Genomic DNA, 453,831 nt, shown 5'->3' with positions numbered 1-453,831 from the left:
ATCGATGTATGCGGGGAATCGCCCTGCTACACGGACGACTACACCGGCCTCAGCCGCGATTAGCGTTCCCCGCCACGGCCGCCAGCTCGGCGGCCGCTTTTCCCAGCCAGCGTAACGCCCGCACTACCTCTCCAGTGACCGGGCCACCAGCGTTCAGGCGCAAGTAATCCGAGTGCTTGTTGTCCAGCGAGAACACACCGCCGGGGAAGACATGGATCCCTTCCCGGGCCGCTTTTTCGAACAGCGCCGCGGCATTCACCCGGCCCGGCAACCGTACCCACAGCACGCAGCCGCCAGTGGGGCGGGTCAATCGGGTACCCGATGGGAACGCCGCGCGCACCTCCCGGGCCGTGGCCTCCACCTGCCTCTGCAGGGTAGCGCGCAAATCCCGGATATGCTGAGCGTAGAAACCACTTTCCAGCAACCGCCCCATGACGATCTGCGACAGGGAGGTGGAGGTGATGGTGCTTAGCTGTTTGAGTTCCAGAAAGCGCCGCTGGAACCGGCCCGGCGCCGCCCAGCCGATGCGCAGGCCGGGCATTAGGGTTTTGGAAAAGCTGTTGCAGTAGAGCACCCAGCCGTCGTCGTCGAAGGCCTTGACCGGTACCGCGCCATCTTCATAGACGGTATCGCCCCAGACATCATTCTCGATCAGCGGGATCTGATAACGCCGGGCCAGCGCCGACAATGCCTGCTTGCGCTCCCGGCTCATGGTGAATCCCAGCGGATTCTGCGCATTGGCGGACACGATGCAGGCGGACACTCCGCGCTCGGCGAAGACCCGCTCCAATGCCGACAGGCTGATGCCATGGCGCGGATGGGTGGGAATCTCCACTACCCGCCGCTGGTGCGTCTTCAACAACAACAGGGTGCCGTAATAGGTGGGCGATTCCACCGCAACGGCGTCGCCGGGCCGGCTGACGCTGCGCAGCGCCAGGGACAAGCCCTCCATGGCGCCGCCGGTGACGATAATGTCGTCCGGCACCACCGGCACGTCGTACGACAGGCTGCGGCGAGCCAGATGGTGGGTGAACTGGGGATAGCCATGGGGATGCATGTAATCCCAGGTTTCCTGGGGATAATGCCGGGCCACCTCGCGGATGGTCTGGGTGACCCGCTCCACCGGCATCACCTCGACGCCCGGCAGGGCGATACCGAGCCGCACCTGGCGTGGCACCACATGCAATTCCATGTAATGCAGCACTTCCTCGCTCAGCGACACCTCCACCGGCAGCAGCGGGTAGCGCGAGCCATCCGGCTCCGGCACGTCATGGACATCGCAATGACGCACATAGGCGCCGGACTGGGGACGAATCTCCAGATAACCCTCCGCCTCCAGCTGGCGGTAGCTTTGCATCACCGTGTTGACGCTGACCTGGAACAGGCGGCTCAGGTGTCGCACCGAGGGCAATTTTTGCCCCACCGCGTAGCTGCCGGCCCCGATTTGCTCCAACAGCCGGCGACTGATCCGCTCGTAGAGGAACCCTTCTTCGCTCACCAAACCTTCTCATTTTATTGTCATATGTGCCCCGATTATGCACCGCCGGACCGTGACCGGACACCCGGCGTATTTCGGCGCCGGCGCCGATCCTGCATACTGTGCCACCGCGACAGGCACTTCCCCGACAGGCATGACAATGATCGACTGGAACGCTATCGACACGGTGCTGCTGGACATGGACGGCACCCTGCTGGATCTGCGCTTCGACAACTGGTTCTGGCAGCAGCACGTCCCCGAACAATACGCCCAGGCCCATGGGCTGCCCGCCGATCAGGCGGAGCGCAAGCTGCATGACTGGATCGGCCGCCACCAGGGCACCCTGAACTGGTATTGCCTGGACTTCTGGACCTCGGAACTGGGACTGAACATCGCCGAACTGAAGCGGGCGGCGGCACAGCGCGTCGCCATCCGCCCCGGCGCCGAGGCGTTCCTCGACGCTCTCGCCGCCAGTTCTCGGCGGGTGATCATGGTCACCAACGCCCACCGCGACGCGCTGCGGGTGAAACTGGAGCGCACCGGCATCGAGCGTTACTTCGATGCCCTGGTCTCCAGCCACGACTATGGCCACGCCAAGGAACATCAGCCGTTCTGGCGGAATCTGCGCGACGCGCACCCGTTTGACCCGGCCCGCACGCTGCTGGTGGATGATTCGCTGCCGGTGCTGCATTCCGGTCGCCGTTTCGGCCTTGGCCACCTGGTTTCCATCCGCCGTCCCGACTCCAGCCTGCCGGAGCGCGACGACACCCACCCGTTCGAGGCCATCGACGATTTCCTGCGGGTGCTGCCGTGAGCGAAGGCATCCGCATCGATTCCTGGCTGTGGGCGGCCCGCTTCTTCAAGACCCGCAGCCTGGCCAAGCAAGCCGTTGAAGGCGGCAAGATCCAGGTCGATGGCGCCAAGGCCAAGCCCAGCAAAACCGTGCAGCCCGGCAGCGAAGTGGTGATCCGCAAAGGCGATGAACAGTGGACGGTGCGGGTCGAGGGCCTCAGCAATAGGCGCGGCCCGGCCAGCATCGCTCAGACGCTCTATCAGGAAACCGAGGAGAGCCGCCAACAGCGACAGACCAAGTCGGAACAGCGACGCCTGGCGCACAACGCCAACGCCAGCCCGGATCACCGCCCCAGCAAGAAGGAACGGCGCGACCTGGCCCGTTTCAAGCGCGACAACGACATCTAGGCGCCTGTTCATAATCGTCATGGCCCCAAAAACAGCAGGAAAGGCACCGATGCAGGACCAAAAGCAACGTTTTCTCTTCCCGGACTCCGACATCCGTGGCGAACTGATCCGCCTGGAAAGCAGTTTGGCGTCAATCACCGGCAACCGGGACTACCCGCTGGTGGTGCAGAGCCTGATCAGCGAAGCGGTGGTGGCCGTGGCCCTGCTCGCCAGCACCCTCAAATTCAAGGGCCGCCTGGCTCTGCAGGCCCAGGGTAAGGGACCGTTGTCCCTGCTGATGGCGGAATGCAGCGACGACGGCAAGGTGCGCGCGCTGGCCCGCCACGCCGAATCCCTGCCGACCGACCGCACCAACCTGCCGGCGCTGCTGGGCGAGGGCACCATGGTGATCACCATCAGTCCGGAGCAGGGCCGCCAGTATCAGGGCATCGTGCCCCTGGAAGGGCCGGACCTGGCCACCTGCCTGGAAGGCTATTTCCGGCAATCCGAGCAACTGCCCACTCGCCTGTGGCTGGCGGCGGGCAACGGCCGCGCCGCCGGCCTGATGCTGCAACGCCTGCCCAGCCAAGTCGCCGAGGCGGACCACAACGCCCTCACCTGGGAACACCTGGAAACGCTGGCCAGCACCCTCAGCGGTGAGGAGCTGCTGGACCTGGACACCGCCACCGTGTTGCACCGGCTGTTCCATGACACTCCGCCCCAGCTGCCGCCGGCCCAACCGCTGACGTTTGGCTGCACCTGCTCCCGGGAACGTACCCAGCGGGCGCTGGTTTCCCTGGGCAAGGAAGAGTTGCAGGCGATCCTGGATGAACAGGGGGAAGCCACCCTGACCTGTGACTTCTGCGGCCACCAGGAGCACTTCGATGCGGTGGATCTGGCGGAGCTGATTCACAAAGAAACATAAATCCGTGACGACGAGCCCCGGCACGGCGTCGCCACCTTTTGGCTTTTCTGGCATAATCGCGCCCCTGTCGGGCTTCCCGAAGCCATCCACCCGGTTGCTTCCTTGGGCCCGTGCAGTCGCCGCCCGGCTACCCTTGGCCTGTTTTTCCGGGTCCGGAAGCGGCGAAAGGTGGGAAACACCACCGGTTCAGGTCTTGCCCCGAAAGGGCACGAGACCGGCACTGTCACCCGCAATGCGAACTAGGGGGCTTTGCTACCTTGAACGCGGTTTCGGCCGCCGAGTACAAGCCCGCAGCTCGGCCACAAGCCCAGGAAAAACCATGACCGATCCCATTATTTACAACGATTTGAGCCCGGCCCAACTGGTGGAGCTGGCGATTCAGCGCAACGAAGGCCAACTGGCCGCCAACGGGTCCCTGGTGGTGGAAACCGGTCACCGTACCGGCCGCTCCCCGATGGACCGTTTCATCGTCGACGAACCCTCCACCAGTGAGCAGATCCACTGGGGTCCGGTGAACCGCCCGTTCCCGGTAGACAAGTTCGACGCCCTCTGGGATCGGGTGGCGTCTTTCGTTACCGAAAGTGACAGCTTTGTTTCCCATCTTCACGTTGGCGCCGCCGAAGAACACTACCTGCCGGTGAAGGTCACCGCCCAGACCGCCTGGCACAATCTGTTCGCTAACACCCTGTTCATCCGCCCGGACACCTACAATCCGGCCGGCAAGGACCAATGGCAGATCCTGCACGCGGTGGACTTCCAGTGTGATCCGGAACGCGACGGCACCAACTCCGACGGTTGCGTGATCCTCAACTTCGCCCAGCGCAAAGTGCTGATCGCCGGCATGCGCTACGCCGGTGAAATGAAGAAAGCCATGTTCTCGGTGCAGAACTTCCTGCTGCCGGCCAAGGACGTGCTGCCGATGCACTGCTCCGCCAACGTTGGCGAAAGCGGCGATGTGGCCCTGTTCTTCGGCCTTTCCGGCACCGGTAAAACCACCCTGTCCGCGGACCCGGCCCGCTACCTGATCGGCGACGACGAGCACGGCTGGGGCAAGGGCGTGGTGTTCAACATCGAAGGCGGCTGCTACGCCAAGTGCATCGACCTGAGCCAGAAGAACGAGCCGGTGATCTGGGACGCGATCAAATTCGGCGCGGTGCTGGAAAACGTCATCATCAACGACGAAACCCGCCTGCCGGACTACAGCGATGTGTCCCTGACCCAGAACACCCGCGCCGCCTACCCGCTGGAAAACATCGAAAAGCGGGTACCGCAGAACCGTGCCGGCGAGCCCAAGCACGTGATCTTCCTGACCTGCGACCTGACCGGCGTGCTGCCGCCGGTGTCCTGCCTAAGCAAGGAAGCCGCCGCCTACCACTTCCTGAGCGGCTACACCGCCCTGGTCGGCTCCACCGAAATGGGCTCCGAGCCGGGCATCAAGAGCACCTTCTCCACCTGCTTCGGCGCCCCGTTCTTCCCGCGCCGTGCCGGTGAATACGCCGAGCTGCTGATCAAGCGCATGGAAGAATTCGGCTCCAAGGTGTTCCTGGTCAACACCGGCTGGACCGGCGGCCCCTACGGTCAGGGCGAGCGCTTCAGCATCCCCACCACCCGTGGCGTGGTCAATGCCATCCTCAGCGGTGCCCTGGACGACGCGGAAACCGAGCACCTGGACATCATCAACCTGGATGTGCCGAAGACCGTACCCGGTGTGGACGACAACCTGCTGCAACCGAAAAACACCTGGGCCAACCCGGCAGACTACGACGCCAAGGCCCGTGACCTGGCGCAGCAGTTCGAGAAGAACTTCGCCGAGAAATACGCGGACGTGTCCGAAGAGATCCACGCCGCCGGCCCCAAGGCCTGATCCCCTGATCAGCGCCCGGTAGTAAAAAAGCCCGCTTCGGCGGGCTTTTTTGTGGGTCATGAATCGGCACCAGGAATATCTTTCCTATGCCCACTATCTACACGGGAACGTCTTCGCAAGCTCCTCTATAACCACAATGGAGAATTCCTCCGACGTAACATCTCCACTTAATCTCTTATTCGCAAGATCCATGATTAGCTTGGATGTAACCTGATTTGGCTCCAGGCAAAAGAAACCATCGTCTCCAGCACTCTCTGCCGTATATGCCTTGGAATATGACAGAGCGTAAGAAAACCCGGCCACGAACCTCAGCGTATCGATGTAGTCGGCCCCTTCTATGCTGAATTGAGGGTTTGGCTTCCAGTCTGGAAATGAAGAGGATGAAAAAAACAGTGTCATTAATATAATAAGCCTAACCACACTCATGAAATATACACCAACGTCAAATCGAGCCCCTCGAACGCCCTCTTATGCTGAAAAAAGAGCAACCCCAAAGCCTATGTCGAGCAAGATCTTTATTTCACCAACAAATCCACCTACTGCAGCAATGCTGATCGGATAGTCGCCAAATAAATTTCTGACATGAACATCATTAAAATCCGCCCCACAGTTTTCTTGTATCCAATTTTCAAAATTCCCCATTGCGTTGTGCGCATTCTTAATCTTGGCTACTTAGCCGGAATCGGTACCACCATACCATTTTTGAGTAAAAATCCGGGCTCAAAGGACCCGAATGTTTAATCAACACCAAGCTCTTCTGCTCGCTCTAGCCATATGTCAGCAAGAGTCTTGTCTTCGTCTACACCTATGCCATAGTAATAACAGCGCCCCACTTCATGAAATGATTGCCTATCGCCGCGCAACGCGGCCTGCAAATACAGCCGGAATGCTTCCCCCTCATCTTGCTTAACGCCTTTTCCTTCCTCGTAGCAGACAGCCAAGTCGTAAAGAGCGCTGGGATGCTTATCGCGCGAAGCTTTCTTTAACAAAAAAGCAGCCTTATTCCAGTCCTTCTCAACATGATTTCCAAATAAATACCATGTCGCCAAGGCGTAGGCAGAATCTGAACAACCTTCATCCATTGATTCATTTAGCAACTCTAAAACGAGAGATATATCAGGAGAATCGCTATTGGCCTCAGACAGTGCCCTGTCATATTTTTCCTTTGCATCAGACATGACTTCACCTCTCACAATCATTGCCACACTTTTCAGGGAACAACTCACAACACTGTTCTGGATACTAAAAAAACAGTCGTCTTTGGTCAGACAGGGAATTAGCGCTCCGCCCCCCCTGCCGGCAGCCACTTCCATTTCCATCCTTTCTGATGCAGTCCTGCTTCATTATCAAAATACTGCCCAGGAAATATTAGCGAGTTGCCCTCCACACCAATGACAATATCGACATTGCCAAAGCCTCCTGAAACCAACTCAAACCACTCTCTTCATTTAAAACACGGCGCCAGACTCGACACAAAAACAAGACCATTCCAAGCAAAAAAAATAAACCCTTCAAACTAATAATCAACGGAGAATTGAATAACCAGGCGAAATCTTTCAGACGCGACAACAAAAAACCTGACACCATTACCTTCATTGTTAAAATTGCCCACCACATCATATAGAATAGCTTCACCCTCCTTCTCCATCACATCAGAAACAACATCCATAATCCGAAGGGCAAAATACGATTTCCTTTCCTGCAAAATTTCATCAAAAACCGTAATATTCAAGGGGCGCGAGATAATGAGCCCCTTTATGCTCCCCTCCAAATATTCGTACCAATCAAAAACTTTTTTTACACCGCCACATACAAAAGTAGATTCTGGGGAAAAAAAGTCAGACAACTCTTCAGAAACACTTTCTTTATCGGTTTTCTCCATTATAAATGCACAAAGAAAAAACTCCCTTATTTCCCCATTTATCGCACCAAGTGCACTTAAGTAACCGTCCAACCACGCAACACTTATATCCCATTTATCAGACATAAAAAGTCCTCTTCAATCACACTTTTCTTTGCAACGTTCTTCATGCTCTCGCCGAAGTCGCCAGAGATTAGTTTTTCATCGTATATTTCTAACTTCCCTAAGTTAGAGCTGCCCACCCATAGCCATCTATTCAGATCTGAAACATAGTCTCTAAATAAGTCCCGATGGAGGCAGAAGGGAAGCAAGCCCATTTCGCCCCTTCATAACCAAGTTTTCCTCACTGCTTTCGATGTACAGGCTCAAAAAGTTGCCATCAAATGCAAAATGTTGATTACGATAACAAAATCACAGAAACACCCCCTTCGCATCAGGAAACATCATCCATTGCGCCACCGACTCTTTGAGACGACCGCCTATCCAGCATTGCCCCAATTCATTAATTTGTTATATTTCCCTAAAAGTCCAACAAACCCAGGCGGAAAGGAAGCATTGGCACGGCGTTTGCTGCGCCGGTAGCGGCATCACCGGAAGCCCTATCACAGCAAGACAGTGACCGTTCTCTCCTTTTCGCCAACGCCTACGCGGAGGGTCCCGATGGAACCCGCAGCCAGCCCCAATCATCTTGTGGAAACCCGTACCTTGCGGGGGTTTCAGCCGTGGCGGCAGTTCGTCAACGACAACTTCCCCTGGCTCAAGATCGCCTCGCCCCGGGGTGACGACTTCCACGCCCGGGTGCGCCTGACCAGTCTCGGCGAGCGCTCGGTGGCGGTGATCCGTGCCGACCAGTGCCAGCTCACCCGCACCGATTACGCCATCAAACGGGCGGAAACCGGCTACCTCAAGGTCATGTGGCAGCAGGCCGGGCGCATGCTGGTGGAGCAGGATGGCCACCGTACGGTGCTGTGTCCCGGCGACATCACCGTGTGCGATACCAGCCGCCCCTATCGATTGGAGGAAGGCCACCAGGCGCAATTGACGGTACTGACTCTGCCTTACCATGCGGTGCCTGGCTGGCACCAGATCAGTGACCGCCTTTGCGGCCGTTCGCTGAATGATCGCACCACCGCCCGCGCGGCCCTGGCCGCTCTGCTGGCTTTACTGGACCGGCCCGGCGACGGCGACAGTGCACAGACCATTTTTCAGGCGGTGCAATTGATGCTGTCCGCCCTGATCCATTGTTCCGTCAGGCCGGCGGGTCAGGCCTCGCCTACCCTTCGACTGGATACCGCCCATCAGCATGTGCTCGCCCATATCGACGACCCGCACTTGAGTCCGGACGAGTTGGCCGAGGCGTTGCATGTATCCCGGCGCGCCCTGTACCGCCTGTTTCAGGAGCATCAGGTCACCCCCGGACGCTTCATCCGCCAGGTACGGCTGGATGCGGTGCGCGACGCTCTCGCCCTGCCCGACAACGACCATCGCAGCATTCTGGAAGTGGCTCTGGATTATGGCTTTACCGACAGCGCGTCCTTTAGCCGCAGCTTCAAGACGGCCTTCGCCATCAGCCCAAGCGACTGGCGTCTGCAAGCGCGGGGCCGTCACAACTGATTCGGCGGACTAATCGCCGCCCTTGGAAAATCCGGTGGCATGGAGTGTCAGATCATAATGCGCGGGCCGCTCGCCACTGATCTCCACTTGATAACGGCCCGCCGGCACCCGGATGCGCACGCTATCCGCCCCGTCACGGGCCTGTGCCAGGGTACGACGGCCATCGGCGGACAGAATCCGCAGCAGTGGTATCGGCCCGGTCACGCCGATCGTCGCTTCCAACAACACCTGGCGGTCGATCCTCACCTGATAGCGATGCGTCAGTACCGGTGCCTCCAGATGCTCGGTGACCAGGATCGGCTCCCGCGACAGACGCCCGAGCGCCACGCTCCAAACCTCTGGGGCCCGGCGTGATGGCGCGGTCATGAACACGGTGTAGGAGAGCGGCTTGCGTTCCGGTGACGCCACCCACAGCGCATAGCGTCCCGGCGCCAGCACGCCGGCGAACCAGGAGCCGTTTTCCGACGCCGGTCCTTCCGCCAGATCATAACTGCCCGGCCCGCCCCGGATATCCCCCATCTCCCGGCTCAACCTGGCCACCACCGTGCCGTCGACGCCACCGACTTCGATGTCGGCGGCGACCCAATCCGATAGCAGGAAATAAAGCGGCGCGGTGAATTCCGGCGCCGTCAGTTGCCCCTGGTACTGATCCTGACGGTCGCCGGCGAAATCCAGATAGACGCCCGGCGGACCAATCTCCGTCGCCCACGGCACCGCCGGCCATAGCCACAGCAGCGCCACAAAGAGAAAGCCGCGGACAGGATCGGCGGTATTGATCGCCATTTTATGCTTGAATCCGTTCATGGACGCTCACCGGCGAAATATGGACATGGCAACATCCTACTACCTGAAGCGCTATCCCACCGCCATCGCGGGCACCATCTTCACTTTCATGGGGTTCCTGCCGGTCTGGATCTGCCTGGGCACGGGTGAATCGCTGAAGGACAGCATCCTTTTCTATCTGACCTCGCTGGTCAGCTTTCCCGGCGTCATCATGGCGGGCATGAGCCTGTCGTTTCTGCTGATCGGGCTGGCCTTGCTGTGGTGTACCGGCCGGGTTATCCGTTGCCGACTGGACGATCACGGGCTCCACTACGTCCCTCTGGCGCCGCTGCCCGACCGGCCAGCCCTGTTCGGGGACATCCTCCGGGTTCTGTTCGGCACCACCTTGCGCCCACGGCTGGCCCTCATACCCTATGAGGATATCGCCGATATTCAGGTGCGCGGGGATCGACGCAAAGGCTTCAATCTCTACGTTCAGCGCAAGAGCAGTGGACTGCCCGAACGCCTGCATACGCTCACCACACTCAGCGAGACCCAGCTTCTCGACATTCAGCAACGGGTACTCGCCCGCCTCTAAACGCCCTGTCTTGGCAAGAATAGCCAACGGGTTGGCACCCATTCTCAAGCTTCCCCTTCCCTGACCGGCGCAGACTGAAGGCAGTGTTCCATGCCATCGATAACCAAAAACAGGGAATCACCATGCCTTTGTCCAAATTTGCCGCCGGCCTGCTGGCGCTGGGATCCGTGCTGATCCCTCCGTCCTTGTACGCGGCGCTGCCGACCGAAACCGTCGGCCAGGCCGAACTGCCCTTCCCACCCAGTCCTCACCGCAGTTATCTGATCGACTTCGAGTTCGACAACATGGTCGCCACCCGGGTGGTGGTGGTGGATCCGGACCGACAAAAAGTACTGGGCATGCTCAGCACCGGCGGCGCCGCGCCGGCAGTGCTGGCCCACGATCAGAAGACGGTCTACACCGCCGATATCTTTTTCAGCCGCTATGTGCGCGGCACTCGCACCGATGTGCTGACCGCCTGGGATACCCGCACGCTGTCCCCCTCCTGGGAAGTGGAAATCCCCGCCAAGCGCGCCTCCACGCTGACCGAGAAGTACGCGTTGTCGATGAGCGGCGATGACCGCTTTGTTTACGTTTACAACTTCACGCCATCGCAAACCATTACCGTGGTGGATACCCAGGCCCGCAAAGTGGCCAGCGAAGTGAACATCAATGGCTGCATCCTGGCTTATCCGATCGGCGACCGGCGTTTCGCGTCCCTGTGCGGCAGCGGTGATCTGCAAGTCACCACCCTGGATGACAACGGCAAGGTCAGTGATCGCACCACCACCCAATTCTTCGACCCGGAGCAGGAGAAGCTGGTGGAAAGGGCCATCCATCTGGGCGACACCTTCTATTTCGTTACCACCGAGGGCGTCATTCACGGTGTCGATTTCTCCGATGCCAAACCCAAGGTCCTGCCCACCTGGTCACTGACCAACGAACAGGAAAAGAAAGACGGCTGGGCCCCCGGCGGCTGGCAGTTGATGGCCATCGCACCGCGACTGAATCGTCTCTACGTGCTGATGCATCCCGATCATGAGCGGCACAAGTGGGAAGACCCGAGCACCATCATCTGGGCGTTCGATCTGAAAACTCACAAGAAGGTCGGCACGCTGGAAGCGCCGAATCTGATCTGGAGCCTCAACGCCACCAACGATGACGCCCCGCTGCTACTGGGCACCAACATCGAGGGCGGCCTGGAGACCTTTGATCTGAAAACCGGCAAGCACCTTCACACCATGGAAGGCGTCAGCAAGACCCCAACGCTGATCCTCAATCACTGAGTGGAGGAATAACCATGACGCTGGATCCGATTATCAGCATCGCCGGCGCCCTGGCCCTGGCGGTGATCCTGGCCAGCGCGGCGCTGCATAAATTGCAGGCACCGGCCTGGTTCGAACGCCAGTTGGATGCCTACCAGCTGTTGCCAACGAGTCTGACCACGGTAACCGCCCGCGCACTGCCGGTTCTGGAAGGCGCGTTGGCCCTGGGCTTGCTGTTCCAGCCCAGCCGCGTCACCAGCGCCGTTCTCGCCGCCGGCCTGCTCGCGCTCTACGCCCTGGCCATGATCACCAATCTGCTGCGCGGGCGCCACGATCTCGATTGCGGCTGCGCCGGCCCCAACAGTCAGCAACCCCTGCATCCGTTGCTGCTGATCCGCAATGGCTTGCTGATCGCCCTGGCGATACCGGCCGGCCTGCCCGTGGCCGAACGCACCCTGGGTTTATTCGACGGTTTCGTGGTGTTGGCCGCCGGCGCCGCGACCCTGCTGATTTACGCCGCGACCGATGCCCTCTTGGCGAATCGGCCGCGCCTGCTTGCTTTGACCGGAAGGTAATACGCTATGACTGCTCTATTGATTTCCAACATTCTGCTCTGGTGCTTACTGATCGCCCTGGCTCTGGTGGTGTTTGGCCTGATCCGTCAGATCGGTGTTCTGCACGCTCGTATCGCCCCCGCCGGCGCTCTTATGGTGGACAAAGGCGTGGCGGTGAATCAGCCCGCGCCCCAGGTTACCGCCGAGGATCTATTGGGGCGTCCGGTGAACTTCGGTTACGCCAACGATCGCACTCAGCTGCTGTTCTTCCTGTCGCCGACTTGCCCGATCTGCAAATCCCTGTTGCCGGCGCTGCGTGCCATCGACAAGGCCCGCGACGATCTGGACGTGGTGTACATCAGCGACGGTGAGCCGGAACAGCAGCAAAAACTGATCAAGGAATTCGGGCTGGAAGGCGCGCGCTACGTGGTCAGCCCGCAGGTGGGCATGACCTATCAGATCGGCAAACTGCCCTACGCGGTGATGATCGATCGTCAGGGCGTGCTCAAGGCCAAAGGGCTGGTGAACTCGCGGGAACACCTGGACAGCCTGTTCGAAACCGAGCACCTGGGCGCGGCCACCCTGCAGGAATACCTCAACAAGCCCTCCCCTTCCATGCATACGCCGTCCTGAGCCAGGAGTCCGACCATGAAATTTCTCGACCGTTTTTTCGAACGCTCCAGCCGGCATGTGGCCAGCACCACGTCGCGGCGAAATTTTCTTTCCAAGCTTGGTTCCCTGATGGTGGTGGGCACCGCCATGCCGGTGCTGTTGCCCATCGACCGCACCGCCAAGGCGCTGGCCGCGGAGTCGCCATCCGCCGGTGACCCCGGCGATCCCAACAGCTGCGACTACTGGCGTTACTGCTCCGTGGACGGCTTTCTGTGCAGTTGCTGCGGCGGCTCGGTGACCAGTTGCCCGCCGGGCACGGAAGTCTCCCAGGTCACCTGGATCGGCACCTGCCGCAACCCAGCGGACGGCCTGGACTACATCATCTCCTACAACGATTGCTGCGGTAAGCACAGCTGCGGCCAGTGCGCCTGCACCCGTAACGACAGCGAGGAACCGATGTACCGGCCGTTCAACAACAACGACATCAACTGGTGCCTGGGCGCCAAGGCCAACGTCTACAACTGCACCGTCGCCGTGATTCGCGGCGTGGCCAGCGCCTGAGCCCGGCATGAAGCCGTTGCCGCCACTGTTGCTGATCCTTGCCTGCCTGGCCACCCCGGCCGGGCACGCCCGGGCGTTTCCCGACCCTGGGCAGAAACCGGCACCGGGTAATGAACAACCGCAGGTGCCACTATCCCAGGCCGGCTATCGCCCGGAGGTGAACTATCAGTTGCAATGCGCGGGCTGCCATCTGCCCCAGGGGCAAGGCGCGCCCGCCAACGACGTTCCCAACATGATCGGCTTTGTCGGCAACTTTCTGCGCGTACCGGGGGGAAAGGAATTTCTGGTGCGCGTACCCGGCGTGGCCCAGGCAGCGCTGAACGACGAACAGCTGGCGGCGCTGCTGAACTGGATCCTGCGCCGCGACGGTATCGCTGGTGACAGCACGCCGGCCGACGCCCAACCCTATAGCGCCGATGACGTGGCGGCGATTCGCCACCGGATGATGGACAACATTCCCGGCACCCGGGCCGGGCTGATCCGTGCCATGCGCGACCAGGGTATCGACATCAACGACGGCATGCCCGCCTCCACACCTTAACAACAGAGGACATTCATCATGCGCGTCACTCATGCCTCTCTTGCCGGCGGCTCTCTCCTGCTGCTGGCCACCGGCACACATGCGTTGGAGCTGACCAACAACGATCATACTACTTTGAATTTCGATGTTTCCGGCACCGCCGCCTGGCTGCACAGTCAGGAAAACTACGACCAGGCCGGCACTCTCGATGAGGGTAGCGTCACCTGGCAGGAAGCCGCGGTGAAATATGGCATCAGCGGTGAACACCGACTGACCCGGGATCAGCGCGTCACCGGCGCCCTGCGCTGGACCACCACCGGCACCTGGGGCGATGGTGACGCCGCCGGCTTCTCCGACGGCAGCGAGCGCACCACCAAACTGGAGGACGCTTTCCTGACCTGGCACTCCGGCGCCCTGTTTCCCGCCCTCGGCAAAGATGGTCTGGCGGTGTCCGCCGGCCGGCAGAGGGTGGTCGTCGGCGACGGCTTTCTGATCACCAGTGATTCGCTGAACTTCGGCAAGGGCATCGCCGACGGCGCGCTGAACCGTGGCGGTGCTTACTATCTCGCCGGCCGCAGCGCCATCGATAAAACCGCGATCATCAGCCTGGGCGGCGAACAAGGCTGGCGCGGTGACGTCATGTGGCTACAATCCGACAACCCGGCCCAGGCCAAACCGGAACTCAACGTTGGCGTTCTGGAGCATGTGAACGACAAAGGCACCGTGGGCCTCACCTACGTCAAGGTCACCGATCTCGACGATGAATTCGCCTTCCTCTATCCGCAACGGGATGACATGGAAACCGTCAGCCTGCGTGCCAAGGGCAACGCCGGGGTGAAGAACCTGTTCCTGGCCGCGGAATACGCCTGGCAGGATCAGGACCAGGGCGATGAGAACGCCTGGTACGCGGAACTGGGCTGGACCTTCAGCGAGCTGCCCTGGCAACCCAGCGTGAACTATCGCTTCAGCCGCTTCTCCACCGGCTACGATCCCTTGTTATACGGCAACGGCCGCGCCCTCGGCACCTGGTTCCAGGGTGAAGTGGCGGCCAACTACGCCGGCCCGTTCAACACCAATACACGGGTCCATCATCTGGACGCGACAGTGACGCCAAAAGAAAACCTGTCGCTCGGTTTGCTGGCCTACGACTTCACCACTCTGGACCGGGACGCCGGAGCGGACACCAGTGCCCGGGAATACGACCTCTATCTGGAATGGGCGGTGAACGATCATCTCGCCCTGATTCCGGTCATCGGTCTGTACCAACCGGACCGCGCCGCCGCCGATGGCGGCACACAATTAGGCAATGACGATCGCAACCTGTACAGCCAACTGATCGTCGCCTTTTCGTTTTAATGCAATGAGGACTGGACCATGAGCGACATCGCTTTATTACCCGAGGTGCGGGCATTCCTGCAGCAGGGTCATGATTGTTTCATCAACGGCGAATATGGCCGGGCCAGCGGTCCGGCCCACCCGGTGGTGAACCCCGCCACCGGCGAAACCTTCGCGGAGGTACGGGAAGCGGATCCGGCGCAAACAGATGCCGCGGTGAACGCCGCCCACCACGCCTTTCACGGCACCTGGCGGGACATGGCGCCGCTGCAACGCGGCGCCATCCTTAACCGGCTCGCCGACCTGATCGATCAGCACGGGGAAGAGCTGGCGCAGTTGGAAACACTGTGCTCCGGCAAGACCATTCAGTTGTCCCGGGCCTTCGAGGTGGGACAAAGCAGCCATTTCCTTCGCTATTACGCCGGCTGGGCCGGCAAGATCAACGGCGAGACGCTGACACCGTCACTGCCTTCCATGCAGGGCGAACGCTACACCGCCTTCACGTTACGCGAACCGGTCGGCGTGGTGGCCGGTATCGTGCCGTGGAATTTCTCGTTGATGATCGCCATCTGGAAAATCGCCTCGGCGCTGATTTGCGGCTGTACCGTGGTGATCAAGCCCAGCGAGTTCACCCCCTTCACCCTGCTGCGTTTGGCCGGGTTGGCAAAGGAAGCCGGCCTGCCCGACGGCGTTCTCAACGTGGTCTGCGGCACCGGCGCCTGCGGCCAGGCGCTGATCGAGCACGAAAAGATCAGCAAGGTCTCGTTCACCGGTTCCATGAACACCGGCCGTAAGGTTGGCGCCCAGGCCATGCAGGCCAACCTGACCCGTGCCACTCTGGAGCTGGGCGGCAAGAACGCCGCCGGCTTTCTCGCTGATATCGACACCCAAAAAGCAGTGGCCGGCGTCATGGAAGCGGCTTATCTGCATCAAGGCCAGGTGTGCGCGGCGGCGGAACGGTTCTACGTGCACCGCTCACGGCTGGATGAAATCGTCGACGGCGTGGCGGCACAGCTGAAGCAGCTCAAAATTGGCTCGCCGCTGGATGAAAGCACCGACTTCGGACCGCTCTCCAACCGCCCGCACTTCGAAAAAGTCAGCCAGTACTTCGCCAGTGCCCCCGATCAGGGTTGCGAGATCGTCCACGGTGGCCGGGCGCTGGACCGCCCTGGCTTCTTTATCGAACCGACCCTGGCGGTGGCGGATCGTCGCGATGCCACTTTGCTGCAAGAGGAAGTGTTCGGCCCGGTGGCGTGCTTCCTGCCCTTCGATGACGAAGAAGAATTGCTGACCCTCATGAACGACAGTCCCTACGGTTTGACAGCCAGCCTCTGGACCAACGATTTGTCCCGGGCCCTGCGTCTGGTGCCGCGCATCGAAGCGGGCACGGTGTGGGTGAACATGCACACCTTCATCGACCCGGCCGTGCCATTCGGTGGCATTAAGGGCTCCGGCATCGGCCGGGAGTTCGGCAGCGCCTTCATCGAGGATTACACCGAACTGAAGTCGGTGACGGTACGGTATTAAAGGCACGATCGCAGAATAACAGGCATGGGGAGCTCCATCGGGGGCACGGGGCTGTACGAAGGACATCCGTGCTCGTCGATTACCTCGAAGCGGAGCCGCGTTACGCCTTTGCGGGATCCTGTCGAACAGGGACGTTCGACCGGAAGCCTACAGGGACGTATTCACGGCGTTCCCGTAAAGGCGTAACGCGGCTCCGCTGTCCACGATGGAGGATAAGGTCGGATCCCGCTAAACCGTGATGAACCCAATAAAAAACCGGCCCAAGGGGCCGGCGCAAGGCAGAACAAAAAAACGTCAGGATCAGGCCGTGGTGGCCGCCTGGCGTTGCCGCGCCACTTCTTCATTGCGCAGCAGGAATCGCTGTATCTTACCACTGGGTGTCTTCGGCAGCGACTCCACGAACTCAATTTCGCGCGGATAAGCATGAGCGGACAAACGCTGGCGAACCGCTTGCTGCAGTTCCTTTGCCAGGTCGTCATCCCCTCGGTAGCCGGCCCCCAACACCACGAACGCTTTCACCAGTTCGGTACGCTCTTCGTCGGGTTTGCCGATCACCGCCGCTTCCACCACCGACGGGTGTTCGATCAGGGCGCTTTCCACGTCGAACGGGCCGACCCGGTAGCCGGAGGTGGTGATCACATCATCGGAACGGCCGACAAAACTGATGCTGCCGTCGTCGTTCAGTTCCACCGTATCGCCGCTCATATAATAGTGTTTCAGCATCGACTTTTGCGGATCGGCGGGATACCCCGGGAACCAGAATAAGGGGGACTGATTGCGATCCACGGCAAGAATCCCCGGCTGTCCCACCGGCAATTCCTCACCCTCTTCGTTGACCACCACCACCCGGTGCCCGGGCACGGCAAAGCCGGCGGCACCGATTCGCACCGGGTGCTCCAGTTCGTGATGGTTGCACAGCACCATGCCCAGCTCGGTCTGGCCGTAATGATCGTGAATGGTGGTGCCCAGTTCCTTGGCGAACCAGCGGATCACCTCCGGCGTCAGCGGCTCACCGGCACTGCTCACCGCCCGCAATTTGCCGCGCAGCGCCTTTACCACGGTGTCACCGCCAGCCATCAACAACCGATAAGCGGTGGGCGAGCCAGCCAAGTTGGTAATGCCGTATTTATTGATCACCCGGCAGGTGCTTTCCACGGTAAAGCCGCCGTCGTAGAAGGTGGTGGGATGGCCAAGGGACAGCGGGCCGGTCACCGCATAGTAAAGCCCGTAAGCCCAGCCGGGATCGGCCAGGTTCCAGAAAGCGTCGTCTTCACGCAAGCCAACCGCGTGTTGCATGTAGCCGGCGAAAGCGACGATGGCCTTGAGCGGTACCGGCACCGCCTTGGGCAAGCCGGTGGTGCCGGAGGTGAACATCATCAGAAAGGGGTCGTCGGCACTGCGCATCACCGGCTCGGCGCCGTCCTGGTGGCTCTCCAGTTCCGCCCAGAAGCTGAAGTCACCCCGGCGGATGCCTCGGCCTTTGTCGCCGCCGACGGTGACCACCAATGGATCACTTTCCAAACCGTCCAGTTTGCCGCGATTATCACCGTCGGTGACCACCACCCGGGTACCCGCGGTTTGCAGCCGGTGGTCGATGGCCTTGGGACCGAAGGCGGTGAACAGCGGCTGGTACACCGCGCCAAGCCGCCAGGTGGCCAGCACCGTGATCAGCAGTTCCACCCGGCGTGGCAGCAAGCCCGCCACGCAATCGCCGGCGCATACGCCCTGGTCGGCGAGAAAGGCGGCGAAACGGGAGGCCTTGTCACGTAATTCGCTGAATGTGTAGGTGGCGCTGTCGCCGTCGGCGCCTTCCCAGAACAGGGCGATCCGTCCCGGCAGGGCATGACGGTCACAGCATTCCACGCAGGCGTTCAGACGCTCCAGGGAGCCGGACAGGGTAGCGCCCGCCTCCTTTTCAAGATCAAACTGCTCCACCGCCTCATTGTACTGGCGCATGGCTCGCTCTCCTTCTTTTAAATATCTCGCGGCCCGGCGGCCAGCCGGGCGCTGTCGTCACAGGCTCGGGAATATCAGGATTCGGTAACGGTGACGCGAACCTCTTCGATGCTGATCTCACGCATACGGAATTTCTGGATCTTGCCGGTCACCGTCATCGGGAAATCGTCCACGAATTTGAAATGCCGGGGAGTCTTGAAATGGGCGATGCGATTCTTGCAGTAGTCACGCAACACCTCGGCGTCGGCCTGTTCCCCGCTTTTCAACTTCACCCAGGCGACGATCTCCTCACCGTACTTGTCGTCGGGGATACCGATCACCTGGACGTCGACCACGGCGGGATGGGTGTACAGAAACTCCTCGATTTCACGGGGATAAATATTCTCGCCACCGCGAATGATCATGTCCTTGCTGCGCCCCACGATGCGGACATAGCCGGCGTCATCCATCACCGCCAGATCTCCGGTGTGCATCCAGCCGTCATCGTCGATGGCACCGGCGGTGGCGTCCGGATTGTTCCAATAGCCCAGCATCACACTGTAGCCCCGGGTGCACAGCTCGCCGATTTCGCCACGTGGCACGGTGTTGCCCTGCTCGTCGACAACCTTGGTTTCCAGGTGCGGCTGCGTGCGGCCAACGGTGGAGACACGGCGCTCCAGCTCATCATCGGCACCGGTTTGCAGTGATACCGGGCTGGTCTCGGTCATGCCATAGGCGATTTGCACCTCCTCCATGTGCATTTCGCTGATCACCCGCCGCATCACTTCAATGGGACAGGTAGCGCCGGCCATGATGCCGGTGCGCAGGGAGGAAAGATCAAATTCCTTGATACGCGGATGCCCCAGCTCGGCGATGAACATGGTGGGCACGCCGTACAGGGCGGTGGCCCGTTCACTGGCCACCGCTTCCAGCGTGGCTTCGGGGTCAAAGCCCGGCGCCGGATAGATCATGGTGCTGCCATGGGTCATGCAACCGAGATTCCCCATCACCATGCCGAAGCAATGATAAAGCGGTACCGGGATCACCAGCCGGTCACGTTCGGTAAAGCCCATGCTCTCGGCCACCATATAGCCGTTATTGAGGATGTTGCGGTGGCTGAGCGTGGCGCCCTTGGGAAAGCCGGTGGTACCGGAGGTGTACTGGATGTTGATCGGGTCATCGGGCTTGAGGCCGGCCTGGCGCTGCTTGAGATCGTCCACCGCCACCGATTCCGACAGCGCACCCAGTTCCCGCCAGCTCATGAAGCCCGCGGGTGGCTGATCGGCGAGGCTGACCACACCACGCAACTCAGGCAAGACTTCGCTGTGCACGTCCCCGGGACGGGACGATGCCAGCTCCGGCACCAGTTCCGTCAACATGCTCTGGTAATCCGAGGTCTTGAAGTTATCGGCGCAGACCAGCCAGCGGCAACCGGATTGCTTTAGCGCGTATTCCAGCTCATTGAGGCGGTAGGCGGGATTGATGTTGACCAGGATGGCACCCATTTTGGCGCTGGCGAACTGGGTAATGCACCATTCGGCGCAGTTTGGCGCCCAGATACCAAGACGATCACCGGGTTGCAGACCAAGGGCCATGAAAGCGCGGGCATAGCGTTCCACTTCCTCGGCCAGTTGATTCCAGGAGTAACGAAGCTGCTGATGACTGGCCACCAGCGCCTCCCGTTCACCGTATGCGGCCACCGTATTGTCAAAGGCATCGCCAATGGTGGAGGTCAGCAGCGTCTTGTCCCGCGGCCCACGGGTATAGGACTCCGTCATGGCAGGCTCCTTGTCGTTCATTGTTGTCGGTATGAGGGGCCCGTCCAGCCCCGCTTTACGCCTTTACGTTAACGTAAAGGTAAACTTGCACGACGTCACTTATACTTAAGTCGTGACTGGCTGTCCACGCTTTTAGTTCCTAAGCACTAGCTTGGGCTTTTCCGTTCGTCCGGAGATGCCGGTAAACTGTTCTTTTCGCCGCCCCCTTCCCTTCCCGGGACCGGGGCGGCCCTGCTTTGAAGGACGGAGCCCCTGCATGAGCAAACCCAAGATCCTGGTAGTAGGAGGCGGTGCCGGCGGCCTGCCGCTGGTCACCCAACTCGGGCGCAAACTGGGCAAGCGCGGCCGCGCCGACATCACCCTGGTCGATACCAGCAACATCCATGTGTGGAAACCGCGCTATCACGAGGTGGCTACTGGCGCCATCGACGCCGACCTGGACGCCGTGGACTACCGCGCCCATGCCCGGCTCAATCATTACCGGTTCGAACCGGGCACCCTGACCCGCGTGGATGCCGCCGCACGGACCGTTACCCTGGCGGCGATGAACGGCCCGGACGGCGAAGAGGTGCTGCCCGAACGGCAACTCGACTACGACTACCTGGTGCTCGCCATCGGCAGCCAGAGCAATGACTTCGGCACTCCCGGCGTGCGCCAGCACTGCCTGTTCATGGATACCCGCACCCAGGCGGAACGCTTTCGCGAGCGCTTCCTGAACACTTGTCTGCACGCCAACTACCGCAATGATCCAGTGTCCGTGGCGATTGTCGGCGGCGGCGCCACCGGCGTGGAACTGGCGGCGGAAATCCATCACGCGGTGGCCATGCTCAAGCTCTACGGCCACGAACACCTGGACCGCAAACAGCTGCGCGTCACCGTGGTCGAGGCGCTGCCGCGGATTCTGCCCGCTCTTAGTGAGCGGGTATCCGCCGCCGCCACCGAACGGCTGCAGGCACTCGGCGTATCGGTCCGTACCGGCGTGATGGTGGCGCAGGCCACCGAGCAGGCGCTGGTCACCAAGGACGGCGAGGAGATCAAGGCCGACCTGATGGTGTGGGCGGCGGGTGTCAAAGGCCCGGATATTTTCGGACAGTTGGAAGGCTTCACCGTCACTCGCGTCAATCAGATCGAGGTGGAACCGAATCTGCTGGCCAAGGGCCACGACAATATCTTCGTCATCGGCGACAGCGCCTTCCTTATACCGGAAGGGGCGGAACGGCCGATTCCGCCGCGCGCGCAATCGGCGCAGCAAATGGCCCACCACACCGCCCGTAATCTGGTTCGGTTGCTCAACAATCAGGAGCAGAAACCCTTCGAGTACAAAGACCACGGTTCACTGGTGTCGCTGTCCAACTACAGTTCCGTTGGCATGCTGATGGGCAATCTGAAGGGCGGCAACTTTTTCGTCGAAGGCTGGCTGGCCCGGATCATGTACGTGGCGTTATACCGCATGCATCAGGCCGCGCTGTATGGCTGGCCACGGACGATCATGCTGCTCACCGCGGGCCGCTTCAGCCGCCTGGTGCGGCCGCGTCTGAAGCTGCATTGACGGCAACGGGCACCGCCCGGCAGCTCCCCACGGACCAGACTACGAAGCCGCTGTAGGAGCTTGCCCTGCAAGCGAATCGTGCTTTCGAGCCCTGGAAATTCGCTTGCAGGGCAAGCTCCTACAGCGGCTTCGTAGCAATTCTGAATACCTGTCTTTAGCGCTATACCAGACCTGACCGTCCTCCTACGAAGAAAAGTGGGCTTTCTTCTCGGCGCGCATAGCGGAACAATAGTCCCATCCTAAATGGCCGCCAGGACGACACAGCATGCAGAAAATCAAGGACATCGTCCTCTACTGGTTCGGTATTCTCAAAGCCTCCGTCGGCTATTGGTTAAGAGGTGATGCCCTGATCCACGCCGGCGCGCTGGCGTTCTTCACGTTGTTCTCCATCGCGCCGGTGGTGATTCTGGCGGTTCAGGTGATCGGGCTGGTGATGAGCACCGATGCCGCCATGCAACAGATCATGAGTCTGCTGGAAGACAATGTCGGTGCCGAAGCCGCCCAGGCGGTAGCGGAAGCGGTGGCGCGTACCCGCATCACCGACGGTGGCCTGTTGCCCACCATCATCGGCGTCGGCGCCATGCTGGTCGGTGCCACCACGGTCTTCGCGCAGATGCAGCGTTCACTCAACAACATCTGGGATATTGCCCCCCGCCCGTCACGCAACACCGTGTTCGCGCTGATCAAGAACCGGCTGCTGTCGCTTACCGTGGTCCTCTCCATCGGTTTCGTGATGATGGTGTCGCTGCTGCTCAGCGTGATCACCCAGGCGCTGATGGTGTTCGCCCAGGAATGGCTGCCCGTGCCCGGCGTATTGATGGTGGCGGTGGAAACCCTGGTATCGATCACCGTGATCACGCTGCTGTTCGCTACCATCTTCAAGGTGTTGCCGGACGCCATCCTGAGTTGGCGCGACGTACTGCTCGGCGCACTGGTCACCGCCTTGCTGTTCATCCTTGGCCGCTTCCTGATCGCGCTGTACCTTTCCCACACCGCCACCGCCTCCACTTATGGCGCCGCCGGTTCCCTGGTGTTGCTGTTGTTGTGGGTGTACTACTCGTCGCTGATTCTGCTGTTCGGCGCCGCCGTCACCCGCGCCCGCGCGGAAGCCCGTAACAGCACCGTCCGCCCGCGCGCCACGGCGGTACGGGTACGGCGCATACTGGAAGATCAATAACCCGGGCCCCGGCCCGCCCCCTGATATCATGGAGAGATTATGCCCCGCCCCTTCTTATTCACCGTGCCGGCTTTGCTGTTCGGTCTTATTGCCGGTGCCCATGCCTTGGAACAGGAAGATTTCCGGGCGTGCCTGGGCGAGCTGGAACAAAAAGCCATCGAGGACGGCATCGATCCGCAGCTGGTCCGTCAGCGGATCCCCGCTCTGACCCTGCAGACCAGAGTGGTCGAGCTGGACCGCAAACAACCGGAATTCACCAGCAGCTTCGCCGACTACTATGGGCGCCGGGTCACTACGCAGCGGATCAAACAAGGCCGGGAGTTACGCCGCCAACACGCCGATCTGCTGGCCAAGGTGGAAGCCGAGTACGGCGTCCCCGCCGCTTACCTGCTGTCGTTCTGGGGACTGGAAACCAACTATGGCGGTTTTTACGGCAACACGCCGGTACTCGACGCACTCGCCACGCTGGCCTGTGAAGGCCGCCGCGGCGCTTTCTTCACCGCCGAGTTGATGAACGCTCTGCGCATCGTCGAGGAAGGCGCCATTACCGTGCCACAAATGGAAGGCTCCTGGGCCGGCGCCATGGGCCATGTCCAATTCATGCCCTCCACCTTTCTCCGTTACGCCGTGGACGGCGACGGTGACGGTCGCCGGGATCTCTGGCACAGCCTGCCGGACGCACTCTCTTCCGCCGCCAATTTCCTCAACGCCCTGGGCTGGCGGACCGGCGAGCGCTGGGGCCGCGAAGTCTGGTTACCGGACCAGTTCGACTATGGCCTGGCCGGCCTCGACGAATCCTGGCCGCTGAGCTACTGGCGCGAACGCAATGTGCGTCTTCCCAACGGCCAGCCACTGCCGGATGCGCCGATGAACGCTTCGCTGTTGCTGCCTTCCGGCGCCCAGGGTCCCGCCTTTCTGGTGTACGAGAACTTCCGCGTGATCATGGGCTGGAATCGCTCCGAAGCCTACGCGCTGGCGGTGGGCCGTCTGGCGGACCGGATCAATGGCGCGGGCGAACTCAGCCGGGCGCCGGTTCCGGCGCCGCGTCTGCACCGGGACCAGGTCAAGGCGTTGCAAGCGCGCTTGAACGCCGACGGCTTCAAGGCCGGCTCCGAAGACGGGCTGCTCGGTCCGGGCACCCGCGCCGCGCTCGGCCGCTTCCAGCAACAACAGGGGCTGCCGGCCGACGGCTTCCCGGACGAAGCCAGTCTCAAGGCGCTGGGCATTCTCAAGGAAAAGGCGGAAGCCAAACCCGGCGGGTCGCCACAGCCGCAGCAAACACCGCAGGAATAGGAGGTCTTTCGTGATTCGTGTGGTGATCGCCCTGCTGATGTTACTGCTGGGTCTGGCCATGGCCGCCGGCGGCGGCTGGCTGGTGTCCCTGAACGGCAGCCCCTATTACCTGATGGCCGGCTCGGTGCTGGTGCTTTGCGCCTTGCTGCTGCTGATGAAACGGCGCAGCGCCCTGGGCCTGTACGCCCTGCTGCTGGTCGGCACCCTCGGTTGGAGCCTGTGGGAGGCAGGACTGGACTGGTGGGCCCTGGCGCCGCGCGGCGCATTGCTGGTGCTGTTTGGTTTGCTGCTGGTGATTCCCGGCGTGACGTCCCCGATCCGGGGCGGGCGCGCGCCCTTGCTGCTGGCGGTCTTGCTGAGCACGGCGGTTGCCGCTGTCGGCTACTATCAGGACCCCCATGATCTGAACGGAGAGCTGCCCGGCCCGGTCAGCCCGGACGCCGGCCACTCCGAGTTGGTACCCAAAGGAGACTGGCACGCCTACGGACGTACCGCCTTGGGCCAGCGGTATTCGCCATTGACGCAAATCACCCCCGACAACGTGACCCGGTTGCGCCGGGCCTGGGTATTCCATACCGGCGATACCGACACCACCACGTTCGAGGCCACGCCGCTGAAAGTGGGCGACACCCTGTACCTGTGCACGCCGCGCCATGAGCTGATCGCGCTGGACGCCACCACCGGCGTGGAACGCTGGCGTTTCGATCCCGACATCGAACCGGAGCTCAATCGCCGGCGCCAGATCTGTCGCGGCGTGGCTTATTTCCCCGGCCATCGTCAGCCACCGCTGGCCACGGTGGAACGCACCAATCCACAGCCGGAGGAAATGCTCGCCGCCACCGGCAGTGAACGGGACAGCCTGATCGATCCGGAAGATCTGCATTGTGAAAAACGGCTGTTCCTGCCCACCGCCGACGCCCGCCTCATCGCGCTCGATGCGGATACCGGTGAACGGTGCGCCCGGTTTGGCGACAACGGCGAAGTAAACCTTTGGAACGGCATGCCCAATCCCGAGCCGCCGCTCTACTATCCATCCTCACCACCGGCGGTCACTGACCAGTTGGTGATCATCGGCGGCCTGATCAGCGACAACGTTTCCGTCTCCCAGCCCTCCGGTGTCATCCGCGCCTACGATGTGGACGACGGCCGGCTGGTGTGGAACTGGGACCCCGGCAACCCGGAACGGACCGAACCGCTACCGGAGGGCGAAACCTACAGCGCCAGCAGTCCCAACAGTTGGTCGGTGGCCAGCGTCGACGAAGCTCTGGGCATGGTCTATCTGCCCATGGGCAATCACACTCCGGATCAATGGGGGGAACAGCGCGACCCCGATGCCGAACGCTTCAGTTCCTCGGTGGTGGCGCTGGATCTGGCCACCGGCAAGGTGCGCTGGGTGTTTCAGACCGTGCGCCACGATCTCTGGGACATGGATGTACCGGCACAGCCCAGCCTGCTGGACCTGGACACCCCCCAGGGCCGCGTGCCGGTGCTGGTGCAACCGACCAAGCAGGGCGACGTCTATGTGCTCGACCGCCGCACCGGCGATCCGGTGCTGCCGGTGCGCGAACAGCCGGCGCCGGCCAGTCTCGGTTATCAGACCGTGGCCACCAGCCAGCCCAGCTCCGCCCTCAACTTCAATCCACCGCCGTTGCGTGAGCAAGACATGTGGGGCGCCACGCCGGTGGATCAATTATTTTGCCGCATCCGCTTTCGCCAGCTTCAGTACCAAGGCCGTTATACACCACCTTCGGAACAAGGAAGCCTGATTTACCCGGGAAACTTCGGCGTATTCAATTGGGGCGCCCTGGCGGTGGATCCGGTCCGCCAGGTGGCGTTCACCTCGCCCTCCTATCTCGCCTACGTCTCCACTCTGGTTCCCAGAAAAGACGACCATAGCCGCCATGTTTCCTCACGGGGGCCCGGCGCCAACGAAAACTATGGCGCCCCCTATGCGGTGAAGATGAAACCGTTCCTGTCGCCACTGGGCCTGCCCTGCCAGCAACCGCCCTGGGGTTACGTGGCCGGCGCCGATCTGCGTACCGGCGAAGTGGTATGGCGTCATCGCAACGGCACCATCGGCTACCCGTCACCGATCGCGTTGCCGGTGACGATCGGCGTGCCGGATATCGGCGGACCGATCATCACCGCCGGCGGCGTGGCGTTCATGAGCGGCGGCCTGGACAACCACGTGCGCGCCTACGACCTCACCAGCGGGCGCACGCTGTGGGAAGACCGCCTGCCCGTCGGCGGCCATGCCACACCGATGACCTATCTGGACGACACCGGCCGGCAGATACTGCTGGTGGTGGCTGGCGGCCACAGCGCCATCGGTACCCGGGGCCGGAGCCGTGATGCCGTGATCGCTTATGTGCTGGATGACGCGCCAGCGGAAAACGACGCCGATCCAGTTCGCTGAGCGAGCGTCAGAACCGCACGGTAATGCCGGCGTTATAACGCCGGCCATCCAGCACCCGGCCATAACTATCGTTGTCCACTTCCTTGTCGAACAGGTTATAGACACCGCCGTACACGCTCACCAGTTCGGAAAGCTGATACTGCATACCCGTATCCACCAGCGTATAGCTGGGGTAGCGCTCGGTCAGGCCGCCGCGTCCGGCCACCTGCTCGGCACGGCCCTTGAACCGCGCCTTGGACCAGATCCGGGCGTTGTCGGTGGCCTGCCAGTCGAAGGCGATGTTGGCGCGATGACGGGGCTGATCGTTGAGCGGGTTGCCTTTGTTATCACCGGAAAGCTGCTCGCTGTCGGTGAAGGTGTAGTTGGTGTGCACGCGCATGTCATGGCGTAGTGGGAAGCCGAACGTCACTTCCACACCTCGCACCCGGGCCTCGTCCACGTTGGTGTACTGATACAGTTTTTCGTAATCGTAGCCTTGATAGAGGCAGTCGGTGTCCGTTCCACTGACGCGATCACAGATCAGCGGCTTCTCGATTTTGTCCTTGTAGTCGGTGTGAAACACGGTGACGCTGGTTTCGATGCCGTTACGGCCCTGCCACAACCCCGCCAGTTCATAGGTAACACTCTTTTCCGGTTTCAGGTCGGAATTGCCGATGTCGCCGCCGTCGGTGGACGGGCCACCTCCGCCTTCCACCCAGTTGGAATCGCCCTGTTTAAGATCCGGCGTGCGATAGCCGGCGCTGACGCCGCCTTTCACGGTGAAGGCCGGCGACAACGCATAGACCGCGTAGGCACGAGGTACTACTTCGCTGCCATAGTTCTCGTCCTTGACCCAACGCAGGCCACCGGTGAGAGACAGCGGGTCACTGATGAACCACTGGTCCTCGGCGAACAACGCCGCGTCCCAACGCTCCAGATTCGCTTTGTTGATGGCGCGGGCCGGGTTTTCGGTTTTCTGCAAACGGTACTGGGCGCCCACCGTCATCACATGGCGATCGAACGGCAGCACCGTGGCGGTGTTGGCGGTGGTGCGTTCGTACAGCGCGCTCTGAGTACGGTTCAGCATCTCCTCATGCTGCACATAGCTCTTGGTGGTGAAACCGTTGCCCCAGGCGAGATCATGGGACAGCGCCTGATGGCGCCGCACCGTGTTCAATTCGCTGTCGCTGCCGGTGCGCGCCGCCGTACCGACAATATCCTGGGTGGCATACCCGGCCTCCAGTTGCAGGGACTGGCGCTCACTCGGGGTCCAGCCCAGCCGCACCGTGGTGTTGTCACGATCCAGGTCACGGTATCCGCTGGGGATATCGTCTTCGTCACGCACATAGCGGGAGCCGAACACGGTGAACGACAGGTGATCCTGGAGCAGCGGCCCGCTCAGATAGTAGCGGTTCTGATGGTAATCGCCGGCGTCGTGGCTTTCCTGCATGACCCGATCCAGCGTCACCGAACCGCTCCACTGGTCCGGTGTTTTTTTGGTGATGACGTTGATGACGCCCCCCAAGGCGTCGGAGCCGTACAGTGAGGACATGGGCCCGCGAATCACTTCGATACGTTCGATGGCGGAAACCGGCGGCAGCCAACCGTACTCGGCACCGGCGCCGAAACCGTTGTAATAGCCCTGTCCCGACCCCTGTGGTTTGCCGTCCACCAAGATCAGGGTGTACTTGGAATCCATGCCGCGAATGGAAATTTCTTCCGTGCCGCCCTTGCCGGACGGGCCGTCGTCCACGTACACACCGGGTACCGCCTGCAGTGCCTCGGTGATGTCGCGATACGCCTTGCCTTCCAGTTCCTCGCGGGTAATCACCGAAATACTGGCCGGGGCGTTGGTCACATCCACCGCCTGCCCGGCTGCGGAGGCGGACGTGACGGTGACTTTTTCCAGAGTGTGAGGGGAACCGGCCCGCGGCGGACGCGCCCGCAGGCGATAGCTGCCATTCCCCTGGGCCACCGCCTCCAGTCCGGAACCGGCCAGCAGCACGCTCAAGCCTTCCAGCGGCGAGTACTGACCGCTCAATCCGGCGCTGCGCTTGCCCTCGGTAAGACGGCCATCGATCACCAGGGTCAGGCCAGCGGCACCGGCGAATTCAGCCAGGGCGCCGTCCAACGGCCCGGCAGCCACCTGGTAGAGGCGGGTGCCGGCGCTTTCCTGGGCCATCGCAGGCGCACCAACCATGGCCGCCCCGGCCACCACGCCACACAGGGATAGCGTCAGCGGCAGATGTCGAAAACGGGAAAAACACGTCATGTTCCGATCCTTAACAGGGTGTATTACCTGTTATCCCGAACGGGAGCCGGAAAAGTGCTACCCCGAATTGGATTTTTTTCGAATCCCGATTCGTGCACCCCATAGGGGGAAGCCGAAACGCTAGACCGCCCCCACGCGCACCAGCCAGGGAGTGCGGTAATGAATCGCCACCGGCAGCGCCCGGGCCAGGGATTCCAGCACATAGTCGGTATCCTTGAGCGGGTAGGCGCCGGAAACAATCAGGTCCGCCACCTCATCGTCGCAATAGAGCACACCGTCGCGGTAACGGCTCAGCTCATCGAGAAAATCCGCCAGCCGCCAACGGTCCGCCTGCAATACGCCGCGGGTCCAGGCCAGCGCCCGCTGCCGGGACAATGGCGTCACCGACAGCCCATCCCGATCAAAATGAGCCTGCTGGCCGGCATTCAGAGTGACGGCGGCCTGCCGTGGATAAGCGGTAACCAGCTGCGCCCTGCCGGCCAGCACGCCCACGGTGCCAGCCCCCTGACCCAGGTCGCGGGCGGTCAGCCAGGTGTTTTGCACACTCAGCAATGCCGCCGGCAGGGCCAGCGCCAACGGGCCGGTGTCGTCCAGGGCGGAGGGGCGCGTATCCAGGGCTATTTCACTTTCCGGCGCCAGGGTGATTCGGCGCCGGCTGTTGCCGAAATCCACCGACACGGCGCTGGCGGTGTTCAGTATCAGTGACGAGCCATCTTCCAGCCGGACCCGCTGCTGTTCGCCACGGGCACAACGGTAATCCGCCATCGCTCTTTGCCAGAGCCCGCCCCCCGTCCCGGCGAACATCAGCATTGAGCCCAACCCCGCCACCGCCAGGGCGCCAAGCACCCGGCGCCGGCTGACCGCCGCTGGCTGCTTCAAAGTACGGTGCGCCACTTGCGGGCTCAGCGTCCCCAGCGTGCCCGCCATCCGCGCCACCGCTTCCCAAGCGTGACGGTGATCCGCGTTGGCGTTGAGCCAGTGGCGCCAACGTTCCTGATCCGCCGCTTGTTGTTCCCCGGACCAGAACAGCACCTGCCAGTCCAGAGCGGCTTGCAGGCTGGCGACGTCCAGACCATGGCGGTCGGCGTACTGGCGCAGGGAGCCGGGTAAGGCGTCGCTCATACCGGTTCGAATTCGTTCAGCGCCAACAGACAGCACTGGGCGGCACGCAGCATATACTTGCGAACGGACCCATGGGAGACGCCCAAACGCTCGGCGATGCGGCTATAGGTCAGCCCCTCGAAACGGGAACAGAGAAACGCCTCGCGCACCTTGGATGGCAAACCGTCCAGGGCCTGATCAATGCGGGTCAGGGTTTCCAGGATCACGGCACGCTGTTCGGCGGAAGGCGCGCTTTCTTCCGGCAGTGCCGCCAGGGCTTCCCGGTAGGCCAGCTCCAGCCGGCGCCGGCGGTGCATATCGATCATCAGACCATCGGCGATGCGGGCCAGGAACGCTCGCGACTGATCCGGCGCCGGAAAGCGGCCGGAGACCATCAGCCGGACATAGGTGTCCTGGACCAGATCGGCGGCTTCGGCGCCGTCACCGCCCAGGCGCCGGCGCAGCCAGCCCAGTAACCAATGGGCATGATCGCGATACAGCGAACCGATGTCGGTTTGCATGGCGTTCGTCATCATCAGCGGGTTATCGTCCGGACATGGCAGCAAATAAAAACGAATAACGGATAGTAATAATTATCAATAACTAATGAAGTCTAGGGATCGATCCCCACAGGGGCAAGCCCTGCCCTGCACATTTCTTACACATTCCCAATATTGATTTACCGATGGAAACAATTATCATTCGCCAGCCACAATGGCACGACTCTCCGCCGATCCGACTCGAGAAACACCATGTCCCAATTGAAGAACGCCACCCGGCTGTCGGTGGCGTCGCGCACAATCGCCGCGATGCTGGGGGGATACGCACTGAGCGCCGCCGCCACCGCCGCCCTCAGCCTGGGGCTGCCGATGCCCCGCGTGGATGCGGTGATCACCGCCTCGGTGCTGTCGTTTCTCATCTACGGCGTGGCGGTGATCTGGGCCTTCGCCTGCGCCACCACCGCCCGCGCCTGGGCCGGCATCGCCATCCCCGCCCTGCTGTGCGGCGCTCTGGTCTGGCTGCTGGGGCCAGCATCATGAACGGGTCCCTGCGGCAGTCCATGGCCTGGCTGCATACCTGGAGCGGGCTGTTGCTGGGCTGGCTGTTGGTGGCCGTGTTCGTGACCGGCACCAGCGCCTACTACCGCGAGGAAATTTCTCTGTGGATGGAGCCGGAACTGCATCAGTCCGTCCGCTCCGACGACACCGTGGATCTGGCCTGGCAAACCCTGGGGCGGATCGCCGCCGATGCCCGTTCCTGGGATATATCCCTGCCGGATGCCCGCAATCCGGCGGTACAACTGCGATGGCAGCCCGCCGGAGAGGAGCAGCCGCGCCAGGGCGGGGGCCGTAACCGTGGCGAGCAGGTGTGGATGGACGCCGGCAGCGGCGAAGTGCTCACGCCGCGCGAAACCCGCGGCGGCCATTTCCTCTACCGCTTCCACTTCGAACTGTACGGCGTGCCACGTCTATGGGCGCGCTGGCTGATTTGTATCGCCACCATGTTCATGCTGGTGGCGATCATCAGCGGGGTGATCACCCACAAGAAGCTCTTCAAGGATTTCTTCACCTTCCGCCCGGGCAAGGGACAGCGATCCTGGCTCGACGCCCATAACGCCAGCGCCGTTCTGGCGCTGCCGTTTCACTTCATGATCACCTACTCGGGGCTGCTGCTGTTCATGGTGATGCTGATGCCGTGGGGCATCGACGCCGCCTACGATGGCGACCGCCGCGCGTTCTTCGACGAGGCGTTTCCGCGTTCCACGGAGACACCCGGGCCGGCCGGCGGGCCGGCGGATATGGTCGCTATCGGCCCGCTGGCCGCGGCCACCGCCGCCCGCTTCGAACGCCCGGTGAGCCGTATCGAAGTGCAGCATCCCAACCGCGAAAACGCGCGGATTCGCATCAGCGTCGAGCAGGACGTGACCATTAGCGGACGCCGTCGCGGCGGCTCGCCCACCCAGGTATTCCAGGGTTCCAGCGGCGGTCTGCTGGAAACCATCGAACCACGGGAAGCGCCGGCTCCGCTGATGGGCAAGGTCTACAATGTTATGACCAACCTTCATCTGGTGCGCTTCGCCGACCCGGTGGTGCGGCTGTTGTTCTTCTTTTCCGGACTGGCCGGCTCGGCCATGGTGGCCACCGGCATGCTGCTCTGGGTGTCGAAACGCACCCAGCAACTGCGCCGGCAACAGCCGGGCGCCGCACTGAAACTGGTGAACGGTCTCAACATGGCGTCGATCACCGGCCTGCTGGCCGCCATCGGCGCCTACTTCGCCGCCAACCGATTGCTGCCGCCGGCCCTGGCTGAGCGCTCCTCCTGGGAGATCCGGGTGTTTTTCCTGGTCTGGCTGGCGAGCCTGGTGCATGGTCTGCTGCGCCCGCATCGTCGCGGCTGGATCGAGCAACTGGCGGTCATCACGGTGCTGTGGCTGGCCCTGCCGTTCGTGGATATGGCCACCACCAACAGTCACTTGTTCAGCGCCGCCGCCTGGCGCCTGGGCGCTCTGGCCGGCTTCGATCTGATCTGCCTGTTGCTCGGCGCCCTGTGGGGCTACACGCTTTGGCGGGTGGCAAAGCCCAAACAGGACAAACGGAAACCGGCGCGTGCCCGCGAACCGGCCCTGGCGGAGGGCAATGCATGACGGTCCTGTTGGCTCTCGCGCTCGGTTATACCGGTCTCACCTGTCTTGCCCTGGGCATGAAACGTCACCATCAGGAACTGCTTGGGCGCAAACCCACCGAAGCGCGGCTGCGGCTGTTCAAGGCCGCCGGCTGGCTGCTGATCCTGGCCACCACCGCCGCCTGCCTGATGCTGTGGCCGCTGGGGCTGGCCTTGTCCATGGTGCCCATTCTGGTGACCCTGGTCGGGCTGCCACTGATCTTTCTGCTGCCCTACCGGCCGGCGCTGGCACGTCATCTGGCCTGGGCGCTGCCGCTGGTCGCCGGCGGCCTGGCGGTGGGCGGCCTGGGCTGAACCATGACAGCGCCTCGCCCACTGTATAGACTGGTCTAGATCATTTGCTGACGGACCACACCATGGCTGCCCGCCCCAAGCACCGCGACCGCCTGATCCACAGCGCCGTGGCCCTGTTCCGCAAGCAGGGTTACGCCGCTACTGGCATCAACGACATCCTGGCCGCCGCTGGCGCCCCCAAAGGCTCGTTCTACCATTACTTTCCCAACGGCAAGGAACAGCTTGGCGAAGCCGCCGTGCGCTACGCCGGGGAACGGGTACTGGATACGTTGCGTGACCTGCGCCGCCAGCATGGCAATAGCGCCGACGCACTGCGCGCCTATGGTGAGCTGCTGACCGGTTGGATGGCGCAATCCGGTTTCGCCGATGGCTGCCCGCTGGCCACCACCCTGCTGGAAACCACGCCCGCTTCCCGCCTCATCACCGACGCCGGCCGCGAAGCCATACAGAATTGGCGCCGCGAATGGGAAACCTTGCTGATCGACGACGGCATCCAGGCCGACCGCGCCCGCCCTCTGGCGTCCCTGATCCTCTCCGCTCTGGAAGGCGCCCTGGTCCAAGCCCGGGTGGAATGCCACGGTCAGGCCATCGCCGACGCCTGCGCCAGCCTGGCGGACCAGATCAACGCCCTGCGTCCTAAAGCCCCGGAGATAGCCCCGAAGCCACTGTAGGAGCTTGCCCTGCAAGCGAATCTTTTACCCGGAGAAAGTCCAATTCGCTTGCAGGGCAAGCTCCTACGGTGGCTTTAGGGCGCTCAAAGGAGAGACTGACAACGCCCCGCCTCTTATCCGCCATTTCGACTTGCCGTCGCCCCAAAATTATATAGACTGGTCTAATTAAAAATAACTGGAGACCTGTCATGTCCGACCTCGCCGTCCCCGCCGGTTATCAGCGGCACCGCCGCGCCAGCGGGCTCACCGCGCCCTGGGAGCCGATTTTCATCCGCCATCATGATCACGGGCTCAGCCTCGCCATCCGCGCCGACCAGCCCCATGCCAACAGCCGGGGCTTTGTTCATGGCGGCCTGATCTCAGCACTGGCGGACAACGCCATGGGGCTCAGTTGCGCCGACCGGCTGGGAGGTATTTCCGGCCTCGTCACGGTGAGCATGACGCTGGATTTCCTGGGCAGCGCCCGCCTCGGCCAATGGGTGGAAATCCGTGCCGAGGCCACCCGGACCGGGCCTTCCCTGAACTTCGCCGCCGCCCAGGTATGGGCGGACGACACTCTGTGCGCCCGCGCCACCGCCGTCTTCAAGGCGTTGGCACCGCGCCCTTCAGCGGAGACCTCAGCATGAGCGACACCCCAGAGATACTGGAACGCATCCGCGCCCTGTCCCGTCTGGCGCCCTTCAATAACTGGCTTAATCTCGAGGTACACCGAATCGAATCCGGTGAGGCGGAGCTGCACTTGAGATGGCGCGACGAGTTCGCCCAATACAGTGGTTTTTTGCATGCCGCTCTGATTGGCGGTCTGATCGATACCGCCTGCGGCTTCGCCGCCGCGTCACAAGTCGGCAACGTCACCGCTTCACAATTTTCCGTGCGCTGCCTGAGACCGGCGGTGGCGGAAACTTTCGTGGCACGCGCCCGGGTGCTCAAGGCCGGCCGGCGGCAGGTGTTCGTGAACGCCGAACTGGGCGACCTGGCGGACACCGATGGAACACCGTTCGCGGTCGGCGAGGCCTTGATGGTGCCCATTCCGTCCTGACCCTCTCAGGTCGCCTGTCGCCCTCTTCCTGCCGCTTTCGACATACGGGTTCTCTACCGGAATCCGCTACAGTAGAGAGCGAACCTAAACGGAGACACGACAGATGCGGGATGAACAACTGGCCGGCAAGGTCATTCTGATCACCGGTGCCGGCGGCGGCATCGGTCGGGTCACGGCGGAAAGCCTGGGCGCGGCGGGAGCACGATTGATGCTGTCCGATATCGACGCACACGCCGTGGAGTCCACCGCCGCCGCCATCCGCGAAGCCGGCGGCACCGCCAGAGCCATGGCCGTGGATGTCACCCGCGCGGATCAGGTGTCCGCCCTGGTGCAGGCCACGCTGGAGGCCTATGAACGTCTGGATGGCGCTTTCAACAACGCCGGTGTGGAGGAAGAAAACGCCAAGATCGTGGCCGTGGAAGAGAGCCTGTTCGACCGCATCATCGATATCAATGTCAAAGGCGTGTGGCTGTGCATGAAATACCAGATCGCCGCCATGGCCAAACAGGGTGACGGTGGCAGCATCGTCAATACCGCGTCCATCGCCGGCCTGGTGGGCGCTCCCAAGCGCGCCGCCTACGCCGCCAGCAAACACGCGGTGGTGGGATTGACCAAGAGCGTGGCGGCGGAATACGCCCGTCAGAACATTCGCGTCAACGCGGTCTGTCCAGGCATCATCCGTACCGCCATGATGGAGCGTGCCATCTCTCAGGTGGAGCGCGACGACGGCATCGACGCCGAACAGCAACGGCGCCTGCACGCGGCGCTGCATCCCATGGGCCGTGTCGGTGAAGCAACGGAAGTGGCGCAGGCGGTTCAGTGGTTGCTGTCGGACGCGTCCTCTTTCGTCACCGGTCATCAACTGTCGGTGGACGGTGGCCTGACCGCGCTATAAAAACGGACTGTTCAGGAGAACAACAATGCTCAAACTGCATGGCTTCAGTGCCAGCAACTACGTCAACATGGTGAAGTTCGCGCTGCTGGAAAAAGGCATGGCCTTCGAGCAGGTCAACGACTACCCGTCCCAGGAAGCCTCCTTTCTCGACATCAGCCCCATGGGCAAGGTGCCGGTGCTGGAAACCGACCAGGGCTTTCTCGCCGAAACCAACGTGATCCTGGAATACATCGATGAAACCGGCGAGGGCCCGGCGCTGTATCCCGCCGATCCGTTCCAGCGCGCCCAGGTCAAGGAGCTGGCCAAGCTGATCGAGTTGTATATCGAACTGCCGGCCCGCCGCTGCTATCCGGAGGTGTTCTTCGGCGGCAAGGTCAGCGACGAAACCAAGCAACAGACACGGGACGCGCTGATCAAAGGCGCCGCCGCCCTGAAGCGGGTGGCGAAGTTCGATCCGTTCGTGGCCGGCGCCCAACTTACCGCCGCCGACGCCGTCCTGCTCTACAGTCTGGATCTGGCCGCCGGTATCGCCGGCAAGCTGTTTGATCTGGACCTGCTGGCGGAGATCCCCGACAGCAAGGCGCTGCTTGAGCAACTCAACCAAAGAGACAGCGCGCGCCAGGTGGACGAGGAGCGCAAGGCCGGCATGGCCGAGTTTATGGCCCACGTGCGCGGCGGCAAGTAAAGCGCTGTAAGAACTTGGTCCGGGCGGCGGGCCGCTGCAAGCGGCTTGGCCCGTTTCCCTAGGATTCGCTTGCAGGGCAAGCTCCTACAGCGGCCTTGTAGCGATCTCTGAATTCATGTCCGAAACTCCAGGGCGGCAGCGGTTCACGGACCGCGATACTGGCACTTTTTTGCCGCCCTCCATCCCGCTAAGCTGACCGGGCCTTTCAGCCAGGACTCTCCGTCATGTTGTTCCGTTGCTTCCCGGCGTTTACCTTCTTTGCTTTGCTCAGCGGCTGCGCCGACGCCACCTCCCCCATTACCCCGGAAAGCGGAGCGCCGCTCACCGTCACCGTTCTCGCTCAAGGGCTCGAGCATCCCTGGTCCCTGGCCTTCCTCCCCGGAGGCGAATTTCTGATTACCGAAAGGGGCGGCACGTTGCGCCGTTTCCATGATGGTGTGCTGATGAAGGAACCGGTCCCCGGCGTTCCCGCCGTGGTGGCCCGGGGCCAGGGCGGCCTGTTCGATGTGCTGCCTCACCCCCGCTTCGAGGATAACCGGCGGCTGTATCTGAGCTACGCCAAAGCCTGTGACGGTGGCGCCACCACCGCGGTGGGACACGGCGAATATCGTGACGGAAAATTACACGGCTTCCGTGATGTGCTGGTGGCCGACGCCTGCAGTGATACCGGCCAGCACTTTGGTGGACGGCTGCTGTTCGATGACGACGGCCATCTGTTTCTCACCATCGGCGACCGGGGACAGCGACAGCGGGCCCAGGACACCGGCGATCATGCGGGCAGTGTGTTGCGTCTGGATCAGGATGGCGCCGCCGCCAGCGGTAATCCGTTCGCCAACGGCGGCAACGGCCGCGCGGAAATCTGGAGTTGGGGGCATCGAAACCCCCAGGGCCTGGCGTTACACCCCGACACCCGTCAGCCCTGGCTCAACGAACATGGCCCGCGCGGCGGCGATGAAATCAACGCGGTACAACCGGGAGTGAACTACGGCTGGCCGGAAATCACCTACGGCCGCGAATATTACGGCCCCGCCATCGGCGAGACCCGCCGGGAAGGTCTGGCCCAACCGCTGCACTACTGGGTGCCCTCCATTGCCCCTTCCGGTTTCGCTTTCGTCAGTGGCGACCGCTATCCGCAATGGCGGGGCGATGCGTTATCCGGCGCGCTTAAATTGACGCATCTGAACCGGGTGCGATTTGAGGGCGAGACGCCGAAGCAGGAAGTGCGTTACCTGCAGCAGCGCGAGCAACGTATTCGTGATGTGCGCCAGGGCCCGGAGGGTTACCTGTATGTGCTCACCGACAGCAATGACGGACAACTGCTCCGGGTGGAAACGGACTGACCGCCACCCTTGATCACAGCCGATCCCGTCGCGGCCGTGCGCCAACGGATCAGTTCAAGGCTTCGGAATGAACCAGGTGGAAACGGACGCCACCAATGCTGACCTGGCTTTGGTCCACCGGCAGGCCACGCTCAAGAGCGCGCTCCTTGATGGCCTCCAGGTCATTCACCAGGATATCCACGCCACTCAATCCTTCACCGCGTCCATCCCGATCACCGACGAAATGCAGATAGGCATTGTCCAGTGTGACCTGCTGGCCTTCGCCGCTGCTTTCTCCACTATTCTCCACCGGCCGGCGCAACAGGCTTCCCCAGCGGCGCGCCATGGCCTCCGATTCTCCGCCCTGCAACTCGACCCCGACGATGCGTTCCACCCGGTCAGTGTTAACGAAACTCTGCCAATCCGGCCCGGCCGGATTATAGGGGCCGTCCAGAGATTCACCGTAACGGGTGTGATTGATTTCCAGCAGAGTGCCGCCCAGATCCTTGGGATGCAGTTGCATGCCCCGATAGTCACCGTGCCCGAGAAAAGCGGCCACCCGCACGCCTTGCGCATCCACATGGGGGCCCCAGCGGTCCACATCGTCGGTATCGAGAATCACCATGTAGCCGCTGTCACCGCCCCGGCGTTGCAGAAAGCGGCCGGCGGTGGTGTCCTCGCGAACCGGCGCCACCACTTCGATGAAGGTATTGCCCACCGGCAACAACGCATTGTGCAGACCGAACGCCTGCACCGCCGGATCCCGATGACAGACCTGGATGCCGAAAACCTCGGCCAGATCCTCCACCACGGGCTCCAACTGGCGGGCCGCCAAACACAACTGACGGAAGCGAAGATAGCTCATTCATTATTCTCCTTGATCCGCGGGCTCCGACGCCCCGGAGCTTAAGCCGATAAGGCCCGCGCCAGCGCGCGCACGCCGACCTCAATGTCCTCGTCATCAATCATACCGAAGCCGATCAGCAGTCCCTTCGTCCCTTCGGACGAAGCGTGAAAGCCCCCGAGATCTTCCGCGTTTATGCCCGCTCCGAGCAACCGGGCTTCCAGCTTGTCCACCGATTGCCGGAATTCCAGCGTCAAATGAATTCCGGCCACCTGAGGCAGACAGTTCCACAGATCCGGCCGTTGCGCCAGTGCCTCCAGCAGTCGCTGCCGCCGCCGCTGATAAAGCCTCTGCATGCGGCGCAGGTGCCGGGCGAAAGCGCCCTCCTCAATCAGATTGGCCAGAGCTTTTTGCATCAGATTGGGCGCGCGCCCGTCGGTCAGGCTCTTGGCCTGGCGCAGCGCTGCTTGCAGCCCCTTCGGCATGATCATGTAGCCGAGTCTCAGATCCGCATGCAGCACCTTGGAGAATGAGCCGAGATACACCACCTGCTGGTGCCGGTCCAGACTCTTGAGCGCTTCCAGGGAACGGCCGTCGAAGCGGAACTCACCATCGTAATCGTCCTCGACGATCAGCACGTCACGCCCGCGAACGAAGTCCAGCAATTGCAGCCGCCGTTCCAGGGTCATCGGCATGCCCAGGGGAAACTGGTGGGAAGGCGTCACATAGATCATCGAAGCCGCCTCCGGCACCTGGTCCACGCACAACCCCTGCTCATCCACCGGCACCCCCACCACACGGGCGCCATAGGATTCAAACACCCAGCGCGCCGGCGGATAGCCCGGCTCCTCCACCGCCACCACCGCTCCCGGCACGATCCGCACCCGGGATAGCAAATCCATCCCCTGCATGGCCCCCTGGGTGACCATTACTTCGTCCGCCGCGCACGGCAAACCGCGACTGTAACCCAGGTAATGGGAGATCCCTTCGCGCAAACCGAGGTACCCCTGGCACTCGCCCTGCAGGGTGCGATCCCGGGCTTCCTCACGCAGCGCACGCATCACCGCCCGACGCCAATCCGTCATCGGCAGCAAACGCCGGTCGGTCACGCCACCGGCGAAGTTATAGCGCCGCGGCGCCTCCCGGTCTCCCCATACAGGTAACGGACGCCAGTGCCGGCCCGGCCCCACTCCCGGTTCCACCTGTTCGCCGGTCACCACCGGTGGCAGCCGACGGACAAAGGTTCCGGCACCCCGGCGCGCTTCAAAAAAGCCCTCGGCAACCAAACGTTCATAGGTATCCACCACCGCCTGCCGGGCGATACCCAGCTCCGCCGCCAATGCGCGGCTGGGTGGCAACCGCTCGCCGGGGGCCAGACGGCCCTCCGCCAGAGCCAAGCGCAGGTCGCGGTAGAGCCGCTGGGGTACCGTGCCGGTGCCACTCAGCGGTAGATGGATTTGCAAATTGGTCTCCCAAAATCGTTCAAATTGGATCTGCCAGACCTTCCAATTCAGCCCTAATCTGAACCGGCTTTTCAACCTCTTTGCCACCCGGCTTGTTTGATCAAAAGAAATCAGGAGAGCCCCATGAAAGCCCGTATCAACTTTTTCACCGCGTCGCCGGCCACCATGAAAGCCATGCTCGGCACCTCGGAAGTGATCGAGAACACCGGCCTGGATCACCGGCTGCTGGAACTGGTCAAGCTGCGCGCCTCGCAGATCAATGGCTGCGCCTTCTGCCTCCAAATGCATGCCCGCGATGCCCGCGCCGCCGGCGTTCCCAATGAAGTCCTAGATACCGTGTCCGGCTGGCGCGAAGCGCCCTGGTTCAGCGAACGGGAACGGGCCGCTCTGGCCTGGACCGACCACCTCACCCGCCTCGGCGAAGGCCATCGCGACGACGAGGCGGAATACGACCAGTTGGCCGCGCACTTCAGCGAAAAAGAGCGCACCGATCTGACCTACGCCATCGGCGTCATCAACATGTGGAACCGGTTCAACGTCGGCTTCCGCCACGAGCCGGAATAACACTCTTGTTCAGGAGATAACGATGAAAGCCCGCTTCGATTTCTACAACGCCTCACCGGACACCATGAAGGCGGTGTTCGCCACGCAAAAAGTCATCGATGCCACCGGTCTGGAACATCGTCTGGTGGAGCTGGTGAAACTGCGTGCCTCGCAGATCAACGGCTGTCTGTTTTGCATGTCCATGCACGCGGCGGATGCCCGCAACCGGGGTATTCCCAACGAAGTGCTGGATACCCTGCCGGGCTGGCACGAAGCACCCTGGTTCAGCCAGCGGGAAAGGGCCGCCCTGGCCTGGACCGACCACCTGACCCGCCTCAGCGACGCCGACCACGATGACGAGGCGCTTTACCGGGCGCTGGCGGATCAGTTCACCGAGAAGGAATGCACCGATCTCACTTACGTGATCGGCGTGATCAACATGCTGAATCGTTTCGGCGTGGGGTTCCGACGCGCACCGGATTGATATAAAGGAGATCTCTGCCCTTCCTTGCATGGAAGGGGCCTGGGGGGCTCCACAATGCGCTGGCACGCTTACACGCAACACGCTTGCACGCTAAACCTGGCGGCAACACTAAATAGCATGTCGGCGTGTTTGTGTGCCTGCGTACCAGCGATTACTCACTTCCCGAGCAATCAGACCTTTCCGTCTTACTCTGGCCTGGCAAGCATGGCGTGCCAGCGTGCAAGCGTGTCGCGTGTTAATCGCCGTCGGTCACCGCGCCCTGGGAAGCCGAGCCCACGGTGCGGGCATACTTGGCCAACACGCCGCGGGTATAGCGCGGTGCCGGTGCCTGCCAGCGGGCATGACGGTCGATCATCGCCTGTTCGGAAACGTTCAAGGTGATGGTATTGTGCTCCGCGTCGATGACGATTTCGTCGCCGTCCTCCACCAGGGCAATCGGGCCGCCTTCCTGTGCCTCGGGGGTAATGTGGCCCACCACGAAGCCGTGGCTGCCCCCGGAAAAACGGCCATCGGTGATCAGCGCCACGTCGTTGCCCAAACCGCGCCCCATGATCGCCGAAGTGGGTGTCAGCATTTCACGCATGCCCGGGCCGCCGCGCGGGCCTTCGTAGCGGATCACCACCACGTCGCCGGCCACCACCGTGCCTTCCATGACGCCAGCAGTGGCGTCCTCCTCGGAGGCGAATACCCGTGCCTTGCCACTGAAGTGAGTGCCCTCGTGACCGGTGATCTTGGCCACCGCGCCGGTCGGCGCCAGGTTGCCGTAGAGAATACGCAGATGGCTGTCTTTCTTGATCGGGTTATCCAGCGCACGGATGATGTTCTGCTCGTCGGGATAGGGCGCCACATCGGCCAGATTCTCCGCCAGGGTGCGACCGGTGACGGTCAGGCAATCACCGTGCAACAACCCCTCCTCCAGCAGCGTTTTCATCAGCGGCTGAATGCCGCCAATGGCCACCAGTTCGCTCATCAGGTAATGCCCGCTGGGGCGCACGTCCGCCAGCACCGGCACCCTTTTACCAATGCGGGTGAAGTCTTCCAGGCTCAACGGCACGCCGATGGTATGGGCCATGGCCATCAAATGGAGCACGGCATTGGTGGAACCGGCCAGGGCGATGACCACGGTGATGGCGTTCTCGAACGCTTCCCGGGTCAGAATATCGCTGGGTTTGATGTCCCGTTCCAACAGGTCCAGCACGGCGGCACCGGCGGCCCGGCAATCGGCCAGTTTGTCCTCGGATACGGCGTTCTGGGCGGAGCTGCCCGGCAGGCTCATGCCCAATGCCTCGATGGCGCTGGCCATGGTGTTGGCGGTGTACATACCGCCACAGGAACCAGGGCCGGGCACCGCCACTTTCTCCACCTGCTCCACCTCGATCAGACGCTTGTCCCCCTTGGTGTAGGCCCCCACCGCCTCGAACACGGAAATCAGATCGGTGTGGCCGGGACCGGGCTGGATGGTGCCGCCATAAACGAACACCGAGGGCCGGTTAAGCCGTGCCAGCCCCATCAGGCAGCCGGGCATGTTCTTGTCGCAGCCACCGATGGCCACCAGCCCATCAAAGCCTTCGCAACCGGCCACGGTTTCAATGGAGTCGGCGATCACCTCACGGGAAACCAGGGAGTACTTCATGCCCTCGGTGCCATTGGCGATGCCATCGGAAATGGTGATGGTGTTGAAGATCACGCTCTTGCCACCGGCGGCGTCGGCGCCGGCACCGGCCTCCCGGGCGAGGCCGTCGATATGCATGTTGCAAGGCGTGACCCGGCTCCAAGTAGACGCGATACCCACCTGCGGCTTGACGAAATCCTCATCGGTGAATCCGGTGGCACGCAACATGGCCCGACTCGGCGCCTTGGCAATGCCGTCCACCACCGGCGCGGAATAACGGCGGCGTTTGTCTTCGTTCATCGTTGTTCTCCTGATCACGGACTGGCTCCAGCATAACGTTTTTACCGCCACGTCATAGAGTCGTAAACAATCGGGAACAGGCTGGTCGGCAAACCCTATTCATAAGGAACGAGAGTATGGGCGATATTCTGATGGTGGCGGGCTTCTTACTGGCGGCGTATTCCATTGTCGCCAACGACGCCATCCAAACCCTGGGCACGTTCATTTCCTCCAACCATCATCGCCCCTGGTGGCTGCTGTGGGCCTTCGCCAGTACCATTCTGGTGATCGTGCTGCTGTATGGCTGGTTCAGCCACGGCGGCGATCCGGCCTATGGCCGTCTGGCGAAGTTCCCCATGCCCGAACAGGGCATCACCTGGCTTTATGTGATCCCGCCGCTGGCGATCCTGATTCTTACCCGTTACGGCATACCGGTGAGCACGACCTTCCTGGTGTTGTCGGTATTCGCCGCCGGCAACGTGCAATCGATGCTGAGCAAATCAGGGCTCGGTTACGCCGTGGCATTCATCGTCGCGTTGTTCACCTACCGGTTCGTGATCCGGCATCTGACCGAGTATTTCGACCGCACCTACGGCAAGCCGGTGCCTTCCTATTGGGTCGCATTGCAGTGGGCCTCCACCGGCTTCCTGTGGAGCCAATGGTTGATTCAGGATCTGGCCAACATCTATGCCTACCTGCCCCGGGAGCTGGACGGTCTGCAGTTTTTCCTGTCACTGGTGGTGCTGCTGGTCCTGCATGCCTGGATCTTCAAGACCGCTGGCGGCACCATCCAGCGCATCGTCACCACCAAGACCGGTACCGTGGACATCCGCGCGGCCACCATCATCGATTTCATCTACGCCATCATTCTGTTTGTGTTCAAGGAGATGAGCAGTATCCCCATGTCCACCACCTGGGTGTTCCTGGGGTTGCTGGCGGGTCGGGAGTTCGCCATTTCCATGCATATGTTCACCCCCTCGACGCGGGAAACCGCACGCGTGGTGATGTCGGATGCCATGAAAGCGATGCTGGGGTTGGCAATCAGTCTGCTATTGGCGTTCGGTTTGCCTGTGCTGTTCACCTTACTCGGCGGCTAGAGTAGAGCCTTCGAGATTCAGCGCGCGCTGCCAACACGGGCACTCAACGCCTTGATCAGAAGCGCCGGGTCGAATCCGGGCCCGGCCGCCTTGGGCACGATGTAGTACAGGCGCGGCATTGGATAGATGAGAATATAGCGGTCGTTGTGGCGCCACTTGAGTATCTTGTCCCAGCTCACCATGGCGGTGCCACTCTCCGCCTCGAAGCGGATCCCGTCGTCCATCAGGGTCATCGTGGTGGGCTCCTGAATCGCTTTGTAGCTTCGATAATGGCGCCGGCACAAGAGCGGGTTGATGACGAAACGCCCCAGCAAGAACATCACGCCGCCGCCGATCAGGCCACCCATCGCCGCCCCCCGTACCACCGGTGAGCCGAATAACATCAGCACGACCAGTACCGCCACGACCAGCCCGAAAACCGCCATCGATTTAGGCGTCAGGCGGGTGAACAGTTTCGTGGCGCGGACATAATCATCCTCGGTGATGGTGTAATTCGCTTCCATGGCGGGTGCTTTGCTCCTTTTATCAACTCGGCCCCTATCGGAACCATCCGGTTAGCGCATTGGATTTACTCATTATGACCATAAACAAAATCTTTTCTTCTGTTTAGGAACCAATCTGTCAAAATAGACGTCTTCCCATACCTCATTCCTGGCCGCCGATTTCTCTCGGCGGCTTTTTATTTGCCGCGGCAGCGAGGAGCGCGCATGTCCGTCCAGCAACCCAAGGCCGCCATGGCCAGACACCCGCGCATCGCCGAACTGGCGCTGGCGCTGGGTGGCTTCGGTATCGGCACCGGGGAATTCGTGATCATGGGCCTGCTCAACCGGGTCGCCCTGGATCTGCAGGTGGACCCGCAAGACGTGGGCTACGCCATCAGCAGCTACGCCATGGGCGTGGTGGTGGGCGCGCCCATCATCTCCACCCTGGCGGCCCGGGTGCCGCGCCGTGCCTTGTTGATCATACTGATGCTGGTGTTCGCGCTGGGCAATCTGGCCAGCGCGTTGGCCCCCGGTTTCTGGTCCTTCGTGGCGCTAAGGTTCATCGCCGGTTTGCCTCACGGCGCCTACTTCGGCGTCGCCGCCCTGGTCGCCGCCTCGGCGGTGCCGTTTCATCAACGGGCCAGAGCGGTGGCCCGGGTGATGACCGGCCTTACCGTGGCGATCCTGTTGGGCGCCCCTCTGGGCACCTGGGCCGGCAATCAGTTCGGCTGGCCGGTGGCGTTCGCCGGGGTCGGCGCCATCGCGCTGCTCACCGCGCTGATGGTGCGGATTTTCGTGCCGGTGCAACCGGTGGATCCCCACGCCAGCCCGCTGCGTGAATTGTCCGCGCTGCTCAAACACCGGGTGTTGTTCACCCTGGGCATCGCCAGCATCGGCTTCGGCGGCATGTTCGCGGTGTTCAGCTATGTGATGCCCACGCTCACCGAGCAGGCCGGCATGGACGAATCCCTGGGCCCGCTGGTGCTGGCCATCTTCGGTATCGGCACCATCCTCGGCACCCTGGCCGGCGCCCGCGCCGCCGACGGCAATCTGATGAAATCCATCCCCGGCATTCTGATCTGGTGCGCGGTGATCCAGGGACTGTTCTTCGTTGCCGCCAATTCCATGTGGTGGGGACTGCTGTTCGTGGGTCTGGTGGGCACCAGCATGGCGCTCGGTCCGGCGCTGCAGACGCGGCTGATGGATGTGGCCGGCGACGGCCAGACCATGGCCGCTTCCCTCAACCATGCCGCCTTCAACCTGGCCAACGCCCTCGGCGCCTGGCTGGCCGGCGTCGCAACCCGCGGCGACCTGCCCTGGTCCACCACCGGCCTGGTGGGCACCGCTCTGGCCCTGGGCGGCCTGCTGGTGTTCTTCGCCGGCCGCGCGGTGGAGAAACGTGGCGCCTAGCGCACCCCGGCGGAGAGGGTCTCCGGCTGCACCAGTTGGCCGGTGACCGGGAAGCGGATACGCACCTGCAGGCCACCTTCCGGGTGGTTGTCCAGCGCCATCTGGCCGTGGTGCATGTCGACGATACGCTTGACGATGGCCAGGCCCAGGCCGCTGCCGCTGAGCGTGCGCGCCTTCTCGCCACGGGAGAACGGCTGCAACAGCATGGGAATGTCCTCCTCGCGCACGCCGCGCCCGTGGTCGCGGACAATCAGCAACACCGCGTTATCATCCACCATGGTGTGGATCTCCACCGGCGCGGCGCCGTATTTGAGCGCGTTGGTGATCAGATTGGTGAGCATGCGCTTGGCGGTGAGCCGCTTGAGCATCAGGCGCGGCACCTCCGCCAGAGTGACGCGGAGCTGCTCCGCCGGGTATTTGCCGCACACTTCCTCGATCAGCGCGTTAAGGCTTTCGTAGGAAGGCTGCTCATCGGCGCCATCGCGAATGAAGGCAATGAACTGCTCGAGGATCGCGTCCATGTCCTCGATGTCGGCGATGATGCCCTGAGACAGCTCCTCGTCGTCGAGAAACTCAGCGGACAGGCGCAGCCGGGTCAGCGGCGTGCGCAAATCGTGGGATACCCCCGCCAGCAGCAGCGCCCGGTCCCGCTGCGCCTGTTGCAGATCCCGGGTCATGCGATTGAAGGCGCGGTTCACCGCCTGGATCTCGGTGGGACCGATGGTGTCGTCCAGCACCGGCACCGCTTCCCCCCGGCCGACTTTAAGCGCGACCCGAGCCAGCCGGCGCAGCGGCCGGTTCAGGCTGCGGGCGATCAGCAAGCCACCGATCACCGCCAACAGCGGTACGGTGACACCCCAGCCCAGCAGCAGGTAACGATCATAGTCGCGGAAGAACACCATCGGCACGCGCAGCCAGGTGCCCTCGAACGACGGCGCGCTGACCCACAGCACCGGCTGGCGGGCGTCCTCCAGACGGACCGTCACCGGCTCGTCCAGCAGCTCCGCCAATTCATCGCCGAACTGGTTCACCACCGGCCGCGTCAGCAACAGGCTGTCCGGTTCGCGCAAGCTCGGCGGCGTCCCCACGCCAATACCGGTGGTGGCGCCCAGACGCCACTCCAGAACGTCGCCGTCGGCGCCCTCCTCGAAGATCAGTTCCGCTTGCAAGGCGGTGAGCCGGGCGTACTCGCGGATACCTGGAAGATAGGCGTTACGGGCGAAAAACCACAGGGTGATCGCCTGGCTCAGGCCGATCACCAGCCCGACGATCAGGGCAGCGCGGAAAAAGGCGGTGCGGGGATAAAGTTTGGGCATAGGGTCTCATTCCAGCGCGCTGCCAGGGCGGTGTTCACGAAGGGCCACGAAGCCGCCGCAGGCGCTTGGTCCGGGCGGCGGGCCGCTGCAAGCGAATTATTTCAGTCCGGCACGAACACATAACCCACGCCCCATACGGTCTGGATATAGCGGGGCTTGGAGGGATCCTCCTCCAATAGGCGGCGCAGCCGCGACACCTGCACGTCAATGGAACGCTCCATGGCGGACCATTCCCGCCCCCGGGCCAGGCTCATCAGCTTGTCCCGGGTCAGCGGCTCCCGCTGATGCAGGATCAGCGCCTTGAGCACGGCGAATTCACCGGTGGTCAGCGCCTGCGGCTCACCGTCACGGCTCAGCGTGCGGCTGGACAGGTCCAGTGTCCAGGGCCCGAAGTCCACCCTGCCTTCCGCCTTGCTCGGCGCCCCGGGCACTTCGCGCACGTGACGGCGCAGCACCGCGCGGATGCGCGCGCTCAACTCCTTCGGATTGAACGGTTTGGGCAGGTAATCGTCGGCACCGGCGTCCAGCCCTTCGATACGCTCGGCGTCATCGCCCTTGGCGGTGAGCATGATGATCGGCAGAGTGTTCTCGCTCTCGCGCAGACGCCGGCAGATCGACAAGCCGTCCTCGCCGGGCAGCATCAGATCCAGCACCATCAGCGAGTAGATCTCCCGGGACAAGGCCCGGTCCATCTGCTCGGCGTCCGCCACCGCTTTCACCGCGTAGCCCTGCTCCTCGAGGAACCGTTGCAGCAGGCCGCGCAGGCGGGCGTCATCGTCCACCACCAGAATCTTGTCCACTTGTTCGCTCATGAGGCTTCCCGAATCGTTTTTAACTGCCAGATGCCCCCGTCTCATACCCGTCACTGTGACGGCGGGCAAGTTTTACGATGATTAAGATTGTATATAAAGATTACTGTCGGTACCTGGCCGACCTCCGGCCTGACCGGAAACGGCACCCGGCTGACGTTTTTCATCAGCTTACCTTTGCCGGACGGGCTGCTATCATTTTGTCAAAATGCCGTTTTCAGGGGGGATAACACGCATGGCCAAGATACTGGTGGTGGACGATTCACCCACCCAGCTCACCAATCTGGCGAAGATCGTTGAGGGGCAGGGGCATCAGGTGATCACCGCGGTGAACGGCGTGGAGGGCATCGAACGGGCGCGCAGCGAACGCCCGGACCTGATTCTGATGGACGTGGTGATGCCGGAACTGAATGGCTTCCAGGCCACCCGCAAGATCACCCGGGACGCGGAGCTGGGAGGCATTCCGGTGATCCTGGTGACCACCAAGGATCAGGAGACCGACAAAGTCTGGGGCGAGCGCCAGGGCGCCTCCGGCTACATCGTCAAGCCCCCCAGGGAAGCGGAGCTACTGGCGGAAATCGACCGGGTTCTGCGCTGATTCGCGGCGATAACCACAGCCATCCTGGCAAGTCAATCTATGAACGGCCGGAGTCATTCCCTATGATTCCGGTCGTTTCTTATATACGTGCCGGAAACGCCGGCGTGATGCGGATCAGCGTGCAATCCAGGAATACCCATGCAGAGCATCGAACAGATCATCGCCCAGGAACTCAACGCCCAGCCGCAACAGGTGACCGCCGCCGTGGCCCTGCTGGACGAAGGGGCCACCGTGCCGTTTATCGCCCGTTACCGGAAAGAGGCCACCGGCGGGCTGGATGACACCCAGTTGCGGAACCTGGAAGAGCGGCTGCGCTACCTGCGCGAACTGGAGGAGCGCCGCGAGGCGATCCTCAAGAGCATCGACGAGCAGGAGAAGCTGACCCCGGAGCTTGCAAAGGCGATCCGCGAGGCGGACACCAAGACCCGGCTCGAGGATCTGTATCTGCCGTACAAGCCCAAGCGCCGCACCCGCGCGCAGATGGCCCGCGAGGCCGGCCTGGAGCCTCTGGCGGACGCTCTGCTGAACGATCCCGGCCTGGACCCGGATAGCGAGGCCGCCGCTTACCTCAACGAAGAACACAAGATCGCTTCCGCCAAGGACGCCCTGGACGGCGCCAAGCAGATCCTGATGGAGCGCTTCGCCGAGAACGCCGAACTGCTCACCCGCATGCGCACCTTCCTTTGGGAGCGGGCCCAGATCCAGTCCCGGGTGGCCGACGGCAAGGAAGAAGCAGGCGCCAAGTTCCGCGACTACTTCGAACACCAGGAAGCACTCAAGAACATTCCCAGCCACCGTGCCCTGGCGCTGTTTCGCGGCCGCAACGAAGGCGTGCTGCACGTCGCCATGGTGCTGCCGGAAGAACTGGAAAGCGCCGAACCCCATCCCTGCGTGGCCATGGTCCGCGAAGTGGCCGGCTGGCGCGATCAGGGCCGCGCCGCCGATACCTGGCTCGGCGAGGTGATGCGCTGGACCTGGAAGATCAAACTCAACACCCATCTGGAAACCGAACTGCTCGGCCGCGTGCGCGAACTGGCCGAGGAAGAGGCGATCCAGGTGTTCGCCCGCAACCTCAAGAGCCTGCTGATGGCCTCTCCGGCGGGTCCGAAGGCCACCATGGGCCTGGACCCGGGGCTGCGTACCGGGGTCAAGGTGGTGGTGGTGGACGCTACCGGCAAGTTGCTGGAACACACCACGATTTTTCCGCACGTGCCGAAAAATCAGTGGGCACAGTCCCTGGCGGCGCTGACCAAACTGAGCGTCAAGCATCAGGTGGATCTGGTGGCGATCGGCAACGGCACCGCCAGCCGCGAAACCGACAAGCTGGCCGGCGAACTGGTCAAGGCGCTCAAGGACAAGCAGCAGATTCAGAAGATCATGGTGTCCGAGGCCGGCGCCTCGGTGTACTCCGCCTCCGAGCTGGCGGCGCGGGAATTCCCGGAACTGGATGTGTCCTTCCGCGGCGCCGTGTCCATCGCCCGCCGTCTGCAGGACCCGCTGGCGGAGTTGGTCAAGATCGACCCGAAATCCATCGGCGTCGGCCAGTACCAGCACGACGTCAGCCAGGTGAAGCTGTCGCGCTCCCTGGATGCGGTGGTGGAAGACTGCGTGAACGCCGTCGGCGTGGACGTGAACACCGCCAGCGCGCCGCTGCTGGCGCGCATCGCCGGCCTCAACAGCACCATCGCCGGCAACATCGTCAGCTTCCGCGAGAAGAACGGCGCCTTCAACGATCGTGACGCTCTGAAGCAGGTGCCGCGTCTGGGTGAAAAGACCTTCGAACAGGCCGCCGGCTTCCTGCGGGTCATGAACGGTACGAACCCGCTGGACGGTTCCGCTGTGCACCCGGAGGCCTATCCGGTGGTGGAGCGGATCGCCAAGCAGCACGACCGCCCGATCAAGGACCTGATCGGCGACATCCCGTTCCTGAAGAGCGTCAAACCGGTCGAGTTCACTGACGAGCATTTCGGTCTGCCCACCGTCACCGACATCCTTGGCGAGCTGGAAAAGCCGGGCCGCGACCCGCGCCCGGAATTCAAGGCGGCGGAGTTCAAGGAAGGGGTGGAAACCCTGGCCGACCTGAAGCCGGGCATGATCCTGGAAGGCGCGGTAACCAACGTCACCAACTTTGGCGCCTTCGTCGACATCGGCGTGCATCAGGACGGTCTGGTGCACGTGTCGGCGCTGGCCGACAAATTCGTCGAGGATCCCCATGATGTGGTCAACCCCGGCGACATCGTCAAAGTGAAAGTGCTGGAAGTGGATCAGGCGCGCAAACGCATCAGCCTGACCATGCGTATGGACGATCACCACCAGGAGCGTCAGGCTGGTCAGAGCGAGGGCGCACCGGCGGGCAAGGGCCGGCGGGGCGGCCAGCGGCAGCGTGGTGGCGGCAACAAACCGGCGGCGGCACCACAGGGCGCCCTGGGCGCGGCTTTCGCCAAGGCCCTGGAGCAAAAGAAGAAGCGCGGCTAACCTTCCGCCAAGCAGCCCGCGGACGGCGTACCGGCCAAACCGGCGGCGCGCCGCCGGTAACGGATCATCAACACGGGCGGCGGACCGACACCGCCCCGATCACCGCCCCAAGAATGGGACAGCCCCATGACCGACCTGCTCAGTCAACGCATTCAGGCCCTCCTGGACTCCGACGCCGCCAGCACCCTGGTGGGAATTCGCCGGGGCATCGAAAAAGAAAGCCTGCGCATCAGCACCGATGGCAACCTGGCGCAAACCGACCACCCCGAGGCTCTCGGCTCGGCTCTGACTCACCCTTACATCACCACGGACTATTCCGAAGCGCTGCTGGAGTTCATCACCCCCGCCAGCAGCGATCTGCACAGCCCGCTGGAATTCCTCGATCAACTGCACCGCTACACCTACCGCCACATCGGTGACGAGTTGCTGTGGGTCAATTCCATGCCCTGCCGGGTGAAAGAGGACAACGAAGTGCCGGTGGCCCGCTACGGCAGCTCCAACGTGGGCCGTATGAAGCATATCTACCGGATCGGCCTGGGCCACCGCTACGGCCGCAAGATGCAGACCATCGCCGGCATTCACTACAACTTTTCCTTCCCGGAATCGTTCTGGCAATTGCATCAGGCTCAGGAAGGCAGTGACGAGCCGCTGCAGGATTTCATCTCCCGGCGCTACTTCGATCTGACCCGCAACTTCCAGCGTTACTCCTGGCTGCTGGTGTATCTGTTCGGCGCTTCGCCGGCATTGTGCGCGTCGTTCCTGGCCGGCCGCGAACACCACCTGCTGGAGCGCTTCGACCACAGCCTCTACCGTCCCCACGCCACCAGCCTGCGGATGAGTGATCTCGGCTACCAGAACAACGCCCAGTCGTCCCTGGCGATCAGCTACAACAACCTCGACGAATACGTGGAGACGCTGACCCACGCCATCAAAACACCGGAACCGGCCTACGACGCCATCGGCGTACTGGATGCCAACGGCGACTATCAACAGCTGAACGCCAACATCCTGCAAATCGAAAACGAGTACTACTCCTCGATCCGGCCCAAAAGGACCATCAACAAAGGGGAGCGCCCCACCCTGGCGCTCAAGCGGCGTGGCGTCGAGTACATCGAGATCCGTGCTCTGGACCTCAACCCGTTCGAACCGGTGGGCATCAACCAGCAGGAAATCCGCTTCCTCGACCTGTTCGCCACCTATTGCCTGTTGCGCACCTCGCCGCAGTTGGAAAGCTGCGATCTGAACGCCAGTAAGGACAACCTGCGTCAGGTGGTCTACAACGGCCGGGACACCTCCGTGGCCCTGAATAACTGGGGCGAGAGCGTGACGTTGAAACAGTGGGCGCTGGAAAAACTGGACCAGATGGTGCCGATCGCCGAGTTGTTCGACCGCTGTCATGGCGGTAACAACTATTGCGATGCCTTGAAACGTCAGCGTTTGAAGGTGGAAGAACCGGACGCCACGCCATCCGGGCAGATCATGGACAAGCTGGAAAGCCGCGATCAGACCTTCTTCCAGTTCGCCATGAACCAGGCTCTGGCCCACAGAGACCATTTCCGTTCCCGGCCGCTGGATGCCGACCGCGAGGCGCAACTGGCCACGCTGGCCCGGCACAGCCTGACCGAACAGGCCGCCTGGGAAGCCGCGGACGACATGGATTTCGAAAGCTATCTGGAAACCTATTTCAAGGACTGATGGTTGCAAGGACTGACGGCAATAGCGCGGGGAACCATTGTGTCCGTCCCGCACTCCATACCATCATGTCCATCTCACCCTCTCCCCCAGCCCCTCTCCCCTCAAGGGAGAGGGGAGCTAAAAGCACAACCCGCATGTCTTAGGAGAGTGGGAGAGGGTGAACAATAAACAGGCTGGAAAGGAATCAAATCGATGTGGTCCAAACTGCCTTCGCCCCGGGCCCTTAACGGGCTCGCCCTGCTGGCCTGTGTTATCGCCATGGCCAGCGCCCTGTATTTGCAGCACGTGGATGGCCTGGAGCCCTGCCCGCTGTGTATCTTCCAGCGCGTCGCCGTGTTCGCGGTGATGGCCATTCTGCTGGTGGCGTTCCTGCACGGTCCGCGAGGCATCGGCGTACGTCTCTATGCCGTACTCACGGCTCTCGCCGCGCTGGTGGGAGGCGGCATCGCCATCCGCCATCTGTGGCTGCAAAGCCTGCCGCCGGATCAGGTGCCCGGCTGTGGTCCCGGTCTGGATTACATGCTCGACGTGTTTCCGTTCCATGACGTCCTGGCGCAGGTGCTGTCCGGCTCCGGCGAGTGCGCCGAAATCAGCTGGACCTTTCTTGGTCTGAGCATCCCCGGCTGGTCGCTGGTGGTGTTTGCCGGACTGTTGCTGTTCGCCCTGGTACAATTGTTCCGTCCGTTACGCGCCTGACCGGTTCTCGCCGGTGGCTCTTTTCGCTGGCCGCCGGCTTCATGCCTCCGGGCCAGGCGCCACGACGCTGCAGGGAGGCACTCGACGCGGGCCTTTCAGGCTTGGTTCAGGCCATTCCCGTTGATACTCCGTTTCACCACTCCAGGTCCGCAGCGCCGTGATTCCGGGCTTTGTCCAGAGCTGGGGACTTCCGGGAGATCCTGATGATTGATGGCCTGCTGATTCTGTTGTTGTTTCAATTTCTTGGCGAGGTGCTGATCCACCTCACCGGCCTGCCACTGCCGGCACCGGTGGTGGGCATGATCCTGCTGCTGTTCGCGCTAATGCTGGGCGCACCGGGGATGGATAAAGTCTCCGAGGCCGCCGGTGCCCTGATTCGCCATATCACCTTGCTGATCTTTCCTCTCGGCGTTGGCATCGTGCTGCAATGGCATCGCTATCAGGACAATGCCCTGGCTCTGGCGGTATCGGTGGTATTCGGCACTCTGATCGCTCTGGTGCTGGTGACCCTGTTGTTGAAGGTGCTGCTGCGGCGCTCTTCCCACGGCGGCGGTGGAGGAGATTCGCACCATGGCTGAGCTGCTGCACACCCCTTTGTTCGGATTGCTGCTGACGCTGGCCAGCTACCGTTTCGCCCAATGGGCCTACGCCAAATCCAACAGCCTGGCGCTGTTTCACCCGTTCATCGTCGCCGCCATTCCGGTCATCATCGTGCTGCCGCTGGTGGGCGTGCCTTACGAGGAATACCGTGACCAGACCGCTCTGATTTCCTTCCTGCTCGGCCCCGCCACCGTGGCCCTGGCCTGGCCGCTGTATCGCCAGCTGCATACCGTGCGCAGCGTCTGGCGGCCATTGCTGATCACCGTGGTGATCGGCGCGGCGCTGGCCTCCGGGCTGGCGGTGGGCCTGGCCTGGTGGCTGGGCGCGCCGGAAACCGTGGTCGGCTCCCTGGCGCCCAAATCCATCACCACGCCTATCGCCATCGAGGTGGCGAGGGTCACCAATGGGGATGTTTCCCTGGCCGCCGGCGCGGTGGCGATCACTGGCATCGTCGGCGCCCTGGCCGCCGGCCCGGTATTCCGGCTGTTGCGGGTGGAGGATGACCGCATTCGCGGTTTCGCCCTCGGATTGGTGGCCCACGCCATCGGCACCGCCCGCGCCTTCGAGTTCAGCGAAAAGGCGGGGGCTTTCGGCGGCCTGGCGCTGGGCCTGACCGGCCTGCTGACCGCCCTGGCCCTGCCCTGGATCTGGCCGTGGGTTTCCTCGTTGATGGGCTGAGTATCGCGGCCCTCTTCTGTATGAAGAGGGCCACTGCTGTCCCACCATTCGCAGGCAGACTCACACGCAACACGCCGGCACGCCAAATCCGGGCTCGGAAAAACGTTATGCCGCGACACTTATAAGAACGCGAGAAGGTTATGAAGAAATCATCTTTTACGGCAACCCACTGATACCCCGCGCTTTTTCCCCTTCACCCGGATCCTGTCCCATTCTCACCCATTGCCAGCCGCTATTCGCCGGTTCTAGTCTCGACTTCCCCAAGGAAAAAATCTGTCAGCCATGCCCGAATAAAGGAGAGCGAACAATGGCAAGTTCCAGTTCCACAGCATTGGCCCAATGGCAGCAAATTGAGGCACTGGTACAGGCCTGGCTGGAGGAGCGGCGGCAATTGATCGTGCTCCTTTGCCAGGTACAGGGCGTCGACCACACGCCGTCACGGGAAGAACCGGATCCCCCCATCCATCAACGCATCCAGGACCTCTGTCAGGTTCTGATGGACTATCTCAGCGCGGGTTATTTCGAGGTCTATAACGCCCTGGTGCGAGCGGCGCGCCATTACGGCAGCGGGCCACCACAGTGGGCGGAACAATTGATTCAGAGGCTGGATGCCTCCACCGAGGAAGCACTGGCGTTCAATGAGGATTACGACAATCCGACCCACTGCATGACGCGGCTGACCGAGTTACCGGAACGGGTGGCGCGCTTGATGGTGGCGCTGGAGGAGCGGTTCGCCCTGGAAGATCAACTGATAGTGAGCCTTTACCAGCAGCCAGTGGCGCGAGCCGGGCAAGGGTAGCTGGCGGTTTCCGGCCGACCCATCGGGGCCGGCCGGAACGGCGGTGTTATTCGGCATCGTCCGCCGCGGGCTCTTCCGCGGCCTGGTCATCGGCGGCGTCATCGCCCTGACCCTGAATACCCAGCAACTCCACTTCGAAGATCAGCACTTCGTTGGGCCCGATGTCACCACCGGCGCCCTGCTTGCCGTAGCCCAGTTCCGCCGGCAGGTAGAGCTTCCACTTATCACCGACTTTCATCATCGGCAGCGCTTCCTGCCAACCCGGGATAATGTGGGCCAGACCGAACGTGGCCGGCTGGTCCCGCTCGATGGAGCTGTCGAACACCTCACCATCGGTGGTGCTGCCCTCGTAATGCACGGTAACGGTGTCCTCCACGGTGGGGGACGGCGCGCCTTCCTCGCCGGACTTCAGCACTTCGTACTGCAATCCGCTGTCGGTGGTGGTAACACCGTCACGCTTACCGTTCTCGGCCAGGAATTGCTCGCCTTTCTTCAGGTTATCCTCGGCTTCCTGTTCCTGCTTGGCCTGGCGCTTTTCCACCAGACGCATCTGGAAGTCCTGGATCAGCTGGTTCAGGTCCTCATCCCCAAGACGGGAATCCGTGCCAGTGTGACCATCGCGGATACCGGCAATCATCGCTTCGGTATCCAGTCCCTCCATGGCACTCATTTGCTCGGCACTGCGATAACCCAGTGCGTAGGACGCTTTCTGGTCGTCCGTCTTGATCTCCACCTTGGCGGCATCCTCACCGCCGTCCTGTTGACCGCAAGCCGCCACCAGGACGGTACCGGCCAGCACGATTCCCAACTTTTTCATTCTGCCTCCATTGGCCTGTGGTTATTTCCCGCTCGCCCGCCGAAGTAACGGCCGCGCCCCAGCACCCGGCGGCGGAATCTGGCCATACTGCCAGTTTCCCGCCCCCTCGCGCCAGCGCTAAACCGTGAACGCCGACAAGGGTCGGGGGTCGCCATGGTCCAACGGAACCGAAAACACCCCGACCAACAGGAGAAACAAAGATGTAACGTCTGAAGCTGACCGGCATTTCCCCCAAGAGTTCCAGTCAGCCTTCATTCTGCCCGTGGCGAAACGGCTGTCAAAACCCTGGCGAGGAAAACCGTGTCAATGTCGTGCAATAACAAGCATTTGGAGGGAAATAACGAGGTTTGGCGGCGCGTAAGCACAAATCGGCCAGGGATTAGAGGCTTACACGCCGATTCGCTGCCAAGACAGCCCACAGAGGAGCGGCTTCGCGGTCCATCGCTGTGGGAAGCGGCCTTGGCCGCGAATACTCCCCCAGGGCAGTTGCCCATTCGCTTGCAAGCAAGCTTCCCACAGTGGCTTCGTAGTCAGGTTGTAAGGAATAGGGTCAACCAGCGTCAGCCCGGCTGGTAATACGCCTCGTGCTCGGAGCGAATCATGTGCTTTTGCACTTTGCCGGTTCCAGTGCGTGGAAATTCTTCCGTGAACAGCACCGCCTTGGGCACCTTGAAGCCCGCCAGCCGCTCCCGGCAATGCTCCAGCACCCGCTCTTCGTCCGCCCGCGCACCAGGTTTGAGAATCACCACCGCGGTGATCGCTTCCCCCCAGTGTTCATGGGGTAGCCCCACCACCGCGGCTTCCGCCACCGTTTCATGCTCCATCAGACAGCGTTCCACTTCGATCGACGCCACGTTCTCGCCGCCGGTCTTGATCACGTCCTTCTTGCGGTCGGTGAACCAGATGGCGCCGTCCTCGTCCATCCAGGCAATGTCGCCGCTGTGAAACCAACCGTGCTGAAAACTCTCGCGGGTCTTGTCCGGCTGATTCAGATAGCCGTTCATGGTCTGCGGTCCGCGATAGACGATTTCCCCCGGCTCGCCACGGGGCAACAGGCGGCCCAGGTCGTCCATGATCGCCACCCGCGTCATGGCGGTGGCGGTGCCCCAGGTGGCGGCCTTGCTCCACTGATGCTCCGGCCGCTGCATGCAGGTGGCCGGGGTGAATTCGGTCTGGCCGGACCCGAGCACCACATCGGCATTGGGGAACAACTCGTGCAGAGCGCGCAGCCGTTCATCCGGCATCGGCGCCATGGCATAGACCGCCCGCGTCACCGAGGTCAGGTCATGGCTGCCGCGCGCCGCGGCGTCCAGCAACTGCCCGTACATCATCGGCAGAAACATGATCACATTGGCCCGGTGCTTTTCGATCAGAGCCAGCATGTTTTCCGGTGTATCGAATCCCGGCGCCAGAATCACCTGAGCCCCCACCGTGAACATGGGCACGGTCATGGAATTGAGCATGGCGCAATGAAACAGCGGCAGCACCACCAGTGCCCTGGTGTTGTGATCGGCTTGATGGGCAAGCGCCCCGGACAGCCCGGCCATGGTCACCGCCAGATGGCTGGTGAGCACGCCCTTGGGCAACGCGGTGGTGCCGCTGGTGTACAGCAGTTGCACCGCGTCACGATCAAACACCGGCACTTGCAACTCGCCATCGTCGCCTTGCTCCAGCAACCCGTCGAACGAGCCCGCATCCTTGGGCAGATTCTCCGGCGCCCGCTCTCCGGTCCAATAAACGCCCTGAAGCTCCGGCAACGACGGCACCAGTTCCGTCGCCGCCGCCAGCAACTGATCCTGCACGATCAGCACCTTCGCCGCGGCATCCTGGAAGCAATAGGCGATTTCCGAGGGACGCAGCCCCAGATTGGCCGGCGCACAGATCAACCCGGCCTTGGCGCAGGCGAGATAAGTGATCAGGATTTCCAGGCAGTTGCCGGCCATCACTCCGACCACGTCCTGACGCTTCAAACCCAGGCCCAGCAAGGCACTGCCCAGACGATTCGCGCGCCGATCCAGTTCACCGTAAGTAAGGCTTTGCTCGCCACAAACCAACGCCACTCTGTCCGGAAACAGATCCGCGGCCCGGGTGCTCATGTCACCGACACAGACCCGGTCCACCATATGCCGGCCGAAAGCTTCTTCGTCGAGATTCACTGTCATGATACGGCTCTCCTGTTGTTGTGCTTATGGGAACAGGCCGGGCAGCTACCGCCCGGGCCAATCCGGCGCGCGCTTCTCATTGAATGCGGCCAGGCCCTCCTTGGCATCCTCGGTAAGTGCGAGGGTGGCGATCTGGGTTTCGGTGTAGGCGATGGCCTGATCGAAGGACATCGCCTCTATGGCACGTAACGCGTACTTGCCCCGGCGGATAGCGGTGGGGGATTTGTCCACCAGACGGTCAATCAACCACTCGACCTTGGCGTCCAGTTCCTCCGCCGGCGCCAAATGATTGACCAGCCCCGCCTGCAACGCTTCGTCGGCGGTGAAAGGTTCACCAGTGAAGCACCATTCACGCAGCACCCGCTGCGGCACCAGCCGTTGTAGCAAGCTCAACACCTGCATCGGGAAGACCCCGATCTTCACTTCCGGCAACCCGAAGCGTACCGTGTCCACCGCCACCGCCATGTCGGTCATGCACAGCAATCCCATGCCACCGGCCATGCAGACCCCGTTCACCCGGGCAATGCTCGGCACCGTGCAATGGCTGGCGAGACGCATCAGATCGGCGTAGTCGGCATTGGGCTTGGCGTAATCGAAGACAAACCCCTCTCCGGGGCGCAGATCAGCGCCGGCGCAAAAGGCCTTGTCGCCGCTGCCGGTAAGTACGATCACACGCACCTGAGGATCCGCCTGAGCCTGTTCATAGCCCTGACGGATACCATCGATCACCGCCTGATTAATGGCGTTGCGTTTCTCCGGCCGGTTCACCGTGATCCACAGCGCCCGGCCACGTTTCTCCAGTAATACCGCTTGTTCCGTACTCATTCCGGTTTGCTCTCCTCACTGGCATCCGCTTCGATTTCCACCAACACCCGGCCGGCGGCCACCTGATCCCCTTCGGCGGCGCTGATCACCGAGACCACACCGCCGACGCCGGCCCGGTGCACGTGCTCCATCTTCATCGCTTCCAGCGTGAGCACCGCTTCGCCGGCTTCCACCCGCTGACCTTCGCGGACCGCCACCGACACCAGGCGACCGTTCATGGACGCCCGCACCCGGCCGTCGCCACCATCAACGGCGCCCCGGGCAGCGGCGGCGTAGGTACAGTCCGTTACCGCGTAGCCTTCGCCGTCATGGAGGAAGTACAACACGTCTCCACGACGCTCCAGCGCTACCGTCTCCACCACGCCGTCGCGTTCCAGCCGCACTCCTTCAGCGGTGAAACCGAGCAGCCCGAATGCCGTGACGACGTCGTCGATGACCACCTGCAAACGATCCGACTGCAAGCGGGTCAGGGTGGCGGCGCCGTCTTCGTCACGCAGTTGATAGCGCACGATCAGCGGCAACCGGGAAGACAAGCCGGATCTGGCACTGCCGGCCCCGCTGTCGGTGAGATACAACAAAGCGGCGGCCAGCGCCTGCAGTTGCTGTCCGTGTTCCTCATCCTGGTGCAGCAAGTCGCCCTGCCGCTGTTCCACGAAAGCGGTAGTGGCTTCGCCAGCGGCGAACACCGGGTCGCGCAGGCAGCGCGCCAGAAAGCCCTGGTTGGTTTCCACGCCCAGCGCCACCAGTTCTTCCAGACCCGTGGCCAGACGGCGGCGGGCTTCGTCGCGGTTCTCGCCCCAGGCGATCAACTTGGCCACCATGGAGTCATAGAACGGTGGCACCTCGGCGCCGTCCTGCAAGGCGCTGTCTACCCGCAGGGTTCGCGGCGCGCGCCAGCGCACCAGGGTGCCACTTTGCGGCATGAAGCCCTGGCGCGGACTTTCCGCGCAGAGACGTACTTCGATAGCGTGTCCCCGGAAGCGGATGTCCTCCTGTTCCAGAGCCAGGGGCTCTCCGGCGGCCACCCGCAATTGCAGGGCGACCAGATCGACACCGGTGATCGCCTCGGTGACCGGGTGTTCCACCTGCAGGCGCGTGTTCATTTCCATGAAGTAGAAGCGGCCCTCGCCATCCAGCAGGAATTCCAGCGTACCGGCACCTTCATAGCCGATGGCCCGCACCGCCCGCACGGCGGTCTCGCCCATCTGCTCACGCAACGCCTGATCCACCGCCGGGGATGGCGCTTCCTCCACCACCTTCTGATGACGGCGCTGCACCGAACAATCCCGCTCACCGAAATGCAGCGCCTTGCCGTGACGGTCCGCCACCACCTGGATTTCCACATGCCTCGGTTCGACGATGGCTTTCTCCAAAATCACCTCCGGATCGCCAAAAGCGCTTTGCGCCTCCGAACGGGCGCTGGCCAACGCCTCCAGAAAAGTGTCCGTGCTTTCCACCAGACGCATGCCGCGCCCGCCACCACCGGCGGTGGCTTTGATCATCACCGGGTAGCCGATGTCATCCGCTTCCCGGTGCAGCCGTTGTTCACTTTGGTCCTGGCCCTGATAACCGGGCACGCAGGGCACGCCGGCCTGCTCCATCAACAGCTTGGCGCGGGCCTTGTGCCCCATGGCTTCGATGGCCTCGGCGGAGGGACCGATGAACACCAGCCCGGCGTCGGCGCACGCCCTCGCCAGCGCCGGATTCTCCGCCAGAAAGCCGTAACCGGGATGCACCGCGTCGGCGCCGGCGCGTCTGGCGGCATCGATGATGTTGTCGATATTCAGATAGGACTGCGCCGGCAGGGCCTCGCCGATGCAAACCGCCTGGTCCGCCTCCAGGACGTGGCGGGCATCACGGTCGGCGCGGGAATAGACCGCCACCGTGCGGTAGCCCAGTTCCCTGGCGCTACGTTGGACGCGCAGGGCAATTTCGCCACGGTTGGCGATCAGTATCTTGCTGAAAGGGGTCGCTTTGCTCATATCGTTACCGCTCGGATCAGGGACGGGCCACGGAGAATTGCATCGGCTGGGTTTGCCGCTGCTCCGCCTCACGGCAGATGGACAGCACGTAGGCGAGCACACCGCGGGTATCGCGCGGGTCAATGACACCGTCATCCAGCAAGCGTCCGCTGGTGGCGAACACATCCATTTGTCTTTCAAAGGTGTCGATGATGCGCCCTTCCAGGTCCTCCAGGGCGGCACGGTCCACTTCCTGGCCACGGCGCTTGGCCGCCGATTCGGTGACGATGCTCATGGTGCGGGCGGCCTGCTCCCCGCCCATCACCGCGGTCTTGGCGTTGGGCCAGGAGAAACAGAAACGCGGATGAAAGCCCCGGCCGCACATGCCGTAATTACCGGCGCCGAAGGACGCACCGCAGTACAGGGTAATTTGCGGCACGGTGGCGTTGGTCACCGCCTGGATCATCTTGGAGCCATGTTTGATGATGCCGGCCTGCTCATAGTCCTTGCCGACAATAAAGCCGGTGGTGTTGTTCAGATACAGGATCGGCGTGCGCGACTGGCAACAGGCCTGAATAAAATGGGTGGCCTTGGTCGCCCCGGCGGGATCGATCGGCCCGTTATTGGTGATGATGCCCAGTGCCATGCCTTCGATACGCACCTGCCCGCAGACGGTGGCGGGGCCGTAGTTGGCGCCGAACTCGAGGAAGTCGGAATCGTCGACGATGCGCGCGATCACCTCCTTCATATCCACCGGTCTTTTGTGGTCCATGGGCATGATGCCGAGCAGTTCCTCGCCGTCGTAACGGGGCGGCGGAGCCGGTTCGGCCACCGCCGCCGGGATATCCCGGTTCCAGTCCAGCTTGCCCATGATGTCGCGTACCAGACGCAGAGCGTCGCGATCATCCTCGGCCAGGTAGTCCCCCAGACCGGACAAGGTGGTGTGCATCTCGGCCCCGCCCAGTTCCTCATCGGTGGCTTCTTCACCGGTAGCCGCCTTCAGCAACGGCGGACCGGCCAGGAAGGCCTTGGAGCGGCCGCGCACCATGATGATGTAGTCCGACAGTCCAGTCTGGTATGCGCCGCCGGCGGTGGAGGAACCGTGCGTGACGGTCACCACCGGCAGACCAGCGGCGGACAGACGCGCCAGGTTACGAAACGAGGAGCCGCCCATGATGAACTCTTCGACCCGGTACTTGAGCAGGTTGGCACCGGCGCTTTCCACCAGTTGTACGTACGGCAGCTTGTTTTCCAGTGCCAGCTCCTGCACCCGCAGCACCTTGTCCAGCCCCATGGGCTGGGCGGCACCGGCGTCGATGCCGGAATCGGTGGCGAGGATCATGCAGCGCACGCCGCGGACATAACCGATACCGGCGATATTACCGCCGCCAGGGATGGTTTTCTCCGGATCGGAGTTGTCCATGCCGTAGCCGGCCAGGGTAGCCAGTTCCAGAAAAGGGGCGCCGGGGTCCAGCACCAGCGCCACGCGCTCACGCGGCAGCAACTGCCCGCGTTTTTCAAAGCGCCCCTTGGCGGCGGCGGACTTGTCCCGGGTCCGTTGCTCCACCGAGCGCAAACGCGTCAGCAGAGCCTCCATACCGGCCCGGTTTTCGCGGAAAGTGGCGTCCGCGGAGGACACTTGGGTTTCGAGTACTGCCATGAAAAGGGCTTCCCAGTCTGTCGGCACCGGGGATCACCGGTGCCTTGGTGTCAAAACAGTTCTGGTAGCCTACGCAGCGGCAAAGCGGCGGGTCTTGCGAAAAATAGCTATGGGGGGAAGGAAAGTTGACAGTGGATAGTTGACAGTTGACAGTTGACAGCGAAAAGAAAAAACGGAAGAACAAAAACGAGTGATCTTTAGCCCCTGTTTTGTCTGAACCGGCCCCAAAAAAGTAGACACCTTCATTAACGAGGAAGGTGTATGCAATTTCGCAGCAAGCGTCGGTTTAGTGACGCGTTCAAACGCGAGGCCGTTGAGGCCTCGCTGTCCAGCCCACAGACACAAAGACAGATCGCTGCCAAACTAGGGGTTCATCCGACCTTACTGAGCCGCTGGCGGCAGGAGTGGATTGTGGGTAAGTCATCCTCCAAGAAACCGGTCCGTAATGCGGGCCCGACCAAGAGCCTTGAGGAGCTGGAGCGGGAAAATGCCCGCCTGAAGAAACAGCTGAAACGGGCGGAGATGGAGAGGGACATCCTAAAAAAGGCGGACGAGTACTTCGCCAAGCTCCAGAAATGAGGTTTGCCTTCATTGACGGGCACCGTGACCGCTGGCCAGTGACGGTGTTGTGCGAAGTACTCGACGTATCTCGGGCGGGGTATTACCGGTGGTGCCACGCCCCCTGCCGGCCCAGCGCCCGGCGCCAACGGTGGCGGACCTTGCAGACGTTCCTGCTGGAGCAGGCGAAACAACAGGATGGGGTGCCGGGTTACCGCAAGCTGTGGTTGGATGCGCAGGCGGCAGGCTTTGCCTGCGGCAAGAATCAGGTTCAACGGCTGCTACGGGCCTGCGGATACCGTTCTAGCGTGGCGACGAAACCGGGGCATCGGCGCCCCAGCAGCGGGTTGCCAGTGCTACCGAACCTGCTGAACCGTCAGTTCAATGTAGCTCACCCCAACCAGGTGTGGGTGTCGGATATTACCCAACTGCCGTGTCAGGAGGGTTGGCTGTATGTGGCGGTGATCTTGGACCTGTGCACCCGTCAGGTGGTGGGTCGAGCGCTGGGGCGGGTCAACGACTCGGGCCTGGTGCTGCGTGCTCTGGAGCAGGCCTGGGCGTGCCGTCAGCCTCGAGGAAAAGACCTGCTGTTCCACTCGGATCAGGGCGTCCAATACCGCAACGAGGCGGTGATGGGCTGGCTCAATGACCGGGATGTCACGATCAGCATGTCGCGCCCGGGCAACTGCTGGGATAACGCCTGTGCGGAGAGCTTCTTCGCCTTGTTGAAGAAGGAGTGGACGAAGCGTCTAGGGTTGATCGGCCGGGACGAAATGGCCGATGAAATCCAGTACTATACGGACCACTTCTACCCCAAAGTACGGCGCCACATGACGTTGGGAGGGCTCACCCCCAACGACTATGCGGCTACTTTATAATCGGTGTCTACTTAAATGGGGCCAGTCCAGTCTCTTCGTTTTGCGCTGTCAACTGTCCACTGTCAATTGTCAACTCTCTAATTGGCTCACCACCCGCATGGCGTGAGTCAGTTGCCTCAGTTGCTCCGGCTCGATGATGAACGGGGGCATGATGTAAAGCAGTTTGCCGAACGGACGGATCCAGACACCCAGGTCCACCAGCTGCTTCTGCACCTGGCCCACATCGCAGGGCTGCTTGAGTTCCACCACGCCGATGGCGCCGAGCACGCGCACATCCGCCACTTTGTCGGATTCCAGGCAGGGTGTCAGTTCCGTGCGTAACTGCGCTTCGATGGCCTGTACGCGCTGCTGCCAGGGACTTTCCAGCAACAGGTCTATGCTGGCGTTGGCCACCGCGCAGGCGAGCGGATTGCCCATGAACGTCGGGCCATGCATCAGGACGCCGGCCTGACCGTCGCAAATGCCGGCGGCCACGCGATCACTGCAAAGGGTGGCGGCGAGGGTCATGTAGCCGCCGGTAATGGCCTTGCCTAGGCAGAGGATATCCGGCACCACATCGGCGTGTTCCAGGGCGAACAGTTTGCCGCTGCGGCCGAAACCGGTGGCGATCTCATCGAAAATCAGCAGCACGCCGTGCTCGTCGCACAGCCGGCGGCAGCCTTTCAGGAACTCCGGATGGTACAGCCGCATACCGCCGGCCCCCTGCACCACCGGTTCCAGAATCAGCGCGGCGATCTCGTCCGCGTGCTGCTCCAGTTGCGCGCGCACGGAGTCCAGAGCGCTATCGTCCCAAACGCCGTCGAACCGCACCGAGGGCGCCTCGGCGAAGTAATGCCGCGGCAGAATGCCGCTGAACAGGTCGTGCATGCCGTTGACCGGATCGCACACCGCCATGGCCCCGAAGGTGTCGCCATGATAGCCGTTGCGCAGCGCCAGCAACCGGTGTTTGCCGGTCTTGCCCTGGCTCATCCAGTATTGCAGCGCCATCTTGATCGCCACTTCCACCGACACCGAACCACTGTCCGCCAGAAATACCTTGGTCAGCTCGGTGGGGGTCAACGCCACCAGCCGCTTCCCCAGTTCCACCGCCGGCTCGTGGGTGATGCCGCCGAACATCACGTGGGCCATGCGTTCGGTCTGGTCGCGCAGGGCCTGATTCAGACGCGGGTGGTTATAGCCGTGGATCGCCGCCCACCAGGACGACATACCATCCACCAGCCGGCGCCCGTCTTCCAGCTCCAGGTAGACGCCTTCGGCGGCGCGTACCGGGTACACCGGCAAGGGCCGGGAGGTGGAAGTGTAGGGATGCCAGAGATGATCGCGGTCGAAATCGAGGTCGATGGAGGCCATGGGACTACCTATTTAAGGGGACGACTGTTTACGGGGACAGTTGTTTATGGGAAAGCCCGAGCACCATGCCAAGACCCGCGCCAATGCTCAAGCGTCGTCATCGTCCACCGGCTGCCAATCCAGGGTTTCCTGATCCAGCAGCCAGGTGCGCCAGTGGCCGTCACTGTCCTGCACCCGGTAGCGATAGTCGCCGTCACTGGTGGTGGTCCGCTCGGAGATTTGATTACTCAAACAGCTGTCCAGCGTCAGCGTGCGCCAGTCCAACAATCGCCACTGCGTGTCCAACCGCAAGCGCACCAGGCCGCTCTCGTCACCGGCGCCACACATGCCCAGCGCATAGGGGCGGGACGGGTGACGGTAGCTCAGCAATACCACCAGACCGTGCTCCTCCTCACGCCAGTCCAGCACCTCGTTACCGGCCGTTGGCATGTCGAACGCGGTCAGGTCCAGCTCCTTCTGCCGGTCGCCGTCCGCCAGATGCAGAAAAGAGTACTGGCGATATACTGACAAATCCGGGTTGTACAGGCGCAAGGGGGCGGTGTCCTCCTCATCGCGCCAGATCCCCGCGCCGTCGTGATTCACCTCGAACCGTTCGCTCCAGCCGGTCAACCCACGGTAATAGGCGATGCTGTCCCAAAAACGGCTGCCTTCGTAGGCGAAGTCCAGCAGCTCCCGCCCCGGCGCCGGGTTGTCAAAGCGATAAAGCACCCAGCCATCGGTGTCGTGCAGCCCCACCACGGGCACCCAGGTGCGCGAATCCCCACGACGGTAAGCACCATTGAGGGAATAGATATCGCGGTGGCCGGGCGAGAATTCATGCACTCTCAGCATCAACATCAGCGGCAGATCCCCCTGTTCACCCCGATAAAGCCGTTCCCGGGTATCCCATTCCCGCACCAGTATCCGCGGCTGCGCCACCGACACCGCCGTCAGCAACAGCGCCAACAAGGCAATGACGCTTCGTCCTCGGGTATTCACTCTTTGCACTCCGCCGGTAATCCGCTCGCATCAGACAAGGGACGTATTTTAAACAGCCTGGCACGCTGGTGGGGCGCTTTGTCGGACATTAAGGTGAACTTTTGTGAACGGCTTTTTTACGGTTCATCGCGGAATAACGGGAATGGGGGCCTCCATCGGGGATGCGAGTTCGTCGATTACCTCGAAGCGGAGCCGCGTTACGACTTTATGGGATCCTGTCGAACAGGGATGTTCGACCGGAAGCCTACAGGGACGTATTCACGGCGTTCCCGTAAAGGCGTAACGCGGATCCGCTGTCCGTGATGGAGGGTCACCAAAGGCTTCCAGGAGATCACAGGCCGGCGTTGACCAGGGCGTCCGGCGCGCCAACCCGGCTCTGCAACAGGATCGCCAGTTTGCGCGACCCGACCAGAATGTCCTTGGGCGTCAGGCCGTAGAACTGCCGAATGGAATGGCTGAAGTGGGTGGAATCCGGATAGCCCACGTCCAGCGCGATGTCGGTAAGGGTGTCGCGGCGATTAACGTGGTAAAGCAGGCTGCGGGCACGCTTCCAGGCGCGGAACTTGCGGAAGGTAATACCCAGATCGTCCTTGAACAGATGAAGGAAACGGGAAAACGACAGGCCGCTAAGCAGCGCCGCCTCCTCCGCCGGACAATGGCGGGAGGGATCGTCTCTCAGATACGCCAGCACCCGTGCCACGCGGGGGTCCAGTTCGCGGCGCGGCAACGTCTGTCCGAGAAACAGCGGGTCCACTTCCACGCGAGGATCAGCCCCCTCTTCCGCCAGGGCCTGGATACGGGCAAAGCCACGTCTCAGGGTCTGCAGCAACTCATCGCGGTCGCCGTCATGATCGCTGCGCAACATCGGCGGCAGCTTGCCCATGTTCACGGTTTCCGGCTCCACCATCACCGAGCCGAGCAATCGTTCACCGGTTTCCACCCAGTGCGGCAGGTAGGGGGGTACCACCGCCACCGCGGTTTCCTGCCAGTTGCGGCCGTCAATGCTGAAACGGAATGGCTGGTCCGGGCCGCAATAGACGGTCAAGGAACCAAAACTGCGCAAACGGGGACGCCCCAGCAGGCCCAGATAACAGACCCGCTCAGGCCCAAGCAGCATGACCCGTCCACGACGCCGACGGGCACTTGTCTTTGTTGTCATCATTGCCTCCTCCGGTGACAACGTCACCGCAGGGCCCGTATCCACACAGGCCTGCGAGGAATATAAGAAAAAGGGTCCACCCTTATTCCCACATAGCCGATTGGCGAAAAAGATCAAAAACCATCGGCAAAAAATACAAATCCCGAGCCATGAAGGCGTGTTCGAACTTAAACCAAACGATCGGCCAAATGCAACGACCACCGGATCTCAGGTTTGAAAGGTGGCATTACCTCACGACCGCACACTTCCGCACCGCACCTGCCTGGGTTCCAGACCCGCATACCCGGGGCTTACCGGCACGCTGCAAACCTCCAGCATAGTCATCGCCCAAGTCATGGGCTTGTGCCAACTGGCTAATCCTCCTTTTATTTCTCTTTTTTTGTTTTTCGCTTTTTTTACGCTTGATTCCCGTGTTTTTTATAGCCATACCATCATGTCGATCGCCCTCATGGGCGTTGTCACATAATAAACAGCCGCGCCGCGGATCCAAACAACAGGAGAACCTGAAAATGCTGTTCACTAACGAGCACCGGGCGCTGTCGGAATCGGTGAAAAAGTTTGTCGCCACGCAGATCAATCCCTACGTGGATGAATGGGAAAAGGAAGGCATTTTCCCCGCCCATGAGTTGTTCAAGAAAATGGGGGAAAAAGGCTTTCTTGGCATCGCCAAGCCGGAACAATTCGGCGGTATGGGGCTGGACTGGAGCTACAACCTGGCCTTCTGCGAAGCCATGGGCGAGGTAAACGGCGGCTCCATTCCGATGGCGGTGGGCGTGCAAACTGACATGGCCACTCCCGCCCTGGCCAAACAGGGCTCCGATGCCCTGCGCGAAGAATTTCTGGTACCGGCAATCGCCGGCGAATACGTGGCCTGCATCGGTGTGTCCGAACCCGGAGCCGGTTCCGACGTAGCGTCCATCCGCACGAATGCCCGCAAGGATGGCGACGACTACGTCATCAACGGCGGCAAGATGTGGATCACCAACGGCACCCAGGCGGACTTCATGTGCCTGCTCGCCAACACCGGTGACGGCCCGGCGCACAAGAACAAGTCCCTGATCGTCCTGCCACTGAAAAGCAAAGGCGTCACCATAGCCCGCAAGCTCGACAAACTCGGCATGCGGGCCTCCGACACCGCCGAAATCTGGTTCGAGGATGTGCGTGTGCCGCAGCGCTATCGTATCGGCGAAGAAGGCATGGGTTTCATTTACCAGATGCAGCAGTTCCAGGAAGAGCGATTGTGGGGGGCGGCCTGCAATCTACGCTACATGGATATCGCGGTACAGGACGTCATCACCTACACCCGCGACCGCCAGGCCTTCGGCAAGTCGCTGCTGGACAATCAGGTGGTGCATTTCCGTCTGGCGGAATTGCAAACGGAAATCGAAGCGCTGCGTTCCATGGTGTATCGCGCCGTCGAACAGATGATCAATGGCGAAGACGTTACTTATCTCGCGTCCATGGCGAAACTGAAGACCGGCCGGCTGTGCCGCGAAGTCGCCGACAGCTGCCTGCAGTACTACGGCGGCATGGGTTTCATGAATGAAACGCCGATCACGCGCATGTATCGGGATACCCGCCTGACTTCCATCGGCGGCGGCGCCGATGAAGTCATGCTCGGCATCATCGCCAAATTCATGGGTACTCTGCCGGGCAAACGCTAAGACCGGTTGCTCGATAACGGCCGCGCCGAAGTCATCGGGCGGCCAACCGATAAGGAGAATAAGATGAAACGATTCACCACGCTTCTGGCCGGCGCCGCGCTGGTCGGTGTTACCGCGCTGACGTCAACGGCCCAGGCTGAATCTCTGCGATTCGCGGTGGGTTTCCCTTCCGCTTCCGCCAACGTGGATGCCGCCAAGGCCTATGCCAAGGCGGTGGCGGACTATTCCGATGGCGATCTGGAAGTAAAAATCTACGAGCTTTCCCTGCTCAATCTGGCCGAGATGAGCGGCGGGCTCAAGCAGGGTATCGCCGACGTGGGCTACCTGCTGACACCCTACTTCCCGGCCGAATACCCTAATATCAACATGGCGGCGGAGCTGTCCATGCTGCTGGCGCTGAATGCCCCCACCGGAAACGAAGGTCTGGCCTACGCCGGCGCCATGAGCGAGTACATCATGCTGCACTGCGACGACTGCGTGGCGGAGTTGAAGCAGCAAAACCAGGTCTTTACCGGTGGTGGCGCCAGCCCTCAATACGGGCTTCTGTGCACCACACCGGTCACTACCATTGCCGATCTGAAAGGCAAGCGTCTGCGTGCCGGCGGCGCGCAATGGGCACGCTGGGCCAAGCATTTCGAGGCCTCTCCAGTGTCTCTGCCCGGCAACGAGATTTTCGAGGCGCTGAATCAGGGCGTGGTGGACTGCACCATACAATCGGCGGCGGAACTGAGCGGCCTGGGGCTGATGGACGCGGTCAGCGACATCACCATGGCGGTGCCCGGCGGCGTGTTCGGTGGCTCCGGGCCCACCAATATCAACCAAAAAGTCTGGCAGGATCTCGACGCCGATCAACGCGAAGCGCTCCTGCATGCCGGTACCGTTATGTCCGCCAATGCCGCTGTGCTCTACCGGGACTATGGAGAGCGGGATCTGAAAGCCGCCGAGCAACGGGGCGCCAAGCAGCATGAAGCCAGCGAGGCGCTGATCGCCGCCTCCCGCGACTTTGTTCGCCAGGATGCGAAGAACATCGTTCAATATTATGAAGAAAAACACCAGGTCCGCGACGCGGCCGGCAAGATCGAGGTGATGCGGCCACTGGTGAAGAAATGGCTGGAACTCACCGCCGACGTCGACGGTGTGGAGGCCCTCGCCGATCTGTACTGGCGAGAAGTGCAATCCAAGGTCGACGTCGACCGCTATGGGCTGTAACTCTCCCCCCGAAAGAGCTACGGAGCCGCGGTAGGAGCTTGCCCTGCAAGCGAATGGGCCCGGCCTTAAGAGATTCGCTTGCAGGGCAAGCTCCTACCGCGGCCTTGTAGCGGCCGTTGAACTCATGTCTCCAAGACCAGCCAGTTAACACAAGACCGGCACCGTGGCCGTTGCTAGCGTTCCCTTCAACAAGGCGTCTTCCCGGGCGCCGCCCCATACCGATAACAACACTCGTTCAGGAGACACCAAGGTGAGCCAGCCCTCCTCCTTCTCAACCCACCAGGATGTGCACTATCTGGGTGGGGTCGGCGACTGGATAACCCATCACGCCACCCAGGATCCGCAACGCATGGCGCTGGTGTTTGGCGATCTGCGCCTGACCTATTCGGAGCTGAACCAGCGTATCAATCGCCTCGCCAACGCCCTGACCGATCTCGGCGTCGGCAAGGGCGACCGAGTCGCCTTGCTGATGCTCAACGGCAACCACTTCATCGAAAGCTTTTTTGCCTGCGCCAAGCTGGGCGCCATCGCCCTGCCATTGAACTACCGCCTCAGCGCCGGGGAAATCGGCTTCATCCTCGGCGACGCCGGCGCCACCGCGTTGCTCTATCAGCCGGCCCTGGCGGATCTGTTCCGTTCGATTCGTCAGAACACCGCCCTGCGTCACGGCATCGCCACCGACGGCGAGGCGGAACCGGGGGATCACCGCTATGACGCCCTGATGGACGCCGCGCCCACCACGGAGCCCTCGGTGCTTCTGGATCAAAATGATCCATTGATGATGATGTACACCTCGGGCACCACCGGTAAACCCAAGGGCGCTCTGCTCAGCCACGGCAACCCGACCTGGCTGACCGCCAACATGGTTGCCAGTGACGCGGCAATCAGCCGCGACAGTGTCATCCTCACTATTGCCCCCCTATTCCATATTGGCGGACTCGCCGTGCACACACTGGCCGCCTTCAACATCGGCGCCAAGGTGGTCCTGCATGCCCAGTTCGACCCATCGGGCACTCTTGCCACGGTACAACAGGAGCGCATCACCGAGCTGTTTCTGCTGCCCGCCATGTGGCAAGCCCTGACTCAACTGCCCCATTTCGATGATTACAATCTGTCCTCTCTGCGCAGCTTGCTCTCAGGTGGCGCGCCTTGCCCTATTCCGGTGATCGAGTTCCTTCAGAAACGAGGGCTGGCATTCCAGGAAGGTTTCGGTATGACCGAAACCTGTGCCGGTGCCTGCATCCTCAGCAGTGGCGATGCGGTGCGCAAAAACGGTTCGGTTGGCAAACCTCTGGTATACGTGCAAATGCGCATCGTCGACGAGAATGACCAGGATGTTCCACCCGGGGAAGTCGGCGAGCTGATACTGCGCGGGCCCACCATGTTCCTGTCTTACTGGGGACGGCCGGACGCCACCGAGGAGGCCTGCCGCAACGGCTGGTTCCACTCCGGTGACCTGGCCCGCCGTGACCAGGAAGGTTTTTATTATATCGTCGACCGCAAGAAGGACATGCTGATTTCCGGCGGCGAAAACGTCTATCCCACCGAAGTGGAGCAGGTGCTCTACAAACACGAGCAGATATTGGAAGTGGCGGTGATCGGCGTGCCCGACGATAAATGGGGCGAAGTGCCCATGGCGATAGTGGTACCCAGGGACGGCCAGACACCGACACTGGAATCCCTGCGTGACTTTTGCGACGGCAAACTGGGCCGTTTCAAGATTCCCAAACACCTGGCTCTGGTGGACGAACTGCCCCGCAACGCCACCGGAAAAATACTTAAACGCACCCTGCGCGACCGGTTCACCGGCGCCTGATCCCCGACGCCGTCTCGCCGTCCCAAGCCTGGAGTAAGTAATGAACACAGTCAGCAGTCCGTTCTATACCGAGGAGCATGAAGCTTATCGCGACACCCTGCGCGCCTTCGTCGGTAAGGAACTGGAACCCCACGCGGCGCAATGGGATGAGGAAGGCACCTTTCCCCGCGAGCTGTACCGCAAAGCCGCCGAGGTCGGCCTGTTCGCGGCCGGTTATCCGGAGCAGTACGGCGGTCTGGATCTGGATTTGTTCTACATGCTGATCAATGCCCAGGAACTGGCCCGCGCCGGCGTCGGCGGCCTGCATGCCAGCCTGATGAGTCATCACATCGGTCTGCCGCCGATCATCCGCGCCGGCCTCCCGGCGTTAAAAGACAAATGGGTCCCGGCGGTGATTCGCGGCGACAAGATCAGTGCCCTGGCGATTACCGAGCCGGGCGGCGGCTCGGACGTGGCGGCGCTGACCACCACCGCCCGCCGCGACGGCGATCATTATGTCGTCAACGGCAGCAAGACCTTCATTACCTCGGGGATGCGCGCCGACATTTATACCGTGGCGGTGCGCACTGGCGAGCCCGGCCACAAGGGCATTTCCCTGCTCGCCATCGAGCGCGACACCCCCGGATTTACCCGCACTCAGCTGGAGAAAAAAATGGGCTGGTGGTGTTCCGACACCGCCACCCTGTATTTCGATAATTGCCGGGTGCCGGTGGAAAACCTGCTGGGCGAGGAGAACCAGGGTTCCAAGCTGATCATGCAGAACTTCAATAGCGAGCGGCTGTTCATGGCCGCTGCCTGTACCGCCTACGCGCGGGTCTGTCTGGAGGAGATGATCGAGTACGGCCAACAGCGCAGGACCTTCGGCAAAACCCTGATGGAACATCAGGTGATCCGCCACAAAGTGGCGGATATGTGTATGCGCATCAACGCCACTCAGGCCTATCTGGAACAACTGACCTGGCGGGTGCAGAACGGTCAGAACCCGGTGGCGGACGTCTGCCTGCTGAAGAACCAGGCGACCCAGACCATGGAATACTGCGCCCGCGAAGCGGTACAAACCCTCGGCGGCGCCGGTTACCTGCGCGGCTGCAAATCGGAAAGAATCTACCGGGAGGTCCGCGTCAACGCCATCGGCGGCGGCGCCGAGGAAATCATGCGCGACCTGGCCGTGCGGCAAATGGGACTGTAGTAATGAGTGAAAGACTATGAGCAAAACGATCCGCATCGGCGGCGCTTCCGGCTACTGGGGCGATACCGCCATTGGCCCCGTGCAGTTGATTCGCCAGGGACAGGTGGACTATCTGATCTTCGACTATCTGGCGGAAATCACCATGTCGATTCTGGCCAAGGCCCAGGCTCGCGATCCCGCCCTGGGCTACGCCACCGATTTCATTGAACGGGTGATGGCGCCCTTGCTGCCGGAGATCCACCGCCAGGGCATCAAGGTGATCGCCAACGCTGGCGGCGTGAATCTGACCGCCTGCCGCCAGGCTTTGGAGAAGGTGGCGGCCGACGCCGGCCTGCCTTTGCGCATCGGCACCGTGGAAGGCGACAACCTGCTCCCTCAAATCGAACCGATACGTGCCCTTGACCCTACCGAACTGGACACCCGCGCGCCGTTGCCCGACAAGTTGATGAGCATGAACGCTTATCTGGGCGCCTTCCCGATCGCCGCCGCCCTCGATGCCGGCGCCGACATCGTGCTCACCGGGCGCTGCGTGGACAGTGCCCTGGCGGTGGGCCCGCTGATCCATGAATTCGGCTGGCGGCCGGACGAGTATGACCGGCTCGCCGCCGGCGCCCTGGTGGGACACCTGATCGAATGCGGCGCCCAGGCCACCGGTGGCAATTACAGCGACTGGCCGGATACCGTGGACGGCTGGGACGACACCGGCTTCCCCATCGCCGAGGTCTCCGCCAACGGTGCTTTCGTGCTGACCAAACCGCGCGATACCGGCGGCACCGTCACCCCGTTCACCGCCGGCGAACAGATGCTCTATGAGATCGGCGATCCGGGCGCCTATATGTTGCCGGACGTGATCGCCGATTTCCGCCAGGTGACCCTGGAACAGGAGGGACCGGACCGGGTCCGCATCGAGGGCGCCCGGGGCCATGCCCCCACCGATACCTACAAGGTCAGCGCCACCTACGCCGACGGCTTCGGTTGTGTCGGCACCTTCGTTATCGCCGGACGCGACGCGGCCACCAAGGCCCGCCGGCAAGGTGAAGCGGTGCTGAAAAAAGTCCGCCGTCTGCTGGATCAGTCGGAATTGGGCGACTTCAGCAAAACCGCGATGCAACTGGTTGGCGCGGAAAGCAGCTACGGCGATCACGCCAGCGACAGTGCCCGGCAAGTGCGGGAAGTGGTACTGCGTCTGGGCGTGCACCATCCACGCCGGGAAGGGGTGGATCTGTTCTCCAAGGAATTCGTCGGCGCCGGCCTGTCCATGGCGCCGGGCATCACCGGCCTCAGCCCCGGGCGGCCGCGCCCCACGCCGATCGTGCGGCTATTCTCGTTCCTGATCGACAAGGAGCGGGTGCCGGTGCAAGTGGCCTTGGACGGGGAACCGGTACCGCTGGCGCAGGCGGCGGAGCGCGGCGGTGGCCGGCCAGTGGCCAGCCAATCCGATCCGGCGCCGACACTGGAAGATAGCGCGGTCAAGGTACCACTGTACCGCCTGGCCGTGGCACGCAGCGGCGATAAAGGCGACCACGCCAATATCGGTGTCATCGCCCGGCGGCCGGAATATCTGCCGGCACTGCGCGCCGCGCTCACCGAGGAACGGGTCGCCGACTGCTTCTCTCATACCCTCAAGGGCAAGGTGGAGCGCTTCGATCTGCCCGGCAGTCACGCCATGAACTTTCTGTTGCGCCACGCTCTGGACGGCGGTGGCGTCGCCTCCCTGCACCTGGACGCGCAGGCCAAGACCTATGCCCAGGTGCTGCTGGATATGGAAATCCCGGTGCCCGAAGGGCTGCTATCCGACAGCTGACGGGCAGCACAGAGCTGACTATGAAGCCGCTGTAGGAGCTTGCCTTGCAAGCGAATCTTTTTGGGAGAGCGCTCATTCGCTTGCAGGCAAGCTCCTACAGCGGCCTTGTAGTGACCTCTGAATTCGTATCCGCGAGGCCCGGGGCTTTCAGGCGTCAAGCTTCCCGCCTCAGGCGGTCCGCGGGCCAAGCAGAATAATGCCCGCGCCGAGCAGGCAAACCGTCGCGCCGAGCAGATCCCAACGATCCGGCGCGCGCTGCTCCACCACCCACAGCCATAGCAACGACGTCACGATATAGACACCGCCATAGGCGGCGTAGGCCCGTCCGGCGTAGTCGGCATCCACCAAACTCAGCAACCAGGCAAACGCGGCCAGACTGAGCATTCCCGGCACCAGCCAGAGCACCGAACGGTCCAGCCGCCACCAGGCCCAGAACGAGAAACACCCGGCGATTTCCGCCAACGCCGCCAGTAAATACAGCACCGGTGTCACGGCGACGCCTCGACCGCCTCGCACAACGCTTCCAGGGTGGCCTGCAAGCCCTGGCAAACGCCGGCTTCCGGCGCCACCATCAACAACCAGGACAACGCCGATACCGGCTGATCCGTGGGCGGCGCCCCCTGGGCCATATCCGCCAGTTGATTCAATAGCAGACGCTCCGCCTCCAGTTCCGCCTCCTGGATCTGCCGTTTCAGCTCCCGCGCCCAGCTCTCGGCGGCGGCCCGGCGACGAACCTCGCGCAGCGGTCGCAGATAATCCTTTTCCATGATCTCCGCCCGCGCCAGCAAGCGCCGGCCCAGAGCCGCGTCCGCCGGGCTGGGGCGGCGGCTCAGCCACAGTGCCGCCAGCACCGCCGCCACCGGTACCTGATACTCATCCTGCAGGCGCAGGCACTGGCGCTCCACATCCGCTCGTCGCCACAAACGCAGCGCGAAAGTCCAAAGCGTGTCCTCGGTCATCAGCAATCCTTCAGTTGCGCGCGGCCATACCCTACACTGCGCCGGTTTCCACCCCATTATTGATGAGTCCTTATACCATGTTGTCCCTGGAACACATCAACCTGCGCCGTGGCACCAGCCTGCTGCTGGAAGACGCCAACTTCACTCTGCATCAGGGCCAGAGAGTCGGATTGGTCGGTAAGAACGGCAGCGGCAAGAGCTCCCTGTTCAAGTTGATCAGCGGCGAGCTGGACACCGACGCCGGGCAGCTATCCCGCCCCGCCGACTGGCGTCTGGCGATGATGGCCCAGGAAGTCCCGGCCCTGCCCCAGCCGGCCATCGACTATGTTCTGGACGGCCACCAGGAGCTGCGCGCCGCCGAGCGAGAACTGGCCCGCGCCCAGGACAATGACGACAGCGATGCCATGGCCCACGCCCATGCCCGCCTGGACACCCTGCGTGCCTGGGAGCAACCGGCGCGTGCCGCCACCCTGCTGGCCGGTCTGGGCTTCAGTGAAGCGCAACAGCAACAACCGGTCAGCGCCTTTTCCGGCGGCTGGCGCATGCGTCTCAATCTGGCCCAAGTGCTGCTCGCCAACGCCGATCTGGTGCTGCTCGACGAGCCCACCAACCACCTGGATCTGGACGCCATTCTCTGGTTGCAGCAATGGCTGGTGCAGCAGCCCGGCGCCTTGATGGTGATTTCCCACGACCGCGCTTTTCTCGACGCCACCGTGGGCGAGATCCTGCACATCGACCAGGGACGGCTCAAGCGCTATACCGGCACCTATTCGGACTTCGAACGGCAACGGGCGGAGCAGCTCTCGCAACAGCAAAAGCTGCACGAGAAGCAGCAAACCCAGATCGCTCATTTGCAGAAATTCGTGGATCGCTTCAAGGCCAAGGCGTCCAAAGCCAAGCAGGCGCAAAGCCGGGTAAAGGCGTTGGAGAAGCTGGAGCGTATTGCCCCGGCCCATGTGGATTCCGCGTTCCGTTTTTCGTTCCACACGCCCAAGCGGCTGCCGGACCCGATGATCGACCTGGAAGGGGTCGGCTGCGGTTACGACGGTCAGCCGGTGCTCACCAATGTCACCCTGAATCTGCGCCCGGAATCCCGGCTCGGCCTGCTCGGCCAGAATGGCGCCGGCAAGTCCACCCTGATCCGCACCCTGGTGGGAGAACTGCCGGCCATCGGCGGCCATCTGCTGCACGGCCCGGATCTGGTAATCGGTTATTTCCATCAACAACAGGTGGACCGGCTCGACGCCAAGGACACGCCTTACCAGTTACTCAACCGCGAGTATCCGCAATGGAGCGAACAGCAGATTCGCAATGAGTTGGGCGGCTTCGGTTTTCATGGCGACGAGGTGTTCGCCCCGATCGGCCGTTTCTCCGGCGGCGAGAAGGCGCGCCTGGCGCTGTCGCTGATCGTGCAGCAAAAACCATCGCTGCTGCTGCTCGACGAACCGGCCAACCACCTGGATCTGGACATGCGCGAAGCGCTGACCATGGCGCTGCAGGACTTCGCCGGCGCCGTGGTACTGGTTTCCCACGACCGCCATCTGTTGGAAACCACCGTCGACGAATTTCTGCTGGTGGCGGACGGCGGCGTGCACCCCTTTGACGGCGACCTGGATGACTACGCCCGCTGGCTGCAACAGGCCCGCCGCGATGAGCAGGCCGAAGCGAAAGCGGACGACACCCGCTCACCGGTACGCGATGACGCCAAACAGCGGCGTCAGGACGCGGCCCGCCGCCGCGAACAGTTACGACCGTTGAAGAAAACGGTGGAGAAATGCGAGCACCGGCTGGAATCGGCCGGCCGGGAACTGGCCGAGGTGGAGCTGCTGCTGGGCGACGAGGGCCTGTATACCGACAGTGCACGCAAGCAGGAGCTGGCTGATCTGCTCGCCCGCCAGGGGCAACTGCGCAACGACAAGGAAGAACAGGAGATGGCGCTGCTGGAAGCGATGGAAGCCCTGGAAGAAGCGGAAAACGCAGTGAACAGTTAACAAGGAATAGTGAATAGCGGGCGCTCGCTGCCAACAGCTTCATACAGAAAGAACCACGAAGCCGCTGTAGGAGCTTGCCCTGCAAGCGAATCTTTTTGCGGGAGAGCCCATTCGCTTGCAGGGCAAGCTCCTACAGCGGTTTCGTAATGACCTCGGGGGCGCCGCCTCAGGCGAACAAAGCGCCGGGGCGGCCTTCCTGTATCAGGGCTTCACCGAGCAGGGTCAGCCAGGCATCCTCGTCCCCGCCGGAGGACAGCGTCCACAACCAACGCCCCTCCGAGTCGAGCGCTTCCAGCGCGGTCAGCACCCGGCCCGGTCCCGGGCGGCGCAGACGCCACACCGATGCCACCCGCCCCATATCGAGACTGATCAGGGTGCCGTTGTGGGCCAGATGACATTGCCCTTGCTGCCAGCGCGGCGAAGACCAGGGCGCGCTCAGGCACAACCTGACGCCTCGGTTACCGGTACATACCGTCAGCGGCGTGGCGCGCTCGGCGGCCAGAGACAATAGTGACGGTACCGTTTCGCTGCGTACCGGGCAGGCGAACTTGTCCCGTACCGCCTGATACAACACCTGCCGGCGATCCCCCACCTGGCGCAGTAGTTCCTCGAACGCGTCCTCGTCGCTTTGCGACCAGCGTCGTTCCCAATCCATAAGCGAACCCGTCGGGCGGCGCGGCGCGCGGACGGCGAGCGGGCAGCCCAGTTGTTGCTGATCCGGATGCAGCATGGCACAGACCAGTTCCTCGAAGGCCAGGCCACCGCTTTCCGGCGCCACCGCCATTTGCTGTACCGGCTCACCGTAGTCGTCGAAAAACAACAGGCTGCGGGCCGGCAGATCCGCCACCGGCGCCAGTATCGCCAGCACCGAGCGCCATTGGCGAACGTCCAGTTCCTGGCGCATGCGGCACTGGTCACCGCGGCAGTCCAGCCCGGGGCTGGAGCCGGTCAGGGCCGGATAGCGTATGGATTGGGAGACCCGGCCGCCGCTGGCGAACGTGGTTACCACCAGGGAACCGAGCCGATAGAGTCCTTTGAGAATCGCCATGGGCTCTTCCTGGAGCCTCAGTACGCGATCACCCAGGGCGGCGCGACAATGTCGCAGGGTCGCCGACTGGGCAGTGCCGCCTATGGCCATTACCGTCACGATCCTACCTCCAAGGTACGCGAAGAAATTAGGGTGTGGGCAGCTGGCGGCGGCTGGCTTTCCACAGTCAGGGAGAACTGTTGGGGCCACGGGCGTGGCCGGCATTCTGGTTAGTCAGAATCAAGCTATTTGGTCAGAATCAAGCGGTCGTTGGCGGTGCGCCGTAACAGGTAACGCTCGCCGCCGTGCTCGATCCAGAGTTTGCCATCGGCGTTGAGCAAGGCACGGCTGGCGACGCTGTCTTCCTGTACGGCGATACGTCGGCCACTGCGAGTGGCGATGGTCACCGGTTTTTTCCATTGCGACATGGCGGGCTCCTGTTCGCTCATCCTTTAACTGAGAATGATTATCATCACACCTCAATAGCGCCGTCAACCTTTGTTTACAAGAAATCCGACCTCGATCATCTCGCGATGCCGTTCGATCCTGGTTACACTCGAAATCATGATGACTTCGATAGCTGCTTCCGCCATTCGTACGCCGCAAGAAAAACTGGCTGCCATCCTCGACAGCCACCAGCCCCGTCGCCTGCTCACCGTCAGCCTTAACCCGGTCCCGGTCGCCGAACACTGGTGTGACGATCATGACTGCGAATTGATCCGCATCCAGGAACAAAACCCTTTCGACGCTTTGGATCACATCGACCGGGTGGACATGGCGATCGTCGCCGATCAGTTGGAATACATGAGCCAGCGTGACGGTGAGTCCTTGATCGGCCTGCTGCGCAACCTGCACACCGATTCCCTGGTGGCGGTCTACCAACCGTACCTGGCACCGGAAAAACTGCGCTGGTCCAGCAATGGCTTCCTTGCTCTGGGTTGCCGGGAGGAAGGTCATTTCGCTCACGATCAAAGAGAGCTTCTGCTCTATAGCTACGACCTGGATTCATACAATTTCAAACGCGCCTGGAATAATCCGCGCTTCTGGGCCAACCCGGAGAACTGGGGCAAGTACTGGTGGTGATCGCGACTGGTGAGCCAGTGCCCCATTCGCTGCCAAGGCAGCCTTCCACAGACCAGGCCACGAAGCCGCTGTAGGAGCTTCCCTTGCAAGCGAAGGGGCCCGGCCTCAAGAGATTCGCTTGCAGGGCAAGCTCCTACAGCGGCTTTGTAGTTCGGGGGCTTTAGCCGCGAATAGCGTGCTGACGCGGCCCTTGTGATACAGGACGGAGCGCGATTTACTCCCGGCCGGTAGCCAAGACCTCGCGCCTCAAGTAAGGTGACGCGCGACCCTCCAGACATGCAGACCGATGATCTTCGAGCGCCTCAAGGAAGCCCTATATTTCTGGCGACGCCACCTGGCCGCCCTGTTTCTGATCAGTGCCCCTTTCGCCCTGCTCGGTGAAGCCGCGCAGTGGGTGATGGGCCCGTTTCTGATGTTCGATGGGGATCAACTGACCGGTATCAATCTGAGCGTGGGCCTGGTCATGCTGCTGATCCGGCCGCTGGCGGAGGGCGCGTTGATCATGCAGCTGGCATCGATACATCAGGGCCGCGCCCAAGGTGTGATCGCTTGCACCCTGCCCGCGTTGATGCTGTACCCGGCCTTGCTGCTGACCTACTTTCTGATCGGTATCGGCGTCACCCTGGGCTGGACGCTGCTGTTCTTTCCGGCTCTGTGGGTCTATGCCCGCCTGTGCTTCGCCCCGTTCCGGGTCGTGCTGCACCGGCAGTCCCCGATCGCCGCCTTGCGCGGCGCCTTCCAGTACAGCGGTCCGTGCCAGTGGCCGCTACTGGGTGCCATCGCCCTCACCGGACTGATGATGTTTGGTCTGATCGGCCTGGCCAATACCCTGTTCACCGGCCTGCTTGGCGAAAGCGCCGGGGTCGGCCTGGTGATCAATGTTCTGGCTTCCCTGATCACCACCCTGATCAACGTAGTGGTGTTCCGCTTCTGGCTCCTGAACGATCCCGGCACCCAGCAGCCCTGACCATCAGCGGCCCCGCGGCACCCAGCGCAGGGCCCGGAATCCCTGGTTCACCAAAGCGTCCCGCTCCAATACCCGCCGCACCCGTTCGCGGGTCAGTTCGGCGATGGTGGGCCAGCGCGCATCACCGGTGGGTTCACTGCCCTGCACCAGGACGAAGCGGCGTCGGCTGCGCTGATCCCGGTTCAATTCCAGTACCGCCTGCCCGGTGGTGCCGCTGCCGGCGAAGAAATCCAGCACCAGGTCCCTGGGCCCGGTGGCAATCTCCAGCAGAAAGCGGATCAAACGGGTGGGCTTGGGATAGGAAAACGGCGCCTGACCACCGAACAGCGCCTGCAGCTCCTGGGTGCCGGAGCGGGCGGTGCCGTAGCGGTGCCCATCCAGCCAGGTCACCGGCACCTCGCCAAAAGGCGCCTTCTCGCGCAGGAACACTTTCAGTTGCGGCCGGCCGCGTCCACGCCGTCCGAACAGGATGCGCCCCTGCCCGTTCAGTTCCTTGAACCGATCCTCGCCGGTACGCCAGCAACGCCCCTCTGGCGGCCAGAATGTCTCGCCAGTGTTCGGATTGGTGATCGCGTAGGTCAGCCCCGGGCGGCGGTTGGGCGCGTCGAAGGGGTCCAGCTTCCAGGGGCCGCGCGGGTCGTCATCCGGATTGCTGTAACGCTCATCGATCAGCGGGCCGGGGCGCACCGCGAACCCCGGTAGGCGATCCCAGACATCCTGATTACTGGCGGTCAGACGCCGCTGTTGGCGGCGCCGAACCCGCGCATAGGCCAGGACGTATTCGTGCTGCACACTCAGGTCGGTGTCGTTTTGCCGTGAGGTGCGCGACTGCCAGGGAAAAGTGGCGACGAAATTGTCCGGGCCGAAGATCTCGTCGAGAATCATGCGCAGGGTATGCACTTCATGATCGTCGATGCTGACGAACAGTACCCCGTCATCGCGCAACAACTCCCGCGCCAGCAGCAGACGCGGGTACATCATGTTCAGCCAGCGCGCATGCAGGCGGCCACTGTCATCGTTCTCGCCGGTGTCACCGGCCAGGGCCAGATAAGCGGCCACGGAATGGCGATAATTGTCCGGATACAAAAAGCCCCGGCCGGTATTATAGGGCGGATCGATATAGATCATTTTCACCTGGCCGCGCAGTTCCGGCTGCAGATGATGCAGCACCGCCAGGTTGTCGCCTTCGATGATGCGATGAGGGGCCGCCCCGCTGGTCAGCGGCGGCCGCCCCAGGCGTTCCAGGCGGCCAGCGGGCACCCGGGCCAACTCGGCAAGCATGGCCTCCTTGCCTGGCCAGTAAAGGCCGAAACCGCCATTGTCACGAGGGTCGTTGAGGGAAAATCCGGTTTGCGAATTTGCAAAATCATTCTTGTTGGAAGGTCTATAGTAAAAATCAAGAACAGCAGCCCCATCCATATCCATCAGTGCTCACTTCGCTCTTTAATTACCGACTTTTCCACGGTCCCTCCGTGGAGTGACCGTAGCACGAAGCAGAGCATTTTGGTTTGCATAAACGCAATATGGAAATAAATTAGAGCGACCAGCAAGTCATCGCCTTGCAATTCAACAAATGTGATGCAGCTCTCTTTGCTCAATTGCAAATGTCGCTCTTTGCGATGTTGCAATTATGTCATTGTGCCCCGGACAGCAGCCTATGAAACTTTCGTCATGGATATCGGGGCACTACTCAAGGAACGGCGTGAGCGCCGCAAAGAAACTCTGGAAGAGGTGGCGTTTCGCGCGGGCACCGATCCGGGCAATTTGTCCCGCATCGAGCGCAACCGTCAGGATCTTTCCGTCAATCGCCTGATCAAATTGTGCGAAGCCCTGGAAATAAGCCTTTCCGAGTTCTTCGCGGAGCTGGAGAAGCGGGCCGGCGGCAGTCGGCTCAGCGATCCCACCGCGGCTTTCGACAAGGAAACCCGCTGGCTGTTGAAGACGCTCAAGACCGTCCCGCCGACCCGGCGCCGCCTGATTCTGGAAGTCACCGAAACCATCGCCAAAAGCGGCCGGCTGGCCTGAGCACGATTTACCTTGCGCAATGGCAAGAGCGTCTGCTCTATTATTGCATAAATGCAAATTCGCTCTTTTGCATTCTTGCAAATAGGTCATGGCAGGCAAAAGAGCGCTTCCGGACACTTATTCCATGGACACGGACATCGGCGGCATCTTGAAAAGGCGGCGGCTAAGCCGCAACGAAACTCTCGAGGACGTGGCGTTCCGGGCGGATACCGACGCGGGTAATCTGTCGCGCATCGAGCGCAATCGGCAGGACGTCACGGTACAACGGCTGGGGCGGCTTTGTGATGCCCTGGAAATGACGCTGGCGGAGTTCTTTCAGGAGCTGCAAGGCCGCAGCGGCACGGCCTTGAGCGACCCCGCCGCCGCCTTCGACAAACATACCCGGGAATTACTGTCGGTGGTCGGCACCATGAGCCCGGCGGATCGCATCACGCTGGTGGAAATGGCCCGGGTTCTGGCCAAACGCACGCCCGCCGCCCGCCGCCGTCAGCAACGGTCGAAAACCACGAAATCGTAATCGTACGGGTTCGGGCCTTCCGCCTTGAAGGATTCCCGGCCCCGCTCCACCCACTGCGACCGGTCCCACCGCGGGAACCAGGCATCCCCATCCACATCCGCCTGCACTTCGGTGATATAGAGCCGGTCCGCCCGCGGCAGCGCCAGGGCATAGATCTGCGCGCCGCCCAGGATCATCACTTCATCCTGACCGTCGATGAACGCCACGTTCCCCGCCAGTTCCAAAGCCTGATCCAGATCCGCCACCACTTTAGCGCCCTCGGCCTGGTAGTGCGGATCCCGGCTGATGACGATGTTGGTGCGGCCCGGCAACGGCCGCCCCAGGGACTCCCAGGTCAGCCGCCCCATCACCACCGGTTTTCCCAAAGTGGTGCGCTTGAAGTACTTGAGATCGTTGGGCAGATACCAGGGCAGCTTGTTGTCGCGGCCGATCACCCGATTACGGGCCATGGCCACGATCATCGCCACTCGCACGCCTTGTTCGTTGCTGTCGTTCATACCGCGATCGGCGCCTTGATCAGGGGGTGAGGATCATAGCCTTCCAGGGTGAAATCCTCATAGCGGAAGGCGAACAGATCCCGCACCCGCGGATTGAGCTGCATGGTGGGCAGAGCACGGGGCTCCCGCGCCAGTTGCGTCTCCGCCTGTTCCAGGTGATTGCTGTAGAGATGGGCATCGCCCAGGGTGTGCACGAACACCCCCGGCTGCAGATCACAGACCTGGGCCATCATCAGGGTCAGCAGCGCATAGGAGGCGATGTTGAAGGGCACGCCCAGGAACACGTCTGCGCTGCGCTGATAAAGCTGGCAGCTGAGCCGGCCGTCGGACACGTAAAACTGGAACAGGCAATGGCAGGGCGGCAACGCCTGCCGGCCTTGCGCCGCGTTCTGATCCGGCGCCCTCGCCGGGTCCGGCAACACCGCCGGATTCCAGGCGCTCACTATCAGCCGCCGGGAGTCCGGATTGCGGCGGATCTCTTCCAGCACCTCACTGATCTGGTCGATGACACGGCCGTCCGGCGTCGCCCAGGAACGCCACTGCGCCCCGTACACCGGCCCCAGGTCACCCTCTTCGGTGGCCCACTCATCCCAGATCGACACCCCGTTGTCCTTTAAATAGCCGATATTGGTATCACCGGCCAGGAACCACAGCAGCTCATGGATGATGGACTTGAGATGCACCTTCTTGGTGGTCAGTAACGGGAAACCGTCGCGCAGATCGAAGCGCATCTGGTAACCGAACAGAGACAAAGTACCGGTGCCGGTACGATCCCCTTTCTGCACGCCCTGCTCGCGCACCTCGCGCAGCAGATCGAGATATTGCTTCATACCGCCGCTCTCCGTTGATCATGTCGATAGGCCCAGACCACCATGGCGGCACCGATCAGCACCATGGGAAGGCTCAACAGCATCCCCATGGTCAGCCAGCCGCCGGCCAGGTAACCGATGTGCGCATCCGGCTCGCGGAAAAACTCCACCAAGATCCGCGAAAGCCCATAGCCGATCCCAAAAAGGCCGGTGACCGAGCCCGCCGGCCGTGGTTTGGCGGAGTAGATCCACAGCACCAGGAACAGCACCACGCCTTCCAGGAAAAACTCATAGAGCTGGGAAGGATGGCGCGACACGCCCATGGGGTCGGTGGGGAAGACCATGGCCCAGGGCATGTCCGAGGCGCGCCCCCACAATTCACCGTTGATGAAATTACCGAACCGGCCGGCCCCCAGCCCAATGGGCACCATCGGCACGGCGAAGTCCGCCACCTGAAAATAGCGCTTGCCGGTGCGACGGGCGAACAGCCAGAACGCGAACAACACGCCCAGGGCGCCGCCATGGAAGCTCATGCCGCCGGTCCAGATCTGGAACAGCCACAGCGGGTTATCCAGGAAGCGGTCAAAGCCGTAAAACAGCACATAACCGACGCGGCCACCAAGGATCACCCCCAGCGCCATGTAGAACAGCAGGTCGTTGACCTGCTCCCGGGTCCAGCCGCTGTCGGGCCGCTGCGCTCGCGTCTTCGCCAGCCACCAGCCGCCGACGAAGCCGATCATGTACATCAGCCCGTACCAGTGAATCTGCAACGGCCCCAGGGAGACCAGCACGGGATCGATTTGCGGGAAGGTCATCAAAGGCTCCCTAACCAAGCATCAGTTCAGTGCCGATCACGATCAGCACCACGGCGAAAATACGCTTCAGGGTGGCGGAGGGCAGGCGGTGACTGAGCCGCGCGCCCACCCGGGCCATCGGGAAACTGGTGACGACGATGGCCAGCGCCGCCGGAAAATACACATAACCCAGCGTCCATTCCGGCAATCCCGGCTTGCCCCAACCGGTGACCATGAAGCCCAGCGTGCCGGCCAGCGCGATGGGCAGTCCACAGGCGGCGGAGATCGCCACCGCATTTTGCATCGGCAGCCGGCACCAGGACAGAAACGGGACGGTCAACGAACCGCCACCGATACCAAACAGGCTGGAGATAGTACCGATCACACCGCCGGCCCCGGCAAGGCCGGCACCGCCGGGCACCCGTTCCTCGCCCTGCTGCTGCTTGCGGCGGCCGCTGAGCAGCATCTGCAACGCCACCAGCACCGCGAACACGCCGAACAACCGGGTCAGCATCGGTCCGGACAGCTGGTCGGCGATAACCGCGCCGATCAGCGCCCCCACCACGATACCGACACCGAGCCGAAACGCCACTGGCCAGCGCACGAAGCCGGCACGGTGGTGCGCCTGCACGGAACTGATCGAGGTGACGATGATGGTGCACAGCGAGGTCCCCACCGCCAGTTGGGCCACCACCTGCGGGTCGATGCCCATGGCGTGATAAAGGTAAATCAGCGGCGGCACGATCACCACACCACCACCAAGCCCCAGAGCGCCGCCCAACAGGCCGGCGAAAACCCCGATCAGGGCACAGATCAAAAACAGGGTCATGGCGGGCCCATTCCTCTGGTAAACAGATCAGGCAAACAAATAAAGCACCGCGCCACCGACCGCTTTCGCCAGGTACGCGCCGAGCCGGTATGCTAGCAGTTAAGCGGACCGTTTTCCCGATTCCGTTTCCGATCCAGAAAGAGACGCCCATGTGTATTGTTTTGTTCCGCTGGCAGCCCGGCGATGCCTACCCTCTGGCGGTTTCCGCCAATCGTGACGAATTCCACCAGCGCCCGGCGGAGCCCGCCCGCTGGCGCGGCGATGTGTTCTGCGGCCTGGATTTGCGGGCCGGCGGTACCTGGCTGGGCATCCATCGCGACGGCCGTTTCGCGGTGGTCACCAATTACCGCGAGCCGGTGGCCGAACGCACCGTCGGCGAGCTGTCCCGGGGGTTGCTGCCACAGGCCTTCCTGGAGAGCCATCAGAGTCCGGAATTGTTCTGTCTTTCGCTGGAAGCGGAAGAGCATCTTTACTCCGGTTTCAATCTGCTGGTGGGCGACCGTGAAAGCCTGTGGTACCTGAGTAACCGGGGGCCAGCGGCGCAGCCGGTGAAACCGGGCCTGCACGGTCTTTCCAACGGCGTCCTGGACGATCCCTGGCCCAAGGTGGAACGGGGCAAGCAGCGGCTGGCCCGGGCGCTGGAGGGCGCCCCACCCAACACACCCTCTCTCCGCGATCTGCTCGGCGTGGTGGTGGACCCTTACCAGCCGCCGGAAGAAGACCTGCCGGATACCGGCGTGGAGCGGGAGCTGGAACGGCTGGTGGCGCCGATCTTCATTCAGTCGCAACAGTACGGCACCCGCGCCAGTTCGGCGGTGCTGCTACCCCGGGAAGGGGCTCCGATGATGCGCGAGCAGTGCTGGCGGGCGGATGGCGAGGCGGACGGGGCGCCCACGGACAGTTGAGAGGCAATGGGTAACGGCGATCGTGCTCCTCTGGACCACTGCTGTCCCACTGACCAGACTACGAAGCCGCTGTAGGAGCTTGCCTGCAAGCGAATTTCTTTGCGGGGCGAAAGTACAATTCGCTTGCAGGCAAGCTCCTACAGCGGCCTTGTAGCGACCTCCGGATTCATGTGTCCAAGACTCGCGATACCTTCGCCCCTACGCCGCCGCGGGGGCACGGTGGCGAATCAGATCGCCCAGGCCGACCTTGGTCAGTTGCAGATCCATGTAGGCGGTGATCACTTCACCGTTGTCCATGGCCAGCACCTCATTGAGCAGACGGCGCAGGAAGCCCATGTTGACCTGACGCACCGCCGCCTTGACCCGTAACAGGTTGGAGGCGTTCATGGACAGCGCGTCGAAGCCCATCGCCATCAGCAGCAGAGCGGACGCCGGATCGCCGGCCATTTCCCCGCACACCGACACCGGTTTGCCCTCGGCGTGGGCCTGCTCCACCACGTGCAGCAGCGCATGCAGCACCGACGGATGGAACGAGTTGTACAGGTCCGACACCTGGCGGTTATTGCGGTCCACCGCCAGCAGATACTGGGTCAGATCGTTGGTGCCCACGGACAGGAAATCCACCCGTTGGGCCAGCGCCCGGGCCTGATAGATAGTGGCCGGCACTTCGATCATCACGCCCACCGGCGGCATTTCCACGTCCACGTTCTCTTCGCGCACCTCCAGCCAGGCGCGATGAATCAGGTGCTGGGCCTCCTCGGCCTCGAACACATTGGTGATCATCGGCAGCATGATACGCAGATTGTTCAGGCCGGCGGCGGCCTTGAGCATGGCCCGTACCTGGACGATGAAAATCTCCGGGTGATCCAAGGTCACCCGTATGCCACGCCAGCCGAGGAACGGATTGTCCTCCTCAATGGGGAAATAGCTCAGTGACTTGTCGCCGCCCACGTCCAGTGTGCGCATGGTCACCGGTAGCGGCGCGAACGCCTGCAACTGCTCCCGGTACAACACACGCTGCTCTTCCTCGGAGGGAAAGCGGTCACGGATCATGAACGGAATTTCGCTGCGGTACAGCCCCACGCCCTGGGCGCCGCGCTCCAGGGAGCGGTTAATGTCGGTCATCAGACCGGTGTTCACCTGCAACTGAACACTGACCCCGTCCTCGGTTTCCGCCGGCAGATCGCGCAGCTTCTCCAATCCTTCCAGCAGGCTTTGCTCTTCGGCGATCAATTCCTCGAACTGATGCTTCAGCTCCGGAGTGGCGTTGGCCACCACCCGGCCGCGAAAACCGTCGACGATCAGTTCCTTGCCGTCCAGTTTCTTCAGTGGCAGGTTGGCCACCCCCACCACGGTGGGAATGCTCATGGCCCGGGCCACGATGGCCATATGCGAGTTGCGCGAACCGCGCGTGGTGACGATGCCGGCAATACGCTCCTGCGGCAGCTCCATCAGCATCGGCGCGGAAATGTCCTCACCGAGCAGAATGCAGTGGTCGGGAAACTCCTGCTCCCGCCGGTTATAGCTCTGCAGCTGCGCCAGCACCCGGCGCCCCAGATCACGGACGTCCGCCGCCCGCTCACGCAGGTAGGGGTCGTCCATCATCTCGAAATTGTGCACATGGGCGTCCACCACGATGCGCAAGGCGCCCTGGGCCCAGTGACCTTCGCGAATCTTGGCCACCACTTCCGCCGGCAGGGCATGGCGGTCGAGCATGCGCAAATAGACATCGAACAGGGCCTGTTCCTCGACCCCGAGGCTGGCCTTGGCACGCTCGGCCAGGTCACGGATTTCCTTGCGCACCCGCACCAGGGCATCGTCCAGGCGGGCGATCTCGGCGCTGATGTCCTCCGCTTCCCGGTCCGGTACCGCCGACAGGTCGGCCGCCGGGAACAGCAATTTGGCGATGCCGATAGCGGCACCGGAGGAACCGGGTTGGCCGTCGTACATGCTGGCCTGGCGTTTTCGTGTTTCCAACTGCTCGAACAGGATCCCCGAGGCATGGGCATGGGCGATTACCGCCGACAATTGGGCGGAGATGGTGACCAGGAACGCCTCTTCGCTTTGATCAAAGCGGCGAGCGTCGCGCTGCTGTACCACCAGCACGCCCAGCACCTCGCCGTGATGCATCACCGGCACGCCGAGGAAGGCGTGGAACGGATCCTCGCCGGTCTCCGCCAGGTAATGGAATTTGGGGTGAGCGAAGGCATCTTCCAGGTTGATCGGCTCCTCGCGCTGACCCACCTGACCCACCAGCCCCTCGGACAGGCCCAGACTGACCCGGCCCACCGCTTCGCGCTTGAGGCCCTCGGAGGCCATCAGCACGTAGCGTTCCCGGTCATTGTCCCGCAAGTAAATCGAGCACACCTCGGTGCCCATGGCATCGCGCACCCGCTGGGCCATAAGATCCAGGGCCGAGCGGATGTCCGGCGCGTTATTCACTTCCTGCACAATGCGGCGCAGGGTATCAAGCATGTTTGCTCCTCTTGGGTAGGGCGGGGGCCAGTTCTCTCAGGGCTCGCGCATAGACCGCGCGTTTGAAATGCACCACCTTGCGGATCGGGTACCAGTAGTTTACCCAGCGCCAGTCCTGAAACTCCGGCTCCGGCCCCAGAGTCAGGTCGATGGCCCCTTCCTCCGCGTTCAGCCGCAGCAGGAACCATTTTTGCCGCTGTCCGATACAGCGGGGCCGGTTGCGTGGAGGCCGCAGGAAGCGGCGCGGCAGGCGGTAGGTCAGCCAGCCTTCGGTGTGGGCGAGAATGCTGACATGCTCCTGGCGCAGCCCCACCTCTTCTTCCAGTTCCCGGAACAGGGTTTCCTCCGGCGTCTCCCCGGGCATCATGCCACCCTGGGGAAACTGCCAGGCATCCCGATTGCCGACGCGGCGACCCCAGAACACCCGGCCATCAGGCCCCGCGATCACGATACCGACATTCAGCCGGTACCCCTGTTCATCAATAATGCCAGTCATGGTCTTCCAAACCCGGGGGAGCCAGCGACATCCGGCCCGCCGGGGCCGGAGGGGCACACACAGGGCGTGCCGCGCCATGGCCATCATGGCGGCTCCGATACTCACTCATTAAACCTTGTCCCGGTAGGCTCGATCAATCGGCTGCCGAACGGATCGGCCTTTGTTATGCTCCACGCGCCAATCTTTCTCTCTCTCTTTCATGGGATCCAGCATGACTCTGGCCATCTTTGACCTGGACAACACCCTTATCGCCGGCGACTCCGATCATCAGTGGGGGGAATGGCTGGTAAGTCAGTCCCTGGTGGACGCCGCCGCCTACCAGGCCGCCAATGATCGCTTTTATCAGGACTACCTGGACGGCACTCTGGACATCATCGCCTACCAGGAATTCGTGCTCGGTGAACTGGTGGGCCGCCCTCTGGAGCAGCTCCACGCCTGGCGTGAGCAATACATGAAGGACGTGGTCCAGAACCTGTGGCTGCCGGCGGCCGAAGCGTTGCTGCAAAAGCACCGCGATCAGGGCCATACCCTGATGATCATTACCGCCACCAACGATTTCATCACCGCCCCCATCGCCGAACGGCTGGGCGTGCCGCATCTGCTGGCCACCCGGGCGGAAAAGACCGACCAGGGCTACACCGGCAGGGTGGCGGGGATCCCCTGCTATCAGGGCGGCAAGGTCAAGCGCCTGCATCAATGGCTGGAGGAACACCACGAGTCCCTGGACGGCAGCTGGTTCTACAGCGATTCCCACAATGATCTGCCCCTGCTGGGCGAGGTCGCCCATCCGGTGGCCGTGGACCCGGACGACACGCTGGCGGCAGCGGCCCGTGAACGGGACTGGCCGATCATTTCGCTGCGGCGGAGCCAATGAGGAAAGCGGCTCTGCTGGTGCTGACAGCGCTGTCCCTGGCCAGCTGCAACGAGCCGTCGGAACAGGCGACGGAGCCGGCGCGCGCGCCTCTGGTGGACACACTGGACAGCCAGGCGGACCAGGCGCTGACGCCGGCCCTCGAGGCCTGGCGACAGGCACTGGAGGCTTTCACCACCGGCGCCAATGATCAGACCCTGGCCACGCTGACCAGGCAGTGGCGAGCGTTGTACCGCACCACCAACCAGTTCTGGCTGGTGCTGGCCACCCGCGCCTGTGGCCGGGACCAGCTGTCATCTCTGGAACGCGTGGACGACTGGCCGCTCTACCCGGCTTACGTGGATGCCACGCCAAGCTGGCCGGAGTCCGGCATCGTTAACGACCAGGCCCTGCCCATCCGCCGCGATACCTTGTTGGAACAGCACCGGATGGCCGCGCCCGGCGAGGTGAGCCTGGGATTCCAGCCACTATGGCTGCTACTGCACAACGGTGACGGCTCGCCCCGGGCGGTCTCGGAGTTCGATACCGGCAGCCCGATCACGCAGCGCCGCCACGATTATGTGCGCGTGGCCGGCACCCTGCTGATGGACGATCTGACGCCGCTACAGGACGCCAACGGTGTCAGCGCCGCGGAATTGCGCTGTGGCCTGAAGTTGCTGGACCGGCGATTGCGTCAGGCGCGCCGCTGGACAGCGGATTCGAAAGGCGAGACAGCGGAAGGGGATCGGATGGCGCCCGGGGAAAGCCTGGCGATAGTGCGCGAGACCTTACCGGAAGCCGCTCTGGCACAACTGAACGGCGACGATCTGGCCCCCTTGCGAGAGGCGCTGGAGAAACAAAAAGCGGGCTTCAGGAAGGCCCTGCAACAAGCCAGTGAAAGCGGACAGTGGGCACCGATCAGCCGTTGGCTGAACGGCGATCAGGGCGAGCCCTAGGGCCGTATTCGCCAGCAAGCTGGCTCCCACAGTTTTTGCTACGCAGCCGCTGTGGGAAGCTTGCTTGCAAGCGAATCGCCAACGGCAGGGAAAACCATTCGCGGCCAAGGCCGCTTCCCACCGCGGCTTCGTAGCCTCCTCGGTGAGAAAGCGGTCAGCGTGCTGCTTAGAAGTTATAGCGGCCGAAAACGCCGAAGGTATCCACATCATCGGCGAGGGTGATGCGGGCCCCCACATCCACCGCCGGGGTGATATTCAGCAGGCCCTGGCCATAGACACCGAACTGGTCGTCATAGATGTCCTCGTAAACCACGCCACCGGACAGCTCCACCATGTCCAGGGTGCGGTGACGCAGACCCGCGCGCAGGGCATAACCCATCTCATCGTCGAAGTCGTTGTCGTCGTAAATCACATCACCCATCAGTTCCAGATCCAGACCCCGGTTCAGCGGGGTATGCATGCCGGCACCGATGTACATGCGATGGCCATCCACGTCGTCGTCCCAACGGGAGCGGTTGTAGTCACCATCATAGAAGCTCACGCCACCACGCAGGAAGACGTGCTCATCCAGAGCGAAGGCCCCTTCCGCGGTCAGTGCGTCGACGTCCAGGCCATTGTCATAATCCCAACGATCGTAGCCGAGCTGGCCGTAGGTATAGGAAAAACCGTTATCGCGCACCGGCGCGTTCTGGGCCAGCGCATTGCCAGTCAGAGTGGCAGCGGCAAGCGCGGAAAACATCAACGTCTTTTTCATGATTCAGGTCCTCTTTAACCGGTCGAACAACGCGGGCGCCGCCTGATACAGGTTGGCCCGTCACCCAGCCTAAATAGTGCGCCCATGGTGCACCCGGGGCCGCTGCCCCGCCATGGGGCAGTCGTTGTTTTATGACGCTTTTATAAAAGTTTGCGATTTAAATCCGGTGCGCTATGCCGTTGTGAGGGAAAAGGCTGTCGGCTCGAAGCGTTTCCTTCTTGACCCTGGGGTTACCCCAAGCTTGGATAGTGCTGTCCATGGAGGACTATCCCATGAATGAACAGACTCTGCCGATTCAGGGCGCTACCTGCCAGGGCTGCGCCCGCAAGATCCGCACCGCCCTGCTGACGGTACCCGGGGTCTCCGGCGCCGAGGTTGATCTGGAGCAACAAACAGTGACCGTCAGCGGCAACGCCGACGGCGACGCCCTGCGCGAGGCGCTGCTGGAAAGCGGCTACGGGGTGGACACCCCCCCTCCGGAAGAATCCGCGCCCGAGTGTCCTATCGAAGCCCCGGGCCAGCCGTCGCAGGCCAGCGGTGACAGCCGCGACGATCACCACCATGGCGCCACTGCCGGGCACGGGGACACCCCTCAGGGTGCTGGCGAGCATCTGCTGGCGATCACCGGCGCCACCTGCGCCTCCTGTGTGCGCACCATCGAGTCCGCACTGAGCGGGGTGGCCGGTGTGCACGACGCCAGTATGAACCTGGCCGATCGCACCGCCCGGGTGGCCGGCGGCGCCGACCCCCAGGCCCTGATAGAGGCGGTGAAAGCGGCCGGCTATGGCGCCAGCGTGATCGAGGACGAACAACGGGCCGACCAGCAACGGGACGAGCAGGAACAAGCGCATTACCGCGAGTTGATCCGCCACACCGTGATCGGCCTGGCGGTGGGTATCCCGCTGATGGCATGGGGACTGGCCGGCGGCACCATGATGGTGACGGCGGGCACCGCCAGTCAGTGGGGTTGGCTGGCGGTGGGCCTGGTCACCCTCGGCGTGTTGGCCTGGTCCGGGCGGCATTTCTTCATCGGCGCCTGGAAAGCGGGCCGCCACCACAACGCCAACATGGACACCCTGATCGCGCTGGGCACCGGCGCGGCCTGGGCCTATTCCATGGTGGTGGTGCTGTTCCCGGATTGGCTGCCGGAGGCGGCGCGCCACGTTTATTTCGAGGCCAGCGCCATGATCATCGGCCTGATCAACCTGGGCCAGGCCCTGGAGATGCGCGCCCGTGGCAAGACCAGTGAGGCGGTACGCCGGCTGCTGGACCTGGGTGCCCGCACCGCCCGGGTGATCCGTGACGGCGACGAACGGGACATACCGGTGGAATCGGTACAGGCCGGCGATCTGTTGCACGTCCGCCCCGGCGAGAAAATCGCCGTGGACGGCGAAGTGGAGGAAGGCGAAAGCCGCCTGGACGAGTCCATGCTCACCGGGGAACCGATGCCGGTGAGCAAAGGCCCCGGCGACACCGTCGCCGCCGGCACCGTCAACGACAGCGGCACTCTGATCTATCGCGCCACCCGGGTGGGACGGGATACCGCCCTGGCGCAGATCATCGCCCTGGTGAAAAAAGCCCAGGGCGCCAAACCGCCCATCGGACGCCTGGCGGACCGTATCTCGGCGGTGTTCGTGCCCACCATCCTGCTGATCGCGGTGGCCTCGGCTCTGGCCTGGTACAACCTGGGGCCGGACCCGCGCATCGTGCATATGATGGTGGCCGCCACCACCGTGCTGATCATTGCCTGCCCCTGCGCCCTGGGGCTGGCCACGCCGATGTCGGTGATGGTCGGGGTCGGCAAGGCGGCGGAGGCCGGCATCCTGATCCGCCAGGGCGAGGCCCTGCAAACCGCCGGGGACCTGGACACCATTGTGCTGGATAAAACCGGCACCATCACCGAGGGGCATCCGGCGGTGACCGGCGTACACGCCATCGACGGTGAAAGCGAGGCCACCTTGCTGACACTGGCGGCGTCTCTGGAAACCGGATCGGAACATCCGCTGGCGCGGGCCATCCTCGCCACCGCCGAAGAACGCGGCCTGCGAACCGAAGCGGTCACCGATTTCCAGGCCCACAACGGCAAGGGCGTCAGCGCCCGCCTGGACGGCGCCCTGCTCCGGCTCGGCAACCGCCGCTGGCTGGATCAGGAAGGCGTGGCCGGCGGCCTGCAAGAGCAGGCGGAAGCGCTGGGCCGGGATGGCGCCACGCCGCTGTTCCTGGCGCGGGATCAGCAGCTGCTGGGCGTGATCGGCGTCGCCGACCCGATCAAACAGGATTCCCGGGCCGCCATTCAACGCCTGCACGACCTCGGCCTCACCGTGGTGATGATCACCGGGGACGTGCGCACCAGTGCCGAGGCCGTTGCCCGCCAGGCGGGGGTGGACAAGGTGCTGGCCGAGGTGCTGCCCGAGGACAAGGCCCGCGAGGTCAAGCGTCTGCAGGGTGAGGGCCGCAAGGTGGCCATGGTCGGCGACGGCATCAACGACGCTCCGGCGCTGGCCCAGGCGGACGTGGGCTTCGCCATCGGTACCGGCACCGATGTGGCCATCGAGTCCGCCGCCATCACTCTGATGGGCGGCTCGCTGCACGGCGTGGCGGACGCCATGGCGATTTCCCGGGCCACCGTGCGCAACATCAAGCAGAATCTGTTCGGCGCCTTTGCCTATAACACGCTCGGCGTACCGGTGGCGGCGGGTATTCTTTATCCCTTCACCGGCTGGCTGCTCAGCCCGGTGATCGCCGGCGCCGCCATGTCACTGAGCTCGGTGACGGTGGTCACCAACGCCAACCGGCTGCGTTTGTTTCGGCCCCGTGGCGCATCCCGCGGCAACGAGGAGACCCGTGGTGAATCCTGAACAGCTGGCGGCGCAACTGCGCTGCCCCCACGACGACGACGGACTCAAAGTGGCCTCCAGCATGGACCAGCGCAACGCCGAAGTGATCGAGGCGGCTTATGCCGCCCTCGATTGCCGCGCCGGCCAGCGGGTACTGGAAATCGGCCCCGGCGGCGGCGGTCATGTGGCGGCCTTGTTGCGGGACCGGCCGGGGCTCGATTACACCGGCCTGGACCTGTCCCCGCTGATGGTCCGTGAAGCACGGGCCGCCAATCATGACTGGGTGGAAAAAGGCCACGCCCGTTTCCTGCTCGGCGATCTGCTGGCCCCGCCCCTGGCGGAAGGCAGCATGGACCGGGTGGTGGCGGTGAACGTGGTTTATTTCTGGCAGCCGCTGGCGCCGGCACTGGAACGCATCCATGCGCTGCTCGCTCCCGGCGGGCGCTGTGCCCTGGGTCTGCGCAGCCGCGCCAGCATGCGGGAACTGCCGGTGTTCGAACACGGTTTCGCCCTGTATGACGGCCCTGATCTGGTCGCGGCCCTGGAAGCGGCGGGGTTCCATTCCGTACGCCTGGAGCAGGCCCGGGAAGAGACCCTCAATGTACTCGGCCAGATGATGGATAAGGAACGTCTGGTGGTGGTGGGCGACAAAGCGGAGACAAGCGAATGACAACCTGGCTAATCAATCTCGGCGGGCTGTTGCTGATGGCCCTGATCGTCTGGTGGTTCTGGCTATCCGGTCGTGGCCCGGCCAAGCGCGCCGGTGACGCGCCGCTGGATATTGTGGTGGACAACGGTGTCTACGAACCGTCGGTGATTCAGGCCCGGGCCGGGCAGCCGCTGACGCTGCGCTTCCTGCGCCGGGACCCGAGTCCGTGCGCGGAGCAAGTAATCTTCCATGAGCTCGGCGTCTCTGAATTTCTCGACACCGGCAAAGCCACCACCGTAACGCTGACCCCGGAGCGGCCAGGTGAATACCGTTTTACCTGCCAGATGCAGATGTACCAGGGTACATTGATCGTCAACGACTAATGTTTTATGAGAAAAGGAACCGCACCATGAAAAAACTACTGCTGGGCGCCGCCCTTACCCTGGCCAGCATGGCCGCCTCCGCCGCCAGCCTGGAGGTGTACAAATCCCCCACCTGTGGCTGTTGCATCAAATGGGTGGAACACATGCGCGAAAACGGTTTCGATGTGAAGGTGCACGAAACCCACAACCTGCAGCCGATCAAGGAAAAAGCCGGGCTGCGGGCGGGACTGGGTTCCTGCCATACTGCCTTTATCGATGGCTATACCATCGAGGGCCATGTGCCGGCCAAGGAAGTAAAACGCCTGCTGGAAGAGCGGCCCGAGGCCGTTGGCCTGACCGTGCCGGCCATGCCGATTGGCTCTCCCGGTATGGAAATGGGCGATCGCCAGGATCCCTATGAGGTGCTGCTGTTCGATGAAAAGGGTACCGAGGTCTACGCGCAATATTGACGGCAAGGCCCCGGCGCACTGAAATGCCCTCTTTGCCATCGGGGCCGATAGCATGTTGGATCTTCACTCCTGGCTGATTCTCGCGGCGGTGTGTCTGCTCGGCGCGATGACGCCGGGCGCCAGTCTGGCGGTGGTGACCCGCCACACCGTGCTGAGCGGTGCGCGCGGCGGGGTCACCGCCGGTCTGGCCCACGCCGGTGGCATCGCCGTCTACGCCGCGGCCTCGGTGGCGGGACTGGCGGCGCTGCTGCACCGCTTCCCCTGGCTGGAAACCCTGATCTCGGCGGCCGGGGCGCTGTTCCTGTTGTGGCTGGCCTGGAAAAGCTGGCGCGCCGCCGCCGGACCGGCTCCCGAAGCCGAGGTACAAGCCACCCGCGGTGCCGCCCGCGACGGTTTCCTCATCGCGTTGCTGAACCCCAAGGTGGCTCTGTTCTTCCTGGCGTTATTCAGCCAGTTCATCGAGGCGGATATGGGCACCCCGGCGCGGATCCAGATGGCCACCACCGCCGTGGTCATCGACGGTGCCTGGTACAGTCTGTTCGCGTTGGTCCTGGCGCGGGGACCGGCGCCGGCCTGGCTGGCGCGTCACCACGACTGGCTGGAAAGAGGAACCACGCTGATTCTGGCGGGACTGGCCTTGGCGGTGCTGGCGCGGATTGCTTTATGACTCCAATGTCCGCCAGTGGGAGCCAGCCTGCTGGCGAATACGGCCCTCCGGCGTTGGGCATTCGCTTGCAGGCAAGCTCCCACAGCGGCTTCGTGGCAGGGCCTGTGGGAGCCAGCTTGCTGGCGAATTCCGCCCTCCGACGTTTGGGACATTCGCTTGCAAGCAAGCCTCCCACAGCGGCTTCGTGGCAACATGTAAATTCATGCGCCGGTCGGTATGTCCGGCCTCAGACCTTGAACAGCACCCGGCTGAACCAGCTCTTCAAATAAGCGGTTTCCGGTATCGACGGATGAATCGGGTGATCCGCCCCCTGCCCTTCATAGCCAATCACTTGTAGACGCCGGTCGATGTGGCGGGCGCTGGCGCGCACCACATCCAGCAGCTTCTCCGCTGGCAGCAACATGGAACAGGACGCCGACACAAAGTAACCACCGGGTTTCACCAGCCGCACCGCCAACTCATTGATGGCGTGATAGCCGGCCAGACCGTTCTTGAAATCCTTGCGCCGCTTGACGAATGCCGGCGGGTCCAGCACCACCAGATCGAACTTTTCGCCGTCGCTCACCAATTGCTTCATGGCGGCGGTGGCATCGCCTTCCAGGGTCCGCATTTTATCCGCCACACCGTTGCGCTCGGCATTGGCGTGCACGAAATCCAGCGCCGTGGAGGAGCTGTCTATACAGGTCACTTCTCCAGCCCCGGCCACCGCCGCCTGCACACCCCAGCCACCGCAGTAGGAAAAGACATCCAGCACCCGCGCGCCCTTCGCCAGTGGCGCCATGCGCGCCCGGGCGGCACGGTGATCGAAGAACCAACCGGTTTTCTGCCCTTCCGCCAGTGGCGCCTGAAAGTCCACCCCGTTCTCGCGCAGCGACAAAACCGTCGGCAGTTCGCCCTTCTCCGCCCGCACATAAATGGGCAGACCCTCCAGGGCGCGCACGGAGGCGTCGTTTTTGACAACGATGCAAGCCGGCTCCAGCACCGCGTCCAGGGCTTCCACCACCAATTGCAGATACGCTTCCATGCCGGCGGTACCACACTGCAGCACCAGGGTATCGCCGAAACGATCCACCACCAGCCCCGGCAGGCCGTCGGCCTCGCCGTAAATCAGCCGATAGAAGGGTTCAGCGAACAGGGTCTCGCGCATCGCCAGAGCTTCGGCAATGCGCTTCTTGAAGAAACTCTTACTGGGTTCCTGACGGATATCGCGGCTGTACAGGCGCGCGGCGATCAGGGAGTTGGGGCTGAGCAATGCCCGCCCCAGCACTTTGCCACGGTGATCCTCCACCACGCAGGCGCCGCCGGCGGGCAGGGTTTTCAACGGCTGCTCGCGGGTGTCGATCTCATTGGCGTAAATCCACTCGTGCCCGGCCTTGAGCCGGCGTTCCTCGTTTTTCTTCAACCGGATCACCGGGGTCGATTCACTCATGACAGCACCTTAAAAAGACTATGGACCGCAAATCAGTCTTGGGAACGGGGTTTGCGCTTGAGGGTGGCGTGACCGCCTTTGAGTTCCTGGGCGGCGGGTTTCGCCTTACCGCGGGCTCCGGAGGCTTTCTTCACCTTCTTCGTGCCGCTTTTGGCGGCGGCCTTACGTTTCAGCTTTTTGCTTTTGCTGCCCACCGCACGGCCATCGGCGCGCCGTTTCTTCGGCCCTTGATAGCGGGCCTTGAGGGGCTCGATGAGGCGGAACTCGAACTGCTGATCGAGATAACGCTGGATGCTCGCCATCAAATTCCACTCGCTGGCACTCACCAGCGATACCGCCAACCCCTCGCCACCAAGCCGGCCGGTACGGCCAATGCGATGGACGTAATCGTCACCGCTGCGCGGCATGTCGAAGTTGATCACCAGGTCCAGACCGGAGACATCCAGGCCCCGGGCGGCCACGTCGGTGGCCACCAGGATATCCACATCGCCGTTGCGCAACCGGTCCATGGCCTGTTTGCGGTCTTTCTGCGCTTTCTCACCGTGCAGCACATAAACCTTGTTGCGAGCCGTGGCGCGCAACACCCCGCCGAGGCGATCCGCCTGCACCCGGGTATTGGTGAACACCATGGCCTTGGCGTAGGTCTCATGGGCCAACAGCCATTGGGTGAGACGCTCCTTGTGCGCCGCGTCGTCGGCGGTGATCACCTGCTGGCGAATGCCATGATGAATTTCGCGGACGGTATGCAACGCCAGGACTCGGGGCTCACGCAGCACACCGCGCACCAGGCGCTCCATGTTGGCGTCCCCCGGGGTGGCGGAGAACAGCCAGGTGTGGCGCTGCTCCGGACAGGCCGCGGCCAGACGGCTGACATCCTCGCCAAAGCCAAGGTCGAGCATGCGGTCGGCTTCATCGATCACCAGCACCGCCAGATCCGCCAGGGCCAGATTCCCCGCCTCCAACTGTTCCAGCAGGCGCCCCGGCGTGCCGACCAGAATCTCCGGATTCTTGCGAATGCGGGCCGCCTGGACTTTGAAATCCTCGCCGCCGGTGACCACTTCGGACTGGATGAAGGTGAATCCCGCCAGCGCCTGCACTTGCTTCTGCAACTGGCTGGCCAGCTCCCGGGTGGGAGACAGAATCAGAGCACGGGTGCCGGCCAGCGGCTTGGGTTCCAGCAACAGATGCTGCAGCAACGGCAGCGCGAAGGCGGCGGTCTTGCCACTGCCGGTGCGGGCGGTGACACGCAGATCGTGTCCGGCCAGCGCCTGCGGAATCGCCTCGCTCTGCACTTCCGTGGGCGTCTCCATCGAGCACGCCTCTATCCCCTTAAGCAGGCGCTCATGCAGCCCCAGTTCGGCGAACCCCGTCATGCCATTCTCTCCTCGCATCGATACCCACCCGCCAGCGGTCGGGCCAAGAGGCGTAGTGTAACGGATTTGCGCCCGCTTTAAGGGGGTTTTGCCGTGTCCGCGAGAGCCCGCCCCGTCAGCGCCGGATTTTCCCGGTATGCGGCGTTACAATAGACGCTGCTTTCGGGCGAGACCTTTTTATAGAAGGGAACGGGCATAGCCATGAGATGGTGGGTCAAAAGCGCCCCGGACCAACACGCTTTCGACGGTCTGGACGCCGTGTTTCAACTCCAGGGGCAAGTGGTCTCGGACGGCCCCATGGGAGACGTGGTGCGCCTGCACCGTGGCGAGCGGACCTTCTTCGTCAAACGGTACCGCAACGGCGGCGGTCACCTGCACAACTGGATCGGCACCCCACGAGTGCAACGGGAATGGCGTAACCTGGATCTGTTCCGTCGCTGGGGGCTGCCGGTACCGGAGGTGGTCGGCGCCGGTTTCCGCCGGCGTCTGGGCCGCTTTCATCAGGGTGCCCTGATCACCGTGGGCATCCCCGACAGTACCGATCTCGCCACCCTGGCCCGCTCCGGCGCCGCCTGCCTGCGGGATCGGGCCTGGGTGGCCACGGTGTCCGACCAGGTCGCCGACGGCCTGCGTGTCATGCATGCCCGGGGCTTCTGCCACGGCGATATGAAGTGGCGCAATATTCTGGTTACCGGCACCCCGCCCCGGGTGTTCTTCATCGATTGCCCCGCCGGCCGCTTCTGGTTCGGCCCGTTCCTGCACTACCGCGTGATCAAGGATCTCGCCTGCCTGGACAAAGTCGCCAAACACACTCTCAGCCGGACGCAACGCCTGCGTTTTTATCTGCGCTATACCGGCCACTCCCGACTCAATGACGCGGACCGTCGCAGAATCCGCAAGGTGCTACGGTTCTTCCAGGGCCGGGAATAAGCACGCCATTCGCTTCCCACAAACCGCACTACGAAGCCGCTGTAGGAGCTTGCCCTGCAAGCGAATCGGGTTCCAGGACCCAAAAATTCGCTTGCAGGCAAGCGCCTACAGCGGCCTTGTGGCGACTTCTGATTTTATAGACCATCAAACCAACCAGTATGCCCGCCACCGGTTGTTGGGCTACACTCAAATGCAGCCAATATGGCAAGCGCCTTGATCCGTCCACCCCGACCGGAGGTGACGAGCCGGGAGCACGAACAACAACATCAGATCAATCCGAGGCCACCATGCCGTTTTTCCGCCGCCGCCCGCCCTTCGCCTTGATGGTGATCAACGGGGCTTTGTGCACTATCGCCATCCTGGTGTTTGCCCGTCTCAGCTATGGCCTGGTGCTGCCGGCCATGCGCGACGGCCTGGGGCTGAGCAATGCCCAGGCGGCGAACCTGAGCACGGTGAACGCCCTCGGTTATCTGCTGCTGGTGATGGTGGCCGGTGTGTTCGCTGCCCGCTTCGGCGGCAAGACTTCGGTGGTACTCGGACTCATGCTGGTGACCGGCGGCTTCTTCGGCCTCGCCCACGCCAGTGACTTCGTGCCGATCCTGCTGTTGATGCTGGTACTGGGCATGGGCACGGCCTTCGGCTACACCCCTTTGATCTCGCTGCTGGCCAACACTTTCCCGCACCGGCGCGGCGCGGTGATCGGCTTCGCCAACAGTGGCGTGGGGCTGGGCATGCTGCTGGTCGGCCTGATCGTGCCGGCCATGACCGAACGCAGCGCCGACCAGGGCTGGCGCGACGTCTGGCTGCTGTTCGCCGCGGGCGGGCTGGCGGTGCTGGTCATGTCGATGCTGATTCTGCGCAATCCTCTGGATCGGTCCGCCAGCGCCAGCCCCAAGGTCCGCGCCAAGGATTTGCCGGTGTTCCGCAATCCTCACGTGATCACGGTTGGACTGGTGTACGGTGTGCAGGGCCTTACCTACATCGTGCAAACCACGTTCATGTACAGCTATGCTCTGGAGTCCGGAGTACCGGCACTGACCACCGGTCATCTGGTGTCGATGATGGGCATCATGTCCGTGTTCACCGGTCCGCTGTGGGGCGGCCTGGCGGACCGGCTGGGCTATTCCAACAGTCTGGTGCTGGCGATGACGCTGTCCCTGGTGGGCACCGCCCTGCCGGTGCTGTGGCCGGTACAACCCATGTTCGTCGCCCACTTCCTGATTCTGGGCCTGTGCATCTCCGGCCTGTTCACTTCCATCCTGGCCGCCTCCACCGAAACCGTGGCGCCCCATCAGGCCGCCGTGGCGGTGAGTTTCGTCACCCTGTTCTACGCCGTCGGCCAGTTGATCGGCCCGGCCGCCGCCTCACTGATCATTGAGTGGAGCGGCGGCTTTCGGGCTACTTTCGCCGCCACCTCGGTGGTGTTGGCCCTGGGCGTTTACCTGGGGCATCGCAGCCGCCGTTACCAGCAGATGCCCCCGCAAACCTGTGCCGGCCTGGCCGACTGAATCCGGTTATTCACCGGGGATCGCCGACGGGTCCATCCAGAACGCTTCCCAGACATGGCCGTCCGGGTCCGCCAGGTTGCGGTTGTACATGAACCCCAGATCCTGGACCGGATTGATATCGGCGGTGCCACCCTGGGCGGCGGCGGTGTCGTTCATGGCGTCCACGTCCTCGCGACTGTCAAGGCTGAGCGCCAGCATCACTTCACTGGCGGTGGCGGGCGGAATCGGCCTCTGGGTGAATGAGCGCCACTTGTCATGGGTGAGCAGCATGACGTGGATCGACTCGCTCCAGACCATGCACGCGGCGGTGTCATCGGTGAAATGCGGATTGTTCTCGAAACCCAGCGCGTCGTAGAACGCCATGGACGCGGGCAGATCCGCCACGGGCAGGTTGACGAAAATCATTTTGGACATGATCGGGACCTCTCAAGGTGCTGGTGAAAAAGACGGCCAGAGCCGCTGTTCATCGCTAGTCGTCTCGCGGCTGGGGATTTCGACAAATAGGTTCAGTCGCTGTCCAAGCGGTTCTCCGCGATGCTTTCGTGGGTCCACCATGGGCGCTGTATTCGCGAGCAAGCTCGGCTCCCACAAAGTGGGCTACGAAGCCGCTGTGGGAGCCGAGCTTGCTCGCGAATCAACCTGCGGCCGTGGTCAATCAAACAGGGAGCCGTTGTTGGGTACGCCGCCCTCCAGTGCCAGCAGCCGGGCCTTGCGATCGATGCCGCCAGCATAGCCGGTCAGGCTGCCATTCGCTCCCAGCACCCGGTGACATGGGATAATCACCGAGCAGGGGTTGCGGCCCACTGCGGCCCCCACCGCCCGTACCGCCCGGGGCCGGCCGAGCCGGTGCGCCAATTCGCCATAGGTGGAGGTGTTCCCACAACGGATTTCCCTCAGGGCGCCCCAGACCTGGCGCTGAAATTCGGTCCCGCGTGGCGCCAGCGGCAAATCGAAATCGCGGCGCTCCCCGCTGAAGTAGGCGCGCACCTGATTCGCGGCGGTCACCAGCAGTGGATGAGCCGGATTGTGCCGCCAGGGACGCGGGTCAGGATGGTATTTCTGCCCTTCGAACCAAGCGCCTACCAGCGCGTCGTCTTCCGCCGCCAGCAACAACGCGCCCAGGGATGTGGGTAAAGCGTGATACTCGATCATGGGGTCTTGTCCTCCTGGCCACCGAACCAAAGATGCATCACCGCATAAGCGCGCCAGGGGCGCCAGGCCTCCGCCCGCCGTCTCACCGCCACCGCCGAAGTCTCCCCCAACGCCTTGAGCACGCCAAGGTCGGCGGCGGGAAACGCATCCGGCCAGGACAGCGCCCGCATCGCCAGATATTGGGCGGTCCAGTCACCAATGCCGGGCAGAGCCTTGAGCTCGGTCAGGGTACGCTCCACATCCGCCGCCGGCGACAGCAGCATGGGATCCTCGGCACAGGCAGCGGCCAGCGCCTGGATCGCCTTCACCCGGGCGCGAATGATGCCCAGCAATCCCAGCGTCTCCGCCTCGGCGGCGGCCACCACGGCGGCCTCCGGGAAGGTGGTGGTCAGATCCTCGAACGGCGTGTCCAGCGGCTCGCCCAGTGACGCCGCCACCCGACCGGCCAGAGTTCGCGCCGCCTTGACCGTGATCTGTTGTCCCAGCACCGCGCGCACCGCCGCTTCGAAACCATCGAAGGCCCCCGGCACCCGCAGCCCCGGCCGCGCCGCCGCCAGCGAACCCAGCCGTTGCGCCACCAGCGCCGGCTGGGCGTCCAGATCGAACAGCCGGCGCAAGCGAACCAACACCTCCGGCACCACCGGTGCCAGAGACTCGGACAACGTCACCGTGAGTCCGTTGCGCGGCCCCGGCGCCACGGTCAGCCAGCCACGGTGAACTTTGTCGCCACGCCGGATCAACGCGGTACGCCGGTATTGTCCCCGCTCCATGCCTTCCACTCCGGGAATGGCCCGGGCGGCGAGAAAATCGCGCAGCGCCTCCCAATCAAAGGGCGGCCGATAGCTCAAATGAAAGACCAATTCGCCGTCGCTGGTGCGACGCCCTGACGCGGCCCGTCGCCATGCCGAGGGCGGCTGCCCATAACGCCCCCGGAACAGGGTGTTGAAGCGCCGCAAACTGTTGAAACCGGCGGCCAGCGCCACCTCGGTAATGGTCAGGCCGGTGTCGCGCAACAGACGCCGGGCCAGCAATAAGCGCCGGGTTTGCACGTATTCCACCGGCGCCACGCCGAATTCGGAGTGGAAAGCCCGGCGCAAATGGCGATCGGTGACGCCAAGCCGTTCCGCCAGAGTCGTCAGCGATTCCCCATCGCCCGCCCCGGCATCCAGATATTCCGCCGCCTGTCTGGCCAGGCGGCGGTTCGCGTCCACGCTGGCATCCCCCGGCGCCAGTTCCGGCCGGCAGCGCAGACAAGGACGGTAGCCTTCGGATTCCGCCGCCGCGGCGCTGGCGAAGAAACGGCAGTTCTCCCGCTTCGGCAGACGCGCCGGACACACCGGCCGGCAGTACACGCCGGTGGAGGACACCGCCACGAAAAAGCGCCCGTCGAAACGAACATCGCGGGTGCGAAGGGCCTGATAACACTGATCATCGTCAATCCACATGGAACCGATCATACCCCCCGGTGCCGTCCGCTACTCGCCCTTTTCGGACCTGGAGATTTTTGTTTTTTATTCAGAAAAACTAAATTCCAAAATGGTACCAAAAGAGGGAGACTCCATTAGGTGGAAGGGCATTGCCCCGATCTGTCTCAAACATCAGGCATAGGCAAACTAAATCATGAGTGCGGTTCTGCCGTTACTGGCCCTACGCGCCTTTACTGAAATTGGACGGCATGGCAGCGTCAAGCGCGCCGCCGGGGTGATGGGGGTTACGCCCGGCGCGGTCAGTCAGCAACTGAAACAGTTGGAGGAGCGGATCGGCGCGCCTCTGTTTATCCGAACCCGCCAGGGCATGCAGCTCACCGAAGCCGGCGAACAGGTTCATCCCGCCCTGCTCCAGGCCTTCGAACAGATCGAACGCAGCCTGGGCAGCCTGGAAGCCCGGAACGCCCGGCAAACACTGACCGTGAGCACCACGCCGTCCTTTGCCGCCTCCTGGCTGGTGCCCCGTCTCGGCCGCTTCACCGAGCGTCACCCGGATATCGATGTTCGCGTGGAGGCCTCATCCGATCTGATCCACTTTCAGCGTGACCGGGTGGACGTGGCGATCCGTCACGGCCTGGGCGATTACCCCGGACTGGCATGCCTGCGCCTGATGGCGTCGGTGCTGGTGCCGGTGGCCAGCCCCGCCCTGTTGGCCCGGGGACCACTGATCCAGGAACCCGCCGACTGTCTGGCCTTCCCACTACTGCAAAACAGCAACCGGGCGGACTGGGTGCTGTGGCTGAAAGCACTGGGGGTGAGCGAACCGACCCACGCCGACCGGGGACCCGCATTCAATGACGAGCTGCTGCTGATCCGGGCGGCGGAGGCCGGGCAGGGTCTCGCTTTGATCCGGGATGTGCATGCCCGGGCGGAAATCGATGCCGGCCGGCTGGTACTGGCTCTGGATCAGCCCTGGCCATCGGATTTCGCCTATTATCTGGTGTGGCCGTCTTCGGTGCAGGAAAAGCCGGCCATGACACTCTTCAGAGAATGGCTGGCACAGGAGGCATCGTGCGGCGAGGACTGATCACAACAAACTCCGCTGCGGCAGCGCGCACTCCAACTCAAGCAACGCCTGCTTGCGTTCGATCCCGCCAGCGTAGCCGGTAAGGCTGCCGTCGGCACCAATCACCCGGTGACAAGGGACAATAATGGCGATCGGATTGACCGCATTGGCACGGCCAATAGCCCGCGCCGAAGTGGGCCGGGGCAGCCGTGTTGCCAACTCGCCATAGGAGATGGTGGTGCCGTAGGGCACTCGCCGCAGATGGCGCCAGGCCTCTTGCAGAAAAGCGTTACCCAGGGGCGCCAGCGGCACGTCGAAATCCGTCAATTGCTCAGCGAAATAAGCGTCCAGTTGCTCCGCCACAGGACGGACAGCCGCCGCATCCTGAACATAGGACAGGCCGCGCCAATGCACACTGGCCGGATGATGCTGCCCATCAACGAACTCCAGACGCACCAGAGCACCTTGCTCATCAACCAGGGCAATCATCGGCCCCAGCGGCGTGGCTAACACATCAGCCCTGTACGTCATACCTGATCACCCTGGAACCTGTTCTTGATATTGAATAAACATCACGGCCCGGTGGCCGGTGCCGGCAGCATCACGCCACGCCCTACCGCCGGCCGCCGCGCCACGGCATCATGCCAGCGTGTCAAATGGCGATGGTGCTCGAATCCGAAGCCGCAAATCACGGCGATATGCGTCCAGCCGAAAGTGGCGATATCGGCGATGGAATAGCTGTCGCCAGCCAGAAAGACCCGGCTACTCAGATGCCGGTCCAGCGTGGCGAAGGCTTCCTCGCTCAAGCTCCGGTAACGATCAATAGCCTCGCGCAACCGGGTCGGCGCGAACAACTCGAAATGCACGCGCTGTCCCAGTATCGGCCCCATGCTGGCGGAATGAAACTGCAGCCATTTGATCGCTTCCCAACGGGCCGTCAACGCCTCCGGCAGCAGGCGCCCGGTTTTTTCCGCCAGATACAACAGGATCGCCGAGGACTCAAAAAGCGTCACTCCGGTTTGCTCATCACGCAGGACGGGAATCCGGCCATGGGGGTTCATCGCCAGGAAAGACGATTGGCGATGCTCGCCAGCATGAAGATTGACCTGTTCCAGCGCATAAGGCAGCCCCAGCTCTTCAAGAGCAATGGTGACCTTGAAGCCGTTGGGGGAAGAATCCGTGAATACAGTGATCATGGGGCAGGCTCGCTTCTCTGTCAGGAAAACCAGAATCGCAAGGTAGCCAGACCGCGGGCTCGGGGAAAACGATATGTACTGAGCTCAGGGTATAGAAAGACTAAAGCGGTTCGTGGACCATGGATGTCCCACCGCTGAGGGCGGCGAATCGCGTGTCAGCGAGGTGCGCGAAAATGGCGCCACAGCCACATCAGCACACCGATCAGAAGCAGGCCCCCCAACACATAAAACTCGTAGCGTTTCAGATGGCCAAGCAGCCCTTCCAGCAGGGTGCCGAAATGGAAGGCGGCGAAGCCCAGTGCCGTTGCCCAGATCGCGGCGCCCAGGGCATTGAACAGCAAATACCGGCGCGGCGGATAGCCGGACAGGCCGATCACCACCGGCATCACCGTACGCAGGCCATAGACGAAACGGAAACCCAGCACCCACAGATCCGGGTGGCGCCGCACCAGACCCAAGGCTTTTTCCCCCGCCGCTTCCCAGCGCGCCTTGCGTCGCAACAACCGCCGGCCATGGTGACGCCCGAGCAGAAACCAGAGCTGATCGCCGCAAAAAGCACCGGCGAAAGCGGTGAATATCACCAGGTCCAGACGCAGATAGTCATGGAACGCCAGGAACCCCGCCAGTACCAGAATCGTCTCGCCTTCCAGAAAGGTCCCCACGAACAGGGCGGGATAGCCAAAGTGTTCCAGGAAGTGTTGAAGCATGGTGAAGGCCGGCAGGGGGAAGCCGGCAGCCTACCCCGATTGCCGATACCGCACAATTAACGACACGCCTTCCGGTAAAGCACCAAAACGGACCCGGGCCAATGCACCACAATGGCGCCATACTTTCGAACCGGATCTGGGTCGCCACTACCACCAAAACAATAAACTCCTTTTATATCAAATAGTTAATGATTTCTCTGCTCTCCTGGTGCGGTTCTTGCTGCTCCCTTCCCTAGCAATAGAACGACGCTTTTAAGGGCTTTCCGCAAACCTTGATGATCCAGAGAGTGCGACCATGTCTTACCTAGTGCCTTCCGAATTCGTCACCAAAATGGTGGATGCCGGTGAATCGAAGATTTACATGGCCACCCGCGACACTTTGATCCGTGCCTACATGGCTGGCGCCATCCTCGCCCTGGCGGCGGCCATGGCGGTAACCATCACGGTGCAAACTGGCAACCCCCTGATCGGGGCCCTGTTGTTCCCCGTCGGCTTCTGCATGCTCTATCTGATGGGGTTCGACCTCCTGACCGGCGTGTTCATGCTGACCCCGCTGGCGCTGCTGGACCGGCGCCCGGGAGTGACCGGCAACCGCGTGCTGAAGAATTGGGGCCTCGTGTTCCTGGGCAACTTCGCCGGCGCGCTCACCGTGGCGTTCATGATGTCGTTCATTCTTACCTACGGCTTCAACACGGAGCCAGGCGCCGTGGGCGAAAAGCTGGCGGCCATTGGTGAATCCCGTACCCTCGGCTATGCCGAGTATGGCCTGGCCGGCTGGATCACCATTTTCATTCGCGGCATGCTGTGCAACTGGATGGTGTCCATGGGCGTGGTGGGCGCGATGATTTCCACCAATGTTTCCGGCAAGGTGATCGCCATGTGGATGCCGATCTTTCTGTTCTTCTACATGGGCTTCGAGCACTCGGTGGTGAACATGTTCCTGTTCCCCTGCGCCATGCTGATGGGCGGCGATTTCTCAGTGGCGGACTACTTTATCTGGAACGAAATTCCCACAGCGCTGGGCAACCTGGTGGGCGGCCTCGCCTTCACCGGTCTGACTCTCTATACCACCCATGTGCGCACCGCGCCGAAACGTTCCCTGTAATCCCGGGAGCAGCAACCGAAAGGACCGCGCTCCGGCCACGGACGGGGCGCCCAACACCATGCCTTCCTCCCTTCAGGTATCCCTGGGACAGTACTCCGACAAAGGCCGCAAAGCCGTCAATCAAGATTTCCACGGCGCGCTGATTCCCGAGGGAATGCCGCTGACCAGCAAGGGGCTGGTGCTGGCGCTGGCCGATGGCATCGGCAGCAGCAACGTCAGTCACATCGCCTCGGAAACCGCGGTCAGCAGCTTTCTCGAAGACTACTTCAGCACCCCGGAGACCTGGTCGGTACGGCAATCCGCGCAACGGGTGATCAATGCCACCAATGCCTGGCTGCACGCGCAAACCCGCCAAAGCCAATACCGTTATGACCTGGACCGGGGCTACGTATGCACTTTTACCGCTCTGGTGATCAAGGGGGACAGCGCCCATTGCTTCCATCTGGGTGATGCCCGCCTGTATCGGCTGAGTAATGGCGTCCTGGAACAGCTCACCGAAGATCACCGGTTGTGGGTGTCACAAGAGCAGAGTTACCTGAGCCGGGCGCTGGGCATGAACGCCCGCGCGGAAATCGATCATCTCAGCATGCCGGTAACGGAAGGGGACTGGTTCGTGCTGGCCACCGACGGCGTCCACGAGTATCTGGATGCCGACACCCTGATCAGCACTCTGGCCTCGCAAACCGATCCGCAACAGGCGGCAAAGACCCTGGCGGCGCTGGCCTACGAACGCGGCAGCGAGGATAACCTGACCGTGCAGGTACTGCGCGTCGACCGGTTGCCGCGGGCGGAGCCCTCCGCCTTGTCCGGCCGCCTTGACGATCTGCCGCTACCGCCGGAGTTGCAGGTTCGCATGGAATTCGACGGCTACCGTATTCTGCGGGAGCTGCATGCGAGCAGCCGCAGCCATGTCTATCTGGCGGAGGATCTGGACAGCGGCACCACCGTGGTACTGAAAACCCCGGCCATCGACCGCGCCGCTGATCGCGCCTTTCTGGAACGGTTCATGATGGAGGAATGGATCGCCCATCGCATCGATCATCCCCATGTTCTCAAGGCGCCGCCAAGGCAACGGCAACGTCGTTACCTGTACACCGTGACGGACTATGTGGACGGGAAAACCCTGACTCAGTGGATGCGCGACCACCCCAACCCTTCGCTGGAAACGGTTCGGGATCTGGTGGAACAGATCGCCCGCGCGCTGTACGCCTTTCATCGGCGGGAGATGCTGCACCAGGACCTGCGCCCGGAGAACGTGATGGTCGACGCCAACGGCACCGTCACCCTGATCGACTTCGGCGCCGCCCGCGTGGCCGGGCTGGCGGAGCTGGCCCCGCCCCGGGACCGGGAAGCGCCGCAAGGCACCTTGCCTTACATGGCGCCGGAGTACTTTCTCGGAGAACCGGGCGATACCGCCTCTGATTTGTTTTCCCTCGGTGTCATCACCTATCAACTGCTGACCGGGGATTTGCCCTACGGCACCGCCGTGTCCCAGTGCCGGACCCGGGCCGCGCAGAACCGGCTCCGCTATCGCAGTGCCCTGCGCGACGACCGTGATCTGCCGGCTTGGGTGGACGGAACCCTGCGCAAGGCGGTGCATCCGCATCCGGACAAGCGTTATCGGGAGTTATCGGAATTTATCCATGACCTGCGCCATCCCAATCCGGGTCTGGCGCATCCCATCCGGGCACCGCTGATGGAGCGCCATCCGGTGCGTTTCTGGCAGAGCGTCAGTGCCGTGCTGGCACTGCTGGTGGTGCTGCTCGCCGTGCGTCTCTATGGCGCATAAGCGCGCAGGAACATGGCCACCACATCGGTGATATGGGCTTCGGCGTCCTCCGCCGTCATCGGTTCGCCGCAACCGATCAGCACCTGCATCTCATGGCAGCCCTTGATCAGGGAAAAGAAATGATCGGCGGCGCGATCCGGCTCCGTCACCCGCAATAATCCGCGCCGGTCCAGCTCCGCCAGCAGCCGCTCCATATCCAGCAGCGTCTTTTGCGGTCCCACCTCGAAGAACAACCGGGCCATGGTCTGGTCCTGCCCGGCCTGAGCCGCCATCAGCCGCATCAGATTGACCGCATCATCCTGGGTCACCAGTTCATGGAAGGAGCGGGCGATGCGCAGCAATACCTGTTCCAGCGACTGGCTCTCGTCGAAATGGAAGATCGGCAAGGGCATCTGTCCCTGGCATTTGATCTCCACCGCGGCGGCGAACAGCGCCTCCTTGTCCTTGAAGTGACTGTAAACCGTGAGTTTGGAGACACCGGCAGCGGCGGCAATGGCATCCATGCTGGTGCCGGAATACCCCTGTTCCAGAAACAGGGTGGTGGCGGCGGCCATGATGGCGTCGCGTTTGACGGGGTCTTTGGGGCGGCCCGGGCCGCTGCGGGTCAGATTGTTCGACATGATCTCAACAAATGGTGGACTGGCGAGTTCACTAATTTTACTATACCGGCGAGTTTACCATTCAACCGACAAAATAACGACGTTGTTGTTACTGCTATCCGCAGGCGCTCTTTCCCGCCCGGGGGTACCAACAAGGGATAAGGTGTTCCATGACTCGCCGCAATCGATCCACATCGCACTTACCCACTCACCGCGTGGGCGCTTCGGGCCTGCCCCTGCTGTTTCTTGGCACCCTGCTTACCAGCGCGCTTGGCGGCTGCAGCGGTGATGCCACCACCACCGAGCACACTATCAGCACCGCTCTGGTGGTCCAGCCGGACAGCACCCGCGCCGGCCATGACAGCTTCGCCGGCGAGGTCCGCGCCCGCTACGAGCCCGATCTGGCGTTCCAGGTCGGCGGCAAGGTGATCGAGCGTTTGGTGGAAGTCGGAGACCGGGTGGAGAAGGGACAGCCGCTGGCCCGTATCGACCCTCGCGACGTGCGCCTGCAGCTGGATGCTTCCCGCGCCCGGGTGGCCGCCGCCAAGGCCGACCATGATCTGGCGCTCAGTGAGCAGAAACGCTACCAGACCCTGCTGGAACGCAAGGTGATCAGCCAGTCCCAGTACGATTCGGTCAGCAGCCAGCTCGAAGCCGCCGCGGCACAGCTGCGCCAGGCCCACGCCGATCTGGAAGTAGCCCGCAACCAGGCCGGTTACGCCGAACTGCACGCGCCCCGGAACGGGGTCATCATGAGCCGCCAGGTCGAAGTCGGGCAGGTGGTGGCGGCCGGTCAGACCGTGTTCACGCTGGCCGCCGACGGCGATCGTGAAGTACTGATCCATCTGCCGGAAAACCGCGTCAATCAGGTTTCTCTCAAACAGGACGTCAAAGTGGAATTGTGGTCTCGGCCCGGTGACCATTATGACGGTCGGGTCCGCGAGATCGCCCCGTCCGCCGATCCGCAATTACGCACCTACGCGGCGCGGGTGGCTTTCACCAGTGACGACGTGCCCGCCGATCTGGGACAAAGCGCCCGGGTATTCTTCCCACAAGGTGGCACCCGCATGAGCATCCCGCTCAGCGCCCTCACCGCCGAGGAAGGCGCCCCTTATGTCTGGAAGGTGAATCCGGCGGACCAGACCCTGGTGAAAGCCCCCGTCCGCGTGGGGCCTTACCAGGAAGACGAGGTGCCGGTGCTGGCCGGCCTGGAAGCCGGTGACTGGATCGTCGCCGCTGGTGCCCAGTTATTTCGCGAAGGCCAGACCGTGAAACCGGTGGATCGTCGCAATCGGCAGGTGGACTTCGGCGACGGGGGACACTGAGGATGCGTTTCAATTTGTCCGAATGGGCGCTGCACAACCGCGCCCTGGTGCTCTACGCGATGATCCTTCTGGGCGCCCTCGGCGCGCTTTCCTACAGCCAGCTTGGACAAAGCGAGGACCCGCCGTTCACCTTCAAGGTCATGGTGGTGAACACGCTGTGGCCCGGCGCCAGCGCCGAGGACGTTTCCCGTCAGGTCACCGAGCGTATCGAAAAGAAGCTGATGGAAACCGGGGACTATGACCGCATCACCTCCTTTTCCCGCCCCGGTCAGTCCCAGGTCATGTTCATGGCGCGGGACGACATGCACTCCGACGACATTCCCGATCTCTGGTATCAGGTGCGCAAGAAGGTGGGCGATATCCGCCACACCCTGCCCCAGGGTATCCAGGGCCCGTTCTTCAATGACGAGTTCGGCACTACCTATGGCAATATCTACGCGCTCACCGGTGACGGCTTCGATTACGCGCTGAAGAAAGACTACGCCGACCGCCTGCAACTGGCCCTGCAACGGGTCAAGGACGTGGGCAAAGTGGAGCTGCTTGGCCTGCAGGACGAGAAAATCTGGGTAGAGCTGTCCAATACCAAGCTGGCCGCCCTCGGCATTCCGCTCGGCGCGGTGCAACAGGCCCTGCAACAACAGAACGCGGTTTCCGACGCCGGTTATTTTGAGACACCCTCCGACCGCGTGCGCCTGCGCGCCTCCGGTAATTTCCAAAGCGTGGAGGAGATCCGCCGCTTCCCCATCCGATTCGAGGGCCGCACCCTGCGCCTGGAGGACATCGCCAAGGTCTACCGTGGCTTCGACGACCCGCCGGCACCGCGCATGCGTTTCATGGGTGAGGACGCCATTGGCCTGGCGGTCTCCATGAAGGCAGGCGGCGACATTCTCGCCCTCGGTGAAAACCTGGAAAAGGAATTCGCGCGCCTGCAGGACACTCTGCCGGCTGGCCTGTCACTGCATAAGGTCTCCGACCAGCCGGCGGCGGTACGCGCCAGCGTCGGCGACTTTGTGCGGGTGCTGGTGGAGGCCCTGGTGATCGTGCTGCTGGTGAGTTTTTTCTCGCTGGGACTGCGCACCGGTCTGGTGGTGGCGTTATCCATTCCCCTGGTCCTGGCGATGACCTTCGCGCTGATGAATTACTTCGACATCGGCCTGCACAAGATTTCGCTCGGGGCGCTGGTGCTGGCGCTGGGGCTGATGGTGGACGACGCCATCATCGCGGTGGAGATGATGGCGATCAAGATGGAACAGGGTCTGAGCCGGATCAAGGCGGCCAGTTTCGCCTGGACCAGTACCGCCTTCCCCATGCTCACCGGCACCCTGATTACCGCGGCTGGCTTTCTGCCGATCGCCACGGCCCAGTCCGGCACCGGCGAGTACACCCGATCCATTTTCCAGGTGGTGACATTGTCATTGTTGGTGTCCTGGATTACCGCGGTGGTGTTCGTGCCTTACCTGGGCGACAAGCTGCTGCCCAATCTGGCGCGCCGCAATGACGCCGGTGAAGTTCACGACCCCTACCAGAAGCCGTTTTACCGCCGTTTCCGCGCGCTGGTGAGCTGGTGTGTTTACCACCGCAAAACCGTGATCGTGATGACGGTGGCGATCTTCATTGGCGCGGTGGCGCTATTTCGCTTCGTGCCGCAACAGTTCTTCCCGCCTTCCGCGCGACTGGAACTGATGGTGGATCTGAAGCTGAGCGAAGGCAGTTCACTGGAAGCCAGTCAGGCTCAGGCGGAGCGGCTCGAAGCCCTGCTGGCGGAAAACGACCAGGTGGAGAACTACGTGGCGTATGTCGGCACCGGATCTCCCCGCTTCTATCTGCCTCTGGACCAGCAACTGCCGGCGGCGAGCTTCGCCCAATTCGTTGTGCTGACCCGCAATATTGAGGAGCGGGAAGAAGTTCGCTCCTGGCTGATCGACACGCTGGCGGCGGACTTCCCCACCGTGCGTTCGCGGGTGTCGCGTCTGGAGAACGGCCCGCCGGTGGGCTACCCGATCCAGTTCCGGGTATCCGGGGAGCACATCGGCGAAGTTCGTGATCTGGCCCGCCAGGTGGCGGAACGAATACGCGAGCAACCGCAGGTCAGCAACGTGCATCTGGACTGGGAAGAACCCAGCAAGGTGGTGCGCCTGAACATCGACCAGGACCGTGCCCGGGCGCTCGGCGTCAACACCACCGATCTGTCCCAGGCTCTGCAAAGCTCGCTGTCCGGGGTGGCGGTCAGCCAGTACCGGGAAGACAACGAGTTGATCGACGTGGAAGTCCGTGGCGATGCCCGCGAGCGCAAAGCACTGGGGCTGTTACCGAGTCTGGCGGTGCAGAACGAGGACGGCCGCAGTGTGCCGCTGTCCCAGATCGCCACCCTGGAATACGGCTTCGAGGAAGGCGTCATCTGGCACCGCAATCGTTTGCCGACGGTGACTGTCCGCGCCGACATTTACGGCGACGAACAGCCCGCCACTCTGGTTAACAAGATCCAGCCCACCTTGCAGGATATCCGTGATGCCCTGCCACCGGGCTACCTGCTGGAAGTAGGTGGCACCGTGGAGGAATCCGCCCGCGGCCAGAAATCGGTGAACGCCGGCATGCCGCTGTTCGTGCTGGTGGTGTTGACGCTGCTGATGCTGCAACTGCGCAGCTTCTCGCTGACGGTGATGGTGTTCCTGACCGCGCCCCTGGGGCTGATCGGCGTCACCCTGTTCCTGCTGTTCTTCGGTCAACCGTTCGGCTTCGTCGCCATGCTGGGCACCATCGCGCTGGCCGGCATGATCATGCGCAACTCGGTGATTCTGGTGGATCAGATCGGCCAGGATCTGGCCCAGGGACGCGGCCAATACGAAGCCATCATTGAATCCACGGTACGGCGCTTCCGGCCTATCGCCCTCACCGCGCTCACCGCGGTGCTGGCGATGATCCCGCTGTCCCGCAGCGACTTCTTCGGCCCGATGGCCGTGGCGATCATGGGCGGCCTGATCGTCGCCACTGCCCTGACGCTCCTGTTTCTGCCCGCGCTGTACGCCGCCTGGTTCAGGGTTCCTCGTCCGGCCCGCTAATCCAGGCGATGGGTGGTCCATATGGGGGCGAAAGCCCCCTTTTTTTGATTCAGGGAATGGGCGTCTCCATCGAGGGCACGGGTCTGCACGGAGGCCTTCCATCCCGGTGTGGTGGTTTGCTCGCGGTGGACAGGACATCCTTTCCCTTTCCAGAAACGGCCGTCGGTTACCTCGAAGCGGGGCTGTGTTAGGCCTTTGTGGGACCCTGTCGAACAGGGACGTTCGACCGGGAGCTTACAGGGATGTATTTACGGCGTTCCCGCAAAGGCCTAACACAGCCCCGCTGCCCTCAATGGAGGGGAATCCTGTTTCCCTCTAAACCGCGACGAACCCTTTTGTCTCAACCCGCGAACGTATCGCAGGCGCTGATATCGCCGCTGTCGAATCCACGCCGGAACCATTTCATCCGCTGGGCCGAGCTGCCATGGGTGAAGCTGTCCGGCACCACCGCACGCCCCGCCTGCTTTTGCAAAGTGTCGTCACCGATGGCGTTGGCGGCGGTCAGGGCTTCTTCCAGGTCCCCCTCCTCCAGCAGTTGCTTTTGTCCGGCCTCATGTCCCCACACCCCGGCAAAGCAATCCGCCTGTAATTCCTGCCGCACCGACAGGGCATTGGCCTCGGCCCGGGAAAGACCGGACTGGGCCTGGCGTACCCGCTGGCTGATACCCAGCAGGGTCTGCACATGATGGCCCACCTCGTGCGCAATCACATAGGCCTGGGCAAAATCCCCAGGCACGCCGTGGCGCCGGCGCAATTCGTTGAAGAAGGTCAGATCCAGATAAAGCTGCTGGTCGCCGGGACAATAGAAAGGGCCGACCGCGGAACTGGCGGTGCCGCAGGCGGAACGCACGCCATTGCTGAACAACACCAGGGTCGGTTCACGGTATTGTTTCCCCATACCAGCGAAAATACGCCGCCAGGTGTCTTCCGTCTCAGCCAGTATCACGGCGGAAAATTCCGCCAGTTCCTGCTGTTCGGCGGACAACGGCTGCCCCCGCTCCGCTGTCAGGTTCCCCTGCCCCATCGACAACACGTCGATTCCCAGCAAACGGGCACCGACGTAACCCACCACGCCCACCAGAAGCAGCACCCGGCCGGTCTTGCTGCGCAACAGCCAGGGCACCACCCGGAGCAGCAACACAGCCGCGCCCCCGCCGCCACTGCCGGCGCTGAGCGGCTGACCCCGGCGATCCTCCACGTTGCTGCTTTGTCGTCTTCCTCGCCAACGCATGATGGCACCCACCTACGTCTCTGAATAAGTATGACGACGTCTTCTGCAACAGCGACATCGTCATACTTATTCAGGAGCTTCCCAAGCGCGCTTGCGCTTCAATCACGCTGGTAGGGCTTTCCTTCGAGCCACAGGGTGTGGCCGTCGAAACGGCACGGCAAGGCCACCTCACTGATACCGGTACGGTGCAGGACCTGTCCGCTCTCCACGTGGATGTAACTGCCCTCACCGTACTTCACATCCAACCGTTCGGGCTGCGCCTGGTATTCGAACTCGGTATAGAAACGGAACCGGCGGCTGCCGGAGTACTGCTCGAACTCCCCTTCGCCACCGGGCCCCAGCAACAACCGGCTGCGGCCGAGCCCACGGTTGAAATGACCCTGGGCCAGTTGGCAGCCGGCGGCGGGGCCGGAGGAAGCGGTCTGGCGACTGGCCAGGCGCCGTTTCAAATCCGCTTCCGAGGACAGACGCTGGCCATCCAGGTAATGACATTGACGGCTGTCACCACTGCTCCGGCCGCAAGGCACGGTTCCGGTGAGGGTAAGCAGATCACTGCCGGCAGGCAGCTCCAGCCAACTGCCATCGCGACGCTTGAGCACACCCGGCCCCCTCGGCATCAACAACTCCACCGAGCCATGCCAGAGGTCGCCGTCGGGCAGTTGCAATTTGCCCTGATCCGGTTGCAGCCCCCGGTATGCCCCTTCAAAGCGGCGGCCGTCGGCCCATTCGGAAACGGTACCATCGGGAAACGAGAAAGCACCGTTCAGCGCCTGATCCACTTTACGCTCATCCTTGAAACGTAACTCGCCGATGATCTCATTGGCGGCGATGCGCGCCTGCGCCATGGTGGCCAGCGTGGCGCCATTCTGGATGAACTCGAGCCGCCCCGGGCCGGCCAGCTCACCACGGTATTGGGGCCCATCGAAAATCACCCGCAGACCGTCACCGGCATGCACGGTAAACGGCTGGTAGTTACTGGACAGGTCACGTACCCGGGAAGGCTTGCCGTACAGGCGCGCGCGAGCTTCCACGCCCACATGGGGCGTAACGGTACTCCGCACAAAGCTCAGTTTCACCGCTATCAGAGTATCGCCGCCGGCGGACACCGGCACCCATTCCTGGAATCGCACCCGCCCCAAATGCAACACCCGCACCTGATATCGATCCGCCCAGAGGCGCGCGTCCAGACGCTGGCCCGCTTCCATTGGCCGGGAGGTGAACGAGATGAAGCCCTTGTTATGCTCGGCGGCGGTCACTTCCACCTGCCAGCCGTAATAGGATCCGGTATGTCCGGGAGAGATCTGAAAATGCAAGGTACCGGGCTGATCCCGCCCGGCGTCACCGGCCACCCCCGGTTCGGGCAACGGCTCCCGCGGTAGCAGCTGGCATCCGCTCAGCGTCAGCGACCACAGCACCAGCAGCGCCGTGAACCAGCCCACCAGCCTTCCTTGTCCCGACACCACCATCAATAACACCCTCAATCGTCCACGCCGGAGGCCCCGGCGACGCCGCTCCATCACCTTCCCTTTCCGCGATGGTAACGCAGATCATGCTGCAACATAGTGACGCCCATCGCCAGCCCCCCATCCGCCGGGGTAAAGTAGGCCCTCGCCAGGAAGGGATATCGTGGAATTAGACCTCTCCATATTGCTGATATTGGCGGCGGTGTCGCTGCTCGCCGGTTTCATCGACACCCTGGCCGGCGGCGGCGGCTTGCTGACACTGCCCGCCTTGATGCTGGCCGGCCTGTCGCCCGTGCAGGCGCTGGCCACCAATAAGTTGCAGGGCACGTTTGGCTCCGGCATGGCTGCGTTCACGTTGTGGCGCCGGCGTCGTTTCCGCATCGCCGATGTGCGCCGGGCCTTCCTCGCCTCCCTGATCGGCAGTGCCCTCGGCACTATCCTGGTGCAAGTGATGCACACCGATATTCTGGAAATTCTGGTTCCGGTGGTGTTGGTGATCATCGCCCTCTATTTTCTGTTTTCAAAGGGCGCCGGTCAGGTGGAACGGGCGCCCCGGGTCAGCGACAAGACCTACGAACGCGCCCTGGTTCCGGGCATCGGCTTTTATGACGGTTTCTTCGGCCCCGGCACCGGCTCCTTTTTTGCTTTGGTGGAAGTGGCACTGCGCGGCCGCGACCTGATTACCGCCACCGCCCGTGCCAAGGCGCTCAACTTCGCCAGCAACATCGCCTCGCTCGCCCTGTTCATCGCCGGCGGCAAGGTGCTCTGGGCCACCGGCGCGGTGATGGTGGCCGGCCAGTTGCTGGGCGCGCGCCTCGGTGCTCACGCCGTGATCGGCGGCGGCGCCCGGTTGATCCGGCCTTTGATCGTGGTGGTCTGCGTCGCCATGCTGGCTCGCTATCTGGTGACCACGCTGGGCAGCGGCGCTTGACCCGGGAGGGCTGCGGCCTAAACTGACCCCTGTCATTCCCACCAGTAGGTACGGCCCTCACTATGCGCGACTACCGACGCCCGGACGGCGAAACTCTCTATTGGCCTGTCGGCCCATTTAAGCTGCGTCTGCCTTTTATCCACTATCGTTTCGAGTGGCCCGATTATCTGCAAGGGCTGTTGATGTGCGCGGTGGACCTGGCGGCCATTCCGCTGATGACCGAGCTACTGGGCATGCCCTTCGAGGCGGCCCTCGCCGTGGTATTGCTCAATGGCATTCTGTATCTGACTCACCACCTGCTGGGCGACCCCGTGGTGCCGGGCTGGATCACTCCGGCGATCCCGTTGCTGATGGCCTACTGCAGCGGCTTCCCGGAAGGCCCGGAGCGTGTGCATGCGCTGATCGCTTTCCAGCTGTTACTGGGTGGCTTTTGTATTTTCCTGGGCCTCACCGGCTTGTCTCGCAAGGTGGTCAACGTGGTGCCGCCGGCCATCAAGGCCGGCATCATCATGGGCGCCGGCATCGCCGCGGTGATCACCGTGTTCAAGGTCGGCGGCCGCTTTGAAAGCTTCCCCTGGACCATTTCCATTGCCATTGGCATCGCCTTCTATTTGATCTTTTCCCGCCACTTCAATGTCCTGAAGAAGCGCAATGCGTTCTGGGCCACGCTCGGCAAATTGGGTATTTTCCCGATCATCGCTCTGGCCATCGTGGTGGCGCCGATCTTTGCTGAAGCGCCCTGGCCCACCATCGAGTGGGGCTTCACCAAACCGGATTTCGCCACGCTCTGGAATGAGTACACCGTGTTCGGCCTGGGGCTGCCCTCGGCGGCCATGTTCCTGCAGGCGATCCCGACCATGCTGGCCGCCTATATCGTGCTGTTCGGTGACGTGCTGCAGGGCAAGGCTCTGCTCACCGAGGCGGACGAAGCCCGCAAGGACGAGAAGATCGACTACGATCCCGACCGGGCGCATATGATTTTTGGCGGCCGCAATGCCACCATGAGCATCATCGGCCCCGATGTGGCCATGTGCGGCCCGCTGTGGGCGGCCATGCACGTGGTCATTACCGAGCGTTTCAAGGAAGGCCGTAAGGCCATGGACTCCATTTTCGGCGGCGCCGGCTCGTTCCGTTGGGGCACCAACACCGGCCTTCTGCTGATGCCCATCGTCAGCCTGGTGGAACCGATTCTCGGCGTGGCGCTGGCGCTGACCCTGCTGATCCAGGGCTACGTCAGCGTGCGCATTGGCATTCTGGAAGCCCGCAGTCAGCGGGACCTGGGTATCGCCGGCGTCACCGCCGCGGTCCTTGCCACCCAGGGCGCCACCTGGGCTTTCGCCGTTGGCGTGGCCCTGTGTTTTTTGATTTACGGCCGCCAGTTCTTCACTGGTGAAAATGATCAGACCTTCACGAAGGATCTGGAGCAAAAGGCTCCGGAAGAGTAAGGGGAGAGCGATGAAAACACGTGCCGCGGTATTGCGCGAAATGGGCGCCCAGCGCCCCTACAAAACATCCCAGCCACTGAAGATCGAAGAGCTGGAACTGGATGCCCCCGGACACGGCGAGATTCTGGTGCGGGTACGCGCCGCCGGCCTGTGCCACTCGGATCTGTCGGTGATCGACGGCAACCGTCCGCGCCCTCTGCCCATGGCCCTGGGTCACGAAGCCGCCGGCGAAGTGATGGAAGTGGGTGATGGCGTCACCGATCTGGAAATCGGCGATCATGTAGTGTTCTCCTTCGTCCCCAGCTGCGGCACCTGCGATTACTGCCTTGATGGCCGTGCCGCTCTGTGCGCGCCGGGCGCCGCCGCCAACAACGAAGGCACCCTGCTCGGCGGCGGCATGCGCCTGCACCAGAACGAACACACCGTGAATCACCACCTGGGCGTATCCGGCTTCGCCGAGTACGCGGTGACCTCACGGCGCTCCGCGGTGAAGGTCAACAAGGACCTGCCGTTCGATATCGCCGCCGTCTTTGGCTGCGCCGTGCTCACCGGGGTCGGTGCGGTGGTGCACACCGCTGGTTTGCGCGCCGGCCAGTCCGTGCTGGTGGTGGGCCTCGGCGGTGTTGGATTGTCAGCGGTACTAGGCGCGGTGGCCGGTGGCGCCCGTCAGATCATCGCCGCCGACATCGCCCAGGACAAACTGGACATGGCCAAATCCCTGGGCGCCACTCATGTGGTGAATTCCAGGGATGAGGACGCGGTGGAACAAGTCAAGGCAATCAGCGGCGGCGGCGTGGACATCGCCGCGGAGTTCGCCGGTGTCGGCCCGGCGCTGGAGTTCGCTTTCGCCGCCACCGGCAAGGGCGGCAAAACAGTGACCGCCGGCCTGCCGCACCCCAGCACTCGCATGGCGGTGAGCCCGGTGCAACTAGTGGCGGAAGAGCGCAGCCTGCTGGGCTCTTATTTAGGCGGCCATGTGCCGGCCCTGGATATTCCCGAGTACGTGGCGCTGTACCTGGCCGGCCGTCTGCCGGTGGACAAGCTGCTCACCCATCGGCTGAAACTGGAAGACATCAATGAAGGCTTCGACCGCCTCGCCGATGGCGAAGCCATCCGGCAGGTGATTCTGTTCGACTAGCGCCTGCACGCTTACACGCGACACGCCAGCACGCAAAAATACGAACGGCCTTCCAGAAATCGAGGGTCCGCGTGCAAGCGTGTTGCGTGTAGGCGTCCTATTATTTCAGCTTCTCCAGCATCGCCGCCATCATCTGATGGATCTTGTTCACTGCCTTCAACGGGCGGACCATCACCTTGAAGTCATCGATACGGCCCTGATCATCGCAGTGGATCATGTCGATGCCGTTGATGTGGATCCCTTCCAGATTGGTGGAAAATTCCAGCACCGCGTTATTACCGTCAAGAATCTCTCGCTCATAACGGAAGTGCTCGTTATTCAGGGTACGCAGGGCGGCGGTCAGGTACAGGGAGGTGATCGCCTTGCCTTCCTGGGGGGTATGCACCACCGGCGAGTGGAACACCACGTTGTCGGCCAGAATCGCATCCAGCCCGGCGGCATCCCGGGCCTCCACCAGCTTATGCCATTCGGCGATGGTTTTTTCTATCACGGCCAGATCCTCTCGTTGGATTTTATCGTCAGGGATTGTCTTTGCGTCTTATTGTTTACACCGTAAACATAACAGAGACCAACGATAGCACACTGGCGCGCGCTGTCACCATCAGAAGAGGCTGGCACGCCGATTCGCTGCCAAGGCAGCTTCCCACAGCGGCTTCGTGGCCCCTCTGTGGGAAGCTGGCTTGCCAGCGAATTATGGGACACCACTGGTGGTTTGGTCGCTGTCGAATTCCGCTTTCCCCACACGACTACTCAAGGACAGCCGGGCGGGAAACGGGAGCGCCAATGAAGTACCTGTGTCTGATTTACGTGAACGAAGACGCTCTGGAACGCCTGCCGGCGGATGAGCGGCGGGCGCTGCGTGACAGCGCCCGGGCGTTACGCCAACAATTACGCCAGCATCAAAGACTGCACGCCAGCGGCATGGTGGCCTCCACCCTCACCGCCACCACTCTGCGATACCGTAATGAACGGCGACAGATCGAACCGGGGCCGGCCACCGAAGGACCGGTGCAACTGGCCGGCTGGCTGGTGCTGGAAGCGGCCCATCTGGATGAAGCCCTGGCCCTGGCCGCTCACCTGCCCGCTTGCCGGCTTGGCGCGGTGGAAGTGCGGCCGGTCACGACAGCGGAGGAAACCCCATGATGCGATCCGCGGTTGTTGTTAGCATGAACAAGCTCTCCACCTCCCAACCGGTCCGGCAAGCCCAGGAGCGACGCATGGACAGCCCCGCCTCACCGGCGCTGCAACGTCAGGTGGCCTCTCTGTACCAGGCGGAATCCCGCCGGGTACTGGCCACGCTCATCCGCTTGCTGGGCGACTTCGATCTGGCCGAGGAGGCTCTGCAGGACGCCTTCATCGCCGCCATGGAGCAATGGCCACGGGACGGCATTCCCGAACAGCCCCGGGCCTGGCTGGTCTCCACCGGCCGCTTCAAGGCCATCGACACCCTGCGCCGGCGCGCCCGTTTCGATGCCTCCCAGGAGGAGATCGCCCGGCGCCTGGAGAAGGACGTGCCGCCACCCGGCGAGGAAGAAGAGCTGGAAGATGACCGTCTGCGGCTGATCTTCACCTGCTGCCACCCGGCCCTGCCCGCCGACGCCCGGGTGGCACTGACCCTGCGGGAGGTGTGCGACCTCACCACCGAGGAAATCGCCAGCGCCTACCTGGTGGCCACGCCGACCATGGCGCAACGCATCGTGCGTGCCAAGAACAAGATCCGCCAGGCGGGCATCCCCTATCAGGTGCCGGAACGGCAGGAACTCAACGAGCGGCTCGACTCCGTACTGCAGGTGATTTATCTGGTCTTCAACGAGGGTTATTTCGCCTCCTCCGGCGATAATCTGACACGCCCGGATCTGTCCCGTGAGGCCATCCGTCTCGGCGCTTTGCTGGTGGAGTTACTGCCCGAATCCGAAGCGCGCGGCCTGCTGGCGCTGATGCTGTTGATCGAGGCCCGGCGGCCGGCCCGCCTGGATCACCAGGGCGATCTGATCTTGCTGGAAGATCAGGACCGCTCATTGTGGGACCAGGACCTGATTCAACAGGGCACCGCCCTGGTGGAGCGCGCCCTGGGCGAGGGCCGGTTCGGTACCTATACGTTGCAGGCCGCCATCGCCGCGGTGCACGGCGAAGCCGCCAGCGCCGACCAGACCGACTGGCCGCAGATCGTCGGCCTCTACGACGTTTTGTTGCGCACCAGCCCGTCGCCGGTGATCGAACTGAACCGGGCAGTGGCGGTGGCCATGCGGGATGGCTGGGAAGCGGGTCTGGAACTGGTCGACGAGTTGCTGGCCGGCGGCCAATTGGACGGCTATCTGCCGGCCCGGGCCGCCCGCGCCGATCTGCTGCGGCGGCTGGGCCGCCATCAGGATGCGCTGCGGGTCTACCAGGAGGCTCTGACGCTGAGCCGCCAGGGGGCGGAGCGGCGCCTGTTGGAAAAACGGGTGGCGGAGCTGTCTTCTGTTATCCCATCTTCGTTATAACGCCCTGTTGAGGATCAATCGATGAAATATTTGTGCCTGGTCTACTGCGAGGAAGAAAAGCTGCACGGCCTGCCGGAAAGTCCGGAAGACGCCGAATGCGAGGCCTACTGCGAGACCGTGGAGGCCAGCGGCCAGTTGGTCGCCGCAGAAGCCCTGGAACCGGTCAACACCGCGGTCACCGTGCGCCTGCATCAAGGCACCACTTCGGTGACCGACGGCCCCTTCGCCGAAACCAAGGAACAACTGGCGGGGTTCTACCTGATCGACGCCCGCGACCTGAATCAGGCGATCCAGCTGGCGGCACGGATTCCCGCGGCGCGGGTGGGTTGTGTGGAAGTACGGCCGGTGCGGCAGCTGCAACCCTGACTGCTGCAACCCCGACTAAAGCTGCAGCCGGCTCAGCCCCCGCTCGATGCCGCGTTGCAGCCCGGCCTTGATGAGCGGCCCCATCAGCGGCAATTTGCCCTGGAAAGTGATCACGTAGTGCAGATGGCTGCCGCCGTCCGGTTGCGCGGAGAAGCTCATCACACCCTGGTGGTTCTTCAGCGGGCTGCCCTTGCTGATGCGGTACGCGATCCGCTCGTTGGGCACCACTTCGGTCACTGTTTCCTCGAACGGCGGCGCCATCAGGATACGCATACGACGCACGGAACCGACGCCGTTGGGGGTATCCACACCATCCTTGATCCGCTGAATTCTGGCCGGCGCGAAAATCAGTTCCAGGTTTTCGTGATCACTGAGGAAGTCGAACAGTTTCTCCACCGAAAACGGAAAGCTCCGGTTAATCTCAATACGTTGCATGGCACCCACCCGTTATCAAAAAGCAGCCCCCGAGGACGACGGCCTGAGTGCCGTCGCCCTGGTTCATAGCGTTCCATTGTTGTGACCCGGCGCGGGCAAGCACAGGTCCGCTCGGGCCATTGCGGGCGCCGTATCAGGCCGCGTCGGCTTTTACCTGAAAGTACTGGTAGATGCCGTCCAGCAGATTACGCAAGGCGTTACCCTGCAAACTGATGCGTGCCATCAGCTCCGCCACGGCATCGTCCGCCTCCATGCTGTCCAGATTCTCCTGGAACTGATCCAGCGCCTTGATGCGTTTCAGGTCCAGGCCGTCGGTAAGATCGAACTCCAGCTGGTCATTCCAGGACAGGTTCACCCGCACCGGCACCATGTCGGTGTCCAGGTGGGCCAGGATCTCCTCGCGGCCCAGATCCACCGCGGTGAACCGCACGCTGGCACCCTCGCCTTTCACATCCTTCAGCTCGCAGCGATCACCAAGACCGAAGTCCTCCGGCAATTGCCGGTGATCCCGTAACCAGCCCGCGAACGCGGTGGTCGGCGCGCTTTCACCGCCGGCATGGGTCACCGGCAGCGAGCCCAGCGCCTCGCGCAGCGCCGATACCACTTGCTCGGCACGGGTGGAGGAAGAACTGTCCACCAGAATCCGGCCACGCTCCAGATCGATCAACACGCCGGTGCGGCGGGAGCGGGTGAACGCCCTGGGCAGCAGCTCAAAGGTAATCTGTTCCTTGAGTTCCGCCCGCTCCTTACGGCCCACGCGACGATCATCACGCTCCTGGATCTGCTCCACCCGCTCATCCAGTTCCTCCTTGATCACCGGACCAGGCAACAGGCGGGTGATCTCCTGGTGCACGCAATAGACAAACCCTTCCACCGCGAACACCATCCGCTCCTCGCCCTTCAGTGGCGGCACGAAGCCCTCGCTACTGGGAGCCTGGCTGCCGCAGGGCTGGCAACGGGCGCTCTCCAGTTGGGTTTCCAGCTCCGACACCGGCCAGGTAAAAGGGTCCTTGGCGCTAAACACCGTCAGATTCTTGATCCACATAACGTTCTACTCTCGGGGCGACCTTTGGGGGAAACCGGCAACACTAACCAACGGACGCCACGGCCTCAAGCACGGATAGTCGCCGGCGAGACATCAGCCCGCCCCGGCGGTCAGCAAGCCCGCCACGCGCTGCTCCAACGCCGGGTGATCCGGGAGCCGCAGACCGATTTCCTGTTCCAGCACCGCCAGTACTTCCGCCACGCTGCTCAGCGTCCGCCGCTGGCGTTCCCCTCCCGGCGGGTAGATCGACAGGCGCTGGTTATTCAGGTTCCGGCGGCCATCGGCGTCCGCCCGGCAAGCCACCAGGTTGGTGACGAAATGGGACCGCGGATGGTGCGACAGATACCAGCTGGCCATTTCGTAGTCCGCCTGCCACAGCTCACGCAAATCGAACCGATACAATGTTTTCCAGCCATTCCCCGCGTAAGCCTCGAGCAGGAAATGATCATTCAGGTGCAGCACGCGATAGGGCTCATGGGCAGTCTCCTGCGGCCCTACACGGTCCAGGCGCAGGGGGGCGGTGGGGGTCAAGGCGCCGAATCCGGTGTCCACCAGATAATCCACCTCGTCCAGGGTGACCCGCAGCAGCATATGGGACACCGCCGGCCGTGCCGTGTAGGGCTGCTCCCACAGCACCCGGGCCCCCAGGCCGCTGACCTGGAATCCCAACTGTTCCAGGATGTTCTTGAACAGCAGGTTGTGCTCATAGCAATAGCCACCACGGTGCTGATGGATCAGCTTGCGCTCCAGCCCCTGCGGGGACAGCGCCACCTCCAGGCCGAGAAACGGTGACAAATTCTCGAAGGGGATGGTGGCGATGTGCCGCCGTTGCAGCTCCGCCAGCAGCGACAGTCCCGCCGTGCGCGGGCCACGATAATCGATTCGCTCCAGATAGGCATTGAGATCCACCCGATTGGTCATTGCGTCCTCTCCTTCCTCTTGGTCTGATAGGGCATCAAGATATGGAAGGGCAAAGGCTAGGACCTCAACCGCGCTTAAGGTAAAGCGGCGGGTGTCTGGTTTTTGCCTATCGCAGCAAAAGGTCAACTCGGCTTATTCAAATAACGGGCCGAATCGCGCCTAAATGCCTGCGCCCTGACGCAACGAATCGTCAAAGAACCAATGAACCGTAACAACAACAAGCCAGCTCCGGGAGAACAACAATGCTTGGCCAAATGATGCAACAGCCGCTGCTGATCAGCAGCCAGATCACCCACGCCGCCCGTTACCATGGCGACGCCGAGATCGTCTCGGTGGAGACCACGGGCGGCGTGCACCGCACCACCTGGGGCGAAGTGGAACAACGTTCACGTCAGCTGGCTTCCGCGCTGCTGCAACTGGGACTGGATCATTGCGACCGGGCCGCCACCCTGGCCTGGAACAACTATCGCCACCTGGAAGTCTATTTTGGTGTCTCCGGCGCCGGTCTGGTCTGCCATACCATCAATCCCCGGCTGTTCCCCGAACAGCTGGTGTACATCTTCAATCACGCCGAGGACAAGGTCCTGTTCATCGACAAGACCTTCCTGCCGCTGATCGCCGCCATCCGCGACAAGCTGGATCACCTGAAGCATATCGTGCTGATGGGGCCAGTGGACGAGGAGGCGGAAAAACAGGTTCCCGGCATCATCGGCTATGACGACCTGGTGGCCCGGGGCGAGCAGAATTTCCGCTGGCCGGAGTTCGATGAGAACACCGCTTCCAGCCTGTGCTACACCTCCGGCACCACCGGCAACCCCAAGGGCGCGCTCTATTCCCACCGCTCCACGGTGCTGCATTCCTACGCCGTGGTGATGCCCGACAGCCTGGGGCTCAGCGGGCGGGACTGCCTCATGCCGGTGGTTCCGATGTTCCATGTGAACGCCTGGGGGATCCCCTACGCCGCCGCCATGGTCGGCGCCAAACTGGTACTTCCCGGGCCGAACCTGGACGGCGACAGCCTGAAAAACCTGATCAACGAGCATCAGGTGACCCTGGCCGCCGGTGTGCCGACCCTGTGGCAGGGCCTGATCGGCGCACTGAAGAAGAGCGGCGAGAAAGTCCCCAGTCTGAACCGCACCGTGATCGGCGGCTCCGCCTGTCCGCCTTCGATGATCGCCACTTTCCGCGACGACTACGACGTCGACACCCTGCATGCCTGGGGCATGACCGAAATGAGCCCGATCGGCTCGGTCAGCACCCTGCTGCACAAACACCTGAGCCTGTCAGCGGACGAGCAGGCCGCGGTGCGCGCCAAACAAGGCCGGCCGCCGTTCGGCGTGGCGTTGAAAATCATGGACGACGACGGCAATGACCTGCCCAACGACGGCGAGGCCCAGGGCAATCTGTACGCTCAGGGGCACTGGGTCATTGACGCCTATTTCAACGTCGACACCCCGGCGCCGCATCAGGGCGGCTGGTTCCCCACCGGAGATATCGCCACCCTCGACGGCAACGGTATTCTCACCATCAAGGACCGCTCCAAGGACGTGATCAAATCCGGCGGCGAGTGGATCAGTTCGGTGGAGCTGGAAAACCTGGCCATGGGCATGGACGAACTGGCCGACGCCGCGGTGATCGCCGCCCGTCACGCCAAATGGGATGAGCGCCCCTTGCTGATCGCGGTCAAAGCGGAAGGTCAGAACCCCTCGGAGCAGGACATCCTGGCCGGCTTCGAAGGCAAGGTGGCCTCCTGGCAATTTCCCGACGCGGTGGTGTTCGTGGAGCAACTGCCCCGTAATGCCACCGGCAAGGTACTGAAGAACAAGCTCCGTGATGAGTTTGGCGATACCCTGCTGAACCAGGGCTGAGCCTAATCCCGCCGGGGTGGCAGCACCTGCCACTCCGGCTCCTCGAACTCACCGATCACGGTGATCTCGCAGGTACGGGCGTGTTTTTCCAGGATACCGCGCACGATCTCGCTGCGGCGGTCATCCTTGGCGTCCCGGTGGGCCTTGGATTCCCAATGGGCAATGGCCAGCAAGGTGTCCGGCTCACCGATCTTGCGGTGCAGGTAGGTGCCGCGGGCTCCGGGAGCCTGCTGGATAATTTCACTGGCCTCGATCCAGGCTTCGGCGTACTCCTCCACCGTGTACCCCGGTTTCATTCTCACTTCAAAAATAAACTTCATGGCTGCTCCCTCCATCACAGGAGATCCGCTCTCCGTGATTCCTGTCGCCACGCCCGCCGGTTCCCGTGAACGGAATCCGTTTCACTTTTTACCTTCCGTTCAAGTCCCGTTCAGGAAGGCGACAGGCTCGGTTCAGGATGACCTCTTTATGCTGACTTCATCGTTAAACAGTGTCAGCAACAAAGGATCAAGGCCATGAAAACATTCGGGAAACTGGTATTGGGCAGCACTCTGATCGGCGCTATCGGGCTGGCTCAGGCCGCCGACCATTTCGGCGGCGTCACCTGGGGTGAAACCAGTAACAACATGCAGAAATCCCACTCACTGAACGCGCAGTTGAATGATCCTGACCTGGACGGCGCCATCAAGAACAGCGGCACCTGGGGCGTGCGTCTGGGCACCGTGGAAGATAACGCCCGCTTCTACGTCACCTACGACTATGCCTCCGATACCCGGCACCAGTACAAACTGCGTCAGCAGAACCTGCTGGGCAGCTATGACGCCTTGCTGCCGGTGGGCGACCACGGCACCCGGCTGTTCGGCGGCGTGAGCGCCGGTCTGGTCAGCCTGGAACAGGAAAGCCGTGGTTTCCACCGGGATCGTGACGTGGGCCTGGCCGGTGGTGTGCAGGCCGGTATTATTCAGGATCTCGGCTACAACGTGGCGCTGGAAGGTGGCTACCGCTACCTGCGCACCAGCGCCGACGTGCAACTGAAGGAACGCGGCGTGGGCAATGCCGGTCGTGCCGATCTGCACAGCAGCGAACAGTTCTATGTCGGCGTAAACTATCGGTTCTGATCGACATCGAACACCGGGGCAATGCCCCCTGAAGGCCGGCGCCGCTCGGTGCCGTGCCGCCCAGTACCCCCCTCTCGCCGGCCCCGCGCCGGCGAGGCATTATCGGAGGCCCCATGAAACTGCTGGTGGTGGAAGACGAGGCGTTACTGCGCCACCATCTGTACAGCCGTCTGGGCGAGCAGGGTCACGTGGTGGACGCGGTGGCCGACGCCGAAGAGGCGCTGTATCGGGCCAGGGAATACCATCATGACCTGGCCATCGTCGATCTCGGATTGCCCGGCATGGGTGGTCTGGACCTGATTCGCGAGATTCGCAATCAGGGCTGGAATTTCCCCATTCTGATTCTTACCGCCCGCGGCAACTGGCAGGACAAGGTGGAAGGGCTGGCCGCCGGCGCCGACGATTACGTGGTCAAACCCTTCCAGTTCGAGGAACTGGAAGCACGTCTGAACGCCTTGTTGCGCCGCGCTTCCGGGTTTGTGCAATCGACCATCGAAGCCGGCCCGTTGGTGCTGGATCTGAATCGGCGCCAAGCCCGCGTCGATGAGCACAATTTGAGTCTGACCGCCTATGAATACCGGATTCTCGAATATCTGATGCGCCATCATCAGCAGGTGGTCAGCAAGGACAAACTGATGGAGCAGTTATATCCGGACGATCAGGACCGTGACCCCAATGTGATCGAAGTGCTGGTCGGGCGCCTGCGACGCAAGCTGGACCAGTCCGGCGACTTCCGCCCGATCGAGACGGTGCGCGGCCAGGGTTATCTGTTCATCGAGCGCTGCCGGTGAAACGGTCGCTACGCCTGCGATTGATGCTCGGCGCCGCCACCCTGGCGGTGCTGTTCATCCTCGCCCTGCAACAAGCTCTGCAGCAGGCGTTCAGCCTGGCACTGGAAGACACCATCGAACAGCGGCTGGCCGCGGACGTCAGCACCCTGATCTCCGCCGCCCGGGTGGAAGATGGCCGCTTGCACATGCCCGATCATCTGCCCGACGAGGAATTCACCCTCCTCGACAACAAACTGTTCGGCTATATCTACGACCGCGATGGCCATCTGCTCTGGCGCTCCGCCTCCACCCACGATCTGGACATCGATTATCTGCCCCGCTACGACGGCGACAAGAACCGCGAATTGCACCGCGTTCGCGACGCCAACGGCGTCAAACTGTTCGTCTACGATATGGAAATCGATCTGCTGCGCGGCGAGGACGCCGCTTACAGCATCGTCACCGTGCAACCGTCCCGGGACTACGACGCCATGCTGTCCGGCCTGCGCAAACAGCTCTACGTCTGGCTCGGCGGCGGCCTGCTGGTATTGCTGGTGTTGCTGTGGCTGGGCCTGACCTGGGGTTTCCGTACTCTGCGTGGCATGAAAAAGGAATTGGACCAGGTGGAAAACGGCGAACGGGAGCGTCTCAGCGAGGACCATCCCCGGGAGTTGCTGCGTTTGACCCGCTCGCTGAACCGTTTGCTCGACAGCGAACGGCTGCAGCGGGAGCGCTATCGGGATTCCCTGGCGGATCTGGCGCACGGCCTGAAAACACCGCTGAGCCTGCTCCAGGCGGTGGGCGAAACGCTGTCCTCCCGTCAGCAAAACCGGGAGCAGGTGGAAATCATGGGCAATCAGATCGAGCGCATGAATCAACAGATCGGTTTTCAACTGCAGCGGGCCTCGCTGCGCCGCAGCGGTCTGATTCGTCACCAGGTGGTGCTGGCGCCATTACTGGATACCCTGGAAACCGCGCTGGACAAAGTGCACCACGGCAAACAGGTCACTCTGGAACGAACCCTTCCCGATCACTTCACTCTGCCCCTGGAGCAAGGCGCCTTGCTGGAAGTCCTCGGCAATCTTCTGGAAAACGGCTATCGCCTCTGTCTCAGCCGGGTACGCGTCAGCGCCCGGCGGCTCAGCGACGGCGACATCCTGGTGGTGGAAGACGACGGCCCCGGCATCGCCGAGGACCAGCGCGAACGTATCCTCCGACGGGGCGAGCGACTGGATACCCGCCATCCCGGTCAGGGGCTGGGCCTGGCGGTGGTCAAGGACATCCTCGACAGCTACTCGGCGACCCTGACCCTGGATGACTCCCCCCTCGGCGGCGCCCGCTTCATGTTGTTCTTTCCTCGCTAACCGCGAGTCGGAAACCACACCTTTATGGCCTTCGTGACGATCTCCGCGCACCGCTCCGGCCTCGCCTGAAGAATAAAGTGAGGTCCGCCGAGCTCGACAACGTCCAGATTCGCAAAGGATGCCCTGAACTGCCCCGTCGCGTTGTTTACCAGAACATCATTCCGGGGTCGAAGGTACAGCGCCGGCACCGTGAACCGGTGACTTTCAAAACGCATGCCCGCTATCTGCCTGAGCCTTTGCCCAAGCACCTTTTGCGGCACCGAGCTTACCGCCTGCCTGAACCGCGCAATCGTTTCATCGGACGCCTCCCGTCCCATCAGGAACCACCTGATTCCCAACGATGAAGCAGGCAACGCCAGCAATGCCTTGACCGGCAAGGCGGCCGCCAGCCCGGGAAGCAACCGGCCAGGCCTGGAAAGAAAAGACGCCACGAAAATAACCGCCTTGAGATTAGGGTCCTCCCGCAACAGGAGGGTTTCCGCGATCTTCCCGGAAAAGGACTCCGCCAGCACCACATAGTCGCTTTGGGGCAACCGGGTGGCGACATGCCGGGCGAGGCTGTCGATATCCTGCGGCCCGGTGTGCGGCAACGGAATCACCTCGCATTCCAGCGAGGTCAGATGCGCCAGCACGTCACGAAAAAGCAGACCGGTTCCATCCATGCCCGGCAACAGCACCAGCTTCATTTCCGGCTACCGCCCATCTTCTGCCACTTCCCGGGCCAATCTCTGGAACAACGCCATGTCCTCCCAGGCGCGATGGTTACCTTCAGCGTAGGCGCGGGCATTGTGGTGATAGGCCAGGGCGTTGACCCGGTTGGCGATGCGATTGTCGCGCTGGCGGCGCACTTCGCCGGGGGAACCCATGACGATGGAATTATCGGGAATCACGGTGCTTTCCTTGAGGAAGGTATGGCCGGCAATGATGCAATTATCGCCGATCACGCAACCGTCCATGATGGTGCTGTTGATGCCGATCAGGCAGTTATCACCAATGGTGCAGCCATGCAGCGTCACATGGTGGGTAATGGAACAGTACTCGCCCACCCGGGTACCACAGCCGCTGCCGATGTGAATCATGACGAAATCCTGAATGTTGCTGTAACGGCCGATGTGGATGTCATAGGCCTCCGCCCGCGCCGCCGCGTTGATCCACACCGATGCCCCTTCGGCGATGGTGATGTCGCCATACAGGTAAGCGGATTCGTGAACGTAGGCACTGTCATGAATGTTGGCGCGGGAATCGATGAACCCCATGGCTTGTTCTCCTTATGTGGATTGCGGTTTCATACTATTCGGAATTTCGTAGCGTTCTTCACATCATCAAAGGGGCCGGACAGGCCGGTCCGACAGGGAGCATAGCATGGGACAGTTCATTGATATCGAGGCCCGCGACGGCGGCCATTTCCGCGCCTATCTGGCCGTACCGGAGGGCGGCAAGGGACCGGGCCTGGTGCTCGGCCAGGAGATTTTCGGTGTCAACGGCACCATGCGCGAGTTGGCGGACTCTTACGCCGAGGAAGGCTACGTCACCCTGGTTCCGGATTTGTTCTGGCGCATCGAACCCGGCATCGAACTGGGCTACACCGAGCAGGATTTCGGTCGCGCTTTCGAACTGTTCCAGACCATTGATCTGGATCTGGCCATCGACGACATCGCCGCCACGCTGGATGCCCTGCGGCAACGGCCGGAGGTGAGCGGAGACGGCTTGGGTTTCGTCGGCTATTGCCTGGGCGGCAAGCTGGCTTATCTGACCGCCTGCCGCACCGATGTGGCCTGCAGCGTGGGCTACTACGGGGTCGGTATCGAGAACCATCTGGAAGAGGCCGGGTCGATCCGGGGTCGGCTGCTGCTGCATTTCGCCGAACTGGACGGCTTCTGCGACGAAGCGGCCCGCAACCGCATCATCACCACCCTGGGCGGCACCGTGTCACGTCTGGAAACCTTCGTCTATCCCGGCGTGGACCACGCCTTTGCCCGGCCCAACGGCGACCATTATCACAAACCCTCCGCGCAAATGGCGCATGAACGCACCATCGCCGCCCTGAAAAGGGAGATCGGCCCCGAATACGATCTGTCCGCCCTGTGGGAAGAACACGTGCGCTACGAATTCGAGGCGCGCGATGTGCCGGCGACCATGGCCACCATGGTGTCCGAGCCCTATGTGAACCACATTCCGACCATGACCGGCGGCGTCGGCTATCAACAACTGAGCCGCTTCTACCAGCACCACTTCGTCCACGGCAATCCCGAGGACATGATGCTGACGCCGATTTCCCGCACCATCGGCGCCTGCCAGATCGTCGACGAGTTCGTACTCAGCTTCACCCACGACCGGGAAATCGACTGGCTGCTGCCCGGCGTGTCCCCCACTGGCAAGAAAGTGGAAATCCCCATGCTCGGCGTGGTGCGCTTCCGCGGAGACAAGCTGTGCCACGAGCACATCTACTGGGACCAGGCCAGCGTGCTGGTGCAGATCGGCCTGTTGGACCCGGAAGGTCTGCCGGTGACGGGGGTGGAGACGGCCCGCAAGCTGCTGGACGAGTCACTGCCTTCCAACACGCTGATGGCGCGCTGGAAGGAGAGCGAAGGGCGGGACTGAGCAACGGCCGCCGGCCGCCTTTATTCCGGGCAGCCGGCCTCCGGGCTGGGGCAATTCACCATCCAGGGGATGCCAAAGCGATCCGTGGCCATACCGAAGCGCAGCGCCCAGAACGTCTCTTCCATGGGCATGGTCACGCTGCCGCCGTCGCACAGCGCCTCGAAGACTTTCTCGGCCTGCCCCGGGTCGTTCACCTCCAGTGATACCGACAGCCCGGTGGGCGCCTGATACCGGTCCGGAGGGCTGTCCGAGCCCATCAGCACGGTACCGTCCAGTTTCACACAGCCGTGCATGATCCAGTCCTGCTTCGCCTCGGGCATGTCCTGGCAGCCTTCGGGCCCGTACGGCAGCAGCGCCAGGATCTCGCCGCCCAGCAGGTCGGCATAGAAGCGCAGCGCTTCCTCGCACTGTCCTTGGAAGAAAAGATAGGGATTTACGTTCACGGGTGACTCTCCTTGTGGGTTAACGTCACCAGAGAGTCGTTCGGGAAGTGGGTAATTCGACAAGCCCCCGGCATTCCGTCTTCGACGGGGCCGGGAGCCGGTCGGGAGCCGCCGTCAGAACAGGGCTTTGGGCAGGTAGGTGGCGATTTCCGGGAAGATCATGATCAGGGCCAGACCGACGATCTCCACGAGCACGAACGGAATCACCGAGGAGTAGATATCACGCATGCTCACATCCGGCGGCGCCACCCCTTTCAGATAGAAGAGGTTGAAGCCGAACGGCGGAGTCATATAGCCGATTTCCATGTTGATCACGAACAGAATGCCGAACCAGATCGGATCGAAGCCCAGGCTTTGCACGATCGGCATGAACACCGGCAGCGTGATCAGCATGATGCCCACCGGGTCCAGCACCATCGCCAGCAGGAACACGATCACCATCATGGAAATAATGATCGCCCAGGGGCCACCGGGGATCGACATCATCACCCCTTCGATCAAGGCCTGGGCGCCCATGCTCTGATAGGCGGCGCTGAAGGCGTGGGCGGCGAACAGGATCCACATGATCATGCCGGTGAGCTTGAAGGTGCGCAGGGACGCTTCACGCATCAAGCCCCAGGTCAGCTTGCGGTAGACGATGGCGGAAAGCAGGGCGCCGAGCACACCCACGGCGGCGGCTTCAGTGGGGGTGGTGATGCCTTTGATGATGGAGCCCAGCACCATCACCACGATCAGGATCGGCAGGATCACCGCCCGCAACGCGCGCATTTTCTCCGCCATATTGCCCCGCTCTTCCTTGGGCAAGGCCGGCGCCAGATTCGGCTGGAAGGCGCACCGCACAACGATGTACAGCACCGTCAGCACCATCAACAACACGCCCGGCAACACCCCGGCGGCAAACATCTGGCCCACGGACACGCCGGTGATCAGCGAGTACAGGATCATCAGGATGCTGGGCGGGATCAGAATCCCCCATCCACCACCAGTGTTGATGACCCCCAGCGCCAGTTTCTTGTCGTAACCCCGCTCCAGCATCGAGGGCAGCGCGATCGTGCCCATGGCCACCACCGCGGCACCACTGATACCGCACATGGCCGCGAACAAGGCGCAGATGCCGAGGGTGCCGATGGCCAGACCGCCACGCAGGCCGCCCCACCACAGGTGCATCATATGATAGAGGTCCTTGGCCACCCCGGTGCGCTCCAGCACCATGGCCATGAACACGAACAGCGGGATCGCCACCAGGGTCGAACTTTCCATCGTGCCCCAGATCTGCGAGGCGACCATATAGAAAGCGTCGGCACCCCAGGTGAAATACAGGAACACCACCGAGACACCGCCCAGTACGAACGTCAGCGGCACACCCAGAAAAACGAAAAGCAGCAGGGTGCCGAAGAACAGCAGGGTGAGCATTTCAATACTCATAGGTGATCTTCCTCCTCATCACCCAGATTCTTGATCTCCGCCGGATCAATCAGGTTGAAGGCCACCCCCAGGTCCTGCAGCAACTTGGCCAGGCCCTGCAACAACAGCAGCAAGGCCCCCAGGGGAATACAGGCCTTGATCGGCCAGATCGGCGGGTTCCAGGCGGAATAGGAAGTTTCCAGGCTCTCGATCGATTCCAGCGCCATGGAACTGCCGAAATACAGCAGCGCCCCGACGAAAATAAAGAACACCGCGGAGGTGATCACATCCAGGCCCGCACGCACCCGTACCGGCAACGCGGAATGGATCAGGTCCACGTTGACGTGGCCTCTATGCGCCATGACGTAACCGCCAGCGAGCACGCCGTAAACACCAAACAGCATCTGCGTCAGCTCGTTGGTCCATACGGTGGGCGCACCGAACAGGTAGCGGAGGAACACCTCCAGTATCAGGAACGCGAACATCGCGAACACCAGATAGGAAACCCAGCGACCGACGTGGTCGTTCAGCCAGGTGATCCCATTAATAAACGCTCGAACCGCGGACATGGGACTCCTCCAAGAGGTCAAGTGAAGGGCGGGAACGAGAAAAGGGCGCCACGGTGGGCGCCCTCGTCATCCTGACGGTCATCCGTTACAGGTAACCGAGATCCTTCAGGAAGCCACGCAGTTCTTCCACGATGGCTTTCGCCTCGGGGCTGCGCTCGGCTTCTTTATCCCAAGTCTTCTGGGCGGTGGCGGTCAGGCGCTTCTGTACGTCGTCGGGCAGCGTGTTGATCTGCACGCCTTCGTCACGCATCGCCGTGGCCAGGGAAACGCGCTCCTGGTACAGATACTCGTTGGTGCGCAGCCAGAACTGCTCTTCCAACGCGTCCTTGACGATTTTGGCCATGCCTTCCGGCAGCTTGTCCAGGGCTTTCTGGCTGACGATGAAGACGTCGGTGCCGGCGATGTTCAGAGCCGGCTTGACGTGGTACTTGGCCACTTCATACAGGCCCATGCTCTTCGCGCCCTGAGAAGCGCCCCAGTGAGCACCGTCGACCACGCCGGTGGACAACGCCTGGTACAGCTCACCACCAGGGATATAGGAGCCAGCGGCACCGGCTTCGGTGAGGAACTTCTGCAACGCGCCGGAAGAGCGGATCTTCAGCTTGGTGAAGTCGTCCCAGCTTTCCACCGGCTTCTTGATCACCATTTCAGTGGGGTAGATCTTGTCGGTGGAGTAGTACACGCCGTGCTTGGCGGCTTCCGCTCGCAGCTTCTCCTCGAACCCCATGTTTTTATGGAAGTACACCGCTTCCCACACATTGTGGAAGGCGAAGGGCAGGCCGGAGGCAATGCCGCCCAGGCTCAGCTTGTCCTGAGCGTAGCCCGGGGAGATGGTGCCCATCTGAATAATGCCACGGCTGACCGCATTGAAGGTCTCGTTGGGCTTGAACAGGGCGCCGGACTCAAACAATTGCAGTTGCAGACGGCCATCGGTGCGTTCTTCCAGCACCCGCTTGATGCGTTCCAGGCTGTCCTTGTAAGAACTGCTGGCGCCGGGCCAGTGGGATTGAACCTTCCATTTGATGACATCGTCGGCGGAGGCCAGGGAGGGCAAAACAGCGCTGGTCGCCACCGCCACCGCGGCGGCGGCCGTGACCAGATGCTTACGGAGTTGTGCTAATAGAACCATTCTAGTTCTCCTGCTTTTTGTTCTCGGGTGGTGAGCGCCACCGGTTTGGGTCAAAGCGACACCTATTCCGCATAGCGAAATAGGTGATCAAAATAATGAGATTCCGCGCAAATTTAACACAGGATCCCTCATCGCCATACCCACTTTTGTCTTATTTCGTTTCCACGACTACTGGGTCATTTTTAATGGAATCAGGCCGGTTTAGCCGCCCAAAGGCGGTTCTGGCAAGGCTTCCAGCCGTTCCTGCAGCAACCGGGCGAAACGCAGCACGGTACGATCTTCCAGGTAGGGGCCGATGATCTGCACGGCCAGCGGCAACCCCTCCGCGGAAACGCCGATGGGCAGCGTCGCCGCCGGCAAATAGACCGCCCCGGCCAACCCCACCCAGACCAGGATGTCCATATAAGGCTGGTCCACTCCGTTCACGGTCAGCGTACGCTGATCCGGGCCCGGCGTCTGCCGGTGGCTGAACGGCAACGTCTGTACCACCGGACACAGCAACACGTCGTGGTCCTGGAAGAACTGGCGCCATTGACGCCGCATCACCGTCCTCCGCTCATTGGCGCGCAGCCAGTCCGCATGGCTCTGAGTGGTGCCGCGGGCGAAACGGGCCCGGTAGCCTTGATCATCCGGAGCGGCCTCGGTGGCCCCTTCTTCCATCTGCTGGTACAGCGACGGCGGCAACCCCACCCCCATGGTGCCGGCAAGCAACTGATAGTAAACATCGTATGCCTCGGAGAGGCCGATCCCCTCCGGCCGCGCCTCATGGTCCACCGCCACGCCCCATTGGCCCAATTGTCCGGTTAATTGCTCCAGCGCCTCGACGATACGCCGGTCCACCGGGCAACGGGGGTCATCCAGCCAGGCCGCCACCCGGAACGACTCGAGCTGCTGGTGGCGCGGTTCCGGCAGTTGCAAACGCCAGCCGGTACCTTCGTCCTGATCCGGCCCCGCCAGAATCTCCATGGCCAGTTCCAGATCCTCCACATGCCGTGACATCGGACCGGCCACGGAGATGTCCCGGGTGGACAGGGCCCCCGGTGGCCCGGGGATATGACCGCGGGTGGGAATCAGCCGCCAGCTCGGCTTCAGACCGGCCACGCCGCAGAACGCCGCCGGAGTACGAATGGAGCCGCCGATATCACTGCCCAGTTCCAGCGGCGTCATGCCGGCGGCCAGCGCGGCGGCGGCACCGCCGGAGGACCCGCCCGGGGTCAATTCCGGGTTCCACGGATTGTTGGTGGTACCGTAGATCTCGTTGAAGCTCTGCAGATCGCCGGCGTAGGCCGGTATGTTGGTCTTGCCGAACAACACCGCGCCGGCGGCGCGCAACCGCTCAATGGCATCGGCGTCCTGCCGTGGAACATGTCCGGCCAGATCCGTCACCCCGGCGGTGGTGGGCCAACCCGCCACTTCGAAGGTTTCCTTCACCGTCATCGGCACCCCGTGCAACGGGCCCCAGTGTTCGCCCCGTGCCAGCGCCTCGTCCGCCTCCCGTGCCCGCTGCCGCGCCTCGTCGAAGCGCCGCACCACCACCGCGTTAAGCGGCGGGTCCAGCTTCTCCACACGGGCTATGAAGTATTCCAGCGCCTCGCTGGAAGTCAGTTCGCCCTCACGGATACGCCGGGCCAGTTCGGTGGTGCTCAGACGATGCAACGCCATCACAGCTTCTCCCTATCTTTGTTATGGAATCTGGTTTCATTTTCATAATCGAACCCCCTCCATGGCGCCGGGTCAAGCGGTGACTCACCCGGACCTCTTCCCTGGAGCCCGCCGGGCCACCGTGACAAAATGGGCGCCCTGCCTGCCAAAGTGTCCTGATTCACGGAGATCAGCCAATGAAGTACCTGCACACCATGGTCCGCATCACTGACCTGGATGCCTCCCTGCGTTTCTATTGCGAGGGGCTGGGGCTGAAGGAAGTCCGCCGCAAGGAAGTGCCCGCCGGCCGTTTCACCCTGGTATTCCTGGCCGCGCCGGAAAGCCCGGAAGCGGAAGTCGAACTGACCTGGAACTGGGACCCGGAAGAGGACATGGGCTCGGCGCGCAACTTCGGCCATCTGGCCTTCCGGGTGGATGACATTTATGCGTTATGCCAACACCTTCAGGACATGGGTTACACCATCAACCGCCCGCCCCGGGACGGCCACATGGCGTTCGTCCGCTCACCGGATCTGATTTCCGTGGAACTGCTGCAAAAAGGCGATGCCCTGCCGGCGCGGGAGCCCTGGGCTTCCATGGAGAATACCGGCAGTTGGTAAGGACCGTGGGACACCGGTGATCCAAAGCAAGGTCACATCTTCAGTGTCGAAGGGTTGCCCTCCACCGTGGTTGAGGTCTTAGCATGGGCCCCCATGCCAACTCCTGGAGCGCCACCATGAAACAAGTCGCCAAGGACTTGTGGGAGACCGAACCGGAATACCCGGCTCCCGGCTTGCAAACCCACGCCTACCTCTATGCCCATCCGGCGGGTAATGTGTTGTTCTACAACACCAGTCATGATGATGAGTTATCCGCTTTCGCCGATCACGGCGGCGTGCATCGCCAGTATCTGAGTCACCGCGACGAGGTCGGCGCCAGCCTGGCGGTAATCCGGACCCGCTTCAACAGTCAGCTGTGCGGCCACCAACGGGAGTTGGAGGACATCCAGAAATACTGCCCGGTGGATGTGGTGCTGGCACAACGGGAACTCCACCCGCGTGATATCGAAATCCTGCCGACACCGGGACACACTCCCGGCAGTACCTGCTTTTGGGTGCGCTCACCCACCGGCGACCGCTACCTGTTCACCGGTGATACGCTGTACTTCGATGAAGGGGGCCAGGGCCGCAACGGTTTCCTGCCTTCCATGAGCGACCGTGAAGCGTTGATCGAGAGTCTGCATTTCCTGCGCACTCTGTCTCCGGATCTGGTGATCTCCAGCGCTTTCGGCGCCGGCGGCGGCTATCGCCGTTTCGAGGACGCGCTCAGCTGGCAAGGCTGTGTGGACGAGGCGCTGGCACCGTTACAGGACGGCGCGGTGGATTAGGGCCCCGGCGGGCCGTGCGCTCACGGCCCGCTACCCCACCGGCATCACCGCGAAATGCAGCATGACATGCACCTGGACCTCCCCCACCAGGAAGCCCAGCAGAGCACCCACCGCGATCAGAATCCACTCGTCCTGCTGGAAAGCCGGCCGCAACAGACCCTCGAATTCCTCCTCGGTCAGTTCCTGCATCTTGGTGACCAGCAGATTCTTCAGATCCATGGCTTCCTGCGCATAGGCTTCCACATGGCCAAGCGCCTCCGGCAAAGCCGCCATCACCTTTTCCGCCACCACTTTTTTCATCTGTTGGTAGCGGCTGGTACCCACCGCGAACACCACCAGGGGCTTGGCCAGCCCGGCCTGTTCGTCCAGGGTGCGTTGCACCTGGCGCTGAACCAGCGCGAACAGACGGTCCGATAACGGCCCCTTGAGGATTTCCTCGATGATCGCCTGCGGAGTAACGATTTCCTGGGCCACCAGTTCGCCATAGCGGGCCGCCACCTGTTTGCGCCGGCGCAGGAACAACCCCTGCCATTCGAAAATACCGAAGTAGCGCACCGGCTGCTTCGGGTTGAAGATCATCTTCAGCGCCAGCCAGTCAGTGAACCAGCCGGTGAACAGCCCGAACAGGGGGATCACCCAGACATTGTGGGTAAACGCCCAGACCACCGCCTGCACACAGCCGATGGCGAAACCAAAATAAATGCCGGAGCGGGCAATGAACTTGAACTCCACATGGCCCGCTTCCAGGAACACCCGGTTGAGCAGTTCCTTGTCCCGTACCAGCGCGTTCACCACCATGTGCTTGAGATCGAACACCCGATGGATGTTGGATTTTATGTCCTCCATGATCTGCTCGACCATGTGCGGCGCTTCTTTCTGAATGCGCTGAATCACCCGCCGCTTGATCCCCTCGGGCAGGGTTTCCCAAAGGCCGGGCTGATACTCCGCGGCCACCTCGCGGGTAATGTCTTCCACCACGTCGATGAGCGGATCGCGGATTTCCGCCGCCACCCGCTGCGGGTCCAAACGGTCGAACACATCCTCCGGCTTCAACAGCCGTTCCATCATCAGATCACAGGCAATGCTGGCCATGGTGGCGGCCCGGCGCGGCACGATCCCCTGCCAGCCCAGCAACGGTGGTTTACCGACGAACTCCAGCGGCTGGAACATCATACGGATCGCCACCAGCTTGGTGACATAGCCAATCAAGGCCGCCACCACCGGCATGGAGAGATAGAGAATCCAGTTGGCGCGTACGTCGGCAAGGATCAGGGACCAATCCATCTCACCTTTCCTCCTCACCCAGTTGCATCACCGCATCCCAGAGGCGCTGGCCGGCAGGGCTGATCACCAGGGTCTCACGGCAGCTCTTGAGCGGGGGCCGCTCCCCGTCCCAGCGACGCAGGGCTTCCCGGAACGTGGCATCGCCCTCGCACAGCTCGTAATCCATGCGTAGCGATGCTCGTTCCGGCAACGCCCCCGCCAGACCATTATTGATCAGACGGGCCAGATACAACGGTACGTATTCCTGGGCGTACACGCCGGCACTGCGGCCGATACTGGAATAGCGGTGCAGCGCTTCCCCGCTGTCACGCCAGCGGACGCGTCGCAGGGTCAGCAGCGGATAACCGGAACCGTCGGACAGCGCCGCCAGCAGACGCCATTCATCGGAAACCAGATGGCCGGCGAGGCCCTGGACAATCTCCAGCTCAAGGGTGTCGGTATCCTGCTCCAGGCTGACGGTCAGGCGGTTCTGGAACGATTCGGCGTGATGGGAAGCCCCCGGGTCCAGGGCATCCATGCGCTCCCTGAGACCACGGAGCACTTCTTCTTCCACATGCTGGAAACGGGCTTCGGCACGGCGTACCGGCGGCAGGCGCCGCAGTATCGCCAGCACGCGGGCCCCCACCGGGGACTGAGGCTCGGACCGGTTCGGCAAGTTGTCGCATCCTTATTCTTGTCGTGATTCTTCGGATTCGCCGGCCCCGGGGCTCACGGTAAACCGGCTCGGTTATGGATTCAGCAATACCCAATTCACCGGAAACTGTCCACAGCAGACGCGTGACAGCACGTTGCTTTTATTTGCGACTAGGCGGCAATCCAGTTCGCCAATTTTTCCATGGCGGTAACACAACGGCCGCAATAACGGCGCAAAAAGGCATCCTCGAGGGGCCCCTCCAGCCCGGCCGCCGCCTCCAGGGCCTGCCCCCCGTCGAAATCCACGAACGCCAGCCGCAGACTCGGCTCCGAAGGCGGCCTGCCGAACGCCTCTCCCGGCAAGGTGGCCACGCCGGTGTCCTCCAACAACGACGCGCACAATTCCACGCTGCCCTCGATGCCACGTCGGCGCAGGGTATCGGTCAGTGGCGACAGGTCCGGAAACAGGTAAAAAGCGCCATCGGTGGAGGCCATCGGCACACCGGCGCCTCTTAAAAGATCGACGTGGTGCTCGGCCAGAGCGGCCAGAATCCGGCGGGATTGATGCAGGTAACCGTCCATGGCCATCCCGCCCTGAAACGCCGTCACCGCCGCGTACTGGATCGGCGCCGACACCGAGGTATAGGTTTCACTGGCCACGGTGGCCATCGCACGACGCAACCACTGCAAGGTCTCCGGAAAGGCGAAGACGCCCAGCCGCCAGCCGCCGGCGCCGCACCATTTACTCAAACCGCCACTGACTATGGTGCCTTCCGGGTAGTAGCGGGAAATCGACTGGTGGCCGCCATTGAATTGCAATTGCCCGTATATCTCGTCGCTAAGCAGAATCAGACGGTAACGGCGCGCCACATCCGCCAGCGCCCGCAATTCCGTCTCCGTGAACGCATAGCCATGGGGATTGGCCGGCGAGTTGAGAATCACCAGGCGTGGCCGGTCCGGATCCTGCCGGCAAAGCGCATCCAGAGCTTCGGCGCGGGGCTTCCAGTGATCCTCCCGGCGGGTCGGCAACCAATGTACCGGGCGACCAACGATGCGTGCCTGCGGTGCATAGGACACCCAGCTCGGCGTGGGGATGACCAGGTCGCCGTAAAACACCAGTTGCAGAATGAACATCAGCTCCTTGGAACCCGGACCGATCATGACATCGTCCGCACTGAATTCGGAGCCTTGCCAGCGCTGCCAATAGCCGGCCACCGCCCGGCGCAGTTCAGGCAGTCCCAGCACCGGCAGATAATCTTTCTCGGCGGCGTGTTGACGCAGTGCGTCCACCACCCATTCGGGCACCGGGAACGGCGATTGCCCCAACCCCAGCTTGAACACCTCCCTGCCCTGACGCAGCAGATCGTTGCTCAACTCGTTGATGGCCAGGGTCGCGGACACACCGAGACCACGCACATTAAGATTCAGATTGACGCCCGGCTGTGCTCGCACTTCGTTCTCCCCGATGGCCCCGCTGGAATACTTTGACGATACCCGGGTTCACCAAGAGACAACAGAGGCCCGCGAACGGATTGCCGCCGAGCACAAACACGATGCAGCGATTGTTACCCTATGCCACCAGCCGAAATCACCTTCCTGTCCAGAAGCGCCTGGCATTGTTCCGGCGTAAAGCCGGCCTGCGCCAGAACCTCCAGGGTATGCTCCCCCAGTTCGGGCAACGTATAAGGTTTCTCCATCTCGCCGGCGTCGGCGAAAGTGAAAGGCAGCCCGGGGATCTCCACCTCTTGGCCCCGGCCATCGTTCACGCGCTTGAAAATACCGGTCGCCTGGACATCGGCACTGGCCCGGACCTGGCGGTAATCCCGTACCACCCCGCAAACCACACCAAACTTTTCCAGTTGGGCACGCGCCTCTTCACCCTTGTAGCCGCCTAGAGCGGTACTCAGAATATCGATCATCGCCGGCCGGTTGCTGACACGGTCGTTGCTGGTGGCAAAGCGTTTGTCCTTCGCCAGATCCGGCAACTCCACGGCGCGGCACAGCCGCTGCCAGTGATCCTCCATATAGGCGGAGATGACGATGTAGCCGTCCTGCACGGCGATCAGATCCGCCGCCGGTGCCACCAGTGGCTGAGCGTTGCCGGCCCGTTGCGGCAAGCTGCCGGAGCAGGCGTATTCCGCCCAGATCTGCGACTGCAATCCGATCGCCGTGGCCAACAGGGAGGCTTCGATGGTTTCCCCTTCGCCGGTCCGGGCACAGCGGAACAACGCGGCGAGCACGGCGTTGGCGGTGGCCGTGCCGGTGGCCGCGTCGACCACGGCGAACCCGGTTTTCAACGGCGTGCCGCCCGGCTCGCCGGTCAGTGACATCATGCCGCTTTCCGCTTGCGCGGCGATGTCCAGCCCGGGTCGTTCCCGGGACGGGCCGCGAGTGCCGAACCCGGAAATGGAGGCGTAGATCAGGCTCGGTTTTTCCGCGCGCAACGTGGCCGCGTCCAGACCGATACTTTCCATCACACCAACGCGGGTGTTTTGCACCACCACATCGGCCCGTAGGGCCAGCTTGCGGGCGATGTCCACACCCTCGGGGTTGCGCAGATCCAGCGTTATGGATTTCTTGCCCCGGTTATAGGCCATGAACATGCCGCTGCGATAGCCGCTTTTTTCGCTGACACCGAACTTCCGGCTGTTATCGCCGTTGAAGCTTTCAATCTTGATCACGTCGGCGCCCAGATCCGCCAGGACCTGCGTGGCGCCGGGGCCGGCGATGAACTGGCCGAACTCCACCACCCGGACACCATCCAGCGCTTTTTTATTCTCCGTCATAACTATTCTTCTCCCTGCACTTCCTGATTAATTCGAATTAGTCGACGGCTGACTCTTCCGCCCTTGTAGCACGCGCCTCTGAATAAGCCGGATCACAGGCCACAGTAGAAACAGCGCGGTTAACGCAAACAGCACCGCGGCAATCGGACTGGCGGCAAAAGCAATGAAACTGCCCTGATTCAGAATCAGACCTTGCCGCAGGCTTTGTTCGATCATCGGACTCAGCACGAACCCGATCACCATGGGCGCCAAAGGGAACCCGTTGTAGCGCAGCAGAAAACCGGCGATACCCGCGATCAGCACCACCAGCAAATCAAAAGGATTGGCATTGATGCTGTAGGTGCCGGTGGCGACCAGCACCACCACGCTGGCCATCAACAGCGGCTCGGGGAGACGCAGGATCCGGGAAAACAGTGGTGACATCAGCATCCCTCCGAGAAACATGCAGATATTCGCCACGAACAGCATCATGAAGATGAACAACACCAGCGACTGATTCTCGAGGAACAAACGAGGACCCGGCGTGACGCCCTGCAGTACCAGGGCACCGAGCATCACCGCGGTGATCGGATCACCGGGCACACCGAGGGACAAGGTCGGCACCATGGCACCGGAGCTGACCGCGTTATTGGCTGCCTCGGAAGCGATCAGACCATCCGGCTCACCGGTGCCAAATTTGTCCTTGTTCGGTGAGCTTCGCTTGGCTTCCGCATAGCTGACCATGGAAGCGGAGGCGGCCCCGACACCCGGCAAAGTACCAATCCAGGTTCCGATCAGTGATGACTTGATCAACACGGCGGAACGTCGGCGCAGCTCCGACAGCGTCGGCAATTGGAAGGCGGAGCGGATAATCGGCCCGACTTCCTCCTTTTTCTCCGCCGCACGCCAGAACACCTCGGACAAGGCGAACAGCCCAACCAGAAACGGCACCAGACCGATACCGGCGGAGAGGTCGAAGACGCCAAAGTCATAACGCAAATAGCCGGTCACGGGATCCTGCCCCACCACCGCCACGAACAAGCCGAGCAGACCGGCAAGCAGCCCTTTCACCAGGTTGTCCCGTGACACCGTCACGATACAGGTCAACGCGAACAATCCCAGCGCGAAATACTCAACCGGCCCGAAGCGGATGCCGATCTTAGCCAGCAACGGCGAGGCTACCGCCAGAATGATCGTGGCCAGGATGCCGCCGAAGGCGGACGCCGTGGTCGACCAGCCCAGTGCGAGGCCGGCATCGCCACGCCGCGCCATGGGAAAGCCATCCAGCACCGTCGCCGCGGACTGCGGCGTACCGGGTGTATTGATGAGAATCGCGGATAGCGAGCCGCCGTAGATCGACCCGCAGTAAATGCCGAGCAACAACGCGATACTGGCGCCTTGCCCCAGAACAAAAGTCAACGGCAGAGCCATGGTGATCGCGAGTAACGACCCGAGGCCGGGCAAGGCGCCGATGATGATACCCACCAGCGTACCCGCCACCACGGCCAGCAGGGCATCCATCGAGGTGAGCATACTGAGGGCGCTTAAAAAGGCATCCATTTCGATAGCCTCCGGTTATCCGGTATATATTTATTGGAAGAATTATTGGAACAGTGAGGTGATGGAAGGCAGCGCTGGCCCCGGAGGCGTCCGATTCAGCAGATCGGCGAAGCCGTACCAGATCGTCGCGGTGAACAGTATCGAGATGACCACCAGCCATAACGGGCGCCGGAATCCCAGCACCCCGCTCATCACCAACATCAGCGCCAGAGTGCTGGGCACGAAGCCCAGCGCCTCATAGGCCAGCAGGTATGCACCGCTGATCATCGCCGTTGCCGCCAGAGCCCGCCACTGAATGCTCGAAGGCGGTGTCCCTGAACGGCCAAGCGCGCTTTTCACCAGCAGCCATACCGAACACACGCCGATCAATACCAGCAGCACCTTCGGATACCAGAACGGATCATTGGCCACCTGCTGCACGCTGTCGTCGCCACCGCCGGCGAAATACACCGCCAATGCCGCGACCAGCACGGCAACGCCATAGCCAGCGTCAAGGACACGTGCTTTCATGATCACCGGCCTCCGCCTTTCTTGATCACTTCCTTGATCAGACGACCGTTCACCTCGGACGTGCGCTCCACCAATTGACGGAACTCATCCGGGCCCTGATAACGCGCTTCGAAGCCGACGCGACCCAGTACCGTTTTCAATTCCTCGGACTGGGTGGCCTGTTCACAGCCCTCCACCAGTTTCTGCTTGATGGCCGACGGCAGCCCTTTGGGCGCCACCAGACCGCCGGAAACGGAAGCGGTCATATCGTGGCCCTGTTCCATTACGGTCTGGATACCGGGCAGGGAGCTCATGGGCTCCTCACTGAACACCGCCACCGCATCAAGATTGCGGTCGGTAACCGTGTTCGGCATCGCCATATACAGATCCACGTGCCCCCCCATCAGCGCGGTCAAACCCGGGCCATCCCCGGCAAAGGGAACATGAGTCAGTTCGATGCCCGTGACCTGCTGGAATCTGAGCATGTCCAGGTGCGGCAAAGTGCCCGGCCCAGGGCTGCCAAAGGACAACTTGCCGGGATGGGCCTTGGCGTAGTCGATCACCTCCTTCAAAGTGCTGAATGGCGAGTCCGGTTTCACCACCAGGACCTCGGGGCCGTAGTAGAACTGGCACAAGTAATCGAACGATTCCGCGTTGTAGGGAGTCCGGTGCATGTGAGGCTGATTGGCAATGGTGCCTATTGGTGCCACGCCAATGGTGTAGCCGTCCGCCCGGGCCCGGGCCAGAGCACTGATACCGACACTGCCACCACCGCCGGAACGGTTATCGACAACCACATTGACACCGAGATGACCGGAAAGGGCATTGGCAAGCGCGCGGCCGGCCAAATCACTACTGCCACCGGCGGGGTACGGCACGATTTCCGTTATCGGTCTGGAGGGAAAATCCTCCGCCGACGCCAGCGGAGACATCAGCATCGCCGGCAGTGTGGCGGCCAGAGCAAGAGATAAGACTTTTGTTATCTTCATGTTGTTCTCCCGAATATCAGATAAGCACGGTTTGGCTCCGATTGCCGAAGCCATCGGATTACTGCGTTTTTTTCAGCACCTTCTCGATCAACCGTCCGTTGGTTTCCGAAATGCGGTTCACTTGTTTGAGGAAGTCGCCCGAACCCAGGTAGGCGGCCTGGGTTCCCAATCGCCCCAGGACCTCATCAAGGCGCTCGGACTCGGTGGCTGCCTTGCAGGCATTTTCCAATCTATTCCTGGCCTCATCGGGAATACCCTTGGGCGCGATCACGCCTCCCCACCAGAACGCGGTCAGGTCATAGCCCTGGCTTATGGCCGTTTTTACGCCGGGCAAAGTATCCAGAGGCGCCTCGCTGAAAATACCGATGGCCTTCAGCTCCCGGTCGGCAATCACATTGGACATGGTCATATACATGTCCACGTGCCCGCCAATCAGAGCAGTGACGCCCGGCCCGTCGCCGGCGAACGGAACATGGGTAACCTTTACACCAGCCTTTTCCAGGAACTGCTCCATGGACAGATTCGGCAGAGAGCCTGGCCCTGGGCTTCCATAGGTGAGTTCTCCGGGATGCGCCTTGGCATAGGCCACCATTTCCTCAAGGTTGGAGAATGGAGATTGCGGCTCTACCGCCAGCGCCTGCGGGCTGAGAAAGAACTGACAAATGTAGTCAAAGGAATTGAGGCTGTAGGGAGTACGCCGCATGTGCGGTTGATTCACCAAGGGAGCGGCCGGCACCACACCGATGGTATAGCCATCATTGCGAGCACGGGCCAGAGCGGCCATTCCCACCGTGCCGGCCCCGCCGGCGCGGTTGTCCACCACCACATTGGTGCCGAGTGAATCGGTCAGCTCTCTGGCAATGGCACGAGCCATCAGATCAGTACTGCCGCCGGCGGGAAACGGCACCATGGCGGTGAGGGGACGCTCTGGATAGTCCGCCGCCTGTGACAACGATGTCGCCGCCACAATCAGGACGGGCGCGATCAGGTTCAGGATTCGACGTGTGGTTGTTGTAAGCATGTCGTCTTTCCTTCCGGGCTAATGAATGTCAAAGGGTTTCAAGAAGCAGCACGTAAAGTCAGCTTGGCGATATTCAACTGGTGGATCTGGCTGGTGCCTTCATACAGGCGGAACAGACGGGCATCACGGTAGAGCCTCTCGATGCAGCTGTAGTCCGCCACATAACCGGCGCCGCCGAAAATCTGCACGGCCTTGTCCGCCACCCGTCCACACATTTCCGACGCGAAGTATTTACACATCGACGCTTCAAGCTTTATGTCCTCTCCCTGGTCACGCTTGCGAGCGGTCTCCAGAATGAGTGCACGGGCCGCGTGAATCTCCGTCTGTATGTCGGCGATCATCGCCTGCACCAACTGGAAATCCGCGATCGGCTGGCCGAACTGGCGGCGTTTCAACGCATGGGCCAGAGCTTCGTCACGCATACGCATGGCCGGCCCCGTGCATAAGGCGCTCAGATGAAGGCGTTGTTTGTTCAACACCTTCATGGCGGTGACGAATCCTTTACCTTCCACCCCGCCGATCAGATTGGCCGCGGGCACCCGACAATCCTGGAAATACACTTCCGATACCGGCGATCCGGCCTGCCCCATTTTTTTATAGGCCTTGCCCACTATCAGTCCTGGCGTGTCCCCTTCCACCACGAAGGCGCTGATTCCCTTGGCGGAGAGGTCGTCCGCGTCGGTCCTCGCCATGACGGTGAACAGCCCGGCGATGGGCGCATTGGTGATAAAGCACTTGGTGCCGTTGAGCACGTAGTCGTCGCCGTCACGTACCGCGCTGGCGCGCAAGGCGGTGGCGTCGGAGCCGGCATCCGGCTCGGTCAGTGCGAAACAGCCGGTCACATCACCTCGGGCCAAAGCCGGGAGATACTTTGCTTTCTGCTCTTGCGTGCCATCGGCCACCAGAGCTTCGGAGCCGATACCGGTATTGGTACCCACCCTGGCGCGGAAGGCGGTGGCGCATTGCGACAGCTCCATGGCCGCCAGCACCAGTTCCTCGGTGGTCAGGCCCGTGCCACCGAACTGTTCGGGAATGCTCCAGCCGAAAAAGCCACGGCGGCGCATTTCCTCCACCAGTTCCTCGGGAATCTCATCGGTGGCTTCCACCCGCTCCTCGGCGGGGATCGCCACTTCCTTCACCCACTGACGGGTTTCATTCAGAAACGCCTGGAAACCCTCTGGGTCACGAATCATCTTGTTCTCCTTATGCCGGTTGCCCGGCCATTCACTTTTGATCTAGTTAGCGTTGGAGCACGAGCTTTGCGGCTGGACCGGGGGAATCCGTAACAGATTGAGTTCCTTCACCAACCGCTCACCGAGACCATGCAGTGCACCGTCGGAAGTGCGGAAGCTGGGCATCATCAGACCCAGCACGGCGACCGGATAGCCGTCCTCGCGCAGTACTGGCACCGCCGCGGCGCTGGCGCCTTCCACCCTTTCGCCATTGGAAATGGCATAGCCTCTACGGCGAATGGTTTTGAGTTCCTTTCGTAAGGCACCGGTTTTGGGGACATAGCGGGTCAGCGCGGTGATCTGGTGGTTCTTGATCAACGCTTCCACCTCGGACTCCGGCAGAAATGCCATCATCGCCTTACCCGCGGCACCCAGATAAAGCGGAAGGGTGCTACCCATATCCAGCGCATAGCGGACCGGGTGAGGGCTGGGCAAAACGGAGGTGACAACCTGGCTGTCGCCGGCCCGGTGAAACAGGGACACGGTTTCCCCAGTGTCGACGTGGAGCCGCTCCATCAGCGGACGGATACGCAACAGCACATCGTCGCTATTCAGAAACGGCCGGCTCAACGCCATCACCGTATGGGACAAGTGCCATTGGTCGCTGTCTTCCTCCTGTTGGACCCAGCCTTTTTCTCTCAGCGGAATCAAAATCTCTTCAGTCACTCTCGAATCCAGGCCCACTCGCCGCGCCAGTTGCTCCGCCGGCGCCCCTCCAGGCACGTTTTCGGCCGCGGCCAGCAGCAAATCCACCGCCCGGGACACCGCTCCGGCTCCGGTGGAACGTCCGGTATAGCTGTATCGCTTGTCCTCCGGGCGCCGGTAGAGATACCCCCTGTTTTCAAGGGTATGCAGGATCCGATAGACAATGGCGGTCGCTTCCCCCAGAACCTCGGCGATCTCGGTCAGAGACATCGGCTTGGAGGTCCGCTCCAGCAGTTCCAGGACATCCAGAGCACGGGCCAATGTTTGTAGCTGATAGCTGTTCGCCATTTTTTCTTTCTCCGAAAGTCTTTTCTATTTAAGAAAAACAAAGACACGGCGTCAAGCTTCGTGACTCACCAGTCCGGAATCATGGAGAAATATATGCAATCAAGAGCATAACAACGAAGCACCGGCTTTCAGTGGATCACTGACGGCGACAGGGTAAGAACAGGAGAGGAATCACCGGGCCGGGAGGCCCGGTGACAGGTACTACTATGCCTCGTGCGGGCGCGTCCGCTGACCGCCGCGGACCAGAAGCCAGGCGACAATCAGCGCCGGCAGAGTGAGGGCAAGACTGAGCATGAACAGTTCACCATGATCCAGCGGCATGGCGCCGCCGCCAGGGATGGCGAAGGCCAGACCACCGATCACCAGCATCCCCCGGATCGGCCATTGCAACACCCGGTGCACGGTCAGATCCCCAATGCCGATCAGGTAGCCCTGCATGGCTCCGGCGATCAACACCACGCCCACCAGCGCCTGGCACAGCACGATCACGATATCCTGCCACTGGCCCTGCAGAATCAGCGCCGGATTCAGCACGAACAGGAACGGAATGAAGTAAATCACGCTACCCAGTCGCATCGCCTTCAAGCCGGTTTCCATCGGCCGGGAGCCAGCCACGGTGGCCGCCGCGAAAGCCCCCAGAGCCACCGGTGGCGTAATGAAACTGAGCATGCCCCAGTAGAGGATGAACAGGTGCACCGCCAATGGATTCATACCGCCGCCCTGCACCAAAGCCGGGGCCAATGCCACCGCCAGGAAGATGTAAGCGGCGGTCACGGTCATGCCGATACCGAGAATGAAGCTGGTCACCGCTCCCATGATCAGCAACACCAGCGGATTACCGCCAGCGATGTAGATCAGATCGTTGGCGATGGTGCCGGACAGACCGGTTACCGACAAAGCGCCCACCAGCAGCCCGACCCCGGCCAGGATCGTGATCAGCTCGGCGAACAGCTTGCCCGCGCTGGAAAAGAAGTCCTTGCATTCGGCCCAGCCCCAGCGTTGATATGGCAGGATCTGATTGATCACCAACAGCAAAGCCGTGGCATAAAACGGCGCGATGGCTTCACGGCGCAGATAAAACAGCATCCAGATCAGCAGCGCGAAAACAAAGATGAAGTACCAGCCTTCCTTCAAGGTCTGGCGCAGGGATGGCAACTCTTCCTGGGGCAATCCCTTGAGCTGATACTTGGCGGCGTAAGCGTCGATCTGCACGAACAGGCCCAGATAAAACAGCAGCGACGGCACCACCGCCGCCAACGCGATGGTGGCGTAGGGAATGTTCAGGAAGCTGGCCATCACGAACGCCGTGGCCCCCATCACCGGCGGCATCAAAACCCCGCCAGTGGAAGCGCACGCCTCCACACCCGCCGCATAGGATCGGCCAATGCCGACCCGGCGCATGGCCGGAATGGTCAGCACCCCGGTGGTGAGCACGTTGGTGATCACACTGCCGCTCATGGAACCCATCAGGCCGCTGGAAAAGATCGATACCTTGGCCGGGCCACCGCGAACGTGACCGAGCAGGGCGAACGCCAGATTGATGAAGAACTTGCCGCCGCCGGTCTTCTGCAATGCCACACCGAACAGCAAAAAGCCGATCACCAGGTTGGCGAACGCCTGCAAGGGAATCCCCAACATGCTTTCCCGGCTCATGGCGTGATAAATCGCGGTCTGATCCGGTGACGATGGAAAGCCCTGAATCGGCCCCGGCATCTTGTCCGCCACTATCGGGTAGACACTGGCGAGACCGCAGATCAGAGCCAGCGGCCAGCCACCGGCGCGCCGCACCGCCTCCACCACGACCACCCATAGCAGGAAACTCATCACCATGGCGGTTTGCGGTGCGGCGTATTCCCAGCCGTTATCGAGAATCCGCTCCGCGTTGTAGACGAAGTATCCGCAAACCGCCGCCGCCAGTAGAAACAGCAGCAGGTCGTACCAGGGAACACGCTTGGAGGCGATGCCGGTTTTGATCGGCCAGAGAATGAAGACCAGAGGTAACATCAACGCCACCACGGTGTAGAGGAACTGGCTTTCCAGCGCGGTGATCAGTTTGAAAAACCCGAGATTAAGCACGTAATCCAAGGTCAAGAGAGTCAGAACCAGCGTCGCCAGTCGCGGCAGCCAGGGCCACAGCCCTGGCAAGTCCCGCACACCGGATACCTGGCCCCTGGAGGATTCGGTTTCCGCTTCGAATTTCACCGTTTACTACCTATGCGTCGGTTAACGGAATACCGGGTTCATACCTGCCGCTTCCAGTGCCTTGGCCCGGGCTTCCATCCATCCTTTGCGGAATGCGTCATCATCTTCCGGGGGGTTACCGGCGGTGTAAGCTTTCCAGGTCTTTTGCAGAATATCCTGACGTTCCACCAATCGATCCTGGTGAGTCTGCATCTGCTCAGTCCAGTGACCAATCTCTTTGTAGTAAGCCACTACCTCGTCATGGAACGGAATAACCCACTGCATATTCTGATTTTCCAAGGCATAGCCGGCATTGCCTGGCGCCGCATCCTTGAACTTGTCGTAATCTTCGATCAACACCTTGACCAAAGAACCGGCCAAGCCGGATTTCTCATCCGCATTACTAACCAGAATCGGGTAGGGATAGGTGGCGCCCTGCCACATCTCTCCTTCCCCAAGGCCAGCAGCGGAGGTCACTTGGTGGGACTGGAAGTACGGCGCGACCGCCCTCAGGCGTTCCCAGCCTTCTTTATCATCGGGATCCAAAGTCGGCCAGGTAACACCACGTGGGCTGGCAGCTAACTGCTGCGCTACCGGAGTTACCGTCATGGTGAAAGCGGTATCACTTTGTCCAGCGACGACCCCGTCAAAAGTACGAGCGTAACCGGGGAACTCCACCTTTTTAACGTCATCCCAGGTAAGGCCACCGAACGCCAGATACGCCTCGGTGCCCAGATTGTTTGCATCATCACCGCGTATGTAGGACACCTTTTTACCTTTCAGATCCGCCGGCGTTTTTACATCCAGGTCGCCGGCCACCGCCAACCCCAGACCGAAACTGGCTGTGGAGGTCGCAATCACCCGGATCGGCTGCGGCCCCCATTCCTTACCGGCGAACATCAGCACGCCTTCCGAGCCATAGTAGCTGGCGATACCACAGGCGCACATCGGCACGCGGCCGGTGCGCAACGGCGTCATGCGTGATACATCGTTCTCACCAGGCAGGATACGGACGGAAACACCGTACTCGTTCTTCAGCAGATTACCGATTGACACCATCTGTGTGTAACCACCGGAACCGGTACCGTAGGCGGTCATGGCGATGGTTTTGGGTAGATTGACGTTCTCGGCGGCCAAAGCGCTGCCGGAAATCATCAAGGAACCTGTGACGAGGGCGGAAAAAAGAATGGAACTCGACTTCAAAAAACCCATCAGTGTGCTCTCCCGTTTCGCTGTTGTTGTAATAAAACGGCTTATGCATTCCGCATAGCGAAATAGCATTCAACTTTTGTCCACCCAGCTTATACCGAGAACCCGAGCTCGGCAAAATTCAATCGCGGACAAACCTTATGGTATGCTGGGTCAGTTGACCGAAACCTTTTCGCTGCCCGACAGTCTTGGGAAACGGCCTTGGAAAACGGTTTAGCAACGAGCCGTCGCCTTCTCCACCCAGGCCGACAGCTCCAGCTGGCGGTCCCGCTTGAGCCCGGAGATCACCCCGTTCTGGTTCTCCTCCGGCTGGTTCTGACTGAGCTTCCATTTGCCCTCGATCTCCCGCACCTCCAGACGTACGCCCACAGTGGCGGCGATCATCCGGTCCAGGTAATCCTCCGGCGCATCCCGCAATCGCCAGGGCATCTCGGAGCCTGATTCCATATGATCGGTCAGTTGACTCAACAGGGCCCGCAACCAGCGCGGATCGTGCTCCAGCGTCAGGGTGCCACGCACATGTACCACCGCGTAGTTCCACGTCGGCGCCACCCGGCCGTCCCGGGCCTTGCTGGGGTACCAGTTGGGAGAAACATAACCTTGTGGGCCATGAAAGATCGCCAGAGCCGAAACCGGCTCGAATCCTTCATCGCACATTGGATTGGCTCGAGCCAAATGTCCCACCAGCGTGGCCCGGCCATCACCACGCCGCCGTAACAATAGCGGCAGATGGTTGGCGGCCAGCCCCTCCTGTTCAATCACCAGGGTAGCGAACGGAAAGTCCCGGATCAGATCGTCCAGGGCGGCGGCTTCGGTCTGCCGGAAGGCACGGGGCTGGTACACTTTTGGGGCCTCTTCACGAATCAAGGATAAGGGGGGGGTTGCGTCGCCGCCCAGGCGGCGTATTATTCGCAACCTCATTGCTATCAACCCGACATTAACAGGGAGGCCCCATGAAATCACAGCTTAAGAGCTCACAGCGCTAATACGCCTTCCTGAGACCACTGGAAGGCACAACAATGTCTTCCAGCGGCCTGCCGAAAACCCTGGTGGACCCTGTTCATCAGGGTTTTTTCGTTATGGCATGGTGGAAGACGCGACAGGAGAACGATATGAAGAAGATGCGTAAACCGATGCGCAATCCGGCGGCCTGCAATCCGCTGATGCGCAAGGGCGGTCCCCACCAGCCCGGCCGGCAGACGGTGCGCCCGCGCCTGGACTGGCGGGATGTCCTGGAGGACTACGACGATTGGCAACAGGAAGAGGAGAACAAAGAGGGGCCCGATGGCCCCTCTTTTGTTGGTACGTCTTTTTTTGGTACGTCCTTCTTTGGCGTGTCTTATTTCGGCCTATGGCAAACAGCACTACCGTTGTTATAGCAGCCATTCGATCGGCAGCCAGGACAGCAACGACACCCCCCAGCGTTTGATCGCCCCGACCCCGGGCTCCTTGCGATAACGCCGTTCACCGTCGGCGAATTTTTCCACCCAGTACAGATCACCGCTTTCATCCAGTTTGACCCGGTAGGCGCCTTCCGGCACCCGTGTTTCAAAAACGTGCGCTACCGTTTTGGCCAGTGCCGGGCTTTCAATGACAAACCCCAGCTCGGTGTTGAGATTGGCGGAGCGCGGATCGAAGTTAAAGGAGCCGACGAACACCCGTTCCTGGTCCACGGCGAAGGTCTTGGCATGCAGACTGGAGCCGGAACTGCCAAACAGTCCCGCGCTTTTATTGCGCTCCACGGCGTTAACCGCGGCCCGCATCTCATACAGCTGAATACCGGCGGACAACAAGTCCTTGCGCCTCTTGGCGTACCCGGCGTGCACCGCCGATACGTCCGTGGCTTCCAGAGAGTTGGTAAGCACCCGGACATCAACGCCGCTCTCGGCCAGAGCGGTAAACGCCTCCACCCCGGCGGCGGTGGGTACGAAATACGGCGAAACCAGTTCCAGGTTGGCGGCGGGTGTGCCAATGATCTCCGACAGTTGTGCCATCAACAGTCCCTCTGGCGCCGCCTCACCCAGCCCCTTGGCGGGATCGTCCGAGACCATCCGGGTTGCCGCCCACTCGAACGGCAGATTGCCGTTACGCAGCTGTGTAACCAGTTCGGATTGCTTCAAAGCGCGCACGTAGGCGCCGGCCTTACGGGTTTGTTCCATGCGCGCCGCCGATGCCGTCAGCACCTGCAGATCGGGGACCGGCTTATCCGGCAGAATACGGTCGGCGGGATAGGAGGAACGGCTGGCCCAGTAACGGTCAAAGTCAACGGAGACGTCGTTTACCACCGACCCAATGGCGAGCACGTCCAGATCCGCGAATAGCGGGCCATCGGCGGCACCGAAGTACTCGTCACCCACATTGCGCCCGCCCACCACCGTCACCTGATTGTCCACCGTGAAGGATTTGTTGTGCATGCGCCGGTTGGCCCTGGAGAAGTCCGTCATAAACCCCAAAGCCCGGGGCCAACGCAAAACAAAGGGGTTGAACAACCGCACCTCGATGTTGGGGTGGGCGTCCAGAGCCGACAGAATATCATCCAGCCCGGCGGTGTTATTGTCATCCAGCAGTAAACGGACCCGCACGCCACGGTCGGCGGCCCGGTGCAGCGCCTCGAACAGCAGTGTCCCGGTGATGTCGGCGTGCCAGATGTAATACTGGATATCCAGGGTGTGCTCGGCGGCGTCCGCCAGCAGCATGCGGGCGGCAAAGGCCTCCTTCGCATCAACCAGGGCATGGATACCGCTTTCGCCAGGGTGGGCGTCCGCCAGCGGCGTCACAACCTTCCCCATGGCGGAAGTTCGCGCATATTCCGGTGACAGCGCCACGGTGACGGTGCGCCCTTCCAGGGAAGGCAAACCGGCACACCCGCTCAGGGCCGACAACATAGTGATCAGCATCAGGCCCCGTAGCCAATGACCCGCCATCACTCCGGGCCCCGTAAATCTGGTCAAAGGTCATTCTCCTCGCATCACAATCGGCCGGACGCCATCAAGCAGAATCAGGCAACGATTCCCCATAAAGCCACATTCAAAAACCAACGTCTCTGGTCTAACCTGGAACACCTTCCTTTTTTACCTTTCACCACCCGCCAGCGACGGGCGTGCTCCCAACCAACGGGACGACAACACACAGGCCAAGGAGTCACTCCATGCAAACGCTTGCTTTTGAGAACGGCGACACCCTGCCCATTATCGGTCTGGGTACCTGGAAGTCCCAGCCCGGAGAGGTCCATCAGGCGGTGCGCGAAGCCATCCGTGCCGGTTATCGCCATATCGATTGCGCCCACATTTATGGCAATGAAAAAGAAGTAGGCCAGGCACTGAACGAGGCGCTGGGCGCCGGCGAAGTGCGCCGCGAGGAATTATGGATCACCTCGAAATTATGGAACAGCGCACATGCTCCGGAAGACGTGGCTCCGGCGTTGCGGCAAACCCTATCCGACCTGGGGTTGGATTATCTGGATCTGTACCTGATCCACTGGCCGGTGGCGCATAAACCCGGCGTGGTTTTCCCCAATAGCGGAGAAGACCTGTTGTCGCTGGAAGAGCGTCCGATAGCCGCCACCTGGGCCGCCCTGGAAGCCCTGGTCGATGATGGCCTGACACGTCACATCGGCGTGTCCAACTTCAGCATCAGCAAACTGCAAACGCTGCTCGAGACGGCGCGGATCAAACCGGCCATGAACCAGATCGAACTGCACCCCTACCTGCAGCAGAACAGCATGCTGGAGTTTTGCCACGCCAACGGCGTGCACCTGACCGCCTATTCGCCACTGGGCTCCTTTGACCGGCCCGCGGCATTCAAAGCCGCCGATGAGCCGGTGTTGCTGGAAGATCCGGTGATCGTGGAGATCGCCGAACGGCATCAGGCCAGCCCCGCTCAGGTGTTGATTCGCTGGGCCACGCAACGCGGTACCGCGGTGATTCCCAAATCGGTGAATCCCGAACGCCTGCGCCAGAACCTGGCCGCCGCCGACCTGGAACTGGACGACGGTGATATGGATCGCATCGCCGCCCTGGATAAACACCGCCGTTACGTATCCGGCGCCAATTGGGCGCAGCCGGGCAGCCCTTATACCCTTGAGAACCTCTGGGACGAGTGACCCGCCGACTACCATCGTCCGTGATCTGGCGGCGCGGATTACCGGCGCCACGCTGACGTCGGCGCGTCGCCATTAAAGCTTTTCCGGCCTTTGCCGATATTAACGCCCATCCACATTTTATCCTTTTAAAACAATGGCATGGAAAGAAATCGGCGCGCTTATTGCAAGTTCCAGTTCTCTCTCCGCCCCTTCCCGCACGAAGCCGGCGGTCAACGGGAGATGTCACGCAATAAGAGGGCTCATCCATGCAAGACACCACATTGCTTCAACTGGCCTACGATATTTCCAGGATCACCCACGACAAGGTCGGAGCGATCGAATCGATCATGCACGCCACCCGCATACTTGCTCTCAACGCTCGTATCGAAGCAGCGCGTGCCGGTAGCGCTGGCGCGGCCTTCGGCGTGGTGGCGGAGGAAATCGGCCAAGTGTCTTCGGAGATCAACCATATCGCCGCCGATTTCCGCCAGGCGGTGGAAGCCCATACCCGGGAAATCGAGGACGTCGGTGGCCGCATGCTTACCGAATTCCGCGGTCAGCGTCTGACCGACTTGTCACTCAATGCCATCGATATTATCGATCGCAATCTGTTCGAGCGTTCCTGCGATGTGCGCTGGTGGGCCACTGACAGTGCCGTGGTAGCGGCAGCGCGCGCGCCCGACGACCGCCAACTAAGCGACTATGCCAGCAGCCGGCTGGCCACCATTCTGCGTTCCTACACCGTATATCTGGACCTGTGGATCGCCGATGCCAACGGGAATGTCATCGCCAACGGACGTCCTGACCGCTATCCCGGTGTTACCGGCGAAAATGTCTCTCAGACAGGCTGGTTCCGGAACGCCATGGCCACCGCCAGTGGCGATGACTTCACCGTCGCCGATGTGGCCCGCAATGCCTGCCTGGATAACGCCGCGGTGGCCACCTACGCCACCGCCATCCGGGATGAGAGAGACTCCCCGGTGGGGGTGCTCGGTATCTTCTTCGACTGGACTCCCCAGGCCAGGGCGGTAGTGCAAGGTGTTGGCCTCAGCGACGAGGAACGAGAGCGGTGCCGGGTCATGCTGCTGGATGCCCGCCATCGGATACTGGCCGACTCCAGTGGCCAGGGCGAGTTGGGGGACGCCTATCCGCTGGCGAATAACGATCTGTCCAACGGCTATTACCTGGCGGACACACAACGGCTGGTCGCCTTTGCCCTGACCCCGGGCTACGAAACCTACCGGGGTCTGGGCTGGTTCGGTGTGATTGAATACAACCTTGGCGACGAAGCGTCTCAGAGCTCGGCGGCGGCAGCGCACCGGCACGCCCGGTCGGCCTGACCGGGTCATGGCCGTGACAGCCCGTGCCGAAAGGGACGGGCTAGAACCAGGTCAGACCAATACTGATCAGTGCCCCGGTAATGATCAGTTGCACCAGACAGAAGCCCATAATGTCCTTCGCCTTGAGACCGGCGATAGCCAACACCGGCAAAGCCCAGAACGGCTGCAGCAGGTTGGTCCAGGCGTCACCCCAACCCACCGCCATGGCCACCCGGGGCAGGTCAGCGCCCAATTCCAGGGCGGCGGGGATCATCACCGGGGCCTGTACCGCCCACTGCCCACCACCGGAAGGCACGAAGATATTCACCACGCCGGCACTGATAAAGCTCCAGAACGGCAGGGAGTCGGCGCTGGCGATGGAAACGAAACCGTTGGAGATAGTGGCGGCCAACCCGGATTGCGTCATCACCGCCATGATGCCGGCGTAAAACGGGAACTGAATGACAATACCGGCACCGCCCTTGATCGCTTCGTGGAGGCTGTTGAGCAGGCGCCGCGGTGTCTGGTGCAACACGATAGCCAGGAACAGGAACATGAAGTTGACGATATTCAGGTTAAGGCCACCGCCACCGGCGAAGTAGTTGATGGCGTAGGCAATACCGCTGAAGCCGATCAGCCAGGCCAGAATCCGGCTGTTCTCCAGATGCTCGGCTGGCCGCGTCACCGCCACGTCCACCTCGGTACCGTCCTTCAGGGTTTCAGCGTCGACATAATGGCTGTCCTCCTCCGGCGGCAACATCCATCGATTCACCAGCGGTACCGCGATAAACAACATCACCACGATCGCCAGATTGAAGAAGGAGAAAATCGTCTGGCCGGTGCCGATGATACCGATCTGCTCCTGGGTGAAGTGCCCTTCGGTGGCGATGGTCAGGGGAATGGATCCCGCCAGACCACCATGCCAGACGACAAAGCCGGAATAGGCGGCGGCAATCAACAAGGGGTAATGCACCCGGACCTGCCGGGCCAATGCCTTGGCGAACAATCCGCCCACCACCAGACCAAAGCCCCAGTTGATCCAGCTGGCCGCCAGTGCCACGTAGGTCACCAACAAGATGGCCTGTCCCGGTGTGCGGGCCAGCGATGCCAGTCGATTGAGAATGCCTTTCACCAGCGGGGTACTGGCGAGCATGAAACCGGTGACCAGCACCAGCAACATCTGCATGGAGAACGTCAGCAGGCCCCAGAAACCGTCTCCCCACATCACCATAACGGCCTGCGGGGAGTTGCCTTCCACCAGCATCGCGGCGGCGAACGCCACCAGCGTCAGAATCAATACAAAGATATAAGGATCTGGCAGATAGCGTTCCACCAGACGCACGAAGGGTTTGGCGATGGTATTCAACATGAGGGTCTCCCAGTTGTTATCGTTATTCCACCAACGGCGGATTAAACAACAGAATAGGGAACCTCCAAACGACCGCCTACCTCAATTCGACCATTTGACTAGAAAAATGGAAACGCCCCCCTGGATGGGGAGAGGCGTGAACAAAGAAATCAGACTTTCTTGACGAACCCGGACTTCAGTTTCATTGCCCCGATGCCGTCGATCTTGCAATCAATATTGTGATCACCGTCCACCAGGCGAATATTCTTCACCTTGGTACCAACCTTCACCACCGAGGAGGAGCCCTTGATCTTGAGATCCTTGATCACGGTCACGGTGTCACCGTCCTCCAGGACCGTTCCATTGGCATCCCGGACCATGGATTCCACATCCGCGCTTTCGCTCTCGTTATTCCATTCATAAGCGCATTCCGGACAGACGAAAAACGCACCGTCCTCATAAGTGTATTCGGAGCCACATTGGGGGCAGGAAGGTAACGTACTCACTGGCGCATCCTGTTTAAGTCTGAAGGGAACGGCGGATTATGATCAGCCGGCATGCTTCCCGGGAGGGCCATCATACTCCGATCACCATAAAACGGCATGTCGGGCCCGTACCGGCGAGCGCCGTTTACGAATTGGATAGGGCCTCCAGCCAGCGAGCCACCGCCTGCCCGATCTCCACCGGCGAGTCTTCCTGAAGAAAGTGATTGCCGCGCACCGTCACTTCGGTCTGATTCGGCCAGGTGCGGCAAAACTCACGCTGCCGACCAATCAGAATGGAGCCCGGATCCGCGTTGACGAACAGCTTCGGTAGCGGCGATGCCGCCAGCCAGTCGGCGTAATCCCGCACCACGCGAACCATCTCCGCGGGTTCACCATCAATAGGAATATCCCGGGGCCAGTTCAGTGTGGGCTGGCGGTCTTCGGCTTTCTGGAAAGGCCGCCGATATTCCGCCATTTCCGCCTCACTCAGGTCACGAATGACCGAGCCCGGCAACACCGCCTCGACAAACAGGTTCCGATTAAGGATCAGATCCTCGCCCTTGTCGGAGCGAAACCCCTTGAAAATGCCCCGTGCCGACTCCGGCCAGTCCTCCCAGGTCACCGGCATGACGATGGCTTCCATATAGGCAATGCCTTTCACCGCATCCGGATGACAGCGGGCCCAATGAAACCCCAGTGCACTGCCCCAATCGTGCACCACCAACGTGACCTGATGATGACACCCCAGTGCCTCCAGCAGGCCTTCCAGATAGTGATAGGCGGTGTCAAAGCCGTAGGCGTTGGCCCCTTCTCCGGCGGGCAGCTTTTCCGAGTCGCCCTGCCCGATCAGATCCGGGGCGATCAGGCGGCCCTGTCCGGCCAATTCCGGCATGACATTACGCCACAGGAAGGATGATGTCGGGTTACCGTGGAGGAAGACAATCGGGTCGCCCTCGCCTTCATCCACATAGGCCAGGCGTTTGCCGTGGATAACCTTTTCGTGCTTCGGATAGGGGAGTTGTTCTCTGAGCATGATGTCCTCCTGTTATGGTTATTGATGACAACGGCCCCACATTCTCCTCCGCCCTCCCAAGGTACTCAACCCGTCCTTATCCCCGCTATTCCCTGCCGCGCCAGCAGCGCCTCGCGAACATCCCTGCCGGCCCGATGTAACTCGCGGATATCATTATGGAAAAAGCTCTTGGCGATCACTGTCTGGATCACCAGCACTCCGATCAGGTGATCGCCATTACGCAAAGGGATCCCCAGATAGCTCTTGAAGCGCTCTTCGCCGGAGTTGGCCACATGATGATAATCCGGATGATCAGCGACGTGCCTTGCCACCACCGGCTGACCGGTACGCGCCACCTTGCCGGTCAGTCCCTGCGAAAACGTCATCCGCGCCCCCAGGGCCTGTGGGTCCAGCCCGCCGCTGGCCACCAATTCCAGCTCATCCGTTTCCGGGAAAGCCAGATATAGACTACAAACGTCCACGGCCAACGCCTGGCGGACCGCTTCCACCCTTTCTTGCATGGTATTTTGATATCCCATCTCCCCCCCTTTGTTGAATTCCACTGTCCAAAGCATGAATCAGTGAAGGCAAGTTGCATGCCAGTACCATCGAAGGCATCGGCATCCCTTGTCTTCATTCACCGCTGTCATGCCACTCCAACACCGCGATTTTTTGCGCCTATCACTACAAGAGGCGAGGCCTGCCTTGATCTAAACCTTGCTTCAGGTTTTAGAGTCACAACCACGATACCCATCACACCAACCCACTGGAGTAACAACATGGCCAAACCAATTCGCATCGCCTTGATCTACGGCAGCATTCGGGAAGGCCGATTCTGCGACACGATCGTTCGCTGGGCAGCCCGCGAGATCGACGGCCACGAAGCCTTCGAGCTGGACGTCATCGACCCCTCGCCTTTGTTTCCGGCCCCGACCAACGCGCCTCCAAACGACTCCGCCGCCAATGATCTGCAGCAGCGCCTGCATCGTGCCGACGCCTTTGTGGTAGCCACCCCGGAGTACAATCACAGCTTCAGCGCGCCTCTGAAGCACTTGCTGGACAGTATTTATGGCGTCTGGCAGGCCAAACCGGTAGCGTTCATCAGCTATGGCGGCGTATCCGGCGGCTTGCGGGCCGTGGAGCAATTGCGATTGGTGTTCGCCGAACTGCACGCCACCACCATTCGTCAGGTGGTGAGCTTCCCCAATGCGCCGGAGCAATTCGATAAACAGGGACATCCGCGAGACCCGGAGCGGGCATCACGCAATCTCAGTAAACTGCTGGCACAGTTGTGGTGGTGGGCGAGTGCCCTGCGCCAGGCAAGGCAGGAAGAGGCGTATGCCCGCGTGTCGTGACACCGTCAAAGCCCGGCGGCCGGGGGTTAGTGCGTCTTCTCGTTCTCCTCCTCATCCAGCAACTCCAGGATGAGCTTCTCCCCCCGGTTCATGAACGGTCCCAGTCGTTCCACGAAAAGAACCATTAATTCGCGGTCGCATTCGATCACCGTTCCCACCCACATCTTGAACAGAGCAAAAGCGTAGGAAGCAAAGCGGTCCGTTTCCGCGTATTCATCCTCGCGGCGGTTCAGTTCTTCGATATACCCCATCTTCACCTCTTCCGAGGCCATCATGAACTCATCCATGGTGCCGAAGCGGCTGAAGAACAAACCGGAGGCGCGAGCCAGATGAAAACTCACCGCCTCCTGCGCCACATCATTGGCCTTTTCCAGACGGGTAATGGCTTCTTCAATTTCCGTTTTGAAATCGTCGCGGGTATAGGGGTCTTGCTCATCACTGAATTCCATGGTTCTCATCCCTTAGTTATTCTGTTGTTCCATCATCAAGAAACAGACTGTTTCCCCTTCCCCTTTTAAGCAGCCACCAGGCTGGTGTCAACAACCGGAAAGGGAACGGCGTCTCGTCAGTCAAAGGGGACACATACTATTTGCGCCGCCCCTGTCATGAGCGGCGACTATGGCTCCGGCGCGTCCGTCAGGAAACACTGCCAGTATCCGACATCGATCCAGCGCTCGAATTTGCGGCCCACCGCACGCAAACAGCCGCTTTGCCGGAACCCGACTTTCTCGTGCAGCGCCACACTGGCGGCGTTCGGCAAGGCGATAACCGCCATCACCGCATGCAGCCCCTGATGACGAAGTTGCGACAGTAAAGACAGGTACAGACGCTCTCCCAGGCCCTGGCCAACCACCCCGGCATCAATGTATACCGTGGATTCAACGCTGAACCGGTAGGCGTGGCGATCATGCCAACGGGTGGCGTAAGCGTATCCCGACAATCCGCCCGCGATTTCCGCCACCCGCTAGGGCAATGACGATGCCTTTACTTTCTGGATGCGCCGGGCCATTTCCACCGCCGCTACCGGTTCCGTTTCAAAGGTCGCGATGCTTTCGCGAACGTAATGGTTGTACAAGGACGCCATGGCTTCGGCATCAGCGGGGCGAGCATCTCGAATCACGGTCTCCGGCATTGTCTCCATCCTTCAATGATGACTAGACTGATGCTCCTGATTTTTGCCTTTTTGATCGGAGCGCGCCATGGCACAGGCAATCACTCCCTTTTTGATGTTTCAGGGCAATGCCGAAGCGGCGTTGCGCTTTTATGTCTCTCTGATCGAGGATAGCGAGATCATCAGCCTGTCACATTATGACGAGACACAGCCGGAGGCCGCCGGAAGGGTGTATCAGGCCATGTTTCGTCTGGGACAGCAGGTGGTCCGTTGCATCGACTCACCAGTTCCCCATGATTTCGATTTCACGCCGTCGTTTTCCTTCTTCATCGACTGCGACAGCGAAGAAGAGCTGACCTCCCTTTATAACCGTTTGTCCGAACAAGGTGAGGTCATGATGCCTTTGGACGATTATGGATTCAGTACTCGTTTTGCCTGGGTCGCCGACCGCTTCGGTGTGTCCTGGCAACTCAATCTGCCCTGACCGGTCGGCTACAGGCCCAGATCCGACAAGCCGGGATGGTCGTCCGGGCGCCGTCCCAATGGCCAGTGGAATTTACGCTCCTGCTCGCCAATCGGCAGGTCGTTGATACTGGAGTATCGATGGCGCATCAGACCATCATCGTCGAACTCCCAATTCTCGTTACCGTAGGATCTGAACCAGTTGCCGGAATCATCCCGCCATTCATAGGCATAGCGCACGGCGATGCGACTCTCCGAGAACGCCCATAGCTCCTTGATCAGACGGTATTCCAGCTCTTTGCTCCATTTGCGCTCAAGGAAAGCGCGCGCCTCATCCCGGCCATGCACGAACTCGGCCCGATTTCGCCAACGGGTATCCAGGCTGTAGGCCATCGCGACCTTATCGGCATCCCGGCTGTTCCAGCCGTCTTCCGCCAAACGCACCTTCTCGATGGCGCTGTCACGGGTAAAGGGGGGCAAGGGTGGGCGTGTAGCAGTGGTCATGACCGTCTCCGGTGGTTTATAAAACGTCGCTGTCCTGAATCAGGAGGCGCGCCATGCGCGCGGCCCGCTCCGCCGCCCGGGAATCGCCTCCGACGCGGGCGCTGGTGATCGCGCCGTCGATCAGAATCGAGAGATCCGCCGCCACGGTTTCCACATCGGCCACACTGCATTCCGCCAGCACCGAACAAAGATAATCCCGCAATCGCTGCTTGTGGGCCCGAGCCACGTCATGAATGGGGCCGGCGGCGACTTCGCCGGCGGCGTTAATAAAAGCACAGCCATTGAAATCATCCCGGGCGAACCAGCTCGCCAACGCATCGAAGATCGCCTGCAAACGCGGCGGCCCCGGCGGTACCGCTTCGCATTCCGAGATGAGCCAGCGCATCCAACGCTCGTCCCGCTCACGCAGCGCCTCCGCCACCAAAGCTTCCTTGGTGGGGAAGTACCGGTAAATGCTTTTCCTGGCCACGCCGGATTCACGAACGATGCGATCCATGCCAGTGGCGTGAATTCCGCCGCTATAGATCAGCTGTTCGGTGACAGCGAGCAGCTTTGCTCTCACTGTTTGCGGAGACTCCGTGGCGGATTGTCGTGCTGAAGTGATCATGATCAAGAGAGTAGAACGATCATTCTCCATCGTCAACCCGCGCCTATCATGACGACCATCATTCGGTCCGTTGCTTTCGCGAAACCGGTGGGAATGTTTTAGATTGGTTTGGCCCGGCGGCATGCCGCCCATAACGATGACAACAACTGCGGGAGACGCTCGTGCTTGATCTGTACTACTGGCCCACCCCCAATGGCTGGAAAATCACCATCATGCTGGAGGAGTGCGGACTGCCCTACCGCATCGTGCCGGTCAATATCGGCGCGGGAGAGCAATTCGATCCCGCGTTTCTCGCCCTCAGCCCCAATGGCCGGATGCCGGCGCTGGTGGATCACGCTCCGGAGGATGGCGGCGAACCGGTTTCCCTTTTCGAAAGCGGAGCCATCCTGGAGTATCTGGCCGAGAAGAGCGGCGGCTTCCTGCCCACGGACCTGCGTGGACGCTATCGGGTCAAGCAGTGGCTGATGTGGCAAATGGGCGGTTTGGGCCCGATGCTGGGTCAAAACGGCCATTTTCTGTTATACGCACCGGAAAAAGTTCCCTATGCCATTGACCGCTACGGCCGCGAAGCCCGGCGCCTCTACGGCGTGCTGGATCAGACCCTTGCTGACGCCCCTTGCGTGGCCGGGGACTATTCCATCGCCGACATGGCCATCTTCCCCTGGGTGATGACCCACAAGGCCCAAGGCATCACACTGGACGACTTTCCCCACGTAGCACGCTGGTTCTCGCAATTGCGGAGCCGCGAAGCTCTGCAAAAAGGCCTGGCGGTGGGCAAGGCGTTGCGCCAGAGCACCATGTCCGACGACGCCAAACGAGTCCTGTTCGGCCAGAACCAAACCGCGACCAACGAATAACAGCACAAGGATTTCGCCATGATCGAGTTTTACTTCGACTGCTCCAGCCCCTGGACTTACCTGGGCTTCGAGAGCATTCAGAAAATCGCCGAGGACACCGGCACCAGCATCGAATGGAAACCCATACTGGTGGGCGGCATCTTCAATACCATCAATCCGTCCGTGTACGCTTCGCGGGAAAAACCGGTACCGCAGAAAGCGAGCTATATGCGTAAGGATCTGCAGGACTGGGCGCGCTATCAGGGGCTGGAGATCAATTGGCCGGAGGTCTTTCCAGTGAACAGCGTCAAGGCCATGCGCGGCTGCCTCTGGCTCGCCCCTCAGGGCAAGCTGGTGCCGTTCGCCCGGGCTATGTTCCAGAGCTATTGGCGTGACGGCAAGGACATCGCTCAGGACGACCCGTTGATTCCGATTCTGGACCAGCTGGGCGTGGACCGGGATGCCTTCTTCGCCGGCATCAAGGAACCCGGCATCAAGGACCAGCTGCGCGAGAATACGGAGGCCGTCATGCGGCGGGGTGGCTTCGGTTCACCGACGATTTTCGTCGATGGTGATGACATGTACTTCGGCAATGATCGGATGCCGTTGATTCAGGCCGCCATTGAACGGCGACAGGGCCGCTGAGACGGCACCTCAGCGGGTATCGCCGTTCGATGCCTCCTGGCTGGGAAGCCGGATATAACGGTAATGCCCGGTAATGGGATAAGAGAACAGCAGATCCTCCAATTCCGGTCCGCGCCCGATGTTATGAACGATCAACGGACGACCGCTATCGGCCGAACGTTGCCCGGTCACCACGCCGATATGCGGAAGATTACCGGGCAGCATCCAGGTGACCAGATCACCGGCGCGGTAGGCGTCGGCCCGGTCAGAGACCGGCAGCGCCGCCCCCTGACGTTCGAAGAACGTTTGCAGATTGGGCACTCGCCGGTGATCGATATTGGGATCGGGACGGCGCAATCCCCAGTGGTTCGGATAGGCGTCGAAAGCTCGCGTCATGTCCTCATGCACCAGACGCTGCAGATCCACCCCGGCCTTGCGATAGGAGCGAATCACCACATCCGTGCACACGCCGATATTGTCGGGCACATCACCGTTGGGATAGTCGATACGGCGATAGCCGCCGTCATAGGTGACGGACACCCGGGTGCGTGCCATGGCGGCATCGACCAGGGCGGTCACGAAGGCGGACTCCGTCGAGGGTTGAGCCACTATCGACAACGGCATCGCCCCCAACAGGACACTCACAATGATGGCAACGGCTTTCATGGGCGCCAGCATAGCACGGCGCCGATGACGCGGAAGGCCCGCTTCCACCGCCTTGAAACAGCGCCGGGATTCCCTTTTACTGGCCCCTCTCCGCCACCAGGAACCGTCCCGCATGCTGACCACGCTGGCCATTGGCAACTACCGTTCCGTTCTGAATCTGACCGTGCCGCTGGGGCCCCTCAATGTGGTCACCGGAGCCAATGGCAGCGGTAAATCCAATCTGTACCGCGCCCTGCGATTGCTGGCCGCCACCGCGCGTGATGACGTGATCGCCGCCCTGGCCGCCGAAGGCGGGCTGGAATCCACGTTCTGGGCCGGACCGGAGACCCTCACCAAAGGCATGCGCAACGGCTCGGTGCCGGTGCAGGGCGGGCCTCGCCAGCACAGCCGCCGCCTGCGTCTCGGATTCAACGATGAGGACTATGGCTATCTGATCGAGCTGGGTCTGCCGAAACCGGACGCCACCACCGCCTTCAATCTGGACCCGGAGATCAAACGGGAACTGATCTGGGCCGGCTCCGGCTATCGTCCGGCCACGGTGCTGGTGGATCGCTGCGGCCCGCTGGTGAAAACCCGGGGTGAAGGCCCCTGGCAGGTTATCAGCGACCACCTCAACAGCTTCGACAGCCTGTTCAGTCAGGTGGCCGACGCCCGCACCACACCAGAGGTGGTCACCCTGCGCGAGCGGATTCGCGGTTGGCGCTTCTACGACCACTTTCGCACCGATCAGGGCGCCCCCGCCCGGCAGGTCCAACTGGGCACCCGTACCCCCGTGCTGCATCACGACGGACGCGATCTGGCGGCGGCCCTGCAAACCATTCGGGAAATCGGCGATGCCCGGGCGCTCGACAGTGCCATCGAGGATGCCTTTCCCGGCGCGCGCCTGGCCATCGTTCCCCTGGACGACGGCCGGCTCAAGATCGCCTTCCACCAGTACGGCCTGCTGCGTCCGCTGACAGCGGCGGAGCTGTCCGATGGCACGCTGCGTTATCTGCTGCTGATCGCGGCCTTGCTGACACCACGGCCGCCCTCACTGATGGTTCTGAACGAGCCGGAAAACAGCCTGCATCCGGATCTGCTTCCGGCCCTGGCGCGACTGATTGCCCGCGCCAGCCGCCACAGTCAGGTGTGGGTGATCAGCCATGCCAGCCGCCTGGTGGCGGCATTGAATCAGGCACCGGACTGCCATGGCGTGGAACTGGAGAAAGAACTTGGGGAAACCCGCATCCTGGGCCAGGGGCTGCTGGATACGCCGATGTGGAGCTGGCCCTAGACTACCGCGACGGCCCACTCACCAACCGATACCGAGTCCAAGACTGTAATCGGTTTCATCCAGGTCCTCGGAGAAATCCTTCACCAGATCGGTTTCCACTTTCATGCTCAGCGAAGCCCAGTCGGTGAGCCGGTAGCGCACCCCGAATTCCGCATCCACGGAATATCCTTCCACACCACTCAAGGCCTTGCCGACACTGCCGCGGCTGAACAGCTCGAAGGTCTTGCCCACCAGATATCGGGTGTAGTCCCATTGCATGCCCAGCGCGTAGAACGCCTTGTCGCTCCTTTCCGCGTAGGAGAACTGGTTGTAACTGAGCAGCCACGCCAGGGAAAAAGCCCCCAGTTCATTGTCCCAGAACTGGTAACCCGGTCCCGCTCCCAGGGAGCGGCGCCGACGGACATTCTCGAACCAGTCACGCTGGTATTCGTAGCGGGTCTGCCAGAACCGGCTCTCGGTAACGAAGCGGTCCAACGCGTACTTGGCGCTCCAGTCCTGCTCGATACGCACATCGTCACGGAACTTGCGGTTGTAGTCCGCCTTCAGATTATGCCGCCAGGGCCCGTGCCGGGCTTGATTGTTCAGGGCCAGGTCGAAGTCGTCGGTGTCCCGCTCGGCCCGCTCGTAGTTGATGTCGAATTCCAGATCCCCGCTCCATTCCAGGTCCTGGAGGAAGGGCTTGGGGCGCAGCATACGGGTGACACTGGCCAGTTCCACGGTGGTTTCTTCGCCATTGCTGACCACGATCCGACCGGGCTGCCCCGCCGCCACTGCCTTACTGGCCTCGCCATTACCCCCTGGCCACTTCACCAGCAGTTCGTGGTCACTCTGCAGCGTGCTGATCATCTCCCGATCAATGGGCACCGAGCCGGCGTAGGACGTCTCCAGCAGCAACTTGGTACTGTCCATCAGCACGATCTCGCCGGTGAGCCGGTCACCATTCTTCAACCAGACGGTGTCGCCCATAGCGCCAGCACTGAGAAACATGAGAGCCGCAAAAAAACAGGATAGACGCAACGGTGCCAATCTCACGGGGTCGCCTTGGGAAACAGGATTGTCGTTATCACCGGAACGAGGATCAACCTCCGCTTAATCCTCGTATTCGATCCCCTCCGAGTCCATCCAAGCGCCCAACATCTCCTCCAACGCCTCGTCCCTGAACCGGTGCCATGCGTCCTCCAGGCCGAGATCAAAGACCAGCGACTTGAAGCGGCGAAAGGCACCGCGGCCTCTGATCGCATCCTCAAGCGCCTCGCTGTCCCTGCCAGACGTCACCGACCAACAGAACTTCTCCATGACATGATACTCATCAAATTCCCATTGATCCGGCATTGGCACGTATTGGTCCGAGGACAACACTTCGCGGATCTTGGGCAGTATCTCCTTGAGCCAGTCAGGGCCGTCGGGATCCGGCTCTTCCGCTTTCTGGGCCTCCTCATTCATAACCGGGAAGACCTCCCCGGTTTCTCTATGCATATAGCACTGAAACTCATCACCGGTTTGCCATTCTCTGGCAACAGCTTTAAGCGATACGGTCATAGTCTCCTCCTTTTAATCTCCGGGGGTTCTCCACGTCTAATGAAAACCCGCAGCCTCTTTGCGATGGTCGCGTCCCTGATCTCCTCTGCCACCGGCATCAGCAATCATTGCAATTCAGGCTCCATCGATCCGCTGACCATAACCCAACAGTTGCATAACCTGAAGCACGGCCACGGGACAATCACAAAATAGTGTTGAATTACGGTAAGAAAAGATCATCCGGCATGGTGTTTGCCGTGCCAATAGGGAAATAATCAAGCCCTGGCCCCGAGCCTGACCCACCCTAATGTATGAGGAATGCAACATGGATCTGTTCAGCTTTGCGAAAAACATCGGTAAGAAACTGTTCGGTAGCGATGACACGGACGCAGCCGACAAAATCAAAGCGCACATTCTGGAGGACAATCCCGGCGTGTCGAACCTGGAGGTGAAATTCGCCGACGGCTGCGCCGCTCTCAGTGGCGATTGCGAAAACCAAGCCGCCAAGGAAAAAGCCGTGCTGCTGGCCGGCAACGTGGAAAACGTGGAGAAAGTGGAAGGTGACGCCCTCACCCTGCCGGCGGAAGCGGCGGTGGAAGAAGTGGAGTACTACGAAATTCAGAAAGGCGACACGCTGTGGAAAGTGGCCAGCCAGTTTTACGGCGACGGCAACAAATACACCGCCATCTTCGAAGCCAACCGTGAAGTGATCAAGGATCCTGACCTGATCTACCCGGGCCAGAAAATCCGTATTCCAAAATAAACACTGGCAAGGAGACAAGGCCATGGACCTGATCAACCAGCTCGTATCCACTCTCGGGGTCAGCGGCCAACAAGCCGAAGGTGGTACCGGCCTGCTGATGAAACTGGTGAAAGACAACCTTTCCGGCACCGACTTCGGCCGCGTGCTCGGCGCTGAACCCAAACTGGAAGGGATGATGTCGCAAGCCCCGGAAAGTGGCGGAGACTCCCTGCTGGGCATGGCCGGAGGCCTGCTCTCCAGCCTGGGCAGTGACAAACTGGCGGGTCTGACACAAATCGCCGGCGGCATGCAAAAGCTGGGGCTGGACAAGGATACTCTGGTGCAGTTTATCCCGGTGATCCTGCAGTATTTCCAGAAACAAGGACAAGGCGATATCGCCGGTCTGATTCAGAAAGCATTGCCGTTCTGAGACAACAGGCTCCGGTAATACGCACACGCCTTCGTTAAAGGGCCATTGCGTTCCATAAAACGGGACTACGAAGCCGCGGTAGGCGCTTGCAAGGCAAGCGCCTACCGCGGCCTTCCATACCACCGGCGCTACAACATTCCCACGAACCGGTTACGCATGGCGTGCCGGGTGGCGTCCTTGATACCCAGGGAATCCTCACCAATCAGCACCCGCTGCACGTTCTCGGAGCCCTCCCCCACCGTCAGCATGTCAATGTAGGCGTTAATCTTCTTGACCGGGTATTCCGCGGTCAGGGCATTGCCACCCAGGACTTCCCGCGCTACATCTCCGGCCAGACGCGCCGCCTGAGTGGCGAAGTATTTGGCACGGGACGCCACCCGCGTCGACACCCGCCCCTGGTCCATGGTCCAACCCACCCTGTGCGACATTAATCGCGCCGCCTCCACTGCCACCGTGGCATCGGCGATACGCTCCTGAATCAATTGGAAGCGGGCGATCGGTTTACCGCCAATGATGCGCTCGTTGGCGTAATTCCGTGCCACATCCAGAGCGGATTGCGCCAGGCCGGTCAACCGTCCACTGACGGTCAGACGGCCGTACTCCAGAGCGTTCATGGCGATACGGAACCCCTCACCCTCTTCACCCAGACGGTTCTCCACCGGCACCACGAAGTCATCCAGAAACACGGTGCAACTGCGCAGCGATCTGGACAGGCCGGGCAATTCGATGGGCTGCGCGCTGTAGCCCTCGAAGTGTTTCGGCTGCACGATGAACGCGGTGATACCGGTATGTGCCGGATCGGCATGCGGATCGGTTTTGGCAAACAACACGCCCACATCAGTGGCATGGGAAAAAGTAATCCACATTTTCGAGCCGTTCAGGCGGTACACGTCGCCATCACGCCTGGCCACGGTGCGCATGGAACCCGCCGGATCGGAGCCACTGCCTTCTTCGGACAAGGCGAACATGCCGATCTGTTCACCGGCAATCAACCCTGGCACGAATCGCCGCGCCTGCTCTTCCGTGCCCCAGTTATAGATGGTGTAAGGGCAGGTCATCGATTGCATGTTCATGGCGTAACCGAATTCCGGCGCCAGCCGGGAAATTTCCTCGGCGATCACCGACACCGCCAGAAAGCCGGCGGCACTACCTCCCAATTCCTCAGGAAAGGGCGCGCCGAACAGGCCGGCCTTTCCCATCTCCCGGATCAGCGGGTAAGCGAACTCTTGCCGCTCCTCGAAACTCTTGATGCCGGTAATCAGGTGCTTTTCACAAACGTCGGTGACCGCGTCACGCAGTGTCACCAGTTCTTCAGGCAGATCGAAATTCATGGTGTCTTCCTATATTGAGTCGTCATACGCACGGTGACGGTCAGCCATCGGCTTCAGCCCCGATGGCGTTGTTCTATATCCCGCGCGGCGGCGGTAAGCAGCGGGACGTATTTCTGCTCCAGTTCCGTCAGAGACATGACCTGGGCGGGCACAATGATGTTGAAGCAGCACACCACCTGATCGTCATGCCGTACCGGCACCGCCGCCGCCCGAATGGTTTTCATCAACTCCTGATTACTGGTGGCGTAACCTTGTTTACGCACCTTTTTAATCAGCTTCTCCAGCTTGTCACGGCTGCCCGCCAAGGCCTCATCCGGCTCCTGCAGCGGGGCCAGGAGATCAAGAATCACCTCCCTCTCCGCGTCCGGGCAGAACGCCAGATGGGCCCGCCCCAGAGCCGTACTTGTCATCGGTACCCGTGACCCCACCGAGCGGTTGATCGAGAACGTACCGGGCTGACGATTGGTGTCGGCGATCACCATCTTGCCGTGCTGATAAAGGGCCAGATCCGAAGGCCAGCCGGTTTTTTCCCGCAGTGTCTTGAGAACCGGCGCGGCCACCGCCAATAACGCCTGATCAGGGCGGAAGTTGTTGGACAGGGACAACACCCGCGCGGTAACGATGTAACGCCGGGCGTCGTTCATTACCGAGATGTAGCCGGCATGCATCAGGGTTTCCAGCAACCGTACCGTGGATGCCTTTGGCAATCCGGTGGCCTCGGTAATCTCTCGCAGACTCGCCGGCCCCAACCGGTTGACCGCTTCCAACACTTTCAACCCTTTCAGAACCGCGGACACCGGTGCGTATGCCATCTTCCTCTCTCATGGTTTCCCTGTAGGTTCACTAAATGAACCTTTGATTCAAAATAGCGTTGCACAAAGAAGCGGCCCCATGCAAGACTGAAAAAAACAATATCGTCGGCGCCCGGCGCCGTGCCTTGAGGAGAGGTCATGTTCGAATTATTGAAGGGCATCCGGGTGCTGGACCTGAGCACCGTGGTACTGGGCCCGTTCGCTTCCCAGCTTCTTGCCGACCTGGGCGCCGACGTGATCAAAGTGGAGGCACCGGAGGGGGACATCTTTCGCGCCGCGGCGCCAGCCCGGCACACCGGCATGGGCGCCGGCTTTCTCAATCTGAATCGCAACAAACGCTCTCTGGTCATCGATCTGAAAACCACCGAAGGCCAGGCCACACTGCACAAGCTGATCAAGGACGCCGACGTGCTGCTGCACAACGTGCGTCCGGCCGCCGCACAAAAACTGGGTATCGACGACGCCACCGTACGGAGCCTTAATCCCCGCCTGGTGTACTGCGCGGCAGTGGGGTTTGGCGGCGACGGGCCCTATGCCGACGACCCGGCCTACGACGACATCATGCAAGCGATCAGCGGACTGGCCTCTCTCAACCACACTCCCGATTCACCACCGGCCTTCGCCCCCACTGTCCTGGCCGATAAAGTGGCCGGCCTTTACGCCACCATCGGCATCGCCGCCGCGCTGCTGCACCGCGAGCGCACCGGCCAGGGAGGGTCGGTGGAAGCCCCCATGTTCGAGAGTCTGGTGTCTTTTCTATTGGCGGAGCATCTCAGCGGCCACGTGTTTCAGCCGCCGTTGGGTTCACTGCGTTACGACCGGCTGATGACGCCTTACCGCCGCCCCTATCGCACCGCCGATGGCTATCTCGCCGTGCTGCCCTACACCTCACGTCACTGGCAGCGCTTCCTCGGTCTGGTCGGCCGTCACGATCTGGCAAACGCGGACTGGGTGCTGGATCCGCCACGTCGCAGCGAGCGCATTGGCGAACTGTATCAAGTGGCAGCGGAATGCATGCCGGCACAGACCACCGCCTGCTGGCTTGCCGCGCTCAGGGAGCAGGACATTCCCTGCGGCCCGGTGAACACCCTGGAAGATCTGCTCGACGATCCACACCTGCGGGCGGTGGATTTCTTTCAGGAAATCGACCATCCCAGCGAAGGCAAACTACTGGGTACCCGGCACCCGCTGCGCTTCACCGGAGCCATCACCCACCCCGACCAACCGGCGCCACGACTCGGGGAAGACAGTCAAAGCGTGCTGGCCGAAGCCGGATTCAGCGACGCTGAGATCCGTGCTTTGCGGGCCAGAGCCGTGGTGGGCGTTCCCGCCGCCAACGATCCCGGCTGACCGCCAAACCGACTCAGGCATCCGCAGGATTGGTGGGGCCGCCGCAGTTGATTAGAATGGGCGGTTTCCCGTCGCGTCAGGCGACGGCATGGTCATACCTTTTTCCTAGCCACGGCGGCCCATGAGCAACAACACGCACAGGACGCAAAAAAAAGCGCAACCGGCCCCTCCCAGCGCCAGATTGGTACAGCTGGTGGCCGCACTGGGCAACGGCACCGGCCTTGATGCTCACGCCTGCTTCGCGGAGCGCATGGGCCGGTTGTTCGATCTGTCCGATACCATTGCGCTGGACGCCGCCTATAAGTACCAGTCCATGGGGCCATTCCGCCCCGAAGAAGGTCTGACGGAGCGTCTGCGGGCGGACTTCAACCAGACCCGGGACACGCTCCTCAACGGCATCACGCTGAGTTTCGACCCCGGCGACGTCAAGGTGAAGCTGCGACTGCCGGAGACCATCGAAACGCCACCGGTGTTCAAACCCTATGAACGTTTTTACCTGTCCCATCAGAGGCAGCTGATCACCGCTATCCAGTATCTTCGGCAACGTCTCCGCGACGGCTTCGCCGCCCAGAATCACGCTCTCGCCCAGCTCGCCGTGCTCGACACGGTGTTCGACAACACCCTGGCCAGCTACGGCCGTTACTGCTTCGGCGCCATACCGATGGTGCTGGGCAAACGCTTTCGCTCCCTTTGGCGGGCGCACCGCAATCAACAACAGGAAGATCAGCCCGATCCGACCGACGCCTGGGTGGCGCCGGGGGGCTGGTTACACCAGTTTCGGCAGGAAATGCAGACGCTGCTGCTGGCCGAGCTGGAAACCCGTTTGGAGCCGGTGCAGGGCCTGCTGGACGCATTGAATCACGAGGAACCACTCCCGCAATGACACGTTTTCTTTTCGCGCTGACCTTCATTCTGGGCGCCATCACGGTGATCTGGGTGGGCCTGGGCTTTCTCGGCACCGATCTGGTGGCGCTGACCGCCATCCTGCTGATCGCACTGGTGTACGGCCTGGGCTTCCTGGAGCTGCGGCAGTTCCGCCGCGCCACCGATCAATTGCGCCAGAGCCTGGGACAACTGCCGGGCAGCCCGGACAGCCTGGGCCAATGGCTCTCCGACCTGCCCGCTTCCCTGCGTAACGCGGTGCGCCGTCGGGTGGAAGGCGAGCCGGCCGCCCTGCCCGGCCCGATGCTAACCCCCTACCTCTCCGGTCTGCTGGTCATGCTCGGCCTGCTCGGCACCTTCATCGGCATGATCGTGACTCTGCGCGGTGCCGTTACCGCTCTGGAGGGCGGCAGCGAACTGCACGCCATCCGTAATGCCCTGGCCGCGCCGATCAGCGGCATGAGCCTGGCGTTCGGCACCTCCATCGCCGGTGTCGCCAGCTCCGCCATGCTGGGCCTGGCCGCCGCCCTGAGCCGCCGGGACCGGATTGTGACCGGCCGCGAGCTGGACGGTCATATCGCCACGGAACTGCGTGCGTTCTCGATCGGCCAGCAACAGCGCGATACTTACCAGGCGTTGCGAGAGCAGTCCGCCGCCTTCCCCGAAGTGGTTGCCCAACTCGGTCATCTTGCCGAACGCATGGAACACATGAGCGAGCAGGTCAGCGGTGCTTTGACGCAAAACCAGCAACAATTCCATGACGACGTCAGCGGCCACTACCAGCAACTGGCCCGCTCGGTCAGCGATACCCTGAAACAGAGCCTGGCGGACAGCGGCCGCATCGCGGCGGAGAGCACCCGCCCGATCGTGGAAGCGGCCATGGCCCGTCTGGGACAACAGGCGGAAAGCACCCACCAGGCGCTCAGCGAGATCAGCGAGCGCCAACTCGGCGCCCTGGCGGAACGCTTCCAGAGCACCACCGAGCACGCCGCCCGGGCCTGGCAATCCGGTCTTGGCGAGCAGCAACAATACAGCCGTCAGCTGACGGAACAGGTAGCCGAAGCACTGCAGGCGCACAGCGAACGCTTCCGTGAACAAAGCGATCGCCTGCTGACTCAGGCGCGGGAGCATCATCAACACTTGCAGCAGGCCAGCGAGGCGCAATTGTCGGCCCTGGCTGAGCGCTTCCAGACCACCACCGAGCATACGGCGGAACTGTGGCGCGGTGGCCTGAGCGAACAGCAGCAAGCCAACGTCCAACTGGCGGATAGCCTTGGCGCCACCCTGAAGGACCACAACGACACCTTCCACCAACACAGCAAGGCGTTGCTGGACCAGACTCGCGAACACCACCAGCAACTGCACAGCACCGGCGAACGTCAGTTGGCGACACTGGCCGAGCGCTTCCAGGCCACCACCGAACAAACTGCTGAACATTGGCGCCATGGTCTGGATCAACAGCAGCGCTCCGCCGCGGGTCTGATTGAAAACATCACCCAGACCCTGCAAAGCCATAACGAGCAATTCCAGAGCGCCGCCGAGACGCTTATAGCGCAACAGCGCAACGGCCTGGAGAAACTGATAGCGGATACTGGCGAGGCCCTGTCCGCGCTGCGTGATGAAGAAGCCCGGCGTGGCGAAACCGCCACCGCGCGGCTGGCGGAACTGGAAACCACGGTTACCCGTCACCTCGGCGACCTGGGCGCGGCCCTGGAAGCGCCCATGACGCGTCTGATCGAAACCGCTTCGGAGACGCCCAAGGCCGCCGCCGAGGTAATCAGCCAGCTGCGCGAGGAGATGGCTCGCGGCAGTGAACGCGACAACGACATGCTGGAGGAGCGCCGACGCATCATGGCGGAGCTGGAAACCCTGCTGGCCGCCCAGCGTGAAGCCGCCACCGCCCAGCGCGAGGCCGTGGAAAGCCTGATCCGTGATTCCGCCGATGTTCTCAAGACCGTCAGCGACGCCTTCTCGCAGCAGGTGGACGAACAAAGCCGCAAGCTGGATGAAGTGACGTCCGACGTCACCGGCGGCGCCCATGAAGTGGCCAGCCTCAGCGAGGCGTTCTCCGTCGCCGTGCAGCTGTTCAGCGACGCCAATGACAAGCTGGTGGACCATCTGCAACGGGTGGAAACCGCGTTGGAGCAGGCCACCACACGCAACGACGAACAGTTGGCTTACTACGTGGAGCAAGCCCGGGAAGTCATCGACCTGAGCATGACCTCACAGAAGGATGTGCTTGAAGCGCTTGGCGCGGTGCGCCAGCAGTCGGCCACCAACGGCAACGGAGCCGGCTGATGGACGAGCTGCACGACAGCCAGGCCCAGGCCACGCCGGTCTGGGCCATCTTCTCCGACCTGATGGCGGCGCTGGTGGGCATTTTTGTGCTGATCACGGTGTGGGTGATCGGCATCCAACTGGAGCTGAGCCAGTCCCTGCAACAGGAAAAAGCCCGCCGCCAGGTGGAGGAACAGCGCCGGATCGCGCTGGAAGACGCCCTGCGGGATCCCCTCTCCAGCGGCCGCATCACTTTCCATAACGGCCGCATCGGCATTAGTGGCAGTGTGTTGTTCGCGCTCAATTCCGATGTCCTGCAACCCCAGGGCGAAAAGTTGCTGAGCAGCCTGGTGGAACCGCTGCGGAATTATCTCAGCGAACATGATGAATTGCTGATGGTGAGTGGCTTCACCGACGATCTGGCGATCCAGAAAGGGAATTCGCGTTATCAGGACAACTGGGGGCTTTCGGCGCAAAGGGCGCTTACCGTCACCCGCACCCTGATCGCCCAGGGCATGCCGGCGGATCGCATTTTCGCCGCCGCTTTCGGCGACAACCAGCCGGTGGTTCCAAACCAGAGCGAAGCCTCCCGCGCCCAGAACCGTCGGGTGGAGATCACTACCGTACCGCGCCAGAGCAATCAGGCAGAGAACGATGAGTGACGCCACCGGTTCACCCACACCGCTGGAACGTCTTGCCCGGCTGCGTGACGACCACGCCGACCGCTACGACCCGGTGCGTTTCCGGTATCTGGAAGCTCTGGCGCGACGGCTGGCGGAAAGCCGCCGGGCGCCAACACTGGCGCAACAGGACAAATGGCAGCAGGCGCTGACGGACTATCAAGCACGCTTCGAAGAAGCGCGGGAGGCGGCCCGGGTACGGCGCGCCGCTTTGCCTTATGACACTCTCGACGACGCGACACAGGCACAGTTGGATCACCTGTTCGAAAGCGGTGACTTGCGCGCATTCCAGCGCCTCGCCGAACAGCAGGCACGGCATTCCCCCTCACCGCTGGTGGCCTTGCTGGAAGCACTGCAGAACAGTGATGTCGAAGACGAAGGCGCCGACAACACACCTTTGGATTCTCTGCTAAGAAACCACCCCAACCTGTTTCAGAAAACCGCCAGCAAGGGGCGTCGCAACACCCGCCCGCTGGCATCACCACGGGAACTCAAGGCCCTGCGCCAACTGCGCGCCACCCGCGCCCGCCTGCATACCCAAAAGCGCATCGACCACGCCATCGCCCAGACACCCGGCGACGCCGGCCCGCTCAATGCACACCGCCTGGTCACTCGCAGCGTGGAGACCCTGCGCGGCCTGTCACCGGACTATCTGAACCACTTCGTCAGTTACATGGACACCCTGTTGGCGCTGGAGAAGGTGGCGAAGAAGGGCTGACGTCCCGCCCGGCAACACTGCTGCCATTATCTGACAGGAGACGCTCTTACACTCCTCTTCCAATCAATAACGACACGGAGAGGATTGCATGAGTCAGGATCTGGTCTTCTATACCAATCCCATGTCTCGGGCGCGGGTGGCGCGGTGGATGCTTGAAGAAGTGAACCAGCCCTACCGCACCCATGTTTTGTCGTTCGGTTTGGGGATGAGAGACGCGGACTATCTGGCGATCAACCCGATGGGGAAAGTACCCGCCCTGGTGCATGGCGATACCGTCATTACCGAAGTCTCGGCGATCTGCACTTATCTGGCCGACGCCTTCCCGCAAGCCGGGCTGGCACCGGCTCCGACCAGTCGGGAGCGGGGCGCTTACTATCGCTGGCTGTTTTTCATCGCCGGCCCGTTCGATGCCGCCTGCACCAATCATGTGTTGGGTTTCGAGATCGGCAACGATGCCAAGAAGGCGGCCACCGCCGGATACGGCACGCTGGAGCGGGTACTGAACACGCTGGAAAACGAGTTACGCTGGCGCGATTACCTGGTCGGCAAACAGTTCACCGCCGCCGACCTGCTCGCCGGCGCGTACCTGGGTTACGAGATGGCCATCGGGGCCATTGAAAAGCGGCCGGTGTTCGAACGCTACTGCGCCAATCTGATCGAACGCCCCGCGGCCATCAAGGCACAGCAAATCGACAATGACCTGGCCTCCCACGCGGTCTGATTCAGAGCGCCCCTCTCTCCGGAATCTCACCGGGAAAAACATTCCAACGGAGAGGGGCATTCCCGATACCGGCACGGCTGTGGCACAGTAAGAGCACTGTTCGCCCACCGTCAAGGAGACCGCAATGGCCAAGGTATCGGTATACAGCGACACTCACTATCAGCAACATATCCACGCCCGCCACCACCGCTTTGAAGCCGATGAAGGCGCCGATCTGGGCGGCGAGGACAGCGGCCCCAACCCCTACGAATTGCTGCTCTCCGGTCTCGGCGCCTGCACCTCCATTACCCTGCGTATGTACGCCGAGCGCAAGGGCTGGGAGCTGGGAGAGATCAGCGTGTACCTGCACTTCCGTCGCGACGAAGGCGGCAACGAGTTCATCGACCGGACACTTTCCTGCAGCAGGGATCTGACCGACGAGCAACGACAGCGGCTGCTGGAGATCGCCGCCAAGACCCCGGTGACCAAGACTGTGGGACGGGGCACTCCCATCGAAAGCAAATGGCAGTAACACGCGCTGGCTTAGCGACGCTGCCAATCCATATCGGGAATGAAGATACGATGGGCGAAGGTACCATCCCATTGCACATCCAGGCCGGCCTTGGTGAGTTCCTCGACAATCAGCGTGCCCACCACTGGCCCCTCCGTCTCTTCATGCACCGGGTCCATGGGGCCGAAGGCCAGATATAGACCACCGCCGGATACCACGCATTCCAGATCCTGACCATGGTAAAAGCAGTAGCCGCTAACGCTGTCCTGCTCAGGGTGTTCAGAGAACACCTCCTGAACGTCGGCATAGCCGTCATCCTGCGTGTACCCGGCATTGTGCAAGGCAATCACACCCCGCTTATTGAGCGCCAGGAACGCCTGCTCCAAACGGTCGCAATCCGTTACCGCCGGCCATTGGCGCTTTTCCCGTTCCAATTCACTGAAAGCGGCGTCCACGGCCTGCTCCACCGCTTGTTCGTCCAGTTCTCCCGGTTCATACATCTCCTCACACAGGATCTCGATGATGTCATCACGCTCATCGAACCCGCCGCGCACCAAGGCCCGTATTTCACCCAGCGTATCCACTGAAAGAGACATCTTCGTTCCCTCCTCGGGAGCGATTGGCCACGCCATGCGACGTGGAGGTTAGAGTTTTTGCCTTACCAGGGTCATACATTACCCTTTCAATTCGGTGAACGATCATCCCACTTAACGATAAACGGCCTGGCCAGCTCATTGTTGTCCACGATGATATGCGCCTTTTCCATGGGATGACATCGCTGCCTATAAAAAGCCTGCCCACCCGTATAGCGGCGGTTCAGAGGGTGATCCGGGGAACAGGGGCCGCTATCCCGCAGCTGCAAACGGGATACGGAAGTATCACTGCGGATATCCAGATAGAGGGATAGATCCCAATACCCGCTCAACTCCGGCCGCTGCAGGAAAATACCATCAAAGAGAAGCACATGCCCCCGAGTCGCCTCCCGCGGGGAGACGACCACCGGTCTATCCATGACATGATTGAATACAGCAGTGGTGTAAACCCCGCTTCCAGCAGGCGCCAATGGATCCAGAAGAAGCCGCTTTAGTGCCTCGTAATCATAGGAATCGTAATAAAAGCCTTCCGGGGAATAACGCCCTTTACGGTAGCGAATGACCTTAGGGTTATGGAAGCCATCGACGGATGCGCGGATTACCTTGATTCCATCGCCGTGCAACACCCCCCACAACTCATCCGCAAAGGTGCTCTTGCCCGCCCCGTCCACGCCGTCAACGGCCACACACAGGGTCGCGCTGTTCACCCTGTTGGCAATGGCTGTTGCGATTCTCTGGAGCAATGCCTTTCGTTGTTCCATGTCCCCATGCTCATTGCCATCAACTTTATGGCGTGCAGGCTTTCAATATCTCCACGGCTCGGGGCAACGGATACTCACAACCATCAACGGCAACCGTTCGCGCATGAGGATGCAAAAGCAGCTGGTATTCCTTATTACCATTCGGGTAACGCGCCAGTGTCAGCAGGATAGCCTGCCCTTCCTCCTTCGCGCCTCGCAAATCCCACAGCCCATCTCTGAGATCCAGCAGGACCTCGGCCGTCTCCGTATCCGTGAGCACCGGAGCATGGACCCAGTGAGACATCCTCATCTCACGAGGCACGGTATCCAGCCTGTACCTTCCGTTGTGAAAGAGTGTACTCATCCCTGTTCATACCATCAGTGGTCAGGACGCCTCGAGCTTGTCCTGGGTGCGGGTGTCGAAATCGCTGGCGTCGTGACGTTCACGGAGCTGGGTTTCGGGTTTGCCGAAGGTCCGGTTCACCATGCGGCCACGACTTACCGCCGGGCGGGCGTCAATTTGCTTGGCCCAACGGGTCACGTTCTTGTAGGACTCCACATCCAGGAATTCAGCGGCGTCGTACAAACGTCCCAATACCAGCTGTCCATACCAGGGCCAGGTGCTCACATCGGCAATGGAATATTCATCACCGGCCAGATAAGCATTCTTCGCCAGATGGCGGTCCAGTACATCAAGCTGGCGTTTTACTTCCATGGTGTAGCGGTCGATGGGATAGCGATACTTCTCCGGAGCATAGGCATAGAAGTGGCCAAAACCACCGCCCAGGAAAGGCGCCGCGCCCTGCTGCCAGAACAGCCAGTTCATACACTCGGTGCGAGCCCCGTGCTCCTTGGGTATCAGAGCGCCAAATTTCTCCGCCAGATACAGGACAATGGAGGCGGTTTCAAACACACGCCGCGGCGGATCCACGCTGTGATCCATCATGGCGGGGATCTTGGAGTTGGGATTGATTTCCACGAAGCCGCTGCCGAACTGATCGCCTTCGCCGATATTGACCAGCCAGGCGTCATACTCAGCGCCAGTGTGGCCCAGAGCCAGCAACTCCTCCAGCATTACCGTGACCTTGACGCCATTGGGCGTGGCCAGGGAGTAAAGCTGCAATGGATGCTTGCCCACCGGCAACTCTTTGTCATGGGTGGCACCGGCGATGGGCCGGTTGATGTTGGCGAACTTGCCGCCGTTGCCGGGCTCCCATTGCCAGACTTGCGGAGGCGTATAGGTGTCGTCGGTCATTGGAATGCTCTCACGATTAGCCAAAGTCGGTTGACGTGTAGCATGCCAACATAAACCCTGGCGAACGGCAAGGTACTCCCCTTGCCTGATCCTGCCCGTTCCTTTGCCGTGTCAACGCCACCAGACAGCGTCACCCCAGTTCCGGCCGTTCAGATTGTTTTTCAATTACAGAAAAAACGGCCTGGAGCAGTCTTCCCCGTGGCCCGATAAAATAAGGGCCATACGGCCCCCTGCTTTATATCACACCATTATCGGCTCACTGGCGTATTGATCAGGGTGCCGCTACCCTGGGCTCTATCCAAAAAAGATACGGTGCCCGCCGTCCCTCACCAGCATCCGCTGGCGACAACCAGGAGGAAAGGATGCCATACGCAGACCGCAGCCCACCATCACGTCTTTTGATCACCTTTCTTTGCCTGCTGATCACCGGCCTGGCGCACGCCGAACCACTTACCGTGGCGGTCAAATCAGCGCCCCCGTTCAGCTATCAGGAAGAAGGCAAATGGACGGGCATCAGCATCGATTTATGGGATCAGCTGGCGGGCCAACTGGAGCAGGACTATCAATTGCGCTCTTACCAAAGCGTATCGGAGATGCTCGAAGCCGTGGAACACGGCCAGGCCGATGTGGCTATTGGGGCCATCAGTGTGACCGCCGACCGGGAACGGCGACTGGACTTCACCCAGCCCATGTTCCGTGCCGGCCTTGGCATTGCCACGCCCAGCAGCCCCTCTGGCTGGCTGACTACTCTGCAAGGCCTGTTCAGCTGGAAGTTCCTCTCCGCCGTCACCGCACTGGTCCTGGTGCTGCTGGCGGTTGGATTGGCGGTCTGGCTGTTGGAGCGCCGCCGTAATCCCGAACAATTTGGCGGCAGCATCCGTGAAGGCATTGGCAGCGGATTCTGGTGGTCGGCGGTTACCATGACCACCGTGGGCTACGGTGATAAAGCGCCGGTCACCCCGGCCGGCCGGGCCATCGGTTTAATCTGGATGTTCGCCAGCATCATCACCATATCCGGCTTTACCGCCGCCATTGCCTCCAGCGTTACCGTCAATCAACTGCAAACCCGGGTTTCCGGCGTCGCGGATCTGCCACGAGTTAAAGTCGGAACCGTCGACGGCACCAGCGCATCTCACTGGCTCGATAATCAGGGTATTGCTTACCGACCCTATCAGAATATCGAGCAGGTAATGCAGGGCGTGGCACAAGGCCGGGTGGATGCAGTGGTCTATGACGCTCCGGTGATGCGTTACATGCTGCGCCAGAACCAGGATAGCGATGTACTGGTTCTGCCCCAGTTGGCCCGGGAAGAAAGCTATGCCATTGCCGTGGCCAATGGATCCCAGCTGCGCGAGCCATTGGACCGTGCCTTGCTGGGTATTTTAAACGATGAAGAATGGCGTGGAGTGGTGACCCGTTACTTGGGGGCGGAGTAGGCTTCCGGGCGGTCAAAGCACACCTCATGCGGGTGTGCTTGCCTTTCCCGATCTGCCCTGAACCAGTTCCATATGCAGTAGCGGGTAGGGCTTACCCTGCCCATCCAACGGCGAGCGGCCCACTACCGAAAAACCGATGTGCTTATAGAAGCCCAGAGCCTGTTTGTTCTGTTCATTAACGTCCACTTTTGTCGCGCCTTGCCGTTCCACGGCATGCGCCGCCAGTAAAGACCCGACACCGGTTCCTCGTGCCTCCGGTGCAATGAACAACATCTCTATGTTCCCTTCGGCCACGCCACAGAAGCCTTGAATCTGGCCAGTTTCATCCCGGGCACAGGTAAGCTCAACCGCGTCAAAGTATTGCTCAAGTATAAGCGGCCTGAGCGCCTCAATGTCGCCTTCCTTAAGAAAGTCATGAGTGGCCCTGACGGACGCCTCCCAGATTCCTATCAACACCCGATGATCTTTACCTTCCGCACGCTCAATGTGCATTTTTCACCTTCTTATTTTCCAGGGGACGCCGTTTCTTACCGCTTTGTGTATCAGGTTGGCCAGGCCATATCCGTGTATTCGACCAGCTCCAAAGAAAACGTATGTAATTTCTCCGGCCCGCCATTTATTGATACTTTTACAGTTAAGTCCAAATTCTTCGCCCCCTCAAAGTGAGGATAACTCTCTGACAAGGAACCAAACAATCCAGCACTCCGGGACATAACCCCCGTATCTCTCAACTCTCTGTCCAATTCAAAACTCTCATTAACTTCTACAGTCCTTTTCAGATCCGTCGCGGGATCAGTCAGCGTGACACTTTTAATGACAACATGAGCCGGCGTCTCAGATATGATAAACAGCGACGAGTAGCGCACAGGAAAAGAAGAAGTAAACGTCCTGAAATTCGGAACCAGAACAACTTCATTTTCCAGCTTATCGATACCGCGACCGTAGATAATTGCTTGCCGAAGCTCATGAGTCTCCGGATTTCTATAGTCTTCAATGGTTACTACACTGCAACCAAAAAAAAGAAGACAACTCATCAATATCAGAATTCTGATCCTAGCCTCCAAAAATTAGTTATCCGCCCAGTTTCGATATGGCAGCCGCCAGATTCTTCCTGGCCTGCTGCTCGCGCTCCGTCAGGAAAGGCTCGTTCTGAAAGATTCTGGGACGATCAAGAAAGCCCTTGAGCACCTCCACCCTCTTCTTTCGGTATAAGGGCCATGGCACCATATTGTATTCGCTGCGCACTCCTTCTTCGAAGACTTGGTAAGTTGCGGGATCCGCACCCAATACAGCCAGATCGATATCCACTAACAGCAATTCATCATTCGTCTTCGCAGGAGCATTGTGCTCGGTCACCATAATGAGACGGTGCACCCTATCGGCGATATCTTTGGATGCTCCATTCTCCAGCACGAAATATTCTGCCCAGTCAGCACTCTTCTTCTCGTTCTTTCCTGAAAGCGGCTTATAGATGGCATCATGAAACCATAAGGCCAGCTCCACTTCGCGGGGGGACTGTATATCCGAAACACATCTGTCCAGATGCCGTAGACAGGCGGAAACATGCTCCCGAGAGTGATAGTAGCGCCCCTTATCCGAGTAGGAAGACACCAGGGAGCGATACGTCTCGGTATTTTCGCCGAAGTCCCACAGCGCCATAAGTCGGGCCCAGCGGTCCGGATTCATCGCTGATTCGTCGAGCATCGTGTCATTATCCCTGCAGGATTGATTTTCTGCCCCGCTCGCTGACTTGCCCCACTCCCGCGGCGATCAACTTGTCCAGCAGCGCATCCCGACCGTTTTCCATGGACCATTCCATCTCGTCATCGGTTATAACGGTGGCGACAAGAAGATCCATCCGCCCGTTGGGCAGGTCGACTCCCAAAGGCAGAGGCTGCCGTGCCTTGCTGATCAGCACATTGACAAGGTCGCCTTCGGCGACCTGAATTTCCTGAACCGTGAGACCGTTATAATCCTCCACCCGCTTCAGGATACCCACATCATTCAGAATCTCGGCATTGACCGTCCATTGCATGAAACCCAGCGGCCAATCCACATTTTCTCTGGTGATCACCAGCATCTCATAGCCATAACCAGCCGCTCCACCCGGACTTTCCGCCTGCTCTTTCGCCTTCAAGATACCTGTCTGGCGCACCACACGGCCCTGGTCATCGGTTTCCACCTCGGAATCCGTCATCGTAGCATTCGCTGGCATATCCGAATTGGTCATGCCAAAAGTGGTGTACACCCACAGATCCTGCCCCAGCTTGTCCGCCGACATGACATAAAGCCCACCACCTGGCCAAACCCCGATCATGCTGGGCAGCTTCAGTATATCCTCGGGAAACGATCCGATATGTTCTTCGTAGTATGTCGTTCTGGCATCATAGACACTCTGCCAAAAAGCCTCGGCATCTTTCGAGGTTTTCTTAATTGGAATGGCTCCATCAGCGCTCTTCATGGCTGATTTCGAACCGAACAATTTCTTCAAAATCCTTTTCATGGTCCACGTCCTTCACTCTCGCAGGCAAGAATTCACCCTATCACTTCTCAACGGCCCCGCGGAACCGCCATCCTTTTGAAATCTCGCTGGGCAATACCAGCAGGTCAAGAGGTGGCCCAATCAGTCGTTTGACAGTCCGCTCCCGTCAGCGCGACAAGTACGGCCCGAAATACTCTTCGACCGCCTGACGGCAGTAGCCATCTTCACCCCGCCAGTACTCGGCAAACACCCAGTCGTTTCTTCCCTTTACCGGCCGGTCGTAGCTGCCGGGCTTTAACACACCGATGCTTGCCAGAATCTCGATGATAACCTGCCGCTCCGCCTTGCTGGACTTTACAACCGAGGCCAGCCGCTTCTCAAGTGCACCTGGATAATCATCGGGCTGGGAGCTTTCAATTACACTCAGTATGCCGTTCAGACAATCGACATCATCAGCCGTCGGCTCGGGAATCTCGCACCGCTTAAACTCCCTCAAGTCAAAAAGGGTGTAGAGAATGTCACCATGGCGAACACCGCCCCATTTTATCCGCTCGAAATTCAATACATTAAGATCACTTTCCTCATAAGACTCATGCCCTATCACCCCATACCGGCAGTCTTTGCAAATACCGCAAACATAAGAGTGCGCGGCCGGCTTTCCGTCCACATAGTGAGTTCCGGAGACAACAGGAGTGTAGTGATGGTCGGGGATGCTCCTGGCAATCACATAAGAAGACAGGGCGGAGCGCCAATCCAGACGGCGACGACTCAGACTACTGACAAACCCTTTGGCCACCGCCTCCACAGGGGTCTCGTTCACCAATCTGACAATGGCAGCCACGCAGTCATCATGTGAAATCGAAATCGGATCAAACATCAACCCCTTTGATTTCGCATACTCGAAGTCCGGCCCTGTCAGAACCCTGTCCTTTCTGTCAATCCAACCGTTCTTCCAAAAGGTGGAAAGCAGTATTCTCTTGGCTTTCTTGTCCATTACCCGGCTCAATCCCTTGCTTGCTACAGCATGGATGTTACAGAAATTCGCGAGCGAGCTCGCCTCCCCCAGCGACGTCGTAGCTCGACGGTCATGATGTTGATAGCAGAGTACACGCCAAAGCCGACCCTAAAACGGAATTATTTCTCCCTCCCCTGGTCTCTAGTACCCGGGAGTTCCTTTGGGACCGGGGCGACCGGGAAGATAGCGGTTTATTCCGCTGTCGGCTCCACCGCTCACACCATGTATACTGCGCGCCGAATACGCCAGCCAAGCCGGCGCCAGAGGATTTCAAACGGAGACAGGCATGACAACGCTGGTTTTGAAAAGTTGGCGCCAACGGCTTGGAGAGTGGATCGAGTCACCGCCTGTACGGCACCTGATTACCGGCCTGATCCTCCTCAATGCCATCGTGCTGGGGGTGGAGACTTCCGCCACCGCGAAAGAAGCCGCCGGCGGGTTACTGGCGTTGCTCAACAGTGTCATCCTGGCGGTGTTCGTGGCGGAGATCCTGATCAAGCTGACCGCCTTCGGCCCCCGCTTCTTCCGCTCCGGCTGGAATCTCTTCGATTTTCTCATCGTCGGCCTCTCCCTGGCTCCCACTTCCGGTCAGTTGGCGATTCTGCGCAGCCTTCGCATTCTCCGGGTACTTCGGCTCCTGTCCACGGTAAAACGGCTGCGCATGCTGGTGGAATCCCTTATGCACTCCCTGCCCGGCATCGGCTGGACCGCGGCCTTGCTACTGATGATGTTCTACATCTTCGGGGTAATGGGTACGGAACTGTTCGGCGAGGCTTTCCCGGAATGGTTTGGCACTCTGGGCGCCAGCATCTATACCCTGTTCCAGATCATGACCCTGGAAAGCTGGTCCATGGGGATCGCCCGTCCGGTGATCGAGCAGTTCCCCCATGCCTGGATCTTCTTCGTCCCCTTCATTCTTATCTCCAGCTTCATGGTGTTGAACCTGTTCATCGCCATCATTGTCAACGCCACCCAGGAGGTGCACGACATGGAACTGCGGGAGGAAAGGGAGCGGGAGAACCAGCGCGCTCATGATGAACGGCAGGAGATGCTGGACCTTCTGAGGACAATGGAAAAATGAACCGCCCCGGGTATCGAGGAGGCTCCAGTATCTGAGAGAATGGAGCCATGACCAAATCCAATAAGTTTTCCCCTGAGGTTCGAGAGCGAGCGGTACGTCTGGTGCAGGAGCACCGTGGCGAATACCCGTCGCTGTGGGCGGCGGTAGAGTCCATTGCCCCCAAGATTGGCTGCGTGCCACAGACGCTGCTGGAATGGGTGAAGCGAGCCGAGGTTGATGCGGGTGAACGGCCCGGCACGACCACGGCCGAGGCCCAGCGCCTCAAGGAGTTGGAGCGCGAGAACAAGGAATTACGGCGCGCCAATGACATTCTGCGCACGGCCAGCGCTTTTTTCGCCCAGGCGGAGCTCGACCGCAAACTGAAGTCCTGAACGCCTACATCGATCAGCACCGGGATACCTACGGGGTCGAGCCGATCTGCAGAGTGCTGCGGGTTGCCCCTTCGGCCTACCGGCGCCATGCGGCCCGACAGCGCCATCCAGAATTGCGTAGCGGCCGGGCCAAGCGGGATGAGCAACTGGTTCCGCACATCGAGCGTGTCTGGGATACCAATCTGCGGGTCTATGGCGCCGATAAGGTCTGGAAGCAGATGAACCGGGAAGCCATTCCGGTGGCGCGCTGCACGGTGGAGCGGCTCATGCGCCGCCTGGGCTTGCGAGGCGCCGGCCGTGGCAAGACGGTGCGCACCACCGTTGCGGATCGGTCGCTGCCGTGTCCGCTGGATCGGGTCAACCGCCAGTTCACCGCGGATCGCCCCAATCAGCTCTGGGTCTCGGACTTTACCTACGTCTCCACCTGGCAGGGCTGGTTGTATGTGGCCTTCGTTATCGATGTTTTCGCGCGATGTATCGTGGGCTGGCGCGTTAGCCGCACCATGACCACTGACTTCGTACTCGACGCATTGGAGCAGGCGCTTTACGCCCGCCGGCCCAGTGACTCGGAGAACTTGATTCACCACTCCGACAGAGGCGCGCAATATGTGTCGGTGCGCTACACGGAACGTCTGGTCGAGGCGGGCATCGACCCGTCGGTGGGCAGCAAGGGCGACAGCTACGATAACGCCCTGGCCGAGACCATCAACGGGCTTTACAAGGCTGAGGTAATCCATCGGCGCGGCCCCTGGAAATCCATGGAATCCGTGGAACTGGCCACGCTGGAGTGGGTGTCCTGGTTCAACCATCAGCGACTGATGGGGCCACTGGGATATATCCCGCCGGCGGAAGCTGAGGCAAACTACTACAGGCAACTCAATAGTCAGGCCGCCATCGCAGCCTGACTTAAACCAAACAGCCTCCGCGTAACACGGGGCGGTTCAAAACGCCTGGGCACGCTGGAAGAACGGCTATCGGAGCGACAGGGCGGGTAAAGGATTCCGCTCTTTTTACTCCGCTAGGCCCAGCTCCCTCTGCTTCTTCTTGGTCAGTCCCGAGGCAACAATACGGTGGGATTCCTTGATGTAGTACCTGAGCTGCTCATCCGACTCGACGGGAGCATCGTATTGCTGTATCCACTTCATGCCGCGGGAAGCCAGATAGGGCGCCGGCCGGAATCCGGGCTCCTCACTTAGAATATGGAAGTTCAGATCCGAAGCCTTGAAAGTGAAAGCCGGCTGGCCGTCCTTTTGCCACCCTCCGATAGCGAAAACCTTGCCTCCGACCTTCCAGACATGGGAACCGCCCCACTGCACGACATGGGAGGTCGCGGGCAGGGAGCGGCAAAATGCATTGAATTCCTCGTAGTTCATATCAACGGCTTCCCGGCGATGATGAAAACCGACTCTCTTGTTGCCCGCCATTCGTGATCGATGTAGAACCCCGCATTGGTCAGCAACGTCACCAGCCCCTTCTGGCTCAACGGGCTGACATGAGGAGCAAATCCCAGACGCTGCATGACAGGAATCACCCATCGTCAATAGAACGCCATCTCGGCCACCAGCGCGGTACTGGAGACAAAGACCCCTCCAGGCTTAAGCAGGGCATGAACACGGTGGATCGCGCCCTCGGCGTCCTCCAATAAGTGGAGGATATTCAACCCCAGCACCGCATCAAAGCTGGATGGCGCCAGGTCCAGCGTCTCCAGACTCCCCTCCTGGAAGCGGATATTTCCGATTCCCGCCTCACGAGCTTTCCGTTCCGCGATCTCCAGCATCCTGGGAGAAACATCCGTGGCCAGAATATGGTCCACATGAGCGGCATGTTGGATGGCGGTACTGCCGGTACCACAGCCAAACTCCAACACCGACCAATCGCGCTGAAAATAGCTCCGGGTTATCGACAGCTTCTTCTGGTAGGTTTCTTCGTCCTTGACCGGGCTCTTGGCGTAACAAGGTGCCGCCTTGTCCCAGAAGACTTTCGCGCTTTTCATCCTCGCAACTCCTGAAAGGTGTCTAACTGGACTTACCGGCAAGCGCCGGAGACTCAGCCGGTACAGGGGGACGTTGCAACAGATTCACACAGGCGGCAATAGCCAATAGTAGCGGAGATACCCAAAAGCCGGCTTCAACGCTGCCCGTCACATCGGATATGGCGCCCGCCAGGATCGGGCCGATGGTCTGGCCAAATGCAAACCCCACCGTCAGCAGCGAGATGGCGGCGGTCCAGGACGCGGGCGACAACTGACGCTGGGCAACGATGGTAATCGAGGTGGGGCCCGCCATAAAGCTGCCGCCGAACAGGATCGCCGACAGGAACATCGCCACCGGTCCCGGATAGAGCAGAACCGGCAAGGTGCCCAGCATAGCCGTTGCGAAAACCAGGGCCGGCCCGCGACCATCACTGAAAGCGCCCAGCACCCGTCCCCATAGGAGATTGGTAACGGCGGACAGCAGCCCCAGTGTGAACCAGAACCAGATGATCTGCTCGCTACTGCCACCCTGCTCCTGCAGCAGCGCCATAATGAAGGTCATGTAACCGACATAACCGGCCCCAAAAACACCGTAGCCGATCAACGTCGGTGCGATCCGCCGGCACTCCCGGGCATTCAGCAACGCCATGGTGCCACCCGCCGACTGACGCACCCGGCGGGCGGCCAACCAGGCGGCGGGCAAGCCGGCGGCGCCGAGCAGGCCCAACACTATCCAACCCTCCGGCCACCGCTGCACGCCACCCTGCAGGATGATCGGTAAAGCCACCCCGGCGAGAATAACGCCGATACTGACTCCCGCCACATACACACCCACCAGGGCCCCACGGCGACGAGGGTTTTCCAGCGGACAGATCGCGGAAACCAAGCCAGCGCCGAGAATGAAAGTAATCGCCGTGGAAACGCCACCGACGGTTCGTAACAGGATGAGAGCAGACAGGCTGGCCGTCATTGCCGTTAAGAGCAGGACCAGAACACTCACCGAGAAACCCGCCAGGAACGCTCGCGCCGTTCCCCATCGCCGGGCCAACCAGGCCGCCACCAGCGCGCCGAAGATATAGCCTGCCCCATTCGCGGTATTCAGCGCACCGGCTTCAACGTATGTCCATTGCAGATCCGCTTGCATCGGAGGCAGTAGCAAACCGTATGCGAATCGAGACAATCCCAAGGCAACCGCGGCGCCGGTGGATAAGCCCAGAGCGGTGAAGATATCCCGCCAGAGGTCGTTCCTTTCGTCCGCGGTCTTTTTCATTGTACTTATCGGCATCCGTCCTTTCCTTATGACGCCTGCGTAATAGCCGGCCCCCCTAACGGCTTCGTCTATGGATACAGCTCCGCCACTGGGGCATCGGCAGTCAACTGGCCAATAAGGCCGGACAGGTCCCGTACTTTCAGAGGAAGATGCTCACCAAGCTCACGCAGGAATGGGCTCCATCCCGCCATATCACTTCGAACTTCCAGGTTGTAGCCCGACTCAGTGGAAAGAACAACAACGGTCAGCAAGGACGCCGGGATTTCCAGGGCATAGGCGTGAATGCCCACCACATCATCAAAAGCAACGGAGATGATGTTTCCGGAAATACTGATTTCAACGGAGTCTGTGTTTATGCAAACGAAATCAACCAATGTTCCCTCCCTGAAACCAAGCGTTCAGAGTTTGAAAGTAGTCTTCATCAGGGCTCTTCATAAACCGACCCGAACGGACCTTCTTCGGCGACGCCAATCACTACCTTACCCCGACAGCGCCCGGTGCGGCTACGCTGGTAGGCCTGCTCGATATCGGTAAAATCAAAATCACTGTCGATCACCGGCCTGAGTTTTCCTTCATCCACCAGGGCCGACAAGATTTCCAGATCCTTGCGCCGAGGAGCCACCATGATGTTCGCCGCATTCCGGCCCAACATACGGTATATCGGTGTCCCCAGCATCGACCGGGCATGACCTCCGGTGGAAATGAACCAGCCGCCGGGCGCGATCAGATCGGCGCAACTGCGAGGGGATTCATTGGCGGCCACATCAAAAACCAGATCGAAGGTCCCAGCGCCGCGGCGGTAATCTCCAAGGGTATAATCGATCACCTCATCGGCACCAAGGTTACGAACGAAATCCGTATTTCCACCGCTACACACTCCGGTCACCCTGGCGCCGAGCGCCCGGGCAATCTGTACCGCGAAAGTTCCCACTCCTCCGGAGGCGCCAATAATCAGCACTTTACTGCCAGCCCGTGCCCGCCCCTTGCGTAATCCTTGCAATGCGGTAAGCGCCGCCAGTGGCATGGCCGCGGCTTGGCGAAACGACAACGAGACCGGTTTCTTGGCAATACACGTCTGCTTGATACGTGTCCGCTCCGCCAGGGACGCGGTGCGCAGATTCATGTCCATGCCATAAACCGCATCACCAACTTCAAAGTCGGAGACATTGCGCCCGGTCGCGATCACCGTCCCCGCCAGATCATCGCCAAACAGTGGCGGGAGTCGCCGGCTCAGCACGGGAGTCGCCAGCAGGGCGAGGTGATAATTGAGCTTCCAGTCCTTGGGATTAACGGAAGCCGCCCGCACTTGTACCACCACGTCATCCGGCCCCGGTTCACCGGGCTCCGGCATCTCACCAACCACTAAACGAGGTTCGAGCCCCCAACCTGTAATCACTACCGCCTTCATGCCGATGCTCCCTCAACATCACCTTGAAACAGCTTAACAAGCCAGGCCCATCATTGTGCGCCGTTTCAGCGACAGGGCTCGATGCAACGGAAGCGCCAGTCGGCCAGATCGTATCCCAAGGCCGGACGAGAACCACCTTACAATAGATATTTCGCGGCCACTGATCCGATCGCCAGGAGAGCACCGCCAACCATCACCATGGTGATATCCTTGTAGCCTCCCCAGGCAATGAAGAGCAAACCAACCGCCGCCCCCAGGTCGCGGAAATCATGCCCCTGGAAGGCAAAGTCGATCAGGTTTATCACTCCCAGCAATGCAGCCGCCGCAACAAAGATCCAGTTGCCGGTGGTCATATGGGATTTGCTTTCCGGTTCCGTCATTTGAATACAGCTCCTTACTCACGACCAAAGGAAAATCCAATTTCCCTCTGACTGGTTCTGAAGGATTTCATATCCTCATAATCACACAGAGAAAAATGCTCATTGCCCTTGTGGATAAGCTCAGAGGAGCGTACTCCAAACTGAAGCACGACCACATCCCTGTTTTCCACGCTGCGGTTTGGATAACCGCCATGCAATACCTGAGAATGTAGAACCAAGCCGGAGCCCGGAGGCACGCTCGGGAAGGTTTCGCCGCTTGAAGAATATTCCCGTGAAGACCGATGCGACCCTGGAATTAAAGCCGTACCACCATTGCGCTCCGACATAGCATGCAAAGGAAGAAGAAATCTGATGGTCCTTCCATCCACCGTGGAGAAGTAAGTGTTTCCGGCGTCTCTATGCCAACCGATAGCGGGACCAACTCCAGCAGGCTTAAGTGTCAGATTCGAAAGATGGAAGATCACATCCGGCAAATCACACTCAAGCAAGAGGCAAGCGCATTTCCAGATAGGGAGCGATGCTATGATTTCGGAAAACCTCTCATCATGGGCAATCAAGTCGCCAATAATGAAAGGCTCGGCTTCCCAGTGCCCTGCCTCCACCCCCGGATTCCGATCAGGGTGCTGGGAGGTTACTGACGCCACACTGACCGCCTTCCGAGTCATCGCCTCCTCTCCTGCGCGATGTCGATTAATCAAACTCTGAGATAACTGCCTGGCCAATCCTATCTGCTGTGGAGAAAGCAGTCCCGGCACAACGCAATAGCCTTCCGCATCAAATACTTTCTTAATATCTTTCCCGGTCATTTCAGAATTGCCGTCCATTGCCATTTTTTTGAGCCAAGGCAGTTGCCCACTCTCTTTGCTTGACGACATCCCTTCAGGGTGCTGCCATAGGATCCGAGAATAACAGCGAGGCCACCACTATGTCGCCATTACAACAATCAATAATGGCTTTGCGGGAGTTGATTCACTTTGACGCCGCGCAGCTGGTTGCTTACTTACCCGCGAATAACTTGTACACGTCCATGTGGCAACATGGTTACACAAAGGCCAGCATCAAGGCCCTTACTTACGACTTCCCTACCCTCTATCCGCCGGGTTTCACCGGGCAGCTGTCTCCACAAGAGCAATTGCCTCCGTCTATCAGTGACTGTGCCGACCAAATGTACCCGCCCTTTCTCACCTCCCCCATTTATCAATCCGCCCTGCAACCTCAGGGATTCCAAGATGGCATGACCATAGAGCTGGGATTTCCGGGCAACTACCTGGGGCTCGCGCATTTTTCGTCGTGCCAGGCCGGGGTATTCGGCCACCGGGCCCGCACCCTGGCACGAGGCGCACAGCTGCTGCTGGAGTCCGCGCTTCGTGAGCAACTGCCCGACGCTCACGCGGTAGGGAGCACCATCTTGCGATTCGCCCCCTGTGCCGGCCAGCACCTCAGAATTATGCAACCCTCTTCGAACTTCGATAATGAGCGTCTGGCACAATGTGTCGCGGCTACGAAAGGCGATACCCTGAGTTGCTTTTGGCTGGAGCGTAGACGCACTTTTCGTCTCCATGCTCAAAGGACGGGAAATGGCGAAATTCTGGTGACACTGACACCGGCATCGTTACCCATGGCAATGACCAGCGCGGAGATGCGAGTTCTGAGCTGGTTGGTGGCCGGTCTCGGCGACCGGGATATAGCCCGACATCTGTGTCTGAGCGCGCGTACCGTCAATTCTCATGTGGCGTCCCTGCTGAGACGGATGTGTGTTCAACGCCGCACCCAGGTCGCCGCCCGCGCGGCTGCCAACAACTGGTTCGTTCCGGATCCGCGGGGTTATATCCTGAGCTCGGTGCCCGGCCTGGGTAACTAATCCGGCCGGGCACGCTGGCGCTACCGTAAAGATTCAATCAGGGGCTCGGCACCATCTATACACGTCCGCTGTTCGTCCAACAGCTCCGCGCCTCCCATACCGCTGAGAAAGTCGAGGTAGGGATCGGGCAGAGCGCGCTTGCCAGTGAGTTCCTGAATCACCGCCAGCCCACAGAACGGTACATAGTGGGGACTGTAGCCCCCTTCCTGGACGAACAGGATACGGCCTTCACAAAGCTCGTCGGCGCTGTCGATAATGCGCCGGGCCATGGCCCGGAACCCTTCGGATGTCACCATCATCCGGGCCAGCGGATCCATGATGCTGGCGTCAAATCCGCAGCCCACAATAATCAACTGCGGCCGAAAAGCCTGCAGTGCCGGCAACACCACGGTCTCCATGGCGTAAAGATAAGCACCGTTGCCACAGCCGGGCGGCATCGGCACATTCAGATTGTAGCCATGGCCCTTACCTGCCCCACGCTCGCCGACATACCCCGACTCCGGCGGGAAGCAAAGGTGCTGATGCAACGAGATCGTCAGCACCGACGGATCTTCCCACCAAATGTCCTGAGTACCGTTACCGTGATGAACGTCCCAATCGACAATCGCCACACGATCCAGCCCCAGCTTGTCACGGGCATAGGCCGCCGCCACCGAGGTGTTATTAAAGATACAGAACCCCATGGCTCCATCCCGGGGGGCGTGGTGGCCAGGCGGGTTCACCAGGGCGTAACCACTGTCGATATCGCCTTGCACCAGGCTTTTCACCATCTGTATGGCCCCACCGGCAGCCAGCATGGCGATCTCCAGCCCTCCGTTACCCAGATAAGTAACCCCATCGCCGGCATCACCTCCGTGCTCCAGAGCACTGACGCGGCGCACGTTTTCCAGATGCTCCCCGGTATGCACCCGGAGGATATCTTCATCCCGGGCCGGTAAAGGCTTGATCGGAGTCATATGGTCAAGCTGTCCGGAAGTGCTGATCAGCTCATGAAAACGGCGCTTGGTATCCGGATGGGCGAGATGATGGCTGATAGGTTGTAGTCGGGCCGCCAGATTTGCGCCGGTGAGACTACCCGTTCCGGTATCCACCCAGCCATAGAGCGTGTCCCACATATATCCAATGGTCATGCCTGTCTCCTTTGTTATCGAATTTCGTATCGATACTAGGAGACAGGCCTCGCCGCCTCTTCCGTAGTATTACTGAATTCACGGTTCGAGGACGCATGCCCGGATCACCGCGGATCGACCCTGCTAGGAAAGATAGGTCAATCCTGGCTTTCCTGTGCCGCAAGCACTCCGGAAATGGACGGCGGGGCGGCGGGCCGGGAGTACATGGCCTTCAGGTATTCGGTCAATCTCGGCATATCGCCCAGCATCTCCTCTTCGTTGGCCCAATCCAGTGTATAGGCGGCGTTGAAGTCGGCCACGCTAAGCCGGCCGGCAACCATGAACTCATGCGTCTTCATATGCTGCTCGAGCACGGCCAGCATCTCCAGGCACTCCTGCCTCGCCAGATCCACATCCTGGGGTAGCTGTTTCTCTTCCGGGTACAAGAAGGTGTGACGAGCTATACGCCACAACGGCTGCTCGATCTCGGTAGCCAGGAAAAAGATCCAACGGTACATCTTCGCCCTGTCCTCCACGGTCTCCGGGATAAAACCAGCCTGGGAATATTTATCAGCGAGGTAAAGCTGGATTGCGGAAGACTCGGTGATCACCAGATCGCCGTCCACCAGAACAGGGACCTTGCCGGCGGGGTTAAGGGCGAGAAAGTCCGGTTGCCGGGTCTCGCCCCTCAGAATATCCACCGGGAGCATCTGGTACTCCAGGCCCAGTTCATTGAGCAACCAGATAACACGCAGAGCACGGGTCGGGGGTGTTCCGTACAGCTTGATCATTGTCATCTCCATCGATTCGCACAACCTGTTGTCCAGGTTAGTCGAATGGCGTCGATGGACTTCGACATGCCGTCAGCTCGGAAGGCGGGAAAGTCGGTTTCTTTGACCAAAGAGGACTTCGCCCTGGCTAAAGAACTTGCGGAAAAGCACTTTTCAAAAAAACTATGAAGGGGATGCGGAACGCAGCCCAAGGTGATCAACGAAGGGAAGAAAATCCCGATCAAGAAAAAGTAGCGGCAAGCTCTGATCAATGCAGAAGGTGGCTATGATGATATCGGCGGTCTTTCGTATGGTAATGCCCTTCTTTCGCAAAGCACGGTAATTCTCGGCGCACTTTACGGCCATCTCCTTACCGAGCATCTCGTACTGATCCAGGGTCGTTAGTAACCGCTTTGTCCTGCGATAATCCCGATCATTGCGGATGCCCTGTAGAATCTCCAGGAGTATCAGGTCGCCGATGACAACGATGCCTTCGGTAATGGCCGAATCCAAGGCGTCAGTGCGGCTGTTCTCCGCGCCGTTGAAATAGTCGATCCAGACACTGGTATCCACCAGTATCATTTCGCGCCTCGCATCTCATCCAGGTCCCCTTCCCACTGGACTTTGCCGCGTAACTTGCGGAGTTCCTGTTGGCGTTTTAGACGGACCAGCAGCTTCAGCCCTTCTTCAACGGCTTCTTTCTTGGTTTCACAGCCAGATGCTTTCAGCGCCTCTGCCATCAATTTGTCGTCTATGACGATATTGGTTCTCATGGGGTACCACCAATGTGTATAAAAACAAAATCCATACACAAGGTAGCATGGGGACGAATACCTGACAATCCCATCCGCGCCATGTGGTGGCCGGCCACTCGGTTGTGGTTCTAGAAGGAGGACTCCAGACCGCTGGATTCCTTATGTTCCCGTTCGACTATGTCAGGAACCCAGAGAGGAGGTGAAGTTTGTGAATCTCGGCATCAGTTCATGGGCCAAAGACGTATTTTCCGTTTACCACCTCCACATTAGGCGGCCTGCGGTGCTTGCTGAAATAGTCGTAGCCTTCTTTGAGGTTTTGCCAAAATGCATACCAGCGATGGGAACTGTATTTTGACAGCGTTTCTGCCTCAAGCCGGAACGGGAAGAATGGACTCTGAAATAGGGTTGCCCCGACTGCAGGGCCGCCGCGGATAACGCGTATATTTCATTTATATAGGCATCGGTCATGGCGTAGCAGCCAATGGATACGCAGTTGCCGTGCACCATCAAGGCACTGCCTGTGCGGCCATGATAACGGTCATACTGATTCGGGTAGCCGAGATTAAAAGACAGGTGCAAGCGCCTCCTTCAAAGGCGCCTCCACACTCGCGATCGCCTTTTCCGCCCGAGGGCTGGAAGGGATTTCAGCGGCAGGCATTCCGGGGCTTACCAACATGAGCAATACGCATGCCGCAACTTTGAGTCCATTCATATTCACCACACGATCAAAATGAGGCCTTCGACAGTGTGCTCTCCCATCTGGCCGCCCGCGCCGCATGCAGCTTTTTATAGCTCTCGATCAGGCGCAGGTGTTTGTCCAGGCCATCCAGCTGCATGTTGGTGGGCGTCAAACCAGGGAAGCGAACGGTGCCGTCGACCGCACCAACCACGCTACTCATGGTGTCCTCACCATATATCCGCCGCAGGCTCACCAGGTAATCGTTCAATTCCAGTTCCTCGTCCAGAGTAATCTCCAGCACGGCGCTGACCGCACGATAGAACAGATTGCGTTCCACGGTATTGTCGTTGTACTGCAGGAAGGCCTCCACCCGTTCCAGGGCATCCTCGTGCTGCCCCAGAGCCAGACTGATCAGCAACTTCAGCTCCAGAACCGTGAGCTGACCCCAGACGGTGTTTTCATCGAACTCGATGCCGATCAGGGTGATGATGTCGGTGTAGTCATCAATCTGACTTTCTTCCAGGCGCCACACCAGATCGGCCAGTTGATCGTCATTCAGGCTATGCAGATTCAGGATATCTTCCCGATAGTCCAGGGCCTTGTTGGTGTTATCCCAGATCAAATCATCCACCGGGTAGACCTCGGAGTAACCGGGTACCAGAATCCGGCAAACCGGCGCGCCCAGGTCTTCGTACACCGCCGTGTACACTTCATGACCCATATCTTCGAGAATCCGGAACAGGCCAGTCGCCTCCTCTTCATTATCGTTTGAAGAGCTGCCGGAAAAGTCCCATTCGTGGAAGTCGTAATCGGCCTTAGCGCTGAAGAAGCGCCAGGACACCACCCCGGTGGAATCGATGAAGTGCTCCACGTAGTTATTGGGTTCGGTTACCGCCAGGCTGGTAAACGTGGGCGGCGGCACATCGTTCAGTCCTTCGAAGCTGCGACCTTGGAGCAATTCGGTAAGACTGCGCTCCAGCGCCACCGCCATACTCGGATGCGCGCCGAAAGAAACGAATACGCCGCCGGTGCGTGGATTCATCAGCGCCACGCAGGCCACCGGAAATTGTCCACCCAGAGAAGCGTCCTTGACCAGCACCGGGAAGCCCTGGGCTTCCAGCGCCTCGACGCCCTCCACCAGATTCGGGTATTTCGCCAGCACTTCGGGCGGGACGTCCGGCAGCGCCAGCTCTTCCTCGATGATGTGTTTCTTCACCGCCCGCTCGAAGATCTCCGACAAACACTGCACCTGCGCTTCGGGCAGGGTATTACCGGCGCTCATGCCGTTACTGAGAAACAGATTCTCGATCAGATTGGAGGGGAACCAGACCGTCTCGCCGTCCGAACGGCGCTGAAACGGCAGCGAACAAATTCCCCGCTCCACCTTGCCGGAATTGGTATCAATCAGATTGGAGCCGCGCAGCTCACCCTCGGGGTCATAGATGGCCAGGCAGTGCTCATCCAGAATGCCTTCGGGCAGTTCGTCATCAGGCCCGGGCTGGAACCAGCGCTCGTTCGGATAATGCACGAAGGCGCTGTTGGCGATCTCCTCACCGAAGAACTGATCATTGTAGAAAAAGTTGCAGTTCAGCCGCTCGATGAACTCCCCCAGCGCCGAGCACAACGCGCTCTCCTTGGTGGCGCCCTTGCCGTTGGTGAAACACATCGGCGAGGCCGAATCACGGATGTGCAGCGACCACACATGAGGCACGATATTGCGCCACGATGCGATCTCGATCTTCATGCCCAGCGTCTCGAGGATGCCGGTCATGGTGGCGATGGTCTCCTCCAATGGCCGGTCCTTGCCCTCGATATAAGTGCGCGCCTCCCCTTCGGGCGCGCCCATCAGCAACGCCTGGGCATCCTCGTCCAGATTCTCCACCGTCTCGATCTGGAACTCCGGCCCGGTCTGTACCACCTTCTTCACCGTGCAACGGTCGATGGAGCGCAGAATGCCCTGTCGGTCCTTGTCGGAGATGTCCTCCGGCAGCTCCACCTGAATGCGGAAGATCTGGTTGTAGCGGTTCTCCGGGTCGACGATGTTGTTCTGCGACAGCCGGATATTGTCCGTGGGAATATCTCTCGCCTTGCAGTACACCTTGACGAAGTAAGCCGCGCACAGTGCCGACGACGCCAGGAAGTAGTCGAACGGGCTCGGCGCCGAGCCGTCACCCTTGTAGCGGATCGGCTGATCGGTGACGACGGTAAAGTCGTCGAACTTGGCTTCCAGGCGGAGGTTGTCGAGGAAGTTGACCTTGATTTCCATGGGGAGAGTCCGGGTTGGAGAGTTTGGCGCGCAGGGGTTTGGCTGGGCGCCATTATCCTGATTTTGCAGGGGTTCGTCTTGGTGAGCTCGAGGGTGTGCAAAACCAGGCGGGTTGCAGCCATTTTGCCTTTAATTGATAATCACTCTCAACTCAAAAGCGCAGTATCGGAACGCATGACCGGGACAGCCACAACCCCACAGCCCCTGCCTCCTCGCTCCCAAGGCGAGATCGGCGCTTTGTATGAGGCTCATCATGGCTGGCTGACCCATTGGCTGCACCGGCGCCTGCGCTGCCCCCAAGACGCCGCGGATCTCAGCCACGATACTTTTTTGCGCCTGATTCTCGGCGATCAACCCCTGGAAGCACTGCGCGAGCCGCGCGCTTATCTTCTGGTCATTGCCAGCCGCCTGCTGATCAACCGCCACCACCGCAAACAGGTGGAGGAGGAAGCCCTGCGCCAGGTCGCCACCCTGCTGGAAACCCAGGACAACCGGGGCCCGGCGGAGATCGCCGCGGCCCGGGATCTGTTGGTCAGTGTCCTCAAGCTGCTGGTCGACGAATTGCCCGAAAAGCCCCGCCGCGCCTTCCTTATGGCGCGCCTTGAAGGGCTCAGTTACCGGCAGATCGGACGCCGGCTGTCGGTCTCTGAAAGCAGCGTCAAACAGTACCTGGCCCGGGCGCTGGCCCATTGCCACGCCCGGCTCTATGACAGCCTGGACACACCGTGTCGGACCTGAACCATATCCGCCAGCAAGCCGCCGAATGGGTGGTGGCCCTGCAGGAGGCCGGGGCCGATGAGCGCGCGCGGCTGCAGGCGGAGTGCGAAATCTGGCAGGCAGAGGATCCACGGCGACGCCAGGTACTCGAGCAGATCCAGCAAATGTGGCAGGCCCCCGAACCGGCCCTCGAACGACGCCGCAAACGCCGGCGTCAACTGACCGGCCTGGGCTCGCTGCTACTGCTGGCCTGGTTCGGCACCCAGCTTCCCTGGGCCTATTGGGGCGCGGACTACCGTACCGCCGCCGGCGAAATCCGTGTCTTGCCTCTACCGGACGGCAGCCAGGTGGTGCTTAACAGCTACAGCGCCATCGATCTGGACTACACCGAAGGGGCTCGCACCGTGAAACTGGTGCGCGGCGAACTGCTCGCCACCGTGGCCAAGGGCCCGGATGCACCTTTCAAGGTAGAGACGCGGGACATCAGCGCCACGGCCCTGGGCACGCAATACACGGTGAAACTGGCGGGCAGCTACAGCCGGGTGGCGGTGCAGGAATCCACCGTGGCCGTTACCCCCCATAACGGCGGCGACACCCTCCGCCTGACTTCCGGGCAACAGGCCGATCTGAACCGCGGTGGATTGATTACCCAGAGCACCGCCCCCACCCATCGACCGGATTGGGCTAACGGTCAACTGGTATTCAACAACACGCCCCTGCCTCAGGTGATCGAGCGCTTGGGCCGCCATCGTGCCGGCATGCTGGTGCTGGACGAGACTCTGGCCGCCAGCCAGCGCCCTCCCCACTTTACCGGCGTACTGCCCGCCGACGACAGCGACGCGGCCCTGGCACTACTGAGCGACGTCCTGAACCTGAAGGTAAAGCACTTCACACCCTGGTACGTGACCTTGAGCCAGAAATAAAAAACGCCGGCACATTCACATGTCATTCGCGGCTAAAGCGAGACGCGGCCCTATCGCTTCTCATCGAAGCCGCTGTAGGAGCTTGCCCTGCAAGCGATTTTTTGGAGCGCGGAGTAATTCGCTTGCAGGGCAAGCTCCTACAGCGACCCTTTTTGTGACGCTGCAAAGCAACACCGATATCCGGCGCTGTTCAATTTATGAGGGATCAGTGTTGCCCGATTGGCTTCCTGCTTTGTCTTTATCAGTAAAGACACCGCGAAAATAACGCTGGAGCCAATAATGATCCTGAAGACCGGAACGACATCCCCCAAGGCGCTGCTACTGCTCGGCTTGCTGGCCCCCTTGCTGCTCACTCATCCAAGCACCGCGCGGGCCCAACCGTCGCTCTCCATCCATTTGCCCGCCCAACCACTGGATCAGGCGATCATCGAGCTGGCCCGCCAGACCGGCCTGAGCATCGGCGGTGACGCCTCCCTGCTTCAAGGCAAACAGGCCCCCGCGCTCAGCGGGGAGTACACCCCGGAAGAGGCTCTGCATGCGCTGCTGGCCGGCAGCGGCGTCACCGTGACTCACGGCGACAACGGCTACAAACTGGAAAGAATCCCCCAGCAAGAAAATACGCTGGAGGCGATCTCCGTCTATGGCCGCCAGAGAAACGACACCGTGGCGGCCATCCCGCAGAGCGTGAACGTCTACAACCGGGAAAACTTCGAGCTGGCGGGGGCCCAGACCGTGGGCGAAGTGATCCGCCTGACCCCCAACGCCAACCGTTCGGGGTCAGGCCGGGATATGTTCGCCGATGACTTCCTGATCCGGGGCTTCAACGCGGAGCAATCCGTCAACGGCCTGGGCTTCCGGCAGACCGACCACCCCACCGACCTGGCCAACGTGGAGCGCCTGGAAGTACTGAAAGGACCGGCCTCGGTCCTCTACGGACAAATGGAGCCGGGCGGCACCATCAACGTGGTGACCAAACAACCGCTGTCTTACTACCAGGCGGAAGCCACAGCGGAATACGGCAGCTACGACTACCACCGCACTACCCTGGACGTGACCGGCCCGCTCAATGATCGGGTGCGGGCCCGCCTGAATCTGGCCTACCAGGACAGCGACGGCTCCATGGACTTCTGGGAGTACGAGCGGGTATTCGTGGCGCCCAATGTCACCGTGGACCTGACGGACACCACCAACCTGACCGTCGAAGGCAGCTACTCCGGCAATGAGTGGACCGCCATTCCCGGCGGCGCACCGGCGGAAGGCGCTTTTCTGCCCAACACCAACGGCCACTACTCCGATGACTTCAATACCGCCTGGAAGGACAGCTTCACCGAACGCGATTCCTTCTACATCAACAGCCGGCTCACCCAGGCCATCACCGACACCATCGATGCCCGCATCAGTTACGCCTATACCCGCAACGACGCCGACTGGCAGGAGTACGCGCCCTTCGGCCTGAATGCCGATGAGCGGACCCTGAACCGTATCATCTTCGCCGGCGACGATACTTATAAGAAGGATCACGAGATCATCCTCGACCTCACCGGCGAACTCACCAGCGGCCCGCTTACGCACACCTTCATTGTCGGCGTGAACTACCGGGAATCGGATGCCTCGCGCCCCACCCGCCTCTACCTGACCGATTCCATCGACCTCTATGCGCCGGTATACAGCCCCGCCGACCTGAGCGCCGGCAATCTGATCCGGGATCGGGGATTTGATCAGAGCGACAGGATCCTGGCCGGCTTCGTGCAGGACCGCATCACCGTCGCCGACAAGTGGCACGTCCTCGCCGGGCTGCGCTACACCGACGCGGAGCAATCGCAAAAAACCATCGACTTCCTGGACAACAACAGCGTCACCCGCGCCGAGCTCGGTGAATCCGCCTGGACCACCCAGTTCGGCCTGGTCTACGACCTGACCGACACCGCCTCGCTCTATGCCAGCCGCAACGAAGCCTTCGTCCCGCAACAGGGCACCACCTCGGGAAGACAACCACTGGATGCCGAAGAAAGCGTGCAATACGAAACCGGCGTGCGCTTCACTGCCGGGCGCCTGAACATCAATGCGGCCGGCTTCGTCATCGAGAAGGACAACATGGCCATCGCCGACCCGCTCGACGACGACTTCGAGGTCGCCAAGGGCCGCGCCCGCTCCAAGGGCGCGGAACTGACCGTCGACGGCTACGCCAGCGCCAACCTGTACCTGAGCGCCGGCTACGGCTACACCGATACCGAAGTATTGCGTAGTGACGACGAAGCCCTGGAAGGCAACCGGTTTATCAACGTCCCGCTGCACACCGCCTCATTGCAGAGCCGCTACTACCTCGATGCCGTCACCGGCCTGAGCGTCGGCGGCACCGTCAGCTATGTGGACCAGCGCCCCGGCGACAGCGAAAACACCTTCACCCTGCCGAGCTATACCCGCGTGGACCTGGGAGCCTATTACGCCATCACCGACGCCCTGCAACTGGACCTGCTGGTGAACAACGCCCTCGACGAGGAAATATTTTCTCCAGGCTCGTTCGACGGTGTGATTCGCGAAGAGGGGCGCACTTATCTGGCGCGCGTGAAGTACCTGTTCTGATGGACCTGCTTCAATGAGAGTGCGACAGCAGTTGGTCGTCCTGCACCGCTACGTCGGGCTGGTGATGGCAGGCTTCCTGATCATCGCCGGCCTGACCGGCGCGCTGCTGGTTTGGTACTACGAGCTCGACGCCCTGATCAACCCGCAGTGGCTGAAGGTGGAACCCCCGGCCGCGCACAGCGAACCGCTCTCGCCCTTCGCCCTGCGCGACCAGGTGGACGCCGCCTACCCTGACGCCAACGTCCACTGGATGATGCTGGCGCCACCGGACGCCCACAGCCCGGTGCGCTTTTTCCTCAGCGCGAAACCGGGCGCGGCGGCGTTACCCATCGACGAAGTGTTCGTGAACCCCTACACCGGCCAGATCCTCGGCGGCCGTCTGTGGGGCGACCTCGGCCAGGGCCTGGCCAACCTGATGCCCTTCGTCTACCGCCTGCACCACTCCCTGGCCCTGGGCACCCTTGGCACCTGGATCTTCGGCATCGTCGCCCTGCTCTGGATCCTGGACTGCTTCGTCGGCGCCTGGCTCACCTTCCCACCGCCGCGCCGCCGCGACGCCCGGCAACGCCCCCGCCGCTTCTGGAAACGCTGGGCCAAAGCCTGGCTCATTCGCTGGCGCGCCGGCGGCCACAAACGCGCCTTCGACCTGCACCGCGCCGGCGGCCTCTGGCCCTGGGCCCTGCTGCTCGTCTTCGCCTGGAGCGGCGTCGCCCTCACCCTCTACGACGAAGTCTACCGCCCCACCACCGGCCTGCTCCTCAGCTTCCAGGCCGACCCGCTCGACAACGTGCTTGCCCGCGCCAACCCCGCCCAACAACCCCAAATCGGCTGGGAACCCGGCTACCACGCCGCCCGCCAACACCTGGAAGCCCTGGCCGAAGAACGCGACCTCACCATCCACACCCTGGAACGCTTCACCTACACCCCGCACAAGAACGCCCTCAAACTGATGGCGCGCACCAGCAGTGATGTGAACGAGCGGTTCGGGGAGACCTGGGTGTATGTGGACGCCACGGACGGGCGCCTACTGGGCTACTACCTGCCCACCGGGGAAGCGGCGGGGAATACGGTGACGACCTGGCTGACCAGCCTGCATATTGCGGCGGTGGGAGGGGTGGCTTATCGGGTTGTTGCGACGGTGTTCGGGTTGGCGGTGATCGTTCTAAGCACTACCGGAATCATAGTCTGGTGGCGAAAATGGAACGCTAGCCGATAGCGAAGGCTTCGGGGCAGTCAAAGTGTCAGAAAGGATGCCGAAAGTGAGGGTCAGCTACCGCAGGAACCAAACGCCTTGCCAGCCTTCCTTTTAAGAAACCCTAAATGGGAGATTACTGGCGCCGTTTCCCTTAATATCCTCGATAAAGTCCGAATATCTATAACTTCGAGGATAGTAGGAGAATGACTTTAGGTCGTAATAATCATCCTTATTCATGTATCTTCGGCTAGTTTCCAGACTTATTTCTTCAGCATCTTCGGCGGAAATACTGAGGCTTGGATGAACATGCCCTATACCCGATTCATAAAGTTCCCTTGGATCAACCAAATCGCCACCTGCTTCGCGAATACTAGACACGTACCCCCTTGCGGATTTCGGCGACCCAAATACTACTACCGGGCCAACAGACACACCTTTTATGCAATCAGCGTGCTCATCAAGCCATGCTATTGTCTCGCTCAACGTCTTTTCGCACTCTCCAGCATAGAGCAACACGTTTACTTTAACCCAAACATCATTATCTCTGCAGGCTTCCAAAAAATCTGAAGCACGGCGCAAGTACTTATCCGGACTCTCCGACTTATTCATAGCCAATAGTTGAGATGGTGATGCACTCTCCAGCCCCAGATCAATCGCTTTCAACCCCCCGCTCGCCAAAGATGATATGGAAGTTGGTTTAATTGAATCTACCCGTGTCTCACACCTCCAAAAGATACGGTTTCTATACTCCCCAGCAGCCCTAGCGAACTTATCTGACCAACTTCTATTGGGAGCAAAAAAGGACGATTGAACATAAGGTCTCACACCAGGATCGTCATACTGAGCAGCAACGTCCTGAATCTGACGAGCCATTAAGGCTGGCTCTTTGAGGGGCGTTAAAGGCACATTTCGTTCCTCGCAAAAGGCGCATCCCATACCACACCCTCGAGACGCCTCAACATTTGGCTGAAACTCCCTAAAGTTATCCACCAAATTATGTTTAAGGCCAAAAGGAACGGCTGCTGATTTAAAAATAGAAATATTATTAAAATTTTTTCTTTCGGCAAGTCTGATTATTTTTTCCTCCGCAAGACCTTCTACAATCTCATCTACGAAAGGAAGCTTGCTTTTTAACCATGAAGGGTCCGACCCTACAACCCATCTTCCACCAAGAATTACCGTAGTGTCAGGACTTATAATCTTAACCATCTGAGTGAAACGCTTCGTCCAAGATAAAGCATAAAAACTTTGCATAGATAACATCAAAGGATACTTTGAACCAAGGTATCCGCGCTGATGAATTTTCTTTGCAAATGATTCGGGTTCCGAATGACCACCATGAAATAATTTCACGCTGTAACCATTAGCATCAAGAATAGTAGCCAGAGTCAAGGCTCCATAATTCAAGTATTGCTGTCGACGAGATAAAATATTATCTCGTTTTTTAGGCTTATCCATACCCGCTGACACAAAAAGAACACTCGATCTTGAGGTCATACCCCCTCCCTTAAGCTAAGGTGGCCAGCACAGATTGGAGCGCATGAGCAAAAAGCGAACACCAACGGCCATCACCAGCAGCGCCTCTAAATTTTTGACACTTCACCTTCCAACTTAGCTGCATTTCTATAGTTAAATTAAAAACACCTTCAGCTTCCTTTTCTTAATCCAAAAAGGAAAAACTTCAGATCCAAATCCTGCATAACCTAATCTAAAACCAGAACCACTTACGCATTTATCTAAGCTAATACGCAAGTTCAGCACCCGCCCTGCAGCGCAGAGGGAAGGGCTCCGGTGGAGAGTCATCAAGCCCATAACGAACTAGGATAATCGAGTGTTCTTACTAACTCCGTGAGCCGGAATCTATCCGGTTGCCTTCGAGGTCGTACTTAACCCAACCCTGATTCACCTTTTGAGGAGGATAGATACTCATGTGGTGCCAGGTATGGTATTTAGCGACCAGTTCTCCATTAGGGCCAACCTCGTCATAATAGTCGTCATCATTATCCATCCCTTTCCTTTGGGAACTCTTCGAGTCAGTCCTGACGAGACAATTGCCCTCTTCTACCGGCAAAAACGGAAACTGGTTAGGATCAATCATGTCTCTCATCTCCTCTCTAAAACATGTGCATTAGGCAATAGAACGTGGATAACCAAGCGTACAGACCATCATGACTAGCGCGTTTCGCTTAGATAGGTTTTCTGGCCCCCAGAAAATAAAACGTGATATGCATTACAAGTCAATATCTATATTCGCTTGTCGCGCAGGAACAAAAAAGGGTAAGCGTCCGGTAATCCCACCTTGTCAGGCGGAGGTCGGCGCCCAGTTTTGCGGCAGGAGTTCGTCGATGGCGTTGTTCTTGTGCGTCGGCAGCCGAGCCAGCACATCCTTCAGATACGCATAAGGATCGTGGCCGTTCAGCTTCGCCGACTGGATCAGGCTCATGACGGCGGCCGCACGTTGACCACTGCGCAGAGAGCCCGCGAACAGCCAGTTATTGCGCCCCAGCGCCCAGGGGCGGATCTGGTTTTCCACCCGGTTGTTGTCGATCGGCACCGCGCCATCGTCCAGGTAGCGCGTCAGCGCCGCCCAGCGTTTCAGGCTGTAGTCCAGGGCTTTGGCCGTACCCGAGCCGTCCGGGACTTTTTGCCGTCGGGAGATCATCCATTGGTGCAGGGCGTCGGCGATGGGCCGGGCTTTTTCGTTGCGCAAGCGCTGGCGGTCTTTATCCGGCAGATCCTTCGCCTCTCGCTCGATCCCGTACAGCGCACCGATGGACTCCAGCGCTTGGGCGGCCAGCTCACTCTTGTTGGCCACGTGCAGGTCGTGGAACTTGCGACGGGCGTGCGCCAGGCAACCGATCTCGGTAATGCCCTCGCCGAAGCCCGCCTTATAGCCAGCGTAGTCGTCACACACCAGCTTGCCATGCCAGTCCCCCAGGAAGGCGCGGGCGTGTGCGCCCGCCCGGCTGGGCGCGAAGTCGTAGACCGTGGCCTTCAGTTCAGAGAACGAGGTGCTGCAGTAAGCCCACACATAGGCCCGGTGGGTTTTCTTCTTGCCCGGTGCCAGCATCGCTACCGGCGTTTCATCCGCGTGCAGCACCGGCTGGGCTAGCAACTGGGCTCTGAGCGCATCCACCAGTGGCTGCAACCACACACCGCAGGTGCCCACCCACTCGGCCAGGGTGGAACGGGGGATCGCCAGACCGGCCCGGCCGAAGATGCGCTCCTGGCGGTACAGGGGCAGATGATCGGCGTACTTGGCCACCAGCACCTGGGCCAGCAGCCCAGACGTCGGGATGCCTTTGTCGATGACTTGCCTCGGCACCGGCGCCTGGATCAAGGTCTCGCATTGCTCGCAGGCCCACTTGCCCCGGATATGGCGCTCCACCGTGAACTCGCCCGGCACGTAGTCCAGCTTCTCGCTGATGTCCTCGCCGACGCGCTTGAGCGCACACCCACAGCGGCATTGCGTATCCTCGGGTTCATGGTGGATCAGGGTGCGGGGCAGTTGGGGCGGTAGCGGGGCGCGCTTGGGCTGTTGCTTGGCAGCGGCGGGGGGCGCCTGCGTTGGAAGTAACTCGGCCAGCTCCGCCTCCATGGCGGCCAGGTCGGCGTCGATCAGTTCGTCAAGCAACTGGCCCTGCACGCCCTTGAACTGCTCGCTGCGCCGGGCGAACTTGTGGCGCTTGAGCAGCGCCAGTTCGTGGGCCTGTTTCTCGATCACCGCGTCGCGGTGACGGATCGCTTTTTCTTGTTGGCTGAGGGTCCGGTCATTTTGGGCGAGGACCCGATCCTTGCTCTCCAAGTGATCGAACAACTCGGTGGCCAGGGCACGGAGTTGGTCGGGAGAGAGGGCGTTGAGGTCAGGGCGCGAGGTCATGCGGACAGTATGCCAAGCCAGCGCCCGGTGGGCGATTGGAGGTTGGGCGTATAGCCAACGGGAACGAGGTGTGGTTACAGCACCGAGATCACGGCCTCGTCGCCCAGTCGCTGCCAGGGCAGGCCCTGCACCAGGGCGGCCAGTTGTTCTTCATTCAGGCGCAACTGATCGCCGCGCCAAGCGTCACCCCAGTGGAACTTGCCCCGATGGAGCCGGCGGGCGCACAGCCAGATACCGAAGCCGTCGTGGATCAGCACTTTCATGCGGTTGCCCCGGCGGTTGGCGAACAGGTAAGCCTGATGTGGCTTCGCCGCACCGAACACCTGGATCACCCGGGCCAGGGCCTTGTCCGGTCCGGCGCGCATGTCCAGTGGCGCGGTGGCCAGCCAGATCTCGTCGATGCGGATCATCGCAGCAGCTCGCGTAACAGGGCCAGGCACTGATGGGCTTGCTCGGCGGGCCATTCCACGATGACCGGTCCGCCGGAGCGGGGCACTTCAATGCGGATGCGGTTACCCGACTCCTTGGCGCAAGACCGGTCAGGAGGGCTCGACGCCACCGGTACCGCCAAGGGCATAAACGCGGGTGACGTTATTGTCTGGCCGGCTTGCTCGGCTTCACGGATCCAGCGGCGGACCAGGTTGGCGTTGAGTTGGTTGTCCAGGGCGATCCGGGAGACGGACACGCCCGGTTCCTGACAGGCGGCCACGATGTGCGCCTTGAACTCACGGGAGAAGTGACGGCGACGTCGTGGTTGAGGTTGGGGCTGAGATACGCTTAACGGGTCCATCGATAGTGTCCACTAAGAAATAAGTGGACACTATCGTGAAGGCCGCAACCGTCGACTCAAGATGGGGTCGCCGGACGCTTACAAAAAAGGGCCATAAAAGTCCTCTTGATAAGTTAGAACCAACTAACGCTTAAAAGCACGCCATCAGCCGCTCCAAACCAAATACAGCTCCTTCGCCGCCTCCACATCGTCCAGCCGGCGCGCGGGCCGGGCGAACAGCGCCTAGGTGACGGTGTCCGGGTCGTTTCAGGAACGCTTCGCCTACTACCCATACCCACACAAAAACGCACTCAAACTCATGGCCCGCACCGGCAGTGACGTTAATCAGCGTTTTGGTGAAACCTGGGTCTACGTGGACGCCACCACCGGCGCGCCGCTCGGGCACTACCTGCCAACCGGTGAGGCCTCCGGCAACACCGTCACCACTTGGCTGACGACGCTACACATCGCTGCAGTGGGCGGGTTGCCCTATCGGATAGTGGTTACGTTACTCGGCTTGGTGGTTGCGGTGCTAAGCGTCACCGGAGTGATTATTTGGGGGAGGAAGTGGAGAGCGCGTCGATAGTGGGAAACGTAATTTCATTTATTCGAGCCCCAGTGCTCCTCTCGCTTGCTCCACAGAGGTGGTATCGCCCTTTTGAGCATCCAGGAGCCCCAGAGCAACGACCTTCATGAATCGCAGCTCTTTCTCGGTTCTCTCGTAATCCTCAAACCGTTGAATCACAGCTACCTCGCGGCCTCGATTAGTCAGAAGAAAAGGGCGGCGGGTCACAACCTTACGGGGATTGGCCTTCAGATCAGAAAGAGAGACGACATCTTCCAAGAGTTTCTTAGACATGACAGTTATCCGTTAAGTGCACCCAAAACCATCTATTACTCCCCACAGGAAAAGTGTCAATACAATAATCCAGGTCAACAAAACCACAAACTGCCTTTCACGACGATGCGCCACATTGGCCAGATGAGGAAGGTGTGGAACATGCATCGGCAACCCAAGAAAGTAATTAATACTCCAGTTGATCGCGAACAGACTAACAAGACCAATCATCCACGGCCTTCCTGGATCACTAGGGCAGGCCATCATATATATCGTGCCAAGGGTACCGATAAAAAAAACCAGCATCAAAGTCCACTTAATTGCTTTCTTATTCATAGCCCCAAGACATTTCCCGTCCAAAAAAATGAGAACACTAAAGAGACCAAAGAAAAAAATAGCTATGCGCAAATTTCGCCTCGCCCTCAAAAGAGCCAAGCTCTGCGTCCCATCAAGTCCCGAGCCATAAAGCAGTTAGATACGCACCGAAGTTATAGCATAAATTCGGCTTCCCCCAACGGCGATATGATTCCGGCTCATGCCTGCACCACGCACCTAGGAATTTAGCGCCCAAAACGACCGATATAATAATTGAAGAAGTAACCCATACCACAGCGATCTCGTTCATTTCATTCCCAATTTCCGGCTCATTCCATGACTGGATTAGGCGCGCCGCACCAGCTCAATAGTCTCCTGGCGACCGTCCAAATAAAAACTGAGGGACTTTTAATTACCGCCATGCAATATAGAATTCAAACCTCCCCAACGGCTCAAGTCCGCAGGAAGAACTTCCACAGATCCCGTCTGGCTATTACGGCGGAATAGTAGATTTGGCCTACCTGACAGTTCCCGTGCAGGTACGACACTGCCATCTGGAAGTTTCACCTTAGTACCGGCAGTGATGTAGAGGCCGGCTTCCACAATTGAATCATCTCCCAGTGATATCCCTATGCCTGCGTTAGCCCCCAAAAGACTCCGCTCACCAATGGCGTTAATCCGTTTTCCACCGCCGGATAAGGTTCCCATTATAGATGAGCCCGCACCGACATCAGACTTTTCTCCGACGGTAACGCCAGGCGTTACCCTGCCTTCGATCATGCACTCCCCCAAACTTCCGGCGTTGAAGTTGACGAACCCTTCGTGCATGACCGTAGTTCCCGGCGCCAAGTGGGCTCCAAGCCTGACGCGATCTGCGTCGGCTATGCGAACACCAACAGGCGTGACGTAATCAACCATGCGCGGAAACTTGTCGATGCTCAGTATAGTCAGGTGGTGACACTCATTAGCAATGCGGCCCCTAAGCTCATCTACCTTTGCAGGAAGAACCGGGCCAGCCGAAGTCCACGCGACATTCGTCAGCAGAGAGAATGCCCCTTCCAGACTCAGCGCGTTTGGCTTGACCGCGCACTCGGAAAGCAGATGGAGACGAAGATACACCTCTTCCGCGCTGGTTGGAGCAACTGACAGATCACCGACTTCCATCTCAACGAAGTCGCTTCGAATCAGCCCAACTTTCTTGGACAAGCAGTTTCGCTCTTTTTTTTTATTATCTCGAGGAAACCAGCAGTCCAGAGTAACGCCAGACTCAGAATCAGTGTATCGATGTCCTATCCGCTTAATCTTCATTTAGCATCCTTGGTTTCTCAGATAGCAAAGGAAAGACCTGACCCCAAACTCCTTTCCTATCCGCCAATCCAATACGATAGCGAAATCATGGATCCCAACGTCTAGTTTCTATGAAACGCTGCGGGACACAATGATAGTACTTGGCAATAGAGGCCATCACATCAAAGTCAATTTTGGGGTTCTGTTGGCAACCATCACCGGAAGGTAGCCAAACACCATCCCAATCTTCGGAGAGATACGATGCCAGAAGACCGATCTGTTCGGTTCGACGATTTGCTCTCAAACGCCCTAATGACCGGGCAATCAAGTCTGAGGGCATCGTATCCACTTTGATTGGTTTCGGATCTGCACATCGTCCTTCATCATCTAAAACCACCGTATACAGAATTTCTCGCCAAGCATGCTCCGGGCTTTGGTCAGATACAATTAAATGAGCTACCGCGACATGAGGAAACCCGGCCCTCAGCAATGCCTCCGCTTGTGAAAAGCCATACTGGTTAGGTGACCTCCCCTGTTTCTTATAAGTCGCCCTAATAATTTTTATCTCTATAGCCAATGACATGGAAATGAGCAATTCATCTCCCTCATAGGGGATGATAAGCAAGTCTATATCACCCGGAAATTCGACATGAGGTAGAATCTCCTTGGTAGGCACAAGACCGCTAATAAAAACTCCGCTACCCTTCGGCATATCATCAAAATAGTTGGGCATAAGGCATTGATATCCATGACCAAATAGCCTTCTATGGCATACGAACTCCATGATCAAAAGCCGCTCATCATGCGTTCTTGCCCATTTCTTGGGGACAAAAAAAGCACGCTCACCATGTTTCAGGCGTCTGGGCTTTTCTAGTATTGGCACTCTATATTCCATACATCCCATTACAACCAGAAGAAAAGCGACATCACTTCACTTAGATAGAAATCCAAAAACCGCGCTCCATTTCCATTTTAAAATTTCTCTATAATTTTTATGTGTTCACCGACTCTCTATACAGGACCAGCTGCAAGAAAACCGGCTTATCACAGGGAAGCGCCTCTCTTAAGAGCCCATTACCCTCTCTGAAAGAAGGGACTCATCCTCAGCCTTCCCTACTACACCGATCCTTTTTACTGACGATCGCGGACACCTCCATCATATGCCTCCGACCCAGAGCCGTGAGCCTGTACAACCTCACTGTCTTTTTATCTGTCTGCTCCGATGAGACTTCCAACATGCCCAAAGCAGTAAACTGGACTATCACTTTATGTACTACTCTATCAGGAATATAAAATGAGGATAGTTCTATATTCGGATCGTCTCTCACAAGCTTCTTTTCAGAAGACTCTTTCACCAACCTAGCCAAACTTGATTTTATGTCACTCTCTCTTGAATCAACAATCAAGTAGGGAGCAAAAGATTCAAAGATCTCATCCCAGGAATGAGATGACATATCGCTTATTCGCTCATGCCGGTCAACGTCGCGATGCCCCTTACTTCGGTCTGAAAGTGTAGCCCGATATTCGAGTTGAAACACCTCTTCGCCTTGGGCTAATCGCCCAGACCCCGTTGGTGCCTCTACTCTTAAATGCGCCAGCTCCTTATCTCGAGCTTCTATAAGATTTCTTAAACGAACTATTTCTTTATAGGATTCTTCAGATGCTAACCGATCAGCCCTAACCCACCCCGGCCTTGGATTCTTCTTTATCAGTTGGCTAAGGCTTCGGCTAACCACCGCCCCCAATTCATAGGGGTTATTCCACTCTTTGTAAAGGCGCGTTCGAAGAACCCTCCTGAAATGATCGAATTTCCGCCTCCCCAAATCTGTACTTTCGGAATATTTTTGTTGCCTGGCCCCTGGGTCAGCGTGAACAAATGCAATCACAGGAATTCCTTTCTCTATTGCATATTCGTACTCTTTTTGTGTATACCCAATGCCTTCCTCATCCGTTGATCCATATCTTCCGCCCAAAACCAATATGTAATAGTCACACTGATCTATCAAATCTGAGATATAGGTCCATTGATCTTCATTTGCAGCAGGAAAATACTCCATCCCAACAGGAAAGCAGTCAAGCTCCAAGATGGCCTTCATTACTTCTAGTCGTTCTTCCTTAAGATCTTCGTATGTTGAACTCAAGAATACCTGGTAACGTTTTTCCATATTCCCCCCAAACAAAAAAGCCCACCTTAACCACGACATTTTCTCGATAGAGCAAGCCCGTCCCCTTCTATCAAACTCCCATCTGGTTTCCCTCGGCATACGCCCTGATCAGACCTCCATAAGCCTCGAAAGGCGGAAACTGCTCATAGCTGTATTTGGCTGGTGTCGACACCCAAGGCAGCTTTTCGCTGGTAAAAGTCTCAATGAAAGGCTGACTCCAAACAGGTTGATCAAGTATCCCCGGGCGGATATTCACAAACTCTTCGATCCCCTCGGGCCGGGTAAACATCCAGCTCATGCAATGCGGACAAAAATAATGACGGGATGCGCCGTGCAACCCCCCAATCACCGGCTCGCCTTTTATCACCGAGAAACCCGGGCTGGGGATGGCGGCACTTAACGAGTAGGCACCGGCACTCATCTTCTGACACCCGGTACAGTGGCAGGCCATGGTAAGCAATGGCTGAGCTTCGATGCGCACCCTGACCTGGCCACATCGACAACTACCCTCAATTGGCAACACCTTTCCCGTCATACTCCTCTCCTGCTAATTTCCTGTGATACCTGCCCCTCGAGTCGCCTTCTAGGCGATACGCGCCGGGGCGCTGCTTTTCTCCAAGCGGATGGCGATCAGCTTGGAGGTGGGTGTAAAGCTGCCGTCGCCATAGCTGTCCATGGGCACCAGCGGATTGGTTTCCGGGTAATAGGCAGCGGCCTGGCCGGCGGGGACATCGTACTCCAGCAGCGTGAAATCGCTGACCCGCCGTTCCTCGCCATCACGCCATAGAGAAACAACATCGACCTTGTCGCCATGCTGGAATCCCAGGCGTTCGAGATCGGCACGATTGACGAACACCACCTTGCGGCCGCCGTGCACGCCCCGGTAACGGTCATGCAGGCCGTAAATGGTGGTGTTGTACTGGTCATGGGAGCGTAGGGTTTGCAGCACCAGATCCGGTTTGGCGCCGGAAGCCAGCGTCTCCGCATCCACCAGAGTGGCCGGTAGTGCGTGGCTGACCAATTGGGCACGGCCGGATTCCGTTTGCCATTGGCGGTCGCGGACGGGGTTGCCCAGGTAGAAGCCGCCCGGCGCCTTGAGCCGCGCATTGAAGTCGTCAAAACCGGGAATGGTGTCCTGGATCAGATCACGAATACGGTCGTAATTCTCCACCAGGGCACGCCAATCCACCGGTGTTTTGCCCAGCGTGGCTTCGGCGATCCCGGCGATGATCTCCGGCTCGGACCGCATCTGCTTCGACAAAGGCCGCAGCTGCCCATGGGACAGGTGCACCATGCTGAACGAGTCCTCCACGGTGACGCCCTGCGGGCCGTCCGCTTGCTCATCAATGTCGGTGCGCCCAAGACATGGCAGGATCAACGCCTCGTTGCCGCATATCAGATGGCTGCGGTTCAGCTTGGTACTGATCTGAACGGTCAGTTCGCAGCTCCCCAGCGCCTCATGCGTGCGCGCCGTGTCCGGCGTGGCCTGGGCGAAATTGCCGCCCAGCGCCAGAAACACCTTGATCTTGCCCGCCACCATCGCCTGCAGCGTGGTGATCACGTTGTATCCGGGCTCACGCGGCGGTGTAAAACCGAACCGTTTTTCCAGGGCGTCGAGCAAGGCCGCTGGCGGCTCGTCGGCAATGCCCACGGTACGATCCCCTTGCACATTGGAATGGCCGCGCACCGGACACAGTCCGGCGCCCTCGCCGAACTGGCCACGCAGCAATTGCAGATTGGCGATCTCCTGGACGGTTGCCACTGAATGCTTGTGCTGGGTAATGCCCATGGCCCAGCAGATAATCACCCTTTTACTGTCGCGATGAATGCGCGCGGCCTGTTCCAGAATGTCACGGCTGATCCCCGATTGAGCCTCGATCTGCTCCCAGCTGGTGGCGTCCACCATCGCCAGGTATTGCTCCATGCCGTCGGTGTGTTGGGCAATGAAGTCATGATCAAACACTGCTTCGCCGCCGCTGGCCAGGGCTTCCCGGTCCCACTGCAGCAACCACTTCACCATGCCTCGCACCGCCGCCATGTCACCGCCCAGAGCCGGGCGGAAGTACGCGGTGTTCAGTGGTGAAGAGGTCTGAGTCAGCATTTCCAGCGGATCCTGGGGCGCCTGGAACCGCTCCAGCCCCCGCTCTTTCAGCGGGTTGAACACCGCCACCTGGGCACCACGTTTCACCGCATCGCGGATCGGCTCGAGCATACGCGGATGATTGGTGCCCGGGTTCTGGCCAAACAGGAACAACGCGTCGGCTTTATCGAAATCAGCGAAGGTGACGGTGCCCTTGCCGGTACCAATACTTTCGATCAAGGCCACGCCGCTGGCCTCGTGGCACATATTCGAGCAATCCGGGAAGTTATTGGTACCGAACGCACGCACGAACAACTGGTATAAATAGGCCGCCTCGTTACTGGCACGCCCGGAGGTATAGAAGCTGGCCTGGTTGGGGCTTTCCAGACCATTGAGATGGCGCGCGATCAACGCGAAGGCGTCCTCCCAACCCATCGGCTTGTAGTGATCGGTTCGCCGGTCATACACCATCGGCTCGGTGATCCGGCCCTGGAACTCCAGCCAGTAGTCATCCTGTTGCAACAATTCGGTAACGCTGTACTTCTCGAAAAAGGCGGCATCCACGCGACGGCTGGTGGCTTCCCAGTTAACCGCCTTGGCGCCGTTCTCACAGAACTTGATCATGCCGCTTTCGGGGGATTCGCCCCAGGCGCAGCCCGGACAATCGAAACCGTTGCTCTGGTTGGTCTTGACCATGGCATAGAGGTTCTTGAACGGCTGCTTGCTCTCAAACCAATGGTCGGTGACGGCGCGCAGGGCGCCCCAACCCGCGGCCGGGCCCTTGTACGGCTTGAAGCGCAGACGGTCGGCGGGGGGAAGAGTGTCGCTCATGGTGCGTCTCCGATGTCCGGACGGGGCGCCGGGCTGTACAGCCGGGGCTCAGTGACGGAGCTGATGGATCAGGTTGAGGCCGCTGTAGCGCCACCTCAGGGAAGAAGCGGCGGCAAGGCGAAGTCAGGATAAGACGATTTGGAGGGTGGGGCAAAGTAGAGAAAGGCAGGGCCCGGCCGCCCTCTCCCCCAGGCATCCATTCAGTTCCCGGGAGGCACCATGGACCAGAGAATCAATCCCATTTATTGAGCGGTTAACTCTGGGCATTGAAAGCGGCATGATAGGCAACCACCCCACGCGGCAACGATGGCCCCAATGGCAGCACCTGAAAGTACTCAGCGGGAACGTCGGGCAGAATCAGGCCCGCCTCCGGCTTGAAGCCAAAACGGGAGTAGTAAGCGGGATCCCCGAGGAGCACACAGCCCGCCGCATCAATCTCCTTCAGCGCGCTCAGCGCCGCCTTCATAAGCGCACTGCCGATACCGCGTCCCTGGCGCTCCGGGCTAACCGAGATGGGACCCAGCCCATACCAACCCGACGCGCCATCCGAAATTGAAACCGGTGATAGCGACACCTGGCCGATCACCCTGCCCATCTCCACCGCCACCAACGATACGGTGAGAACGCCCGCCTCTCGCAAGGCGTCAACGATGAACTGCTCGGTATGATCCGTGTGCGGCGCATTCAGAAACGCAGCCGCCGTTACACCATGGATGGCCGCAATGTCGGACGCGGCTTCCGCTCGGATTTCGAAGTTCATTCAGAGATCCAGGTTCACCTTTGCCAATACAACCCTTGATACGACTTACAGTATAGCGCCCGAACACACCGGCACGAGCTAGATCTTTTTCCTGTCCGCGGGGTGATTGACACCGTCATTGGTTGGCACACCCTCTATCTTCAACGGGTTAATGCCTTCCAGACAGGCGACATTGAAACCATACTGTGAAGGATTGGAGCGTCTTTGATGGTGAGTATAAATCCCGCAACGACCGCAAAAAAAATGCTTCGCCGTCATTGTGTTGAACTGATACAGCCTGAGAACATCATCGCCTTTCAATATCCGGATACCAGACAGGGGCACCGAGGCCACTATCGCTCCCCTTCGTCGACATAGAGAGCAATCACACCTACGCACTTCAACCAGCCCGTCGGGGAGATCAAATTCAATCTCCACCGCTCCACAATGGCATGTCGCCTTGTGTTTTGGCCGAATCGGCACACCGTCCACTTCATGGAGGTTATCCATCATCGCTCAATCCTTACACCCCACTTTAGACAGCGATCAAATAGCCCGCCGGCAAAAGGCGGGCCCGTCCCTCTTATTTACCGGGACGCTCCATCGGCCAGATAATCAGACCTAAAAGGACTAGTCCTCCCACAAAAACACCTTGTAACGCCGCGACCACAGGAACCATAAAAACCATAATCACGGTATGCAAGGAGGCCTCAAGCCTCACAAACGTCCAAAGAAGAATAAATGGCACGAAAATGACCGTCATGCCGACAAACCAGCCTCGCCAAGTCGACTTGAAAAGATAGCCTTTATCCATAAGACACCACTCGCGATCTATTCATAAAGCCTGGAAAGATCAGCGCCGTACTCCAGCGCCAGCTGATAATCCCCCTTCCCGAGTTCCAGAGCAAAATAATCACCTACACGCAGCTTTTTACTCATGGCTCCACAACATCCCGGTCATACCCTTCCTTTTTATTTCCAATCAGAGCGCCATACAAGCAATGCCCAGACAGCAATAGCGATTTCCAGTGCGAACGACCAATGCAGAACAAAGTTCAGCCACCAGGGCTGGTAAACAGCCGGGACCGTGAAAAGCGCATAGGGCTTGTCGATAAACGGCGCCAACCACCAGATATCGCCCACTATAGTGTCCAGCAACATATGGATAAAGCCGCTGATGGAAAAGATAAGCGCCAGGGCTGCGCCGGCTTTCTGGCGGGCCAGCTTGAACCACAGGCCAGCCAATAAAAGCAACGAGACCCACAGAATAGGATAGTGCGGCCAATAGGTGTGATGATGGCTTTGCCGGTTATCCACCAGATAGAAGTAGAACATGTCCAGGTCCGGAGCGATGGCGCCCAGAATACCCGCCAGAACAAAAGCTGTGGTGGCTACCCCCGTATCCGCGAATCGTCTGAAGAGTAACTTCGCTGACACATAACCCGCCGGCAAATGACCGATGAACATCTGGACCTCAACATTACGGAGTCCCGAACGATCTTACCGGCAACGGACAGCCGTGCAATGTCGCACCCGGACAAGTTCACGCCTCACTGCCGCGCTCGCGCCATTTATGAATATAAGGAAGCGCGAACAGGTACAGCCCGGTGAGCAACATCAAGGCAAGCGGGAGTAACGGGGAGTAGGTAATCCAGGCCGGCGGCTCACCCCGCGCCATGGCGACAAAGTTGGCAACGACGGTCAGCGTGAAGAGGATGGAAAGCCAGCGATGGCATTGCCGGATCCTTCTACTGAATGAAGAGCTTCGCGGAGTATTTGGTAAAGTGCTCATGCTTGCCCCTCCTCAACCCCGCGTCTGTATCATCTTCCAGCCATTACCCGACGGATCACGAAAACCGGCGTCCACGGTGCCGTAGCGGTCCACGGGCTCCTGCGTGAACTCCACGCCCAGGGCACGCATCCGCTCATAGGCGGCACGGCAATCGTCCACCTCCAGTACCAGGGCCGGCATCGCGCCTTTGGCCACCATCGCGTGCAGCGCCTGCGCCGTTGCCTCATCGTGTACCGGCGGCCCGGGCAAGAGCAGCCCAAGCTGGAACGACGGCTGATCCGGGTGCTGTACGGTGAGCCAGCGATAGTCACCATTGCGCACATCCGTGTGGACCAGGAATCCGAGCTTATCGACATAGAAAGCGAGCGCCTCATCCTGGTCTCGCACGTATACAGCGGCTACCTGAACACCTTGAGTCATAGGACCTCCTTTGGTTGGGCCCCTTTTGTACCGTCAGCCAGACGGCGCCGCTTCTCCAAAACTGCGGTTCTGAGATCGGGCCGGTGGGCGGCTCCCAGTACGCAGGCGGGCACACTCTCGAGCCCGCGCCGAGCAGCCCTTTCCTGAACCCGAACCTCCCCAGGGCTCTTACCCGTGATATCGCGAAAGGTACGCCCGAACGTCCCCAGACTCCTCCAGCCAGTGCGGAAGGCGATATCGGTGATAGGCAGGTCGGTGTCCCGCAACAGCGCCGTCGCACGCTCAATACGCCGGGTCAGCAGGTAACGGTGCGGCGGAACGCCGAAGGCCTCCTTGAAGGATCTGGCAAAATGGGCCTCGGAGACACAACTCACACTCGCCAGACGGGAAACAGGCCAATCCTCGCTCGAGGCCGCATCCATCCGGTCCTTCGCACGCAGCAGCCGGCGTAGCAGTTCAGGATTCTGGCTGGCGGTGTTTTTATTCATATTCGCTCCATCCACGAAGCAAAGCGCTTGAGTTCCCTACCCATCAATCAAGTCCCGCTCCAAGGCCATTCGCAACTCGTCAGGCAGCAGAACCGGGCGCATGGTGTCAGGCGATACACAGACCTGCGTCAGGGAGGCGCGGAAGGTCTCGGTCTCCTCGGCGTTGCGCGCTACGAACAGCAATGAGAAAGAATGGGCGCCGACCTCCTTGACCGACACCTGGATGTCGATCTTCTGATCCCAGATCATCGGATGCAAGAACTCGATGGAAAGCGCCCGGGCGGGAGGAAGAACACCCATTGAGAAGATGCGCCGCGCCGCGGGGCCTTCAAGCAGGTGCGACAAGAAATCAAGCCCGGCTTCAACCACGAAATGGCTGACCCTGGGTGTGTAGACGACCCCGCCGGGATCGCAGTCTCCAAAAAGGATTGTGCGGCTGACTGTTAACGGCATGACTGGTCCTGCGATGGAGTATTGGGTAATGGTATCTGGCAAAGCAAAACCAAGGCCTGCCCCGCACATACTCGTAAATGATTGGCTAGAGCTCAACCTCGACATCCACAAACTCAGCGGCCTGAAGGACATCCATGACTTTGCCAACAATAGGATCCTGGGCAGTAGTCTTGTTTTTGCCGAGGATCTTCTGCATCAACGTGCGGTCCCGCTCAAGCATCACATGCCACTCACCGTAGTTGAGACGACCAGAGTCCTCCTCCGAGTTGCCCGCCACACACATGAGGTAGGAAATACCCTGGTACTCGGCCCGGTTGGCCCAGCCAAAGTCTTCCATACAGATAACCTCCGCATCAACGCCAGCCTCGGATAGCGCCACTACGAGCCATCTTGAGAAGTCCTCACCAAAACAACAATCGTTAATGAATTCTGATCCAACAACAGACAGATTGAAGCGGTCTGTTTTACAGGTGATATCTACAATCACGAAGCCCCCCAATTAGCCCCTGACGCAGCTGTACAAAGTACCCTTCAAATCAAGTCTTACCTTTTTTCCGTGGAACCAGGACTGTGGGAGTTAAGAGCCTTGCTAAGACTGATGACTCTCCATCGCCCGCATGAACTCATTCAAATCTCCAGCATCCGGTGATGCTTCATGACCGATGTAGCCCAGCTCCGAACCAAGGTGTTCTTTCAGCTTTATCAACAGCTTTTGAGCAAAGGCATCATCACTAGCGTCAGTAGACAGGCCATAAATTACATGGCCATCCTTGAGGTAGAAAACCATTCCATACTCTGGCTTTCCCTGATTTACAGCTCTCCAATATACGGCGTATTCCGCACTCCGGTTTAAACTGCAATACTTCACCAGCTCCTCTGCCTTCGAATATACGATATCAGGGGAGGCTGAGAACTGTGGCACTTCATATTCGTCAGCGCTTTCTTCTCTTTCTGGGAGGAAGCCATTCAGAAAGCTTTCCACTGTCTTTTCATCTCTTTTATCGGAGATGACGTATATATCCGAATACTCTGGCATAAGGCTGTCTTAACGCATCTGTTCGCAGGGCAGATCAAAGTCGACATGGTAATGCTCATCGTGGCGCACCCAGGACCGCCTGGTGGAAAACTGTATGTTGCCACGCAAGTACTCCGCGTACTTGGTCTTATAAAGGTTCGGCTGTAACTCAGGGTCGAAGATGACCCGCCACAACCCATATCCCCGCGACGTCGCTTGCCGATGCAATGCCACGATATGAGCGGCCATTGCCTCATAGTCAATTCGCAAGCCGTCGTAGGTGCTATTGCTATCAAACTCGATGTCATAACCAAACCGGTTGAGCGGATTGGTCGGTAGATGAACGGATTGCCCCTCGGAATCCACGACCGGAACCATGAAATCAACGGAAAGTCCGTTCATGTGAGTCTTATGAGGCTCAAACCGGCCACCCTCCTTGAATCCGGTCTCCGCGTACTTGTAGACCTTCTCCGGTTGCTCTTTCTCCAGATCCTTGTAAGCGGACACCACAATGTCACTTACTCCAGAATGGACATAGGTTCGTCCCGCGGAATGAGCCATGGCGCTGTAGCTTTCAAAATTGCCACCCTTCAATGGCAGCTGGACGCCATCAGCGAGACTCCCCTTTGACGTCGTTCCATAGCAGGTGCTTTCCTTTGCCATCGCCAATACAGGAAGAAGTAGAAAAACAGCTGTAAGTCCTCGCATAAGCCGCCTCTGAACTAACGCCAATAACTCTCACCATCGTGTAAACAGGGAAAAGGCACAACCCGACGCGCAGTTCTATCCCCGTTCATGCAATAGTCAGGAGGAGCCTGTTCGGTAGGCCTCCAGACATAGCGCCTCTGCAAGCCGGTCCGCCATGGCCGGGGCATTAAGGCGTTCGATGGCCTGCATCTCAAGCCTCTCCATGTGCTCGGAGGGATCGGTACTACCCACATCAAGCAGTGTGGTCGCCGCAAAGACGCCATCCTTTCGACAGTCAATGAGTGCCCGCACAAGCAACTCGAACCTCTGGTCCCGAGCCGCGCCCCAATCCTGTGAGTTGGCGTACTCCATATCCATCAATTCGCGGAATCTATTGCTTATTGGGGCGAACGCCTCATCGTCCCCCGCTTGCTCCCAGTCAGTGAAGACGAAGCCAATTTCGGGATAGTCCACCTTATTCGATTCAACCCAGGACTCGCTGGCAGCAATGTGATGGACCCCACGCACGTCATCGTCAGTGCCCAGAGCAAATCCGAATAACGGATCATCGCCCAGCGACGCGTCCAGCTGCTTCTTTACTGCACGAATGGCTTCATAAATCTCGCGCTGCAACTCTGCAATATCCGCCATCATCGATTTCGCCTACTCAGAACTTATTCTCCCAACACCAGCAGCACGCTCGGCCAGGCAATACAATTTGGCATTACACATTCACTTTATACTTGAGATCCTTTGCCTCGTCCCCGGTCATGCCTCGAAAGCCCCACTGATAGGGTTGTTGTTCCTTGAGGGTAATCTCGACATCCACGGGAGGAAGACCCAGTTGGCTTTCCAGTTCCCGAAAGATGGCCTTGATCAGCGCCTTCTTGGTCTCCGGCTTGCGGCCCGCCATCATATTGATCTCAATGACGGTGTAGGCATCACTTCGACCTCCAGGATAATAGAAGTCGTCCCGCTCCAAAGGCACAAACCGATGCGCACGCTTATCCTCCGGCATGCCCAGAACAGATTGCATACAACCATGAATGACATCCGACAGCTGGCTCTTTATCCGATTAAGCCTTTCCTTTATTCCATAAACCACGATCATAATTATTTCTTCACACTATATAAAAGGGGCAAGAGGGATCCCTCTTGCCGAATCCGATAGCTTACCGTGTTCCGGCAAACCGAAATAGCCAGCGCATCCAGGCACCTCTGGATCCGGCGAAGTAGTAAAGGGGGTGAGGAAGGCGATCTATTTTGCGTGACGGCAGTCAGAGAGACTTGAAGCCCTGGCCTTTCGCCAGGGCACGTCCAGCATTGATAGGGAAAGGCGAGATCTGCCCGGATCGCCGCCTATTCTCAGCTGATTCGAGGCTGAACAATGATTTTCACGGCCGACTCATTGTTATGAATCAAGGTATCGAACCCTTTCGATACCAAATCATCCAATTGAATGCGCTGAGTGATGAAGGGCTCCAGGTTGATCTTGCCCTCCTCCACCAGCCTGATCGTTTCCTGGTGGTCATTGCAGTACGCAATGGTCCCGCGCACGTCGAGCTCCTTCATTACCACACTATGTACATTGACGGTGGCCGGATGGCTCCAGATGGACACAATCACCACTACGCCGGCTGAGATGGTCGCCGCCACCAGAGTATCCAGAACCTTGTTCACACTGGAACATTCAAACGCCACATCCACGCCTCTGCCATCGGTGATCTTCATCACTTCCTCGACCACATCCACTTCGGAGGGGTCCAGAATATGGTCGGCGACACCGGACTCGGCGGCTTTTTGCTTACGTGCGCCGCTGAGCTCCGTGACGATAACGCTCAGCCCCTTGGCTTTCAAAATCGCTGACAGCAGTAAGCCAATAGGGCCCGCCCCACCAACCAACGCCACATCGCCAGCCTTGGCACCGCTGCGAGTGAAGGCGTGATGGCCCACGGACAAAGGCTCGATCAAGGCAGCCTGGTCCAGCGGAATGTCTTTGGAGATCGGATGCACCCAACGACGTTTAACCGCGATTTTCTCGGACAAGCCGCCGCCCCGACCACCCAGGCCGATGAAGTTCATGTTCTTGGACAGATGATACTTATCGCCGGGCCCGGTGGGCACGTCATCCGCCACGATGTAAGGCTCCACCACCACATGCTGGCCGACTTCGATGTCGCTCACCCCTTCCCCCACGGCATACACCACACCAGAAAACTCGTGGCCCATGGTGACGGGGGCTGACTCCTTGGAGATCGGATGCGGATGGCCACAGGGAGGAATAAAGATCGGCCCTTCCATGAACTCATGTAAATCCGTACCGCAAATGCCACACCATGCCACCTCGATACCGACCGTGCCGGGCTCCACCACGGGCTCCGGTATGTCCTCGATGCGGATATCACCACGGTCATAAAAACGTGCTGCCTTCATTATTGTGCTCCTTACGTTTTTGTTAGCGATATCCAGCAAAATACGCACCAACATCGCTGTCGGCCGTCAGGAGCATGAAGTCACGGGATCATCCATGGAGTAAGGGAAGGGACATGTCGTATCGGGCATCGCCGCTTTTACAGGTGTAACGTACCAACTGTCACGAATATTACAGGTGTACCGTGTATTGGAGTACGCCAGAGTCCGGGGGGCGGAAGACCGCTAACATCGGCGTACCCGCAGGTACACACCCATTACTAGAACACTTTCTTAGCCACCAAATCCGGTGCCATGGCATCCAGACGTCCTGCAAGAATATCGAGCTTGCAAGTAGGCACGGCCGGAAAGCGGCAACGAGGTCAGGTCTTGCATTTTGCTTACCTTATCTAGGCCCGGTATGTCGAAAAGGCAAAACGCAAGCCAACCCCTAGCCCCCCAAAGACGGGAAAGCCGACTGTCACTCCCTAGGAAGTTCCAGCTCCAAAAAATGCGAAGACTAAAGACGCCAACAGAAACAGAAGCGCTATACGCAGATTGCGTCGCGCTCTCAAAAGGGTCACGCTCTTTGTCCCGTCTAGCGCCGAACCATAAACAGCTGTCAAATACATGCCGAGGTTATAGAATAAACCTGGACTTCCCCATCGACGATACGATTCCGGTTCATCTCTGCGCCAATCCCTTAGAAATTTAGCAGCAGTAACAACCGATACTATGACCAAGAAAGCCATCCAAGCGATGATAATTTCGTCCATTTCTTTTCCAGTCCCCAAATCAAGGTCACTTCACTACATATACCCCGAGGTGGCCATTAATGATTTTCAAAAAAGGCATATCGAGTTAAAATTCATACTTTTACTTCTCGACATACTCTGCTGAAATGGACGAAAGGCAAGGGCTGCCTCAAAGCTGCTATCTTGTGACTGGGCCAGGTAGAAGCTTTTTCTCCATAAATGCGCTCAGTGGGTCATGGTGGTAGCGGCCAAACGGAGTACGCTTAACATATCCACGATTTCGATAAAGCGATAGGGCCTCTTGCTGACTTATGCCCACCTCAAGCCTGGCGGCTTGGACACCACGTTCAACAAGATATTGCTCGACCTTCTCCATCAAAGCATTCGAAATTCCACGCCGCCGATAGGCCGATGCGACAAAAAGCCGCTTGATTTCTCCATAACGCATCTCTTCATCTTAAAGCAACTTCACCGCGCTACAGCCCGCCAGGGCGCCATCGACAAAGCACCCAAACAAGGTAACGTTTGGCTGGCTCAGATCCGTTACGCTCTCCAGATGGTTGCTCTCCGCTGGGTATAGCGCAGCCATATACCGGTCAGATTGCTCCAGCAATGTCGCAACCTCAGGTAATCCAGGGTCTATAGGCGCGATCTTCACAGACTTCCTCCCAATGGCAAGCATGGGGGCCCGCGTCGGCCAGCACGAGAGCTAGAGCCGTAGCGAACCGGCGGGCTCAGGGCGCGGCGGCAAAGCCCGCGAACAACACCAGGAAACCGCCGATCTCGGCAATCACCAACACCCACATGAAACCGCTTATCAACCACGCCGGTAAAGACCCAGCGCCGAAGGCGTGCGGCTTCTGCAGCTGGTTACGCGTGTCCTTGAGCGCGCCGTGCAGAATATAGCTGCCCACCGCCAACGCGAAAAACAGCACCGACGCCAACACCGCCAGCACGTTAACCCACTCCGGCCAGACACTGAGCACCGCGAAGCGCTCAAGCACCAGACAAGCGAAGGCGTACATCAGGCTCGCCCGGTGGGCGATGTCCACATAGTAATGCGCCCGGGCCTTGTCACTACCCCTGATCTGAACGTACTTCCACACCCCGGTCAGCAGGCCGACCAGAAAGAACAGCCCGCAACTCCACAATGCCAATGTGCTCGCCGTCATAGCGCCCTCAGTTCATCAACCAAGCCCGGACTATGTCACCAACCCCACCGGCACGCCTTGGCCGCGCGGCCCGGGGCCGGACCTGACAACGCAACACGCCCCTCGCTAAAGGCCGTCCCGGAGGCCTTCCCCCAACCCGGAAAGTAACGGCCAACCCGGCCCTCCATCCGCAAAGAGCAACCACCCCAGCGCCACCAGATTGGCGGCCACCGCCAGGTAGAACACCACCCGGAACGACGTCTTGCGGGTCTTGTGGCGGAATACCCGCTGCGCCAGCAAAGCACCGGGCCAGCCCCCCAGCAGCTCGACCAGATGCAGCCGCGCCTCGGGCGTGCGCCAACCACCACGCACCGAAGCCCGCTTATCCAAGCCATAAAGTGAAAAGCTCAGCACGCTCATCAGCGCGTAGAAACCGACGAACCATCGCTGTTTAGACTCGGAAGCGAGAATGGCCAACCCGACGAAAAACGCCACCACGACCAGCAAGGCAGGAAGGAATCGGTTCACACGGGCGACGGATGATCGCTTCCCCGAAGATGCGTTAGGTTTCATTATCCACGGACCCGGCCTTTCACGTTACGGTAAGCAGGATTCCCCCCGAGGAGCGCTAACAGGAAGCTTCCGCTCCAAGGCCGTAACCGACTGGATTTCCAGAGCATTGCCATCCGGCGGGAAGGAAACCCGCCAAGGTTATCACGCCGTGGGCTTTAAGGGCCGAACCTTGCGTTTTGTTTAACTAGATCTGATTTTCCGAAAAGGCAAAACGCAAGACCTGCCCCCGCAATCCCGCACCGTTCTTACACACCCAACCTATCTGTAAAACTCTAACTGCAGCCTGATCACACTTCCAAATAGCTCCTGTATCTAAATCAACATCCTCGCCATAAGTTAATATTGGAATAAACCAGATGATAAAGATCACAATTCTCTTCATGGTCACCTTTGACCTTCTAACGCCGCCAACACCGGAAATTTAGGAGCGACAGCGAGTAAACTTTCCGTGTGCTTGGCACTGTTAGCTTTCCATACGCAATGATGACAACAACATCATCTCCTCAACACTTTTGTGATCAGAAACGAACAAAGCAATATTCTTACCGTTGAGGTTTTTTGACGACTTATAAACAACGCCGTCAACACTAGAACCATCCACTGTAAATCGATGACGAAAATACTCTGAAATTATTTGTGTTGGGATGTATTCTATATGCTCCATTCCATCTTTCGAAATCCGTTTTGAAATCTCATCCCGAAATTTTCGTAGAAATTGGATTTCATGTAGCTCAACGTATTTATCAGGCTCAAAAATACTTGGCCCTTGAGGCAAAACCGATAGATCTAATAACTTAAGTGGTTTTATGGTCTTCAGTTCGGCCACTGCATATGGTCGCTTTTGTTTAAATAGTGTTTCAAGCTTTGCTGTTTCTTTTTCAAGTGCAACGTACATATATGGAATTCCGGCAGGATTCATTCTTCCTGCCCCAGAAAGTCTTTTAGGAGGTACGCTTATCTCAGAAAACTTACTGTAAATTTTACCATTTGTTGAAACTCTAACCCTATAGCACACTGTGCCTTGATCTAGGACCTTAACCAGATTAAGACGTTTAACTAGATTCCCGAGCGCCTCTAAAACATATTTAACAGGTATATAATCGGGCCGCCCAACATCAAACTCATCAGGTGGTTCTGAAAGAAATAGATAACGAGTTTTATAAAGTACGGTATCAGTAAATTGTCTCCAGCCATATGCCAAAGCTTGTGCGGGATTACTTAAACCCCAGTCGCCTTGTGAGTGTGAAACCCAATACTTATCGCACCCTAAGCAGTCAAGGGCGTCATTGGTAAACTTGTCACCCCAGCCAGGGTTTACTACTTCGAGTACATCATATGGTTCAGTTTCAGGAAAAACCCACCCACCATCCCACGGAATACCTATGTCTTGTGCATCTGCATAGTAAGCGCAGATAGACTCATAGATACGCTCCATTACAATTTCAAATGGAGCAGAAACCATAGATTGTGATGATCTTTCACAATAAGAGCACGTGTGGCTAATAAGATTGTCATTCACAAGTTGAGCTAATACATCATCGACAACACAGTCTGCGCATACATATGTGTCAACTACGTCAAACCCTCGATCATCCATGTGATCATTATGACCCATTTATGCCTCCATACTCATTGAAGCTAACGCCTGCATTTGGGGCCGCAGCGGAACGAAGGTCCCAACCCACGCAGTGGGCGACCAACATGCGCTTGTTAGGCCTTTGATTTGCACTCATTTATTTTATGTTCCAGGTTGCTCACCAATGGTTCTACTGAAACTAATAGATCTTGGATGTTTCCAATTGTGCCTGGCAGCTTTTGTTCAATTATGGACTGCAAAATCATTGCGTGAACTTCATCCGTTGTAATTGGATAATTGCCACGTAGGCCTTTATTTATCAAGTCTTCGCCTGCCTTAATTGCCCAGTCACCAGAATATCCTACGTCTCCTCAGGGCTTTGGGGTCAGGTTTTGCGTTTTGCCTTCTCGGAAGGCCAGGTCTAGATAAGCAAAAGGCAAGACTTGCCCCGAATGGCACTTACTTAGTCGATAAGGCCTTGATCCAGAAACAAAAAAGCTGATCCAATGGCGGCGTGTTTATCTCGCCAAAGAATCGCACCCCGCCAAGGATCAGCTCCTATGGATGCTAAACAGAATCGATTTCAGCAGCAAGCGATCAAACGACAGTTGTCCCGCCAGGATGCCATCCGTTTTTTCAATCTGCTCACCTCTGCAGAACTCTTTGATGTACTGGAATCCTCATTGCCCGAGCACCGCGAGCGCCTCTTCCCGCCAACGGAAACCCTGGCGATGTTTCTGAGCCAGGTGATGCAAGCGGATCGCTCCTGTCAGCGAGTGGTCAATGAGGCTGCGGTGGCACGCTGGCTGGGAGGGCGCAAGGCGTGCAGTACGTCTACAGGCGGCTATTGCAAAGCTCGGCAGCGTTTACCACTGGAGCTGGTCTCATCTCTGGCACGCGCTACAGGATCGTTGAGCAACGAGAAAGTACCTGACAGCTGGCACTGGCAGGGGCGACCTGTTCGCATCGTTGACGGCACCACCGTGACTCTGCCGGATACACCCGCCAATCAAGCGGTTTATCCCCAGCAGCGCTCGCAGAAGCCCGGTCTGGGCTTCCCTCTCTGCCGCATTGTCGCCGTCACCTGTCTGGCCAGCGGTGCCGTACTGAATGCGGCAATGGGGCCTTATGCGGGTAAAGGCGCCAGCGAACACACCCTGTTCCGTTCGTTGCTGCCTGGCTTCAACGCTGGCGATATCCTCCTGGGGGATGGACTGTATGGCAGCTACGTGATTCTGGCGGACTGTCTGGCTCGTGGTGTGGATGTCGTGTTCGCACAAAATGGTGCTCGTAAGCTGACAACGGACTTCCGTAAGGGAAAGCGCCTGGGCCACAAGGATCATCTGATCCGAATTAGCAAACCTTGCCAGCGTCCGGACTGGATGAGTCTGGCGCACTATCAGGCACTGCCCGACGATATCGCCTTGCGTGAAGTGGCGCTGGGTGGAAAAGTGCTGATCACCACCTTGTATGATCCGGCGCGGGCGCCACGTCAGGCGCTGAAAGCGTTATATCGAAGCCGCTGGCAGGTAGAGCTGGATATCCGGCACATCAAAACCACTCTGGGGATGGAAGCCTTGAGCTGTAAAACACCGGAGATGGCGGAAAAGGAACTGTGGGTGTACCTTCTGGCCTATAATCTGGTCCGGCTTCTGATGGTGCCGTCCGCCGTGTTGGCGAAGGTATTGCCTCGTACGCTGAGCTTCAAACATGCTCTGCAATGCTGGCAGGCTTGGTACCAACAACTGCTCGCTTGCCATACCAGTGACGATTTAACGGAACTCTTTCGTCTGATTGGCCAGCAGCGGGTGGGGAACCGCCCAGGACGTATTGAACCCAGAGCGGTCAAGCGACGACCGAAACCGCTCCCGCTGTTAACGCGTCCCCGGCATGAGGCGCAGGCGTGGATACGTCGGCATGGGCATCCACCAAAGCAACGCCCATGGAATAAAGCAGGCTCCGGCGGGCAAAAGGCGGGGGTTAAGTAAGTGCCATTCGGGTCAAGTCTTGCCTTTTGCCCCTTAGGAGGGGCTGTCTCGCAAAGGCAAATGGCAAGACCTGACCCCATGCGCGCACGAAATGCAGGTTTTAGCGAATCATTCATGGTTAAACTTATCTCAAGAGGGCTAACGCCGCTCAGCACGCGCGGTTACGGAATAGAGGCGCAGCCGCAATGTAGTAACCGTCGCCGTGACTGGCATGGTTATACCTTTGCAATATACATCTCAAGCGCGTGCCATAGAAAATAGGTGACAGCACCTGCCAAAAGCATGTATTTCTGGAGGTCTCCATGGATCTTCATTTTCCGGTCATGGCGACCAAGAGTTGTATCAAATCTTTCTTTTAAGTCTTTCATCTCCACACCAGCTTTGTCTGGTGGCATACCGGAGATGAGCCTTTTAAGCACAAGATAATTATGGTTCTGAAAGAGTGCGCTGCCAGCATGTTCGATAAATTGAAGTCCAGAGTAGAAGCTCCAGGCCCACGCAGATACTGATAGTACCCATAAGGCATGCGGCCAAATTAATGGTTCGGCCTTTGTCTGCGTCATAGAAAAAGCCATGGCCGCGCCCGCCGCAGCTAGCAAAAAGTAAGAGTTCCTTTGTTGCACAGACCGGAACTGACGAAAAAGCTCCAGCTCTTCTTCCTGGGACATCATTGGCTCCTACAGATATAACGCCGCCAACACGCGCTTGTCGCGTGCTTGGCTTTGTTAGCGCTTTGGCACGATTTGATTGGCAAGATAAGTAAATAGCCCGCAATATGTTTCAAAATACGAATCAAACTTAGCCTTTATCTTTTGATTAAAAATTGCAACTGGGGCCTGCATAAGCAAATCACCCGCACTATAACCCTGTGTAAGCTTTGCGTTTGGCTGCAATCCTAAATGCGTTCTTGCGACCTTCTTGAAGTCCTCGCGGCATTTCTCAGAGTTGTGCGCCACCCGGTTCCGTATTTTTACAGCCGACTCGAGAGGCTCGATATATGCTTGCATTCGAGGAGCATATGGACTCCCAGAATCAAAATAGATACGAGCCGAGTCAATAACCCATTTCGGTGCTCCGAATTTTGAATAGTTCTTTGTAGGATCAAATTTAGAATCACCTGAAACCACATGATATGCATGCGCTATATCAGAAGCCTTTCCCAGCCTCAATTTGGGGGCATATCCGTTCTTTGCCTTCGCGCCTGCCATATACCTTACGAAGGACTGCTCCAAAAACTCTTCCCAATTTGAAACCAAACCCAAAAATGCTAGCTCGACAACCCTTCTTGCTTGCTCGGTATGCAATCGCGGGCAAGCTGAATTTGGGTTAATTCCAGAGACAGACTGAACAGCCAAAAACAGCTTTCGCGCAGATTCTACTGACTTCAAAAATGTTTTCTTGACATGATCAACTTCAGGCGGCCTTCCCGGCATGTGCTCTCCTTACGCTAACGCCGCGCTCACCGGTAAATTAGGAGCGAAGCGAGTAATTTATCCGTGTGCAGCGCATTGTTAGCTACCATCTGCTCCGTAGACAAATTGAGCTACCTCGCTGACAAAATTCGATAGATCTTCAGGGCAATCTCCCCCGACAATGTGTTCCAAAGCCGGAACAACCCAGCGATTCTTTCGAACGCCAAGATTCATCCAACCTTCCAGTTCTCCTTTCGGAACGAGAAACAAACCAAAAGCCTTGCAGTTTGCAATTATTTGCTCTGCTGCCGGCCGGACTGCCGTATCTAACGCGGCAACCCCAGACGCTTTTACCAACGACCACTTACTCGATTCGCTGCGAATTCGGCTCAACGCGCCTTTTGCTCCTGAAAGCGTGTGCTCACCCCGATCAAGTTGGACAAGCAACTCGACAACAGCTTCTCGCGTGGCAGTGAGAACTTCAGCTTCAGAGCGTTCCTCAACGCTCTCAGCAACTCGGTTACGAAGTAGGATCGTTTCAGCATTCTCTGCGTCCGCATCAAATGCCCGAAGTAGCTGCCTTAGATCTGCCTCAGAATTGAGCAGATCAACATCAACTATCGCCGCAACCGGGATAGCAGCCTGTTTAAGAAGCGCTACCACGTCCTTAATCGTTTGCTTATTGTGCGCATGAACAAAAAGCAACTCTTGATTGTTATGGACATGCGTTGCAACCGCGCTATAAACAATGCGGTCCGAATCGGCCTCACATACAACCGCGCCACGGGCAAATATTCCTTCTAGAACTCGTTGGCTCGAAAGAATTGGAGATGATGAAAGAGCCTGTGTTGCCTCAGCCGTGATTGGACAATATTCAGTCTTGTTACCAGTTCGGTTCAAGCGAAAAATCTCGGCGGGCTGCTTTCCCGACAGCACGCCTGCCAGGAAATTTGAATTATGAGTTGCTACGATGACTTGACAGGGAAAAGCATCAATATGGTCGGCCATCCAGCGCCCAAGTCGCCTAGCCTGCTCCGGATGAAGAAACGCTTCAGGCTCGTCAAGAAGCACCACTTTGTCTTTCGATAGTAGCAGGCTCAAGACGACGGCAACAAAGCTTCGAAACCCGTCCCCTTGCGATTCTAAGGACGGAAATTGTTTCATGAGCGGATAAGCTGCTCTTGGATCATCGGGAATATCGCCAAAGTCGCTAGAGATCGCATAGCGAAGTTTGAGCCCGGCGCTGTAATCCAATCGAACCTTCATGCCAAATGTTGTTTCAAAAGCGTCAGCCAATACTTGATCAAGCTCGCCAAATTTTCCGTACATTGCTTGAAGTAAAGTCTTGGGTGAGCTTTCTTCAGGAACAAAGTTTTGACACGTACTTGCAATTTTGAGTCTTGACTCCGAATCCATATAGAAAACTCGAAACTTCCCAAGTTTCTGAAACGTGAAGTCTGCATCGGGCGTTGACTCGAACGCGCGTCGGGCCTGATCAAGCCTGAGACGCACCATAGAGTTCTGCTCAAAGCCTGATGTGATTCCATCAATCGTATGGTGGCCGATATTGGTTGCATCGACTCGTACGTCAAGGTCTTCTAGTAGTCGTTCGAACGTATCAGGCTGGCTGACATCAACACTTGCTAGTAATGTCGTATCTGCTCCCGAACTATGAATTAGCTTTTTATGAATATCCTTAAGCGTTTGCGACTTGCCCACATTGTTCGGCCCAACCAACAACGTGAACTTTCCCAGCTCTAGTTCTGTTCCGCTCGCAAGCGTGATTTTCCTGATCTTCATTTGGCCCTGGACCTTTAGTTGAAGCTAACGCCGCAAGCAGCGGCGAGCGTTAGCGAGTCCAGCACCGAAGGTGCGATGCTGACTTGCCTTGTTATGTGAGCGTACACCAGCTACAAACCTTGCTTTGCCCTTTCTATTGCGGAGCTGACCGCCGACAGGGCCTGAGGGCTATTCTTCCAGCAAGTAGTTCTAAGCATAGACGCCACTTTTTCAGCATTTTCTTTAGGCTCATAGTTCGCCAACTCGGAGAAAGAATCTATACCTATTTCCTCAAAACGTTTAACTACGGTAGGTCCAACACCCTTCACTTTAAGTAGAGCAGCTTTTTCTGATTCACTGAATGCCATACCGGAATTCCTTAAGCCACATAACAGTGTATTCACCGACATTTGTCGTGTATCCCGATGACGTATATCCCCGCACCACTCTTGCCAGGGTTTACGGCAAAGAGCCTGATTCGCAAGACCTTTCACCTTGCTGTTCGGTTTTTCGCTCGCGATTTTTACGACAAGTGACGGTTATCCGCCTGTCGTATATCTCCCAACACCGGAATTCGATTCATCGGAATATGTCATATTTTTTATAGTGTTGGCTACCTTGGCCTGAAATGCTGCCGGGGATAAACGTCATTTGTCGTTGAACCCGGCGTTTTCCAAGGGTTGACGCGGGCATCCCGACCTTATGCTGCCCATAAAAACAGTACAGAGAAGCCAGGACATGGATGTGCCACCTTCGCTACCCGCCGCGCCTTCGCGGTTTATCGACCGTTTGCGGATGTTTATCCGCAGCCGCAACATGGCCTATGCAACGGAAAAGACCTATGTGCATTGGGTGCTGCGCTATATCCGTTTTCATGGGCGCAAACACCCACAAACGCTGTCGGCCAGTCATGTGGATGCGTTTCTTTCCCATCTCGCGGTACACAAGCATTGAATCGCACCGAGGGTCAGGTCTCGCGTTTTGCCTTCTTAATACAACCACCCAGATGGACAAAAGCAAGATCCGCCCACACTCATGACTCACCGAGCGCCTAAGCATCTCCAAAAAATCGCCGTACTTAGGTTGTATGGCATGCATTACAACAGTAATAACAACCATTAATTCTATAATTCGGCCATCTTGTTTTAGCTAGAGCTACGGCCCCATGACAACTTGCATGCTCGCCTAAGTCGATCTGATTGTGAGCCTCCGGCATATAGCTGCAACCCGCAGTGACATTATGAACCTCATGATCATCGCTCTGAGGTTGAGCATTCTGATTTATTATGAATCTAGGCATGACTTTGCACTCTTTTTATTTGATGTTATTTCCCCAAGTGCTCCGTTCCGGGACGCACGTTCAATAAATAAACGTGACACACATCACAAGTCAAGGTTCGTTGGGGCCGTGTTGTGTCTGTGTCGCGGGAGGACAAAAAGGGACAGATTGGGATTTGGGAGGGGTGAAGCCGTGCAGGCAGGGAGCGAGTGCAACAGATGGAGGAAAAGAATTCGCGGGCAGGCCCGCTCCCACAGGGAAAAAAGGGTTGGAATGGAGAAAAGAGAGCCCCCTGGTAAGAGGCTCTCTAGGCTGTTTCACCCTCTCCCTGTCCCTGTCCCCTCAAGGGAGAGGGGACCGAGTAGACGGGGGTTGGAGCAAAGTTACTCGCTCCAGGCCAGGTCGAGTTCCCGGGCGGCTTTGACGTCGTCTAGGCGGCGCACCGGTTGCGTGAACGGCGCTTCCTTGACCATGTCCGGGTCGGTCTTGGCTTCGTGGAGGATCGCTTCCATGGCGGCGATGAAATCGTCCATGGCTTCCTTGCTTTCGGTTTCGGTGGGCTCGATGAGCAGGCACTCCGGCACCAGCAGGGGGAAGTAGGTGGTGGGGGCGTGCTGGTTGTAGTCGAGCAGGCGCTTGGCCACGTCCATGGCGGTGACGTTGAGTTCTTTGGCTTCCTTGGCCAGGGTAAGGATGAACTCGTGGCTGGCGCGGCGTTCCGGGTAGGCGGCGGTGTAGCCGACCTGCTGGAGGCGCTTGAGCAGGTAGTTGGCGGCGAGGGTGGAGTATTCGCCAACACGGATCATGCCTTCGCGGCCGAGCACCATGGCGTAGAAGTAGGCGCGCAGGAGGACGCCGGCGTTGCCCATGAAGGCGCTCAGGTGGCCGATGCTGGAGGGCAGGGTGTCGGTGTCGATCCAGCTGTACTCGCCAGAGTCTTCGTCCAGGCCCGCCATGGGGGTGGGCAAGTACGGCAGCAGGCGTTGGGAGACGCCCACCGGGCCGGCGCCGGGGCCGCCGCCGCCGTGGGGGGTGGCGAAGGTTTTGTGCAGGTTCATGTGGATGACGTCGAAGCCCATGTCGCCGGGGCGCACCTTGCCGAGGATGGCGTTGAGGTTGGCGCCGTCGTAGTAGAGCAGGCCGCCGGCGTCGTGGACGGTTTTGGCGATGGCTTCGATTTGCCGTTCGAACACGCCACACGTCGAGGGATTGGTCATCATCAGGCCGGCGGTTTGCGGGCCGCAGGCTTCTTTCAGGGCTTCCAGGTCCACGTCGCCGTCCTTGCCGACGGGCACTTCGCGGACCTTATAGCCGCACATGACGGCGGTGGCCGGGTTGGTGCCGTGGGCGGCTTCCGGGATCAGGATCTCGGTGCGGCCGTCGTCGTTACGGGCGTCGTGGTAGGCGCGGATCATGGCGACGCCGGCGAATTCACCCTGGGCGCCGGCCATGGGGGCGAGGGAGACGCCTTTCATGCCGGTGACTTCCTTGAGGAAGTTCTGCAGGTCGTACAGGCAGGCCAGGTAGCCCTGGCTGTGGCTGGCCGGGGCCAGCGGATGGCGGGCCAGGAAGCCGGGCAGCATGGCGGCGCGGTTGGCGCCGCGCGGGTTGTACTTCATGGTGCAGGAGCCCAGCGGATAGAACTGCTTGTCGATGGCGAAGTTCTTGCTGGAGAGGTTGGTGTAGTGGCGCACCACGTCCAGTTCGCTGACTTCCGGCAGGCCGGGTTTTTGCTTGCGGCGCAGGCTGGCCGGAATCGCCGAGAGTTGGTCTTCACTCACCGGCTTGGGCGCTTGGGCGTTGGCGCCGCGACCCGGCCGGGAGTGTTGGAAGATCAATTTGGTTTCGTTGCTCATGCCAGCACCTCTTTCATAGCGGCCACGAACAGATCGAGGTCACCCTCGGTGTGTATTTCGGTGGCGTTCACCAAAACAGCGTTCTTCATGCCGTAGTCCCGAGCCAGGCTGAGGCCGCCGAGGATGTCCTTTTCCGCCAGTTTCGCGAGCACGGTGTCGGCGTCCTGGGGCAGGAACAGCACCACTTCGTGGAAGGTGGGCGCGGTGAAGGCGCGTTCGACGCCGTCGATGGCGGTGAGTTTCTCCGCCAGTTTCTGGGTGTTGGCGTGGCAGTGGCCGGCGACGCTGGCCAGGCCGTCCGGGCCGATCAGGGACATATAAATGGTGGCGGCGGTCATCGCCAGGCCCTGGTTGGTGCAGATGTTACTGGTGGCCTTGGAGCGGCGAATGTGCTGTTCGCGGGCTTGCAGAGTGAGGGTGAAGCCCTGCTTGCCTTCCAGGTCCACGGTGCGGCCGATGATACGGCCGGGCATTTGCCGCACGTGTTTCTGTTTGCAGGCCATGAAACCAAAGTACGGACCGCCGGAGCTGAGCGGGATGCCCAGGGGCTGGCCTTCGCCCACCACGATATCCGCGCCTTGAGAACCCCACTCGCCCGGCGGCGTGAGCAGCGCCAGGGAGGTCGGGTTGACCACGGCGATCACCAGCATGCCGTTGGCGTGGGCCCGGTCGGTGAGGGCGTCCACGTCTTCCAGGCTGCCGAAGTAGTTGGGCTGGCTGATCACCAGGGCGGCGTAGTCCCGGCCTTCGTATTGGCTCAGGCTGTCCGCCAGGGTCTGGCCGCGGTCGGTGCAGAACGGCACGGTGTCCAGGGCCACGTCCTGGTTGCGGACGATGGCGTCGCAGGCGCTGCGGTAGCGCGGGTTCAGGGCTTCCGGCACCAGCACCCGGTTGCTCTTGGATTTGCGGTTGGCGCGCAGGGCCATGAGCACCGCTTCGGCGAGGCCGGAGGCGCCGTCGTAGACGGAGGCGTTGGCCACGTCCATGCCGGTGAGCCGGGCAATCAGGGTCTGGTATTCGTAGATCACCTGCAGGGTGCCTTGGCTCGCTTCCGCCTGGTACGGGGTGTAGGCGGTGTAGAACTCCCCGCGGGTGGCGATCTCCCATACCGCCGCCGGAATGTGGTGCTGGTAGGCACCGCCGCCGAGGAAGCTCAGGGCGTAGCGGTCCTGTTCGGCGCGCTCGGCCATCAGCCGGGTCACTTCCATCTCGCCGCGGCCTTCGGGCAGGGCGTCGAGGCTGCTGCCGGCTTTCAGGTGGGCGGGAATTTCATCGAACAGATCCTCGATGCGTTCGGCGCCGATGGCGTCGAGCATGGCGGAGACATCGTCCGGGGTATGGGGGATGTAGGGCATTGGGCGTTACCGGGTGGGTGTTTGCGGGGGTTGTTACACGTAGGCGCTTGCCTGCCGGCGAACATTCGCTTGCAGGCAAGCTCCCACAGACCAGGGTTACTCGCTGTCGAGCTGTTCCTGGTATTGGTCGGCGGTGAGCATTTCCTTGAGCTCGCCGGGGTCGGCCATTTTGATCTTGAACAGCCAGCCGTTGCCGAAGGCTTCCTGGTTGACCAGCTCGGGCTCGTCTTCCAGGGCGTCGTTGATGGCCACGACTTCACCGGATACCGGGGCGTAGATGTCGGAGGCGGCTTTCACCGATTCCACCACGCCGGCTTCTTCGCCGGTGGCCAGTACCTGGCCCACTTCCGGCAGTTCCACGTAGACCAGGTCGCCCATGGCGTCCTGGGCGTGGTCGGTGATGCCCACCACGGCCACGTCGTTTTCCACGCGTACCCATTCGTGGCTGGTGCGATAGCGCAACTCGGCAGGAATCTCGCTCATTGTATGTCTCCTGTTAAAAAACGCTTACACGCAACACGCTTCACGCCGGCACGCCAAACAAGGGCGATGCTTCAAACGTGGGGCGTGGCAGCGCAGCTATAGCGGTTTGTATACCGTTTTGCCGTTGCGCACGAACGGCGGCCGTACCACCTGCGCGGGCAGGTGCTTCTTGCGAATCTCCACCCGCACCTGGCCTTTGGTGCCGGCGGGCACCCGGGCCAGGGCAATGGATTTGCCCAGGGTCGGCGAGAAAGTACCGCTGGTGATTTCACCCTCGAACTCCGCTCCTTCGCCGTCCCCGGTGATGACTTTCTGGTGGGCGCGCAGTACGCCCTTGCCTTCCAGCACCAGACCCACCAGACGGTGGTGGCCTTTTTCCTTCTGGCGCTCCAGCGCTTCTCGGCCGATGAAGTCGCGGCCTTCGTTGAACTTCACGGTCCAGCCCATGGCGGCTTCCAGCGGCGAAACCGTGCCGTCCATGTCGTTGCCGTAGAGGTTCATGCCCGCTTCCAGACGCAGGGTGTCCCGGGCGCCGAGGCCGGCCGGGCGCACGCCGGCGTCCGCCAGTTGCTTCCACAGTGCCACCGCGTGGTGGCCGGGCAGGATGATTTCCACGCCGTCTTCGCCGGTATAGCCGGTGCCGGCGATGGTCCAATCGCCGCAATCGGCGAAGGCGAACGCGGGCAGATTCTCCACCGCGTCGCGGCGATCGTCTTCCAGCAGGGCGGCCAGTTTGGCGCGGGCCTCAGGGCCCTGCACGGCGATCATGGCCAGTTCCGGGCGCTCGCGGATGTCCACGGCGAAGCCGCCGGCCTGCTGTTCCATCCATTCCAGGTCGGTGTCGCGGGTGGCGCAATTTACCACCAGCCGGTAATCCTTGTCGCCCTTGTAGACGATCAAATCATCGATCACGCCGCCGCCTTCATTGAGCATGCCGGAGTACAGGGCGCGGCCGGTCTCGATGCTGTCGACGTCGTTGGCGAGCAGGCGGCGCAGGTAATCGCGGGCGCCGGTGCCGGAGACGTCCACCACGGTCATGTGGGAGACGTCGAACATGCCGGCGTCCTGACGCACGGCGTGGTGCTCCTCGATCTGGGAGCCATAGTGGATGGGCATGTCCCAGCCGCCGAAATCCACCATTTTGCCGCCAGCGGCGACGTGTTCGTCATAAAGCGGTGTGCGATGACCCATGTTGAAGCCACTCAGTAAGGGAAAGGGAAGGATAACGAACCTGGCCAGGAACGCCTAGGACGGCGGCGCCCGGGAGCGGTTGTTTTCTGATCGATCACCAATCCCCTGGGTAATAAGGCAGCGGTCAACAATCATCATATTGCGAATAGTTCTCGTTAACTGCATACTGCGGCGATAACTATATGGCTTCCCCATTTCTGCTTGCCGCCCACGATATCGAGAGCGCGACGCCATGCGGTCCGCCCAGAAAGACGCTTTTGACACCCTGTACCGGGATCATCATCCCTGGCTGCACAACCTGCTGAGACGCCGGTCCGGTTGTAACGACACCGCCGCGGATCTGGCCCAGGACACGTTCCTGAGGATACTGGCCCGGGACGAAGACCCGCGCCAGTTGCAGCGCCCGCGGGCCTATCTGACCCGCATCGCCCAGGGGCTGCTGGCCAACCACTGGCGTCACCGGGATATCGAGCGCGCCTATCTGGAAGCGCTGAACCAACAGCCCGCGGCCGTGGCACCCTCCCCCGAGCAGCATCATTTGATTCTGGACACCCTGTATCAGTTGGATGCGCTGTTGCGCACCCTGCCCGACAAGGTCCGTCAGGCTTTTTTGATGTCGCGGCTGGAGCACTTGCGCTACGTGGATATCGGCGAACGGTTGGGGGTGTCGGAACGCATGGTCAAAAAATACATGGCCCAGGCCATGCTGCACTGCCTGCGCCTGGATAACGGCGGCGAGGCGCCATGAGCGGGCGGGCGCTGTCCGATGCGGTGCTGACCGAGGCGGCGGAGTGGTTCGCGGCCTTGCAGGAGGAGCCGGTCTGCGATGCGGTGCGGGCCGAATGGCAACACTGGCTGACGCGCGACGACGCCCACCGCCAAGCCTGGGCACGGGTGGAAGCCCTGGACCGGCGGTTTCATGCGCTGCCGGCGACACCAGCCCACCATGCCCTGTCCGCCGCGGGCCGTAGCCGCCGGCGTTTTCTCAAAGGCGGCGGCGCCCTGGCCGTGGCCGCCGGCACCGGTACCCTGGCTTGGCAGGTTCTTCCCGTGGCGGCATGGCGCGCGGACCTGCGCACCGCCGTCGGCGAGATACGTGAAACGACCCTGCCGGACGGCACCCGCCTGTGGCTGAACACGGACAGCGCGGTGAATCTGGATTACGACACCGCCCACCGGCGCCTCGATCTGCTGGCCGGGGAGATTCTGCTTGAGACCGCCGCTGATCCGCGCCCACTCACCGTCCATACGCCCGCCGGCACGGCACAGCCGCTGGGCACTCTCTTTACCGTGCGGCTGGAGGGCAATCATACCCGGGTGGGGGTTCGCCATGGTCGGGTGGCACTGTATCCGGACCAATCCCGGGATCAAAGCGCCATCGTCGAAGCGGGACATCAGCAGGCCTTCAATTCCCGTCGGGTGTTCGACGTCGCTCCCCTGGCTCGGGGCTCCGCCTGGGAACGGGGCATTCTGATGGCAGACAACCGTCCTTTGGGTGATCTGCTCGATGAACTGGCCCGGTATCGTGTGGGCGTGATTCGCTGCGACCCGGCAGTGGCCGACATGGAGGTGGTGGGCAGTTTTCCTCTCGCCGATACGGACCGGGTACTCAGGGGGCTGGAAGCGACGCTGCCGATCACCGTTACCCGGGTCACGCCCTGGTGGGTACGGGTCGCGGCCCGGGACTGATTTTTTCGCGGTGTTGCATCGGCGGTTCCCCTTTTCCGGGTTCGCGGGGCAGTACGGATAACCATCGTCTTCGATCGCGAATCAAGGATCCTCCATGCCATCACAACCGACGCTCCACCGCGCCTGGCCGTTGCTGGGCGCCCTGCTCCTGCCTCTCACCGCCACCGCTCAGAACAACGACACCGGCTCAGCCGCGCTGACCGCTACGCGCGCCTACGCCATCCCCGCCGGGCCGCTGGGCCAGGTGCTGTCGCGCTTCGCCTCGGAGTCGGGATTGATGTTCTCCGCCGCCGCCACGCTCACCGAAGGCAAACGGAGCCCCGGGCTGCGGGGGGAATACAGCGTGGAAGAAGGACTAGCGCGGTTGCTGCAAGGCTCCGGCCTGCGCCACCGGTTGACCGGCGACGGCACCCTGACCCTGGAGCGGCAAGAGCAGACTCACGCCCTGCAAGCGGTGTCGGTCACCGGCACGGCCCAGGCCCGCTATGAGAGCCGCTACGCGGACAGCTCGCTGCGCCTGCCGAAAAATCTGGCCGACACGCCGCGCAGCATCGACGTGATCCCCGAGCAGTTAATGCTGGATCAGCAGGCCCGGGAGATGGCCGATGCCTTCCGCATGTCGCCCAACATCGTTGTCGGTGATGGCTATGGCAACACCCGGGAGCACACCCTGATTCGCGGCTTCAACCGCAACGACAATATTTATCGCAACGGTATTCCGGCCTCCAACGCCAGCCGCATCGATCCGGCCACCATCGACAATGTCCAGATCATCAAGGGACCGGTGGCGGATATCGGACGGATGTCGCCGGGAGGTATCGTCAACATCGAAACCAAGCAGCCCCGGTTCCAGCGTGGACATTCCCTGGCAATGACGTTCGACGAGCACGGGCAGCGCCGTGGCGTTATCGATCTCACCGGCCCGGTCGGTGATAGCCAGAACCTGGCCTATCGGGTAACCGGCGCCGTCGAGGACAGCGAAACCTTCCGCGATACCAACGTGGACCGCCGGTTCCTTTCATCCTCGTTATTGTGGCAGGGCGATTCCGGCGTACGTGTCGGCCTGAACCATGAGTACACCCGGGACCGGCGCGATATCGACCGGGGCCTGATCACGGTGGCCACGGGCAACTCGAAACGGCGCATCGTCGATGTCCCCCGGGATACCCGGTACGACGGCAATATTCCCAACGAGCGCGACTCCGAAGTACACCTTGGTGAACTCAGTGTCATTATCCCGCTGGCCAACCCCGCCTGGGAAATCGACAACAAGCTGTTTTACAGCCAGGAGGACAACGATGACCTGCGCGCCGAAGTGGCCGCCGCCGGTCCCGATAACGGCCTTCCGGACGGCACCCTGGCCCGAAGGGTGATCAGCAACCAGGATCAGAAAATCGTGCATAAGTTTTTCCGTTCCCAGTTGGTTGGGGATATCGGCACGGTCATTCCGGTACGGCTGGCGACGGGCGTCGAGTACCGTGAGTTCCATCAGGAGTGGAAAAACTTTTCCGGCGCCCCTCAGGTGGGCGGGACCGTTCAGGATCCGGACTCTTTCACTCTGGTCAATGACATCGGCACGCCCGTCAACGCCCAGTCTTTCGATGTCACGTTAACGTCCTATGGCGTGTTTTCCGCCACGGATTTCTCGCTGACCGACACCCTGACCCTGGACATCGGCCTGCGCTACGAGCGATTCGAAAACGACTACCATCATGAGAACCTGCTGACCAATGAAACCCGTGATCTGGATTCCGGCCACAACAACAAGCTGACCAAGGGCGCCGGGCTGGTGTGGAAAGCGACGCCGGCATTGAATCTGTATCTGAGCTACGCCGACACCTTCGAGCCGCAGAATATTTACACCGGCAATCAGCAGGTAATACAGCAGGATCCCAGCGAAGGCCGTCAGGTCGAGGCGGGAGCGAAGTGGCACTCCGAGGACAATCGCTATTTCATCACCGCCGCCGTTTTCGATCTGCGGGAAGACGACGTGGTCGAGACCGTCAACGGAGAACCGGTCCCCACCGGCGGCATCACCTCACAGGGACTGGAACTCACCGTTACCGCCAATCCGGTCACCGGGTTCAATCTGCGCGCCGGCGTCGGCGTGCTCGACGCCGAAATCGACAGCGACAACACCGCGACCGATGGCAACCGGCCGCGCAATGTTCCGAAGACCACCGCCAGCCTGTGGGCGAGTTACGAATTCCAGAACGCCGAAAACATTCTCAAAGGTTTGGGAGTGGGTGGCGGCGTCACCTACGCCAGCAATCGCTACGGGGATAACGCCCATTCGCTCGATATCGGCGACTACACGGTGCTGGACGCCGGCGTATGGTATTACCTGCCGCTGCACAGCGGCGAACGCTGGCGCTTCGATCTGGGCGTGAAGAACCTCTCCGACGAGGAATACTACACCGCGTCCGGGGGCGACTACCGGATCAGCGTAGGCGCGCCCCGCACGGTGTTCGGTGGCGTGAAGCTGGAGTTTTAAAGTATGTCCGGCGCCACCCGCCTGTGGTTCCGGGTGCACAGCTTCACTGGGGTGATCACCGGTTTGCTGCTGTTCGTGTTGTGCTGGAGTGGTACCTTCGCCGTGTTCGCCCACGAACTGGATTGGCTGGCCACACCCGAAGCGCGGGTGCAACCCGATGGCGACCGCGCCGGCTGGGATGCCTGGATGCGAACGGCAACCCGCGCCTACCCACAGGGACGGGTGGTCGGCATGCAGGCGCCGGCTCACGATAGTGACGCGGTGGTGGCTCTGATTCAGCGCCCTGACCAGCCACGCCGTCTGGTGTACATCAACCCGTACACTGGTGAGCTGCGTGGCACGACCAGCGCCTTCAACATTCACCGCTTCTTTCGTAACTTTCATCGCAGTTTTTTCTTCCCTACCCAATGGGGCACCTACCTGGTGGCGCTGCTGGCCGTCACACTGTTACTTTCACTGATTGCCGGTTTGATGTTCTATCGGCGCTGGTGGACCCGCTTCTTTTCCATCGCGACCTGGCGGCGGCCGGCGGTGTGGAGCGAGCTGCACAAGTTGGCCGGCCTCTGGAGTTTGTGGTTTGTGCTGATCATCGCCGTGACCGGCATCTGGTATGGCGTGGAGCGCTTTCGCCTGGACTTCGGCGACGGTGTCTTCGCCTACGCCGGCGATCCTGAGTTCTCCCTGCATCCGATTCCCCGGCCCGCCTCCGACCCGACCCTGCCGCTTCGACCATTGGAAGAACTGATACACGCAGCCAATCGGGAACGGCCAGACTTGAATATCCGGACGGTCGCCCCCGGTCCCGGTTTGTTTTATATGGAAGGCCAGACCGACCATGTGCTGGTGCGCGACCGCGCCAATCATCTGTATCTGGATGCCCGCACCGGGGAGGTGCTGTACAACCAATCCGCCAGTGATCTGCCGCTTTACTGGCGCTGGTCGGAAACCGCCGATCCTTTGCATTTCGGCGATTTCGCCGGCCTGGTCAGCAAGGCGATCTGGTTTGTGTTCGGCCTTTTATTGTGCGGCCTGATCCTCACCGGCACCTGGATACACGCCCGCCGTCTTGGGCGTTCCCACAACAGCCGGCAACGCCATCGCTGGCCGGGCACTCTGCCGGCGGTGGTGGTTTCCGCTGTTGTGTTGGCCGCCTCACTGCCTTTCGCGCTGCACGAAATGCGCACGTTGTACGGCGATGCCGCCAAAGGCGCTCAGCAACTGCCGGCATTATCCCCCGGCGTGACGGGTGTGATTCTGGGTTGGATAGTCTTGACCCTGATCGTACTGTTCTTGTGGGCCTGGACCCTGCGGCGAACCTTGCAGCGTGAAGGCCTCCCTTCAAAGGCCGAGCGCCACCCGGAGAAACCTCCCGGAAAATCATGGATATAAAAAAGCCGGCCCCGAAGGGCCGGCGGAGGGTGCACAGAGGTGATGCACAAAGGAAGGGTTATTGCTTGATGGGCTCGCTGAGGTAGTTGAGGAAGGTCTTGTCCTGAGGAATGACCAGATGAATCTGGTCATTAACGGTAATCAAACCCGCCACCTTGCCATCCAGCTGAACATTCAATTCCAAATCATTTTGGCTGATCTGTTCGATCTGCAAGCGACCATCACCCAGGAACGTTACGTCTCCGGCCAACTGCAAGTTCAACGGCTCACTGTGCAGGTTATGCTTGAGTTTGTAGTTAACGCCAAGCAAGCCCACAACAGGCTGCAAGTTGGGTGCGTCCAAATATAAGTTCAGATCGGTCAGGAAGCGTGGATTACCATCACCCTTGACGATCCAACCCTTCACTCGTCCATAATCCGGGGCCACACAATCACTGGAAGCCGCATTGCATGTATAACGAATACGCATCAACTGGGGCCCTGTCGGTACCGCTGGCACCGACGCCAAATTCCCCAGTCCCTTCGTTTCAACCTCGACGGTAGAGCCGGAGGTCACCAAACGAGTCGGATTGATATATACCAATACCGCCCCTTCCTGTTTTACCTGATCCGGGATCGTGGCGTCATTCGGATAGGTTTCCGCGACCTCATCTGGAGCCATATACCCAACGATCTCCACATCCAGATTGCCAGACAGATAGAGGAATTGATTATCCGGGCAGCTCTCGCCCACCGCACACCCAACATTGGCGCTGGCAATCATGGAGCCTGTGGCGGAGGGCTCATTGGGCAACAGATTCGCGCTATTACGTAACGCCTCCTCATCCTGTGAAGGCGGAACCTCACCTGGATTGTTGTCGCCACCTTTGTCCCAAACAAAGTTCGCATTCACATCCGAAGTGGGCAGGTTACGCAGCGGCTGCAGGGTCGCGGTGGTGTTGGGCGCGCCACGGAAGAAAATTTCCAGGCTGGGGCCGCCGTCGGTGGCCGCCGGGGCGTCATCTGCGTTTTGCGCCAGCAGTTGTGTTTGCAGTGGCAGGCCACGAACGTCACAGATCGCAACCCCTGCACAGCTGGCCGCGTCCACGCTGCCTTCCTGGGAGGGCAGCGTATACCGGTACAGCACACCCTCTTCCCAGGGCTGGTCGGGTTCGAAAACGATCTTGCGGCCCATATAGGTCAGCTTGCCCTCGACAACCTCCAAGGTGCTGCCAGCATCATCCACGCTTTCCACAATGAAATGGTCGCGAACGGACTGTTCATCCATTTCCTGAGAGAAAGTCACCGCGATGGGGCGGTTGGCGGCCAGGGGCAATACCGGCAGATGGTCGTCTTCGGGTTTATCCTCTCCGCCGCTGCCGTCCTGGCCACCCGCACAACGACCGGCGTCATTCGCCGCCAGATTGCGATCGGTGGTGACACAGGGGAAACCCGGATAGGCGGTGAGCACCACCGGCGATTGTTGCTCACCCTCGATGTAGTCCGGCAGCCGGAAATCCAGGGTTTGCGGCTGCGCCGGGTTGCCCGCCACATCAGTGAGGCGATCGTCGAACAGCACCTGATAATCGGTGTTGTGCTGCAGCGGCGTGTCCGGACGGATCACGATGGAGGAACCGTCCACCACGTAATCGAACTCTACCGGCGTATTCGCTCCGAGCAATTGCAAGCTCACGTCCTTCTCAACGGACTGAGGGTCCAGAGGATGATCAAACGTCAGGATCACCGGGTCACCGGGACGCTGCTTGTTGATGTGATCGCCGGGCACCCAGGAACTGAGCACCGGCCCTTCCATATCCGGCTCCGGTTCGCGCGGGATGGTCTGGTCGGAGTAGGACTCCATGTGGAAGCTGAGCACGCCGTAGGCGTTTTCCACGCCCAGCACGCGGGGCTCCACCACGCCGATGGCATCGACCACCAGGCGGTCACCCTCAACGATGGCGGTGCCCACCAGCTCCACTTGCAGCAGATCCTGGTTGAAGGCGCCGTTGGCGCGGGAGTCAGCGGTATCGAACGCCACGTCCATGGTCAGCAACAGGCGCCGGGGCGCGTTGGGGTCCGTGCTGTAAGGGGCGTTCATCAGGTAACCATTGGCGTCCGACAGGATGGTCACGGTGACGTCACCGGAATCAAAGCCGGCCGGCACCTGGCCGCCGATCAGCACATCCAGCGGTTCGCCGTCGAGCAGCGAGCCACGCGGCAGGCGCAGCGGCGTGGTATCCGGGAAGTTGGGGGCGAACGCCAGTTCGGCGAAAACGTCGCCGGAGAGCATGGAGACGGTGGTGTCACCCAGCAGGTTTGACTTCACCGGCACGCAGTTGATGCTCTCATTGTTGAGCGGTGATCGGGTGGTGCCGTCCGCCAGACAGCCGGCCGCGGGATCACCGGCCTGGGCGGCTTCCTGCACCATTACCGAACGGGGCTTGGTGTCCAGCGGAGTGAAGCTGCGGTTAATGGCGGTCAATTGCTCACCGAACAGGCTTTGCACGCCGTCGGTCACTTCCAGGGTGACTTCCTCACCGGCTTTCAGAGCGTCCACGGTGTTGCCGTCGGCGTCCTCGCTGTCGGTGGGGTCCACGGTCAGGAAGCGGCCACTGGCCAACACCGTGGCCGGTACCAGTTCCCCGCCCTGGGTCAAACGCACGGTCTCACCGTACTTCACCGTGGTCGGGTCGATGGGCTGCGACAGCGTCAGTTGCACCGAGGAGAAGTCCAGGAACGGCAGATCATCGCCATTGGGGATGATGCGGTCCAACTGGAAAGCCTCGGCGGTGCTGCGCTCTTGCCGGGCCCCTTCCAGCGCCGGCCGGGTGGAGAAGGCCAGTTGGCCGCCGGGCAGCAGTTCCTTATCACCGTCCTCGCCGATCCCGTTCAGGGTCAGGGTGTATTCACTGTTCACCGCCAACGGCGCGGCCGGCGTCAGCACCACACTCTTGTCGCCGTTGACCTGTTTCAGAGTCAGCTCGACGGCGCCCTCCGGGCCCTGCAGGGAGAACTGATCCGCGCTCAGTTGCGGCACGGCTTCGGAAAACGCCAGTACCAGCGGTGCGTTCGGGGACACACCGGCCTGGGCGTTATAGGGGTAGCTGTAATACAGCTCGATCTGTTCCCAGGGACTGAAGTCCACGGTCTGACTGCTGCCGCCACCACCGCCGCAGGCGGTCAGTAACGCGGCGCCACACAGCGCCAACACGATACGCATGTTCATGGGAGGCCTCCGTTAGAACTTCAGGGTTACCGAACCGGCGAAGACGTGAACGTCACCTTCCGCTTCCACCCGCTCGTAGGATTGCGGGTAGCTGGGGGAATTGGTGGCGTACAGGTCGAAGTCCCGCGGCCGCAGCTTCTGATACTGGTAAGCCAGGTCGAAGCGCACCGGGAAGGCGAAGAAGTGGGGATCATCGAACTGGGCGGTGAGCCCGAGGCCGACGATCAGTTTGTCGGCATCCAGGTAGTTCACGTCCAGCGAGGCATCGGAGTCCAGCGGCGATTTGCTGTAGGCGACCCCGCCGGTGAGCGTGTAGTTCGGCGACACCTTGAACTCGGCGCCGATGCGCGGAATAACAATGTCCTTGAATTCGAGCACACCAATGCCGTCTTCCACGGCCTGGTCCTTGATGGTGTCGCCTTTGAATTCGTCTTCCAGGTCTGACCAGCGCTGCAGCTCCGCACTGACACCGACACGGAAACGCTCCTTACCGTAAAGCAGACCCAGGGCGATGATGTCCGGCTGGTAGGAGTCCAGGGTGGTCACCGCCAGGGACAGGCCGGGTTCGCCGATGGTGCCGGGAATCACCGTGTTGGCATCAACGGTGGTCTTGGTATTGGAGTAGCCGCGATAGGACAACGCGGTTTCCAGGCCGTTGTACCAGCACCCGCCGTCGGGGCAGAAACTCTCGCCCCAATCCATGTTCATGCTGACGATCGGACGGATCGAGGGTTTGGCGGAAACGTTCAGGGATTCATAGCTGGTCTCACCACCCAGGGTGGTGGTGGCGCGCAGTTCCGCGTCGGAATGCAGAGTCAGCCGGGCGGAGGCGCCGGCGTCCAGACCACGCCAGATCTGAGTGGCGCCGCCGAGCACCAGGAACAGCGGCTGGCGGCCATATTCGAAGTACTGCCCTTCGTTGGAGGTGGCGGACTCGAACGCCATCATCTCTTCACCGTATTTTTCCACGCCCAGCATCACACCCATGTAGATCGGATGTTTGAAACGGGTCATGGAACTCAGATCGGTTTTCATCCCCACCAGAACGTGCTGTGACGGGGAGTCCTGCAGCACGTCTCCGTTGCGGATCGGCGGCGCGGCGCCACCCAGGCTGTTGGCGCGCAGTTCGTGCTCCGCGTGCAGCAAGCCGAAGGTCAACTCACCACGGGGATCCTTGGCGAGGTAAGCCGGGTTGTAGTAGACGGCGGAAACCTGGGTATTGAACAGGGAAAGCCCTTGAGCGGAAGCGATGTCGGACGGCAGCACGCCATAGGTCGTTCCGATGTTGCCCATGCTCGCCATGGCCTGGCCACTGAGCACGCCCATGGAAGCTACCAGGGCAGCTCCCTGAAGCACCTTGTTCTTTTTCATGGGTACATCTCCATTCGCCGTTCGGGAAACGGCAAGACGCTTGTTATTCGAGGTAGAGGGATACCTGGAGGGGGTAACAATCTGCCAAGTATCGTCTACAGGATAACGAGCGAATGGAGCTCTGGGCAACCTTTAGTTTTCATTTGTTAACTGATCCTTCAATTTACTACTTTGGATCCGGTCATATAGGGCCAACTGGTTCTTTATTATTAGAAAAAGCCGCTAAAATTCGGAAATTTTCGGGAACAGCGATGCATTTTTTACTCATTATTTTTATATGAAAACCCATATAGTGACCACCTGTTCACCGAATCTTACGACAGTCCCAACTATACATTTTGCGCAAATCTGTTACCGAAAGTTACATATTGGTTACTGGCAGTACAGGAAGAGACCACCTCTCAAACGCGCCCACACGCTGATCGCTCTCTCACAAAAGGGCTACGAAGTCGCTGTAGGAGCTTGCCTTGCAAGCGAATAGCTCTGCGTTCCAAGAATTCGCTTGCAAGCAAGCTTCCCACAGCGGCTCCGTAGCAAAAACTGTGGGAGCTAGCTTGCTGGCGAATTATGGGCCTCCGGCGTGGGGAAATTCGCTTGCAGGGCAAGCTCCTACAACGGCTTCGTGGCAACCCGTGGATTGCGGTCAGGAATGGCGTAGCCGGCGGACCAGCAGATAGACCGGCAGCAGGCCTACCGCCACCAGGGCCAGGGACGGGAGAGCGGCGCGTTGCCATTCCCCTTCCGCGGTGAGTTCATAGATGCGCACGGCCAGGGTGTCCCAGCCGAAGGGGCGCAGCAGAAGCGTGGCCGGCATTTCCTTCATGATGTCGATGCCCACCAGTAACAAAGCCGTGATCAGCCCCGGCGCCACCATCGGCAGCAACACCCGCCGTGCCGCTTCCAGCGGCGGGGCGCCGAGAGTCCGGGCGGCGTCCAGCAAAGCCGGGCGGACCCGCTCCAGGGCGCTTTCCACCGGGCCAAAGGCCACCGCCATGAAGCGGATGACATAGGCCAGGAACAGCGCCCCGAGACTGCCCACCAACAGTTGTCGCCAACCGAACCACTGCCCCAGTTGACGGTCGATGGCGGCGAAGCCGATGACGATCCCCACCGCCAGCACCGAGCCGGGCAGCGCGTACCCCATCGTCGCCGTGCGCACCAGCGCGCGCATCAACCGGTGTGGGCGCAGGCGCTGCAGCCAGGCCAGCACCGAAGCCAGCCCCACCACCAGCACGCCGGCGCTGATGCCCAGCGTCAGCGTGCGCAGCGCCAGGGACATAAACCGCGCATCCAGGCCGCGTGCCACCTCATCCAGGGTCCAGTACAGCAGACGGCCCGCCGGCAATACAAAGGCCAGCACCACCACCAGCCCGGCGTAGCAGGTCATCAGCCAGGCCCAGCGCGAACGCACCGCCACCATCGGCCGGCCACCGCGGTCCCCATAGCGGGCACGCCCCCGGCCACGCCGTTCCAGCCACAGTGCCAACAATACGAACAGCAGCAGCAATGACGCCAGCTGAGCGGCGGCGGCCAGATTGAACAAGCCATACCAGCTCTTATAAATGGCGGTAGTGAAGGTATCGAAATTGAAGACGGAAACGGCGCCGAAGTCCGCCAGCGTTTCCATCAACGCCAGCGCCAGGCCGGCGGCAATGGCCGGACGGGCCATCGGCAACGCGACCTGGAAGAACGCCGCCCAGGGACCACGGCCAAGCAGCCGTGCCTGTTCCATCACGGCACGGCCCTGAGTCAGAAATGCCAGCCGCGCCAGCATGTAAACATAGGGGTAGAACACCAGGGACAGGGTGGCGATCACCCACAACGGATGGCGTGCGCTGAAGCCGGAAAACCCCGGCCACCACTGGCGCAACGCGGTTTGCACCGGGCCGGCGTAATCCAGCCCCTGCACCACGACGAAGGCCAGCACATAGGCCGGCATCGCCAGCGGCAGTAACAGAGCCCAGTCGAGCACACGGCGGCCGGGAAAATCCTGCGTGGCTACCAGCCAGGCCAGGCTGGCGCCCAGCAGCAGCACACCGATGCCCACGCCGATCACCAGCCAGGCGGTGTGCCCCAGCAGGCGCCAGAGCACGGTATCGACCAGGTGACGCCAGGTTTCCGATTCGTCGCCGCGCCAGGCGGACAACAGCACGGCAACCGGCAACAGCACCGCCAGGGCCAGCGCCCCGGCGATAATCAGATAGCGATCCGGACGGCGATCAGCGGTAACCGGCACGGTCCATCAGCTTCACGGCCTCCACCTGACGGCTGCCCGCCACGCTGACGTTGAGATCATCGGCCTTGAAATCGCCCCAGGCTTTGACCTGCTCCGCCGCTTCCACGCCGGAGCTGGCCGGGTACTCCAGGTTGCCGTCAGCAAGCAGCTTCTGGGCTTCCGGCTTGCTCATCCATTCCAGCAACGCCACGGCGGCTTCCCGGTTGGGTGCGTTCCTGGTGACGCCGCCGCCGGAAATGTTCACATGGGTGCCGCTGCTGTCCTGGTTGGCCCAGAACAATTTCAGTGGCAACTGGGGATTGTCACGTTGCAAACGGCCGAAGTAGTAGGTGTTGACGATGCCGACGTCGCACTGGCCGGCAATGATGGCTTCCATCACCGCATTGTCGTTGGCGAACACATCGGTGGCCAGGTTATCGACCCAGCCGCGCACCACGCGTTCCGCTTCCTCCTCGCCAAGCCGCTCGATCATGGTGGCGACCAGGGACTGGTTATAGACCTTCTTGGAGGTGCGCAGACACAAACGGCCCTTCCATTGCTCATCGGCCAGCGCTTCATAGCTGGACAGCTCCGACGGCTGCACCCGCTCGGTGGAATAAACGATGGTACGGGCACGCTGGGTCAGACCGAACCAGCGGCCCTGCTCATCACGCAGGTGCTCCGGCACATTGCCTTCCAGTACGGTGGACTCCACCGATTGCAACAGATCCTCCTGGGTCGCCTGCCACAGGTTGCCGGCGTCCACGGTGACCAGCAGATCCGCCGGGGACTGTTCTCCCTCGGCTTTGAGACGGGCGGCCAGCGCACCGGCGTTGTCGGTGATATAGCGAATGGAAACCCCGGTTTGCTCGGTGTAAGCGTCGAAGACCGGCTTGATCAGCTCGTCGTTACGAGAGGTGTAGACCACCACCTCGTTTTTCGGCTCGGGTTGTTCGGAACAGGCGGCGACGAGAAGGGCGAGCGCAGGCAGGGCCAAACGGCGCAGGACAGTCATGGGGCATGGCTCCATAAACGAAAATGATTCGCGATTATCAAGGCTCCATAATCGATTGGCAAGGACGTGCCAATCGCGGCAAATCCCCGGCCCGGCCCAGGGCATGCTCAATGAACAGACGCCGCGCCGGCGGCAACTTGTCCACCATGCCAAGGCCGGTATTGCGCAGCCAGCGCAGCGCCGGCTCCCGCCGTTCGAACAGGATTTTGAAGCCGCGCATGGCCTGCTGCATAAGCAGGTTATCGGCGCGCCGACGGCGTTCGTAACGGGCCAGCGCGGCGGGATCGGCCAGCGGCAACCCGGCCTGACGAACCCGGGCCAGCTCTTCCGCCAGCACACCGACATCCAGGAAACCCAGATTGATGCCCTGCCCGGCCAGCGGGTGGATCACATGGGCGGCGTCGCCGACCAGCGCCAGGCCCGGTGCCCGGTAGCTGCTGGCGTGTCGCTCCTGAATCGGAAACACCCGCCGCGGGCTCACCGGCCGGGCCGGGCCAAGCACTTCGGCGGTGGCCTGGTTCAGGGCGCGGGCGAAGGCGTCGTCGTCTTCCGCCAGGCGCTCTTCGATAAACCCGGGCCAGCCGGACCAGACAATGGAACAGTGCCGGCCGCCACCAGCCCCTTCTTCTGCATCGGCGGCGGCATCGAACAACGGCAACAAAGCCAGAGGCCCCGATTCCAGGAACACCTGCCGGGCGCAACCGCCATGCGGCCGCTCGGTTTCAATAGTGGCCACCAGGGCATGATGGCCGGTATCGCGGGGGCCGCCGGGAATGCCCGCCGCCTCACGCACCAGCGAGCGGGCACCGTCGGCGCCCACCACCAGATCGGCGCTGTAATCCCCGTCTCCGGCGCTCACCCGCCAGCCCTCCGGGGTACGTCTGACCGCGGCGACCGGCGCGCCACATTGCCAATCCAGGCGCTCCCGGTCGGTACCGGCTCGATACAGAGCGGCGACGATATGGTCGTTTTCCAGCAACCAGCCCAGCGCTTCCGCTCCGGCCTCGGTCACATCGAAATTCACTTCGCCGGTGCCGTCGTGATCCCACACCTGCATGTGCCGATAAGGCTGCACCCGTTGCGAATTCAGGTATTGCCAGGCGCCGGTGTGCCTGAGCAGCCAATAGCTGGCCTCATTCAACGTGGAGACGCGCAGGGCCGGCGCGCCTTCGGGCCAGACCGGCTCGGCGGCGCCGTCCAGCACCCGCACCGTCAATCCCTGATCGGCCAGCAGCAGCGCCAGCAGGCCCCCGGCCATACCGCCGCCAACAATCAGAACGTCACTGTGAAGAGAGGGGGTCTTGGTCATTGCAGTCCCATGGCACGGCGGGCGAAGTCCCGGCGCGGGCCGGGCAGCAGATCCAGGGCCAGCAGCCCCAGTTGACGGCTGTGGGCGAACAACGGCTGGCGCACCCGGAACCATTCCGGCAGTTGGCGCGAAGCCCGGGTTACCCAGGCCTGATCGGCACGCCGCGCTTGCTGCCATTGCGACAAGCGCGCCAGCTCGCCCGGATGCGCGGCGGCGCCCACCGCTTCGGCCAGCGCCGCCAGATCGCGCACGCTCAGATTGAAGCCCTGGCCCGCCACCGGATGCAAAGTATGGGCGGCATTCCCCACCACCGCACCGAACGGCACCGCCTGGGCGCAGGCCTCGGTGAGCACCAACGGATAGCGGTGACGCTCGCCGATGGCGGTCAGCGCCGGCGGCGCCGCGCCCATGCGTTGATGCAGGGCGTCCAGAGCCTGTTCGTCGTCCAGGGCCATCCAGGCGTCCACTTGATCGCGGGGGCCGGTCCATACCAGCGCCATGCGTTGATCCGGCAACGGCAGCAACGCCATGGGACCGTCATCGAGAAAACGTTCGAAGGCCCTGCCCTGGTGAGGCTCCGCCACCGCCACGTTGGCGATCAGCGCGTCATGGCCAATGTCCTGCTGGCGGGCCGTGATGCCGAGCCAGTCCCGGGTGCGCGAGTTGGCACCGTCGGCGGCGATCAGCAAAGGCGTGTGCCGCTCGCTGCCGTCGTTCAGCGTCATCACATAGCCGTCGGACACCCGGCGGGCAGCCTGGACACCATCCGGCGCCCGCACTTCGATGGCGTCATCCCGGTACAGCGCGTTCACCAGCAAATAGCCGAGCCAGCGGTTCTCCACCACCGCGCCCAGGCGCGGCAGGCGATGTTCTCCGGCGAGCATGCGGGTCAGACCGAGGCGCCCCTGACGGGACACATGCACCTCGTTGATGGAGGCCGCCCGCTCCAGCAAGGGCGCCAGCAGCCCCAGTTGTTCCAACACCCGCAGGCTGCCGGCGGACAGTGCGGTACTGCGGGCGTCGAAGCTGGGCGTTTCCGGTGGCGCCTCGGTGGGCAGCGGATGACTTTCCACCAGCGTCACCGAAGGGCAGCCGTGATGGCGCAGCAGCAATGCCAGCAAGGCGCCGGCCATGCCGCCACCGACGATCAGCGGCCCGTCCGGGGTCATGCCCGTGCCTCTCGCATCAGCACTTCGATATCATCGACGGCCTTCGGCACCTCGTGGGTCAGCACTTCGCAGCCGTCCGCGGTCACCAGAACATCGTCCTCGATGCGGATGCCAATGCCGCGCCAGCGCGCCTCCACGGTGTCGTCGTCCGGCGCCACATATAGCCCCGGCTCCACGGTGAGCACCATGCCCGGTTCCAGTTGCCGCCAGGCGCCGCCGATGCGGTAATCGCCGACATCATGCACATCAAGGCCGAGCCAGTGGCCGGTGCGGTGCATGTAGAAACGGCGATAGGCTTCGGTTTCCACCAGTTCCGCCGGATCCCCTTTCAGCAGTCCGAGTTCCACCAGCCCTTCGGTGAGCACGCGCACGGCTTCCTCGTGGGGATAATTCCAGTGGTGATCCGGGTGAGTGACGGCGATGGCCGCCAGTTGGGCTTTCAATACCACGTCGTACAGCGCCCGCTGTTCGGCGGAGAACGTGCCGCTCACCGGGAAGGTGCGGGTAATATCCGAGGCGTAACAGCCCAGCTCACAACCGGCGTCCACCAAGACCAGATCGCCCTCTTTGAGTGGGTCGCTGTTTTCCACGTAATGAAGAATGCAGCCGTTGGCGCCGCCGCCGACGATACTCGGGTAGGCCGGGCTGCGGGCGCCGTGGCGCATGAATTCGTGCAGGTATTCCGCTTCCAGCTGGTACTCATGCATCCCCGGCCGCACCGACTGCATGGCGCGCACATGGGCGCCTGCGGAAATGGAAGCGGCGCGGCGCATCATGGCCTGCTCTTCCTTGCTTTTGAACAGACGCATGTCGTGAAGCAGATGGGACAGCGCGACGAATTCCCCCGGTGGCTGCGCGCCAGTGCGCACGCGCTCACGGATGGCGTTGACCCAGCTCATCAGCTGCCGATCGAAATCGTCATCACGGCCGATGTCGTAATAGACCCGGTTACGGCCTTCGATCAGGCCCGGCAGGATGTCATCGATGTCATTGATCGGGAAGGCGTCGTCGGCCTGGTAGTTCGCCACCGCCCCTTCCGGGCCGGCGCGATAGCCGTTCCAGATTTCCATGGCGCGGTCGCGCTCGCGGCAGAACAGGACGAATTCGCCATGCTCGCGCCCCGGCAACAGCACCATCACCGCGTCCGGTTCCGGGAAGCCGCTCAGATACCAGAAGTCGCTGTCCTGGCGATAGGGGTGTTCCACATCCCGGTTGCGGGTGCGCTCCGGCGCCGCCGGCAGAATGGCGATGCTGTTGGGTTCCATCTGTTCCATCAGCTCGCGCCGGCGGCGCTGGAATTCCTGCGCGGAAATAGACATGAACGCGGCCTCCTCATGAGCCTTTAAAACGTCGTCAACTGGCGGTGTCGCCGCCGAATCTCAATGTTGCCGGGGCGAGGTTCCGGGCTTCGGCTTGGGCTGTCCTTTGCGTTCCGCCTTCATCACCAGTTCGGTGTAGATCATCAGCGCGGCCATGCGGCAATGCTCAGCCACCTGTTCAAACATATCCTCGCCTTCCGGATCATCGTCCTCCGGCGTCGCCACCTGGCTGATCGCCGCCAGATCGGACAGGGCTTCCTGGATGCCCATGGACAAGGCGCTGTCACTGGTACCAGCGGCACCGGTGCCGAAACCCACCAGGAAGCCTTCGCTCCATTGTCCCAGGGCCGCCACTCGCAGGCCCAGGTCCTCTTCATCTTCCGGCAGCAGCAGGGTGAGGTCGAGTCCGGTGTCGGCGAAGGCGGACAACGCCTGGTCGCGACAGCCCAGCAACAGGGCCGAGACGTCATTATCAAAGCCGGAAGGCAGCTCCACATGGGCGGCGAGCACGCCCAGCAATTCATCGTCGCGGCGACCGTGGCCGGTGGCCAGCAGTCCGCAGATCACACCCTGCACTTCGCTGGGGGAGTGGGCGACACCGGCGCTGGCGAAGGCCCGCGCGCAGCTTTCGAAATCGTAGGTGTCAGACATGGGGTTCTTCACGTTACGGTTTATGAACAGGCGCTAAGCCTTGAATTCCATTGACCCTTTCCAGGGCCGTACCTATAGTACAAAAAGCCGTCATTCCCGGCGGCTGGCTCTCAATTCCGTCCACACGCGCGGCACGCGGCAGTGAGACACGGGGGCTTAACCTTAGGCGAACAGCGACCGATTTGCCATGACGACGGAACAACAACTGCGGCAACTGGAAGCCCAGGTGGACTCCCTGCTGCGTCAGTCCAACCGTTTGCGCGAAGAGAATCGTCTGCTGCGCGAGCGGGAACACCGTCTTCTCGATGAACGGGCCCGGCTCATCCGTAAAAACGACTTGGCCCGCTCCCGGGTGGAGGCGATCATAACGCGCCTGCAATCCCTGGAGCAGGAGGACTCATGAACGATAGCAGTTCGCTGGTGATTCACTTGCTGGGCAAGGAATACCGCGTGGCCTGCCCGGTCGGCGAGCAGGACAATCTGCTGCGCGCCGCCCGCTATCTCGACACCCAGATGCGTGAAGTCAAACAGGCCAATGTGATTGGTCTGGAACGCATCGCCATCATGGCGGCCTTGAACATCAGCCACGAGTTACTGGAAGCCCGCTCCAAAGCCTCTTCCGATGAGACCGGCAGTGCCCGTATGCAGGCGCTGATTGATCGGCTGGAGGGAGAGCTGCGCGCGCTTGAGGATCTCGCCCCCCAGAACCGCTCTTCTGTCAAGCCCTGACCGGTTGCCCCCGCCCTGATATACTAAGCCCAAGTGTCCCCTGGTCCGTTCGCCAGCCGGGTTATGTCCCTGAGCCGATGTTGTACCAAAAGGGAACCAATATTGACCGGCCTGTGCGCATGTCCGCCATCGAGCGGAAAGCCTGATGGTCCGGTCTGCGGTTTCCGCCTTGAACCTGACGGTTCAAGGGCCACACCCGCAGCGGCGGCCCGGGGGGCACGCTTTATTACAGTGGACAGTTGATAGTTGACAGTGGACAGCTGGGTGCTTGTAAGAAAGCGCTTTGCTATTCGGTCCGGCCCTCCTTCTTGAATTCTCCTTCGCATGAATCAACCCCAGTTAACCGATCGCAAGCAGTTGCGCCGTGAGTTACGGGCGCGGCGGCGGGCTTTGGGTGCGGGTGAGCGGCGTCTGGCGGAGAGGCGGTTCGCGCGTAATTTGCGGCGGGAGTTGGGACCGCGCCGGGCTCGCCATGTGGCGGTCTACCATGCCGCCGACGGCGAATTATCGCCGCTGCCGGGGCTGGCGCAACGCCGCTTCCAGGGCACGCGCCTGTATCTGCCGGTGCTGGATCCGGTTTATCGCGGCCGCCTGCGCTTTCATCTCTGGCGCCGGGGAAAACGGTTGCGCGCCAACCGTTTCGGCATCGGCGAACCACGGCGCCTGGAGCGGGCACGGGCGGACTGGGCACTGGATGTTCTGTTGATTCCGTTGGTGGGATTCGATGATCGCGGCCATCGCCTGGGCATGGGCGGCGGCTTTTATGATCGGACTTTGGCGAATTTCGCGCGAAGACCACGCCGCCCCCGTCTGGTGGGCGTCGCTTTTGAGTGTCAACGGCTGTCCAGGGTGCCGGAAGCCCCCTGGGATCAGCCGCTGGACCTTATCGTAACGGACGGTCGTAACGGATTCTCGCAACTGATTAGCGTGACTGATCGGCCTTGATGCTGACACCGGCGGACTGGGCGTAACGCTCCAGATCCGCCTGATTGCCACCGTGGGTGAGGGTGCTCACCAAAACGCCGGTGGCAAAAATGATCGCCAGGACAACCAGTGCATCTGGTCTTTTCTTCATTGTGTTTTCAATCCCCAAGAAAAAGTCATCACTCTCAAAAGGCTGTCCATGCCGAAGCATGGAATACTAATGCAAAATTTATGTAACAAAACGAGAACTGGATCGAAAAATGATCACTTGCCTCTTAAAAGTCAAGCGGTTACATCAAACTGCTCACCTTTCTTAACAAAAGTACCGCTCAACTTTCACCTGGCGTGATCCGTGGTTTACGAGGTGTGTGATCGCTCACGTCCGGACTAGTTCAAAAACAGCCGGTACGCCGGATTGTCACTCTCTTCCACCATCGGATAGGGGACTTTCTTGAGGTCCTTGCGCAGGTTGCCCCTTTCTCCGAAGGGCACCTGGAAGCCCACCAGCACCCGTCCATAGGCGGCGCCGTGGTTTCTATAGTGGAACAGACTGATGTTCCACTTGTGGCCAAGCGACATGAGGAACTTCAGCAGCGCCCCGGGGCGCTCGGGAAATTCCACCCGGAACAGCATTTCGTCCAGGTCCTGGCGCGAGGTGTGCCCACCCACCATATGGCGGATGTGCAGCTTGGCCATCTCGTTGCCGGTCATGTCCACCACCGGGTAACCGGCGGCTCGCAGCTCTTCCAGCAACGGAGCAAGATCCGCGCCACCGGAGCTGGTCTGAATACCGACAAAGATATTCGCTTCGTGTTCCCCGGCGTACCGGTAATTGAACTCGGTGATGGCGCGACGCCCCACCACTTGCAGGAAATTACGGTAGGCGCCCGGCTTCTCGGGAATGGTCACCGCCAGAATCGCCTCGCGCTGCTCACCCAGCTCCGCCCGCTCGGAAATATGCCGCAGACGATCGAAGTTGACGTTGGCACCACTTTGAATCGCCACCAGCGTCTTGTTCTCCGCTTTGGTGCGCGCCACCCATTTTTTCAGGCCGGCCAGGGCCAGGGCGCCGGCCGGTTCGCACACGGTGCGGGTATCCTCGAAGGTATCCTTGATGGCCGCGCAAATCTCGTCGGTGGTGGCGGTGATCACCTCATCCACCGTGTCCTTCAACACCCGGAAGGTTTCCTTGCCGATCTGCTTCACCGCCACGCCGTCGGCGAACAAGCCCACTTCAGGCAGCGTTACCCGCCGTTTGCGCTCCATGGCGGCCTTCAGGCAAGCGGCGTCTTCCGGCTCCACGGCGATAATCTTCACGTCCGGGCGCACGTATTTGACGTAGGCGGCGATACCCGCGGCCAGGCCGCCGCCGCCCACCGGGATGAAGATGGCGTCCAGATCCCGGCTCTGCTGGCGCAGGATTTCCATGCCCACGGTGCCCTGGCCGGCGATCACGTCCGGGTCATCGTAGGGGTGGACGAAAGTCAGGCCTTCCTTCTCTTCCAGCTTGCGGGCATGGGCCAGCGCCTCGTCGAAGCTGTCGCCCACCAGCACCGCCTTGCCGCCGAGCTGGCGCACGGATTTGACCTTGATGTCCGGCGTGGTGCGCGGCATGACGATCACCGAGCGCACATTCATGGAGGTGGCGGCCAGGGCCAGCCCCTGGGCATGATTGCCGGCGGAGGCGCAAATCACACCGCGCTGGCGCTGCTCCTCGGACAACCCCGCCACCTTGTTGTAGGCACCGCGCAGCTTGAAGGAAAACACCGGCTGCATATCCTCACGCTTGAGCAGCACCCGATTGCCAATACGCCGGGAAATCAGCGGCGCGGCATGCATGGGTGTCTCATGGGCCACGTCATAGACGCGGGATTGCAGGATCCGTTTGACGTACTTTTCAAGCATGGAGGTTCCGAAAATCAGCGCGAGACCGCCGGACCGGCGGAAAGGAGCTAGTTTACGGTTTGAGCGGGGAAGTCGTCCACCGGCGGATGCTACACCCTCTCCCTTGAGGGGAGAGGGGCCGGGGGAGAGGGTGAGACAGCCTATTTGATCGAGCCGCTCTGGTAGCTCAGGTTAATGCCGCCGGTGGGGATGGTCAGATTCACCTGACCACCGGGCAAACCGGCCAGGGTGATCTCCAGGTCCACGTTCAGCGGTTCCAGATTTTCCAGTCCGATGAACAGACGGCCATCGGGCAGGAAGTCCAGCGGACCTTCCAATTGCACGTTATCGATCGGCAGGCTTTTCACATTGTGCTGCAGACCCAGCGGCAGGCTCAGCTCCGGCGCGTCGAACAGCAGGTCGAAGGTGATCCGGAACACCGGCCCGTCCGGGGTTGTGATGATGTGCCCTACTGGCGGCGTGGTGCGATTGCCGTTGGCATCCTCGTTGTAGCGTACCCGCATGATGTTCGGGCCGGTGTGGGTGTCGATCGGCACCAGTCCCAGGTTACCCACCTGGCCGAGCACAGCCTCCTCCAGCCCCAGGATGTCGAGGACATCCCCCAGCGTTTGCACCAGGCCGCCAAGCAGGCCGCCGATAATCGGCAGGTCACTCAGCGAGTTGTCACCGTCGGAGGTGTCCAGATCCAGACCGATCACCGCGGTAGCGTCCAGGTTGCTCAGCGCCACGGTGGTCGGATAAATCACTACCGGGACACCACCCGCCTCGGCATCGTAATTGAGAATATCCGTGTTCAGATCACCGGTGAGATAGAGAATCCGCTCGCTGTCGCAATCGATCTGATTTTCCTCGGTATAAGGTGGCGTACCCTCGAATCCGCAACCGGTGTTGGCGGTGCTGACCAGGCCGCTGCCGCCATCGCCGTTGGGACGGATCAGCGTGGCGTTGGCCGGCGTCGCCGGATCCGGGGTACCCGCCGGCACCCTCGGCTCGCCTTCGTCGACGACAAAGTTACTGTTGGCGTCGACGCTTGGCAGGTTGCTCAATTCCTGGAACACCGTGGTCATGGCGCCAGCGCCGCGGAACAGAATGTCCATGTCGGGACCGCCGGACTTGGCGTCATTGCCTTCCAGCAAGGCAGTCTGCAGAGGGAACCCGTCGCTGGAACACAGCACGTCACCGCTGCAGCCATCGCTTTGCGAAGCCAAGGTATAGCGATACAAAGCCCCCTCTTCCCAGGGCAGCTCCGGCACGAAGGTCAGAGCGCGGGCCTCCACCTGCAGTTCGCCGTCCACCACGCTTTGGCAGGTGCCGTCCTCGCCCACCCGCTCGACACGGAACGCGCCCTGACCGCAGGCGGTGCCCAGGGTCAGGCTGCCGGCGTCCATGTTCTGAGAGAAACGCACCCGGATCGGCCGGTTGGACGGCATGCCGACGATCGGCAGCTCGTCCACTTCCACCTGCTCGGATTCGGAACTCGATGACAGGCACACGCCCTGCACGCCGGCGGCGATATCGGACGCCGTGGCGGGGCTGCTGGCGCAGGGGAAGCCCGGGTAGACCACCATGGCGAACGGGGCGCGGCGCACATCCTCGCCGTCCTGTTCCACCACGTATTCCGGCATGGTGAATGCAATGGTGTTGAGGCCGGTCAGCGGATCCAGAACCTGCAGCCCGTTGCCAGCCAGATCGGTCAGGCCGTTGGTGACGCTGATTTCATAGGGGACGCCGAAGGCCAGCGGCAATGCCGGCTGGATCACCAGGGCGTTGCCGTCCAGGCTCCAGGAGAACGGCTCCGCCGCGTCGTCCTTGGTCAACCGAACGGTCTCGCCGGGTCGAACGCTGAGCGGGTCCAGCGCCTCGCTGAACAGCAGGGTGATCGGTTCACCGGGCACGGCGCGATCGGCCACGTCTCCCGGCGTCCAGGACAGCCGCTGCTCACCATTGTCGTCCATCACCAGCAAGGTGGGCGGCACCGTGTCCGCCGGCTGCGGCGGCGCGTTTTCCTGGTCGCGGTAGGACTCCATATGGAAGCTCAGCACGCCATGGCTGTTCTCCACGCCGAGTACCCGGGGCTCCACCACGGTGAGCGCGTCGGTGACCAGTTTGCCATCCTCGACGATCGCCTTGCCCACCAATTCCACGTGCATCAGGTTCTGCGTGAAAGCGCCGTTGGCCCGGGCATCCTTGGTGTTGGCGGCGAGATCCATGAACAGACGCACGTTCTTGGCGGCGTCAGGGGAATCGGAGTTGGGGTTGGGAAACAGGTAACCGGTGGCGTCCGACATCACTTGAATGGTCACCGCGCCGGAATCGAAGCCCACCGGCACTTCCCCGCCGATCAGCACGTCCAGCGGTTCGCCCACCAGGATGCCGCCCCGTTTGATGCGCAGCGGCGTCACGTCCGGAAAGTTGGGCGGGAACGCCAGTTCGGCGTAGATATCGCCGGACTGCTTGGACGCGGTGCCATTGGCCAGCAGAGTGCTGATCAGCGGCACGCAGTTGATCGGATCGCCGGTCAGCGCGGAGGTTCGCAGATCGCCCTGCTCAAGGCAGCCAAGCGTGTCGTGAGTGGCCGGCGCCTCGGTCACCAGCACTTCCCGTTCACCTGTGCTGGATTTGGTATCCAGGGGCGTGACGGTGCGCTCGAACGGCGCCAGGGTCTCTCCGAAGGCACTGGTGAGCCCGCTCACCGTCAGCACGTATTGCTGCCCCGGGATCATGTCCTCCAGCGGGTCCACGGTGAGCGTGTCGCGACCGCTCAGGACCAGGGCCGGCACCAGTTCACCACCCTGCGTCAGGCTGACGGTGTCCCCGTATGCCACGGAAGACGAGTCCAGCGGCTGGGAGGTGCGCAGCCGGAAGGTGGAGAAATCCACGGTGGGAAACTGATCATCGTCCGGAAAAATCTCGCTGATCTCGAAGGTGTCCGAAGCACGCTGCCGCGACAACGGCCCTTCCAGGGCGGGGCGGGTGGAGAAGTTCAATTCACCGTCACGGAAATTGACCACCCGGCCATCCGGGGCCAGGTCGATGATGGCGACCTTGTAATCACTGATCGGCGCCAGCGGCGTAGTCGGCTGCAGTACCACGTTGCGGCCGCCGTTCATCACCTTCATTGCAAAAGGCACCGCCGCGCCATCGGGGCCGGTGAAGCGGAAGTTGTCCTCGGTGACCTCCAGGGGATCGCTGAACTCCAGCACCACCGGAGCGGACGGCGCCACATAGGCCTGCCCGTCGAAAGGATAGTTGAAATACAGTTCCTTGGGATTGTACTGGGGCCCGTCGAAACTCGGATTGCTGCTACCGCCGCCCCCGCAACCGGCCAGGATACCGGCGCAGGCGACAATGATCAGTTTACTTCGCATGACACCACTCCTCAGAACTTCAGGGTGACGGAACCGCTGAATACGTGGACTTCGCCGCCGGTTTCGATGGTTTCGTAGGGATTCACCGGAGCCCGGTCGCTGGTCAGATCAAACTTGCGCTGGTCGATGTCGTGGAACTGGTAACCGAAATCCACCCGCATCGGGTAAGCGAGGATGGGGGGCCGTTCGATAGTCCAGGAGCCGCCGACGCCGTAGATGGTCTTGTCCGCGTCCAGGTAATTGACGTCCAGGCTGCGGTCGCTTTCCAATGGCGATTCCCGGAACGCCACGCCGGCGGTCAGGTTCACGTTCTTGAGCGCGCTCCACTCAACACCGACCCGCGGCACGGTGATGTCCTTGAAGTGAATGTCCGCCTGATCCTTGACGGTGTCGTCCTCCAGCACCTCCATGAGATCCGACCAGTTCTGCCGCTCCACCGTCACCCCGGCACGCAGCCGGTCATTGAAACGGTATTGCACCCCGGCGCTGTAAATATCCGGTTGGTAGGAATCCACGGTATCGATCAACAGCGCGATACCCGGAGACGGTACGGTGCCAGGAATAGTGATACGCGAATCCACCGAAGTACGCGCCTCGGTATGGCCACGAAAAGCGAACGCGGTTTCCAGGCCATCGGTAATGCAGTCGCCCTTGCCGCAGATCAGCTTGCCCCAGTCCAGAGTGACGCCGAGCACCGGCCGGATCACCGGTTTGGCGTTGACCTCGAGCGTTTCGTACTGGGTTTCACCGGCCAGGTTGGAGCTGGCCACCAGTTTCGCGTCGGAACGCAGGGAGACGTGGGCGGAGGCCCCCACGGCAATCCCGTGCAGCAACTCGGTGCCACCGCCGATATTCAGGAACAACGGTTGACGACCGTACTCCATGTATTGCCCGCCCATGGACGTGGTGGAATTAAAGGAGAGCATTTCTTTCCCGTATTTTTCCACGCCGGCGATGATGGCGAAGTAAATCGGATGTTCGAATTTGGTGATGCTGGACAGATCGGTTTTCAGCGCGATCAATTGCTGCTGGCTGCGGCTGTCATCAAGCAGGTTACCGTCGCGTGTGGCCGGAGCGGCGCCCCCCAGGCTCCTGCCATCCAGCTCCTGCTCGGCGTGCAGGAAGCCGATGGTCAATTCGCCACGGGGGTCCTTGATCAGATAAGACGGGTTGTAATACAGCGACGAGGCCTGCGGATTGAACATGGAAAGGGCCTGAGCGGATGCCACATCACCAGGGAAAAGGCCATAGCTGCTGGCGGTGTTACCCATGGCGGCGAAGGCCGGGGGAGCAATCGAAGCGGCGACCGAAAGGGACAGGGCCGCGATGCCACCGCGACGCAGGGGGGAAGGTCCGAACATACACTGCCTCCGGTACGGATCATTGTTGTTGTGTAGTCCAGGCAGTAAAACAAATGTGCACAGACATTGGCGTATGAAAAAAGGTGGAAAACCGTACTCAGGGATGGCGGATGGTTAGCCGCTGTAACAGACCGTGTCGCTCTGTTTCAAAAAGGGGACAGGGAGTGGGGTATTATTCCTTGAACTCGGCTTTGTCCAGGCCGTGTTTCTTCATTTTGTCATATAGCGTCTTACGCGCCACGCCAAGCAGTTCCATGGTGTCCTTGATACTGCCCCGGCATGCGTTGAGGGCACTGGTGATGACCGAGCACTCGAAAGCGTCCATCATCTCCGACAGGCTCTGCCGGCCAGACATTTCCGGCAACAGGGCCGTCTCGTTCCCGGCCAGCGCCGCCGGCCCCAATAACACATAGCGCTCCGCCAGGTTGCGCAGCTCCCGGACATTGCCTGGCCAGTCGTATTGCATCAACTTGGCCGTCTCGGCGGCGGTAAGCGGAATGCTCTCGCGGTCGTGGCGGGCGGCAGCCACCAAGGCGAAGTGATGAAACAGCACCGGAACATCCTCCTTGCGTTCCCGCAGCGGCGGAATATCCACCTCGACCACATTCAACCGATAGTACAGGTCGGCACGGAATCCCCCTTCCTCGCTCAACTTCTTCAGGTCGCCCTTGGTGGCGGCGATCACACGCACATCCACATCGATGGGCGTGTTACTGCCCAGCCGTTCCACCTTGCGCTCTTCCAACACTCGCAGCAGTTTGATTTGCAGCGGCATTGGCATGCTTTCCACTTCGTCGAGAAACAACGTGCCCTGGTGGGCATACTCGAACTTGCCAATACGGGGGTTTTCCGCCCCCGTGAACGCACCGGCCTCATGGCCAAACAACTCACTCTCTATCAGGCTCTCCGGCACCGCACCGCAGTTGATCGCGACGAACTTCTGGGAGCCGCGAGGACTGTTCTCATGGATGTGGCGGGCGATGGCGTCCTTACCGGCGCCGGTCTCTCCCCGCAACATGATGTTGGCGGAAGTGCCCAGCAGGGGTTCGATGGTGTCAAGGACCCGGCGCATGGCGGGCGACTCGCCGAGCAGCCGCGGCCCCGGTCTGGCCAGATGGCGCACCTGCGCCTTCAGGCGACGGTTTTCCAAAGCCAGCTGGCGCTTCTCCTGGGCGTGGCGCAGCAGCTCGATCAGTTCGTCATGATCGAACGGCTTCTCGATAAAGTCGTAGGCTCCGTGCTGCATGGCGTTCACCGCCGTACTGATGTCTCCTTGTCCGGTCAGGATGATGACAGGGATAACGTCATCCAGGCGACGCACGCCCTCCAGTACCGCCAGGCCATCCATATCCGGCATGTTGTAATCGCACAGGACCACGCCCTCGAATTCCGCATTCACGGCGGCAAGGCCGGACTTGCCGTCGGCGAAGCATTCCACCGTCATGTCCTCCAGCGTCAGGGTCTGGGCCATGACTTGCCGGATATCCGGATCGTCATCGATAAAAATCACCGCGGCCTTGCTCATTCCGCTGCCTCTCGTTTGTGCAATGTCAGGATGAATTCCGCACCCGGTCCGTCCTCCCGGTTCTGTCCGGTGAGCCGTCCACCCAGCGCATCCATGATCTGTCGTGATATCGAGAGCCCCAAACCCAGCCCCTGTTTCATTGATTTGGTGGTGAAGAACGGCTCAAAAATCTGTTCGGAATTACCTGGCAATCCAGGGCCATTATCCCTGACCCGACATTGCCAGGTACCGCCATTGTCCTGGATATCTATCTGGATCATCGGCTGCTCCGTACCTTCCAGGGCATGCAGGGCGTTGGTCAGCAGATTGACCATCACCTGTTCGATGCGAATCAGATCACCATGGCACATGACCGGATGCGCGGGCCTTTGCCAGTCCACGCCAACCCCTTCACCACTGTCCTGGGCATGGATGATTTTCAATGCCGCGTCCACCGGTTGGCGTAAATCGACGCTGGCGGGACGCCCCTCGGATTTGCGGGCAAACACTTTGAATTGGCGGGTCAACTCCGCCATCTTGCCACACAGGGTGACAATCTCCGCCAGGTTCGCGTCCACCGTCGCGTTATCGCCGCGCTCAAGAAAGCGCTGGCTGTTCCTGGCATAGGATTGTATTGCCGTCAGCGGTTGGCTCATTTCATGGTTGAGACCGGCGGACATCTGGCCCAGCACCGCCAGCTTGGCGGCCTGGATCAATTCCTGCTGAATCTCCCGCAGTTCATTCTGGGCTTCCTCGCGTTGATGAACCTCGTTGATCAGCTTGCGATTGGAGGCTTCCAGATCCGCCGTGCGTTCGGCCACCCGCTGTTCCAGCTGCACGCCACGCTGCGCCAATTCCGCCTCCCTGCGATAACGTTCCTTGAGATAAAGCCAGGTCAGCATGGCTCCCAGAAACACCACCAGCCCCATCACCAGGAACCGCACCTGACTCCAAAAAACCTGGCGGGTACCGAGCATGACTTCCAGGTCCCAATCCAGCTCGGGCAGCGGTGTTTGCACGCTGAGGTATTCCCGCCAGGCCCCCTCATCCCGGATACGGACCAACCTGGATCGAGGTGATACCCCTAAAGGCCGGCCCAGATATTCGATATCCATGGGGGTCAGCGCGCGGCGTGGGTAACGTAGCCGCGCTCGGGAGATGCTTTCGGACGGCCCCTCGCCATCGGCCATGAAATCCCGGTAGAGCCATTGCCGGCGGCTCGCCAGGAAACTGAAGCCATCCCCATCCAGCACCACCATTTCGGCGTCAGTGAAAGAGGCCGGACGCTGCCACTGGGACTCCAGCTCGGTGACCTGAACCTTGGCGGCAACGACGCCCAGAACCCCGCCGGTATCCGCCTGAATGGGAAAGGCGAAGTAAAGACCGCGCACATCGGAGGTGGAGCCGAGGGCAAAATACAAAGCCGCCGCACCAGTGCGAATCGCATCATTGAAATATGGCCGGAAATCGAAATTCCGGCCGATGAAACTGTCCTGCCGATCGTGGTTGCTGGCGGCAATGGTGAGGCCGCGATGGTCCATAAGGTAGACATCGGAACTGCCGATGATGGTGGCCATGCGTTTCATCTGATTATTAGCGCGCAGCACCAATTCCGGGTCGGCGGGTTCTTCCAGGGCCGCCCGCAATAACGGATGTTCAGCCATCAGCTCCGGAATCGGGCGATAGCGCTTGAGTTCGCGATCAACCAGCTGACTGTAACGAAACGACTCTTTGAGGCTTTCCCGCTCCAACAGCCGATAGCCGGACCACGCCCCCAGTTGCCAGGAAAACAAGGCGGTGACCAGAAACAGCACAACTCCCCAGACTCTAGCCGTCATCGCATATCACATTCACCGATCAAACCGGGTTATTGGTAGCGGCCATTCCAGGGGCCACGCGCGACAAAAGTCACGGGTGGCCCCGCCCATCAGGGTTGCGTCGCCATGGGCGCGCCGGCCAGTCTTTTCTGCAGGAAAAACGCCGCCAGGGCCAGGGCGATGCCGCCGATATCGGTTATCAGGCCTCCAGCAATCATCATCATCGCCGAGGCCAGCAGCATCAACCGCACCATCCCCATCGCGTGCTGGCGCAGGAACCAACCTTGCACCGCACAGGACAGCAGATACACCCCGATGGTCGCGGTGACCAGGGCGCGGGCGATCTCCAGCACCCCCGCTTCCATCAATAAAGCGCCGTTGTAGAAGAACATGAACGGCACAATGAACGCCGCCAGACCGATACGGAAGGACGCCACCGAGGTCTCCATGGCGTTGGCGCCGGAAATGCCCGCCGCCGCGTAAGACGCCAGTGCCACCGGCGGGGTAATGGCCGACACCACCGCAAAGTAGAACACAAAGAAGTGGGCGGTAAGCGGATCAATCCCCAACTGGACCAAGCCCGGCGCGACCACCGAAGCGGCCACGGCGTAGGCCGCGGTGGTGGGCATGCCCATTCCCAGGAGCACCGAGATGCCCATGGCGAAGATCAGCGCCAGCAACTGGCTGGTTTCCGCCACGCCCAACAACATGGAGGAGAAGCGCGCGCCAACCCCCGTCAGCGAGATGACACCCACGATTATCCCGGCGCAGGCACAAACCACGATGATCTGTACCGACATAATACCCGACAACCCCAGCGCCTTGAGGATGGAACGAATCCCCATCTTGTTGGGCGACAGCCAGCTCACCACCACCGCGGAGACCATGGCCAGAGTGCCCGCACGGATCACCGAATAGCCCAGGAACAGAGCCACGATCAGGATCAGAATCGGGGCGAACAGGTAGCACTGGCGCGCCAGGCGCTTCAAGGAGGGCAGCTCATCCGCGCGCATTCCCCGCATGCCGGTCTTGGCCGCCTCCAGATCCACCATGAAGTAAACCGAGGCGAAGTACAGGATCGCAGGAATAACGGCGGCAATAGCGATCTCGGTGTACGGGATACCGGTGATCTCCGCCATGATGAAGGCGCCGGCACCCATGATCGGCGGCATGATCTGACCACCGGTGGACGCCGCCGCCTCTATCGCTCCCGCGGTCTGCTTGCGGTAGCCCACCTTCTTCATCAGCGGAATGGTCAGTGAACCGGTGGACACCACATTGCCGGCACTGGTGCCGTTGATCATACCCATCAAACCGGAAGCAAAAATGGAGACCTTGGCGGGACCACCCCGGGAGCGCCCCGCCGCCGCGAAGGCGAAATTGACGAAGTAATCCCCCACTTTCGAAGCTTGCAGGAAAGCCGCGAAGATAATGAACAGGATGATGTAAGTGGACGACACCGCCGTGGTCGGCCCCAACACGCCGGCGTCGGTATAGACCTGGCTGAAGAAGCGCTGGACGGAAAGGCCCGGGTAACTCAGAAAGCCGGGCAGATACGGACCGGCGAACACATAGCCCAGGAAAATCACGGTGATGATCACCAGGGCCAGCCCCGCCAGGCGCCGGGTCATCTCCATGATCAGTACGCTGCCGGCAAAGGCGGCGAAAGAAATGCCCACCGGGGCGAAGGAGGTGCCCGTGGTCATCCGCATCGGCGTGTTGTAAACCACCAGGAAGTAGCTGGCCACCGTGATCGCACTGATTGCCAGAACCAGGTCCGGCCAACTGAATACCGACCGGCCGCGTTTGTGAAACCAGCTCACCACGATACCCAGCCCGGTGGCCACCAGCAGCGGCCAGCCAAAGTGCCAGGTTTCAAGATCCACCGGCAGGCGCATGGCCCCTTCACGCACCATCAGGTACATGCGCCCGGTCTGGACCAGCGCGTACATCGCCGGCACCAGGAGCAGGGCGGACGCGGCCGAGGTCCAGCGCGGCCCCGTGCTCCCCTCTTCAGCAAAGCCGGAGCCTGAGAACAGAAGGTACCCCAGCACCAATGCGCCGCAGACGTGCACGATGCGGAAGGACCAGGTCTCCAGGGGAGAAATGTTCAGGGTGTACAGGTGGAACGCTGAATACGCGATGGTGAGAACAGTCACCGCCAGCAGTAATCCGCGCTGAAAGAGGCGGCGATTCGCCTCCACCGGTTCCTCATCCACACCGTGGACAAGCAAATGGTCATTGGCCGGCGCTGACGCCAGCGGTTGCCGGTCGTGCTTTGTGGTTGTCATGGGAGCTCCTCGCCGGCGTTATTTGATCATGTTGGCGTCAATGGTGTAGCCGTTTTCGTTGAACCAGCGCGCCGCGCCCGGATGCCAGGGCAGCACGGTATTTTTGTCGTAATTCTCCGGCACGGTGGAACGGGCGGCTTTGTGGATGGACACCATCTTGTCGTTGTTCTCCATGGTCAGCTTGGTGATTTCGTACACGAAGCTTTCCGGCATATCGCAGTTGGTCGCGGCGAAGTTCCACATGGACACCGCCTGCGAATCCGCGGACAGGGAGCGGTAAGTGCTCTGGGGGATGGTGAAGGGGGCCACCGGGAAGGCATCGACCACCTTTTTCAACTCGTCCGGGTTGAACTCAAGAATGTTGATCGAAGACTGCACCTCCAACTGGCTGACCGCGGGGATGGGGATGCCAGCGGCAAAGGCCACCACATCGATCAGGCCATCCTGGAGCTGGCCGCCAAGATCGGACCAACTGCCATTACGGCGTTTGAATTTCACCCCCAGGGTTTCCATCATCCGCGGAAAGTAACTGTCGGAGGTCGAACCGGCGGGCCCGAAGCCAATGCGGGCGCCATCGGGGATGTCCGAAATGGACTTGATGCCGGAATCCGCCAGCACCGTGATCGAGAACGGGGTCTGGTACATCGGGAACATGGCGCAGACGTTGTCCATCTTCACCCCGGGCGCCAGCGGGCTCTCACCCGCGATGGCCTCGCGGGCGGGCCCCAGCGTGACCAGCCCGAATCCCAGTTCACCGGCGTGCACCAGGGCCATGTTTTGTACCGGGCCGCCGGTCACTTCCGCGCCACCGGAAACCCCCAGATTCTCAGCGACAAAGTGCGCCCAGCCGGAGCCATAGGCGAAATAGGTACCACCCTGACTGGCGGTGCCGACGGTAAAATTGTCCGGCCAGTCGGACCGGTCCCCAGCGAAGGCGGAAGCGGGTATCAGAAGGGAAGCGGTTAAGGCAACACAGAGATGGCGAAGAGACGAGTTCATGTTGTACTCCAGTAATGACCGTCATTGTTGTGGGTATTTCAGAGTCCGGCGAGACGCCGATCAAAGACTCAAAGCAATCCACAGGCCAAAACCGTAACCCGTTGAAATATAAAAACTTACAGGAATGAAGAAGGGGAAAATGAGCGGATTCCCACCCACGGACACAGGGCCAGTGAGTGGGAAATGACACCTGGCAGCCCTGGCGTCCCCTGACCGGAGACGTCGCGCGAATTCAGAGATACCCGGTTGCGAATCCGTGATGGGGGAAAGGATGCCCTCCCCCTTTGGTCATGATTGAAGCCAATCAGATGGTGATCACCTCGTCGCCGCGCCCCACCAGCACCAGATCGGCGGGACGGCGGGCAAACAGGCCGTTGGTGACGACCCCGGTAATATTGTTGATTTTCTCTTCCAGCTCGATGGGGTTGAGAATATCCAGGTTGCGCACGTCAAGAATCAGATTGCCATTATCGGTGACAAAACCCTCCCGGTATTGGGGCTGCCCGCCGAGCGCGACAAGCCGGCGCGCCACGTAGGAACGGGCCATGGGGATCACTTCCACCGGCAGCGGGAATCCGCCCAGGCGTTTGACCTGCTTGGAGCCGTCGACAATACAGATAAACCGCTCGGCCACCGCCGCCACGATTTTTTCGCGGGTCAGGGCGCCACCACCGCCCTTGATCATCTCCCGGTGATCGTTGACCTCGTCGGCACCGTCCACGTACAGCGGCAGACTGCCCACCTGGTTCAGCTCCAACACCTCGATACCGTGTCCACGCAACCGCTCGGCGGTGGCTTCGGAGCTGGCCACGGCGCCGGCCAGGCGGCCCTTCATGGTCGCCAGGGCATCAATAAAATAGTTTGCCGTGGAGCCGGTACCCACGCCGATGACCTCGCCTTCGGGCACATGACGCAAGGCGGCCTCCGCCACCTTCTGCTTCAACGCATTCTGATCCATTTCCCACCTCATACCGATTAGTTCCACGACGTTCGCCCAGTTTACCCTGAATATTGCGCCAATACGTCACGCAATTCGCTGCCAAGGCAGCTTCCCACAGCCACGGCTCCACCAGCCGCGATGTTCTTTTTTACTAATGTATGACTTGAATTTTTGTACAGTTCGCGCATCTTGAACATATCACTGTGTCGCCGGTACGGACCGCCCCATGCCGGCCTCCGCGGTGAACTAAAACAATGAATCCAAAAAAGCGCTACTCCACGGAATGTTCAGGGAGTAACCATCGATCTACAAGGAGACGACTCATGCAACGGTCAGCATTTATCCCCCTTATTTTCGCTACTCTCGGTGTCGTGGCGGCGCCGCTCGCGATGGCTGACGACACGTCCGGGCGGGATTACTCCACCGAACGCCGTAATCTGGACAGTCCGGAAAACATCTCCAAGGAATATAAAAAGGCGATCGAAGCCGAAACCGAGTCCAAGCGACGTGCCGCCGAAGGCGTTTCGGACAAGGCCAGAAACTACGGTGAGGACCGCAGCAAGATCGACAAGAATATCGAGGAGCGGCTTGAGGAAGGGCGGGCAACCCGGGACAAGGCCCGCCAGGAAGCCAAGGAAATGGGTAAGGACATGCAAAGCCCAGACTACGCCAAGGATCGGGAGAACCTGGATAACCCGGACCAGATCAAGGAGCGCTTGCAGGAAATGAAGGAAGGCGCGATCAAACCCAAAGAGTAAGCCGTTTCCTGAAACGAAAAGCCCCGGTCATCCCGGGGCTTTCCCGCTATCGCGTCAGCGCCTCGCGACGACGCAGCGCTTCCTGTTCCATCTCCTTGCGGCGCTGCTCGGCGGCCTCCATCCGTTCATCGGCTCGTTGCTGCTGGGCCTTCCGTCGCTCTTCCGCGGCGCGGCGCTGACTGTCCAGGCGGTTCTGCACATCCTGCCGCCGCTGCTCCGCCTGAGTGGCGGGATCCGCTCGATTATCCAGTTGAGCCAACGCCGGCGTTGCCATCGTCACCAGCATCACACCCGCGGCCATCCATACTGGTTTGAACTTCATGGCCTTACCTCCTGCTCACGCCCGGGCACTGTGTCCGAGTAGCACTATTGTCCCAGATTTCACGCCGTGGCAGGCAAGTAACACAAGGTAAAATCCCACGCCTTCAGGCCCGCGGCCCGGCCGCGCGCTCCGGCACATTCAGACAATCGTCGATGATACGAAAGATGCGCTCCCGGTAGTCCGCCTGCTCATTGGCCAACTGATGACGCGCGCCCTCCAGGATATGAATGCGGGGCTCCCGGAACTTGCGGCGGATAATATCCAGGTTGTAGCGCCAGTCCACCGTCTCGTCCTGATCACCTTGAATCACCACCGGCGACAACGGCACCGGGGTCGCCCGTTCAAATCCGGGCAACCAGCGCTTCAGCGCGGTCACCCAACTGGCCGGCAGCCGCCGCGGCTGCAGGGGATCCCGGTTTTCCAGGAAATCGAGGAAGTCCGGATCCCCGGAATTGATGGTGAAAACCCGCTTTATCGAGCGGGCAAAGGGGCGAATCAGGGTATGCAGCCAGCGAGCGGTGCCCCACTTGAATGGGCGCACCAGGGGCGCCAGCAGGATCACCTGGTCGAACGGTGCCTCGTCCGCATCGAACCGGTGGTGCAGGAGGAAATCCATGACGATGGCCCCGCCGGTGCTCTGCGCCACCACGTGCCAGGGTTTGGGCAAATGCGCCCGGGCCAGGCTCAGACACTGCTCCAACACTTCCCGATACACCTTGAAGTCATCGATATCCGCCGGCGGGCCGGAACTGAGGCCGTGCCCGGGAAGATCGTAGGCGACCACGGCGAAGCCTTTTTCCAACAGATGCCCAATGACATGACCGTAGAGACCGACATGATCAAAATAACCATGACATACGAACACCGTGCCCTTCGGCGACGGGGGACGCCACACATGGATACCGAGAGTATGGCCGGCGGCATCGAAATAGCCGAAACCGTGCTCCAGCCGCGGCAGCCGGGCGGCGAAATCAATGCCGTAGTAGCTGACGTAATCCAGGCTGGGGTCATCGAGAGGGGCGAACCGTTCCCAATTCAGAGGATGCCAACTGCGGGTGATGGCGTCGCGGGAAAACGGTATCGACATAGGCGGGAAACTCGATTCAGGCGGTGTATGACAACCGTCAATGATAGGCACTCCGTGCCCGGCATGCCATCGCCCGAACCACAAAGCGCCCGGTCAAGGGCGCTTTGATGGGCCCGGCCAGGGAAGCCGGGCGAAGTACTACAAGCTTGCAGGTTTGCTGGCGAGTCTCTTACAGCTGTGCCTGCTGAGCTCGCAATGCTTGCTGGGCCTGCACTTCGGAGATGACGCGTTGCAGATTCTCCGGAGAGTCCAGGTTCAGGCGGTGACCCAGGTGATCCACCGGAGTCTGGCTGGCCAGGGGAGCACGTTCCTTGGCGACCGCCAGGTTGTGCTGAGCTTCCTGGGAGCGGTAAGCGATGTAGTCCTGGGAGTCGATATTTTCACGGACGCTCAGGAAATCACGACCTTCACCCTGGGACTGACCACGCTGCTCGGCTTGCAGGCGATCGCTGGCGGCTCTTTGTACCTGGCCGTCAACCAGCGCCGGGGAGTCGATCTGCTCACGGGCGCTCAGATAATCGGCACGAACCTGATCTTCGAAACTGTTGGCCTGGGCCAGCGGTGCGGCAGCCAGACCAGCAACGACCAGGGCGGCAACGGACAAACGGGCTACGTTTTTCATCATCCTTTCCTCACGTTCACATTCAGGGAATGTCGCGGGAGGTCAGGGCGATTTCGCGAGTGCTTGCTGGTCTCCCACGCTGATGGAGCCAGTATAGTTACAGGTTACGTTATTGTCAACTTGTAACTTTCGATTATTTTCAGGGTGCCAGACTCCGAAGGATCAGGTTGGTAACCGCCGCCAGCTTGGTCTCCATCTCCTCGGTGTTCCCCAGCCGGCTGAGCAGCACCGGGTGAGCGTAGGCGGCGGCGGTGACGCGGATCGCCATGCAAACCTCATCCAATGGCGTCTTACGCTCGAATTCCCCGCTTTCACGGCCGTCCGAGACGATTTTCTCGATCGCCTCGTAGATCTCATTATTGTGTTCTTCGGTGACCGCCCACTGATTCTCAATGGAGACAACAACAATATCGTGTATGCACCGCTCCTTGAGAAACAGCCGCATCCCCTCGGAAAGCAAGGTGTGCAGCATGTCGCGCAGGCGCTGAGTGGCGGAGGCGTCGCGCTCGGAGACGGCGCGGATGGCCTCGCCCATGGTCGACAACGCCAGGGCGCAAACCGACTCACCGATCGCCTGTTTGGAATCGAAAAAGCGGTACAGATAAGCGCTGGACACTCCAATCGCCTTGGCAATGTCGGTCACCGAGGTCTTGCGGTAACCGTGCACTCGGAACAGTTCATCCGCCACCTGCAGAATCTGTGTACGCCGCTCGTGGTCGGCGGGCCCGCGTTGTCCGGGCAGGTTTTCACAATTGTCGATCGCCATGGAGGCTCTCCCTGAAATTCTCGCGTCGCTTAGATGAGTTACGACTATTGTTATGTGTAACACCAAGTAACCATCATAGCGCCGACTGGAGTATCCGCCAAGTGAACGGCACTTTCAGGCAAGAGGACGGGAGGAGGAAGGAGATGGGGGAAGAAAAGGCAGGCGTCACGGCACGAATTCGCTGGCAAGCAACACGCTGGCACGCCAAACCCAAAGCCCTCTTGTGAAAAACGTCATGCCGGACGTGATCCGGCATCTCCCTCTACAAAGCCCGATGCCCTCCAGAGGGAGATCCCGGGTCAGGCCCGGGATGACAGGGCGGTTAAAGGCGTGTTTGCGTGTTGCGTGTCAGCGTTGGACGGCCAAGCCCGATCTTTACTTAACGCGCGGGTCCAGTTCGCCGTCTTCGTAACGCTGGAACATCACTTCCAGGTTTACCGGCTTGATCTTGTCGGCGTTACCGGCGGTACCGAACGCTTCGTACCGGGCGATACAGATATCGCGCATGGCGGTCACGGATTCCTTCAGGTACTTGCGTGGGTCAAACTCGGCCTTGTTGGTGGCCAGGAACCGGCGGATGGCGCCGGTGGACGCCAGACGCAGGTCGGTATCGATGTTGACCTTGCGCACCCCGTATTTGATGCCTTCCTGAATCTCTTCCACCGGCACGCCATAGGTTTCCGGGATCTCGCCACCGAACTCATTGATGATGGCGAGCCAGTCCTGCGGCACGGAAGAAGAGCCGTGCATGACCAAGTGGGTATCCGGGATACGGGCATGGATCGCCTTGATCTGCTCGATGGCCAGAATGTCGCCGGTGGGCGGACGGGTGAACTTGTAGGCGCCGTGGCTGGTACCGATGGCGATGGCCAGGGCGTCCACATGGGTGGCCTTGACGAAGTCCGCTGCCTCTTCCGGGTCGGTGAGCATCTGCTCATGGCTCAGGGTGCCTTCCGCGCCGATACCGTCTTCCTCGCCGGCCTGGCCGGTTTCCAGGGAGCCCAGACAGCCCAGCTCCCCTTCCACCGAGACGCCGCAGGCGTGGGCCATATCCACCGCCTGACGGGTCACCCGCACGTTGTACTCGTAGTCGGTGGGGGTTTTGCCGTCCTCACCCAGGGAGCCGTCCATCATCACCGAGGAAAAGCCCAGTTGAATGGAGCGCTGGCACACGGCGGGGCTGGTGCCATGATCCTGGTGCATGACCACCGGGATATGGGGGAATTCTTCCACCGCCGCCAGAATCAGGTGGCGCAGGAACGGGGCACCGGCGTACTTGCGGGCACCGGCGCTGGCCTGCACGATCACCGGCGAATTGGTTTTATCCGCCGCTTCCATGATGGCGCGCATCTGTTCCAGGTTGTTCACGTTGAACGCCGGAACGCCGTAGCCGTGCTCGGCGGCGTGGTCCAGCAATTGGCGCATGCTGATCAGTGCCATGGTTTTACCCCTTGATTATCCGTTGGTGGTGACCGACACCACTATTACTTCGTCCGTAACCTTGTTTCGCTTACAGGCAACACGCTTCACGCTGGCACGCTTTGGCGTGGGCGCGTGCTGGCGTGTTGCGTGCCAGCGTCTCAGTCCCTGGCCCGGGCCTCGAGCATGGCCACCGCGGGCAAGGTCTTGCCTTCCACGAACTCCAGGAAGGCACCGCCGCCGGTGGAAATGTAGCTGATGCGGTCGGCGATTTCATACTTGTCCACCGCGGCCAGGGTGTCACCGCCGCCGGCGATGGAGAACGCTTCGCTGTCGGCGATGGCCTCGGCCATTTCCTGGGTGCCCTCACCGAACTGGTCGAACTCGAACACGCCCACCGGGCCGTTCCAGATGATGGTGCGGGCTTCCTTCATCAGCGCGGCGAAGACGTGGGCGGTTTGCGGGCCCACGTCGAGGATCATGTCATCCTCGCTCACCTCTTCCACCTTCTTGGTCACCGCTTCCGCGTCGGCGGAAAATTCCGTGGCCACCACCACATCCACCGGCAGCGGAATGTGCACCTTGGTGGCGATTTTGCGCGCCGCGTCGAGCAAATCCGGCTCATGCAGGGATTTGCCCACCGGCAGCCCTTCCGCCGCCAGGAAGGTGTTGGCGATGCCGCCGCCGACGATCAGCTGATCCACTTTGTCGGCCAGCGCTTCCAGCACTTCCAGTTTGGTGGACACCTTGGAACCGCCAACGATCGCCACCAGCGGCTTGGCCGGGTTGTCCAGCGCCTTGGCCAGCGCATCCAGCTCATTGGCCAGCAGCGGGCCGGCGCAGGCCACCGGGGCGAACTTGCCGACCCCGTGGGTGGACGCCTGGGCACGGTGAGCGGTGCCGAAGGCATCCATCACATAGATATCACACAGCGCCGCCATCTTCTGTGACAACGCCTCGTCGTCCTTCTTTTCGCCTTTATTGAAACGCACGTTCTCGCACAGCACGACCTCGCCCTCGGCCACCTCGACACCGTCGAGCCAGTCCTTCACCAGCGGCACGTCCCGGCCCAGCAGGGTTCCCAGGTGCTCGGCCACCGGTTTCAGGGAAAACTGCTCTTCGTACTCCCCTTCACTGGGGCGGCCCAGGTGGGACATCAGCATCACCCGGGCACCGGCCTTCAGCGCGTGCTCAATGGTCGGCAGGGAAGCACGGATGCGTGCATCACTGGTGACCTTGCCCTCTTTGACCGGCACGTTCAGGTCTTCACGGATCAATACCCGCTTGCCCTTCAGGTCCAGGTCGGTCATGCGTTTGAAGTTCATGGTCTTGCTACCTCGTCTAAAACCATCCATCCGGGATGATGAAAACTTGTCGGTTCGAAGATTCCGTCGGGCGTCAGACGTTCGACGCCCTGGACAACTCACTTACCCAGTCGAGCAGCCGGTTGGCATAGCCCCACTCGTTGTCGTACCAGGCCACCAATTGCACCAGCTCGCCCTGCACCCGGCTCAGGGAGCCGTCGATGATGGCGGACTCCGGGCGGTGGTTGAAATCGGCGCTGACCAGCGGCTGGTCGTTGTAGCCCAGCAGCCCGTTGCTGTCCGCCGCCAGACGGCGCAACCACGGGTCCAGATCGTCGCTGCCCGGGGGACGTTCCAGGGACAGAGTCAGTTCCACCATGGCCACGTTGAGCGTCGGCACACGAATACTGTGACCGCTGATACGCCCGGCTAATTCCGGCAACACCTGCTGCACCGCGCCGATGGCGCTGCTGGTGGTGGGCACGATGTTCTGCGCGCCGGCCCGGCCACGGCGGGGATCCCGGTGCACGTGATCCAGCAGGGTCTGATCGGAGGTATAGGCGTGGGTTTCCTGCATCAGCGCCTGACGCACCCCGAAATCCGCATGCAGCGCCCGCAGCAACGGCGCGATGCAGTGAGTGGTGCAGGAGGCCGCGGAAAGGACGCGGTCATTGCCGCCCACCTGCTCCTGATTGACACCGTACACCACCACCTGATCGGCGCGATCAAACGGCACCGCGCCGAGGATCACCCGCCCGGCACCGGCCTCCAGATGCACCGCGGCATCCCGGTAAGCGCGGAAATGCCCGGAGCATTCCAACACCAGATCCACGCCCAGTTCCCGCCAGGGCAGACGCGCCGGTTGCGGCTCGTTAAGCAACAGGGGCGTCTGCTCCGCCAGATGCAAACGGCCGTCCCGCAGGCTGGCTTCCTGCGGCAAACGGCCGTGGGTGGTGTCGTAGCGGGTCAGGTACAGCAGATCCTCCGCCTCGCCGAGGTCGTTGATCGCCGTCAGCGTGAACGGCGCCTGCCAACCCCGCTCCCAGCGCTCCGCCAGGGCCCTGACGAAAGAGCGCCCGATACGACCGTATCCGTTGATGGCGACTTTCATAATAATGGTCGGACGCCGAACGTCGGACTCTCTCTTCTCAAAGCAGGCTCTCCACGGCCTCTGTCACCGCCTCGGCGGTGATGCCGAAATGCTTGTACAGGTCTCCGGCGGGGGCGGAAGCGCCGAACCCGGTCATGCCTACCACCTTGCCGTCCAGACCGACAAAGCGATACCAGTAATCGCTGATCGCCGCTTCCACCGCCACCCGTGCTCTGACCGCCGCCGGCAGCACGCTTTCCTGGTAATCCGCGCTTTGCGACAGGAAGGCATCGACGCTGGGCATGGATACCACGCGCACATTGCGGCCGGCGGCCCCCAGCGATTCAGCGGCCTTCACCGCCAGTTCCACTTCCGAGCCGGTGGCGATGATCAGTGCGTCCGGGGTGCCTTCACCGGTTTGCAGCAGGGTATAGCCGCCCTTTTCCACCTGGACCAGAACGTTCTCGTCCCGGGGCATGCAGGGCAGCCCCTGGCGGGAACAGATCAGCGCGGTGGGGCCGTCCTGACGCTGCAGAGCGTGTTTCCAGGCCACCGCGGTTTCCACCGTGTCGCACGGGCGCCAGGTGCTCATGTTCGGCGTCATGCGCAGGTTGGCCAGCTGTTCGATGGGCTGGTGGGTGGGGCCGTCCTCGCCCAGACCGATGGAGTCATGGGTGTAGACCAGAATATTGGGCTGGTGCATCAGCGCCGCCATGCGCACGGCGTTGCGGGCGTATTCCATGAACACCAGGAAGGTACCGCCGTAGGGGCGCAGGCCACCGTGCAGGCAAACGCCGTTCATGATCGCGGTCATCCCGAACTCGCGCACCCCGTAATGCACATAGTTACCGCTGGCGTCAGCAGCATTCACCGCCTTGCAGCCTTTCCACAGCGTGTTGTTGGAACCGGCCAGATCGGCGGAGCCGCCAAGCAGTTCCGGCAGCAGCGGACCGTAGGCGTCCAGGGCATTCTGGCTGGCCTTGCGGCTGGCCACTTTTTCGCCCTTTTCCTGACACGCCTTGATGAAGGCCTGGGCGGCCTGATCGAAGCCGGTGGGCAGCTTGCCGTCCATACGGCGCTGGTACTCCACCGCCAGCTCCGGGAATTCCGCCCGGTAGGCGTCGAACCGGGCCTGCCATTCGGCCTCCTGCCCGGCACCGGTGTCGCAAGCATCCCAGGCCTGGCGAATATCTTCGGGAATCTCGAACGGACCGTGCTGCCATCCCAGGGCTTCACGAGTCAGGGCGATTTCGTCCTCGCCCAGCGCGGCGCCGTGGGATTCTTCCTTGCCCTGCTTGTTGGGGCTGCCGAAGCCGATGATGGTCTTGCAGCAGATCAGGGTAGGCTGTTCGCTGTTCTTGCGCGCGGTTTCCACCGCCATGCGGATCTCTTCCGGATCATGGCCGTCCACATTGGGGATCACCTGCCAGCCGTAGGCGCGGAAGCGTTCCACCGTATCGTCGGTGAACCAGCCTTCCACCTCGCCATCGATGGAAATGCCGTTGTCATCATAGAAGGCGATCAGTTTACCCAGCCCCAGGGTCCCGGCCAGGGACGCCACTTCGTGGGAAATCCCCTCCATCATGCAGCCATCACCCAGGAAACAGTAGGTATGGTGATCGACGATCTGGTGGCCTTCGCGATTGAACTGCGCCGCCAGCACCTTCTCCGCCAGCGCCATGCCCACGGCGTTGGCGATGCCCTGCCCCAGCGGGCCGGTGGTGGTCTCGATACCCGGCGCGTCGCCATATTCCGGGTGCCCGGCGGTGGGGCTGCCGAGTTGCCGGAAGTTCTTGATGTCTTCCAGGCTGACGCCGTAGCCGGTCAGGTGCAGCAGGCTGTACAGCAGCATGGAACCGTGGCCGTTGGACAGCACGAAGCGGTCCCGGTCCGGCCACTTCGGGTTGCCGGGGTTGTGCTTGAGAAAACCGCGCCAGAGCACTTCGGCGATGTCCGCCATGCCCATGGGTGCGCCGGGGTGGCCGGAATTGGCTTGCTGGACCGCATCCATGCTGAGCGCACGGATGGCATTGGCGAGATCACGGCTGGCGGGGGCACTGGACATGCAGGGCTCCAAACTGACTGGTGGCTGAAAAAGGGGCGCTATTGTCGCCCATGGACGAGTCGCGGGCAAATAAAGAGACGGCGGGGCCCGGGCGCCGGAATCCCGCCTCTTTCAGCGCCCTTGGGGGCGGCCCGCCCTTTGTAAAACAAACCTCTCAAAAACGGGTTCCAACCTCGTGCCCCTCCACCGTTTTGTGATACTCCTAAAAAGAGTGTATCCGCCAAACCACACAAGGAAGACCGATGAGCGACAAGGACTTCATCAGCATGACACCGCGCGGCCTGACGGCATTGGGCCTGGCCGCGACCCTCACCCTTTCCGCTTGCGGGGGAGGCGGAGGGGGCAGTGGTTCCCGGGATGGCACGCCGCCCACGGCTTCACTCGATCAGACCGGCCCGGTGCTGGATAAGACAGCCCGCATCGTGGTGACGTTCAGTGAACCCATGGATACCGACAGCCTGCAATTGGGCGGCGCGCTGGAGGCGAGCAGCACTTTGGCCTGGTCCGACGACGGCAAAACGCTGACCCTGACGCCCGGCGACGGCACCTGGCCGCGCGGTTCCGGGGTTGATCTGAGCATCGACGCCAAGGACCGGGCCGGCAATGCCCTGCCCACCGTAACGGCGGCCTGGCTGGTCAAATTGGAATTCAATACGTTCCAGCCCGCCGCCACTGTTATCGGCCAGGCAGACTTCACCGGCACCGGCCCCAACAAGGGGACGGGGGCGGAGACGGACTACGACAAACCAGCGGCCGACTCCCTGGCCACCCCGTATGGCAATCCGGCGGTAAGCTCTTCCGGCACGCTGTTCATCAGTGACACCGACAATTACCGGGTGCTGGGCTACCACACCTTTCCCACTGTCAACACCGCCGCCGCCGATTTCGTGCTGGGCCAGCCGGATTTCACCAGCAACGAGCCGGGTGGGCTGCCCCGCCCGGAAGGGGTTTCGATAGCGGGCGGCAAGATGGCGGTGGCGGACAGCGACGGCAACCGGGTCCTGATTTACAACACGGTCCCCACCAGCGGCGGGGCCGAACCCGATGTCGTCGTGGGGCAAACCAGTCTGGATTCCGAAGACACCGCTTGCGATGCCACCCACTTGCGCTATCCCGAAGCCGCCGTGCTCACCCCGGACGGCAAACTGGTGGTGGCCGACTCCTCCCACAATCGAGTGCTGATCTGGAACGCCCTGCCCACCACCCACGGCCAGCCCGCGGATCTGGTACTGGGTCAGCCCGACTTTACCCGTTGCGCCCCAGATGAGGGCAGCCAGGACGGCAGCGTCGTCCATTCCGCCCGTGCGCTCGATTTCCCCACCGGCCTCTGGACGGACGGCCATCGTCTCGCACTGGCGGACAACGATAATAACCGGGTGCTGATCTGGAATACCTTCCCCACCAGCCACTTCCAACCTGCTGATATCGTGCTGGGCCAGGCGGATTTCACCTCGGTCACCGGGTCCGCGGAAAATCTGGACACCCCCTACGGCATCGATTCCAACGGCGAGCAACTGGCGGTCACCGACAGCCGCAATCATCGCGTACTGATCTGGAACAGCTTCCCCACCAATAACTTCCAGCAAGCCGATATCGTGCTGGGCCAGAGCGATCTCACTCACAATCAATCAAACGACGACGACCAGAACGGTGAGGATGACGGCGCCGCCTCGGCACGGGTGCTGAACTTTCCCACGGGCGTCTACTTTTACCGGGACAAGCTGATGGTTCCCGAGGCCGGAAACCATCGCGTGCTGATATTCCAGTCGCTATAGGCTATTCGCTGGCAAGCCAGCTTCCCACCGCGGTTTCATAACCCCTTTGTGGGAAGCTGCTTTAGCAGCGAAGCCTGTGGCGATGGGACGACTATCCATCCTGACGGGACAGAGGCCGGTAACGGCGCTCCGGGCGACCGATGCTGCCATAGGTCTGATCGGCTTCCAGTTCGTGGCGCTGAAGCAGGTATTCCAGGTAACGGCGGGCGGTGGAACGGCTGACGCCGGCACGTTTGCCCACCTCCTGGGCATTGAGGAAGTCCCGGGGAACCTTGGCCAGCACCGCCCGCACCCGGGACAAGGTAAGCGCATCGATCCCCTTGGGCAGGCGCGCCTGCCCGCCCTTCGCCGGGGCCGCCGGTTCGCCCTCCGCGTCTCGGGAAAACAGTGCATCGGCCATGGACTGAGTGACCGCCGGCGACTGGCGCAAGCGCCGCTGGCGTTGCATGAAGGTGTTCAAGGCCCGGTCCAGCCGCTGCAGCAGCACCGGTTTCACCAGGAAGTCAAAAGCCCCCAGCTGCAAGGCCCGTTCCAGGGAGGCCACTTCGGAAGCGGCGGTCACCATCATTACTTCACAGCCGTGGCCGGCGGCGCGCAACTCCGCCAGCAGGTCCAGGCCGCTGCCATCGGGCAGATAGACGTCGAGCAGCAGCAGATCGGGCTGATAACGCTCCAGCAAGGCGCGCCCGCCGGCCAGATCGCCGACCACCGCGGTGACCCGGAACTGATCGTCCCGTTGCAGGTATTCCGCCAGCAAACGGGCCACCTCGCTTTCATCCTCGACGATCACCACTGAATAGGTCATGACCGGTTGTCCTCGTCCGTTGGCCGGCGGGGCAGATACACCGTGAACCGGGCGCCGCCAAGATCGGCCTGGGCCACTTCCAGGGTACCCTGCAGGGCACTCACGTAGGTCTTCACCAGATACAAGCCGACACCGTGTTGACGCCCGCTCTTGGAAGAATAGTCCGGCCGGAACAGCGCCTCCAGCCGCTCTCGGTGCAACCCTTCTCCACTGTCTTCCACATCGAAGATCAGATGGTCACCAAGATCGTCGAACGTCACCCGAACCCGCGCCGGCTGGCGTGACCCGACGCGCGCCGCCTCGATGGCGTTGTCGATCAGGTTGCCCAGAATCGACACCAGCCGCTCCAGCAGGGCCTTGGGGGCCGCCGCGTCGAGCACGCTCTCTTCCGCCACCTCGAAGGCAACGCCCTGTTCCTTGGCCTTGTGGTATTTACCCAGCAGCAATCCCGCCAGCAGCGGCTCCCCGGTGCTGTCCAGCAGCCGGTTGACCATGGCCTGATGCCCCTGACTTTCCAGACCGATCAACTCCACCGCCTTGTCGTAGGCGCCCATCTGGATCAACGCGCCCAGGGTATTGAGCTTGTTGGAATAGTCATGGGTCTGCACCCGCAGCAGTTCGGCGAACGCTTCCACCTGGGCCAGTTGCCGGCTGACGTGGGCCACCTCGTCCTGAGGACGAAAACTCAGAAACACGCCACGCACCGTGCCACCCACCCGCAACGGCCGCCGAAACAGCACCAACTCCTGGCCAGCGGCGTACAGCTCCACGCCATCCAGCACCTGCTCCACATCCCGCAACAGAAAACCGGCCTGATCGGGAAACAGATCCCGCAAGTGCAATGCGCTTTCCTGCGACGTGGTCACCCCCAGCAATTCCCGCGCCCGGCGATTGCTGCGCTGCACCCAGCCGTCCAGATCCAGAGCAACAATGCCCGAGCGCACCGTATCCAGCATGGCGCTCTGCTCGGCGAATACCCGGGCGATTTCATGGGGCTGCCAGCCGAACAAAGCGGCGCGCACACGACGGGCGATCCAGAGCGAAGACAAAATCCCGACCAGGAACACCGCCAGCACCACCGGCAGCCACTGCAGATAGCGGCCGGCGACGATGGACTCCACCGAACGGTTGAGAAAGCCCACCGACACCAGACCGATGACATTACCGCCGGCGTCCAGCACCGGGGCCTTGCCGCGTACGGAAAAACCCAGGGAGCCCTGAGCTTCGGAAATAATGGCGTTCCCGGTCAGCACTTCCTGACTGTCACCGCCCTGCATGGTCTTGCCCAGGCGGTCGGGCTGCGGGTGCGCCAGCCGCCGCAGCCGGGTATCGCCCACCACGATAAAATCCGCGTCGGTCTGCCGCCAGAGATGGCTGATGAACGGCGCCAGCGCGTCACCGGCCGGGGAACCGACACCGGCCGCCAGTGCCTGGCGCACCTGCGGCAATTCCGCCACCACTTGCGCCATATCCAGCGCCTTGCGGCCGGCCTCCTCCCGCACGCCCCGCTCCAGCAGGTACTGCCCCAGAGCGGCGAACAGCACCACCTGCAGCAGACTGAACGCCAGCACCCACAGGACCAGCCGGGTTTCCAACCGTTGAATACGCCTGCGACGCATGGTTCCTCCCGGCCAGTAAGGGTTTACAGGTTGTCGGACAGCTCCGCTTCCGGCGCCGGCCGTTTCAGTCCGCGCAGGAAGTCCATCAGCGGCACCAGCAGCAGCGCCAGGGACACCAGTGTGATGCACAGGGTCAACGGCCGCTCCCACAGGAACGCGATGGAACCGTCGGCGATCATCATCGCCCGGCGGAAATTACTCTCCAGCATGCCGCCGAGAATAAAGCCCAGAATCAACGGTGCCATGGGGAAATTCAACTGCCGCAATATCAGCGACAACACCGCGAAGCCCACCATCAGATACAGGTCGAAGGTATTGAACGACACCAGATACACACCGATCAGGCTGAAGAACAGAATCAGCACGGTCAGCAACGGCTTCGGCAGCGCCAGTGTTTTGGCGATGTACGGGATCATCGGCAGATTGAGGAACAGCAGCACCACGTTGCCCACGTACATGGACATGATCACCGCCCAGAACACGTCCGGGTTATCGTGCATCAACAACGGACCGGGTTGCAGTCCGTAGGCAATCAAAGCGCCAAGCATCACCGCGGTGGTGCCGGAACCGGGAATACCCAGGGTCAGCAGCGGCACGAAGGAGCCGGTACAGGCGGCGTTGTTGGCGGTTTCCGGCGCCGCCAAGCCGCGCAGGGAACCCTGGCCAAACTGTTTCTTCTTCTCGCCCCGGGCCAGATTCCGCTCGGTGGCGTAGGCCAGGAAGCTGGCAATGGTGGCGCCGGCGCCGGGCAAAATGCCAATCAGAAAACCAAGAATGGAGGAACGGCCGATCACCGGCGCCACGTCCTTGATTTCTTCCCGGCTCAAGCGCAGATCACCCATCTTCGAGGACGGCGCCGCCACGTCCTTTTTTTGATCCGGGCGCAGTACGCCGGAGAGCGCTTCGGACAAGGCAAAGATCGACATCGCCACCAGCAGGAAGCTGATGCCATCGAGCAGATCGCTGGAGCCGAAGGTGAACCGCTCGGCGCCGGAGGAGGGGTCAATGCCAACCGTGGCGAGCATGATACCAAGCAGGGTCATCATCACCGCCTTGAGGAACTGGCCCCGATTGGAGAACGCGGCGATGGCGGTGAGCCCCATGACCATCAGCGCGAAATAATCCGCCGACCAGAAACTCAACGACACCTTGGCCAGCAGCGGCGCCGCCACCATCAGGAATACCGCCGCCAGGGTACCGCCGGAGAACGAGGCGTAGGCGGCCAACGCCAACGCCTTGCCGGCCTGCCCCTTGCGCGCCAAAGGATAGCCGTCGAAGGAGGTCGCCACGGTACCGGCCACCCCCGGCGCATTGATCAGAATCGACGAGGTGGAGCCGCCAAAAATCGCACCGTAATACACCCCGGCCATGAGGATCATGCCGTAGGAAGGGTCGATGCTGTAGGTCACCGGAATCATCAGGGCGATGGCGGTGATCGGCCCCAGTCCCGGCAACATGCCAATGAAAGTGCCCACCAGGCACCCCATCATTACGTAGAGGATGCCCTGCCAGCTCAACGCCGCGGACAAACCGGTCAACATGCCTTCTATCATGGTCTCAGCTCCACAGCGTGCCCGGCGCCAGGTAAATCCCCAGCACGCGGGTCATGATCAACCAGAACACCACCACCACCGGCACCGAGGCCCAGAACAGCACCTTCGGACGGTATTCGCCCATCAGCAGATAGCCGGCCAGCAGGAACACTTCGGTGGCCAGCAGGAAGCCGAACGGATCCAGCATCAGGGCGTAGAGCACCATCAACACCAGCAGCAGCGCCGTGCGCCCCAGCGCCAGCGCACCGGAGCTGCCTTGCGGCCGTGTCGCTTGTTGCAGGAAGGATCCGGCCAGCGCCAGCAGGCTTACTACGACACCGACCACGGCATAGATTTTCGGCAAGGTCGACGCGCTGACCGAAATGCCCAGTTCGGTGGGCAGCAACGGAATTTGCCAGGCGTAAATGCCATAGGCACAGGAGAACACCAGAAACAGAAAGGCACCGATACGGTCTTTGCTGACGGACATAGCCCCTCCTTCAGCGAATGAAGCCCAGATCACGCATCACTCGCGCCATCTGTTCTTCCTGCTGCTCCAGGGATTCGAGGAATCGCTCCGGCGTCTCGTAGTTGTTGAGCCAGCCGTTGCGCTTGCGTACCGCTTCCCACTCAGGGGTCTCGAGCAGTTTGCGGAATACTTCGGAGTACGCCGCCACTTTTTCGTCCGGGGTATCCGGGGCGGCGAACAGACCCCGCCAGTTGACGAAACTCATCGGATAACCCAGCGATTTCAGGGTCGGAATCTCCGGGTAGTCGGCAATGGTCTCCGGCGCGGTGATGGCGAGAATACGGGCATCACTGGAGCGCATCAGCTCCAGCGCTTCACTGAAACCGGTGGACAGCAGTTGTACTTCTCCGGACAACAACCCGGCTTTGGCCTGGCCACCCGCATCATAAGGAATGTATGCCAGCTTGCGGCCGTCACCACCGGAGGCCTGGAACGCCTGCGCCGCCACCAGGTGATCCATGCTGCCGCGGGCGGAACCGCCGGCCACTTTGACCAGGCGGGGATCGCGGCGGTAAGCCTCCATCACTTCCTTCCAACTCTGATAAGGCGAGTTGGCGGTCACCACGAAGGCACCGTAGTCGGCGATCAGATTGGCCACCGGCTTGAGATCGCGAAAGCTGTTGGGAATCTGCCCGGACAGCGCTCGCAAAACGATGGGGGTGGAATTGATCATCACCATGTCGCCCTGCTTGGTGCCCATCTTGATCATGTAGGCAATAGCGCGGCCGCCCCCGCCACCGGACATGTTCTGGAACGAGGCATTGCTCTCCAGGCCGGACTTGATCAACGCCTCGCCGGCGGCCCGGGCGGTGGTATCCCAGCCGCCGCCGGGACCGCCGGGCACCAGGAAATGGAGATCCGCCCGGACCGTCGCGGCCCCGAGCACCATCAGCAGGACCAGCAGACCGCGACACAGACGCCGGCAGCCGGCGCGAGCAGGCAAACTCATGGCAAGCTCCTAGAATTGGTATTGCGTCCGCAACACCACGGCATTGGCATCACGCTCATTACCCACCAGCGCGGGCGCGCCGGGACCGCTGACCCGGGAGCGGATCAGGTTGAGCATGAATTTCAGATTGGTGTCGTAGTAGTAGGACAGGCCCAGGGTGTGGCTGGTGACGTCGGTGCCCTGGTTGGCGCTGCTGGCGTCCACCCGCGAGGTGCGCGCCGCCACTTCCCAGGCATTGCGCACACCGTCCGGCTGCCGGAACACACCCTGGCTGGCCTTATAAGTGCGGGCTTCCCCCGTCAGGAAGTAACTGAGGGAGGCGGAATAGCCGTCGAAATCGCGGCCGTCCAGGTCGGAAGCACTATCCTCGGTGCTCAGTTCACGGCGAGCGTACTCCGCCTGAAACAGCAGACTGTGCCATTGGGCCGCCAGTTCCAGCCCCTGCTGGGTCAGGTGGTCCACCGCCACTGGCGCGCCACCGGCGGCGTAATCCACCAGTCTGACGGGCGTCTCGCGAACCTCGCCACGGGCCCAGGACGCGCTCAATTCATCGCCGGACATATCCCGGTAGGAGGCCCAGAGGCCCAGATGCAACACCTCGCCCTGCTCACGCTTGGGGGCCCAGGTGAGCCGGCCACTGGTGGCGTAGTTGAGGCGTTCGCTGTCGTCCTTACCGCTGTCACCGAAGGCGTCATTCTTATACACGCCGAAGGCATAGCGCAGGCCGCTGGAAGGGAAAAACTGATACGCCGACGCGCCCCAGCGAAAATAGGGCGAAACGGTGTTGGCCAGACTGGACCGCTCGATCATCACCAGGTGGGCGCTGCTGGACAACGCTTCCAGCGAAATGTCCTCGCGCAGTTTCCCCAGTTGGACCACCGGGCCACGCTCGAAACCGCTGTAGCGCAGACGCGCCATGACGATCTCGGCGTCGTCGGAAAAGTCCATCAGCAGTTTGTAATCCCAGTCACCGTGTTCGGAGCCGATATAGGCGCGCACCCGACGAGGGAACAAATCAGAGCCGGTACGCCCCTCATGGGTTGCGTTGTAGGCGCCGTCGAAATGGTTGTAGTCGAGTTGCAGGGCGCCGCCGATTTCAAGGCCGTCCCAGGGCGCGGGCGCGGTTTCGCGCTGATTGAGCGCATCGACCTTTTGATTCAGTTCCTCGATCTGCTGCTTGAGGCGGGACAGTTCATCGTCGGCACGGGCTCCGGCGGTCAGCCAGAGGCCAACAAACACCAGCACCACGGTCATGGAGCTTCGCATCATCGAGCATTCCTTTTCTTTTGTTTATGCGCGCCGTAGCGCACCGGCCACCCGGGCGACGGAGGCGCCACCCGGCTTTGAACGGAGAAACACGCGTTTCTCTACAACCGGCACGCTACCCCCCACCGAAAAGGTGTGAAATGTAATGGCGATAATGGGCGTTCTTTGCGTTTTGGGCGTTTTGTTCATATTGGCCACATCCGCTTCACACTTGACTACGGCTGGCTTCGCGGACGTTCTCACCGGAACGGGACGCCGGCACGCAACACGCTTGCACGCCATATTTGCTTGTGCCGAAATGCCTCCCACCTCACTACAGTCCGGCTACGGAAGAGCAGAATTTTGCGTGTGCCCGCAGGGCGGCGTGAAGCGTGTTGCGTGTTAGCGTCCAACCTATATCAATTTATTTTGATGCACTGGCGGCAATACGCTACACTCGCCGCCATGACAGCACCCGCTGAAGTCACACAATCCGGACTCGACGGTCTGACGGTCTTTCTCAAGGCCGCCGGCGACGGTTTGCGTCTGGAGGTTTTGCAGGTGCTCGGCCAGAACAGCTTCGGCGTGCTGGAGCTGTGCGAAATCATGGCCATGAAGCAGTCGGGCATGAGTCATCACCTCAAGGTGCTGGCCCAGGCCGGTCTGGTGGAGAAGCGCCGGGAGGGGAATTCCATCTTCTATCGGCGCCGTCTGCCGCCGGCGGATACCCAGACCAGCGCTCTGCACGGGGCGTTGTTCGAGCAATTGGATCAGACCCCGCTGGATACGGTGACGGCGCAGCGCCTGAAAGGCGTGCAGGCCCAGCGCGCGGCCCAGAGCCGGGCGTTTTTCGTGCGTCACGCGGACGATCTGGCCCGCCATCAGGACCTGATCGCCGAGCACGAGCAGTACGCCGAGCAGGCCTGCGAGTTATTGGATCGGGCTGCGGGCGGCACCGACACGGTGCTGGAGATCGGGCCCGGCGACGGCCGTTTCCTGGTGCCGCTGGCACAGCGTTTCGAGCAGGTGCTGGCCCTGGATCACGCCGAAGCCATGCTGGAGCGGGCCCGCCGGGAAGTGGCGGAACAGAGCCTGGACAATGTGCGGCTGGTACTGGGCGAATGGCCGGAGGCGGGAGCGGCCCTACCGCCGGTGAACGCGGTGGTGATGAACATGGTGCTGCACCATCTGGCCTCCCCCGCCGCCGCGCTGGAGGCCGCCGCCCGTCAATTAACCCCGGGCGGGGTGGTGGTGGTCACTGATTTGTGTCGTCATAACCAAAAGTGGGCCGTCGAGGCCTGTGGTGATTTCTGGCTCGGCTTCGACGAAGCCGATCTGGTGAGTTGGGCTGGTCGTGCCGGCCTGGTTTTGCGCGACAGTTTGTTCCTGGCCCTGCGCAACGGGTTCCAGGTACAGGTGCGCAGCTTTCAACGCGGTGGCGCAGAGATCGACAACAGACTCTGAGGTCCGTGTGGAACGTCAAACCCCAATCGAGGGAGTAAACCGGTAATGAGTGAATACAGCATCTTTACCTCCGAGTCGGTCTCCGAAGGCCACCCGGACAAAATGGCCGACCAGATTTCCGATGCGGTTCTGGACGCCATCATCGCCGACGATCCCCACGCCCGCGTGGCCGTGGAGACGCTGGTAAAAACCGGTATGGCGGTGGTCGCCGGGGAAGTGCGCACCAATACCTATGTGGAGCTGGAAGACATCGTCCGCCAGGTGATCCTGGACATTGGTTACGACAGTTCCGATGTGGGCTTCGACGGTGCCAGCTGCGCCGTGCTCAACGGTATCGGCAAACAGTCCGCGGACATCGCCATGGGCGTGGATGAGGCGGACAACAAAGACCTCGGCGCCGGTGACCAGGGCCTGATGTTCGGCTACGCCACCAATGAAACCGACACGCTGATGCCGGCACCGATCTATTTCTCCCACCGTCTGGTGGAGCGCCAGGCGCAACTGCGCAAGAACGGCACCCTGCCGTGGCTGCGCCCGGACGCCAAAAGCCAGATCACGCTGCGCTACGAGAACGGTTTGCCAGTGGCGGTGGAAGCCGTGGTGCTGTCCACCCAGCACGCACCGGACATCAAACTCGGTGATCTGCGCGAAGCGGTGCTGGAAGAGATCGTCAAGCCGGTGCTGCCCGCCGACTGGCTGCACAAGGACACCCTCTATCACATCAACCCCACCGGCAACTTCGTCATCGGCGGCCCGATGGGGGATTGCGGTCTGACCGGACGCAAAATCATCGTCGACACCTACGGCGGCATGGCGCGCCACGGGGGCGGTGCCTTCTCCGGCAAGGATCCGTCCAAAGTGGACCGTTCCGCCGCCTACGCCGGCCGCTACGTGGCCAAGAACATCGTCGCCGCCGGCCTGGCCGACAAGTGCGAGATTCAGGTGAGCTACGCCATCGGCGTGGCCGAGCCCACCTCCATCTCCATCAATACTTTCGGCACCGGCAAGATCAGCGACGACAAGATCGCGCAACTGGTACGCGAGCACTTCGATCTGCGTCCGCGCGGCATTATCGAAATGCTCGACCTGCGCCGTCCGATCTACCGCCCCACCGCCAGCTACGGCCACTTTGGCCGGGAAGGCTTCAGCTGGGAAGCGACGGATAAGGCGGAGGCGTTGAAAGCGGCATTGTAAACCGCTTACACGCAACACGCGGCACGCCGCCCCTTCGGGGCGCACGCCAGAAAGATCAAAACAAGGCTCAGGGATGAGCCATGTATCGACGTTACAAGGAGCTTCGAGTGTGGCAATCAGCCATCAAGCTGGTCCTGGCCACTCATGAGGTCACGAGAACCTTTCCGCTTGAAGAAAGATTCGTACTGACTCAACAAATGCAGCGCTCAGCGCTAAGCATTTCTTCCAATATCGCGGAAGGATATGGACGGGGAAGCGATGCGGATCTGCGTCGCTTTCTCTATATCGCCAGGGGTTCGCTTTTCGAGCTGGAAACGCAGGCCCTGATTGCTTCAGAGCTGGGGTATCTCGACATCACGTTGCTTCGAGAACCCATCGACAAGGTGTTTGCTCAACTCGCGGCATTAATCCGCCGGTTAAGCTGACAACGTTTTTATTAGCGTGATGCGTGCAAGCGTGTTGCGTGCAAGCGGAGGAAAACATGAACGCCAACGCAACCCCCACCGCCGACTACAAGGTCGCCGATATTTCCCTGGCCCAATGGGGCCGTTCGGAAATCGAGATCGCGGAAACCGAGATGCCGGCACTGATGGCGATCCGCGCCAAGTATCGTGCCGAGCAGCCGCTGAAAGGCGCCCGCATCATCGGCTGTATTCACATGACCATCCAGACCGCGGTGTTGATCGAAACGTTGAAGGAACTGGGCGCGGAAGTGCGCTGGTCCAGCTGCAACATCTTTTCCACCCAGGATCACGCCGCCGCCGCCATCGCCGCCTCCGGCGTACCGGTGTTCGCCTGGAAGGGCGAAACCGAGGAAGAGTACATGTGGTGCATCGAACAGACCTGCCGCGACGGCGACGGCAATCTGTGGGACGCCAACATGATCCTGGACGACGGCGGCGATCTGACTGCCTATATTCACGACACCTACCCGGAGATGCTGGATAACATCCACGGCATCACCGAGGAGACCACCACCGGCGTGCATCGTCTATATGACATGCTCAAGAAAGGCACCCTCAAGGTACCGGCGGTGAACGTGAACGACTCCGTCACCAAGAGCAAGAACGACAACAAGTACGGTTGCCGTCACTCGCTCAACGACGCCATCAAACGCGGCACCGATCACCTGCTCTCCGGCAAGAAAGCACTGGTGGTGGGCTACGGTGACGTGGGCAAGGGGTCCGCCCAGTCCCTGCGCCAGGAAGGCATGATCGTCAAAGTGACCGAGGTCGACCCGATCTGCGCCATGCAGGCCTGCATGGACGGCTTTGAAGTGGTGAGTGCTTTTAAAAACGGCGTCAACGACGGCACCGCCGCCTCCGTCAATACCGATCTGCTCGGCAACACCGATCTGCTGGTCACCACCACCGGTAACTTCAACGTCTGTGACGCCAACATGCTCAAGGCGCTGAAGAAAGGCGCGGTGGTGTGCAACATTGGCCACTTCGACAATGAAGTGGACACCGCCTTCATGCGCAAGACCTGGGAATGGGAAGAAGTGAAGCCGCAGGTCCACAAGGTATGGCGCGACAAAGCGGAGGGCGACTTCCTGCTGCTGCTCTCCGAAGGCCGCCTGGTGAACCTGGGCAACGCCACCGGCCACCCCAGCCGGATCATGGACGGCTCCTTTGCCAACCAGGTACTGGCGCAGATGTACTTGTTCGATCAGGGCTACGCCAACCATTCCGACGCGGTGAAGGAAAAGATGCTGAAGGTGGAAGTACTGCCCAAGCATCTCGACGAGGAAGTGGCCATGTACATGGTGCAGGGCTTTGGTGGCGTGGTGACCAGGCTGACCGCCGAACAGGCCGACTACATCGGCGTCAGCGTCGACGGCCCGTACAAGCCGGATCATTACAAGTACTAAGGCTTCCACGCGGCACGCTGACACGCATACACGCCAAGAGAGCGTGCCAGCGTGTTGCGTGCTGGCGTGTATGCCTCGCGAAGCGAGTTTTCTATGAAACGCATCAGTTTCGAGTTCTTCCCGCCGAAAACGGATGAAGGACGTACCAAACTGCTGACCACACAGCAGAAACTGCTGGCGAAGACGCCGGCGTTTTTTTCCTGCACCTTCGGCGCCGGCGGCTCCACCCGTGACAACACCCGGGAAATGGTCGACAAACTGCGCGAGCAGCACGCCGATACCGCGCCGCACTTGAGCTGCATCGGTCAGAGCCGGGAGGAAATCCTGGAGTTGGTGCGCGGTTACCGTGACAGCGGCGTGCGCCGTATCGTCGCCCTGCGTGGCGATCTGCCCTCGGGCATGGGCTACGCACAAAGCGAAGTGAAATACGCCGATGACCTGGTCCGCCTGATCCGCGAGGAAACCGGCGACCATTTCACTCTGGAAGTGGCCGCCTATCCGGAAATGCACCCGCAGGCGCGCAGCTTCGAGGACGACATCGCTCACTTCAAACGCAAGATCGATGCCGGCGCCAACAGCGGGCTGACCCAATACTTCTATAACGCCGACGCCTACGGCTACTACATGGACGCCTTGCGCCGCACCGGCTGCGACGCTCCGGTCTACCCGGGCATCATGCCGATCCTCAACGTCGCCAACCTGATCCGCTTCTCCGGTGTCTGCGGCGCCGACATTCCCCGCTGGCTGCGTAGCAAATTGGACGACATCAAGGACGATGACCAGGCCGTGAAGGCCTTTGGTGAGGAAGTGGTGACCCGCTTGTGCGAGCGCCTGCTGGCCATGGGCGCGCCGGGCCTGCACTTTTACACCATGAACCAGGCCCAGGCGAGCCTGCGTATTCTGGACAACCTGGGCCTGTAACCCGTCCCCGCTCCCGGGCGGCTTCGGCCGCCCCTCGCGGGCTCATACCCTGCGGTTGTATCCCGATATGCCCATATAGCCCAACGGTATTTTCCCCGCCGGCCCGCCCTTCCTATTCTGGATGAAACACGGTTCTCGGTACCGGCAGGAGGTGCATCATGGCCGTACGCGCTTTGACCGAGTTGCTTGACCGCAACCAGGTGAACTACCACTGCTATAACCATCCACCCACCGCCACCGCGGCGCAGACCGCGCAATCCACGCACATCCCCGGTGATCACATGGCGAAAACGGTGATCGTGTCCGTGGATGGCGAACTGGCCATGGCGGTCTTGCCCGCCAATGAATACGTGGACCCGGACCGCCTGCGCCAGGCCCTGGGCGCCCGCCACCTGTCACTCGCCCGGGAAGATCAGTTCAAGGACCGTTTTCCGCTCTGTGAAGTGGGCGGTGAGCCGCCTTTCGGCACTCTTTACGACATGCGTGTCTTCATCGATGAAAGCCTGCTCAAGCAGGACTGGCTGGCTTTCAATGCCGGCTCTCATACGGAAGTAATCAAGATGGGCATGGGGGATTTCCTCAAATTGAGTCAGCCGGAATCCAGCTCCTTCGCCATGCATCACTAACGCGGAGCAAGGACGGGCAAACCGCCAGGGATCGGCGCTAGCGGCTCCGATTCTCGATCAGGAAATCCACGAATTGACGCACCTTGGGCGACAGGTGCCGGTGACGGGGGTAGACCACCCACACCGCGGTGTGGCCGCACGCGTATTGGTCCAACACGGACACCAGCCGCCCCGAGGCCAGGTCCTCCTCCACGTAGTAATCCGGTAGCTGCGCCAAACCCAGCCCTTTACGCACTGCGTCAAGCAGCGCCAGACCGGAATTGGCGCGCCAGCCGCCCTCGACCCGCTGGGTGCGATGCTGTCCCTCCACATCGAAGGCCCAGTGATCCAGAGAGCCGTGCAGACAATTGTGCGCCGTCAGCTCCCCCAGGGTATGGGGGCGGGCATGCCGCTCGAAATACTCCGCCGAACCAACGATATATTCCCGGCGGTCACACAGACGCCGGGCGATCAGGGACGAATCCGGCAGGGCACCGGTGCGGATCGCCACATCGAAGCCTTCGTCAACGATATCCACGCGCCGGTTGGTGAACTCCATATGGACTTGCAAGCGGCTGTGCCGCGCGAGGAAGTCGTTGACCACCGGCGCGATGTACTTCTCGCCGAAAGTCGAAGCGCAGGTCAGCCGCAATACCCCTGAGGGTTGTTGCTGGTAATCATCAATCGCCGCCAGGGCTTCCTGGAAACCATCGAACAGCTGGGCGCAGTGTTCGAAATACACCGAACCCGCGTCGGTGAGCCGCAAGGTCCGGGTGGTACGGTATAAAAGCTGGGTTTCCAGTTGAGTTTCCAGGCGCGCCACCAGCCGGCTGACATGGGAACTGGACACGCCCAATCGCTTGGCGGCACCGGCAAAGGACCCGCGCCGCACTACTTCCACGAACGCCTCGATACGATCCCAATGCTGCATTGTTGCTCCCAGGCAATAATCAATTGCGCCATAATGCCTTAATCCTCCCCCCGACGCTGCACTACACTGCCAGCATCCTCTGATAATCGCGCACCCAGCCTGAAGATGGAGAGAAACATGAAATCAAGAGCCGCCGTAGCCTGGGAAGCAGGCAAACCCCTGGTGATCGAGGAAGTGGACGTGGCCGGCCCCAAGGCCGGTGAGGTGCTGGTGAAAATTGCCGCCACCGGCGTCTGCCATACCGATGCCTATACCCTGTCCGGCACCGATCCCGAAGGTCTGTTTCCCTCCATCCTCGGCCACGAAGGCGCCGGTGTGGTGCAGGAAGTGGGCGAAGGTGTCACCAGCCTGAAACCCGGTGACCATGTGATTCCGCTGTACACCGCCGAATGCCGCAAGTGCAAGTTCTGCCTCTCCGGCAAGACCAACCTGTGCCAGGCGGTGCGCGCCACCCAGGGCCAGGGTTTGATGCCCGACGGCACCAGCCGTTTCTCCCATAAAGGCAAGATGCTGCATCACTACATGGGCACCAGCACCTTCTCCGAGTACACCGTGCTGCCGGAAATCTCCCTGGCCAAGGTGAGCAAGGAAGCGCCGCTGGACAAAATCTGCCTGCTCGGCTGTGGCATCACCACCGGTATCGGCGCGGTGCTGAACACCGCCAAGGTAGAGCCGGGCTCCACCATCGCGGTGTTCGGTCTCGGCGGTATCGGCCTGGCCGTGATCCAGGGCGCGGTGATGGCCAAGGCGGAACGCATCATCGCCATCGACATCAATCCGGAAAAGGAAACCCTGGCCCGCCAGTTCGGCGCCACCGACTTCGTCAATCCGAAAGACCACAGCGCCTCGATCCAGGAAGTGATCGTCGAGCTCACCGACGGCGGCGTGGACTACTCCTTCGAATGCATCGGCAACGTCAACGTCATGCGCTCGGCGCTGGAATGCTGCCACAAAGGCTGGGGCGAATCGGTGATCATCGGTGTCGCCGGCGCCGGAGAGGAAATCAGCACCCGCCCGTTCCAACTGGTCACCGGCCGTGTCTGGAAGGGTTCCGCCTTCGGCGGGGTGAAAGGCCGTACCGAACTGCCCGGCTATGTGGAGCGCTACATGAACGGCGAGATCATGATTGATGAGTTCGTCACCCACACCATGCCGCTGGACGAGATCAACACCGCCTTTGATCTGATGCACGAAGGCAAAAGCATTCGCTCGGTAATTCTTTACTAAGGCGCGCCCACACGCTTACACGCAACACGCTGGCACGCTAAGCCCGGGGCTCACACCGTCTTTGCGTGCAAGCGTGGAGCGTGCAAGCAATCTTTCGGAGAAAGAACATGTCCGACGAACTGGAACTGATCTCCGCCACCAAGTCTTTCGGCGGCTGGCTGAAACGTTACACGCATCGCAGTGAAGCGCTGCACTGCGACATGGTCTTCGCCATCTACCTGCCACCGGCGGCGGAAGAAAAGCCCGTGCCGTTGCTGTGGTGGTTGTCCGGCCTCACCTGCACCGACGAAAACTTCATGCAGAAAGCCGGCGCCCAGCGCATAGCCGCGGAGCTGGGTATCGCCATCGTCTGCCCGGACACCAGTCCGCGCGGCACCGATCTGCCCGGAGAGCACGAGCGCTATGATTTCGGTTCCGGCGCCGGCTTCTATGTTAACGCCACCGAATCGCCCTGGAACCGCCACTACCACATGTACGACTACGTCACCGGGGAGCTGCCGGCCCTGCTGGAAGCGCACTTCCCGCTGAATGGCAAGGCGGCGATCAGCGGTCACTCCATGGGTGGGCACGGCGCTTTGATCTGCGCCCTCAAGAACCCGGGGCGCTACACGTCGGTGTCCGCGTTCGCCCCGATCTGCAACCCGAGCCAGTGCCCCTGGGGCGAATCCGCGTTCACCGGCTATTTGGGTAAGGATCAGACCAACTGGCGGGAATGGGATGCCTGTGAACTGGTTAAAAGCCGTGGCAGCAAGCTGGCACTGATGGTCGATCAGGGGGACGCCGATAATTTCTACCAGGACGGACAGCTAAGACCGGAAGCGTTGCAGGCCGCCTGCAAGGAAGCGGAAGTGCCGCTGACGTTGCGCATGCAACCCGGTTACGACCATTCCTATTTCTTCATCGCCAGCTTTATTGACGATCATTTGCGCTATCACGCGCATCATCTGCGCAGCGCCTGAACGGTCAAACAGGATCGCGGCTCGCGGGCCAGGCCACGAAGTCACTGTAGGAGCTTGCCTGCAAGCGAATCGGCTTTCGACCCAAACAATTCGCTTGCAGGCAAGCTCCTACAGCAGCGTCGTAGTGGGGTTTGGCTGACCCCGGGGATCAGCCTTTCGGCTTCAACGAATCCAGCAGCAGCATGCTGCCAGCCTTCACCGCCGCGGTGATCGCCAGCCCCGGGTTCTTGATCTCGAACTTGGGATTGTGGTTCAGCGGCGGCAACTTGCCGGTTTCCATGTAAACCTTGGTCACGTCCGGAGCACCACCGCCCACTTCCATGAACAGCGTCTTGGTATTCTCCAACCCGGATACCAGCAGCGGGAAATCCTCGGACCCCATTACCGGCGGAAAGCCCGGCATGATGGCCTTCTCACCCAACACCGAGGCCAGTACCGGCTTGGCCCAGTCCACCAGGGCTTCATCGTTATAGACCGGCTCAGCGTAACCTTTCATGGTGTACTCCGGCATACGATCCTCGGGCACACCGGCGGCCTTGGCCAGGCCGTTGGTTTCCCGTTTGATCGCGCTGATCAGTTGCTCGCGCACCGGCTTTTCGTACCAGCGCAGGTTCAGCTTGAGCACGCCGTTATCCGGAATCACGTTGTTGGCCTCACCGATCTGCACACTGCCCACGGTCAGCACCGCCGGCTGTTGCGGATCCACATTACGGCTGACGATGGTCTGGTAGGCCATCACCGAACGAGCCCCCAGCACCACCGGATCGACGGTGTGCTGCGGCGAGGAGCCGTGGCCGCCGACGCCATGCAGGGTCACATCCAGAGCATCTGAGCCGGCCATGCGGCGGCCAGCGCGCACCGCCACCGTGCCCGACGCCCAGATCGGGAAGATGTGGGCGGCGATCAGCAATTCCGGCTCGGGCACCTTGTCATAAAGCCCGTCGTCCACCATGGCCTGGGCGCCTTCGATCAACTCTTCCGCCGGCTGCGCCACCAGCACCAGGGTGCCGGACCAATCCTTGCGGGTTTCCTTCATTACCTGGGCAATGCCCAACAGCCAGCTGACGTGGCTGTCATGACCGCAGGCGTGCATGACGTAGGTCTGACTGCCGTCCGGCAGAGTCACCTGCTTGTCACTGGCGTAAGGCAGATCGGTGTCTTCCTTCAGCGGCAGCGCGTCCATATCGCTGCGGAACATGACCACCGGGCCGTCACCGTTTTCAAGCACCGCGGCGATGCCGGTACCGCCAATACCGGTATGCACCTGATAGCCAAGCTTGTTGAGGCGCTTGGCCACCATGGCGGCGGTCTCGGTTTCTTGGAAACCCAGCTCCGGATTGGCGTGCAGATGCTTGAAGGTCTTTTCCAGCTCGCCGCTCTGGGCTTCGGCCAGTTGCCGCACCCGTTCCACCAGATCGGCATCGGCGGCATGAACAACGGTGCCCGCCAACAGCACGGCGGCGGCCAGAGGGGCTCGGATCGCGGATCTCAGGTTCATGGTCTCTCCTTGAGCTCTTTCTTATGTTCTTGTGATACGCCAACAGGCATCAGAACACTGTTCCTCATACAGGCGGGTCCGCCAAGTGCAAAAGACGACGCATTAGGCTGACGACACCCGTGCATACCATTCGCTGCCCGGGCGGCGCTCCGCCGGGCAGTGAATTCATGTTTTCAGGACTAGTCCGAAACCACAAGCCTTACCGCCACCGCACGGCGGTACATCCGCCAGGCCATCACCCCGGCCAAAACATTGCCGAGGGCGGCACCCAGCGCGAGGCCGGTAAAACCGGCCAGCACCGACCCCAACCACAGCAGGGGGAGATAACAGGCGAACAGGCGCAGGAACGAGATGCCCATGGCCCGCCAGGGCCAGCCCAGGGCGTTGCTGGCCGAAACCACCAGCATGCAGACACCCAGCAGGCCATAACTGGGCGGCAGGAAGCGAATCAGGATAGTAAGGGTGTCCCGCACTTCCCCGCTGGCCACCAGCGCCGACGCCAGCGGCCGCGCCGCCAGGGCGAAGAGCACACCCAGAGCAAGTTGCCAGAACAACACCATGCGCGCCGCGCTGACCATCAGCCGCTCCACCTCGGCCCAGTTGCCGGCACCGTAACAACGGCCCAGCCAGGGCGGCAACGCCATGGTCATGCCCAGCACCAGGACGATGGAAAAGCTTTCCAGGCGGCTGGTCAGCCCCCACGCCGCCACCGCGCTCTCGCCGAGGCGCGCCACCAGACCGGTGGCCAGCATCGAGGCCAGTGGCGGCATCAACTGGCTGATCATGGCCGGGCCGGCAATGTGGGCGAACGGCAGCGCCGAGGCTCGCGCTTCCCGCCAGGCCCCGACCCGCTCCAGCCAGCCACGGCCGCGCAACGCCCAGGCCACCACCAGCACACCGCAGCCAAATGCCACCAGCGACGCCCAGGCGGCGCCGATCAGCCCCAGCCCCGGCCAGGGGCCGATGCCGAAGATCAGCAACGGGTCCAGACACAGGTTGATCAGGCTGGTCACCACCATCATGGTGCCGGGGAAACGGGTATTACCATGCGCCCGGAACAGGCTGTAGCCAAAGTACGCCAGGGCGCCCAGCCAGGATGCCACCACCTGCACGGTCCAGAATGGCCGGATCAGCTCACGAATCGACTCACTGGCGCCGAGCAGAGAGAAAGCCGGCTCCTGCACCAGCCACAGCAGCGCCAGCAACAACGCCATCAGCCCGCCACCACCGGCCAGCACCAGCAATCCCAGACGTCCGGCCCGATGTGATTCGCCGGCGCCGATGGCACGGGAGATCAGCGCGGCGATGGCGATGCCCACGCCGACCTGCACGCCAATGCCGAGAAATACCAGCGGGAAGGTAAACGACTGCGCCGCCAGCGGCTCGGTGCCCAGGCGGGCAACAAAAACGCTGTCCACCAGATTGAACCCCAGCAGCGACATCACGCCCAGGGTCATCGGCCAGGTTTGCTGCCATATTTGGCGGGTCAGAGACTGTGATTGCACGGATCGGTCAAGGGTTGAGAGTCAGGGCATCGCTGTCGATCAGCCGTTCCCACGGGAGGGCTTACGAAGCCACTGTAGGAGCTTGCCTGGCAAGCGAATTGGGCTCGCTTCTCAATAATTCGCTTGCAAGGCAAGCTCCTACAGCGGCCTTGTAGCTACCTTTGATCGTGTTGCGTGCCAGCGAATCGCGGAAGCGGTGAGCAAGAGTAGCACAGATTCCCGGCGCGGCTTATTCCGCGCCGGGCAGATAGGAGGGCGTCAGCAGACGGGAGGGTTCGCGTTCCATGATCACTTTGCCGCCGCGCACCGAGAGCAGCACCTCTCCCTGACGCCGCAGCACCGAATAATCGTCTTCGCCATCGAGGAGAATGAAATTACCCGGCTTACCCATGGCGATGCCGTACCGGTCATGGATGTTCAGGGTTCGCGCGCTGTTGTCGGTGATCAGATCCAACGCCTGGCTGAAATCCTGATAGCCCATCATGTGGCAGATGTGCAGCCCGAAATCCAGCGTTCGCAGCAGGCTGCCGTTACCGAGGGAATACCAGGGGTCGAAAATGGAGTCCTCGCCGAAACACACATTGATGCCCGCCGCGTTCAGTTCTTTCACCCGGGTCAGGCCGCGCCGTTTCGGGTAAGTGTCGAAACGCCCCTGCAAATGCAGGCTCTCGGTGGGACAGGAAATGAAGTTGATGCCGGACTGCTTGAGCAACCGGAACAGCTTGGAGCAATAGGCGTTGTCATAGGAGTGCATGGCGGTGGTGTGGCTGGCGGTGACACGCCCTCCGAGGCCGTTGAACAACGCCTCGCTGGCCAGTACTTCCAGGAAACGGGAATTGGGATCGTCGATCTCGTCGCAGTGAACGTCCACCAGCCGGTCATAACGGATCGCCAGTTCGATGACTTTCTTCATCGAGGCGTTGCCCAGCTCCTGGGTGAACTCGAAATGGGGAATGCCGCCGACCACGTCGGCGCCGATTTCCAGCGCCTGCTCCATGCGCTCCAACCCACCCGGGCTGGACAAAAGCCCCTCCTGGGGAAACGCCACCACCTGCAGGTCGATATAATCCTTCAACTCATCGCGCAATTCGCACAACGCCCGCAGCGCCACCAGGTCCGGATCGGTGGTGTCGGCATGGGTGCGGATATGCTGCACACCCCGTCCCACCAACAGTTCCATGGTGCGTAGCGCGCGCCGGCGCACGTCCTCGTTGCTGAGCATGGGGCGCCGTTCGCCCCAACGCTCGATGCCTTCGAACAGGGTGCCGCTCTGGTTCCAGGCCGGTTCACCGGCGGTGAAGGCCGCGTCCAGATGGATGTGCGGTTCCACCAGAGGCGCACAGGCCAGCCGCCCCTGACCATCCCGCTGCCCCTGTGCCGCCGCCACCGAACCCGGCTGGCGCTCGATGGCGGCGAAGCGCCCCTCCTCGATACGCAAGGTGTACAGATCAGGTTGCTGACGCAGACGGACGTTGACGATTTCCATGATCACTCCAAAAAAGCCGGTTCAAACTCAAGACTGCTCCGGGACGCCATCGGTGGCCGGCAACAGACGGGAAATCAGGGCATGGGCCAGGAAGGCCACCACCACCCCGACCACCGGCGGCAATACGGGCGAACTCCAGGCCGCCAGGGCGCCGAGAGCGTAGGCGCACAGACCCGACCATTGGAAAGCCGGCAGTACCGTGCCGTCCAGAGGTGGGTACTGGCCGCGGAAACGCACCCAGAAGTCGGCCATGATCACCCCACCCAATGGCGGAATGAAAGTTCCCAGCAGGATCAGGAACGGCACCAGCAGATCGTACATGCCAAACACCGCCAGAACCGTGCCGATGGCCGCGCCGGCGATGGTTACCAGCCGGCGCCGGTCGGTGCGCAGCAGATTGCAGCCGGCCACCGAAAAGTTATAGATGGTATTGTCCTGAGTGGTCCAGATGTTCAGAAACAGCATCAACAGCGCCAGCACCACGAACCCCTGGGTGATCATCACATCGACGATATCGGCCTGCTGGTATATCAGCGTGCCCATGGCGCCGACCAGCACCATCAAACCGTTGCCGAGGAAGAACGCCGCCAGGGTGGCGATCACCGCGATACGGCCATTGCGGGCAAAGCGGCTCCAGTTGGTGGCCATGGTGCCACCACTAACAAAAGTGCCAATCACCACGGTGATGGCGGCGGCGAAACCCATGTCACCGCCACCGGCACGGGCGCTCAGTGCCTTGAAACCGCCCACATCGACCACGCCCTGATAGAGGCTGACACCGATGAACAGCAGCATGGCCGGCACCGCGAACCGGGACAGCCAGTCCAGCCCGCGATACCCCACCATGGCGGTGACGCAAAAGCCAAAGCCGAACACCACCATTAACGGCAGCTCCAGCCATTGCGGCAGCGGGGTCATCTTCACCAGCGCAATGGCGATGGTGGCGGTGCCCCAGGCGTACCAGCCGATCTGGGTAAAGCCCAGCAGGCAGTCGGACAGCTTGCTGCCCTTCTCCCCGAAACAATAGCGCCCCATCAGCACGGTGTTCAGTCCGCTGCGGCAGGCGATGTAGGCCAGCGCGGCGGCATAGGCCCCCAGCAGCAGGTTGCCCACCAGGATCACCATGAGCAGATCCGGGAACGAGAACGCGGAACCCAGATTGCCGCCGGCCCACATGGTGGCGGTAAAGAAGGTGAAGCCGAGCAGCACCACCGAGGTGGACAGCAAACCCTTACGCTGGTCCTTGGGAACAGCGCTCAGCGGGTAATCATCGGATGAAGACATGGCAAGCTCCGTGACTATCAGGGAAACACGGAGCCTGGCCGTGCAACCCGCGGGCCAAATCAGTTCGCGGGCCGGCGGCCCAACAGGGGATGCAGGCGATCGGCGACACGGCCGCACTCCACCAGCTCCAGAAATTCATCTCCCAGGCGCCGGCTTTCGTCGATGGCCGTGCGCCAATAGCGTTCACGGCCGGCATCATCATCAAGATAACGCTTGAAGTCGGTGCGGTCCGGCAGCTTGCCATGCGGCAGGCTGGCCAGGTACCGCGGCGACGGCGACACCAATACGGTGCGGGACAAACGCCCGGGGTCCCCATTGCGCCAGCGCAGCGGCTTGTCGAACCAGCCGGGAATCACCCGGTCGGTGAAATGCGGATATAGCACCAGCCCTTCCGTGCGGTACGGCAAGTCCAGATGGTAATCGAGCATGCCGCCATCCCGGTAGACGCCCGGTGGCGCCCCGGGAATATCCCGAACCCCTTCCAGCACCATGGGAATGGCGGCGCTGGCCAGCAGGGCGGCGCGCAGGTTGTCGGCGGTCAGCGGCACATGGTGGGTGGCGAAATCCGCCAATGGAGACAGCGGCAGGCTGTCCTCGCCGCCGTTGTAGACCAGGCCGCGTTCCATGAACGCACCCAGCGCCCGGCGACTCAGCAAATTGCCGCCAATCACTCCGGCCAGGCCAAGCCCCAGAACCAGGCCGCCGTCCCGCGTCATCAGGCCACGGCTGCGGATCACCACCACCACCAACCGATAGTCCGGGTTATCGAGGATGGTGCCGTCCTGCTCATCAAGCAGGTCGGCGAGCATGGCGGCGCAACGGCGGGTGACTTCGTGGGCGGTAATGCCTTTGGGGAAACGCTGGCGGGTATACAGATCCGCCAACCGCGCCAGCGCCTTGGAGCGGGCGGCGCCATCCCTGCCACTGGCCACGGCGGCGAAGCGCCAGCTGCCGATGGAGGCCCCAATCAAGGTGCGCCGGCGCGGTGCCCGCGACAAAAAGTCGCCGAAAATAGCCTGATCCAGACCAGCAATCCCGATCCCCTTGGGCCCGCCGGCGGCACCGGGCAGCACCTCGATGTCTTCCGCGCGCAGCCCATGCTCGCGGATATGCGCGATGGCCTCCTCGCCGGCTCGAAGGGTCAGGGCCGGTTCACGGCTATGGATAGCGGGCACCGTCAACTCCTGGCGTTGGAAAGCTGGGAATACTAATCAGAATGGGGAGGTGGGGCAAAAGCGGGGGAGCGCTATTGGCTTCGTAGTCTCTCCTGTAGGAGCCTGCCCTGCAGGCGAATCTCGACCCTATTCGCCAGCAAGGCTGGCTCCTACAGCTGCCTCTTTCGAGTTTTACGTGCTTGCGTTTAAGCAGTTCGCATCTCGCGATCAGCCGTACAGGCACAGATAAGCGGTATCCACCGCCACTTTCACCTGGAAACGCTGATCAGCGGCCACTTCGAAGGTTTCGCCGGCGGCGTAGGTGCGCCAGTCATCCGCACCCGGCAATTGCACGGTAAGGGCACCGCTGACCACGGTCATGGTTTCATGCTGGCTGGTGCCGAATTCATAGTCGCCCGGGGCCATGACGCCGACGGTGGCGGGCTTATCCTCGGTCTGGAAGGCAATGGACGCCACCTTGGCATCAAAATACTCGTTAACCTTGAACATTGACGGTCTCCACGGAACGGGCTCGGAATAGTATGAAAGGAGCGCGAGTATATACCGGAGCCGGGCGGGCGCCATAGCGGGACCCTGCCCGCGGGCGCCACGGCAAATCCGTCGACAGTGGAGCGAACCGGAATCAGGGATTCCGGTCGTGTTCGTGGCAGTACAGCACCAGTTGACCGTCGTCGGCGTCTTGGTAACTCAGCGGGAAGTTCAGGGGGTCACTGAACGCCAGGATGGCATCGTAGCTGCGGCCACCATTCATGGCGCAGTCCACCCGGGTGATACGGCGCTCCGGGGAAACGCCGTTAACCAGCACCTCCATATTCAGGCGCCCGCTGTTCATGGTCTGGTAACCAGTGACATCACCACGCTGCAGATCCGTCCCGAAAGCACTGTTGTCGCCGTTAACGCGTACATCGATGGAAAACGCATCGGAAAACGTCACCGTATTGATCACCCGGAAGCGCACCGTGCCGCTGGCCACGTCGCTGATTTCCTGGTTCAACAACTGGACTTGAGCGGCGCCCGTGGTGAGGTCACCGTAGGACACCAGGGTGTAACCGGTATCGTTGGCCAGACGCAGGCGCTGCTGGAACAGGGTCGAGCCGTTACCGCTGACGCCGGTCATCTGCACGCTGTTGTCCTGATTGTCGTTGGAGTCATCAATGGTGACTTGCAGGCTCGGCCCCTCGGCTTCACCGGAATAGCCCTGCCCGGTGATGCTTTCATCATCGATGGTCAGGTCCACGGTCAGCGCAGTCTGATCAGCGTTGCCGTTATGCGTGATCTGGTTGTAGTAGTACACCGTGGCGCTGGACCGGAAGCGGCCACCACCATCACCATCCTCGTCCTCGCAACCAGACATGGTCATGGCCATCAAAAAAGGCAGCAGCATGGGCAGCAGCAGGAATTTCATCATTGTCCCTCGTTATCACCGTTGTCGTCCTTATTTCCCCCCGGAATCCGGACTTCGGCTTCCGGCACCGACTCTTCCTCAGTGGACCCGTCCGTGGCGGCCAGGTTCCCGGCCGGCTCCACATTGAACTCCAGAATGAAAATTTGCCAGAACGAAACAAACAGCCCCGCCAGCAAAGGCCCCAGGGCGAACCCGGTAATACCGAACAGGGTCAATCCACCCAGGGTGGAAAACAGTACCAGATAGTCCGGCAGCTTGGTGTCCCGGCCCACCAGCACCGGACGCAGCAGATTATCCACCAGCCCGATGACGAAAACACCGAACAACACCAGGATCAGCGCCTCGGTCACGTCTCCGGTGGCGTACATGTAAAGCGCCACCGGCACCCACACCAGGCTCGCCCCCAGGGCCGGAATCAACGACAGCACCGCCATCACCACCGCCCACAGCACCGCCGCCGGCAGACCCAGGACCCAGAAAATCAGTCCCCCCAGCGCCCCCTGGATCACCGCGATCACCAGGTTGCCCTTCACCGTGGCCCGGGTCACTTCGGCGAATTTGCTGAAGATCATCCGCTCCCGGTCATCGCCCAGCGGCAACGCCCGGATCAACAGGTCCACCAGAGCGGGGCCGTCGCGCAGCAGAAAAAAGGTGAGATACAGCATCAGGCCGAGATTAACGAAGAACTGGAACGTATTCTGCCCCACATCCAGTGCCCGCTTGGCCAGAAACTGGCCGGCGGCTTTCAGACCCGACATCAGTTGCGCGCCAAGATCGGAGAAATCCACCCCCAGACGCTCCAACCAGTAATGGGCGGAGGGGAAGGCCACTTCCAGTTTTTGCAGGTAGCTGGCCGGATCAAATTCGCCCTGTTGCACACGGTCATATACCGCCAGTCCTTCCCGAATGAAGGACGCCGCCACCACCAGCACCGGGATCACCACCACCACGATGCTCAACAGCAGGGTGATCATGGCGGCCAGATTGCGCCGCCCCGGCCAGCGGGCCAACAGGCGCCGCTGCATCGGAAAGAAGATCAGGGCCACCGCGAAGGCCCAGAACACCGGCGCATAAAAAGGGCGCAGCAGCAGCAGAAAGGCCACTGTCACCAGAATCAGAAAAACCAGAAAAGACTGCTGCTCCAGACGCTCACGCATTCCGTTGTCCTCTTTTCACCGCGGATTTCACAGCGGAGTCGGCCCCGGCGTCAAGGCATCATGGTGGTCACCAGATAGCCGGTGTAGGCCACATAAATAACCAGCAACGCCGTGCCTTCCAGACGATTGATTCGCCCCCGCCCACGGAAGCCATACCCAAACACAAACAGCAGCAGGGTCAGACCGGTCATCACCGCCCAATCCCGATAAAGCACCGCCGGTTCCACCACCACCGGATGGATCGCACCGGCGATCCCCACCACCGCCAGGGTATTGAACAGGTTGGAGCCTAGCACATTGCCCAGAGCCAGATCGTGTTCGTTCTTGCGGATTGCCACCAGGCTGGAGGCCAGTTCCGGCAGGGAGGTACCAATGGCCACCACGGTCAGACCGATGATCAGATCACTGACCCCCAGCGCCTGGGAGATTTCCACCGCCCCCCAGACCAACAAACGGGAACTGAGCACCAGAAAGACCAACCCCAGCACCAGCCAGAACAGAGCGCGTCTCTTGCTCATCGGACGGGTGAAGGCTTCCTGGTCCACATCCCCACCCAGAGGGTCGCCTTCTCCCCGCATGCCCTGGTAGATGGACCAGACCATCAGCAACGCGAAGACCAGTAGCAGTATCACCGCATCCATGCGGCTCACCAGGTCGTCATAGATCAGCGCGGCGGACAGCAGGGTGATCACCAGCAGTATCGGCAACTCTTTACGCAGCACCGAGGAATGCACGGCAATCGGGCTGATCGCCGCCACCAGGCCGAGAATCAAAGCAATGTTGGTGATGTTGGAGCCATAGGCGTTACCCAATGCCAATCCCGGATTGCCATCCGCGGCGGCCAGGGCGGACACCACCATTTCCGGCGCCGAGGTGCCAAAACCGATCACCACCATGCCGATCAGCAGGGACGGCATGCCCGCGTAACGGGCGGTGGTGGCGGCACCATCAACAAACCGGTCAGCACTCCAGACAAGAACAATCAGGCCGGCAACCACTGCCGCCACGGCAAGCCACATACACTTTCCTCAATGTTTTTGAAACATTGCGGACCCTCCGTTTATGAAGAGGACCGCTGCTGCCCCGCAATTCGCTGGCACCCTAGAATTCCGGGTCACTACAAGGCCACTGTAGGAGCTTGCCCTGCAAGCGAATGGGCCCGTCTGCCAAGATTCGCTTGCAGGGCAAGCTCCTACAGTGGCTTCGTAGCCCCCGCTCCAGTCGTTACTCCCGCTGGAACAATCGAGCCAGCGCATCGCCGCCGCTTTTTTCCTTCAGCAGCCGCCAATTCTCCGGCACTTGCGGCGCCCCGTCCTGGCGCCGGGATTCGACGTAGATCAACGCCTCCGGCATCAGCAGCTTGAGGTCCTCCAGGGCGCGGCAGGCAGGCTCCGCCAGCCCCAGATCATAGGGCGGGTCAATGAACACCAGGTCAAAACGCTCCGCCGTCCTCGGCAACCATTTCAAAGCGTCGGCGCACTGTACCACCACCCGCTCGCCGAACAAGGGGCGCAATTGACGGGACAGATCGGAGCAGCGCTCCTTTTTTTTCTCCACCAAAATGGCGCGCTCGGCACCACGGCTCAGCGCTTCCGCGCCCAGGGCTCCGGAGCCGGCGAACAGATCTAGCACCCGGGCCCCGGACAACTCCCATTGCAACCAGTTGAATAGGGTCTCGCGCATGCGGTCCCCGGAGGGGCGCAGATCCCCCCCCTGGTCGACGAAGTGCAGGCGGTGGCCACGAAATTCGCCGCCAATGATCCGCACCTGCCCCTTACTGGTTTTTCCCTTGGCTTTCATTGCTTTCGACCGTTTGCGTGGCGGGCAGGGCGGGCGCTTCCGGGCCGATACTGACAATCGCCAGATGGTCTGGATCCACCGCTTTCCGCATTGCCGCCTGGATGTCCGCCACGGTCAGATCCCGCACCTGCTGGTTGAACTGTTGCAGATAGTCCAGAGGCAGATCGTAGAAGCCGATGGCGCCGAGTTGGCCGATGATATCGCTGTTGTCGGCGGTTTCCAGTGCCATGCCGCCAAGAATGTTGTCCTTGGCCATGGCCAGTTCCTCGTCACTGGGCCCTTCGGCGATGAAGCGGCGGATCTGATCCAGGGTCAGGGCGAGCGCATCGCTGGCATTATCGTTGGCGGTTTGTAGTTGCACCGTGAACGGACCGCCAGCGGCCATGGGCTTGAAGTGGCTGGAAATGCCGTACACATAGCCACGCTTTTCACGCACTTCCTGAGTAAGCAGGGAAGCAAAGCCGCCGCCGCCGAGGATGTAATTGCCCACATACAAGGCGACATGATCCGGATCACCACGCCAGGTGGCCTGGTTGCCGAGCAGAATATGGGTCTGGGTGGACGGGAAAGTCAGATGCTCCACCTTACGGGCGGACAGCGCCCTGGCCCGGGGCAACGCCGGCGCCGCGCCACCTTGCGGCAAGGCGTCGCTGAGACGCTGGGCGATCCGCTCCGCCTGGGCGCGGCTGACATCACCGACCAAGGCAATGACAGTATTACCGGCGGTGTAGTAGCGCTGGTGGTACTCCACCAGATCCTGACGCTGAATACGCGGCAGGCTTTCCAAGGTGCCGCCCTCCGCATGCCCGTAGGGATGATTACCGAACAGCAGTTTCTGGTATGCCTTCTGAACCTGCGGGCCCGGCACCTGCCGCGCCATCTTCAGCCCTTGCAGCATCTGGGTGCGAATGCGCTCCAGAGCATCCCGCGGGAAGTCAGGCTGGCCCGCCACCCGCGCCAGAAGAGTCAGGGCCGGGTCCCGCCATTGCGGCTCGGACAGGGTACGCAGGCTGATCACGGCCATGTCCTGGTAACTGCCGGAGGAGAACTGCGCCCCCTTGTCCTCGAAGCCCCGGGCGATGTCATCCACGCTCAACCCCTGGGCACCCTCGCCGATCAGCGCGCTGGTCATGGCCGCCAGCCCCGGCAGATCACCGTCACGGGCGCCGCCGGCGTTCATTACCAGACGCACATCCAGCATGGGCAACGCCTCGCTCTGGACGAACATCACCCGGGCGCCTCCGGAGGTCTGCCAGGACTGGATATCCAGTTCCGGTGCCGCCGGCTCCGCCTGGCGCACCTGTCGCTCAGAGGTGGGAAAACTGGCGCAGCCGGCGAGCAACCACGCGCACATCACACCCAAAATCGCTACTTTCATCGCGCGCATTATTGTTCCTCCGGCTGTGCATTCTCTGGCTGCGTCGTCTCAGGCAGCGCCTTCTCTGGCAAAACAAGGGCGGTGGTGCGACGTTCATCCACCAGCCACCGGCGGGCGGCGTCCCGCACGTCCTCGGCGGTAACCTTGGCGAGATTGGCCTCGAACTCGCCGGCCAGACGCCAATCCAGGCCCAGCGTGGTCAGCATGCCCAGCTCCATGGCCTGGCCCATCACCGAATCCCGCTGATACACCTGGCTGGCGGTAACACTGGCGCGCACCCGTTCCATTTCCTGCGCACTGGGCGGCGTTTCGGCCAGAGCGCGAACCTGATCCAGCAAGGCCTGTTCCAACTGCTCCAGGTTCACGTCCGGATTGGGCGTGGCGGTGAAGGTGAAGGTCCCGCTGCCCCGCTGCAGACCGCTGTAACCGGCGCCGGCGCCGGCGGCCAGACGTTGCCCGCGCACCAGTTCCGTCTCGATGCGGGCACTGAGCCCGCCATCCAGAACTCCGGCCAGCATGGTCAGGGTATAGAACGCTTTCTTGTCCTCGGCGGTGGTCAGCGACGGCACGTTATAGGTCATGTAAAGGGCCGGCACTTTCACCGGCAGGTGCAGGGACAGGCGCCGCTCTCCGGCGGGCGGCTCCAGACTGAGTTTCGGTCGTGGCGGCGTCTCCCCGGCCGGCAGCTTGGCGAAGAAGCGTTCCACCAGCGGCCGCACCTGCTGCTCGGTGACATCCCCGGCAATCACCAGGATGGCGTTGGACGGCACGTAATAGCGCTGGAACCAGCTGCGCGCCTGCTCCGGTTGCAACTGGGCCAGCAAGTCGCGCCAGCCGATGATCGGGTGGGCGTAGCCGGTGCCCGGCCGCGCCACCGCCTGGAATTTCTCCCAGGCCAGAGCGTTGGGGTTATCGTCGGTGCGCTGCCGGCGCTCCTCCATCACCACCTGCAGCTCGCGATGGAATTCCTGGTCGTCGATCTCCAGGTTCTTGAGGCGCTCCGCTTCCAGTTCCAGTGCCAGGGGCAGCCGCGAGGACTCATACTGTTGGAAGTATGCGGTGTAATCGTAACTGGTGAAGGCGTTGTCGCTGCCGCCAAAGCGGGCCACGATCCGTGAGTATTCTCCCGGCCCCAGATGTTTGGTGCCTTTGAACATCATGTGCTCGAGCAGATGGGCCAGCCCGGTTTCATGGGGGGCCTCGTCGATGCTGCCCGCCTTGAACCAGATCATCACGGTGATCACCGGTGCCCGGTGATCCTCGCGCACCAACACGCGCAGACCGTTATCCAGGCTGAATTCGTGGGTCGGCAAGTCCGCCCGGGCCAGGGATGACAGTACCCCCAACACTAACGCTACCACCAGGATTCTCATCAAACGTCCTCTCATGCTCTGATCGGAAATGCCGGACCCGCGCCGTCGGCGCAGCGGCTCCCCCCTTTTTGCCAACGGCCGGTTGGGCACCGGCCGCCATACCGCGTTCACGGTGGCGTCGCATAGGCCATGAACAGGCTCCACGACAGTGGTAGGATACCCGCTCGCCCGCCAACGCGGGCGACGCTTTTTCCGAATCCGCCACCAGGGCGGGTTCTTCCGGCCTCAGCCGGACAACCCGATGGATACGACTGATCATGAACGACGAAGTTTCCCGCGACGACGATAACCCTGCCGAGAAGGAACAAAAGAAAGGCGGTTTCTTCTCGCGCATGTTCCGCCGCGACCGTGAGGAAGCGGCCCCGGCCGAACCCTCCGCGGACGAGACAGAGTCCAGCGAGCCGCCCCCCGCCACCCCTCCGGCGAAGCAGACCGAAGCCGCTCCGGCGCCGGTGGAGCGCGCGGAAAATGAGCAGCCCACGGCCATGCCCGAGCCCCCAGCCGCCGCGCCGGAACCGACCGAAGAAGACAATGCCGGCTTCTGGGCCCGCATGAAGGCGGGCATGAGCAAGACCAGCAAGAACCTGGGCAAGGGCCTGGCGGACCTGCTGGTCGGCGCCAAGGAGATCGACGACGAGATCTTCGAGGAGATCGAGACCCAGCTACTGGTGGCGGACGTTGGCGTGGAAGCCACCGACGTGATTATCCAGGCGCTGACCGAGCGCGTCGGCCGCCAGGAACTGGTGGACGCCGACGCCCTGTACGAGGCGCTGCAGGAAGAACTGCGCAAGCTGCTGGTGCCGGTGGATCAGCCGCTGGCCATCGACGGCGCGCACAAACCCTACGTGATCCTGATGGTGGGCGTGAACGGCGTCGGCAAGACCACCACCATCGGCAAGCTGGCCTGCCGCTTCAAAGCGGAGGGCCGCAGTGTAATGCTGGCCGCCGGCGACACCTTCCGCGCCGCCGCCGTGGAGCAATTGCAGGTATGGGGCGAGCGCAATGATATTCCGGTGGTGGCGCAGCATACCGGCGCCGATTCCGCCAGCGTCATCTATGACGCGGTACAGGCCGCCCAGTCCCGCCAGGCGGATGTGCTGATCGCCGATACCGCCGGCCGCCTGCATACTCGCGGCAACCTGATGGAAGAGCTGTCCAAGGTCACCCGGGTGATGAAGAAGCTGTCCCCGGAAGCGCCTCACGAGGTGCTGTTGGTGCTGGACGCCGGCACCGGCCAGAACGCCATCAACCAGGCCCTGGAATTCCGTGAAACCGCCGGCGTCACCGGCCTGGTGCTGACCAAACTGGATGGCACCGCCAAAGGCGGTATCCTGTTCGCTCTGGCCAAACGCACCGGTCTGCCGATCCGCTTCATCGGTGTCGGTGAACGCCTGGAGGATTTGCGCCCCTTCAACGCCGAGGAATTCGTGCAGGCCCTGTTCGAGGACGTTACCTCCTGATCGAAGCTCCCCAGCACGCTCAACGAGACCAGCATCCATGATCAAATTCGACCGGGTCAGCAAGCGCTACGCCAGTGGCAAGGACGCCCTGCGCAGGGTGTCGTTCGAGTTGCCCGCGGGGCAGCTCACCTTTCTTACCGGCCATTCCGGCGCCGGCAAATCGACCCTGCTCAAGTTGATCATGATGATCGAACGCCCGACCCAGGGGCAGATCTTCATCGGCCGGCAGAATCTGAATGGATTCGGTAACCGCCATATCCCGTTGCTGCGCCGCAAGATCGGCATGGTCCATCAGAACCACCAGTTGCTGTTCGACCGCAGCGTGTTCGACAACGTGGCCCTGCCGCTGGTGATCGCCGGTTTCCCCAAGGCGGATATCGGCAAACGGGTGCGCGCCGCCCTCGACAAGGTGGGCCTGCTCAGCAAGGAGAAGCAGAATCCGATCATGCTTTCCGGCGGCGAACAGCAGCGGGTGGGCATCGCCCGGGCGGTGGTCAACAAGCCGCCGCTGCTGCTGGCCGATGAACCCACCGGTAACCTGGACCCGGCCCTGTCCGCGGAGATCATGGACCTGTTCCACGACTTCGCCCGGGTCGGCGTGGCGGTATTGATCGCCACCCACGACCTGTCGCTGATCGCCCGCTACCGCCACCGCCTGCTGACTCTGCGCGAAGGCAACCTGATTCACGATGGCGTCGAGAGCGCCACCCCGGCCGCGGGAGACTGGTATGGCGCGTAACCCGAAACGCCCCGCCGGCGCCCGCAGCGCCCGCACCTCCCTGGGCGATCACTTCACCGCCTGGCGCCATCATCACCGGGACTCGCTGGCGGATGCCCTGGGGCGCATGCGCGGCACTCCCGGCAGCACCCTGCTCACCATCCTGGTGATCGCCATCGCCCTGGCCCTGCCCACCGGCCTGTCGGTGCTGCTGGACAACGCCCGGGTCATCACCCAGGGCTGGGATGGCCGCGCCCAGCTGTCCGTCTTTCTGAAGATGGATGTCAAAGAGGAGCGGCAACGGGCCCTGGCCAAGGACTGGGCAGAACTGGACGGCGTGGCGGACACCGAAGTGATCACCCGCCAGCAGGCGCTGGATGAATTCCGTGAACAATCCGGTTTCGGTGACGTACTCGAAGCCCTGCCGGACAACCCGCTGCCGCCGCTGATCGTGGTGTTCCCGTCCAACAACGAGCCGGCGGCGCTGGAGGCCCTGCAGCAACGCCTGTCGAAGCTGCCGGAAGTGGATCTGGCGCAGCTGGATGTGGCCTGGGTCCGGCGCCTGCATGCCATCATCGAGCTGGGGCAGCGCCTGATCGGTGTGCTGACCCTGGCCCTGGCCGCCGCCGTGGTGCTGGTGGTGGTGAATACGATACGGCTGGCCATCGAGAGCCGCCGCGAGGAGATCGTGGTGATCAAGATCGTTGGCGGCACCGACGGCTTTGTCCGCCGCCCCTTCCTTTATAGCGGCTTCTGCTGCGGTTTCGCTGGCGGGCTGGGGGCGCTGATCCTGGTCGGCACCGCCCTGTGGTGGCTGGGTGGCCCGGTCAATCAGCTACTGGATCTGTACAAAAGTGAGTATTCGCTCACCGGGATGTCCCCGGCAACCGCGCTGATCCTGCCGCTGTTCAGTGGCGCCCTGGGCCTGCTTGGCGCCTGGCTGGCGGTGAGCCGGCATCTGGGCGAGATCGAGCCGCAGTTCTAGGGAACGGATGTTCGTGGATCGCGGCTCGTGAGCCGCGATTTTTACCTCCCGTTACATCGATTCGTCATCCAATCATGGAATCATTGATCCAGATCGGGGTCCGATGGGGAGAGCGGGATCATTATTGATTCCGACAATGACGGGGAACCAAAACCCCTATTAGCACTCAAAGGGACCGAGTGCTAATATCTTTCCCATCCAAAAGGGAGAAGGGATACATGAACACACAACTGCAACGTGCACAGGCCATGCCGCTGGCGGTACCGGGTCATGACCTGGACGCCTATATCCGCGCGGTCAACGCCGTGCCGGTGCTCAGTGCCGAGGAAGAGCGGGTACTGGCGGAGCGGTTGTACTTTCAGGAAGACCTGGATGCCGCCCGCAATCTGGTACTGGCCCACCTGCGCTTTGTCGTGCATATCGCACGCAGCTACACCGGCTACGGCCTGCCGCTGGGTGATCTGATCCAGGAAGGCAACGTGGGTCTGATGAAGGCGGTGAAACGCTTTGATCCGGCCAAGGGCGTGCGCCTGGTCAGCTTCGCGGTGCATTGGATCAAGGCGGAGATTCACGAATACGTGATCCGTAACTGGCGCATCGTCAAAGTGGCCACCACCAAGGCCCAGCGGAAACTTTTCTTCAACCTGCGTGGTCAGAAGAAACGTCTGGGCCGGTTGACGCCGGAAGAAGCCGCCCGGGTGGCCGATGATCTGGGGGTGACCCCGGAACAGGTGAAGGAAATGGAAGGTCGGCTGGGCGCCTATGACGCCAGCTTCGACGGTCCCATCAATGACGATGAGGACAACACCATTCCGTCACCGGCCGCGTACCTGCACAGCGACAACAGCGACCCCGCTGAGCTGCTCGCCGAGCAGGACGATCAGGACCGGAATTCCCGCAAGCTGGGCTCCGCCCTGCTGGCGCTGGATGATCGCAGCCGCGATATTCTCGAGCGCCGCTGGTTGGCGGACAGCAAGTCCACCCTGCAGGAACTGGCTGATGAGTACGGTGTGTCCGCCGAGCGGATCCGCCAGTTGGAGAACAACGCGATCAAGAAGCTGCGTAACGCCATTGCTGCCTGATCGTGGAGTAATATCGAACTTGTAATGCGCTGATTTTGTTTTTGTTACTTTTGCTTTGTTTGCTTTTTCTGCCTTTTGCACGCCACCTTCGGGTGGCGTTTGCGTTATAATTCCGGCGTTTTTCCGCTACCCGGCGACACTCTCCCGATCACCCACGCATGAGGGATGACTCTCAATGAATGCGTTACTCACTCTCGGCGCGCTCAACGGTGCCCTCGCGGTGATGCTGGGCGCGTTCGGCGCTCACGGTCTCAAGGCGCGGGTCAGCCCCGCCGATCTGGCCATCTGGGAGACCGCCAGCCAATACCATTTCTACCATGCTCTGGCCCTGCTGCTGACCGGCCTGCTGGCCCGTCAATTCTCCGCCGGCGGCGCCGTCACCGCCGGCTGGGTGATGTTTGCCGGCATGGTGGTGTTCAGTGGTAGCCTGTATGTACTGGTGCTCAGCGGCCAACGCTGGCTGGGCGCGATCACACCCCTTGGCGGTGTGGCCCTGATCGTGGGCTGGCTGATGCTGGCCTGGGCTTTATTCCGTTCCGTGGATTGAATGATGACCACCCTGACCGTTAACGGCGAACCCTTTTCCCTTTCCGGCCGCACCGTGGCCGATCTGGTTCAGGCCCTGAATCTGAGCGGGCGGCGACTGGCGGTGGAAGTGAACCGGGATATCGTCCCCAAGAGCGCCCATGCCGATCATGTGCTGAGCGACGGGGATGTCGTGGAAATCGTGCACGCCATTGGGGGCGGGTGAGCCTCCGTCTCACCCTTCTCCTTAACCCACCAATCTCAACCCGAGGCCATCATGTCCGACCTACTCGATATCGCAGGAAAAACCTATTCCTCCCGGCTGCTGATCGGCACCGGCAAGTACAAGGATTTCGAGGAGACCCGATCGGCCATCGAGGAGAGCGGCGCGCAGATCGTCACCGTGGCGATTCGCCGCACCAACATCGGCCAGAACGCCGGCGAGCCCAACCTGCTGGACTTCGTCAGCCCGGACAAATACACCATCCTGCCCAACACCGCCGGCTGCTTTAACGCCGAGGACGCGGTGCGCACCTGCAAGCTGGCCCGGGAACTGCTGGATGGCCACGACCTGGTGAAACTGGAAGTCCTGGGCGATCAGAAAACCCTGTACCCGAACATCACCGACACTCTGAAAGCCGCTCGGGAACTGGTGGACGATGGCTTCAAGGTGATGGTGTACACCAACGACGACCCGATCGTGGCCAAGGAACTGGAGTCCATGGGCTGCGTGGCGGTGATGCCGCTGGGCTCGCTGATCGGTTCCGGCCTCGGCATCCTCAATCCGCACAACATTCGCCTGATCCTGGAAGAGGCGGAAGTGCCGATCATCGTCGATGCCGGGGTGGGCACCGCTTCCGACGCCGCCATCGCCATGGAGCTGGGTTGTGACGGTGTGCTGCTGAACTCCGCCGTGGCCCATGCGAACAAGCCGATCCTGATGGCCTCGGCGATGCGCAAGGCCATCGAAGCCGGCCGCGAATCGTTCCTGGCCGGCCGCATGCCACGCAAGGCCTATGCCGCCGCGTCCTCGCCGCTGGATGGCGTGAGCCGGTAAGTCCAAGTCCATTCGCCAGCAGGGCTGGCTCCTACAAATTGTGCTACGGAGCCTCTGTAGGAGCTTGCCTTGCAAGCGATTCTTTCCCCGGTTCTGCTACAATCGCTGCCCCGTTTCCCGCCAAGACCGGTGCCATGCTCGACTTCATCAACCAGGACAAAGACCCGGTCACCGGCAAGGTGATGCGCAAGGTGCGCAGTTTCGTACTGCGTGAAGGCCGTCTCACCGTTGGCCAGCGCCACGCTCTGGAAACACTGTGGCCGCGTTATGGCCTGGAACGTGCCGGCGGCCGGTTGGAACCGGAAGCGGTGTTTGGCCGCGACGCCCCCCGGGTACTGGAAATCGGCTACGGCATGGGCCATTCCCTCGCCGCCATGGCGGCGGCCGCCCCGGAGCAGGATTTCATTGGCGTGGAAGTGCACCGGCCCGGGGTCGGCGCGCTGCTGATGGAGATCGAGGAACAGCGTCTGAGCAACCTGCGCAGCTACTGCGATGACGCGGTGGACATCCTCACGCTGTGCATCCCCGATCACAGTCTGTCACGGGTGCAGCTCTACTTCCCCGATCCGTGGCACAAGAAGAAGCATCACAAGCGCCGTATCGTTCAGCCGGAATGGGTGGCGCTGGTGCGCGGCAAATTAAAGGAAGGCGGCACGCTGCACATGGCCACCGACTGGGAAAACTACGCGCAGCACATGATGGCGGTAATGAACCCGGCGCCGGGCTTCCGCAATCTCGCCGGCGCCGGCCAGTTCTCCGAACGCCCCGCGTGGCGGCCGGAAACCAAGTTCGAACGCCGCGGCGCGCGGCTCGGGCATGGTGTCTGGGATTTGTTGTTCGAGGCGGTATAAAGAGACTGGTCGGGCACGATCAACCGCTTTTCACCCTCTCCCCCAGCCCCTCTCCCCTCAAGGGAGAGGGGAGACAAGACAAACCTTTCTATTCGGTCCCCTCTCCCTTGAGGGGAAAGGGACAGGGAGAGGGTGAAAGCTACTAGAACCGATATTGCGCACCGATCCCCACGCTGTCATATTCCAGATCATCCACGCCGTTGGCGTCGATCTCGAACTTGTAGCGGTTATAGGCCGCGGTCAGCGCGAGCTGATCGGTCACCAGATACTGCAGCCGCAAGCCGTAGAAGAAGTCACGGGCATCGTCATCATCCTTGAAGCCGTTGTAGCCATCGCTGACTTTCAAGGTGACGTCCACACTCTGTATGCCGAGCGTGCCCCCCAGTGACAACCGTTCCGTCACCGGCATCAGACCGTCCAGGGCGACATAGACCCCGTCTGCTTCCACCTCCATCTTGCCGCTGTAAATCCGGGTTTCGGAGTCACCGAACAGGCGATGCCCGAAACGAGCCTGGAAATACTGATTGAAAGCGACCCCCACATAGAGGTCCGTCCCCCATTCGGCATCAGGCGCACTGGCACGGATGAACGGATCAATACTCTCCACCACCTCATCCAGATTACTCTCGTCACGCATCAGCGAGCCGCCGACCAGCAGGCGCGGATCCTCGGCATGGGCGAGAGGAGACAGCGTTGCCGCGACAGCGCCCTACTCCACCTCCGGTAACTTCCACGACCACAGCGTCCCCAGCACACCCATCGCACCGAGGCTGATCAACGCCCACTCGGTGCCCAGCAGCGACACCGCCGCGCTGATGCCACCGGCCACCAACAGCAGTACGCCAATCACGGTATTGCTGACCGCGGTGTAGTCGGTGCGCTTGACGCCGCCGGCCATGTCCACCAGGTAGGTCTTGCGGCCAATGCGCACGCCAGCATGGGCGATGGCCAGCACGAAGAAGGCGAAAGGATAGAACCAGGCGGCGGCGCCTTCCCCGGCCAGGGCCAGCACCGCCACCAGCAGGCAGGTGGCCGAGGCCAGACCACCACCACGAATCATCACCTTGCGGCTGGAGGTATCGGCCATGAAGCCCCAGACACTGGCGGAGACCGTGCTGGCCAGACTCGATGCCACCAGAAACGCGCCCAGCAGCGCGGCGCCGGAGTTCTGTTTCTGCGCCAGCACCACCAGAAACGGCGAGCCCAGAGCGGACGCCATCAGCAGGGCCCGGGCAATCACGAAGTTGCGGAAAGGCGCATCGCTGATCAGCAAACCGAGGCTGCGCCAGGCATCTCGCAGGGCGTGCCCGCCACCCGCGGTTTCGCCGGCGAATTCATCCACCGAGGCGAATACTCCCGCCGCCAGCAACCACGCCAGGGCCGCCCCCACCAGCAACACCGAATAGAACACCATGCCCGGATCCTGGCCCCCGCGGAACAGCACCACGCCAACCCCCAGGGTCACCAGGCCGGACAGGGTCGCGGCGAGACCGGTAAGACGGCCGCGCCGGGCTTTGGGGATGCATTTGCCCTGCACGTCCTTCATCGCCACCGAGCAGAAACCCCGCCCCAGACTGAACACCACCAGCAAACTAACAATAGCCAGACCGGCGGCCAGCCCCTGCCATTGCCACACCGCCAGCGCCATGCCCAGCACACACACGCCCTGAATCACCGAACCCAGCACCCAGAACCCTTTGCGCACGGGATGCCGGCGCATCCAGGCGCCGATCAGCAACTGCGGAATCAGTGACCCGGATTCGCGGATCGGCACCAAGGCGGCAGTGAGAAATCCCGGCGCCCCCACAGCGCCGATCAACCAGGCGAGAACGGTTTTCGGATTGATCAGCAGATCACCGATCTTGGAAAGCAGATTGGCGACAATGATCTTGAAGAAATTACCCGGCACCTCGCGGCAGGCTGCTTCGCTGATGTCGGTGCAGGTACGCGCGTCCTCGTCGTTGGCGACCAGGGCATAAAGGCGGTCCAGCGTTGCCCGTGTCCCCGCGCCATGAACGTTCCCGTTGCTCATCATGTCCCCTTCTCACCGCATCATGGAGGAAGAATAGCATTTTGCCGGCGGCGTCCCGCCAAAAGACCCACTGTAGGAGCTTGCCCTGCAAGCGAATTCTTTTCGGGTCTTGTGGCCCCAATTCGCTTGCAGGGCAAGCTCCTACAGTGGCTGCGTGGCCCGGCGGAGGAGAACTGCCCCAATACGAGCCCATGGACCACGATACCGGGGTGGCCGCATTGCATGCCTTGGGGGGGGTCGATAGACTTTGCCTCACCTTTGGATGATGACCCGAAATGCCCGAATCGATCCCCCAGGACTCCGTGGGCCTGGTACAGCCCCATACCCTCCATGTGGACCAGCCGCTGGAGTTGGAATGTGGGCGTCAGTTGCCATCCTGCGACCTTGTCTACGAGACCTACGGTAACCTCAATGCCAGCGCCAGCAACGCGGTGTTGATCTGCCATGCCCTGTCCGGCCATCACCACGCCGCGGGCTATCACAGCATGGACGAGAAACGTCCGGGCTGGTGGGACAGCTGCATCGGCCCGGGCAAGCCCATCGACACCAATCGTTTCTTCGTGGTGTGTCTGAACAACCTGGGCGGCTGCCACGGTTCCAGCGGCCCCACCTCCACCAATCCGGAGACCGGTCAGCTTTGGGGCCCGGATTTTCCCATGATGACGGTGAAGGACTGGGTCAAGAGCCAGGCCCGGCTGGCCGACGCCCTCGGGATCGAGCAGTGGGCCGCCGTGGTGGGCGGCAGCCTCGGCGGCATGCAGGCCTTGCAATGGGCGATTGATTTTCCGGACCGGCTGCGCCACGCCGTGGTGATCGCCGCCGCCCCAAAATTGTCGGCTCAGAACATCGCTTTCAACGAGGTGGCCCGCCAGTCCATCCTCACCGACCCGAACTTCCATGGCGGCCGCTATTATCTGCACGACACCTATCCCCGTCAGGGCCTGATCCTGGCGCGCATGGTCGGGCATATCACCTATCTCAGCGACGACGCCATGCGCATGAAGTTCGGCCGCGACTTGCGCTCCGGCCGCTTCCATTTCGGTTTCGATGTGGAATTCCAGGTGGAGTCGTACCTGCGTCACCAGGGCGAAACCTTCTCCCGCAATTTCGACGCCAATACCTATCTGCTGATGACCAAGGCGCTGGATTACTTCGATCCCGCCCGCGAGCAGGGCGGGACCCTGGAACAAGCGCTGGAGCGTACCCGTTGCGGCTTTCTGGTGATGTCCTTCAATTCCGACTGGCGCTTCTCACCAGAGCGCAGCCGCGAAATCGTCAACGCCCTGACCCATGTGGGCCGGGACGTGAGCTACGCGGAGATCGACACGCCCAAGGGGCACGATGCGTTCCTGCTGCCGATCCCGGAGTACGTGAAACTGCTCGGCGCCTACCTGCGCCGGGTGGCCGATGAGGTGGATGCCGATGGCCAATGATGTACAGAGGATCCGCGAGTGGATGCCGGAGCGAAATGATCTGAGCCTGATCAGCGACTGGATTCCGCGCAACGCCTCGGTGCTGGATCTGGGTTGCGGTGACGGCGCGCTGCTGGCGTACCTGAAAGCCAACAAAGGGGTGCGCGGCTACGGCCTGGAGATCGACCAGGACAATCTGGCCGCCTGTTTCGAGAATGGCGTCAACGTGATCGAGCAGGACCTGGATAATGGCCTGGACAACTTCCAGAACGATCGCTTCGATTACGTGGTGATGACCCAGGCCCTGCAGGCGGTGTTGCGCCCGGACCGCATCCTCGCGGAAATGCTGCGGGTGGGCCGCGAGGCGATCATCACCTTCCCCAACTTCGGCCACTGGCGGGTGCGCAGCTATCTCGCCTTCAAAGGCCGCATGCCGGTGTCTTCCGCGCTGCCTTACGAGTGGTACGATACCCCCAACATTCACCTGTGCACGGTGAATGACTTCGAGACGCACTGTCGCAAAAACGACATCCGCATCATTCAGCGGGAAGTGGTCAACCGCGATCACAGCAGCAGCACCCTGCCCCGGCTGCTGCCAAATCTGTTCGGCGAGATCGCCATCTATCGGGTGACCCGGTAACCGCGCACTAGGGCCTGTACGCCCTACTCAAGGAGAGACCATGGCAACTCTGGTTCTGGCTTCCGGCAATCGCAAAAAGCTGGAGGAAATGAACGCCATTCTGGCGCCGCTGGACATGACCATCGTGCCGCAGAGTGATTTCGATGTGCCGGAAGCGGACGAGACCGGCCTGACCTTCGTCGAGAACGCCATTCTCAAGGCCCGCAATGCCGCCCGGCACACCGGCCTGCCGGCCATTGCCGACGACTCCGGCCTGGAAGTGGACGCCCTTAACGGCGCCCCCGGCATCTATTCCGCCCGCTTCTCCGGTGTCGGTGCCAGCGACGCGAAAAACAACGCCTTGCTGGTGGAAATGCTCGGCGACCTGCCCGACGTTCCCCGCACCGCCCGTTACCAGGCGCTGCTGGTGCTGATGCGCCACGCCGAGGACCCGACGCCCTTGGTCTGCCACGGCAGCTGGGAAGGCGAGATCGTCCTGGAACCACGTGGTGAACACGGGTTCGGCTACGATCCGCACTTCCAGATCAGCGGCGACGGCCGCACCGCCGCCGAGATGCCGCCGGAAGAAAAAAACCGCGTCAGCCATCGCGCCCGCGCTCTGCAGCAATTGATCGCGCAACTGCGGGAGCATCCACTGCCGTGACCCCGGAGCGGCCGCCCCTGGCGTTGTACGTGCACGTACCCTGGTGCGTGCGCAAGTGTCCGTATTGCGATTTCAATTCCCATCAGCGCGACACGCTGCCTGAAACCCAATACCTCGACGCCCTGCTGGCGGATCTCGACGCGGACCGGCTCTGGCTGGAGGGTGAGTTGGACCGGCCCGTTGTTTCGATCTTTATCGGCGGCGGCACACCGAGCCTGATGAGCGCCGATTTTTACCGGCGCCTGCTGGATGGCCTACGCCAGCGCCTGCCAATGGCAGACGACGTGGAAATCACCCTGGAGGCCAACCCCGGCACCGTGGAAGCGGGCCGCTTCGAAGGCTTTCGCGAGGCCGGCATCAACCGCCTGTCCATCGGGGTACAGAGCTTTGATCCCGGCCAGCTCGCCGCCCTGGGACGTATTCACGGCCCCGAGGAAGCCCGCCGTGCCGTGGCCCTGGCCCGCGCCGCCGGTTTCGATAATTTCAATCTGGATCTGATGCACGCCCTGCCCGGACAAACGCCGGCGCAGGCGCTGGAGGATCTACAAGCGGCCATCGAGTTATCACCCGCTCATCTGAGTTGGTATGAACTCACCATTGAGCCGAATACCGCCTTCTACCGCGCCCCTCCGACCCAGCCGGATGAGGACACCATGGCCGACATCGAGGAACAGGGGTTTGCCCTGTTGCAGCGCCATGGCTATGAGCGCTATGAAGTTTCCGCCTTCGCCCGGCCGGATCGCCGCTGCCGTCATAATCTCAACTACTGGCGCTTTGGGGACTACCTGGCGATCGGCGCTGGCGCCCACGGCAAACTCACCCGCCGTGACGGACAACGTTTACGCTATCAAAAAACCCGGCAACCGGAAGCCTATCTGCGAGCGCCGGAACAGACACGCCGTAGTGTCAGCGCCATAGAAGATCCTCTGTTCGAAGCGTTGCTGAATGCACTGCGTTTGATCAACGGCGTTCCCTCATGCACATTGAGCCAATACTGCGGCGTGGATCAGGAACGCATCGCGGTTCTGCTGGCCCCCTTGCGTGAGCGCGGTCTGCTACAACCGGATCCGGATCGAATCGTTTGCACCGCTTTGGGATTACGCCACCTCAACACCGTGTTGGCGCTTATTGGAGAATCCCTCTCCGCCTCTTGATGCCTGCCTGATTTCTGGGCACACTCGGGCCTTCTGGACGCCGTGGCCGCCGGGTCTGCCCTCATTATTTTGATTCGGTTTGTCGATTTGCCCTTGCCCCGAGCGACCCAGCCTGGAGAGGAAAAACCAAAACCACAGGGACGCAGCCTTATCCGTTTTCCGGTTTCGCCGGTTCGCCAAATGATTTACAGCCACCGGCAGGTATCAGGGCCGCTGTAGGAGCTTGCCTTGCAAGCGCGAGTGACACTCGACCCAAAAGATTCGCTTGCAAGGCAAGCTCCTACAGCGACTGCGTAGTCCGGTCCGTGGGAAGCGGCCAGGCAACGAACATATCTAAATAAGCAGGTTGCACATCGGGGTTTCGATCATGACAAAACGCATGGTGATTATGCTGGTCTGCGTTGGCGTATTGTTTGGCGCCATCTTTGGCTGGAAGGCTTTCGTCAACCATATGATGACGGGCTTCTTCGACAATATGCCCATGCCAGTGGCGAACGTCTCCACCGCCGAGGCAACCCGGGACGAATGGGCACTGTCACTGGATGCCGTGGGGACCGTGGAAGCGGTCAACGGCGTCGAGGTCACCAGCCAGGTGGGCGGCGAAGTGGCGGCCATCGAGTTCACCTCCGGCGACCAGGTGAAAAAAGGCGACCTTCTGGTGCGGCTGGAATCCCGCGCCGACCAGGCTCAGTTGAAGGCGTTGCAGGCCACGGCACAGTTGGCGGCCCAGGAATACGATCGCTATCAGCGGCTGTTCAAACAAGGTTCGATCTCACAATCCGAGCTGGACAGCCGGCGCGCCCAGCGGGATCAATCCATGGCCCAGGCGGACGCGCAGCGGCAGCAGCTCAGCTACAAGACCATTCGCGCTCCCTTCGACGGGGTCCTGGGGATCCGTCGCGTGGATATCGGCCAGTACCTGCAACCCGGTACTCCGGTGGTCAGCCTGGCGCAACTGGATCCGATCTTTGTCAACTTCGCCCTGCCCGAACAAACGCTGAGCAAAATCGAAACCGGCCTGACCGCCCGCGCTTCGCTGGACGCCTACCCCGATCAGAAGTTCGAGGGCACCATCACCGCCATCGAACCGGGCGTCAACGAGACCACCCGTAACGTCACCATTCAGGCGTCCTTCGAGAACGCGGATCAGCGTATGCGTCCGGGCATGTTCGCCAACGTAACGATCCAGTTGCCGCAATCCGAACCGGTGGTGGTGATCCCCCGCACGGCGGTGGCCTACGCGCCTTACGGCAACGCTGTGTTCGTGATCCAGGACGCGCCGGCGAAGGAAGGCGAACAGACCGAACAGCAAAGTGAGGACGGCGCCGGCAAGATAGTGCGCAAGCGGTTCGTGAAGTTAGGGCGCCAGCGCGGCGACCTGGTGGTGGTGGAATCCGGTCTGGAACCCGGAGAGATCATCGCCACCAGTGGCCTGCTCAAGTTGCGCAATGATGCGCCGGTGGCCATTGAGAATGACGTACAGCCTTCCGCGGAAGCCACGCCCGAGCCGGCGAACAGCTGAGGTCACTGATGAAATTCACGGATATCTTCATCAATAAACCGGTTCTGGCCTCGGTGGTCAGCCTGTTTATTTTCCTGCTCGGGTTACGCGCCGCCACGGAACTGAACGTGCGCCAGTATCCCGAGCTGGAGAACGCGGTGATCACCGTCACCACGATCTATACCGGCGCCGACGCGGATCTGATTCAGGGCTTTATCACCACGCCGCTGGAACAGGAAATCGCTTCGGCGAACGGCATCGACTATCTGGTTTCCACCTCCCTGCAGGGGGCGTCCTCAATCCAGGCTTATGTACGGCTGGGCCAGGATCCCAACGAAACCCTGACGCAGATCGTCGCCAAGGTGAACAAGATGCGCAGCGAACTGCCGGAGGAGTCCGAGGACCCCACGGTGGAGCTGGCCATCGGCGATGATATCGCCGCCATGTACCTGTCGTTTTCCTCCGAGGTGCTGGATAACAATCAGATCACCGACTACCTGGTGCGCGTGGTGCAGCCGAAACTGGCCACCATCAACGGCGTGCAACGGGCCCGAATTCTTGGTGACCGCACCTTCGCCATGCGCGCCTGGTTGAAACCGGAGCGCATGGCGGCGCTGGGCATTACCCCTTCTGATGTTTACGCCGCGCTGGAGCAGAACAATGTTCTCGCCGCGGTGGGCAGCACCAAGGGCACCAATGTGGCGCTGGATCTCAAGGCGGAAACCGACCTCAACGACGTCGCCGGCTTCCGGCGTCTGGTAATCCGCTCCCAGGACAATGCCATCGTGCGCCTCGAGGACGTGGCCGACGTGGAACTGGGTTCGGAGTCCTATGCCGCCTCGGTGACCTTCAACGGTCAGAAGGCCACGTTCATGGGCATTGAAGTGGCGCCGGACGCCAACTCCCTGGACGTGATCGCCGAGGTAAGGAAGGTTCTGGAAGACGAGATCTTCCCGCAAATGCCGGAGGGCCTGGAAGGCAATATTCCTTACGACGGCACCGAGTATATCCAGGACTCCATCGATGAGGTGGTGAAGACCCTGGTGGAAGCGGTGATCATCGTTATCCTGGTGATCTACCTGTTCCTTGGCTCCCTGCGTTCGGTGCTGATCCCGGCCATCGCCGTGCCGCTCTCCATGGTCGGCGCGCTGTTCCTGATGCTGCTGATGGGCTTCTCCATCAACCTGCTGACCCTGCTGGCCATGGTGCTGGCCATCGGCATCGTGGTGGACGACGCCATTATTGTTCTGGAAAACGTGCACCGCCATGTGGAGGAAGGGCTCTCGCCCAAGGACGCGGCGCTTAAGGGCGCGCGCGAGCTGGCCTGGCCGGTGGTGGCGATGACCACCACACTGGTGGCGGTGTACCTGCCAATCGGTTTCATGGGAGGGCTCACCGGCACCCTGTTCGTCGAATTCGCCTTCTCCCTGGCCGGTGCCGTGCTGCTCTCCGGCGTGGTGGCGCTGACCCTGTCACCAATGATGTGCGCCAAAATTCTCAAGGCCCACGACCCGGAGCATCGCGGCAATCGCTTCGAGGCCTGGCTGAACCGCCAGTTCGAGAAACTGGCCGGCAGCTATGAGCGGCGACTGCACGGCGCTTTGAACGACGTGCCCACGGTGCTGGTGTTCGGTCTGATCATTCTGGTGTCCTGTTACTTCCTGTTCGTCACCTCGCCGAGCGAACTGGAACCCAAGGAAGACCAAGGCTTTGTGCTGGTGTCCGCCACCGCCGATCCTTACGTGACACTGGACTATCTGGAGCCGTTCAGCCGGGAGCTGGAACAGATTGCCGCCGACGCCCCGGCGGTGGAAAACATTTTCCTGCTCAATGGTCTCGGCGGCGGCGCCGGTACCGCCGCCTCCAACACCGCCCTGGCGGGTTTCGTGCTGGACAGTTGGAACGAGCGGGACGTCACCACCAACGAATTCCAGCAGCAACTGTCCGAACAGGTGAACAGCATCGCCGGTCTGCAATCGGCGGTGTTCGTCCCACCGTCCCTGCCCAGCGGCGGCGGCATGTTGCCGGTGGAATTCGTCATCGGCACCACCGAGCCGACCGAGAATCTGCAGGAACTGGCCAACCAGATCCTGGGCAAGGCCCAGGAGAGCCGCAAGTTCATCTTCCTGGACACGGACCTGAAGATCGACAAACCGCGCTACAACATTCTGATCGACCGGGAGAAAGCCGCGTCGCTGGGCATCACCATGCGTCAGCTGGCGCAGGAACTGGGCGCCATGTTATCCGGCGCCTACGCCAACCGCTTTTCCCTGGAAAACCGGTCCTACAAAGTGATTCCCCAGGTTCAGCGCAGCGACCGGCTGACGCCGGAGCAGTTGCAGCAATACTACATTCGCACCGGCTCCGGCGATCTGATTCCACTGGCCACCCTGGTGCGCCTGGAAGAAACCGTGCAGCCGCAACAGTTGAAACGCTTCCAGCAGCTGAACTCGGTGACCATTTCCGGCGTACAGCGCCCCGGGGTGACGCTGGGTGAAGCGCTCGGCATTCTGGAAAACGCGGCACAGGAAGTGCTGCCTCCCGGCTACAGCGTGGACTATTCCGGCCAGTCACGGCAGTTCAAGAAGGAAGGCAGCGACTTGATGATCACCTTCTTCTTCGCCCTGATCGTGATCTATCTGGTTCTGGCGGCCCAGTTCGAATCCTTCCGTGATCCGATCATCATGCTGATCACGGTGCCCATGTCCGTGTGCGGCGCCATGATCTTCGTCAGCCTCGGTCTGGCCACGCTCAACATCTACACGCAGGTGGGGCTGGTGACCCTGATCGGGGTGATATCAAAACACGGGATTCTGATCGTGGAGTTCGCCAACAAAATGCAGGAAGAAGGCATGGGCAAGCGGGAGGCCATCGAACACGCCGCCGCCGTGCGCCTGCGTCCGGTACTGATGACCACCGCCGCTTTGGTATTGGCGATGATTCCGTTGCTGATCGCCGCCGGCCCCGGCGGCGGCGCCCGCTTCGCCATCGGTCTGGTGGTGGCCGCCGGCATGACCATCGGCACCCTGTTTACCCTGTTCGTGGTACCGGCCATGTACATGCTGCTGGGCCGCAACGAAGGGCACGGTGACGAAGAGACAGAGGCATTGCCGGAACCGGCGGAGAGTTGATAAGGGGTTGAAGAATGCGGTTCGCCAGCAGGGCTGGCTCCTACAGTGGTCATGGAAATTGTTGTCACTGTAGGAGCGTGCCTTGCAAGCGAATCCGAGGCATCGATGACCCTCAGACCACGATGCGGTATTACGGATTCAGAACGTCCAGGAAGCGGACAGGGCGGGGCCTTTCAGGGTGACGTTGTCCTTGTCACGATAGAACATGTATTCCACGTTGACGTCGAAGCGCTCGCTGACACCGAAATCGATCCCCAGACCGTAGGACGAGTCATACCATTTGTCCGTGACCTTGCCGCCGCCGTCCACGTCCATTTCTTCCTTGCCTTCGGTATAACCGCCAATCAGATACGGCGTGGCCATGGTGGCGTTGGGACCACTCAGCTTCACATAAGCGCCATAGAAATACTTCTGACGGTACTCTCCTTTAATGGAAGTCCCATTGAGACGGTCTTCGTTGCTGTTCAGCGTGGAACCGCCGCGCATCTCCACCGCGAACCAGCGGTTGATACGGCCGCCCAGTTTGGCGATCAGGTCACCGGTCTCGAAGCGGTCGTCGCCGAAAAAGCGGTCATCCTGTTCATGATATCCGTATCCCAGGGATACGTAGGCTTCGCCGTGCGCCACGGATACACCCATGCCCATGGCCACGGCGGCCAATGCAGCCACGCAACGTTGCATAGCGGACTCCTCGAAAGATCAATCGGTAGCGGCGCGATTATTGCGCCGCGTTGGCTTCTCGTATTTTTTTCTCCGCCTGTTTGCGCTCATGTTGCGTCGGCGTGCAGCCCAGACAACGCAAAAAAGTGGCGCGGGCGGGATTCTTCACCAGCACTTCGGCGGCTTCGCCTTCGTTATCACCGAGCACGGAGAACGGCAACATTACCGCATACACGGCCAGACCGCCCACCGTACCGACGGCCATGACCGGCCTGACGATCACCGCGTCCCCGAACATGGCCAGCGCCGACGGCTGATCAGCGTCTTCGTCCATGGGACGGGCTTGTGCGGTTTGGGATACGGTGCAGATGATGGTGGCGGCCGCCAGCAGGCGCAGGGCTCGCTTCATTGTGAGTCCCTCTTCGACAGGTTCTCGTTGGATAGCAGGATTGGCCGGGCAGTCCCAACCGTCTTGACCCAGCCTTTTGAATAAGGAGCCCCCGCGGCCGTCCCTCGACCGCGGGAGCGGCGACTCATCCCCCACAGGTTCAACCCCCACACACAAGAAGATGGTCCGGGCTCCCCCCTTTTGCTGAGTCGCCGGGGCATTGTTACCCCAATTCAGCAGTCGTGCTGACTACTGGTTCACAATCTAAATCTTTATTCGTATAGAAACAATACGATACTGCACTGAGTTCAGGAAACGCTTGAACCCGCCTCAACGCTGGCAGTGAGGACAATACACCGTACTGCGCTGACCGTGGCGCCCGCCCCGCAGGGGCGTTCCGCACTGCCGGCAAGGCTCCCCCGCGCGACCATAGACGCGCAGTTCCTGGGCAAAGTAGCCCGGCTGACCATCGACCCGGGTGAAATCCCGCAATGTGGTGCCACCGGCCTCGATGGCCCGCGCCAGAACTTCCCGGATCGCTTCCGCCAGACGCTGGTAGCGGGCCAGGCTGATGCGTCCCGCCGGCCGGGAGGGGTGAATTCCGGCTAAAAACAGGCTTTCTTGCGCGTAAATGTTGCCAACGCCCACCACCGTGGCGTTATCCATGATGAACGTCTTCACCGAGGCCTTGCGGCCACGGCTGCGCCGGTGCAGCCATTCTCCGGTGAAGACCGCGTCCAGTGGTTCAGGGCCGAGGCCGGTGAACAGCGGGTGTTGCTCCAGGTCCGGCAGATAGAGCACCGCGCCGAACCGGCGGGGGTCGTTGAAGCGCAATAACTGCCCGGAATCGAGCACCAGATCCACATGATCATGCTTGCGCAGCGGCGCCGCCTCCGGCACCACCCGCAGCGTTCCGGACATGCCCAGATGCACCCCCAGATACAGGCCATCCAGGTCCAGCAGCAAATACTTGGCACGCCGCCGCACCGCCAGCACCGGCCGATCCCGCAACGCCGCCACCCGCTCGTCCACGGGCCAGCGCAGCCGCGGCTCGCGCACCGTCACCGAGCGCAGACGGCGCCCGGTCAGATGCGGCTCAATCCCCCGCCGCGTGGTTTCCACTTCGGGTAATTCGGGCATTAACGGCTCCTTGGAAGATTTTGTATTCGCGAGCAAGCTCGCTTCCCACAGACCAGACTACGAAGCTGCTGTAGGAGCTTGCCTGCAAGCGAATTGGCTCTCGGGGCAAAAGATTCGCTTGCAGGGCAAGCTCCTACAGCGACCGTGGTTGCGAGCAGCAGGCTGGCGTGATGCCCGCGGCCAGGACGGTTATGATACCCGCGGCACCGTCCTTGCGCAGGCGGTAAAGGGTTTAAACACGAGCGGGGCAAAGATGCGGTACTGGCTAGGGGTGGACACCGGTGGCACTTTCACCGATTTCGTTCTGCTGGGCGGCGAGCAACCTCGCATCCATAAAGTACTGTCCACGCCGGCGGCCCCGGAGCGGGCCATCCTGCAAGGCATCGAGGATATGGGCCTCACCGTGGCGCTGGCCCAGGGAGAGCTGGTCATCGTCCACGGCAGTACCGTGGCCACCAACGCAGCCCTTGAAAACAAAGGCGCCAGGACGGTAGTGATCACTAACTCCGGCATAGAAGATCTGCTGCTCATCGGCCGCCAGAACCGACCCGAGTTATACAACTTGCGGCCACTGCCCACCCACACCGCCCTGCACGACACTCCGGTGATCGGCGTCGATACCCGTCTGGACGCCCAGGGGGCCACCCTGATCCCGCTCACCGACGAGACGATCCGGCAAACGGTGGACGCGGTTCGCCGCCATGACCCGGAATCCGTGGCCGTGAACCTGTTGTTCAGCTACCTGGACCCCGCCGCGGAACAACGACTCGGCGAGGCACTCCGGCAGGCCGGCTATCCGGTCAGTCTCTCCAGCGACATCCTGCCGACCCGCGGCGAGTACGAGCGCGGCATGGCCACCTGGCTGAACGCCTGGCTCTCCCCTCGCATGGCGGATTATCTGGCGCGGCTAAAACAGCACACCACGCCGGCGCCGCTGACCATCATGCAGTCCAACGGCGGCACCATCGCCGCTGATCAGGCCGCCGAACGGGCGGTGAATCTGCTGCTGTCCGGCCCCGCCGGCGGTCTCAACGCCGCCCGCCGCCTGGGGCAGGCCCTCGGCCGCGATCATCTGATGACCTTCGATATGGGCGGCACCTCCACCGACGTGGCGCTGCTGGACGGCGACATCCGGCTGACCCGCCAGGGCCGCATCGGGCCTTATCCGGTGGCGGTGCCCATGGTCGACATGCACACCATTGGGGCCGGCGGCGGCTCCCTGGCCCAGGTGGATGATGCCGGCCTGCTGCACGTGGGGCCGGAATCCGCCGGCGCCAGCCCCGGGCCCGCCTGTTACGGTCAGGGTGGCACCCGCGCCACGGTCACCGACGCCAATCTGGTGCTGGGCCGCCTGCAACCGGAATTTGCCCTAGGCGGCAACCTGCGTCTGGACCCGGCCAAGGCCCACGACGCCGTGGCCCGCGTGGCGGAACGCCTCGACATGTCGGTCCCTCAGGCCGCGCAAGGCATCATCGACCTGGCCAACGAGCATATGAGCCAGGCGCTGCGGGTGATCTCGATCCAGAAGGGCTTTGATCCGCGGGACTTCACGCTGGTGAGTTTCGGTGGCGCCGGTGGCCTGCACGTGTGCGCCCTGGCCACCAACCTCGGCATGCACCAGGCGGTGGTGCCGGTACGTGCCGGCGTGCTGTCGGCGGAAGGGCTGGTCTACGCACCGCGCCAGCGCGAACGCATCCAGGCTCTGCCGGCGGATGCCGAGACCGCTCACATTCAGACTCTGGCTCGGCAGCTGGAGCGCCAGGCCCGGGAGGAACTGGAAGCGGAAGGCATCGACGCCGACCGGATCCGCACCGAAACCGGCCTGGACCTGTGCTATCAGGGCCAGTCCTCCGTGCTGACCTTGCCCTGGCAGGGGGAGGAGCCCACTCAAAGCGAAGTCGCCTTCCACGCTCTGCACGAACAGCGCTATGGCCACCGGCTGTCATTGCCGGTGCGGCGGGTGAACCTGCGAGTCCGGTGTCTGGCCGAGGCGCGGCCGGCCTCGCCGGGCCAGGCGCCGCGGGGCGAGGGCTCGCCGGCCTGGGAGGCTCCAGTTTACGGCTCCGCTGGTGATAAAAGCGCCGCCCAAAACAGCGAAGGAAACAAAATCAAAATTCCTGTTTACCGGCGGGACGAATTAGGAGCCGATCAGGTAATCTACGGCCCCGCATTGATCTTTGAACCGGTAGGCACCATCTATATAGAAGCTGATTGGCAGGCCCGGGTGCATCCATCGGCCCATTTATTGCTTACCTGTACATAACGCCGTATATCAAGGAACGAATCGGCGACATTCGCTTTCTAATGGATTACTACCGCCGCAAGCCGGATTATTATGCACACCATCTTGATGTTTCTGTCCGAGGGCCTGCTGGCCCTGGGTCCCTGGAGCCTGGTGCTGATCACGTTGGCCCTGACCCATGTGACCATCGTCAGCGTCACGGTCTATCTGCACCGCTATTCCGCCCACCGCGCGCTGGAATTGAACCCGGTGCTGAAACACTTCTTCCGTTTCTGGCTGTGGCTGACCACGGGCATGAACACCCGCGCCTGGACCGCCATTCATCGCAAGCATCACGCGCACTGCGATAGTGAGGAAGACCCGCACAGCCCGCAGGTACTTGGCATCCGCAAAGTGCTGCGCGAAGGCGCCGAGCTGTACCAGGCCGAAGCCGTCAACCAGGAAACCCTGGACAAATACGGCGCCGGCTGCCCGGACGACTGGATGGAGCGCAACGTTTACAGCCGCTTCCCCATGCTCGGCATCGTGCTGCTGGCACTGACCAACGTGGTGCTGTTCGGCTTCGCCGGAGTGACCATCTGGGCGGTGCAGATGATGTGGATTCCGCTGTTCGCCGCCGGCGTGATCAACGGTATCGGCCACTACTGGGGCTACCGCAACTTCGAATGCAAGGACGCCTCACGCAACATCCTGCCGTGGGGCATTCTGATTGGTGGCGAAGAGCTGCATAACAACCACCACACCTACCCCAGCTCCGCCAAGCTGTCGGTACGCCGGTTCGAGTTCGATATGGGCTGGGCCTGGATCCGCCTGTTTGAAATGCTGGGTCTGGCGAAAGTGAAAAAACTGGCGCCAACACCGGTGCTGGCCACCGCCCGTTCCAGCGTGGATCTGGATACCCTGCGTGCCCTGGTGCAGCACCGTTTCCAGGTGATGGCCCATTACCGCCGCACGGTGATCAAACCGGTGTTCCAGCAGGAGCAAGCCCGCGCCTGCGACACCACCCGTGGTTTCTACCGTCGCGCCCGGGCCCTGCTGTACCGCGATCAGCGTTTCTTCAAGCCGCGTCATCAGCAACGCCTGGAGCGGCTGACCGAACACAACCACACGCTGGCCACCATCTACGAATACCGCCTGCGCCTGCAGGAAATCTGGGGCCAGACCAGCCGCAATTCCGCGGAAATGCTGGATGCATTGAAACAATGGTGCCGCGAAGCCGAGGAGTCCGGCATTCACGCTCTGCAGGATTTTGTCACCGCGTTGAAAGGCTACCAGCCGCAACCGGCCCGGGCCTGATCAGTAAAGCTATTCGCGTCTCGCGGACTGCTGCCCCCCTCAGTTCGCAGGCGCGCTCATAGAATATTCGCGAGCAAGCTCGCTCCCACAGCGGCTTCGTAGTTCTCTCTGTGGGAAGCGAGCTTGCTCGCGAATAAGCGCACCCCCACCGCTCTACCTAATGCCTATGCGGCTGGTACGCCACGTCGAACTCATCCGCCAATCCAGCCAAGCGTTTATCCAACGTCCAAAGCCTCCCTTCGGGAGTGATGACGGTTGAAGCGAGCAACATCATATCCACCAAACCACGACCTCGCCCGTATAAGCGTTCTTGCTCAACGAACGTCATGACCTCCTTAAGGCTGGCCTGATTACTCAGCCGCAATAAACCAATGTAACCCAAAGTTCGTTGCCGAGGTTCAGGCGGAGTCCCGCAGGCAAGCTCGCCCAAGACCATGGGATGCACCAGGGCGCGGTCCATTTCTATCAGGTTAATCAGCGCCTCATTTTTTTCTCTGAAGTGCGCCACCCATACCGAGGTATCCACCAAAACGCTCATTCCTGCAACGGCTCCTCACGCCGCCGCGGGATATCCGCCATCTCAGGTGACGCTCCTCCCAAAGCGGCCAGGCGGCGCGCGGCTTGGACCCGAACATAGGTTTTGACGGCCTCCCGAAGAATATCCGCGGGTTTATCCAAGCCTGAGTCAGCCAGCTCCAATGCCTGCTCGTAGAGGGCATCGTCAATCGTAATTGTGGTACGCATATCGACCCTCCGTCATCATTATTGATGCAATAATGCATCAAATTTGGCATCGCGTCAATATAGCGTCATCCCAACTAGTACATCAGCGATGGCAACAGCAGGGACAACTGCGGGAACGCCATCAGCAGAATCAGCACCACCGCTTCCGCGGCCAGGAACCACACCGTGCCGCGAACCACCTGACCAAACGGCACCTTGTCCCCCACGCCGGCGCTGACCACGAACAGGTTCAATCCAATCGGTGGTGTCAGCAAACCGATCTCGATGAACTTCACCACCAACACGCCAAACCAGATCACGTCGATATCGAACGCGATGACGAAAGGCGCCAGCACCGGCAGGGTCACCAGCATCAAGCCAATGGGATCCAGGAACATACCCAGAACGATGTAGAACACGGTGACCGCCAGCAGGAACATCCACAAGGCCACCGCATAATCTTCCACCCAGACACCGATGTTCATGGGAATCTGGCTGAGCGTCAGCATGCGGCTGAACAACACCGCGCCGATGGCGATGAGAAAAATCGACGCGGTGCTGGTGACCGTTTCCGACACCGCCTGCTGCATCGCCGTCCAACTGAAGGAGCCCTGAATCAGCGCGGCCGCAATCGCCACGAAAGCACCAAAGGCGCCCGCTTCGGTGGCCGTTACCGTTCCGGTATACAACCCGCCCACAACGCCGGCGACGATCACCGGCAATGGCCAGGACTTGAGCAGCAATACCCACCGGTCCCGGTTCGAATAGGCCTGCGCGGTCCTCGGCGCGAGATCCGGATTCAGTTTCACCCGGGTGACGATCAGCACGGCGTAAGCCAACATGGTCAGCAGGCCGGGAATAATCCCCGCCATCAACAGCTGCCCGACGGACGCCTCCATGAACACCGCATAAAGCACAAAAGGAATGCTCGGAGGAATAAACGCCCCCAGCGTCCCGGAGGCCGCCACCACCCCGGTGGCCAGACCAGGGTCGTACCTGGCCCTCAGCATTTCCGGCACGGCAAGACGGGACATGGCACCGGCCATCGCCACACTGGAACCGCTGGCGGCGGCGAAGCCGGCACTGGAAACATTAGTGGCGATCGCCAGCCCGCCCGGCAGAAAACCCAGCCAGGCCTTGCCCGCATCGAACAGGGTCCGCGTCAAACCGGTATGGAAGGCTATCGCGCCCATCAGGATAAACATGGGAATGGCGGTTAACGACCAATGGGCGATGAACTGAAAGGTGGTGGACCCCATCAGAGCGAACGCCGCATCCAGGCCACGAAGGGAGAGCAGCCCGGTAAAGGCACTCACCCCAAGTGATACCCCGATCGGCACGCGCAATGCCAACAGCACCAGCAGTAAGGCGATACAAGCGAATCCGATCTGCACCGCGCTCATGACGAAACCTCCCGCCCGGATTTGCCGCGCAACAAACGGACCAGAAGATACACCGCCGCCAGGGCGGCCATGAAAACGCCCACCCAGGCAATCCAACGGGATGGCCAGATCGACAGTTCAAAAAACACCGCGTCCACCCCTTCCCGACGCCCCCAGCTTTTAACCGCCTGCAGGTACAAACCATAGGAGAACAGGGCGAAGTACAGCGTCATCACCAGCAGCCCGAAGATGTCCGTGGCGGATCTCAAACGCTTGCCGAAGTGCTGAACCAGGACATCCACCCGGATGTGACTGTCCTCAACGACGCAGATGAAAATACCGATAAAGACCGCGGTCACCATGTAGTAGTAGGCGACGACCTCCATGGTTCCCGGAATATGCATACCGAACAGCAACCTCAACAGCACTTCAGTGGTAACGTGCACCATCATCAGAACGATCATCGCGCCGACCACATTGGTGGCCAGACTTTTTGTCTTTTTTATTAGCCGGTTCATGATCCAACCTCATCGAATACGTAATGCCACCTTGCCCACGGCCCGGCGCTGAACCACCTGATCGATGGCTTCCGTCACCTGTTCGAACCGGAACAGCTCAGGCGTGGTGAGCCTTACTTTTCCTTCCGCCGCGAACAGGAACAGCCAGCGCATCATCGATTGGATTTCATCGGAGAACTGATGACGCCGATCCTCTTTTCCCCAACCCACGTACTCGGAAAAATTTACTCCCAGCAAACCGATGTTCTTCACCAACAACAGATTCACCGGCGCGGCGGGTATCTCACCGCTGGCAAAACCCAGGGACAAAATGGTGCCTTCCACCGCCGTGGTCCGAATCAGCGACGCGAACACCTCGCCACCCACCGGATCGAACACCACATCGGCACCGCGCCCTTCCGTCAACGCTTTGACCTTCTTCACCACATCCCCGGTGGAATAATCGATCCCTTCCGAAGCGCCCACCTGCAAAGCCGCCCCCAGCTTCTCCGCTGAACTGGCCATGGCGATCACCCTGGCGCCAAGCAGGGACGCCACCTGTACGGCGGCTTGCCCGAGGGCCCCGCCCGCGCCAGTGACCAAAACGGTTTTATTGGCCAGTTCGCCGGCCCGCTTCAGCGCCGTGGTGGCGGTACCAAACGACAAGGGCAAGGCCACCGCCTGCTCCAGCGGCACCGCCTGCGGAACCGGATAGACGGTGGCCCGGTCGATCACCACCTCTTCAGCAAAGGCGCCGCAATCGACAATGGCCGCCACCCGATCCCCCACTTTGAGATCGTTAACACCGGGGCCGCATTCGGTAACAACACCGGATACTTCCGTGCCGGGAACAAAAGGCGGCGTCATTTTGCGTTGATAGGTCCCCGCCACCATCAGGGAGATGGCGTAGCTGACGCTGGCGAAGTGCACGGCGATACGCACGCTGCCCTCCGCCAACGCCGGACTGGGCACCTCGGATAACACCAGGTCCTGATAAGACCCGAACCGGTCACAAAGCACTGCTCGCATCACCTGCTCCTTATTCTTTTTCACGCCTGCATGCAGGCACCGGATGACAACAAGTTGTGGATCTCCACCTCGGCGAAGCCCGCCCCTCGCAGGGCATCCACGGTGTGCTGCCCCAAAGCCGGCGCCGGCGGCAACTCGTCCGCCCGGCTCTCCGCCCCCGGGAACGCCGGGAAAGGGAAGGCGCCGAAGTCTGGATGATCCACATCCGTCAACAAATGCAAGGCCTCCACCTGGGCATCCTCACGCAATGACGAATAGCTGTTCACCGGTCCGCAAAGCACGCCCGCCTGATTGAGCCGGTTGATCCAGTACTCCCGGGATTGTGTCGGGAAAATGCCCGCCAGCAGATCATGCAGGGTCTCCACATTGCGCTGGCGCGCCTCGTTATCGGCAAAGCGCGGGTCGGTTGCCCATTCTTCATGGCCGAGCGCCTTTGCCAGGGCGTGGAACATCTGATTGCGTAAACACACCACCGAAAGCTGACCATCGGCGGCATCGAAGTTGCCCGAGGGCACTGTCACCGGTTTTCTTTTTTCTCCACCCTGTAGAAAGGACTCCACCATGGGCATGGCCTGAAAAGCCATCGAGGCGCCAAGCAGTGACAGATCCAGATGCCGGCCGACACCGGAGGCACGTTGCTCGTGGATCGCCGCGGACAACGCGTAGCCGGCATACAAACCGGTGATCATATCCACCGCCAGCATGCCGACCCGCCGGGGAGCACCCTCGTCCGTGCCGTTCATGGCCGCCATACCGGTGGCGGCCTGAAGAATACTGTCCGAGCCGGCTCGTAGCGCGTGGGGCCCGCTGCGCCCGAAGCCGGAGATGGAACCCAGCACAATACCGGGATTCAGGGATTTCAGAACGTCGTACCCCAGCCCGAGTTTCTCCATGACACCGGGTCGGAAGCTTTCCATAACCAGGTCCGAACAACCGACCAGACGCTTGATCACCTCCCGGCCCTGTTCGTTGCGAGCGTCCACGCAAATGCCTTTCTTGCCCCAGTTGGCGATCACGCTCAACGCACTGTGCCCGTTACGCGCCAATCCCATTACCCGGCCCCAGTCGCCCTGGGGAGGCTCCACCTTCACTACCGTGGCGCCCATCATCAGAAGCATCTGCGCCGCATAGGGCCCGGCCAGCCCCTGGCTCATATCCAGGACCCGGACCCCGTCAAACGGCTTGAACTGCGTTGTCGCTGTATTCATCAATCAAATAACCTGTAAAGTGAGAATATCCCCGGACTCATAAACCGGCATGGTCCATCAAAACGCCTTGTCGTAGATTTCGGTTTTCAACAACTCGGCGTACTGCTGCTCGGTGAGTTGCTTGCCTTCGAGCAGCTTTTCCCACTTCTCCAGATTCTTGATGAAACTCTCGACGATCTTTTCCGGATTCTCGACACCGCGCTTGGCCGCATTTTGGGCCGATTGCTCGATCTGGGATTGCATGAATTCTTCGCGATGTTGTTTGAGCGCATCGGATACCTCAACGAAGTTGATACCCTGTTCCTGCGCCAGCTTACGTACGTCCTGTTCTTCTTTCTGATACGCGTACAAGGTACGAGCGAGGCCTACCGGAGCGGCGTCGATTAACGCCCGGCGCCCTTTCTCACCCAGATCCTCCCAGACAGATTCGCGCACATTCAGCAACGAACCACCAAGAAAAGCGCCCATGGGCAGCTCGACGACGCTGTTGGCCACTTCCATCAGCGACAGGGACTTCAACCAGCTGGTGGCGCCGATGACACAGTCCAGCTGGCTGCGCTCCATGGCCTCGTAGGATTCGCTATTGGGAATATTGACGGGAATACCTTCGATGCCCGACACCCAGCGACCGATCTCCTCGCCGGCTACGCGCATGCGTTTACCTTCGGCGTCAAAACCATTATCGAAGCGATCCTTGCACATGGCCTGATAAGGCGGCGTGGCATAACTGGCGAGAAAACGCACGCCATGCTCCTGATACTCCTCAAGGCATTGCGGACAATCGTTGAGAATAGTGTCCACCGAGGCGGCGGACGCGACCAGCGAGTCCTGATCCCAGAACGACAGATCACTGATGATCATGTTCGCCGGCACGGAGGTAGGGAAATAAACGGTCACCAGGAAGCCGCCGTCGATCATGCCCTCGCTCACCGCCGACAGCATCTCCTTGCCCGAGGCCGCCGCCCCGGAAGGGAAGAACTTGAAGGCAACATCACCACCGGACTGCGCCTTCGCCGCCGCCATGAAGGTGGTGATCCCTTCGCTGGTGGGGTGGTGCGGCGGCAGATAACTGGCGTAGGTAAGGTCTCGCGCGGATGCCAGCGCCGGCATCAGGGAAGCCACGACGGCCAGGCCGCCGAGTAACACGGATATCAATGGATTGCTGTTGTTGTTAGCCATGGGACTCTCTCCGGGCTCTCTCGGAGCCTTCTCCGAGTTTGGGGTTGTCTTCCAACCCCATTTTGATTATTGTTCGCTATACGCACATGATGTTCTCTAAAAGAACACCAACAAGATAAGACCATACTTTCGTTAATGTCAAAACGTCTTTGCACGGAGTGGTACGGATGGCGGAACACGGAGAACGGGATGACTCCCTGCTGGTCAGCGGATTCATGCGGGGTTTGAAGGTGATCACCACCTTCGGTGAAGGGGCCGCCAGGCAGTCTTTGTCCGATGTGGCCCGGCGGGCCGACATCTCCCGGGCCAGCGCGAGACGCCTGCTGCACACCCTGACCGCCCTGGGCTACGCCAACACCGACGGCAAGCAGTTCTGGCTCACGCCGCGCATGCTCAACCTGGGTTTCTCCTATCTTTCCTCAATGGAGATCTGGTCCTTCGCCCAGAGTTACATGGAAGAACTGGTGCAAACCGTTCAGGAATCCTGTTCCATCGCGGTGCTGGAAGGCTATGACATCTACTACGTGATGCGAGTCCCCACTCGCAAACTGCTCAAAAGCACCCTCAACGTGGGCAGCACCCTGCCCGCGCACGTGGTCTCCCTGGGACGCATTCAACTGGCCGACTTGTCCCCCGAAGAACTCGACCACTACCTCAACAACCTGGAACTCACCCCCTACACCCGCTTCACCATCACCGACAAAGCGGAGCTCAAGCGAGCGATTCAGGAAGACGGTGCCAAGGGCTGGTCCATCGTTGACCGGGAACTGGAGGAAGGCATGTTCGGCATCTCCGTACCGATCAAGAATCGGGAAAACAAAACCATCGCCGCTATCAACCTCACTTTGGCGCCGAGTAAGGCCAATGAGGAGGGCATGATTGAGCGTTTATTGCCTGAGCTTCAGAAGACGGCGGAGAAGATTAATCGGGAGTTGCGGCATGGGTGACAGTTCTCAATGTCAGGGGTACCACAATCCAGGGGACCACTCCCGCAACAGATGATTAATAGGGCTGCGGGAGTGTGATCGTGGGTAAGCGACTGTAATAACTACAAGGCAACATGCCCTAGAATCGGAAACTCACTCCTGCGGAAAAGATACTTTCCGTGGGCTCCAGTACCACTTCCATCCCCGGCACATCACTGTAGTCGAGATCCTCGTACCAGGTTTTGTACCATTCCAGCCGCCAATCCAAAGTGGATGAAGCCGGCAACACGACACCGATACCTGCGCGGGGACCTCCGTGGCGTTTCTCTTTGTTCCAGGCGTAACCCAAGGCAGGGTACCGTTCCGACAATTCAAACTCCGTTTCCTGCCAACCCAGGCGCAAGAAGACAGCACCGTCGCCAACCAGATCCCGTCCCATCAAAATGCCTGCACCGTAAGTGGTGCCCGCCTCCAATTCCCCCTTATAATCACCGTCTCTCAAATCCGCCTTGGCATTACTTACCCCAAGATTCGCTTCCACGGCAAAAAAACCACTAATACCACGCCACCCATAACCGATAAAAGCGCCACCGACAAAGCCGTCCGCATCCAAACCATCGATACTAACCTTGCCAACCCCTGGCTCTTCAAGGGTGAGTTCCGTATTGCTGTCCATCCAGCCCCCCTGAACACCGGCAAAGCCCCCTGTTTTAATTATATTTTTCGTCCATTTTATTTTCATGGTTTAGCTTCCTTTTTGGATAATATATAGATTCCCGTGAGCATCAGCAGCTCCCCATAGAGGGCGCTTTATAGCAGGAAAAGGGCAAGACTTGACCCCAAGCCTCGCCCTTACTGATCGATACCATGCTCTATTAAGGTGTAGGACTGCCCCACAGACTCCAAAACCATCTCTGAGGGAACCAGCGACACTCCGAGAGCACTTAGAAGAGGCCCCAGCAGCCCATTCAGAAGGTCACCAACCACATCAGACAATGGGGAAACAATCGAATTCAAAATCCCCCCCAAATTAATACCGAGCAGCCTCAACTCCAGGCTATCGAGCAAATCAGCCACTAGGTCACCTAGAGCTTCGTCTGTCCCGTCAAACTGAACAGACATCATGTTTCCATCCCGACCATAAAAACCGATATCGACATTATCGAAGCTATCTGTAATGCCCCCCCCCGGCCTTTCCTGAGGATCAAACCCTACGGTGACCAATTTCTCAACAACTTCAATTTTTGCGTCTACTCTGAGCAGGTCGGATGAGCCCGCCACATCAATAGCACTTACAACATTATTGGAGCCTGAAACGCAATCGGCTCCTGTCAGCGTTACCATAGCACTTGCCGCTTTAATTCCCAGATCAACATCGACTAATGTTAATGCACTTCCCAGTCCTACACGTGTCAAAATTCGAGCCGATATATTCGTACTTCTCGCGCTGGGCCATTCACCATCCTCATTTTTTCTGGCGGAAGACAGAATGAAGCCAGGAGCCGGCATTATATCCAACTCCAATTTTGTCTCTGCCAAACCAAGTGTGGATAGCAAATCGGAGATAACGGGAATTCCAAGCCCGTCATTTAAATCAATCTCAATTGGACTGGGCAGCGCATGATCCACATTCAAAATTATTGATGTAATAAGATCTAGAGTGGGCGCTTCTGAGCCCGGTGGAACCTCAGCCTCCGTGACACCTTGGATCACATCCTCCAACGACAAATTATTGCCTGCGGCTGAATCTATAAGGGCATCAAGAACGCCTGCTGCTGGAGCAGTCAAACCCTCGGTAGAATTCAGCACCGCTTCCAGCACTGTAGCCACATCTAAAGCATCAAGGACTGAGTCCACACCAAGATCCTGGACCAAACTGCCGACATCGGTCACGACACCCGCGAGATCATTCAGCCCCGTCACACTCAGAGAAAAGTCTGTTCCAAGAATCTCCCCAAATACCAGACCGAGAAGCTGGGATGAAGAGGGATCCAAAGTGGCAACACCACTATCAATTCGGACACCAGCTATCAGTTCCTTTCTGACAGAGGCTTCGGCAATCAATGGCTCACTCATGACAAAACCAAGCAACCCATCGACATCTTTTGATATAGACACCGAAACTCCGTTACTTCTATATCTATCCTCAACCTTACTAACTACGTATACCCGCCCTTCACCTACTTTGCGACTATCAACCGAAACCAACTCCGCATATCCAATATCGACATCTTCCACAGGAAAAGGAAGAGCGCTCATATTGGAAAGAGCTGTCTTAGCCTCTCCAGATAAATCAATGGATGAAGCCACATCGCCACAAGTCTGAACCTCATTGGCCAGCTCCGTCACTAAACTGTTTGCTACCGTTTGGAGCTTCCTTTTATCGTGATAAAGCCGGGATCCATCAATGACCAAAGCTCCCATCATGAAGATAAAAAACAAAGAAACCACCCAAGTAAGCGCGGTTCCGTTCTGTTTTCCGGGCAATGAACTCATCTGATTCATGATGGAGCCCTCTTGGCAGTGTCGCTGATCAATTACTATTTTTCTTCATCGAGTTAGCCTTCTCTTGAAGACTCTCCGGTATCTTGGACTTAAACGTGTCGCCAATCCGCCGCTGACTGTCCACGTACAGCTGAGCAGGAAGCTCGCTCTGTTGAGAAGCAGGTGACTTGCGTTGCTGCTCCAAAAGCCAGTCCGTCACGGTTTCGCGCTGGGGATTGGATACGCTGTTCGACAGCCCGAACTCATAACTTTTTTCCTGAGCTATTGCGGTAGACGACGCAATGCAAGTCAACACTATTAAAATAGACTTATTCATAATCAATCTCCGCAATCTGGAAGGCCAGACCTCTGGCATGATTCAACTCATCGTCCGTAAAGCGATATTGCTCCTGGAGATCCTTTATCCCCTGTTCATTCCCATCCAGCAAATAGGCAACCGCGAGATTCTGGCGGACTTTGCCCGTACCATTCTGAAGCTCCAGGGAGGTTCTGAGCTGGCGCTGGGCGGCGGTGTAATCTTTCGCCATAAGAAGGGCGTAGCCATAATCGTTTCTAACCGCGGCGGAAGCGGGCAGCTTGCGCACGGCCTTTTCCAGATTAGCCAGCGACTCGTCAAGGTTGCCTTGTTTCAATGCCACCATGCCAAGCCCGTGGTAAGACTCACCGCTATCGCATTCATCACGCATGATGTTGAATACACGTTTTGAGGTCGGCAGGTCTCCTGTCAACGCCAGAAGCTGCCCGTAACGTTGCCAGTACTCGACGTTGCTTTGAGCCGCCTTCTGAAGCTGGGCAAGGGCAGCATAGTTCCGCTCCCGTGCCATCAAGGTGTCCACCATCTCCAGCTCCACTCTCTGCTCAGGAGCGGGTTCAGAACCACATTTGATTTCTGGTTCAAAATTACCAATTCCATCACCGAGCGTAGTCGGCTGCTGATGGGCACAACCACCCAACGCCGCCATTACCCCGAATGCGAGACCCCATTGTGTCCATTTCATTATGATTACTCCTGCCTCATTCAGCGCGACAGCGCCTGTACGATATTCATGCCCGCCGGACCACCAATAATGATGAAGAGTGCCGGCAACATCAGCGCCATCATGATCACGGTCATCTTGGCCCCAAGTTTGTTCACCTGCTCTTTGACGCGACTTTTTTCAATTTCCTGTGCCTCGGTTACTACCTGTTCAATACTTTCGGTAATGCCGCCACCCAGAACTCCCGCCTGCTTCAGAAGACGAGTGAGGTTATGCAGCACGGGTATTTCCTTGCCTTCTCCGATATCATCCAACGCATCTCCTCGATCAGCGCCGCTGTCCATGAGACGGTTAAAACGGTCCAGGCGGTAAACCAGGGAAGGAATAAGAGGGCGTGCCTGCAGGGCGGCGATGCGGAACGCACGCTCGATGGAAAGCCCCGCTTCAAGCAGCATTCGCAGCACTTGAGCCAGCTCGATGGATTCCAGGTTCTGCTGATAGCAGGAGCGTTTGGCGAGCGCGCGAACGTAACGCCGGGACCCGATGAAACCGATGGCTCCGAGAGCCAAGGCACCGAATACGCCCCAAATAAGGCCGCCAATCACGGTCATTACGATGGGAATCAGCCAGCACACCAGCAGATAAGTGTTTTGTATATTGTTAGCCCCTCGCCCAGTGATCTTGAGTGCTGTATGGACCTCATTGAAATCCTGCCGGACGAATCCAATCCGGGTAAGGCGATGAGAGAGACCGGACAGAGCCAAGTTGCCCTGTTCTTCATCTCCTTTTTGCTGGTTGAGCCGCTCCAGAACATTGCGCCGCTGCTCCCATCGCCGGCTTTGGAATACAGCCAGCCATGCGGCAACAAAGGCCAGCACGATGGCCATAAATAAACTAGCCACGGCCCACCCCCTGCACCATTTTGAAAATGATGATTATACCCAATAAAATCAGCCCCCCTGACACCGCCAACATGATGTGCCCAGACTGTGTATCGAGAAGAACATCCCTGAAGCCCTTGTTCATGGCGATCAACGCCACACCTATGCCCGGCGGCAACACGGAGAAGGCGATAGCGGTGAAACGGGTCTCCGCCGTGGCGGCCATGAACTCGCGCCGCAACTCCTGTTGAGAACGCAAAGCCCGGGAGGTCTGCTTCAGGATCGGGCGAACCGCACTGCCGAAGCGGTTGGACGTCCGCAACGCCACGGCCACGAACACCAGAGGCGGGATCTGATACAGCTCGGCGAAATCATCCAGAAGATCGGTGTAATCACGGCCGGATTCCACCGCGCTGCGGATACGGAACGACAGAGCCTCATACACGGAAGGAGCATCTCGAAAACTGTCCACCATGGCCTGGTCCAAGGAGCGCCCGGCGTCGATGCCTCGAATGACGTTGTCGATCAGCCCCGGCAGGCTTTCAAAAATGACCCGGCGGCGCCGTTCGTAACGCACTTTCCATAGCACTGTGACAAGCAGGAGGGCAGCCACGGGCACTAACGGCAACCAGAACGGCCCCAGGAACACCAGCACCAACCCGATAGCAGCGAGAATTAGCAGAGCCCCCATCGTCAACGAGGACTGATCCAAGGACATACCAGCTTTAACCAGAAGACGCTGATAACGTCCGTTGGCGATGTGCGCTGTTTCCTCACTACCAGGTACTTCAGCATGGGCCTGCAAACGGCCCGCCACGTTCCGTTTAACCTGTTGCTTCTCGCGCAGAGCCACCCAAAGCAGTTGGGCTACGATCAGCACCACCGCAAGGATGGCGAGATTACGGGCGGCCCCAAGCAGAGCTTCAGCGGTCATAGTGCCCCCGATAGACATATTCCATGTGGTAGGGGTCATCCTCGCGAGGGTCAAGCGCGACCACTTCACTGATCATGCGGCGTCCATCCGGTAGCCGCACAAGCTGAATGATCATATCCAACGCCGAGCCAATAAGACGGGCAATCGCCTTTTCGCTGGCATCGTAGCCGCTTACCGCCAGCAAGGTCTCGATACGTACCAACGCTTCCCGAGTGCCGTTAGCATGGATAGTGCTCATGGAACCTTCATGGCCGGTGTTCATGGCCTGCAGCAGTTCGATGATTTCCCCTGAGCGCACCTCGCCGACGATAATTCGGTCTGGCCTCATCCGCAGAGCATTGATCACCAGTTCCCGGGCGGTAATCCGGCCACGACCTTCGGTATTGGCGGGGCGCGTCTCCAAACGCACCACATGGGGGTGGCTCAATACCAGTTCGGCTGAATCCTCAATGGTCAGGATCCGCTCATTCTTGGGAATGTACTGACTGATCAGATTGAGCATGGTGGTTTTACCGGTACCGGTACCACCGCTGACCAGAATATTCCGTCGCCCCTGAACCGCCGCCACCAGTACTTGCAGGCACTCCTCGGTCATTGACCCGGACTGAATCAGATCCTCGGCGGAAAGATGGTGCCGGTTGAACTTCCGAATGGATACGGAAGGCCCGTCCAGCGCCAGCGGGGGAATAATGGCATTGACGCGTGAGCCGTCCGGCAAGCGAGCATCCACCATGGGGCTGGCTTCATCCAGGCGACGCCCCAGCGGCGCCAGAATCCGGCGGACCACGCGGACGATGTGATCGTTATCAATGAAGCGGATCGCTGCCTTTTGCAAAACTCCTGCGATCTCAATAAAGACGCTTTGCGGGCCATTCACCAGAATATCGTTGATCCGAGCATCACGAAGCAGCGGTTCCAAGGGACCGAAGCCCATAACCTCATCAATCATGTCCCGGGCCAGTTGGTTCAGGTCCTGATTGGAAATCGGAATGCGTTGCTCCGCGATGTACTGATGCACCGCACGAGTGATGGCGTCTTCCACACGCTGACGGTTGGCGCCGCCCACTTCCACGCCATCTTCATCCAGCTTGTCCACCACCCTTTTGTGGGTGTGGGCTTTCAATCGCTGGTATTCGTCGTCAATTCGTCCCGCCACTCAGACACCTTCATCCTTAGTTTGGGCCTTAGCCGTTTTGCCTCAGGCTCTCTTAAGCCAGCCTTTACCGCTTTGGGCTTTGGTGTTTCCCATCAGTCGGGCCGACAGGGCCTTCACCGCCTTGCCATAGCCACTTTTCGGCGCACTCTCAAGGATTGGCTGGGCCAGGTTGATGGCCTCCAGCCGCTGTTTCCACTCCATCGGTAAAGTCGCCGCGATCTCGGCACCGACGCTATCTCCCAACTCATCCGCCTTGGGCGGCACCGCGGGTTCGTACCCATCGACGACAACCAGGATGTCCGTGTTGGAAGCCAAATAAGGCCGCCAGTCGGCAATATTGTCCCGGGCTGCTCTTACGACCGGCACCTCCTGGTTAGCCAGCAACAGCAGCTCCCGCACGTGCACGCCAATCACCCGAACCCAGGCGGACTGGCTGACCGCGCCCACATTCAAGACAATGTGATCAAACATGGTCATTAGCCGGGTCAGGGCGATAAACAGGTCGGCCCCCCGGTCACCGAGAAAGTCGCTTCCAGGCCCGCCCGCAAGCAGCCGCAAGCCTGGCCGGTACTCCTCCAGGGCCGTATCGATCAGGGTTTCATCGAGCGTATCCGGACTGGACAGAAGCTGCCCCAGGTCGAAATTATTCTTGCTGTCTGAATGGAAAACCGTATCGCCCCGGGCATCCATGTCGATCGCCAGAATCCTTTGCCCCGGCCTTTGCGCGGCCATGGATACCGCCAGATTCTGGGCAAAAAAGGCGCTGTCAATTTGTGGGGTTACCGCTGTCACCATAGTCAGATTACGGACCTTGGACTGCAGTTCTTCTCCCCAATGACTGGGCCTTACCAGTTGGTGACGGCGCAGCCGGTCACGCAGTTCAGCGCCGTCGCTGCCCACGATCACACAATCCCGCGCACCAGACCGCATGCATTGCAGTACGGTTTCCTGGTCGGCGATACGTGTTACGGCAATTACCGTTACCCAGGGGCGAGCATTACTCAGGGCGTTGATTACCGCCATGGATTGGGTGGCGTCACGATCGGTCATCTCCACCAGCGCTACGCTCGCGCCGGTAGCTTCAAGCATACGAAGCACACGCCCCAAGTCGCTGCGTGTCACTTTTTCCAAGCGGCCCAGGCCTTGAAGCGCCTGATCCAACCAGGCTTCCGTACCCGCGTCTTCCACTACCGCCAGCATGGTGCCGTCCATCACTCTCTCCTTACCAGCTCAGGCCGTGACGGATGGGCTGCGAGCCGCGGCGGGTTTCCGTCATCATATCCAGCCAGCCCGTACTGCTGTCGTGATAGCCCGCTCCCGGCAACGTGCCTGGAGGCATAGTGGATTTTTGTGGGGAAACCAAATGGGGTGTGACCACCATGACCAGCTCTTTATCTTCCCGTTCGATACGGCCGGAGCGGAAGAAAACACCCAGGATCGGTAGATTACCGAGACCGGGAATACGATCACTGTTGTTGACCGTGTTCCGGCTGACCAATCCACTGATAATAAAGGTTTCCCCGGGAGCCATGGAGACCGTGGTTTCGGAGCGGCGGACACGTAATCCAGGTACTGAGACACCGCCACTTTGAATAGCAGAGCCGAAGTCGAGCTCACTCACCTCAGGAGCAACTTTCAGAATAATCTGATTTCCATCGATGACTGTTGGGGTAAGGGCCAAGCCGACACCAAAGCTCTTGTATTCCACCTGAACACTGTCGTTTGTCCCTCTGGTAGGCACGGGGAATTCCCCACCCGAAAGAAAAGTTGCAGTCTGGCCGCTCAACGCAGTCAAGGAAGGTTCCGCCAACGTATATGCAAACCCGCCACTTTCCAGCGCATTAATGATGGTGGTGGAATTTCGACCTATTCGAAACAAGCTAAACCCATTTGCACCTGTTGCCGGAGAGGTGACACCCGCCTCGGTTCCGGCTCCATCAAAGATGTTCGAATACTGAAACCCAAAGGCATTCAGCTCACTACGGCTGACCTCAAGAATACGAATATCCGTTTGCACCTGGGTCCCAAAAGGCATCGCATTTCCAGCGGTGGCGGCCACCACGACCGTGCTTCTCAGCGGCTCGCTGCTTCCATTGAGCCATACGGAAAGCACTGAAGAGCCTTCTTTTTTGGCCGTCAAAAGCAGCTCCGTACTGGCACTAACGGAAACGGCGGCGGCTTCCGGGTCAGAGGTCGCCACTTTCGTTACCCGGCTAGGGAACACGAGCACGCGCTGATCCCCGGGGGCCAACCGCATCACCTTGTCCAGCGCGTCCTCATCCGCCCAGGAAGCCCGGGATACAGCCAGGAGCATGAACAAGACGCACGCCGCGAAAATACCGTATGCCCCCCCGGGGAAAATGCCGGGCGCGACGATGCTGGGGCTTTGTCGTTGTTTAATGTACATAGGTGCTCCTGGACGTAGATCCCTCATAAACTTCCACACGCTGGCCTCTCGAAGCCGGCGCTCGTCTTACCGGTTGTGCTTTTTTCTTTTCAGGAAACAGATCGCTGATCTTGATCATAAGCATGGGATCCTCGGAGATATCCTTTTCCCCCGCCCCCTCTACGCCGCCAGCCTCGACCTGCGCCACTTCCAGCTCATCCTGACCTTCCTGAGGTGCTTTCTTATGTTGAGATTCGCCCGCCAACGCCAGACGTAAATCTCCATTGCTATCTGCAAGGAACAGCTTGGGCAGCTCTTCTCTTGGAACCGCCAGGACGGCGGTGGCATTACGTCCACGGCGTTGTTGTTGCTCGGCTTCCGGGTCAGTCGGGGTGTCTTCCAGCTTCCCGTAGACCGCCATCACCTCAATACTGTTGAGGAGAACCATGGCGGTGGGTTGACTATCATCACCTCCACCGTTTTTGAAATGAGCAAGCACATCAACCAAGTCACCAGGTTGAAGCAGTCCCCCTGTAGCAACCACATCGTCAATGCCTATGGAAAACGCACGGAATCCCGCCGGTACGGCTCTTGCCAACCGATTGGAGGCCTGCAAGTGGGATTTCGAAAGAATTTCGCCTTCGCGGACATTGCGCCGCAGCAGTTTTCCCTTGACCGGCTTATCGGAAGGTACGGCTTCGGCTAAAGGTACTGAAACACCAACCTTGCGAAAGTCATCGTCACTAATGGTAGCCCCGATATTCAACTCACGGGAGGCCACCCAGTAGCTATGCTTGAGTGCCTCTTCGATTTGCTCTTCCGTAACCTGCATGACCACCCCGGGGGTAGACGTATCGGAAGATTCCGGCTCACGCGCCAGTCCGATGAAGGCCAGAATCACCGCCAACACACTGAGCAGTAACGCCGGCAACATGTATAGCCATCGAGCCCCCATACCTTCTCCTTGGGTTTGGCCGTGTTATTGAATTCAGCGAAGCAAAAGACACCCTTAGCCTCATTTCAAAAGACCACTTATTCTGCCCGCTCTATTATCTTTAACCGCTAGTAAGCAACTTTCGCCGTAGCCTGCAAACAATCCGGCATGGGTGGAAAACCGCCAAAGAAACCCAACTTTCCGAGTTCATTTGTAGCAGCGGCACCACCCTTTCCTGTGCAACCTCCATCCTTCATGGAGACATTAAGAGAGCAGACCACCATCTCTCCATCTACCACACAAGCATCGGTCACTGTTCCCATAAAGTCTGGAGCGAGTTCCTGAATGCTTCCATTAGCCAGCGCTTCGGCCTCTTCTTTCGGGCTATCAGTGGCACTTCGATCCAAGCGCATTACCGAAGCGGTAGACCGATCCACGGCAATCTGCATCCTGACTTGCCAGGAAAACAGAATGCCGTAGACACTCGCTGCATAGATCAGGCATATAACGAAAGGGAATAGAATTAGGAACTCTAAAGCAACGGCCCCTCCTTCTTTTCCCACCTTTCTATGCAGCACAGCCAGCGGTATGCGGCTATAAGCATTCACCCTAGGCGCTCGTCAATGCCGTTTGGATTTTGGTGAATACATCAGAGATAGTATCCCCTCCAAGCAAAGCAGCTCCTGCAGCAACGGCAATAACTATCACAGCTGCTAGCACAATATATTCCAACGCACTAGCCCCACGCTGGCGATTACTACGGGTTGGCATTTGGGTATAGAGACGCGCCATCAGGGATTGAGTGGCGGCATTAAAGGATCGGATCATTTTCATTTTAAGCGCTCCCTTGCGGTTTTTGATTGCCCCCCCAGATAGGGGCACCTTTCAGCTTCGATCGTAGGCGTGTTGTGACGTTCGTCACAAGTTCTACTTTGTGCATACTGCGTAAATACACGTAGCAATTTCAATCACTTACAAGCTTACCCTTAAGATGATCGGCCGGTGGCATGCGATAAGTGGTTTTGCTTAGCCCCCGATTCTCCTGGCACCTCCTCTTCTTTATTTTACATTTTGCGAATACGCACTGAGTTGTTTTGAGTGTGCAAAAACCTGACCCTGAAGGAAATAATGTCATTTTGTCATTATGAAAAAGTGCGCTCAGTCACATTTCCTATATGCGATATGTAAAATCATGCTGAGGCACAGATCACACAGGTGCAGGTGCCGTACAAAGCGTTACACAAGGTTGCATAAGAGTGGGGTTTTGATGGGGGGAAGGCGGGGCTTGGTTTCGACTTTATTCCCGGGCCATGAATAAACGGTGATATTTGGGGCTTCAACCTACTGGCGGGAAGGTTGGGGCGGGGCTTGCGCGAAGCTGCGGCAGGCTTCCTTGAGCACCAGAGTAGTCATGATAAAGCCCTTTTCGCGTATCGTTTGCAGATCTTGTCGTACTCCGCATGGGTGCGGAAGGGAAATGATGATCGTAGGCCGTTGGTGTTATACAGATACAGGAGATCCCCGAAAAAGATTCGCTTGCAGGGCAAGCTCCTACAGCAACAGCGGCTTTGTAGCTGGTTCCGCGGGAAAAACGGCAGCAATTGGCAGGCACAACAAAAGGCCCGGCGGCTTGTAGCCACCAGGCCTTTATTTGTTCGCCCCGTGCCAGGCTGGGGAAGCGTTACTTGATCTTCGCTTCCTTGTACATCACGTGCTTGCGTACCACCGGATCAAACTTTTTGGTTTCCATCTTTTCCGGATGGAGACGCTTGTTTTTGGTGGTGGTATAGAAATGACCGGTGCCTTCAGAGGACACCAGACGAATTTTTTCACGAACCGGACCGGCCATGGGTCAGCTCCTTAAACTCGAATGCCGCGGGCACGGATATCGGTCAGTACTGAGTCGATACCCTTCTTATCGATGATGCGCATGCCTTTGGAGGATACGCGCAGACGCACAAAGCGCTTTTCACTTTCCACCCAGAAGCGGTGGTAGTGCAAATTCGGTTCGAACCGACGCTTGGTCTTGATGTTCGAGTGGGACACGTTGTGGCCCGTTACCGGGCGCTTGCCGGTCACCTGGCAAACCTTGGACATGATCTTGCTCCCGTGATGATCACATAGGGGCGGGGCAGCCCCGGAATAAGGCCGCGTTTTATACCAGACCCCGCCCCGGGGATCAAGCAGAAAGCGTCGATGGCGGTGTCACTAGACACCCGATTCGCCAGCCGGGCTGGCTCCTACAACCAGCCGAGGCGGCCCAGGGACTGCCACTGGTTGTCGCCGATCACCAGGTGGTCCAGCAAGCGGACATCCACCAGGTTCAGGGCGTCGCTGAGGCGGCGGGTGACATCGCGGTCCGCGCGGCTGGGTTCGGCGATGCCCGAGGGGTGATTGTGCCCGACGATGATGCTGGACGCATTGTGGTCCAGCGCCCGCCGCACCACTTCCCTGGGGTAGACGGCGGCAGCGTCCACGGTACCACGGAACAGCTTCTCGAAGCCCAGCATGCGGTTCTTGTTGTCCATGAACAGCACCGCGAACACTTCACTGGGCTCCCCGCGCAGCTCCGACATGAACATGCGCGCGGCCGGCTCCGGTTCGCTGAGGGTCACTTCCTTTTTCAGCTCCAGGGCCACATAACGTTTTCCCAGTTCCACCGACGCCAGCAACTGGGTCAGACGGGTGCCCCCCAGCCCCCGCATACGCCGCATGCGCTCCGGAGGCAGATCCAGCAGCGCCCGCAAATCACCGGCCTCATTCAGCAGATTCCGCCCCAGGTCCACCGCGGAACAGCCCCGCACGCCGGTACGCAACAGCACCGCCAGCAGCTCCGCGTCACTCAGTGCCGCCGCGCCCCGCTGCAGCAGCTTTTCCCGCGGGCGTTCGTTTTCCGGCCAGTCCGTTATTGCCATTGGATATCCTCCGTGATGATGGTTTAGTGCCCTGCCAGCCGACGCCAATCGCAGCCCTCTGGCCCGTTTGTCACCGCCAGGCATTGGGCATACACTGCGAAAGCGTCCACCCCAAACTACTGTACGGAAATACAGTATGCAACGTTTGATTAGTAAGCGAATTCTTCTCGGCGTCACCGGCGGTATCGCCGCTTACAAGGCGGCGGATCTGGTCCGCCGCCTGCAGGACGCCGGCGCCGAGGTGCGCGTGGTGATGACCCAGGGTGCCTGTGAATTCATCACACCGCTGACCATGCAGGCGCTGTCCGGACAACCGGTGCACACCGATCTTCTCGACCCCCGCGCCGAGGCGGCGATGGGGCATATCGAACTGGCGCGCTGGGCCGACCTGATCCTGATCGCCCCGGCCTCCGCCAATTTCCTCGCCCGCCTGGCCCACGGCCATGGCAACGACCTGCTGAGCACACTGTGCCTGGCCACCGGCGCACCGATCGCCATCGCCCCGGCCATGAATCAGCAGATGTGGGCGGACACCGCCACGCAGAAGAATCAGCTGATCCTGCAGGAAAAGGGCATTCACATCTTCGGCCCCGGCTCCGGCAACCAGGCCTGTGGTGAAGTGGGCCCGGGCCGTATGCTGGAGCCGGAAGAGATCATCCAGCAGGCCGCGGATATCTTTCATTACGATCTGCTCACCGGCAGGCATGTGGTGATCACCGCCGGCCCCACCCGCGAGCCGATCGACCCGGTGCGTTATCTGACCAACAAAAGCTCCGGCAAGATGGGCTTCGCCCTGGCGGAAGCGGCGGCGGAAGCGGGGGCCCGAGTCACGCTGATCGCCGGCCCGGTGGCCTTGCCGACCCCGGAGCGGGTGCAACGCATCGATGTGGTGCGCGCCCAGGATATGTACCAGACCAGCATGGACGTGGTGGAGCAGGGTTGCGATGTGTTCATCGCCACCGCCGCCGTGGCGGATTACCGGCCGACGGTGACCGCGGACCACAAGATCAAGAAGTCCACCGAGGAGATTCACCTGACCCTGGTGAAGAACCCGGACATCATCGCCGCGGTGGCCAGCCACGACAAACGTCCCTTCACCGTGGGCTTCGCCGCGGAAACCCAGGATGTGATCAGCTACGCCCAGGGCAAGCTGACCAACAAGAAGCTGGATATGATCGCCACCAACGATGTGTCCGGCAGCAACGTGGGTTTCAACAGCGACAATAACGCCCTGACCGTGATCTGGCCCGGCGGCCACAAGGTGCTGCCGCTGGCGTCCAAGCGACAGATCGCCAAGCAATTGATCGAGCTGATCGCGATACGGTACAAGGACTGACAGTTTCGTCATCAACCCGGGATAACACATGAACCTGCAATATCGAGTGCTCGACCCGCGTCTGGGCGACACCATCCCCTTGCCTCATTACGCCACCGAGGGCTCCGCCGGCCTGGATCTGCGCGCCATGCTGGACAAAGCCATCACCCTGGCGCCGGGCGATTCCACTTTGCTGCCCACCGGTTTGTCGATTCACATCGCCGATCCCGGTTACGCCGGCCTGGTGCTGCCGCGCTCCGGGCTGGGGCACAAGCACGGCATCGTGCTGGGTAATCTGGTGGGGCTGATCGACTCCGATTACCAGGGCGAATTGATGGTGTCCTGCTGGAACCGGGGGCAAAACGCTTTCACCCTGGAGCCTGGTGAGCGAGTGGCTCAGTTGGTGATCGTGCCGGTGCAGCAGGTGGTCTGGCAGCAGGTCGAGCAGTTCACAGAAAGCCAACGGGGTAGCGGCGGTTTCGGCCACAGTGGCCGACAATAACATCCGCACCTGCCCGTCCCGCGCATGACATCATTCCAATGCGGGCCGGGCGCGAACGCCGGCGGTGGGGGCCGCCAGCGTTGTTGCTTGAACATCGTCGTTCAAGTGTACAAAAAGGGGGGACACCATGTTCAACAGCAAGGCCGACGGCGCCGACGCGCGCCCATCGCGGCCCTTCGTTCTGTTCGCTTTACTGGTGGGGCTGGCGCTCGCCGCCGTCCAGGCCGTTTATTTCCATCAGCAGATCCAGCAACGGCAATGGCAAACCGCGCAAGCCGATGCGCAGGGCCTGGCCCGGGAATGGGCACGTGACCTGTGGAACCGGGCACAACGGCTCGAGGACAGACTGACCCGCCTGCCCGGCGAAGTGCCGGTCCAGCGCGCGCTGGCGCAAGCGCAAGTCTCCGATGCCGACTGGTTTCGCGACGGCCGCTTACGCATCGTGCCGGATATCGCCGCCACCGACGCGCTCAGTTTCACCGAACAGGATCTGCTGCAACGGCTTCATGAAGGGAGCGGGCGTGCTCCGCTGGTGATCGGACGCGGCGGCGAGTCTCCGGCGCTACTGGCGGGACGGGCGGTGTCCGGCGGCGCCCTGATCATCCAGCAGGATCTCTCGCCCTGGATGCGCCAGCTCGATCAGCGCCTGCCCCGGGGCGGCCAGGTGCGCCTGATCCAGGACGACGTCACCCTGGCCCGACGCGGCCAGTCCGCTAGCCTTCATGGCATCGCTCTTCATGGCACAAATATGGCTTCCGGAGAAGCCACCCAGGGCACCTTCACGGTACGGCTGGATATGCCACCGCCGCCGCCTCCGCTAAGCGCCTGGATTTTGCCCGGTGGCCTGGGTCTCGGCCTGATCCTGTTGTCATTGGTGCTGCCCAGGCTGATGACACGGCGCCCGGAGCAGCCGGAACCGATGACGCAGGGCAGCGCTCCCAAACCGCAACGCCGCGAGCCGGCCCCGCCCAAACCGGCGGCGCCAGCGGTCACTCAACCGCCGCTGCCGGACGATGTGTTCAGCGGCGACGGCCTTGTTCTCAAGGCGGATCCCGAGCTCCTGGCGCGCCTGGGCAGCGCCTTCGCCGCTCTGGCCCGGGACAGGCACGCTCCGGCCCTGTGCCTGGCCAGCGACGATTCGGAGGGCGCCGACGCGGTGCTCGACGCGCTGCGCGGCGGCATCCTGGTGGAAGGCCTGAAAACCCGGGACCAGGCGCCCTGCGCCGAGCCTCTGTGGCGGCACGGGCTGGAAACCGGCGCCCTCCGCGAAGGTCTGTACGTCCACAAACACGGCGATCGCTGGCGGCTGATCCCGGTGCTGGACGGGCAGGAACCAGGCCAGGATGATCTCGACACCCTGCGCCGCTACAGTGCCGGCACCGTGGCCGCTGCCTCGCGGCGGGCCGATCCCGAGCCGGCGCCCTTCGACGCTTACCGGCGCCAGCTTCATGACGATATCGTTCTGGCCCGGCCTCTACGGCTGGCACTGCACGCCCCTGCGCTGCTGGCGCCGCTGGCGCACGCTCTGTTCGATGGCCTGGGCTGCGCGGTGGTGCCGGCCAAGACCGCCGATGCCCTGCGCCGCGTGGTGACGGAACAGAACGCGGATGTCGGTATCCTGCTGGATCAGCGTGGCAATACGCTGGCGCTGGTGGATCACCAGGGCGAGGAAGTGGCCTCTGATCGGGTGCTGATGCTGCTGGCCCGGGACCTATTGAGCCGTCACCCCGGCGCCGACGTTTTATTTGACGTAAAATGCAGCCGCGCTTTGCCCTCGCTGATTCGCAAACAGGGCGGGCGCCCGGTATTGTGCGCCGCCGACCCGCGCCATATCGCCGCGGAGCGCCTGCGTTTGGGGGCGCCGCTGGCGGGCGAATGGTCCGGCCGGGTGTTTTGCGCGGATCGCTGGTTCGGTTTCGCGGACGGTTTCTATGCGGCGGCCCGGGTGCTGGAGATCCTCAGCATGCAGGAGAGCGACAGCGCCACCGTGTTCGCCGGCCTCGTCACCGGGCGCAGCACCCCGCTACTGCGGCTGCCGGTCCCCGGCGATCAGGGGCGGGCGCTGGTTTCGGCGCTGCGCGCGGACGGCCGCTTTCCCGGTGGACGCGCCGCCACCGTGGACGGCCTGCGGGTGGAATTTCCCGATGGGTGGGGCGTGGTGAGGCTTTGCCCCTTACAATCGGTGCTGGAAATGCGCTTCGAGGGTCGCGACACGGCGGCCCTGGAACGGGTCAAGGATCTGTTCCGTGATCAGCTCCGGGCGGTGTCCCCCGACCTGGCGCTGCCCTTTTGACGTTTTGGCTGGAGAATGACATGGATACCAAGAGCGCCCAGGAAACCGCGCGCGTTCTGATCGAGGCTCTGCCCTATATTCAGCGTTTTTCCGGAACCACCGTGGTGATCAAGTACGGTGGCAACGCCATGGAAAACGACGAACTGAAGAACAGCTTCGCCCGCGACGTGGTGATGATGAAGCAGGTGGGTATCCATCCGGTGATCGTCCACGGCGGTGGCCCGCAGATCGGCGATCTGCTCAACCGTCTCGGCAAGGAAAGCAAGTTCGTCCAGGGCATGCGCGTCACCGATCAGGAGACCATGGACGTGGTGCAGATGGTGCTCGGCGGCCTGGTCAACAAGGACATCGTCAATCTGATCCAGCACAACGGCGGCCAGGCCATCGGCCTCACCGGCAAGGACGGCCGGCTGATCCGCGCCCGTAAAATGCTGCTGCGGAACGAGGACGCCGACAACCCGGAGCTGCAAGCCTCCGAAATCATCGACATCGGTCACGTGGGGGAGGTGCAGGGCATCGACACCCGCATTCTTGCGCTGCTGTCCGGCAGTGACTTCATTCCGGTGATCGCGCCCATCGGCGTGGATGACGAGGGTGTCAGCTACAACATCAATGCCGACCTGGTGGCCGGCAAGGTGGCCGAGGTGCTGCGCGCCGAGAAGCTGATCCTGCTGACCAACGTGGCCGGGCTCAAGGACAAGAACGATCGTATTTTGACCGGTCTGAACGCGGACCGGGTCAATACGTTGATCAAGGACGGAACCATCTACGGCGGCATGCTGCCGAAGATTCGCTGCGCCCTGGAAGCCGTGGAGAATGGGGTGCACACCTCGCACATCATCGATGGACGGGTGCCTCACGCGGTGCTGCTGGAAATTCTCACCGATCAGGGCATCGGCACGCTCATCAGCCGCGATTGATGCGCCGGAACGGCGCTTTGTTATTGGCTCCAATTGGGGTGGAGCACACCGGCCCGGCGGCGGTATCGCCGGGCCGGCTCACATAAAACGGGTAACCAGGATATGACCGACAAGAAGCCTTCTCGCAAGGAGCAAATCCTGCAAACACTGGCCTACATGCTGGAAGCGGAGCCGGGGGGCCGGGTGACCACATCCGGGCTGGCCCGGGAAGTGGGGGTGTCCGAGTCCGCGCTGTATCGCCATTTTCCCAGCAAGGCACGCATGCTCGAGGCGCTGATTGAGTTCATCGAGGACTCGGTGTTCTCGCGCATCAACCGCATCATCTCCGAAGGGGATGCCCTGCAACAGGTGGAACAGATTCTGACGCTGATTCTGGCCTTCACCGAGCGCAATCCGGGCATTACCCGGCTGCTCACCGGCGACGCCCTGACCGGCGAGAATGAGCGGCTGCGCCAGCGTATCCAGCAGTTCTACGATCGGGTGGAAAGCCAGTTGAAACAGGTGGTCCGCGACGCCGAATTCCGCGAAGGCAAACGCACCCGCGCCACTCCGGGCATCACCGCCAATCTGCTGTTGTCCGTGGTGGAGGGGCGTATCGCCCAGTTCGTGCGCTCCGGCTTCCGCGCCCGTCCCGCCGAGGACTGGCATGAGCAATGGGCGCTGATCGCGCCGATGATCTTTCGTGCGGACGGGGAAGCGCTTTAAAAGGCAGTTGACAGTTAACAGTGGACAGTTGACAGCGACAGAACTAAACAGCCTGATCTTTAGCCGCTGTAGGAGCTTGCCTGCAAGCGAATGGGCTCTGGCATCAAAAGATTCGCTTGCAGGCAAGCTCCTACAGCTGCGAAAAACAGGCGTGGTTATTGCGCTTCCAGCTCTCGCAGGCGCTGGATGATGGGGGTGAATTCCTCCCGCACCCGCGCCATGTCCTGCTGGTATTCTTCCATTTTCTCGCGGTTCTCGCGAGCCTGGCGGCCGTAACGTTCAATGGCATCGCGCACGCTGGCAGGCACTTCCCGGCCAGCCCGTTCGGCCCGGGCGGCCTTGCGGATTTCTTCGTCCTGCTTGCCATTCAGTTGCTGGATGGCATTTTTAGCGTAGTCGATATTGAGCTGCAGCGCCTGAAGCTGCCGGTCGCGGGCCCGTTCGGCGTCCCCCGGCCCGGCGTAGAGGCGGCGCAATTCACCGTCGCGCTGCGCCTGAGCCTTGGCCTGTTGCTGACGGGCCTGTTCCTTGCGGCGGCGGGCCTGCTCCTCCGGCGGTGCCGGCGCCACCGTTTCCAGCACCCGGCCATGCTGGTCGAGCACCTGGTAACCGGCGTGAATGGCCGCTTCGGTGAGGGTGGCGCTGATCGCCATGGCGCCGTCCGCGGACTGGTAACGGTACAGCCGCTGTTCCACTTGCCCGGTCTTGTTCGCCGCCATGCCGACGGCGCTCAACACACTCAACAACACACCCAGCAGCAGTACCGTTGCTCTCACGACTCGCTCACCCCATAGCGTACCCGGTAGGCGTCCATGGCGGCCCGTTCCGCTTCCCGGTCCGGCTGCTGATCCAGCCAGCCGATGATGTCTTCCATGGAAACGATACTGCGCACCGGCACGCCCAGGCTGTCCTGCACTTCCTGGATCGCGGATTTTGCCTTGCCGTCATCCGTAGCGGCCCCTTGACCCTGCTCCTGGCGATCCAGCGCCACGAACACCCCGGCGATGGAGGCATCGGTCTGCGCGAACAGCGCCGCCACTTCACGAATGGCGGTGCCGGCGGTAATCACATCATCGATGATCAGCGCCCGACCATTGAGGGGGGCTCCCACCAGCCAACCGCCTTCGCCGTGGTCTTTGACCTCCTTGCGGTTGAAGGCCCAGGGATAATCCAGACCATGATGCTCGGCCAGCGCCACCGCCACCGAGGACACCAGCGGAATCCCCTTGTAGGCCGGGCCGAACAACATATCGAATTCGATACCCGACTCGACGATGGCATCAGCGTAATGACGTCCCAGACGCGCCAGCGCCTCCCCGGTATGGAAAGTGCCGGCGTTAAAGAAGTAAGGACTTATACGCCCTGATTTGAGCGTGAATTCGCCGAACTTGAGCGCCTGACGCTGCTCGGCGAAACGCAAAAAATGCTTTTTGTAGTTTTTCATCATGTCACCAGGCGCTTACCAGCCCAGGGCCTCCTGCTGCTTGCGCACGATGTCCTGAATGCCCTTCTCCGCCAGGCCCAACAGGGTATCGGACTGTTCACGGGTGAACGGCACCCCCTCCGCGGTCCCCTGAATCTCCACGAAGCCCCCATGCTGGGTCATCACCACGTTCATATCGGTATCGGCGTTGGAATCCTCCGGATAGTCCAGATCCAGCACCGGCTCATTGTTGTACATGCCCACGGATACGGACGCAATCAACCCGTTCAAGGGATCTTCCTTTATGCGCTTCCTTTCCAGCAAAACCGAGAAGGCGTCCACAAGCGCGACACAGGCCCCGGAGATGGAAGCGGTGCGGGTGCCGCCGTCAGCCTGCAGCACATCGCAGTCCAGATAGACGGTATTTTCGCCCAGCTTGCGCAGATCCACGGCGGCACGCAGGGAGCGGCCGATCAGGCGCTGGATTTCCAGGGTACGCCCGCCCTGCTTGCCGCGGGCCGCCTCCCGGCCGGAACGGGTGTGGGTGGCGCGGGGCAGCATGCCGTACTCGGCGGTGATCCAGCCCTGGCCCTTGCCTTTGAGGAAGCGCGGGACGCCGTCTTCCACGGAGGCGGTGCAGAGCACCTGGGTATCACCGAACGCCACCAGGACGCTACCCTCGGCATGCTTGGTGTAATGGCGCGTAAAAGACACTTCACGCATTTGGTCGGGCGCGCGGCCGGAGGGACGCATGGTAGCTCCTTAGGTTCTGATAATGGTATGGGAGGCCTCCATTGTAACGAACCCGCCGGCCCCATTGCGAGGCGCATCGCCGCCGATCGTCCCGAATCCCGGCGAGTGGAGACAGGAATCGAGAGATCACTACAAGGCCGCTGTAGGAGCTAGCCCTGCTGGCGAAGAGGGTGGCACCATCAAGGATTCGCCAGCAGGGCTAGCTCCTACAGTAGCTTCGTCGCTGGACCACAACTGTCGAACAGCAATGGTACACTGACCGCACACGCAATGGCCGAGAACCCCGTATGATCCGCAGCATGACCGCTTTCGCCCGCACCGACGGGCACCTCGACGGCGTCGACCTCGCCTGGGAAATCCGCTCGGTAAACCACCGCTACCTGGAAATCTCCCCACGCCTGCCCGAAACCCTGCGCACTCTGGAGGGAGCGGTGCGTGAGCGCTGCCGTAATCGTCTGACCCGGGGCAAACTGGACGTTACCCTGCGCTACCAGGAAGACGAAGCGGATCCCAATCTGGAACTCAACGAAGCGCTGGTGAAACGGATCTCCGAAGCAGCCCGCCGGGTAGGCGATCTGGTCATGCACCCCGGGCAAATCGACCCCTTGGAAGTACTGCGCTTCCCCGGCGTGTTGAAAACCACCCGGGTGGACCCGGAAGCCCTGCAAAGCAAAGCCGTGGCGTTGCTCGACGAAGCCCTGGACAGCCTCCTGGCCACCCGCGAACGGGAAGGGGAGCAGCTGGCCAAGCTGGTGCTTGACCGTCTGACACTGATCGGCGAACAGGTTGTCATTGTCCGCGCGGCCCTGCCTCGCATCCGCGACCACCTGCGCGAACGGCTGCGGCAACGGGTCGAGGACGTGCTGGAAACCGCCGACAACGACCGTCTGGAACAGGAAGTGGTGCTGGCCGCCCAGAAAATGGATGTGGACGAGGAACTGGACCGCCTGGAGGCCCATGTAAAAGAAGTCCGCCGGGTGGTGGAGAAGGGCGGCCAGGCCGGTCGTCGTCTGGATTTCCTGATGCAGGAACTCAATCGCGAAGCCAACACCCTGGCGTCAAAATCCATCGACGCCGAGACCACCACGGCGGCGGTCGAACTGAAGGTATTGATCGAACAAATGCGGGAGCAGATCCAGAATATTGAGTAAAGTCCGCAGGCACCTGACCGGCTAGGAGCTCCTGCCTAGAACGAACTGAGCATCAAGCGTATTCAAGAGTTCATAGGTGGTGATGTAGGGGACATCAAATGCGCGGCACACATTGGGAATCTTTACTTTGCTGCTGTTGTCCGGAACAGGCGCCTCGTGAGTAACCACCGTGGCGCCGCTGGCACAAGCGGTTGCCACCAACCAAGGGTCAGCATTTCCCAGAAAGTCCGCGATATGCTCCGCCTTTTTATCCTCCAGACCAGAGACGTATTCCGCAACACTCCCGAACTGATCCTGGATGTCTTCCGAAGAGACAGGCAGGAAGTGCGCCTTTCTCATCTTTACCCACTCGGTTAATTCATCATTCTGCACGGTCAACTCATGGTAGACCGAGCTGATACTGGCTAACTGACCGGCTTGAAACTGCTCGTCCAACCAATGCCAATATGCCGGGCAAAAGCTCATTTGGTAATGCAGATTCTTGGCCTGAATATAGGTATTCGCATCCAGCAGATACATTAAACCCCCAATTCCCTTGCGTACTTCGCTAATTGAGAGGGCTTCAGACCCAATAGCCGTGCGGCATCACGAAACAGCACTCGACCGCTCAAAGCCTCGCTCAAAAGAGCCTTGGAAAAAGTCTGACTAATCTTCCCCTTCCGTGTTTGGTAGTAACTCATCGGGATACTTTCTTTTTCCCTGTTTCGGTACTCCTCCTGGAGTTCTCGAACATAGCGGTGATACTCATCGGCGCTGATCTTGTTCAGCGTGAGGGCTCGACGCGCCAACACCCAGGTGCTGACGCGGAAGTGGGCCTCAAGGTCAGGCAGGTTTTGGCGCCAGTTATCCAGATCCCGCCATTGCCGCTCGAACTCTTCCGCCGGCACTAGAAATTCCGCCGCTACGGCGTTGCAGAATACCTCTTCACCGCGCTTAGTAGCAGGGCTGGCGTCGGATATGCCGGTCTGGCCGATCCAGACATGGGCCAGTTCGTGGATGAGGGTAAACAGCCGGGCTTTGGGTGCGTCGGCCTGGTTGATGAAAATCACCGGGGCCAGGGGATCGGCGATCGCAAAGCCCCGGAACTCTTGTACGGACAATGGTCGCGTATGATGGCCAACGAAACTTTCTCGCATAACGAGGACACCGGCCTCCTCAATCCTCTGGACCAGTAGCCTGAAATAGTCTTCCCAAGTGCCCCGAGTCTGGAGCGGCGGTACCTGCAAGGCCCCCCGCATGTCCTCAACCACAGCCCGCACCCCGGACTGGGTCGTGAAATGGCCAACCCGCTCGTTCCGCTCCGCCCCTTGATCCCGGAGGTATTCCGCGTACCACTCCTGTCGGCGCAAGACGATTTGCACCATTTCGATCAGTTCCGCGGAAGGCCTGACCGGCCTTTGACTACCAACCGTTCGAAGGTCTGGCAGCGGGAGCTCTTCAACCGGCGGACGCTTCAGGTACAAATATCCAAACGGGACGTGGGTCTTGGCCGCATACTGCTGAGCCTGACGGAAGGTGAGTCGCTTTTCCCCACTTTCCCAGGCCTCTACTTTCTTCTCGTTTACCCCGAGCTTGCCGGCCAACACGGATATGCTGAGCTGGGCCCGTTCGCGAGCCCAGCCCAGGATATCCGGATTAATTTTGGCGTAAGTGGTTGCCATAATTAGATATTTCTCAGGGCATCAAGGGGAACCAGGAACAGTCTAAACCCGGGAAGTCATAGTGCCAATATGGCCCTCGGTTACCCGCCATAACGAAGGCGTATGAGCCCCCTGCATCGGTTGCCTGAGAACTATCGCCCCGCACATCCATAACCGGCATAGGCGGTGGCGTGCTCCTGGAATGGATGAGGGCTGAAGGTCACGTCATAGAAAGACGCCAGCGCCCACTCGCCAGCATCGTCTTGAGAAAAGACCAGTTCTTACTGTGATCATCCTGATTGCAGGTGAACTGGTTGAATATGGCCCGCCTTTTGCGGGTGACTCACCCAGTCAAACCGTTTCATCCCAAGCCAGCCGCAGGCTCCGCTCTGGTTCGGTGGATCAAACAGCCGCCACTGCGGCTGCGGCCCCAGTTTTCCGGCCAGATGCAGATAAGCGGCTTCACAAAGTCCTTCCTCATGACCCAACGGCAGGTTGCGCGATGTAAATCTGACCAGCCAAGCCTCATCCCCGGTTTGTGCAACCGTGTAACAGCGATCAGGTGCATCGGGGGACAGGAGTTGCAACGTACGCGTTACGTCAACTTGCGAACTGGCTTAAAGCTCACTGTTCAATACCTCATCAATGCTGGAGGGCATTCCGGACTCTCCAGGAGAATGGCGGGTTAACGCATACAGGCGGCGCAGATCATCCAGGCTCTGCCAGAGAAGCAGCAGCTGCCGGAACGAGATCTGCCCGGTGAGTTCGAATTTCTTGATGGTGGATGCCGGCACTCCGCTCCGCTCGGCCAGGGCATCGCGAGACAGCTTGGCCTGCTTGCGCAAACGCCGCAGGTGAGCAGCAAACGCTTGCTGCACATCAATGTCATCAAGAAGAGAGGTCATTTTACACCAGAATAGACACCATGATGTCTAGTTATGACCAAAACAAGCATAAATAGATACCATAATGGCCAAAATAGACCTCATTGGACTGCGGACAATACCGCTCAACCAAACCTTTCAGGCAGGAACAGAATCAGATCCGGCAGGCCCATCAACAGCAACAGCACCAGGGCGTCCATCATCAAGAACCAGAACACGCCCTTGAAGATAGCGCTGGTGGATACCAGGTCACCGACCACGCTCTTTATCACGAAGATGTTCATGCCCACCGGCGGCGTCACCATGCCCACTTCCAACAGCTTGGTCAGCACCACGCCGAACCAGATCAGACTGAGGCCGGCGCTGTCGATAATCGGCAGGACGATGGGCAAGGTCAGCAGCATGGCGCCGATGGGCTCCAGAAACATGCCCAGCAACAGATAAACGCAGACGATGATCAACAGGATCGCCACGGTATCGGCACCGGCGTCCAGTACCAGCGAGGACAGGTAATCGCCGGCGCCGGACAAGGACAAAAAGCGCGTCAGCAGACTGGCGCCCATGGCGATGATCAGCAGGGTGCCGGTGGTCAGCAGGGTTTCCTGTATTGCCGCGCGAAACCGGCTCCAGGTCAGGGTACGTTTGCACAGCGCCACGATACAGGACAGCGCGGCACCGACCGCACCAGCCTCCGTGGGCGTGAACAACCCGGCGAACATGCCGCCGAAGATACCCATCATGATCAGCATGATCGGCCAGATATCCCACAGCGCCGCCATTCTCTCTTTCAGTGACACGCGCGAATCGGTACGCGGCGCCAGCGACGGATCCAGTTTCACCCGTATCATCACCACCGCGATGTAACCCGCCACGGTAATCAGGCCGGCGGCGATCCCGCCCAGAAACAGCTTGCTGATCGATTGCTGGGCGATGATGCCGTAAAGAATCATGATGATGGACGGCGGCAGCAGAGCGCCGACGGTACCGGCGATGGAAACAGTACTGGTCGCCAGCCCCGGATTGTATTTTTGGTCAATCATCTCCGGCACGGCAACGCGCCCCATGGCGGCGGAGCAGGCCACGGAGGAGCCACACACCGCGGCGAAACCGGTGGTGCCGAAAATCGAGGCCACCGCCAACCCGCCCGGCACCGAGGACAACCACAGGCGCGCGGCTCGGAACAATCCCTGGGTCAGTTGGGCATGGAAGCAAACGTAGCCCAGTAGAAGAAACATCGGCACCGAACTGAGCACCCAGTTGGCGGAGAACTGATAGGGAATCAGTCCCAACGACCCCCAGGCGATTCCCCAGCCCATCAAGTACCACAACCCGCCGAACGAAACCCCGATAAGCGCAATGCCCACCGGCATTCGCAGGGCGATCAGAGCGAACAGCACCACCAGGCCACCGAGGCCGATCTGGACTTCGGTCATACCGATTCTCCCTTGGCGCGGGTAGCATTCGGCCGCGGCACTTCATCAGCGTCCCGGTGCTGCCCGGAAGAAGCCAGCCCCGATTCGCCGCCCGTGACATAGACCACGAACTTGTAGACCAGCATCAGCACCATAAGCCCCAGCCCAATGGGCAGAACGAAGTAGCCCGGCCAGATGATGATGGAGGTGCCGCCTTCCACCAACGCCGTTCCCATTTCAAAGCGGGTCACGGCTTCCAGCCAGGTTTTCACCGTCATGAAGCCGAGAATGATCGCGGACAGCAGGATCAGCCAATGGGCCAGATGGAACTGGATCCGCTGCGGCAGCCGTTCGGTAACCACCTCCACACTGATGTGGGCGCCCAGCTTTTCCGCGTAAGCCAAAGGCAGAAAGGCGGCAACGATCATATAGTAATTGGACACGTAGGTGATGGTGCCGGGAATGGGTGTTGAAAACAGATAGCGCAACACCACGTCCAGGCTGATGTGGATCATCATCAAGGCAATGGCGAGCCCGCCCACCAGCGTGGTCATATCCGTTACCCGGGAAAGGTAACGCCCCAACCGATACATAGTCTTTCCTCGAGAGCCGGGAGTGCGAAGTGAAAACCGGAGATAACGGTTAACGACCGGATTCAATGACCACGGTGGCGTTGCCCACGGTGGTGATTTCGCCGCGCTGATTGGTAATCCTGAGATCCAGGGTAACGGTGTCTCCATCAACGGCGGTCACTTCGCCTTCGGTGCTCAGTACGTCACCCACATAAGCCGCACGACGATTGCTGTAACTGAACGCCGTCAGAGTCCCGCTCTCGCCCAGCCATTCGTAGACCATTTGCGTCAACCAGTCACCTTGCAGTGGGCCATCGATCAGCAGTTGCGGATGCCCTTCGGCTTCCTGGGTGTAGGGCAGGTCATAGTGAATACGGTGAGGATTCCAGATGGCGGCGTTGTACAAGAACAGTTGAACGGTGTCCGCGCGCCAGGTCCGCCCCGTTAATTGCTCACCCACCTCGATACGGTTTGTCATCATCGCTGTCACCTTGCGATCCGGGTCAGACGTTCCGTGACCACCGGCTCGCCATCACGGGTTTCAAATCGGTTTTCGAATATCAGGAACAGCAGTGGCCCCTCGGATCCGGATTTCTCAAACACTTCGACGAGTTTCTGCCGGCATACCAGGACGTCCCCGACATACACCTTGCGGTGAATTTGATACTCACTGCCACCGGCCATGATGCGGTTCAGCGGCAGCGGCGGCATCAAACCGCTGTCCGGTTGCCGGCCGTCCGGCAGCAGGCGGTCCAGCGGTAGCACTGGCATCATCGCCGCGAACAGGTAAAGCAGCGGTGCCTCGTCACCATTGAGGTAACGCTCGAGCCGCTGGCCGGTGGCCACGGCGTACTTCTTCAGGTCACCGCGGGAGATTTCAAACTCGAAAGGCGGAAGCTCGGCGCCGACATGATTGTTGAGCTCCTCGGTAATCACGGTCATGGCATATCCCGGATTCATTGACGGAGACCGGGCGGCCAGGCCGCCCGTATCGGATCAGAGGCCGTGTTTGGAGACGTCCACTTTGGAGAAGATTTCATCCCAGTACAGGTCAACAAGCTGTTGTTCACTGTCCACGTCCTGGACCAGGCCGGCCCACTTCTCCAATAGTTCACGAAAATCCGTGATCATCTCCTCGCCCCGACTGACGTTGTAACGTTTCTGATAGTCCGTGGCGATGAAATCCATGTCCTTCTCGATAAAGGCGTTGGTTTTCGCCACCAGATCCTGGTCGGCATGATGAATCGAGACGCCGCGCTGCTCCGCTTCCGCCAGGATACGATCTTCGTGCTGGTGATAGATCCAGGGAATGCCAGCGGTGAACGCACTGGCGGCACGCAGCATCAGCGTTCTCTGTTGCGCAGACAGCGACTTCCAGGTATCGGCATTGATATTGGTCCCCGCCACCGGCATGGGCCCGCCCGGCACATCCATATTGATGTCGGTCACCACATCCGCGAGCCCGAAATTATGAATCTCCGGAGAAGCCAGTACGATGCAGCCCACGACGCCCTGGCTCAACGCTTCGTACATTTCATTGGCGGACATGGTCACCGGTGAGGCACCTACCGCTTCGGTCCAGCGGGACCAGTTGGCGGCGCCGACTCTAAGTCGCATGCCATTGAGGTCCGCGGCACTTTCCACGGGCCGGTTGCATACCAACCCATAGGAGGAGCCGCCGGTGCTGCCGGTGTACACCTGATTTTGTTTGGCGAATTCCTGATTGCATTCCGGGCAATGGAAGAAGGTAAACTCGGAGAGCGCGCCCATGAACACCATGCCTTCCTTGCCGCGCACCTTGTCACCCAGCAAGCCCAGCAACATCGACGACTCCACCGCCACGTTGCTGTGCGGAAACTCGGCGGGAAAATAGGACGTCAGGACAAAACCGATATCCGCCATGCCGTCCCGCAGACCGCCGGAGGTCTCGGCGAAGTTCAGCAAAGACATGGGAAAGACCCGGACTTTCAAATCACCATCGGATAGTTCGCTGACGGATTCCGCGTATTGTTTTGCCACGTCCACGACGAACGAACTGGGAGGATGGCCAATGGCATAACGCAACGTTCTTGCCTCGGCGGAGAGCGCAGCCACCCCGCTGAGTATGGCCAATGCCATAATCATCAAGCGTTTCATAGTGTGGTCACCTTTGTTATTTAATAGTTGATGGAAACGGCGTCAGATGACCCCGTTTTTTTTCAGGAACTCGAATTCTTCATCGTCCTTGCCAAGCCAATCCCGATAGATCCGTTCGTTGTGTTCGCCCAATTCCGGCGCCATCGCGTTCTTCTCGCGGGTACCGCCGGACAGCTTCACCGGATTGCCGAACACCTGAAAATCCACGCCCCGGTATTGCACTGGAATCACCATGTCGCGTAACCGCACATGAGGATCCGCCACCACTTCGTCGATGCTCTTGATTGGCGACAACGGGAAGCGCGCACCGGTCATCTTTTCCAGTTCCGCCTTGGTATGACGGCCGCACCATTGTTCCACCAGTGGTTTCACCCGACGCTCATAGACGTCCGGATCAAAACGCCTGGCCATGGTGTTGATCTCAGGGTCATCGAGGAGATGTTCGTCACCGAACACGATGCAGGCCTCACGCCAGAATTTATCGGTGTAGGCGCCGAAGAACACATAGCCGTCCTTGCAAGCGTAACGGCCGTAGGGCTTGACGAAAGGATGTCCGTTGCCTTCGGGAACCGTGACCTTGCCGGAGGCGGTGTAAGTCACCAGGGCGTTCTCGGTAAGCGAGATAATGGAGTCCTGCTGGGAAATGTCCACGCATTGCCCGATGCCGGTTTTCTCCGCCTGACGTAATGCCCCCAGGGTGCCAATGGCGCCGTACAGGGCCGCGCTCAGATCACCGAGCACGGTGCCCACCCGCATTGGCTCTTCCACCGTGCCGTTCATGGACCACAGTCCGCCGGTGGCCTGGGCACTGCTGTCGAACGCCGGCCGTGGCGAGTTCGGTCCGGTCTGTCCGAACCCGCTGATACAGGTGAGAACAATGGCGGGATTGGTCTCGGCCAGAACGCCGTAGCCCAATCCCAGTTTATCGAGCGTGCCGGGCCGGAAGTTCTCGATGACGATGTGGGCCCTGGCCACCATTTGCAGAAAGGTCTCGCGGCCTTCCGCTTTCTTCAGATCCAGACTCACCGCCATTTTGTTGCGGTTGTACTGAGCGAAGAAGCCGCTGATCGCCGCGCCATCCTGATCCTGCAAGGGCGGGAATTCCCGCGTCAGGTCCGGATCCAGGGGATGCTCGATCTTGATCACCGTCGCCCCCATGTCGGCCAGTAGCATGGCGCAGTATGGGCCGGCCACAACCCGGGTCAGATCGAGGATGACAATGCCCTTGAGCGGACCTTCTGATGTGGCGGGAATATCGGTTTGATGGGTCATGGGACCTCCTCGTCTTGTTGTCATTCTGATGCTCGCTGGCGGCGCCGCTCATCGGCGCCACCAGCGAGCCGATCATAGACGCTGTCTCACTCGCTTTGCCGTTTCTCTTTCAACAAGGATTCCGCGTGATCGGCGCGCACGTCCCGGGCGCTGACCATGCGCTCCACCACGTAAGCGACCTCGTCGCCACGAGCGCCGGCCGACAGCGCAATATTGCGGGCGTGCAGGGCCATATGGCCGCGCTGAATGCCTTCCGTCGCCAACGCGCGCAGCGCTCCCAGGTTCTGCGCCAGCCCCACGGCCACCGCCACTTCCGCCAACTCCTGGGCACTGGATACGCCCATAATCTTCAGCGCCAGCCGCGCCAGCGGGTGTGTTTTGGTGGCGCCGCCCACCAACCCCACCGGCATGGGCATTTCAATGGTGCCCACCAGGGCGCCGTCCCGATCTTTTTCCCAGGTGGAGAGGGAGCCGTAATGGCCATCGCGACAGGCATAGGCATGGGCACCCGCTTCCACCGCGCGCCAGTCATTACCGGTGGCGACGATCAAAGGGTCGATGCCATTCATGATGCCTTTGTTGTGGGTGGCCGCCCGGTACGGATCCACGGCGGCGAACGCGTAGGCGTCGATAATACGCTCGATTACATCCTCGCCTTTGTAGTCCGCGCTATCCAGATGCTCCGGAGCAATGCGCACCTGGGCACGGGAGAGCCGCAAATCGGCCAGGTTGGAGAGAATCCGCAGCCGCACCGTGCCGCCGGTGATCTCTTCCATCAAAGGTGCCACGGCCTCGGCCATGGTGTTGACGGTATTAGCCCCCATGGCGTCCCGCACGTCGACCAACAGGTGGGCCACCACCATCGGTCCGCGCGGACTGTCGGCGAAGGTATGGATGTCCAGGTCGCGGCAGCCGCCACCGAGCTGGTTGAGAAGCTGATCCTTGCTGTTGGCCAGATCGAGGATGCGCTGCTTGTGACGCAGCAGGCTGAGACGGGCATTGGCCGGATCGGAAACACCGATGATCTGGATCTGCGCGCGCATCAGCGGCGTACTGGAGGACGTCAGAAACCCGCCCGCCGGACGCGCCAGCTTTGCCATGAAGGACGCCGCCGCCACCACCGAGGGCTCTTCCACCGCCAGGGGCACCAGTACCTCCTTGCCGTTAACCAGAAAATTCCCGGCAACCGCCAAAGGCAGCTCGAACTTGGCGATGACGTTCTCAATCATGCCATCGGCGATTTCCAACGGCAGAGCTCCGGCGTTGCGCAGCAGATCCAGTTCCTCATCGGACAGGGCCAGCTGGGATTGCAGATGATCCAATCGCTCGGCGGGGGAGAGATTACGAAAACCGGGAAGCAAAGAACTGTAGCTCACTGGTCACCTCTGTGACGTCGTTGTTGTTAGGTGGGCGGCGTTGGGTTGGCGGAGCCGGATACGCCGGATTGACCGTTACGATAGCTTCACCTGTACCCATCAAAAAGGTACAGTTACGGCAAACAGTCTCCCCCAACCCCGTACAACAACAACGGAATTTCCCGTGGCCTTTCCCCTACATCGCCAAACGCTGGCTCAGCGGGTCGCCGCCAGCATCGCCGAGCAGATCGCCGAAGGCGCGCTGCGCCAGGGCGACAAGCTGCCCTCCCTGCGCGAGTACACTCGCCTGCATGGCCATTCCAAGAACACCGTGATCACCGCCTACGAGTACCTCGCCGCGGAGGGGCTTATCGAGGCCAGACACGGCAAGGGCTTTTTTGTCTGCGCGCCGCCGGAGAACGACGACGATACCGGTCCCGAACCACCGCCTTATGCACGCGCTCTGGACACTATCTGGATGATGCGTCAGCAGTTCGTGCGCGAGCCTGGGCATTCCCATTTGGGCGAAGGGTTTCCGCCGGTGGAGTGGCTGATGGATATGCGCCTGGACAAGTTCAGCCGCCAGGTGGTGCGCAGCGGCGTGGCCACGTTGTTCCGTTACGGCGACCGGCTGGGCAATATCAATTTGCGGCAGCAGCTGGTCAGAAAGCTGGCCGGCTACGGCATCAGCACCACCACGGCGCAAATCGCCACGACCTTCGGCGCCAACCACGGCATGGACCTGGTGATCCGGCGGTTCGTCAAACCCGGAGACCCTGTGCTGGTGGAAAGCCCGGGGTATTACCCGCTGTTCGGCAAACTGCAGCTTCAGGGCGCGCGCATGCTGCCGGTTACCCGCCAGGTGGACGGGCCCGACACCGAACAGCTGGCCCGGCTGCTGGCCCGTGAAAAGCCGCGCCTGTTTTTCATGCAGTCCGCCGGCCACAACCCCACCGGTACCGATCTTTCCACCGCCAAGGCGGAACGGATTCTGGCGTTGGCCAGACGCCATAATCTGATCGTGGTGGAAAACGATGCCATGGCGGACTTCAAACTCAGTTCCTGCACAAAACTGGCTGCCTTGGATCAACTCAAACGCACCCTTTATATCGGCAGCTTTTCCAAACCGGTTTCAGCGGCACTGCGAGTCGGCTTCGTCGCCGGTGATGAAGGACTGGTCAGTGAACTGGCGGACGTAAAAATGCTGTTGCACACCAGCAGTGCCGAGTATTCGGAGAGGCTGGTCAATATTATCTTGCGCGAAGGTCACTACCTGAGGCACCTGGCGCGTCTGCAGAAGCGGCTCAGGGAAGCCACCGAACGGGGCCTGGCGGTGCTCGATGAGCTCGGCGCGGAAGTGTTTCACCGCCCGGATCAGAGCCTCTATGTCTGGGCCCGCTTCCCCGGTATCGACGACGCCAATGAACTGACCCGGCACTGTCTGGACAAAGGGGTGATGCTGGCACCGGGCTCGATCTTTTCCGTCGACAGAACAAAAATCGTGCCCTGGACCCGCCTCAACGTGGCTTACCTGGACGACCCGGCGTTCCGGGCCGCCCTGCTCGACGGCCTGTAGTCGCTAAAACCGCACGACGTTCCTTCACGCCGGTCAATCGAAGTTCTTCAGCGCCACCGCCAGCACCGCGAAGGTATCCCCCATGGCAACCTTGGCCGGATGGCGGCGGCCGATCAGAATGCCGCTCACTGGCGCCCGGTATTCCACCGGCGCGGCGCCGGTGCGTTCCATGCTGTAGACCCGGGCCATTACATCACCGGCGCGGATTTCATCTCCAAGGCCGACGCAAAACTCCAGCAAACCGGCGTGCTCGCTTTGCAGATAGTGGTCGTTATCGGGGATCTCCAGCATTCTGCTGGCGGGCACCGGCGGGTGCGGCTCTCCGGCCAGGACGCCGGCATAACGAAGGACGTTCTCGACACCCCGCTCCGCCAGCGCCACGCTCTCCGGTGTGGACGTGCCGCCACCACGCAGTTCGGTGCTGATAAAGACCTTGCCCTGATTCTCGACCACGGTGTCGAACAGCGCCGCTCCCTCCAGCTCCGCCATCAACAGCGTATTGGGCGCGCCGAAGGCAAGGGCGCCTTCCAGACAACGGCGGGCCAGGTCCTGGTCCGGCAGCCGGTGGGTGGCGGCGAACGGCAGCAGATCCAGGGTGCGGCCGCCGGAATGGATATCCAGCACCACGTCACTCAACGGCACCAGATAACGGGTGAAGTAATCGGCGATGCGCTCGGTCAGCGTACCGCACGGGTCACCGGGGAAGGCGCGGTTGAGATTGCCTTTGTCGATGGGTGAGGTACGGGTGCCGTTCAGCGCCGCCGGATGGTTCATCATCGGCACGATGATGACACGGCCGGTGATGTCCCCGGCCCGCAGCCGGTTGGCCAGCTTGATCAGGGCGGTAATCCCCTCGTACTCGTCGCCGTGATTGCCTCCGGTGAGCAGCACCGTGGGGCCCGTGCCATTGCGCACCACGGCGATGGGGATCATCAGACTGCCCCAGGCGGAGTCATCATGGGAGTGCGGCAGCTTGAGAAATCCATGCTGCACACCGTCACGGTGGTAGTCCACGGTAGCGCTGATCGGGCTATCTGGCAGATACGACATAGGCTCTCCTCGTGCCGGGCGCCCATGACGGACCACCGACTTTGCTCCTATAATGCCCGTTTTCGCGGCAAGTCCGGCAGGGGTTCCCGTTGCCTCCGACCCTACCCGCGTCCCGAGAAACAGGAATATACGTTATGGCCGACATTGGCACCCTGTACATCGTTTCCGCACCTTCCGGCGCCGGCAAGACTTCTCTGGTGGCGGCACTGGTGGAAAAGCTGCCGCGTCTGAGGATTTCCATTTCCCACACCACCCGCGACCGCCGCGACGGCGAAACCGATGGTGTGAACTACCACTTCATCAAACGCGAATCGTTCGTAAGGCTGGTGGAGCAGGGCCGGTTCCTGGAACACGCCGAAGTGTTCGGCAACCTCTATGGCACCAGCGCCGACTGGGTTTCCGGCACCCTGCGTAACGGCGAAGACGTGATTCTGGAGATCGACTGGCAGGGCGCCGCCCAGGTCCGCCGGCAAATGCCCGAGGCGATCAGCATCTTCATTCTGCCGCCGTGCCTGAAGACCCTGGAGCAGCGCCTGCGCAGCCGCGCTTCCGATGACGACGAGGTGATCCGCAAGCGCCTGGCCGGGGCCCGGGAGGAGATGAGCCACTATGGCGAATTCGATTATCTGGTGGTCAACGATAACTTCGAACGCGCCCTGCATGAACTGGCCGCCATCGTCGAAGCCCGCCGTCTGACCACCCATCGCCAGGCGGTGCGTCAGGCGGCGGTACTGGCGGACTTGTTGTCCGATAGCGAAACCCGGTAAAATCCCCGCCCTTATGTCTGGTCGATTGAGACCAACCGGAGGAGAACACCGTGGCCCGTGTAACTGTAGAAGATTGCCTGGAAAAGCTGGACAACCGCTTTGAGCTGGTACTGGTATCCAGCCGGCGCGCCCGTCAGCTGCAGACCGGCGGCAAAGAGCCGCGGGTGGCCTGGGAGAACGACAAGCCCACCGTGGTGGCCCTGCGCGAGATCGCCGATGGTCACGTGACCGGCGAGAGCCTGGACGCCGCCGCCCTGGAACACGACAGCGAGGTCGATGACCTGGCGCTATTGACCCGTTCCTTCGGCGAATAACGCCGCCGCTCCGGCCGGGCACGGACCCGGCCGCGCCCTTCTCTTCGCCCCTGTCTTTGCCCGCTTTTTCATAGTCTCAGCCTATCAAGGCAAAAAACTTTGCCTTTTCAATGACTCACGGCAATAACGTAGACAAATTGTCGCGGCAAACCTTAAGCTAGGACTGTATACCGCATACCGCGAGATCAGCGCGGATGCATGAAGCGTCCTTTGCATACATGGATTCGCCCTGGCGGCGTGATGAGAGCCCTTGTCCACCATCCATAACCTGGAAAAACGTTTGCGCAGCTACCTGACGGACGAGCAGATCGCCCCGGTAGTGCGCGCCTACTATTTCGCCGAGACCGCCCACGAGGGCCAGTATCGACGGACCGGGGACCCGTACATCACGCATCCGCTGGCGGTGGCCAACATTCTCACCGATATGCATATGGACCACGCCTCTCTGATGGCGGCCATGCTGCACGACGTGATCGAGGACACCGGCGTCTCCAAGGAGCAGCTGGCGACGGAGTTCAGCGAGGAAGTGGCGGAGCTGGTCGACGGCGTCTCCAAAATCACCCAGATCAAGTTCGAATCCAAGGCGGAGCAACAGGCGGAGAACCTGCGCAAGATGATCCTGGCGATGACGCGGGACATCCGCGTGGTCCTGGTGAAGCTCGCCGACCGCCTGCATAACATGCGCACGCTGCATGTTATGAATCCCGACAAGCGACGCCGCATCGCCACCGAAACCCTGGAGATCTACGCACCGATCGCCTTTCGCCTGGGCATGTACAACATGCGCGTGGAGTACGAGGATCTGGCCTTCCACGCCATCCATCCGATGCGGGCCCGGCTGATCGGCCAGGCCGTGCGCTCCGCCCGGGGCAACCGCAAGGAAATCCTCTCGTCGATCAAGACCAGCATCGAACACTGCCTACAGCAGGAAGGTATCGAGGCCCGGGTGCTGGGGCGCGAGAAGCACCTTTACAGCATCTACAACAAGATGAAGGAGCAGCACAAACCGTTCTCGGAAATCATGGACGTGTTTGGCTTCCGCATCATCGTCGACCGCGTGGACACCTGCTACCGGGTGCTCGGCGCGGTGCACAACTATTTCATTCCCATTCCGGGCCGGTTCAAGGATTACGTAGCCATTCCCAAGGCCAACGGCTACCAGTCCCTGCATACCACTCTGAAGGCCCACTCCGGGATTCCGCTGGAAATCCAGATCCGCACCGAGGAAATGGAAGCGATGGCCAACAATGGCATCGCCGCCCACTGGCTGTACAAGACCGAGGAGAAGCCCGGCTCGCCGACCCACACCCGGGCCCAATCCTGGATGCAGAGGCTGCTGGAGATGCAGCAGAAGGCCGGCAACTCGATGGAGTTCATCGAGAACGTCAAAGTCGACCTGTTCCCCGACGAAGCCTACGTGTTCACCCCCAAAGGCGACATCAAGGAACTCCCCGCCGGCGCCACGCCAGTGGACTTCGCCTACGCGGTGCACACCAAGGTGGGCACCCGCTGCGTGGCGGCCCGGGTGGACGGCAAGCTGGCGGCGCTGTCCACGCCGCTGGAGTCCGGGCAAACGGTGAAGATCATCACCGCCCCCAACGCCACCCCCAATCCGGCCTGGCTCAACTTTGTCGTCACCGGCAAGGCCCGTTCCAACATTCGCCACTTTCTCAAGCAGCAGCGCCGGGAAGACGCCCGCGAACTGGGACAGAGACTCTTGGACAAAGCCCTGGCGGCCTACGAAAGCAGCCTCGAGCATCTGCCCGAAGCGGCGATCCGCGCCGAGCTGGACAGCAACGACCAGGGCAATCTGGATGAGCTGCTGGAAGATATCGGCATGGGCAACCGGCTGGCGCCGCTGGTGGCGCGCAAAATGATGGGCAACCACGGCGAGGCCCGACACGAGGATGATCGCCGGCCATTGGCGATCAGCGGCAGCGAGGGTCTGATTGTCGCCTACGCCAAATGCTGCTACCCGCTACCGGGCGACACCATCCTGGGGCATCTCAGTGCCGGGCGCGGCATTGTAGTGCACCGGGACACATGCAAGAACCTGCTGGCGGAGATGCGCAACGCACCGGAGAAATGCATCGCCCTGAGCTGGGAGCGGCAGGCGGAGCAGGAATTCACCGCCGGCCTGCGCATCGAACTGGTCAACAAACGCGGTGTCCTCGCCACTCTGGCCAACAGCGTCACCGAGCTGGGTTCCAACATCGATACCATCGAGATGTCCGATAAGGACCCCACGTTATCCCTTCTCAATGTCACCCTCACGGTGAAGGATCGAATCCACCTGGCGCGCATTATCAAACGCCTGCGTGTGCTGGATAACATCGTTCGCATTCACCGTCTCTAAGCCCCGACGACAACCTCGACCCAGTTTGGGTATATTTTTTGCTTAACCCTTCCCATGCAGATGGAATGGAAGGGCTTCCCCATGATTGCAGCACAATGGCCAAAGACGGCCACTCTCTTCACCGTGTTCGGCCTGTTCCTGTGCGCCTCCGCCCAGGCCTTCAAACCAGAAACCATCTCGGTAAAGCCGGCCATCGACCCCGGCTCCAACGTGCTGGTGAATCAAGCGGAATGGGCCGGCGCCAGTAAAATTCATGTCTATGGGCAACAGGACCTGAGTTATAAAGGGTCGGTGTCGGTGGGGCTGACCAGCCAGATCCTGCTTGGCCGCGACCAAAAAACGCTGTACACGCTCTCCGATTACATGAAACGGCTGACCCGTGGCCCGGTGGAAAGCGTGATCGAGGAATACGATATCGCCACCCTCAGTCTCAAGCGCGAGATCGTCATTCCCAATAAGGCGGTCAAGGCCATTGGCATGGCCCAGCTGCTGGAACAGAGCGCCGACGGACGCTACCTCTATGTGCAGAACGCGACTCCGGCCACCTCGGTCACCGTGGTGGATCTGCAAGCTGGAGAAGCCGTGCTCGAGGTGCCCACTCCAGGCTGCTACGGCGTCTTTCCCGCACCACGGGACAATCGTTTCTCCACCCTGTGCGGCGCCGGTGATCTGAAAACCTACAGCGTCAACGGCGACCAGTATGACACCACGTCGATATCGTTATTCAGCCCCGAGCAGGACCCTTTGTACGTTCAGGCCCAACGCACCGCTGATGGCCGGCTGGTGTTCCTCTCCTTTAACGGCACGCTCTATCTGGTCGATGACGGTGACGCCACCGCCAAGCTGCTGGGCACCGTGCCATTGACCAAGGGTGTGAACGGTGATTGGGCACCGGGCGGTTATGTGGTGATGGCCTATAGCCCCGCCACCAACATGATGTTCGTGCTGATGCACCCGGACGCTTACGAGGGCAGCCATAAGGATCCTTCGGAGGAAATCTGGAGCGTGGACATGAAAAGCGCAAAGGTGATCGGCCGCAGCCACGCCGAAGGATTGATCGCCCTGGCCGTCAGCCAAGGTCAGGAACCCGTGCTGTTCGGCACCACCGATGAAGACGAAACCATCGAGCGTTTCGCTTTGCTGGACAACACCAAGTTTGTGTTCAAGGCGGCGGGCAGCGACGACAAATCCGGCTGGGCATCGTCCCTGCTGACCGTGGGAGAGTGATCATGGCGGCACTACTTACCAATACTTTATCCTTGTTTATGTTGTTCATCTTCCTGCGCGCGCTGTTGCACAAGGTGTCCGACTTTACGGAATTCCAGGGCTTTGTCGCCGACTACCGGCTTCTGCCGCACACCCTGGTGACACCGGCTTCCGTGCTGTTACTGGTGCTGGAAGCTCTGATAGTGATCGGCCTGCTGTTCAATCCCAGCCGTGCCTTTGCTCTCTATCTGGCCGCTGCCCTGCTGTCGCTTTATGCCGCAGCCATGGGAGTCAATCTGCTGCGCGGCCGCACTCGTGTGGAATGCGGCTGCGGGGGCATCCCACAACCGCTGCACCACTCGCTGGTACTACGCAACGCGATCCTGGTGATCGCCGCCCTGACCGCCGTCGCCTGGCTGCAACCACTCAGTGGGCTGGACCAGGCGGCGGTGGTATTTCCCGCCGCGCTGGTGACCCTGTTGCTGTTCGTGTTGTTGGAGCAAATCAACAGCAATCGTCTGCGGATTCCACCGCCTTCCCGGCTTTCATGAGGGTCTGATCATGACGCTGATCTACTTCTTACTGGCCTTTCTAACGCTAGCCGTTCTGACACTGGGGGTGGCGTTCCTGGCACTGGCCAGACAGACCGGCATCTTGTTCGAACGTATCGCGCCGATGGGGGCGCTGATGAACGATTCCGGGCCCAAGGTTGGTGATACCTCACCCGCCTTCTCGCTGACCAGTCTCACCGGCGGCGCGGTGGAAGTGGGACAGCACCGGGAAAAAGCGCAGCTTCTGTTTTTCCTCTCACCGACGTGCCCGATCTGCAAGAAGCTGCTGCCGGTACTCAAGTCCATCAAGGACAGCGAGAGACGCTGGCTCGACATCACCCTGGCCAGTGACGGCGAGCCGGAGCGCCACCAGCGCTTCATTCATACCGCGGCCCTGGGAGAATTCGACTACGTGCTTTCCACCGAACTGGGTTTGGCTTATCGAGTCTCCCGGCTCCCGTTCGCGGTGGTGATCGGCCGCACCGGCGTGGTCAGCGCCAAAGGGCTGGTGAATAACCGCGAGCAGCTGGAAAGTCTGTTCAATGCCCACGACATGGACGTGGAATCGATCCAGGGCTACCTGGAAAAGACGCAGCCGTGAGCGGCTCGAAGATCGCGTAAAGGAGACAGTGTGATGAAAGCGTTATTCGATTTGCTGTTAGGGAAAATGGATGGCGGCGCGGAATCGTTCAGCCGGCGCGTGGCCCAACGGGTCAGTCGACGGAGCTTCATCAGTAAAATGGGCATGGCCTTCGTCGGCGGCTCACTGTTGCCGGTACTACCCTACAATCAAAGCAACCGGGCCTGGGCCGATGCCATCCTCGACGGCCAGGACGACGACCCCAACGAATGCGAGTACTGGCGCTATTGCGCCCTCGACGGCAATCTCTGCAACGACTGCGGCGGCTCTCTGACCAGTTGTCCGCCGGGCTCCGAAGCGTCCAAGGTGGCCTGGGTCGGCACCTGCCACAACCCCAATGACGGCCGCGATTACCTGGTCTCCTATAACGACTGCTGCGGGCGGGCCGAGTGCAACGGCACCTTCTGCGTGACCAGTGAGCGGGAACGTCCCGGCTATCAGATGGGTGTGCACAATGACATCAACTGGTGCATGGCCAACACCTCTCAAGGGTATCACTGCACCGTGGCCATGCTGGTTGGGGTATTGGACGATCAGGGCTGACACCGGCGCATGCGCATCATCTTTACTATGCTGATGGCACTGGGCGGGCTGATCATCCCACCGGCCCAGGCCGACCCGCGTAACGACTTTCTGCTGCATTGCAGCGGCTGCCATCGCCCCGACGGTGCCGGCACCGAGGTGGGCGGTATTCCTGATTTTCGCGGCTATGTCTCCTCCTTCCTGATGACGCCGGAGGGGCGCCACTACATTCTTCAGGTGCCCGGCGTGATCGGCTCCGGACTCAGCGACCGGCGCCTCACCGAGGTGATGAACTACGTTCTCACCACCTGGGGCCAGCCGGAGCACATCGAAGCCAGCGGCCTGCTCAGCGAACAAGAAGTGCGCACACTCCGCGCCGATGTCCTGGAGGACGTTGTCGGGTACCGGCGCGAGGTGGTCAAGGCATTACGTGAGCGGGGGCTGCCCGTAGCCACCTACCCCTGGCCCTGATTTCCCCCGTCAGAATTTTTTCACCGCCATCATCGAATTGCGTGGCCTTCGCCGTGCGGGCATTCGGGCCTTTGCCGGACCGGAGGCAACGCCATGGCTCAAACGTTACGAACGGCGCAACACTTCTTGAACTTCTTGCCGCTGCCGCATGGGCAAGGGTCATTGCGGCCGGGTTTCAGGGGCCGTATCTCATGTTCCCCGTTCAGATAGAACCAACGACCCGACTCGGCCACAAACCGGGAGCGCTCCTCCAGTACCACGAAACCATCCGCCTCTCTTGCCACCGCATGAAAGTGCACCCAGCCCTGATCACCCTGTACGCCACTGCCCAACACCCTCAGAGCGCACCACTGCTCACCGTCGTCCAGCGTCAACGACGCCGGCCGGGTAGCCGGATGCCAGGACGCCTTTGCGTAGGCGGTGTCATTGAGGACGAAAGCGCTGTAGCGGGAGCGCATCAAGGCTTCCGGCGTCGGTGCCGGCTCGCCCTGGTGGAAAGGCTGGCAGCAGCGCGAGTACTCGAGGCCGGATTGGCAGGGACAAGGCGACATGGGGTAGCGAACCGGAATTGCGGCGATAAGAGACACATTATAATGGATCCGCACCCCCGATGGGGACGCCACGGTCTATTGCGTACCCTGGCCCCCCGTGCCAGCATAGCTTCTTCCTGCGCGTCACCGGGCAATCGGGGGCGCCGTCATTCACACTCAAGTACTGAACTACCATGTCCAATCGTTCCGTAATCAATACCGACCGGGCGCCGGCGGCCATCGGCACCTATTCCCAGGCCATCAAGGCCGGTTCCACGGTGTACCTGTCCGGCCAGATTCCGCTGGACCCCACCACCATGACGTTGGTGGAAGGCGACATGGAAGCCCAGATCCGCCGTGTGTTCGACAATCTGGCGGCGGTCTGCGAAGCCGCTGGCGGCGGCCTGCAGGACATCGTCAAACTCAATATCTTCCTTACCGACCTCAGCCATTTCGCTTTGGTCAATGAGGTCATGGCCAGTTACTTCCAGCAGCCCTACCCCGCCCGCGCCGCCATCGGCGTGGCCGCCCTGCCGAAAGGTGCCGGGGTGGAAATGGACGGCATCATGGATATCGCCTGATCGATTTAGAGGCAACATTCCCGCACCGCTTTTAATCAGGGGCATCTTACCGGATGCCCCTTTCCAGTTCCGCCGCACCGGCTTGTACCGTGATTAGTTTTCCCCCGCCCGCTCCCATCTCGTTGATAAACGGCACCTGCGGTTTTTTCGAAACCGGAATCCACTTTTAAAACAAAATCTTACCTACTCCTCAGTTTGTTCTCCCTGACGCTGTCCAGAAAATGGCATCTCTATTGCCTTATTCGTCTGGTCCTCCTGGGACGCTTGCCGTTATCAGTTAAAGGGGAAAAACAGCATGAGCATCAGCATGTCGCCCTTGTCATCCAAGGGTGCGGGAGCACTTTATCTTTTCATCTCTTTGATTCTTAGTGGTTGTGGTGGCGACAGCTCCTCCGACAACCCACCTCCGGTAGCCAACACCGAACCGGATCCGATCACCAACACGGTGGCCGCCGATGCCGCCGCCACCGGCGCCCATGGCGTGTCGGAGAATGAATACCAGTTCGGCCGCATGACCGTCGTGGACAACAAGAATGGCGACAGCTACGAAACCGATATTCACGGTTATATTCAGTACCCCGAGGACGAAGCCGGCCCGTTCCCGGTGGTGCTGTTCCTGCATGGCCGCCATGGCACCTGTTACGACGGCCGCGGCATCGACGATGACGACTGCGATAACCCGATTCCCAGCTATCGTGGTTACCAGTACATCTCCGAAAATCTGGCCAGCCACGGCTACGCGGTCATTTCCGTGGACGCCAATGACATTAACGACCATGACAGCAGCCCAAGCAACGGCGACACCGGTGCCCTGGCGCGAGCCATGCTGGTGGTCCGCCATCTGGATGAGTTTCGCACCATCAATCAGTCCGGCGGTAACGGCCTGGACAACCTGACGGGCAAGCTGGACATGAGCCGGATCGGCATCATGGGGCACTCCCGTGGCGGCGAGGGGGTCAATCAGACCGTGCTGTACAACCGCGCTCAACCCGAGCCTCACAACATCACGGCGGTGTTCGCCCTGGCCCCCACCGATTACAACACTCAGACCGTCAGCAACGTGACCTTCCTGTCCCTGGCCGGGTATTGCGACGGCGACGTGGAAGATCTGATGGGCAACTTCGCCTACGACACCAGCCGCTACGCCGTGGACAACGACCCCTACGCCAAATTCCAACTGATTCCGATGGGCGCCAACCACAACTATTACAATACCGTCTGGACCACCGATACCCGCCCGGATGACTGGACCATCCTGGACGGTGACGGCGATGATCCCTGGTGTGGCGAGAACGCCGCCGACAACGGCCGCGACACGCCGGAGATGCAGCAAGCCCACGGGCTGTTTTTCATCGCCTCCTTCTTCCGCTACTTCATCGGCGGCGAGGAGGCGTTCGGCGCCTACTGGAATGGCCAGACGCCGGTGCCGGAAACGCTCTGCCCGGCCGGCGAGACTTCCTGCGACGACCGCTTCCTGCTCAGCGTCCACGCCCCCGCCGGGCAACGACTGATCATCGACGACACCCTGGATCCCGCCAGCCTGACCACCAACAATCTCGGGGGCGCGGTTTTGTTCGACGGCTTCTCCAGATTCGGCATCTGCCAGACCAACGGCCGCCCCGGCGAGGGCTGTGACGTGGCCACGCCGACCTTCAATATCGCCGAGCAACTGTTCATGGTCTGGGACACCGCCGCCACCTACCGCTCGGAGCTGCTGGGTACCGACGCCACGGACTATCAGGTGTTATCGGTACGCGTGGGCATTTCCCACGGCGACACTGACAATACGGACGGTCAGGACTTCCAGGTGGTGCTTGAGGACATGGACGGCAACCGCGCCGCCGTGGTCGCCAGCGATTACAGCGACGGGCTGTTCTATCCGCCGGGTCACACCTTCTATGACGATGCCAATCACGGCTCGCAAAAAACCACCCTGAACGCCGTCGATATCCCGTTGACGGCCTTCGAGGGCGTGGACTTCACCAACCTCAACGCGGTGGAGCTGGTGTTCGACCAAACCGCCGCCGGCACCGTTCAGATCACCGATCTGGCGATGCAACGCGTGGATTTCTAACTTAAAGCCGGTTCGCGGAGGGGGTGCTCAGCCGCCCCCTTCACGTCGATCCCGACCCGCCGCTTGTGATTCGGCGACGCTTTGCGATGCAGATCCCACCTCCTCCCTTTCACAGGTTGACGTCACCGTGACCGCCTCTCATATTGAGTGCGTTTCGTTTTATAGAAAGACTATTCCGCACAGCGAAACACCATAAAAAATTATTTATATAACACCAATAAAGACAGGGAGACACCAGATGGACTCGCATTCCGTTATATCTTTTAAACCCCTGGCCATAGGCTTGCTCGCCGCCAGCATCGCCGCCTGCGGCAGTGACAGCGACCGGGATCCGGCACCGAGCGACCCCAGCCACGTCCAGGATCAGCGCACTTTCACGGCGGATGAAGCCAGCCTGCCGTTCGAGGCCCTGGAGGGGCACGAAAATGCCAGCCGCTGGTGGGGCGTGCGGCCCAGCGGCGCCGGTTATCGGATGGAAGTGCCGGAAAACTGGAACGGCAAACTGGTGATGTACGCCCACGGTTATCGCGGCGAGGGCCAGGCCCTGACCGTTTCCAGCCCGAGCCTGCGGGCCTGGTTCCTGGACAACGGCTACGCCTGGGCGGCATCAAGCTACTCCACCAACTACTATGACGTACGGACCGGCGTGGAGGACACCAACGAACTGGCGTTGGCGTTCAACGAAATCGCCGCTGAAAACGGCGAGGAACTGGCCGAACCGTCCAGGATCTATATCACCGGCCATTCCATGGGCGGCCACGTCACCGCCGCCGCCATCGAGCAGGAAACCTACAACACCGCCAACAACGTCGTGCACTACGACGGCGCCGTGCCCATGTGCGGTGTGGTGGCGGACACGCTCGAGTTCAACTATCTGGCCTGGTTCACCATGGCCGCCCAGCATCTGGCGCACAGCGCGGACAACAGCGTGCCGCCGCTGGAAAGTATGCCGGCCACCAACTTCGATACCGACGCCATCAACGCGGTATTGTGGGACGAGGTCCCCACCCCCAGCGCACTGGGCACACCCACGGCGGAGGGCGAGAAGATGATGGCGATCTCCCGCAATCTGTCCGGCGGCGAACGGCCCATCGCGGATATCGGCTTTCGTACCTACTACTGGGGTGTGGTGATGGGCACCGGCGGGCGCGACGGTACCGTCAACGGCATCCTCGCCGACAACCTCACCGGCAACGCCGGCGTCACCTATCAGTTCGATAACGATCCTGCCCTCACCGCCGAGGAACAGGCCTTCAACGACACCATCCTGAGGGTGGAGGAGAATCCGGCCGCCAACGGCCCGCGCAGCGATGGTCTGCGCTGGATTCCGGTGGTCAACGGCGAATTCACCATCCCGGTGGTCAGTCTGCAAGGGCTGGGGGATCTGTATGTGCCGTTCCGGCACGCGCAGGTCTACCGCGAACGTGCCGCGGCCAACGGCAGCGACACCTGGCTGGTGCAGCGGGCGCTGCGCTCTCCCGGGCACTGTGATTTCACCCAGGAGGAGCAGGAAACGGCCTTCGCCGATATGATCAACTGGGAGCAGAACTCGGTGAAACCGGCGGGGGATGAGATTCTCGACCCGGCAGCGGTGGCCGATCCCAACTACGGTTGTCAGTTCACCAGTGAGGATCGTCCGGGCCTGCCCGCCTGCCCTTGATTCGAGTCTTGTTTGCTTTTTTTACGGAGGGCCATGCCCTCCGTGATCCGCCTCGCCCCTGTCTGGGCGCGGGTCTTAACAACGCATGCCATAACAACAATGCAAGGAGAGAGCGATGTTCCCCCATGGCAAATCCCTGGGACTGCTGGCCCTGTTCAGCCTGATCCTGACCGGCTGCGGCAGTGACAGCAGCAATGACCGGCCATCCCCACCGCCCCCTGTGACCGCGACCACGCTGCAAGGCGAGGTCGCCGGCCAGGAACGGGCACCGGAAAACGCCACTGTCGATGGCACCCTGCTGGTGTGGTGGGGAATACCTTATGCCCGCCCGCCAGTGGACGACCTACGCTGGCGCGCACCGCAACCGCCGGAAAGCTGGAGCGGCGTGCGCGACGCCACCGAGCCGGCATCCCGTTGCGTACAGGCGGAAACCACCCTTCACTGGGTACGCACACAGAACATCATCGGCGACGAAGACTGCCTGTACCTGGATATCTACCGGCCCAGCCGTGCTGACTGGCAGCAGGAGCAATTGCCGGTTTATGTCTGGATTCACGGTGGTTCCAATAACTTCGGCACCGCCATGGATTACGATGGCGGCAACCTGGCCCTGCACGCCGACGCGGTGGTCGTGGTGATCCAGTACCGGCTGGGGCCACTGGGCTGGTTCTTCCAACCGGAAGTCCAGACCGGCGGTGCCGACCCGCTGTCCGATTCCGGCAATTTCGGCAATCTGGATCAGATACAGGCCCTGCGATGGGTACGTGACAATGCCGCGGCCTTCGGCGGCGATCCCGATCAGATCACCATTGCCGGCGAGTCCGCCGGGGGTCACAACGTGATGACACTGCTGGTGTCACCGCAAGCACAAGGCCTGTTCCACAAGGCCATGGCACAAAGCCCGGCCATGGCGACCCGCTCGCCGGCGGAGGCCGAGGCCTTCACCAACGAACAGATCGACTATCTGTTGCGCTACCGGGGTGATGCCGGAGAGGCCAGCGAAGCCGCCGCCCTGCGCCAGCAGATGGTCGACGATGGCACCCTGGATGAATATCTGTTCCAGATCCCGGCCCATGACTACTACGCCGCCGTCCTGGCCTACACCAGCCTGTCCGCCTACGGCGCCACGGAGGACGGTGTGGTGGTGCCCAGCGGCGGCTGGATGCCGGCCATTCGTGCTGGCGAATACAACTCCGTGCCTTTGATCATCGGCGCCAACGAATATGAGCAAAAGGCCTTCATGCCCCTTTATGGCGCCCTGGTGAAAGCACTGTATGACCAGCCTTCCGGAGACTACACCTGGCTCAATCTGAAGGATGTGATGGAAGGGGAATCGAAAGCAGACGGCTCTCCGTTCACCCTGGACGACGTGCTGCCCACGGAGCGGGACCGGACGATCTACGAGCTTGCCGGCTATCATGGCAGCCGCGCGTGGCGCGCCAAGTATGTGGACGAACTGGCGGCGGCGCTGGCACAACGGCAGGAAGACGTTTTCGCCTATGATTTCCGCTGGGGCGGCCCCGGTTCCGGGCCCGAACCTTTCGACTTCATTTATGGCGCCGGACACTCCGCGGAAATTTCATTCTTCCATGGCAGGGAAGAGGGTCTGTTCGGTTACCCGTTCACCGCGGACAACGAAGCGGGGCGACGCGATCTGCAAGACGCGATGATGACCTATGTGAAGCACTTCCTTCGCCAAGGGGATCCCAGTGGTGGTTGTGACGAGGGTTGTCCACCACGCTGGATGCCATGGAGCGGCGAGGGCAGCGACACCGTCATCGTACTCGATGCCGACCTTGAACAGGCCCACATAGAGATGTCCGGCGAAGCGCTGACACTGGAAAGCGTCGAGGAGGACCGGGAAGCGGCGATCAGCGCTTACGACGAAGGGGAGAAGAACGCCGTGCGACATTTCGCCAGCCAGAGCCCCTGGCCAACGCCCTGATGGCAGGCGGGTGATCATCTCGACATTTGTTTCACCCTCTCCCCTCAAGGGAGAGGGTGAAACGTCTTACAGGCCCAGTTCCGAATCCAGCACCGCCTCGAACCCTTCCGGCAGCACATCGGCCCAGGCACGCAGCCCTTCGCGCAGTTCCTCCAAGGTGTCGGCCACCAGATTGGCGTGCCCCAGTTTACGTCCGGGACGCACGGATTTGCCGTACCAATGCACCACCCCCGGATGTTGCAGCCAGGCCTGGTCAAACGGCGTACCGATCAGGTTCACCATGGCGGTGGGACCGTGCACGTTCACCGCGTGCAACGGCACGCCGGCGAGGGCATGCACGTGTAAGTCGAACTGCGACCAGTCGGCGCCTTCATGGGTCCAGTGGCCGGAATTATGCACACGCGGGGCAATCTCGTTGACCACCAGTTGGCCGTCTTCCTCGAAGAACTCCACCGCCATCACGCCGGCATAATCCAGTTCTTCCATGATGCCCTTGAGCATGGCTTCAGCGGGTTTTTGCAGCGCCTGGCAAGCGCGGGCAGGAGCCAGGCTCAGGCGCAGAATGCCATCCACGTGCCAGTTGCGGGTCAGCGGATAGAACAGCGTATCGCCCTGCAGATTGCGGGCTCCAACGATGGAAAGCTCACGCCGGAATGGCACTTTCCGCTCGATGATGGCCTGGCCGGCCAGTTCCGCCACCGGCACCACCGAGGTGTCGTCGCCGGCATTCAGGATCCAGGTGCCGCGGCCGTCATAGCCGCCGCTGCGGGCTTTCACCACCACCCCGCCAAAACGTTGAATGGCGGTATCCAGATCTCCGGCGCGATCCAGGTTCATCCACTCGGCGGTGGGGATGCCCAGCTTGTCCAGCATGCTTTTCTGGTCGAAGCGGTCCGGAATTACCTTCAGGGCACCCCGGGCCACACAGCGGTCGCTGCTGGCCAGTTCGGCGGACAGACCGCTAGCGGGAAAGGCTTCCCGTTCCACGGTGATCACCGGATAGCGTTCCAGGCAGGTCTGCAGATCGATGGGTACCGGCAGGTCGGAAGTGCCGGGCAGCAACAATGCCCGCTCCGGGTCATAACGATCCACCACCAGCCCCAGACGGGCTCCGGCTTCCGCCATCATCAGGCCCAATTGGCCTCCACCCAATACCAGTACCCGATTCATCAGCCTTGCCCCAGATCCGCGTTGGCCAGTACTTCATCGGCGCGGGCGGCTTTCCACTCGGCGATGCGCTGGCGCAGCGCGTCATCGTGGCTGCCCAGCATCTGTGCCGCCAGCAGGCCGGCGTTATAGGCCCCCGCGGTACCGATGGCCAGGGTGCCCACCGCCACGCCCTTGGGCATTTGCACGATGGACAGAAGACTGTCGAGACCGGACAGAGCACGGCTCTGCACCGGCACGCCCAGCACCGGCAGCGGCGTCATGGAAGCAATCATGCCCGGCAGATGGGCGGCACCGCCGGCACCGGCGATGATAATGCGATACCCCTCATCGGCGGCATTGCGGGAAAACTCAAACAGGCGCTCTGGTGTGCGGTGGGCGGACACCACCTGGGCTTTCCAGCCCACCGCGAATTGGCTAAGGGCGTCACAGGCCTCTTTCATGGTGTCCCAGTCGGACTGAGACCCCATTACAACAGCTACGGGTACGGTCATCATTTCACTCCCATGCGCCGGCGGTCATCGGCCGACCATTGTGGAGCCCGCTCCCGGCGTGACCGTGCCTGGGCTCCGATTAGAGAGACGCCGGCGCACCCTGAACGGCCTGCCCGACGCCCCCAAGGGCCCGCTTTCAGGCCCGGAAGGCGCACACTCTACTGATTCCGCGGCGGCGCGCAAGAACCGGCGCCACGCGGGGGCCATTCTACACCGTGGACCGGGCCTCACGGACAGCTCCAACAGAGATTGCTACGAAGCCGCTGTAGGAGCTTGCCTGCAAGCGAATTCTTGGGCAACGGGAGCCAATTCGCTTGCAGGCAAGCTCCTACAGCGGCTTCGTAGTGACCTCTGGATTCATGCCTACAAGACCTGGGAAAGCCCCCGATACCCCGCCCGATAATCGGGATAACGCAGGCGGTAGCCGCCTTCGGCGATAAACCGGCTGAACAGCCGCTTGCCGCTGGGCGGGCTCTCCTCCAGTGTCAGCGGCCAGCCGTGCAATTCGGCCAGATAGCGGTAAACCGTCAGGTTGCTGACCGGATGATTGTCGGTGCCCAGCACCACCGGCGACACCGTCTGCCCGGCCAGCCAGCGCCTGGCCAGGGTGTGCAGCAGGCCGACACAATCGTCCCGGTGAATACGGTTGGTCCACACCGGCGCCGGCGGCGCTTCCTGTCCCTGGCTAAGCTGTTCCACCTTGCGCAGCAGACGGGTGCGGCCCGGTCCGTAAATACCAGAGAAGCGTACCGCCGTGGACGGCGCCCGGGCGCTGATGGCTTCTTCCGCCGCCAGCATCACCTGCCCGTTATAGCGCCGCGGGGCCGGCGAGGTGTCCTCGTCCACGTCGCCCTGCAGATCGCCATAAACCGCCGTGCTGGAGACAAACAGAGTCGGCGGCAACGGCTGGCGCTGTGCCAGGGCGTCCAACAACCGGCCTGGGGCGGTCAAATACGCGGCCTGATAGCCGGCCTCGGAGTATTCCGACGGCGTCATCACGATCACCAGCAGATCCACCGGCTCCGGCGGCAGCAAGGGGGTATCGCGAACCAGGTCCTGGGCATACACTTGGACCCCGCGGGGGGCCCGCGGACTCCGGCGAATGGCACTGATGCCGTGACCCTCGTCACTCAGTGCCTGCGCCAGACCGCCGCCCAGATCTCCCAATCCGGCAATTAGGATATGGCTCATCGGTTTCCTCTTGGGCACAATGGTCACAATTGCCTCTACATATTATTGCCATGACGCTAACAGAACTTCGCTATCTGGTCGCTTTGGCTCGTGAACGGCACTTCGGTCACGCGGCCCAGTTGTGCAATGTCAGTCAGCCCACGCTCAGCGCCGCCATCAAGAAGCTTGAGGAGCAGCTGGGCATGCCCCTGTTCGAGCGCCGCCCGCGGGAAGTGGTGGTCACTCCCCAAGCGGAGCCTATTGTGGCCCAGGCACAGCGGGTACTGGAACAGGCCGATTTGCTGGAGCAGATGGCGATGAGCCAGCGCGACCAGCTCGGTTCGCCGCTGCGGGTGGGGGCCATTTTCACCGTGGCGCCTTATCTGTTCCCGACCCTGGTGCCGCAAGTGCACGCGGAAGCGCCGGAAATGCCGCTGTTCATCGAGGAAAACTACACCCACGTGCTGCGCGGCAAACTGGAACGCGGTGAATTGGACGCCATCATCGTCGCCCTGCCGTTCTCCGGCGGCGGCCTGGTGCGGGCCAAGATGTACGAGGAATCCTTCTCCGTGCTGCTGCCGGCGAACCATTCCTGGACCAAGCAGCAACACATTCGCCCGGAGCAGTTGCTGGACGAAACCCTGCTGCTGCTCGGCGAAGGCCACTGCTTCCGCGATCAGGTGCTGGAGTTGTGCCCGGCGATCAATTCCGAGCGTCAGCGCAATCTGGTGCAGATCGAGGGTGGCTCCCTGGAAACCCTGCGTCACATGGTCGCTTCCGGGCTGGGCATCACGGTGCTGCCGGATTCCGCGTTGTATCAGCACGGCTACGACAAAAGCACGTTTGCCGTGCGTCCGTTCACGGCACCGGTGCCGTCACGCACCATTGCTCTGGTCTGGCGGGACAGCTTCCCCCGGCCCAAAGCCATTGAAGTGCTGCGCCACGCGGTACCCCGCGAAGGTCTGGCGGCCTGAGACCGGGCTCTGCGCGCCGCCGCCCCCCATTCACTGCGACGACATAGCGAGCGATGGCGGTATCACTGGCGGAGATGGGCCTGTCCCGGCTCAAGGGGGTTGGCCCCAGAGCCGCGGAAAAACTGGAACGTCTGGGCTTGAGCACGGTGGAAGACGTGCTCTTCCATTTGCCGTTCCGTTACGAGGACCGTACCCGTATCACACCCATCGGCGCTCTGCGCCCGGAACAGGGCGTGGTGATCGAGGGCGAGATCCTCGCCGCCGATGTGGTGTTCGGCAAACGTCGCTCGCTGCTGTGCAAGGTGGCCGACGGCACCGGCCTGGTGTCCCTGCGCTTTTATCACTTCAGCGCCGCGCAAAAGAACAACCTGGAAAAAGGCCGCCCGATCCGGGTCTATGGCGAGCCCCGCCCGGGCGCCGCCGGCCTGGAGTTCTATCACCCCGAGTATCAACTCGGCCCGGACCTGCCACCGCTGGAGCGGGCGCTGACCCCGGTCTATCCCACCACCGAGGGCGTCAGCCAACGGCAACTGCGCAATCTGGCCGGCCAGGCGCTGGATATCCTGCGCCAGCACCTTCCCGAGGAGCTGATTCCTCCCGATCTGCTGGATCAACGCCACCTGCCCAGTCTCGCCAATGCCCTGGAAATGCTGCATCACCCCGGTCCCGATGACCCGGTGGATCTACTGCTGGACGGCAACCATCCGGCGGTGAAGCGTCTGGTGATGGAAGAAATGGTGGCGCACCAGTTGGGCATGCTGTCCAAACGAGCCGGACAGAAGACCCTGGCGGCGCCGGTTCTCGATGGCGATCGCCTGCTGCGGAAGCTGCTGCTCAGCCTGCCGTTCGCTCTCACCGGCGCGCAGAACCGGGTGATCGATGAAATCGGCGCCGATCTGCGCCGGGATCATCCCATGCTGCGGTTACTGCAAGGCGACGTGGGCTCGGGCAAGACTCTGGTGGCGGCGGCGGCGGCGCTGACCGCCATCGAGTCGGGCTATCAGGTGGCCCTGATGGCACCCACCGAGCTGCTGGCGGAACAACACCGGGCCAACTTCGAGCACTGGCTGGCGCCGCTGGGGATTCCGGTGCACTGGCTGGCGGGCAGCCTGGGCCAAAAAGCGCGCCGGGAAAATCTGGCCGCCCTGGCCGATGGCAGTGCCTCCATGGTGGTGGGCACGCACGCGTTATTCCAGGACGCGGTGGCCTTCCAGCGGCTCGGGCTGATCATCATCGACGAACAGCACCGCTTCGGCGTTCAGCAGCGGCTGGCGCTGCGGGAGAAAGGCCGTTTCGGCAATCAGGTGCCGCACCAGCTCACCCTCACCGCCACGCCGATTCCCCGTACTCTGGCGATGAGCGTCTACGGCGATCTGGACACCTCGGTAATTGATGAGATGCCGCCGGGACGCAAGCCGATTCAAACCCTGGTCCTCCCCGTTTCACGCCGTGATGATGTGATTGCCCGGATTCGTTCCGCCTGTCTGGAGGGCGCCCAGGCCTACTGGGTGTGCACCCTGATCGAGGAATCCGATGAGTTGCAGGCTCAGGCGGCGGAAGCGGCCTTCGAGGCGCTACGCGAAGCGCTGCCGGAGCTCAACGTGGAGCTTGTGCACGGCCGCCTGAAGGCAAAGGACAAGGCGCAGCGCATGGCCCGCTTCGCCGCCGGCGAAGCGCACCTTCTCGTCGCCACCACGGTTATCGAGGTGGGCGTGGACGTGCCCAATGCCACGCTGATGGTGATGGAGAACGCGGAACGTCTGGGGCTGGCGCAGTTACACCAGCTCCGTGGCCGGGTGGGCCGGGGTGGCGGCCAGAGCTATTGCCTGCTGCTGTATCAGATCCCGCTGTCGCAGACCGCCAAGCGGCGACTGGCGGTGATGCGGGAGACCACCGACGGCTTCGTCATCGCCGAGGAAGATCTGAAATTGCGTGGGCCCGGCGAATGGCTCGGTACCCGGCAGACCGGGGAGCTGGCCTTCCGGATCGCCGATCTGGTTCGCGACGAAGCCCTGATGGAACCGGCCCGCGAGTTGGCCGAGATACTGCTGGAACGCCACCCGGGGCGGGTGGAACGTTTACTGCGCCGCTGGCTCAACGGCGGCGAGGACTACGCGGATATTTAGGGCGCTTAGATGGAAATAGTGCCGTCATCCCCGGCGTCGCTTTTTTCCGCCGGCTTGGTCAGTTCCCGCCAACCGTCCTTGGCGGCCTCCCACGCCTGACCAAAACGGCTCTTCGCCGCCTCCCAGTTTCCGCGGGTGGCTTCCTGAAGTTGGCTGTATTCCTTGCCCAGTTCCTCGCGCTGTTTCTTCAGGTTCTCCAACGCCTGCTCCTTGTTCGCGCGGGCCTGCTCGGACAGTGAGTCCCAGCCCTCGTCCATGTCTTTCTGCAGCTCATCGATGTTCTCGTCCAGCATGTCGAGACCCTGGCGAGCCGCCTCAAGAGCACGTTCCTTTTGCTCCACGCCGTAGTTGCGGATTTCCTGCCAGGTGTCGTTCAACTGCGCCTGAACGTTCTCCTGGTCAGCCTGCTTCACATTGGGGACGCCTTCGGTGGTGTCGCTTTGCGCCCAGCTCAGCGAGGTCGTCGCCACCATCAACGTCGCCGCCATCAACAGGGAATGACGCATAAAAACTCTCCTATAGCACAGCCCCCATTGTGCCCTTTTGCGTAGCCCTTTCGTGCAAAAGACTGTAAGAGCCTGTTTACGATCTCTACGCCGCCGCGCTCGTCTTTTCCCTCTTACCGCATTGCGGCACACTGAGGCTTCCGCCATCACAACCAAGGACCCGGTTATGCGCCTCCTGCTCTCCACCGTGACACTCGCACTGTTACTCGCCGGCTGCGGCGACAGCGATGCCCCCACTCAATCCGGTACGGCATCCGGCCAGGACACCGGGGCAGCCAATCCGGACCAGCCCACGCCGCCCGTCGAGCAGCCCAATGACGCACCGCTGACCTCGAAATCGCAAACTCTGACCCGCGAAAGCGAGTCCTGTCCGGACGACCCTTGTTCCAAGGTGGCGTTGCAGTGGCTCACCTTCCCCGAAGACACCTCCCTTACCCGGGCCTTGGAAAGCACCCTGCTTGAGCAGTTAAGCAATGGCGCCGATGACGGAGCCTCGTCTTTCGCGGCGGTGGCGGACGGCTTCCTGTTCGATGCCAGGGAAGCGGCGGAGATGGAGAGCATGGGCTGGGAGCTCAACGCAAAAGTTTCGCTGCTGGGGGAGCGCGCCGGGCTGGTCACCTTGCAGCTCGACAGCTATGAGATCACCGGCGGGGCCCATGGCATGCCGGTGGTGCAATTATTGAACTGGGACCGCCGGGAACAACGGCGCGCCACACTGCAGGACGTGTTACAACCGGGTCGGGAAGACGCTTTCTGGAAAGCCGCCGCCGAGGTGCATCAACAATGGCTGGCGAATGACATCGAAGCCGACAAGGACTTTCGCGACACCTGGCCCTTCCTGCAAACCGGCGATTTCCATGTCACCGACCAGGGCGTGGCGCTGCTCTACAATGTTTACAGCATCGCCCCCTACGCCATGGGCCAACCGGAACTGACCGTGCCCTGGACCAAACTGGAGGGTCTGATTCAAGAGCGCTACCGGCCCTGATCACTATTTTACTCGGGCGATTGCCGGCATAGCTCCAACCAGCGCTCAACGCCGGGGCTGCGGTATTTCTGCCGGTGCAATACGAAATAGAACTCACGGCTGAAATCCCGCCCCGGCACGGCCAAAGGCACCAGGGAACCGCGCCGAAACGCCTCGCGCAGTGACACCCGGGACAGGCAACTGATCCCCAGCCCGGCCTCCACCGCCCGTTTGATCGCTTCGGTGTGTTCCAGTTCGAGCAACAGTTTCAGACCGGGTAAAAGGCCATGCATAGCCCGCTCGAAGGTCTGTCGCGTTCCCGAACCGGTTTCGCGTACGATCCAGGTGGCGGCCAAAAGATCGTCGCCGGATAGCACTTTCTGTTTCGCCAGGGGGTGATCAGGGGCGCAGAACACCACCAGTTCGTCCTCTCGCCAGGGCAGCAGCTCCAGGTCGGTGTGGTTGATTTCCCCTTCGATCAACCCCAAATCCAGATCGAAGGCCAGCACCCGGTCGACAATCGTGGCGGTATTCGCCACCTCCAGTTTCACCTGGGCTCCGGGCTGCTCCGCCATATACCGAGCCATGATATTCACCGCCAGGTAATTACCGATGGTCAGTGTGGCCCCGACCTTGAGGCGCCCCAACTCCTGGTGAGCCTGCAAACCGGACTCCAGATCCCGGGCCTGCCCCAACAGAGCTTCCGCTCTGGGCCAAAGCTGACGTCCCAGTTCGTTGAGCCGCAGCTTTTTACCGGCGCGTTCGAACAGTTTGATGTCGAACTGGGTTTCCAGCTCCTTGAGAGCGCCGGAGGCGGCGGACTGAGACATGTTCAGATCCCGCGCCGCCCGGCTCACGTTCTCGTGATGGGCCACGGCGAGGAACACCTCCAGTTGTCGCAGGGTGTATCTCATTGTTATCACCAAAGTCGATATCAAATATCGGTACAACCCATTTTACCGATATCGGCGAAACGGTTACATTCTCATCAACTAAAGTATTTTGGAATAAAGGCGTATTAGCTTATGTCGAATCTGAATACCGAAACGGTCACCAGTGTTCGGCACTGGAACGACACGTTGTTCAGTTTTACCACCAGCCGCGACCCGGGCTTCCGCTTCAAGAACGGTCATTTCACCATGATCGGTCTGGAACAGGACAACGGTCGTCCTCTGCTGCGCGCCTATTCCATCGCCAGCGCCAACCATGAGGAAGAGCTGGAGTTCTTCAGCATCAAGGTGCCGGATGGCCCGCTCACTTCCCAGCTGCAGAAAATCAAGCCGGGCGACAAAATCTATGTGAGCCGCAAACCCACCGGGACCCTGGTGGCGGACCATCTGCTGCCGGGCAAACGCCTGTGGCTGCTATCCACCGGCACCGGTTTGGCGCCGTTCCTGAGCATCATCAAGGATCCGGAGATCTATGAGCGCTTTGACCAGGTGATCCTGACTCACGGTGTGCGCTTCGTTTCCGAGCTGGCCTATCAGGACATGATCCAGGACGAGTTGCCCAACAACGAGTTCTTCGGTGACATGATCCAGGGCAAGCTGAAGTACTACCCGACCGTCACCCGGGAACCGTTCCGTAACCAGGGCCGGCTCACCAATCTGATGGACTCCGGGAAAATCTTCGAGGATCTGGGTCTGCCCCAACCCAACCTGGAAGAAGACCGTTTCATGCTGTGCGGCAGCCCGGCCATGCTCAAGGACCTCACCCGCCTGCTGGATGGCTGGGGCTTCCGTGAGAGCCGCGGCGGCCATATCCACGAGTACGTGATCGAGCGGGCATTCGTGGAAAAGTAATGGCTACAAGCGCTGAATCTGTTTTTTTGACCCCGCCTCGCGCGGGGTTTTTTATGACCGCCATCCATGGCGGGTCACCCTCCGGGCCGTCACTGGAGTGACGTTAAAAATCGTTTCCGACGATTTTTTATGACCGCCGTCCACGGCGGTCACCCTCCATCGGGGACACAACAGACTGAATCACGAAGCCGCTGTGGGAAGCTTGCCGGGCGGCGCTCCGCTTGCAAGCGAATATCCCAACACCGAAGGACCGTATTCGCCAGCAAGCTGGCTCCCACAGCGGCTTCGTAGCGATCTCTGGGTTCATGGCGGAGAGGCAGGCAGAGGGCTCCATCACCACTGTTCTTGGCGTATGCTGTCCACTCCACAGGATGACAATCCCGCCAAGGGTAAAGGAGTCAGGGCATGGAATTGCTTCGCCGTCTTTTCGGCAAGAAACCGACCCCCTCTTCCGGTAACGGTAACCTGCTTGATGCGAAAGCGTTCGCGCAACGCTATGCCGCCACGGTGAAGGAGCTTCTCGGTCCCGCCGAAGTGCGTATCCAATCCGATGACACCAATCGCTTCTCGGTGCGCTGGGACAGTGAAGGCGGCTGGGAAATCTGCCATTTCCTGGACAACGCCTATGACACCTATCGGCGCGATCCGGACAACCTCGATCAGATCATCCACACCTATATCCGCAACCAGGATCAGGCGACGCAAACCCAAGACGAGGCCGTGGTCCTGCCGGTCATCAAGACCCGCGCTTGGCTCGACGCCTCCCTGGAGCAGATGCGCCAGGCGTTTCCTGACGCCACCCCCGATCAGATGCCTTTCCTCACCCGCCCTCTGAGCAACGACGAACTGCTGATCACTTATGTGGAAGATAGCGGCGAACAGATGCGCTTTGTCGGCGGCGAAGTGCTGGAAAAATTCGGCGGTGATCGGGAGGCCCTGCACCGGCTTGCCCTCGACAACCTGCAGCGGCAGTGGCTGCCCCATCTTCAGTTGAAAGGCGGTGACGGCCGTTACTTCGTGACTCTGGACACGAACTACGAAGCCAGCATGGCGCTGTTGTTCGAACACTGGCGTGAGCGGTTGGAGGTGGCCGGCGAACCGGTTCTGGCCATTCCCGCCCGCGACAGGCTGATGATCTGTGGCAGCGAAGATAAAGAGGGTCTCGGCAAACTTCGCCAGGTCGCCACCGATATGGCGGCGGAGTCACCCTATTCGCTATCAAACGATCTATTCGTCTTCCGCGACGGTGACCTGCTTGCGTTTACCGGTCCATGAACGGGCGTTGATCCCGCTTGCCCCGGACCGGACCATGCCCCGGGTTGATTTTCGCTCTTCCCCACGGCATACATGAGCAAAGACCAGAATAAAGTCATGCAGCGGGGGAAATTTGGACGAGCCGCGTTCAGCAGTGCAATGGGATTGGGCACCGGACATCTGGGAGTGGACGCCGGAACGGGGACGTTGGTCCCCAGAGTATGGACGCCCCAAGGACTGTGTGTTTCTGTCCCTTTCCACGGATACTCTGCGCCCACGGGACGCCTACGATTTCTGGCGGGAAACCGTGTTTTACGACTTCGAGGCCGATACCCCCAGCCCTGTTCAGCGCGATGGCTTCCAGGCCCGGGCTTCGGCACTGATTGCCCCACGCGGGGATGTGTATTGGTACCAGTCGGATCCCGTCTCCGGCCGGCGCCGCCAGAACCATTGCCGGCGGGAAGAGCGCGGGCTGGTGAACCTGGGGCTGGTGCTGGCCGGCGAAAGATGCCATGAGCAGGACGGCGACCGGGCATTGCGCTCGGGCCCCGGCGAGTTGCTGTTCTATGATCCCGCCCATCCATCCCGAGTCGCTTGGGGCCCCCATCAGGGATTACATCTTTCCCTGGACCGGGACGCGGTGTGTCAGGCCTTGGGTGGTGATCCGCCGCCCCCCAGCGAGTTGATACAAACCCTGCACCACAGCCCGCTCTTCCCGTTCCTACATGACCAACTTCGGCTCCTGGCCCACCATGGCGCCACTCTGGATATCAAACATCAGAGCCTGATCCTGGATCAAATCATCGATTTGGCGCTTGCCACGTTGAACACCATCGGCCGGCGGCCGGAAAAGGAACGGCCCACCTTGCTGTTTGCCCTGGCCCGGCAACTGATCCACCGCCACCTGGGTGATCCGGACCTGGACGCCAGCACCCTGGCCCAGCGGCTGAGCTGCTCCCGCGCCACCCTCTACCGTGCCTTCGCCGATCAAGATCTGACCGTGGCCGGCTATCTACGCGAAGTCCGCCTGCGCCGGGTATGGCGCCTGCTGCGGGGGGCGCCCGCCCATCAAACCATCGCCGACATCGCCGCCCGTTGCGGCTTTGTCGACAGCACCAGTTTCAGCCGCCTGTTTCGCCGCCGCTTCGGTATGCGCCCCCGCGACCTCCGTCAACAACATCGACTCCGATGAAACGGCGGCTCAAACCCATCGCCTTCTGGCCAGCCCTGACGGCCATGCTGGCGGCGTTGACGCTGATCGCCATCGACCAACAGCGCTTCATCGACTTCACCACCGCACTCAACGCCGTACTAATCCATACCTTGTCACCGGTATTCCTTTACTCGGCCCTGGGTCTGTTATTGTTGTGTCTCGTGGCCTTCGTTTCCCCCCTGGGCAAGGTGCGCATCGGCGGCGCGACGGCCGAGCCGATCTATTCGCCGTTTCGCTGGTTTTCGGTATCCCTGACCACGGTCATCGCCATGGGCATTCTGTTCTGGGCGGTGGCGGAACCGGTGGTGCATTTCCATGAACCGCCGGCTTTTTCCGGCGCCCGCCCCGGCAGTGACGGCGCCCTGCGATTCGCCCTGTCCTCCGTGTTGGTTCACTGGACGCTGGCTCCTTACGCCATTTATACCGTGGCGGCTCTGACCTTCGCGCTCGGCTTTCACAATCACGGTTACGGCTTTTCCATCCGCGCTTTACTGCGCCCGCTGTTCGGCGACCGTTTTCAGGGGCGGTTCGGCGAGTTGGTGGACGGGTTGGTTTTGTTTTCCGTTGTGGTGGGTATGTCCGCGGTATTGAGCGGCGGCCTTCTGCTGATCGGGGATGGCCTGCGGGTATTGTTCGATATCCCCAAGAGCAGCATGATCTACGCCCTGGCCGCGTCGTGCATTATCGCCGTGGCGTTGTTATCCGCGGCCACCGGCCTGCGCGGCGGCATCCAATTGCTTGCCCGCATGAATGCCGTGCTGTTTATCGCCCTGATGCTCTACCTGCTGCTGGTGGGGCCGGGCGGCTTTATTCTCCGCGCGGGCGGCGACGCCCTGGTGACCTATCTGAGTGATTTTTTCCCGCGCCATTTGATGACCCGCGAGCCGGCCAACAGCCAGTGGTCCGCCAAGTGGACCACCGCCTTCTTCGCCAGTTGGTTCGCCTGGGCGCCTCTGTCCTGCCTGTTCCTCGGCAAAATCGCCCAGGGTTACACGGTGCGCCAGTTCATTCTGGTCAATCTGGTGCTGCCGTCGGCGTTCGGCATTCTCTGGTTCTCCGCCTTCGGTGCCTCCGCATTGTATTTCGACATCCAGGACCACGGCGCCTTGTACCAGGTCTATAAAGACGAGGGACTGGCGGCCATCTCCTATCAATTGTTCAGCTATCTGCCCGGCAGCTTTACCCTCGGCCTGTTTTTTATCTTCGCCTGTCTGATTTCCTTCATCACCGCCGCCGACTCCAACACGGACGCCATCGGCGGCCTGTGTACCCGGGCAGTGACCGCCGAGGACATGACATCGCCGTTCGCCATCAAACTGCTCTGGGGGGCCATTATCGGCGCCGTGGGGTGGGGCAGCGCCACCTACCTGGGCGTGGACGGCATCAAAATGCTCGCCAACCTGGCCGGCTTGCCCGGCTTGATCATCGTGCTCGGCAGCGCCGGCAGTTTGATTCTGATGCTGGTGGAAGCCACCAGGCAAAGTGTCCAAGTCGAATCGGAAAGCTGAGCCGTTATGCTGCCCACAACTCGCGGGCACTCTTACATATGCCGGTACGTCTATACACCAATTCGCTGCCAAGGCAGCTCTCACAGCCCCGTCTACAAAACCGGCGATATTCGCCATTGCAGCCGGTGTAGCAAAATGCTACAAATCAAAAAATGTCACGATCAGGAGACGCTCATGGGCAAATCCGCCTCACCGGTACGGCTGCAATCGGAGTTGATGGATGCCGCCAAGACCTACGGCGAGTTACTTCACCGCAGCGCGGCGGAGCAGATAGAGCAATGGGCCGATCTGGGCCGGACCCTGGCACCACGGCTCAGTCCGCAGGACATCCTGGAAATCACGGCGGGTATCGCCACTCTGCGCGTGGAGCGGACGGTGTCCAAACCGGTGGCGTCAGAGACCGTGTTCAGCAATCTGGAAGCCCGCCGCGCCTCCGGCACCCTGGCCCGGCAGATATCCGCCAGTGCAGTGCGCTATCAGGCTTCGCGCCGCCATCCAGGCCGCCTGGAACAGATCAGCGCCTCCGGAGAGATCCGCGTGGGGCGATTCGTTGACGGCACTTTCATCGCCGAGAACTGAATCATGGCCTCGCACCCCCCATCGGAAAAGCAACTGTGGATTCTGGTGGGCGGCAACGGTGCCGGCAAAAGCACTTTCTACCGGGAAGCCCTGCAGAATGCCGGCCTACCGTTCGTCAATGCGGATGTGATCGCCCGGCAACGCTTTCCCCAGGCCCCGGAAGCGCATAGCTATCAGGCCGCCGCCCTGGCCCGGCAACTGCGCGATATGCTGATTCATCAGGGGCAAAGTTTTTGCTACGAAACGGTATTTTCACACCCTTCCAAAATCGACTTCATCGCCCAGGCCAAAGCCAGAGGTTATCAGGTGATCCTGGTTTTTATTCACCTGGACGATCCGCAACTCAATCAGGCCCGTGTCCATCAGCGCACCGAGGAAGGCGGACATCATGTGCCGGCCGATAAGATCCACGCTCGTTTGCCTCGCACGTTCAGGCATGTGCACCTGGCCCTGCCGCTTTGCGATCAAGCGCATCTAATCGATAACAGCAGCGCGGAAACACCGCTTCTGCGAGTGGGTTATGTGGAGGAAGGGCACTACATTCCTCTTACCGATATACAACCCGATTGGGTCGACACCTTGCTGTTCGGCCAGGAGGACGACTAGACCATGCGTATCCTGAAATGCCTTCCGTTGCTGTTGTTGTCCACCAGCCTACAGGCTGAAACGGTAACCCTGCAGGTGGAAAGCGCGGAGAAGAGAACGTCGCCTGATACAACCCGGGACGTGATTGATATCACGCTCGATCCGGAAAGCCGGCAAACCCTGGCCGATTTCACCCGTGACCGGGTGGGCCAACAAATCCATCTGTCCGTGGAGGGTTACTTGTTGACTTCACCTTTCTTGCAGAGTGTCATCGACACCGGCAGCCTGCGGCTGTCCGCCGGAGAAGAAGGATTCGACGGCAAAACCGCCGGCGAAATCGCCGAGACGCTGAATAAAGGTGGCGCTTTGACGCTCTCCGATGATCACTGATGATTATCGTGAAACCCTGGAGGCGTGTTGAAAACACCGAACCGGAGGCCCCATCCTGGGGCCGTCCGGCCGGGCCCGGCAGAGCCGGAAGGAAAAATGAAGAAAGCTATGAAAACCAAATCATGAAACCGACATGCGGGAACGCAATATCCCCGAATGTCGATTCAAACTATGGCGCAAATTTCCTCTGTTTTGCAAGCCATTATTCCCATACCTTTTAAATAGAAGAGCGAACCGCTCTCTTACCAATCAACCGCTTAATAAAGATTTTTTCCTTCCAAGTGCCTCTATGAGACGTCCTGCAAATACCCTGAGACGCCTCGCATAACGCCCTCTCTCTCCTTACCCCAATAATGTGCTCCGAATCGCATAACAGCCCGCCGGGGCCGCGCCGCTGTATTTTCAGCGCTTTGCAGGGGAATACCAATGAACCGCATTTACCGCACCCTTTTCAACCGCCGCACCGGGACATGGCAGGCTGTGCCCGAGTTCACCAAAAGGCAGGGCAGGGCTTCCGTCCCCCGGGCCGCTGCCTTGACGGCACTGTTGACCGCTCTGGGAATACTCCCCGGCGGGGCGGCCTGGGCAGATTCCTATCAATGGAACGGTTTAACAGAAGACTGGTTCGACCCCGACAACTGGATATGCTCGTCAGGCGGTTGTACTGGCGGTATCCCAGCGAGCGGCGATGACGTTAACATTTTTGGCGGAGATGATAGCGCCATCACGATCAACGGGCAGGCGGCGGAATCCGGCAGGCTGATCCTGTATAGCGGGCCTCTGATCATCCAAAACAGCGGCAGTCTCACCAGCTCCGGCAGCTATCACGCCATCGGTTGGAACATTAATCCTGCTACCCTGACCATCACTGGCACCGGTTCTGCCTGGGATGCGGAGGTCACCCATGAAGATTGGGGGGTCCTTATTAGCCGCAACTCCAGCAGCACCCTGATCCTCGCCGACGGCGGCGCTCTCAACGTCAGCGGTGTCGGCAATCGCATTATTCTGGGAGAGAGTGGAGGCCCATCCGCCCTCGGCACTCTGGTGATCGGCGCGGCCGCCGGCGACCCTGCTGCCGCGCCCGGCTTCGCTAACACCACCGAAATCGAAATGGGCCGGGTATCCTCGAACCCCGATGCCAATGCCTCCGGCCGGATCGTCTTCAACCACACCGACACCAGCGGCGGCTACGAATTTACCCCCGATATCACCGGCAACGGCGCCATCGAGCACCACGCCGGCACCACGGTGCTCACCGGCACCAGCAGCTTTACCGGCCTTACCCAGGTGGAGGGCGGCACTCTGCAGGTGAATGGAGGGCTTGCCAGTACCGTCACTGTCAACGGCGGCGGCGCCCTTAGCGGCGGCGGCAGTGTCGGCACCACCACCATTGACAGCGACGGCACGCTGGCACCGGGTGATGGCGGCATCGGCACTCTCACCGTGGACGGCGATCTCACCCTGGCGCAAGGCTCACTGCTGGACTTCGAGTTCGGCGCCCCAGGTGGGGATTTCAATACCTTGGGCCAAGGCGACAGCGTCACCGTCGACGGCGATCTGGCGCTCAACGGTACCACTTTGAACGTTACCGACACCGGCGACATGGGGCCCGGCCTGTACCGGTTATTCGACTACAGCGGCGCCCTGGCACAAAACAACGATGGCCTGGTATTGGAAAACAACGCCGAAGATCTTGCCGTGCAATACCTGACGGACGACGGCCAGATCAATCTGCTCAACACCGCCGGCATGGTATTGAACTTCTGGAACGCCAACGGCCTGGCCAACGAAAACCAGCTCGGTGGCGGCGATGGCTCCTGGTCCAATACGTCGGCGGTGTGGGCCGACGCCGACGGCACCGTCACCGGCGCCATGCAGCCGCAACCGGGCTTCGCCATTTTTGGCGGCGAGGCGGGCACGGTGGCGTTGGACGATACCGATGGCGGGATTCAGGCCACCGGCCTGCAGTTCGTCAGCGACGGCTATGTACTCGAAGGCGATGCACTGACTCTGGTGGCGGATGACGACCACCCGGCGCCAGTGGCGATCCGCGTCGGTGACGGCGGCGCCGGCAGCCGCGATTACACCGCCACCATTAACAGCGATATCACCGGCACCGACGGCCTGCGCAAAGCCGGCTCCGGCACCCTGGTGCTCGGCGGCGCCAATACCTACACCGGCGGCACCACCGTGGAGGCCGGCACCTTGATCGGCGATACCGGGTCCCTTCACGGTGATATCGCCAATGCCGGCACCGTGGTGTTCGAACAAGCCGGCGATGCCGCCTTCGCGGGCAACGTCACTGGCCTGGGGGAGGCTGATGGCACCATGATCAAACGCGGCGCCGGCGATCTGACTCTCAACGGTGTTTCCTCCCTGGATTGGTCGGTGGACGGCGGCGGCCTGATTACCTCCGCCGACCGATTCACCGGCGACATCGCCATCGGCAACGGCGCCTCCGTCACCTTCGAGGAGGCGAACGACGCCCACTATAGCGGCGCTCTCACCGGCCAGGGCCACCTGATCAAGGAGGGGGCCGGCACCCTTACCGTCACTGGCGAGCAGCAGATCGGTCGCCTCTATATCGGCCGGGGTTCCGGCACTCCTTGGGGCGAGCAAAAGGACGGCGGCACCCTGCTGCTAAGCGACGGCGCGCGGCTCACCGGCAGCTATCTGCACCTGGGCGGCGTCAATGGCCGGGGCGTGCTGGCACTGACCGGCGAGACTACCCATGCCACCTTCAGCAACAACGTGCTGATCGGCGACAACAACAGCGATGCCGAATTACGCATCAGTGACGGCGCCGTTCTGGAAAACGGCAACGGCTACCTCGGCCGCTCCCCGAACTCCCAGGCCATCGCCATTATCCAGGACCAGGGGTCCCTGTGGCGCAACACCGGCACCCTGTATGTGGGGGGCTCCGGGCAGTCCGGCGAAGGGGAATTGCGGGTCGAGAATGGCGGGCGCGTTGAAAGCGGCACCGCACGGATCGGCTATGGCGCGGGCGCCGCCGGTAACGTCACCGTCACCGGCTCGACAAGCCATTGGGAGACGCAAGGCGAAATCGAGGTGGGATACGCGGGCAACGGCACGCTGGTGATCGATGACGGCGCCACCGTGACGTCCCATGTCGACACGAGTTGGATGACGGGGCAGATCGCTCGGTACTATGACTCCGCCGGGGCGGTTTCCCTCCGCAATGGCGGTTCGTGGGTAAATGACGGCGCGGTGATCGTCGGCGGTTATGACGGGGCGGATGGGCATCTGACGCTTTCCAGCGGCGGGCGGTTGCAAACAGGCGTCACCTCCTCGGATTGGGACTTCGTGCGCCTGGCGGATTCAACGGAGTCCTCCGGTACGTTGAATATCGGCGCGGCCGCAACCGAACAGGCCGTGAGCGCCGGCACGCTGGAAAGCGCGCGTGTCGAGTTCGGCGACGGGATCGCGACACTCAATTTCAACCATAACGAAGACAATTATGTGTTTGCCGCCGCGCTCGCCAGCACGGGGTCCGGCGCTCACGGCATCAATCACTATGCCGGCACCACGATGCTGACTGGTGACAGCTCGGGGTTCACCGGCATTACTCAAATCAATGGTGGCACCCTCAAGGTCAACGACATCCTGGGCGGCACGGTCACTGTCAACGACGGCGCCGCCCTCGGTGGTGACGGCACGGTGGGTAGCACCACCGTAGCCAGCGGCGGCACGCTGGCACCGGGCAACAGCCTCGGCCACCTCACCGTGGACGGCGACCTCACCCTGGCGCAAGGCTCACTGCTGGACTTCGAGTTCGGCACCCCGGGGGGGGATTTCAATACCTTGGGCCAAAGCGACAGCGTCACCGTCACCGTCAATGGTGATCTGGCCCTCAACGGCAGCACGCTTAACATCGTCGACGACGGCGACTTTGGCGTGGGCCTGTACCGGCTGTTCGATTACAGCGGCACTCTGACACAAAACAATGGCGGCCTGTTGCTGGCCGATGAGCCACAGGGGATGAGCCTGCAGTTCCTCGACGATCAGGGCCACATCAATCTGCTCAACACCGCTGGCATGACCCTGAACCTCTGGAACGGTGACGGCCAGGGTGGCGGCGATGGTGTGTGGTCCAACGACAGCGCCAGTTGGACCGACGCCGACGGCACCCTCACCGCACCCATGCAGCCACAACCCGGCTTCGCGATTTTCGGTGGTAACGCGGGCACCGTCACACTGGATGACACCGACGGCGGGATTCAGGCCACCGGCCTGCAATTCGCCGGCAACGGCTATGTGTTGCAAGGCGACGCGTTGAGTCTGGTGGACGGCGACGGTGAAATCCGCGTCGGCGATGGCAGCGGCGACAGCACGGATTACACCGCCACCATCAACAACGTTATCGCCGGCCAGGACGGCCTGAACAAAACCGGTGCCGGCACCCTGGTGCTCACCGGTGACAACAGCTACACCGGCGGCACCACCCTGAATGGCGGCGTGCTCTCGGTGGCCGGCGACAGCCATCTCGGTGATGCCAACAGCGGGCTGACGTTCAACGGCGGCGTGTTGCGCGTCACCGATCCCGGTTTTCTTTCCCTCTCGACCCAGCGCTCGATCACCTGGGGCGAGCAGGGCGGTGGTTTTGATATCGCCGAGGGCTTGCAGCAATTTATCGTCAACCAGGATCTGAACGGCACCGGTGATCTGATCAAACGGGGCGAGGGCATTCTGCATCTGCGCGGCGACAACAACTATGGCAACACCTTCGTCGAGGCGGGCCGCCTGTTCGGCAGTGCCACCTCGATCAGCGGCCATCTGACCAACGCCGGCAACGTGGTGTTCGAACAGGACAGCGACGGCACTTTCGCCGGCGACATCAGCGGCTTCGACGGTACCGACGGCACCCTGATCAAAAACGGCGAGGGCGCACTCACGCTAACCGGCACTTCGACCCTGGACTGGTCCGTTCATGACGGGGAACTGGTGACCGCCGCCGAGCGCTTCACCGGCGATCTCGCTCTGCTGGCCGACGGCCACGCCACCTTCGACCAGCAGCAGGACGGCGAGTACCTGGGACAGCTCTCGGGTACCGGCACCCTGCGTAAAACCGGCAGCGGTGATTTGCAACTGAGCGGTGGCAACAGCGGCTTCGGTGGCACCACGCAGGTAGCGGCGGGCCGATTGAGCGTCAGCGGTCGCCTGGGCGGCGAGGTTCTGGTGGACGACGGCGGCACCCTCGGTGGCGACGGTATCGTCGGCGACACCACCGTGGCCAGCGGCGGCACGCTGGCGCCGGGCAACAGTGTCGGCACCCTCACCGTGGACGGCGACCTGGTGTTCGAGGCCGGTTCGGCCTATGACGTGGAAGTCAGTCCGGACAATACCGACAGCGATCTTGTCCACGTCACCGGTAGCGCCACCCTGGCTGGCTCGGTGCTGCATGTGGGCAACGACGGCGACTATCAGCCCTTCACCGAGTACACGATTTTAAGCGCCGATGGGGGGATCCTCGGCCAGTTCGAAGCGGTCCGATCCCGCTTCGCTTTTCTTGATGCCGGTCTGGACTACGGGGACAACGATGTCCTGCTGGAACTGACCCGCAATGACATCACCTTTGACAGCGTCGCCCTGACCCGCAACCAGCGCGCCGTGGCCGGTGCCGTGGAAACCCTGGCGCCGGATCACGCGGTGTACCAGGACATCGTCACCCTGGAGCACGACACCGCCCCCGCCGCCTTCGACCGCTACAGCGGCGACTCCCTGGTGGCCGGGCTGGGCGCCACCGACCGGCTGATCGGCCAGTTCGGTGAACGTCTGCGTCAGCGCGACCGGGCGCAAGAGGCCGCCGGTGATCAGCGCACCCTGGCCGGCACTGCGGACAATGGCCTGTGGCTGCAAACCGGCGCCCTGGACAGCGAGGAAGAACGCAACGGCTACACCGGTAATGCCGGCTACGAACTGAAAGGGGAGCATCTGACCCTGGGGCTGGACCGGACGCTGGAAAAGAGCCGTGCCGGACTGGCCGTGGGCCGGGCCCAGGGGCGTCTGGGCTTCGACCGGCGCCGGGCCGACGGCGATCTGGACGGCTGGTTCGTGGGCGCCTATGGCCGCCGCGATCTGACCGACACTCTCTACGTGCGCGCGGATCTGAGCTACGGCGAAACCGACCACGATCACAAACGCCGCTTCGAGAACGGCACCCGGGCCCGTTCCTCCAGCACCATTGAGACCTCCCGGCTGGCCTTGGAAAGCGGCTTTGAGCTAACCGCCGGCGCTCAACGGGTCCGCCCTTATGCTCAGGTGGCCTGGACCCGGTTGAAGCGGGACGGCTTCCATGAAGACGGTGCCGGTGCGGCGAACCTGGAGGTGACGGACACCACGCTGGAGAGGGGCGAGGCGGAGATCGGTGTGGATATGGGACGCACCTTCCAGGCCGGCGCACGTCGGGCCCGGGTGCACGCCGGACTGGCCGGGATCCAGCCGTTCGGCGATACCCAGAGCGAACAGGACGCCCGATTCGTCGACGCTGGCGAAGCCTTCACCGTGTACGGGGCGGATCGTGACGACCCGCGCTTGCAAGCTCGCCTGGGCGCCGCCGTGCAACTGAGCCCGCGCATCCACCTGACCCTGGATTATCAGGGCCGGGTGGATGATCAAGGGAACGAGCATCTGGGCCAGGCGGGGATCTCCGTGCGCTGGTGAAGAGATCCAGGTCATACCGCCTTCTTCAAATCAATATTGTTGACGTGTAAATGTCGTCGTGCAAACATCCTTTCCTTCACAGGAAAGGGCATTAACCATGACGCAGGACTCTCAAACATCTCCGACTTCCAGTCTGAACGTATTGCAGCAACTGGTCAAGCATCGCAGCCACGGCTCTTCCATTGGGAGGACCATGGGCATGATCGCGGTGGCGGCCGAACGGGGGCGTATTCAGATTGAAGCGCGGCCGGATGACAGACATCTCAACCCATTGGGCATGGTACATGGCGGCTTCGCGGCCACCTGTCTGGATGGCGCGGCGGCACTGGCCCTGTTTTCCACCCTGGACGCCACCGACCAATACTCCACGGTGGATCTGGCGATAAAATATGTGCGCCCCCTGCAACCCGAGGCGGCGTACAACGTGGAGGGCTGGCTGGTGGAACGTACCCGCAGTCTGGCGATCTGCGATGCGGATATCCGTGACAAGGGTGGCAAGCTTTACGCCCGGGCCACGGCGACGCTGATGATCAAGGCCGAAAGCGTCAGTTGAGACGCTCGGCCAGTGAACGCATCACCTCATACCAGGCCTCTTTACCTTCGCCGGACACCTTCTCCAGTGCCGTGCCTATGGCGGTATGTTCATGCGCCGTGGCCTGTTGCTCGATCTCCGCACCGCTGCGGGTCAGCGACAGGCATTTATAACGATGGCGTTCGGGATCACGGGTGTGCAACACATGGCCCCGACTGGCAAGCAGCGTCAGCGGCCGGTGCAACGCCTGCTTGCTGATGCCCAGGGTGGCGGCCAACTCGCCCACGGTAATCTTTTCGGCACGGGCAATCACATACAACACCCTGTGATGCACACGCGAAAGACCCAGGGTGGCAAGATAGCGATCCGCCTCCACGGTCAGGCCACGAAAGCCGAAATGCAGCAGTTCCAGCGCCACATCCAGTTCGTGCAGCGACTTCATGCTACTGGAGGCGGTGTTGATTTTCCGGTCGATAACCATAAACGGCTTCCAAAACAGATGCCGTGAATACTACCGGCGAACAACCGGCGTAAGTCAAGCAGCGTCCACGGCGGCGACATTGGCACCTATCCACACTCCTATGCGATCATCACGCTCATTGTCCGCTGCAACGAGAAGGAGCTCCCATGTCCGATCCAGGCCAGGCGCTGGTCGCGCTTATGTATGCGCTGCCCCTGCTTATACCCGCTATCATCGGTGTCGTTCTCGGCGCCATCAACATGCAGCGGGCGCGAAAAGCGGCGGTTCTGGTCATCATCGCCAGTGTCTTGCTGTTCCTGGAAGGGGGATACAACGTTGTTTCTCAGCTCTTCATCATGCCTCTGATAAGCGGTGCCGAGTCCTGGGAGGTGTTCGGAGCCATCAATGGCGGCGTGTACGCCATCCTCACGCTGTCCGCCACCATCTTGTTGATCTCCGCCGCTTTCGTCGGCCGTGAAAAAAGCCAGACAGCCGCTGCCTATCAAGACGCCGACGCGGGGCTTTCCCACGTTCCGCCCCAACTGGCCCAGGCACCGAATCATCGCGGTGCGCTTGTGCTGACGCTCGGCCTGATCTCCTTGCTGGTGTTCCAGCCTCTGGGTATCGCCCCCTGGGTGATCGGCGTGCAGGATCTGCGGGCCATGCGCGAAGGCCGTATGGACCCGGAAGGCCGTAGCACCACCCTGGCGGGCATGGTCCTGGGCATCATCGCCATCGTGCTTTTCGTGCTCGGTTTGATCGCGATAGGATTCTTCATCGCCGCTCTGGCCAACACCAATTGGAGCTATTGAGCGGGCCCGTTAACGCGGGCGCCGCCACGGCGCCCCGTTAATATTGCATTGAAACCTGGATTTTATTGTTTTCAGGAGAAGGAACTCCATGCCATCCGGTTCAGATCTGTCGATTCTCACCGCTCTCAATCTCCTGCAACTGCTGATCCCTTTCCTGGTCGGGGTCTCGCTGAGCGCAAAACACATGCGGCCTTATCGCGTGCCCGCCCTTCTGGTTCTCATCGCCAGCGTTCTGATGCTCCTGGATATGGGCTACGGCGCTCTTGGCCCGGCACTGTCGTTTTTCAGACTCCCGTCGATCACCGGCGTTTTTATCAACAACAGTATCCATAGCGTGCTCGGCGCCTGTACCGTTCTGTTGCTGATGTCCGCCGTTTTCGTCAGCCGTGGCCACCCGCCAGTAACCGGCACTCTGGAGGCGGACCGGACATCCCCGGTATCCGCTCATCGGGGCGCTCTGACAGTGACGCTTGGTCTGGTTTCCTTGCTGCTTCCACCAGTGGGCGTCTTCGCCTGGATCCTTGGCGCCCGGGATCTGCGCGCCATGCGCGAAGGCCGCATGGCAACAACGGGGAGGGACAGTACCCTGGTTGGCATGATCCTCGGCATCATCGTCAGTACCGTCTTCGTTCTGGCTCTGCTCACGGCGGGTTGTTTCATTCTCGGTATTTCGAGCTCAACCATGCTCTCCGTGCCATCCGGCTTGCGGACCCTGGTTCAGTTTGGTGTCGGTATCACTTTCGCGGTGCTGCTGTTGTGGCGTAACCGCAAAGCCGCGCTGCTCATGTTCATCGCCAGCATTCTGGTGCTCTTGCCGGTGGCTTACGGCTTCATCATCAGCCTTTGGTTGCCGCCCGGAGGCCCGGTGCCGGATCTGGCCCTGATCAGCGGCAGCGTCTTGGGCGTGCTTACCCTTTCCCTGTTGCTTCTTCTGATCGGCGCGGCCTTTGCCGGACGCCGACACCCTTCTCCAGGCTCAGCCGAGGAGGAGATCCCGCGGCCCACCCACCATCACGGCTCACCGGTACTCGCCCTGGGCCTGGTTTCATTGCTGGCAATCCAGCCATTGGGAATCGCGCCCTGGGTGCTCGGCGTCCAGGACCTGCGTGCCATGCGCGAAGGCCGCCTGGATCCGGCAGGCCGCACCGCCACTCTCGCCGGCACGGTAATGGGCGTCATCGCCGTTCTGTTGTTCCTGTTGGCGCTGGCCGTGCTGGCTTTCACCGTTACGCACTTCGTCGAGCATTATCGACCTTTTCACTGATCCGGTGGCAACAGGAGCGTTACCTTGAGAAGAGTCGTTTCCATTCATACCCACGGGAACGTTGATGGCGGCCATCTGGAACCTGCCCGATCCGGAGCTTACCGATGCTGAGTTTATTGCATGCTCTGCTGAGCGCGGGGCCGACATTCTTGCCGGCGATCATGGCGTTGATTGCCAGCGGCCTGTATTTTCGCCGTTTTCGCAAACCCGCCTTGTTGATGATCGCGGCCGCCTTGTTGCTCTGGCTGAATGCCCTTTATTCCCTGTCGGTGGACCTGGCGCTGGGTGCCGGTCTGATCGGCTCTCGTGATCCCAACCTGGAATTATTCATACTCGTCGACGGCGCCATAACTCAGAGCCTGACCATGGGGGGTTACGCCTTGTTGATCTGCGCGGCGTTCGTTGGCCGAGCCGCGTCACGCACATGCGGGAGGCAGCCTCGTGAAGCACAAGCAAAAGAACTGGTTTTGATGGGCAGCATTGCCTTGTTGCTGTTTCAGCCTCTGGGCATTGTTGCCTGGATGGTAGGGGCTCAGGACTTACGTGCCATGCGCGTCCACGGCGCGGATCAAAGCAGCCGCGGTACCACCACGCTTGGCATGGTTCTGGGCATCGTCTCGGTTTCCCTGTTCGGATTGACGCTGATCGCGGCCGGTCTCACCGTTCGGTTTGTCATGGTGGCGGGATAACGACGTACCTCCCTATCGGTATTCCACCTCGAAAGTCACCGCACCAGTGACCAGACCGGGGGTCACGCTTTCCCCGGTCACCGGAACCAGCCCGACCTTGAACTGATAAGTTTCGGTGGTCTCAACCGCCGCACGGGTACCAAACGGCGCAGTGATTTCGGTGGCGCCGTCCAACACTACTGGAGAGTCGTTGGCGCGCTGGCGAATCTGAAACGCCACGCCACCGGCCACACCCGGCAGTCCGGCATCCGCCGGCAACAGGTCCGTGGTGCTGCCCGAAACCAACTGCCCCGAAGAGGGCAGGAATGTCATGCGAATCAGCGAACTGGCAAACGTATTGGTGCTGGTGGATAATGACCGGGGTACCACGCAGTTGTTCAGACGAATGTCAAAATCCGTACTTCCCGCAAAGCCGCCGGTGGTGATATCGACGGTGCCCACCGTCGGTAAATTGACCACCTGATTGACATCCAGGAGGTCGCAACTGGCGCGGTCAAATACATAGTTCAGGCCCGCATTCACATCCACATAGATCGATCCCAGAAGGCCTTGGGTAACGGTCAAGCGTCCCAGGGAGCTGGAAACCGACTGTGTGGTACCAATGAGGCTGTTGATGCCACTGATTACCAGCACCGTATAGGTGCGGAATGTGACCGAGGCTCCAATCTGTAATCCAATCAGGCTGAGGTCACATAACCCGCCGGTGAGGCCGCAGTAGACATTGTCCCCACCGCTGATGATCTGAAAAAAATTCTGAATGTAGATCCCACCGGTGACCTGAAAGCGGCGGGCACTGACGCCGCTGAACCCCGCGGGCAAACCCGCCGCCGCCGGGGCGGTACTGCTCCCGCCATTGCCGAAGCTGCTGTTTATGGTACTGGATACGGAAGGTAACAGCCCCAGGCTGGTACAACCGGTATAGGTGGAATCCTGCTGGATGACCAGGACATGTTGACCCGCGTCGTCCTGAGGCACGCGCACGGAAAGGCTATCCCTTTGGAAGGTGACCGTCTGCGTATAAGGCCCACCATTGCAAAACCCGATTGCGCTGGCCGATTCCGGCAACAGCACCAGACACATCATGAACCCCATGGCCCATTGAAAGGCTCTCACCGGGTCACCTCGAGCGCTGGGCCATCATGATGACCACCATAATCACTGATATAACGGTAGCGAACCTGGAATGGGGGTGTAATCGCGGAGGGCAACGACACTGACCCCACATCGCCGGGCAATATCATGACCGGGCTTTTCAGCTGCCATTCCTGCTCGCCCTTTCTAACCACCACTTCGAGAAAGGAGATGGAGAATGGGCTGCTATTCGATAGAGACAACCGCCCTCCTTTAAAAGTGGCGGTGAGTTTTCTGGCCGCCTCTCTCGAGTCCGCATCCTGCAAACTCTCTGGGCGATAGAACAGTTTGATCCGTATCCTCTGGGCAAACTGAACAACATTTTTCCCTTTCGCCTGAGGCGGGATTTCTTGAACGTTAAGCCAGAACACACTTTCTTTCTCTTCCGGTAACGTGCCCTCCGCACGAAAAAAACGCAGCAATTGTTCCTTTCCACTCTCCAATCGGAACAGAGGCGGGGTTACCGCGAAAAACGAGAGGGGGGCTCCTCCGTCTTTCGTGCCAACGGGGAGAGGGTCCAGCCAGACCTGACCGGCATAAGCCACCGATGAGGTGTTAGTCACCACCAGGCTGACATCCCGATCGCCCTCATTGAAAACGATCCGGGTACTTCCCAGTACGAAGGCGGCATGGGTGGGTGAGGCAAACACCCACATCAGAACAGCCACTATTCCGCTGCGCGCCACCATACTCATAGTTCTCTCCTTTGCACTATTAGCGTTCGCACTGCTTCGAAATCGTCTCCACGGCTCTGTTCGTTGCCGCCCCCAGTCGTTCCCGAGTAATCTCGAATCGGCAAACACCTTCATCCGTGTGTATATGGAACAGGCTTTTATCCGTCGACTTCACGGTGATCATCGCCCGGCTGTTCTCTGCCACCATGCCGACAACATCCGACTGTTCATTCAAAACTTCAGCACCCAACGGCAAGCCGTGGCCGCCGGGCCATTCCAAAGCGACAAGGAACCGCTTAACACGGTACGCCGGGAATGCCACTCTGGCGATCGCCCCTCGTTCCGGCACCACTGATCGGGACCGGCCTGGCACCTCCACATCGTAATCCAATGATTCCATACCAACCCGCAAGCGATTGGGCCGATACGGCTGGGCATAGGGCAACAACGCATATCCCTTGGAGTTAGTCCGCACTGGCGCCGCGCCGCCGGCAAAGCTGGCCCCCGCTATTTCGGACACATGAGCCAACAGCGCGGTTTCACCAACACCCCGCCCGAATGTCAGCCCACCTTGATGAACAATCGCCGAACCCTGTGCCTGCAAGTATTGTCTTCGGCTGTCGCCATCGAAGGCCGCTCCAGCGGACAGTCCAATACGGTCACCGGCATAAGCCAGCTGCGCGTTGCCGTTGTTTCTGTTCGGTTCCTCCTGGTGCCCGGCCCGAATACCGTAGGACCATTCAGGGTGCTCGTTCAGGACTCCGCTGGTGCCAACGCCGTGATCGGCATTGCCTTCCTCATCAACGGTCAGCCGGTAATCGACGTAGCCACGACTGGCCGGGGTATCCATTGGCAAGCTCAAGGACAGCATATACAGACGTTCGCGATCCATACCTTGGTAACGACTGTCTGTGACCGTCAATCCGAAGCTCAGGGATCCGACATTTCCGTTATATCCCAGAGAAAGCAGACTTTGACGATCACTATCATGCCAATAGCTTTCCCGGCTGGCGGAAACATAGGCCGACCCGTATCGCCCCAGGCTTTGAGATACCGTTGCTTCCATTCGCTGTTTTCTGCCCGGCGCCGAAATGGCGCCAGGATCCCGCATCAAAACCGCCTCATTGAAAGTACGAAAACGCTCCGAGGAATAACGGTAACCGAGTAACTGAAAGTTGGTTCCCGTCCCTAATCCCTTGGCATACAGCAGACGGTAACTTTGCCCATGCCAGGTGCTCTCGTCCCATGCGCGGGTCCGCGCGTGGGTAATATCAGCGGATACACTACCCAGCCGTCCCAGGTTCAAACCCGCCCCGAGCAGACTATTGTAATAGTCCTCGCTGATCGTGAATGAACCATAGGCGGTTATATTTCCCGGCAGGCCATGGCTTAGCTCGGTTTGTACAAAGCCGAGATCGTCGCCACTATTGCTACGGTAACGGCCCGCCACCAGGCTGTACTCCCAGAACCCTTCACGCACCAGATTCGGCACCAGGCTATAGGGCTGAATGAACCGGCGTATCTCGCCATCCTGTTCCTGAATTTCGACTTCCAGATCACCGTTGCTCAAGGACGGCAAATCATCGATGGAAAAGGCGCCCGGCGGGACATAGGTGCTATAGATCACGAAACCATTCTGACGCACCACGACCCGCGCATTACCGCGCGCGATGCCACGAATCACCGGAGAGAAGCCTTGTTGGGAAACCGGCAACATAGCAGTATCGGAACGCAACTGAATACCGGTATAGGGAAGACTTTCGTTGATACGACTTCGAGTAAAGCTCTCGCCTAGCGTCAGCTCTCCCCGTATTCCGGGTAAGGCACGATAGGCGTACATTTCCCGATCCTCCCACTGACCCTGTTCGCGCGAATCGCGACGATAAACATGGCTGCTGCGCAGGTGCCAGCCTCGCCAATCCACCCCCAAGCGGAAATCTCCGTATTGATCGCGGTAGCGCCCCCCACCGGCCTCCTCGTTCCAGGCGTTATTAATGGTGTAATCCAGACGTAGCGCGGTGATACCCCGATCCCACTCATCCGGGTCGATGTAATCACCGGCACGACGCCGCAGAGCCGCCTGCGGAATGCTGACTTCAAGCACCAGCCGATCCGGATGGAAGCGGGCCTCGGCCTGTTCCAGAAAATCGAGCAGATCGCAGCCACCATATTCCGGCGGCAGGCCCCGGGCTGACAGATAAGCCGGATTAATATCAAGCCACTCCGCGCTCTGAGCGGAAAAGCACGGCGTCAGATCGGAAGATCTCTCCGATTCGTTGAAGGTAACCGGCATCCGCCCCACGGGGTGGCCATTTACCAGCACATCAACCTGGTATTCACCGGCGGGCAGCTCCCGATCACGAGCCAGAGACTGAAGACCAACAGCGGATTGCCCGCCTTGCAGAGACAGAAAGTGGGGGTTGAAGGCGAGCGTACTCTCGTCCAACCCCGGCTCCGGTGTCCGATCCAAGTCTTCGGCCCGTACCATGGTCGTCGCGCCGACAAGCAGTACCGCACCCATCAGGCACGCGCCTACCCACCCACTCCTTGGGGTCATAGCGCACCAGATCAGTCAAGCAATGGGACAGGGAAATCACAATTCCCCTTCCGGTTCGGTATTTAGTTGAACACCACCGAATAGTTGGCCACGGCGCGAACGTGACCCGCCGTCACGGTAGCCGTGTCCGTTGCCCCATAGGCAGCGTTGAACTGAAGTTCACCGGATGATGCATCAACAATACTTACCGAAGCGCCATTGATCTGCACGGGTGTGGTGCCATCCTGCTCCAGCAATATCACGCCGACGGAGGTAGCGGGGTCCGCGGCGATATTTTCGAGAATGTTGTGTCCGGCGTAGGCCTGCCCGGTCCATAGAACCGTGGCTCCAAGACCAGTGAGGTCACAGGTTGCACTGCCAGCATCGGTGGCGACCAGGGAGAAGGCCGCTGGTGAGTAAGGTGTGTCCGCCGCGACGAAGTCGGCGGTGGCTATCGGATCCAGTGTTACGGTGTTGTCGGCTTGCAGAACACCATTCTGCGCCACATCCACCGTACAAGTGGTATCCGTAACTACCCCGTTGAAGAACACCTCACCGGTATTGGCGAAGGCGGAAGTGGAAAGCGTGGCGGCTAGCACCACGATCAGGTTGGAAGTGCGCATCGTTCAGTTCCCTCTAACAGTCCTATTTGGAATAATCGCACTGTTGTGATGGGCATCACAAAACAATACCCATTTCCAAGCTAGCACAGTGCATGTCGGAGGGAACCTAATCACGGAATATTTTACATTTCCCTGATAGACGGATAAATATCAGCTCCATTGCCCCATTTTAGAAGTTTATATCAATACATTGATTTATATTAATTTCTCTATTCATTATTTCTGGTAAGTAGCGCACGGTAAATGAGCGCCCCCGAAGCTCCGCCCACCATTGGCGCCACCCAGAACAGCCAGAGTTGCGCGGTGGCCCAGTCTCCGACGTATAGCGCCACACCGGTACTGCGTGCCGGGTTCACCGAGGTGTTGGTGACCGGGATGCTGATCAGATGGATCAGGGTCAATCCCAAGCCGATGGCGATGGGGGCGAAGCCTTGGGGCGCACGCCCATCGGTGGCACCCATGATAATAATCAGGAACATCATGGTCATGACCACTTCGGTCAGGGCCGCGGCCATTAACGAATAACCGCCGGGAGAATGCTCACCATAACCATTGGAGGCGAAACCAGCGCTCACATCGAAGCCCGCCTTACCGGTGGCGATCAGGTAAAGCACGCCGCCGGCGATGACCGCGCCGATCACCTGAGCCAGAATATAGGGGATCACTTGCCCGCCGGGGAAACGCCCCCCCACCCACAACCCCACCGATACCGCGGGATTCAGATGGCAGCCGGAGATATGACCAATGGCATAGGCCATGGTGAGCACGGTCAGGCCAAAGGCCAGCGCCACACCGGCGAAACCGATTCCGGTTTCCGGGAAGGTGGCGGCCAGTACCGCGCTGCCGCAGCCACCGAGAACGAGCCAGAAAGTCCCAAAACATTCCGCTATATATTTGTTCATCGTGCAGTCCTTTGTATGAGGGGATTGCGTTTATATACATAAGGACCACTCACGATGACCAGCGTTATCTCCGTTGAATAACGCTTTGGTGTCATTCTTTTACGAACACTCGCTATTTATTCACCAAAGCCAACCCGTCCATCCGCATGCCAGCGGCCTTCGTTGACTTACATTGCTTACATGATATGATAATCGTTTTCATTCGTAATTAGACCTTTTTCTGGCCTTTACAGAGAACGCGTCACCTGTATTCCGTTTTTCGAGGTAAGGGAGAATCCCCCCATGCATCATCGACTGCTCTGGCCGGTATCGGCCATCGGGCTGGCATTGGTATGCCCGGCGTATGGCGCCGAACAAACCCAGGATCATGTTCTCGAACCGGTGGTCGTCAGTGCGTCCCGAACCGGCGCCACTGAACACGACACGCCGGAGGTGATCCGGGTCATCAAGAAAGAGGAAATCGAAGAGCAGCGCCAGATCACCTCGGACTCCTCTCAGATCCTGAGTAATCTGTTGCCCTCCTTTTCTCCCAGCCGTCAGAAAATGAGCGGCAGCGGCGAGACCCTGCGTGGCCGGACGCCACTGGTGATGATCGACGGCATTCCCCAGTCCAACCCGCTGCGGCCCACCGGGCGGGAAATGCACACCATCGACTTCGCCATGGTGGAACGTATCGAGGTGATCCAGGGCGCCAACGCCACCAACGGTCTGGGCGCCACCGGCGGGGTCATCAACCTGATCACCAAAAGACCCGAACCGGGCTCCCTGAATCAAAACATCGACGTACAGGTCACCACGCCCACCTCTGAATTGAAGTCAGAGACGCTGAGCTACAAGACTCATTACGGGGTGAGCGGCAACGCCGGGAACGTCGACTATCTCTTCTCGCTCGGTTACGAGGAGCAGGGCATGTTCCTGGACGGCGACAATCATTTGATCGGTGTGGACAACACCCAGGGCGATCTGATGAATTCACGCAGTTATGACGCCATGGGGAAACTGGCCTACTGGTTGGATGACAATCAGCGTTTGCAGTTGAGTGTGAACCGGTATCGGATCAAGGGACTGAACGAGTACGTCAGTGTTAGCGGCAAGCGGGACAAAGGTGTGCCCACTACCTCCACTCCAGGCACCCCTGAAGGCGACGCACCTTACAACGAAGTCTGGACCACCGGCCTGAGCTACGATCACTACAATCTGGCGGGTATGCAGCTCAACGCTTTGGCGTTCTATCAGGATTACGAGTCTCTGTTTGGCGCTACTGATTCCAATTCTTTCCAGGACCCGGCCATCGTCCCGGCGCCTGGCAGGCTCTACGATCAGACCATGGCGGAAACCACCAAGTATGGCACCAAGGTTTCCCTGACCAAGGACGGCCTCTGGAATGGCCGGCTCAAACTCACCGGCGGCTTCGACACACTGTTTGATAACACCGAGCAGTATCTCTGGCAGACCAATCGCACCTATGTGCCGGAAGTGGAATACACCAATCTCTCGCCCTTCATTCAGATCGAACTGAAACCCATCGACTCCCTGACGATCTCCGCCGGCGCCCGCTATGAATACGCTGAACTGAACATCGACAGCTATACCACGGTAGCGGCCCGAAACAGCGTTCATGTGGAAGGCGGCGACCCCAGTTTCAACGAGACCCTGTACAACGTGGGCCTGGTCTGGGCGCCGCAAGACAACTGGAACCTGTTCGCCAACTATTCCGAAGGCTTCTCCATTCCTGATGTGGGTCGAGCCTTGCGCGGTATCGAGGAAGAAGGCCAGTCCGTGGATGATTTCGATAATCTGCGCCCCATCGTCACCGACAACATCGAAGGCGGTGTCCGCTATACGGACGGTCCGTTCAGCGCCGAGGTAAGCTACTACGTCTCGTCTTCGGACTACGGCAGCCGCGTCGAACGTGAAAACGATGCTTTTGTGATGCGGCGGGAGAAAACAAAGATCGATGGCATCGAAGGAACCCTGGGCTACCAGTTCACACCGAAGCACAGTGGCAAACTGGCCTACTCCCACATGCGTGGACGCTATGACAGCAACGACGATGGTACTCTGGATGCACGGCTGAATGGCCTGAATGTGGCACCGGATCGCCTGATCACCAGCTGGTCGGCGCGCTGGTCCTCCAAGTTGAGCTCATTCGTGCAAGCCAACTACGCTTTCGATAAGAACTTCGATAAAAGCGTGAAGGGCGATGACATGGACTTCGACGGCTATCTGCTGGTGGATGCTGCCATTGGCTACCAGTTGCCCAAAGGGCAACTCAGCGTGGCGCTTTCCAATCTCCTGAACAAGCAGTACGTCACCTATTACTCACAAAGCGCCCTGGCCAATAACGACCGTTATTTCACCGGCAGAGGACGCACCTTGACGGTGGGCTATCGTCTGAACTTCTAATGCTTCCCGGGTGGACGTAAATCCACCTTCTGCACATTCGCATCCGTCGCCTGTGGTTCCGCGTCCAGATCACGCACCAGACCGCAGGCGACGCATTCCATCCATTGCCTGTCATCATCGATAACACGTTGGATCTTGTCCATCTTTCCGCATTCCGGACAGGTGGCACCGGCGATAAATTGACGTTTCATAATCTTACTCGTTGAACAATTTCCAGATTCCGAGGCCATATCATGGCCACCACACACTGACATGCCCACATCTGATTCGCTGCCAAGGCAGCTTCCCACAGAGAGAGCTACGAAGCCGCTGTAGGAGCTTGCCCTGCAAGCGAAGGCGCTGCGTTCCAAGAATTCGCCTGCAAGGCAAGCTCCTACAGTGACCTTGTAGCAACCTCTGAATTCAAGTCTCCGAGGCCGGCGAATACAAGCGCACCAGCGTATTGTGGACCGCGATCTCTCCCTGACTAGACGTCGATACCACTATGCCGCAACAACGGCTCCACGCTCGGCTCCCGGCCACGGAACGCCTTGAACAGTTCCATCGGCTCCCGGCTGCCACCCAGGGCAAGGATGTTGTCACGGAAAGCGCGGCCGGTGTCCTCATTGAACGTGCCTTCCTCCTCGAACCGCGAGTACGCGTCGCTGGAAAGCACTTCCGCCCATTTGTAGCTGTAGTAACCCGCGGCGTAGCCACCGGCGAAAATGTGTGAGAAACCGTTCTGGAAGCGATTGAACGCCGGAGGTTTGATCACCGCCACCTCGTCACGGACCTCATCCAGCACTTTCTGAATACTCAGCTCCGGCGTGTACTCCGCGTGCAGGCGCATGTCGAACAGGGAGAACTCCAGCTGTCGCATCATGCCCATGGCGCTTTGGAAATTTTTCGCCGCCAGCATCTTGTCCAGCATCGCTTTGGGCAGCGGTTCGCCGGTTTCATAGTGACCGGAGATCATCGCCAGCCCTTCTTCGGTCCAGCACCAGTTTTCCAGGAACTGGCTGGGCAGCTCCACCGCGTCCCAGGCAACACCGTTGATGCCGGAAATCCCGGACACTTCCTGCTCGGTCAGCATATGGTGCAGGCCATGACCGAACTCATGGAACAGCGTCACCACCTCATCGTGGGTCAGCAGGCCCGGCTTGCCCCCGGCCGGCGGCGCGAAATTACAGGTCAGATAGGCGACCGGGGTTTGCAGGGACCCGTCCAGCCGGCGGCGGCGAATACGGGCATCATCCATCCAGGCGCCGCCACGCTTGCCGGTGCGCGCGTACATGTCCAGGTAGAAGGCGGCGCGGACACCGCCGTCATCGTCCACCAACTCGAAGAAACGGACATCCGCATGCCAGGTGTCCACGTCATCACGCTGACGGAAGCGGATACCAAACAGTTTGCCGACCACGGCGAACATGCCATCGATGACTTTTTCCGCCGGGAACCAGGGGCGAAGTGCCTCGTCGGAAAGATCGTAACGGGCTTCACGCAGACGCTCGCTCCAGAATCCAATGTCCCAGGGCTGCAGATCCGTGGCGCCCTGTTCCGCGGCGAAGTCCTGTAATTCCTGCAGTTCCTTCTCTGCCTGCGGTTTGGCTTTGAGCGCCAGATCATGAAGGAAGTGCATCACCTCATCGACGCTGCGCGCCATCTTGGTGGCCAGCGATTTTTCCGCATAGCTCCCGAACCCGAGCAGTTTGGCCTGGGCATCACGCAACGCCAGAATCTCGCCCATGACGGGTCCATTGTCGAAACGGCCGGCGTCCGGTCCTTGATCAGAGGCCCGAGAGGTGAAGGCGCGATACATTTCCTCGCGCAGGGCACGATTACGGGCATGGCTCATGACCGCCAGATAGACCGGGAAATCCAGCGTCAACAGCCAGCCGTCCAGTCCCTCGGCCCTGGCGCGATCGGCGGTGCCAGCCAGCGCGGTTTCCGGCAGGCCGTCCAGTTCCTGCTCATCGGTAACGTGTTTTTTCCAGTTCTGGGTGGCGTCCAGAAGCTGGTTTTCATACTGTGTGGTCAGTTCGGAGAGGCGTTTGGCGTTCTCCATGTAACGGCGCTTGTCTTCTTCCCCGAGGGCGACGCCGGACAAACGGAAATCACGCAGGGTATTATCAATATCCTTACGCTGGGCTTCATTGAGAGTGGCGAATTCGGCGCTGTCGTGGAGCGCCTGATAGGCCGCGAACAAGGCACTGTTCTGTCCCACTTCGGTGCCGTATTCGCTGAGCAGCGGCAGGCAGGCGTTGTAAGCTTCCCGCAGCGCCTCGTTCTGGGCCACCGCGTTAAGATGCCCGACCGGGCCAAAGGCCTTGCCAAGGCGGTCGTCCTCTTCATCAAGCGCGGCCACCAGCGCCTGGTAACCCACGTCACCGGCTTTCAGCACCGTTTCGATACGCTGGCGGCCATCCGCGATCAGCTGCTCCACCGCCGGTTTTACGTGCTCGGGACGGATCTCGGAGAAGGGGGGCAGATCCGGGTAGTCGATCAACGGGTTGTGACTCATGGGGCCTCTCGTTATAAACGGAATTCACCTGATTGGGAGAAAGAGATGGGGATTCGTCGCTTCGAAGACAAGGTACCGCAACTGGGCGAACGGGTATATGTGGATGCCGCCGCCACCGTGATCGGTGACGTGGCCCTGGGCGAGGACTGTTCAATCTGGCCGGGGGCGGTGGTCCGCGGCGATATGCATCGTATCCGCATTGGCGCCCGCACCAGCGTCCAGGACAACGCCGTGCTGCACATTACCCACGCCTCCCGTTTCAACCCGGACGGCTTTCCGCTGAGCATCGGCGAGGATGTCACTCTTGGCCACCAGGCCATGCTGCACGGTTGCACCGTGGGCAACCGGGTGATGGTGGGCATGCAGGCGATGATCATGGACGGCGCGGTGGTGGAAGACGACGTGATGATCGCCGCCGGCACCCTGGTCAGCCCCGGCAAACGTCTGGAAAGCGGTTGGCTGTACCGGGGCAGCCCGGCCAAACCGGCGCGCCGGCTGACCGAGGAGGAGCTGGCGTTCCTGCCCTATGTGGCGGGCAATTACGTGAAGCTGAAGGATCAGTATCTGGCGCAGGAATAAATTCGCCGGAGAGGAATCGCGGACCGGACTACGCAGCCGCCGTAGGAGCCAGCCCTGCTGGCGAATCTTTTGACCTGAAGCCCATTCGCCAGCAAGGCTGGCTCCTACGGCGGCTTTGTAGCGACCGCTGGTCAGATCGCCCACATGAACGACATGTTGCCGAAACTGATCGGGTCGCTGTCGCGGATCGGTGACGTGGAATGCTGCAAGGTCACGGTGAAGCTGAAGCGATCATTGCGGATACCCGCTCCTCCAATCACGGTGACGGTCCAGTCTTCCTTGTCGATGTTGTAATCCCCGCCTTTGCGCTCGATGTAGGAATAACCGTTGTATTGCACGGATGACCCCAGGAACAGCTCCCAGCCGAACCCGGGGTTATCGAACAGCCCCACCAGAGACCCGGCGGTACCGATGCCCGCGTAATCCGGAATGAAGTTGCCAGGCAGGTTGCGGCCGAAACGGATGAACCCTCCGCTCTGCGCATTGCCGTCGAAATTATTGACGTCAACGCCCCAGGCACCACCCAGCTCCAGCTGGTAGCCGCTGTCGTATTCCCGCTTGAGAAAGCGATGGGCGTGCAGGAAATAAACCCCGCCGATGAGATCCGGGCCAAGCTGGTTGTCCCAGCCCCTCGGCCGGGTGGAACCGGTGACCCTGTGAACGATCTTCTGGCTTTCCTCGGCGCCGGAGTCCGGCCCTACCACGCCGACCCGCACACCATAGCCGTACAGGTTACGGGCGTCCCAACTGAACAGCCCCAGCTCCAGATTGCTGTAGCCCACATAGGGCACGTCCGTGTAGTCCGGCGTGGAACGCTCGATATCGTCGGGCGTCACCATGATCTGTTCCAAACTGACCGTCAGCGCATGACGCTCATCCGCCGCGGACACTCCCGGCAGCGGGTCCAGAGTCCGTGCCACCGCGCAGGTCACCCCGCCGTTGTCATCGCACTTGCCATGGCCATCGCCGACCCAGCTGATGCGCAGGCCATTGGTGTAATTCTTGTCCAGACCAACAAACAGATCGTTATCCCAGGCGAACCCGAACGTGTCCGCGCCACATACGCTCACGAGGGAAAGACCGGCACCAAGGACCATTTTCTGCATCTGAGTCATCATGCAATCCTCAAGCTCTGCAACACCGGACCGGTGTCCGGTCGCCATCCCCGCCAAACCTGAAAAGCCTCCGCCGCCTGCTCCACCAACATGCCCAGACCATCACGGACACCCGCCGCGCCGGCGGCGTCCGCCCACCTCATGAACGGTGTCGGCTGACGGCCATAAACCATGTCGTAGGCTACCGTGTCCCGGTGCACCAGGCTCGCCGGCAACGCCGGCATTTCCCCTTGTAATCCCGCCGAAATGGCGTTGATGATGACGTCGAAGTCACCGCCCAGTTCTTCCAGCCCCACCGCCGCTACCGGACAATGCGGATTCTGGAACAACGTGACCAGGTTCTCCGCCCGCGCCACGGTACGGTTGGCAATGGTCAGTGCCGCCGGTTTGCGCGCCAACAGTGGTCCAAGCACACCGCGAACGGCACCACCGGCGCCCAGAATCAGTATCCGCCGCCCTTGCAGCTCCCAGCCCTGGTTGTCGCACAGGTCGGCAACCAGACCGGCGCCGTCGGTGTTATCGCCATGCCATTTACCCTGCTCCCGCCACAGCGTATTCACCGCGCCGGCCTGACGGGCCCGCTCGGTGAGTATTTCGCACAGATCATGGGCTTGCTCCTTGAACGGCACGGTGACGTTGGCACCCTTACCGCCGGCCTGAAAAAAGGCGTCGACCAACTCGGCGAAGCCGCCCAGGGGCGCTTCGATACGCTCGTAGCTGAGATCCTCGCCACGTTGAGCGGCAAAGGCATGGTGGATGTCCGGTGATCGGGAATGGCTTACCGGATTGCCAAACACCGCGTAGCGATCGGTCATACCCACTCCTTGTGAATCAGGAACTGTTGGTACAACGCGGCTTCCTCGCTGCCCGGCTGTGGCCGCCAGTCGTAGTCCCAGCGCACCAGCGGCGGCAGCGACATGAGGATGGATTCGGTGCGACCGCCGGATTGCAGGCCGAACAGGGTGCCGCGGTCGTAGACCAGGTTGAATTCCACGTAACGGCCGCGCCGATAAAGCTGGAAGCGGCGCTGGCGCTCACCAAAGGGGATGGCCTTGCGGCGCGCCACGATCGGCCGGTAGGCCGGCAAAAAAGCATCGCCGACACTGCGCATGAAGGCGAAGCTGTGGTCGAAACCGAGCCGGTTGAAGTCATCGAAAAACAACCCGCCGATACCACGCGGTTCGTCCCGGTGCTTCAGATAGAAGTAGCGGTCGCACCAGGCTTTGAACTCCGTGTAAAGATCCTCGCCGAACGGCGCGCAGGCGTCTCTCGCCACACTGTGCCAGGCCACCGCGTCCTCTTCGAAACCGTAATAGGGCGTCAGGTCAAAGCCGCCGCCGAACCACCATACCGGCGCTTCACCCGGTTTTTCCGCCAGAAAGAAACGGACATTGGCGTGACTGGTGGGCACGTAGGGGTTGTGCGGATGCAGCACCAGGGAAACGCCCATGGCCTGGAACGAACGTCCGGCCAGTTCCGGCCGCTGAGCGCTGGCGGAAGGCGGCAGGCTCTCGCCATACACATGGGAGAAATTAACCCCGCCTTTTTCAAACACTGCCCCCTCGCTGATTACCCGGCTACGGCCGCCGCCGCCTTCCGGACGCTCCCAGGCGTCCTCGATGAAGCGGGCTCCGCCGTCCTCATCCTCAAGCTCCCGGCAAATGCGGTCCTGCAGCTCAAGCAGATAGTGCTTTACCGCTTGCGGCGCCACATCGGTCATCGGCATTACTCCGTGGTTATCCCGGCGGTCGCGGAGGTCAGGCCCGCACTACCCGCCCGGTTTCCAGATCGATAATGGTGGAAGGGCGAGCCCTGGGGTCGCAGTCACCGGTGACGATGAAATCCAGCTCCGCCCCCATTGCCCGGGCGACCTGAAAGCGATTGCGGGCAGGGGGCTGGCCGGCGCGGTTGGCGCTGGTGGAAATGATCGGCGTGCCCACGGCCCGGGCCAGAGCCCGTACCAGCGGGTGCGGACTGACCCGCACCGCCACCTTGGCGTGTTCGCCGCGAACCCACTCCGGGACCGCCGGGGTGGCCGGCAGCAAGTACGTCACCGGTGCCGGCCAGATATCAGCCAGCTGCTGGCGCTGGGCTTCGCTCAGAGCGACCAGCCCGTCCAACTGGGACAGATCCGCGGCCACCATGATCAATCCTTTACGCCAGGGGCGGGATTTGATCGCCAGCAGTTTGTTCACCGCCTCACGATTGAACGGGTCGCAACCGAGGCCGTAAACGGTTTCCGTGGGGTAAGCAATTACGCCGCCCGCGTGAATGATGCGGGCCGCTGTGTCCAAGTGCAGATTCATTTAAAAAGCGCGTCGGGACGAATGGGGAGAGCCTCTCCGGTCGGCAAGTAGGATACCCGTTGTAGCGGCCATCCCGCCAGCACCGGACGGATTGCTGCCCGACAGCCTTGGCGGGTCAACCCGGCGGACGGCTCATATAGCCGCCACCGACCCGTTCGATGTACCCCTCCCGCTCCAGCTCCAGCAAGGTCGCGGTCAGCTCCGGCGGCGCCAGCCCGGAGCGCTCGCAAAGTTGGTCCAGGGTATTCACGCCGCCGATGAAATACCGCAGCAACGGCGGCGGCGTTTCAACAAGCGAAGGGCTGTGCGCCACGGTGCGATGAAAGTCCTCGAACGCCGCCAGCACATCGTCGGTACATTCCAGCCAGTTGGCCCCTTCCCGCAGCAATTTATGGCAGCCTTTGCTGAGCGGGTTATGAATGGAACCGGGAATGGCGAACACTTCCCGCCCCTGCTCGGCGGCACAGCGGGCGGTGATCAGGGAGCCACTGCGCAGCGCCGCCTCCACCACCACGACACCCAGGCTCAGGCCGCTGATGAGGCGGTTGCGTTGTGGGAAGGAGCGCCGGGAAGGCGGGCGCCCCGGGGCGAACTCACTGACCAGGGCGCCGCCGGCGGCGACGATCTCCCCGGCCAGCCGGCGATGGCGTGGCGGGTAGAGCTCGCCGGGACCGTGCCCCAGCACCGCCAGGGTGATCCCGGGGGCGGCCAAGGCGCCACGGTGGGCGGCGCCGTCCACGCCCAGGGCCAGCCCGCTGGTGACGGCGAATCCCGCCGCGGCCAGACAGCGGCTGAAACGATAGGCGTTGGCCTCCCCTTCGGCGGAGGCGCCACGGGCCCCGACCATGGCGATTTGAGGCCGCGCCAGCGCGGACACCTCGCCCAGTACCGCCAGCACCCCCGGCGCGTCCGGCAGATCCGCCAGCAGCGGCGGATAATCCTCGTCCCCCAGGGCCAGCCAGCGCCAGCCCTGAGCGGCCAGCGGTCGCCACTGCGGCTCGAGGGATTCCGGGGCCGTCAGCCAGCGCCGGCGTTCGCTCGGATTCGGCAAGCGCCCGGGCAGGGCCTCGGCATACCGGGTCAGAGGGGTTTCGTCGATGGGCCGGCGACGCAGGGCCTCGCCGAGCTGCATGGAAGCGGGGTCGAACGCCTTGGCCAACGCCAGGCGCGCAAGCTGGTCTCGCATAAAAAACGCACCTCCCTGTGCGCGTTATGGACTCTGTTGATCGGCCTGACGCCGCGGCTAGTAGCTGCCCTCCGGGCTTTCCACCACGTCGTTCATGTAAACCGGGCGTTGGGACTCCATGATCAGCCCGTAGCTGACTTTCTCGAACACCCGGAACAACACCAGGGAACCGGCGCGGGTGCGGGGCAGGCGCACCATCTCGTCCTGCTGCCGGTCCCGGACCTGCTCGCCCTGCTGGAAGATATCCAGCACATGGCCTTCCTCCATGCCTTCCCGGGCACCGCGATTGATCACCACCACGTCGTTGCGGGCGACGCTGCTGATCCGGTCGAAGAAGCGGATGATACGGCCTTCCACTTTTTCATCCGGCGCGTGCGGATACAGCAAGGCGCGCACGCGTTGATCCGGTTGCGGGAACAGCCGATCATCCACCCGCAGATCCTCGGAAGAGCGCAACACCTGCAGGGTGGCCATGTCTTCCTCGATACGCTCCACCGAGGCCAGACCCACCTGACGGGCCTCGTAGCCCAGCACTTCATCGGTGACCGGATCCACGTATTCCTCGCCCACGCGATACAGCCCATAGCGCTGTTCGGCGTTTGCCCAGCGCTGTTCCGGGTCACGGGCGTGGACGGTGTCGCCGCCGCCAAAGATGACGCGGCGATCCTGCCCGCCGAGCACATAGGGCGCGGCGGCAATGTCCGCGCGCTCCAATACCAGGGCCTGCTTGAGATAGCTCTGGATGGCGTTCATCGGAATCGCGGGAATGGCGTCCTCACGGCTCATTTCCCGTACCCTTGGCGACAGCTTCACGGTGCCGTCGGGCAACCGGCTCTGCTCACCGCTGGCGCGATCCAGTTCCAGCCGCGGTTCGCCGTCCACCCAGGACAGACGAATGGCGTCACCGGGGAAAATCAGATGCGGGTTCTTGATGGCGGGATTGACGTGCCAGATCTCGGGCCATTGCCAGGGATGTTCCAGGAAACGCCCGCTGATGTCCCAGAGAGTATCGTCTTTTTTGACGTAGTAGACGTCCGGGTGATTATCGCGCAGGGTTACGGCGGAAACGCCGGCGGCCACCACCAGCATCGCGCACGCCGCCGCCAGGCGCCGGAGCGTTTTGATCATCAGTGGTTTCCTTTTATGATTATGAGCACCCACGTTGTGGATGCATCCCCCAAATCGGCGTGAGCCGATTCTCGATACTAGCAACGTGATCATAGAGTTAGCAACCAAATCTAAAGTAGTCTGGCAATAGCAGACTAGCCGGGACCCCAAATGGCCAAACTGGAAATACTTGAATTCCCCGACCCCCGACTCCGCACCGTAGCAAAACCGGTGGAACAGGTGGATGACGCGCTTCGCAAACTGATCGACGATATGATCGAAACCATGTATGAAGCGTCCGGCATCGGCCTGGCGGCCACCCAGGTGAACGTGCATCAGCGTTTGCTGGTGATCGATGTCTCCGAGGAGCGGGATCAACCGCTGGTGTTCATCAACCCGGAGATCACCCCGCTCACCGGGGATCTTGCCCCCTATGAGGAGGGCTGCCTGTCGGTGCCCGGTTTCTACGAGCAGGTGGAGCGGCCGGCGCGGGTGATGATCAAGGCCCTGGACCGGGACGGAAATCCGTTTGAGATGGAGGCCGATGGCCTGCTCGCCACTTGCATCCAGCATGAGATCGATCATCTGGACGGCAAGCTGTTCGTGGATTACGTATCACGGCTCAAGCGTGACCGCATCAAGAAGAAACTGCAGAAGATCCACCGCCAGCAAGCCTGAGCGCCTGACAGCGCGCGCAGACTCTGACATCCATTCCCCCGGGGCGGCAGCACCGCCCCGTTTCCTGGAGACGGATCACCATCGTGGCCCATTCCGAACAGTCTTCTCCCTTACGGCTGGCCTTCGCCGGCACGCCGGACTTCGCCGCGAGCTGCCTGCAGGCGCTGCTGGACAGCCCTCACGACGTTGTCGCCGTGCTGACGCAGCCGGACCGTGGCGCCGGTCGCGGCAAGAAGGTCAAGCCGGGGCCGGTCAAAGCACTGGCGGAAAGCGCCGGCATCCCGGTTCTGCAACCCACCACCCTTAAGGACGAAGCGATCCAGACCCAACTTCGCGATCTCGGGCTGGATGCGCTGATCGTGGTCGCCTACGGCCTGATCATCCCCCAGGCGGTGCTGGATATCCCCCGGCTCGCCTGCGTCAACGTGCACGCTTCACTGCTGCCGCGCTGGCGTGGCGCGGCGCCGATCCAGCGCGCCATCATGGCCGGTGACCGGCAAAGCGGCACCACCATCATGCGCATGGACGCCGGCCTCGATACTGGCCCCATGCTGCTCGCCGAAGCGCTGGACATCGGCGACCATGAAACTGGCGGAGAACTGCACGACCGGCTGGCCGGGCAAGGCGCGCGCCTGCTGGTCACGGTGCTGGAGGATCTGCCCGGCCATTTACAGCGGGCCCAGCCGCAACCGGACGACGGCGTCACCTACGCCCACAAGCTGAGCAAGGAAGAAGCCCGCCTGGACTTCCGCCTGCCGGCGCGGGCCCTGAGCTGTCGCATTCGCGCGTTCAATCCCTGGCCGGTGTGCTGGTTTGATCTGGATGGCAAGGCGGTGCGGGTATGGGAAGCCCAGGAGTGCGACGCCGACACCACCCTGCAGGAGCCGGGCGACATCATCACCGCCGATGCCGACGGCGTGGTGGTGGCCTGCGGCGACATCGCGTTGCGGCTGCAACGAATCCAGTTGCCGGGCAAGAAGCCGATGAGCGTGGCCGAGATACTGCGCGGCCACCCGGATCTGTTCGCGCGGGGCGACCATCTTGGCTGAGGCCGCCCCCAACCCCCGTCTGGCGGCGGTACGCGCCCTCAATCGTGTGCTGCCCGGCAGCGGCGACGGCGCCAGTCTGCGCGAGGTGCTGCGCGCCCAGGCCCTGGATGGCGCCGCCGGCGGCCTGATGCGCGACCTCTGCTTTGGTGTCTGCCGCTACCTGCGCCCACTCAATCACTGGCTCAATCAACAGCTGAGCAAACCACTCAAACCCAGTGCCCAGCCGGTGCGGCTGGCGCTACTGTGCGGCCTTTACGAACTGTGGTTCAGCGACCGCGCCGATCATGCGGTGGTCAATGCCTATCCGGACCTGTGCCGCAAATTGAAAGCGGGCTGGGCCAGTGGCCTGGCCAACGCGGTGTTGCGCAAGGCCAGCCGTATTGACGCCGCCACCGCCTTCGCCGACTACCCCGACGCGGTGCGCTGGTCGCTGCCGGACTGGCTCTGGCAGCAGTGGCAAAGCGACTGGCCGGATCAGGCCGCCGCCATGGCCGAGGCCAGCCTGACGCCACCGCCGCTGACCCTGCGGGTGAATCAGCGGCACCACCACCGCGACCATTGGCTGACACAATTCGGTGACGAAGCCCGTGCCGGTGCTCTCTCTCCGTGGGCGCTGTATCTGTCGCCACCCCGCCCGGTCACCGCCCTGCCCGGTTTCGCCGAGGGCGAACTGACGGTGCAGGACGAAGCGGCGCAACTGCCGGTGACCTTGATGGCGATGCCGGACGGCGCGCGCGTGCTCGACGCCTGCGCCGCGCCCGGCGGCAAGACCGGTCAGCTGGCCGAAGCCTTTCCCGGCGCACGGCTGGTGGCACTGGACGTGTCCGAATCGCGTCTGCGTCAGGTGCGCGAGGCGCTCAAGCGCCTCGACGCCGAGGCCACCGTGCTCCAGGGTGACGCCGCCGACCCGCAAAGCTGGTGGGACGGTGAGCCGTTTGACGCCATTCTGCTGGATGCCCCCTGCTCAGCCACCGGCATCCTGCGCCGCCAGCCGGATGTGAAATGGCATCGCCGCCGCCAGGACCTGCCGGCCCTGGTGGATTTACAAGCGCGCATGCTGGATGCACTATGGCCGCTGCTGCGCCCCGGGGGTACGCTGGTGTACGCCACCTGCTCGGTGCTGCGCGCCGAAAACGATCAGCAAATCAGTGCGTTCCTCGAGCGCACCGAAGACGCCACCGAGGACACGCCGGGCATTGGCGCCGCGTCACCGGCGGCGCGGGGCTGGCAATTGCTGCCGCGGGATCAGGGGCCGGACGGTTTTTATCTGGCCCGCCTGCGCAAAACCATGGGGTGATCGGACCACGATCATGAAGATCATTATTCTGGGTGCCGGCCAGGTGGGCGGCACGTTGGCGGAGAACCTCGCCGGCGAACGCAACGATATCATCGTCATTGATACAGATGGCGAGCGCCTGCGGGAACTGGGGGACCGTCTCGACATCGGCACGGTGCAGGGCATGGGCTGCTATCCCAGCGTGCTCAAGGACGCCGGCGCCGAGGACGCCGACATGCTGATCGCGGTGACCAACTCCGACGAGGTCAACATGGTCGCCTGCCAGGTAGCCTACAGCCTGTTCCGCACCCCCACCAAGATCGCCCGCATCCGCACCGCCCATTACACCAGCCGCGCCGACAAGCTGTTTAACGAGAGCGCCATTCCCATCGACGTGATCATCAGTCCCGAGCAGGTGGTCACCGACTATATCAAGCGTCTGATCGAACATCCCGGCGCTCTGCAGGTGGTGAATTTCGCCGGCGGCCGGGTGCAGCTGGTGGCCGTGCGCGCCTATTACGGCGGCCCGCTGGTGGGCAACGAGCTGCGCGAACTGCGCAAGCACATGCCCAATGTGGATACCCGGGTGGCGGCGATTTTCCGCCGTAACCGGCCGATCATTCCGGAAGGCAACACGGTCATTGAGGCGGACGACGAAGTGTTCTTCATCGCCGCCAAGAACGACATCCGCGCGGTAATGAGCGAGCTGCGCCGGCTGGAGCACAACTACAAGCGCGTTCTCATCGCCGGCGGCGGCAACATCGGTTATCGCCTGGCGAAAAGCATCCAGCACCGCTACAACGTCAAGGTCATCGAGCGCTCACCGCAACGGGCCGACTGGCTCGGCGAAAAACTGGAGCACACCGTGGTGCTGCAGGGCCTCTCCACGGATCGCGACGAATTGCTCAAGGCCAACATTGAGAACACCGATGTGTTCTGCGCTCTGACCAACGACGACGAGGCCAACATCATGGCCTCGCTGCTGGCCAAACGCCTGGGCGCGCGCAAGGTGATGACACTGATCGCCAACCCCGCCTACGTGGACCTGGTTCAGGGCCATGACATCGACATTGCCATTTCACCGCAACAGTCCACCATCGGCAGCCTGCTCACCCATGTGCGCCGTGGTGACGTGGTCAATGTCTATTCGCTGCGCCGCGGCGCCGCCGAGGCCATCGAGGCGATTGCCCACGGCGACGCCAAATCCTCCAAGGTGGTGGGCCGCGCCATCGAGGACATCGACTTGCCGGAAGGCACCACCATTGGCGCCGTGGTACGCGGTGAACGGGTACTGATCGCCCATGACGATGTGGTGATCGAACCGAACGATCACGTGATCCTGTTCCTGATCGACCGGCGCCGTATTCGCGACGTGGAAAAACTGTTCCAGGTCGGGTTCACGTTCTTCTAGGAAACGCATGCACGCTGACACGCCAACACGCTTGCACGCTCGCAAGTGCCACTTTCCAGCCCACGTTTTTTTGCGTGTTGCGTGTTGCGTGCTGGCGTGTCAGCGAAGGAAGAAAGCATGCATTTCGCGCTGATCTCCAAAGTGCTCGGCCTGCTGCTGGTGGTGTTCAGCTTCACCATGATGCCGCCGGTGGCGGTGTCCTACTTCTATCAGGACGGCAGTGAAGGGCCGTTCCTGGCGTCCTTCGTGATCTCGTTGCTGCTCGGGCTGGTGCTGTGGCTGCCGTTCTTCCGTCACCGCGCCGAACTGCAGACCCGCGACGGCTTCCTGGTGGTGACGCTGTTCTGGTCGGTACTGGGCGTGATTGGCGGCCTGCCGTTTTTGATTTCCGCCGACACTCCGGTGGGGTTCACCGACGCGGTGTTTGAATCCGTGTCCGGGCTGACCACCACCGGCGCCTCGGTGCTTTCCGGCCTGGATACCTTGCCCAAATCCATTCTTTATTACCGCCAGCAACTGCAGTGGTTTGGCGGCATGGGCGTTATCGTGCTGGCGGTGGCGATCCTGCCGATGCTGGGCATCGGGGGTATGCAGTTGTACAAGGCGGAGATTCCCGGGCCGATGAAGGACGCCAAACTGACGCCGCGCATCGCCGAAACCGCCAAGGCGCTGTGGTACCTGTATCTGTTCATCACCGTGGCATGCGCTTCGGCCTACTGGCTGGCCGGCATGTCCCTGTTCGACGCCATCACCCACAGCTTCAGCACCGTGGCCACCGGCGGCTTCTCCACCCATGACCAGTCCATGGCCTACTGGGACAGTGCCGCCATCGACTGGATCACCACCGTCTTCATTATTATCGGCGGGACCAACTTCGCCCTCCATTTCGCCGCCATTCGCGGCCTCTCGCCGCTGACGTTCGTGCGCGATCCGGAGTTTCGTTTCTACATCGGCATGGTGTTCCTCTACATCCTGCTGGTGACGCTGGGGCTCTTGGCCTTCAACGTGTTCCAGGGCGCCGATGAAACCTTGCGACACGCCGCGTTCCAGGTGGCCTCGTTCAGCACCGGCACCGGCTACACCAGCACCAACGCCGCCGCCTGGCCCGGTTTCGTGCCCTTCCTGCTGGTGTTCACCAGTTTCCTCGGCGCCAGCGCCGGCTCCACCGGCGGCGGCATGAAGAGCGTGCGCGGTGCTCTGGTGTTCCACCACAGCATTCGCGAACTGCGGCGGCTGATTTACCCCAACGGCGCCTTTGCCCTGCGTTTCGGCCGCCATACGGTGAATGATCGGGTGCTGCAGGCGGTGTGGGGCTTTGTCGGTGTTTACATCACCATCGCGGTGGTCTTCACGCTGCTGTTCACCGTCACCGGGCTGGACCTGACCACCGCGGTCAGCTGCGTTGCCGCCAGCCTGAACAACCTGGGCGTGGGGATTGGCGGCGTGGCCAGCGGCTTCGCCGATATTTCACCCGCCGCCAAGTGGATGATGACGCTGCTGATGCTGCTCGGCCGTCTGGAGATCTTCACCTTGCTGGTGCTGTTCACTCCGCTGTTCTGGAAGCAGTGAGCGCCGGAATCTCCAGCCGATACGTTTCGATGGCGTTTTCCCGGAACAAGGCCGCTTTCTCCGCCTCGGAAAAACCGGCGGCGTAACGTTTGAACGCGTTCCACAACACCGCGTAGGAACAAGACACCTGATCCACCGGGAAGTTACTTTCGAACATCGCCCTTTCCACGCCGAAGGCGGACAGACACACATCCAGATAAGGTCGCCAGAGATCCACCAGAGCCTCCGAGGACGGCGGTAACGGCTGACCGTCCAGGCCGAAACCGCAGCTGTGCATGCCCAGACCACCCAGTTTGATCCGTACGTTGGCGCAGCGCGCCAGCGATTCGATCGCCATGCGCCACTCCGGGAACAGCGCGTCACGACGCCCGGCGTAGGGCCCGACACCGAGCACGCCGCCGACGTGATCCAGCACGATCACGGTGTCGGGAAACGCCCGCGCCAGATTCTCCAGTTCCGGCAGCTGATGAAAGTAGGTCCAGCAATCGAAGCTCAGTCCCAGCGGCGCCAGGCAGGCGAATCCCTCGCGGAAATTGGGATCCAGCAGCAGCTTCTCCGATGGAATCCGGGTGGTGGTACGCACTGTGGGATCCGGATCCCAGACGCTGGACTGACGGATGCCGCGGAAACGGCCGCCGCCTTCCTTCAGGTGACCTTCCAGCACCCGATTCACCGAAGTGCCCAGGCGCAGATCGGCGTGACCGACGATGCCAGTGCAGACGCGGCCGCCGGTGGCCTCCGCCACACTCCGGGCAAAACGGGTCTCGCCCAACGGCCGCATCGGTTCCGGCCCGCTGTCGCGATACTGTTCCAGACATTCCACGAAGACCGTGCCAATGACGCGGTGGCCGGCGTTCAAATCGGTTTCGATATCCGCTTGCAGATAGGTGGCGCGCGGCGGTCCCCACAGATGATGATGCGGGTCGACGATGGCCAGCTCCGGCTCCAGCACCGGTTCCTGATGTTGTGCCAGCCAGTCCCGATCCGGACCCGGCAGCACCGGTTTTTGCGACGTTGTTGTTGTCATCGAGGCTCCTGATTGTCCCGGCCTGTTGTTCTCATTTCCGGGTTTCCGATTCTGGACGGGCCGGAATCAGCCCGATACTTTTCCACTTTTCGCGACGACAATCAAAGCTGATTTTTTATCGCCGCCGTCCATGGCGGCCACCCTTCGGGCCGTCGCAAAGCAACGTTAAAAATTGCTCCCGGCAATTTTTTATCGCCACTGTCCACAAGGCAGCTTCCCACGGACCGGACTACGAAGCCGCTGTAGGAGATTCTATGGTGTCCTGCAATGCTTAAAAGAGCTTTGCGGGGCAATATTCTTGTTGCTGCTTCATCAGGGTGAAGGCGGTGCGGGCGATCTTCCGGGCCAGGATCACCAAGGCTTGGGTGGTGTGCAGTCCCCGATCCCGATAGCGCTGATAGAAGGCGCGCCAGACCGGGTGTCGAGAGGCACTCATGGCGGCACAGTGCAGCAGTCGCCTGACCTCGGTATCCCCTTGCTTGGTCAGCTTACGCTTGCCTGTGAGTTTACCAGAGTCACGCACTCGGACATCCAGCCCCAGGAAGGCCACGAAGGCATCGCTGTTCTTGAAGTCCCCTCTCAGGAAGGCCATGACCAAGGCGGTGGCGGTGAGCTCGCCGACCCCATCGATGGCGTCGCAGCGTTGGACCTGGGTCTGTAAGCCTGCGGCCCTCACCGCACTCTTGAGCCGTTTCTGGATCAGAGTGTCAATCCGGTCCATTTCGGCGATCAGGGCCTGTAGCGGGGCCTTGAGCTCCGGTTCTCCGCTCAGGCTCTGGCGTAATGCCGTGCGGGCCTTAACCAAGGCGGCGCGGCGACGCAGCAGGCTCTGCAGCACCCGGTACGCCTTTGGGGGTGGGCTCCATGGGCGTAACTCGTCTTTCTCCCTGCGCAGATAGCGGGCCAGCAACTGGGCATCGGCCAGATCCGTCTTGGCCCGCCCTCCAACGCCTTTGCGGTAGTTGCTGAGGCGGTAGCCGTCCACCACATAGACCCGGTGGCCCTTGGCGTGTGCGCGCTCGGTAATGTCCAGGTGATAGGTGCTGGTCGCCTCAATGGCGATATCGCAGCCCTTGGGGAGGGTGGCCAGCCATTGGCGGATGGCCTGGGGGGTATTGTCGATGGTGACGGTTTGGTTCAGGTCCTGGAGGTGAATCACCAGGTCGTCTTTGGCCACATCAATCCCGATCTCCGGGCGGCTTGCCGGCATTGCCATGGGGCACCCCTGTCAGCTAGGTTAAATGGGCTTGTCGGGGCGCACCGTAACGCTGGCTTGCAGAGTATCGTCGGTCTGAGTGTGCGCTCAGCCGATGGATTCCTTATCGGCGTTTGAAGGTGCGGGGTGGGGCCATATCTCCCACAGTCTGTACCCTAGGGTCAGAAGCTTGCTTGGTCCCTCCACCCCGACAAGTCTTTTCTTTCTAAGACTTGCCGGGAAACCATACAAGCTTGCCCTGCAAGCGAATTTTTTGGGGCCCCGGGAGCCCGATTCGCTTGCAGCGGCCCGCCGCCCGGACCAAGCTCCTACAGAGGGTTGGCAGCCAGGGGGTTATTCAGCCAGCAGCCCCACCAGACTGGTCTTGAGCAATGCCAGCGCCGGCAGTACCCGCTCCTCCGGTCCCATCTCGATGCGCCTGAGGGCAATGCCGCGCAGGGCGTCCATCATGTAGGTGCGCACACCGACCAGAGTGTCGGTGTCCAGTGACACGTCGGCGAACAGGCGCACCCATTCCCGGTGGCGCGTTTCCGCCAGCTCCCGCATTTCCTGGCACAGCTGGGCATGGAGCGCGCCGTTGAAACGCTCATACAGGCGGATCTCCATGGCCGCCACATAATCATCGCTGCCCAGCACCGACCAGTAATGGTCCACCACCCAGGCCACCCGCTCGGCCAGAGGCCGGGCCGCCAGTTCCGCCACCGGGAACCCCCAGTCCAGGCGCAATGCCAGGCGGCTGCGAACCGCCACGAACAGATCGTCGCGGGAAGCAAAATGGTATTGCAGCGCGCCCCGGGAGACGCCCGCGCGGCGTGCCACCAGCGGGGTGCTCAGGGCGGCATAACCTTCCGTGCGGATCAACTCCAGGGCAGCGGTCACCAGCTTCTCCCGGGTATCCAGACTGCGTGCCTGCCGGGGCGCGCGCCGGGCACCGGGGACTACCGCGTCCGTCGCCGGAGAGTGCTCTACGTCTTCGGTCATGGTTCTGGTCCATTGCGTTCGCCGGATGCCAGCCATCTTGACCGGCAAAAAAAATCATGGTTGATTGTTTATCCCGTTTTGTCGAGCCCCAAGCGCCCTTATTTCGCGCCACGGTCCCGGACCCGACGGGCGATGCCCCCCGGATATTCCCGGATGGCGGCCGTCGGAACAATAAGGAGTACAAATGAATTTCCCCCTGCCGCCGGGCGACCCCCGGCATGGAGTCCGTCATGACTGAAGCCGCCGTTATCGTCGACGCCCTGCGTACCCCCATGGGCCGGGGCAAGCCCGATGGCGGGCTGGCCGGCCTGCACCCGGTGGACCTGCTCGCCGCCCTGCTGAAAGAGACCGTCCAGCGCCACGATATCGACCCCGGCCTGGTGGACGACGTCATGATCGGTTGCGTCAGCCAGTCCGGCGAACAGTCCGCCACCCCCGGACGCATGGCGTTGCTCGCCGCCGGTTTTCCCGAACACGTGCCCAGCACCACCATCGACCGCAAATGCGGCTCCAGCCAGCAGGCGGTGCATTTCGCCGCCCAGTCGATCATGGCCGGCGCCAATCAGTTGGTGATCGCTGGCGGCGTGGAGTCCATGAGCCGGGTCCCCATGGGTAGCGCGCGCATGGGCCAGGATCCGTTCGGACAGGGCGTTCAGCAACGCTATGCTCCGGGGCTGGTGTCCCAGGGAGTGGCCGCCGAACTGGTGACCAGCCGCTATCAACTGGATCGCGAGACGCTGGATCAGTACGCCGCCCAATCCCATCAGCGGGCTGCAGCTCATCGGGAAGCCGGCGCTTTCCGCGATGAAATCGTACCGGTGACCCTGCCGGACGGCAGCGTCCTGTCCGAGGACGAAACCATCCGCCCCGCCACCACCGCGGAACGGCTGAGCGAATTACGCCCATCATTCCAGGACGACGCTCTGAAACAGCGGTTCCCGGAAATCAACTGGAGCATCACCGCCGGCAACGCTTCCCAGATCACCGACGGCGCCTCCACTCTGCTGATCATGAGCGAGACCCTGGCCAATAAGCTGGGGCTCAAGCCTCTGGCCCGTTTCGTCAGCTTCGATGTCTGCGGCGACAGCCCGTTGACCATGCTGACGGCGCCGATTCCGTCCAGCAAACGGGCACTGCAAAAAGCCGGCATGAACGTGGATCAGATCGATCACTTCGAGGTGAACGAAGCGTTCGCGCCAGTACCGCTGGCCTGGCGGAAAGAGCTGGGCGCGGACCCGCAGCGCCTGAACCCGCGCGGCGGCGCCATCGCACTCGGCCATCCGCTCGGTGCTTCCGGGGCCCGGCTGATGACCACCCTGGTGCACGCCCTGGGTCAGAACGGCCAGCGTTACGGCTTGCAGACCATGTGCGAGGCCGGCGGCATGGCCAACACCACCATCATCGAGCGCCTGTGAGGTTCCATGGACGATAGTCGCAGCCTGCTGCTCGATACCGCCGGGCGGCTCTTCGCCGAACTGCGGGAAACGCCGGACGACACTGACGCGGCCTGGCGACGGGTGGCGGGACTCGGCCTGCCACTGGCGCTGGTGGATGAGGCCCATGGCGGCTTCGACCTGCCGGTGGCGGACGCGCTGGCGGTGGTTCGCCTGGCCGGTCAGTACGCGCTGGCGGCACCGCTGGGCGAAGCTCTGCTCGCCAACCGGTTGCTTGCCGAAGCCGGCGCCGACATCGCGGAAGGGCGGCCCACCCTTGCCGTGACGGACCCGCATAACCCACTGGAGTTGAACCGGGATGGGGACCACTGGTGGGTCCATGGCCGGCTGCCGGCCGCGCCCTGGGTGGAAAACGCCGAAGTGGTGGTAACGATTGCCCGGCACGACCGGCAAAACCGGCTGCTGGTCCTCGCCCCCGACAGTCTGGCGGCAACCCCCGGAACCAATCTGGCCGATCAGCCGCGCACCGATCTGACCCTGGACCTCGCCCTGGACGACCACCAGGTGCGCGAGCTGCCCAAGACGCTTGGCCCGCAATGGCTGTTCGAGAGCGGCGCGCTGCTGCGCTGCCAGGAAATCGCCGGAGCCCTGGCCACGGTGCTCGATATGACCGTTCAATATGCCGGCGAGCGAGTGCAATTCGGCAAGCCCATCGCCCGGCAACAGGCGATCCAGCAGCAACTGGCGGTACTGGCCACCCAGGCCGCGATAGCCGCCGGGGCCGCCGATATGGCGGTGGACGCGTTCCACGATCCGCGCCGCCATGCGCTGATTGCCGCCGCCAAAGCCCGTTGCGGCGAAGCCGCCGGCCAGGCGCTGGCCATCGCCCACCAGGTCCATGGCGCCATCGGCATGACCCGCGAATACCGGCTCAACCTGTACAGCCGGCGGCTGTGGAGCTGGCGCGACGAATTCGGCAGCGAACGCTACTGGCAGGCCCGGTTGGGCGAGCAGGTTCTGGCGCGCGGCGCCGATGGTCTTTGGCCCTTCATCACCGAACTGGGCAGCAGCACCGAAGGAGCGCGCCAATGATCGATTTGTCCTTCCCGACGCCTCCGGAATCGCAACAGGCGGAGAGCTTCCGCGAACAGGTACGCGACTTCCTCGCCACCGAACTGGCCGGCCGCACGCCGCTTCAACGGGTCGAATCCTGGATGGGGTTCGATGCCGGCTTCAGCCGCCGGCTAGGAGAACAAGGCTGGATCGGCCTGACCTGGCCGAAGCAGTACGGCGGCAGTGAACGCAGCGCTCTGGAACGCTACGTGCTGCTGGAGGAACTATTAGCCGCCGGCGCGCCAGTGGCGGCGCATTGGATCGCGGACCGGCAAAGCGGCCCGCTGCTGTTGCGCTATGGCACTGAAGCCCAGAAGCAGGCGATCCTGCCACGCATCACCCGCGGTGAATGCTTTTTCTGTATCGGCATGAGCGAGCCGGATTCCGGTTCCGACCTGGCCGCCGCCCGCACCTACGCCGAGCCGGTGGACGATGGCTTCATCGTCAACGGCACCAAGCTGTGGACCACCTACGGCCACAAGGCCCATTACATGGTGCTGTTCTGCCGCACCAGCCGTGACCATGAGGACCGCCATGGCGGCACCAGCCAGTTGCTGATCGATCTGACTCTGCCGGGGATCACCATCCGG

General features: G+C 61.1%; 440 protein-coding genes, 1 other RNA gene and 1 other annotated feature (2 of these 442 running past the window's edge). Of the genes, 184 read left to right on the top strand and 257 right to left on the bottom strand.

The annotated features are described in order from the left end of the window. Positions 1-63 carry the 3' end of a hypothetical protein gene (locus tag B5T_RS02685; RefSeq protein WP_014992914.1) on the top strand. The gene continues 2,142 nt to the left of window position 1, outside the view, so the window shows 63 of its 2,205 coding nt (coding positions 2,143-2,205); its start codon lies beyond the left edge, outside the window; the stop codon is at positions 61-63. Here the strand turns inward: B5T_RS02685 and B5T_RS02680 are convergent. Next, entirely contained in the window at positions 50-1,498 is a 1,449-nt protein-coding gene (locus B5T_RS02680; protein ID WP_014992913.1) for an aminotransferase-like domain-containing protein, read from the bottom strand. The genes B5T_RS02685 and B5T_RS02680 overlap by 14 nt on opposite strands. Before the next feature lie 139 nt (positions 1,499-1,637). Between B5T_RS02680 and yrfG the strand changes: the two genes are divergently transcribed. The 4 genes from yrfG (at position 1,638) to B5T_RS02660 (ending at position 5,445) form a co-directional block, all read left to right on the top strand. Next, the gene (yrfG, locus tag B5T_RS02675) at positions 1,638-2,291 is read left to right on the top strand and encodes a GMP/IMP nucleotidase (RefSeq protein ID WP_014992912.1); all 654 of its coding nucleotides are present in this window, start codon (positions 1,638-1,640) and stop codon (positions 2,289-2,291) included. Continuing rightward, positions 2,288-2,677, top strand: coding sequence for an RNA-binding S4 domain-containing protein (locus tag B5T_RS02670; RefSeq protein WP_014992911.1), 390 nt, complete (start codon positions 2,288-2,290; stop codon positions 2,675-2,677). Before yrfG ends, B5T_RS02670 begins: the two co-directional genes overlap by 4 nt. 49 nt (positions 2,678-2,726) lie before the next feature. Next, positions 2,727-3,581 (top strand): Hsp33 family molecular chaperone HslO, encoded by an 855-nt coding sequence (gene hslO, locus B5T_RS02665; protein WP_014992910.1) that lies wholly within the window; start codon positions 2,727-2,729, stop codon positions 3,579-3,581. Positions 3,582-3,900: 319 nt separating this feature from the next. After that, positions 3,901-5,445: a phosphoenolpyruvate carboxykinase gene (locus B5T_RS02660; RefSeq protein WP_014992909.1), complete on the top strand. Its 1,545-nt coding sequence runs from the start codon at positions 3,901-3,903 to the stop codon at positions 5,443-5,445. Positions 5,446-5,913: 468 nt separating this feature from the next. Here the strand turns inward: B5T_RS02660 and B5T_RS23340 are convergent, their stop codons facing one another. From B5T_RS23340 to B5T_RS02645, 3 genes are all read right to left on the bottom strand, one after another. Further along, positions 5,914-6,087: a hypothetical protein gene (locus B5T_RS23340; RefSeq protein ID WP_167321197.1), complete on the bottom strand. Its 174-nt coding sequence runs from the start codon at positions 6,085-6,087 to the stop codon at positions 5,914-5,916. A gap of 95 nt (positions 6,088-6,182) precedes the next feature. Further along, entirely contained in the window at positions 6,183-6,623 is a 441-nt protein-coding gene (locus tag B5T_RS23335) for a tetratricopeptide repeat protein (RefSeq protein ID WP_202803028.1), read from the bottom strand. Positions 6,624-6,961: 338 nt separating this feature from the next. Beyond that, complete coding sequence (locus B5T_RS02645) at positions 6,962-7,432, bottom strand: hypothetical protein (RefSeq protein ID WP_148279191.1); 471 nt, start codon at positions 7,430-7,432, stop codon at positions 6,962-6,964. Positions 7,433-7,966: 534 nt separating this feature from the next. On the opposite strand from B5T_RS02645, the gene B5T_RS22160 reads away from it, so the two are divergent. Further along, positions 7,967-8,920 (top strand): helix-turn-helix domain-containing protein, encoded by a 954-nt coding sequence (locus B5T_RS22160; protein WP_014992905.1) that lies wholly within the window; start codon positions 7,967-7,969, stop codon positions 8,918-8,920. 9 nt (positions 8,921-8,929) lie between these two features. Here the strand turns inward: B5T_RS22160 and B5T_RS02630 are convergent, their stop codons facing one another. Next, a complete protein-coding gene (locus B5T_RS02630; RefSeq protein ID WP_014992904.1) occupies positions 8,930-9,724 on the bottom strand; it encodes a hypothetical protein in 795 nt (264 codons plus the stop codon). Positions 9,725-9,749: 25 nt separating this feature from the next. Between B5T_RS02630 and B5T_RS02625 the strand changes: the two genes are divergently transcribed. From B5T_RS02625 to B5T_RS02590, 8 genes are all read left to right on the top strand, one after another. Further along, positions 9,750-10,280, top strand: a complete 531-nt coding sequence (locus B5T_RS02625; protein ID WP_148279190.1) for a hypothetical protein — start codon at positions 9,750-9,752, stop codon at positions 10,278-10,280. Between the two features lie 122 nt (positions 10,281-10,402). Then, complete coding sequence (locus B5T_RS02620) at positions 10,403-11,545, top strand: amine dehydrogenase large subunit (protein ID WP_041716744.1); 1,143 nt, start codon at positions 10,403-10,405, stop codon at positions 11,543-11,545. A 14-nt stretch (positions 11,546-11,559) separates the two neighbouring features. Continuing rightward, positions 11,560-12,099, top strand: a complete 540-nt coding sequence (locus B5T_RS02615; RefSeq protein ID WP_014992901.1) for a MauE/DoxX family redox-associated membrane protein — start codon at positions 11,560-11,562, stop codon at positions 12,097-12,099. A gap of 6 nt (positions 12,100-12,105) precedes the next feature. Continuing rightward, positions 12,106-12,711: a methylamine dehydrogenase accessory protein MauD gene (gene mauD / locus B5T_RS02610; RefSeq protein WP_014992900.1), complete on the top strand. Its 606-nt coding sequence runs from the start codon at positions 12,106-12,108 to the stop codon at positions 12,709-12,711. A 15-nt stretch (positions 12,712-12,726) separates the two neighbouring features. Beyond that, positions 12,727-13,251: a methylamine dehydrogenase light chain gene (locus B5T_RS02605; protein WP_014992899.1), complete on the top strand. Its 525-nt coding sequence runs from the start codon at positions 12,727-12,729 to the stop codon at positions 13,249-13,251. A gap of 7 nt (positions 13,252-13,258) precedes the next feature. Next, entirely contained in the window at positions 13,259-13,792 is a 534-nt protein-coding gene (locus tag B5T_RS02600; protein ID WP_014992898.1) for a cytochrome c family protein, read from the top strand. 18 nt (positions 13,793-13,810) lie between these two features. After that, the gene (locus tag B5T_RS02595; protein ID WP_014992897.1) at positions 13,811-15,127 is read left to right on the top strand and encodes an alginate export family protein; all 1,317 of its coding nucleotides are present in this window, start codon (positions 13,811-13,813) and stop codon (positions 15,125-15,127) included. An 18-nt stretch (positions 15,128-15,145) separates the two neighbouring features. After that, the gene (locus B5T_RS02590) at positions 15,146-16,633 is read left to right on the top strand and encodes an aldehyde dehydrogenase family protein (protein ID WP_014992896.1); all 1,488 of its coding nucleotides are present in this window, start codon (positions 15,146-15,148) and stop codon (positions 16,631-16,633) included. Positions 16,634-16,933: 300 nt separating this feature from the next. Here B5T_RS02590 and B5T_RS02585 read toward each other — a convergent pair whose 3' ends face one another. Next, a complete protein-coding gene (locus B5T_RS02585) occupies positions 16,934-18,589 on the bottom strand; it encodes an AMP-binding protein (protein ID WP_014992895.1) in 1,656 nt (551 codons plus the stop codon). A gap of 74 nt (positions 18,590-18,663) precedes the next feature. After that, positions 18,664-20,346 (bottom strand): AMP-binding protein, encoded by a 1,683-nt coding sequence (locus B5T_RS02580; protein WP_014992894.1) that lies wholly within the window; start codon positions 20,344-20,346, stop codon positions 18,664-18,666. Positions 20,347-20,602: 256 nt separating this feature from the next. Here B5T_RS02580 and B5T_RS02575 point away from each other — a divergent pair, with 256 nt between their 5' ends. The 4 genes from B5T_RS02575 (at position 20,603) to B5T_RS02560 (ending at position 26,781) form a co-directional block, all read left to right on the top strand. Continuing rightward, positions 20,603-21,895: an NAD(P)/FAD-dependent oxidoreductase gene (locus B5T_RS02575; protein ID WP_014992893.1), complete on the top strand. Its 1,293-nt coding sequence runs from the start codon at positions 20,603-20,605 to the stop codon at positions 21,893-21,895. Positions 21,896-22,160: 265 nt separating this feature from the next. After that, entirely contained in the window at positions 22,161-23,072 is a 912-nt protein-coding gene (locus B5T_RS02570; RefSeq protein ID WP_014992892.1) for a YihY/virulence factor BrkB family protein, read from the top strand. A gap of 39 nt (positions 23,073-23,111) precedes the next feature. After that, a complete protein-coding gene (locus B5T_RS02565) occupies positions 23,112-24,365 on the top strand; it encodes a lytic murein transglycosylase (protein WP_014992891.1) in 1,254 nt (417 codons plus the stop codon). 10 nt (positions 24,366-24,375) lie between these two features. Continuing rightward, positions 24,376-26,781 carry a membrane-bound PQQ-dependent dehydrogenase, glucose/quinate/shikimate family gene (locus B5T_RS02560; RefSeq protein ID WP_014992890.1) on the top strand — a complete coding sequence of 802 codons (2,406 nt, stop codon included), beginning with the start codon at positions 24,376-24,378 and terminating at the stop codon, positions 26,779-26,781. 7 nt (positions 26,782-26,788) lie between these two features. Here B5T_RS02560 and B5T_RS02555 read toward each other — a convergent pair whose 3' ends face one another. From B5T_RS02555 to B5T_RS02545, 3 genes are all read right to left on the bottom strand, one after another. After that, positions 26,789-29,032: a TonB-dependent receptor gene (locus B5T_RS02555; RefSeq protein ID WP_014992889.1), complete on the bottom strand. Its 2,244-nt coding sequence runs from the start codon at positions 29,030-29,032 to the stop codon at positions 26,789-26,791. Between the two features lie 120 nt (positions 29,033-29,152). Next, on the bottom strand, positions 29,153-30,154 hold the full coding sequence (locus tag B5T_RS02550) for a DUF4880 domain-containing protein (RefSeq protein ID WP_014992888.1): 1,002 nt from the start codon (positions 30,152-30,154) through the stop codon (positions 29,153-29,155). Beyond that, on the bottom strand, positions 30,151-30,669 hold the full coding sequence (locus B5T_RS02545) for a sigma-70 family RNA polymerase sigma factor (RefSeq protein WP_014992887.1): 519 nt from the start codon (positions 30,667-30,669) through the stop codon (positions 30,151-30,153). The genes B5T_RS02550 and B5T_RS02545 overlap by 4 nt, the downstream gene beginning before the upstream one ends. Before the next feature lie 216 nt (positions 30,670-30,885). On the opposite strand from B5T_RS02545, the gene B5T_RS02540 reads away from it, so the two are divergent. The 9 genes from B5T_RS02540 (at position 30,886) to B5T_RS02500 (ending at position 37,739) form a co-directional block, all read left to right on the top strand. Continuing rightward, positions 30,886-31,173: a DUF3649 domain-containing protein gene (locus B5T_RS02540; protein ID WP_041716740.1), complete on the top strand. Its 288-nt coding sequence runs from the start codon at positions 30,886-30,888 to the stop codon at positions 31,171-31,173. After that, positions 31,170-32,777 (top strand): PepSY-associated TM helix domain-containing protein, encoded by a 1,608-nt coding sequence (locus tag B5T_RS02535; protein ID WP_014992886.1) that lies wholly within the window; start codon positions 31,170-31,172, stop codon positions 32,775-32,777. The genes B5T_RS02540 and B5T_RS02535 overlap by 4 nt, the downstream gene beginning before the upstream one ends. Beyond that, positions 32,774-33,109, top strand: a complete 336-nt coding sequence (locus tag B5T_RS02530) for a DUF3325 domain-containing protein (RefSeq protein ID WP_014992885.1) — start codon at positions 32,774-32,776, stop codon at positions 33,107-33,109. The genes B5T_RS02535 and B5T_RS02530 overlap by 4 nt, the downstream gene beginning before the upstream one ends. 62 nt (positions 33,110-33,171) lie before the next feature. After that, entirely contained in the window at positions 33,172-33,780 is a 609-nt protein-coding gene (locus tag B5T_RS02525) for a TetR/AcrR family transcriptional regulator (RefSeq protein ID WP_014992884.1), read from the top strand. 188 nt (positions 33,781-33,968) lie between these two features. After that, positions 33,969-34,406: a PaaI family thioesterase gene (locus tag B5T_RS02520; protein WP_014992883.1), complete on the top strand. Its 438-nt coding sequence runs from the start codon at positions 33,969-33,971 to the stop codon at positions 34,404-34,406. After that, positions 34,403-34,819, top strand: coding sequence for a PaaI family thioesterase (locus B5T_RS02515; protein ID WP_014992882.1), 417 nt, complete (start codon positions 34,403-34,405; stop codon positions 34,817-34,819). The genes B5T_RS02520 and B5T_RS02515 overlap by 4 nt, the downstream gene beginning before the upstream one ends. 103 nt (positions 34,820-34,922) lie before the next feature. After that, positions 34,923-35,714 carry a glucose 1-dehydrogenase gene (locus tag B5T_RS02510; RefSeq protein ID WP_014992881.1) on the top strand — a complete coding sequence of 264 codons (792 nt, stop codon included), beginning with the start codon at positions 34,923-34,925 and terminating at the stop codon, positions 35,712-35,714. Positions 35,715-35,739: 25 nt separating this feature from the next. Next, a complete protein-coding gene (locus B5T_RS02505) occupies positions 35,740-36,399 on the top strand; it encodes a glutathione S-transferase family protein (RefSeq protein ID WP_014992880.1) in 660 nt (219 codons plus the stop codon). Positions 36,400-36,623: 224 nt separating this feature from the next. Beyond that, entirely contained in the window at positions 36,624-37,739 is a 1,116-nt protein-coding gene (locus B5T_RS02500) for a PQQ-dependent sugar dehydrogenase (RefSeq protein WP_014992879.1), read from the top strand. A gap of 49 nt (positions 37,740-37,788) precedes the next feature. Here B5T_RS02500 and B5T_RS02495 read toward each other — a convergent pair whose 3' ends face one another. Both B5T_RS02495 and pdxR read right to left on the bottom strand, forming a co-directional pair. Next, positions 37,789-38,583 carry a VOC family protein gene (locus tag B5T_RS02495; protein ID WP_014992878.1) on the bottom strand — a complete coding sequence of 265 codons (795 nt, stop codon included), beginning with the start codon at positions 38,581-38,583 and terminating at the stop codon, positions 37,789-37,791. 41 nt (positions 38,584-38,624) lie between these two features. Then, entirely contained in the window at positions 38,625-40,025 is a 1,401-nt protein-coding gene (gene pdxR, locus B5T_RS02490; protein ID WP_014992877.1) for a MocR-like pyridoxine biosynthesis transcription factor PdxR, read from the bottom strand. 123 nt (positions 40,026-40,148) lie between these two features. Between pdxR and B5T_RS02485 the strand changes: the two genes are divergently transcribed. Then, positions 40,149-40,589: a carboxymuconolactone decarboxylase family protein gene (locus tag B5T_RS02485; protein WP_014992876.1), complete on the top strand. Its 441-nt coding sequence runs from the start codon at positions 40,149-40,151 to the stop codon at positions 40,587-40,589. A 22-nt stretch (positions 40,590-40,611) separates the two neighbouring features. Beyond that, on the top strand, positions 40,612-41,052 hold the full coding sequence (locus tag B5T_RS02480; protein WP_014992875.1) for a carboxymuconolactone decarboxylase family protein: 441 nt from the start codon (positions 40,612-40,614) through the stop codon (positions 41,050-41,052). Between the two features lie 235 nt (positions 41,053-41,287). Here B5T_RS02480 and ilvD read toward each other — a convergent pair whose 3' ends face one another. After that, positions 41,288-42,964: a dihydroxy-acid dehydratase gene (gene ilvD, locus B5T_RS02475; RefSeq protein ID WP_014992874.1), complete on the bottom strand. Its 1,677-nt coding sequence runs from the start codon at positions 42,962-42,964 to the stop codon at positions 41,288-41,290. 116 nt (positions 42,965-43,080) lie between these two features. Between ilvD and B5T_RS02470 the strand changes: the two genes are divergently transcribed. Further along, on the top strand, positions 43,081-44,040 hold the full coding sequence (locus B5T_RS02470) for a hypothetical protein (RefSeq protein WP_014992873.1): 960 nt from the start codon (positions 43,081-43,083) through the stop codon (positions 44,038-44,040). A gap of 17 nt (positions 44,041-44,057) precedes the next feature. Here the strand turns inward: B5T_RS02470 and B5T_RS02465 are convergent, their stop codons facing one another. Next, on the bottom strand, positions 44,058-44,543 hold the full coding sequence (locus B5T_RS02465; RefSeq protein ID WP_014992872.1) for a YcxB family protein: 486 nt from the start codon (positions 44,541-44,543) through the stop codon (positions 44,058-44,060). Positions 44,544-44,747: 204 nt separating this feature from the next. Between B5T_RS02465 and B5T_RS02460 the strand changes: the two genes are divergently transcribed. After that, positions 44,748-45,932: an MFS transporter gene (locus B5T_RS02460; RefSeq protein WP_014992871.1), complete on the top strand. Its 1,185-nt coding sequence runs from the start codon at positions 44,748-44,750 to the stop codon at positions 45,930-45,932. Here the strand turns inward: B5T_RS02460 and B5T_RS02455 are convergent. Both B5T_RS02455 and ompR read right to left on the bottom strand, forming a co-directional pair. Next, on the bottom strand, positions 45,929-47,248 hold the full coding sequence (locus B5T_RS02455; RefSeq protein WP_014992870.1) for an ATP-binding protein: 1,320 nt from the start codon (positions 47,246-47,248) through the stop codon (positions 45,929-45,931). The genes B5T_RS02460 and B5T_RS02455 overlap by 4 nt on opposite strands. A 101-nt stretch (positions 47,249-47,349) precedes the next feature. Further along, positions 47,350-48,060, bottom strand: coding sequence for an osmolarity response regulator transcription factor OmpR (gene ompR, locus B5T_RS02450; protein WP_014992869.1), 711 nt, complete (start codon positions 48,058-48,060; stop codon positions 47,350-47,352). A 232-nt stretch (positions 48,061-48,292) separates the two neighbouring features. Between ompR and B5T_RS02445 the strand changes: the two genes are divergently transcribed. From B5T_RS02445 to rsd, 7 genes are all read left to right on the top strand, one after another. Continuing rightward, positions 48,293-48,655, top strand: coding sequence for a response regulator (locus B5T_RS02445; RefSeq protein WP_014992868.1), 363 nt, complete (start codon positions 48,293-48,295; stop codon positions 48,653-48,655). Between the two features lie 138 nt (positions 48,656-48,793). Beyond that, positions 48,794-51,130: a Tex family protein gene (locus B5T_RS02440; protein WP_014992867.1), complete on the top strand. Its 2,337-nt coding sequence runs from the start codon at positions 48,794-48,796 to the stop codon at positions 51,128-51,130. A gap of 126 nt (positions 51,131-51,256) precedes the next feature. Further along, positions 51,257-52,825: a glutamate--cysteine ligase gene (gene gshA / locus B5T_RS02435; RefSeq protein ID WP_014992865.1), complete on the top strand. Its 1,569-nt coding sequence runs from the start codon at positions 51,257-51,259 to the stop codon at positions 52,823-52,825. A 192-nt stretch (positions 52,826-53,017) separates the two neighbouring features. Further along, a complete protein-coding gene (locus B5T_RS02430; RefSeq protein WP_014992864.1) occupies positions 53,018-53,521 on the top strand; it encodes a disulfide bond formation protein B in 504 nt (167 codons plus the stop codon). Positions 53,522-53,724: 203 nt separating this feature from the next. After that, positions 53,725-54,099, top strand: a complete 375-nt coding sequence (locus tag B5T_RS02425) for a CidA/LrgA family protein (RefSeq protein ID WP_014992863.1) — start codon at positions 53,725-53,727, stop codon at positions 54,097-54,099. Continuing rightward, positions 54,092-54,799 carry an LrgB family protein gene (locus tag B5T_RS02420; RefSeq protein WP_014992862.1) on the top strand — a complete coding sequence of 236 codons (708 nt, stop codon included), beginning with the start codon at positions 54,092-54,094 and terminating at the stop codon, positions 54,797-54,799. Before B5T_RS02425 ends, B5T_RS02420 begins: the two co-directional genes overlap by 8 nt. Positions 54,800-55,106: 307 nt before the next feature. Then, positions 55,107-55,598 (top strand): sigma D regulator, encoded by a 492-nt coding sequence (gene rsd / locus B5T_RS02415; protein WP_014992861.1) that lies wholly within the window; start codon positions 55,107-55,109, stop codon positions 55,596-55,598. A gap of 46 nt (positions 55,599-55,644) precedes the next feature. On the opposite strand, the gene B5T_RS02410 is transcribed toward rsd, so the two are convergent. The 5 genes from B5T_RS02410 to B5T_RS02390 all read right to left on the bottom strand — a co-directional run bounded on the left by B5T_RS02410 (position 55,645) and on the right by B5T_RS02390 (position 63,023). Then, positions 55,645-56,415, bottom strand: coding sequence for an FKBP-type peptidyl-prolyl cis-trans isomerase (locus tag B5T_RS02410; protein WP_014992860.1), 771 nt, complete (start codon positions 56,413-56,415; stop codon positions 55,645-55,647). Between the two features lie 560 nt (positions 56,416-56,975). Beyond that, positions 56,976-58,577 (bottom strand): class I adenylate-forming enzyme family protein, encoded by a 1,602-nt coding sequence (locus B5T_RS02405; protein WP_014992859.1) that lies wholly within the window; start codon positions 58,575-58,577, stop codon positions 56,976-56,978. A gap of 45 nt (positions 58,578-58,622) precedes the next feature. After that, positions 58,623-59,402, bottom strand: coding sequence for an enoyl-CoA hydratase/isomerase family protein (locus B5T_RS02400; protein ID WP_014992858.1), 780 nt, complete (start codon positions 59,400-59,402; stop codon positions 58,623-58,625). Continuing rightward, positions 59,399-61,384: an acetyl/propionyl/methylcrotonyl-CoA carboxylase subunit alpha gene (locus B5T_RS02395; RefSeq protein WP_014992857.1), complete on the bottom strand. Its 1,986-nt coding sequence runs from the start codon at positions 61,382-61,384 to the stop codon at positions 59,399-59,401. Before B5T_RS02395 ends, B5T_RS02400 begins: the two co-directional genes overlap by 4 nt. A gap of 16 nt (positions 61,385-61,400) precedes the next feature. Next, entirely contained in the window at positions 61,401-63,023 is a 1,623-nt protein-coding gene (locus B5T_RS02390) for an acyl-CoA carboxylase subunit beta (protein ID WP_014992856.1), read from the bottom strand. Between the two features lie 261 nt (positions 63,024-63,284). On the opposite strand from B5T_RS02390, the gene B5T_RS02380 reads away from it, so the two are divergent. Then, positions 63,285-64,459, top strand: a protein-coding gene (locus B5T_RS02380; RefSeq protein ID WP_085942833.1) for an IS3 family transposase whose coding sequence is annotated in 2 segments (ribosomal slippage) — positions 63,285-63,576 and positions 63,576-64,459 — 1,176 coding nt in all. Because the reading frame shifts where the segments join, the coding sequence is not laid out codon by codon here. A gap of 69 nt (positions 64,460-64,528) precedes the next feature. On the opposite strand, the gene bioA is transcribed toward B5T_RS02380, so the two are convergent. The 3 genes from bioA to B5T_RS02365 form a co-directional block, all read right to left on the bottom strand. After that, positions 64,529-65,809: an adenosylmethionine--8-amino-7-oxononanoate transaminase gene (bioA, locus tag B5T_RS02375; RefSeq protein WP_014992853.1), complete on the bottom strand. Its 1,281-nt coding sequence runs from the start codon at positions 65,807-65,809 to the stop codon at positions 64,529-64,531. 87 nt (positions 65,810-65,896) lie between these two features. After that, positions 65,897-66,787, bottom strand: coding sequence for a hypothetical protein (locus B5T_RS02370; RefSeq protein ID WP_014992852.1), 891 nt, complete (start codon positions 66,785-66,787; stop codon positions 65,897-65,899). 331 nt (positions 66,788-67,118) lie between these two features. Continuing rightward, positions 67,119-67,946 carry a helix-turn-helix transcriptional regulator gene (locus B5T_RS02365; protein WP_167321196.1) on the bottom strand — a complete coding sequence of 276 codons (828 nt, stop codon included), beginning with the start codon at positions 67,944-67,946 and terminating at the stop codon, positions 67,119-67,121. Between the two features lie 509 nt (positions 67,947-68,455). On the opposite strand from B5T_RS02365, the gene B5T_RS02360 reads away from it, so the two are divergent. The 5 genes from B5T_RS02360 to B5T_RS02340 all read left to right on the top strand — a co-directional run bounded on the left by B5T_RS02360 (position 68,456) and on the right by B5T_RS02340 (position 75,628). Then, positions 68,456-69,610, top strand: coding sequence for an acyl-CoA dehydrogenase family protein (locus tag B5T_RS02360; protein WP_014992850.1), 1,155 nt, complete (start codon positions 68,456-68,458; stop codon positions 69,608-69,610). Between the two features lie 63 nt (positions 69,611-69,673). Continuing rightward, complete coding sequence (locus B5T_RS02355; protein WP_014992849.1) at positions 69,674-70,819, top strand: C4-dicarboxylate TRAP transporter substrate-binding protein; 1,146 nt, start codon at positions 69,674-69,676, stop codon at positions 70,817-70,819. 250 nt (positions 70,820-71,069) lie between these two features. Then, positions 71,070-72,635 (top strand): acyl-CoA synthetase, encoded by a 1,566-nt coding sequence (locus B5T_RS02350; protein WP_014992848.1) that lies wholly within the window; start codon positions 71,070-71,072, stop codon positions 72,633-72,635. Positions 72,636-72,675: 40 nt separating this feature from the next. Beyond that, positions 72,676-73,824 (top strand): acyl-CoA dehydrogenase family protein, encoded by a 1,149-nt coding sequence (locus tag B5T_RS02345; RefSeq protein ID WP_014992847.1) that lies wholly within the window; start codon positions 72,676-72,678, stop codon positions 73,822-73,824. Between the two features lie 16 nt (positions 73,825-73,840). After that, a complete protein-coding gene (locus B5T_RS02340) occupies positions 73,841-75,628 on the top strand; it encodes an acyclic terpene utilization AtuA family protein (protein WP_014992846.1) in 1,788 nt (595 codons plus the stop codon). A gap of 168 nt (positions 75,629-75,796) precedes the next feature. Here B5T_RS02340 and B5T_RS02335 read toward each other — a convergent pair whose 3' ends face one another. Then, positions 75,797-76,120, bottom strand: coding sequence for a YnfA family protein (locus B5T_RS02335; RefSeq protein ID WP_014992845.1), 324 nt, complete (start codon positions 76,118-76,120; stop codon positions 75,797-75,799). After that, entirely contained in the window at positions 76,117-76,587 is a 471-nt protein-coding gene (locus B5T_RS02330; protein ID WP_014992844.1) for a TIGR02444 family protein, read from the bottom strand. The genes B5T_RS02335 and B5T_RS02330 overlap by 4 nt, the downstream gene beginning before the upstream one ends. A gap of 77 nt (positions 76,588-76,664) precedes the next feature. On the opposite strand from B5T_RS02330, the gene B5T_RS02325 reads away from it, so the two are divergent. Then, on the top strand, positions 76,665-78,578 hold the full coding sequence (locus B5T_RS02325; protein ID WP_014992843.1) for an ATP-binding cassette domain-containing protein: 1,914 nt from the start codon (positions 76,665-76,667) through the stop codon (positions 78,576-78,578). 166 nt (positions 78,579-78,744) lie between these two features. Here the strand turns inward: B5T_RS02325 and B5T_RS02320 are convergent, their stop codons facing one another. Both B5T_RS02320 and hemP read right to left on the bottom strand, forming a co-directional pair. Next, entirely contained in the window at positions 78,745-79,716 is a 972-nt protein-coding gene (locus B5T_RS02320) for a ChuX/HutX family heme-like substrate-binding protein (protein WP_014992842.1), read from the bottom strand. Positions 79,717-79,850: 134 nt separating this feature from the next. After that, on the bottom strand, positions 79,851-80,033 hold the full coding sequence (gene hemP, locus B5T_RS02315; protein WP_014992841.1) for a hemin uptake protein HemP: 183 nt from the start codon (positions 80,031-80,033) through the stop codon (positions 79,851-79,853). A gap of 136 nt (positions 80,034-80,169) precedes the next feature. Between hemP and B5T_RS02310 the strand changes: the two genes are divergently transcribed. Continuing rightward, a complete protein-coding gene (locus B5T_RS02310) occupies positions 80,170-80,688 on the top strand; it encodes a DUF6231 family protein (protein ID WP_014992840.1) in 519 nt (172 codons plus the stop codon). Between the two features lie 286 nt (positions 80,689-80,974). Continuing rightward, positions 80,975-81,655 (top strand): hypothetical protein, encoded by a 681-nt coding sequence (locus tag B5T_RS02305; protein ID WP_014992839.1) that lies wholly within the window; start codon positions 80,975-80,977, stop codon positions 81,653-81,655. 3 nt (positions 81,656-81,658) lie between these two features. On the opposite strand, the gene B5T_RS02300 is transcribed toward B5T_RS02305, so the two are convergent. Beyond that, positions 81,659-82,936: a site-specific DNA-methyltransferase gene (locus tag B5T_RS02300; RefSeq protein WP_167321195.1), complete on the bottom strand. Its 1,278-nt coding sequence runs from the start codon at positions 82,934-82,936 to the stop codon at positions 81,659-81,661. A gap of 390 nt (positions 82,937-83,326) precedes the next feature. On the opposite strand from B5T_RS02300, the gene B5T_RS22150 reads away from it, so the two are divergent. Further along, positions 83,327-83,680, top strand: coding sequence for a helix-turn-helix domain-containing protein (locus B5T_RS22150; protein WP_014992837.1), 354 nt, complete (start codon positions 83,327-83,329; stop codon positions 83,678-83,680). Positions 83,681-83,804: 124 nt separating this feature from the next. Then, positions 83,805-84,197: a helix-turn-helix domain-containing protein gene (locus tag B5T_RS22145; protein WP_014992836.1), complete on the top strand. Its 393-nt coding sequence runs from the start codon at positions 83,805-83,807 to the stop codon at positions 84,195-84,197. On the opposite strand, the gene B5T_RS02280 is transcribed toward B5T_RS22145, so the two are convergent. From B5T_RS02280 to B5T_RS02265, 4 genes are read right to left on the bottom strand one after another with little or no spacing between them, the layout of a single operon-like run. Next, positions 84,167-84,694, bottom strand: coding sequence for a dihydrofolate reductase (locus B5T_RS02280; RefSeq protein WP_014992835.1), 528 nt, complete (start codon positions 84,692-84,694; stop codon positions 84,167-84,169). The two genes, B5T_RS22145 and B5T_RS02280, sit on opposite strands and share 31 nt — an antisense overlap. Beyond that, positions 84,691-85,524: a thymidylate synthase gene (locus tag B5T_RS02275; RefSeq protein ID WP_014992834.1), complete on the bottom strand. Its 834-nt coding sequence runs from the start codon at positions 85,522-85,524 to the stop codon at positions 84,691-84,693. Before B5T_RS02275 ends, B5T_RS02280 begins: the two co-directional genes overlap by 4 nt. Further along, positions 85,521-86,318: a prolipoprotein diacylglyceryl transferase gene (gene lgt / locus B5T_RS02270; RefSeq protein WP_014992833.1), complete on the bottom strand. Its 798-nt coding sequence runs from the start codon at positions 86,316-86,318 to the stop codon at positions 85,521-85,523. The genes B5T_RS02275 and lgt overlap by 4 nt, the downstream gene beginning before the upstream one ends. A gap of 10 nt (positions 86,319-86,328) precedes the next feature. Further along, positions 86,329-87,126, bottom strand: a complete 798-nt coding sequence (locus B5T_RS02265) for a sulfite exporter TauE/SafE family protein (protein WP_014992832.1) — start codon at positions 87,124-87,126, stop codon at positions 86,329-86,331. Positions 87,127-87,275: 149 nt separating this feature from the next. On the opposite strand from B5T_RS02265, the gene B5T_RS02260 reads away from it, so the two are divergent. Beyond that, positions 87,276-88,031, top strand: a complete 756-nt coding sequence (locus B5T_RS02260) for an NRDE family protein (RefSeq protein WP_014992831.1) — start codon at positions 87,276-87,278, stop codon at positions 88,029-88,031. A gap of 198 nt (positions 88,032-88,229) precedes the next feature. Here the strand turns inward: B5T_RS02260 and ptsP are convergent, their stop codons facing one another. Both ptsP and B5T_RS02250 read right to left on the bottom strand, forming a co-directional pair. Then, positions 88,230-90,506 carry a phosphoenolpyruvate--protein phosphotransferase gene (gene ptsP, locus B5T_RS02255; protein WP_014992830.1) on the bottom strand — a complete coding sequence of 759 codons (2,277 nt, stop codon included), beginning with the start codon at positions 90,504-90,506 and terminating at the stop codon, positions 88,230-88,232. Beyond that, on the bottom strand, positions 90,499-91,002 hold the full coding sequence (locus B5T_RS02250; RefSeq protein WP_014992829.1) for an RNA pyrophosphohydrolase: 504 nt from the start codon (positions 91,000-91,002) through the stop codon (positions 90,499-90,501). Before B5T_RS02250 ends, ptsP begins: the two co-directional genes overlap by 8 nt. A gap of 211 nt (positions 91,003-91,213) precedes the next feature. Between B5T_RS02250 and B5T_RS02245 the strand changes: the two genes are divergently transcribed. Then, positions 91,214-91,876: a histidinol-phosphatase gene (locus B5T_RS02245; protein WP_014992828.1), complete on the top strand. Its 663-nt coding sequence runs from the start codon at positions 91,214-91,216 to the stop codon at positions 91,874-91,876. Beyond that, entirely contained in the window at positions 91,873-92,808 is a 936-nt protein-coding gene (locus B5T_RS22140) for a hypothetical protein (protein ID WP_014992827.1), read from the top strand. The genes B5T_RS02245 and B5T_RS22140 overlap by 4 nt, the downstream gene beginning before the upstream one ends. 166 nt (positions 92,809-92,974) lie before the next feature. On the opposite strand, the gene B5T_RS02235 is transcribed toward B5T_RS22140, so the two are convergent. Beyond that, positions 92,975-93,562, bottom strand: a complete 588-nt coding sequence (locus B5T_RS02235) for a hypothetical protein (protein WP_014992826.1) — start codon at positions 93,560-93,562, stop codon at positions 92,975-92,977. Positions 93,563-93,834: 272 nt separating this feature from the next. Here B5T_RS02235 and B5T_RS02230 point away from each other — a divergent pair, with 272 nt between their 5' ends. From B5T_RS02230 to B5T_RS02210, 5 genes are read left to right on the top strand one after another with little or no spacing between them, the layout of a single operon-like run. Continuing rightward, positions 93,835-96,420 carry a heavy metal translocating P-type ATPase gene (locus B5T_RS02230; protein WP_014992825.1) on the top strand — a complete coding sequence of 862 codons (2,586 nt, stop codon included), beginning with the start codon at positions 93,835-93,837 and terminating at the stop codon, positions 96,418-96,420. Then, a complete protein-coding gene (locus tag B5T_RS02225) occupies positions 96,410-97,069 on the top strand; it encodes a class I SAM-dependent methyltransferase (RefSeq protein ID WP_014992824.1) in 660 nt (219 codons plus the stop codon). The genes B5T_RS02230 and B5T_RS02225 overlap by 11 nt, the downstream gene beginning before the upstream one ends. After that, a complete protein-coding gene (locus B5T_RS02220; RefSeq protein WP_014992823.1) occupies positions 97,066-97,431 on the top strand; it encodes a cupredoxin domain-containing protein in 366 nt (121 codons plus the stop codon). The genes B5T_RS02225 and B5T_RS02220 overlap by 4 nt, the downstream gene beginning before the upstream one ends. 26 nt (positions 97,432-97,457) lie before the next feature. Next, positions 97,458-97,880, top strand: a complete 423-nt coding sequence (locus B5T_RS02215; protein WP_014992822.1) for a DUF411 domain-containing protein — start codon at positions 97,458-97,460, stop codon at positions 97,878-97,880. A 52-nt stretch (positions 97,881-97,932) separates the two neighbouring features. Then, positions 97,933-98,547 carry a LysE family translocator gene (locus B5T_RS02210; protein ID WP_014992821.1) on the top strand — a complete coding sequence of 205 codons (615 nt, stop codon included), beginning with the start codon at positions 97,933-97,935 and terminating at the stop codon, positions 98,545-98,547. Between the two features lie 226 nt (positions 98,548-98,773). Here the strand turns inward: B5T_RS02210 and B5T_RS02205 are convergent, their stop codons facing one another. Together B5T_RS02205 and B5T_RS02200 are read right to left on the bottom strand one after the other, a co-directional pair. After that, entirely contained in the window at positions 98,774-99,976 is a 1,203-nt protein-coding gene (locus B5T_RS02205) for a class I SAM-dependent rRNA methyltransferase (protein ID WP_014992820.1), read from the bottom strand. Positions 99,977-100,008: 32 nt separating this feature from the next. Next, the gene (locus B5T_RS02200) at positions 100,009-101,349 is read right to left on the bottom strand and encodes a DEAD/DEAH box helicase (RefSeq protein ID WP_014992819.1); all 1,341 of its coding nucleotides are present in this window, start codon (positions 101,347-101,349) and stop codon (positions 100,009-100,011) included. 201 nt (positions 101,350-101,550) lie between these two features. Here B5T_RS02200 and B5T_RS02195 point away from each other — a divergent pair, with 201 nt between their 5' ends. Together B5T_RS02195 and B5T_RS02190 are read left to right on the top strand one after the other, a co-directional pair. Then, positions 101,551-102,279, top strand: a complete 729-nt coding sequence (locus B5T_RS02195; protein ID WP_014992818.1) for a lipopolysaccharide kinase InaA family protein — start codon at positions 101,551-101,553, stop codon at positions 102,277-102,279. A 287-nt stretch (positions 102,280-102,566) separates the two neighbouring features. Then, the gene (locus B5T_RS02190; RefSeq protein WP_148279188.1) at positions 102,567-103,787 is read left to right on the top strand and encodes an MFS transporter; all 1,221 of its coding nucleotides are present in this window, start codon (positions 102,567-102,569) and stop codon (positions 103,785-103,787) included. A gap of 6 nt (positions 103,788-103,793) precedes the next feature. Here B5T_RS02190 and B5T_RS02185 read toward each other — a convergent pair whose 3' ends face one another. The 3 genes from B5T_RS02185 to alkA all read right to left on the bottom strand — a co-directional run bounded on the left by B5T_RS02185 (position 103,794) and on the right by alkA (position 106,384). After that, complete coding sequence (locus B5T_RS02185) at positions 103,794-104,201, bottom strand: VOC family protein (RefSeq protein WP_014992816.1); 408 nt, start codon at positions 104,199-104,201, stop codon at positions 103,794-103,796. Between the two features lie 237 nt (positions 104,202-104,438). Continuing rightward, positions 104,439-104,939: a methylated-DNA--[protein]-cysteine S-methyltransferase gene (locus tag B5T_RS02180; protein ID WP_014992815.1), complete on the bottom strand. Its 501-nt coding sequence runs from the start codon at positions 104,937-104,939 to the stop codon at positions 104,439-104,441. Next, complete coding sequence (gene alkA / locus B5T_RS02175) at positions 104,936-106,384, bottom strand: DNA-3-methyladenine glycosylase 2 (protein ID WP_041717237.1); 1,449 nt, start codon at positions 106,382-106,384, stop codon at positions 104,936-104,938. Before alkA ends, B5T_RS02180 begins: the two co-directional genes overlap by 4 nt. 175 nt (positions 106,385-106,559) lie before the next feature. Between alkA and gcvA the strand changes: the two genes are divergently transcribed. Then, positions 106,560-107,453: a transcriptional regulator GcvA gene (gene gcvA / locus B5T_RS02170; RefSeq protein ID WP_014992813.1), complete on the top strand. Its 894-nt coding sequence runs from the start codon at positions 106,560-106,562 to the stop codon at positions 107,451-107,453. Here gcvA and B5T_RS02165 read toward each other — a convergent pair whose 3' ends face one another. From B5T_RS02165 to B5T_RS02155, 3 genes are all read right to left on the bottom strand, one after another. After that, a complete protein-coding gene (locus tag B5T_RS02165) occupies positions 107,454-107,963 on the bottom strand; it encodes a methylated-DNA--[protein]-cysteine S-methyltransferase (RefSeq protein ID WP_041716722.1) in 510 nt (169 codons plus the stop codon). 41 nt (positions 107,964-108,004) lie between these two features. Beyond that, positions 108,005-108,628 (bottom strand): glutathione S-transferase family protein, encoded by a 624-nt coding sequence (locus tag B5T_RS02160; protein WP_014992811.1) that lies wholly within the window; start codon positions 108,626-108,628, stop codon positions 108,005-108,007. Between the two features lie 155 nt (positions 108,629-108,783). Next, the gene (locus tag B5T_RS02155) at positions 108,784-109,335 is read right to left on the bottom strand and encodes a DedA family protein (protein WP_014992810.1); all 552 of its coding nucleotides are present in this window, start codon (positions 109,333-109,335) and stop codon (positions 108,784-108,786) included. Positions 109,336-109,630: 295 nt separating this feature from the next. On the opposite strand from B5T_RS02155, the gene B5T_RS02150 reads away from it, so the two are divergent. After that, entirely contained in the window at positions 109,631-110,440 is an 810-nt protein-coding gene (locus tag B5T_RS02150) for a formate/nitrite transporter family protein (RefSeq protein WP_041716720.1), read from the top strand. A 58-nt stretch (positions 110,441-110,498) separates the two neighbouring features. Further along, positions 110,499-112,229: a bifunctional protein-serine/threonine kinase/phosphatase gene (locus tag B5T_RS02145; protein WP_014992808.1), complete on the top strand. Its 1,731-nt coding sequence runs from the start codon at positions 110,499-110,501 to the stop codon at positions 112,227-112,229. Here B5T_RS02145 and B5T_RS02140 read toward each other — a convergent pair. Further along, positions 112,217-112,849 (bottom strand): TetR/AcrR family transcriptional regulator, encoded by a 633-nt coding sequence (locus B5T_RS02140; RefSeq protein WP_014992807.1) that lies wholly within the window; start codon positions 112,847-112,849, stop codon positions 112,217-112,219. The genes B5T_RS02145 and B5T_RS02140 overlap by 13 nt on opposite strands. Positions 112,850-112,998: 149 nt before the next feature. Here B5T_RS02140 and B5T_RS02135 point away from each other — a divergent pair, with 149 nt between their 5' ends. Together B5T_RS02135 and B5T_RS02130 are read left to right on the top strand one after the other, a co-directional pair. Next, positions 112,999-114,153: an efflux RND transporter periplasmic adaptor subunit gene (locus B5T_RS02135; RefSeq protein ID WP_051015434.1), complete on the top strand. Its 1,155-nt coding sequence runs from the start codon at positions 112,999-113,001 to the stop codon at positions 114,151-114,153. A 2-nt stretch (positions 114,154-114,155) separates the two neighbouring features. Next, a complete protein-coding gene (locus tag B5T_RS02130; protein ID WP_014992805.1) occupies positions 114,156-117,212 on the top strand; it encodes an efflux RND transporter permease subunit in 3,057 nt (1,018 codons plus the stop codon). A 340-nt stretch (positions 117,213-117,552) separates the two neighbouring features. Here the strand turns inward: B5T_RS02130 and ypfJ are convergent, their stop codons facing one another. Both ypfJ and B5T_RS02120 read right to left on the bottom strand, forming a co-directional pair. Next, a complete protein-coding gene (gene ypfJ / locus B5T_RS02125) occupies positions 117,553-118,443 on the bottom strand; it encodes a KPN_02809 family neutral zinc metallopeptidase (RefSeq protein WP_014992804.1) in 891 nt (296 codons plus the stop codon). Positions 118,444-118,541: 98 nt separating this feature from the next. Continuing rightward, a complete protein-coding gene (locus B5T_RS02120) occupies positions 118,542-119,909 on the bottom strand; it encodes a hypothetical protein (protein WP_014992803.1) in 1,368 nt (455 codons plus the stop codon). 160 nt (positions 119,910-120,069) lie between these two features. Between B5T_RS02120 and B5T_RS02115 the strand changes: the two genes are divergently transcribed. From B5T_RS02115 to B5T_RS02105, 3 genes are all read left to right on the top strand, one after another. Continuing rightward, positions 120,070-120,837 (top strand): TSUP family transporter, encoded by a 768-nt coding sequence (locus B5T_RS02115; RefSeq protein WP_014992802.1) that lies wholly within the window; start codon positions 120,070-120,072, stop codon positions 120,835-120,837. A 62-nt stretch (positions 120,838-120,899) separates the two neighbouring features. Next, positions 120,900-122,282, top strand: coding sequence for a membrane protein (locus tag B5T_RS02110; RefSeq protein ID WP_014992801.1), 1,383 nt, complete (start codon positions 120,900-120,902; stop codon positions 122,280-122,282). 10 nt (positions 122,283-122,292) lie between these two features. Further along, positions 122,293-123,420 carry a zinc-dependent alcohol dehydrogenase family protein gene (locus tag B5T_RS02105; RefSeq protein ID WP_014992800.1) on the top strand — a complete coding sequence of 376 codons (1,128 nt, stop codon included), beginning with the start codon at positions 122,293-122,295 and terminating at the stop codon, positions 123,418-123,420. Positions 123,421-123,520: 100 nt separating this feature from the next. Here B5T_RS02105 and B5T_RS02100 read toward each other — a convergent pair whose 3' ends face one another. Then, positions 123,521-123,910 carry a nuclear transport factor 2 family protein gene (locus tag B5T_RS02100; protein ID WP_014992799.1) on the bottom strand — a complete coding sequence of 130 codons (390 nt, stop codon included), beginning with the start codon at positions 123,908-123,910 and terminating at the stop codon, positions 123,521-123,523. A 293-nt stretch (positions 123,911-124,203) separates the two neighbouring features. Between B5T_RS02100 and B5T_RS02095 the strand changes: the two genes are divergently transcribed. The 3 genes from B5T_RS02095 to B5T_RS02085 all read left to right on the top strand — a co-directional run bounded on the left by B5T_RS02095 (position 124,204) and on the right by B5T_RS02085 (position 126,269). Beyond that, positions 124,204-124,563, top strand: coding sequence for a YciI family protein (locus B5T_RS02095; protein WP_014992798.1), 360 nt, complete (start codon positions 124,204-124,206; stop codon positions 124,561-124,563). Positions 124,564-124,637: 74 nt separating this feature from the next. Beyond that, on the top strand, positions 124,638-125,903 hold the full coding sequence (locus B5T_RS02090; RefSeq protein WP_014992797.1) for an RNA polymerase sigma factor: 1,266 nt from the start codon (positions 124,638-124,640) through the stop codon (positions 125,901-125,903). A 21-nt stretch (positions 125,904-125,924) separates the two neighbouring features. Then, positions 125,925-126,269, top strand: coding sequence for a YciI family protein (locus tag B5T_RS02085; RefSeq protein WP_014992796.1), 345 nt, complete (start codon positions 125,925-125,927; stop codon positions 126,267-126,269). 15 nt (positions 126,270-126,284) lie between these two features. Here the strand turns inward: B5T_RS02085 and B5T_RS02080 are convergent, their stop codons facing one another. From B5T_RS02080 to B5T_RS02070, 3 genes are all read right to left on the bottom strand, one after another. Continuing rightward, a complete protein-coding gene (locus tag B5T_RS02080) occupies positions 126,285-126,704 on the bottom strand; it encodes an SRPBCC family protein (protein WP_014992795.1) in 420 nt (139 codons plus the stop codon). A 133-nt stretch (positions 126,705-126,837) separates the two neighbouring features. Continuing rightward, entirely contained in the window at positions 126,838-127,749 is a 912-nt protein-coding gene (locus B5T_RS02075) for a recombination-associated protein RdgC (RefSeq protein ID WP_014992794.1), read from the bottom strand. 93 nt (positions 127,750-127,842) lie between these two features. Then, complete coding sequence (locus B5T_RS02070) at positions 127,843-128,670, bottom strand: arylamine N-acetyltransferase family protein (RefSeq protein ID WP_014992793.1); 828 nt, start codon at positions 128,668-128,670, stop codon at positions 127,843-127,845. 242 nt (positions 128,671-128,912) lie between these two features. Between B5T_RS02070 and B5T_RS02065 the strand changes: the two genes are divergently transcribed. Then, positions 128,913-130,538 (top strand): long-chain-fatty-acid--CoA ligase, encoded by a 1,626-nt coding sequence (locus B5T_RS02065; protein ID WP_014992792.1) that lies wholly within the window; start codon positions 128,913-128,915, stop codon positions 130,536-130,538. 2 nt (positions 130,539-130,540) lie between these two features. Here B5T_RS02065 and B5T_RS02060 read toward each other — a convergent pair whose 3' ends face one another. After that, positions 130,541-130,858 carry an antibiotic biosynthesis monooxygenase family protein gene (locus B5T_RS02060; RefSeq protein WP_014992791.1) on the bottom strand — a complete coding sequence of 106 codons (318 nt, stop codon included), beginning with the start codon at positions 130,856-130,858 and terminating at the stop codon, positions 130,541-130,543. Positions 130,859-131,053: 195 nt separating this feature from the next. On the opposite strand from B5T_RS02060, the gene B5T_RS02055 reads away from it, so the two are divergent. The 3 genes from B5T_RS02055 to B5T_RS02045 all read left to right on the top strand — a co-directional run bounded on the left by B5T_RS02055 (position 131,054) and on the right by B5T_RS02045 (position 133,790). Continuing rightward, positions 131,054-131,656 (top strand): outer membrane beta-barrel protein, encoded by a 603-nt coding sequence (locus B5T_RS02055; RefSeq protein ID WP_014992790.1) that lies wholly within the window; start codon positions 131,054-131,056, stop codon positions 131,654-131,656. Between the two features lie 113 nt (positions 131,657-131,769). Further along, positions 131,770-132,447, top strand: coding sequence for a response regulator (locus tag B5T_RS02050; protein ID WP_014992789.1), 678 nt, complete (start codon positions 131,770-131,772; stop codon positions 132,445-132,447). Then, complete coding sequence (locus B5T_RS02045; protein ID WP_041716714.1) at positions 132,444-133,790, top strand: ATP-binding protein; 1,347 nt, start codon at positions 132,444-132,446, stop codon at positions 133,788-133,790. Before B5T_RS02050 ends, B5T_RS02045 begins: the two co-directional genes overlap by 4 nt. On the opposite strand, the gene B5T_RS02040 is transcribed toward B5T_RS02045, so the two are convergent. Further along, complete coding sequence (locus B5T_RS02040; protein WP_014992787.1) at positions 133,787-134,476, bottom strand: alpha/beta fold hydrolase; 690 nt, start codon at positions 134,474-134,476, stop codon at positions 133,787-133,789. The two genes, B5T_RS02045 and B5T_RS02040, sit on opposite strands and share 4 nt — an antisense overlap. Positions 134,477-134,482: 6 nt before the next feature. After that, on the bottom strand, positions 134,483-135,046 hold the full coding sequence (locus tag B5T_RS02035) for a gamma carbonic anhydrase family protein (RefSeq protein WP_014992786.1): 564 nt from the start codon (positions 135,044-135,046) through the stop codon (positions 134,483-134,485). 106 nt (positions 135,047-135,152) lie between these two features. On the opposite strand from B5T_RS02035, the gene B5T_RS02030 reads away from it, so the two are divergent. Further along, on the top strand, positions 135,153-136,391 hold the full coding sequence (locus B5T_RS02030; protein ID WP_014992785.1) for a dienelactone hydrolase family protein: 1,239 nt from the start codon (positions 135,153-135,155) through the stop codon (positions 136,389-136,391). Between the two features lie 20 nt (positions 136,392-136,411). Here B5T_RS02030 and B5T_RS02025 read toward each other — a convergent pair whose 3' ends face one another. The 5 genes from B5T_RS02025 to B5T_RS02005 all read right to left on the bottom strand — a co-directional run bounded on the left by B5T_RS02025 (position 136,412) and on the right by B5T_RS02005 (position 141,598). Then, complete coding sequence (locus B5T_RS02025) at positions 136,412-136,834, bottom strand: VOC family protein (RefSeq protein ID WP_014992784.1); 423 nt, start codon at positions 136,832-136,834, stop codon at positions 136,412-136,414. Positions 136,835-136,948: 114 nt separating this feature from the next. Then, positions 136,949-138,259, bottom strand: coding sequence for a TRAP transporter large permease (locus tag B5T_RS02020; RefSeq protein ID WP_014992783.1), 1,311 nt, complete (start codon positions 138,257-138,259; stop codon positions 136,949-136,951). Continuing rightward, positions 138,256-138,807, bottom strand: coding sequence for a TRAP transporter small permease subunit (locus B5T_RS02015; RefSeq protein WP_014992782.1), 552 nt, complete (start codon positions 138,805-138,807; stop codon positions 138,256-138,258). Before B5T_RS02015 ends, B5T_RS02020 begins: the two co-directional genes overlap by 4 nt. Before the next feature lie 85 nt (positions 138,808-138,892). Continuing rightward, positions 138,893-139,936: a TRAP transporter substrate-binding protein DctP gene (gene dctP / locus B5T_RS02010; protein ID WP_014992781.1), complete on the bottom strand. Its 1,044-nt coding sequence runs from the start codon at positions 139,934-139,936 to the stop codon at positions 138,893-138,895. 201 nt (positions 139,937-140,137) lie between these two features. After that, positions 140,138-141,598: an amidase gene (locus B5T_RS02005; RefSeq protein WP_014992780.1), complete on the bottom strand. Its 1,461-nt coding sequence runs from the start codon at positions 141,596-141,598 to the stop codon at positions 140,138-140,140. A gap of 176 nt (positions 141,599-141,774) precedes the next feature. Between B5T_RS02005 and B5T_RS02000 the strand changes: the two genes are divergently transcribed. Further along, entirely contained in the window at positions 141,775-142,197 is a 423-nt protein-coding gene (locus B5T_RS02000) for a VOC family protein (protein ID WP_014992779.1), read from the top strand. A 116-nt stretch (positions 142,198-142,313) separates the two neighbouring features. Then, entirely contained in the window at positions 142,314-142,964 is a 651-nt protein-coding gene (locus tag B5T_RS01995) for an MBL fold metallo-hydrolase (RefSeq protein ID WP_041716711.1), read from the top strand. 30 nt (positions 142,965-142,994) lie between these two features. On the opposite strand, the gene B5T_RS01990 is transcribed toward B5T_RS01995, so the two are convergent. The 13 genes from B5T_RS01990 to B5T_RS01930 form a co-directional block, all read right to left on the bottom strand. Further along, positions 142,995-144,248: a hypothetical protein gene (locus tag B5T_RS01990; RefSeq protein ID WP_014992777.1), complete on the bottom strand. Its 1,254-nt coding sequence runs from the start codon at positions 144,246-144,248 to the stop codon at positions 142,995-142,997. Between the two features lies 1 nt (position 144,249). After that, entirely contained in the window at positions 144,250-144,903 is a 654-nt protein-coding gene (locus tag B5T_RS01985) for an Abi-alpha family protein (RefSeq protein ID WP_014992776.1), read from the bottom strand. A 149-nt stretch (positions 144,904-145,052) separates the two neighbouring features. Continuing rightward, entirely contained in the window at positions 145,053-146,333 is a 1,281-nt protein-coding gene (locus B5T_RS01980) for a pyridoxal phosphate-dependent aminotransferase (protein WP_014992775.1), read from the bottom strand. A 113-nt stretch (positions 146,334-146,446) separates the two neighbouring features. Next, positions 146,447-147,667, bottom strand: a complete 1,221-nt coding sequence (locus B5T_RS01975) for a CaiB/BaiF CoA transferase family protein (RefSeq protein ID WP_014992774.1) — start codon at positions 147,665-147,667, stop codon at positions 146,447-146,449. 27 nt (positions 147,668-147,694) lie between these two features. Then, positions 147,695-149,206, bottom strand: coding sequence for a tripartite tricarboxylate transporter permease (locus B5T_RS01970; protein WP_014992773.1), 1,512 nt, complete (start codon positions 149,204-149,206; stop codon positions 147,695-147,697). Between the two features lie 42 nt (positions 149,207-149,248). Beyond that, positions 149,249-149,716 (bottom strand): tripartite tricarboxylate transporter TctB family protein, encoded by a 468-nt coding sequence (locus B5T_RS01965; RefSeq protein WP_041716709.1) that lies wholly within the window; start codon positions 149,714-149,716, stop codon positions 149,249-149,251. A 2-nt stretch (positions 149,717-149,718) separates the two neighbouring features. Beyond that, positions 149,719-150,684, bottom strand: a complete 966-nt coding sequence (locus tag B5T_RS01960) for a Bug family tripartite tricarboxylate transporter substrate binding protein (protein ID WP_014992771.1) — start codon at positions 150,682-150,684, stop codon at positions 149,719-149,721. 58 nt (positions 150,685-150,742) lie between these two features. Continuing rightward, positions 150,743-151,705, bottom strand: a complete 963-nt coding sequence (locus tag B5T_RS01955) for a Bug family tripartite tricarboxylate transporter substrate binding protein (RefSeq protein ID WP_014992770.1) — start codon at positions 151,703-151,705, stop codon at positions 150,743-150,745. 38 nt (positions 151,706-151,743) lie between these two features. Then, the gene (locus tag B5T_RS01950) at positions 151,744-152,898 is read right to left on the bottom strand and encodes an acyl-CoA dehydrogenase family protein (RefSeq protein WP_014992769.1); all 1,155 of its coding nucleotides are present in this window, start codon (positions 152,896-152,898) and stop codon (positions 151,744-151,746) included. A 42-nt stretch (positions 152,899-152,940) separates the two neighbouring features. Then, a complete protein-coding gene (locus B5T_RS01945; protein WP_014992768.1) occupies positions 152,941-153,930 on the bottom strand; it encodes an IclR family transcriptional regulator domain-containing protein in 990 nt (329 codons plus the stop codon). Between the two features lie 204 nt (positions 153,931-154,134). Next, positions 154,135-156,132, bottom strand: coding sequence for a TRAP transporter permease (locus B5T_RS01940; RefSeq protein ID WP_014992767.1), 1,998 nt, complete (start codon positions 156,130-156,132; stop codon positions 154,135-154,137). A 21-nt stretch (positions 156,133-156,153) separates the two neighbouring features. Continuing rightward, entirely contained in the window at positions 156,154-157,323 is a 1,170-nt protein-coding gene (locus B5T_RS01935; RefSeq protein WP_014992766.1) for a TAXI family TRAP transporter solute-binding subunit, read from the bottom strand. 210 nt (positions 157,324-157,533) lie between these two features. After that, a complete protein-coding gene (locus B5T_RS01930) occupies positions 157,534-158,163 on the bottom strand; it encodes an FMN-binding negative transcriptional regulator (RefSeq protein WP_014992765.1) in 630 nt (209 codons plus the stop codon). Positions 158,164-158,432: 269 nt separating this feature from the next. Here B5T_RS01930 and B5T_RS01925 point away from each other — a divergent pair, with 269 nt between their 5' ends. Next, positions 158,433-158,699 carry a hypothetical protein gene (locus B5T_RS01925; RefSeq protein WP_148279185.1) on the top strand — a complete coding sequence of 89 codons (267 nt, stop codon included), beginning with the start codon at positions 158,433-158,435 and terminating at the stop codon, positions 158,697-158,699. Here the strand turns inward: B5T_RS01925 and B5T_RS01920 are convergent. Continuing rightward, entirely contained in the window at positions 158,694-160,271 is a 1,578-nt protein-coding gene (locus B5T_RS01920; RefSeq protein WP_229682994.1) for a phospholipase D family protein, read from the bottom strand. The genes B5T_RS01925 and B5T_RS01920 overlap by 6 nt on opposite strands. Before the next feature lie 197 nt (positions 160,272-160,468). Here B5T_RS01920 and B5T_RS01915 point away from each other — a divergent pair, with 197 nt between their 5' ends. Further along, entirely contained in the window at positions 160,469-161,422 is a 954-nt protein-coding gene (locus B5T_RS01915; RefSeq protein WP_014992762.1) for an aldo/keto reductase, read from the top strand. A gap of 245 nt (positions 161,423-161,667) precedes the next feature. After that, complete coding sequence (locus B5T_RS01910; protein WP_014992761.1) at positions 161,668-162,741, top strand: PDC sensor domain-containing protein; 1,074 nt, start codon at positions 161,668-161,670, stop codon at positions 162,739-162,741. Positions 162,742-162,781: 40 nt separating this feature from the next. On the opposite strand, the gene B5T_RS01905 is transcribed toward B5T_RS01910, so the two are convergent. The 4 genes from B5T_RS01905 to B5T_RS01890 all read right to left on the bottom strand — a co-directional run bounded on the left by B5T_RS01905 (position 162,782) and on the right by B5T_RS01890 (position 166,104). Beyond that, positions 162,782-164,089, bottom strand: a complete 1,308-nt coding sequence (locus tag B5T_RS01905; protein ID WP_014992760.1) for a short-chain fatty acid transporter — start codon at positions 164,087-164,089, stop codon at positions 162,782-162,784. Positions 164,090-164,238: 149 nt separating this feature from the next. Then, positions 164,239-164,574 carry a zinc ribbon domain-containing protein YjdM gene (locus tag B5T_RS01900; RefSeq protein WP_014992759.1) on the bottom strand — a complete coding sequence of 112 codons (336 nt, stop codon included), beginning with the start codon at positions 164,572-164,574 and terminating at the stop codon, positions 164,239-164,241. Between the two features lie 124 nt (positions 164,575-164,698). Next, complete coding sequence (locus B5T_RS01895) at positions 164,699-165,586, bottom strand: haloalkane dehalogenase (RefSeq protein ID WP_014992758.1); 888 nt, start codon at positions 165,584-165,586, stop codon at positions 164,699-164,701. Between the two features lie 65 nt (positions 165,587-165,651). Further along, complete coding sequence (locus B5T_RS01890) at positions 165,652-166,104, bottom strand: GAF domain-containing protein (protein WP_148279184.1); 453 nt, start codon at positions 166,102-166,104, stop codon at positions 165,652-165,654. Positions 166,105-166,344: 240 nt separating this feature from the next. On the opposite strand from B5T_RS01890, the gene B5T_RS01885 reads away from it, so the two are divergent. Next, positions 166,345-166,920, top strand: coding sequence for an NADPH-dependent FMN reductase (locus B5T_RS01885; protein WP_014992756.1), 576 nt, complete (start codon positions 166,345-166,347; stop codon positions 166,918-166,920). Between the two features lie 26 nt (positions 166,921-166,946). On the opposite strand, the gene B5T_RS01880 is transcribed toward B5T_RS01885, so the two are convergent. The 3 genes from B5T_RS01880 to B5T_RS23480 all read right to left on the bottom strand — a co-directional run bounded on the left by B5T_RS01880 (position 166,947) and on the right by B5T_RS23480 (position 168,052). Beyond that, on the bottom strand, positions 166,947-167,369 hold the full coding sequence (locus B5T_RS01880; RefSeq protein WP_014992755.1) for a hypothetical protein: 423 nt from the start codon (positions 167,367-167,369) through the stop codon (positions 166,947-166,949). 167 nt (positions 167,370-167,536) lie between these two features. Further along, the gene (locus tag B5T_RS23485; protein WP_268237329.1) at positions 167,537-167,881 is read right to left on the bottom strand and encodes a GNAT family N-acetyltransferase; all 345 of its coding nucleotides are present in this window, start codon (positions 167,879-167,881) and stop codon (positions 167,537-167,539) included. A gap of 3 nt (positions 167,882-167,884) precedes the next feature. Next, positions 167,885-168,052, bottom strand: coding sequence for a GNAT family N-acetyltransferase (locus tag B5T_RS23480; protein WP_202803025.1), 168 nt, complete (start codon positions 168,050-168,052; stop codon positions 167,885-167,887). A gap of 67 nt (positions 168,053-168,119) precedes the next feature. On the opposite strand from B5T_RS23480, the gene B5T_RS01870 reads away from it, so the two are divergent. Then, complete coding sequence (locus B5T_RS01870) at positions 168,120-168,515, top strand: VOC family protein (protein ID WP_014992754.1); 396 nt, start codon at positions 168,120-168,122, stop codon at positions 168,513-168,515. Positions 168,516-168,523: 8 nt separating this feature from the next. Here the strand turns inward: B5T_RS01870 and B5T_RS01865 are convergent, their stop codons facing one another. Together B5T_RS01865 and B5T_RS01860 are read right to left on the bottom strand one after the other, a co-directional pair. Then, entirely contained in the window at positions 168,524-168,997 is a 474-nt protein-coding gene (locus B5T_RS01865) for a nuclear transport factor 2 family protein (protein ID WP_014992753.1), read from the bottom strand. A 16-nt stretch (positions 168,998-169,013) separates the two neighbouring features. Continuing rightward, complete coding sequence (locus B5T_RS01860; RefSeq protein ID WP_041716703.1) at positions 169,014-169,559, bottom strand: TetR/AcrR family transcriptional regulator; 546 nt, start codon at positions 169,557-169,559, stop codon at positions 169,014-169,016. A 206-nt stretch (positions 169,560-169,765) separates the two neighbouring features. On the opposite strand from B5T_RS01860, the gene B5T_RS01855 reads away from it, so the two are divergent. Further along, on the top strand, positions 169,766-170,461 hold the full coding sequence (locus tag B5T_RS01855) for a glutathione S-transferase N-terminal domain-containing protein (protein ID WP_014992751.1): 696 nt from the start codon (positions 169,766-169,768) through the stop codon (positions 170,459-170,461). A gap of 18 nt (positions 170,462-170,479) precedes the next feature. Next, positions 170,480-171,085 carry a 2-hydroxychromene-2-carboxylate isomerase gene (locus tag B5T_RS01850; protein WP_014992750.1) on the top strand — a complete coding sequence of 202 codons (606 nt, stop codon included), beginning with the start codon at positions 170,480-170,482 and terminating at the stop codon, positions 171,083-171,085. Positions 171,086-171,094: 9 nt separating this feature from the next. Here B5T_RS01850 and B5T_RS01845 read toward each other — a convergent pair whose 3' ends face one another. Next, entirely contained in the window at positions 171,095-171,862 is a 768-nt protein-coding gene (locus tag B5T_RS01845; protein WP_229682995.1) for a DUF1287 domain-containing protein, read from the bottom strand. Between B5T_RS01845 and B5T_RS01840 the strand changes: the two genes are divergently transcribed. After that, positions 171,843-173,003 (top strand): AAA family ATPase, encoded by a 1,161-nt coding sequence (locus B5T_RS01840; protein ID WP_014992748.1) that lies wholly within the window; start codon positions 171,843-171,845, stop codon positions 173,001-173,003. The genes B5T_RS01845 and B5T_RS01840 overlap by 20 nt on opposite strands. An 18-nt stretch (positions 173,004-173,021) precedes the next feature. On the opposite strand, the gene B5T_RS01835 is transcribed toward B5T_RS01840, so the two are convergent. After that, positions 173,022-173,990 carry a DUF481 domain-containing protein gene (locus tag B5T_RS01835; protein ID WP_041716700.1) on the bottom strand — a complete coding sequence of 323 codons (969 nt, stop codon included), beginning with the start codon at positions 173,988-173,990 and terminating at the stop codon, positions 173,022-173,024. Positions 173,991-174,092: 102 nt separating this feature from the next. Next, positions 174,093-174,542: a UPF0158 family protein gene (locus B5T_RS01830; protein WP_014992746.1), complete on the bottom strand. Its 450-nt coding sequence runs from the start codon at positions 174,540-174,542 to the stop codon at positions 174,093-174,095. Positions 174,543-174,846: 304 nt separating this feature from the next. Between B5T_RS01830 and lysM the strand changes: the two genes are divergently transcribed. Both lysM and B5T_RS01820 read left to right on the top strand, forming a co-directional pair. Then, on the top strand, positions 174,847-175,284 hold the full coding sequence (gene lysM, locus B5T_RS01825; protein ID WP_014992744.1) for a peptidoglycan-binding protein LysM: 438 nt from the start codon (positions 174,847-174,849) through the stop codon (positions 175,282-175,284). 22 nt (positions 175,285-175,306) lie between these two features. Next, the gene (locus B5T_RS01820; protein ID WP_014992743.1) at positions 175,307-175,693 is read left to right on the top strand and encodes a DUF2780 domain-containing protein; all 387 of its coding nucleotides are present in this window, start codon (positions 175,307-175,309) and stop codon (positions 175,691-175,693) included. Positions 175,694-175,821: 128 nt separating this feature from the next. Here B5T_RS01820 and B5T_RS01815 read toward each other — a convergent pair whose 3' ends face one another. Both B5T_RS01815 and B5T_RS01810 read right to left on the bottom strand, forming a co-directional pair. Continuing rightward, positions 175,822-177,024 carry an acyl-CoA dehydrogenase family protein gene (locus B5T_RS01815; protein ID WP_014992742.1) on the bottom strand — a complete coding sequence of 401 codons (1,203 nt, stop codon included), beginning with the start codon at positions 177,022-177,024 and terminating at the stop codon, positions 175,822-175,824. A gap of 53 nt (positions 177,025-177,077) precedes the next feature. Then, the gene (locus B5T_RS01810) at positions 177,078-177,836 is read right to left on the bottom strand and encodes an IclR family transcriptional regulator domain-containing protein (RefSeq protein ID WP_014992741.1); all 759 of its coding nucleotides are present in this window, start codon (positions 177,834-177,836) and stop codon (positions 177,078-177,080) included. A gap of 138 nt (positions 177,837-177,974) precedes the next feature. Between B5T_RS01810 and B5T_RS01805 the strand changes: the two genes are divergently transcribed. The 7 genes from B5T_RS01805 to B5T_RS01775 all read left to right on the top strand — a co-directional run bounded on the left by B5T_RS01805 (position 177,975) and on the right by B5T_RS01775 (position 184,975). Then, positions 177,975-179,186, top strand: a complete 1,212-nt coding sequence (locus B5T_RS01805; protein WP_014992740.1) for a CaiB/BaiF CoA transferase family protein — start codon at positions 177,975-177,977, stop codon at positions 179,184-179,186. Positions 179,187-179,307: 121 nt separating this feature from the next. After that, positions 179,308-180,069 carry a DUF3348 domain-containing protein gene (locus B5T_RS01800; RefSeq protein WP_014992739.1) on the top strand — a complete coding sequence of 254 codons (762 nt, stop codon included), beginning with the start codon at positions 179,308-179,310 and terminating at the stop codon, positions 180,067-180,069. Beyond that, positions 180,066-182,366, top strand: a complete 2,301-nt coding sequence (locus B5T_RS01795; RefSeq protein ID WP_014992738.1) for a DUF802 domain-containing protein — start codon at positions 180,066-180,068, stop codon at positions 182,364-182,366. The genes B5T_RS01800 and B5T_RS01795 overlap by 4 nt, the downstream gene beginning before the upstream one ends. Further along, a complete protein-coding gene (locus tag B5T_RS01790; RefSeq protein WP_014992737.1) occupies positions 182,366-183,007 on the top strand; it encodes an OmpA family protein in 642 nt (213 codons plus the stop codon). The genes B5T_RS01795 and B5T_RS01790 overlap by 1 nt, the downstream gene beginning before the upstream one ends. Continuing rightward, positions 183,000-183,743, top strand: a complete 744-nt coding sequence (locus B5T_RS01785) for a DUF2894 domain-containing protein (protein ID WP_014992736.1) — start codon at positions 183,000-183,002, stop codon at positions 183,741-183,743. Before B5T_RS01790 ends, B5T_RS01785 begins: the two co-directional genes overlap by 8 nt. A gap of 88 nt (positions 183,744-183,831) precedes the next feature. Further along, positions 183,832-184,464 carry a glutathione S-transferase family protein gene (locus tag B5T_RS01780; protein WP_014992735.1) on the top strand — a complete coding sequence of 211 codons (633 nt, stop codon included), beginning with the start codon at positions 183,832-183,834 and terminating at the stop codon, positions 184,462-184,464. Positions 184,465-184,588: 124 nt separating this feature from the next. Continuing rightward, complete coding sequence (locus tag B5T_RS01775; RefSeq protein ID WP_014992734.1) at positions 184,589-184,975, top strand: OsmC family protein; 387 nt, start codon at positions 184,589-184,591, stop codon at positions 184,973-184,975. 11 nt (positions 184,976-184,986) lie between these two features. Here B5T_RS01775 and B5T_RS01770 read toward each other — a convergent pair whose 3' ends face one another. From B5T_RS01770 to yghU, 4 genes are all read right to left on the bottom strand, one after another. Next, positions 184,987-185,550 carry a DUF6891 domain-containing protein gene (locus tag B5T_RS01770; RefSeq protein ID WP_014992733.1) on the bottom strand — a complete coding sequence of 188 codons (564 nt, stop codon included), beginning with the start codon at positions 185,548-185,550 and terminating at the stop codon, positions 184,987-184,989. Positions 185,551-185,636: 86 nt separating this feature from the next. Continuing rightward, on the bottom strand, positions 185,637-186,308 hold the full coding sequence (locus tag B5T_RS01765; protein WP_014992732.1) for a nucleoside/nucleotide kinase family protein: 672 nt from the start codon (positions 186,306-186,308) through the stop codon (positions 185,637-185,639). A gap of 25 nt (positions 186,309-186,333) precedes the next feature. Further along, positions 186,334-186,591 (bottom strand): hypothetical protein, encoded by a 258-nt coding sequence (locus B5T_RS01760; RefSeq protein ID WP_148279183.1) that lies wholly within the window; start codon positions 186,589-186,591, stop codon positions 186,334-186,336. Positions 186,592-186,672: 81 nt separating this feature from the next. Beyond that, positions 186,673-187,542 carry a glutathione-dependent disulfide-bond oxidoreductase gene (gene yghU, locus B5T_RS01755; RefSeq protein WP_014992730.1) on the bottom strand — a complete coding sequence of 290 codons (870 nt, stop codon included), beginning with the start codon at positions 187,540-187,542 and terminating at the stop codon, positions 186,673-186,675. Positions 187,543-187,904: 362 nt separating this feature from the next. On the opposite strand from yghU, the gene B5T_RS01750 reads away from it, so the two are divergent. Continuing rightward, entirely contained in the window at positions 187,905-188,978 is a 1,074-nt protein-coding gene (locus tag B5T_RS01750; RefSeq protein ID WP_014992729.1) for a transporter substrate-binding domain-containing protein, read from the top strand. A gap of 24 nt (positions 188,979-189,002) precedes the next feature. Here B5T_RS01750 and B5T_RS01745 read toward each other — a convergent pair whose 3' ends face one another. The 5 genes from B5T_RS01745 to B5T_RS01730 all read right to left on the bottom strand — a co-directional run bounded on the left by B5T_RS01745 (position 189,003) and on the right by B5T_RS01730 (position 192,454). After that, a complete protein-coding gene (locus B5T_RS01745; RefSeq protein ID WP_041716696.1) occupies positions 189,003-189,470 on the bottom strand; it encodes an acetyltransferase in 468 nt (155 codons plus the stop codon). 50 nt (positions 189,471-189,520) lie between these two features. Further along, positions 189,521-190,012 carry a hypothetical protein gene (locus B5T_RS22940; RefSeq protein ID WP_148279182.1) on the bottom strand — a complete coding sequence of 164 codons (492 nt, stop codon included), beginning with the start codon at positions 190,010-190,012 and terminating at the stop codon, positions 189,521-189,523. 37 nt (positions 190,013-190,049) lie between these two features. After that, positions 190,050-190,682 carry an HD domain-containing protein gene (locus tag B5T_RS01740; protein ID WP_014992726.1) on the bottom strand — a complete coding sequence of 211 codons (633 nt, stop codon included), beginning with the start codon at positions 190,680-190,682 and terminating at the stop codon, positions 190,050-190,052. A gap of 7 nt (positions 190,683-190,689) precedes the next feature. Next, complete coding sequence (locus B5T_RS01735; RefSeq protein ID WP_014992725.1) at positions 190,690-191,481, bottom strand: suppressor of fused domain protein; 792 nt, start codon at positions 191,479-191,481, stop codon at positions 190,690-190,692. A 145-nt stretch (positions 191,482-191,626) separates the two neighbouring features. After that, entirely contained in the window at positions 191,627-192,454 is an 828-nt protein-coding gene (locus B5T_RS01730) for a hypothetical protein (protein WP_014992724.1), read from the bottom strand. 307 nt (positions 192,455-192,761) lie between these two features. Between B5T_RS01730 and B5T_RS01725 the strand changes: the two genes are divergently transcribed. Together B5T_RS01725 and B5T_RS01715 are read left to right on the top strand one after the other, a co-directional pair. Further along, on the top strand, positions 192,762-193,556 hold the full coding sequence (locus B5T_RS01725; RefSeq protein WP_014992723.1) for an ion transporter: 795 nt from the start codon (positions 192,762-192,764) through the stop codon (positions 193,554-193,556). 47 nt (positions 193,557-193,603) lie between these two features. After that, positions 193,604-194,832 (top strand): IS3 family transposase gene (locus tag B5T_RS01715; RefSeq protein ID WP_373287360.1). Its coding sequence is split into 2 segments (ribosomal slippage): positions 193,604-193,883 and positions 193,883-194,832, totalling 1,230 coding nucleotides; the frame shifts between segments, so codons are not numbered across the junction. Further along, positions 193,882-193,998, top strand: a sequence feature (AL1L pseudoknot). Its footprint overlaps the gene before it by 117 nt. Before the next feature lie 105 nt (positions 194,833-194,937). Here B5T_RS01715 and B5T_RS01710 read toward each other — a convergent pair. From B5T_RS01710 to B5T_RS22455, 8 genes are all read right to left on the bottom strand, one after another. Further along, entirely contained in the window at positions 194,938-195,300 is a 363-nt protein-coding gene (locus B5T_RS01710) for an MmcQ/YjbR family DNA-binding protein (protein WP_014992720.1), read from the bottom strand. Continuing rightward, positions 195,297-195,446 (bottom strand): hypothetical protein, encoded by a 150-nt coding sequence (locus tag B5T_RS23475; protein WP_014992719.1) that lies wholly within the window; start codon positions 195,444-195,446, stop codon positions 195,297-195,299. The genes B5T_RS01710 and B5T_RS23475 overlap by 4 nt, the downstream gene beginning before the upstream one ends. Positions 195,447-195,464: 18 nt before the next feature. Further along, on the bottom strand, positions 195,465-195,920 hold the full coding sequence (locus B5T_RS01705) for a class I SAM-dependent methyltransferase (protein WP_014992718.1): 456 nt from the start codon (positions 195,918-195,920) through the stop codon (positions 195,465-195,467). A gap of 22 nt (positions 195,921-195,942) precedes the next feature. Continuing rightward, entirely contained in the window at positions 195,943-197,184 is a 1,242-nt protein-coding gene (locus tag B5T_RS01700) for a YbfB/YjiJ family MFS transporter (protein ID WP_014992717.1), read from the bottom strand. A 53-nt stretch (positions 197,185-197,237) separates the two neighbouring features. Continuing rightward, positions 197,238-197,543 carry a hypothetical protein gene (locus tag B5T_RS01695; protein WP_014992716.1) on the bottom strand — a complete coding sequence of 102 codons (306 nt, stop codon included), beginning with the start codon at positions 197,541-197,543 and terminating at the stop codon, positions 197,238-197,240. A 47-nt stretch (positions 197,544-197,590) separates the two neighbouring features. Next, entirely contained in the window at positions 197,591-198,577 is a 987-nt protein-coding gene (locus B5T_RS01690; protein ID WP_014992715.1) for an NAD(P)-dependent alcohol dehydrogenase, read from the bottom strand. A gap of 137 nt (positions 198,578-198,714) precedes the next feature. After that, positions 198,715-198,957, bottom strand: coding sequence for a hypothetical protein (locus B5T_RS01685; protein WP_014992714.1), 243 nt, complete (start codon positions 198,955-198,957; stop codon positions 198,715-198,717). Positions 198,958-198,971: 14 nt separating this feature from the next. Continuing rightward, positions 198,972-199,832 carry a phytanoyl-CoA dioxygenase family protein gene (locus B5T_RS22455; protein WP_081586812.1) on the bottom strand — a complete coding sequence of 287 codons (861 nt, stop codon included), beginning with the start codon at positions 199,830-199,832 and terminating at the stop codon, positions 198,972-198,974. 359 nt (positions 199,833-200,191) lie between these two features. Between B5T_RS22455 and B5T_RS01680 the strand changes: the two genes are divergently transcribed. After that, positions 200,192-200,818 carry a helix-turn-helix transcriptional regulator gene (locus B5T_RS01680; RefSeq protein WP_167321194.1) on the top strand — a complete coding sequence of 209 codons (627 nt, stop codon included), beginning with the start codon at positions 200,192-200,194 and terminating at the stop codon, positions 200,816-200,818. A 20-nt stretch (positions 200,819-200,838) separates the two neighbouring features. Here the strand turns inward: B5T_RS01680 and B5T_RS01675 are convergent, their stop codons facing one another. The 5 genes from B5T_RS01675 to B5T_RS01655 all read right to left on the bottom strand — a co-directional run bounded on the left by B5T_RS01675 (position 200,839) and on the right by B5T_RS01655 (position 206,397). Beyond that, positions 200,839-201,948, bottom strand: coding sequence for a class II histone deacetylase (locus tag B5T_RS01675; protein ID WP_014992711.1), 1,110 nt, complete (start codon positions 201,946-201,948; stop codon positions 200,839-200,841). Positions 201,949-202,085: 137 nt separating this feature from the next. Beyond that, positions 202,086-202,718: a glutathione S-transferase family protein gene (locus tag B5T_RS01670; protein WP_014992710.1), complete on the bottom strand. Its 633-nt coding sequence runs from the start codon at positions 202,716-202,718 to the stop codon at positions 202,086-202,088. Positions 202,719-202,880: 162 nt separating this feature from the next. Continuing rightward, on the bottom strand, positions 202,881-203,279 hold the full coding sequence (vapC, locus tag B5T_RS01665) for a type II toxin-antitoxin system VapC family toxin (protein WP_014992709.1): 399 nt from the start codon (positions 203,277-203,279) through the stop codon (positions 202,881-202,883). Next, positions 203,276-203,470, bottom strand: a complete 195-nt coding sequence (locus B5T_RS01660) for a type II toxin-antitoxin system VapB family antitoxin (RefSeq protein ID WP_014992708.1) — start codon at positions 203,468-203,470, stop codon at positions 203,276-203,278. The genes vapC and B5T_RS01660 overlap by 4 nt, the downstream gene beginning before the upstream one ends. Positions 203,471-204,177: 707 nt before the next feature. Continuing rightward, positions 204,178-206,397 (bottom strand): OsmC domain/YcaO domain-containing protein, encoded by a 2,220-nt coding sequence (locus B5T_RS01655; RefSeq protein ID WP_014992706.1) that lies wholly within the window; start codon positions 206,395-206,397, stop codon positions 204,178-204,180. Positions 206,398-206,571: 174 nt separating this feature from the next. Between B5T_RS01655 and B5T_RS01650 the strand changes: the two genes are divergently transcribed. From B5T_RS01650 to B5T_RS01635, 4 genes are all read left to right on the top strand, one after another. Beyond that, positions 206,572-207,135, top strand: coding sequence for a sigma-70 family RNA polymerase sigma factor (locus tag B5T_RS01650; protein ID WP_041716689.1), 564 nt, complete (start codon positions 206,572-206,574; stop codon positions 207,133-207,135). Beyond that, on the top strand, positions 207,123-208,037 hold the full coding sequence (locus B5T_RS01645) for a FecR family protein (protein ID WP_014992704.1): 915 nt from the start codon (positions 207,123-207,125) through the stop codon (positions 208,035-208,037). Before B5T_RS01650 ends, B5T_RS01645 begins: the two co-directional genes overlap by 13 nt. A gap of 279 nt (positions 208,038-208,316) precedes the next feature. Then, on the top strand, positions 208,317-210,620 hold the full coding sequence (locus B5T_RS01640) for a TonB-dependent siderophore receptor (RefSeq protein WP_014992703.1): 2,304 nt from the start codon (positions 208,317-208,319) through the stop codon (positions 210,618-210,620). A 13-nt stretch (positions 210,621-210,633) separates the two neighbouring features. Further along, positions 210,634-211,836, top strand: coding sequence for a PepSY-associated TM helix domain-containing protein (locus B5T_RS01635; protein ID WP_014992702.1), 1,203 nt, complete (start codon positions 210,634-210,636; stop codon positions 211,834-211,836). Between the two features lie 90 nt (positions 211,837-211,926). On the opposite strand, the gene B5T_RS22445 is transcribed toward B5T_RS01635, so the two are convergent. From B5T_RS22445 to tnpA, 5 genes are all read right to left on the bottom strand, one after another. Beyond that, positions 211,927-213,312, bottom strand: coding sequence for a B12-binding domain-containing radical SAM protein (locus tag B5T_RS22445; protein WP_014992701.1), 1,386 nt, complete (start codon positions 213,310-213,312; stop codon positions 211,927-211,929). A gap of 343 nt (positions 213,313-213,655) precedes the next feature. After that, the gene (locus B5T_RS01630) at positions 213,656-213,913 is read right to left on the bottom strand and encodes a hypothetical protein (protein ID WP_051015431.1); all 258 of its coding nucleotides are present in this window, start codon (positions 213,911-213,913) and stop codon (positions 213,656-213,658) included. Between the two features lie 204 nt (positions 213,914-214,117). Continuing rightward, positions 214,118-215,695 carry an IS66 family transposase gene (gene tnpC, locus B5T_RS01625; RefSeq protein ID WP_014992699.1) on the bottom strand — a complete coding sequence of 526 codons (1,578 nt, stop codon included), beginning with the start codon at positions 215,693-215,695 and terminating at the stop codon, positions 214,118-214,120. Positions 215,696-215,769: 74 nt separating this feature from the next. After that, complete coding sequence (gene tnpB, locus B5T_RS01620) at positions 215,770-216,105, bottom strand: IS66 family insertion sequence element accessory protein TnpB (RefSeq protein ID WP_014992698.1); 336 nt, start codon at positions 216,103-216,105, stop codon at positions 215,770-215,772. Then, positions 216,102-216,485, bottom strand: coding sequence for an IS66-like element accessory protein TnpA (tnpA, locus tag B5T_RS01615; RefSeq protein ID WP_041716686.1), 384 nt, complete (start codon positions 216,483-216,485; stop codon positions 216,102-216,104). Before tnpA ends, tnpB begins: the two co-directional genes overlap by 4 nt. A 298-nt stretch (positions 216,486-216,783) precedes the next feature. Here tnpA and B5T_RS23810 point away from each other — a divergent pair, with 298 nt between their 5' ends. Continuing rightward, complete coding sequence (locus B5T_RS23810; RefSeq protein ID WP_081586939.1) at positions 216,784-217,050, top strand: PepSY domain-containing protein; 267 nt, start codon at positions 216,784-216,786, stop codon at positions 217,048-217,050. Between the two features lie 18 nt (positions 217,051-217,068). On the opposite strand, the gene B5T_RS01605 is transcribed toward B5T_RS23810, so the two are convergent. From B5T_RS01605 to B5T_RS22435, 26 genes are all read right to left on the bottom strand, one after another. Beyond that, positions 217,069-217,323 carry a type II toxin-antitoxin system Phd/YefM family antitoxin gene (locus tag B5T_RS01605; protein WP_041716684.1) on the bottom strand — a complete coding sequence of 85 codons (255 nt, stop codon included), beginning with the start codon at positions 217,321-217,323 and terminating at the stop codon, positions 217,069-217,071. Between the two features lie 12 nt (positions 217,324-217,335). Then, entirely contained in the window at positions 217,336-217,638 is a 303-nt protein-coding gene (locus tag B5T_RS01600) for a hypothetical protein (protein WP_041716682.1), read from the bottom strand. A gap of 387 nt (positions 217,639-218,025) precedes the next feature. Then, positions 218,026-218,925, bottom strand: coding sequence for a DapH/DapD/GlmU-related protein (locus B5T_RS01595; protein ID WP_014992693.1), 900 nt, complete (start codon positions 218,923-218,925; stop codon positions 218,026-218,028). Positions 218,926-219,010: 85 nt separating this feature from the next. Further along, positions 219,011-219,637, bottom strand: a complete 627-nt coding sequence (locus tag B5T_RS22935) for a hypothetical protein (protein ID WP_014992692.1) — start codon at positions 219,635-219,637, stop codon at positions 219,011-219,013. A 370-nt stretch (positions 219,638-220,007) separates the two neighbouring features. After that, entirely contained in the window at positions 220,008-221,069 is a 1,062-nt protein-coding gene (locus B5T_RS01590; protein WP_041716680.1) for a DUF4062 domain-containing protein, read from the bottom strand. A gap of 70 nt (positions 221,070-221,139) precedes the next feature. After that, a complete protein-coding gene (locus B5T_RS01585) occupies positions 221,140-221,604 on the bottom strand; it encodes a GFA family protein (protein WP_041716678.1) in 465 nt (154 codons plus the stop codon). Between the two features lie 48 nt (positions 221,605-221,652). After that, positions 221,653-223,980: an FdhF/YdeP family oxidoreductase gene (locus B5T_RS01580; protein WP_014992689.1), complete on the bottom strand. Its 2,328-nt coding sequence runs from the start codon at positions 223,978-223,980 to the stop codon at positions 221,653-221,655. Positions 223,981-224,233: 253 nt separating this feature from the next. Continuing rightward, on the bottom strand, positions 224,234-224,740 hold the full coding sequence (locus tag B5T_RS01575) for a GNAT family N-acetyltransferase (RefSeq protein ID WP_041716676.1): 507 nt from the start codon (positions 224,738-224,740) through the stop codon (positions 224,234-224,236). 78 nt (positions 224,741-224,818) lie between these two features. Continuing rightward, positions 224,819-225,232, bottom strand: coding sequence for a GFA family protein (locus tag B5T_RS22440; protein ID WP_081586811.1), 414 nt, complete (start codon positions 225,230-225,232; stop codon positions 224,819-224,821). Positions 225,233-225,302: 70 nt separating this feature from the next. Continuing rightward, positions 225,303-225,533: a hypothetical protein gene (locus tag B5T_RS01570; protein ID WP_041716674.1), complete on the bottom strand. Its 231-nt coding sequence runs from the start codon at positions 225,531-225,533 to the stop codon at positions 225,303-225,305. 158 nt (positions 225,534-225,691) lie between these two features. Beyond that, positions 225,692-226,186, bottom strand: a complete 495-nt coding sequence (locus B5T_RS01565) for a metal-dependent hydrolase (RefSeq protein WP_014992686.1) — start codon at positions 226,184-226,186, stop codon at positions 225,692-225,694. A gap of 76 nt (positions 226,187-226,262) precedes the next feature. Beyond that, entirely contained in the window at positions 226,263-226,511 is a 249-nt protein-coding gene (locus B5T_RS01560; RefSeq protein WP_014992685.1) for a hypothetical protein, read from the bottom strand. Between the two features lie 12 nt (positions 226,512-226,523). Further along, a complete protein-coding gene (locus tag B5T_RS01555) occupies positions 226,524-226,931 on the bottom strand; it encodes a VOC family protein (RefSeq protein WP_014992684.1) in 408 nt (135 codons plus the stop codon). Then, positions 226,928-227,419 (bottom strand): helix-turn-helix domain-containing protein, encoded by a 492-nt coding sequence (locus tag B5T_RS01550; RefSeq protein WP_014992683.1) that lies wholly within the window; start codon positions 227,417-227,419, stop codon positions 226,928-226,930. Before B5T_RS01550 ends, B5T_RS01555 begins: the two co-directional genes overlap by 4 nt. Before the next feature lie 36 nt (positions 227,420-227,455). After that, positions 227,456-227,872: an acyl-CoA thioesterase gene (locus tag B5T_RS01545; protein WP_041716672.1), complete on the bottom strand. Its 417-nt coding sequence runs from the start codon at positions 227,870-227,872 to the stop codon at positions 227,456-227,458. 85 nt (positions 227,873-227,957) lie between these two features. Further along, positions 227,958-228,359: a hypothetical protein gene (locus B5T_RS22930; RefSeq protein WP_148279180.1), complete on the bottom strand. Its 402-nt coding sequence runs from the start codon at positions 228,357-228,359 to the stop codon at positions 227,958-227,960. A 102-nt stretch (positions 228,360-228,461) separates the two neighbouring features. Continuing rightward, entirely contained in the window at positions 228,462-228,908 is a 447-nt protein-coding gene (locus B5T_RS01535; RefSeq protein WP_041716669.1) for a hypothetical protein, read from the bottom strand. Positions 228,909-228,917: 9 nt separating this feature from the next. Continuing rightward, the gene (locus tag B5T_RS01530) at positions 228,918-229,595 is read right to left on the bottom strand and encodes a penicillin-insensitive murein endopeptidase (protein WP_041716668.1); all 678 of its coding nucleotides are present in this window, start codon (positions 229,593-229,595) and stop codon (positions 228,918-228,920) included. A 96-nt stretch (positions 229,596-229,691) separates the two neighbouring features. After that, positions 229,692-230,228 carry a DUF4303 domain-containing protein gene (locus B5T_RS01525; RefSeq protein ID WP_014992678.1) on the bottom strand — a complete coding sequence of 179 codons (537 nt, stop codon included), beginning with the start codon at positions 230,226-230,228 and terminating at the stop codon, positions 229,692-229,694. A gap of 70 nt (positions 230,229-230,298) precedes the next feature. After that, on the bottom strand, positions 230,299-230,685 hold the full coding sequence (locus B5T_RS01520; RefSeq protein WP_014992677.1) for a tautomerase family protein: 387 nt from the start codon (positions 230,683-230,685) through the stop codon (positions 230,299-230,301). 254 nt (positions 230,686-230,939) lie between these two features. Then, positions 230,940-232,061 (bottom strand): 2,3-butanediol dehydrogenase, encoded by a 1,122-nt coding sequence (locus B5T_RS01515; protein WP_229683011.1) that lies wholly within the window; start codon positions 232,059-232,061, stop codon positions 230,940-230,942. A gap of 855 nt (positions 232,062-232,916) precedes the next feature. Further along, the gene (locus tag B5T_RS23805) at positions 232,917-233,186 is read right to left on the bottom strand and encodes a GNAT family N-acetyltransferase (RefSeq protein WP_202803023.1); all 270 of its coding nucleotides are present in this window, start codon (positions 233,184-233,186) and stop codon (positions 232,917-232,919) included. 286 nt (positions 233,187-233,472) lie between these two features. Further along, positions 233,473-233,910 carry a membrane protein gene (locus B5T_RS01505; RefSeq protein WP_022997020.1) on the bottom strand — a complete coding sequence of 146 codons (438 nt, stop codon included), beginning with the start codon at positions 233,908-233,910 and terminating at the stop codon, positions 233,473-233,475. Positions 233,911-234,015: 105 nt separating this feature from the next. Next, positions 234,016-234,417: a DUF1294 domain-containing protein gene (locus B5T_RS01500; RefSeq protein WP_229683010.1), complete on the bottom strand. Its 402-nt coding sequence runs from the start codon at positions 234,415-234,417 to the stop codon at positions 234,016-234,018. A 229-nt stretch (positions 234,418-234,646) separates the two neighbouring features. Continuing rightward, the gene (locus B5T_RS22925; RefSeq protein ID WP_148279179.1) at positions 234,647-234,844 is read right to left on the bottom strand and encodes a hypothetical protein; all 198 of its coding nucleotides are present in this window, start codon (positions 234,842-234,844) and stop codon (positions 234,647-234,649) included. 81 nt (positions 234,845-234,925) lie between these two features. After that, complete coding sequence (locus tag B5T_RS22435; protein WP_014992673.1) at positions 234,926-236,077, bottom strand: HEPN-associated N-terminal domain-containing protein; 1,152 nt, start codon at positions 236,075-236,077, stop codon at positions 234,926-234,928. Between the two features lie 521 nt (positions 236,078-236,598). Here B5T_RS22435 and B5T_RS01495 point away from each other — a divergent pair. Continuing rightward, a complete protein-coding gene (locus B5T_RS01495) occupies positions 236,599-238,026 on the top strand; it encodes an IS4 family transposase (protein ID WP_014992672.1) in 1,428 nt (475 codons plus the stop codon). Positions 238,027-238,241: 215 nt separating this feature from the next. Here B5T_RS01495 and B5T_RS01490 read toward each other — a convergent pair whose 3' ends face one another. The 4 genes from B5T_RS01490 to B5T_RS22430 all read right to left on the bottom strand — a co-directional run bounded on the left by B5T_RS01490 (position 238,242) and on the right by B5T_RS22430 (position 241,585). Next, on the bottom strand, positions 238,242-238,694 hold the full coding sequence (locus tag B5T_RS01490) for a hypothetical protein (RefSeq protein WP_014992671.1): 453 nt from the start codon (positions 238,692-238,694) through the stop codon (positions 238,242-238,244). A 57-nt stretch (positions 238,695-238,751) separates the two neighbouring features. After that, entirely contained in the window at positions 238,752-239,459 is a 708-nt protein-coding gene (locus tag B5T_RS22920; protein WP_148279178.1) for a hypothetical protein, read from the bottom strand. A 78-nt stretch (positions 239,460-239,537) separates the two neighbouring features. Next, positions 239,538-241,238 (bottom strand): ATP-dependent nuclease, encoded by a 1,701-nt coding sequence (locus B5T_RS01485; protein ID WP_014992669.1) that lies wholly within the window; start codon positions 241,236-241,238, stop codon positions 239,538-239,540. A gap of 110 nt (positions 241,239-241,348) precedes the next feature. Next, complete coding sequence (locus tag B5T_RS22430) at positions 241,349-241,585, bottom strand: DUF4332 domain-containing protein (protein ID WP_081586809.1); 237 nt, start codon at positions 241,583-241,585, stop codon at positions 241,349-241,351. Between the two features lie 370 nt (positions 241,586-241,955). Between B5T_RS22430 and B5T_RS01480 the strand changes: the two genes are divergently transcribed. Then, on the top strand, positions 241,956-242,171 hold the full coding sequence (locus B5T_RS01480; protein ID WP_051015429.1) for a site-specific integrase: 216 nt from the start codon (positions 241,956-241,958) through the stop codon (positions 242,169-242,171). Between the two features lie 708 nt (positions 242,172-242,879). Here B5T_RS01480 and gcvPB read toward each other — a convergent pair. From gcvPB to gcvT, 4 genes are all read right to left on the bottom strand, one after another. Continuing rightward, positions 242,880-244,352 (bottom strand): aminomethyl-transferring glycine dehydrogenase subunit GcvPB, encoded by a 1,473-nt coding sequence (gcvPB, locus tag B5T_RS01475; RefSeq protein ID WP_014992667.1) that lies wholly within the window; start codon positions 244,350-244,352, stop codon positions 242,880-242,882. Continuing rightward, entirely contained in the window at positions 244,349-245,707 is a 1,359-nt protein-coding gene (gene gcvPA / locus B5T_RS01470) for an aminomethyl-transferring glycine dehydrogenase subunit GcvPA (protein ID WP_014992666.1), read from the bottom strand. The genes gcvPB and gcvPA overlap by 4 nt, the downstream gene beginning before the upstream one ends. A gap of 96 nt (positions 245,708-245,803) precedes the next feature. Continuing rightward, positions 245,804-246,190, bottom strand: coding sequence for a glycine cleavage system protein GcvH (gene gcvH / locus B5T_RS01465; RefSeq protein ID WP_014992665.1), 387 nt, complete (start codon positions 246,188-246,190; stop codon positions 245,804-245,806). Positions 246,191-246,286: 96 nt separating this feature from the next. After that, positions 246,287-247,381: a glycine cleavage system aminomethyltransferase GcvT gene (gene gcvT / locus B5T_RS01460; RefSeq protein WP_014992664.1), complete on the bottom strand. Its 1,095-nt coding sequence runs from the start codon at positions 247,379-247,381 to the stop codon at positions 246,287-246,289. A gap of 232 nt (positions 247,382-247,613) precedes the next feature. On the opposite strand from gcvT, the gene B5T_RS01455 reads away from it, so the two are divergent. The 4 genes from B5T_RS01455 to B5T_RS01440 all read left to right on the top strand — a co-directional run bounded on the left by B5T_RS01455 (position 247,614) and on the right by B5T_RS01440 (position 252,953). Then, positions 247,614-248,129, top strand: a complete 516-nt coding sequence (locus B5T_RS01455; protein ID WP_014992663.1) for a sigma-70 family RNA polymerase sigma factor — start codon at positions 247,614-247,616, stop codon at positions 248,127-248,129. Next, positions 248,126-249,070, top strand: a complete 945-nt coding sequence (locus B5T_RS01450; protein ID WP_014992662.1) for a FecR domain-containing protein — start codon at positions 248,126-248,128, stop codon at positions 249,068-249,070. Before B5T_RS01455 ends, B5T_RS01450 begins: the two co-directional genes overlap by 4 nt. Positions 249,071-249,164: 94 nt before the next feature. Further along, the gene (locus B5T_RS01445) at positions 249,165-251,564 is read left to right on the top strand and encodes a TonB-dependent siderophore receptor (RefSeq protein WP_014992661.1); all 2,400 of its coding nucleotides are present in this window, start codon (positions 249,165-249,167) and stop codon (positions 251,562-251,564) included. Between the two features lie 3 nt (positions 251,565-251,567). Then, positions 251,568-252,953, top strand: a complete 1,386-nt coding sequence (locus B5T_RS01440; RefSeq protein WP_014992660.1) for a PepSY-associated TM helix domain-containing protein — start codon at positions 251,568-251,570, stop codon at positions 252,951-252,953. Positions 252,954-253,011: 58 nt separating this feature from the next. Here B5T_RS01440 and B5T_RS01435 read toward each other — a convergent pair whose 3' ends face one another. The 8 genes from B5T_RS01435 to B5T_RS01400 all read right to left on the bottom strand — a co-directional run bounded on the left by B5T_RS01435 (position 253,012) and on the right by B5T_RS01400 (position 265,207). After that, positions 253,012-256,158 (bottom strand): Ig-like domain-containing protein, encoded by a 3,147-nt coding sequence (locus B5T_RS01435; protein WP_014992659.1) that lies wholly within the window; start codon positions 256,156-256,158, stop codon positions 253,012-253,014. Between the two features lie 12 nt (positions 256,159-256,170). Then, complete coding sequence (locus tag B5T_RS01430; RefSeq protein ID WP_014992658.1) at positions 256,171-257,529, bottom strand: OmpP1/FadL family transporter; 1,359 nt, start codon at positions 257,527-257,529, stop codon at positions 256,171-256,173. Between the two features lie 643 nt (positions 257,530-258,172). Beyond that, positions 258,173-259,765 carry an ABC transporter permease gene (locus B5T_RS01425; RefSeq protein WP_014992657.1) on the bottom strand — a complete coding sequence of 531 codons (1,593 nt, stop codon included), beginning with the start codon at positions 259,763-259,765 and terminating at the stop codon, positions 258,173-258,175. Further along, positions 259,749-260,759 (bottom strand): Fe(3+) ABC transporter substrate-binding protein, encoded by a 1,011-nt coding sequence (locus B5T_RS01420; RefSeq protein ID WP_014992656.1) that lies wholly within the window; start codon positions 260,757-260,759, stop codon positions 259,749-259,751. Before B5T_RS01420 ends, B5T_RS01425 begins: the two co-directional genes overlap by 17 nt. A gap of 37 nt (positions 260,760-260,796) precedes the next feature. After that, positions 260,797-262,068, bottom strand: a complete 1,272-nt coding sequence (locus B5T_RS01415; RefSeq protein WP_014992655.1) for an FAD-dependent monooxygenase — start codon at positions 262,066-262,068, stop codon at positions 260,797-260,799. Continuing rightward, a complete protein-coding gene (locus B5T_RS01410; protein WP_014992654.1) occupies positions 262,065-263,237 on the bottom strand; it encodes an FAD-dependent monooxygenase in 1,173 nt (390 codons plus the stop codon). Before B5T_RS01410 ends, B5T_RS01415 begins: the two co-directional genes overlap by 4 nt. Next, a complete protein-coding gene (gene pepP / locus B5T_RS01405; protein WP_014992653.1) occupies positions 263,234-264,556 on the bottom strand; it encodes a Xaa-Pro aminopeptidase in 1,323 nt (440 codons plus the stop codon). Before pepP ends, B5T_RS01410 begins: the two co-directional genes overlap by 4 nt. A 60-nt stretch (positions 264,557-264,616) precedes the next feature. Next, the gene (locus B5T_RS01400; RefSeq protein ID WP_014992652.1) at positions 264,617-265,207 is read right to left on the bottom strand and encodes a UPF0149 family protein; all 591 of its coding nucleotides are present in this window, start codon (positions 265,205-265,207) and stop codon (positions 264,617-264,619) included. 187 nt (positions 265,208-265,394) lie between these two features. On the opposite strand from B5T_RS01400, the gene B5T_RS01395 reads away from it, so the two are divergent. The 4 genes from B5T_RS01395 to B5T_RS01385 all read left to right on the top strand — a co-directional run bounded on the left by B5T_RS01395 (position 265,395) and on the right by B5T_RS01385 (position 266,881). Further along, positions 265,395-265,610, top strand: coding sequence for a TIGR02449 family protein (locus B5T_RS01395; protein ID WP_014992651.1), 216 nt, complete (start codon positions 265,395-265,397; stop codon positions 265,608-265,610). After that, positions 265,607-265,936, top strand: coding sequence for a cell division protein ZapA (locus B5T_RS01390; RefSeq protein WP_014992650.1), 330 nt, complete (start codon positions 265,607-265,609; stop codon positions 265,934-265,936). The genes B5T_RS01395 and B5T_RS01390 overlap by 4 nt, the downstream gene beginning before the upstream one ends. A gap of 34 nt (positions 265,937-265,970) precedes the next feature. Next, a non-coding RNA gene (gene ssrS / locus B5T_RS22420) (6S RNA) lies at positions 265,971-266,156 on the top strand. Positions 266,157-266,260: 104 nt separating this feature from the next. Beyond that, the gene (locus B5T_RS01385) at positions 266,261-266,881 is read left to right on the top strand and encodes a 5-formyltetrahydrofolate cyclo-ligase (protein ID WP_014992649.1); all 621 of its coding nucleotides are present in this window, start codon (positions 266,261-266,263) and stop codon (positions 266,879-266,881) included. On the opposite strand, the gene B5T_RS23330 is transcribed toward B5T_RS01385, so the two are convergent. The 9 genes from B5T_RS23330 to rpiA form a co-directional block, all read right to left on the bottom strand. Beyond that, on the bottom strand, positions 266,859-267,011 hold the full coding sequence (locus tag B5T_RS23330; protein ID WP_014992648.1) for a hypothetical protein: 153 nt from the start codon (positions 267,009-267,011) through the stop codon (positions 266,859-266,861). The genes B5T_RS01385 and B5T_RS23330 overlap by 23 nt on opposite strands. Positions 267,012-267,247: 236 nt before the next feature. Next, the gene (gene ilvA, locus B5T_RS01380; protein WP_014992647.1) at positions 267,248-268,765 is read right to left on the bottom strand and encodes a threonine ammonia-lyase, biosynthetic; all 1,518 of its coding nucleotides are present in this window, start codon (positions 268,763-268,765) and stop codon (positions 267,248-267,250) included. A 140-nt stretch (positions 268,766-268,905) separates the two neighbouring features. Then, on the bottom strand, positions 268,906-272,133 hold the full coding sequence (locus tag B5T_RS01375) for an Ig-like domain-containing protein (protein WP_014992646.1): 3,228 nt from the start codon (positions 272,131-272,133) through the stop codon (positions 268,906-268,908). A gap of 11 nt (positions 272,134-272,144) precedes the next feature. Beyond that, positions 272,145-273,494 carry an outer membrane protein transport protein gene (locus B5T_RS01370; RefSeq protein WP_014992645.1) on the bottom strand — a complete coding sequence of 450 codons (1,350 nt, stop codon included), beginning with the start codon at positions 273,492-273,494 and terminating at the stop codon, positions 272,145-272,147. Between the two features lie 172 nt (positions 273,495-273,666). Further along, on the bottom strand, positions 273,667-275,019 hold the full coding sequence (locus tag B5T_RS01365) for a sigma-54-dependent transcriptional regulator (protein ID WP_014992644.1): 1,353 nt from the start codon (positions 275,017-275,019) through the stop codon (positions 273,667-273,669). Next, positions 275,016-276,836, bottom strand: coding sequence for a sensor histidine kinase (locus B5T_RS01360; protein ID WP_041716660.1), 1,821 nt, complete (start codon positions 276,834-276,836; stop codon positions 275,016-275,018). Before B5T_RS01360 ends, B5T_RS01365 begins: the two co-directional genes overlap by 4 nt. 89 nt (positions 276,837-276,925) lie before the next feature. Beyond that, the gene (locus B5T_RS01355; RefSeq protein ID WP_014992642.1) at positions 276,926-279,106 is read right to left on the bottom strand and encodes a TRAP transporter permease; all 2,181 of its coding nucleotides are present in this window, start codon (positions 279,104-279,106) and stop codon (positions 276,926-276,928) included. Positions 279,107-279,124: 18 nt separating this feature from the next. Then, positions 279,125-280,105, bottom strand: coding sequence for a TAXI family TRAP transporter solute-binding subunit (locus B5T_RS01350; RefSeq protein WP_014992641.1), 981 nt, complete (start codon positions 280,103-280,105; stop codon positions 279,125-279,127). 304 nt (positions 280,106-280,409) lie between these two features. Continuing rightward, positions 280,410-281,063, bottom strand: coding sequence for a ribose-5-phosphate isomerase RpiA (rpiA, locus tag B5T_RS01345; RefSeq protein WP_014992640.1), 654 nt, complete (start codon positions 281,061-281,063; stop codon positions 280,410-280,412). A 305-nt stretch (positions 281,064-281,368) separates the two neighbouring features. On the opposite strand from rpiA, the gene B5T_RS01340 reads away from it, so the two are divergent. Then, entirely contained in the window at positions 281,369-281,803 is a 435-nt protein-coding gene (locus tag B5T_RS01340) for a hypothetical protein (RefSeq protein ID WP_041716659.1), read from the top strand. A 46-nt stretch (positions 281,804-281,849) separates the two neighbouring features. On the opposite strand, the gene B5T_RS01335 is transcribed toward B5T_RS01340, so the two are convergent. The 8 genes from B5T_RS01335 to tkt form a co-directional block, all read right to left on the bottom strand. Continuing rightward, positions 281,850-282,125 (bottom strand): hypothetical protein, encoded by a 276-nt coding sequence (locus B5T_RS01335; protein WP_014992638.1) that lies wholly within the window; start codon positions 282,123-282,125, stop codon positions 281,850-281,852. A gap of 103 nt (positions 282,126-282,228) precedes the next feature. Continuing rightward, entirely contained in the window at positions 282,229-283,212 is a 984-nt protein-coding gene (locus B5T_RS01330; RefSeq protein ID WP_014992637.1) for an alpha/beta hydrolase, read from the bottom strand. A 169-nt stretch (positions 283,213-283,381) separates the two neighbouring features. Next, positions 283,382-283,834: a hypothetical protein gene (locus B5T_RS01325; protein ID WP_041716656.1), complete on the bottom strand. Its 453-nt coding sequence runs from the start codon at positions 283,832-283,834 to the stop codon at positions 283,382-283,384. A gap of 139 nt (positions 283,835-283,973) precedes the next feature. Then, complete coding sequence (locus B5T_RS01320; RefSeq protein WP_014992635.1) at positions 283,974-284,600, bottom strand: TetR/AcrR family transcriptional regulator; 627 nt, start codon at positions 284,598-284,600, stop codon at positions 283,974-283,976. Positions 284,601-284,975: 375 nt separating this feature from the next. Then, positions 284,976-286,040, bottom strand: coding sequence for a class II fructose-bisphosphate aldolase (gene fba, locus B5T_RS01315; RefSeq protein WP_014992634.1), 1,065 nt, complete (start codon positions 286,038-286,040; stop codon positions 284,976-284,978). A 140-nt stretch (positions 286,041-286,180) separates the two neighbouring features. Beyond that, positions 286,181-287,344, bottom strand: coding sequence for a phosphoglycerate kinase (locus B5T_RS01310; RefSeq protein WP_014992633.1), 1,164 nt, complete (start codon positions 287,342-287,344; stop codon positions 286,181-286,183). A 73-nt stretch (positions 287,345-287,417) separates the two neighbouring features. Continuing rightward, entirely contained in the window at positions 287,418-288,434 is a 1,017-nt protein-coding gene (locus B5T_RS01305; RefSeq protein WP_014992632.1) for a type I glyceraldehyde-3-phosphate dehydrogenase, read from the bottom strand. 37 nt (positions 288,435-288,471) lie between these two features. After that, entirely contained in the window at positions 288,472-290,478 is a 2,007-nt protein-coding gene (tkt, locus tag B5T_RS01300) for a transketolase (protein WP_014992631.1), read from the bottom strand. A 242-nt stretch (positions 290,479-290,720) separates the two neighbouring features. On the opposite strand from tkt, the gene B5T_RS01295 reads away from it, so the two are divergent. Next, entirely contained in the window at positions 290,721-292,253 is a 1,533-nt protein-coding gene (locus tag B5T_RS01295; protein ID WP_014992630.1) for an NHL repeat protein, read from the top strand. A gap of 91 nt (positions 292,254-292,344) precedes the next feature. Here B5T_RS01295 and B5T_RS01290 read toward each other — a convergent pair whose 3' ends face one another. Genes B5T_RS01290 through B5T_RS01265 form a run of 6 tightly spaced genes read right to left on the bottom strand, consistent with a single transcriptional unit; the run spans position 292,345 to position 298,956 of the window. Beyond that, positions 292,345-293,058 (bottom strand): response regulator, encoded by a 714-nt coding sequence (locus B5T_RS01290; RefSeq protein ID WP_014992629.1) that lies wholly within the window; start codon positions 293,056-293,058, stop codon positions 292,345-292,347. Then, complete coding sequence (locus tag B5T_RS01285; RefSeq protein WP_041716651.1) at positions 293,055-294,677, bottom strand: ATP-binding protein; 1,623 nt, start codon at positions 294,675-294,677, stop codon at positions 293,055-293,057. The genes B5T_RS01290 and B5T_RS01285 overlap by 4 nt, the downstream gene beginning before the upstream one ends. A gap of 23 nt (positions 294,678-294,700) precedes the next feature. After that, positions 294,701-296,230: a tripartite tricarboxylate transporter permease gene (locus B5T_RS01280; protein ID WP_014992627.1), complete on the bottom strand. Its 1,530-nt coding sequence runs from the start codon at positions 296,228-296,230 to the stop codon at positions 294,701-294,703. 4 nt (positions 296,231-296,234) lie between these two features. Next, positions 296,235-296,699, bottom strand: a complete 465-nt coding sequence (locus B5T_RS01275; RefSeq protein WP_014992626.1) for a tripartite tricarboxylate transporter TctB family protein — start codon at positions 296,697-296,699, stop codon at positions 296,235-296,237. A 10-nt stretch (positions 296,700-296,709) separates the two neighbouring features. Then, a complete protein-coding gene (locus B5T_RS01270) occupies positions 296,710-297,687 on the bottom strand; it encodes a tripartite tricarboxylate transporter substrate binding protein (RefSeq protein ID WP_014992625.1) in 978 nt (325 codons plus the stop codon). A 9-nt stretch (positions 297,688-297,696) separates the two neighbouring features. Then, positions 297,697-298,956: a porin gene (locus B5T_RS01265; RefSeq protein WP_014992624.1), complete on the bottom strand. Its 1,260-nt coding sequence runs from the start codon at positions 298,954-298,956 to the stop codon at positions 297,697-297,699. 441 nt (positions 298,957-299,397) lie between these two features. Between B5T_RS01265 and B5T_RS01260 the strand changes: the two genes are divergently transcribed. The 6 genes from B5T_RS01260 (at position 299,398) to B5T_RS01235 (ending at position 305,007) form a co-directional block, all read left to right on the top strand. Beyond that, positions 299,398-300,396, top strand: coding sequence for a metalloregulator ArsR/SmtB family transcription factor (locus B5T_RS01260; protein WP_051015428.1), 999 nt, complete (start codon positions 299,398-299,400; stop codon positions 300,394-300,396). Between the two features lie 45 nt (positions 300,397-300,441). Then, entirely contained in the window at positions 300,442-301,590 is a 1,149-nt protein-coding gene (metK, locus tag B5T_RS01255; protein WP_014992622.1) for a methionine adenosyltransferase, read from the top strand. Between the two features lie 80 nt (positions 301,591-301,670). Continuing rightward, on the top strand, positions 301,671-302,015 hold the full coding sequence (locus B5T_RS01250; protein ID WP_041716649.1) for a four helix bundle protein: 345 nt from the start codon (positions 301,671-301,673) through the stop codon (positions 302,013-302,015). 56 nt (positions 302,016-302,071) lie between these two features. Further along, complete coding sequence (gene ahcY, locus B5T_RS01245; RefSeq protein WP_014992620.1) at positions 302,072-303,460, top strand: adenosylhomocysteinase; 1,389 nt, start codon at positions 302,072-302,074, stop codon at positions 303,458-303,460. Positions 303,461-303,553: 93 nt separating this feature from the next. Further along, positions 303,554-304,381 carry a methylenetetrahydrofolate reductase [NAD(P)H] gene (gene metF, locus B5T_RS01240; RefSeq protein WP_014992619.1) on the top strand — a complete coding sequence of 276 codons (828 nt, stop codon included), beginning with the start codon at positions 303,554-303,556 and terminating at the stop codon, positions 304,379-304,381. Positions 304,382-304,539: 158 nt separating this feature from the next. After that, a complete protein-coding gene (locus B5T_RS01235) occupies positions 304,540-305,007 on the top strand; it encodes an aminoacyl-tRNA deacylase (RefSeq protein WP_014992618.1) in 468 nt (155 codons plus the stop codon). Positions 305,008-305,044: 37 nt separating this feature from the next. On the opposite strand, the gene B5T_RS01230 is transcribed toward B5T_RS01235, so the two are convergent. Beyond that, entirely contained in the window at positions 305,045-305,917 is an 873-nt protein-coding gene (locus B5T_RS01230) for a LysR family transcriptional regulator (protein WP_014992617.1), read from the bottom strand. Positions 305,918-306,034: 117 nt separating this feature from the next. On the opposite strand from B5T_RS01230, the gene B5T_RS01225 reads away from it, so the two are divergent. Continuing rightward, positions 306,035-307,144 carry an S-(hydroxymethyl)glutathione dehydrogenase/class III alcohol dehydrogenase gene (locus tag B5T_RS01225; RefSeq protein ID WP_014992616.1) on the top strand — a complete coding sequence of 370 codons (1,110 nt, stop codon included), beginning with the start codon at positions 306,035-306,037 and terminating at the stop codon, positions 307,142-307,144. A gap of 107 nt (positions 307,145-307,251) precedes the next feature. After that, a complete protein-coding gene (gene fghA / locus B5T_RS01220) occupies positions 307,252-308,103 on the top strand; it encodes an S-formylglutathione hydrolase (protein WP_014992615.1) in 852 nt (283 codons plus the stop codon). Positions 308,104-308,251: 148 nt separating this feature from the next. Here the strand turns inward: fghA and B5T_RS01215 are convergent, their stop codons facing one another. The 12 genes from B5T_RS01215 to B5T_RS01160 form a co-directional block, all read right to left on the bottom strand. Beyond that, positions 308,252-309,601 (bottom strand): amidohydrolase, encoded by a 1,350-nt coding sequence (locus tag B5T_RS01215; protein WP_014992614.1) that lies wholly within the window; start codon positions 309,599-309,601, stop codon positions 308,252-308,254. Between the two features lie 179 nt (positions 309,602-309,780). Next, positions 309,781-311,058 carry an MATE family efflux transporter gene (locus B5T_RS01210; RefSeq protein WP_014992613.1) on the bottom strand — a complete coding sequence of 426 codons (1,278 nt, stop codon included), beginning with the start codon at positions 311,056-311,058 and terminating at the stop codon, positions 309,781-309,783. A gap of 277 nt (positions 311,059-311,335) precedes the next feature. Continuing rightward, a complete protein-coding gene (codA, locus tag B5T_RS01205; RefSeq protein ID WP_014992612.1) occupies positions 311,336-312,592 on the bottom strand; it encodes a cytosine deaminase in 1,257 nt (418 codons plus the stop codon). Between the two features lie 27 nt (positions 312,593-312,619). Then, a complete protein-coding gene (codB, locus tag B5T_RS01200; protein ID WP_014992611.1) occupies positions 312,620-313,876 on the bottom strand; it encodes a cytosine permease in 1,257 nt (418 codons plus the stop codon). A gap of 59 nt (positions 313,877-313,935) precedes the next feature. Continuing rightward, entirely contained in the window at positions 313,936-315,051 is a 1,116-nt protein-coding gene (locus tag B5T_RS01195) for a hypothetical protein (RefSeq protein WP_014992610.1), read from the bottom strand. Positions 315,052-315,258: 207 nt separating this feature from the next. Continuing rightward, positions 315,259-315,540 (bottom strand): pyrimidine/purine nucleoside phosphorylase, encoded by a 282-nt coding sequence (ppnP, locus tag B5T_RS01190; protein ID WP_014992609.1) that lies wholly within the window; start codon positions 315,538-315,540, stop codon positions 315,259-315,261. A 133-nt stretch (positions 315,541-315,673) separates the two neighbouring features. Beyond that, a complete protein-coding gene (locus B5T_RS01185) occupies positions 315,674-316,459 on the bottom strand; it encodes a hypothetical protein (protein ID WP_041716644.1) in 786 nt (261 codons plus the stop codon). Continuing rightward, the gene (locus tag B5T_RS01180) at positions 316,456-317,613 is read right to left on the bottom strand and encodes an AI-2E family transporter (protein WP_014992607.1); all 1,158 of its coding nucleotides are present in this window, start codon (positions 317,611-317,613) and stop codon (positions 316,456-316,458) included. The genes B5T_RS01185 and B5T_RS01180 overlap by 4 nt, the downstream gene beginning before the upstream one ends. A gap of 50 nt (positions 317,614-317,663) precedes the next feature. After that, positions 317,664-318,632: a calcium/sodium antiporter gene (locus tag B5T_RS01175; RefSeq protein WP_014992606.1), complete on the bottom strand. Its 969-nt coding sequence runs from the start codon at positions 318,630-318,632 to the stop codon at positions 317,664-317,666. A 205-nt stretch (positions 318,633-318,837) separates the two neighbouring features. Beyond that, the gene (rsmD, locus tag B5T_RS01170; RefSeq protein WP_014992605.1) at positions 318,838-319,413 is read right to left on the bottom strand and encodes a 16S rRNA (guanine(966)-N(2))-methyltransferase RsmD; all 576 of its coding nucleotides are present in this window, start codon (positions 319,411-319,413) and stop codon (positions 318,838-318,840) included. After that, on the bottom strand, positions 319,388-320,800 hold the full coding sequence (locus tag B5T_RS01165) for a M16 family metallopeptidase (protein WP_014992604.1): 1,413 nt from the start codon (positions 320,798-320,800) through the stop codon (positions 319,388-319,390). The genes rsmD and B5T_RS01165 overlap by 26 nt, the downstream gene beginning before the upstream one ends. Next, positions 320,800-322,164: a M16 family metallopeptidase gene (locus tag B5T_RS01160; RefSeq protein WP_014992603.1), complete on the bottom strand. Its 1,365-nt coding sequence runs from the start codon at positions 322,162-322,164 to the stop codon at positions 320,800-320,802. The genes B5T_RS01165 and B5T_RS01160 overlap by 1 nt, the downstream gene beginning before the upstream one ends. A 257-nt stretch (positions 322,165-322,421) precedes the next feature. Between B5T_RS01160 and ftsY the strand changes: the two genes are divergently transcribed. The 8 genes from ftsY (at position 322,422) to trmB (ending at position 328,842) form a co-directional block, all read left to right on the top strand. Continuing rightward, entirely contained in the window at positions 322,422-323,624 is a 1,203-nt protein-coding gene (gene ftsY, locus B5T_RS01155; protein ID WP_014992602.1) for a signal recognition particle-docking protein FtsY, read from the top strand. Between the two features lie 37 nt (positions 323,625-323,661). Further along, positions 323,662-324,363, top strand: coding sequence for a cell division ATP-binding protein FtsE (gene ftsE / locus B5T_RS01150; protein WP_014992601.1), 702 nt, complete (start codon positions 323,662-323,664; stop codon positions 324,361-324,363). Continuing rightward, on the top strand, positions 324,353-325,327 hold the full coding sequence (ftsX, locus tag B5T_RS01145; protein WP_014992600.1) for a permease-like cell division protein FtsX: 975 nt from the start codon (positions 324,353-324,355) through the stop codon (positions 325,325-325,327). The genes ftsE and ftsX overlap by 11 nt, the downstream gene beginning before the upstream one ends. Before the next feature lie 218 nt (positions 325,328-325,545). Beyond that, positions 325,546-326,409 (top strand): RNA polymerase sigma factor RpoH, encoded by an 864-nt coding sequence (gene rpoH / locus B5T_RS01140; protein WP_014992599.1) that lies wholly within the window; start codon positions 325,546-325,548, stop codon positions 326,407-326,409. Positions 326,410-326,584: 175 nt separating this feature from the next. Beyond that, complete coding sequence (locus B5T_RS01135; RefSeq protein WP_014992598.1) at positions 326,585-326,956, top strand: DUF423 domain-containing protein; 372 nt, start codon at positions 326,585-326,587, stop codon at positions 326,954-326,956. Further along, positions 326,957-327,160, top strand: coding sequence for a sulfur carrier protein ThiS (gene thiS / locus B5T_RS01130; protein ID WP_014992597.1), 204 nt, complete (start codon positions 326,957-326,959; stop codon positions 327,158-327,160). It abuts the gene before it with no gap. A gap of 51 nt (positions 327,161-327,211) precedes the next feature. Further along, complete coding sequence (locus B5T_RS01125; protein ID WP_014992596.1) at positions 327,212-327,991, top strand: thiazole synthase; 780 nt, start codon at positions 327,212-327,214, stop codon at positions 327,989-327,991. A 134-nt stretch (positions 327,992-328,125) separates the two neighbouring features. Then, on the top strand, positions 328,126-328,842 hold the full coding sequence (gene trmB / locus B5T_RS01120; protein ID WP_014992595.1) for a tRNA (guanosine(46)-N7)-methyltransferase TrmB: 717 nt from the start codon (positions 328,126-328,128) through the stop codon (positions 328,840-328,842). Positions 328,843-328,984: 142 nt separating this feature from the next. Here the strand turns inward: trmB and B5T_RS01115 are convergent, their stop codons facing one another. Then, positions 328,985-329,533 carry a porin family protein gene (locus tag B5T_RS01115; RefSeq protein WP_081586807.1) on the bottom strand — a complete coding sequence of 183 codons (549 nt, stop codon included), beginning with the start codon at positions 329,531-329,533 and terminating at the stop codon, positions 328,985-328,987. Between the two features lie 18 nt (positions 329,534-329,551). Next, complete coding sequence (locus B5T_RS01110) at positions 329,552-330,877, bottom strand: MFS transporter (protein WP_229682968.1); 1,326 nt, start codon at positions 330,875-330,877, stop codon at positions 329,552-329,554. Between the two features lie 272 nt (positions 330,878-331,149). Between B5T_RS01110 and metX the strand changes: the two genes are divergently transcribed. From metX to B5T_RS01080, 6 genes are all read left to right on the top strand, one after another. Beyond that, positions 331,150-332,307 carry a homoserine O-succinyltransferase MetX gene (gene metX, locus B5T_RS01105; protein WP_041716642.1) on the top strand — a complete coding sequence of 386 codons (1,158 nt, stop codon included), beginning with the start codon at positions 331,150-331,152 and terminating at the stop codon, positions 332,305-332,307. Next, entirely contained in the window at positions 332,297-332,926 is a 630-nt protein-coding gene (gene metW / locus B5T_RS01100; protein ID WP_229682969.1) for a methionine biosynthesis protein MetW, read from the top strand. Before metX ends, metW begins: the two co-directional genes overlap by 11 nt. 40 nt (positions 332,927-332,966) lie before the next feature. Then, positions 332,967-333,569 (top strand): RdgB/HAM1 family non-canonical purine NTP pyrophosphatase, encoded by a 603-nt coding sequence (gene rdgB, locus B5T_RS01095; protein WP_014992589.1) that lies wholly within the window; start codon positions 332,967-332,969, stop codon positions 333,567-333,569. Then, positions 333,566-334,723, top strand: a complete 1,158-nt coding sequence (hemW, locus tag B5T_RS01090; protein WP_014992588.1) for a radical SAM family heme chaperone HemW — start codon at positions 333,566-333,568, stop codon at positions 334,721-334,723. The genes rdgB and hemW overlap by 4 nt, the downstream gene beginning before the upstream one ends. 367 nt (positions 334,724-335,090) lie before the next feature. Continuing rightward, positions 335,091-336,245, top strand: a complete 1,155-nt coding sequence (locus tag B5T_RS01085; RefSeq protein ID WP_014992587.1) for an efflux RND transporter periplasmic adaptor subunit — start codon at positions 335,091-335,093, stop codon at positions 336,243-336,245. A gap of 8 nt (positions 336,246-336,253) precedes the next feature. Then, complete coding sequence (locus B5T_RS01080) at positions 336,254-339,355, top strand: efflux RND transporter permease subunit (protein WP_014992586.1); 3,102 nt, start codon at positions 336,254-336,256, stop codon at positions 339,353-339,355. Positions 339,356-339,493: 138 nt separating this feature from the next. Here B5T_RS01080 and B5T_RS22130 read toward each other — a convergent pair whose 3' ends face one another. From B5T_RS22130 to mutM, 3 genes are all read right to left on the bottom strand, one after another. Continuing rightward, positions 339,494-340,036 (bottom strand): outer membrane beta-barrel protein, encoded by a 543-nt coding sequence (locus tag B5T_RS22130; protein ID WP_014992585.1) that lies wholly within the window; start codon positions 340,034-340,036, stop codon positions 339,494-339,496. Positions 340,037-340,073: 37 nt separating this feature from the next. Continuing rightward, positions 340,074-340,424 carry a hypothetical protein gene (locus B5T_RS01070; RefSeq protein WP_014992584.1) on the bottom strand — a complete coding sequence of 117 codons (351 nt, stop codon included), beginning with the start codon at positions 340,422-340,424 and terminating at the stop codon, positions 340,074-340,076. A gap of 309 nt (positions 340,425-340,733) precedes the next feature. Then, positions 340,734-341,543 (bottom strand): bifunctional DNA-formamidopyrimidine glycosylase/DNA-(apurinic or apyrimidinic site) lyase, encoded by an 810-nt coding sequence (mutM, locus tag B5T_RS01065; RefSeq protein ID WP_014992583.1) that lies wholly within the window; start codon positions 341,541-341,543, stop codon positions 340,734-340,736. 253 nt (positions 341,544-341,796) lie between these two features. On the opposite strand from mutM, the gene B5T_RS01060 reads away from it, so the two are divergent. Together B5T_RS01060 and B5T_RS01055 are read left to right on the top strand one after the other, a co-directional pair. Beyond that, a complete protein-coding gene (locus B5T_RS01060; RefSeq protein ID WP_041716638.1) occupies positions 341,797-343,806 on the top strand; it encodes a hydantoinase/oxoprolinase family protein in 2,010 nt (669 codons plus the stop codon). Positions 343,807-343,878: 72 nt separating this feature from the next. Beyond that, positions 343,879-345,081: a DesA family fatty acid desaturase gene (locus tag B5T_RS01055; protein WP_014992581.1), complete on the top strand. Its 1,203-nt coding sequence runs from the start codon at positions 343,879-343,881 to the stop codon at positions 345,079-345,081. Positions 345,082-345,238: 157 nt separating this feature from the next. Here B5T_RS01055 and B5T_RS01050 read toward each other — a convergent pair whose 3' ends face one another. The 7 genes from B5T_RS01050 to B5T_RS01020 all read right to left on the bottom strand — a co-directional run bounded on the left by B5T_RS01050 (position 345,239) and on the right by B5T_RS01020 (position 351,099). Continuing rightward, positions 345,239-345,619 carry a type II toxin-antitoxin system VapC family toxin gene (locus B5T_RS01050; protein ID WP_041716636.1) on the bottom strand — a complete coding sequence of 127 codons (381 nt, stop codon included), beginning with the start codon at positions 345,617-345,619 and terminating at the stop codon, positions 345,239-345,241. Further along, positions 345,616-345,825, bottom strand: coding sequence for a type II toxin-antitoxin system VapB family antitoxin (locus B5T_RS01045; protein WP_014992579.1), 210 nt, complete (start codon positions 345,823-345,825; stop codon positions 345,616-345,618). The genes B5T_RS01050 and B5T_RS01045 overlap by 4 nt, the downstream gene beginning before the upstream one ends. Positions 345,826-345,899: 74 nt before the next feature. Continuing rightward, on the bottom strand, positions 345,900-347,207 hold the full coding sequence (locus B5T_RS01040) for a TRAP transporter large permease (protein ID WP_014992578.1): 1,308 nt from the start codon (positions 347,205-347,207) through the stop codon (positions 345,900-345,902). Further along, entirely contained in the window at positions 347,204-347,704 is a 501-nt protein-coding gene (locus B5T_RS01035; protein WP_014992577.1) for a TRAP transporter small permease, read from the bottom strand. The genes B5T_RS01040 and B5T_RS01035 overlap by 4 nt, the downstream gene beginning before the upstream one ends. Positions 347,705-347,713: 9 nt before the next feature. Further along, positions 347,714-348,712: an NADPH:quinone oxidoreductase family protein gene (locus B5T_RS01030; protein ID WP_014992576.1), complete on the bottom strand. Its 999-nt coding sequence runs from the start codon at positions 348,710-348,712 to the stop codon at positions 347,714-347,716. Between the two features lie 20 nt (positions 348,713-348,732). Further along, positions 348,733-349,920, bottom strand: a complete 1,188-nt coding sequence (locus B5T_RS01025) for a CaiB/BaiF CoA transferase family protein (RefSeq protein WP_014992575.1) — start codon at positions 349,918-349,920, stop codon at positions 348,733-348,735. A 57-nt stretch (positions 349,921-349,977) separates the two neighbouring features. Next, positions 349,978-351,099: a C4-dicarboxylate TRAP transporter substrate-binding protein gene (locus B5T_RS01020; RefSeq protein WP_014992574.1), complete on the bottom strand. Its 1,122-nt coding sequence runs from the start codon at positions 351,097-351,099 to the stop codon at positions 349,978-349,980. A 167-nt stretch (positions 351,100-351,266) separates the two neighbouring features. Here B5T_RS01020 and B5T_RS01015 point away from each other — a divergent pair, with 167 nt between their 5' ends. Further along, a complete protein-coding gene (locus B5T_RS01015) occupies positions 351,267-352,046 on the top strand; it encodes an IclR family transcriptional regulator domain-containing protein (RefSeq protein ID WP_014992573.1) in 780 nt (259 codons plus the stop codon). Between the two features lie 118 nt (positions 352,047-352,164). On the opposite strand, the gene B5T_RS01010 is transcribed toward B5T_RS01015, so the two are convergent. The 15 genes from B5T_RS01010 to radC form a co-directional block, all read right to left on the bottom strand. Then, positions 352,165-352,767 carry an outer membrane protein gene (locus B5T_RS01010; RefSeq protein WP_014992572.1) on the bottom strand — a complete coding sequence of 201 codons (603 nt, stop codon included), beginning with the start codon at positions 352,765-352,767 and terminating at the stop codon, positions 352,165-352,167. A gap of 110 nt (positions 352,768-352,877) precedes the next feature. Further along, positions 352,878-354,530, bottom strand: coding sequence for a pilus assembly protein TadG-related protein (locus B5T_RS01005; protein WP_081586806.1), 1,653 nt, complete (start codon positions 354,528-354,530; stop codon positions 352,878-352,880). Between the two features lie 28 nt (positions 354,531-354,558). Further along, positions 354,559-354,846 carry a hypothetical protein gene (locus B5T_RS01000; protein WP_014992570.1) on the bottom strand — a complete coding sequence of 96 codons (288 nt, stop codon included), beginning with the start codon at positions 354,844-354,846 and terminating at the stop codon, positions 354,559-354,561. Next, a complete protein-coding gene (locus B5T_RS00995; protein ID WP_014992569.1) occupies positions 354,839-355,528 on the bottom strand; it encodes a tetratricopeptide repeat protein in 690 nt (229 codons plus the stop codon). Before B5T_RS00995 ends, B5T_RS01000 begins: the two co-directional genes overlap by 8 nt. A gap of 20 nt (positions 355,529-355,548) precedes the next feature. After that, positions 355,549-356,409: a type II secretion system F family protein gene (locus tag B5T_RS00990; RefSeq protein ID WP_041716630.1), complete on the bottom strand. Its 861-nt coding sequence runs from the start codon at positions 356,407-356,409 to the stop codon at positions 355,549-355,551. Next, complete coding sequence (locus B5T_RS00985) at positions 356,402-357,322, bottom strand: type II secretion system F family protein (RefSeq protein ID WP_014992567.1); 921 nt, start codon at positions 357,320-357,322, stop codon at positions 356,402-356,404. Before B5T_RS00985 ends, B5T_RS00990 begins: the two co-directional genes overlap by 8 nt. Continuing rightward, the gene (locus tag B5T_RS00980; RefSeq protein WP_014992566.1) at positions 357,312-358,478 is read right to left on the bottom strand and encodes a CpaF family protein; all 1,167 of its coding nucleotides are present in this window, start codon (positions 358,476-358,478) and stop codon (positions 357,312-357,314) included. Before B5T_RS00980 ends, B5T_RS00985 begins: the two co-directional genes overlap by 11 nt. Positions 358,479-358,520: 42 nt before the next feature. Beyond that, positions 358,521-359,690: an AAA family ATPase gene (locus B5T_RS00975; RefSeq protein ID WP_014992565.1), complete on the bottom strand. Its 1,170-nt coding sequence runs from the start codon at positions 359,688-359,690 to the stop codon at positions 358,521-358,523. 10 nt (positions 359,691-359,700) lie between these two features. Then, positions 359,701-360,885, bottom strand: a complete 1,185-nt coding sequence (locus tag B5T_RS00970; protein ID WP_051015425.1) for a type II and III secretion system protein family protein — start codon at positions 360,883-360,885, stop codon at positions 359,701-359,703. Beyond that, positions 360,875-361,819, bottom strand: coding sequence for a Flp pilus assembly protein CpaB (gene cpaB, locus B5T_RS00965; protein WP_041716628.1), 945 nt, complete (start codon positions 361,817-361,819; stop codon positions 360,875-360,877). The genes B5T_RS00970 and cpaB overlap by 11 nt, the downstream gene beginning before the upstream one ends. Before the next feature lie 107 nt (positions 361,820-361,926). Further along, positions 361,927-362,406 (bottom strand): TadE/TadG family type IV pilus assembly protein, encoded by a 480-nt coding sequence (locus B5T_RS00960; RefSeq protein WP_014992562.1) that lies wholly within the window; start codon positions 362,404-362,406, stop codon positions 361,927-361,929. 1 nt (position 362,407) lies between these two features. Next, a complete protein-coding gene (locus B5T_RS00955; RefSeq protein WP_041716625.1) occupies positions 362,408-362,632 on the bottom strand; it encodes a hypothetical protein in 225 nt (74 codons plus the stop codon). Between the two features lie 847 nt (positions 362,633-363,479). Further along, the gene (gene rpmG / locus B5T_RS00950) at positions 363,480-363,647 is read right to left on the bottom strand and encodes a 50S ribosomal protein L33 (RefSeq protein ID WP_014992561.1); all 168 of its coding nucleotides are present in this window, start codon (positions 363,645-363,647) and stop codon (positions 363,480-363,482) included. Between the two features lie 11 nt (positions 363,648-363,658). Then, entirely contained in the window at positions 363,659-363,895 is a 237-nt protein-coding gene (gene rpmB / locus B5T_RS00945) for a 50S ribosomal protein L28 (protein WP_014992560.1), read from the bottom strand. Between the two features lie 143 nt (positions 363,896-364,038). Then, on the bottom strand, positions 364,039-364,713 hold the full coding sequence (gene radC / locus B5T_RS00940; RefSeq protein ID WP_014992559.1) for a RadC family protein: 675 nt from the start codon (positions 364,711-364,713) through the stop codon (positions 364,039-364,041). Positions 364,714-364,849: 136 nt separating this feature from the next. Here radC and coaBC point away from each other — a divergent pair, with 136 nt between their 5' ends. The 5 genes from coaBC (at position 364,850) to slmA (ending at position 370,448) form a co-directional block, all read left to right on the top strand. Next, positions 364,850-366,049: a bifunctional phosphopantothenoylcysteine decarboxylase/phosphopantothenate--cysteine ligase CoaBC gene (coaBC, locus tag B5T_RS00935; RefSeq protein WP_014992558.1), complete on the top strand. Its 1,200-nt coding sequence runs from the start codon at positions 364,850-364,852 to the stop codon at positions 366,047-366,049. 28 nt (positions 366,050-366,077) lie between these two features. Continuing rightward, a complete protein-coding gene (dut, locus tag B5T_RS00930; RefSeq protein ID WP_014992557.1) occupies positions 366,078-366,530 on the top strand; it encodes a dUTP diphosphatase in 453 nt (150 codons plus the stop codon). 127 nt (positions 366,531-366,657) lie between these two features. After that, a complete protein-coding gene (locus tag B5T_RS00925; RefSeq protein ID WP_014992556.1) occupies positions 366,658-368,823 on the top strand; it encodes a phosphohexomutase domain-containing protein in 2,166 nt (721 codons plus the stop codon). Positions 368,824-368,843: 20 nt separating this feature from the next. After that, entirely contained in the window at positions 368,844-369,743 is a 900-nt protein-coding gene (gene argB, locus B5T_RS00920) for an acetylglutamate kinase (protein ID WP_014992555.1), read from the top strand. Between the two features lie 102 nt (positions 369,744-369,845). After that, entirely contained in the window at positions 369,846-370,448 is a 603-nt protein-coding gene (slmA, locus tag B5T_RS00915) for a nucleoid occlusion factor SlmA (protein ID WP_014992554.1), read from the top strand. A gap of 155 nt (positions 370,449-370,603) precedes the next feature. Here slmA and B5T_RS00910 read toward each other — a convergent pair whose 3' ends face one another. From B5T_RS00910 to rph, 3 genes are read right to left on the bottom strand one after another with little or no spacing between them, the layout of a single operon-like run. Continuing rightward, positions 370,604-371,224 carry a hypothetical protein gene (locus tag B5T_RS00910; protein ID WP_014992553.1) on the bottom strand — a complete coding sequence of 207 codons (621 nt, stop codon included), beginning with the start codon at positions 371,222-371,224 and terminating at the stop codon, positions 370,604-370,606. Further along, entirely contained in the window at positions 371,221-371,892 is a 672-nt protein-coding gene (pyrE, locus tag B5T_RS00905) for an orotate phosphoribosyltransferase (RefSeq protein WP_041717208.1), read from the bottom strand. Before pyrE ends, B5T_RS00910 begins: the two co-directional genes overlap by 4 nt. 15 nt (positions 371,893-371,907) lie before the next feature. Continuing rightward, positions 371,908-372,624, bottom strand: a complete 717-nt coding sequence (gene rph, locus B5T_RS00900; RefSeq protein WP_014992551.1) for a ribonuclease PH — start codon at positions 372,622-372,624, stop codon at positions 371,908-371,910. 287 nt (positions 372,625-372,911) lie between these two features. Here rph and B5T_RS00895 point away from each other — a divergent pair, with 287 nt between their 5' ends. Further along, positions 372,912-373,775: a YicC/YloC family endoribonuclease gene (locus B5T_RS00895; RefSeq protein ID WP_014992550.1), complete on the top strand. Its 864-nt coding sequence runs from the start codon at positions 372,912-372,914 to the stop codon at positions 373,773-373,775. 21 nt (positions 373,776-373,796) lie between these two features. On the opposite strand, the gene B5T_RS00890 is transcribed toward B5T_RS00895, so the two are convergent. From B5T_RS00890 to B5T_RS00845, 11 genes are all read right to left on the bottom strand, one after another. Beyond that, positions 373,797-374,294 (bottom strand): DUF4411 family protein, encoded by a 498-nt coding sequence (locus B5T_RS00890; protein WP_014992549.1) that lies wholly within the window; start codon positions 374,292-374,294, stop codon positions 373,797-373,799. Further along, positions 374,294-375,436: an XRE family transcriptional regulator gene (locus tag B5T_RS00885; RefSeq protein WP_014992548.1), complete on the bottom strand. Its 1,143-nt coding sequence runs from the start codon at positions 375,434-375,436 to the stop codon at positions 374,294-374,296. The genes B5T_RS00890 and B5T_RS00885 overlap by 1 nt, the downstream gene beginning before the upstream one ends. A 199-nt stretch (positions 375,437-375,635) precedes the next feature. Next, positions 375,636-375,737, bottom strand: a complete 102-nt coding sequence (locus tag B5T_RS23880) for a HipA domain-containing protein (protein ID WP_229682974.1) — start codon at positions 375,735-375,737, stop codon at positions 375,636-375,638. A gap of 295 nt (positions 375,738-376,032) precedes the next feature. After that, on the bottom strand, positions 376,033-376,320 hold the full coding sequence (locus B5T_RS00880) for a helix-turn-helix domain-containing protein (RefSeq protein ID WP_014992546.1): 288 nt from the start codon (positions 376,318-376,320) through the stop codon (positions 376,033-376,035). 104 nt (positions 376,321-376,424) lie between these two features. Further along, positions 376,425-377,732, bottom strand: a complete 1,308-nt coding sequence (locus B5T_RS00875; protein WP_014992545.1) for a TRAP transporter large permease — start codon at positions 377,730-377,732, stop codon at positions 376,425-376,427. Next, on the bottom strand, positions 377,729-378,304 hold the full coding sequence (locus B5T_RS00870; protein ID WP_014992544.1) for a TRAP transporter small permease: 576 nt from the start codon (positions 378,302-378,304) through the stop codon (positions 377,729-377,731). The genes B5T_RS00875 and B5T_RS00870 overlap by 4 nt, the downstream gene beginning before the upstream one ends. 49 nt (positions 378,305-378,353) lie before the next feature. Beyond that, positions 378,354-378,764, bottom strand: a complete 411-nt coding sequence (locus tag B5T_RS00865) for a hotdog family protein (RefSeq protein WP_014992543.1) — start codon at positions 378,762-378,764, stop codon at positions 378,354-378,356. Positions 378,765-378,769: 5 nt separating this feature from the next. After that, on the bottom strand, positions 378,770-379,225 hold the full coding sequence (locus tag B5T_RS00860) for an FAS1-like dehydratase domain-containing protein (RefSeq protein WP_014992542.1): 456 nt from the start codon (positions 379,223-379,225) through the stop codon (positions 378,770-378,772). A gap of 54 nt (positions 379,226-379,279) precedes the next feature. Beyond that, positions 379,280-380,419, bottom strand: coding sequence for a C4-dicarboxylate TRAP transporter substrate-binding protein (locus B5T_RS00855; protein WP_014992541.1), 1,140 nt, complete (start codon positions 380,417-380,419; stop codon positions 379,280-379,282). 42 nt (positions 380,420-380,461) lie between these two features. Continuing rightward, the gene (locus B5T_RS00850; RefSeq protein ID WP_014992540.1) at positions 380,462-381,691 is read right to left on the bottom strand and encodes a CaiB/BaiF CoA transferase family protein; all 1,230 of its coding nucleotides are present in this window, start codon (positions 381,689-381,691) and stop codon (positions 380,462-380,464) included. Positions 381,692-381,777: 86 nt separating this feature from the next. Next, on the bottom strand, positions 381,778-383,067 hold the full coding sequence (locus tag B5T_RS00845; RefSeq protein WP_014992539.1) for a hydroxymethylglutaryl-CoA reductase, degradative: 1,290 nt from the start codon (positions 383,065-383,067) through the stop codon (positions 381,778-381,780). Between the two features lie 163 nt (positions 383,068-383,230). On the opposite strand from B5T_RS00845, the gene B5T_RS00840 reads away from it, so the two are divergent. Beyond that, positions 383,231-384,622 (top strand): aminotransferase-like domain-containing protein, encoded by a 1,392-nt coding sequence (locus B5T_RS00840; protein WP_014992538.1) that lies wholly within the window; start codon positions 383,231-383,233, stop codon positions 384,620-384,622. 33 nt (positions 384,623-384,655) lie between these two features. Here the strand turns inward: B5T_RS00840 and doeB are convergent, their stop codons facing one another. Then, positions 384,656-385,672, bottom strand: coding sequence for a N(2)-acetyl-L-2,4-diaminobutanoate deacetylase DoeB (gene doeB, locus B5T_RS00835; protein ID WP_014992537.1), 1,017 nt, complete (start codon positions 385,670-385,672; stop codon positions 384,656-384,658). 134 nt (positions 385,673-385,806) lie between these two features. Between doeB and gmk the strand changes: the two genes are divergently transcribed. The 8 genes from gmk to B5T_RS00795 all read left to right on the top strand — a co-directional run bounded on the left by gmk (position 385,807) and on the right by B5T_RS00795 (position 392,499). Then, complete coding sequence (gmk, locus tag B5T_RS00830; protein WP_014992536.1) at positions 385,807-386,439, top strand: guanylate kinase; 633 nt, start codon at positions 385,807-385,809, stop codon at positions 386,437-386,439. A 50-nt stretch (positions 386,440-386,489) separates the two neighbouring features. Further along, on the top strand, positions 386,490-386,753 hold the full coding sequence (rpoZ, locus tag B5T_RS00825; RefSeq protein WP_014992535.1) for a DNA-directed RNA polymerase subunit omega: 264 nt from the start codon (positions 386,490-386,492) through the stop codon (positions 386,751-386,753). Positions 386,754-387,003: 250 nt separating this feature from the next. Beyond that, the gene (gene spoT, locus B5T_RS00820; protein WP_014992534.1) at positions 387,004-389,109 is read left to right on the top strand and encodes a bifunctional GTP diphosphokinase/guanosine-3',5'-bis pyrophosphate 3'-pyrophosphohydrolase; all 2,106 of its coding nucleotides are present in this window, start codon (positions 387,004-387,006) and stop codon (positions 389,107-389,109) included. Positions 389,110-389,190: 81 nt separating this feature from the next. Further along, a complete protein-coding gene (locus tag B5T_RS00815; protein WP_014992533.1) occupies positions 389,191-390,336 on the top strand; it encodes an amine dehydrogenase large subunit in 1,146 nt (381 codons plus the stop codon). 2 nt (positions 390,337-390,338) lie between these two features. Continuing rightward, a complete protein-coding gene (locus tag B5T_RS00810) occupies positions 390,339-390,866 on the top strand; it encodes a MauE/DoxX family redox-associated membrane protein (RefSeq protein WP_014992532.1) in 528 nt (175 codons plus the stop codon). 10 nt (positions 390,867-390,876) lie between these two features. Continuing rightward, the gene (locus B5T_RS00805; protein ID WP_014992531.1) at positions 390,877-391,467 is read left to right on the top strand and encodes a redoxin domain-containing protein; all 591 of its coding nucleotides are present in this window, start codon (positions 390,877-390,879) and stop codon (positions 391,465-391,467) included. 33 nt (positions 391,468-391,500) lie between these two features. Next, entirely contained in the window at positions 391,501-392,049 is a 549-nt protein-coding gene (locus B5T_RS00800; protein WP_014992530.1) for a methylamine dehydrogenase light chain, read from the top strand. Positions 392,050-392,058: 9 nt separating this feature from the next. Beyond that, a complete protein-coding gene (locus tag B5T_RS00795; protein ID WP_014992529.1) occupies positions 392,059-392,499 on the top strand; it encodes a c-type cytochrome in 441 nt (146 codons plus the stop codon). Between the two features lie 98 nt (positions 392,500-392,597). Here the strand turns inward: B5T_RS00795 and B5T_RS00790 are convergent, their stop codons facing one another. Further along, positions 392,598-393,086 (bottom strand): YchJ family protein, encoded by a 489-nt coding sequence (locus B5T_RS00790; protein ID WP_308422526.1) that lies wholly within the window; start codon positions 393,084-393,086, stop codon positions 392,598-392,600. Between the two features lie 137 nt (positions 393,087-393,223). Between B5T_RS00790 and B5T_RS00785 the strand changes: the two genes are divergently transcribed. The 4 genes from B5T_RS00785 to B5T_RS00770 all read left to right on the top strand — a co-directional run bounded on the left by B5T_RS00785 (position 393,224) and on the right by B5T_RS00770 (position 399,289). Then, complete coding sequence (locus tag B5T_RS00785; RefSeq protein WP_014992527.1) at positions 393,224-393,610, top strand: RidA family protein; 387 nt, start codon at positions 393,224-393,226, stop codon at positions 393,608-393,610. A gap of 295 nt (positions 393,611-393,905) precedes the next feature. Continuing rightward, complete coding sequence (locus tag B5T_RS00780) at positions 393,906-395,684, top strand: alpha/beta hydrolase family protein (protein WP_014992526.1); 1,779 nt, start codon at positions 393,906-393,908, stop codon at positions 395,682-395,684. Positions 395,685-395,922: 238 nt separating this feature from the next. After that, positions 395,923-397,344, top strand: a complete 1,422-nt coding sequence (locus B5T_RS00775; protein ID WP_014992525.1) for an alpha/beta hydrolase family protein — start codon at positions 395,923-395,925, stop codon at positions 397,342-397,344. Between the two features lie 115 nt (positions 397,345-397,459). Beyond that, complete coding sequence (locus B5T_RS00770) at positions 397,460-399,289, top strand: carboxylesterase/lipase family protein (protein WP_014992524.1); 1,830 nt, start codon at positions 397,460-397,462, stop codon at positions 399,287-399,289. A gap of 66 nt (positions 399,290-399,355) precedes the next feature. On the opposite strand, the gene B5T_RS00765 is transcribed toward B5T_RS00770, so the two are convergent. From B5T_RS00765 to B5T_RS00755, 3 genes are all read right to left on the bottom strand, one after another. Continuing rightward, positions 399,356-400,459, bottom strand: coding sequence for a 5-(carboxyamino)imidazole ribonucleotide synthase (locus B5T_RS00765; protein WP_014992523.1), 1,104 nt, complete (start codon positions 400,457-400,459; stop codon positions 399,356-399,358). After that, the gene (purE, locus tag B5T_RS00760) at positions 400,459-400,950 is read right to left on the bottom strand and encodes a 5-(carboxyamino)imidazole ribonucleotide mutase (protein WP_026948870.1); all 492 of its coding nucleotides are present in this window, start codon (positions 400,948-400,950) and stop codon (positions 400,459-400,461) included. The genes B5T_RS00765 and purE overlap by 1 nt, the downstream gene beginning before the upstream one ends. A 363-nt stretch (positions 400,951-401,313) precedes the next feature. Next, entirely contained in the window at positions 401,314-402,141 is an 828-nt protein-coding gene (locus B5T_RS00755; protein WP_041716618.1) for an NAD-dependent epimerase/dehydratase family protein, read from the bottom strand. Between the two features lie 50 nt (positions 402,142-402,191). On the opposite strand from B5T_RS00755, the gene B5T_RS00750 reads away from it, so the two are divergent. Together B5T_RS00750 and recG are read left to right on the top strand one after the other, a co-directional pair. Further along, positions 402,192-403,094: a hydrogen peroxide-inducible genes activator gene (locus tag B5T_RS00750; protein ID WP_014992520.1), complete on the top strand. Its 903-nt coding sequence runs from the start codon at positions 402,192-402,194 to the stop codon at positions 403,092-403,094. A 53-nt stretch (positions 403,095-403,147) separates the two neighbouring features. Beyond that, the gene (recG, locus tag B5T_RS00745; RefSeq protein WP_014992519.1) at positions 403,148-405,220 is read left to right on the top strand and encodes an ATP-dependent DNA helicase RecG; all 2,073 of its coding nucleotides are present in this window, start codon (positions 403,148-403,150) and stop codon (positions 405,218-405,220) included. Between the two features lie 5 nt (positions 405,221-405,225). Here the strand turns inward: recG and B5T_RS00740 are convergent, their stop codons facing one another. Beyond that, positions 405,226-405,726 (bottom strand): hypothetical protein, encoded by a 501-nt coding sequence (locus tag B5T_RS00740; RefSeq protein ID WP_014992518.1) that lies wholly within the window; start codon positions 405,724-405,726, stop codon positions 405,226-405,228. Between the two features lie 166 nt (positions 405,727-405,892). Here B5T_RS00740 and B5T_RS00735 point away from each other — a divergent pair, with 166 nt between their 5' ends. Next, on the top strand, positions 405,893-406,714 hold the full coding sequence (locus tag B5T_RS00735) for a DUF3298 and DUF4163 domain-containing protein (protein WP_014992517.1): 822 nt from the start codon (positions 405,893-405,895) through the stop codon (positions 406,712-406,714). An 8-nt stretch (positions 406,715-406,722) separates the two neighbouring features. On the opposite strand, the gene B5T_RS00730 is transcribed toward B5T_RS00735, so the two are convergent. Continuing rightward, positions 406,723-407,607 carry a LysR family transcriptional regulator gene (locus tag B5T_RS00730; RefSeq protein WP_014992516.1) on the bottom strand — a complete coding sequence of 295 codons (885 nt, stop codon included), beginning with the start codon at positions 407,605-407,607 and terminating at the stop codon, positions 406,723-406,725. Positions 407,608-407,718: 111 nt separating this feature from the next. Between B5T_RS00730 and B5T_RS00725 the strand changes: the two genes are divergently transcribed. The 9 genes from B5T_RS00725 (at position 407,719) to B5T_RS00685 (ending at position 421,258) form a co-directional block, all read left to right on the top strand. Further along, positions 407,719-408,495 (top strand): ferredoxin--NADP reductase, encoded by a 777-nt coding sequence (locus B5T_RS00725; RefSeq protein ID WP_014992515.1) that lies wholly within the window; start codon positions 407,719-407,721, stop codon positions 408,493-408,495. A 405-nt stretch (positions 408,496-408,900) separates the two neighbouring features. Continuing rightward, on the top strand, positions 408,901-409,770 hold the full coding sequence (locus B5T_RS00720; RefSeq protein ID WP_014992514.1) for a DUF1444 family protein: 870 nt from the start codon (positions 408,901-408,903) through the stop codon (positions 409,768-409,770). Positions 409,771-409,990: 220 nt separating this feature from the next. Continuing rightward, positions 409,991-410,941, top strand: a complete 951-nt coding sequence (locus B5T_RS00715) for a helix-turn-helix domain-containing protein (RefSeq protein ID WP_014992513.1) — start codon at positions 409,991-409,993, stop codon at positions 410,939-410,941. Continuing rightward, a complete protein-coding gene (locus B5T_RS00710; protein WP_014992512.1) occupies positions 410,938-412,470 on the top strand; it encodes a BCCT family transporter in 1,533 nt (510 codons plus the stop codon). The genes B5T_RS00715 and B5T_RS00710 overlap by 4 nt, the downstream gene beginning before the upstream one ends. 174 nt (positions 412,471-412,644) lie before the next feature. Then, positions 412,645-413,049, top strand: coding sequence for a TA system antitoxin ParD family protein (locus tag B5T_RS00705; protein ID WP_014992511.1), 405 nt, complete (start codon positions 412,645-412,647; stop codon positions 413,047-413,049). A 3-nt stretch (positions 413,050-413,052) separates the two neighbouring features. Next, positions 413,053-413,655: a zeta toxin family protein gene (locus B5T_RS00700; protein ID WP_014992510.1), complete on the top strand. Its 603-nt coding sequence runs from the start codon at positions 413,053-413,055 to the stop codon at positions 413,653-413,655. Positions 413,656-413,658: 3 nt separating this feature from the next. Further along, the gene (locus B5T_RS00695) at positions 413,659-414,024 is read left to right on the top strand and encodes a SecDF P1 head subdomain-containing protein (protein ID WP_014992509.1); all 366 of its coding nucleotides are present in this window, start codon (positions 413,659-413,661) and stop codon (positions 414,022-414,024) included. 426 nt (positions 414,025-414,450) lie between these two features. Beyond that, complete coding sequence (locus B5T_RS22125) at positions 414,451-420,705, top strand: autotransporter domain-containing protein (RefSeq protein WP_014992508.1); 6,255 nt, start codon at positions 414,451-414,453, stop codon at positions 420,703-420,705. Between the two features lie 97 nt (positions 420,706-420,802). Beyond that, entirely contained in the window at positions 420,803-421,258 is a 456-nt protein-coding gene (locus tag B5T_RS00685) for a PaaI family thioesterase (protein ID WP_014992507.1), read from the top strand. Here B5T_RS00685 and B5T_RS00680 read toward each other — a convergent pair. Beyond that, complete coding sequence (locus tag B5T_RS00680; RefSeq protein ID WP_014992506.1) at positions 421,251-421,718, bottom strand: MarR family winged helix-turn-helix transcriptional regulator; 468 nt, start codon at positions 421,716-421,718, stop codon at positions 421,251-421,253. The two genes, B5T_RS00685 and B5T_RS00680, sit on opposite strands and share 8 nt — an antisense overlap. Positions 421,719-421,864: 146 nt before the next feature. On the opposite strand from B5T_RS00680, the gene B5T_RS00675 reads away from it, so the two are divergent. From B5T_RS00675 to B5T_RS00665, 3 genes are all read left to right on the top strand, one after another. After that, the gene (locus tag B5T_RS00675) at positions 421,865-422,509 is read left to right on the top strand and encodes a hypothetical protein (RefSeq protein WP_014992505.1); all 645 of its coding nucleotides are present in this window, start codon (positions 421,865-421,867) and stop codon (positions 422,507-422,509) included. 88 nt (positions 422,510-422,597) lie between these two features. Next, a complete protein-coding gene (locus B5T_RS00670; protein WP_014992504.1) occupies positions 422,598-423,773 on the top strand; it encodes a hypothetical protein in 1,176 nt (391 codons plus the stop codon). Between the two features lie 104 nt (positions 423,774-423,877). Further along, positions 423,878-424,462, top strand: a complete 585-nt coding sequence (locus B5T_RS00665; protein WP_014992503.1) for a hypothetical protein — start codon at positions 423,878-423,880, stop codon at positions 424,460-424,462. Between the two features lie 12 nt (positions 424,463-424,474). On the opposite strand, the gene B5T_RS00660 is transcribed toward B5T_RS00665, so the two are convergent. The 5 genes from B5T_RS00660 to aqpZ all read right to left on the bottom strand — a co-directional run bounded on the left by B5T_RS00660 (position 424,475) and on the right by aqpZ (position 430,328). Then, positions 424,475-425,545 carry a fimbrial protein gene (locus B5T_RS00660; protein ID WP_229682970.1) on the bottom strand — a complete coding sequence of 357 codons (1,071 nt, stop codon included), beginning with the start codon at positions 425,543-425,545 and terminating at the stop codon, positions 424,475-424,477. Positions 425,546-425,571: 26 nt separating this feature from the next. Further along, positions 425,572-426,288 (bottom strand): fimbrial biogenesis chaperone, encoded by a 717-nt coding sequence (locus tag B5T_RS00655; protein WP_014992501.1) that lies wholly within the window; start codon positions 426,286-426,288, stop codon positions 425,572-425,574. A gap of 19 nt (positions 426,289-426,307) precedes the next feature. Then, the gene (locus B5T_RS00650; protein ID WP_167321193.1) at positions 426,308-428,713 is read right to left on the bottom strand and encodes a fimbria/pilus outer membrane usher protein; all 2,406 of its coding nucleotides are present in this window, start codon (positions 428,711-428,713) and stop codon (positions 426,308-426,310) included. Between the two features lie 173 nt (positions 428,714-428,886). Next, positions 428,887-429,426, bottom strand: a complete 540-nt coding sequence (locus B5T_RS00645; protein ID WP_014992499.1) for a fimbrial protein — start codon at positions 429,424-429,426, stop codon at positions 428,887-428,889. Between the two features lie 209 nt (positions 429,427-429,635). Then, complete coding sequence (gene aqpZ / locus B5T_RS00640) at positions 429,636-430,328, bottom strand: aquaporin Z (protein ID WP_014992498.1); 693 nt, start codon at positions 430,326-430,328, stop codon at positions 429,636-429,638. Positions 430,329-430,610: 282 nt separating this feature from the next. Between aqpZ and B5T_RS00635 the strand changes: the two genes are divergently transcribed. Further along, complete coding sequence (locus tag B5T_RS00635) at positions 430,611-432,734, top strand: TonB-dependent receptor (RefSeq protein WP_014992497.1); 2,124 nt, start codon at positions 430,611-430,613, stop codon at positions 432,732-432,734. Here the strand turns inward: B5T_RS00635 and B5T_RS00630 are convergent. Further along, positions 432,731-432,925, bottom strand: coding sequence for a YheV family putative metal-binding protein (locus B5T_RS00630; protein ID WP_014992496.1), 195 nt, complete (start codon positions 432,923-432,925; stop codon positions 432,731-432,733). The genes B5T_RS00635 and B5T_RS00630 overlap by 4 nt on opposite strands. A gap of 275 nt (positions 432,926-433,200) precedes the next feature. Then, complete coding sequence (gene prlC / locus B5T_RS00625; protein ID WP_014992495.1) at positions 433,201-435,234, bottom strand: oligopeptidase A; 2,034 nt, start codon at positions 435,232-435,234, stop codon at positions 433,201-433,203. Positions 435,235-435,279: 45 nt separating this feature from the next. Between prlC and B5T_RS00620 the strand changes: the two genes are divergently transcribed. Next, on the top strand, positions 435,280-435,813 hold the full coding sequence (locus B5T_RS00620) for a gamma carbonic anhydrase family protein (RefSeq protein ID WP_014992494.1): 534 nt from the start codon (positions 435,280-435,282) through the stop codon (positions 435,811-435,813). Between the two features lie 131 nt (positions 435,814-435,944). On the opposite strand, the gene B5T_RS00615 is transcribed toward B5T_RS00620, so the two are convergent. From B5T_RS00615 to B5T_RS00590, 6 genes are all read right to left on the bottom strand, one after another. Next, positions 435,945-436,931: a lipid A deacylase LpxR family protein gene (locus tag B5T_RS00615; protein ID WP_229682971.1), complete on the bottom strand. Its 987-nt coding sequence runs from the start codon at positions 436,929-436,931 to the stop codon at positions 435,945-435,947. Then, positions 436,928-437,743 (bottom strand): shikimate dehydrogenase, encoded by an 816-nt coding sequence (aroE, locus tag B5T_RS00610; RefSeq protein WP_014992492.1) that lies wholly within the window; start codon positions 437,741-437,743, stop codon positions 436,928-436,930. The genes B5T_RS00615 and aroE overlap by 4 nt, the downstream gene beginning before the upstream one ends. After that, on the bottom strand, positions 437,740-438,648 hold the full coding sequence (gene hemF / locus B5T_RS00605) for an oxygen-dependent coproporphyrinogen oxidase (RefSeq protein ID WP_014992491.1): 909 nt from the start codon (positions 438,646-438,648) through the stop codon (positions 437,740-437,742). The genes aroE and hemF overlap by 4 nt, the downstream gene beginning before the upstream one ends. Positions 438,649-438,685: 37 nt before the next feature. Next, positions 438,686-439,234 (bottom strand): L-threonylcarbamoyladenylate synthase, encoded by a 549-nt coding sequence (locus B5T_RS00600; RefSeq protein WP_041716614.1) that lies wholly within the window; start codon positions 439,232-439,234, stop codon positions 438,686-438,688. Positions 439,235-439,349: 115 nt separating this feature from the next. Continuing rightward, a complete protein-coding gene (gene dprA, locus B5T_RS00595; RefSeq protein WP_014992489.1) occupies positions 439,350-440,420 on the bottom strand; it encodes a DNA-processing protein DprA in 1,071 nt (356 codons plus the stop codon). Positions 440,421-440,477: 57 nt separating this feature from the next. Continuing rightward, entirely contained in the window at positions 440,478-441,548 is a 1,071-nt protein-coding gene (locus tag B5T_RS00590) for a LysM peptidoglycan-binding domain-containing protein (RefSeq protein WP_014992488.1), read from the bottom strand. A 150-nt stretch (positions 441,549-441,698) separates the two neighbouring features. Between B5T_RS00590 and def the strand changes: the two genes are divergently transcribed. The 5 genes from def to B5T_RS00565 all read left to right on the top strand — a co-directional run bounded on the left by def (position 441,699) and on the right by B5T_RS00565 (position 447,510). Continuing rightward, positions 441,699-442,205: a peptide deformylase gene (def, locus tag B5T_RS00585; protein ID WP_014992487.1), complete on the top strand. Its 507-nt coding sequence runs from the start codon at positions 441,699-441,701 to the stop codon at positions 442,203-442,205. 83 nt (positions 442,206-442,288) lie between these two features. Continuing rightward, a complete protein-coding gene (gene fmt, locus B5T_RS00580; RefSeq protein WP_014992486.1) occupies positions 442,289-443,254 on the top strand; it encodes a methionyl-tRNA formyltransferase in 966 nt (321 codons plus the stop codon). Then, positions 443,247-444,551 (top strand): 16S rRNA (cytosine(967)-C(5))-methyltransferase RsmB, encoded by a 1,305-nt coding sequence (rsmB, locus tag B5T_RS00575; RefSeq protein ID WP_014992485.1) that lies wholly within the window; start codon positions 443,247-443,249, stop codon positions 444,549-444,551. The genes fmt and rsmB overlap by 8 nt, the downstream gene beginning before the upstream one ends. Positions 444,552-444,564: 13 nt before the next feature. Then, positions 444,565-445,941, top strand: coding sequence for a Trk system potassium transporter TrkA (gene trkA, locus B5T_RS00570; protein WP_014992484.1), 1,377 nt, complete (start codon positions 444,565-444,567; stop codon positions 445,939-445,941). 117 nt (positions 445,942-446,058) lie between these two features. Further along, a complete protein-coding gene (locus B5T_RS00565) occupies positions 446,059-447,510 on the top strand; it encodes a TrkH family potassium uptake protein (RefSeq protein WP_014992483.1) in 1,452 nt (483 codons plus the stop codon). Here the strand turns inward: B5T_RS00565 and B5T_RS00560 are convergent. The 3 genes from B5T_RS00560 to B5T_RS22120 form a co-directional block, all read right to left on the bottom strand. Continuing rightward, positions 447,485-448,537, bottom strand: a complete 1,053-nt coding sequence (locus tag B5T_RS00560; RefSeq protein WP_014992482.1) for an amidohydrolase family protein — start codon at positions 448,535-448,537, stop codon at positions 447,485-447,487. The two genes, B5T_RS00565 and B5T_RS00560, sit on opposite strands and share 26 nt — an antisense overlap. Before the next feature lie 271 nt (positions 448,538-448,808). Further along, a complete protein-coding gene (locus B5T_RS00555; RefSeq protein ID WP_014992481.1) occupies positions 448,809-449,753 on the bottom strand; it encodes an IS110 family RNA-guided transposase in 945 nt (314 codons plus the stop codon). 333 nt (positions 449,754-450,086) lie between these two features. Next, positions 450,087-450,734 carry a TetR/AcrR family transcriptional regulator gene (locus tag B5T_RS22120; protein WP_014992480.1) on the bottom strand — a complete coding sequence of 216 codons (648 nt, stop codon included), beginning with the start codon at positions 450,732-450,734 and terminating at the stop codon, positions 450,087-450,089. 230 nt (positions 450,735-450,964) lie between these two features. On the opposite strand from B5T_RS22120, the gene B5T_RS00545 reads away from it, so the two are divergent. The 3 genes in view from B5T_RS00545 to B5T_RS00535 are tightly spaced (at most 6 nt apart) and all read left to right on the top strand, a layout consistent with a single transcriptional unit that may run on beyond the window. After that, positions 450,965-452,149: a thiolase family protein gene (locus tag B5T_RS00545; RefSeq protein ID WP_014992479.1), complete on the top strand. Its 1,185-nt coding sequence runs from the start codon at positions 450,965-450,967 to the stop codon at positions 452,147-452,149. 6 nt (positions 452,150-452,155) lie between these two features. Further along, positions 452,156-453,220, top strand: a complete 1,065-nt coding sequence (locus tag B5T_RS00540; protein WP_014992478.1) for an acyl-CoA dehydrogenase family protein — start codon at positions 452,156-452,158, stop codon at positions 453,218-453,220. Continuing rightward, positions 453,217-453,831, top strand: partial view of an acyl-CoA dehydrogenase family protein gene (locus B5T_RS00535; RefSeq protein WP_014992477.1) — the 5' portion only. The gene runs 534 nt beyond the window's last position; only the first 615 of its 1,149 coding nucleotides appear in the window; it begins with the start codon at positions 453,217-453,219; its stop codon lies off the right edge, out of view. Before B5T_RS00540 ends, B5T_RS00535 begins: the two co-directional genes overlap by 4 nt.

The organism is Alloalcanivorax dieselolei B5 (assembly GCF_000300005.1).
GTDB classification, from domain to species: Bacteria; Pseudomonadota; Gammaproteobacteria; order Pseudomonadales; family Alcanivoracaceae; genus Alloalcanivorax; species Alloalcanivorax dieselolei.
This window is presented reverse-complemented; position numbering and strand designations above follow the sequence as displayed.

What these genes read in the sequence shown, in the direction of transcription:
- B5T_RS00710 (WP_014992512.1), top strand. Translation starts at nt 410,938, where the DNA reads ATGAAACGGCGGCTCAAACCCATCGCCTTCTGGCCAGCCCTGACGGCC.
- gcvT (WP_014992664.1), bottom strand. Translation starts at nt 247,381, where the DNA reads ATGGGTCATCGCACACCGCTTTATGACGAACACGTCGCCGCTGGCGGC.
- B5T_RS02460 (WP_014992871.1), top strand. Translation starts at nt 44,748, where the DNA reads ATGTCCGTCCAGCAACCCAAGGCCGCCATGGCCAGACACCCGCGCATC.
- B5T_RS01725 (WP_014992723.1), top strand. Translation starts at nt 192,762, where the DNA reads ATGACAACGCTGGTTTTGAAAAGTTGGCGCCAACGGCTTGGAGAGTGG.
- purE (WP_026948870.1), bottom strand. Translation starts at nt 400,950, where the DNA reads ATGACCGTACCCGTAGCTGTTGTAATGGGGTCTCAGTCCGACTGGGAC.
- B5T_RS22130 (WP_014992585.1), bottom strand. Translation starts at nt 340,036, where the DNA reads ATGCAACGTTGCGTGGCTGCATTGGCCGCCGTGGCCATGGGCATGGGT.
- B5T_RS00685 (WP_014992507.1), top strand. Translation starts at nt 420,803, where the DNA reads ATGACGCAGGACTCTCAAACATCTCCGACTTCCAGTCTGAACGTATTG.
- ilvA (WP_014992647.1), bottom strand. Translation starts at nt 268,765, where the DNA reads ATGCTTGAAAAGTACGTCAAACGGATCCTGCAATCCCGCGTCTATGAC.
- B5T_RS01970 (WP_014992773.1), bottom strand. Translation starts at nt 149,206, where the DNA reads ATGGATGCCTTTTTAAGCGCCCTCAGTATGCTCACCTCGATGGATGCC.
- B5T_RS02185 (WP_014992816.1), bottom strand. Translation starts at nt 104,201, where the DNA reads ATGTCCAAAATGATTTTCGTCAACCTGCCCGTGGCGGATCTGCCCGCG.
- B5T_RS00540 (WP_014992478.1), top strand. Translation starts at nt 452,156, where the DNA reads ATGGACGATAGTCGCAGCCTGCTGCTCGATACCGCCGGGCGGCTCTTC.
- B5T_RS02595 (WP_014992897.1), top strand. Translation starts at nt 13,811, where the DNA reads ATGCGCGTCACTCATGCCTCTCTTGCCGGCGGCTCTCTCCTGCTGCTG.
- B5T_RS02420 (WP_014992862.1), top strand. Translation starts at nt 54,092, where the DNA reads ATGGCTGAGCTGCTGCACACCCCTTTGTTCGGATTGCTGCTGACGCTG.
- B5T_RS01575 (WP_041716676.1), bottom strand. Translation starts at nt 224,740, where the DNA reads ATGAACTTCGAAATCCGAGCGGAAGCCGCGTCCGACATTGCGGCCATC.
- B5T_RS01760 (WP_148279183.1), bottom strand. Translation starts at nt 186,591, where the DNA reads ATGTCTCACTGGGTCCATGCTCCGGTGCTCACGGATACGGAGACGGCC.
- B5T_RS01770 (WP_014992733.1), bottom strand. Translation starts at nt 185,550, where the DNA reads ATGTCTCTTTCAGTGGATACGCTGGGTGAAATACGGGCCTTGGTGCGC.
- B5T_RS02525 (WP_014992884.1), top strand. Translation starts at nt 33,172, where the DNA reads ATGGCTGCCCGCCCCAAGCACCGCGACCGCCTGATCCACAGCGCCGTG.
- ftsE (WP_014992601.1), top strand. Translation starts at nt 323,662, where the DNA reads ATGATCAAATTCGACCGGGTCAGCAAGCGCTACGCCAGTGGCAAGGAC.
- B5T_RS02160 (WP_014992811.1), bottom strand. Translation starts at nt 108,628, where the DNA reads ATGATCACTGTATTCACGGATTCTTCCCCCAACGGCTTCAAGGTCACC.
- B5T_RS01375 (WP_014992646.1), bottom strand. Translation starts at nt 272,133, where the DNA reads ATGCGAAGTAAACTGATCATTGTCGCCTGCGCCGGTATCCTGGCCGGT.
- B5T_RS01450 (WP_014992662.1), top strand. Translation starts at nt 248,126, where the DNA reads ATGAGCGGGCGGGCGCTGTCCGATGCGGTGCTGACCGAGGCGGCGGAG.
- B5T_RS01210 (WP_014992613.1), bottom strand. Translation starts at nt 311,058, where the DNA reads ATGACCCTGGGCGTGATGTCGCTGCTGGGGTTCAATCTGGTGGACAGC.
- B5T_RS00875 (WP_014992545.1), bottom strand. Translation starts at nt 377,732, where the DNA reads ATGACCGAAGTCCAGATCGGCCTCGGTGGCCTGGTGGTGCTGTTCGCT.
- B5T_RS02190 (WP_148279188.1), top strand. Translation starts at nt 102,567, where the DNA reads ATGCCGTTTTTCCGCCGCCGCCCGCCCTTCGCCTTGATGGTGATCAAC.
- B5T_RS02245 (WP_014992828.1), top strand. Translation starts at nt 91,214, where the DNA reads ATGACTCTGGCCATCTTTGACCTGGACAACACCCTTATCGCCGGCGAC.
- rdgB (WP_014992589.1), top strand. Translation starts at nt 332,967, where the DNA reads ATGGCAACTCTGGTTCTGGCTTCCGGCAATCGCAAAAAGCTGGAGGAA.
- B5T_RS02105 (WP_014992800.1), top strand. Translation starts at nt 122,293, where the DNA reads ATGAAAACACGTGCCGCGGTATTGCGCGAAATGGGCGCCCAGCGCCCC.
- B5T_RS01775 (WP_014992734.1), top strand. Translation starts at nt 184,589, where the DNA reads ATGGCCAAGGTATCGGTATACAGCGACACTCACTATCAGCAACATATC.
- B5T_RS01125 (WP_014992596.1), top strand. Translation starts at nt 327,212, where the DNA reads ATGTCCGACCTACTCGATATCGCAGGAAAAACCTATTCCTCCCGGCTG.
- B5T_RS00655 (WP_014992501.1), bottom strand. Translation starts at nt 426,288, where the DNA reads ATGAGTATGGTGGCGCGCAGCGGAATAGTGGCTGTTCTGATGTGGGTG.
- B5T_RS00565 (WP_014992483.1), top strand. Translation starts at nt 446,059, where the DNA reads ATGCATTTCGCGCTGATCTCCAAAGTGCTCGGCCTGCTGCTGGTGGTG.
- B5T_RS02355 (WP_014992849.1), top strand. Translation starts at nt 69,674, where the DNA reads ATGAAACGATTCACCACGCTTCTGGCCGGCGCCGCGCTGGTCGGTGTT.
- B5T_RS02600 (WP_014992898.1), top strand. Translation starts at nt 13,259, where the DNA reads ATGAAGCCGTTGCCGCCACTGTTGCTGATCCTTGCCTGCCTGGCCACC.
- B5T_RS02400 (WP_014992858.1), bottom strand. Translation starts at nt 59,402, where the DNA reads ATGAGTACGGAACAAGCGGTATTACTGGAGAAACGTGGCCGGGCGCTG.
- B5T_RS01850 (WP_014992750.1), top strand. Translation starts at nt 170,480, where the DNA reads ATGATCGAGTTTTACTTCGACTGCTCCAGCCCCTGGACTTACCTGGGC.
- B5T_RS01565 (WP_014992686.1), bottom strand. Translation starts at nt 226,186, where the DNA reads ATGTTCATCGGTCATTTGCCGGCGGGTTATGTGTCAGCGAAGTTACTC.
- B5T_RS01430 (WP_014992658.1), bottom strand. Translation starts at nt 257,529, where the DNA reads ATGAAAAAGAACAAGGTGCTTCAGGGAGCTGCCCTGGTAGCTTCCATG.
- B5T_RS01895 (WP_014992758.1), bottom strand. Translation starts at nt 165,586, where the DNA reads ATGCTCAGAGAACAACTCCCCTATCCGAAGCACGAAAAGGTTATCCAC.
- B5T_RS01260 (WP_051015428.1), top strand. Translation starts at nt 299,398, where the DNA reads ATGACAGCACCCGCTGAAGTCACACAATCCGGACTCGACGGTCTGACG.
- B5T_RS01215 (WP_014992614.1), bottom strand. Translation starts at nt 309,601, where the DNA reads ATGAACCTGAGATCCGCGATCCGAGCCCCTCTGGCCGCCGCCGTGCTG.
- B5T_RS01680 (WP_167321194.1), top strand. Translation starts at nt 200,192, where the DNA reads ATGACCATAGAGCTGGGATTTCCGGGCAACTACCTGGGGCTCGCGCAT.
- B5T_RS22150 (WP_014992837.1), top strand. Translation starts at nt 83,327, where the DNA reads ATGGATATCGGGGCACTACTCAAGGAACGGCGTGAGCGCCGCAAAGAA.
- B5T_RS00775 (WP_014992525.1), top strand. Translation starts at nt 395,923, where the DNA reads ATGGACTCGCATTCCGTTATATCTTTTAAACCCCTGGCCATAGGCTTG.
- ompR (WP_014992869.1), bottom strand. Translation starts at nt 48,060, where the DNA reads ATGAGCGAACAAGTGGACAAGATTCTGGTGGTGGACGATGACGCCCGC.
- B5T_RS01370 (WP_014992645.1), bottom strand. Translation starts at nt 273,494, where the DNA reads ATGTTCGGACCTTCCCCCCTGCGTCGCGGTGGCATCGCGGCCCTGTCC.
- B5T_RS00770 (WP_014992524.1), top strand. Translation starts at nt 397,460, where the DNA reads ATGTTCCCCCATGGCAAATCCCTGGGACTGCTGGCCCTGTTCAGCCTG.
- B5T_RS01990 (WP_014992777.1), bottom strand. Translation starts at nt 144,248, where the DNA reads ATGGATTGGTCCCTGATCCTTGCCGACGTACGCGCCAACTGGATTCTC.
- rph (WP_014992551.1), bottom strand. Translation starts at nt 372,624, where the DNA reads ATGCGTCCCTCCGGCCGCGCGCCCGACCAAATGCGTGAAGTGTCTTTT.
- mutM (WP_014992583.1), bottom strand. Translation starts at nt 341,543, where the DNA reads ATGCCCGAATTACCCGAAGTGGAAACCACGCGGCGGGGGATTGAGCCG.
- B5T_RS01670 (WP_014992710.1), bottom strand. Translation starts at nt 202,718, where the DNA reads ATGATCAAGCTGTACGGAACACCCCCGACCCGTGCTCTGCGTGTTATC.
- B5T_RS02080 (WP_014992795.1), bottom strand. Translation starts at nt 126,704, where the DNA reads ATGCAACGTATTGAGATTAACCGGAGCTTTCCGTTTTCGGTGGAGAAA.
- B5T_RS22440 (WP_081586811.1), bottom strand. Translation starts at nt 225,232, where the DNA reads ATGATGGATAACCTCCATGAAGTGGACGGTGTGCCGATTCGGCCAAAA.
- B5T_RS01265 (WP_014992624.1), bottom strand. Translation starts at nt 298,956, where the DNA reads ATGATGCGAAGCTCCATGACCGTGGTGCTGGTGTTTGTTGGCCTCTGG.
- B5T_RS00995 (WP_014992569.1), bottom strand. Translation starts at nt 355,528, where the DNA reads ATGAAATGGACACAATGGGGTCTCGCATTCGGGGTAATGGCGGCGTTG.
- B5T_RS02480 (WP_014992875.1), top strand. Translation starts at nt 40,612, where the DNA reads ATGAAAGCCCGCTTCGATTTCTACAACGCCTCACCGGACACCATGAAG.
- B5T_RS00695 (WP_014992509.1), top strand. Translation starts at nt 413,659, where the DNA reads ATGCGTATCCTGAAATGCCTTCCGTTGCTGTTGTTGTCCACCAGCCTA.
- B5T_RS01135 (WP_014992598.1), top strand. Translation starts at nt 326,585, where the DNA reads ATGAATGCGTTACTCACTCTCGGCGCGCTCAACGGTGCCCTCGCGGTG.
- B5T_RS02020 (WP_014992783.1), bottom strand. Translation starts at nt 138,259, where the DNA reads ATGAGTATTGAAATGCTCACCCTGCTGTTCTTCGGCACCCTGCTGCTT.
- doeB (WP_014992537.1), bottom strand. Translation starts at nt 385,672, where the DNA reads ATGTCGTATCTGCCAGATAGCCCGATCAGCGCTACCGTGGACTACCAC.
- B5T_RS01710 (WP_014992720.1), bottom strand. Translation starts at nt 195,300, where the DNA reads ATGAACTACGAGGAATTCAATGCATTTTGCCGCTCCCTGCCCGCGACC.
- B5T_RS02625 (WP_148279190.1), top strand. Translation starts at nt 9,750, where the DNA reads ATGGCAACATCCTACTACCTGAAGCGCTATCCCACCGCCATCGCGGGC.
- B5T_RS02260 (WP_014992831.1), top strand. Translation starts at nt 87,276, where the DNA reads ATGTGTATTGTTTTGTTCCGCTGGCAGCCCGGCGATGCCTACCCTCTG.
- B5T_RS00780 (WP_014992526.1), top strand. Translation starts at nt 393,906, where the DNA reads ATGAGCATCAGCATGTCGCCCTTGTCATCCAAGGGTGCGGGAGCACTT.
- B5T_RS00870 (WP_014992544.1), bottom strand. Translation starts at nt 378,304, where the DNA reads ATGTATCGGTTGGGGCGTTACCTTTCCCGGGTAACGGATATGACCACG.
- def (WP_014992487.1), top strand. Translation starts at nt 441,699, where the DNA reads ATGGCCAAACTGGAAATACTTGAATTCCCCGACCCCCGACTCCGCACC.
- B5T_RS02395 (WP_014992857.1), bottom strand. Translation starts at nt 61,384, where the DNA reads ATGAGCAAAGCGACCCCTTTCAGCAAGATACTGATCGCCAACCGTGGC.
- B5T_RS00970 (WP_051015425.1), bottom strand. Translation starts at nt 360,885, where the DNA reads ATGTACATTAAACAACGACAAAGCCCCAGCATCGTCGCGCCCGGCATT.
- B5T_RS02365 (WP_167321196.1), bottom strand. Translation starts at nt 67,946, where the DNA reads ATGACAACAAAGACAAGTGCCCGTCGGCGTCGTGGACGGGTCATGCTG.
- B5T_RS01555 (WP_014992684.1), bottom strand. Translation starts at nt 226,931, where the DNA reads ATGACTCAAGGTGTTCAGGTAGCCGCTGTATACGTGCGAGACCAGGAT.
- B5T_RS02405 (WP_014992859.1), bottom strand. Translation starts at nt 58,577, where the DNA reads ATGACAGTGAATCTCGACGAAGAAGCTTTCGGCCGGCATATGGTGGAC.
- gcvPA (WP_014992666.1), bottom strand. Translation starts at nt 245,707, where the DNA reads ATGCCCTACATCCCCCATACCCCGGACGATGTCTCCGCCATGCTCGAC.
- B5T_RS01480 (WP_051015429.1), top strand. Translation starts at nt 241,956, where the DNA reads ATGGATGTGCCACCTTCGCTACCCGCCGCGCCTTCGCGGTTTATCGAC.
- B5T_RS00560 (WP_014992482.1), bottom strand. Translation starts at nt 448,537, where the DNA reads ATGACAACAACAACGTCGCAAAAACCGGTGCTGCCGGGTCCGGATCGG.
- B5T_RS01410 (WP_014992654.1), bottom strand. Translation starts at nt 263,237, where the DNA reads ATGACCCCGGACGGGCCGCTGATCGTCGGTGGCGGCATGGCCGGCGCC.
- B5T_RS02615 (WP_014992901.1), top strand. Translation starts at nt 11,560, where the DNA reads ATGACGCTGGATCCGATTATCAGCATCGCCGGCGCCCTGGCCCTGGCG.
- B5T_RS01485 (WP_014992669.1), bottom strand. Translation starts at nt 241,238, where the DNA reads ATGAAGATCAGGAAAATCACGCTTGCGAGCGGAACAGAACTAGAGCTG.
- B5T_RS02645 (WP_148279191.1), bottom strand. Translation starts at nt 7,432, where the DNA reads ATGTCTGATAAATGGGATATAAGTGTTGCGTGGTTGGACGGTTACTTA.
- B5T_RS01225 (WP_014992616.1), top strand. Translation starts at nt 306,035, where the DNA reads ATGAAATCAAGAGCCGCCGTAGCCTGGGAAGCAGGCAAACCCCTGGTG.
- B5T_RS02535 (WP_014992886.1), top strand. Translation starts at nt 31,170, where the DNA reads ATGAACGGGTCCCTGCGGCAGTCCATGGCCTGGCTGCATACCTGGAGC.
- B5T_RS00885 (WP_014992548.1), bottom strand. Translation starts at nt 375,436, where the DNA reads ATGGCAACCACTTACGCCAAAATTAATCCGGATATCCTGGGCTGGGCT.
- B5T_RS02265 (WP_014992832.1), bottom strand. Translation starts at nt 87,126, where the DNA reads ATGACCCTGTTTTTGATCTGTGCCCTGATCGGGGTTTTCGCCGGCCTG.
- B5T_RS02135 (WP_051015434.1), top strand. Translation starts at nt 112,999, where the DNA reads ATGACTCGCCGCAATCGATCCACATCGCACTTACCCACTCACCGCGTG.
- B5T_RS00700 (WP_014992510.1), top strand. Translation starts at nt 413,053, where the DNA reads ATGGCCTCGCACCCCCCATCGGAAAAGCAACTGTGGATTCTGGTGGGC.
- B5T_RS01415 (WP_014992655.1), bottom strand. Translation starts at nt 262,068, where the DNA reads ATGACCAAGACCCCCTCTCTTCACAGTGACGTTCTGATTGTTGGCGGC.
- mauD (WP_014992900.1), top strand. Translation starts at nt 12,106, where the DNA reads ATGACTGCTCTATTGATTTCCAACATTCTGCTCTGGTGCTTACTGATC.
- B5T_RS02145 (WP_014992808.1), top strand. Translation starts at nt 110,499, where the DNA reads ATGCCTTCCTCCCTTCAGGTATCCCTGGGACAGTACTCCGACAAAGGC.
- B5T_RS02325 (WP_014992843.1), top strand. Translation starts at nt 76,665, where the DNA reads ATGTTGTCCCTGGAACACATCAACCTGCGCCGTGGCACCAGCCTGCTG.
- B5T_RS01585 (WP_041716678.1), bottom strand. Translation starts at nt 221,604, where the DNA reads ATGACGGGAAAGGTGTTGCCAATTGAGGGTAGTTGTCGATGTGGCCAG.
- B5T_RS02310 (WP_014992840.1), top strand. Translation starts at nt 80,170, where the DNA reads ATGATGACTTCGATAGCTGCTTCCGCCATTCGTACGCCGCAAGAAAAA.
- B5T_RS01650 (WP_041716689.1), top strand. Translation starts at nt 206,572, where the DNA reads ATGACCGGGACAGCCACAACCCCACAGCCCCTGCCTCCTCGCTCCCAA.
- B5T_RS01655 (WP_014992706.1), bottom strand. Translation starts at nt 206,397, where the DNA reads ATGGAAATCAAGGTCAACTTCCTCGACAACCTCCGCCTGGAAGCCAAG.
- B5T_RS01525 (WP_014992678.1), bottom strand. Translation starts at nt 230,228, where the DNA reads ATGATGGCGGATATTGCAGAGTTGCAGCGCGAGATTTATGAAGCCATT.
- B5T_RS22455 (WP_081586812.1), bottom strand. Translation starts at nt 199,832, where the DNA reads ATGTCGTCAAGCAAAGAGAGTGGGCAACTGCCTTGGCTCAAAAAAATG.
- B5T_RS00895 (WP_014992550.1), top strand. Translation starts at nt 372,912, where the DNA reads ATGATCCGCAGCATGACCGCTTTCGCCCGCACCGACGGGCACCTCGAC.
- ilvD (WP_014992874.1), bottom strand. Translation starts at nt 42,964, where the DNA reads ATGAACGAAGACAAACGCCGCCGTTATTCCGCGCCGGTGGTGGACGGC.
- ptsP (WP_014992830.1), bottom strand. Translation starts at nt 90,506, where the DNA reads ATGCTTGATACCCTGCGCCGCATTGTGCAGGAAGTGAATAACGCGCCG.
- gcvH (WP_014992665.1), bottom strand. Translation starts at nt 246,190, where the DNA reads ATGAGCGAGATTCCTGCCGAGTTGCGCTATCGCACCAGCCACGAATGG.
- B5T_RS01390 (WP_014992650.1), top strand. Translation starts at nt 265,607, where the DNA reads ATGAACGATAGCAGTTCGCTGGTGATTCACTTGCTGGGCAAGGAATAC.
- B5T_RS00620 (WP_014992494.1), top strand. Translation starts at nt 435,280, where the DNA reads ATGGGGATTCGTCGCTTCGAAGACAAGGTACCGCAACTGGGCGAACGG.
- B5T_RS00730 (WP_014992516.1), bottom strand. Translation starts at nt 407,607, where the DNA reads ATGAGATACACCCTGCGACAACTGGAGGTGTTCCTCGCCGTGGCCCAT.
- B5T_RS02510 (WP_014992881.1), top strand. Translation starts at nt 34,923, where the DNA reads ATGCGGGATGAACAACTGGCCGGCAAGGTCATTCTGATCACCGGTGCC.
- B5T_RS01975 (WP_014992774.1), bottom strand. Translation starts at nt 147,667, where the DNA reads ATGACGGAGAATAAAAAAGCGCTGGATGGTGTCCGGGTGGTGGAGTTC.
- B5T_RS22125 (WP_014992508.1), top strand. Translation starts at nt 414,451, where the DNA reads ATGAACCGCATTTACCGCACCCTTTTCAACCGCCGCACCGGGACATGG.
- rpiA (WP_014992640.1), bottom strand. Translation starts at nt 281,063, where the DNA reads ATGGATCAGAATGCGTTGAAGCAGAAGGTGGCGGAGGCCGCCTTGCGT.
- slmA (WP_014992554.1), top strand. Translation starts at nt 369,846, where the DNA reads ATGACCGACAAGAAGCCTTCTCGCAAGGAGCAAATCCTGCAAACACTG.
- B5T_RS02210 (WP_014992821.1), top strand. Translation starts at nt 97,933, where the DNA reads ATGTTGGATCTTCACTCCTGGCTGATTCTCGCGGCGGTGTGTCTGCTC.
- B5T_RS02120 (WP_014992803.1), bottom strand. Translation starts at nt 119,909, where the DNA reads ATGGTGGTGTCGGGACAAGGAAGGCTGGTGGGCTGGTTCACGGCGCTG.
- B5T_RS01395 (WP_014992651.1), top strand. Translation starts at nt 265,395, where the DNA reads ATGACGACGGAACAACAACTGCGGCAACTGGAAGCCCAGGTGGACTCC.
- B5T_RS00555 (WP_014992481.1), bottom strand. Translation starts at nt 449,753, where the DNA reads ATGGCAATGCCGGCAAGCCGCCCGGAGATCGGGATTGATGTGGCCAAA.
- B5T_RS00630 (WP_014992496.1), bottom strand. Translation starts at nt 432,925, where the DNA reads ATGAAACGTCAATTTATCGCCGGTGCCACCTGTCCGGAATGCGGAAAG.
- B5T_RS22435 (WP_014992673.1), bottom strand. Translation starts at nt 236,077, where the DNA reads ATGGGTCATAATGATCACATGGATGATCGAGGGTTTGACGTAGTTGAC.
- B5T_RS02000 (WP_014992779.1), top strand. Translation starts at nt 141,775, where the DNA reads ATGAAGTACCTGCACACCATGGTCCGCATCACTGACCTGGATGCCTCC.
- B5T_RS01570 (WP_041716674.1), bottom strand. Translation starts at nt 225,533, where the DNA reads ATGGATAAAGGCTATCTTTTCAAGTCGACTTGGCGAGGCTGGTTTGTC.
- pepP (WP_014992653.1), bottom strand. Translation starts at nt 264,556, where the DNA reads ATGTCTATTTCCGCGCAGGAATTCCAGCGCCGCCGGCGCGAGCTGATG.
- gshA (WP_014992865.1), top strand. Translation starts at nt 51,257, where the DNA reads ATGACCGACCTGCTCAGTCAACGCATTCAGGCCCTCCTGGACTCCGAC.
- B5T_RS01185 (WP_041716644.1), bottom strand. Translation starts at nt 316,459, where the DNA reads ATGATGAAATTCCTGCTGCTGCCCATGCTGCTGCCTTTTTTGATGGCC.
- B5T_RS00785 (WP_014992527.1), top strand. Translation starts at nt 393,224, where the DNA reads ATGTCCAATCGTTCCGTAATCAATACCGACCGGGCGCCGGCGGCCATC.
- B5T_RS01015 (WP_014992573.1), top strand. Translation starts at nt 351,267, where the DNA reads ATGGCGGAACACGGAGAACGGGATGACTCCCTGCTGGTCAGCGGATTC.
- B5T_RS01605 (WP_041716684.1), bottom strand. Translation starts at nt 217,323, where the DNA reads ATGTCTAAGAAACTCTTGGAAGATGTCGTCTCTCTTTCTGATCTGAAG.
- B5T_RS01660 (WP_014992708.1), bottom strand. Translation starts at nt 203,470, where the DNA reads ATGAGAACCAATATCGTCATAGACGACAAATTGATGGCAGAGGCGCTG.
- B5T_RS01600 (WP_041716682.1), bottom strand. Translation starts at nt 217,638, where the DNA reads ATGAATAAGAAAGCAATTAAGTGGACTTTGATGCTGGTTTTTTTTATC.
- B5T_RS01820 (WP_014992743.1), top strand. Translation starts at nt 175,307, where the DNA reads ATGGACCTGATCAACCAGCTCGTATCCACTCTCGGGGTCAGCGGCCAA.
- rpmG (WP_014992561.1), bottom strand. Translation starts at nt 363,647, where the DNA reads ATGGCCGGTCCGGTTCGTGAAAAAATTCGTCTGGTGTCCTCTGAAGGC.
- B5T_RS01290 (WP_014992629.1), bottom strand. Translation starts at nt 293,058, where the DNA reads ATGACCTATTCAGTGGTGATCGTCGAGGATGAAAGCGAGGTGGCCCGT.
- gcvA (WP_014992813.1), top strand. Translation starts at nt 106,560, where the DNA reads ATGAGTGCGGTTCTGCCGTTACTGGCCCTACGCGCCTTTACTGAAATT.
- B5T_RS02390 (WP_014992856.1), bottom strand. Translation starts at nt 63,023, where the DNA reads ATGGCAGTACTCGAAACCCAAGTGTCCTCCGCGGACGCCACTTTCCGC.
- B5T_RS02500 (WP_014992879.1), top strand. Translation starts at nt 36,624, where the DNA reads ATGTTGTTCCGTTGCTTCCCGGCGTTTACCTTCTTTGCTTTGCTCAGC.
- bioA (WP_014992853.1), bottom strand. Translation starts at nt 65,809, where the DNA reads ATGGCCTCCATCGACCTCGATTTCGACCGCGATCATCTCTGGCATCCC.
- B5T_RS01025 (WP_014992575.1), bottom strand. Translation starts at nt 349,920, where the DNA reads ATGAATACAGCGACAACGCAGTTCAAGCCGTTTGACGGGGTCCGGGTC.
- B5T_RS01050 (WP_041716636.1), bottom strand. Translation starts at nt 345,619, where the DNA reads ATGAGCGTTTTGGTGGATACCTCGGTATGGGTGGCGCACTTCAGAGAA.
- B5T_RS01935 (WP_014992766.1), bottom strand. Translation starts at nt 157,323, where the DNA reads ATGGGTTTTTTGAAGTCGAGTTCCATTCTTTTTTCCGCCCTCGTCACA.
- B5T_RS23335 (WP_202803028.1), bottom strand. Translation starts at nt 6,623, where the DNA reads ATGTCTGATGCAAAGGAAAAATATGACAGGGCACTGTCTGAGGCCAAT.
- B5T_RS01000 (WP_014992570.1), bottom strand. Translation starts at nt 354,846, where the DNA reads ATGAATAAGTCTATTTTAATAGTGTTGACTTGCATTGCGTCGTCTACC.
- B5T_RS02040 (WP_014992787.1), bottom strand. Translation starts at nt 134,476, where the DNA reads ATGAAGCTGGTGCTGTTGCCGGGCATGGATGGAACCGGTCTGCTTTTT.
- B5T_RS01865 (WP_014992753.1), bottom strand. Translation starts at nt 168,997, where the DNA reads ATGACCACTGCTACACGCCCACCCTTGCCCCCCTTTACCCGTGACAGC.
- B5T_RS22140 (WP_014992827.1), top strand. Translation starts at nt 91,873, where the DNA reads ATGAGGAAAGCGGCTCTGCTGGTGCTGACAGCGCTGTCCCTGGCCAGC.
- B5T_RS01675 (WP_014992711.1), bottom strand. Translation starts at nt 201,948, where the DNA reads ATGACCATTGGATATATGTGGGACACGCTCTATGGCTGGGTGGATACC.
- ftsX (WP_014992600.1), top strand. Translation starts at nt 324,353, where the DNA reads ATGGCGCGTAACCCGAAACGCCCCGCCGGCGCCCGCAGCGCCCGCACC.
- B5T_RS01785 (WP_014992736.1), top strand. Translation starts at nt 183,000, where the DNA reads ATGAGTGACGCCACCGGTTCACCCACACCGCTGGAACGTCTTGCCCGG.
- ypfJ (WP_014992804.1), bottom strand. Translation starts at nt 118,443, where the DNA reads ATGCGTTGGCGAGGAAGACGACAAAGCAGCAACGTGGAGGATCGCCGG.
- B5T_RS00855 (WP_014992541.1), bottom strand. Translation starts at nt 380,419, where the DNA reads ATGAAACGCTTGATGATTATGGCATTGGCCATACTCAGCGGGGTGGCT.
- B5T_RS02275 (WP_014992834.1), bottom strand. Translation starts at nt 85,524, where the DNA reads ATGAAGCAATATCTCGATCTGCTGCGCGAGGTGCGCGAGCAGGGCGTG.
- B5T_RS22920 (WP_148279178.1), bottom strand. Translation starts at nt 239,459, where the DNA reads ATGCCGGGAAGGCCGCCTGAAGTTGATCATGTCAAGAAAACATTTTTG.
- B5T_RS01320 (WP_014992635.1), bottom strand. Translation starts at nt 284,600, where the DNA reads ATGGCGATCGACAATTGTGAAAACCTGCCCGGACAACGCGGGCCCGCC.
- B5T_RS01880 (WP_014992755.1), bottom strand. Translation starts at nt 167,369, where the DNA reads ATGGAATTCAGTGATGAGCAAGACCCCTATACCCGCGACGATTTCAAA.
- B5T_RS01505 (WP_022997020.1), bottom strand. Translation starts at nt 233,910, where the DNA reads ATGACGGCGAGCACATTGGCATTGTGGAGTTGCGGGCTGTTCTTTCTG.
- B5T_RS02505 (WP_014992880.1), top strand. Translation starts at nt 35,740, where the DNA reads ATGCTCAAACTGCATGGCTTCAGTGCCAGCAACTACGTCAACATGGTG.
- B5T_RS01275 (WP_014992626.1), bottom strand. Translation starts at nt 296,699, where the DNA reads ATGTCCGTCAGCAAAGACCGTATCGGTGCCTTTCTGTTTCTGGTGTTC.
- B5T_RS02110 (WP_014992801.1), top strand. Translation starts at nt 120,900, where the DNA reads ATGCGCGACTACCGACGCCCGGACGGCGAAACTCTCTATTGGCCTGTC.
- B5T_RS01955 (WP_014992770.1), bottom strand. Translation starts at nt 151,705, where the DNA reads ATGCTTACAACAACCACACGTCGAATCCTGAACCTGATCGCGCCCGTC.
- B5T_RS02195 (WP_014992818.1), top strand. Translation starts at nt 101,551, where the DNA reads ATGAGATGGTGGGTCAAAAGCGCCCCGGACCAACACGCTTTCGACGGT.
- B5T_RS01885 (WP_014992756.1), top strand. Translation starts at nt 166,345, where the DNA reads ATGGCCAAACCAATTCGCATCGCCTTGATCTACGGCAGCATTCGGGAA.
- B5T_RS00645 (WP_014992499.1), bottom strand. Translation starts at nt 429,426, where the DNA reads ATGCGCACTTCCAACCTGATCGTGGTGCTAGCCGCCACGCTTTCCACT.
- B5T_RS00850 (WP_014992540.1), bottom strand. Translation starts at nt 381,691, where the DNA reads ATGACCCATCAAACCGATATTCCCGCCACATCAGAAGGTCCGCTCAAG.
- B5T_RS01915 (WP_014992762.1), top strand. Translation starts at nt 160,469, where the DNA reads ATGCAAACGCTTGCTTTTGAGAACGGCGACACCCTGCCCATTATCGGT.
- B5T_RS01230 (WP_014992617.1), bottom strand. Translation starts at nt 305,917, where the DNA reads ATGCAGCATTGGGATCGTATCGAGGCGTTCGTGGAAGTAGTGCGGCGC.
- B5T_RS02320 (WP_014992842.1), bottom strand. Translation starts at nt 79,716, where the DNA reads ATGGCCATAGGCGGCACTGCCCAGTCGGCGACCCTGCGACATTGTCGC.
- metW (WP_229682969.1), top strand. Translation starts at nt 332,297, where the DNA reads ATGGCCAATGATGTACAGAGGATCCGCGAGTGGATGCCGGAGCGAAAT.
- B5T_RS01010 (WP_014992572.1), bottom strand. Translation starts at nt 352,767, where the DNA reads ATGAAAATAAAATGGACGAAAAATATAATTAAAACAGGGGGCTTTGCC.
- B5T_RS23480 (WP_202803025.1), bottom strand. Translation starts at nt 168,052, where the DNA reads ATGCCGGAGACCGTGATTCGAGATGCTCGCCCCGCTGATGCCGAAGCC.
- B5T_RS00750 (WP_014992520.1), top strand. Translation starts at nt 402,192, where the DNA reads ATGACGCTAACAGAACTTCGCTATCTGGTCGCTTTGGCTCGTGAACGG.
- gcvPB (WP_014992667.1), bottom strand. Translation starts at nt 244,352, where the DNA reads ATGAGCAACGAAACCAAATTGATCTTCCAACACTCCCGGCCGGGTCGC.
- B5T_RS01340 (WP_041716659.1), top strand. Translation starts at nt 281,369, where the DNA reads ATGCAACGGTCAGCATTTATCCCCCTTATTTTCGCTACTCTCGGTGTC.
- B5T_RS02360 (WP_014992850.1), top strand. Translation starts at nt 68,456, where the DNA reads ATGCTGTTCACTAACGAGCACCGGGCGCTGTCGGAATCGGTGAAAAAG.
- metX (WP_041716642.1), top strand. Translation starts at nt 331,150, where the DNA reads ATGCCCGAATCGATCCCCCAGGACTCCGTGGGCCTGGTACAGCCCCAT.
- B5T_RS01870 (WP_014992754.1), top strand. Translation starts at nt 168,120, where the DNA reads ATGGCACAGGCAATCACTCCCTTTTTGATGTTTCAGGGCAATGCCGAA.
- B5T_RS01455 (WP_014992663.1), top strand. Translation starts at nt 247,614, where the DNA reads ATGCGGTCCGCCCAGAAAGACGCTTTTGACACCCTGTACCGGGATCAT.
- B5T_RS00545 (WP_014992479.1), top strand. Translation starts at nt 450,965, where the DNA reads ATGACTGAAGCCGCCGTTATCGTCGACGCCCTGCGTACCCCCATGGGC.
- B5T_RS02340 (WP_014992846.1), top strand. Translation starts at nt 73,841, where the DNA reads ATGAGCAAAACGATCCGCATCGGCGGCGCTTCCGGCTACTGGGGCGAT.
- B5T_RS01035 (WP_014992577.1), bottom strand. Translation starts at nt 347,704, where the DNA reads ATGAACCGGCTAATAAAAAAGACAAAAAGTCTGGCCACCAATGTGGTC.
- B5T_RS00925 (WP_014992556.1), top strand. Translation starts at nt 366,658, where the DNA reads ATGTTCAACAGCAAGGCCGACGGCGCCGACGCGCGCCCATCGCGGCCC.
- B5T_RS23805 (WP_202803023.1), bottom strand. Translation starts at nt 233,186, where the DNA reads ATGCGTTATGGAGAAATCAAGCGGCTTTTTGTCGCATCGGCCTATCGG.
- B5T_RS02345 (WP_014992847.1), top strand. Translation starts at nt 72,676, where the DNA reads ATGAACACAGTCAGCAGTCCGTTCTATACCGAGGAGCATGAAGCTTAT.
- B5T_RS22925 (WP_148279179.1), bottom strand. Translation starts at nt 234,844, where the DNA reads ATGAAGAGAATTGTGATCTTTATCATCTGGTTTATTCCAATATTAACT.
- B5T_RS01700 (WP_014992717.1), bottom strand. Translation starts at nt 197,184, where the DNA reads ATGCCGATAAGTACAATGAAAAAGACCGCGGACGAAAGGAACGACCTC.
- B5T_RS22430 (WP_081586809.1), bottom strand. Translation starts at nt 241,585, where the DNA reads ATGGCATTCAGTGAATCAGAAAAAGCTGCTCTACTTAAAGTGAAGGGT.
- B5T_RS02215 (WP_014992822.1), top strand. Translation starts at nt 97,458, where the DNA reads ATGAAAAAACTACTGCTGGGCGCCGCCCTTACCCTGGCCAGCATGGCC.
- B5T_RS01045 (WP_014992579.1), bottom strand. Translation starts at nt 345,825, where the DNA reads ATGCGTACCACAATTACGATTGACGATGCCCTCTACGAGCAGGCATTG.
- B5T_RS01690 (WP_014992715.1), bottom strand. Translation starts at nt 198,577, where the DNA reads ATGAAGGCGGTAGTGATTACAGGTTGGGGGCTCGAACCTCGTTTAGTG.
- B5T_RS01815 (WP_014992742.1), bottom strand. Translation starts at nt 177,024, where the DNA reads ATGAATTTCGATCTGCCTGAAGAACTGGTGACACTGCGTGACGCGGTC.
- pyrE (WP_041717208.1), bottom strand. Translation starts at nt 371,892, where the DNA reads ATGAAAAACTACAAAAAGCATTTTTTGCGTTTCGCCGAGCAGCGTCAG.
- B5T_RS02180 (WP_014992815.1), bottom strand. Translation starts at nt 104,939, where the DNA reads ATGATCGAGTATCACGCTTTACCCACATCCCTGGGCGCGTTGTTGCTG.
- B5T_RS00675 (WP_014992505.1), top strand. Translation starts at nt 421,865, where the DNA reads ATGTCCGATCCAGGCCAGGCGCTGGTCGCGCTTATGTATGCGCTGCCC.
- B5T_RS02605 (WP_014992899.1), top strand. Translation starts at nt 12,727, where the DNA reads ATGAAATTTCTCGACCGTTTTTTCGAACGCTCCAGCCGGCATGTGGCC.
- B5T_RS00795 (WP_014992529.1), top strand. Translation starts at nt 392,059, where the DNA reads ATGCGCATCATCTTTACTATGCTGATGGCACTGGGCGGGCTGATCATC.
- B5T_RS22935 (WP_014992692.1), bottom strand. Translation starts at nt 219,637, where the DNA reads ATGCCCAACTATTTTGATGATATGCCGAAGGGTAGCGGAGTTTTTATT.
- radC (WP_014992559.1), bottom strand. Translation starts at nt 364,713, where the DNA reads ATGGCAATAACGGACTGGCCGGAAAACGAACGCCCGCGGGAAAAGCTG.
- hemP (WP_014992841.1), bottom strand. Translation starts at nt 80,033, where the DNA reads ATGTCGCAATGGAAAAAACCGGTGACCATCGCCACTCGCAGTGGCCGA.
- rpmB (WP_014992560.1), bottom strand. Translation starts at nt 363,895, where the DNA reads ATGTCCAAGGTTTGCCAGGTGACCGGCAAGCGCCCGGTAACGGGCCAC.
- ftsY (WP_014992602.1), top strand. Translation starts at nt 322,422, where the DNA reads ATGAACGACGAAGTTTCCCGCGACGACGATAACCCTGCCGAGAAGGAA.
- B5T_RS01890 (WP_148279184.1), bottom strand. Translation starts at nt 166,104, where the DNA reads ATGGGATATCAAAATACCATGCAAGAAAGGGTGGAAGCGGTCCGCCAG.
- B5T_RS01420 (WP_014992656.1), bottom strand. Translation starts at nt 260,759, where the DNA reads ATGACTGTCCTGCGCCGTTTGGCCCTGCCTGCGCTCGCCCTTCTCGTC.
- ahcY (WP_014992620.1), top strand. Translation starts at nt 302,072, where the DNA reads ATGAACGCCAACGCAACCCCCACCGCCGACTACAAGGTCGCCGATATT.
- B5T_RS02155 (WP_014992810.1), bottom strand. Translation starts at nt 109,335, where the DNA reads ATGCTTCAACACTTCCTGGAACACTTTGGCTATCCCGCCCTGTTCGTG.
- B5T_RS01730 (WP_014992724.1), bottom strand. Translation starts at nt 192,454, where the DNA reads ATGGACAAGAAAGCCAAGAGAATACTGCTTTCCACCTTTTGGAAGAAC.
- B5T_RS01365 (WP_014992644.1), bottom strand. Translation starts at nt 275,019, where the DNA reads ATGAGCAAGGCCGCGGTGATTTTTATCGATGACGATCCGGATATCCGG.
- B5T_RS02520 (WP_014992883.1), top strand. Translation starts at nt 33,969, where the DNA reads ATGTCCGACCTCGCCGTCCCCGCCGGTTATCAGCGGCACCGCCGCGCC.
- dut (WP_014992557.1), top strand. Translation starts at nt 366,078, where the DNA reads ATGAACCTGCAATATCGAGTGCTCGACCCGCGTCTGGGCGACACCATC.
- B5T_RS01805 (WP_014992740.1), top strand. Translation starts at nt 177,975, where the DNA reads ATGTTCGAATTATTGAAGGGCATCCGGGTGCTGGACCTGAGCACCGTG.
- B5T_RS00985 (WP_014992567.1), bottom strand. Translation starts at nt 357,322, where the DNA reads ATGACCGCTGAAGCTCTGCTTGGGGCCGCCCGTAATCTCGCCATCCTT.
- B5T_RS01840 (WP_014992748.1), top strand. Translation starts at nt 171,843, where the DNA reads ATGCTGACCACGCTGGCCATTGGCAACTACCGTTCCGTTCTGAATCTG.
- B5T_RS01945 (WP_014992768.1), bottom strand. Translation starts at nt 153,930, where the DNA reads ATGGCGAACAGCTATCAGCTACAAACATTGGCCCGTGCTCTGGATGTC.
- B5T_RS01350 (WP_014992641.1), bottom strand. Translation starts at nt 280,105, where the DNA reads ATGAACTCGTCTCTTCGCCATCTCTGTGTTGCCTTAACCGCTTCCCTT.
- B5T_RS01685 (WP_014992714.1), bottom strand. Translation starts at nt 198,957, where the DNA reads ATGACGGAACCGGAAAGCAAATCCCATATGACCACCGGCAACTGGATC.
- metK (WP_014992622.1), top strand. Translation starts at nt 300,442, where the DNA reads ATGAGTGAATACAGCATCTTTACCTCCGAGTCGGTCTCCGAAGGCCAC.
- B5T_RS01750 (WP_014992729.1), top strand. Translation starts at nt 187,905, where the DNA reads ATGCCATACGCAGACCGCAGCCCACCATCACGTCTTTTGATCACCTTT.
- B5T_RS02095 (WP_014992798.1), top strand. Translation starts at nt 124,204, where the DNA reads ATGAAGTACCTGTGTCTGATTTACGTGAACGAAGACGCTCTGGAACGC.
- rsmD (WP_014992605.1), bottom strand. Translation starts at nt 319,413, where the DNA reads ATGAAAGCCAAGGGAAAAACCAGTAAGGGGCAGGTGCGGATCATTGGC.
- B5T_RS02035 (WP_014992786.1), bottom strand. Translation starts at nt 135,046, where the DNA reads ATGGGGTTCATCGATTCCCGCGCCAACATTCATGACAGTGCCTACGTT.
- B5T_RS01400 (WP_014992652.1), bottom strand. Translation starts at nt 265,207, where the DNA reads ATGTCTGACACCTACGATTTCGAAAGCTGCGCGCGGGCCTTCGCCAGC.
- B5T_RS23810 (WP_081586939.1), top strand. Translation starts at nt 216,784, where the DNA reads ATGGCCCGCACCGGCAGTGACGTTAATCAGCGTTTTGGTGAAACCTGG.
- dctP (WP_014992781.1), bottom strand. Translation starts at nt 139,936, where the DNA reads ATGGTTCTATTAGCACAACTCCGTAAGCATCTGGTCACGGCCGCCGCC.
- B5T_RS01595 (WP_014992693.1), bottom strand. Translation starts at nt 218,925, where the DNA reads ATGAAGATTAAGCGGATAGGACATCGATACACTGATTCTGAGTCTGGC.
- B5T_RS00600 (WP_041716614.1), bottom strand. Translation starts at nt 439,234, where the DNA reads ATGAATCTGCACTTGGACACAGCGGCCCGCATCATTCACGCGGGCGGC.
- B5T_RS00735 (WP_014992517.1), top strand. Translation starts at nt 405,893, where the DNA reads ATGCGCCTCCTGCTCTCCACCGTGACACTCGCACTGTTACTCGCCGGC.
- B5T_RS01910 (WP_014992761.1), top strand. Translation starts at nt 161,668, where the DNA reads ATGCAAGACACCACATTGCTTCAACTGGCCTACGATATTTCCAGGATC.
- B5T_RS00810 (WP_014992532.1), top strand. Translation starts at nt 390,339, where the DNA reads ATGGCGGCACTACTTACCAATACTTTATCCTTGTTTATGTTGTTCATC.
- B5T_RS01270 (WP_014992625.1), bottom strand. Translation starts at nt 297,687, where the DNA reads ATGAGTTTGCCTGCTCGCGCCGGCTGCCGGCGTCTGTGTCGCGGTCTG.
- B5T_RS00880 (WP_014992546.1), bottom strand. Translation starts at nt 376,320, where the DNA reads ATGACCTCTCTTCTTGATGACATTGATGTGCAGCAAGCGTTTGCTGCT.
- B5T_RS01355 (WP_014992642.1), bottom strand. Translation starts at nt 279,106, where the DNA reads ATGACAACCACAAAGCACGACCGGCAACCGCTGGCGTCAGCGCCGGCC.
- B5T_RS01330 (WP_014992637.1), bottom strand. Translation starts at nt 283,212, where the DNA reads ATGTCGATACCGTTTTCCCGCGACGCCATCACCCGCAGTTGGCATCCT.
- B5T_RS02555 (WP_014992889.1), bottom strand. Translation starts at nt 29,032, where the DNA reads ATGACGTGTTTTTCCCGTTTTCGACATCTGCCGCTGACGCTATCCCTG.
- B5T_RS01160 (WP_014992603.1), bottom strand. Translation starts at nt 322,164, where the DNA reads ATGAGAATCCTGGTGGTAGCGTTAGTGTTGGGGGTACTGTCATCCCTG.
- B5T_RS02165 (WP_041716722.1), bottom strand. Translation starts at nt 107,963, where the DNA reads ATGACGTACAGGGCTGATGTGTTAGCCACGCCGCTGGGGCCGATGATT.
- B5T_RS01765 (WP_014992732.1), bottom strand. Translation starts at nt 186,308, where the DNA reads ATGGAACAACGAAAGGCATTGCTCCAGAGAATCGCAACAGCCATTGCC.
- B5T_RS02630 (WP_014992904.1), bottom strand. Translation starts at nt 9,724, where the DNA reads ATGAACGGATTCAAGCATAAAATGGCGATCAATACCGCCGATCCTGTC.
- B5T_RS02055 (WP_014992790.1), top strand. Translation starts at nt 131,054, where the DNA reads ATGAAAACATTCGGGAAACTGGTATTGGGCAGCACTCTGATCGGCGCT.
- B5T_RS22160 (WP_014992905.1), top strand. Translation starts at nt 7,967, where the DNA reads ATGGAACCCGCAGCCAGCCCCAATCATCTTGTGGAAACCCGTACCTTG.
- B5T_RS01335 (WP_014992638.1), bottom strand. Translation starts at nt 282,125, where the DNA reads ATGAAGTTCAAACCAGTATGGATGGCCGCGGGTGTGATGCTGGTGACG.
- B5T_RS02585 (WP_014992895.1), bottom strand. Translation starts at nt 18,589, where the DNA reads ATGCGCCAGTACAATGAGGCGGTGGAGCAGTTTGATCTTGAAAAGGAG.
- B5T_RS01020 (WP_014992574.1), bottom strand. Translation starts at nt 351,099, where the DNA reads ATGGCTAACAACAACAGCAATCCATTGATATCCGTGTTACTCGGCGGC.
- B5T_RS01535 (WP_041716669.1), bottom strand. Translation starts at nt 228,908, where the DNA reads ATGCCAGAGTATTCGGATATATACGTCATCTCCGATAAAAGAGATGAA.
- B5T_RS22940 (WP_148279182.1), bottom strand. Translation starts at nt 190,012, where the DNA reads ATGAGTTGTCTTCTTTTTTTTGGTTGCAGTGTAGTAACCATTGAAGAC.
- recG (WP_014992519.1), top strand. Translation starts at nt 403,148, where the DNA reads ATGGCGGTATCACTGGCGGAGATGGGCCTGTCCCGGCTCAAGGGGGTT.
- B5T_RS00670 (WP_014992504.1), top strand. Translation starts at nt 422,598, where the DNA reads ATGCCATCCGGTTCAGATCTGTCGATTCTCACCGCTCTCAATCTCCTG.
- B5T_RS02090 (WP_014992797.1), top strand. Translation starts at nt 124,638, where the DNA reads ATGGACAGCCCCGCCTCACCGGCGCTGCAACGTCAGGTGGCCTCTCTG.
- B5T_RS02280 (WP_014992835.1), bottom strand. Translation starts at nt 84,694, where the DNA reads ATGAACGACAGCAACGAACAAGGCGTGCGAGTGGCGATGATCGTGGCC.
- aroE (WP_014992492.1), bottom strand. Translation starts at nt 437,743, where the DNA reads ATGACCGATCGCTACGCGGTGTTTGGCAATCCGGTAAGCCATTCCCGA.
- vapC (WP_014992709.1), bottom strand. Translation starts at nt 203,279, where the DNA reads ATGATACTGGTGGATACCAGTGTCTGGATCGACTATTTCAACGGCGCG.
- metF (WP_014992619.1), top strand. Translation starts at nt 303,554, where the DNA reads ATGAAACGCATCAGTTTCGAGTTCTTCCCGCCGAAAACGGATGAAGGA.
- B5T_RS01175 (WP_014992606.1), bottom strand. Translation starts at nt 318,632, where the DNA reads ATGTGGCTTGCCGTGGCGGCAGTGGTTGCCGGCCTGATTGTTCTTGTC.
- B5T_RS01165 (WP_014992604.1), bottom strand. Translation starts at nt 320,800, where the DNA reads ATGCGCGCGATGAAAGTAGCGATTTTGGGTGTGATGTGCGCGTGGTTG.
- B5T_RS00590 (WP_014992488.1), bottom strand. Translation starts at nt 441,548, where the DNA reads ATGATCAAAACGCTCCGGCGCCTGGCGGCGGCGTGCGCGATGCTGGTG.
- B5T_RS00680 (WP_014992506.1), bottom strand. Translation starts at nt 421,718, where the DNA reads ATGGTTATCGACCGGAAAATCAACACCGCCTCCAGTAGCATGAAGTCG.
- B5T_RS02485 (WP_014992876.1), top strand. Translation starts at nt 40,149, where the DNA reads ATGAAAGCCCGTATCAACTTTTTCACCGCGTCGCCGGCCACCATGAAA.
- B5T_RS02235 (WP_014992826.1), bottom strand. Translation starts at nt 93,562, where the DNA reads ATGAAAAAGACGTTGATGTTTTCCGCGCTTGCCGCTGCCACTCTGACT.
- B5T_RS02230 (WP_014992825.1), top strand. Translation starts at nt 93,835, where the DNA reads ATGAATGAACAGACTCTGCCGATTCAGGGCGCTACCTGCCAGGGCTGC.
- B5T_RS23475 (WP_014992719.1), bottom strand. Translation starts at nt 195,446, where the DNA reads ATGCAGCGTCTGGGATTTGCTCCTCATGTCAGCCCGTTGAGCCAGAAG.
- B5T_RS02440 (WP_014992867.1), top strand. Translation starts at nt 48,794, where the DNA reads ATGCAGAGCATCGAACAGATCATCGCCCAGGAACTCAACGCCCAGCCG.
- B5T_RS01440 (WP_014992660.1), top strand. Translation starts at nt 251,568, where the DNA reads ATGTCCGGCGCCACCCGCCTGTGGTTCCGGGTGCACAGCTTCACTGGG.
- tnpB (WP_014992698.1), bottom strand. Translation starts at nt 216,105, where the DNA reads ATGATCCGCATCGACGAGATCTGGCTGGCCACCGCGCCACTGGACATG.
- B5T_RS01005 (WP_081586806.1), bottom strand. Translation starts at nt 354,530, where the DNA reads ATGAATCAGATGAGTTCATTGCCCGGAAAACAGAACGGAACCGCGCTT.
- yghU (WP_014992730.1), bottom strand. Translation starts at nt 187,542, where the DNA reads ATGACCGACGACACCTATACGCCTCCGCAAGTCTGGCAATGGGAGCCC.
- B5T_RS02565 (WP_014992891.1), top strand. Translation starts at nt 23,112, where the DNA reads ATGCCCCGCCCCTTCTTATTCACCGTGCCGGCTTTGCTGTTCGGTCTT.
- B5T_RS01495 (WP_014992672.1), top strand. Translation starts at nt 236,599, where the DNA reads ATGGATGCTAAACAGAATCGATTTCAGCAGCAAGCGATCAAACGACAG.
- B5T_RS02575 (WP_014992893.1), top strand. Translation starts at nt 20,603, where the DNA reads ATGAGCAAACCCAAGATCCTGGTAGTAGGAGGCGGTGCCGGCGGCCTG.
- hemF (WP_014992491.1), bottom strand. Translation starts at nt 438,648, where the DNA reads ATGACCGATGTGGCGCCGCAAGCGGTAAAGCACTATCTGCTTGAGCTG.
- B5T_RS23340 (WP_167321197.1), bottom strand. Translation starts at nt 6,087, where the DNA reads ATGGGGAATTTTGAAAATTGGATACAAGAAAACTGTGGGGCGGATTTT.
- B5T_RS02570 (WP_014992892.1), top strand. Translation starts at nt 22,161, where the DNA reads ATGCAGAAAATCAAGGACATCGTCCTCTACTGGTTCGGTATTCTCAAA.
- B5T_RS02330 (WP_014992844.1), bottom strand. Translation starts at nt 76,587, where the DNA reads ATGACCGAGGACACGCTTTGGACTTTCGCGCTGCGTTTGTGGCGACGA.
- B5T_RS02205 (WP_014992820.1), bottom strand. Translation starts at nt 99,976, where the DNA reads ATGAGTGAATCGACCCCGGTGATCCGGTTGAAGAAAAACGAGGAACGC.
- B5T_RS01905 (WP_014992760.1), bottom strand. Translation starts at nt 164,089, where the DNA reads ATGTTGAATACCATCGCCAAACCCTTCGTGCGTCTGGTGGAACGCTAT.
- B5T_RS01325 (WP_041716656.1), bottom strand. Translation starts at nt 283,834, where the DNA reads ATGAAAAACGTAGCCCGTTTGTCCGTTGCCGCCCTGGTCGTTGCTGGT.
- B5T_RS01640 (WP_014992703.1), top strand. Translation starts at nt 208,317, where the DNA reads ATGATCCTGAAGACCGGAACGACATCCCCCAAGGCGCTGCTACTGCTC.
- B5T_RS02300 (WP_167321195.1), bottom strand. Translation starts at nt 82,936, where the DNA reads ATGCTTGCCGAGTTGGCCCGGGTGCCCGCTGGCCGCCTGGAACGCCTG.
- coaBC (WP_014992558.1), top strand. Translation starts at nt 364,850, where the DNA reads ATGCAACGTTTGATTAGTAAGCGAATTCTTCTCGGCGTCACCGGCGGT.
- B5T_RS01950 (WP_014992769.1), bottom strand. Translation starts at nt 152,898, where the DNA reads ATGATTCGTGACCCAGAGGGTTTCCAGGCGTTTCTGAATGAAACCCGT.
- B5T_RS01280 (WP_014992627.1), bottom strand. Translation starts at nt 296,230, where the DNA reads ATGATAGAAGGCATGTTGACCGGTTTGTCCGCGGCGTTGAGCTGGCAG.
- rsd (WP_014992861.1), top strand. Translation starts at nt 55,107, where the DNA reads ATGGCAAGTTCCAGTTCCACAGCATTGGCCCAATGGCAGCAAATTGAG.
- B5T_RS02425 (WP_014992863.1), top strand. Translation starts at nt 53,725, where the DNA reads ATGATTGATGGCCTGCTGATTCTGTTGTTGTTTCAATTTCTTGGCGAG.
- B5T_RS01795 (WP_014992738.1), top strand. Translation starts at nt 180,066, where the DNA reads ATGACACGTTTTCTTTTCGCGCTGACCTTCATTCTGGGCGCCATCACG.
- B5T_RS02540 (WP_041716740.1), top strand. Translation starts at nt 30,886, where the DNA reads ATGTCCCAATTGAAGAACGCCACCCGGCTGTCGGTGGCGTCGCGCACA.
- B5T_RS02150 (WP_041716720.1), top strand. Translation starts at nt 109,631, where the DNA reads ATGTCTTACCTAGTGCCTTCCGAATTCGTCACCAAAATGGTGGATGCC.
- B5T_RS00740 (WP_014992518.1), bottom strand. Translation starts at nt 405,726, where the DNA reads ATGCGTCATTCCCTGTTGATGGCGGCGACGTTGATGGTGGCGACGACC.
- B5T_RS02075 (WP_014992794.1), bottom strand. Translation starts at nt 127,749, where the DNA reads ATGTGGATCAAGAATCTGACGGTGTTTAGCGCCAAGGACCCTTTTACC.
- B5T_RS02470 (WP_014992873.1), top strand. Translation starts at nt 43,081, where the DNA reads ATGGGCGATATTCTGATGGTGGCGGGCTTCTTACTGGCGGCGTATTCC.
- tkt (WP_014992631.1), bottom strand. Translation starts at nt 290,478, where the DNA reads ATGTCCAGTGCCCCCGCCAGCCGTGATCTCGCCAATGCCATCCGTGCG.
- B5T_RS23330 (WP_014992648.1), bottom strand. Translation starts at nt 267,011, where the DNA reads ATGAAGAAAAGACCAGATGCACTGGTTGTCCTGGCGATCATTTTTGCC.
- B5T_RS01925 (WP_148279185.1), top strand. Translation starts at nt 158,433, where the DNA reads ATGAAGAAGATGCGTAAACCGATGCGCAATCCGGCGGCCTGCAATCCG.
- B5T_RS00725 (WP_014992515.1), top strand. Translation starts at nt 407,719, where the DNA reads ATGTCGAATCTGAATACCGAAACGGTCACCAGTGTTCGGCACTGGAAC.
- B5T_RS00805 (WP_014992531.1), top strand. Translation starts at nt 390,877, where the DNA reads ATGACGCTGATCTACTTCTTACTGGCCTTTCTAACGCTAGCCGTTCTG.
- B5T_RS00615 (WP_229682971.1), bottom strand. Translation starts at nt 436,931, where the DNA reads ATGATGACTCAGATGCAGAAAATGGTCCTTGGTGCCGGTCTTTCCCTC.
- B5T_RS01055 (WP_014992581.1), top strand. Translation starts at nt 343,879, where the DNA reads ATGCACACCATCTTGATGTTTCTGTCCGAGGGCCTGCTGGCCCTGGGT.
- B5T_RS01845 (WP_229682995.1), bottom strand. Translation starts at nt 171,862, where the DNA reads ATGGCCAGCGTGGTCAGCATGCGGGACGGTTCCTGGTGGCGGAGAGGG.
- B5T_RS01445 (WP_014992661.1), top strand. Translation starts at nt 249,165, where the DNA reads ATGCCATCACAACCGACGCTCCACCGCGCCTGGCCGTTGCTGGGCGCC.
- rpoH (WP_014992599.1), top strand. Translation starts at nt 325,546, where the DNA reads ATGAACACACAACTGCAACGTGCACAGGCCATGCCGCTGGCGGTACCG.
- B5T_RS02050 (WP_014992789.1), top strand. Translation starts at nt 131,770, where the DNA reads ATGAAACTGCTGGTGGTGGAAGACGAGGCGTTACTGCGCCACCATCTG.
- cpaB (WP_041716628.1), bottom strand. Translation starts at nt 361,819, where the DNA reads ATGGGGGCTCGATGGCTATACATGTTGCCGGCGTTACTGCTCAGTGTG.
- aqpZ (WP_014992498.1), bottom strand. Translation starts at nt 430,328, where the DNA reads ATGAACAAATATATAGCGGAATGTTTTGGGACTTTCTGGCTCGTTCTC.
- B5T_RS00720 (WP_014992514.1), top strand. Translation starts at nt 408,901, where the DNA reads ATGGAATTGCTTCGCCGTCTTTTCGGCAAGAAACCGACCCCCTCTTCC.
- B5T_RS22445 (WP_014992701.1), bottom strand. Translation starts at nt 213,312, where the DNA reads ATGACCTCAAGATCGAGTGTTCTTTTTGTGTCAGCGGGTATGGATAAG.
- B5T_RS02545 (WP_014992887.1), bottom strand. Translation starts at nt 30,669, where the DNA reads ATGATGACGAACGCCATGCAAACCGACATCGGTTCGCTGTATCGCGAT.
- B5T_RS01060 (WP_041716638.1), top strand. Translation starts at nt 341,797, where the DNA reads ATGCGGTACTGGCTAGGGGTGGACACCGGTGGCACTTTCACCGATTTC.
- B5T_RS02220 (WP_014992823.1), top strand. Translation starts at nt 97,066, where the DNA reads ATGACAACCTGGCTAATCAATCTCGGCGGGCTGTTGCTGATGGCCCTG.
- fba (WP_014992634.1), bottom strand. Translation starts at nt 286,040, where the DNA reads ATGGCACTGATCAGCATGCGCCAATTGCTGGACCACGCCGCCGAGCAC.
- ppnP (WP_014992609.1), bottom strand. Translation starts at nt 315,540, where the DNA reads ATGTTCAAGGTTAACGAGTATTTTGATGCCAAGGTGGCGTCCATTGCC.
- B5T_RS01960 (WP_014992771.1), bottom strand. Translation starts at nt 150,684, where the DNA reads ATGAAGATAACAAAAGTCTTATCTCTTGCTCTGGCCGCCACACTGCCG.
- B5T_RS00635 (WP_014992497.1), top strand. Translation starts at nt 430,611, where the DNA reads ATGCATCATCGACTGCTCTGGCCGGTATCGGCCATCGGGCTGGCATTG.
- B5T_RS01360 (WP_041716660.1), bottom strand. Translation starts at nt 276,836, where the DNA reads ATGACGGCTAGAGTCTGGGGAGTTGTGCTGTTTCTGGTCACCGCCTTG.
- trmB (WP_014992595.1), top strand. Translation starts at nt 328,126, where the DNA reads ATGCTCGACTTCATCAACCAGGACAAAGACCCGGTCACCGGCAAGGTG.
- B5T_RS01285 (WP_041716651.1), bottom strand. Translation starts at nt 294,677, where the DNA reads ATGCGTCGCAGGCGTATTCAACGGTTGGAAACCCGGCTGGTCCTGTGG.
- codA (WP_014992612.1), bottom strand. Translation starts at nt 312,592, where the DNA reads ATGGAAATCGTCAACGTCCGTCTGCGTCAGCAACCTGATCTGTACACC.
- B5T_RS01030 (WP_014992576.1), bottom strand. Translation starts at nt 348,712, where the DNA reads ATGCGAGCAGTGCTTTGTGACCGGTTCGGGTCTTATCAGGACCTGGTG.
- B5T_RS00665 (WP_014992503.1), top strand. Translation starts at nt 423,878, where the DNA reads ATGCTGAGTTTATTGCATGCTCTGCTGAGCGCGGGGCCGACATTCTTG.
- B5T_RS00800 (WP_014992530.1), top strand. Translation starts at nt 391,501, where the DNA reads ATGAAAGCGTTATTCGATTTGCTGTTAGGGAAAATGGATGGCGGCGCG.
- gmk (WP_014992536.1), top strand. Translation starts at nt 385,807, where the DNA reads ATGGCCGACATTGGCACCCTGTACATCGTTTCCGCACCTTCCGGCGCC.
- B5T_RS01305 (WP_014992632.1), bottom strand. Translation starts at nt 288,434, where the DNA reads ATGAAAGTCGCCATCAACGGATACGGTCGTATCGGGCGCTCTTTCGTC.
- lysM (WP_014992744.1), top strand. Translation starts at nt 174,847, where the DNA reads ATGGATCTGTTCAGCTTTGCGAAAAACATCGGTAAGAAACTGTTCGGT.
- tnpC (WP_014992699.1), bottom strand. Translation starts at nt 215,695, where the DNA reads ATGACCTCGCGCCCTGACCTCAACGCCCTCTCTCCCGACCAACTCCGT.
- B5T_RS01110 (WP_229682968.1), bottom strand. Translation starts at nt 330,877, where the DNA reads ATGATGAGCAACGGGAACGTTCATGGCGCGGGGACACGGGCAACGCTG.
- B5T_RS02465 (WP_014992872.1), bottom strand. Translation starts at nt 44,543, where the DNA reads ATGGAAGCGAATTACACCATCACCGAGGATGATTATGTCCGCGCCACG.
- codB (WP_014992611.1), bottom strand. Translation starts at nt 313,876, where the DNA reads ATGTCTTCATCCGATGATTACCCGCTGAGCGCTGTTCCCAAGGACCAG.
- B5T_RS00765 (WP_014992523.1), bottom strand. Translation starts at nt 400,459, where the DNA reads ATGAATCGGGTACTGGTATTGGGTGGAGGCCAATTGGGCCTGATGATG.
- B5T_RS02305 (WP_014992839.1), top strand. Translation starts at nt 80,975, where the DNA reads ATGATCTTCGAGCGCCTCAAGGAAGCCCTATATTTCTGGCGACGCCAC.
- B5T_RS01530 (WP_041716668.1), bottom strand. Translation starts at nt 229,595, where the DNA reads ATGCGAGGACTTACAGCTGTTTTTCTACTTCTTCCTGTATTGGCGATG.
- B5T_RS02060 (WP_014992791.1), bottom strand. Translation starts at nt 130,858, where the DNA reads ATGAAGTTTATTTTTGAAGTGAGAATGAAACCGGGGTACACGGTGGAG.
- B5T_RS01295 (WP_014992630.1), top strand. Translation starts at nt 290,721, where the DNA reads ATGAGCGACAAGGACTTCATCAGCATGACACCGCGCGGCCTGACGGCA.
- B5T_RS02445 (WP_014992868.1), top strand. Translation starts at nt 48,293, where the DNA reads ATGGCCAAGATACTGGTGGTGGACGATTCACCCACCCAGCTCACCAAT.
- B5T_RS02130 (WP_014992805.1), top strand. Translation starts at nt 114,156, where the DNA reads ATGCGTTTCAATTTGTCCGAATGGGCGCTGCACAACCGCGCCCTGGTG.
- prlC (WP_014992495.1), bottom strand. Translation starts at nt 435,234, where the DNA reads ATGAGTCACAACCCGTTGATCGACTACCCGGATCTGCCCCCCTTCTCC.
- B5T_RS01515 (WP_229683011.1), bottom strand. Translation starts at nt 232,061, where the DNA reads ATGTTGGTGCGTATTTTGCTGGATATCGCTAACAAAAACGTAAGGAGC.
- B5T_RS02495 (WP_014992878.1), bottom strand. Translation starts at nt 38,583, where the DNA reads ATGAGCTATCTTCGCTTCCGTCAGTTGTGTTTGGCGGCCCGCCAGTTG.
- B5T_RS02030 (WP_014992785.1), top strand. Translation starts at nt 135,153, where the DNA reads ATGGGACAGTTCATTGATATCGAGGCCCGCGACGGCGGCCATTTCCGC.
- lgt (WP_014992833.1), bottom strand. Translation starts at nt 86,318, where the DNA reads ATGACCTTCCCGCAAATCGATCCCGTGCTGGTCTCCCTGGGGCCGTTG.
- B5T_RS00975 (WP_014992565.1), bottom strand. Translation starts at nt 359,690, where the DNA reads ATGGACGGCACCATGCTGGCGGTAGTGGAAGACGCGGGTACGGAAGCC.
- B5T_RS01085 (WP_014992587.1), top strand. Translation starts at nt 335,091, where the DNA reads ATGACAAAACGCATGGTGATTATGCTGGTCTGCGTTGGCGTATTGTTT.
- B5T_RS02660 (WP_014992909.1), top strand. Translation starts at nt 3,901, where the DNA reads ATGACCGATCCCATTATTTACAACGATTTGAGCCCGGCCCAACTGGTG.
- B5T_RS02580 (WP_014992894.1), bottom strand. Translation starts at nt 20,346, where the DNA reads ATGACGGAGTCCTATACCCGTGGGCCGCGGGACAAGACGCTGCTGACC.
- B5T_RS01745 (WP_041716696.1), bottom strand. Translation starts at nt 189,470, where the DNA reads ATGCACATTGAGCGTGCGGAAGGTAAAGATCATCGGGTGTTGATAGGA.
- hslO (WP_014992910.1), top strand. Translation starts at nt 2,727, where the DNA reads ATGCAGGACCAAAAGCAACGTTTTCTCTTCCCGGACTCCGACATCCGT.
- B5T_RS02085 (WP_014992796.1), top strand. Translation starts at nt 125,925, where the DNA reads ATGAAATATTTGTGCCTGGTCTACTGCGAGGAAGAAAAGCTGCACGGC.
- B5T_RS02515 (WP_014992882.1), top strand. Translation starts at nt 34,403, where the DNA reads ATGAGCGACACCCCAGAGATACTGGAACGCATCCGCGCCCTGTCCCGT.
- trkA (WP_014992484.1), top strand. Translation starts at nt 444,565, where the DNA reads ATGAAGATCATTATTCTGGGTGCCGGCCAGGTGGGCGGCACGTTGGCG.
- thiS (WP_014992597.1), top strand. Translation starts at nt 326,957, where the DNA reads ATGATGACCACCCTGACCGTTAACGGCGAACCCTTTTCCCTTTCCGGC.
- B5T_RS01385 (WP_014992649.1), top strand. Translation starts at nt 266,261, where the DNA reads ATGAATCAACCCCAGTTAACCGATCGCAAGCAGTTGCGCCGTGAGTTA.
- dprA (WP_014992489.1), bottom strand. Translation starts at nt 440,420, where the DNA reads ATGCGAGACCAGCTTGCGCGCCTGGCGTTGGCCAAGGCGTTCGACCCC.
- B5T_RS02530 (WP_014992885.1), top strand. Translation starts at nt 32,774, where the DNA reads ATGACGGTCCTGTTGGCTCTCGCGCTCGGTTATACCGGTCTCACCTGT.
- B5T_RS01780 (WP_014992735.1), top strand. Translation starts at nt 183,832, where the DNA reads ATGAGTCAGGATCTGGTCTTCTATACCAATCCCATGTCTCGGGCGCGG.
- B5T_RS02200 (WP_014992819.1), bottom strand. Translation starts at nt 101,349, where the DNA reads ATGACGGGGTTCGCCGAACTGGGGCTGCATGAGCGCCTGCTTAAGGGG.
- B5T_RS02455 (WP_014992870.1), bottom strand. Translation starts at nt 47,248, where the DNA reads ATGCCCAAACTTTATCCCCGCACCGCCTTTTTCCGCGCTGCCCTGATC.
- tnpA (WP_041716686.1), bottom strand. Translation starts at nt 216,485, where the DNA reads ATGGACCCGTTAAGCGTATCTCAGCCCCAACCTCAACCACGACGTCGC.
- fghA (WP_014992615.1), top strand. Translation starts at nt 307,252, where the DNA reads ATGTCCGACGAACTGGAACTGATCTCCGCCACCAAGTCTTTCGGCGGC.
- B5T_RS01545 (WP_041716672.1), bottom strand. Translation starts at nt 227,872, where the DNA reads ATGCCGTTAACAGTCAGCCGCACAATCCTTTTTGGAGACTGCGATCCC.
- B5T_RS02070 (WP_014992793.1), bottom strand. Translation starts at nt 128,670, where the DNA reads ATGACCAATCGGGTGGATCTCAATGCCTATCTGGAGCGAATCGATTAT.
- B5T_RS01590 (WP_041716680.1), bottom strand. Translation starts at nt 221,069, where the DNA reads ATGGAAAAACGTTACCAGGTATTCTTGAGTTCAACATACGAAGATCTT.
- B5T_RS00955 (WP_041716625.1), bottom strand. Translation starts at nt 362,632, where the DNA reads ATGAAAATGATCCGATCCTTTAATGCCGCCACTCAATCCCTGATGGCG.
- B5T_RS01180 (WP_014992607.1), bottom strand. Translation starts at nt 317,613, where the DNA reads ATGCGTGAGCGTCTGGAGCAGCAGTCTTTTCTGGTTTTTCTGATTCTG.
- B5T_RS22120 (WP_014992480.1), bottom strand. Translation starts at nt 450,734, where the DNA reads ATGACCGAAGACGTAGAGCACTCTCCGGCGACGGACGCGGTAGTCCCC.
- B5T_RS01965 (WP_041716709.1), bottom strand. Translation starts at nt 149,716, where the DNA reads ATGAAAGCACGTGTCCTTGACGCTGGCTATGGCGTTGCCGTGCTGGTC.
- B5T_RS02430 (WP_014992864.1), top strand. Translation starts at nt 53,018, where the DNA reads ATGTGGTCCAAACTGCCTTCGCCCCGGGCCCTTAACGGGCTCGCCCTG.
- B5T_RS01790 (WP_014992737.1), top strand. Translation starts at nt 182,366, where the DNA reads ATGGACGAGCTGCACGACAGCCAGGCCCAGGCCACGCCGGTCTGGGCC.
- argB (WP_014992555.1), top strand. Translation starts at nt 368,844, where the DNA reads ATGGATACCAAGAGCGCCCAGGAAACCGCGCGCGTTCTGATCGAGGCT.
- B5T_RS01740 (WP_014992726.1), bottom strand. Translation starts at nt 190,682, where the DNA reads ATGCTCGACGAATCAGCGATGAATCCGGACCGCTGGGCCCGACTTATG.
- B5T_RS01560 (WP_014992685.1), bottom strand. Translation starts at nt 226,511, where the DNA reads ATGAGCACTTTACCAAATACTCCGCGAAGCTCTTCATTCAGTAGAAGG.
- B5T_RS01080 (WP_014992586.1), top strand. Translation starts at nt 336,254, where the DNA reads ATGAAATTCACGGATATCTTCATCAATAAACCGGTTCTGGCCTCGGTG.
- B5T_RS01070 (WP_014992584.1), bottom strand. Translation starts at nt 340,424, where the DNA reads ATGAAGCGAGCCCTGCGCCTGCTGGCGGCCGCCACCATCATCTGCACC.
- B5T_RS02250 (WP_014992829.1), bottom strand. Translation starts at nt 91,002, where the DNA reads ATGACTGGCATTATTGATGAACAGGGGTACCGGCTGAATGTCGGTATC.
- B5T_RS01250 (WP_041716649.1), top strand. Translation starts at nt 301,671, where the DNA reads ATGTATCGACGTTACAAGGAGCTTCGAGTGTGGCAATCAGCCATCAAG.
- B5T_RS00705 (WP_014992511.1), top strand. Translation starts at nt 412,645, where the DNA reads ATGGGCAAATCCGCCTCACCGGTACGGCTGCAATCGGAGTTGATGGAT.
- B5T_RS01735 (WP_014992725.1), bottom strand. Translation starts at nt 191,481, where the DNA reads ATGAAAAGGATTTTGAAGAAATTGTTCGGTTCGAAATCAGCCATGAAG.
- B5T_RS01830 (WP_014992746.1), bottom strand. Translation starts at nt 174,542, where the DNA reads ATGACCGTATCGCTTAAAGCTGTTGCCAGAGAATGGCAAACCGGTGAT.
- B5T_RS02065 (WP_014992792.1), top strand. Translation starts at nt 128,913, where the DNA reads ATGCTTGGCCAAATGATGCAACAGCCGCTGCTGATCAGCAGCCAGATC.
- B5T_RS00860 (WP_014992542.1), bottom strand. Translation starts at nt 379,225, where the DNA reads ATGACCGTGATTACCGAGGAGCTCAACAATCATGTCGGCGCCGAGCTT.
- alkA (WP_041717237.1), bottom strand. Translation starts at nt 106,384, where the DNA reads ATGTGGATTGACGATGATCAGTGTTATCAGGCCCTTCGCACCCGCGAT.
- B5T_RS00815 (WP_014992533.1), top strand. Translation starts at nt 389,191, where the DNA reads ATGATTGCAGCACAATGGCCAAAGACGGCCACTCTCTTCACCGTGTTC.
- B5T_RS01310 (WP_014992633.1), bottom strand. Translation starts at nt 287,344, where the DNA reads ATGAACTTCAAACGCATGACCGACCTGGACCTGAAGGGCAAGCGGGTA.
- B5T_RS01520 (WP_014992677.1), bottom strand. Translation starts at nt 230,685, where the DNA reads ATGATCGTGGTTTATGGAATAAAGGAAAGGCTTAATCGGATAAAGAGC.
- B5T_RS02620 (WP_041716744.1), top strand. Translation starts at nt 10,403, where the DNA reads ATGCCTTTGTCCAAATTTGCCGCCGGCCTGCTGGCGCTGGGATCCGTG.
- B5T_RS01705 (WP_014992718.1), bottom strand. Translation starts at nt 195,920, where the DNA reads ATGAAAAGCGCGAAAGTCTTCTGGGACAAGGCGGCACCTTGTTACGCC.
- B5T_RS01835 (WP_041716700.1), bottom strand. Translation starts at nt 173,990, where the DNA reads ATGTTTCTCAGTGCTGGCGCTATGGGCGACACCGTCTGGTTGAAGAAT.
- B5T_RS01235 (WP_014992618.1), top strand. Translation starts at nt 304,540, where the DNA reads ATGGCCGTACGCGCTTTGACCGAGTTGCTTGACCGCAACCAGGTGAAC.
- B5T_RS01800 (WP_014992739.1), top strand. Translation starts at nt 179,308, where the DNA reads ATGAGCAACAACACGCACAGGACGCAAAAAAAAGCGCAACCGGCCCCT.
- B5T_RS02410 (WP_014992860.1), bottom strand. Translation starts at nt 56,415, where the DNA reads ATGAAAAAGTTGGGAATCGTGCTGGCCGGTACCGTCCTGGTGGCGGCT.
- B5T_RS01435 (WP_014992659.1), bottom strand. Translation starts at nt 256,158, where the DNA reads ATGAACATGCGTATCGTGTTGGCGCTGTGTGGCGCCGCGTTACTGACC.
- B5T_RS02590 (WP_014992896.1), top strand. Translation starts at nt 15,146, where the DNA reads ATGAGCGACATCGCTTTATTACCCGAGGTGCGGGCATTCCTGCAGCAG.
- B5T_RS02550 (WP_014992888.1), bottom strand. Translation starts at nt 30,154, where the DNA reads ATGAGCGACGCCTTACCCGGCTCCCTGCGCCAGTACGCCGACCGCCAT.
- B5T_RS00865 (WP_014992543.1), bottom strand. Translation starts at nt 378,764, where the DNA reads ATGATGACAAACCGTATCGAGGTGGGTGAGCAATTAACGGGGCGGACC.
- B5T_RS01580 (WP_014992689.1), bottom strand. Translation starts at nt 223,980, where the DNA reads ATGAGCGACACTCTTCCCCCCGCCGACCGTCTGCGCTTCAAGCCGTAC.
- B5T_RS00890 (WP_014992549.1), bottom strand. Translation starts at nt 374,294, where the DNA reads ATGTATCTGCTGGATGCGAATACCTATATTCAGGCCAAGAATCTGCAT.
- B5T_RS01490 (WP_014992671.1), bottom strand. Translation starts at nt 238,694, where the DNA reads ATGTCCCAGGAAGAAGAGCTGGAGCTTTTTCGTCAGTTCCGGTCTGTG.
- B5T_RS00755 (WP_041716618.1), bottom strand. Translation starts at nt 402,141, where the DNA reads ATGAGCCATATCCTAATTGCCGGATTGGGAGATCTGGGCGGCGGTCTG.
- B5T_RS22145 (WP_014992836.1), top strand. Translation starts at nt 83,805, where the DNA reads ATGGACACGGACATCGGCGGCATCTTGAAAAGGCGGCGGCTAAGCCGC.
- B5T_RS01995 (WP_041716711.1), top strand. Translation starts at nt 142,314, where the DNA reads ATGAAACAAGTCGCCAAGGACTTGTGGGAGACCGAACCGGAATACCCG.
- B5T_RS02005 (WP_014992780.1), bottom strand. Translation starts at nt 141,598, where the DNA reads ATGGCGTTGCATCGTCTGAGCACCACCGAACTGGCCCGGCGTATCCGT.
- yrfG (WP_014992912.1), top strand. Translation starts at nt 1,638, where the DNA reads ATGATCGACTGGAACGCTATCGACACGGTGCTGCTGGACATGGACGGC.
- B5T_RS00660 (WP_229682970.1), bottom strand. Translation starts at nt 425,545, where the DNA reads ATGATGTGTCTGGTGCTGTTGCCGGAATCGGCCAGCGCAATCGGGTTT.
- B5T_RS01040 (WP_014992578.1), bottom strand. Translation starts at nt 347,207, where the DNA reads ATGAGCGCGGTGCAGATCGGATTCGCTTGTATCGCCTTACTGCTGGTG.
- B5T_RS02140 (WP_014992807.1), bottom strand. Translation starts at nt 112,849, where the DNA reads ATGTCGAACAATCTGACCCGCAGCGGCCCGGGCCGCCCCAAAGACCCC.
- B5T_RS01550 (WP_014992683.1), bottom strand. Translation starts at nt 227,419, where the DNA reads ATGAATAAAAACACCGCCAGCCAGAATCCTGAACTGCTACGCCGGCTG.
- B5T_RS01810 (WP_014992741.1), bottom strand. Translation starts at nt 177,836, where the DNA reads ATGGCATACGCACCGGTGTCCGCGGTTCTGAAAGGGTTGAAAGTGTTG.
- B5T_RS02015 (WP_014992782.1), bottom strand. Translation starts at nt 138,807, where the DNA reads ATGTCCGCGGTTCGAGCGTTTATTAATGGGATCACCTGGCTGAACGAC.
- B5T_RS01635 (WP_014992702.1), top strand. Translation starts at nt 210,634, where the DNA reads ATGAGAGTGCGACAGCAGTTGGTCGTCCTGCACCGCTACGTCGGGCTG.
- B5T_RS01630 (WP_051015431.1), bottom strand. Translation starts at nt 213,913, where the DNA reads ATGATTGATCCTAACCAGTTTCCGTTTTTGCCGGTAGAAGAGGGCAAT.